The sequence below is a fragment of the Priestia iocasae genome (assembly GCF_016909075.1).
GTDB lineage: Bacteria > Bacillota > Bacilli > Bacillales > Bacillaceae_H > Priestia > Priestia iocasae.
The window spans coordinates 115,344-541,537 of record NZ_JAFBFC010000004.1; the positions used below are offsets into that span (position 1 = coordinate 115,344).

The window sequence follows — 426,194 nt, forward strand, 5'->3', positions numbered from 1 at the left end:
GAGTTTATTTCTTTGGAATTTCGGGCTGTTATTTGTCAAGTATCAAATCAGCATTTTGATAAAACATGGGTAGGTCGGATGCTTGGTTGGCGTTTCTTTTACGACATTCAGCAAGCTGGAAAAGACGTAATGGGTGAACTTGGTGAGTATCATTCATTTGTATTAGATGGTCCAAACTTTTTAAAAAGGCTTGACATTACAAAGGCAGAAACGATTCTCAATCAAGGATTGTGGTCACTTGATATTCAAAGTTGTCAATTAGTTGAAAAGACAGGTGCTGTACAGAGCAGATGATGAGTCTGCTGTCTACAGCACCTTTTTTTATTTTGTATGACCCCCAATTTTATGAACACGTGTAGGGGCAATGCTAGAAGAGAGATAGCTAGAGCCTGTTCGGATGCTACCTTTTCCGAGCTTGTCATTTAATTTATCCATAATTTGAAGTAGTTTTTGTCTTTGCGCTTTCCGACGGTCAATTCCTAACGTAAGCTGTTCAGGAGCGAGCCCTGAAACGGATACACGAACTTTACGTACAATCGCGCGAGGATGATGAAATTGATAAAAAAGAGTCATGCATTGATCATAGACATCTTTTGGATCGTTTGTACGTGCATGTGTCAACGATACTTGCCTTGAAAAGCCGTCAAGGGCTGTATGTCTTGAATAAGTGATGGATAAATGGATGGTTTTCGCTTCTATATGACGCCTTCGTAATATTTCACATACTTCATGCGTTAAGTCGTTAATTACTTGTAAAATATCTGTTGGTTCCTTGTAATCGCGTAAAAGCGTTACTCCCCGACCGACTGATTTGATTCCTTCGTTCGGTAAATCGTCGTTAAAGAACCCAAATGCTGTCGGTGGAGGGGCGTGCTTACTATAAAAAACAGGCTGCTTGTCAATGCCCCATGCTTGAAACCAAAGCTGTTCCCCAATGATGCCAAATTCGTTTTTCATGTTTTTTACTTGCGCATGTGCTAAATCTCCTATCGTCAAAATGTTCATGTTTTGTAATCGACGAGTAAGATTTGGCCCAACTCCCCACATGTCTTGAATCGGTAAATGATGAAACAACGTTTCTACTGTTTCGTACCTTGCTTCTGCAATTCCTTGTTCTTTTCCGTATACATCTAACACAAACTTGGCAAGAAACTTGTTGTCGCCAATGCCAATCGTTGCGATTAATCCTGTTTCGTCGTATATGGTTTTCTGAATGCGACGTGATGCTTCCCATGGAGTACCCCATAATTTGTCTGTTCCATCAAGAGTTAGCCAGCTTTCATCGACACTGTATGTATGAATCGCTTCTAGAGGCACAAATCGTTCAAAAATGGTGGTGATATACTTAGATGTTGTTAAATAATGAGCCATTCTTGCTTGAGCGATTATAATGGACGTGTCACAAATATTACGTACTTCAAATAGTCGTGAGCCTGTCTTAATGCCATATAACGTCTTCATGAGCGGAGAAGCAGCTAAGACGACACTTCCATTTCGATTCACATCCCCTACAACAACTAGCTTTGTCGTCAGCGGATCTAACCCTCGCCATACAGCTTCACAGCTTGCGTAAAACGACTTCATATCAATGCAAATCACATCGTGACGCGGTAGGTTGTTGTTCATAGTCATTCTCCTTCTTTATGAATTTTTAAATAGAACCTTTTCATAAACACGTACCTTTAGTATAATGAGAACAAATGTTCGTTTATGCATGTAATGTACCATCATTTTGATGGTATAAAATAGAAAAAAGGGGTTGATGCAATGAAAAATATCCAATTAACTGCAAAAGGAGAGGCAATTCCGATTCATTTATACTTACCGCAGTCGCTTCATGATGAGATTAATCAAATGGCACTTGAATTAGGGTTAACAAAGAACGCCATTGTGACGATGATATTGCTCTCGTTTCTTGAGCAATATGAAGAACATATGAACAATGTGTTTTCGGTGATGAAACAACCAAGCGGAGCGAATCATTCAAGGCTTCAAGTGCGAATTCCTTCGATGATTAAGTATGAGCTAGAAGCAGCCGCTCAAGAACAAAAGCAACCGGTCAACTGGCTTGTTAACTTAGCTCTTCAAACCTTTCTAGATAATTACATAACGAGTGGTAGAAAGTTGTTTTTTGATTTGTTAGATGAAAAATATAGGTAATAGACGATGTTTTGGAAATGAAAAAGCGGGAAAGGTGTTCACTAAGGAAGGAAATGTTAAGCATAAAGTAGAAGTGTAAGAGTGGAATAGACTTACATACTGACATCTTGTAAAGGAGATAGAGATCATGACACACATTCCAATTGCTCTTCAGCTATATACACTACGAAAAGAAACAGAACAAGATTTTATCGGTACACTTGAAAAAGTAGCAGCGCTTGGCTACGAAGGGGTAGAGTTTGCAGGCTACGGTGGATTAGAAGCGAGTGAATTAAAGCGAGTACTTGACCGATTGGAGCTAAAGGCAGTTTCAAGCCATGTTTCTATTGAGGAACTAGAAGAAAACCTTGATCAAGTCATTGAATATCAGCAAGGAATTGGCAGTACATATATTGTTTGTCCATATTTGCCACCAGAGAGACGAACAGAGGATGACTACCGTCAACTAATCAGTTTGTTGAATCATGTTGGGAAACGATGCGCGAATGAAGGGCTTACATTACTGTATCACCACCATGACTTTGAACTTGTTCGTTTTCCAGATGGGCGCACACCGCTTGAAATGATTTTAAACGAAACAAATCCCGAGTGGGTGAAAGCAGAGTTTGATGTGTATTGGCTCACCATCTCAGGTGAACGTCCAGTTGAATGGCTAACAAAATATCAAGGTCGTACGCCGGTGGTTCACCTAAAAGACATGACAGTGGATGACCGCAAAACATTTGCGAAACTCGGAACGGGTGGAGTAGATTTAGACGCCATTGTTCAACAAGGTTCATCCTCAACTATCAAGTGGTGGATTGTTGAACAAGACAAATGTGAGGGTTCAGCCCTTGAGAGTGTAGGGGAAAGTATCCGTTATTTAAAAACATTGCTTGAAAAATGAGAAGTAAGGCAAGCTTAGGAATGAGCTTGTGTTCTTGAGTGTTGTAGACTATAATCACTTGAACTGCACCCTAATTGTTAGACACTATCTAACAATTGGAGGTGCAGTTTTCTATGGTTAGGTTTATGGCAGAAGATAAAAAGTCCTTTTAGAAGAAATAAACTCTAATGATTGTGACTCTTTTTTTTCTTACTTTCTTCCAAACAATCCCTTGGGTCCATCTTCATCACTTCCCATTGTCCGCTTTTATTTCGTTTATATTGAGAAACTAATATATCTGTGTCATTGGTAAGTTGAAAAAAGATAAACTGGTAATCGTGGCCGTCTGTACCTACAATGTCAATTTGCTTGATATAGCCATCTTGCTTTGTTGGAAGCTGTTTTTTGATAAGTTTGCACCATTCTCCATATTCAATGGCGACGACGGCCTCTGCGTTATGCTGCCATAGATGATAAGCGGCACATAAAAAGTCTTCTCCGTATAAATTCAGCTCATGGATTTTATATTGATTTTTTTCTTTTTTGAGATACATATACCCATAGTAATAAGCAAAATACGTTACTTCCTTGTTTGAACCTTCGATCGTTTCGATTTCAATAAAGTAAGGGATTGTACTAGGATGGTTTGGGTCATTGGGGAGCTTGTGTACTTTTAATAAGTTTGTATGACCAACGCCTTTAAATGAATCCAAGTAGGTAGAGTAAGAGATGCGTTGCTGATAGTCGTTTGTGAAGAAATTGTAGGCAAGCGGGTAGGGGATTTTTGCATTACCAACCGATCCACACCCACCGCTTTGTGCTTCTGTTAGGTTTTCTGCTTCACGTAACACGCTAAAATAGTGAACAATTGTTTCTTCAGGTGATCGAAGAAGTGAAGTGGGTACAACAATTTCATCATATGTTTTATCATAGTACGGTTGGAAAAATTGAAAGCTAGTCAGGCGTGTGTTAAGAATGGGAAGGCGAGAAGGGCGGAAATATTGTTCATCCGGCCTATCTTTTAATCCTTCTTCACTTCGATAATCGATTGGAATCGGCTGCTTTTGAAAGGTTGCTCCCATCATAAGAGGGGGATGACGCTTTTTTCGCAATACGCTCATCAATCTCTGAATGACTTTCATTGTTTGTTCCTCCGTTCTGTCTTAAGCTATGACTAACGTATGTGAAAAAAATCAGATTCATTCATGGAAGGGTACTAATGGACGATAAAAAGACTAGAGTCAATAAGAAAGAGAGGAATGTAATGATGAGTGACATTGTAAAAATGCCTAAACCGCCTTATTACGCAGTTATTTTTTCTTCAGAGCGAACGAAAGGGGATCGCGGTTATGGAGCGATGGCTGATAAGATGGTGGAGCTAGCGTCTCAACAAGAGGGCTTTTTAGGCATTGAAAGTGCAAGAGACGAAGGGTTAGGAATTACCGTTTCGTACTGGAAGTCATTAGAAGCCATTCAGCAATGGAAAGAACACGCCGCTCATCTTGTCGCTCAAAGGAGAGGAAAAGAAGAATGGTATACACGCTTTTCATTAAGAGTGTGCAAGGTTGAGAGGCAAAGCTTTTTTGACGTGTCAGAAATGGATGAGAATCATCCGCTTAAATGAGTATTTTTATCAAACGTTTATAATCATCAAGAGTGTTAAGCGATTGCCCAAACCAAAGAAAATGTCTCTCCTATTCACAAAAAGCATGATAAATAATTGTAAGAAGAGACTGATAGATGATGTAATAATCGAATAGCTGCTCATTTTTGTAAATCATGTAAAAGAAACGGAAAGCTTGTTGTATCCTTCTACTTGTCCATTGATAATTTCTACGATTATTATCCTCCTTGTTTTTCTTTTATTATAATAAGATATTTCTATATAAATAGAGGATTTTCTTGCAGAATGACAAGTATCACCCCTTATGTGAATATCTTTTAAAGGAAGCTTGACAAAAGGTAGGGGGAGAAGGTGTGAAAGCGATTGTTCAACCTAAGTACGGCTCAACGGATGTTCTTCAGTTAAAAGAACTAGAAACGCCAACTGTAAAAGACGATGAAGTTCTCGTACGTATTCATGCAGCGTCTATGAATTATGGAAATCTCGCGCTCTTAAAAGGAAAGCCGCTTTTAGCGCGCCTATGGTCTGGACTAGTAAAGCCGAAATATCCAATCCCAGGTGGTGACATTGCAGGTCGTGTGGAAGCAGTCGGTGCACACATAACGCAATTTCAACTAGGTGACGAAGTGTTTGGTGACTTGTCAAGCGATGGATGGGGTGGATTTGCCGAGTATGTCGCTGCTCCTGAACATTCGTTAGTACGAAAGCCTGTTACCGTTTCATTTGAAGAAGCAGCAGCGGTACCGATGGCCGCTGTGACAGCTCTTCAAGCTCTTCGGGATAAAGGGGACATTCAAGCAGGGCAGGATGTGTTAATTTACGGAGCATCTGGAGGCGTTGGAACGTTTGCGGTACAGCTTGCAAAGTCGTTTGGTGCCACTGTAACGGCTGTATGCAGTACAAGACATGTAGACCTTGTTCAATCACTGGGCGCAGACGTTGTCATTGATTATAAAAAAGAAGAGTTTACGAGACAAACGGAGCAGTATGATCTCATTTTAGGAGTAAACGGTTATCAGCCACTTTCTGTTTACAAGCGAGCGTTAAAAAAGAATGGAACGTATGTCATGGTCGGAGGTGGCGGAAAGCAAATTGCAGAAGCGATGATGCTAGGGCCGTGGATGTCGTTGTTTAGTCAAAAGAAGCTAAAACATGTGCTACAAAAGCCAAATCAAAAAGACCTTCTTGTTCTAAAAGATCTTCTTCAGGCAGGTGAAATAAGATCGGTCATTGATTGTACTTTTTCGTTCAGCGAAGTTCCTAACGCATTTGCATACTTTGAACAAGGACATGCGACAGGGAAAGTAGTCATAACAATTTAAAGAGGTTGAGTCGAAAGTGGAAAAGAGTTCCATGTTTGACTCAACCTCCAACATCTCTTACCCACCAACGTTAACTATTATTAACGGACAGACGGGCAAGGGATTCTATAAACTTGTACAGGTTGTTATTCTTAGTCGTTCTCCACTACAAACGACTGATACACGTCAAAATCTTTCTTGCGACACTCAAGAGTTAAAAGCGTCCCATTTTCTTCATAGCTTGTTTCAAAAATCGTTGCTTTTTCATTTAAATAAGAGGTGATATAACCTTTGTCATATGGAATTAACATTTGGCATTTTACGTAATCATCAAAGATGTGTGAAGCAATCGCATCAATGAGTTGATCAATTCCGACTTTCTGTTTTGCAGATAAGTAAATGGCGTTCTCAACTTTTGGCTCGTGTTCGTCCACAAGGTCTACTTTATTGTATGCATACACCATTGGTACGTTTTCAATACCCATTTGTTTTAACGTGTTGTTCGTAATGTCAATTAACTGCTCATAATGAGGATTGGAATAATCAACAACATGAATGAGTACATCCGCTTCTCTGGCTTCTTCCAGCGTCGAGCGGAATGCTTTAACGAGATGATGCGGAAGCTTGTCAACAAATCCAACGGTATCCGTTAGCAAAAATGACTTTTGATCTGGCAGCGTGATGTTACGTACCGACGTTTCAAGCGTCGCAAACAGCATATCCTTTTCAAATACTTGCTTTTCTTCTTGTGGATGAAACAGATCAACTAACGCATTCATAATCGTTGATTTCCCTGCGTTCGTATAGCCAACTAATGACACAACTGGTACATCATTTTTCTTGCGCTGCTTACGCTGAACGTCACGTTTTGCCACAAACGTTTCTAATTCTCGGTTCAGTGCCGTAATGCGATCTTCTACGCGACGGCGGTTTAATTCTAGCTTCGTCTCACCAGCCCCTTTATTTTGAACACCGGAACCACCACCTTGACGACCTAATGCCTCATGTAGACCTGCTAAGCGAGGAAGCTGGTATTGAAGCTTTGCTACTTCAACCTGTAATTGCGCTTCTTTTGTTTTTGCACGCGTGGCGAAAATGTCTAAAATAAGGGTTGTACGGTCCATTACAGTTGTGTCTAATTCATCGGCTAAATTGCGAAGATGAGAAGGAGCAAGCTCATCGTTACAAATGATAAGATCTGCATCTGTTTCCGCTAAAAGAGCGCGGATTTCTTCAACTTTTCCTTTTCCAACGTACGTTGCTTTATTAATACGATCTAAGTTTTGTGTGAGTTGACCAATGACTTCAATGTCACGTGCGTCGGCTAAATTTGCAAGCTCTTCCATTGAATAGTCAAATCCAGACTGTTTATCTAATTGAACGCCAACTAAAATGGCTCTTTGTTTTTCTTCGATCATTTATGTATCCTCCCATTACGAGTTCTCTACTAGTGGTTTACCCATTTTTCAGCATTTAAAGACAGCAAAAAGAGGAAGATTGGCCTCTCCCTCTAAGTGTACATATAGGGTTTTTTATCATTGATACACTGCTTTTCATGTTTCATCATGAATTAGCAACTCTATCCATTTTTAAAAGCCACCCACATTATATCATACTGTTAGAGCAAGAGGATAGTTCAAGCGTAATGACGTTACGATGGATATCGTCGTTTGTTTTAAGTAGAAAGCTTTCATGTTAAACTATAATTATCAGTATTTACCAAAAAAAGGTTGGCTATGTAACGTAATGAAGAAGCTTCTTTACTCATACTGTCATTTTGGATAGAAAGGAATGAGGCTCATGAAAACAGGAACGAAAATTGGCTTTGTTGTTTCAATCGTCGTTTTAACTCTTTTTCCGGTTATTTTTCTGCTCGTGTCATGGCTAACAGGAGAGTGGCGCTTTTTTTGGTTAAGTTTGGCTCCAACGCTTTCAGCGGGGTTGACTGGCCTTTTGGTTACACTTCAAGTGATGAAAAAAGAAGAAAAGGCATAGATTTCCTAATCAATCACTCACAAACCCCTCACATTTCATCGACCCAATGAGCTCTCAGGTGGACAGCAAGAGCGCGTCGCCATTGCCTGTGCGTTAGTTGGGGAGTTGTCCGCTATTTTAGCGGATGAACCAACGGGAGCGCTCGATCAACAAACAGGTATAGACGTGCTGAATTTTTTTAGTGAACTTCATGAAGAGGGAAAAACGATTGTGATGATTATCCATGATTCTGCGGTAGCAGAGAGAGCGCAGCGGGTCATTCATGTACAGGATGGAAAAGTTATGACATAAAAAGGAAAAAGATACTAAGATATGAATGGAGGGAGGAATGAGTATGCCAACATGTCAACATTGTCAAACGAGATGGACGTGGAAGCAAACGTTCAAAAGGTCATTTGCGTTTTCTCACCAGATGATATGTCCATCTTGTAATCATGTGCAGTATGTCACAAAACGTTCTCGCATAAAAAGCAGTTTCCTCAGCTTCATTCCACCGCTGATTCTATTGCTTACCACGAGTTTGAGTATTCCATTACAAGTGTCGTTCAGCTTGTTGATAGGTGCAGCGCTTGGGATGTTTATCACGTATCCATTCCTGCTGAAGTTATCTAATGAAGAGGAGCCGCTTTGGTAACAATGAAACAGGAGCTTAGTGTCCACACACTGAGCTCCTGTTTTTTTAGCTTGATCTGCATATTCAATCATCATGTTCACATTTTGTGCGTTTACTAAATCCATCACTTGATATGGAGCCCTAGCGAAGAGTTCATGATAATGATGAGAAACAATGGGTGAAAAAGGAAATGGTTCTATTTTTGTATAAAAATGGATGTAGTTCTTTCAATAATAAAAAAAGTAGAACTATTCTCACGAATGAATAGTCATACTTGCGTCAAACGGTCTATTGGAAATTCCGTTCCATCTCACTATTGATATGAAAAGAAAATACAATTACTATTAAACATACTGTATATACAACAGACAGAATAAATAGAAAAGAAAAGTCAGATAACGTGATTCTCCACAAGTCGTACATAAACCGTACGACTTGTTTTTCACTAGACAAGAAGGTTTGGCCATTTTTGGTGCAACTGTCTTGCTAATATAAAGGGCAATAAAAGGGTTTAACAATTTTAGGGGGTCAATATACATGGATTTTATTCAGTTAATTAGCGAGGTGGCAGCCAAAACACAGCTGTCAAAGGCGCGATCAGAGAGTGTTCTTCACGAAATTTTCGAAGCAGTTCTGCGCCGGCTGCAAGAAGGAGAACTTATGCCGGTAACAGAGGGAGCGCTTATTGACATGAACAATCAATCAGCTTCATCCAACATACTTGCTTTTAAAAGAGGAAACCGGATTAATCAACATACATTCATCAATCAGCTTCGTTCAAAAGAACAAATTACAGAAGCAGAAGCAGAGGTTGTTCGCTACATTTTTAACCAAACGAAAACAAAACAAGTCATCATCATTAGTTTAACGGACATTGCCACATACCTAAAGAAAGACATATCTGAAATAGAGAAAATAGCCCACCGTCTAATTGATAAAAACATCCTTCACACACTAAACTACTGCGGACCGATTGAGAATGTTTGTTTAGGGGCTAGGTGGCGGAGGTATTTGTGAGGGTAAATGTCATCGTATGGTAATGAGTTTGTATTTTAAGGTAAAATAGAAAGAAAAAGTTATTTTGTTTTAGTTAGGGGTAGAAAGATGAATGTAACAGAAATTGAAAAAGAGCTCATCGTCAATTCAGAAAAAGGAAACTTATTAAATGAATTAGTTGCGTCTCTTAATGAATGTCAACGTTTTTATTTTAGCGTAGCATTTATTAACTATAGTGGACTGCAGCTTCTTTTAGATGCATTTAAAGCAGCAAAGAATAACGGTGTAAGAGGAAAAATTATTACATCTACTTATTTAAACTTCACTGAGCCGAAAGCCTTAAGGAAAATAAATGAATTCGAAGATATTGATTTGAAAATATTTGTCACGGATAAGGAAGTAGGCTTTCATACAAAAGCATATATTTTTGAAAACGATGATAGTTATAAAGTGATTATCGGATCTTCAAATATCACTCAAAGTGCTCTGAAAAGTAACATCGAGTGGAATGTAAAAGTAATTTCGAAGAATGATGCTCAATTTATCCAGGATGTGCTAAAAGAGTATGATTACCTCTGGAATAGTAGTACGGAAGCAAACGATGAGTTTATTTCCAAATATGAAGAGTTTTTAAGTAAAGTGAAAGCTTACAGCTTTGAAAGTAAGCTTATTTATGAGCATGCTGAATATATTGTACCAAATGTAATGCAAACTCGTGCTATGGAAAACTTAGAAAGATTGCGTGCTTTTGGAGAACAAAGAGCATTAGTCATTGCTGCAACAGGAACTGGTAAAACGTATATGTCAGCATTTGATGTTAGAGCCTATCGACCTAAAAAGTTGTTATTTATTGTTCATCGAGAAGAAATTTTAAAAAAAGCGAAAGAAACGTTTGAGAAGCTTATTGTCAATCAGGGTGTAACATTTGGTTTATTAACAGGAAATCATAAACAAAAAGAATCAGACTACCTGTTTGCGACTATTCAAACACTCTCAAAATATTATCAAGAATTTCGACAAGATGAATTTGAATATATGGTCATTGACGAAGCCCATCATGCAACAAGTCCAAGTTATCAAGAAGTACTTAAGTATTTTCAGCCAAAATTTACACTTGGTATGACGGCTACACCGGAGCGAAGCGATAACCATAACGTATTTGAACTATTTGATAATAACGTTGCACTAGAAGTTCGACTGCATGAGGCGTTAGAAGAAGAGCTTGTTGTACCATTTCATTATTTTGGCATTACTGATATTGAGGGCATTGATTTGAGCGATATTGACATACGAGATGCAGCAGAAATAACAAAGCGATTAAAGGTGAATGAACGTGTTGATTTCATAATTGAGAACATGAATTTCTATGGACATGATGGAGAGATGCGTAAATGCCTGGGCTTTTGTGCCACAGTCGAACATGCAAACTATATGGCGGAAGAGTTTAACAAAAGGGGCTATAAGAGTGCATGTTTAACAGGAAGTGATAAACCTGATCAGCGTTCGGCAGTTATCGCTAGACTTGAAGATGATGCAGATGAGCTAGAATTTATTTTCACAGTTGATATTTTCAATGAAGGTGTCGATATTCCTACAGTTAATACTGTTTTAATGTTAAGACCAACAGAATCACCGATTGTCTTTATTCAACAGCTCGGTCGTGGACTTCGAAAATATGCATCAAAAAGCTTTCTAACTGTACTAGATTTTATCGGTAATCATAATAAAGCATTTCTCATTGCCATTGCATTAAGTGGTAGTCGATATTACGATAAAGAAAGTCTAAAGATTGCAATCGCCACAGGATTTGCAGACATCCCAGGTTGTACACATATTCAGATGGATAAAATCTCACAAGAGAGGATCTTGGCTCAAATCGACAAGGAGAACTTTAACTCTTTAAAATACTTAAAAGAAGAATACGTTGAATTCAAAAAGTTGAATCAAGGTCGGACTCCTTATTATTTAGTAGACTACTTAAAATATGATGGCGCACCTGATCCAATTCGATTTATCGATCGAGATAAAAGTTACTTGCGATTTGTTGCGAACGTTGAAAAGAATGAATATGCACAATCACTACTAAATAATGAAGCATTTGAAGGAGCATTAAAAGAGCTATCAAGTAAGCTCCCCCTTAAAAGAGTATACGAATTTGTTATTTTAAAGTATTTAATAGATAACGATCATATTACTCTTGATGTGGCAAAAAAAGAAATTCTTAAATATGTAAAGCAAATAGATAATGATAGCGTACTTCATACATTTGAATGTCTAAATCAAGACTATTACGATAGTGGTCAAAGAAAAAGTAAACCAAAGCTATGTCAACAGATAAATGGGATATTAACGAAGACAGATTTGTTTGCTAAATTGCTTCAGAATAAAGAGTTTAAAAAGTATATAGAAGATGTTATTACTTATGGTGTAATACGCTACGAAAAAGAATTTAAATCAGAGGACTATGGTACACCTCATTTCAAATTATATGAGCAATATCAGATGACAGATGCAGCTCTCCTGTCAAACTATCGTAAAACGCATACTGCCTTTCGAGGTTCTGGATTGCTCACACATGAAAAAGACTACTTTTTGTTTATCGATTTGCATAAAGAAGAAGACATTAAAGAAAGTATTAACTATCAAGATAAGTTTATTAACGAACAATACTTCCAGTGGCAAACACCGAATAGTACCGCTCAAAGTTCTGAGCGAGGAAAAAATATCATTTTTAATGAAGAAAGAGGTATTCAGCTTCACTTATTCGTACGTAAGTACAAAAAGATTGATGGCAAGACAGAGCCTTACATTTATATTGGAAAAGGAAACACTGTAAAATTTGATGGGGAAAAACCAATCACTGTCAAATTAAAACTTGAACATGAAATTCCAGCTAATCTTTACACTGAATTTACGAAAAAAGTGTAGTTCAATAAAAAGAGCTGCTAAACAAAACTCCCTGAACTCAATGAGAGACAGGGAGTTTTTGCTTATTCATTCATCAACTGCTCCACAGCAGGCACATCGGCTGCTGCCCATTTTAACGAGTTTAAATTTTCTCTCTTCAACCATATTAGCTTTGAATGTTCACTTGCTGTAGGTGTTCCTTTTACTAATCGACACTTAATGGCAATTAAATTAATGATGAACGTATCATATTCATGTGTGTGATCGTTAAATAATTCTTGTGCTTCTACTTTACAAGCAAGCTCCTCTAAAATTTCTCGCTCTAAAGCTGAATAAATATCTTCATCTTTTTCGACCTTCCCACCAGGGAATTCCCACAAATTTGGAAGTGTCATATTAGGAGAGCGAAGCGCGCATAAAATTTCTTCTTGCTCGTTTTCTAAAATTGCTGCGACAACTTTAACGGTTTTTTTCACTGAAATCCAACTCCCATTTCACAATTGGTTGTTATGTATAATCAATGTCACTATATCATAGATGAGATGAAGTAGACCAATTAGGGAATAGATTTATAAAAATGATTCATCTACTTAGTAGTATAATAGAGAACAGAGGATGTTTAAGAAAACAATTATAAAAAGTGGTATAGTTATCATGAAAATGAAGTGTACATAAAACAGAGTAGGTGATTTACGTGGCAACGATGCTAGATACAAAGATTGAAGCGAAGGAAATTTTGTTTAAAGATTTGTTCGGATCGCGTTTTGCATTCAAAATTCCGGGCTATCAGCGTCAATATTCGTGGGAAAAAGATCAACAAGATCAATTATTTGAAGATATTAAAGAAGCAATGAACGATGAAGAGGATAGTTACTTCTTAGGAAGTGTTATCTTACAAGTCATTTCGCAAAAGAGTGACGAAAGTGGTGTTTATGATGTAGTTGATGGACAGCAACGTATCACGACACTTACGATACTTCTAGCGGTTATGCGCGATTTAGTAAGTGTACCAGGGGCAAAGAGAGTACTACAATCAAAAATGTATCAAGAAGCGAACCCATATGAAGACAAACCTGAGACAGTTCGTTTACGCGTGAGAGATCGTGATTATTCATTCTTTAAAAAGCATATTTTAGAAGAGGGCGGAACGTTGCTACAAATGGATAAAAATTTAACTGAGTCGCAACAGCGCATGAAGCAGGCAATTACAATCTTTCAATCAAAATTTTATAATAGTAGTGAACTTAATGAAGAATTACTAGACAAGATGATTCAATTCATTTTAAACCGATGCATGTTTGTTTATGTAAAAACAGGGACCTTCACATCCGCTTTTCGCCTCTTTTCCATTTTAAACGATAGAGGTATGCCTTTAAGTAACGCAGATTTATTAAAAAGTGCAAATCTAGGAGAAATTGCTGATACAGAACTCAATCATTATCAGAACTTGTGGGAAACGATGGAAGAGGAGCTTGGCCGCGAGGAATTAGAGAAGTTACTTGCATTTATTCGTCTTATTTATGTAAAAGAGAAAGCAAAAAAGACCATCCAAGAGGAGTACGAACAAAAGGTGTTCAGCCAACATCCTGGTTTAAAGGGAAAGAAGTTTATTGAGTATGTAAAAGGCTTTTCAGCCATATATACGGATAAAATCTTAAATGCGGAGTTGCGCTCATCCAATACGGAAACGAATGTGCAGTATTATGGTCTGTTAACTTTAATGAGAGATTTTATTCCCACTGCAGATTGGGTACCTGTCTTTATTCATTTCATGAAAACGTTCAATGATGAAGAAGTAGCATACTCATTCTTGCAAGTGCTTGAAAAGAAATTTGTAAGCAGTTGGATAAAAGGAATTACCCCAACCGCAAGAATTACTGAAACAGTGAAAATGATTCAAGTTATTGATCAAGCTCAGTCAGTCGGTGAAGTGTTAAATGACACTATCTTTGATACAACAAAAGATCATGAAGCTGTACAATTTAATATTAATGCCTATGATTTCTATAAAAAGAAGTTTGCGAAATACTTATTGCTTCGTTTAGACATAAGTCTAAGTGAAAATTCGAATATACGAAAAGCATATGCTGGTGTAATTAGTGTAGAGCATATCTTGCCGCAAAATCCACCAAAAGGAAGTAAGTGGGAACAAGGCTTTACCGAAGCAGAAAGAAAAAACTGGACGCATAAACTAGGTAACTTAGTTTTACTTAGCCGCAAAAAGAATTCATCTGCTAATAATCGTGAGTTCCATATCAAACTGGAGCGTTATTTTGCAAACGGAATGACTGACTTTGAACTAACGAAGGAATTAAAAACGTTTCATCAATGGACGGTTGATGAATGTGAAGGACGACATCAGTCTCTTGTTGATAAGTTATTACACCTCTATACATAAGCAAAAGCCGTACCAGTTCTGGTGCGGCTTCTTTTTATACCTATACCATTTTTAGCACACCTTACCTGATAGAATGGTATCTATAAGCTGTTTATTGGAAAAATATACATAGAATAGATTTGGTACTTTTCAACAGTTTTAGCCTTTTTTGTACTATAATGCTTAATGTAACAATTGTAATATTTGTAATGGAATTGAAAGGAGGAAGTGTGTTGAAAGAACATACATTGTTTTTGTTCTTACAAGAGGCTGATGAAGAGTTAGCATCTGTTGGAAGAAGCGTCGATGAACATATCTTTCACGATCCTCATGCGACCTTAATGAAGGGACGCTTGTTTGGTGAAATATTAGCAAAACTCGTGTTTCAACAAGAAAATATTGATGAATATTATCCGATGAAGCATGTAGAACGAATACATAAGCTCGATCGTGATGGTTTGATTGATCATAAAATAAAGGAACGGTTTAATTGGTTACGTGTAAATGGTAACAAGGCAGCACATGAGGCTGATTATGGAACAATTGAGCAATCGTTAACAGCACATCGCTTTGTTTATGACTTAGCGGTATGGTATGTGGAGTCATATGGAAGCTTGGAATTTAGAGCGCCTATGTATGAAATTCCAAAGCCAGCAAAAGGACACTCGGTTAATCAAGATGAATTAAATGAACTTTTAACAAAAACAGTGGAGAAAACATTACAGGAACTTCTAAGTGCTCAGCTAGGAGGCTTAGAAAAAACGCTTCTTGAAAAAATCGGACAAAAAGAAGTGGCAACCACAATAGAAGAGCAAGAGAATGAAGCACCTGAAATAGAAGAGGAAGTACATCATCCAATTGAAGAAAATGAGCCAAGTAGCGATTCTTTTCAACTAGTAGACTACTTACTTAGTCATAATCTTGAGGTGATCGATAAACGTGCGAATAATGGATCTCTTTGGGTTGTTGGAGGCTGGGAACTAAACAAAATTCTTTTTCCGCTAAAAGAGCGTCGTATTTATTTTCGCTTTTCAGAAAAAGGTGGCAAAGCAACAAAAAAGCGTCCGAGCTGGTTTTTAATAGGTGAATATTCTGGTCAATCTTCTACTAGTATTGAGGATCAAAATCAGCAAAGAAAAGAAGAAGAGCAACTAAAATCAGAAGTAAAGACAGAGGTTTCTGTCGAGTCAAAAATAGATAATCAAGTAAAAGAAGTAGACCTTATCATTGAGGAGCAACTAGTTATTCCTGCTAGATTAAGTGAAGTGGAAATGACCATGTTTTCAGCACCAGTGTTACATGAATATGCTCAACAATTTCAGGTTTCGACATTTAAGCAATTATCACTAACAGACTTGCGAAGTGCATATAGGCGTAATAAAGATAGTTTCTCCAAACTTTTACTTCAGCTATGGTTTCTAGGGGTATCATTCCGTGGTGGTCTTTATCAGTTTGTGAAACTTTCTCATGGTCAGTTGGAGATCCTAAGTTTGCCTAAGGAGTCTTCACAACTTTTACCCATTCAACTTCCTGATTACGTAAAAGAGTTATTGAAGGCATTTGGTATCGAAACGATGAAGCAGTTATCGTATGTACCCGCTGCTTCATTGAGATGGTTGCTAGATAAAGAGTATGATACCGTGATTCATCTCGTTCAAGAAGAAACAGATAGTGAGATAAGTGAATCAGTTCATATAGTCCGTTATAAAGGGAAAGCACTTCACATCTCAAAAGATTGGCAACAAAAAATGATTGATCTTGATACGATTCAAGGATGCAATAACCTTGTGACGGGCCTACAAGAAAGATTCGATGTGCGTACATATGGTGATATTCCAGAAAACATTGAGGTTCTTAAAGATCAAATTCCTTATGTGGGAGAAAGGATGCTCGAGAAATTTTTCAATCAATTAGAAGAAGTGTGTGACGCAAAAGTTCAAGAAGCGGATGATAACACTCAAGATATCCAAAAAGGGGAACTTCTTATATTTAATGGTGAACAGTGTGAACTGCCAAAAGCGATTAAAAGCATGACAATCGAAGTAGAAGATTACCCAAGTTGCCCGACAATTGTAGAAAAGCTACACCGTCACGGAATCATGTCTTATGGAGAACTACCAATTGATTTGAATGAATTAAAAAAAATGCCGAGCGTTGGAAATAAAGCGATTGAAAAGTTCTTTACGCATTTAAAGCAAAAAGTGATTCAGGTAGAAGAGCTTGTAAAAGAAGAAGAAGTTCTTCAGCAAATGAATGAGGAAGAACTTTTTCATTATGAATTTACACGCTTTGCAAATCAATTAGCAAACGCTGAAAAAAATCATGCATTTTACGACATGTTCCGATTAGATGACCGGTCTATTATGATTCTAAGACAGCGTTACGAAGGATGGTTACAGGGCAATCGTCCTACACTTGAGGACTTAGGTCAAGTACATGGAGTTACACGTGAACGTATCCGTCAAATTATTAAAAAAGCATCGATTAAACTTTCACAAATTGGCCGTCGGTGGTTTGAGAGATTAGAAAAAGCGTTACAGGAGCATGAAGGTGTGCTCGTCAATACATTCTTGGTAAATGTGTCGTTTACAGATTATATAATCATTGAAACTCTAGAAGAGTTAGATATTCGATTAGAAGTGAATCAAAAAATCATAACGAGTAAAACGCGTCAAGAAATTATAGACGATTTACAAACGATTTCAAAGCATATAGAAGAAAATTATGGTCGCAAGCTCATTCATCAAGATCATTTTAAGGATGTTGTCAATGAGGTGACTTCCTTTGTTCAACTGCCAAAAATATTAGTTGATCATGTGATGGAGGGTGCATTTATTCTTTCAGTAAATGAGCAACATTATTTCTTGGCATCTAGTAAAAAAATTGATATTGCTGCGATGACATTTGAACAATTTCCTGAAGGAATTGAAGTCTATAAAGAATGGCAAAAGCTAAACGAATTAGCAAATGAACTTATTCCAGGACTATTCGTTGGTGAAAGAGATTTTCCAGGCATTTGTAATCGTGATGAATTTGTCGATACGGTTTATTTGTGGGGAAGAGGGCTATATATTCACCAAAAATTTGTGAACCCTCCATTTGAACTTTTAAGGAAGATTCGCGAAAAGATGTTAAGTGATTTAGAAAAGCGTCCTGTATTGAGTATCGGTTCAAGTTATCATAGATTCCAAGAACAACTTGAAGAACAAGGTGTTCCAACGGAGTATGCACTTTATACGCTACTACGGACGTATCATGCAGATGCTTTGTCTTTACCAAAATTTCCGAAAGTGATGAAGGCTGGAGACGACCATAGTATCTTAAATGTGGATATCTTAAAAGACTTTTTGCGAAAACGTGAGCATGCAATAACAATTAAAGAGTTAAAAGAAGAATTTATTCAAAAAAGAGGATGGAAACCATTCACATTAGATGTCACATTGTTTCATTCGAAAGATGTCATTCAAACTGATCTAGGTGTTCATACATTATTAGAACGTTTTAATCATGTAACGGTTGATATATTGTCACCAATCATTCAAACAATTAAAGAGCGATTAAATGATTGGCCGTCTATTCAAATAAAAGGGATTTTCAAAGAACATGAACCTTATTGTAAAGCGAATCGAATTCCAACTCATTATGTACTATATAGTTTGTTAAAAGACCGAGTAGGCGATCAATTTCAGTTTCACCGTTTCCCACATATTGTTCGTTTAGGAGAAGAAGCAGACTCAGTAACGGTCAGATCTTTAATGGAAAACTACTTGCTAGAAATGGGCTGTGAAGTATCAAGAGAAGAAATGTTAGACTGGCTTCAAAATGAAATAGGGGCACGTGAACAAATGTTTGATAGTATGTTGCCTGCTTGTGAGAAGATTTACTACTATACAAGAGGTCAATTTGCCGAGTTTCTACATGAAGATGTACTTGGATGGAACGAAGAAAAAGCGGCGGAGCTCACGCGTTATATCAATGAAGCACTTCAATCTCAATTAGCTAAAAACGGTCAACCATTTATTGTTGTAACGGACTATCTACACGAAGAAATGTTACCATCTTTAGAAATTGATTTGCCATGGACAAGCGACTTATTAATTGATTGCTTAAAGCGAAATGATGAATTTCAACTATTTGGTTCTAAGTCGTATATCATTATGAAAAGTGAAAATGACTTAGGAATTGAGACAAATAGTGACTTCATTACGTACCTTTTAGAAAGTGAATTTGACGGTGCTTGTAAAATAAAAGAGTTTAAAAAGCGACTAGTTGAGGTTTTGTACTCAAAGGAAGGCCGCTTATTACATGAGGTTGAGACATTACTTGATGAAAACAAGGCACCATTTGTTAAAGTCGGGGATGAATACATGTTGAAATCGCTATTAGAAGGAGTGAATGCATAAATGGATCAACAAAGGCAACTCATTGAGCAATTAAATGCCTATATGGTAGATGAAGATGAAGAGACGAAAGCAATCATTCAAAAAACCGTGGAGCTTGTAAGTACAAAAAAGCTCTCGGTGGATTCATTAGCCAAGAAGTTAGAAAGAGAGATTGACAAGCTAGTATAACTGTGCGGAAAAGGAAGTGAAGAGTCATGTTTGTGCGGAAAATTACATTTGAAAATTTTCGTCAGTTTTATGGAGAACAGCAAATTGAATTTGCCCAAGGCGTTAACGACCGAATTGTGACCGTTATTTTAGGTGAAAATGGACGCGGGAAAACGGGGATTTACCGAGGCGTATTGTTCGGACTATATGGTGATCGGGCACTTGAACAAGATTCAGACGGAAAAGAAGACATTATTTTAACAAATATAAAGAAATTAGAAGAAGATGCAAAAGGAGCTCGCCAAGGAGTGACGAGCTCTGTGACGATTGAGCTCGTACATGAAGGTACCGTTTATACGATTAAGCGAACACTACTTGCTTATCAAGAAGAAAGCGGGAAAATTATTGAGCAAATAAAAGAAGTAAGCTTGACTTATAAGGAGCAAGTCATTACAGATAAAGAACAAGTTCAAGCTATGGTTAATGATATGTTAGACGAGCGTGTGAAGAATTACTTCTTTTTTGATGGTGAACGTATTGAACGTTTGACAAGAGCATCTGACCAGCAACGTAAAGAAATTGCAGTAGGTATACGTAACTTGTTAAAAATAGATGAGTTAATTAAATCAGAAAGTGTTCTTCAACAATTAAATAAAAAATTACTATCCGATTTAGAAAAAACATCGACAGGCGATTATAAAAAGAAGTTAAAAGAGCAACTAGTAAACGATGAACAAATTGAACAATTACAATATGTAATGAACGAAGCGAAAGACAAACTAGTTGCACTAGAAACAGAGCTAAAAACAATCGATGCTAAGCTTTCTACATATAAAGAAGATGAGCAATTATTACTACTGCGTAAAAGTAAGGAAGAAATGGTTGAACAAAAGCGGGTAGAATACATGAAGGTTGTAGAGCACCTACAGCAATTTAACCAAGTACTAAGTTTAATAATGGCTAAAGATGCATTATATGTAGTGAAAAGTCAGTTAGAGCATGTAATGGGTACGATGTCTGAAAAAGAAGAAATTGATTTAGCACTTATTCAAAAGCTGCTTCACGATTTAACATGTATTTGTGGTACATCGTTCAATAAAGGCTCAAAAGAATATGCGCAGCTTCAATCACTAGAAAGTCGTGTTGAAAATCGCGTTGCAAAACAAGAACATTATGTTCTTTTAACAGAAATCAATCAATTAATTGGTTACTTAGATGGAAAAGAAGCAGAGCTAGCTCATCGCCTTGAACATGTGCAGGCAAAACAACAAGAAGTAGAGGGACTGGAGCAAGAATTAGAACAGGTTAACAAACGATTAGTTGGTAGTGACAGCAATGAGATTGCACAGCTCAATCAAAAACGTACCTTCACATATGAAGAAAAAGTACACCTCGAACATGCTCTTACATTACATGAATCGGATTTAGATGAGCACAAACAAATGAAAGAGCAAATTGAACTAGCATTGAGAGATTTAAGAGTCAAAAGTGGGGTACATGAAAAACTAGCAAAAAAACAAGAAGCGGTTCAAAAATCGTTAACATGTATGAGTCACATGATTAAAGAGTTTGAAAGAAAAGTAGTAGCAGAGCTTGAACAAGCATGTACAGAAAATCTAGCTAAACTTCTTGATGAAAGCGGTAGAATGAATATCCATTCCGTTCAAGTGAAAAACGATTATTCCATTGAAGTGTTAAATAGTTATGGTCGCTCCTTCTTAGCTAACATTTCACAAGGACAACGACAAGTTCTATCGCTCAGCTTTATTACGGCACTCGCTCAAGTAGCAGGAAATTCTGCAAAGCTTGATCTTCCATTATTTATGGATACACCATTTGGTCGTCTTTCTTCACAGCATGAAGAAAACTTACTATCATTTTTACCTCAAGTCTGTTCACAGTGGGTGCTCTTAGTAACAGATCGTGAATTTGGAGAGAGAGAAAGTGAGCTGTTCTTACAAAACCGCTGTTGGGGAAAATTTTACATGCTAGAAAGTGTTGAACCAGGTGTCACACAAATTATTCAGCGTCCTCCTGGGATTGTTCGCAGTCGTGTATCGCGATCAGGAGGTGTTCAATAATGGAACAATCGAAAACGTCTTTACGTGTTAAAGTGCGAAAAGAGTATTTACCTTTTTACAAAGATGTCATTAAAAAGCACTTGTTTGCTCGTCACAGTGAATTCTTTACGTTATGTGCAAACATAGGCTATAAGTATGGAAAAGTAGATGAGGCGTATCGAGGGATTGAACTTTGTCAAGCTTATACATTTACACCTTATCAGCGAACGGTTTTACAAACATTGATTTACAAAGATAAAAAGAAAATCGTTGATGAAGTTACAATGTTTGAAGAAGCAGAGCAATATGCTGATGCAGGCTTTCGTTATTTAGTACAACATGTCATTGCAGACGTTGTTACACAAGTAAACGACGGGGAGTACACACTTTCCTTAGGTGAAGAACAAGAGCTTCAACTTTTACTAGCCGAGTTTGTTCAAAAAGAAATGGCAAGTGTGCCATTTTAAGCAACATGTAGTTATACAACAAAAAATTATAGTTACTTCAACCGCTCTCTCAAAGAGCGGTTTTTTCATTCCAACAAAAAAACCATTCCAACCACTCTACAAGAATGATAGAATAAAAGAAAAATGTAAACTTTTATTTATTTTTAGTTAACAAAAGGAGGCTATCATGACAATGGAATCGACTATCTCTAAACAATCCTTACATATGCCTAACTTTGATCCGACAGCAGCAATGTTTCTTGAAAATCCATATCTCTTTTATGAGGCGTTGCGACGAGTGAATCCTGTTCAATGGGTATCATCGATGAGCCATCAAGGGTGGTTTGTGACGGGATATGACGAAGTGATTTCGATTTTACGTGACCAGCGCTTTCAAACGCGTGTTCCGATCTCACAATCTTCGCCAAACGAAATGTTGTTAAAAATCTTTAACAACACACTTTTGTATCAAAACCCACCCCATCACACACGACTTCGTTCCCTCGTTGGTAGAGTGTTTACGTCGCGTGTGATAAATGATTTTCGTCCTTACATACAAGAAACCATCGATTATTTACTAGACTCTGTGCAAGATAGAGGAGAGATGGATATTATGTCAGATTTGGCATTTCCGCTTCCGAGTATCATCATTGCACGTATGCTTGGAGTGCCAACTGAAGACCGCGATCAATTTCGCGACTGGTCGAATACACTCATTCAAACGATTGATCTAGCACGGCCGGATGAAGCGATGGAACTTGGAAATCAAGCGGTAATGGAGCTTGTTGGGTACTTTAAGAAGCTAATTGCCAAACGTCGAGAAAAGCCAACGAACGATTTAATTAGCAAACTAGTTGTAGAGGGAGAGAGTGGAGATAAGCTAACTGATGATGAATTAGTTGCGACTTGTATTCTGATGCTCATTGCAGGTCACGAGACGACGGTGAATTTAATTAGCAACACGATGCTTTCACTTTTAAACCATCCAAATGAGCTAGAGAAATTACAACAAGATTCTACTCTCATCAAATCAACGATTGAAGAAGTACTTCGCTATGATGGTCCGACACAAATGACAGCTCGCACCGCAGCGGAAGAGGTTAAGATCGGTGGCCAGCGCATTGAAAAAGGTCAACATGTCTATCTTTTACTTGGAGCAGCTAATCGAGATCCAGTTAAATTCCCAAGCCCGAATACATTTGATATTACCCGTTCGCCAAATCAGCATATTGCATTTGGTAACGGCATTCATTTTTGTTTAGGTGCCGCACTTGCTCGGCTAGAAGCCCAAATGGCAGTGGGAGCATTAGTAAAACGATTTTCAACTATCCAATTAAAAACAGCGCAACCAGAGTGGCGACCCTTAATTGGGTTTCGAGCGTTAAAGGAGTTAAAGGTTGCATATAATTCTTATAAAGATTAAATGTACAAGAGTAGTATAGAAAGTAGACATAGATTACCATGATGAAGTTTATAACAGAATCTCTATATGTCCGAATGTATAATAAAAAGGACGGACAATTAGTAAGGTATATTACAAACAATTAGAACATTAATTACTAATAACGCTCATCTTTATAGGTAAAGAGCAAATAATTCAAAAGTTGATGAATATCTTTTGGATTATTTGCTCTTTATTTTGTTTATTAAACAATAAATTCAGAAAATAACAAAAATATATTTACAAAAAAGGAAAATATTGATAAAGTTACTGCAATCGATTACTGTAATCGATTGCAGTAACTTATAAGAGGAGGAACACAAGTTGAGGACAAGGATGACACTAATACTTTTTGTCGTAATTAGCCTATTAGTAGGGTGTACTTCAAATGAAAGCTCATCGAGTGAAAAAGATGTTACGTTAACATGGTTAGTAAGAAGTGATCCAGTTGTTATGAAATGGCATGAAAAAATGATTGAAGAGTTTGAAAAAGAAAATAAAAATATAAAGGTTAAGTTACAAGTAATTCCAACAGAAGAGTACGATCAGCGAGTTCAGACAATGATTGCAAGTGGAAATATACCAGATGTTTGGTCGTCAAACTGGGGGATAGCAGGATTTGCTACATATCATTCATTAGGGGCATTATTAGATTTATCGCCTTTTGTTAAAAGTGATCCTAATGTAACGGATGGTATTAAAAGCGAATTACTAGATTTATATACAGTAGATGGAAAATTATATGGTATTCCGATGCAAAGTATAGGAAGCTTTCTTTTCTATAATAAAGAATTGTTTGACAAAGAGGGTGTTGAATACCCACCAGTTGACTGGGACGATAAATCGTGGGATTGGGATAAATTTATTAAAGTAGCTTCTGAATTAACGGAAAATTCTGGCGATGTATCAAATCAGACATTTGGTGTTATGAATAATTTAAGTGCAAATAGGCAGACTTGGTTATTTGGAGGGGACTTCTTTAATGAGAAAGCTTATAAAACTGGAGAAGTAGGTGAGCCAGAAATCCTTACTAATCCTTTAAATCAGAAAGCCATTCAAGCGAATGTTGATTTAATTCACAAGTATAAAGTCTCACCTAATCCTTCTCAGGTTGAAGCTGTTTCAGCTTTAGGAGACCCATTTATGTCAGGAAGAGTTGCAATGACATTTACAGGAGGGTGGGGGTTATGGACATATCAACCAGCCGAATTTGAGTGGGGAGTAGCTGCTCTTCCTTACAATGAAGGTAGAAAGGTACCTCTATATGTTGATCCATGGAATATTAGCGCAAAAACAAAATATCCAGAAGAAGCTTGGAAGTTTGTGAAGTTTATTACAGATCCACAAGGAGGAGCGAAGTCCTTTATGGAGACTACTTCAGCACCACCAGCGCAAATAGAATTAGAGGATGAGTGGTATGCAATGATGTCAAAAAAATTAAACATTCCAACAGAAGATCTACAAAAACTAAATGATGGAGTGAGTAAGTATGGACGAGGTGCAGATAATCACTTAATTACTAAATTTTCTACGATTCGAACAACTATGGATCAAACAATGACCTCTGTATATAGTGGTAAAAAAACCGTTGAAGAAGGGTTAAAGGAATTTGATAAAAATCTGCGATCGTTAGATTTAAATTAATTGTAACACGGTTTTTATAGTGTGTTAACGAGTACTCAATAATACAAATTATTCATACTAGAGGAGAGAAACAACTTCTCTTCCCTAGTATGAAAAGATTTTTAAATGTGGAGGTGAAATCGTGAAGAATGAAAATCTTAGCTACGTCAAACTTGAAAATAAAAAGAATATTAAAGTGAAATATCCGAAAGGGATAGCAAGAAGAAGAGAAGAGAGAGCATTTTGGATCTTTGTGTCACCTTGGATTATTGGATTTGTATTATTTACAGGTGGTCCCATTCTTGCATCTTTATTTTTAAGCTTCACGAACTATGATGTATTGACCACCCCTACATTTGCTGGTTTAGATAACTATGTAAAACTTTTTGGAGATAATTTATTTTATCAATCACTAAAAGTGACAGTTTATTATGTAATTCTTTCAGTTCCATTTACTATTATTTTAGGATTAGGATTAGCGATACTACTAAATCAGAAAATTAGAGGGCAAGCATTCTTTCGAACAATGTTCTATGCTCCATCTGTCGTTTCAGGAGTATCTATTGCCTTTTTATGGTCTTGGTTATTAAACCCTGATTTTGGAGTTGTTAACTCTTTATTATCCTCAATTGGAATTCAAGGACCTGGTTGGTTTACAGATGCAAGTACTGTTATCCCATCTATGGTACTGATGCAACTTACATCTATCGGTAGTACAATGATTATTTTTTTAGCTAGTTTGCAAACATTACCTGATGAATTATATGAAGCAGCTTCTATAGATGGAGCCAATCATCTAACGAAGTTCTTTAAAATTACAATTCCTCTTATTTCACCAGTAATTTTATTTAATACTATCATTACGGTTATTGCGTCTTTCCAAGTGTTTACACAAGCATATGTTATCACAAAGGGTGGGCCAGACTGGATGTCATACTTCTATGTTTACTTCTTATTTGATACAGCGTTTTCACAATTTCGTATGGGATATGCTTCAGCACAAGCTTGGATATTATTTATTATTATCTTAGGACTTACATTATTATCTTTATGGATTTCAAAAAAGTATGTTCACTATGAATATGATAATAAGTAAGAAAGGAGACGAAAGATAGAGTGACTAATAAAGCAAAATATTCTTTTCAAAGGTATAGTTTCATAAGGAAAATAACAATTTATAGTTCTTTAATCTTAGGATTACTTATGTTCTTGTTTCCATTAATTTGGATGGTATCTACTTCTTTAAAAACAACTGGATCAGTGCAAAAAATTCCACAAACATGGATTCCATCACCTGTAGAATGGATAAATTACGTCAAGATCTTCACAGATTTTCCATTATTAACTTACGTATGGAATACTTCATGGTACACAGGATTATCAGTTATCATTACAGCCTTTGCTTCATCATTTATTGCTTTTGGCTTTGCTAGATTGAAAGCAAGAGGTAGTACGATTTTATTTGCAATCGTATTGAGCACAATGATGCTTCCGCCTCAAGTAACAATGATTCCGCAATATTTATTATTTAATAAATTAGGCTGGACAGACTCATATTCACCATTAATTATTCCTTCGGTAGGAGGAAGTGCCTTCTTAATATTTTTACTAAGGCAGTTCTATATGGGTATTCCTCGTAGTTTAGATGAGGCTGTGAGAATGGATGGTGGAGGGTATTTTACTATTTATTTTAAAATTATTTTACCTTTATCTGTTCCTGCGCTTGCGACTGCTGGAGTTATGGAGTTTATGTATCGATGGAATGATCTAATGGGTCCATTAATTTATATAAATTCTCCTGAAAAGTATCCGCTTTCTCTGGGGTTAGCAAACTTAACAGCTGCATACGGTGCAACACCCTGGAATTTATTAATGGCAGCTTCTGTTGTTGCAATTACACCACCACTGCTTCTTTTCTTTTTTGCTCAAAAGTATTTTATTCAAGGAATCGTAGTCAGTGGTTCAAAGGGTTAACTAATAAGGAGGGATAGTATGTGTAAAGTAAAGGTGGCTATCATTGGTTGTGGAGCTATATCTAGATTTCGTCATATACCAGAATATATTCAGAACAAGAATGTAGAGATTATTGCTTATTGTGACACAACAATTGAAAGAGCAGAAGCTTACGCTTTAGAATATGGTGGTAGATTCTACAAGGACTATAAAGAGATGATAGACTCTGAACCTTCTCTACAAGCAGTTAGTGTTTGTACACCTAATAGCACTCATGCAGAAATGACTATTTATGCTCTTAATAGAGGTATCCATGTGTTGTGTGAAAAACCAATGGCTGCGACAGTAAAAGAAGCACAACAGATGATTGAAGCTGCTAAAAGTAATAACAGAATATTAATGATTGGACATAATCAGCGTTTAATGGCACCACATGTGAAAGTTAAAGAATTACTAGTCAATGGTAATCTAGGTAAGGTGTTGACTTTTCGTACTACATTTGGTCATCCTGGTCCTGAAACATGGAGCGTGGATGGTAAAGAAAGTTGGTTTTTTCGTAAAGAAGAAGCTGTAATGGGTGCATTGGGCGATCTAGGTGTTCATAAAGTAGATCTTATCAGGTGGTTATTAGAAGAAGAAATCATTGAAGTATCTGCCATGATTGATACATTAGATAAAACATTCTCAAATGTAGAAGATCATGCTAACTGTTTATATAAAACAGAAAGTGGAGTTACTGGCACGATGGTAGCAAGCTGGATATTTAAAAAGGGTGAAGATAATTCTACGATCCTATATTGTGAGAATGGCACTATCGAAGTTGGAACACATCAGGAATATCAAGTTATTGTAAGGCTAATAAATGGAGAGATTCAAAAGTATCAGGTAGGAGCTATTGCAACCAATGATAAAGGAGGGCAAAGAGATAGTAGAGTTATTGAAGAGTTTATAAAGAGTATTCTAAACAATATGTCTCCTTTAATTACAGGAGAAGAAGGTATGAAATCATTAAATGTTATTTTACATTCAATAAAGGCGGCTAATGAGAAGAGAACTGTTTCAATCCTTTCTCCGTCAAATGTCACATCTAAATAAATGAAATGCAAAGGGTGGTAATGATGAGTTTATTAAGTATTCAACTTTATTCAGTAAAAGAAGCAGCAAATAAAGACTTTCTAGGAACTGTTCAAAGAGTAGGGGAAATGGGCTATGACGCAGTCCAATTTGCTGGGTTCTTTAATACTAACTCTAATGATTTAAGAAGAGTACTAGACAATCAGAATTTAAAGTGTGGAGGAAGTCATGTATTATTTGACACTATTGAGAGTAGTGAGCTATTAAAAAAAGAGATTGAATATAATCAAGTTATTGGCAATAATCTAATTATATGTGCGGCATTACCAGCTCAAATGCGTGATTCAGAAGAAGGTTATAAGCGGGCAGCAGAGCAACTAAATAAGGCGGGGGAGCTGTGTAAAGAACAAGGTTTACAGTTAGGATATCATAACCACTCTTTTGAGTTTGTTAAAATAAAGGATACAACGGGTTTTGAGTTGCTTTACAATGAAACTTCTTCTGAATTATTGAAGATGGAATTAGACTGCTATTGGGTCAAGAATGCTGGTTATGATCCTATTGATTTTATTAATCGATATACGGATCGTTGTATATCTTTACATATAAAAGATATAAAGAAGCTTAATGATCAACATATCAGTGTAGAAATAGGGGAAGGAGAGTTGAATTTAAGCTCTATCCTTTTAAGTGCATCGAAACAACAAGTAAAATACCTTACTGTTGAGCAAGAACATTTTATATTAGATCCAATGGTTAGCGCAGAGAAAAACATTAAAAGTTTACGACACTTAGTAAGTAACAAGTTAAATAAGTAGGTGATAGAAAATCAAAACAGAGGAGTATACACTCCTCTGTTTTGATTCTCTATCTTGCCTTTATTAAATGAGCAACAGAATGAATCTTCTTGTGGAAAATTTGATAAATAATATAAGAAGATAGGCTAAATATGATGATAAATGTAATTGGAGAATAATAAAGGATAATAATTGTTAAAAATAGAATAAATACGATAAAAATAGTACTTGGAAAAAAACTAATCATCATAAACAGGGCATTTTTAAGAGAGTTTGTTATTCTATAGTTATAAGTCACTAAAATAGGAAAAAGATAAACACTGATACTTATAAAGAAAAAGTAAAATAATAGTGATATAAATAAGAAAAATGAAGAGTAAGGAAGTATCTTTGTCATTGATAGATATATATTAAAGGAACCGATTAATAAAGCCGTATTCCATATTAGTCCTATTAAAAAATATTGTTTACAGTATTTTTTGAAACTAATAAAAAACTGCTTTAATGAAAAGTCGTTTTTGTCGTGTATTTTATTCTTTATGACGTAAAACATTGCCATCGTGGATGGAAACAAAGTAATTATTGGAAGTGAAAAAAATAACCATAAAAGATTTAAAAAAAGTAAATTTGAAAATGACTCAAGTATTTTATACAATTTTGAATTTAAAATAGTCATAATATTCCTCGTTTTTTACTTTATTCTATCATGATATGGAAATGGTAGGAAGATTTTGTCGGTGAATTATTATATAAAGGAGATTGTGTATGCCTACCCTTCAAGATGTGGCAAATTTAGCTAATGTGTCTACTGCAACAGTTTCAAGAGTTTTAACTGGACAAACTGTTCATACAGAGAATAAAGAGAAAGTAGAAAAAGCAATTAAAGAATTAAATTATAAACCTAATACGGTTGCTAGAAATCTAAGAAGAAAAAAGTCGAACTTAATTATTGCGTTAATGCCAGATGTTAAACATCAATTTTACTCTGAAATTATTCGGGGAATAGAAGAGGAAGCATTGAAAGCCGGGTATAATGTATTAATTGGAAGTAACACTTTTGAAAGTGATCAGGAATTGAGACATTTTGAGTTATTAGAGGGCAGTCAAGCAGATGGTATAATTGTTGGTACGTCTCAAGTTAAACAAGAGTTGTTAGAAGAGGTTAGTAAGAGAAAGCCAGTTGTATTAGTAAACGGACATTTAACAGGTAGTAATATTCCATCTATTTCGATTGACAATGAACGAGCTTCTTATGTTATGACAAAGCACTTACTTCAACTTCAACATAAAAGAATTGCGCATGTAATGGGCCCTAGTAATACAATGTTAGCAAGAGAGAGGTTAAAAGGTTATAAAAGAGCATTAAGAGAAGCAGGGGTAGAATTTGACAAAGAATTGGTATATGAAGGTGATTACTTTTTCCATTCTGGCTATGAAATAGGGAAGAGAATCTTAACAGTACAAGAAACCGTGGATGCTATTTACTCTACAAGTGATGAAATGGCTATTGGAATTATAAGGGCTCTAACAGAGAAGCAAATTAAGATTCCTCAGGAGATTTCCCTCGTGGGTTTTGATGATATTACAATATCTAAATATTCTTATCCATCCTTGACAACTATTCACCATCCAAGATATGAGATGGGTAAAAAATCTTTTAATTTATTACTAAAATTATTAAATAATAAAAAGATAGGAAAGAAGCACATTTTTTTAGAGGAGGACTTGGTTGTTAGAGAATCTTGTGGAGCAGCACAGTCAACCTAACTTTGCAATATATATGAATTGCTAAAAAGGGGCCTTATTTGCATTCCTTGCCCGATTAGAAGCACAACTAGCTGTCAGCTCATTAATAAAGAGATTTTTACATATTGAATTAAAGACAACCACCCCACAATGGCGACCCTTAATTGGGTTTCGGGCGTTAATAGAGTTAAAGGTTTCGTTTTAACGGTCAAAAAGGAAAAAGCGTTGAACTGAAATAGCTCCAACGCTTTTTTTAATCATCTTTCCATTCAAATACGAATTCTTGATCATTTCCAGATGCACTTACCATCGGTTTCAACGTTATTCTCCATACGTCTTCTGCATGATCATATTCAATGTGTTTCACACCGATTACATCTTGTTGATTCACTTGCTTACTTGCTAATAATTGCCTAAGAGCTTCTTCTTGAGTGAAAGTAGCCCCTTTAGGTTTTTCTACCTTTATAACCTCGACTTTTGCAGCACTTCCTTGAGCAGGAAACGATTCAGCAATTGGTCCGTCAATCCACAAGTGAACGTATTGCCCGATGTCCACTTTGTTAAAGGCATTGGATAGCCAAATGGCATTGTCATGATCTTCGCTTCCATTTACAACAAGAATGCGATGATTGTCTTTTTTCATCACATAGCCTTCAAGAGTGGCAGGACCACTACAGCCACTTAAATAGACAAATAGTAAAAGAATGAGTTTTTTCAACATGTTCGACTCCTTGAACAGCTTGTTTTGCGTAGTACATTTCTTGTTTTAGAGTGATTTCTTTTCCTTTTCCTTCAAGAGAAAAATCTCTCTTACAAACGTCCCAATGACGATGGAAGGAACAATAATCCCAATAAGCGTTAAAATTTTGACAAACATAAAGGGTGAAAAGAGAAGAACAAAGGAATTTGAAAGGACAATAAGTGCGAAGATGACGCATGATGGTAATGAGGTAGCGAGGAGTTGCTTCTCTTTTATGTTTCATAAATCCACCTCCTGTTAATGATTTCCTTCTAATCGTACTATAAATAAAAACAGATAGTAAGTTCTTATTCTCACTATCTGTTACATATTAACGATATTCAGAACCGCCACCCCAAAGCTCACGGCCTCCAGTATGTCCTGTGTTATGATGAATGTCTTCTTTCACCAATTGGAGACGACCTGGCTCTTCGTGGTGATGCCACGTATAACCTTCAGGTGTGTGACCTTGTGATAATTGTTGCAACTCATACGTCGTTAAATTCAATTCAGAAGCGAGAGAAGGGTCTTGTTGGATCATGTCATACAGTTCGTGATTGGCGTATGAAAAGTGAACCGCATCACTTCGTAAATAAAAGTCTTCTGGAATTTGAACTTCTGCAACGGGTTCAAAGACAGGAAACGTACCTATTTGAGTCTCTCCATTTGGTAGCTCAATGGTTCTTTCCACAAATGGCACACCAGTTTCAGGATGAACGTCACCTGTTAAATGGTCGTTTCTTGTGTCAATTTCTTCTGCTTCTGCAACGTCTGCTCCGTCGACAAAATCAACTACACCAACCGCAAGAGTAGATACAGCAGCTACTTTTCCGATGTTTTTCATACCTTGAAGTGTACGCTCTTTGTCACCTGTTTTTAATCCTTCATATGTCGTGCCTGCACTTTTAACTGTATATGTAACGGTTTGGCCAAGCCCTTTTAAAGTGCGTCCTGTTGAATCTTTTAAGTCGCTTAATCCTTCGTTCATGATTGTATCATCTTTTTTAATTGCTCCGTACGTTCCTTTCACTGCGCCATCGACAAATTGTCCAGCGTTATCAAGCGCAATTTTGGATGCTTGCTTAATGCCATCTCCAACTTCTTCAACCCAAGGAGAGCTTACACCTTTCCCTACAAGTTTTACACCCTCACCAATTACCGTTCCCGTGACGGTTCCAACACCTTTTCCAATTGAACGAAATAATCCCATCTTCTTTTGCTCCTTTTATTAATAGTCCATTTTACCTATATGAGGTATTGTACTATAAACTAGTATTTTTTGGAATGTGTGGCTGATAAAATAGTAGAGTAAAAGGAGGAGATAACATGAAAGATGCACGCTACCCAATTGGTTTGTTTCAACAAGAAGATGTAACCGATGAAAAGATAGAAAGATGGATGAAAGAAATCGAAGAACTGCCTAAAAACCTTCGCGAAGTAGTAGAGGGATTAAAGGATGAGCAGCTTGATACACCTTATCGAGAAGGTGGTTGGACGGTACGCCAAGTGATTCATCATGTAGCGGATAGTCATATGAATTCGTATATTCGCTTTAAATTAGCGCTCACTGAAAACAATCCAACAATTAAACCATACGAAGAAGCGGAATGGGCAAAGCTTGGTGATTCAACGTTACCAATAGAGGTTTCCTTGTCCTTGGTAGAAGGAATTCATACGAGGTGGGGAATGATTTTAAAAGGTTTAAGTGAACAAGAAAGAAATCGTTCCTTTTATCATCCGGAATCAGGAGTGATGACATTAGAGACTGCCATAAATATGTATGCATGGCATGGCAATCACCATGTGGCTCATATTCAGGCGTTGCGTGAAAAAGTAGGGTGGTAGATGCAGGAAAATATGGTATACTAATAAAGTCTGAAAATTCATGATTTAAAGGAGGCGTTCATTTATGAAAAACACTCAAGCTTTAACCAAACAAAACGACAAGGGGAACGCTCCTAACTAGAGAAAAGTTCCCCAACGAATGAGAGGGGAAAAAAGGATGAAACAATCTGTAAAACTAGTAGAAGTAAACGAAGAGAATTGGTATGACTGTTGTCAGTTAACCGTATCGAGTGAACAAGCATCTTATATTGAGTCGAACGCAATCTCTATTGCGCAATCTAAATTTGAACCGACTTTGAAACCATATGCCATTTATTTCGAAGAAAAAGTAGTTGGATTTCTCATGTATAATTCTGTACTAGAAGAGCTTGATGGCTACTGGGTTTATCGTATTATGATTGATCAAGCGTTTCAAGGAAAAGGGATTGGAAAAGTCGCTACAGCATTAATGATTGATGAAATGAAAAAGCTACCGAATGCAGAGCGAATTGTTGTTGGCTATCATCCTGACAATATGGAAGCACACTTGCTATATGCTAGTTTAGAATTTGTTGATCAAGGTCATCGATTTGGAAGAGAGATGGCAGTTGTGAAACAAATCAAGTAATCATAGTTCTATGAAGTAGCCCACGAGTTTGTTCAATCGTGGGCTTTTTATAATCAACTTTCATGATTTATCGATTTCTTCATATGATTTTCTGCTTTTTGTCAGTTGTCAAGATGTCGCTGTAGTCGCTTCATTCTCATCTCTGTTCGCAAAATAATTCGCAAACAAAGCTCCAAGTGATAGGTTAATAATCATATTCACAATAGGAGCAATGGCTGCTAATTCGCTAATAAATTCAAAAGCTAGAATGGCAGCGAGAGCAGTGTTACATAGACCTACTTGAAACAGAATGGCCCGAGCGTCGGCTTCTTGTACGTTTACTAGTTTCGAAATATAGTAGGCAAGCAGCATTGGGCAAATGACTTGAACGAATGTGACTGAAGCCAAAAGTGGCATGCTGCTTATTTCGGATGAAATAGCGTTTTTGCCACTTCCGACTAATGTATGAATAATGAGCAGTAAAGCAAATGATGAACCCAACTTGGTGACGGACCTTGAATGAGTCACAAGTGTTGGAACCATTCGTTGTACGAGTAAACCGATTCCAAGTGGAAGTAACACGATATACAAAAAAGATTGCAGTAAGCGCCACAACGAGATCCCCACTTCTTGACTAGATAGTCCCATCATCGAAAGGGGAGTGACGACTGGACTAATAAAAATATCAATAAGTGATGCTGAAATGACAAGTGGTGTTGTACCACCAGCAAGAAAGGTGTACAGAGTTGCTGCTGTTGCACTTGGCACGACACCCCCTAAGATGATGCCAGCGGCAAGATCAGGTTTGTGAGAAAAAAACACGTAAGCAAGCCCAATTGAAATAAAGACAGTTAGCGTCCATTTTAAAAGAATGGCAAGAAAAAGCGTTCGCTTTTTCATATGAATTTGTTTAATGGCACTCACATTCATCGATAATCCTGTAAAGAAGATAACCACTCCTAATAATAAACTCGGTATCCATGAAGGAACGGCTAGGTAATAAGGAAATACATAGGTCCCAACAGCCATGAACAGAATGAGGAGAGGTAATTTTCGTGAAATAAAGTCGTTTATTTTGTTCACGCCTTCACATCCTGTAAATAATTTTTAAAAATTAAAAATAGATTGACTATTTTAAAAATTATAAACTATAATGGTAAAAAATGAAACTTCGGTTTCAATATATGGAACTAAAAGGAGGGGGTTTATATAGAGCAAAACATTAAAACGGTAGAAAAAGCCTTTTTCATAATTGAACTCATCGCAGAGTCTCCACGATCCTTCACAGAACTCGTCGACCTCATGAACAGTAATAAAGCAACCATTCATCGCTTTATGACAACTTTAGAAAACCTCGGATACGTCACAAAAAACCAACAAGACAAATACCAAATCGCACCAAAGTTTCACACGCTCGTGAACAAAGGAGCGGAGCAATACAACTTACTTGAGATCGCAAAACCATACTTAACACAATTTGCTTACGAGATAAATGAAAGCGTTTTACTAGCAGGCTATATAAACAATACTGTCTACTATATGGATAAGATTGAAAGTCCATCTGCCTTACGCATCGTCGTAGAGCCTGGAAAAACAGCCCCATTATATAGTGTAGCAAGCGGTAAACTTTATTTAGCGCATGTAACCGATGAAGAAGTAGAGGAGTATGTGAATACGTATCCACTCACACAAATTACGTCGAACACAATTACGTGTAAAGAAGCTATGAAACAAGAGTTAAGAGAGATCCGGAGAAAAGGATATGCAGTGGACCACGAAGAGTGGGAAGAATATTTACGCGGTGTTGCGTTCCCAATCTATGACTATACGAATCAGCTAGTCTCTGCTTTATGTATTGCTGGGGTTTCTTATCGATTTACAAAAGAAAAAGTCACATGTATTGCCCCAAAAGCAGCGGAGATGGCAGCCGACATTTCACGACTGTTAGGATATGTAAAAAAAGAGGGGGAGTCAGTATATGAAAAAAAGTAAACGTTTATTTTTATTGATTGTAAGCGTTATCACTTCGCTTTTGATTGCTGGATGTAGTAGCAGTAGTAGTTCAGGAGAAGCAGAAGGTAAAAAGATGAACTTAAAAATGTCAATTACCGTTGGGAACACGTCCACTTGGTATGAAGCCGCTGAAAAGTTTGCAGAAGAAGTGAAAGCAGAAACGGATGGCCGTATTACAATTAGTCTTTTTCCAAATGAACAATTATCAGGTGGTGATTCTGGTAAGGGTGTTGAGTTACTTGTTAAAGGAACAACGGATTTTAGCTACCACTCCACAATCATTTATTCCATTTTGAATGAACGACTTGGCGTTGTGAGCGCACCGTTTCTTTTCAAAGACTTAAACGAAGTAGACAAAAAGATGAATGGGGAAGCAGGGGAAGAAATTAAACATGTATTACGTGAAATTGGCGTTGAGCCATTAGGATTTGGTCAAAATGGATTTCGTCAGTTAACAAACAGTAAAACGGAAGTGAAAGCACCAGAAGATTTACAAGGCTTAAAAGTCCGTATTCCTGGTATTAAAATGTACACGGACTTATGGAAGCAGTTTGGTGCAGATCCAACAACAATGACATTTTCCGAAGTATTTACATCGCTTCAACAAGGCACAATTGATGGGCAAGAAAATCCGATTGACGTTATTAACTCATCTAAATTAAACGAAGTACAAGATCATATTACAATGTGGAACTACTCGTATGATCCATTAATTTTAGGAATGAACAAAAAGAAATTTGATTCGTTAAGTGAAGAAGATCAAGCGGTTATTAAAAAAGCAGCCGAAAATGCGAATGCGTATCAAATTGAGTTAGCGCGTGAAAAAGAAGAAGAACAAATTGCGGAACTAAAAGAAGCAGGCATGCAGTTCTATTATCCAACGGAAGAAGAGTTAGCGAAGTTTAAGCAAGTATCTCAGCCAATTTATGAACAGTATAAAGACGTGTGGGGTGCAGATTTACTAGATGCCTTCCAAAACTAAAAAGAAGGTGTGAGAAATTTATGTCAAAAGTTTTGTCTTTTATTGAAAATAGCTTATTAATTTTTAGTGCGTCTGCGATGTGTATCATTGCATTTGCCAATGTCTTGTCGAGATACTTTTTAAATCACTCATTTGCTTTTACGGAAGAAATCACGATTAATTTGTTTGTTCTCTTAACGTTTGTAGGCGCAGCAGTCGGGGTGAGAAACCGTTCTCACCTTGGCTTTAGCCTTTTGTATGACAAAGCGAACCTTTCACTAAAAAAAGGGCTAACCATTTTTGTTGGAATGATTGTTATTGCAGTCTTTCTTATTTTTACGTATTACGGGGTTAAGATGGTCCAATTTCAAATGATGACAAATCAAACAACACCATCTCTAGGTTGGAAGCAATGGATTTTCTCAATGGGTTTTCCGTTAGGATGTTTGTTGTGCATCATTCGTGCCGTTGAATCAACCGTAAATGAATACAAAAATTTACAAATGGAAAGTGAATGATGGAAATGGCAGCGTTCATTTTGTTTGGCTTATTTTTTGTTCTCTTGCTTTTACGCGTACCGATTGCCGTAGCGTTAGCCGCTTCTTCCATTTTGACGATCCTTTCTTCCTACGGCTTTTCATCACTTGATCTTGTAGCAGATATTATGTACACAAGTGTGTCGAAATTTACGTTATTGTCAATTCCTTTTTTCATTATCGCTGGTGTCATTATGGAGTATGCAGGAATCTCAAAGCGACTCATTCACTTTGCAGACGTCTGTGTTGGTCACCGAAAAAGCGGGATTATTTTAGTAACCGTGTTAACCGCAATTTTCTTTGCAGCTATTTCTGGTTCAGGTCCAGCAACGGTTGCTGCAATTGGAGGGATTTTAATCCCTGCACTTGTAAAGAACGGATTTAAAAAAGAATCTGCGGCCGCTCTTTTATCGAGTTCTGGTTCAATTGGAATTATAATTCCGCCAAGCATTGCCCTTATTGTGTTCGCTGTTGTAGCAGGTGACACCATTAACGTTTCAATCGGTCGTTTATTTATTGCTGGTATTATTCCAGGTCTCCTTTTAGGAACAGCATTTATTTTAGCTGCGATGTATGTAAGAAGTAAAAATCTGAAAGAGAAAGCATCTCTTCCAAAAGATGATGTTGCTGCAATTGAAGTCTCAGCTACACGAGAAAAAGCGAGTCCGAATGAAATATTCAAAGCATTTTATGAAGCGATTTGGGGCTTACTTATTCCGTTTATCATTTTAGGAGGAATTTATGGGGGCGTTTTTACGCCAACTGAAGCAGCGGTTGTGGCGGTGTTTTACGGCTTAATCGTCGGTCTCGTTATTTACCGAGAGTTAAAGCTATCAGATATTAAAAAGATTATTATTGATTCGTCTGTTCAAACAGCGGTTGTCATGTTCATTGTTAGTTCCGCATCCATTTTCGCTTATCTTATTACAACCGAACAAATTGCGATGCAAATCTCTGATAGTTTGCTAGGGATTACATCCAATAAATACATTATTTTGTTGCTCGTTAATGTCATTCTACTAATTGCAGGGGCCTTTATGGACGCAATTTCGGCGTACTATATTTTTATTCCAATTTTACTGCCAATTATGATGGTTCTAGAAGTAGATCCAACTGTATTCGGTATTTTCATGACGGTTAACTTAGCAATCGGGTTATTTACTCCACCTGTCGGCGTTAACTTATACGTAGCGTGTGGCCTCGCCAACGTGTCCATTAATAAAATTTCAAAAGCAATTATTCCGTTTGTTGTGGCATCAATTATAGTATTGATTTTAATTACGTATATTCCAAGTATCACAACATTCTTACCGGATTTACTTGGAATAAAATAGGAGGGTTTTAGAATGAGAGTGAAAGATTATGTAGCGGTTATCACGGGTGCATCAAGAGGAATTGGCGCAGGGTGTGCAAAAGCATTAGCAAGAGAAGGAGCAAGTGTGGTGTTACTCGACCTTCTTTCCTGTGAAGAAACAGAAAGTCAAATTAAAGAAATGTGTCCAGATGCAAAGGTTCTGTCGTTTCAACTTGATATTCGCAATCAACGACGCATTAAAGAGGTTTTAGCGGAAGCGCATCGTGAACTTGGCTCCATTGATATTTTAGTAAATAACGCAGGTACGTGCTCAAGGCTTGATTTAGAAGGAATGACGGAAGAAATGTGGGACCGAGATATTGATACAAATTTAAAAGCAACATTTTTCCTGACACAAGCTGCAATTTATCCGTATATGAAACATCAGCAATATGGACGCATTATCAATATTAGCTCGATATCTGGCTTAAATGGAGGACACATTTCTAGTTTGGAAGAAGGAAGTACAAAAGGACGATCAGGCCCTGGTTACGCTGCATCAAAAGGAGGCGTGATTGCCTTTACAAAATGGGTCGCAAAAGAAGTCGGAGGACTAGGTATTACATGTAATAGTGTGGCACCTGGTGCGGTAGAAACCGCGATTACAAAAGGAGTTACTTATTCACTTAATAATCAAGTTGTTAAGAGAATGGGAACACCGGAAGATATTAGTGAAGCCGTTTTATACTTAGCGTCCAAAGAATCAGGTTATACAACAGGGCAAGTGTTAAAGGTATGTGGAGGAGCCGTCATTGCGTAACGAGAAAAAGCGGGAGGGGTTTCAATGAACCAACGAAGCTCTCAGTCAGTGTTTGATTCAAAGCGAGGAATCGTCATGGGGTTTCTTGGACCAGGAGAAGATTTGATTACTGGGTTAAAAAAAGAATTAAAAAAACACGGCATTACATCTGGAAGTATTTCATGCATCGGTTCATTGTCCAACCTTTCAATTGTGCAACTTGATTATGATGACAATCAAATGTCGTACTCCAAACCCATCCGTTGGGATTCGCCTGTAGAACTTTTATCAGGAAACGGGATTGTCGGAAAAGATGAACAAGGGGAATTAGATATCCATTTTCACGGTGTATTTGTCGATCACAAGAAAAACATATCAGGTGGTCATTTTTTACAAGGGGGCAACATTGTCGCCATTACGCTGGAATTTACCGTGCTGACATCCGACATGATTCAACCGAAAAGAGAGGTCGATGCATCATTAGGTTTTCCACTCTTTAACTTTTATGCGAATGAAAGATAGCGATAAGAGTTGTCTGACAAGTAGGCAAAAAAGGAGGTTGTAATATGCAAACCATTGCTCATTTAGCTAAAAAAGCATTTAAGCGATATCCAAAGAAAATCGCTGTAAAAGATGAAAATCGAAGTGTAACGTATGAACAGTTACGAGACCGAGTTTATCAATTACATGCTGCATTAGTCGAAGCGGGATTAAAAAAGGGAGACCGCGTGGCTGTTTTAATGTCAAACCGAATGGAACATGTGGAGTTAGATTTAGCGGCAGCCTTTGGTGGATTTATTAAAGTTCCATTAAACTATCGGCTTCATCCAAAAGAGATTGAGTACATTTTAGACCATGCAGAAGCGAAAATTATGATTGGTGAAGAAGCCCTTATTCAACAAGTAGAGACTACTTGTCAAACGGTTTTTATCGGTGCTGATTATGAAGAGTGGATGAAAAGCAAATCCCATATTGAACCCGCTCTTTCAATAGAAGAAGACGACATTTTTACAATTATGTACACCTCTGGGACAACTGGAAAGCCAAAAGGGGTGATGTTGTCCCATCGAAATGTAACCTCAAGCGCCATCTCACTAGCACTTGTATGTGAAATTACACCTGATGACGTTGTGGGACATGTCGCTCCGTTAACACATGGAAGTAACTTTTTATCTCATATTTCATGGATGTTTGGGTTAACACAAGTGGTGTTCAATAAGTTTACCCCAGTCGACTTTTTACATGATCTCGAAAAAGAAAAAGTATCCGTTATTTTTATGGTACCAACAATGGTGAATTTAATGATTCAAGACTCAAATTTTGATGTTGAAAAGCTACGCTATATTAAGTCAATTAACATGGCGGGGTCTCCAATTGCAGCTAGTAAATTAAAACAAGCAATTGAAACAGTAGGACCAAAATTTATCGAAACGTATGGACTTGTAGAAGCTCCGATGACAATTACAATGATGCCACGCTTTGAGCTGACAGACCGATTAGAATCATGCGGTACGACAGGCCCTTTTGTTGAGATGAAACTAGTTGGTGATGATGGAAACGAAGTGAAGCAAGGTGACATTGGTGAAGTGACATGCAAAGGCCCACTTGTTATGAAAGGGTATTGGCGCAATGAGGAAGCGACCGCTGATACAATTCGTGATGGTTGGCTATATACAGGTGATTTAGGGTGGGTAGATGAATATGGTTATTTACATCTAGTGGACCGAAAGAAAGACGTCATTATTAGTGGAGGAATGAACATTTATCCGCGTGAAATCGAAGAAGTTTTAAACAAACATGAAGGGATAAGAGAAACATCTGTCGTTGGGAAACCAGACGATAAATGGGGCGAAGTGGTTGTGGCCTATTGTGTATTGAATGAGGGCTATAGCATCAAGCAAGAAGAATTGATTCATCTATGCAAAAATCATCTAGCAAGCTATAAAAAGCCGAAAGAGATTCGAATGGTTCAAGAGTTACCAAAAAGCGGTTACGGCAAAATTTTAAAACGAGAGTTAAAAGAGATGGAGAAAGGAGTGACGAAATGAGTCCAGTTGCTGTTTCAGGAATCGGAATGACAGCGTTTGGAAAGCACGAAAATGCGACACTTAAAACATTATTGATGGATGCATGTGTCGAAGCGTTACGTGAAGCGAACTTTCCAAAAGTTGATGCAGTGTATATCGGGAATTTTATGTCAGGGTCACTTGTGAATCAAGAAATTTTAGGAGCGATTGTTGCTAATGACCTCGGCTTAGGGCCAGTTCCTACGTTAAAGGTAGAAGGAGCGTGTGCATCGGGTGGAATTGCGTTTCGTCAAGCGTATTTAAATGTGCAAATGGGGCTTTACGACACTGTATTAGTAGCGGGCGTTGAGAAAATGAAGCACGCTTCTACAGAAGTTGCGACAAAAGCAATTAATGCGGCGATGGATAATGATTCAAATGAGAAGCATGCAGGTTTGACGTTCCCAGGGTTCTTCGGTACCCTTGCGACTCGCTATTTTTATGAAACAGGCGCATCGAAAAAGCATTTAGCGATGGTTGCGTTAAAAAATCGTGAGTATGCGATGAACAATCCGAAAGCCCAGTTTAAAAAGGCGACGAGTTTAGAAGAGATCATGAATGCACGTATGATTACCGAGCCTCTGGGGCTATTTGATTGCTCTCCAACAACCGATGGAGCTGTCGCAGTTGTGTTATCAAAAAGTGAAAAGGGGGTTGTCATAAAAGCCTCATCTCAAGCATCAGGTACGACACAAATGCAAGAAGCAGAAGAGCTACTAAGCATTCCAGCCATTCGTGAATCGGCAAAGAAAGCATATGAGCTAGCAGGCGTAGGACCTGATGATATTGATGTTGTGGAACTACACGATTGCTTTTCAATGACCGAAATGCTAGCGATTGAAGAGTTAGGTTTCTTCGAAAAAGGAACGGGATGGGAAGCAATAGAGAAAGGGTTAACAAAACACGGGGGTAAAGTGCCAGTAAATACGAGCGGAGGGTTATTATCGAAAGGTCATCCAATCGGTGCAACGGGACTTGCACAAATCTATGAAATCGTGTCACAACTACGAGGCACTAGTAGCAATCAAGTGGACAATGCTCGCCTTGGTTTAGCACAAAACTTAGGAGGAACAGGTGCATATTCAACTGTTCACATCTTTGAAAGGGTGAATAGTTAATGGAGAAGATTTTAGTATACGAATGTGCAAATTGTGAAAAAAAGTTCGTACAACGAAAATGGATATGCTCAAGTTGTAAGAAAACAGAATTTCAAACGAAAAAAGTAGCAGGAAAAGGTGTCGTCTATTCACATACGACCATCCACATTTCATCGAATGAATTCGCACACCTCACACCTTACACGATTGCACTTATTGAATTAGAGTCAGGGCTTCGCGTTACAGGTCGATTACATGACCCTGTACAGATTCATGATGAAGTGACCTGTTTGAGTAATGAAGAGAATCAATATGTGTTTGTTAAGAAATAAAGCGAAAAAGACGCCTCTTTTCCTATTAACGGGTTCGGTTTTCGAGTACAAAAACTTAATTAGCATTCAAATTAGCAATCCAATTCGCATTGAATTGGATTGCATTTTTTTTGTTGATATATCATGGTTAACTATAAGTTTAATGGTGTTTTAGCAGACAAAATCGCACACCTTTTAGCAGGTTGACAGAAGTTATTGTCAGTGTGATAGTTTGTATGCAAATTGATATGCGAATTGGTGTGTTAAAAATGGTAAGAAGGTTACTGGAAATTTATGTTGAATGATAGGGAGACTTATTAAACTTAGGGGACAGGAAGGTTCAACAAGAAGGAAATAATTATTTCATCACGAATTAAACCTATAAACCAAAAATTTGGAGGTTATTTATGAACCCTATTTTAAATCAAATTGGTACTGTGTTTATTCCTGTAAGCAACATTGAGGAAGCTTGTGACTGGTATTGTGATATATTAGGCTTGCCCGTAGATGGTGAAATATTATTTGGTCATTTGTATGTATTACCTATGAACGGTACCGGAATAGTATTAGATAGTAAGATTTATTCAAAAGACAATATTTTCAAAACTCCACCTTTTCATTTGAACACTAACAATATAGAACAAGCTTATGAGCATATGAAGAGTAAGAATGTTGAATTAACCACAGAAATTGAGCATAACCACTGGTTTAATTTCAAGGACCTTGATGGGAATCATTTAATGGTTTGCAAATGTTAACCTCTAAAGGGTGCTAATGTACAACAACGTACTATTATAAAAGTAGCTCAGAGCTATTCTCTGAGCTTTTTTTGCGTGCTAATTTTACTGCTAAAGTGTCTGCTAATTCAATGAAGAATTGCATTGCAAAAAGAAACTGCTAATTCGAATTTTGTACTTCAAAACCGAACCCGTTATTTTCCTATAGGGCGTCTTCTTTTTCTGAAAATGCTAAGGCTGCTTTTGATGCTCGCCATTTTTGAACAATATCCTGCTCCATTTTCGTATAGGCTTCTTCATCAATTACTTTATAGATAAGGAGCGATTGTAGGGAGCTTATGAGATGATCGGCTACTTTTGCATCCATGATCATTTCTTTTGACTGTGCGATGTCTTGAATGTTCTCCACTAAGTGGATGTTAAATAAGTTAATGCGCTCTTCTAATGCACATTCTTCGGCATATTCAATGATGGCGTCACGCTTTACTTGGTACATACGTGTTCCAAATCGCTTGGCACCAAACATGCCGAGTTTTGCTTTATCTAACAGCTCTTGGTAGTGAGCTTGTGCTTCTTTTTCACTTTGAACCTTTAACATTTTCACCATGATACGTGTGGCTTCAGGGATGGTAATAAATCCTTTATTTGTTTGATACATTCTTTTCATCTAGTTCGTATGCCCCTTAATGACTTAATACGTTTAGTATACCAGATCTCGAACGAAAGAAGCGGATGAGATGCTTTAAAAATCCTTGAATATGAATGTATTTTTTTAACATATTAACCATTTTTAGATAAATAAATCGTGTATGATGGAATAGATAGGAAGTTACATAGAGAAGGAGGTACGTGATAGCCCTTTAATTCAATGAAAAGAGGAGAAACACATGCCGAAATCAATGAAAAAATGTGTTCAACCGTTTTTAGCGAGCGTTTTTGTAGTAGCACTATTGCTTGTTCAAGTCAGTCCAGCCTCAGCTGCAGGTTTTAAAGATGTACCGACGACTCATTGGGCAAATAAAGAAATTTCGTATTTAATTTCACATAGCGTGATTAAAGGTTATCAAGACAAAACATTTCGACCGAATCATCAAGTAACAAATGCTCAAGTAGCGATTATGATGGCTCGTGCGTTAAAATTAAACCTAAATGGAAGGCCTAATCCAGGATTTAAAGATATCCCTACCACTTACCATGCATATAAAGAGATTGCAGCTGTCGTGGAACAAGGAATTTTTCCAAAGGGAAGTTATTTTTATCCTGATAGCCCTATCTCAAGGGAATCAATGGCTCGGGCGCTTGCGAACGGATTTAAATTAGGTGGACAGCATCATATGAACTTTTTAGATGTACAGCCTAATTATTGGGCGTATACGTATGTTACAAAAGTAGCGGCGAATAAAATTACAACCGGCTATGTAGATAGTACGTTTAGGCCGAAAGAGCGAGTAACACGTGCACAATTTTCTGCTTTCATGGCTCGCGCGCTTAATCCACATTATCGTCAGCAAACAACAGTGACGAGAAATGTGGCATGGGGAATGAATAAGCAATGGGTTAAAAGTGTTGAAAATGGCTACAGCAAATTTATAGGAGAAACAGCTGATTTACTCATCTTTCAAACTCGAAAATTTGATATAAATGTATACATTGGGTATCTATTTGAAAATGGTGGTGTTTCAGGTATCTTAGTTGATTATGCACCTGAAGATACGCGCTATTATGGTGATGAAGAGAAGCAGCAAATCTTTGATGGACTTGTTGAATTTACTAGTCTTGAACTAGGCTTACCCATTAACTACCTAGAAGATTATGAAGAATATGCAGCTTTATGGGAGAAAGATCATTATCAAGTCGCTGCTGCTGTGAGAGATGATGACGAGTATAATACAAATGCATCAGTTCTGTACTTTAATGATGAAACCAACCTATATCAAGCTAAAAAAGTGGAGCAAACAAGCTTCAAGAATGTGCGTAACCACTACGAAGCAGCAGAAGAGCGTAACGCTGACATATCATCAACTAGAAAACAAACACAACTTCTTCGCTTGCTAGAACAATAGACTTTCAAATTGAACCGTTCCATGTTTAGTAAAGTGAACGGTTTTTTTCTTCTATAAGAAAGCAGGAGAATCACATTAGTGGCGAGAATCCTAAAGGAATTAATTTTTCTACATAGGAGTTGTTCAAATGAATCCATTACTACTAGATTTTTCGACTGAATTTGAAACAGATAAACTACTTATTCGTATGCCGAAGCCTGGAGATGAGTATGCGGTGTTTGAGGCGGTTAATGAATCACATGCAGATTTAAAAGAATGGCTAATCTTTGCGCAAAAAGAGCAAACATTGGAAGATATCACTCTTGATATCCGAAAAGCGCAGATTGCGTTTTTGAATAGAGAAGACTTGCGATTTCTCGTGTTTTTAAAAGAAACTGGTGAGCTTGTGGGATCCTCTGGCCTGCATCGCATTGACTGGTCCATTCCTCGCTTTGAGATTGGTTATTGGATTAACTCTCGTTTTAGCGGAAAAGGATATATGACGGAAGCGGCTAAAGGGATTACCGACTTTGCGATTCGTGAATTGAACGCACGCCGAATTGAGATTCGCTGTGACTCACGCAATGTAAAAAGCCAAGGGGTCGCTGAACGGTTAGGTTTTACATTAGAAGGTATTTTAAGACAGAATGGTAAGTGTGTAAAAACAGGAGAGCTCATTGATACTTGTGTGTATTCACAAATCATTAACTAAGTGTAAGGAAATCCATAAGACCAACCGGTGTAAAGTCAATCGTTAACCAAGAGGTGAATCGCTGAAAATCAACGATTCACCTTTATTTTTGGCTTACTCATGGCTTTATTCATTACTTCTAAAAAGTACGGGTTACCGTTTGGGTTTTTATGTGTGAGTAGAGCTAGCGTTGCTTTTACATCATCCATCGCACGGTGAGCATGCTCTCTTTTAATATGATGAGCGTCAAGAAGCGTGGTTAGTTTTTTATTGAAAAATCCGTAGTCTTTCCACTTTACGGCTCTCATGGAACAGTGCCATTTCTTTTCAATCAATTCAGGGTATCGAGTCATTAAAAAGCTACGATCAAATGAAGCATTATGCGCAATTATGATATCTGCTTTATTAAATAACTCCATGATTTTCTTATCATTTAATTGGTGGTTATGAACCATTTCATTTGTAATTCCCGTTAATCTTGTAATATATGAAGCAATGGGAGTAGAAGGCATATTAAATCCTGCATATTCATCGACAAGTTCAATCACTTCTCCTGATTGTGCGTCGTAAGAGCAAAGCACAATCGCTACCTCAATCATCTCGCATTCGTGCGGACTTAAGCCTGTCGTTTCAATATCGACAATCGCCGCGAGTTTTCTTTCTAGATTCATCGTTTCCCGTCCTCTCTATCTGCTACTCTCTTAACGATATCATATTCTTATAGGCTATGTCTTATTTTCTATTAAACGACATATATAAGAGGAAACGTATATAATAAGATTTAATCATATCGTTAAGAATAGAGGGGGGAGTACGATGAGAAAAGAGTTCACGTTTGAAAACCAAGATAAACTGAACATTCACGTTTACAAATGGATGCCAGAACGAGACATAAAAGGCATTGTTCAAATCGCACATGGAATGAATGAAACGGCGTTACGATATGATTATTTTGCTAGAAAGCTAGTAGAAGAAGGGTTTGTCGTATATGCAAACGATCACCGAGGGCATGGACAATCTGCTTTATCAATAGAAGAGTTAGGATACGTGAGTGATGACGATGGATTTCATGATATGGTGGAGGATATGAAGCAATTAACAGACCTTATAAAACAGGATTATCCGAGGACACCCATTCTTTTATTCGGCCATAGCATGGGTTCATTTTTAGCTCAACGCTATATTCAACTTTACAATAAAGACATTACGGCTGTTTTATTATCAGGAACAAATGGTAAACCTAAGTCCCTTTTAAATGTTGGGGTTGCACTATCAAAATCCATTATGATCCTAAAAGGAAGAAAAGCAAATGGTAAGCTACTTGATCACCTTATGTTTGGCGCATACAATAACCGATTTAAACCTATCACAACAGAATTTGACTGGCTAACAAGAGATGCGAATCAAGTGCAAGCTTATATTGATGATCCTTATTGTGGTAACGTGTTTCCCGTTTCGTTCTTTTATGATCTTTTAAGGGGTCTAAAAACCATTCATAAGCAGGAAAATATGAAACATACACCTTTACATCTTCCAATGTATTTTTTTGGAGGTAGTGATGACCCAGTAAGTGAGTATGGAAAAGGGATTGTGAATTTATATGAAACGTATCAGTCGGTAGGAGTTCAAAGTGTCACCTATAAACTTTACGAAGGTGGACGTCATGAAATGCTCAATGAACAAAATCGAGATGAAGTCATTCAAGATCTTATTAGCTGGATTCAACAGCACGTTGCCATCTAATCCAGATTCTTAAAATGTTGTAACTCAACAGCAAATTTTTATAAGCATGAATTTCCTAAACCAAAAGGAAATTCATGCTTCTATGTATAATAGTTATTATTGAAAGCGATTTCATTCGGTGATTTCGTACAAATTCTACGACAACACCATATACTCACAGATTTCTCATGGTAGGAAAGTATGCTAGATGTTTTGACAAACAAGCGGTGTTATGGAATGGTTTCTGTCATAGTTATGGAATAAGACATCGAGACATGCATAACGAATCTGAACTAGTTGAGAAGGAGTGGATTAGATGCAACGGCAAAAACTATTAGTAAATGGTGAACGATTAAAGCAGGAATTAGAACGCTTTGCTGATTTTGGGCGTACCGACAATAATGGTGTGACACGACTAGCATTGTCGCACGAAGATCGTTTAGCGCGTGACCACTTTCGAGCTTGCTGTGAAGAGTTAGGGCTGTCTGTCAAAATCGATGATATGGGTTGTATGTATGCGACATTAGAAGGAACAGAAAATGTACCACCCATTGTGATTGGCTCACACATTGATTCTGTAAAAAAGGGTGGACGATTTGACGGTATCTTAGGAGTTGTCGCAGGATTAGAAATCGTGCGTACACTTATTGAGAACAACGTAAAGCCGCGTATCCCGATTACGATTGTGAATATTACGAATGAAGAAGGAGCGCGGTTTGAGCCTTCAATGATGGCATCAGGTGTATTATCTGGTAAGTTTGCAAAAGAAGTGATGATCAAAAAAACGGATACAGAAGGCATCACATTTGAGGAAGCGTTAAAGAACATTGGCTATGATGGTGACAGTGACAATCGTTTAACAGATGCAACGGCATTTTTGGAGCTACATATTGAGCAAGGTCCTGTACTTGAGCAAGAGAAGCTTTCCGTTGGCGTAGTGGAATGTGTGTTAGGAATGGTGTGCTACGACATAGAAGTGAACGGGCTTTCTAATCATGCTGGAACTACTCCAATGCCAATGAGGAAAGATGCCCTATTTGTGGCAACAGATTTACTTGCAGAAGCACGTGAAAAATTAAGCGTGTTAGATGACAAGCTTGTATATACAATGGGACGTATGAATGTATCACCAAATATTCATACCGTCATTCCAAATAAAGTGGTGTTCTCACTTGAAGCGAGACATCAAGATGAAAAAGTGATTGAAGAAGTCGAAGATATTATTCAATCGTTAACTCGATCAGAGGCAATTACAGAAGGTTGCAGTGTCAAAGCAACAAAGCTATGGGGGCGCGATACCGTTTGGTTTGATCAAAGTGTGGTTGAACAAGTAGAAGAGGCAACAAAGTCACTTGGCTATTCGTATAAGCGCATGGTAAGTGGCGCAGGGCATGATGCGCAGTTTCTACAAAGCTATATCCCAAGTGCGATGGTGTTTGTTCCTAGTCAAAATGGACAAAGTCATTGTGAAGAGGAATATACAACGTGGGAAGAGTGTGAACGTGGCGTCAATGTTCTACTAGAAACAGTGATGGGAATGTTGGCGAAAGTATAATGAGAAAAAGAAAGTAGGAATTTACCTGCTTTCTTTTTTTCTTTTTAATACTTTAAGGTGGTTATAAGAAAGGAAAAAGGGTAACACACTAATTGAGGGATCTTTTATTTACAAGAAAGGAGAATGAGAAATGTTTCATTATACGAAAGATGTATCCATGTCCGTTGAAGAGACGATTCCAAAATTAGAAGAAGCACTAAAAAGTGAGCAATTTGGAGTGCTATGGCAATTCAATATAAAAGATAAGCTTCAAGAAAAAGGGTTTGAATTTGAGAAGGAGTTTGTGGTATTAGAAGTTTGTAACCCAGAAGAAGCAAAGCGAGTGTTAGAAGAAGAAAGTTTAGTAAGCTATTTCTTACCTTGTAAAATGGTTGTATACAAAGAAGGAGACCAAACAAAAGTTGGAATGCCAAAACCAACGGCTTTAATGAATATGCTTGAAAACGATAAGCTCGAACAGCTTGGGGCGGATATTGAAAAAAGGTTAATTCATTGTATAGATAAGCTTGCTTAAACAAAATAAGTTATTCCAAAAGTCACTACATATGAAAAAATTCTTTCACGCAAGTTGACTTACTTATCTATCCATTAATTTTAAGGCTGAGTCAGATGGGACGATTTTTACCATTTTGATTTAGCCTCTTTTCATGTGTTAGTGCCTTTGTCTTAAGAGGGTTAGATAAGTCTAAGTTATTATAAGGGAGATATTCCTATGAAAAGTTTACGTTTTTACAAGAGATAAAAAAGAAGCAGTATTCTACTACTTCTTAATCATTCCAAGCCTTTTAACAACTCACAGAGATTGTATGCTCGTAAAAAACTTGCAATCGCGCATAAATGGTACTTGTTCTTCTACTTTCCGTTTTTGAAGTTCAATGAATAACTTTTTATAGTCTGACTTTGTTACATCTCCTTGTGTGTAACACGCTTGTAAGTACCTCAGTAATTCATTTGTATGAAGTGGACGTCGCTTTTTCATTAAAATAAATTGAAAAATAAAATCTTCTATTAACATTGTAACCCCTCCATTTAATAAGTTTCCGCACAACTATTGAAAGCGTTTACAAAATCATAACATAAAAATATAAAAAATCTACATTAAACATCTAGACAATTTATTACAATATCTTTAGAAATGGAAAATCACCATTGTAGAATATGAGAGGGGCATGATATTTGCTTGGGCGGATTTTAAAATGTTGTCCTTTTTTAAAAAAGACGGGGAACATTTTTTATCCTTTAACATTTAAAAAAGGAATCGAACCATTGCTCGATTCCTTTTTTGTTTAGTTTGCGCGCATAATTTCACTTACAATTTCAAACGAACGTAATCGAGCTTTGTGATCATAAATTTGCCCATGAATCATAAGCTCATCTGCTTTTGTTTCTTGCACAAATTCTTTTAGCTTTCGTTCGACCGTTTCTTTACTTCCGATAATGGATGTACTTAATTGTTTATGCAAAATGGCTTCTTCGTAAGGTGACATGAGGCCTTCCATGCTGTCTACAGGTGGTTTTAGTAAGCCTGGCGTGTTACGAATTAAGTTTAAGAATTGCTGTTGTAAAGACGTCGCCAATCGATTTGCTTCTTCATCTGTATCCGCTGCAATGACATTCACACCAACCATTGCGTGTGGTGTTTCTAATTCATCAGATGGTTGGAAGAAACGACGATATAAATCAAGTGCTGGTATCGTATTCTCTGGAGAGAAGTGACTAGCAAATGCAAATGGTAAGCCGAGCTGAGCGGATAATCTTGCGCTAAATCCACTTGAGCCTAATAGCCAGATCGGCACTTTTAGTCCTTCACCAGGAATGGCACGAACACGGCGGTTTTCTCCCTCTGCTGGCGGTGTAAAATAAGTTCTTAGTTCTTCAAGTTGTTCTGGAAAGTCGTCTGCACCGCTTTGCAACGTACGACGTAGCGCATGAGCCGTTACTTGATCTGTACCAGGAGCACGCCCTAGTCCAAGGTCAATACGACCAGGGAATAATGTTTCCAGTGTTCCAAACTGCTCAGCAATTACAAGTGGGGCATGATTTGGAAGCATAATACCACCAGAGCCAACACGAATACGAGAAGTACCGGCTGCTACGTGTCCAATAACAACTGAGGTAGCGGAACTAGCAATGCCAGCCATATTGTGATGTTCAGCAACCCAGTAACGGTTGTATCCCCATTTTTCAACATGCTGAGCTAAATCAAGTGTATTTCGCAATGCATCTGCAGGTGTAGCTCCTTCAATAACGGGAGCTAAATCTAAAACAGAAAATAGAATCTCATTTAATTGTTTTTCATTTGTCGTCATACATTCATCTTCCTTTTATTATGATGATTCATAAACAGTATATTTTATAAGCACAGTTTTATTGTAACAAGGATCTTTCGAGTGTCAAAATAATTTGCTTTTATGAGCAATAAAAATACCAGGTCATCATCTACTAATGCCTGGTTATCGTTTCATTTCGATTCCAATAGTTCACTAACGGTCCATTTGCCCCGTATACAGGATCTGTGCTAGGGAGGATGACTTGTTGAATCTCATGTAAGACATGAGGCCATTCATCTTTTTTACCAGTTTTTAAGTTATAATTCATCCCATTCGGATATGCGCCTACTACTTTGAAATTGGGTGTAGCACTTATCATCTTATGACCAGTTCCAGCTGGTAATACAACAACGTCACCGGTCGAGAATTCGACACATTGGCCATGTTCACCCCCAAGTTGAATGGTGGCTGATCCATTCACAACGCCGAGTACTTCATGTACATTGCTGTGGAAGTGATGGTAATCAAATACTCCGTTTATCCAGCTGTTTCGCCAGTTATGGCGGTTAAATACATATTCAACTTCTTTTGGACAATGAGCAAATACTTGATGATAGACAAGAACAGGAAGCTTGCCGTTATTAGGGATTGCACCATCATCCTTAAAGTAATAAGTTGTGATTTTACATTGATTCATCAAATCTCTCCCAATTTATTAGTCCTTAACCAATAATTCCCCTTTTTTTCTTTTTGTAAACGAAGGATTTAATTGAAATTAATAGTAAACCTTTAAAAATATGAAGTTGACAAAAGTTGAGTTTTTCTGATAATTTAGAATAAAATAGAACATTCTAAGAGGGGTAACGCATAATGAAACTTAAAGAAATGATGTATGTATCACTATTTGCTGCCTTAGTCGCAGCGCTTGGATTACTACCACCTATTGCTCTTCCATTTACACCTGTACCCATTACGGCGCAAACCTTTGGCGTGATGCTTGCGGGTGCTGTATTAGGTGCACGTTTAGGCGGGATGAGTTTAGGGTTGTTTGTTTTACTTGTTGCAGTTGGTGCACCAGTACTTTCAGGTGGACGCGGTGGATTAGGTATATTAATTGGACCAAGCGGAGGTTATGTGCTGAGCTGGCCAATCGCTGCATTTGTTATTGGGTTCTTAGTTGAAAAATCGTGGCATCAATTAAAGCTTTGGAGAATGGTTGTATTCAACCTTATCGGAGGCGTTCTTGTTGTCTATGCTTGTGGAATTACCTATTTATCATTTGTAGCAGATCTAACATGGATGCAAGCAGCTGTCTCTGCTCTAACATATATTCCAGGGGATATAGCGAAAGCTGTTTTATCAGGAATCATTGCTTTACGAATTCAAAAGAGCTATCCACTTATTCAACCAAAATCGACATCAAACACATCTCATATAAAAGTAGCATAAAGAAGCAAAAGGCGTATCGAAATGGATGCGCCTTTTTGTATAAAGAAATAGGTTCAAATGAAAAATTAGAACATTTAATCATTATAAAGGGAGTCGTAGCAACATGACTATTGGACAAACTTTTTCCATGCATATAAAAAATCGCAGTAACCATCCTGCCATCATAACAGAAGAACGGAGCATCACTTACCATGAGCTATATACATCGATTCATGGTATGCAGCAGCACCTTTTAGCTACATTTGGAAAAGAAAAGCAACGCAAGATTGGGATTGCACTTGGAAACTCTGAGGCTTTTATCGAAGTGTTTTTTGCCGTTACAATGCTTGGATGGATTGCTATACCGTTTGATTCAAAGTGGAGTCAATACGAGCGAACACTTGTTGAACAAGAATGTCAGCCCGATGCCGTCATTAGTGGGAAGTGTAGCCTTTATCCATGCAAGTTTGAAACAGCACCTTATTCGCTTGAGTGGCATACCGATGATGAATTTCTTTTTTACATTGGTTATACATCGGGTTCAACAGGAAAACCAAAAGGATTTATGCGAAACCATCGCTCGTGGGTATCAAGCTTTCAATCAGTGGAAAAAGTATTTCAATTATCAAAAGACGATACATTCTATGTGCCAGGACCATTATGTCATTCGTTATCGCTTTTTGCGGCCGTTCATGCGATTCATCTAGGGGCAACCCTTTACGTAACGAAAACGTTTGAACCGGAAAGGGTTATAAGATTAGTAGAGAGTGAGCCTATCTCTGCAATGTACGTCGTTCCAACGATGATCCATTCTATCGCAACGGTATTGAGCAAAAAAGATAAACAACTTACCAATGCATTAACGATTATTTCGTCAGGTGCGAAGTGTACACCAGAGCTAAAAGACCAACTGAAAAAACAACTTCCTTATTCGAGCTTAATTGAATTTTATGGAGCGTCCGAACTAAGCTTTATTACATATCTCAGCAATGAAGATGGGCAAAAGAAGCCAAGTAGTGTAGGAAAACCGTTTCCTGGTGTCGAAATCTATCTAGTAGACGAGAATCAGCGCAACGTTTCAGTAGGAGAGATTGGAACTCTTTGTGTGAAAAGTCCGTTTGTATTTAGCGGCTACGTGAATGAGCCGATGGCAACAAAAGACGTGTTTCGAGGTGACGTTGCCACGGTTGGAGATCTCGCTTATCAAGATGAAGAAGGTTTTATTACATTAGTAGGGCGCGAAAAAAACATGATTATTAGTGGTGGACTAAACATTTACCCGGAAGAAGTAGAAGCTGTCATACAACAAGTAGATGAGGTGGATGAAGTCGTGGTCATGAGTGAATCTGACCCGTACTGGGGCGAAAAGCTAGTGGCCATTCTCAAATGGAAAGATGGAAGGAACGTCTCTATCGATGCGTTAAAGACACATTGTCGAAGTGAACTTTCTTCCTTTAAATGTCCACGATCATTTATCGAAGTTAAAGAGTTTCCATATACATCAAGCGGAAAAATCGCCAGAAAAGAGGTACAACAATTGATAAGAGGTGAAAAGTCGTGCGAGAAGCAGTGATTGTAACGGCTAAACGAACAGCCGTTGGAAAAGTAGGGGGCATGTTTAAAGATATACCACCAGAAGAACTTGCCGCTACGCTTATTCGACACATTCTTCAAGATTGTAAACTTCACCCAGCCTCCATTGATGAAGTTGTACTTGGGAATGCGGTTGGGCCAGGTGGAAATTTAGCTAGATTAGCAGCTCTTCAAGCAGGGTTATCGGTTACTGTTCCAGGTGTTACGATTGATCGTCAATGTGGATCAGGACTTGAAGCAATTAATATGTCGCTCCGTCTGATTCAATCAGGTGCAGCAGATATTGTGCTGGCAGGAGGTGTAGAAAGCAGTAGCTTAGCACCTTGGAAAATAGCGAAACCTTCTTCACTCTATCATCCCGGTGGTCCTGCTCTTTTTACACGAGCACGCTTTTCACCTGATTTCATTGGCGATCCTGATATGGGAGTTGCGGCTGAAAATGTCGCCAAACAGTTTCGTATTACAAGAGATGATCAAGATACGTATGCTCTTAATAGTCATCAAAAAGCTATACATGCTCAACAAACAGGAAGGTTCCAAGAGGAAATAGTGTCTGTAAATGGCATAGCAAAAGATGAGTGTCCAAGACAGCAAACGAGCAAGGAAAAGCTAGCAAGCTTACAGCCAGTATTTCAAGAAGGTGGAACCGTCACGGCAGGAAATGCTTGTCCAATTAATGATGGAGCAGCACTTGTTCTCATTATGTCAGTGGAAAAGTGTAAAGAGCTCGGCTTATCACCTTTGGCTAGGTTTGTGGACGCAACCAGTGCCGGTGTAGACCCGAATATACTTGGTGTTGGTCCGATTCCAGCCGTTCAAAAATTATTGAAGCGTACAAATTATTCTATTGAAGACATTGATGTTTTTGAATTTAATGAAGCCTTTGCATCACAAGTACTTGCCTCAATTCGTGCACTTCACATTCCAGAAAACAAGCTTAATCTTGGAGGAGGGGCACTTGCGCTCGGTCATCCTTATGGCGCTTCCGGGGCCATTTTAGTTACAAGGTTATGTGCAGAAATGAAACGAACAGGTGCCAAAAGAGGACTTGCAACATTAGGAATTGGTGGTGGCTTAGGGGTAGCCACTTTACTAGAAAGAGTTTAAGGGGGAAATTAGCATGACTCAGCTGTTAGAAGGAAAAAAGTCAGAGGTCGTAAATGTAACGGTCACAGAGGAAATGGTAAAAGACTATTTAAAAGCGATTGGTGCTGATTCAGAATCATTATACATACCTGTTACGATGCCGTTTATTTTTTGGCATAAACTTGATACACCTTGGCTTCATAACGTAGGGACACTCGTTCACGGCGAGCAATCGTTTGTGACTCATCAGCCACTTGCTATTGGTCAAACATATCAATGTCAAGTGAGAGTAAATAGAGCACGAACAAAAGGTTCTATGCAATTTTTAGAGCACGTGTTAGAAGTGAAAAGCGATGAGCAGCTAATATGTGAGAGCATTTCAACAATCATTGTGATGGGAGGTAAGTGAATATGACGACTTTGCAAATAAATGAAGAATTAGCATCGAGCTTTTCAATTGAAGTAACCGAGCAAATGGTGGAGCAATATGCGGAAGTTTCAGGTGACTACAACCCCATTCATCTTCAAAAAGAAGCAGCAGTAAAAGTGGGGTTTCCGGATAAAATTGCACATGGAATGCTGGGAATGGGTATTAGCACGAGGCTTTTAGCACCTTATTTAAATGAAAATCGTATGATTACTTCTTATCAAACTCGTTTTACGGCTCCTCTCATCGTAGGTGAGACGTTACATATAAGCGGAACGGTATTCGAAAAGACGAATGAACATGCTGTGATTAAATTTACAGGTGCGACCGATAAAATAGTATTTGAAGGTACGTGCATCATACGCTTTGTAGCATAAGGAGAGGGTACGATGAACAATCGTGTAGTCATTATTACAGGCTCAACGAAAGGAATCGGTAAAAGCATTGCGCAGCTGTTGGCTAGCGAAGGAGCGTTAGTTGTCATAAATGGGAGAACGGAACAATCTGTTGAGGAAGTCGTAGCTGACATAAAAGCGTGTGGAGGAAAAGCGATTGGAGTTTCTGGGGGAGTTGAACACATAGAAACAGGAGAGCGTCTTGTCTTAGAAGCGGTTCGTCATTTCGGAAGCGTAAATGTTCTCATCAATAATGCTGGTGTGGTACACGATCGGATGTCGCATAAAATGAGTGAACAAGAATGGGATGATGTGATTAACAGCCACCTAAAGGGAACGTTTGCTTCGACTCAACCATTTATTAAACAAGTGAAAAAACAACAAAGCGGTGGTCACATTCTTAATATGACGTCTACTGCTGGACTTGAAGGAACAATCGGACAACTAAACTACAGTGCTGCAAAAGCAGGCATTCTTGGCATGACGTGGACGCTTGCCAAAGAATTAGCTCGAGATAAAATTGTTGTTAATGCCATTGCACCCGCTGCCTTAACAGACATGACCCGACCATTTGTTGAAGCAGCAATGAAAAAAGCCAACGAACAAGGGATAGAACTGGAAGATTATTGGAATATTGGGAGTGCGGATGAAGTCGCATTATTTGTTCGTGACCTTTTACAAGTTCAAGATCCAACTCTTACAGGTCAAATTTTTAGTGTGAACGGAAAAAAGATTGGGCGTTGGCATCCACTACGCTATGAATCTTTTAACTTCACGGGCTTTTCCATTTAAAAAAGGAAATTCCATTATTTACAATCGATCGTCTTTGGTGGTAATATATTGTAAATAAATGCAATGAAGAGAAGAGTACGTGAAGAAGATTTTTTAAAGAGAGCTCCGGTTGCTGAAAAGGAGTAAAAATCATTCACCGAACCAAGCCTCAGAGCAGCACATGGGAACCACTATTGGGGATTGTGTGACAGGAGCTCCTGTTATCGAGCAAAGGTATAAGCCAATTAGGCCGTACCTAATAAGATTAATATGGTGACATATTAATAAACTGGGGTGGCACCGCGATTATAGAAAATCTCGCCCCCAAGGCATTCGTCTTGGGGGTGAGATTTTTTTATTTGTTCAATTGTAAAAAAGGAATGAAAAGAGGAGGTCGTTTGAACGTGAAATTGTGGAAGTATCCGCTTCTTTTATTAGGTAGTATTGGTATTTCTAATCTTGGGGAATGGATCTATTTACTTGCATTAAACTTAATGATTTTAGAGATGACGAACTCACCATTAGCGGTCGTTGCTCTCTATTTAATAAAACCTTTCGCTACATTATGTACAAACGGGTGGGCGGGTAGTATCATCGACCGTTTGAATAAGCGTTATTTAATGATGGGTCTTGATATCTTCCGAGCAATCTTACTTGCGTTACTACCCATGTTATCATCTCTTATGATGATTTACATGCTTGTCTTTTTTATCAGTATGGCTAGTGCGATGTTTCGTCCAACCTCAATGACCTATGTTACGCGACTTATTCCAGATGATCAGAAGAAACGTTTTAATTCGTTTCATAGCTTTATTAATTCAGGTGGCTTTTTAATGGGGCCTGCTATCGCAGGACTTTTGTTTCTAACCGGCCCTCCTACATTTGCTATTTACGTGAATGCTGTTGCGCTTTTTCTTTCAGGAATCATAACGCTGTTTATGCCAAATGTTGAAGAAGAGCTACGTATGAGTAATCATGTATTTTCATTCGCACTCATTAAAGAAGATTGGCAGGTCGTTCGTACGTATAGTCGTTCTTTTGTCCATGTCATGCTTGTTTACTTTTTATTTAGTTGGATTGTCATGGTGATGGCAAGTGCTGTTGATTCGTTAGAGGTCGCTTTTGCAAAAGAAGTGTTACATCTTTCAAACAGTGAGTACGGATTTCTCGTCAGCATTGCAGGGGCTGGGATGATGGTAGGCGCGCTAGTAAACACATTCATCGTACACAAACTATCTACGTCTTTCCTAATGGGAGGTGGAACGGTTTTTGTAGCAGCAGGGTATTTGCTCTTTGCGTTTTCGACTACATTTACAATGGGAATTATAGGCGTTTTTGTACTTGCCTTCGCCCTTGCATTTGCAAATACAGGGTTTCTCACATTTTATCAAAAAAACATACCGGTTTATGTGATGGGGAGAATAGGAAGTATTTATGGATTCCTTGAAGCTATATGCATCATCTTGATGACTATACTAGCTGGAGCTGCAACGCATATCATGCCGCTACAATTTATTGTGATGAGTGGATCTATGATCATGATGATCGCAGCCATTGCTCTTTGCTTTTTAATGACTGCTGGAACACCGGAAAAATCTTGTTCAAATCAGTTAAACATATAGATCATTCTTTCTCATCTTATCTTGATGTTATAAAAACCTTATCAACAAATCTCAACGTTTATGAACATCTTTTATCACTTTCTTAATACAATGCTTTTAGAGGTGATAAAAGTGCCAAGAGTAAAATATACCGATAAAGACGTTGCTTTAATGGCAAGGATGATGAGAGCAGAAGCTGAAGGTGAAGGAAAACAGGGAATGCTTATGGTTGGTAATGTGATTGTGAATCGACTAAAAGCAAACTGTTTAGATTTCAAAGGATTAAGGTCTATTCCTCAAGTGATTTATCAAGTACAAGGAGGAAATTACTCATTTGAAGCTGTACAAAAAGGGAATGTTTTTTATAACAGAGCAAGAGGAGTAGAAAAAAAGTTAGCGAAAAAAACGTTAGACTATTGGAGAGAGCATCCTTCAAAATATGCTCTTTGGTATTTTAATCCATATGCTGCATGTCCACCTACATGGTACGACCAACCATTTGCTGGACAATACAAACAGCATTGCTACTACGAACCAAAAGCGAATACTTGTGAAGGTGCCTATACGTGGTAAAGCGAAGCAGAGTCATTGGACTCTGCTTTTTGCTTATGAGATTTAGGGTGATTTTTGCTTAAGAGCCCTATTTAATTAAAATGGTAACATTTAACTAGTGATTTTAAGAAGAAGGGGATAGTTCTTTGAATTAGTAGTAGGTAAAATATAGATAAGATGTAAAATAATTATTTACAGAACGTATGTTCGTTACTATAATGAACATATAAATAGATTGCGAGAGTGGGAATAAGGATGACGTTAACCGAACTGTATATTGATTCTATTGCACCGAATGCGTCCGCTGTTAAGAACGGATGGGGGCTTGTGAAGAAGAAAAAGTTTGAAAAGCTACATCAATCAAATGATCAAACGCTTTTATTTGGAGAATGTGCAGGAAGTGGGAAGAAGCCATATGTGACATCCGTAGATTTTATAAATCCAGAGCAACCTACGTATCGTTGTACGTGTCCGAGCCGTCAATTTCCTTGTAAACATGCATTAGGTCTTTTATATGCATATGTCGATGGTCAAGTGTTTACAGAAGCACCTATCCCGGAAGACGTTATTGAAAAGCGTGAAAAAATAGCAAAGCGAGTAGAAAAGAAGCAAGCAGAAAGTGTACAACCGAAGAAAAAGAAAGTGAATAAATCTGCTCTTCGAAAAAAGCTACAAGCTCAGCTAGAAGGACTCGTGGTAGTGGAAACGCTGTTACATAATCTCGTTCGAGGTGGATTAGGGTCTGTCGATGTGAAAGCCCTTAAACAAATTGAAGCGACTGCAAAAGAAGTTGGAAATTACTACTTGAAAGAACTTCAGCATGCTTTGCGTGAGTTTGTACAATTATGGAAAGAGAAGCTGCCAGAAGAGGAATTGTATGTAAGAGCCATTCACGAGATTCAGAGACTATCATTTATTTGCAAAAAAGGAAAAAGTCACTTGCAAACTCGTTTACAAGATGAGGAGCTTGCACTTGATACGACCACTTCGATTGAAGAATGGCTTGGCCACACGTGGCAATTAGCAGAGCTTCGAGAATTAGGAATGGTGAAGCGTGATGAAGAGCTTGTTCAACTCTTTTACACGTCCTATCAAAATGATGCGAGAAAAGAATACATGGATGAAGGAATTTGGTTATCATTACAAGACCATCATCTTTATTACACTAAACAATATCGACCGTTTCGAGCTGCTAAGCAACTGAAACAAGAAGATTCTACGTTTTCGGTTATTCATACAGATGAACTGATTGTCTACCCAAGTGAAGGGAATGCTCGTGTCCGCTGGGAAACTTCACGCTTTGAAGAATTATTAGCAGAAACATTTTTGCGTATTCACCAGGCAGCGCAAACGACTATTTTAGACGTACTAAAGCAAGTGAAAAATCAACTGAAACAACCATTAGCTGATAAGCAACCTCTTGCTCTTATTGCGTATGACAAAATTGGTAAAGTAAATGAAAAATGGTTGCTCCAAGACAAGCACGGTCAGCGTTTAACTCTTGTAGATGCTGAAGGAGATACACTACCTCTTTTATCATTAGTAAGGACAGATCAATTATCTAATCACGTGTTACTTGTGAAATTTCAACATAATTTGCAAACAGGGGAGCTTGGCGCAAAACCGTTATCTCTGATCACACATGATCAAATCATTCGTTTTAAATAGAAGGAGAACTGAACATGATACCAATTTTATCTCGTTTACAAGATGAAACAAAGCGTTTGATGATTGCGGGTAGTGATTTAGCAATCCATGATCCAAAGTTACAAAAACTCATTCCGACATTAAAAGCAATGGGAGAAAAAGCACCCGTATTTGCTAAACTTGCAGCACTGACAGAGGAATTGATTCAAAGTAAAGAAGAAACGGCTAGTAAACTAGTTGAACTCTCTCATCTAGTAACCTCTATTTTATATACACAAGGTAAAACAGGAGAAGAAGGTTCACTCGTGCAAAGTGAATTGACATTTACGTACGAAACAACACTTTCCCATCGTCGCATCTATCCGCTAATAGAAGCATTAACTACATCGGGTTCGGGTCGTCTACAAGTCATTCAAGAGGCAGTCGAGTCAGGGGCATATAAAGATTTACGCCTTGTGTTACCCTTTGTTTCTGCGCTAGATGATCCTTATGCAGAAATTGGGGACTATGTGGCAACATACGTACTACCGACGTTTGATGCATCTATTCTGCCACTAATTCAAGAGAACTTTCATATAAAAGGAGCAAAAGTAGATGCACGTCGTTTAAAGGTAATGAGTCACTTTTTAGGACAAGAGGGAATGTCGCTTTATTTAGACGCCATTGAAAACGGTTCTAAACAAGTGAAAATTGAGGCTATTAAATGTTTAGCATTATTTGATGAGGCTGAAGATTTACTTTTAACGTATGCAAGAGATAAAAAGGTAGATGTGCGAACAGCTGCTTATGAAGCACTTGCTACTAGAGAGACAGAAAAAGCAGCAAGGTGTTTAGTTGATGCACTTCATGGAAAAGACCATTATCATGTGATGTATGTCGTGCAAAACAGCGACTCAAACATATTAGGTAAGCATCTATTATCGTATGTCCAACAGACATACGAAGCGTATCTTGCAACGAAAAAGATCGATGAAAAAGATCGGTTTGAAGAAAGTTTGCGTTTATTACAAGGGAAGCAACAAGAAGATATAAAGTCGCTTTTAGCGGACATTATTCATAACGTAGACGTTCAAGCATCGATTGCAAGAGAAGCATTGTACATTTTAACTGAAACATATGGAATAGATAGCTTGGCAGAATTTCCGAATGTTCATCAGCTTCGAAATCGATCGAGCTTAGTTGATTTTTCGTTTCGATATGCGCTTTTACACTCATCAAAAGAAGAAGTATTTGAACAATTTTCTCGCTATGTGAAGAGAGGTCGCAATGATTATGGAGCACGTCTCATCCTTGAAATGATGGATAGGGGAATCTTCTTTAAAGGTAGTCTACAGCCATTTGACCGTGAGTATGAAAAGCAAAGGTATTACTATTATGACGATGAGGAAAAAACAGCAAATCTTTGCTTAGAAGCGAAGTGGGATGCTAGGTGGGTCGACGTATTAATTAGTATGGAAGAAGAAAAGCTTGCATTGAGGTTACTGACAGATGGTAAAAATGAAAAGTATGTTCAGTATGCCATGAATAAACTAGCGCTTAATCCATATTTCTCTAGTTCTCGTGGTGTTAATGCAATGACAGCATTGCTACAAATGAACGTAGAAAATGTATTCGATGTACTAGTAGACACGCTCAAAAAGACTGATAAGTATAGTAATTCAATCAAATTCCATCTAACGACCGTTTTAGAAAATATGAGACTATTCACCGTTTTACCAACAGCATATGCGACAGAATTAGAGAGAATAGCAGTTGAAGAGATTGAAACGGAGAGAATCAAACATCGATTGCTAACCATTGCACATGATTTAAAGAAAAGTGAGGAGAAACAACATGTCTAACCTTTTACGTTTGTCAGCTGAACAATTGTACGCAAAAGAAATTGAAGCTTTAAAGAAAGCAGAAACGAATAAAGTGCCTCCGGGCTGGCAACTTTCTCCTCGTTCTGTTTATACATTTATTGCTGGTGGTCAATGTGGAAATATAGATATTACCCCAAAATACATTGGAAACAAACGACTTGTCGAAATGGCCATTGCGACGCTAGTCACTGATCGCGCCTTATTGTTAATTGGTGAGCCTGGTACAGCGAAATCAACACTATCAGAACTATTAACAGCAGCTATACATGGAGATTCTTCAAAAGTCATTCAAGGGACAGCTGGGACAACTGAAGAGCAAGTACGTTATTCGTGGAACTATGCCATGCTTTTAGCGAAAGGTCCATCATTTGATGCGCTTGTAAAGAGTCCTATTTACCGTGCAATGGAGCAAGGAGGTATTGCTCGCTTTGAAGAAATTTCACGTTGTTCATCAGAAGTGCAAGATGCCCTTATCTCCATTTTATCAGAAAAGAATATCTCCATTCCTGAGCTAGGTGAAGAAGTGTCAGCCGTTCGTGGCTTTTCAGTTATTGCTACTGCAAACACGCGTGACCGTGGCGTAAACGAAATGTCATCAGCGTTAAAGCGTCGTTTTAATATTCTTGTTTTACCAACGCCAGCAACCATTGAAACAGAGATGGAAATTGTGACGAAACGTGTGAATGAGTTATCAACGCAATTTGATCTCCAAGCTGAGCTTCCATCAGAAGAATTGGTTAGACGTGTTGTCACCATTTTCCGTGAGTTACGAAGTGGCATGACCCTTGATAGAAAAGAAAAGGTGAAGTCACCAAGCGGGGTAATTTCGACGGCTGAAGCTATTTCTCTTTTAACAAACAGCATGGCACTTTCTGCAAGCTTCGGAAGTGGTCAGTTAACAGAAGAAGATGTAGCAGCGGGATTGCAAGGAGCCGTTGTAAAAGATGAACAAAAAGATGCTATCGTATGGAAAGAGTATGTAGAAAACGTTATGAAGAAAAAAGGCTCTGATTGGCGTGGCTTGTATCAAGCGTGTCGTGAGTTGAATGGATGATGACGCCGCCTATTTTCGGTGTACGTCATTTATCACCTGCGTCTGCCTATCACGTAGAAAAGTGGCTAGACGATGTACAACCAACAGCTGTTTTAATTGAAGGTCCCGCTGATGCAACGTCACTGATTGCAGATATTTCGAGAAAAGAAACAAAGCCACCACTTGCCATTATGGCATACACACATGAAGTGCCTGTTCAGACGGTCGTGTATCCTCTTGCGTCTTATTCTCCTGAATATCGAGCAATCATGTGGGCGACTCGGCATGATGTTCACGTGTCGTTTATCGATCTGCCAAGTTCTATTACGCTTGCAACAGAGAATGAAACAGAGCCACAAGAGGGAGAGTCTATTTACGAAAGGATGGCTTTACTTGCAGGAGAGCTTGATTATGAATCATATTGGGAGCGCTCCTATGAACACATTCAATCATCCACATCGTTTCAACAAGCCATTCATACGTTTTCATCTCATTTGCGCGATGTGGAAGAAATGAGCGACACAGAAAACGTTGAAAATGCACATCGAGAATGGTTCATGAGACAACAAATTCGTCAAAAGATAGAAGAAGGACATGACCCAACTAAAATTGCCGTCATTACAGGTGCTTTTCACGTAAAGGGGTTAAAAGAAACTCAGCATATAGAAATACCAAGCGTTCAACCTGTTGCTACAAGTTTAACGTTAATGCCCTATTCCAATTTTAAATTATCTGCAAGGTCGGGTTATGGTGCAGGAAATGATGCACCTGCTTATTTTGAAATGATGTGGGAATGTATGAAAAGAGGGAAGTTGCGTGAGCTTCCTGCTTATTACATGACGTCGGTGGCTTCGGCTTTAAGACGGTCTGGCACGTTTCGTTCATCTGCTGAAGTGATTGAAGGAGTAAGATTAGCTCACTCACTTGCTTCCTTTCGAGAGGGCTTCCTTCCAACCCTTCGTGATTTACGAGATGCAGCAACCGTGAATCTTGGTCAAGGTGAGTTTTCTGTTATTGCAGAAGCATGTGCGAAGGTTGAGACTGGAACGAATATCGGCTTCCTCCCAGATGGAGTCAGTCAAACGCCTATTCAAGATGATTTTTATCGTCAAATAAAGCAATTAAAGCTAGAAAAATACCGAAAAGATGTTAAGCAAACGCTACAGCTTGATTTGCGAGAAAACCGGCGAGTAAAGGGAGAGGAAGCGGCCTTTTTAGATTTGCATCGTTCCTTTTTCTTTCACAAATTACACGTTTTACACATTTCGTTTGCAGTGCCAGACTTTTATGAGCAAGAGAACGCAACATGGGCTGAGCATTGGAACGTGCAGTGGACACCTGAAGTTGAAATGCATCTTGTTGAATCGACATTGCTTGGTGAAAGCATTGATTTAGCCGTTGCTTTTCGACTAAAAGAGCAGCTCGAAGATAGTAAGCGTGTATCAAAGGCTGCTGAAATCGTTTATCGTGCCTTTCAATGTGGAATGATTACGATGATGAAAGAGGCAAAAAGCGTTGTTCAACGGTTAACAGTCGATGAAGGCGATTTTGTTGAGACTGCTAACGCAGCAACGAATATTGCTCGAGTGGTTCAATATGGAGATGTTCGCAAAGTGGATACGACCTTGTTACGACCGCTTGTCGAACAACTCTTTTTACGTAGTACGCTTTTACTTATCGATGCCGCTCGTTGTAACAATGATGCGGCGCGAATCGTCATGGAAGCAATGAATGAGGTGAATGCCATTGCCCTTCAACTTTTTGAACATGTAGATGAAGAAGAGTGGTTCACCGTTTTAAGAGAAGTAGCGTATCGAGACGACTTAAATCCTTTGCTATCGGGTTATGCTTGCACTCTTTTAATTGAACGAAATCAACTAGATTCTAAAACACTCTCTGAAGAAGTAGCAAGACGGTTGTCTCCAGGCGTTTCAGTAGACTTAGGAGCTGGATGGTTTGAAGGATTATGCCTTCGAAATAAGTACGCTTTGTTATCTCGTCCGTTTTTATGGGAACAAATCAACGAATATGTTTTATCGCTTTCAGATGAGCAATTTCACCGCGCTCTTGTGTTTTTACGACGCGCGTTTACGTCATTTTCATCGACCGATCGAGCAAAAGTTGCAGAGCTGCTTGGAGATTTATGGGGAGGCGATTCGCTTATGATAAGCGAACAACTAAATGAATCGTTAACAGAGCAAGAAGAGGCAGTAATTGACGAATTAAATGACTTTGACTTTGGAGATTTTTAACGATGACAAACAATCAAATGATGCCAAGATGGCGTTTAATTTTAGGAGAAGCTTCACAAAAAACGTTTACGTCTTATGATGAAGAAATGGTTCAATTAACCGATGAACAGCGATTAATGGATGAAGCATTAGCTGCTATTTATGACGATACAGAAGGAGGTTCTACAAGCATTGGCTCATCTTTGAAGCTTGTAAAATGGCTCGGTGATGTTCGCACATTCTTTCCTCAAGATGTTGTCTCAATCATACAAAGTGATGCGATTGAGAGAAAAGGCTTAACGCAACTTTTATTTGAGCCAGAAACATTGCAGCATGTTAAACCGAGTATTGAGATGGTTGCTACGCTGTTAACGCTAAAAGGTAAAATACCTGAACGCACGAAAGACACCGCTCGAGAACTTGTAAAAGCAGTAGTTGAAGAAGTTCAAAAGCGTCTTGAGCAAGACATTCGTCAAGCTGTAAAAGGAGCGCTCAACCGTCAAAAGCATTCTCCGTTACCGAGTGGCTTGCAAAGCATTGATTGGGAGTCAACGATTCGACGCAACTTAAAGCATTACAATGAAGATTACCAAATGATTATCCCTGAGAGGTTTTATTTTTTTGAACGAGCTCGTCAATCCAATCATTGGACAGTTATTGTTGATATTGATCAAAGCGCATCGATGGGAGAGTCCATTATTTATGGCTCTATCGTCAGCTCCATCTTTGCAAGCATTTCAGCCTTAAAAACACACGTTGTGGCGTTTGATACGGAAGTTGTGGATTTAACCGAGCAATGTGAGCAAGATCCAGTTGATATGTTGTTTGGAATCCAACTAGGTGGTGGAACAGATATCAACAAATCAATCCGTTATTGTGAATCTTTTATTACAGACCCAGCAAAGACACTTTTTATCCTTATTTCAGATTTAGAAGAAGGGGGAAATCGTGCAGGGATGATTCGTCGTTTACGAGATATGCATGAAGCAGGTGTAAAGGTGATTAGCTTATTAGCATTATCAGATGAAGGAGTTCCTTATTACGACCAATCAAACGCCAACCAACTTGCCAAAATAGGTATCCCATGCTTTGGATGCACACCGTCACTTTTACCTGATTTACTAGAAGATGTTCTAAAAGGCAACGATTTAGGAGAGTGGACAAAGCAAACGTATCACAAAGAGTAGCTATTTTATCGAAAATCGGCAAGGATACCCCCACTTCAAACAGACCGTAAGATCGTTAAGTGGTGGGTAGTTGACTGTTATCTGGAACGATACACGTTATTTTGTATGAAAATATGTAAGTTCAAAGACGAACTTTTTGAGAATCCTTCATACTAGTGCTATGATGCTTTATAAACAAATGAAGGAGCTGATAAGATGGTTTCAGAAGTAAGGATTAATGATGTATTCATTCCAGTCGAAGCATATGAAGAAGAGGTAGTGATGAGTAAACAAACAAAGCGACCTTTACGACAAGTTATGCTAGAGTTTAAAGTGAAAAGTGAAGATTATCATGAAATAACAACATTATTATATAACGAAGTGGTAAACATTCACGTACCAGCGAAGAATGTTACATTTACAGGGAAGATTAATGAGTATTCAACATCTATCACGAATCTGTATAAAGCTAATCAAGTTGGTGATTTTAAAATTAGGTATGTAGAATTGGAAAAATGAAGAGGAGAGAGAGGCATGAAACTTAGTATATTAGATCAAGCTCCCATTTCAGTCGGTCAAACTCCTCAAGAAGCATTAGAAGATGCTAAGAAGCTCGCTCAAGTTGGAGAGCAGCTTGGCTATGAACGATATTGGATTGCAGAACATCACGACTTACCAGGTCTTGCTTGTTCTGCACCAGAGGTTATGCTCGGCTATCTTGGAGCAGCTACCACATCCATACGTCTTGGTTCTGGAGCCGTCTTGCTTCCTCACTATAAGCCTTATAAAGTAGCTGAAATGTACAACATGCTTGCGACGCTATTTCCAGGCAGAATTGATGTTGGAATTGGCCGTGCGCCTGGTGGATCAGCAGAAGCAACGGAAGCGTTGTCAGATCAGTTTTTACAACAAGTGTGGAAGATGCCTGAGTTGATTCGTGATCTCCTTCACTTTCTACATCAAGGTTTTACGAAGGACCATCGTTTTTCTAACGTATCTGCGGCCCCTGTTCCATCTATTGCTCCAAAAGCGTGGTTATTAGGAACAAGTCAGAAAAGTGCGGTCCTCGCTGCAAAAAATGGTCTCGCGTATGCTTTTGGTCAGTTTATGAGTGATAAAGATGGAAAAGAGATTATTCGAACATATCGAAACGAGTTTCAACCAAGTCAAAATGCACAAGAACCAAGTGTGATTTTAACAGTATCAGTCATTTGTGCGGAAACAATAAAAAAGGCACACGAAGTAGCCTCAAGCAGTTTGCTTTGGAAACTTCAGCTTGCTAAAGGGGAAGGAAAACAAGGTGTCCCCTCCATTGAGCAAGCCATCAACCATTCATATACGGAAGAAGAAAAAATGGAACTAACAAAAATGAAGAGAAACATGATCATTGGTAATCCAAATGAAGTGTATGCTAAGCTAAGGCAACTTCAAAATGACTACAACGCAGATGAGATTATGCTGGTTACCATTACACATGAAATCGAAGATAAATTAACATCGTATCGCCTTATTAAGCAAGAGGAAAGCTGCCCAACCAAGTGATGGACAGCTTTTTGGGTTAGGCCATTTTTACAACAATCTTTCCTTTTACATGACGTTCAGACAATTTTACAAGTGCTTGAGGCACTTCGTCTAATGTAATGACTTCTTCAACAAGTGGAGACAATTTTTTATCAACTAATAGACGTAGCATCTCATCTCCCATACGGGCTAAATCTTCTTGTTCATTTCTATTGTTTGAAAAGTGAGCACCACCAAGTGCAATTTCATGATAGGATAACGATTTTGTAAACGTCTTAACTTTTGTATAATCTGGTGGCCCAGCGATAAATGCAATTTGACCATTAAAAGTTAAGGCATCTAAAGAAGCTGTTGCATTATCACGGCTTACCGTATCAAGTACAGCATTTACGCCAACACCGTTTGTAAGTTTCATGACTTTTTCAACCACATCTTCTTGCTTATAATCAATCGCAAAGTCAGCACCAAGCTCTTTAACATAATCATGATTGTGTTCAGAAGCAGTGGTAATGACTGTTAAGCCTTTTTGTTTTGCTAATTGAATGGCAAATCCTCCGACACCACCTGCTCCACCATGAATTAAAATGGTCTGATTTTCTTGAATATGAAGTTTCCGAAATAGCGCTTGATACGCTGTGTAGCCAGCACAAGGCAGGGCAGCAGCCTCTTCAAATGAAATTTCATCTGGAATTCGTGAAGCAGTATGAGCAGTTGTAACGGCATATTCTGCATAGCCGCCTTTTTTCGCTAGGTTTCCATGATAAACAACACGATCGCCCTTTTTCCACTCTGTCACACCTTCACCAATTTCTTCAATGATACCCGCTACATCAAGACCTAAAATATGAGGATACGTCCAATTTGAATTGCCCCCAGTTGCGGTTTTATAATCAACAGGGTTTAAACCAACTGCATGAACTTTGACTAAAATGTCACCAGAAGATGGTAAAGGTCTTTCCACGTCTCCTACGCTCATTTCTTGCCATAAACCTTTGTCCTTTAATAATAAAGCTTTCAATCTGCATCCTCCTTTTATGTATTCTGCGTTATTGTGTGAAAATCAAAATGATTATACACACTAATTGTTGTATATACAAATAAAAGGCTATCAGCCAACTAAACAAAACGCAACTATAATGATAGGTGAAATGACTTTTACCTTTTTTATACAGATGTAATAGGGGAGAAGAAAGTTAGAGTTTTTACTCATGAGATGGACCAGTTATGTAATCAGATTTAAAAAAATTTTTCAAGTACTTGATTGTACATACAAATAAGTGTTATCATTTGTATGTACAAATGAAAAAGAAAAGAGGCTAAACAAATGAAAACGTTAGTGATTGTTGCACACTCAAATATAAATCAATCAAATGTTAATCAAGCATGGATGAATCGTCTAAAAGAAGAAGATCAAGTAACGGTACATGAATTATATAAAGAATACCCAGAAGGTCGTATTAACGTTGAAAAAGAGCAAACATTACTTCTTGAGCATGATCGTGTTGTGTTTCAATTCCCATTCTATTGGTACAGTAGCCCAGCTTTATTAAAAGAGTGGCAAGATGTTGTGTTAACGTATGGATGGGCATATGGTGCGCAAGGAACAAAATTACACGGAAAAGAATTTATGCTGGCAATTTCAACTGGTGGCCCAGCAGAAGCCTACCAAGCAGGAGGGTATAATCATTATTCCATGAGTGAGCTAACAAAGCCGTTTCAAGCGATGGCGAATTTGACTGGAATGAGATTTTTACCGACTTTTGCATTGCAAGGTGTTCGAATACTAACAGACGAACAATTACAAGCAAGTGCAGAAGCATTAGTTGATGCAGTAACAAACTAAAAAAGCAGGAGCAGATGCTCTTGCTTTTTTAGTTGTAAAATGTCATGTGCTTTTTTTCTTGTTGATAGTAACGTAGACGGTTTTCTAAGCTACCTGTGTGGAATTCAAATTTATGACCATCTGGATCTGTAAAATAAATAGATTGTTTATCGCGCTCATCCCGCTCACGACCAGGTAGTATATGGACGTGTAAGGCTTGCAATTTGTTGACCATCATATCCATATCTTTTTCATCAATTGAGAAAGCAATATGTGTGTATGATTGATGGATCTCATCTCGTGGAATATCAGGCTCTTCATTTAAAGCTAGCCATATGCCCTTGACATCAAAGTAAGCAGTTGAACGACCTTTTACTAGTAATGTTGCATCAAATACTTGCTCGTAAAATGTGATAGAACGCTCTAAGTTTGAGACCGAGAATAAAAAGTGATTAAGACCTTGAATCATTTTGCTTATCTCCAATCATTTTGTTATGTATCTATGTATTGAAAAAGAGTATATTCATAACCTATAAAAGATTTGTCTTACTGATTTTAGCAACTTGTAAAACCAATAAGAGTAACAAATGCATCTTCAGTTAAAACAAGCTTTACTCATCCATTTTCTTCTATATACTTATAGTATTATAAATAACTAGAAAAGGAGAGCACGATGGACGGAAAAATTATTATCAACGAGTACACGTCTGAGTGGAAAAAGCAATTTCAGCAGGAAGGTGAATTACTTACAAGTATTCTGAAAGAGAAAGCAATTAAAATTGAGCACATCGGCAGCACAGCAGTAGAAGGACTAGCCTCAAAGTCACTAATCGATTTGATGCTTGGGGTTCATGAACTAGGTGTAGTAGATGCGTTTATTGAACCGCTAGCCAAAATAGGATATGAACAGGTTATGCATGAGGCATTTCCAAACCGTCGTTTTTTTAGGAAAGGAAAGTGGCGAGCGGGAACACATCATTTGCATGTTTACGTATACAGCAGTGAAGAGTGGACCAATCAGCTATTGTTCCGAGATTATCTTAGAAGTAATCAATCAGTAAGAGAAGCTTATGCAAATCTCAAAATAGATCTTGCCAATCAGTATCCATATGACCGTGTTTCTTATACGAATGCTAAATCTGCGTTCATTGAAACCATCATTGTAACGGCAAAATCTCAATAATGTTGCAGCAAAAAATCCTGCTTGACGATAGGCAGGATTTTACTACTTAATAAATTTCTTTAATACCAGACAGGCGAATAGAGAAAACATTTTCATTTTCATCTTTTAGTGAAAGCGTTTGCTCATTTAGGTTTAAATGATGAACCTGACCTTTAATTGTTTGAAGTAGCCCATCTTTATAATAATTGATGGTAATGAAGCCTTTTTTGCGCAATGCTTTTAAAATCATTTTTTATTCTCCTCTCTAGAGTTTATTTATAATAAATTTGTTTGTAAGATTGATGTTATTCGTTATTATATATTCATTATATACGAAAATAGTAAGCGTTTTCATTAATTATTTGAACAAATTGTGAAAAATGTTCAAAAAGTTGTGTTCAGAATTAAAAGCTCCTCTTGTTGAGGAGCTTTAGTTCGTTTTCATTAGTTGATAAACAAAATCATCCCAGTTATGTTCCATCGTCTTCATCCACTTTATTGTATAGAACGCTTTTTCAATTTGGTTTTTTACTATTTTTTCATCATTGACTCCATCTCTATAGCGACCTAGGAAATGGACAAATACATCAAGACGTCGTAGTAAAATTAAATGAGGGATGACACTTAATTCTTTTTGTGTTAGCTCAAGTACACTAGAGTAGCCAGACAGAAACTGAGACACTTTTTCATCCATAACTGCGTTTTCATCAGAATTTGGCTTAATAAATTCAGATAAGCATACAGCTACTTCCATTACACGCAAATCATACGTCACAAACTCAAAATCAAGAACAGCGTTAACGGAATGCTGTTCATTAACCAAAATGTTTGAAGTATTTAAATCTCCATGAATAAGCTGATGCGGAAGGCTCTTTAGTATGGGAATTGTATCTTGAAACGAACAAAGTGCATCTTGAACAAGTGCAAGAGCTTCAGCTTGATCCTTAAACAAGTCAGACGGATGTTTGCAAAAGAAAAGAACATCTTCAATGGTACAGCTCGGGTGTGTATGTTCAAGGTCATAGTATGGGTGATAAATCGCTTGCTTTGTCGGTTTTAAAAATTGAAAAGCTTTCGTTAATTGAGCAGTTACTTTTCCATATGAATGTACATAATTCTGATTGGTTGAATCTGGGTTTACACCATTTGCAAAATGAAACAAAGCAGCTAGCTGTCCATTTTTTAACGTGACAATCGATTCTCCTGTAATTGTCGTAACAGGTTCGGGTGTTTTGAAAGGAAGTAATAACGTTTTCAAACCGAGTAGTACGTCATGCTCAAATTGAATCTTTGCTAGATCACGGTGAGATTCATAAATTCTCAATACATAACGTGTATTATGTATGTCTACAAAACGTGTTGTATTATTTTCCCCGCTTCCCTCGCTCCATACTTTTGGACTTTGAAAAGGGAAGAAAAAGGATAGTGCTTCCTTAATTAAACGGTCTTTGGTGTTCATTGTCTTACCTTCTCTTTCTCCACATTTTACATATTATTTTACTTTAATGGAAACCTAATTAGCAAAGAAAAAAGCAAACGAAATGTAAACAAAAAGTGAGGTGAGCGCATGAGCCAAAATCAACAACAGAATCAACAACAGAATCAACTTCCGATAACCATTCCAGCTACGTCTAGCTTAGAGGACAATAAGCAACAAATGACAACCTTTCTTGAGGGTACAGATGATTTAGGAGAACGAGAGATTATGTACTTAGGGGAAAAGGGGATATTGTTGTATTTCGTTCCACTCATGGATTCAGAAAAGCTCAATCAACACATTATCAAGCCTCTACAAATGGCAACAAAAGATAAGATAGAAGAAGTAGTAAATATTGCTTCCATTACAAAAACTCAAAATTTATACGAAGCGATTTACATGATGTGTAAAGGTGCAGCGGTTCTTATTCTAGAGGGAAGGGATACAGTTTACGCGATTGATGCAGCCTTACCTGCTTCTAGACAGGTTAGTCAAGCGTATAACGAAAAATCTGTAAGAGGACCGCAGGAAGGTTTTATCGAGAATCTAGATAAAAATGTTAATCTCATTCGTCAGCGTTTTTTAGATGGAAGTTTAGTTGTGAAGTATATTGAAATTGGCTCCATTTCAAAAACAAGAATTGCTTTATTATATGTAAAAGGATTGACGAATAAGCAATTAGTTGAGGAAGTGATGAACCGGTTACGATTAATTAATGTTGATGCTGTAGATACAGGTGGGTTAATTGAAGAGGCGTTAGAAGAATCACCATTTTCACCATTTCCACAACTGTTAAATACAGAACGACCCGACCGAGTCGTTGGTAATTTATTAGAAGGTCGAATTGCACTCATAACAACAGGCAATGCGTCTGCACTTATCGCACCTGTTAGTTTCTTTTCCTTTTATCAATCACCTGAAGACTATCATACACGGTCGATTTATGGTTCATTTTTTCGTCTGCTTCGCGTGTTTAGTTTTTTTGTGGCAATGAGCTTACCCGCCCTTTATATTGCAACCATTTCGTTTCATTACGAACTCATCCCAATTGATTTAATTTTAACGGTTAAGGGTTCACTTGAAAATGTACCATTTCCACCTCTCATTGAAGCGTTAATTATGGTGATTATCCTTGAATTATTAAAAGAGGCTTCTTTACGATTACCTTCATCTATTGCTCAAACGATTGGAGTAGTAGGAGGATTAGTGATTGGAACAGCGATTGTTGAAGCCAGTCTAGTATCTAATATGATGATTATTGTTATTGCGTTAACAGCCATTTCCTCGTTTGTAGTGCCATCAAATGAAATGAGTACAACGCTGCGTTTACTAAGCTTTCCAATGATGATTGGCGCAGCTCTATTTGGCTACTTAGGAATTGTGTTAGTGTTTGTAATGATTACAATGCACCTCATTACACTAAAGTCTATTTCTACCCCTTATTTAATACCAATTGCTCCACTGAGATTTTCAAATTTAAAAGATGTATTCATTCGCTTACATGCCATGTATTCAAATAAACGTCCATTAGGAGCAAAACCACAAAGGCTCCGTAGACAAATTGCGATAAGGACTTGGAAGCACGATGAACAAGACAACTAATATTAGTACAAATCAACTGTTTTTTTTGATTTTACAAACACAAATTGGAATTGGTATTTTAGCGCTTCCTTATAACTTGTTCAAAACTGCGAAAACAGATGGCTGGATTTCAATTATTATAGCGAGTATGATTGTTCAACTATTAATCGTTTGTTATTGGTGGCTAACGCGTCGATTTCCTAAAAAAACATTATTTGAAATAAATATTGCTATACTAGGTCGCTTTATTGGTAATGGATTAAACATTGGATACATTATTTATTACGTACTTGTATCGAGTGTAGTGACATCATTATATGTAAATGTATTGAAGCGATGGGTTTACCATGTAACACCCGTTTTTATCTTAGTCCTTTTATTAGCTGTTGTTGCACTATATTATGCGAAAGAAGGTCTACGAAACATCGGCCGTTTTTTCGTGCTCGTATCTGTATTACTTGTCATTATTGTCATTTTACTATTAAGTGCATATACAACAGCAGATATTCGCTACTTGTTTCCAATCGGTCAGCATGGAATCAAAAACATTGTTAGCGCTTCAAAGGATGGAATCATTGCCATGCTTGGTTTTGAAATCATTTTAGTTCTCGCTCCATTTGTAAAAGCAAAATCAACAACCGTACTAAAAGTGGTCTCACTAAGTAATTTTGTAGTGATGTTGCTGTATGTGTATATCATCATTACATGTTACCTGTTTTTTAGTCCAGACGAAATTCCAATTGTACCAGAGCCTGTGTTGTATGTATTAAAAGCTTCCAAGTTTTCGTTTATCGAACGTATAGATCTTGTGTTTTTAACAGTCTGGATTGTGTCTGCTATTACGTCTTTAATCATGTACGTTTTTATTTGTGGGATGGGGATGAAAGTGTTATTTAAAAAGAAAACACATCGGCCATTCATTCCTATTATCATTCTGATGGTTGTCATTTTATCAAACTACTTTGCAAGCACGGATGATTTACTTGTTTTATTATCAGAAGCTGTTACAACATTATCTTACTTCTTTATTGGTGTCTTGCCTGTTTTTTTATTATTTGTTTCATTCTTTCGAAAAGGGGTAACAAAATCATGAAGCGAACAGGGATTGGTTTATTTCTTCTTGTTTTTTTATTATCAGGATGCTGGGATCAAAAAACATTAAAGGATACGATTTTTATATCAAGTGCTGCATTTGAGAAAAAAGAGCAAGATGAAATTCAAGCGACCATATCTATTCATTCGTATACTTCAAAAGAAAATGAGCCAATCAGTAAAGTGTTTACAGTAGTTGGACTTTCTCCAAGAGAAGGGCGAATGAAACTCAATCAACAAGTTTCAGGAGCGCTAATGTCGGCAAAGAATCGTGTTCTGTTAATTCAAGACGATCTTGCAAAAGATGGGATTTTAAAGGTATCAGATGTTCTCTATCGTACGCCCGAAAGTCCATTAAGTGCAAAATACGCCATTGTTAAGGGAAGTCCGAGCGAGATTGTTTATCTTCAAAAAGTAGGAAATGAGCTAATTGGAGAGTATTTAGCTGGTATCATTCATACTGCTGAAAATTCTTCTTCTGTCCCTAATGAAACCATTCAAACAATCTGTACCGTCTTATTTGATGAAGGCAAAGGTCTTGCTTTACCTTATATTGAAATGAATAAAAAAAATCAAGCTGCTAATGTAGTGGGGACCGCTTTATTTCATGATGACAAATTTTCAGGTGTAACACTAAACGCCATGCAATCAAGAATGGCGTTGCTTCTTTCAGACCGAAAAGGAAAACATCTAATGATGAGTGATAATGTAGTCGTAAATGGTGAGAAAAATACAGCATCTTATAACGTGATAAGCTCAAAAGTACGATTGAAAATAAAAAAAGATCCTGTCGATGTTGTATCGGTTCAAATACCTTTAAAAGTAAAAGTTGAAATTACTGAATTTACTTATAACGATTTAACGAAGAAGAAGGTAAAGACAGTGGAAAAAAAACTTGAAGCGATTTTGCAAAAGAGAGCTGAAAATGTAGTGGATAAGCTTCAAGAAGCAAACTGTGACTTTTTAGAAATAGGGCGTGAATTAATGGCTTACCATCCGAAAGAATGGAAAAAGCTTGATTGGAAAAGCGATTACCCCGAGCTGTCAATCAAGCCAAAGGTTTCTGTTCAAATCATTCATAAGGGAATCATTAACTAATTTATGTAAAATGTGTAGATGATAAAGGAATAAATAGGGGATAGATTTACAGTAAGCATCCAGAAGTACTCTTTGTAGCACTTACTAGGATAAGTTGAACATATATGCAGCTCATTCAAATAAAGGATAAAACAAAAAGGAGAGGGGAATGTGCCAGAAGGTCCAGAGATTCGCCGAGCAGCCGATGAAGTTGAGGCTGCGCTTATACAGTATCCTTTAATAGAAGTGTCTTTTGCCTTTGAATCGCTAAAGGATTATGAGCCCTTTTTTCAAGGTGTACGTATTCTAAAAGTAGATACAAAAGGCAAAGCGATGCTAATTCGCTTTAACAATGGATACACGATCTATTCTCATAACCAGTTATACGGAAAGTGGTATGTACGTAAAGCCTATCATTATCCAAAAACAAATCGTCAATTGCGATTAGCTCTTCATAATGAAAAAAAATCAGCCCTTTTATATAGCGCGTCAGAAATTGAAGTGCTTCAGAATGAGGAAGTACCTTTACATCCCTTTATCAGTCGAATAGGTCCAGATTTGTTAAGTGAAGAAGTGACACTTGATGAATTACATACACGTTTTGAAGGTCGGCGGTTTTATAGAAGAAAGTGGTCGTCACTTCTTCTTGATCAAAGTTTTTTAGCTGGTATAGGGAATTATTTACGAAGTGAAATTTTGTTTGTAGCAGGTATTCATCCAGATTTACGACCTGTTGACTGTACAACTCAACAGCTTCAAAAGGTAGCAAAAGCAATTGTAAAAGTTGTACGTCAGTCATATGAAACAGGTGGCATTACAAATGATTTAAAGTTAGTAAACCAGTTGAAAGAAAAGGGGCAACGAAAATCCACTTATCGTCATTGGGTCTTTAACCGAGAGGGGCAGCCATGTCGAATAGATGGAACAGAAATTATCAAAACTGTTGCAACGTCTCGAAGGCTTTATTATTGTCCAATGTGTCAAAAAAATAAAAGAGAGGTCGAATGAAAAAGGGATACATCTTAACTCAACCTCTGATTAAGCGGATCATTTCGTTATTTTGTGTTGCTGGATGCAGCTTTTGTATAGGGAGCGGTATTTGATAAACCGTTAATAAAGCGAGTTCCGCTTTTCATATCACTGTTGCAGAAAGGACATTGTACTGATTCACCAATTGAGAAGTTTTTTCTCATCCATCCGTTACAATCATCTTTCGTACATTCCCAAGTGTCAATATGTTCTTGAGGTAAAGGTTCTACACGTTTATTATAATAAGACAATGCGTCACTTCCTTATTAGGATTATTCATTCCTTTCTATTATCTCATACTTTACGCTTTTTGCCTAAGTTTATCTTTTAAAAAGATAGTGAATGACCTAATTTTGCATTTATGACTAAATCATTGAATAATAATGATAATTATTATCAATAATAGTAATGAAAGAAACCACCATGTCCGTGGTGGTCTCTGATAGAGATTAAAGTCCGCTAGGCTCAAATGTTTTGCAATCAGTTTCTTGACTTGTTTCAGCTTTGTTTCCGCGATGGCTGACAACGAAAATTTCAGATGCTCCACATTTTTGTCCTTCTCTGTTATGAACGCAGTTTGCTACTTCACATAATACATCTTGTGCCATTGTCTATTCCTCCTTCAATTGTTGTGTTTGCTACCTATTTATAGGGTAGCTTCACTGTATTAGAATAGACAAAATTCTACTTATTCATTCATTCATATTTACAACACTCTTTACAGAAGAAGTACGGGTAGACACAATAATCGATAGTAATGCACCTAAAATGAGAATCGAACCAGCCCAACTATTGTACATAACAGAACCGTTATGAATCACAATCCCGCCAATATAAGAACCTAAAGCTATACCTAAGTGGCTGATGGATGAATTTGTGCTAATTAAAATGTCCGACGTATTTGGAGCACTCTGAATAATATAGTTATTCAAAGCAGGAGAGATCGCCCAACTTAAGGAACTCCAAACAATCATGATCAATAAAAATAAAATAAATGGAAGTTTTACTCCAAATGGAATGGACACCATCGTAATGAAGAACATAGAAATCATAACCGTAATCGCTAACTGTGGTGTCCATTTGTCAGCAGCCCACCCGCCAATTCCACCACCAATAACAGCAGCAACACCAAAAATAGCGTACACAATTGTGATGGTCGTTGAATGTAATCCTAATGTTGTTTTTAAAAAAGGAGTAAAGTACGCATACAGCGTTAAATGACCAGCTAATAAGAAAAAGGTTGTGAGATGAATAGCAATCATCTTTGAATCTTTTAATGCTTGAAATTGTTTTTTTAACGGAACGACTGGAGCAGGTGCTAATCGTTCCATCATGATGATAACCGCGATTAAAATCAAACCCGTTAAAACCGCAATCATGATGAAGACTTCTCGCCAACCAAACGTATTACCTATATAAATACCCATCGGAATACCGAGAACGAGGGAAGCACTAATTCCCATAAAGACCGTTCCAAGCGCTCGTCCTTGATACTCAGGCTTAACAAGTCGAGCAGCAAGCGTTGTTGATAACACGATTAGAAATGAGCCGCTTATTGCTCCAAAGACTCGAGAAATTAAAAGCATGGCATACGTCATACTTAATGCGGATAGAATGTTACTTAGTAAAAAGAAAGCGAGAGTCCATACATATACTTTCTTTCGCTCTACTTTCGCTGTCACATGCAATAAAATCGGAGCCGCAATGGCAAATACAATGGAATAAATGGAAATAAGATATCCTGCCTGTGAAATGGTGACGTTAAACGCATTGGCAATAACATCTAAAATTCCTCCTAAAATAAGTTCAACCGTTCCGACAACAAAGGAAGCGATCGCAAGTATGTACACTTTATTATTCATCATTTTAACCTCCTTTGTGATAGTTACAACTGAGATAGTAACCCATAACCATTTGGTTGGCAAGACAATTTTTCTTATTGATAGAAATGATAGCCTTTTCATTTGGAGGGATGTTTTTCCATGTCTCTATTTAAACACATGAACAAAGAGACTGGGACACAAGGGAGCAAAACAAAAAAGAAGATCTACATACAACATCCCTTGCCTCTTTATCCGTTGTTACTTTGGATTTTTGGGACAAGGGATGTTGTGGGCTGAGACAAACGGGGGTGTTCTTTGTCATTTTTGTCTCTGGTCCTTCATTATGGTTTTAATATCGTAGTCTTGTTAACAATCGCTTCATTTTGTCATCTTGGAGTAATTGTTCTTGATATTTTTCTGTTATGTGAGCAAGCGCTACATCATGATAAAAGAAATCTGTAAAAAATTTCACAAACGGTTGAGATTCTGTTTTAATGGCTTTCCATTTATTGTTCTCAATTCCTGCAAACAAAATAATTTGTTCATCGACACTAATAAGCTGTGAGGGCTCTAACTTTTTATGATCTTGATGAGGATGTAGAGAGTGAAGGTTTTTGAGTGACGTATGAAGCTTTCCAATTATGAGTACTTCTACATCTATCCCTTCTTTTTCTTTTTGTTCCAAGAGAGGAAGGAACCGTTCTAATTCTTCATTCCAAGCAGATAAAATAATGGACTGCTTGGCATCAAGGATAAGTGTTTCAACCTCAGAGATAATGGATTGATAGTCCTTTAATGTCCAAATATGATCATCGGTTGTCACTTTTCTAGGTGTAAATGTTTTAAGTTCTTGAATATCTTGCTTAAAAGTAGCCGTTAGCTTTTGGATAATGGTCTCAAGAGGTACAGCTAAATATAACTTCTTCTTTCCTGAAATCGTTGTTAATACCATTCCTTTATCGCTCATTTTATTTAATACTTCATAAATTTTTGCTTTTGGAACATTTGATGAATGAACAATAGAAGTTGTATCAAGCGGAGTGTTGCTTGATAGTAGTGCTTCGTACACTTGACTTTCATATTGTGAAAAACCAAATTTTTGTAGCATGTTTCCTCCTTAAAAAATCTCAGTTTCAATTCAATGTTTAAAATACTGTCCGTTGTATATATATAGTTATTATAACACGGTCAAATTAGAGTTGTTTGTAAAAGGAGACGATGAATCATTCGAATTGTGAAAACGATTGGGCGCCGCTTTTTTTTAGAGCGCTTTTTTGATCAAGCTGCTCAAATGGCTTACTACTTTTTATTATCTTTTGTGCCATTTTTAATTTTTCTATTTTCATTATTAAGCTTTTTGCCAGTGGATTCAATACAAGTGTTGACCATTATTGAGCCATTTGCGCCAAAAAGTGCTTATCGACTTATCGAAAGCTCTATTGGTTCTATTTTAAATCAAGAAGGAAAAACGGTCTTGTCATTCAGTTTACTTGCAACGTTTTGGTTAGCTTCAATGGCCATTCAGTCATTAGTTAGATCAATGAACGATGCGTATCAAATCAAAAGGAGTAAACCATTTTTCCATATTCTCCTAAATGATCTGATTTTAACATTTGGTTTAATGGTTATTGTTGCTCTCTCATTATTTGTACCAATTGGAGAGGAGATCGTTCGCCACTTTGTGATGAATGAAATTGATCTTTCTTCATCATGGTACAAAACATGGTTTATTGTAAAGTGGGGAATTGGAACGTTGTTTTTATTACTATTTTTTATGCTGTTATACATGCTTGTACCAAGTGCTATTTTAAAGTGGAGAGAAGTCATTCCAGGTGCATTATTTGCAACATTAGGATGGCAAGCCATTTCAACAGGCTTTGCTTATTATGTTCAATTTGGAAGTTACTCTCAAATCTATGGTCAGCTTGGGAGCATTATTATTTTAATGATTTGGTTTTATTTAACAGCTTCTGTTCTATTAATTGGTGGTTTGCTAAATGCAAGCGTATATGTTGAACGGCACCGCAACAGTCGTTGAAATGGGTATGAATTCACTAAAAAGTAGATCGATTATTTAGAGATAGTAGGAGGAACATTTGTTCTTTTTTTGTTATAATAGAAGGCATAACCACTTTTTAGGGGGAGTTCATATGAATCTTGAACAATTGATGAAAGAATTAGAGGCGTTAGGATCAGAACAGACACGTAAAACGTATTACCGCCATGGAGCACGAGATCCACTTTTTGGGATAAGAATCGGGGATTTGAAAAAGTTTGTAAAAGTTGTGAAAAAAGATCAAGATTTAGGGATGGCTTTGTATAACACCGATAATCATGATGCCATGTATTTAGCAGGGCTTTCAATTAATCCTAAAAATATGTCTAAAGAGCAATTGCAAGAATGGGTGGAAAAAGCGTATTGGTACATGTTGTCTGAATATACGGTTGCCTCTGTTGCTGCTGAGAGTCCGTATGCATTAGAATTGGCAAGAGAATGGATGCAATCGGATGTGGAAACAATTGCGACTGCTGGATGGAGTACATATTCAAATTATCTATCGATTGCAGATGATGAAGAGCTCAATCTTGATGAAGTTGGCTTGTTACTCCGTGAAATAGGAGAGACCATTCACCATGCACCTAATCGCGTTCGTTATACAATGAATCAATTTGTCATCTGTGTGGGGACGTATGTTAAGCCGTTAGTCGAGGAAGCGAAAGACACCGCAAAAAGAATTGGAAAAGTAAGTGTGAACATGGGCGATACAGCTTGTAAAGTACCTTTGGCTACATCGTATATTCAAAAAGTAGAAGAACGAAGCAAAGTGGGTGTTAAAAAGAAAACAACTCGTTGTTAACGCTCGTTTCATTCCTTTTGGGTGAGCAATATAGTGTTCACCACGAGAAAGACTATGCTAAACTAAGACATATTTGGAAAATGAATGAGGTGTAACAATGAAAATTGAAGTATGGTCTGACTATGCGTGTCCGTTTTGCTACATTGGAAAACGTCGATTAGAAGAAGCGCTGGCTCAGTTTCCGCATAAAGAAAAGGTAGAAGTAGAGTTTAAAGCGTTTGAATTAGATCCTTATGCAGCACGCGATACAGAATTTACAATTCATGAGCTTTTAGCAAAAAAATATGGTACATCTGTTGAGCAAGCGAAGAGCATGAGTGAAGGTGTTGGAGCTCAAGCTGCAACCGTTGGACTAGATTTTAAATTTGATACAATGATTCCAACAAATACCTTAGATGCACATCGTCTTGCAAAGTTCTCTGCAGCAAAAGGAAAAGAAAAAGAGATGACAGAGCGTTTGTTAAGTGCTTATTTCGTTGAGTCTAAGCATCTTGGTGATCATGAAACATTGACTCAATTAGCAGTGGAAGTAGGGCTTGATGAAACAGAAGTAAGAGCATTTCTAAATAGTGATACGTTTACAGAAGAGGTGCGAATTGATGAAGGTGAAGCACAGTCCATTGGGGTTCAAGGTGTTCCATTCTTTGTAGTAAATCAGAAATATGCAATCTCAGGTGCACAGCCAACAAATGTGTTTGCAGGTGCGCTTCAAAAGGTTTGGGAAGAAGAGCATGGTCGTTCTGTATTACAGCCGTTAGGCACAGAACAAGGAGCTGCATGTACGGACAGCTCTTGTGATATGCCAGATTCTAAATAAAAATGTAGCCATGAATGACATCTTTCTTTAAAGGAAGATGTCATTCATGGTTTTTTTATGCTTTTTTTTCTGAAGAAACCATTTATCTCAACTATTCTTTATGACTAATTCATTAGAATAGATACCCTTTTTATGGGAAAAAACCATGAAAAATTTCCTGTTTTTGATAAAATTTTCTTTATTTACAAAAAATTAAAATTTCATACATAAATTTACGTTATGATGAAGTCGAAAGAAGTCATAAAGACAGGTTTCTTTAAAAAGGAGGAATAAAAAATGCTAAGAAGTAAAAAGTTTTTATCAGTTTTACTTGCGTTAAGTTTACTTTTACCGTTATTGCCAAGTTCATTTGTGCAAGCGGTAACGGGAAGTGGCACTGTTTCTTCGCCATACACCGTATCTCAAGCCAATGCCAACCAAAATGGCTCAACCAAAACAGTTCAAGGGTACATTGTTGGACAACCTACGGATACTTCAACCGTTGTAACGAGTAATTATCCAAATGATTATGCACTTGCCTTAGCAGACAGCCCAACAGAAACAAATGTAGCAAACATGATTTACGTACAAATTCCGTCGTCTTATCGTAGTCAATATGGTTTGCAAACCAACCCTTCATTGAAAGGGACTCAAATTAAAGTAACGGGCCAGTTAACAGCTTATTTTTCGCATAGCGGAATAAAAAATGGTACATATTTTGAAAAAGTGTCAGGAACAACGAATCCAACTGAACCAACACCACCGCCAACTTCATATGATGAGACTTATTATAGTAGCGCAGCAGGAAAGACAGGAACAGCGTTAAAGTCTGCTCTACACAATATTATTGATGACCATACAACTTTATCTTATGACCAAGTATGGGAAGCACTTAGAAACACAGACGAAGACCCAAACAATAAAAGTAATGTTGTATTGCTATATACAGGTCGTTCACAAAGTAAATTCACGAACGGTGGAAATGTAAACGATTGGAATCGTGAACATGTATGGGCAAAATCACACGGAGATTTCGGTACAACGCGTGGAGCTGGAACGGACCTTCATCATCTTCGCCCAACAGATGTATCAGTGAACAGTTCACGCAGTAATTTAGATTTTGACAATGGAGGTACACAGCACTCTGAAGCGTTAGGGAACTATTACGATGGAGATTCATGGGAGCCTCGCGATGAAGTAAAAGGTGATGTGGCGCGTATGTTATTTTATATGGCTGTTCGATATGAGGGAGATAATGGTGAATTAAATCTGGAATTAAACAACTATGTAAATAACGGAACTGCTCCATATCATGGGAAATTATCCGTTTTACTAGAATGGCATCGTCAAGATCCAGTTGATAACTTTGAACGACGTCGTAACGATATTATCTATAGTAACTATCAATATAATCGCAATCCATTCATTGATCATCCAGAGTGGGTCGAAGCAATTTGGAATTAAAGATAAGAATGCTATCTTAAAGAGAGCGATATGCCTCTCTTTAAGATAGTTAGATAAATAGAAAAAATATCCAAATAAAACTTGTTTCCTCTTTTATCATCCGTTACTATAATAATAGACTTTTCCCCTCATTTTTTTTCTCGTCTCACTTCATCCTCACTATAAACCTACAAAGGAGTAAATTGAATGACCAATACCTCCACAAAAACAGATGTCCACATTCAAGTAACAAAAGAACAATATTACAACCTTCTTAATTTAATTCATTTAGGAAATTGGATGGTGAATGCATTGTCCGATACGATTGATGAAGAGCAAATTGCAAAATACGAAGCATTAGAACAAATGCTGTTTTCATATGCTCGTCCTTTCCTCCAAGATTCTCGTTTCTTCTCTATGAATCCCTTTATTGTTTTTAGTGCCAAGTGCGAAAAAGTCCTTCAAGAAATGATTATGGAATATGATAATGAAGTTTTTTGGGAAAGTCTTGCGCTTAGCTTAGCCAAGCGAGATGTGATGAATAGTGTTGGGCCAGTGGTAAGAATGAATGATGATCACGTTGCAAGTATCTTAAAAAAAGAATCTGTCTATCTAGATGAATTTGAAAAGCATGGTGTGAGTCGTTTAGTTATTCATCATAAGGCCTAAATAAAGAGGGGAAAAGTAATAAAAAAGGGTGATTCACTTAGAGAAGGTGTTTGCTCTCGTGAATCCCCTTTATTTTATTTATCTATATACTGTACACTTCTTTTAATTGGCTGAATGGACCCATATGTCATCATTCTCCATAACCATTCAAAGGGGCCAAATTGATACACTTGAAGCCACTTATAGCTAATGAAAAGCTGCAACCCATAAATAACAAAACAGAGCAAGGTACCCATAGTAAGGCTCATTTGACCGTACAAATTAAAACCGAGGAATAAAATGACACATATAATCGTTTGAAGTAAGTAGTTTGTTAAAGCCATTTGTCCTACATATCCAAGGGGACGCAGTCGCTTTATCCAGACCTCTTTTCGCAGTAATAAAGTTAACGTCGTAATATAAAAAAAGCATAAGCCAATCCCACTAATACTTGTAAACAATTGAATAGCAGATCCTTCGTAAACACCAAAGGTTAGTAGATTTGCTTTTGTAGATCCTAATAAAAGAGCAAATAAGATACCGATTAAAAACGAGACGAGTTGAACCTTTTTTAAGAGATTTTGATGCTCGTTTATTCGCTCGAAAATACCTATTTTTCCAGCATATAATCCAAATAAAAATAAAGCTAAAACAGGCATTAAAGTGAAAGGAAGGTTCATTAAAATAAATGGAATTTCCGTTTCTAATCGATACGAAAGCCATTCCTGGTAGCTTGCCTGTTCATAAATAGACACATATGTAGCTAATTTTTCATCATAGTTTTCTTGCATACCTGCTTCCATTTCTTGAAGCATTTCTTGAGGTACTAAAAAAGATAAACTGATTAATGCATGAAATACAAAGAGAATGCTAAAAGCCCAAATTAAAATCGTTTTTGGCTTTCGTTTATAAAAGAATAAAAGAATAAAACCAGCGATTGCATAAAGATGTAAAATATCACCCAACCATAAAAAGACAAGGTGAAGCAATCCAAAGATAAGCAACCCTAACAATCGACGACTAAACAAACGATTCATCCTGAATTTTTTTTGTTCAGCGCGACTCATGAACAGATAAAAACCTAAACCAAACAAAAAAGAGAAAATGGTAAAAAACTTCATCTGAATAAACATTTGTAAAAACATATCTACCCAATAATCCATTCCTGTATATGACATATGCATACCATTTAGCTGTACTTTAAAATCGGGTGAGTGAAATGCAGGCATATTCACAAGAAAGATACCAAAAAGTGCAAATCCTCGAATCACATCGATTGTGACAATCCTTTCTTTTATAGAAATGGGTGATGACTTCATAAAAAATCTCCTCTCTAAGTCTAGTGTACAACCATTATCCATAAACCACATAATAATCCCATAGCGCTCTCAAAAAGAAAATGCTTCATAAATGGTTATGTAGATAACTTTTCATTTGTTAAAACTAGATTTTTTAGATGAATAAATGTCATACATAACGATAATATCATAATTTCTTCCTTAAAATTCCTGTATTTATAAAATATAGATTTTTTTGATTATTTATATTAATGTATAGATAACGGTAAAGGAGGAAGATAACATGAAGACGGCTTTAGTTTTAGGAGGAACTCGTTTTTTTGGTGTGAATTTAGTTGAATCATTGCTACAAAAAGGTGTAAAGGTAACCATTGGAACACGTGGTGAGACAACAGATTCTTTTGGTGATCGAGTAGATCGTATAAAGCTTGATCGCTTTGATAAGGCCTCACTCATGGAAGAGACTGTCGGAAGAGCGTGGGATGTTGTCTTTGACCAAATTTGCTATGCTTCTCATGATGCATCTATCGCGATTGACGCTTTTAAAGATAAAGTCCAACATTATGTGTTCACTTCAACTTTGTCTGTTTATGGCTTTCTTGATCATACTTGCCAAGAAGAGGATTTCGATCCATATACGTATCCTATTTCATATGTGAAAAGTGAGAACGTATCGTATCAAGAAGGAAAGCGACAAGCAGAGGCCGTTTTCTTTCAACATGCACCATTCTCGGTAACAGCTGTACGTATTCCAATTGTATTAGGTGAGCAAGATTATACAAAAAGGCTTTTGTTTCATGTTGATAAAGTATTACATGAAGAAGGGATTGGACTACCAAATCAAGAAGCGGAAATGAACTTCATCTCTCAGCAAGAAGCAGGAGCATTTTTGGCTTGGTGTGGTGAGAATCGATTAAATGGTCCTGTAAATGCGTGCGCTAACGACTCTATATCACTTCAAGATTTAATTCGTTTAATTGAAGGCGTTGTCGATAAAAAAGCAAAAATAATGACAACCATTACAGATGAAAATGCTTCTCCATACGGAGTCGAACAATCATGGACAATGAGCAATGAACGAGCAACAGCTTGGGGTTACACGTTTACAAACCTTCAAAGTTGGCTTCCTTCATTAATTCAATATTTAGCGAAAGAAAAGGAAAATATTAAATTAACGTAACGAAACACACGGGGAATTAGTTAATCCCCATGTGTTTTTTTAGATTCAATAATATTATTATGTAAACTTATAAACAGATAAATAGGTTCTACGATATATTCAAGGTAAAATAGTGTAAGAAAATATTTAATGAAAGTAGGAATTAACATGGCAAAACATCATTTTCATTTACAAGCAAACTGGCCAGGTGGACGAAATGACGTTGGTTCAATAGAGTCTGGTCAGCTTCGGACCACGATATCTATTCCTAAAGAAATGGATGGTCCTGGTATTGGAACAAATCCCGATGAAATGTTACTAGGAGCAGCAGCGACATGTTATATTATCACGCTAGCAGCAATGTTAGAAAGAAGTAATGTGAAAACAAGCTCGTTAACAATGAATTCAGAAGCAATTGTTGATGTTAAAAATGGTGTATTTACTTATGAACAAATCATTCATCGCCCTCACATTGTTTTAAAGGATACCTCTGAGCAGCTTTATAAAAAAGTAACAAGAATTGCTGAGAAAGCAGAATCTACATGTATGATTTCAAAAGCTGTTAAAGGAAATGTGATCATTAAATTAGAACCAGTAATCGATATGAAATGAAAACATATTTAATAAGAAGAAAAGAGGGTAAACGTTTAGTGTAAAGTATTTGCAAAGGCAAATTATTATACTGGGAATAATGGAATAATATTGAAGTTCGCTCGAGATATGTACAATGTAAGAACTGCTTACAAACAGCTTGATAACAATAATTTAACACTAATTTAATAGAGTGATTCAGTTTTCTTATGAAGCGCTTCCAAAATGTAGTTTGACTATTAAAAAAATAAAAAAATTTATAGAAATATAGCGATTTCATTTTGAATGAGACGCAAAAGAGTGGTAAAATAAGAACAAGGATAATTTTACAAGGTAAAGCAAATCAGTAACTTGTAAGCATGTCTGATCATTCGGTTGTAACAAGTCTTCTTAATTCTAGAAATCTCATATGATTTCAAGTATTATGAATCGTTGGGGGTTTTTAAATGGGTAATCAAGCGGCAAGCAAAGGTGAACCGTGGCAAGGGTTTTTAGGACCTAACTATGGCTACGTATTAGAACAGTATGAGTTGTATGAACAAAAACCAGAAGAAGTTGATCCAGAATTAAAAGAATTATTTGATGTATGGGGTGCTCCACCAAGTACGGAGGAGTTGTCAGATAATCGAGTGTTATTAAAAGATGACAACCGTGGTTCAGTCGCTCCAATGAACACAGCTAAAATTGCAGCGGCGATAAAGTTTGCAGAAAATATTCGCACATATGGTCATTTATACGCATCTATTAATCCACTAGAAGAGCAAAAAAAGGATATGGTCCTTTTGCATCTAGAAGATTACAATTTGACTGAGGAAGACTTAAAAGGAATTCCGGTAAATATTTTATGTGAAGATGCACCGAGCCATGTGAAAAATGGTTTAGATGCAATTAACTATTTAACTGAGCTTTATACAAAAACGATTTCATTTGAGTTTCACCATGTACATAATTTAGAAGAAAACAAGTGGCTTACACAAATGGTGGAAAAAGGCGAAATTTCTCATCCACTATCGAGTGAAAAGCGTATAAACGTATTAAAACGTCTAACAGAAGTTGAAGATTTTGAGCAGTTTTTACATCGTACGTTTGTTGGTCAAAAACGATTCTCAATTGAAGGCGTAGATATGCTTGTTCCACTGCTAGATGAAATTATTAGCTGTTCTGTTCAGGACGGACCGAAAACAGTTAATATTGGAATGGCACATCGTGGACGTTTAAACGTATTAGCGCATGTTTTAGGTAAGCCATATGAAATGATTTTTTCAGAGTTTCAGCACTCACCAAATAAAGACCTTGTTCCATCAGAAGGTTCAACGGGGATTAACTATGGTTGGACAGGGGATGTAAAGTACCACTTGGGTGCGGACACACAAATTAAAGATGAAAGTACAGTTCGTGCACGTTTAACATTGGCAAATAATCCAAGCCATTTGGAGTTTGTGAACCCAGTTGTGGAAGGGTTTACAAGAGCGGCGCAAGATGATCGTGAAGCAATTGGTTATCCGACACAAGACGTGACAAAATCGTTTGCGATTTTAATTCACGGTGACGCAGCTTTCCCTGGTGAAGGAATTGTACAAGAAACATTAAACTTAAATCAATTAACAGGCTATCAGACGGGTGGTACCATTCATATTATCGCTAACAACATGATTGGTTTTACAACGGAAAGTGTAGACTCTCGATCGACCAAATATGCAAGCGATTTAGCAAAAGGATTTGAAATTCCTATTGTTCATGTAAATGCCGATGATCCAGATGCATGTTTGGCTGCCGCGTATTTTGCTTACGAATATCGCAAGCGTTTCAATAAGGATTTCTTAATTGACTTAATTGGTTATCGTCGATTCGGTCATAACGAAATGGATGAGCCAATGGTCACTCAACCAAAAACATACGAAATCATTGCAAAGCGCCCAACTGTTCGTGCATTGTATGCAAAAACATTGCAAGAACAACAAGTGTTATCAAATGAAGAAGTTGATAGCATTCAAGAACAAATTCAACAAAAATTAAAAACGGCTTACGACAAAGTACCACCAAAAGCAGATAAAAAGCATCATTTAATGGAGTTACCGGAAGCTGTTATTAACGGATTACCAAATTTAGATACATCTGTATCTGAAGACGTTTTATATGATCTAAATAGTGAAATCGTAACATGGCCTGAAAACTTCAACGTGTTTCCTAAGCTTGCCCGAATTTTAGAGCGTCGCGCAAAAGCTTTAGAAGACAATGGAAAAGTAGATTGGTCATTAGGTGAAGCACTTGCATTTGCAACGATTTTACGAGATGGTACGCCAATTCGTATTACAGGACAAGATTCTGAGCGTGGAACGTTTGCGCATCGTCATATTGTGTTACATGATCATGTAACAGGGGATGTGTATTCACCTTTACACACATTATCAGACGTAAGCGCTTCCTTCGATATTCATAACAGTCCATTATCTGAAGGTTCTGTCATTGGGTTTGAGTATGGCTATAACGTATTTGCACCTGAAACGCTTGTTATTTGGGAAGCACAATTTGGTGACTTTGCAAATGCAGGGCAAGTTATCTTTGACCAATTTATTTCTGCAGGTCGTGCGAAGTGGGGACAAAAGTCTGGCATGGTGCTTTTACTTCCACATGGACATGAAGGACAAGGACCAGAGCATTCAAGTGCAAGACTAGAACGCTTCTTACAATTAGGCGCTGAAAATAACTGGACTGTTGCAAACGTAACGAGTGCAGCTCAATATTTCCACTTATTAAGAAGGCAGGCGGCTATTTTAAAACGAGAAGAAGTACGTCCGCTTGTTGTGATGACACCAAAAAGTTTGTTGCGTAATCCGTTTAGCGTATCAGATATCACTGAGCTTACAGAAGGCTCTTTTAAACGTGTTATTGAACAACCTGAACTTGGTCAAAACGCAGATTCGGTTGAACGCATTGTGTTATGCACGGGTAAAGTGTCGAGTGAGTTAACTGAAAAACTTCAAAAGCAAGAGAGCAATATGGATTGGTTACATGTACTACGTGTGGAAGAAATCTATCCATTCCCACGACGTATCATTGCTGAAATCTTTGCACGATATAAAAATTTAAAAGAAATTGTGTGGATGCAAGAAGAGCCTGAAAACATGGGAGCTTGGAGCTACATTGATCCAAAACTTCGTTCAGTTGCTCCAGAAGGTGTAGCTGTGAAATATGTAGGACGTAGAAGACGTTCAAGTCCAGCTGAAGGGGACCCAACAAGTCATAAGCAAGAACAAGAACGCATTTTACTAGACGCCATTACAAATGAACATATTGCAAACGATGCAGTAACACGATAGGAAGGGGATTTAACAATGGGAGAAATCAAAGTACCGGAATTAGCAGAATCAATTACAGAAGGAACGGTTGCTCAGTGGCTGAAGCAAGTTGGAGACTACGTAGAAAAAGGTGACTACGTTGTTGAACTTGAAACAGATAAAGTAAACGTTGAAATTACTGCAGAAGAGTCTGGTGTATTAGCAGAAATGCTTGTAGGAGAAGGTGACACGGTTCAAGTAGGAGAAATCATTGCTCGTTTAAATGAGCAAGGTGCAACGGTTAATACTCCTACAGAACAACCAAAAGCGTCAGAATCTGTTAAGAAAGAAGAACCTGCAAAAGCTGAACAAGAAGCTGCACCGGCATTAGAACAAAAAACGACAGAAAATCAACAAAAGCAATGGATTATTGCTTCGCCATCTGCACGTAAAGCAGCGAGAGAGCGCGGCATCAAATTAGACGAAGTGCCAACAGCTGATCCACTAGGTCGTGTACGCAAGCAAGATATTGAAGTGTATGCTGAAAACAAAGCAACTGTTCAAAAAGAAGAAGCAAAGCCAGCACCAGCACCGCGTGCATCTAAACCGGTACAACCTGAAGTAACAAACGAAGGTGGCGAAAAGCCAGTACAACGCATTCGTATGTCACGCCGCCGCCAAACGATTGCAAATCGTCTTGTTCAAGTACAACAAACAGCGGCGATGCTAACAACATTTAATGAAGTTGACATGACTGCCGTTATGGCATTACGTAAACGCCGTAAAGATAAATTCTTTGAACAGCACGATGTTCGACTTGGCTTTATGTCATTCTTTACAAAAGCGGTTGTAGCGGCCCTTCGTAAGTACCCATTATTAAATGCTGAAATTCAAGGCGATGAAATTGTCTTAAAGAAATTCTATGATATCGGGATTGCTGTATCGGCTCCAGATGGACTTGTTGTTCCAGTGGTTCGGGACGCAGATCGTAAAACATTTGCTGAGATTGAAGGAAATATTAGTGATTTAGCGAAAAAAGCACGAGATAATAAATTAGCGTTAAGAGATTTACAAGGTGGTACATTTACCATTACAAACGGCGGTGTGTTCGGTTCATTAATGTCTACACCAATTCTAAACGGACCACAAGTTGGGATTTTAGGGATGCATAAAGTACAACTTCGTCCAGTTGCAATCGACGAGGAACGTTCAGAAAACCGTCCAATGATGTATATTGCCCTTTCTTATGATCACCGTATTATTGACGGTAAAGAAGCAGTAAGCTTCCTTGCAACAGTAAAAGAACTATTAGAAGATCCTGAAACGTTATTACTAGAAGGATAACTATTTAACATTTAAAAGCCAAACAAGTGGTCATATGACTTCTTGTTTGGCTTTTTTAGTACCATCATTTATGTTGGTTAAAAAGGCATTCATTTGGCGAAGATGAAAAGATAATTGAAAACGTTTAAACAATAGATAAAAAGGGGAGTAGTAGTAAAGGACATTGAAGAACAAACTGGAGGATTCGTTATGGACCAATACATCAATCGTGTAGTAACTGAGTATAAAACCGACCTTTATCATAGATGGAAAAAGGCAATGACCAGTGAGAAGGACACATACATAATTCTTGAAAACCAAGATTCTCTACTTACAGAAGAGTTGTTTAATACCCTTATTCTATCTATAACATCGAAAGCTACAGAGGTGTTAACCCAATTTTTAAAAGCGGTCCTTGACCGTGATTGGATGCTATATTATATGACCTTTTCTATTCAAGCATTTCGTAAAGAGCTATTAAAGATAATAGTATCAAAGGAACAGGAAGCGGAAAAAGTAGTAAGTGTGTACGATGAGGTAAGCAAATGGTCAGATTTAGTCATGAGACACCTTGTTCAAGTTGGAACGAATGCTTGGAACGAACAATTTTTAAAGCAGAAACAAGCAGTAAAAGAATTAACCGCACCAATGATTCCTGTATTTCATGAAGTGTGTGTGTTACCACTTATTGGAGATATTAGTGATGAACGAGCAGAGACTATTAAAGAAAATTTATTAGATGGAATTGTTCATTATCATTGTCAATATGTATTAGTAGATATTACAGGAGTTCCAATAGTTGATACGTATGTTTCCAATTATTTAATGCAAGCAACAGAAGCCGCAAAAATGTTAGGATCGGAATGTATTATCGTTGGAATTCGCCCAGAAATTGCTCAGACTCTTGTGAATTTAGGTGTGAACTTAAATGTCAAAACCTTCTCAAATTTATTTAAAGGAATTGAACACGTATTAAATAAATCAGAAAAATAAAAAGGTGTCTCAAAAGGAAAACACCCTTCTTTTAAGACACTCTAAGCAAAACCGTCAAAAAGCTCAGTGTACTAGAGTTAATTGGCGGTTTTTTTGTATACAACACATGAATCAATATTTGAATTATGACGAGAGGACCCATTTACAGTAGGAAAAGCTTTTTAATAAAGGCTGTTTTCTAAAAGATTGTTGCTTTTGGATAAGTAAAAAGGACGGGTATGCCTCCTTAAATTTTATGATAGATTGGGTGACATAACCGCCATAAACAAATGGCTTTTGCCATCAGGCGATATGTACATTCCTTTTGCATTTAGGTGTTCTACGGCAAACGCGGTTAATTCGTGTGCCATTTCCTCATCACATTCAAAAAATGGATTTGCAAAAATATCAAAACCTGTTACCTGTTGTAATTCTTTTAGTGAAGCGGACTGACTTCTTGCGTTATCAGTCATACTTTTGTTGCCCCAAGACCACATCCAGGTATTACTATTGCTGGACCAAGAACCTATAAAAATAACGTTAAATTCTAATTTAACTTCACCGTCTGATTTAAATTGCAAAATACTATCTTCTTGACTATACCAATATTCTTCAAAACTACCAATTCCGTAATTTTGAAAGAGTACGCCTTGTTTTGTCTCTAGTTCGTCATAACAATAATTGAGGTATTTATCAAATTGCTCATCTGTCATCGGCATTATCTCAATCTCCGTTCAAAGAAAATAAACTTACATTTATCAATTCTACATTAACTGCTTATATTCCTTGCATTTCAAATCTTCTTATAGATTTAACAGTTGTATCATTTGGTTTTTTGTAAGCTGAAATAAGCATTTGCTCAACTTGTTTTTAAAATGCAGGGTTTTAACATAATTCAAGCCACCGAAACCAATAGAGATAGTTATCCAAGTATTTTGTAGCCACACCTTGAAATCGTTCCATTCATTTCTTTAGGCGATTATGGAAATTATTAACGTGTTGAATATGAAAAATGCCTTTTTTAACTCTTTGTTTCTGCCTTTCATTGACAGGTTCGTGTTGTTGTTTCTTCATTTTTGCAAACTTTTTATAATTGGTAGCAGTATCAGTGCATAACAAAGAAGATGGATGTATATATCAACCAATAACAGCGTCTATTTCTTCAGCCTTTACCCGCCCTGTTCCTGCTTTTCGAGCAATAGAGTTACCAATGCGGTCTTGAGCGACCACAACCGCAATTTTTTGATTTGAAATATCTCTTTTGGTATCTTTTTCTCGTCGTTTCTTTGGTTTTCTATGAAGAATTTCGCGTCTTTTCATAGACTCTTGGAAAAAGGTTTCATCACTTTCAATGCTGCCTTGAAGTTGATTAAAGCCAAGACTTCCTAATGAATTTAAGATTTTATGTCTCCAATAAAAAGCAGTGGAGATTTGGATTTCAAGGCGTTCAGCGATTTTTGGTAATGTATAACCCTCGACCATCATCTCGATATAGATTACCCATTTTTCAGGATAACACGAACCAGAGAATGGTGTATTGGTCATATCATTAAAGGTTTTACCACAATCCTTACAAAGATAGCGTTGCCTAGAGCGATATTTTCCATTTCACTTTACAGACATACTACTGCAATGAATACAAGACATTCCATCAGCAAACCTGCTTTCACGAATACTCTTTAGCAACTTTGTTATTTTTTCAGGTTCATCAGAAAACAAATCTTGTTTCATTGCTTCGAATAATGCCATTTGTTCAGATTTTGAACGTTCACTGGATTCTTCATAAATGCCTAACCACATAGTTGAATGCCTCCGAATGACTATTTTTATTATGGACTATACGAAAACAGCCTTAATAAAACAACAAATACCCAGTTGACTTATAGGAATTATTGGTATATGATGTCTCTAATATTGAATCAGAAAATTCTAATAAGAAGGAGGAGAAACAAATGGAATCATATAAAGTTATCGATGGAGCGGAATCATTTTTTATAAGAGGAAATGAAGTAGGGGTATTAGTCTCGCACGGCTTTATCGGTACACCTCAAAGCATGAAATATGTTGGAGAAGAATTAGCGAAGAAAGGATATACAGTATATGGTCTTCGATTAAAGGGTCACGGAACACATTATGAAGATTTAGAGCAAGCAACCTATGAAGACTGGAAACAAGATTTTTTGAATGCTTATAACCACTTAAAAGAAAGCTGTAAGTACATCTTTATTGTAGGTCAGTCAATGGGTGGTACATTAACGTTACGCACGGCAAGTGAAGTAAAAGATATTGAAGGAATCATGTTAATTAATCCAGCCATTTCTGTTATTCCATCTATGGAGTCTTATCGACAGCGCTTTGAACCGCGTTATGTACCAGAGGGAAAGCCGGATATTAAAGAAAACAATGTACATGAAATTACGTATGAGCAAGCACCTCTAAAATCAATTCAGCAATTGCTGTCATTAATGGACGAAACGAAAATTCGTTTGTCTCGCGTATCTTGTCCTACATTACTATTAACCTCAACAATTGATAACGTTGTGCCACCTGAAAACTCGACTTATATTCTAAACCATGTTCGTGCGGGACATAAAAGACAAGTATTTCTTGAAAACTCTTATCATGTCGCATCTATGGATTATGATAAAGATAAAATCGTAACAGAATGTATCACATTCATTACTCAAGAATTAGCAAAAAGAAGCTGTTTACGTGCACAATAATTGCGTGTGAGAGTTTTCTTTTAGAAAAAAGTAAGCTAAAATGAATCATATATGAACTAAAGGAGTGTACATAGATGATTCATTTAGAATGGAATGATCGTCCGACGATCAAGCAAGTAAAATGTATCCATACAAATGCAGCAAAATACATGGTGGAAAATGTGTTAACTGCGGGAAAAGTATATGATGTAAAAAACGAAACAGAAGAATTTTATTTTGTCGTTGATAACACAGGTCAAGTAGGCGGATTTTACAAAGATTACTTTGAAAACTAAGAAAAAAGCAATCACCAATGTGTGGTTGCTTTTTTAAAACAACATAGATGCTAATTAAACTATGTTCTAAATAATCATATTAAATTTAAAGTTAGCGGTTTAGGAAAATAAAAATATAAAAACATCTATTATTTGTAATAAATTTCTATATAATGAATTTAGGCAATAATAATACACCATAGCCGTGCAACTATAGTGGTGAATAAAATGGAGGCGAAACTTAAAATGTCTAATGAGCATGAAACTTTACTAGATAAAGGGAAACAAAACGATTCAATAGTCAAAGCAGAAAGAAAAGATGGGGAACCTACGTCTGCTTTCAAAGGGGCTTCTGTGGCAGCGTTATTAGTAGGTGTTGGAGCGTATCTAATAGGTTTATATAATGCGACGATGCAATTGAATGAAAAGGGATATTACTTTGCGGTATTAATTTTTGGTCTCTATTCAGCCGTATCATTACAAAAAGCAGTAAGGGATAAAGAAGAAGGAATACCTGTTACGAATATTTATTATGGCCTTAGTTGGTTTGCGCTTCTTGTGTCTATTTTATTAATGGCTATTGGTTTATACAATGCAGGAAGTATTGTTTTAAGCGAGAAAGGGTTTTATGGTATGGCTTTTGTTCTTAGTTTATTTGCAGCTATAACAGTTCAAAAGAATATTAGAGATACTCAGAGAGCAAGAGAAAGAGATTGAGTAATTTTCGTTAAACTGAGAAGTATTAAAGGCGACATTTTAGCACCAGCCGTGACAGCGCTTGGAACAGGAAGCAGTGTAGCGAGTGTTCCTGCTAACTTAGAAGCCGCAAAGAAAACAGGTGTGCCAAAAGACATTCGAGAAACAGTTATTTCAATCGGTGCAACCATTCATATGGATGGTTCTTGCTTAGCTGCTATTCTAAAAATCTCATTTGCTTTCACTTTGTTTGGGATGGAGTTCAGTGGGATGGAGACATTTATTAAAGCCATTGTTGTTTCAATTCTATGTGGTGTAGTCATTGCAGGATTACCAAGTGGTGGGGCTGTTGGAGAACTTCTGATTTTGTTTTACCAATTGAAGCATTACCAATCATGACAGCACTAGGTATGATTGTTGATCCACCTGCTACAATGGTCAACGTAACGGGAGATAATGTATCTTCTATGATGGTTGCTCGCTCTGTAGAAGGGAAAGATTGGATTGATAAACCAGGAGAACAATTAGAAGAGACAATAGTATCCTGATTAGATGAAAAAAGAACGTATGGAAAAATTCCTTACGTTCTTTTTTGTTTGGTGAAAAAATAATTGCCAATTCAATACCTCATACATCATTGTCTTCATTGACAGGACGCTCTTTATGCCTACTTTTACAACTATACATCTGGATGATGGTGTAAGGATTCTACGTGTGAAGTTTTTTCTATTTCATGGCTATATATAATAGAGAAGACATTATTTTTAAATAATAAAATTTCTAAAGTAGCAATTCTCAAATATGAAATGAAACCTTTTATTTATAACGATGAAATTTTTTAGAATGAAATCGCTTCACTGAAAATTTATTAAAAAAGCTATTTACAAATGATTTTGTGATGTTATAATACGAATTATTATAAATAAAACCTTCATATATGTTCGGAAATACGGTCCGAATGTTTCTACTTAATCACCGTAAATGATTAAACTATGAAGGAAGCAGCGGATGATCTATGTCTATTTATAGAATAAATAAGGATCTTTTATGTGCAGCTTTCTTTCGTAGAGTAGAAACCTGTATGTAAAAGGTCTTTTTTTATGAAAAATGAAGAACAACTAGGAGGAAAATAGATGAATCTTATATGGGGAATATTTGGAATTATCGTAATTTTATTAATTGCGCTTGGTCTTTCAAAAAATCGTAAAGCCATTCGTGTACAAACAGTAGCAGGAGCATTAGGATTACAAATCTTTTTTGCAATTTTAGTCTTATATTGGGAGCCAGGGAAGAAAGGACTTGAAGCGATATCTGCAATTGTACTAGCTTTTTTAGGAGCATCTTCCGCAGGAATTGAATTTGTGTTTGGGGATATGATTCCAGAAGGGGCTTTTACCGTAGCAGTTAATCTTTTACCGATTCTTATTTATATTGCAGCTGTTACGTCACTTCTATATTACCTTGGTGTTTTACAACTAGTTGTAAAAATCATTGGTGGAGCGATGCAAAAACTATTAAAAACAAGTAAAGCTGAGTCGATGTCAGCAACGGCCAACATTTTTGTTGGACTGACAGAAGCACCGCTTGTGATTCGTCCATATTTAAATAAAATGACCACTTCTGAGTTATTTGCAGTAATGGTTGGGGGATTAGCAACTGTAGCGGGAACCGTTTTATCTGGTTACTACATGTTAGGTGCTAAAATTGAATACTTGATTGCAGCAAGCTTTATGGCTGCTCCAGCGGGTTTATTAATTGCAAAAATAATGGTACCAGAAACAGAAGAGCCAGAGACAGGGATTGGAAAAGATACAAAAACATCTGAGGTTGAAGAAGGAAAACCTAAAAACATGATTGATGCGATTGCACAAGGCGCATCAGAAGGGTTAAAACTAGCGTTAAATGTTGGGGCAATGTTAATTGCTTTTATCTCAATTATTAAATTAGCAAACTTAATGCTTGGTAAAGTTGGAACATGGATTGGGATTGAAAATTTAACATTTGAAATGATTTTAGGGTATGTATTTGCTCCGATAATGTTTGTAATTGGTGTCCCATGGTCAGAAGCGACAGCAGCAGGATCTTATTTAGGTCAGAAAATGATTTTAAATGAATTTGTTGCATTTGCTAATTTTGCACCCATTGCTCAATCGTTTACACCAAAAACAGAAGCGATTATTACGTTTACGCTAACTGGATTCGCAGGTCTTGGATCATTAGCGATTTTATTAGGTGGATTAGGTGCGCTTATTCCATCACGTCGTGGCGATATTGCTCAATTTGGTTTATTGGCGATTGTAGGGGGAACACTTGCAAATTTATTAAGCGCAGCCATCGCAGGTATGCTTATTGGTTAAATGACGAAGTCTAGAAAAGACTTCGTTTTTTTCTTTTTACTTGATTGCTGAGCATAATTCACTAATAATGTAGACATAACTTAATTTTGTAACGATTACTTTCAACTCAGAGGAGATGTATATATGAGCGATAAATGGAGAGTTCATATCATAAAAGGTGACTGTGAGCCTTGGCTATTTTTAGATGGATGGGAAAATGATATTAAAGAAACACTTGAATTTGACCAAAAAGAAGAAGCGCTACGTCAATATGCTTCACTTATTCATCATTATCATCAAAACTATGAAAATGTGCGCAGTAACGAATTAGCGCTTTTTAGCTTTTGGAATGAAGGTGAAAAGGAATATTGTGAGGCGTGTGACGATGATCTACAAGTGTTTCACGGTGTATTATTCGCAAAGAATGATGCTGTTTATGATTTAGAAGAAGATGAAGAAGGATTAAAATTTCTTCGATCTGGTACTTGAACGACATTAACTAATGTTTAAAGTAGAAACGTTCTACAAACATCTATTTCCGAAAAAAGAAGGATGACCCAAAGTCAGGTAGTTCAGATAACATGGAGAAACAATAGAATTAACTTTAGAAATCGAGTATAAAATCGCAAAGGATTTATACTCGATTTTTTATTAACATATAAAGCTTTCTGCTGGTTTTGTTGCAAGATTAACAAATTAAGTAGCATACCATTTAACAGGATGGCAATAGCTAGTGTTACTTTGTTAGTTAGGGTGCTATCAAGGTTGTTATTTAATTATTTAAAAATAAGCAAGTGAAATAGGTAATTTATGTTAATTTATTATTAGAAATAATGTGAGTTCTGTTCTGTTAAAGGACAATTCAATTGAATAAAGATTATTGATTAATAAGGTTTAGGAGGGGTTATCAAGATGAGTTTGTTTCTTGGAGGGGGAGGAGATAAAGAACAGACAGAAATCATAGATAAACAATTTATTCAATCCTCTAGGGATAGCAAAAATAGAAATGTGGACTAATTTAGAAAGCAAGTCCTTAAGTGATTTAAGCCAATTCTCTTCTATTTACATAGGGGGAGGAAATACGTTCCATTTACTAAACATTCTACGTAAAACAGGATTTGATGAGCTTTTAAAGGCGTATATCAACCAAAAAAAGTTGTTTACGGAGGAAGTGCTGGAGCCATTATTTGGGGGAGCGATATTCTAACCGCCTCATATGCGGATCCAAACAATACAAATCTGAAAACTTTTGAAGGCTTTAACTATTTAAATAACTACTCTGTATGGTGTCACTACGAAAGTAGTAATGCAAATTTAATAAGAGAATATGTAAATAAGCATGGTTATTCTGTGATTGCATTACCAGAGGAAACCGGTATTGTTTTAAGAGATGGAGTCCTAAAAGTGTTAGGTATGTCTCCTGCTTACATTTTTACAAAATATAGAAATTATGACGTTCAACCTAATGAGATAATAAAATGATTATTATCTTATTGGATTGCTTCAATGAATAAGGTCTAATAAAAAAGACAAGCCCAGAGTAGTAAACTCTGAGCTTTTTTGCTTGCTATTTAATCTGGGACATCTAACGTTATTTAGCTTGATATTTTAAATTTTCTCCACAATAACTGAATTACTTAACCGAAAGTCATTCTTCTTTCTTGAAGATGCTAATTAGTTGTGAAAACCAAGGCTTTGTACAATCTGTTTACTTTTCTCATAGTCTTCTTGACGTCTTTTTTCTACTCTTAATTGTTGCTCCAGTTTACGACTATATTCAGCATAGCCAACTCCGTGCGCCTGAAACATCGCTTTTTCCATTTCCGTTGTGTAGTTCAGATCAAGATTACTAATAAAGAATCAATCCTTTCAAGTAATTTACATATTTATCCTATCATGTCATGCATTCTGACACAAAAAGGATATAAGGGGCTATTCAGCTCTATTTTATGTTCACGTACTGTTTACCCGCTCTATCGTATAATAAACGTAGAATTTCTCTTGTTTTTGTATGATTATGCATTGTATCGCTATCTATAATTGATATTTCGACATGAAATTACGATCGATTTTGTTTTTTAACCGCCAAGCTAATGCTCCATAGTAAGAGTAGTCCCCGTAAAGTAATAAGCCTTTATGATTTCCAAGGGATAAAATAGCTAAAAAACGCTTTTGAGGTTGAAATGATTTTAACGGCTTGCTTTTTATGTAATTCATAATATTTTCAAATAAAATAGGACCTTGACGTACCGCGTACACACCATTTTTAGGAAGCTTAGGGTACGAATCCATGGTTATACAATCACCTGCACCAAATATAGAAGAATCTTCAACAGACTGTAACATGGAATTAGTTAATAAAAATCCTTCTTCATCTGTTTTTAATGTGGAATGTTCAAATAGCGGCAGTGATTTTGCTCCTGTTAACATTAAAAGGCTAGAATAAGGTACATTATGTCCAGTAGATGTTGTAACAGCAGTAGAGTCAGTTCCAATTACTACTTTATCAGTAATCACACGAATGTTTCGTTGTTCTATTAATCGTTTTACTTTTTGCTGAATAGAAGGAGAATAGGTTGGTAATAAAGAAGGGGTGATGAGGGTAACAACACCATTTTCCTTTTCTCTTTCTTTCCATGCTTGTATGGAGCAAGCAATTTCAATTCCTGCAGCGCCACCACCAATAATTACAGGATAAGGACTTTTTCTCATCTCAGTCATAAAAGAAGGGAAATGAAAGTTTGGCTTAATAGGAATTGTCAAATTTGGTATCTGCTCATGTGTAGACCCAATATCAAACGACACCGCATCATATGTATATACTGACCCGCTTAAACCAATAAGTTGTTTTTGTTTGGCATCCACCCTAATGATGGTATCTTCAATCATTGTTACGTTTGCACGATTACAAAGGTTTGGTAAAGAAATGGATACATCTTCGCTCTTATATAATCCTTCTGTATAGCCTGAAAACATCCCAGAATAGTATTGATGCGTAGTAGGAGAGATAAGTGTAACATGTAAAGAGTCAAGTTGCTCGTTAGCCAGTGATTTAATGCAATGTAAATGAGCATGACCTCCACCTACAAAAATAAGTTTCTTCATAGAAAACGTCCTTTTCATTTTTTGTTTATTGTAATTCATAAAAGAACAAACACTCAAGCTTCAGGTCTTTTGTATATGTAAAGTTTTCCAGCAGTGCTTTCCTTCTTCACTTATTTCCGTTATAATGACACCAATTACACAAAAATAGAGGGGAATACAATGAACAATAAAAATAGAGTATGGTTTGATTTATTATTTTATATTGTCATTCCATATTTAATTTGGAATCAAGGGAAAGACATTGTTGGTGACTATTATGCTATTTTACTATCAACGGCACCGGCTTTCTTTTATACGATCTTTACATTTGTGAAAGAACGACAATTTAACGTAACGGGCTTGTTTCTTGTTTTCACATTACTGTTAAGGACGATTGTAGATCTTCTGTCTGGTAACGCAGAAACCATGTTAATGAATCAAGTGTATTTTATGGTCGTGTTAGGGGTCTTTTTAATCATCACAATTTTTGTGAATAAACCATTAGCACTCTATTTCTTTGTAGATACGGCGTATTTAATGGGCTACAAACGAGAAGATTCACGCAAGCTGTTTCATGAAAAAGACATCTTTCCAATGTTTAAGTGGCTAACAATCTTATTTGCCGCTCGTTATATTGCATTAGCAATTGTGAAGTTTTGGTTACTACAAAAGTACGGAGTAGAAGGGTATGGAACGATGATTGTGTTCCGTCAAGGTATCACTTGGGCATTTTCACTTGTAATAGGAATTGGAACTTATATTGTGTTTAAAAAGATTCAAGAAAAAACGGGCTTCGGTGATGCAGCCGATGCATCTATGGACAAGAAGTAAAAGCAGCGGGAGAACCGCTGCTTTTTTTGTCACTGTATTGTCACAAGAACTAGCCCACTTTCCTTTGACAAGTAATTGTGTGCTAATAGAAAATTAAAATAGTATAGAAAAAGGAAGGGTGTCTACACTGAAACTATTACTTTGTAAAAAGCAACCATATGTTGCGCTTGAGATGATTTTAGCTTTTTTCGCTGCAGTATTTTTAATTTTATCGCTGTTTGATTTACGTCAAGTTTTCTTTTTATTTTTCACACTCGGCTTATTGTTTGGAATAAGAGGGCTTGAAATGCAGGAAAGTGATCGAAAACAAGCGGGAACAAAGTGGTTGTTAGGAGGCGTAGGGTTAATCTTTTTAAACATCATTTTGTTTGTTGTTTATTCCATCATGAGATAGAATATGGTCTTAATATCAAGATCATCTGCTTTTATAAGAGAAAACAGATGATAGTTGATGGATGCAATGTTAAAATAAAACTCTACGAAACTATCTGTAAAGGGGAAAAATTATGACAATTTTTGAGCGAAATTTAGATCAATACGCGGAGCTTGCAGTAAAAGTTGGTGTGAATATTCAACCAGGACAAGTTTTACGTATTAATGCGGCCATTTCATCTGCAGATTTTGTACGAAAAGTAGCAAAGAAAGCATATGATGCAGGTGCAAAAGACGTATATGTAGATTGGAGCGATGATGAACTAACAAGAATGAAATATGATTTAGCACCGGAAGAAGCCTTTAGTACGTTTCCTCAATGGAAGGCGCAAAGTCTTGAAGAACTTGTTGAAAATGGTGGAGCTGTCTTATCTGTGATTTCGAGCAACCCAGATTTGTTAAAGGGTGTAGATCCAACACGTATTGCAGCCATGCAAAAAGTAAGTGGACAAGCAATGAAAAACTTCCGTAAAGCGATTCAATCTGACAAAATTAGCTGGTCTATTGTTGCAGTTCCTTCAAAAGACTGGGCTGCAAAAGTATTTCCGAATTTACCTGAACATGAGCAAGAATCAAAATTATGGGATGCTATTTTTAAATCGGTTCGTGTAGATGTAGATAACCCGGTACAAGCTTGGAAAGAGCATGATGCGTCATTACATAAAAAGTCGGACTACTTAAATGCAAAAAAATATAAAAAGTTACATTATAAAGCAAGTGGAACAGATCTAACCATTGAGTTACCTGAAAAACATATTTGGGTCGCAGCAAGTAGTATCAACGAAAACGGACATGAGTTTATGGCAAACATGCCAACTGAAGAAGTGTTTACCGTTCCACATAAAACAGGTGTAAATGGATATGTATCAAGTACAAAGCCACTTAGCTATGGTGGAAACCTAATTGAAAACTTTACATTAACGTTTAAAGATGGAAAGATTGTTGATGTGAAGGCAGAAAAAGGGTATGAAACATTAAAAAACTTAGTCGAAACAGATGAAGGTTCACACTATTTAGGTGAAGTGGCACTCGTTCCACACAATTCACCCATCTCAAATTCAAATGTCATTTTCTACAACACATTATTTGATGAAAATGCATCAAATCACTTAGCTATTGGAAGTGCGTATGCATTCTGTCTAGAGGGTGGAAAAACAATGTCAAAAGAAGAGCTTGCATCAAACGGAGCGAACGATAGCATTACACACGTTGACTTCATGATTGGTGCAGCGGACATGGACATTGATGGAATTTTAGAAGATGGAACGGCTGAACCTGTATTCCGTAACGGGAATTGGGCGTTTTAATGTAAGCCTTGATGTGACGGGCTTTCTAGGACGTTAAATCTGTTATTTAGCCTTATTAGTCACACAATTGTTTCAATATCAAAAGATTGTCCAGTCACACCTTTCGTCATACATTCGCTCATAGACCCATTCTAAATGGGATGGACGTATTGACCTTACAGAAAATCCTTCGACATGAAGATCTCACTATGATATAATCCTTTGAGCAATATTGATATAGGATAATTTAAAAAGAAGCAGGATTTCTGCTTCTTTTTTAGGCTCTGTTGTTGATTGCCTTATAAAACTGACATGTCAGTTAAGTTGCAGATGGAAATCAACGATAGTTAGCTCAACGTAGAAGAATAATGGAGTGATGATATGAGTAAAGCTAAGGGTAAAGGCGGAACGGGTAGAGGAACAGGCAAGAAGGGATGGACTCGTTGGAAAGCTAGTGCCAACAAAGCAAAGAGTGCCAAACCTTATACAAGCAAAGGTGTCAAAAAACGAGATGGTGCAAAGACGACCAACAATAATAAAGGTGATACATCCCAGGTGTAGTGACTGCTGAAAAATACCATTTCGTTAATGCGGTTGCGATACTTCAATAAGGATATCGTTTAACAAACCTTTATATATCAAGAATCGACGGCGAACTCGCTAACGGAACGACTGAACCTGTATTCCGTAAAGGGAATTGGGCGTTTTAATAAGATATAAATAAGAAAAGTCAATTTTCATAGTTGAAAATTGGCTTTTTTTTACCTCCATGTTTAGACAAGATGAAAGGTGGTATACACAAACTAAGCAACAAATTCAAAACAAGGAGTGATTTTCCATGAGTAGCCAAAAAGTAGAGGAGAAAGTAAACGAACAGTTAAATGAAATGGGAGAGGAAAAGAAAGACGAGATTTTAGCAAACTTCGATCGATTTAAACATTACTTAGGTGACAAAGTGCATAAAGGAGAAAAATTAGGTTTAAATGAAGAGCAATTAGCAAAAGGTGCTGAAAAAATTGGTGATTATTTAGCCAAGCATGAAGAGCCAAGAAACCGTGAAGAAAAACTATTGCAAGAACTCTGGAAAGCCGGAAATCAAGAAGAACGTCATAAATTAGCTCATATTTTAGTTAAGCTCGTCGGATAAGAAACAGTAAGCGGAGCCAGAGGAGGTTCCGCTTTTATTTGTTTTTATCGTCTTTTTTCATCATGTTGTAATATGTAAAACCTAAACAGATTACACCTAAAAAGGTAAATACATATTGAACAATGCGCATTGTATCCATAATAGGCACCTCTTTTTTATATTTATTTTATCTTTCCATGTTGGGATTAATTTTATGTAAAAGAAAAAATCTCCACTTTATAAAGGGAGATGAGATAATGAGGTAAATATTTACAATTCGTAAGGTTCAGGTAGCTTTGTTGATAGCTGCTGATCTTCTAAGCCTAGTCTTTTATTAATTTTCTTTTTTATAAGCTCATATTGATAAATATGATTAAATTGATTTTTCTTAGGAGTTTCACAACGAACGGACACTTCTTGTCCATTTTTATCAGTAAATAAAATGGTTAGTTCACCGTAATAGCGGTGAACAGAGGAACCTAAATGACTTGTTTCTTTTGTCACAACTTTTGAAAACGTGGCTCGATGAATTCGTTCAAAAGGGATCATGGCAACACGATTAATCATGACTTTGTTTTCATATAACTCGAGTATGGAGATGGCTTGTGGATCAATTCCTTCTGCTGATTGAATATAACCATATGTTTTCGCAAGACAGCCTTCTAATTGTACAGCACTTGATTTTCGATTGTTTGACAAAAAATAAATGAATAGAATGATAGAAAATGAACAAACAAGGAAGAGAATAAAAAAATCCACTCCACTTACACCTCCTACATGAGTTTTGCATATGTCAATCTATTCGACAATGCTGAACAAAAATCCTTTTGACGTACCTTATTTTTACGACATAAGTCGCATCATGCATCATGGTCTCTTTTTATAAGCGTTATCAATTTATGAACTATAGGTCCTTTCGAGGATTTTTAGTGCTTTTTAAAACTTTTATTCATTGTTTTATTCGATTATCGTGTATAATCTCATGTGTACATCATGAGTTACATACCAAATGTAAGGAGGCATTATCATTGTCTTTGACGACAAAAAAACTGGTCTTATTGCTTTTATTAGTCGCCTGTTTACTTTTATTAGTTTTCCGCTATATGAATCAATCTTCTGTGCCGACTTCACAAGAAAATGAGCAAACATTAGAAAAGCTCCCCGAACAAGAAACAGTAGAAGAAGAAAAAGGGAAGAAAAAATATAGAATCTATTACTTAACCATCGATGAAGTGAAAGAAAATCGTTACTACGGTACAACAAAAGAAGGTACGGGTATTTCATTTATGGAAAAGAATTTAAATGAGCCACTAGAAGAATCACTTGTTGAAGGTGATCTTATAAAAGCTTATTTCGATTTAAACTACAGCGCAAATGGATTAGTGAAAGTTGAAAAAATAGATGAAATACCGGAAGAAGAAAGTTCGTAATCGCGAACTTTCTTTTTTCTTTTTAAATAAGAAAACAGACCTATTTACTAGCAATTTCCATAACTCACGAAATTTTTTAAAAATTTTCAATTACCTGTTGACAATAATGCTTTATCTCCGTTAAGATTATCTGCGGAAATGATTAAGACGAGAATACATTAACGATGAATATGAGGTTCATACTTTAATAAAGAGAAAGCTCGTTTCGAGGAGAGGCGGGTTTTTGTTTTTTTTCGTGACATTGGACGAGGGGGCATCTTTATATGAAACAACTATCAAAAAAAGACATAGTTGTGATTGGTTTCATGTTGTTTGCTTTGTTTTTTGGGGCAGGTAATTTAATCTTCCCACCTTTTTTAGGGCAAGAAGCAGGTTCTCATTTTTGGATTGCGATTACGGGGTTTGTCATAACAGGTGTGGGGCTACCAATTATCGCGATTATTGCGATTGCTTCTGTAAAAGGAGGGATTCAAGCGATTTCAAGTCGAGTTCATCCGTTATTTGGGGTTATTTTTACAATTAGTTTGTATTTAATGATTGGTCCTTTCATGGGTATACCACGAGGTGCTAATGTCGCATATGAAATGGGAGTGGTACCATTTTTATCATCTCCTACATCGAGTTCACTTACGATATTTTCAATTTTCTTTTTTATCCTTGTGTATCTATTAAGCTTAAACCCATCTAAACTAGTTGATCGAATTGGGGTTATTTTAACACCGTTTTTATTAGGAGCTATTGCTTTTATTGGAATAGGTGGGTTGATCAACCTTGAGTCATCTACGCTAAACGAAGTTTCGGACAAGTACGCTCAATCACCTTTCTTTACAGGATTTATGGAAGGTTACTTAACCATGGATACAATTGGCGCCCTTGCATTTGGAATTGTCATCATCACAGCCATTAAGTCAAAAGGAGTCAACGATCAAACATCAATTGTTCAAATAACTGCAAAAGCTGGGATTGTTGCAGGAATAGGTCTGGTAACTGTGTATGTCGTCATTGGTTTGATTGGTGTCAACATGACTTCGATTCAAACATTTGAAAATGGAGGACAAATCCTAACCAGCGCAGCTCAACAATTTTATGGAGCACCGGGTGTTGTGTTACTAGGTTTAACGGTCGGAGTGGCATGTTTCACTACATGTGTGGGTCTTGTAACTGCTTGTAGTCAATATTTCGTTACACTGTGGCCGCGTCTTTCTTATAAACAGACAGCGTTCATGTTAACAATAATAAGTGGACTGATTGCAAACATCGGATTGAATGAAATTATATCACTTTCAATTCCAATGTTGACAGTGATTTATCCATTGACAATTGTATTAATTGTCTTAACATTCTTGCATAAATGGTTTAAGGGCTCACCAATTGTTTATATCACAACATTAACAAGCACTGGAATCATTAGCATGTATGATGGATTAAAAGAAGCTGGATTAGGAAAAGCTGTACCTTTACTCCAACACTTACCTTTGTATTCAAGTGGATTGGGCTGGTGGTTACCAGCAGTTATTGGAGGTTTAATAGGATGGACCATTTCAACACTTATTGACGCAAAACGTTGAAGAGGGCATACACTAAGATAAATTGTCTGAATAGTATGATGGTGATTGTTTAGACAAGGGGATGGGTCGAAAAGGGGAATAGAGCACCTCTATTTGACCCATTCTCGCAACATCCCTTATCGAAAAATTCAGTTATATTAGCGAATAGATAGGTAAGGGATCTTGCATGTAAACATTCTTCACGTATCTTTACTGACTTATGTTTCATCTAACCAGTTTTCATCTTTAGATTTTAGTTTTATGACTAAGTCGGCAATCACTTCTTCTAAATGACGAATTTTCTTTTTTAATACTTCGTTTTCGATTTTAACTTTCTCTAATTCTAAATCGCCTTCTTTTTCTTCTTTTTTAATTTCTAATTGCGTGCTTACTGGATTTGTTTCTTTATGGCTAGGCTTCTTAGATGATGGTTTAGAAAAAATGATATTCTTTTTCTCGAGTCCTTTTTTCCAATTGTAAATAGTAGAGATATGCACATTGAGGATTTTAGCTATTTCTTTTGGTGCTAGGCCATTGCGTAACAGCTCTTCTGCTTTTAGTCGTTCTTGATCTTTCGTATTCATGTTTTCGTTCCTCCATTCAACTAAAGAAAAACAAATCATAAAATCAATCATAGCATTGCTGTTTAACGTTGTAGGTGATATAAATAATTGTATCGAAAAAGTATAACCAATAGCAATAAAAAGTCAAAAAAGAAAAAAAGAAAACGAAAAAAGAATCATTGTTAATTTTCGTTTTTAAACCAAAATAGAAAAGGCGTGAGTATAAATGAACATTCTTTGGGATTTTGACGGAACAATTTTTGATACATACCCAACAATTGTAAAAGCGGTCAAAGAGTTAATTGAAGACCCGCACATAACAGAAGAAGACATTTTAAAGCAAATGAAAATCTCATCTGAAGTCGCAATTAAGAAGTTTCACATTCCAAAAGCACTTTTTGATGAAAAGTTTCATGCACTTGAACAGCAACTGCATCCTAAAGATAAGCCACCATTCCCATATGTAGAAGACGTGTTAAAGTCAGCCACTACTAATGTGATAGTGACTCATAAAGCAAGACAATCTGCACTTGATATTTTAGAGTATTATGGGATGAGCCAATACTTTAGTGAAATTATTACAAAAGACGAAGGATACAAGCGTAAGCCAGACTGTGGAGCTTATGAATACCTACATGATAAGTATAAAATTGATTTAGTAATTGGTGATCGTGAACTAGATTTAAAGCCAGCGAGAATGCTGTACATAAAAACATGCTCCTTTCAAAATGAAGAAATTGAAGCAGATTATCATCTTACTACATATGAAGATTTTTTTCGCATTGTTAAAAACTAAAAAAGAACGCTTTGTGATTCGTTTTTAAAATCACAAAGCGTTCTTTTTAGTAGATTTTAACTATTTCTCCATGAGACTGTAAATTTCCCTTTATAAAAGAAAGGGAATCCTATATAGTTGTATAGTAAAACAATTTCATAGGGAGGTCTTTACTTTTGGAGTGTAAAAAGAAAAAAATAAGCTCCTACAGCATTCTAAATATGTTTGCTCTTTTTTGTGTCTTTTTATTTGTAACAGCTTGTAGCTCAGACGTACAAGAAGTGACGACAACAAATGAAACAGCACAGGTTTTGAATCAGGAAGAAGTTCATAAAGATAATAAAGAGTCTTCTGATATAAAACTAGCAAATGTAGATGGAATGAAAGTAAGTGTCACGAAAGTTGTAGATGGTGATACGATTGATGTGAAAATGCCAAATGGTACAGAAGAACGTGTACGTTTCATTTTAGTTGATACACCAGAAACAAAGCATCCTAAGATTGGTGTGCAGCCATTTGGACCAGAAGCATCAAATTTCACTGCTGAGAAGATAAGTGGTCAAGATGTACTATTAGAATTCGATGCACAAGAACGAGATCGTTATGGTCGTCTATTAGCGTATGTGTGGTTAGGGGAAGAGTTAGTAAACGAGCAGCTCATTAAACATGGATTAGCTAGAGTAGCTGTTTTTCCACCGAATACAAAATATGTTGATCAATTTCGTGCTACACAAGAGAAAGCAAGACAAGCAGAATTGGGAATTTGGAGTATTGAAAACTATGTGCATGAAAAAGGATTTAGTGAAGATAAGAGCGGAACATCTGTGCAAGTGAGTCCGCCTGTAGGTAGTGACAATACTGCAACGACATCACAGCGAGTGAACGATCATTCGTTGAGCTGCGAAGGGAAAATAAAAGGCAATAAAAATTCAATGATTTATCATATACCAGGCGGTCAGCATTATGACCGTACAACAAGCAACATTGAATGGTTTTGTTCAGAAGATGATGCAGTCAATGCTGGTTTTCGTAAATCAAAAAATTGACTACGTGTAAATAGCGCTAACGTTTATTGGTTAGCGCTATTTTTCATTTAAGGTAATCCATCAAATAAGCGATCAATTGAACGTAGTATAAAGCGTAAGCCATACCAAATAAGGCGAAACGGCCAGAATAGTAGTTCAGGTAAATAGCAAAGGCACTCAAATAAAAAATCCCCCAAGTGCTCACTCTTCTTTTTTCTTTTCTTTTTTAGTGATTTACGCTTAAACACCTAGACTATCCCCAATCTTTTACAGTTTTCTTTCTATAGTATAAATCTTTTCCCCCTTTTTGAGGAGCTTTTCTTTCTTGTTAGTGAAATGGTTATGATACAGTAAAAGAGATTGTGAAAGGAGAAAGAAAATGACGATTCGAAAAGCAAGAAAAGAAGAGGCTACAGTCATTGCAGCACTATTATACGATGTGTTAGGAAGCATTGCTCGTTCACATGCTGCAGAAGAGACGGAAGCGGCAACTTGTAAAGTGTTTGAACGCTATGTACGATCTGAAGAAAATCGTTATAGCTACCGAAATATTATCGTGAAAGAAATTCAAGGCACCATTGCAGGTATGATGGTTAGCTATGATGGTTGTAACCAAAGATTACTTGATATACCTATTATTGAGTTAGTACGTGCTAAAACAAGGGATTTAAATTATACCACTGATCTTGAAGCAATTAGCGGTGATTTATATATTGATTCTATTTGTGTTCATCCATCTTTTCGAGGACGAGGCATTGGTTCAGAACTTCTGCAACAAGCAGAACAAATGGCTAAGATGCAACACCTTCGCCTTAGTTTAAATGTAGAAGTAGGGAATGATCGAGCAGAAACGCTGTATCGTCGTATCGGCTTTCACCAAGAAGGATACCGAATGATTAACAACAAACCATTTAAATATATGGTGAAAAAGATTGAAGAGTTAATGGAGGAAGTAAGATGATTGAATTAAAATCGATGCGTGAAATTGAGGAAATGAAGAAACCAAATCAGCTTGTAGCTGGATTACATAAAGAATTAGCGAAAATGATTAAGCCGGGCATTACAACCATGGAAATTGAAAAATTCGCGATTCGGTATGCGAAAAAGCATGGAGCAGAGACATCGTTAATTGGCTATAAAGGATTTCAATATGCAACATGTGCTTCGGTCAATGATGTTGTTGCTCATGGATTCCCCAATGACCAGCCTTTAAAATCAGGAGACATCGTGACAATTGATACGGTTTTTGATGTAAACGGTTGGAAGGGAGATTCTGCTTGGTCTTATGCTGTTGGTGAGGTATCGGAAGAAGCACAACAATTGTTAAAGGTAACAGAAGAATGCTTGTATTTAGGGATTGAGCAAGCGGTTATTGGTAATCGAATCGGTGACATTTCACATGCGATTCAACAACACGCTGAGAAATACGGTTACGGAATTGTAACCGATTTAGCAGCACATGGAATTGGTCGTAAGATTCATGAAGAACCTTCGTTTTTACATGCAGGATTACCAGGTAAAGGCGTTCGGATAAAAGAAGGGATGACATTTACGATTGAACCAATGTTGAATAGAGGAGAGCGCCACATTTATATTGAAGATGATGGCTGGACAGCTCGTACATCTGACGGAAGCTTGTCAGCACAATATGAGCATACGATTGCGGTTACAAAAGAAGGACCGGTCATCTTAACAAAACAATAATAGTGAAAGCGAGAGTCGACTCATAAGGGGCTCTCGTTTTTTATCAAATATTTTTACAATTGCAAAGAGGTTGTCAATTTATCATGTATAATAAAGGTAACCATTTAAATGGAAGGTGATAAGATGTCGACGTTTATTCAAGGAATTGATCACGTTCAGTTAACAGGTCCAAAAGGGTGTGAGGATGAAGCACGTACATTTTATGTAGACAAACTTGGTCTCAATGAAATACCAAAGCCAGAAAGTCTTCGAAAAAATGGAGGTGTGTGGTTTCAGTGCGGGGTACAAGAAATTCATATTGGAGTAGAAGAAGGGTTTATGCCACAGAAAAAAGCGCATCCAGCATTTGTTGTACAGAATTTACATACGTTTCGTCAGCATTTAATTAATGTAGGAGTACCTACAAAAGAAGATACACCGATTGTCGGTAGAGAACGCTTTTTTGTCCAAGATCCGTTTGGTAATCGAATAGAGTTTTTAGAATATGAATAGAAAAAGGTGGATGATTATATCATCCACCTTTTTTTATTATTGAGCAGTATAACCGCCGTCAATTACAACAGCTTGGCCTGTAACACCTTTAGACATATCACTTGCTAAGAACATAGAGTAATCAGCAATTTCATCTACAGATAGTAAGCGTTTTTGAGGAACTAATGGATAAATTACTTCTTCTAATACACTTTCTAATGCAACGTTACGCGTTTTTGCTAGATCTTGTAATTGATTGCGTACAAGTGGTGTATCAACATATCCAGGACAAACCGCATTTACTGTAATACCATGTGCAGCTCCTTCAAGAGCAGATACTTTTGTTAAACCAATTACACCGTGTTTTGCACTGTTGTAAGCTGCTTTACCAGCAAATCCGATTAGACCATTAATTGACGCCATGTTGATGATACGACCGAATTGTTGCTTTTTCATGATTGGGAAAGCATGTTTCGTTGCAACGAATGGTGCAACAAGCATAATTTTTGTTAAAAGTTCAAACTTTTCAGTTGGAAACTCTTCAATTGGTGATACGAATTGCATACCAGCGTTGTTAATTAATACATCAAGGCGACCGTATTTTTCAACTGTTTCGCTAATCATGTTTTCAATATCACTTTCGCTTGTTACATCTGCTTTAATGCCATGTGCCTCATATCCTTTTGAAACAAGCGTTTCAGCAGCAGTTTTTACACCTGCTTCATTTAAGTCTGTAAGAACGACTTTGGCACCATTTTCAGCGAAACGCTCACCAATTTGATAGCCAATTCCTTGTGCAGCACCTGTAATTAAAACAACTTTGTTAGTTACCATGTTTCTTCCTCCTAAATCCAAATAGTAAATTTATATACAATAAACAACGTGTTTATGTATAAGCAACATGAGATTAATAGATTCCTAGTGTTCCAAGAGTAATCGCTACAATCGTTGCGATTGTAGGAATAATGACCGCTACAAAGAAAATATCACGATAAGAATCTTTATGTGTTAAGCCAGTAACAGCAAGAAGCGTTAATAGTGCTCCGTTATGCGGTAAGATAAGTGCTCCAGAAGCAACGGATGCGATGCGATGAAACGCCTCAGGTGCGATACCTGTAGAAATGGCTAATTCATAGTATTTGGAACCAAGAGCTTCTAATGCAATTCCCATCCCGCCAGAAGCAGATCCCGTTACACCTGCCATTAATTGAACAGCAAGCGCTTCTGAGATTAATGGGCTTCCTTTAATGTTCATTAAGAAATTTGTTAAATCTTCAAACCCTGGAACGGCTTTTACAACTGCTCCAAATCCAACTGCAGCACTCGTATTGATAATCGCTGTAACAGATCCTTGAGCACCTTGGTTAATAGAAGGTAAGAAGATTGCTAGTTTTTTTGCATTTAAAGCCATTAATAGCAATGTTCCTACAATCATAGAAGGGATGATGTTCCACTTTAATACATTTAATGTTACAACAATCACAAGTAGCGGTAAAAATGATAAAAATGGATTTGGTAGAGATGATGCATCCTCTGTTTTTACATCTTTACTTTGTTTCGGCTCAGTAAATACATCACCTTGAGCAGTTAATTGTTTTTGTCTCCATGCTAAGTAGAAATATCCTCCCACTGCCATAATGAGACCAGATACGATTCCGATAATAGGTGCCGCCATTGGATCTGTTTTAAAATATTGCATCGGAATTAAGTTTTGAATTTGCGGTGTTCCCGGAAGCGCTGTCATGGTGAAAGTAAAGGCTCCAAGCGCAATGGTACCAGGAATTAACTTACGAGAGATGTTTGCTTCTCTAAATAACGCAATAGAAATCGGATAAATGGCAAATACCACAACGAATAAGCTAACGCCTCCATATGTAAGAACAGCAGCACCGATTAATACACCTAAAATTGCACGTTGTTTTCCTACTACTTTCGTAACCCATAATGCTACTGATTTTGCTGCGCCAGTATCTTCCATCAGTTTACCAAAAATTGCGCCAAGCATAAAGACGGGAAACCATGCCTTCACAAAATCAACAAAGCCTTGCATATAGACATCTGTGTATGTAGGTAGGAGTTCCAAACCACTAATTAGTGCAACAACTCCTGCTACTAGAGGGGCTAGCCAAACAATTGACCATCCTTTGTAAGCTAGAAGCATTAATAAAATAAGTCCAATAATAATGCTAATCATGATCTATGACTCCTTTAAATTATTAAGTTACTATAAGTAACTATGTAAGTAACGGTTACTATTATATTTTTTGTTCACAAAATCGTCAAGGTATTCTTAATTGATTTATTTTAAATTAACTATTACTAATAAATAGTTAATTTAATATGAACTACTATCTTGCTGATAGAAAACTCTTGCACGAAGGTTTTCTGGGAGTAAACTTACTTAACAAAGCCTTCTTGTCATGACGTTTCTTTTTGTCAAACTTTGTTGCTCGTAAAAGTTTGTATTTACAAAATAGATGAGTCTTGTTGTATGATAAGGATGGGAAAAGAAATGCTTTTGCAGATGAGGGGGGCTTTTGTCGTGGAGACTATGAGAGTATATTCAAAAACCGAGCTCTCATTTGAAATCATTAGTCGAAAATGGATGTGTTTTATCGTTCATACATTAGCAAACGGACCAAAACGTTTTGCTGAAATAAGTGCTGCGATTCCGAATATTAGCAATCGGGTGTTAACAGAACGGATAAAAGAACTAGAAGATTTAGAGATTATTAATCGCAATGTCATTCCTCATCGACCTGTACGTATTGAATACAGCTTAACGGAAAAGGGAAAAGCGTTAAGCGATGTATTAAACGAGGTTGGTAAATGGGCAGGAAAGTGGATGTAAAAAAGGTCATCGAGCAAGTGTTGCTCGATGACCTTTTTTAGTGCTGAATTTTAAATTGTTTGTCGTTCTCTAATGCGCTTTTATGTGCAATTTCTACTGAATCAACATGACTAAAACGGTGTGGTCCTTTTCTTAAAGTAGAAACGAAAGTATCAACACGAGGTTTTGGGCCTTCTACTTCAACCTCAACAGACCCATCTTCGCAATTTCTAACCCAACCTGTAAGACCATATTCGATAGCTGTTAACTGTGTGAATTGTCTAAAACCAACACCTTGAACGTGACCTTTCATTTTCAGATGTATGCGGATATTCATTGATTTTCACCTCTATATTCACTATTCCCAAATGAAAGTAATCAAAACAAAAGAGGAAAATTAGCGCTTAACCTCGAATATATATTAACTTATGTCATTTGAATATGACTCTACATGACAGACAGAAGAAAGAAGGTTTTTTACTATGCAAGTTGCAGTAAAAGCGAGTCAATCAGAAACACGGACGATGTATAACATTTTATTTCTCATTAGCTTAGGTCACTTTTTAAATGACTCGATGCAATCGGTTATACCTGCTATTTTCCCAATCATAGGAAAATCTATGAGCTTATCGTTTACGCAAATTGGGTGGATTGCCTTTGTGTTAAACATGACCTCTTCGATCATGCAACCAGTGTTTGGGTATTATGCAGACAAACGATCTTCACCGTTTTTATTACCGCTTGCCATGTCATTTAGTATGATAGGAATGGTTGGCTTAGCATTTGCCCCAAGCTTTTATTGGGTGTTGCTTTCGGTCTTTTTTGTTGGATTAGGTTCAGCTATTTTTCATCCAGAGGGTTCAAGAGTAGCCTATATGGCAGCGGGTGAAAAGCGTGGTTTGGCACAATCTATTTATCAAGTAGGTGGAAACACTGGTCAGTCGATGGCCCCTCTATTTACCGCTTTTATCTTTGTTCCGCTTGGCCAAATAGGATCCATTTGGTTTACGGTTCTTGCAGCTGTCGCTATTGTGGTTCTACTCTATGTATCAACGTGGTATAAACAGAAATTAAGGCTAACACAGCCTGTTAGAAAACAAGGAAGGACTGTTCAAAGCAAACCATTAAAAAAACAAGTAAAGTTTGCAATGGCTCTTCTAGTATTCCTTGTCTTTGCTCGATCGTGGTATGGTTCAGGTATTTCAAATTATTATCAATTCTATTTAATTGATTATTATAATTTGACCATCAAGAGCGCACAGTTTTACCTATTTGTGTTTATGATTGCAGGGGTACTAGGCACCTTTTTTGGGGGACCTTTAGCCGATCGTTTCGGAAAGCGAAATATTATGATGTTATCTATGTTAGGTGCAGCTCCTTTAACATTGTTACTTCCTTATGTACCTCTAATTGCTGTTACACCGTTCTTTTTTCTAATTGGCTTTATTTTATCATCTAGCTTTAGTGTAACAGTTGTATATGCTCAAGAGTTATTACCAGGAAAAATAGGAATGGTTTCAGGGTTAATTGTAGGCCTTGCATTTGGAATGGGTGCTTTAGGTTCTATTGTATTAGGGAAGTTAGCGGATGTGTATAGTTTACGGTTTATCATGATTTTGTGTAGCTTTTTACCGCTCATAGGGGTATTAACATGGTTGTTACCAACTGATAAACGAATACATGAGCTTAATCAATAACAATCTATATTTTGCTTTCTAAGCGATGTCCAACGGATTTTTGTTTTTGGCATCGCTATTTTTGTATGTTTTGTGAACGTTATTCCTTTCTTTGTCCCTGTTCCATATAATGGTATTAGGGGAGGGGTCTGTATGAGCATACAATTACGCAAGCAAAAGGTAACGTTATACATTTTTTTAATGACTTTAGTCATTTTTTCAAATTACGCAGTGTACACTTTTCCAGTTTTAGAGTCTATACCAAAGAGTGCTGTCCTAGGATCTCTGTTTGATTTCTTAGTTGTGTGTCCACTTTTAACCTATTTCTTTATTCTACGAAAGAGATATTCTCTAAAATATATGGTGCCTGTAATATTTGCTGGATATGTTGTTGCAAAGCTTGTCATTCCACATCACTACTTAGCACCTTATTCCTTCATTCCGTACCTGTTTATCGCAGGGGAACTAGCATTTGTAGCGTTAGAACTCTTTATTCTTTATAAACTTATTGTGAAATTACCAACTATTATTCGCACATTTTCTAGTATGAAGAGTGAATGGCCTTACGTATCGGTGCGTCTACAAGCAGCCGTAGGGAAACATGTAGGAGTCAATCCACTCATCCATGCATTAACATCTGAAGTGACGATGTTCTACTACGCATTTTTATCATGGAGAGCTCGTCCGTCGCAATCTTGTTATCCAACCTTTACATTTCATAAAAAAACAAGTGTGATTGCGATGAATATTATGATCATTCATGCCATTTTAATCGAGACCATTGGCTTTCACTATTTGCTTAGCGAGTGGAATCACATTGTTTCTTGGGTATTGCTAATTTTAAACATTTATACAGTTTTGTTTTTTATCGGAGAAATTCAGGCAATTCGAAAATGTCCGTTTATCATAAGTGACAAAAAAATGATCATGCAAGTGGGATTAACAAAATGTTTAATCTTGCCGATTGAAAAAATTAAAAACATGGATTATTACGAAGAATCGAGTAAACTTTCGAAGCAAGAAGAAAAGATGCTTTTTGACGCAACAGTTAGCGATTTATTCAAGCAGCCTCCACAATTTGAGATTACGCTTAAAGAGCCTGTTACTGCTTATTACTTATTCGGTAAAAGGAAACAAGTGAATAAAGTGTGGGTCACTGTCGATGAGCCAGAATCATTTCTGCAAGTACTCAAACCAAAAGGATGACGGGTGTCATCCTTTTGGTTTGTAGTGAAGCTCAATAAATCCAGATTCATATGATTTTTGATGCGTTAACACTAATACAGACTGATCATTCACATTCTTAAATAACGGTATTCCGTTTCCAAGTATGAGAGGAACGATAAATAACATGTACTCATCAATTAAGTGTTCTTGTTGAAACAACTGAATGAGTGCTCCACCACCAATCAGCCAAATCTTGTTTCCATCTGCTTCTTTTAATTTCTTTATCGTAGGGCTTACTTCTTGTGGCGAAATAAATGCTATATCCTCATTAAGGGTGTCGGTACGAGGAGAGGATGTCACAACAAAACACTTTTTCCCTTTATACGGAAACTCTCCAAATGTTAGCACTTGCTCATAGGTTTTTCTTCCCATAAAGATCGTGTCGACGGTTTCATAGAACTCTTCATATCCGTATGACTCGTTTCCTCCTGCTTCATGTAACCAAGCAACATCTCCATTTTCCTTCGCAATATAGCCATCGATCGTTGCAGCTATATATAAGACAACGTTTCTCATGGTCTCACTCCTTATTTGTATGTTTTTCACCTGCTTCTATATAATAACAACTAACTACGACAATTATTGTCATATTAAAAGGAGAAAATATGACCAAATCAAATCGTTTATTAAAAATGTGGATGTATGTTAACTCAAAGCGAACGTTCACGGCAAGAGAGCTGGCAGATGAATTCGGTGTATCAGTCCGCACCGTTCAACGAGATTTAATCGATTTAAGTGAATGGGGTGTGCCATTATATGCAGAACAAGGAAGAGAAGGTGGATACCGCCTTTTAACAAACCGTATGTTGCCGCCCATTTTCTTTACAGAAGAGGAAGCAACGGCTATGTTCTTTGGTTTTCAATCACTTGAATATTATCGAACACTTCCTTTTAAAGCAGAAGTAGATGCAGCCCTTCAAAAATTTTATACGAATTTGCCGCAAGATGCACGAATCAAAATCGATAAAATGAAAGACATCCTTGTTTTTTGGACATCTTATCGAGAGATAGAAGCACCAGAATTGAACACGTTACTACATGCAGTGATTGAAGGATTAGTTATCTCTTGTCGTTATGAGTCAAAGAGCGGAATAAAGGAGATAAACGTAAAGCCTCTTGGTATTTACAGCTTGAATGGACTTTGGTACTGTCCTGCGTATTCTTATATACGAGAGCGTGTTCTTTTGTATCGGGTTGATCGAATGAGTCAAATAATTGAAATAGGAACAGATGCATTAGAACTCCCAACGTTAAAACAATGGCTAAAAGGAGAGAACGTGAAACAGCCAGTTTTATTAAAGGTTGAGTTGAACACAGTAGGAGTTCGTCACTGTCGAACAAATCCTTTGTTCGAAAAGCATGTCATGAAACAGGGCGAATCATGGTTGCTTGAGATGGAAATTGAAAAAGAAGAAGTCGCTTTTGTTGCTTCTTTTTTTTATGAATTAGGGCGTGATGCGATTGTGAAGGAGCCAATTGAAATGAGGCAATTTATTCGTCAAAAAGCAGAAGAAGTTTTATCATTGTATTCATCATAAAAAAAGAAAGGATTTCCACAATGATTACATTAAGTGTGTTAGATCAGTCGCCTGTATCAAGTGGCTATACAGCACAAGATGCATTAAAGCAAACCGTCGAACTAGCAAAATGGACGGATGAGTTAGGCTACAATCGGTTTTGGGTAGCAGAGCATCATAATACAAATGGGCTTGCAGGGTCATCACCACTTTTGATGATGACACATCTAGCGTCTCAAACAAGTCATATACGAATTGGTTCTGGGGGCGTATTGTTACCACAGTATAGTTCTTATAAAGTAGCAGAAGATGTACAACTACTTGAAAATTTGTATCCAAATCGGATTGATTTAGGGCTAGGTCGGTCCCCAGGTGGAGATGCTCTGACGAGACTTGCTTTAACAGACGGTGTGCGTAAGAGTTTAAATGAATTTCCACGACAAGTTCAATCACTAATTGGACACTTAACGGATTCACTGCCTAGAGAGCATGATTTCTACGGTGTACGGGCATTTCCGAAAAGTGAAACAAAACCTCAATTATGGCAACTTGGGATTAATAAAAGAGGAGGGAGAGCTGCAGGAGAGCTTGGAATCTCATTTACATTTGGGCACTTTATTCAACCGATTGGGGGACAAGAAGCGATCCAGAGCTACCATGATAGCTTTGTCCCTTCTTCTTATCAACAAACTCCACATACGAATGTATGTATCTTTGTTGTATGTGCAGAAACGGAAGAAGAAGCAACGATGCATGCGAAAACATTGGATTTATGGTTATTAAAGGTGGAAAGAGGAGGAGATACAACTGTTCCAAGTATCGACGAGGCTAGCCGCTATGTTTACACGGACGAAGAGCGAAAGAAAATCGAACGAAATCGAAGACGGATGCTTGTGGGGGATGTTGCGACAGTGAAGCGTGCCCTTCTTTTTCTACAAGAGAAGTATCAAAATGATGAATTTCTAATCATTACGAATATTCATGACTTTGAAGCGAAGAAAAAGTCATATGCACTATTAGCAGAAGCGTTTAAACAAGGAAAAAGCGACAACAGCTCTTTATAAGGCTGTTGTCGCTTTTAGTTAAGAAGCAATGCGTTTTAAGAAAAGATTTAAAGCCGTTACCACTGTTGTGCCAACAATAATCATAATACCAACAAATGTAAGGGCTAACTGTTCAAAGCCACCAGTAACAACAAAATTAATTCCAATTAGAATTAAACTAAGACCGAATAGTCCTAATGCAATTTTATATTCATATCGACGAGTAGGATATGCAGCTTTTAAGAAAGCGGTTACAATTGTGAGTAAAAAGATAAAAATAATTCCGACGTATACTAATCCACCAACTAAACTCATATGATGGTCCTCCTTTATGAAAGAACTGGTTTGATTAACTTTATTTAACATTAGTATAAAGTTTTTAGACAATTTTGTCTATATATTTTTCACAATTTGTTCACAAATTAGTACGAAAATGTTCATAATTTGTCAGAGAGTTGATCATTTTATAAAATTCCCTACGGTTCCCTAACATAAAAAAGTGAGTGACCGTTAAGGTCACTCACTATAGATCATTACTTATACATTTCTGCTACTTGCTTTTGAAGTTCGCTGTTATCAAGGTATTCGTCATACGTTAATTGTTTGTCAATCACACCATTTGGTGTAATTTCAATGATACGATTTGCAATCGTTTGAACGAACTGATGGTCATGAGATGTGAAAATCATTGCTCCCTTGTAGCTTGTTAAACCATTATTTAGAGCTGTAATTGATTCTAAGTCAAGATGGTTTGTTGGTTCATCAAGAAGCAATACATTCGCACCACTTAACATCATTTTTGAGAGCATACAACGTACTTTCTCTCCACCTGATAATACGCTTGCTTTTTTCAATACTTCTTCACCAGAGAATAGCATTCTTCCTAAGAAACCACGTAAGAAGCTTTCGCTTTGATCATTTGGTGAATATTGACGTAACCAATCCACAAGGTTTAAATCACGGCCCTCAAAGTATTCTGAGTTGTCTTTAGGGAAGTGAGCTTGTGAAGTTGTAACACCCCATTTGTATGAACCGCTATCTGGCTCCATTTCACCAGATAAAATTTTAAATAGTGTCGTATGAGCAATTTCATCACGACCAACAAGGGCAATCTTGTCTTCTTTGTTCATGATGAAACTTACGTTATCAAGAACTTTCACACCGTCAATCGTTTTCGTTAAGTTTTCAACGCGTAATAAATCATTTCCAATTTCACGCTCTGGAGTGAAATTCACGTATGGATAACGACGAGATGATGGACGAATATCATCTAAAGAAATTTTATCTAACAACTTTTTACGAGACGTTGCTTGTTTTGATTTTGATGCATTTGCACTAAATCGTGCGATGAAGTTTTGAAGCTCTTTAATTTTTTCTTCTTTTTTCTTATTCGCATCTTGTGCCATACGAAGAGCTAATTGGCTTGACTCATACCAGAAGTCATAGTTACCAACGTAAATTTGGATTTTTCCAAAGTCTAAGTCAGCGATATGTGTACATACCTTGTTTAAGAAGTGACGGTCATGGGATACAACAAGAACGGTATTCTCAAAGTTAATTAAGAATTCTTCTAACCATTGAATCGCTTTAATGTCTAAGTGGTTAGTAGGCTCATCTAGTAAAAGAACATCAGGCTTGCCGAATAATGCTTGAGCTAAAAGAACTTTTACTTTATCTCCACCCGTTAAATCAGCCATTTTTTTCGTGTGTAGCTCTTCAGGAATTCCTAAACCTTTTAAAAGAATGGCTGCTTCAGATTCAGCTTCCCAACCGTTTAATTCTGCGAATTCACCTTCAAGTTCTGCCGCTTTCATTCCGTCTTCATCCGTAAAATCAGCTTTCATGTAAATTGCATCTTTCTCTTGCATCACTTGATAAAGACGAGCATGTCCCATCATAACCACTTTTAATACTTCGTGCTCTTCATATTCAAAGTGGTTCTGCTTTAAAACTGCAAGACGCTCGCCAGGGCCTAAATGTACATCCCCTGTTTGTGCTTCGATTTCGCCAGATAAGATTTTTAAGAATGTTGATTTTCCAGCACCATTTGCTCCAATTAATCCATAGCAGTTTCCTGGTGTGAATTTAATATTTACATCTTCAAAAAGTTTGCGGTCACCATATCGTAAACTCACATTTGTTACTGTAATCATGTAATTATATTCCTCCAAATTTAAGATCCTAAGAAATTATATCATTATTTGCAAACAAGAGCGATATGCATCTTGTGAAGAAATAGACAAATTTGAACATAAAGTTTACCGTTTATCAGCGTGTGAAGTCAAATCTTTTCAGATTAGAGGACATAAGGCGAAGAAAATAATGGAAAAGATAGCATATTAAAGCCTTTACTTCTTTTTATATCAAATATTAAAATGAAGAAAGAACACTGACTAACGATAGTTAAAAATTCAAATGCGATGAGGAAGAAGAAATGAAAGATTATTTAAAACTTATGAGTGAAAGAATTCTTGAAAACAAATCTGAATTAGCTCATTTTGTAACAGATGAACAAAATAGACGATATCCAAATCAATTATTGCCGATTTCGAACGAGCTATTACCGTTACGCGTAGAGCTAGTAACATTATATGGAGAATCATTAGCACTGAGCGAATCTGATCGAAAGCAACGGTTAGAAGAGTGGGGAAGAGAAACAGGACGTAAGTGTGCCATGATGGGAACGACTCTAGATTCCATGTTAAATGAAGTGCCGCACTACCGTCACTTTATTGGTAATGTTATTAAAGAAGAAGCGGTTAAAGTAAATCTTTCGTTAGAAGAATTGTATGATGTCATTTCTGTATTTGATCAAACCGTTAACGAAGTCGTTTATTATTTTAGCTTACCGTTTGTGGAATTTCATAATGAACAGCTGCAAACATCGAAGGATGCGTTGCTTGAATTATCTGTTCCGGTTGTACCTTTAGCAGAAGGAGTAGCAGTATTACCTGTTATCGGGACTATCGATACGTATCGCGCAAGGCTTATTATGGAACAGGCTCTTGAGCATAGTGTCTCTCTTCAACTGAATCATTTTGTTTTAGATTTATCAGGAGTTCCTATTATCGATACATTTGTTGCGCAAAAGTTATTTCAAATCATCGATGCACTTACACTAATTGGCGTAAATGCAAAGATTAGTGGAATTACACCAGAAATTGCTCAAACAATCGTCAATCTTGGAATCGATTTTACAGGTGTTCGAACGTATTCTACTTTAAAACAAGCATTAAGTGCGATTGGATTCACACATAAATATAAGGAATGACGTATGTAGTATAGTGGATCAAAAGGTTGAAAGTAGTAAAGAAAGAATTTGAACAGGCTGTGACAATAGCGATAAAAGCATCCTAATTGTCACAGCCTGTTTTTTTACTCAAATATGTACGATAATACTTGAATTGCTTGTTCCGTTGTTTCAACTGTAACTTGTGCTTTGTTGGATAATTCTTTTAATGGATGATGAAGAGATTCTGGTCGAATTAAAATAAGTGGTTTATTTAAAGTGATAGCAGCTGAAGCATCCATTGCTGTATTCCATTGTTTATATTTCTCTCCAAATAAAGCAATGACAACATCTGCTTTTTTCATTAATACTTCAGTACGTAAATTATTAATACGAGATGCCATTTCATCTTTCAAAATAGCATTTGGTTGCTTTCCGACAATTTCTTCTCCAATATTGTCTGACCGGTCATGATTTTCCATAGGTCCTACAAACGTAAGGGGCAAACCATTTTCATGAGCCATCGCTTTTAATTCTTCACGCCAATTATCATGAATTTTCCCTGCTAAATAAACAGTTAATTCCATTACATTTCCTCCTCTAAGCAATCTTACATGTTTTATTACTTTTACCACATTAAGTGAAAAAGTAATCCTCTCCTCTTTTTTCGACAGTTCTTTCTATTTTCCTTGTTATGACTTGAAAAGCATTCATGACTATAGATAGTGGAATGAATAAGGGGCTATGTAGAAACAAGCAAGTCTCTATTCTTATGGTTATTGTTTAGTTGCTTTAATGATCATGTACAAATAAGATAGATCGGTTTAAAAAATTCTATTTGACATTTTACGACAAACCCCTTACAGTAATGAAAGACTGTTTTTGAAAAATATAATCTTCTTATCGAGAGAGGCGGAGGGACTGGCCCGATGATGTCTCGGCAACGGATTCGTATGAATGCTGTGCCAAATCCAGCAAGCGTAAGGCTTGGAAGATGGGAAGAGTGTTTCTTATACATGTATATGAGGCCTCTTCTTGTTTCTAGGAAGAGGTCTTTTTCATAGCATGATAGTTTTTAAGAGAGGTGTTATGAGTGGAAAAAATCAGAGGAAACGGATGGGCTTTGTTGCCTTTAGCTGTATTTTTAGCATTGTTCGTAGGTTCGGGAATCATTACAGGAGATTTTTATAAAATGCCTGTACTTGTTGCCGTTTTAGTAGCGGTAGCGGTTGCACTAACAATGAATCGTAAAGATTCGTTAATGACAAAGGTAGAACGCTTTGCAAAAGGAGCCGGACATCCTGACATCATTATTATGGTCATCATTTTTATTTTAGCGGGTGCTTTTTCTGAAACAGCAAAAGGAATGGGTGCTGTAGAATCAACGGTTAATTTAGCGTTATCCGTGTTACCACAAAGCTTTTTAGTTGTTGGATTGTTTATCATTGGCGCGTTTATTTCACTATCAATGGGAACATCAACAGGAACGATTGCAGCACTAGCTCCAATCGCAGTAGGAATTAGTAGTGAAACAGATATCGCCATTTCATTAGCAATGGCAGCAGTTATAGGTGGAGCAATGTTTGGTGACAACTTGTCAATTATCTCGGATACAACCATTGCCGCTGTTCGTACACAACAAACAGATATGCGTGACAAGTTTAAGGTGAATTTCTTCATTGTATTACCTGCAGCAATCATCACAGCCGTTTTATTAATTGTTTTCACGATGGGTAATCAAAGTGCAGTTTCAGCAGAAAGCTTTAATTGGGTAAAAATATTACCTTACGTTGGCGTATTAGTAGCAGCATTAGCGGGGATGAACGTACTAGCCGTTTTAGCTGGTGGTATTGTTTTTGCCGGTGGTATTGGTTTAGTAGATGGTAGCTACACATTAGCAACATTCACAAAAGCAATGACAGATGGAATTAGTGGGATGTCAGAACTTGTTATGCTGTCAATCTTAATTGGTGGAATGGTTGAGATCATTAAGCACAACGGTGGTATTCATTTTATTTTAAATGCGATGACAAAAAATATTACATCGAAAAAGGGTGCTGAGTTTGGAATTGCTGGCTTAGTGAGTGCAACAAACTTATCAACAGCTAACAATACAATTTCAATCATTACAACAGGTCCTCTTGCGAAAAATATCGCAGATGAGTACAACATTGACAAGCGTAAATCAGCAAGTTTACTTGATATTTTCTCTTGTAGTGTACAAGGATTAATCCCATATGGAGCACAGATGCTTATTGCAGCTGAATTTGCAGGGGTATCACCAATTAGCATTATTCCTTATGCATTTTATCCAATTTTAATCGCTGTATTTGGTATCATTGCCATTTTAATTAACTTCCCAAGATTTAATACACGAAAGCAGCATTCAAGAAACATGAAAGAAAGCTATAGTAAATAAGAAAAAGGTGTCCGAATGAATCGGGCACCTTTTTGTATTTGTGCTACTTTACATAAAGCGTAGCTTCAACTCATATGTTTTTACGAATAGTAAAAGAAAAGGGAGGAAGTCAATGAAAAAGAAAAAGGTGCTTTTATTTGGTGACTTTGGCATTGATGATTCAATAGCCCTTTTTTATATATGGTTTCGAAAAGAAATTGAAGTCGTTGGGATTGTAGCTGACTATGGAAACGTCTCAAGAGAAAAAGTGCTTCGCAATATTAATTACTTAAAGTATATATCTGGACAATACGATATCCCAGTTTTCGCGGGTGCAGTCATTCCCTTAACAGGCATTGAACCTGAATACTTTCCGAATGTTCATGGTCCTGAAGGGCTAGGGCCAATCATTCCAAAAATCCCATCAGATATGGAATTACCTATTCATTACACGGAAGATTTAATAACCATCATTAAGCCTAGTATCCAAGATATTACCATTGTTACACTGGGAAGGCTTTCCTCATTAGCTTCGATCTTTATTTGGCAGTTGGATGAGATGGACTTATTTAAGGAGATTATTGTAATGGGAGGTGCTTTCTTTTACCCAGGTAATGTGACACCATTGGCAGAAGCTAATTTTTATGGTGATCCTTATGCAGCAAATATTATTATTCGTTATGCAAAGAAGCTTACCATTATCCCGTTAAATGTTACACAAAGTGCTCTTGTCACACCTGAAATGGTTCAACAGATTGATGAATTTCATCAGAAAACGAAAGACCCTGTTGGGCTTATGATTAAGCCCATGTTAAATTATTACTATACTTTTTATTCTTCTAATTATCCAGGCATCCTAGGAAGTCCCATGCATGATTTACTCACGATAGACTATTTAATTCGCCCTCAAGATTTTAAAACTTCTCATTTACCAATCAATATCGTTGTATCCCGTGGAACGGCTTTTGGTCAGAGCTTTGCAGATTATCGCCCCAAACCTGCTGAAGGATATAACGTTCATAATGTAGTACTTGAATTTGACTATGACTTATTTAAGAGAACCTTTCTTGAAACTTTCCTTCAAGAAAGAGACAAATAAATAGGGGAAATGTTATAATTTTCAAAAAGGGTTGATCACGTTAGTCAGTGATTGAAGAGGTTGAAAGCTGTTTCAAACAAAGTTAATCATACTCTGTTTGAAACAGCTTTACTTGTTCATTTTTGCTGTTTTAAAGCGACATACGCACCGATTAAAATAGTACAACAAAGCCCTATCAATATACTTATTCCACTTAAAATACTCATCATATACTTCACTCCTCTTTGCTTAGTTGGTTGTTTAGTGTGAATATAATGTATGAAACGCATTTCAGAGCAAGAGAAAAATGATAAATAAAAAGTGAGGTGATTGAAATGGGCAACATTCGTGATATTGCGAAAAAGGCGGGTGTATCTGTTTCGACCGTTTCTCGAGTATTAAACCATCATCCTTATGTAAAAGAAGATAAGCGCCAAGCGGTCTTAAAGGCAATTGAAGAGATGAATTATACGAAAAATATGAATGCCGTACATTTGTCTAAAGGACAAACATTTGTCGTTGGTGTCGTGTTGCCATATATTAATCAATCTTACTTCAGTGCAGTATTAGAAGGAATTGCTGAAGAGGCATTAGCCTCTGATTATCAACTAATGATCTGTCAAACGAATTATGAAATTAAGCAAGAAATACAGGCTCTTGAAATGCTAAAAATGAAACAAGTTGATGGTCTACTCATCTGCTCACGAGCGTGTGATTGGGAAGTGATTCGAGAGTATCAAATGTACGGTCCAATCATTGTCTGTGAAGATGGAAGAGGAACGGATGTATCGTCTGTATTTATTGACCATTATGCCGCATTCGAAAAAGGGTTACATCACTTAATTGAACAAGGACATCGACGCATCGGATACTGCATAGGAAGGCGAACGGGTGTAAATAGTTATCAACGAGAACGTGCGTATCGGAATATAATGAATGAATTAGGTGAACCAATTCGAGAAGAATGGATATTTGATCAATGTTTATTGCTAGAAGATGGTGAACGCGTAGCATCACGGCTCATTAAGCTTACAAGTCGCCCAACGGCCCTGCTTGTGACAAATGATCAAGTTGCTGCTGGTCTTGTGCTTCAATGTCAGCACCTTGGTATAAGAGTTCCGGAAGATTTGGCGATTATCGGTTTTGATAATCAATCCATTTCACATGTATTGCAATTGACAACAATCGAGTTGCCGTTGAAAGAATTAGGCCGCCAATTGTTTCAGCTCTTTTTACACAAAGATAACGTCAAACACATTGAAGTTTCCACACAGCTTATAAAACGATTAACGGTTTAGATTGAGCTAACCTTTATAAATTAGCACATTTTGTTATGTAAAAAAAAACAATCGGGGGACAAGCTACGAGTAAATAACAATAGGAAAGGAATGGTCAACATGTCACAAAGAGAGTACCAAGTAGGCGATCAAGTCTTTGTTATTTACCGTAATCCACATACAGCCAATGTAGCTAATATCCAACAAGCCGAGATTGTAGAACACCCTGAACAGCCAGGAGATGTTGCGTTATTTTTACATGAGTCCTATCACTTATTATCTGAAGATGATGCCGTATATCCTACTTTTGAAGAAGCAGAACAAATGTATAATAAAATTTTTGATTACGAGCAGTACAACTAATTATAGGGAATATCTTTCAGCATATAATTTGATCTCAATTAGAAAAATAAAGGTACAAATGTGTCAATCAGCAAAGGATGTGGACGAAATGATCAAACCATTTGTACCTCAATTGGTTTATATTGAACCTAAAGCGTTAGACTATCCGCTAGGGGTAGAGCTAAAAGAAAAATTCGAAAAAATGGGATTAGAAATTCGTGAAACAACGTCTCATAACCAAGTTCGGAACATACCGGGTAAAAATGATTTGCAAAAATATCGAAATGCAAAATCAACATTGGTTATTGGCGTACGAAAAACGTTAAAGTTTGATACATCAAAGCCATCAGCAGAATACGCCATTCCATTTGCAACTGGATGTATGGGACACTGTCATTATTGTTATTTACAAACAACGATGGGAAGCAAGCCTTACATCCGCACATATGTCAATGTAGAAGAGATTCTCGATCAAGCTGAAAAATATATGCAAGAGCGCGCACCGCAAATAACGCGATTTGAAGCAGCATGTACCTCTGATATTGTTGGAATTGACCACCTTACACATACGTTAAAGCGAGCCATTGAATATTTTGGACAAAGTGATTTAGGACAACTACGCTTTGTGACAAAGTTTCATCATGTTGATCATTTACTTGATGCTAATCATAATGGACGTACTCGCTTCCGTTTTAGTATTAATGCTGATTATGTTATTAAATACTTTGAGCCAGGTACTTCACCATTAACTAATCGTATTGAAGCTGCACAAAAAGTATCAAAAGCTGGATATCCATTAGGTTTTATTATTGCACCTATTTATATTCATGATGGCTGGCAAGATGGATATCGTGAAATGTTTGAAAAGCTAAATGACTCGATTCCTGAAAGTGCGAGGGATGATATTACATTTGAGATGATTCAACATCGATTCACGAAGCCAGCAAAGCGAGTAATTGAAAAGAACTATCCAAAAACAAAGCTAGAAATGAATGAAGAAGAGCGCCGTTATAAGTGGGGGCGTTATGGCATTGGAAAATATGTATACAGTAAAGACGAAGAGCAAGAACTACGTGAAACGTTAGAGGATTACATCGATCAATACTTTCCGAATGCTAAAATTGAATACTTTACGTAAGAAATATGGCCTATGTTAAAAGATAATGGTTACTTTCTCTTGAACAGGCCTCTTTTAAGCAGGCTCATACAATTATGTATGAGCCTGCTTTTTATTCATCGAAAAGCGATGATTGTTACAAATAGATTCATTTCCTGTATAATAAAACGAGTGAATTGGAGGTATACATATATGAAATCATTAGTCTTAGCAGAAAAACCAAGTGTAGCCAGAGAGATTGCACGTGTTTTAGGTTGCACGCAAACTAAAAGGAACTACATTGAAGGACCTAACTATGTAGTAACATGGGCACTTGGACATTTAGTTGAATTACAAACACCAGAAGATTATGATAATCGCTATAAAACGTGGAGAATAGAAGATTTACCGATTATGCCGGATCAAATGAAGTTAAAAGTTATTCGTAAAACAAGTCCACAGTTCCGAACGGTCTCTGACTTAGCAAAACGTAAAGATATAAAAGAGCTGATTGTCGCAACGGATGCAGGACGAGAAGGCGAACTTGTCGCACGCTGGATTATTGAGAAGGTACGTTGGAATAAACCGTTTAAGCGTCTATGGATTTCGTCACAAACCGATAAAGCCATTAAAGATGGTTTTAAAAATCTCCAACAAGGTGAGCAATTTAACCGTTTATATGAATCAGCAGTTTGTCGTTCAGAAGCTGATTGGTTAATAGGTTTAAATGTAACGCGTGCCCTTACTACGAAGTATGAAGAGCCATTATCAGCAGGACGCGTTCAAACACCAACTCTTGCAATGATTTTAGAGCGTGAACAAGTCATCACCACGTTCAAGCCTGTAGAGTATTGGACACTTTCAGCAGAGTTTCGTTCGTTTACTGCGCAGTGGCAACGTCAAAATGAAAAACGATTGTTTAATAAAGAAGAAGCAGAGCGTATTTGTGAAAAAGCAAGTGGAAAAGAAGCAATCGTTAAGTTAATTCAACGTAAAGAACATGTTGAAGTACAGCCTCTTCCATATGATTTAAATGAATTACAAAGAGATGCTAATAAACGCTTCGGTTTTTCAGCTAAAAAAACGTTAAATGTTCTACAAAAGTTATATGAACAACATAAGCTTGTCACATATCCAAGAACAGACTCTAGGTATTTAACGACCGACATGGTAGGCACAATGAAGGAACGATTAGAAAGCATATCCGGTGTTTATAGAGACGAAGTGAAACCACTGTTAGGCAAACAACCTATTTTACCAAAGCGTGTGGTAAATAATGAAAAAGTAACTGATCACCATGCAATCATTGTCACAGACGAGCCTGTACATTTAGGGGAGCTATCAGCGGATGAACGCAAATTATATGATATCATTGCGAAGCGATTTATTTCACTTTTCTATCCTGTTCATAAGTATGAAGTGATAAAAGTAGAGCTTAGTATCAATGATGAAAGGTTTGTCACAAGCGGAAAACAAGTGATTGAAGCGGGGTTTAAAAAAATAGATGGAAAAGAGTCTGAGGAAGAACATGTGGCTCTTGAAAATATAAAAGAGGGTAGTACTCTACATGTACAAAACGTCTCTCTAAGAAATGGATTTACTGAACCGCCGCAACGTTTTTCAGAAGCAGATTTACTAGGACAAATGGAAAAGCATAGTCTTGGAACACCTGCTACAAGAGCTGATATTATTGAGAAGTTACTTCAAAATGAATCAATTGACCGTCAAAATAATCGTCTTCACCCAACAAAAAAAGGAAAGCAACTGATAGACCTTGTTTCAGATGAATTAAAATCACCAGAATTAACGGCGAAGTGGGAGAAAGAGTTAGAAGCAATTGCTAAAGGAAAAGGGAATGCCAAGCAGTTCTTAGCCAATATTCGCCAACAAACAAAGTCGCTTGTTCATGAAGTGAAAAACAGCGAAAAAACGTATCGACCACATAACTTAACGGGTTCAAAATGCCCTGAGTGTGGAGAATTGTTAAAAGAGAAGAAAACAAAACAAGGTAAGATGTTGATATGTTCGAGCCGAGAATGTAGCTACAAACGCTTTAAAGATCCGAAGCTATCAAATCGTCGATGTCCACAATGTCATAAAAAGATGGAGATTCACGAAGGGAAAGCAGGTACCTATTTTCAATGTCGTCTCTGTCAAGTTGTGGAAAAAGCGGAAGATAAGAAAAAGAAAGTATCGAAGCGAGAAGAAAAGCAGTTATTGAAAAAATACAGTGATGATAATGCGTTTGGTTCAAGTTTAGGAGATGCTTTAAAACAAGCGTTGCAAGGCAAGAAAGAATAGAAGGATTTAGCGAAATAGAAGCCTAACTAGGGGGCTTCTATTTTTATTTTTTAAGAAAACGAAGAAAAAAGTTAATCTTTCATCACTTTAATCCAGTAAAAGGAAAAGTTGTGTCGTTAAATGTGTCATTCAATAAAAAAAATAAAGATTTCCAATAAATTTTTCTATTAATCTAGTAAGAATACGGTTACAATGTATGAAGCGTCTGTTTTTTTTAGGAGGTTCACTATTGAAAAGAAAAATTGCATGGGTAACAGACAGTGTGTCATGTATTCCCCCACAGTTAGCAAAGGAAAAAGGAATGTATGTTGTTCCTTTATCTCTCATTTTTGGAGAAACCATTTACAAAGATGGTATTGATTTAACAGTTGAAGAATTTTACGCTCAATTAAAAGAAGCAGATAAACTACCAACAACAAGTCAGCCTTCTGTTGGAGAGTTTGTTGAGCTATATGAAAAGTTAAAAGAAGAATATGAAATGGGAATTGCAATACATGTGACGTCAAAAGTAAGTGGAACATACAATTCGTCAGTTATGGCTGCTGAAATGGCTGGATTTCCAATGGTGCATATTGATTCGAAGATTGGTGCAAAAGCACTAGAATATATGATGTTAGAAGGTATTCGACTAGAGCAAGAAGGTGTGTCTACAGAAGAAATCGTTACACGTCTTCAACAAATGCCGAATGAAGTAAGAGGTCTTAATTTGATTGGTAGCTTAGAGCAGATGCACAAAGGTGGTCGCGTCTCTGGTTTAGGCTTGCTATTAGGTAATTTATTTCAAATTAAACCGATTTTAGAGTTTCAAGATGGAGCTCTTGTCCCTCTTGAAAAAGTTCGTACGATGAAAAAAGCCGAAAATCGAATTTTTGAGCTGTTTAAACAGTCATATGATTCGTATTCTTTATACGGAGTTTCGATTATCCACAGTGAAATCCTTGAAAAAGCCGAGGAATGGAAGCAGCGATTATTAGAAATTGATCCGAATTTTAATGTAGAAATTGGACCTTTAAGCCCTGTAGTTGGCACCCATGTTGGTGCTGGAACAATTGGGTTAATGTGGTTTGAACGAAGAACTTAAAAAAGTCCTTGCTTAGCAAAAGCAAAAAGCAGCAGTGTCAAAAAGAGTATTCTTTAGACACTGCTGCTTTTTTAATCAACAATTAAATAAGCAATCATTGGACCGTTGTTTTCGATACGAGCATGAGTTTTGCAAATCAGTCGATAAATGCCAGCTTTATCAAATTGAACTGACAAAAGAGTTTCTTCTCCTTTTTTTACCGTCCCTTTGTAATGTGTCCCTTCTATAATAAAAGGGTGTTCTTTTCCATTTACACCATAGATGCTAAGTAGCACTTCTTTTCCCTTCGGAATCATGACGGTACCTGGATCCCAACGATATGATTCTATTTCTTTTCCGTCTTCGGTTTCTGATGAAAACTCTCCCGTAACCATATTAATTACGAACTTTTGTTGTGTTTGTTCTCCATTTGTTACTTGCACGTCTGTATTGGATACATACCAACTAACTAGTCCAACCGCTAATGCAAGTGCGAGTATTGTAAGCCACTTTCTTTTAACAATCATCAACTTCACAAAAATTCCTCCTGACTCTTCTTTTAATTTATTTATATGTTAAAAAGAAGAGAGAACTTGTCTTTTTTTACAAAAAAAATATTTGTGAAAAACTTCACAAATATAGTTGAAAACTATTTATACGGTGTGTATAATAAAAACTGTAAAGGATATGTGAAGTTTTTCACAATTATATGTGAAAAACTTCACAAACAAAATCCTAGGAGGGTGTTTACATGAAAATTGCAGTTGTAGGATGCACGCACGCTGGTACAGCGGCTGTGAAAAATATGGCAACACTTTATCCACAAGCTGAAATTACCGTTTATGAAAAAAATGACAATGTTTCATTTTTATCTTGTGGAATCGCTCTTTATGTTGGAGGAGTCGTAAAAGACGCAAATGGTTTATTTTACTCATCACCAGATGAATTGAAAAATTTGGGTGTAAACATGAAAATGAAACATGAAGTATTAAATATTGATACAGCATTAAAAACAATTAAAGTGAAAAATATTGAAACAAACGAACAATTCGAAGACTCTTTTGATAAATTAGTTATGACAACAGGATCATGGCCAATTATTCCGAATTTAGAAGGAATTGATCTTGAAAATATCGTATTATCTAAAAACTTTGTTCATGCAAATAATATTATTGAAAAAGCAAAAAAAGCGAAGAAGATTGCCGTCATTGGTGCTGGATATATCGGTGTAGAGCTAGTTGAAGCCTTTGAAGTGTATGGGAAAGAAGTAACATTCATTGATGGAGCAGATCGAATCTTAAGTAAATATTTAGATCCAGAATTTACGTCAGTTGTTGAAGAAGAACTAACCAATCGTGGCGTCATGTTAGCGATGAACCAATCTGTTACTAAATTTGAAGGTTCAAATGGAAAAGTAGAGAAGGTAATCACGACAAAAGGTGAGTATGAAGCAGATTTAGTCATTTTATGCGTAGGATTCAGACCTAATACAGACTTAGTAAAAGGACAAGTTGACATGTTAGAAAATGGCGCAATTATTGTGGATGAGTACATGCGTACAAGTAACAAAGATGTGTTTGCGGCAGGAGATAGCTGTGCCATTTACTATAACCCAACTCGTCAGCACGCGTATATCCCATTAGCAACAAATGCTGTTCGTATGGGAACGTTAGTAGCTCAAAACTTAATGAAGCCAACCATTAAGTATATGGGTACTCAAGGAACATCAGGTTTACACATTTATGACTATAATATGGCATCAACAGGTGTGACGGAAACAGCTGCTTCATTTTTCGGTATGAATGTGAAAAGTATCACAATCTCTGAGAACAATCGACCTGAGTTTATGCCGACATACGAAAAAATTACGTTGAAATTAGTGTATGAGGAAGAGTCAAGACGAATTGTAGGGGCACAAGTTATTTCGAAGGTGGACGTCACACAAGCCATTAACACATTGTCTGTTTGTATTCAAAATGATATGACTGTTGATCAGCTCGGTTTTGTTGACTTCTTCTTCCAACCGCATTTTAATAAGCCATGGAACTTTTTAAATCAAGCAGGTCTGCAAGCATTAAGCTCTTAACATAAAGTAAGTCAGGGTTACCTGGCTTACTTTTTCTATTTCCTTTAGAATTAAGTTAACTTAGTTTAAAGGATGGATATGATGAGAAGATTTGTGATAAGTGATATACATGGTAGTTATAATGAAATGATGAGGTTATTTGAATATGTAAAATTAAATCCCGGAGTAGATCAGCTAGTCGTAGTAGGTGACATGATTAATCGAGGCCCAGATAGTGGACCTGTATTAAAGGAAATCCATACGCTTGAGCAATCATGTTCCAACGTTCATGTAACCATTGGTAACCATGAAGAAATGATGCTTTGGTATGTTGGGGAAAAGTCTGATATGTGGACACATTTTGGAGGAAGACAAGCAGCTGAAAGTATTAATCTAGCTTTTCGTCATGAAGGAGCAAGTGCAATAGTAAATTGGGTTCGACAGTTACCCCTTACATATGAAGACGAGGCATTTATTTATTCACACGCTGGTTTTCAACTACCTTATCACGTAGAAAAGATAAATCGTAATTACCTATGGCAGAAAAAGAAAGAGTTTTATGCTATTGATAAAAAACAGCTTTTAAGTGAAACAGATAAAAAGTGTGTGGTTCATGGTCACACCCCTACAACACGCGTCACACATGATGGTGCAAGAATTGCTATCGATTTAGGTGCACAAGTCACAACAAAACCGAAGCTAGCACTTGTTGAATTAGAAGAAGAGCTTGTATATGTATACGATTTTTATACGAAAACAATTAAAATTGAACAGATAAAAAAGACAAGTTGACTTTTTAAACTTGTCTTTTTTCGTCAATAATAGAAGGAAAATTTACGATGACTCGTTCAGCACATTAATGTTTGACCAACAAACGTTTGTTGAGCTAACATTATGCGCGTAAGGGAGGTTATTACTAATGTTTGAGAAATTTTTAGAGCGAGGAAAGCTCATACTTGTTTTATTTTTTGTAGCTCTCATTGTAGGTGGATATTTATTTTACACTTTACCAAAGCGTGAGCTACCTGAATTCAAACCAAATATCGTATCAATATCAACGGTTTACCCTGGGGCGAATGCTGAACAAATAGAACGTGATGTAACAGACAAATTTGAGAAGGCGCTAGATGATATTAGAGGAATTGATTCTGTAAACTCAGTTTCAACGCGTGAATTTTCAAATGTAATTATTGAAATTAATGATGGTGCTGAATTTCAAGAGGTGGCGGATGAAATTCAACAAGTGATGTTAGATTCATCGAAAAATTTACCAGATGGAGCATTAGATCCAACGTTTAACGATGACTTCGGAAAATCACCGATATCCTCGTACATGTTTGTTGCTAATAATGAACAAACACTCGCAGAGTCAAAGCAAGCAATCAATGAACTAAAAGAAAAACTTCTTGAAGTAAAAGGTGTCAGCGATGTTGTAATTAAAGGATTCTCAGAAGAAGAAGCTGTATTTGTAGCTGATAGTCAGAAGCTAATAGAGAATGGCTTAAATGTGTCTTCGATTATTCAAGCAATTAACAACGAGTTTGATACAACGCCACTAGGAAACGTTCAACAAGATAATAAGGAGTACACATTATCTTTAGAAAACTTTAAATCTGTTGAACAAGTAGAAGAGATTACACTTCAATCTAAGACGAAAAATGAAGCAATGAAACTTAGTGAACTTGGTTCATTTGAATATCGCGAAAAAGAAGTAGAGGACATTGTAACGTATAAGGGACAGCCAGCTTATTCGTTAACCGTAAATGTAGAGCAAGGATTGGATATTCCAACCATCTTCACAAAAGTAGATCAGGTTGTAAAAGATAACGAGAAGGCACTACCTACCAATGTTGATCTTGTAACATATTATTCACAAAAAGCGGATGTCGATTCTATCTTTAAAGATTTGACTCGTGATGCGTTGTTAGCGGTTATTGCCGTTATAATCATTACGACGTTAGGCTTAACATTAAGTGGAGCCTTTATCGTGTCATTGGCTATTCCATTTTCAATTACGCTAGGTGCCATACCACTTCCGTTTTTAGATGTGGACCTTAACCAAATTTCGGTCATTGGCTTAATTATTGCCCTTGGAATCCTTGTTGATGATGCTATCGTTGTTAACGATAATATTTTACGAAACTATAAAGAACAAGGTAGGATTTTACCTGCAACTATAAATGGAATTAAAGAAGTGTGGGGTTCAATTATTACCTCTACTTTAGCCGTTGTATTTGCATTCTTACCACTTGTATTTTTATCAGGAGGAAACGGAGCATTCATTCGTTCACTGCCGACGGTTTTAGTGCTTACCATTATTGCGTCTATGGTTATTTCGTTAACTCTTGTTCCCATTTATCAATACGCTGTGAATAAAAACAAGGATGGGAAGAAGAACAGTGAACGTGAACCAGGCCTTATTGGTAAACCATTAAGAAGGTTATCTGATTTTTACGCAGATAAAGTGGTAGCTAATGTACTAAAAAGACCATTTGCTGTGGGAATTGGTGGGGTAGTGGTTACGACCTTACTGTTTGGCTTAGCATTTTTAACACCGTTCGAATTTTTCCCAGCAGCCAATAAGAAAGAGGTTGTTGTTAACGTAACGTTACCTGTTGAGAAGTCATTAACTGAAACTTATAAAACACTTGAAAAAATGACAGACGACATCAATAAGATAGAAGGAATTGAAGAAACCGCTATTTTTGCAGGTAAAGGATTACCAAACTTATTTAATGAAGGTGTTAACAATGCTGGAAGCAATACAGGACAAATTGTGGCCCGCGTTGATAATGACAATGTAACGGCCACAGAGTTTATTGATAAGATGACAGAACCGCTTCGTGAATCATATCCCGATGCTGAAATTTTCTTAAATACGATTGTTCAGGGACCGCCAGTAGGTGCTCCAGTGACTGTTGATATTTCGGGAGAGGACTTTACGAAATTAAATGAAATTAAAAATGAACTTCGAAGTGATATTAAAGAAATTGATAACGGACTCGTCATTGATGATGTGAAAGAGCCAGTTTCAACCGTAACATATGAGCTAAATCGTGAAGAAATGGCTAAGCAAGGACTAGATGCTAAATTTATCAGCGATCAGCTACGCATCGTTACAGACGGCGTACCATTAGGATCTTATCAACGTGGTCAAGATGACATAGACTTGAAGTTGAAATTAGATGAAGAAACACACAAAAACGGTATTAATTTAGAAGAAATTAACGTACCTGTTCAAACAGAGGGACCTGTTCCCACGCTTGCACCATTGAGTGACTTTGTAACCGAAAAGAAAGTAGAAGAGTACAAAACGATCCCTCATAAAAACAGTGAGCGTACCATTACGTTAAAAGCATATCCAGGGAAATCTGAAACGTTTAAAGAAGACGTTCAAGAGATTGTAAAAGACTTACAGAAGAAGTATGGAGAGGAAGGTTATCAGTTAACAACAGGCGGCGAAAACGATGACCAAACTCAATTCTTTGTGGAAATTACGCTTTTATTTGGTGTAGTCATGGTTCTTATTTATTTAACAATTGCCCTTCAGTTCAATTCATTCTTATTGCCATTACTAGTATTAGGAACTGTATATTTGGCGATTGCAGGTGCAGTAACAGGACTATTTGTGACACAAACACCATTTAGCTTTATGGCAACAATGGGAATTGTCTCATTAGCAGGAATCGTTGTACGTAACTCGGTTGTCTTATTTGAGTTCATCGAACAGCGTCGCAAAGCAGGCATGGACTTAATTGAATCAATTATTGAAGCAGGTCGTTCACGTATTCGACCAATCTTACTAACAGCTTTTACAGCACTTGTTTCATTACTACCGGTTGCATTTAGTAATGATCCTCTGTTTAAGCCGCTTGCGATTTCAATTGTGTCAGGTGTGTTGTTTTCAACCATCTTAACGTTAGTTATCGTCCCAGCGTTGTATCTACTAGTTGCAAAGCTACGCAAAATTAATTGAATTTAGTTTAACCAGAAAGAAGGTGTAGATCTCTACACCTTTTTTACACAAGATTTCTGTTTTAGATAGAAGGTGATGATTATGACAACAGAGCGACACTTTCCGAGTTATTTATCAAAGTGGATGGGATTCACGTTCGGTAAGTTAGGAGAATTAGCAAAAGTCATTTATTCTTCGTCTCTTCATCAAATTGGGATTACACCACATCATCTTGGTGTACTGATGGCGCTCGATAATCATGGTCCTCAAGTGCAAGCGAGACTAACAGATTTAGTTAGCATTGATAAAGCAACGATGGTCTCTCTTATTCGAGAATTAGGTGATATGAATTGTATTGAAAAAGTGCCACACCCAACGGACAAACGCGCTCATCAAGTAACAATAACTGAAAAGGGTATTGAAACGGTGAAAGAAGCGGAGCGGATTAGTATTGAAGTGACCGATCGCTTTTTTGAAGCACTTAATGATGAAGAGAAATACGCGTTTCATGATATGCTGCAAAAGCTAACAAAGACCGCAACCGAGATGTATGATGAAATAGAAGAGGCTGAGTTGAAAGGTTAATCAACTCAGTCTCTTTATTTATACCATTTTTCATTAAAAGAGAGATTCAAAGCTTTTCCAAATAAAAGTGCGAAGTCAATAAACGCTGATCCTCTAGCCGTGATTATTTTTTGATCTTGAACGACCGGCTTTGATTGGTAGTTGTGTTCATTAAATACATTTAAAAAGGCACGTTGTTCTTTCGTTAAGCCTGTTGTGTATTGGTATTCATTTAATAATCCACTTTTTGCGAGAAAATATGGAGCGCTCGAAATGGCGCCATAGGTCAGATTGTATTTGGATGTTTTTTGTAAAAAAGTATACAGAGCTTCACAATGAACTAAATGAGCAAAGTCATCTACCCCAGGCAGAACAAGGCTATCAATATTTTCTAGATTTATGTTAGCAATCGTTGTGTCTGGCACACACGTTAAACCAGCTTCTCCTCTTAGTTTAGAGTCATCTAATCCAATTGTTATGATTGTCTTTTTACTTTGTTGTAAAACAGAGAGAAGAACAGATATTTCATATTCACTAAAGCGAGGGTATAAAAAAACTCCTGTTGCATTCATTTAAATTCCTCCAAGTAAGAAATAAGTTTCGAATTTATTCAATTCCTGTTACACTAGACATGCTCTCTCTTACATTCCTCAATGACAAGGTAACATCCTCTTTCTTTTTTCTTCCCAATGAAGTAACAATTGAAATCCAGGAGGTAGTTTTATGAGTTTTGAACAAGCATTACAGCATTTAAAGTCTTATTTCGGCTATGATTCATTTCGCGGTGGACAAGAAGAGACCATTCGTCATGTATTGGAGGGCGAAAACGTGGCATGTATTATGCCAACTGGTGGAGGTAAATCGCTTTGTTATCAAATACCTGCTTTGATTCTACCAGGAACAACGCTCGTTATTTCACCTCTTATCTCATTGATGAAGGATCAAGTAGATGCATTGAATCAAGTCGGGATTTCAGCAACGTTTATCAATAGTTCTTTAACGGCTACAGAGGTCAATGAACGGTTAAATGAAGTGAAAATGGGTGAATATCAACTTCTATATGTAGCGCCAGAGAGGTTAGAGTCTCCAGCTTTTTTAGAGCAGCTCCGATTCTTACCTATTCCACTTGTGGCAATTGATGAAGCACACTGTATTTCACAGTGGGGACATGATTTTCGTCCAAGTTATTTACGCATTCATCAAATGATTGCACAGCTAGAAGACCAACCGACTGTCGTGGCGTTAACAGCAACGGCGACTCCTCAAGTTAGAGAAGACATTTGTCATTCGTTAAACATTGATGAAGAGCATACCGTTATTACTGGATTTGAACGAAAAAATTTATCGTTTTCTGTTGTGAAAGGTGAAGATCGTCTTTCTTATATTGACCGTTATGTTAAACAAAATGAACAAGAATCAGGAATTATTTATGCGGCAACTAGAAAAGAAGTGGACCATTTATATGAGCACTTACAGCAAAATGGAGTCAATGTTGGTCGCTATCATGCTGGGATGAATGATCAAAGCCGAGCCCTCGAACAAGAGCGATTTTTACAAGATGATGTTCAAGTGATGATTGCGACATCTGCTTTTGGAATGGGAATCGATAAGTCAAACATTCGATATGTCATTCATTTTCAGCTTCCTAAAAACATGGAAAGCTATTATCAAGAAGCGGGTCGTGCAGGTCGTGATGGACTTGATAGTGAGTGTATCGTTCTTTACTCTCCTCAAGACATTCGTGTGCAGCGTTATTTAATTGAACAAACCACGTTTCATCAAAATCGCCAAGTACAGGATTTGGAAAAGCTTCAGCAAATGGTGAACTATTGTCATACTGAAGGGTGTTTGCAGGCGTTTATTTTACACTACTTTGGAGAAGAAAAGCCAAATCGATGTGGACGATGTGGAAATTGTCGAGATGATCGAACAGCGGTTGATGTGACCATTGATGCCCAAAAAGTATTATCCTGTATGATTCGTATGGGTGAACGATTTGGTAAAACGATGATTGCCCAAGTGTTAACAGGTTCTAAAAATAAAAAGGTGATAGATTTTAACTTTCATTCTCTTTCCACATATGGTGTGATGAAAGAGCAATCGGTCAAAGATGTGAGTAACTTTATTGAATATTTAATTTCTGAACAGTATATCGCAGTCGGACAAGGGCAATTTCCTACGTTAACCGTAACCAATCGAGGACGAGATGTATTACTAGGAAACGAAAAAGTCATGCGTAAAGAACAAGTACAAGTAAGACAACTCGTTCGTGATGATGAACTGTTTGAGCATTTGCGTGCGATTCGAAAAGAAATTGCATCAGAAGAAGGGGTACCACCGTTTGTCGTGTTTTCAGATGAAAGCTTACGAGATATGAGTGCTCAGTTACCACAAAATAGTGACGAGTTCTTAGGTGTCAAGGGAGTTGGAGAGCGTAAGCAAGAGCAATATGGCAATCGTTTTATTGAAGCAATCCATCAATTTTGCATCGAGAACCCAGAACGAAAACGTCAAGTGGAACTAGTCGAAACGGCATCTAAAAAGAAGAAAGCAACGACTGATGAGGCCTCTCATGAAGTGTCATACAAAATGGTGATAGAAGAAGGAATGGCAATTGAAGACGTTGCTAAACAACGTGAATTAAGTACTCAAACGATTGAAAATCACCTTATGCGTTGTTATCAAGATGGAAAAGAAATGGATTGGAACAGATTTGTTCCATCTGAATACGAATCATTAATTGAAGAAACGATTAATCAAATGGAAGATGAGCGACTAAAGCCGATAAAAGAAGCTCTTCCTGATGAAATCAGCTATTTTATGATACGTAGTGTATTAGCTAAAAGAAAACAAATAACATAAAAAAGAACTTCCAAGTGAAGTTCTTTTTTTATGTTTATATATGTTTAACTCAGAAATGGCTTAATATGAGAAAGGAAGTTAGCCCAATCTTCTTGGTTTGTAAAGCTTGCTTGTGCTTGTTTGTCGTTTCCACCACCACGACCATTAAAGGAGGAAAGATGCTCTTTTAAAAGAGAGCCACAATGAATAGAAGTAGCGCCATTATGGCTAAGTAATACTTTCTGTTCAGAAGTTGATGCAAAGAGAATAACACAATTTGTTTGTGATAACACTTCTTTTGCCATTAGCTGAATATCTTTCATTGATTCTTCCTCAAAAATATGAAAGATAAAGCTGTTTTCTGATTGGTTGACTAGCTGCTTGGTTAAGCGCTTGGCGTTTTCTAGCTTGAGTTTTTCTAGTTCTTTTTGAAGCTGCTTTTGCTCTTGCTCTAGCTTTTTAACTCGATCTAAAATACCGCTACGACTCGTACTAAACATTTGGCTCAGTGTTTGTAAAATGTGTTGCGCCTCTTGGTAGTCTTCTTTTGCGCGCATTCCACATTTAAAAAAGAGTCGTGTATATCCTTTTTGCTTTTCCGTTTTACTTAGCTTCATTAATCCTAGCTCGCCTGTTCGAGAAACATGGGTTCCACGACATGCAGAATAATCAATATCTTTAATTTCCACAATTCGCAGGTTCTCATCTGTTACATCTGGGATTTTATGTAGTGGAATCGTCGATAGATCATTGCGATGAAGATAATACGTCAAAATCTCTTTATTGGCATAGATAGCTTCGTTTACCTTTTGTTCGATATGCTGAAGTTGTTGTTCATCCAATGAAGCAACGGCTAAATCAATTGTTGTATCCTCCGAACCTAAGTGAAAACTTAGGGTATGAGCATCGTATTCTTCTATACAAATTGCTGATAGCAAATGTTGACCTGTATGTTGCTGCATATGATCAAAACGTCTTTGCCAATCTAAGACACATGTAACATCACTTTTTGCGGGCTTGTTCTTTACCTTATGAAAAACATCGTTATTTTCTTCAAATACTTCTAACACTTCCATACCAGAAATTGTCCCATGATCTGAAGGTTGACCTCCACCTTCAGGATAAAAGGCAGTTTTATCTAGCTTGATTATATAGTGGTCATCTTTTTCATAGACATCGGTAATGGTTGCTGTCCATGTGTGTGTATACGGATTTGTGTAATACAATCGTTCAGTTTTCATCTATGTAAATTCCTCTCTAACGTTATATCAAAAGTGTAGTATGAGGATGTGTTGAAGTAAAGGAAAACAGTACAAACATTGCTCCATTTGAGGAATACCCAGATACAAAGTAGAATAGAAATAGGAAGGTGAAAAGGAGGCTACAATGATGAGTATATTAGACGGGTTACTAGGCAACGCCTCAGAAGTAGATTTACAGGCAGTTGAGCAAGAGTTAGAACTGATTTTTGTGCAAAATGAAAAAATGGAAAAGGCGTATAAAATCATTCGAGACTTAGTTGTGTTCACGAATAAACGTCTTATTCTCGTTGACAAGCAAGGAGTCACAGGGAAGAAAGTAGAGTACCATTCAATTCCATACAATTCTGTCACACATTTTAGTGTTGAAACAGCGGGGCGCTTCGATTTAGATGCTGAGTTGAAAATTTGGATTTCAGGAGCATCAATCCCAATTTCAAAAGAATTTAAGAAAGATAAAAATATATTCGACGTTCAACGTACACTTGCCACATACGTCCTATAAGGGAAACGCAACCAAGATGGTTGCGTTTTTTTATGTTTTGTAAAAAAAGGGGTTGTCTTTTCTACTATAAAGCATATAATTATAACTGTAGTATGAAAATTAATACAGTTAGTACACTTAGTACACACCATACGGTTTAGAATAGAGAAAGGAGGTACAACATGTTTGATTTAGATATCCGAAGTCGTAAACCAATCTATGAGCAGTTAGTTGAAAAGCTAAAAGAGCTCATTATTCATGAAATATTTCAAGCTGATCAGCAATTGCCGTCTGTTCGGTTACTTGCAAAAGATTTAACCATTAATCCAAATACCATTCAAAAAGCGTATCGAGAATTAGAAAGTCAAGGTTACATTTATTCGATTCCTGGAAAAGGAAGTTTTGTGACACCGCAATCTGCTGCATCAAATAATGAAAAGGTGAAAAAGATGAAAGAAGAATTAGTTAAATTGATTTCAGAGGCGATGTATTTAGGGTTGAAAAAAGAAGAAATCCTGTCTCTTATTACTGAAGCAGAGCAAACGGTGAAAGGGGGAGAAAAGAATGATTGATGTAAAAAATTTAAAAAAAGAATATGAAGACAACGAAGCCGTTCAGGATGTGAGTTTACATATTAGAAAAGGATCCATCTATGGTCTTCTAGGTTCAAACGGTGCGGGTAAAACAACCTTGCTTAAAATGCTAGCCGGTATTTATAAGCAAGACAGTGGAGAAATCAAAATAGATGGTCAGCCCATTTTTGAAAACACAGAGATGAAAGAGCGCCTTATTTTTCTATCAGACTCGTTATACTTTTTTCCTCAATCGACAATTAAGCAACTAGCAAGCTTTTATCGTAGCATCTATCCGAAATGGAACGAAGAACGTTTCGAACGACTAGCAGAAGCTTTCCCTATTCCTCTTACGAAAAAAGTTCACCGAATGTCAAAAGGGATGCAGCGACAAGTTGCGTTTTGGCTCGCTTTATCAGCCATGCCCGATATTCTTATTCTAGATGAGCCGCTAGATGGATTAGATGCGGTCATGAGACAAAAAATCCGCAATCTTTTAATTCAAGATGTTGCAGATCGTGAAATGACCGTTTTAATTTCTTCTCATAACCTTCGAGAAGTAGAAGATTTATGTGATTATATTGGAATTTTACATCAAGGAAAGTTAATGATTGAAAAAGAATTAGATGATTTAAAATCAGATGTTCATAAAATTCAAGTGGCTTTTAAAAAAGATGTACCACTTGCGTTTTTACAAGAATTAGAGATATTACACAAAGAACAGCGTGGAAGCGTTTTACTATTTATTGTGAGAGGGAAGGAACAAAAAATTGCATCATTTGTACAGTCGCAACAACCGGTTGTATTTGATATCTTACCGCTTACATTAGAAGAAATATTTATTTATGAGATGGGGGATGTGGGTTATGCCATCGAAAACATTCTTGTTTAATCGAGGAATTTTTGTTCAAACAATCCGGAATGTCGGCTGGGCGAGCTTACTTTATTTTGTATTATTATTCTTTTCACTGCCATTGCAACTTTTAATGAAATATACACAAGAGCGAGATCCATTTGAGCAGCTACCTCTTAACCTGTTTTCAGTCATGGGTGACTTACAAGTAATCTTTGTATTTACGGTACCCGTGTTACTTGCAATCTTTTTATTTCGTTACATGCATGTAAAACTATCAGCTGATTTTATGCATGGCTTGCCAGTAAAGCGTGAGCAGTTATTTCATCAACAAGTAGGTGTTGGAGCAGCTCTTTTAATCCTACCAATCGTTCTTATTACACTATTAAGTGCAATACTCATTCCATTTCTAAATATTCAAGATATCTTTTCAACTGAAGATGTAGTGAAATGGTTTTTTACAGTCACTCTAATGACACTTTTAGTTTATACGTCTAGTATTTTTGTTTCTGTGTTTACAGGGATGTCGATATTACACGGATTATTAACCTATATCTTATTGGCGTTTCCGGTTGGAATTACCATAATGGTTATCATGAATTTACGTTACTTTTTAAATGGACTCGCTGTGGATTATTACTTTAATGGGTCTTTTGTTGAAAATTTATTTTTACCAGCACGTTACATGGAACTGACAAATGACAGACTGTTAACCACTACAGAAATGGTGATTTATTCTTTCCTTATTCTCTTTTTCTATGTGATGGCCTTACTTATGTACCTTAAACGAAACGTAGAAGTCGCAAATAGTGCGATTGCGTTTAAGCCGCTTCAACCTATTTTTAAATATGGCGTGACGTTTTGTGTGGCCATTGTTGGAGGCTTGTATTTTCAAGAAGTACAATATTCATTTAATTGGGGAGTATTTGGATATATAGCAGGTGCACTACTAGGTTACGTGATTGCACAAATGATACTAGACAAGACGTGGAGAATCTTTAGTAAGTGGAAGGGTTATGTAGGTTTTCTTGTTGCTTTTGGATTGTTAGGATTCATTTTGCAAGCGGATGTAACAGGGTTTGAGCGCAAAGTTCCCGAAGTAGAAGATGTAGAAAAAGTATATTTTGCAGAGGATTTTTATCCATTGTTTGTTTCACCAGAAAACTTTGAAGATGACCAAGCGTATAACGAATATAAGCCTTTCTACTATAGAGAAACAGAAAATATTGAACATATTATTGCCTTTCATAAGCAAGTTGCGAAAGAACAACATGCATATGTAAGACAGGATTGGAAACATGCTCGTTCAGTTGCTATCTTATATGAATTGAAAAATGGAAAACAAATTACAAGGCAATATATTGTACCAGCCAAAGAGTATAAGTTATTTTATGAGCCGATTGTTTCGTCAGATGAACATATGGAAAATTATCATGAATTGTTGCGTGACCAAAATCTAGATGATGTAGAACAATTGATACTTCGTTCGCATGATGGACAAGAAAAACAAGTAACGATAGCTGATCCACAACAAGTTCGTGAGTTTTTAAAAGTGATAGAGAAAGACATGCGAACACAAAGCTTTGATGATTTATATAGATATCCAGGGCAGGAACCGTGGGGAGATATTGAATTGATTCGACCTGACAAAAAAGCGTTAAGTCATGTGAGTTGGAACAAATCGTACGAAGGAGTAGATCAGTGGTTAGCAAAGCAAAATTTACTTGAGAAAGCACGTTCAACGGGTAAAGATTACGACCAAGTCATTATTGTTGAAAATGACTTTAACAAGTCAATTGATGAGTTAAAACAAAAAGAAATAGAGAAAGCTCCTCATGCATTAAAAGTGACAGATGCTAGTCAAATTGATGTGATGTTAAAAGCGAGTATTTGGGATGATCGCGGTGAGTACGTTGTCGCTTTTTATCACAATAAACAAAAGTATCCAGTTATTCGCTCGTTTAGAAGTGATAAAATACCAGACTTTGTAAAGCAACACTTTAACAATAAATAAAAGGAGAACAATCATGTGTACGGAAAAGGACATTCCATCCTTTGAAGAATCTTTAAAGCAATTATTTCGTTATTTACAAGCGAAAGGAATCGCGCAGCAAGATGCAGAAGATTTAACTCAGGAAGTTGCTTTGAAATATTTAGAACAGAAAGATTCAATCCACCCTGAAAAGGTAAAAGCTTGGATGTTTCGAGTCGCCATCAATAAGCACTACGATACGATTCGTCATCAGAAAGTAAAAGAGCGGTACATTGAAAAGTGTAAGCGTCAAGAGTTTTATAATCGTGCTTGCTGTCCGATCACTTGCTTGCTTCAAAATGAAAATTGCCTAGAGTGTCACGTTATCTTAAATAAGTTAAATCCTACTTATCGTCGATTGCTTATTTTAAAGTACGTACTTGAGCTAAAATATGAAGAAATTGCTCAACGTCTAAATATGCAGGTAGGTACGCTAAAATCAACCTTATTTCGTGCAAGGAAGAGTTTCATAAGAGAATATGAGAGTATGGTTGAAATCATGTAAAAAGCTCACGCTTGCTGTGAGCTTTTTTCTTTTCTGATCAATCCTATCTCAGAAATAAAGCTAAGATAAAATGACAAAAGTCTATTAAAATCAGTTTTGCAAGCACTTAAGTATGCTTTTCACCTTATGATTTTACAAACGATGATGTATAATAAGAATATACGTTCTGATTGTAAGGTGATTAGATGAAAAAGATGTATCCAAAAAACGGCCGGGTGATTCTTCATATTGATGCAAATGCCTTCTATGCATCCGTTGAAGCAGCATATAATGCAGAGCTGAACCACAAACCTGTTGCGATCGCAGGAAACCCAAAAGAACGACGAGGGATTGTCGTTACGTGTAATTACATAGCAAGAAGTAAAGGTGTACATGCTCCAATGCCGCTTTGGGAAGCAAAACAAAAATGTCCTGACCTTGTTGTTTTAAAGCCTAACTTTTCTCTTTATCGAGAAATATCAAACAAGATGTTTGACTCTTTAAAAAGCTATTCAAATATGTTAGAGCCTGCATCTATTGATGAAGGATATCTAGATATTACGAGTTCCTTTACGCTAGGAAGTCCACTGGAGATTGCTGAACAAATTCAGCAATCTTTGCTATCGCAATTAAAAATACCCGTTTCCATCGGTATTGCTCCTAATAAATTTCTAGCTAAAACCGCAAGTGATATGAAAAAACCACTTGGCATTACTGTTCTTCGTAAAAGGGACGTTCAAGAAGTTCTTTGGCCTTTAGACGTTGGTAAGATGCACGGAATAGGACAAAAAACGGCTGAAAAGTTAAATCAAGTTGGTATCGAAACAATTGGTCAATTAGCAAAAGCGGACGAGCATCTCGTAAAAAGTGTGCTCGGATTGAAAGGGAAAGTTGTTATTGAACGAGCAAATGGTGTTGATCACCGAGTTGTTAACCCTAATGCAACTGAAGAATTTAAATCGATTGGCCATTCAACAACGTTACCTAAAAATGAAACGGAAGAGAGAGTGCTACTGCAAGCATTTGAACGACTTTCTCAATCTGTTTGTCAGCGAATGCAACAAAAAAAAGTCGTCACACAGCATATTCAAATTACCATTCGATACAGCAATTTTCAAACCGTTACAAGAAGCGAAACACTTCCACACGTCATTGAATTAAAAGAGGATCTTTTCTATCACGCTGTTCGTTTATTTCGTAAGAATTGGAATGGTGATTCTATTCGCTTGTTGGGAGTTACCGCTTCTCAAGTCGTACGTAAGAAAAAAGCAATCAAACAATTGAATCTCTTTACATATGAAGAAGAAGTCAGTGAAGAACCTCTACTAAAAGTAATCGATCAGCTTAAGCAAAAATTTGGCGATAATATTATTCAAAAAGGCATGGAGATAAAAAGCAATCAAGACAAGTAGTGAAAAATGAGACTGAGTCCAAAACAGAGTGTTCTTGCCCTTTGGTTTCAGTCCCATTTATTACTTGTTTTTTTGTGTATCTTTCATCCTATTTTTTGTAAAAAATCACTTGCTTTTGTTAGGGTATAAAAGATTTGTAGTATGATATAAGGGTCTTATTTTAAAAAGAGGTGAGATAGATGAACACATACAAATGGATTGGTAGTATGATAGCTGTTCTTTTTCTTTTAACGGGTTGTGGAAGCGATGAGACGAATGGTGTAGCTACTAAGTCTGAAGAGAAAAAAGAAGAAAAAGCAGTAACGGAAGCAATAAAAAATGAACAAGCACCACGAACAATTGAAGAGGTTAATCAGCAGCAAAGTGGTACTCTAGTAAAAGAATATGAAGAAAAAATAAAGAAACTTGATCGAAGTGACTTTGAAGATTTCAAACAAAAAGAAATTGATCCGCAATTAGAAAAAGAGTTAACGTCTTTTATGAAAGAAAACAAAGATGCATCAAGTGATGACATTTACAATTATTTAGTGCATCTTGTTGGAATAGGTACATATCAGGAAGCTAGCGAAAAGATGGAATCATTTGAGCCTTCTTTTAAAGGCCAAGACGCAGATTTACCAACTGGGCCCGATACAGTTCAAACCGAAGAGGGGAAATCAATTGAAATGAAACGTAATTCGGTCATTTTAGTTGATGCAAGCGGGAGTATGAAAGGCAAAGTTTCAGGTGAAGAGAAAATGGTTCTAGCAAAAGAAGCAGTAAAAGAATTTGCACACAACTTACCTGAAGATGAGAACGTATCATTAGTCGTGTACGGACACACAGGATCGAATGAAGAAAATGATAAAGAGTTTTCTTGTAAAGGCGTTGAAACGATTTATGAGATGAATCGATATGATTCGACTTTGTTTGGACAAGCCATGAATGGTTTTGAGGCAGTTGGCTGGACACCACTTACGGCTGCAATTGAATCTGCTAAAAACATCTTACAACCTTACGAGGGCAAAGAGTACGAGAATACGGTTTACATTGTAAGTGATGGCATTGAAACGTGTGGAGGAGATCCTGCAAAGGTTGCGGAATCATTAGTCGATTCCAATATTAAGGCAAAAGTAAACATAATCGGTTTTGATGTAGATGATGAAGGTCAAAATCAATTAAAAGCCGTTGCTGAAGCTGGTGGTGGTAAATATGCGACTGTTCGTACAAAAGAAGAATTGCGAGAGGAAATCATTGAGAAGTGGCGACCATCAATGATTGATCTAGCATGGTCTCATACAGCGGGAATTAATCCGTGGGATCATTTAGCAGAGATGAAACGATTTGATAAAGATAAAGAGACTTACCAAACACTAGCGAACCGTGAGTACAGCATGCTTTCAAGTGGTCTTCAATACTTGTCAAATCATAATTTACTTGACCGTGAAACGAGCGAAAAAGTTCTTACATTAATCAGTGATATGCAGAAGTTAAAGTTAGATTATGCATCTCATATGAGAGAAAAAAAGTTTGCAGAAATGGAAGCAGAAGTAGAACGAATTGATGCACAAATCAAAGAGTGGAAAGAGAAATGGAATAAAGAATTAAATACGGACTTTTAGGCATAAATCTAACAAAAAAAGGGAATGTAAAAGCATGAAGGAAACTTCGTGCTTTTTTGTTACGCTTATTAGTTGACGTTTCAAATTTAATTTTGTAATATTTAATTGTACACAACAAAAAAATGATGAGGTGAATCACATGTCAGTATTATTTACAGCAAAAGCAACAGCAACAGGTGGACGTGAAGGTAGAGTAAAATCAGACGATGGAGTATTAGATGCAAAGCTAGTAATGCCAGGATCAGGTTCTAAAGAACAAGGAACAAATCCTGAACAATTATTCGCTGCAGGCTACTCAGCGTGCTTTGATGGGGCACTTAATTTAGTTGCTCGTCAAGCAAGCAAAAAAATCGAATCAACTATTCATGGTGAAGTTAGCTTAATGAAAGATGCAAGTGACAACGGTTATAAAATTGGTGTCGTATTAAATGTTGAAATAAAAGGTGTATCACAAGAAGAAGCTGAGGAGCTTGTTCATAAAGCACACGGTGTTTGTCCATATTCAAAAGCAACTCGCGGAAACATTGATGTAGAGCTAAATGTAACTGCAAAATAAAAAAAGCCCTTTTGGGCTTTTTTTATTTTGCAGAATTATAAGTATGAAGCGCTGCTAGTAAATCGTTTAACGTTTGCTTTAAATGAGAAAGTTGTTGAGGTGATTGATTAGACATGCTAAACACGGCATCTGGAATATGACATGCTTTATCTTTTAATTGTTTACCTTCTTCCGTTAAACGAACAGTGACCACTCGTTCATCTTCTAACGATCGTTGACGAGTAAGTAATCCTTGCTGTTCCATTCGTTTTAGCATAGGCGTTAACGTGCCAGAATCCAAATATAGTCGCTCACCCATCTGCTTCACACTTACTTCTTCTTCTTCCCATAAGACAAGCAACGCTAAATATTGAGGGTATGTCACATTGAGTTCATCGAGAAGGGGCTTGTATACTTTCGTAATTTCTCGAGATGTAGCATAAATGGTAAAGCACAATTGATGTTCTAGTTTTAATTGTTCATAGCGATCGCTCAATTAAATTGCCTCCAATTTATATGATTTATTTCTATTATACACGTTAAATATGGAAAGAAAAATGAATGTGCAGATAGGATGGATGCAAGATTTACGAAATTAAACATATACATATAAAGAAATGGAGGGGTTTTGTGAAAGAAACTCATGAAAAAAATAAAGATTTCATTAATACGGTTAACGTTCATAATCATGTTAACTTTGCGATTAATTCAATGGGAGGCATTCAGCTCGTTATTGTTATACTAGGCCTATTTTTTATTCATAAAAAATGGCCAACCACTGTATTACATACTAAGAAAAGCGAGAAAACATGATGTTCCTCACTTTTCTTGACTTTCAAATCCTGCAATCATATGTTCAATAACTTCTTTAGCGTGTCGTTGATTCATTAGCAATCGAGTACCTTGACCAGCCCATAATGACATATATTCTGAATTATGCTGAGAAGCAGCTGCTTTTCTAATATCACTGGTAAGGGTATTTTGAGTTGGGAATGGAAGGGGTGCAACTTTTTGTGCTTCAAACTCTTTTATAAATTTATTTTTAATGCCTCTTGCAGGTCGTCCTGAAAAACTTTTTGTCACCACTGTACTTTCTTCATTACTATTTAGTAGGGCTTGTTGATAAGCAGGATGGGCTCCTGATTCAATGGTGGTTAAGAATTGTGTGCCCATTTGCACACCAGACGCTCCCAATGCTAGAGCAGCACGTAAGCCCCTACTATCCATAATACCACCAGAAGCGACAACTGGAATGTTAACAGCATCTACTACTTGAGGGACTAAAGAGAACGTGCCAATAGTAGCTCCATAGGGATGATTAGTTAAATCAAATGTGCTTCGATGTCCCCCGGCATCGCTACCTTGAGCGACAATGACATCAACACCATTTGCTTCTGCTAATAATGCTTCAGAAACAGTCGTCACCATGGCGGTTACTTTTGAATGTTGTTGCTTGACTAATGTCATCTGCTTCTTTGTTAGCAAGCCAAAAGCTGTGCTTATAATGGGTACATTTTCTTCTAATAAAATTGAGAATTGTTCGTCAGTATCATCTTTTGTTTGAACATGAAGGGAACCATCTGGTAATTTAAGTACCTGTCGTATGGAATTGAGCACAGACTGCCCATTCTCGATATTGGTTAAGTCGTCTTTCATTGATGTTGCAAAAAGATTTACGGCAAAAGGTCGTTTCGTTTGTTCTTTAATTTTACGAATTGCCATTCTCATATCGTTCGGAGACATGTAAGCTGCACCAAGTGTTCCGAGACCACCAGCTTCACATACAGACACTACTAATTCAATAGTGGTAGGACCACCTGCCATGCCCGCTTGAATAATGGGGTATTTAATTTGCAAGGTATCGCATAATGAGGTGTGTAACTGCATTATATTTCTCCTTTGTTGAATATTCAGAAAATAATATCTCTATCTTACAATAGGAATTATGTGGAATCAAGATGATTTAATTATCATCTAGGTAAAGATGAAACGTTTATCTAAAGGTGTGTTAAGTAATATAAATAATATGGAAAAAAAGAGACATACTAGAAAAAAAGGAGATGATCCAATGTACTTTGCGAAAAAAGGGATAGAAGAACCTGTTAATATAATTGAAGATACAACGGTCTACGCCTGTGAATCTGATTTGTGTAACGGATGGATGAGAGAGGATTTTGCAACAGCCGATTATTCATGTCCAATGTGCGGAAATCCTATGAAACAAGAAGTACGTGGATTACCTAAAATTAAAACGGACTACAATCCATTTTCAAAATAACCAAAAACAGCTATTTTTAGCTGTTTTTTTTATTCAGTTGAAGTGTTTACTGCTACAGGTTTATGATAGAAGTCATCATTTTATAGGGAAGCAAATAGAAGATGTAAAGGTTTTGTTAAGGTTAAGCTGTATGAAAGGAGTTGCTTTTTATTTTGTAGAATATCATAGTGAATTTATCATAAGTGGAGGAAGAGAACATGGCATTAAAAGCGACGCTTCGAAAACCATTTTTTATGAAAATGTGGGAAAGTCACCCTAAAGTATGGAAAGCGATGGTTGATGTAGGAATTTTGTTGAAATACAAAACATTAAATATCGCAAAGCTTCCGCAAGTAATTAAGTTGCCATCGACTCAATTACTTTATGTAAATCCAAATGAAAATCGAGGGCGTGTACTGCTTATTAAAAATGGAATTACACAATCGCGACTCACACGGTTTTGGATAGATACGGTTCAAACATTTAAGCCAACAATCATTGTAGATGTGGGAGTGAATTATGGAGAGTGTATTTTCTCTACGAATTATCCCACGAATACAAAAGTATTCGGTGTGGAAGCAAATGCTTATCTCATCCCTTATATTATTAAGTCAAAAGAAGTTCATCCAAACAAAGAGCAAATAACTATTGTTCAAGCGTTTGCGTCGAATGAAGAGAATGGTAATCAGCGTTTTTATGTTGATAAGCACTGGTCGGGTACATCCTCTGGTTCATATGCACCGTCTCATAATATGATTGAAGAGCATGAAGTTCAAACGATTACGATTGATTCGTTATTAGAAGGTGAATCAATAAAAGAACAACGTTTGTTGTTCAAAATCGATGTAGAAGGCTATGAATCCTTTGTATTGCAAGGTATGAGTCGAATTATAAAAGAATGTGATGAGATAATGGGGTTTATAGAATTTGATAGTGAATATATTAAAAAGTCAAACACAGATCTAGATGCTTTTCTCTCTTTTTTGAATAAGTACTTTTCCGTTTTTATGTATGATTCTAATGACGCGTTAGTTGAGATTTCATCTTTTACATATAAACAAATGATTGATCATTTAGGGTGTGATGAAGTACACACAGATCTCATTGTTGTAAAAAAATAAATGATGAAGAAGAGATATTAAAAAACCCAATGTCTATCTATCCAGTGATTTTATTGGATACAACAGACAACGGGTTTTTAAGGCTATGCAATATGAATGTTTCTTTTAGTTAACGTCATTATTTTAAAATTTTAACCTTCACTGTTTTGACACCCCATTGAATAGCTCGTTGCTTTGATGGGATGAAAACATCAATTTTGTTTCCTCTGACCGCGCTTCCTGTATCACCAGCAATCGCTTCACCGTAACCCTCTACGTATACTTTTGAACCGAGTGGGATAACTTTAGGGTCAACTGAAATGACTTTTTGATTTGGATTTGCTTTTAAATTGATACCAGTTGCTGTGATACCACTACAACCTGCACAGCTAGCGGTATAGGCAGTTGCTTTCACCGTTAACTCTTTAACAACAGATGGTGCAGGAGTCGAAGCAGCAGCTTTTACTTTTGGTTGTGCAGTAGGTTTTGCTGTTTTTGTTTCCGATTTTGACACGGCAAGCGACTGGTTTGGATAAATAAGTGTAGAAGATAAATCATTCCACTGTTTTAGTTGATTTACCGTAATATTATGTTTTTTGGAGATGCTCCATAATGTATCTCCAGCTTGTACTTTGTATGTATCCGCAAAAGCAGCTCCTGAAAAACCTAATGTCAATAATGCAGTTGTTCCTAAAGACAAAATAACCTTTTTCATGAAAGCGTCCTCTTTTCTTTAATATAGAGTGATTGTACCAACACAATGTGACAAAACCATTACAAATTGTTACGTTTTATGTTACAAATTGGTGACATTTTGTTTGGTTAAAAATTCCATAAAGACCAATAGGTGTATCTCTGAACGATATATCCCTTTTTATGATAGAATAGAAAAGTTGCTCATACGAACGGATATAGAAGGAGTTTTAACGATGGAAAAACGAACGGTTCGCACATATCTAAAAGAATGGAAACGTGCATTATCAATTGAAGTCGACTACCTAAAAACACAAGGTGGAACGGCTCACTTGTTAGTAGAGGGTGAGTTCATTACAAAAAACCAAGATGAGTTTACCTACCGGTTTAACATGACCAATGATCTATTTCTACTTGATGGGGCAGTTGTTCGTCTTGTTTATCAAGGGGAAGAAATAAAAGCAGAGGTTATAACAATAGAGGGAAAAAATCTCATTTTAAAACTCCCGCTCTTTATCGGAGAAGAAATTGAAAGAATCGAATTGTACAATGAACCGTGGGAGCTACTAGAAGCCCTGATTGATCGATTAGAAGAGTTAAAAGATTATCGAACGAAATTAGCGAGAGTCAAGCGTCTAATGAGTGCTGATGCCCCAGTTAAACACAATGAAAAGACGATAAAAAGCCCTCTTCATGAAATCCTACTTAGATCTCATCTTAATGCAACAACATTCATATGGGGACCTCCTGGAACAGGGAAAACTTATACATTATCAAGAGTAATTGCAAACCACTGTCGAACAAAGAAAAAAGTACTTGTATTGTCTCACAGCAATGCTGCAGTAGATGTGGTCATGAGTGAAGTAGCTTCTTATATGAAAGGAAAGAATTTGTGGAGACAAGGTGAAGTTATTCGATATGGAACGAGTCGATACGAAGAAGGGCAGCTTCATTCGGATTTACAATCAGCTTCTATCTTAGAGATGGATCACCCTGATATAATTGGTCAAATTGTTGCATTAGAAGCAGAACGAATAAGACTCAGTCGATATTCGGGAACTTCAAGTAAATTAGTTCATATCGATCGACAATTAAGTAAATTACGAGGGCAGAAGCTTGAGCTTGAACGTGAATTAGTTGAAAGAGCACATATTATTGGCGCAACTCTTTCTAAAGCCACAACCGATCGCACATTATATGAAAAAGAATATGATTTAATTGTTGTAGATGAAATTAGTATGGCTTACGCACCTCAAGTAGCATTTTCTGCAACTCTCGGAAAGAGAATCATTGTTTGTGGAGACTTTAAACAACTACCTCCAATTGCGTTAAGTGATCATGCCTATGTAAATCAGTGGCTAAAAGAAGATTTATTTTATCAATCAGGTATTGCTCAAGCGGTTCAACGGGGAGAAGTACCACCGAACTTATTTATATTAGAAAAACAAAGGCGCATGCATCCGGACATTTCTGCTTTTACGAATCAATATATTTATCACAATAAAGTAAGTGATCATGATAGTGTATCTGTCCGACAAGAGATAGCAAATCAGAAGCCTTTTCAATCGAAAGCTTCTATATTAATAGATACGTCATCGTTACATGCGCATGCTTTGAAAGACACTGTAACAGAGTCGCGATATAGTCTCATCTCAGGGCTGTTGTCAGTCAGTTATCTACTTCGTGCTTATAAAAGTGGTCTTTCTTCATTAGGATATGTAACACCATACAAAGCACAGGCAAGGCTTGTTCAGCAGCTAGTAGAAGATTTGAAAATGAGTGAATGTATTGCTGTATCAACGGTTCATCGATTTCAAGGATCAGAGCGCGATATGATTATATTTGATGTAGTAGATAGTGCACCTCAATCTCGACCAGGTGTGTTATTAACGGACGAGAAGGGCGATCGTTTAGTTAATGTCGCGTTAACCCGCTCTAGAGGTAAGTTGCTTACTATTGCAGATGATACGTATCTACAAAAACGCGTATCAAAAGAGCGAGCACTTTTTAAGTTATTGAAGCATGTAACTAAGCACGACCAAAAACTACAACCTTCATTATTTTTAAAAGAACTTGTTCAACATAAGCAGTTAGCATGGTTTAAAACGAGTGACACACGTCAATTATTACAAGATTTGAAGCAAGCAAAATCGAACATCTTATTTTGCGTTCCGTCTGCGAGTAAAGTTCCAAGTGATGTATGGAAACTATTAAATGAAAAAGTAGATGTGACAATTTTAACAAAAGAGCCTGAGCATGTGCCTTTATCTCATGCAACGATTGTATATTCGTCATATCCATTATCTCTTTTATTTATTGGTCATCAGGTGCTATGGTTGAACATGCCATACGCTGGTGAACATAAAGCGATATTGAGTGTAAGAGTACAGGCTACGCAGATGATAGAACTACTGAGAACATATATTGATGTAACACCTGAAGTTGCTATACATGAAGAAAAAATCCCAAAGACCACTGCATCGAAAAAAGAGTATTCTCTTTCTAAATATTTAAGCGTTTGGGAAAGATGTCCAGACTGTAACAGTACACGAGAGGCTGAGGTTACAAAGAAGGGAAAAGTTAGGTTGCTGTGTCATTACTGCGGGAACGTTGGTGGAGTGCCTCGATTTATATTTGAACGATATATCGAATATGTAGATTTAAAATGTGTTCATTGTCAAAAGGGATTTGAGGCTGTATCGGATGAAGGACGCGTATATGCTTGCTGTCCAAGCTGTCATCTAGAGATTGAACCGAAAGACGTTTTATAAAGTTATTTATTGGACATGAATGATAAAGAGTAAACAAAGTAGAGGTATGACAATGAACGTTCTCTCTTTATCATTTGAATTAATTGTTGGTTTTTTTCTTCTTTTTCTAATTATTAAGTTTGTAGGGAAAAAGCTTATTAATCAAATTACGCCTTTTACATTCATTGCAGCTATTGTATTAGGAGAGTTACTTGGTAACGCTGTGTATGACAATGAAGTAGGATTATTTTATATTTTTTATGCAATGAGCGTTTGGGGACTTTTGTTATTTTTAGTCGAATATATTGGGCAAAAATCATTGTTTTTCCGAGGAGTCGTTGAAGAAAAACCATCTGTACTTATAAAGAATGGTGTTATCAATCGACAAGAAATGAAGAGAAATAAAATGAATCTTAATCAACTTCAAAGTTTACTTCGTCAAAGTGAAACCTTTTCAATACGCGAAGTAGCCTATTGTTATTTAGAAGCGAACGGTTCGATTAGTATTTTAAAGAAGTCTAACTATCAGAAAACAACTAGAGAAGATTTAACACTGAAAATTGAATCTGTGTATGTTCCAGTTACCCTTATTCGTGATGGAGAAGTATTATGGGATGAGTTAGAAGATATTCAACTCAATGAACAATGGCTAAAGCAACAATTGTCTTTAAAAGGTGTACAGCATTATAAAGATGTCTTTCTTGCAGAATGGTTAGAAGGTGAAGGGCTTTTTGTTCAAACGTATTAAGACGAGACAATACAGTCTCGTCTTCTTTTATTCATTCGTATGCAATTAATTTGTATGCGAAAATCAAGAGAAATAAACAATTGTGTCGAAAAAACAGTGAAAAAATGCATAAGAAAAAAAGTTTAAATTATTTTTGATACCGCTTTCATATGCATAGGGTTGCATAAAAGATGGTAATTCCTTGCTTGTCCGTTACCTTGACATCAAAAACCAGCATGTTACGATTAATAACGTTGTTATAAAAACGCGAACAAAAATGCGAACGAAATTAGGAGAGATTTGATGCTAAAAAACAAAACTGTAGCTTTTTTAGGTGCAGGCTCGATGGCAGAAGCAATGATTTCAGGAATGGTTCAAGCTGAAAAGGTGCCTGCTAACCAAATTATCGTCACAAATCGAAGTAACGCGGAACGACTGAATGAATTAGAAACAAAGTATGGAATCAAAGGTATGAAAAGAGAAGATTTAGTGTTTGAAGATGTAGATGTGTTTATCTTAGCAATGAAGCCAAAAGACATTGATGTCGCACTACATTCAATTAAAACCCACTTACAACCTCATCAACTTCTTTTATCTGTTTTAGCAGGTATCTCTACTTCTTACATGGAAGATCATCTAGCGCAGGGACAACAAGTGATTCGTGTCATGCCAAACACATCAAGCATGATGGGAGAATCAGCAACTGCAATGTCTCCAGGACAGTACACAGCCATGGACAATGTGATGATTGCAAAAGATTTATTAACTTGTATCGGTGAAGTATATACCATTGATGAAGAAAAAATGGATATCTTCACAGGGATTGCGGGAAGTGGTCCAGCTTATTTCTATTATTTAATGGAGCACATTGAGCGAGCTGGCGCTGAAGAAGGCCTAGACCCTGAGATGGCTCGACAAATTGGAGCTCAAACAATTCTAGGTGCTGCCAAAATGATTATGGAACAAGACGAAACACCTGCACAACTACGTGAAAACGTCACATCACCAAATGGAACAACAGCTGCAGGATTAGATGCATTAGCGAAATTCGGTGGTGGAGAAGCCATTACACAAGCAGTAAAAGGTGCGTCAAAACGTTCAAAAGAAATTAGTTCACAATTACAAAAAGTTGTGAACGCGTAGAATTACCATCATTATTCTTCGTTTAAACCTTCATAAAACTAAAACAATCAACTTACAAATAAACACAACAAGAAACTAGGAGTGATTCGATGAACCCCGACAAAAACAAGCGGGTTGTCATTAAGATTGGAAGTAGTTCATTAACAAGTGCACATGGAGAAATTAGTCGTCGTAAACTTGAACGACTCGTAGACGAAGTTGTTCAGCTAAAAGATGAAGGTCACGAAGTGTTACTTGTATCATCAGGGGCGGTTGCAGCTGGGTATCGCAAGCTTGGTTGCTTAGAACGCCCTAGCTCATTACCAGAAAAACAAGCCGCTGCATCAATTGGTCAAGGGTTGCTAATGGAAGCATATTCTGAACTATTCCTATCACACGGTTATGTTGCATCACAAATTTTAATCACACGTGATGACTTCTCTGACCATAGTCGCTATAACAATGCACGAAATACAATAAATGTGTTATTAGAGCGAGGTATCATTCCGATTGTAAATGAGAATGATACAGTCACTATTAATCGCTTGAAATTTGGTGACAATGATACGTTATCAGCAAAAGTAGCCGGGTTAGTGGACGCTGATCAACTCATTATTTTATCAGATATTGATGGCTTATACGATGCAGATCCAAGAGAAAACCCAAATGCTGAGCTATTAAGTCATGTAAGCGAAATTACAGAACAAATTGAAGCTGCAGCTGGCGATTCAGGTAGCTCGGTTGGAACAGGTGGCATGCGTTCAAAGCTTGATGCATTCAAAATTGCAATGGCATCAGGAATTCCATCATTTCTTGGTAAAGCTGGTGTTTCTAATATCATTATGGATGCAGTGAAGCAAACGGCAAAAGGAACGTATTTTGAATCAACAGATGAAATGGAAAACCTTGATTCTAGAAAGCAATGGATTGCCTTTAACTCTGGACCAAAAGGGGAAGTAACGGTAGACGAACAAGGTAAGAAGTTAATGATGGAAAAAGAAGGAAGTTTATTACCTTTACATGTTCACCAAGTAAAAGGTCGTTTCGAAAAAGGAACCGTTGTAAGAATCATGGATTTAGACAATGAAGAAATTGGTCTTGGTGTTGTAAATTATCCATCTGATCAACTTGTGCAATTGCAAGGTAAAAAAGTTTCAGAAGATAGTAAACCAGCAGTTGATAGTGATGGCCTTGTTTGCCACATTGAAATTCCAATGCCAGTCGGACTTTAATAAATAAAAGTAAATTATGATAATCAATAAAACTAACAAACGGGAGTGATTGGGTGACTGTTGCAGTCAAAAGTCGAGTAGAAGAACAAGCAATTGAAGCGAAGAAAGCAGCTAAAACATTAGCCATATTATCAACAGAAGAAAAAAATCAAGTGTTACACGTATTAGCAGATACGTTAGAAGAAAAGTTTGAAACGATTTTATCAGCAAACCACAAAGATTTACAAGCTGGTCGTGAAAAAGGATACGAAGAAGCATTTATGGACCGTCTTGCATTAACAAAAGAACGCGTATACGATTTTGCGAAAGGACTGCGTGAAGTAGCAGAATTAGAAGACCCAACAGGTGATGTGTTATCAAATTGGACATTAGATAATGGATTAGATGTGAAACAAGTACGCGTACCATTAGGTGTAATCGGTATGATTTATGAAGCGCGTCCAAACGTAACCGTTGATGCCACAGGGCTTGCTTTAAAGTCTGGTAATGCAATTGTGCTAAAAGGTGGTTCATCTGCCATTAACTCAAATAAAGCGATTGTTGACGTGATGCATGAGGCGCTTGAAGACACCAAAATTCCGAAACAAGCTGTTCAATTTATTGCAAGTACAGATCGTGCAGCTACACAAGAGTTATTTACTATGAAAGAGCACATTGACGTGTTAATTCCACGCGGTGGAGGTTCATTAATTAACGCTGTTGTGAATAATGCAACCGTTCCAGTACTTGAGACAGGTGTAGGAAACTGCCACATTTATGTAGATGTAGATGCAGATGTTGAAAAAGCATTAAATATTCTAGTTAATGCGAAAACAGATCGACCAGCCGTATGTAACGCAGCAGAAACATTAATTGTGCATAAGAATTGGTTAGCCAAGCACAAAGATGCTTTAATCGAAACACTAAAACAGAACAACATTGCCGTTCATGGTGATGAAGAAGCCGTTCGTGTTATCCCAGGTGCTGTTCTTGCTGATGAAGATGATTGGGCGAACGAATATTTAAGTTTAGATATTGCTGTAAAAGTAGTTGATTCGGTCGAAGCTGCGATTGCCCACATTGATCAATATGGTACAAAACATTCAGAAGCAATTGTAACAGAAGATGCTCAAGCTGTTACTACGTTTATGAATTTAGTTGATGCAGCTGCCCTATATCACAATGCATCAACACGATTTACAGATGGTGGGGCGTTAGGATTTGGTGCAGAAATTGGTATTTCGACTCAAAAGCTTCACGCTCGTGGACCGATGGGATTACCTGCTTTAACAACAATTAAATATATTATGAGCGGTAATGGTCAAGTACGCTAATAGATTGTGAAAAAGACACAGGGAATAGATACATTCCCTGTGTCTTTTTCGATGACAAATAGTAAAGGGTAAATGCGGAGATACTAAGTGAAGACATTTATGATAATGCGTATGACTAGAATAAAGAAAAACGGGTACATAATAGATAAACTATTCAATGGCGAGGGATCAAATATGAAAAAAGCGATGATTATTCTTAATCCTTCATCTGGAAAAGAACAGGCAAACAAAAACACAACGAAAATTGTCAGTACACTTGAGCGTGTCGGATATGAAGTAGATGTTCGGATAACTGAACAGGAGGGAGACGCCAAACGATTTGCTGAATGTTCTTGTGATGAAAAATTTGATGCCGTCATTTCTGTTGGAGGGGACGGCACACTAAATGAAGTAGTGAATGGCTTAGCTGAAAAGCCACATCTTCCAACTTTAGGTGTGCTTCCTTTAGGGACATTAAATGATTTTGCTAGAGCTTTAAACATTCCATTAGAAAGTGACCAAGCCATTGCTGTTTTAGAAAAACAACGAATAAAAGAAGTGGATATTTGTAAAATTGGTAATCAATATTTTACAAACATTATGGCTGCTGGAGCACTACCACAAGCGACTTCAAATGTTTCAATCGAACAAAAAACACGTTTAGGTTCTCTGGCTTATGTTCTAGAAGGGCTAAAAACGTTAGTCAATAAAGAAACTTTTCATCTTCAAATGAAACATGATCATGGAGAGTGGGAGGGAGAAGCAATACTTGTGTTAGCGAGCTTAACGAATACCGCTGGAGGTTTTGAAAAGTTTGCTCCTGATGCTGAAGTGAATGATGGGCATATGCGCTCTATGATTATTAAAGATGTTTCCATTGCGAAGCTACCAGGTTTAGCCCTTTCGTTGTTAAAGGGAGAACATATTCATGACCCGTCGATTGAATATGTACATGCGAAAAGGCTCTATTTATCAGCTGATCAAGCTCTGACAACTAATATAGATGGAGAAAGAGGTCCTAGTTTACCAGTTGAGCTATCCGTACTTCCAAAACATCTAAACGTATTCGTTCCTTAATTTATACTGAAATGGACGTTTGCTACATACATTAGTATGTGGCAAACTTTTTTTGTAAAGGAGGAACGGTTATGGCCTCTTTTTTTAACAAAGCAAATGAACAACTCATGAAGCTTTTAAAAAGCGAAAACGGTGGACTCAAAAAAGCAAAAAAGACAATGAATGATAGTGGGATGAAGATTCCCATTACGAGTAATATGATGACTCGCCTTCTAAAAATGAAAACAGAAGAACATAAGCAACTAAAGGAATTAACCGTTTCATTTGAAGGAAGTTCATTATGTATAAAAGGAATGATGAATAAATTATTCATAGATATCCCATTTGAAATAAAGCTATACCCAATTAAAGCAGACAAACGAACTCTTCACTTTCATATCCACTATTTAAAACCAACTAATGCAGAATGGTTGAAAAAACGTATTTTTCACAAACCTCCATTTATGTTGTATCAACAAGACTCTTTTGAACTCGATTTAAATCAAATGAAAAAAATAAGTATCATTCCTATTGGTACAATTAAGCACTTTGAAATAAAAGACGAAAAGTTATGGGTAACAATAGGGCTGTAAAAAAGAACGCTGATAAAGGAGGCATGATTTTCCTTTTATCAGCGTTCTTTTTTGTGGCTAATGAGGTAACAGCGTTTTATAAAGTCGATCATCATAATCAGCTGGTGCTCCACGGCCATCCGTGTTATTACTAATCCAATACATTTGTCCATTGTCAATGAGGGTATCACGCATTCGACCTTCACCATCAAAAAAGATTTCAGGTTTTTTGTCGGCTAAATTGAATGCTACGATGCTAGATCCTGCTAACGTTGCGATATAAAGATAGCCATTTTCATAGCTGATACCAGAAGGAGCCCAAGTTTCATTACCTGTATGAAAGAGGGGAGTTACCATTTCGCTTGCTTGTTCATCGCCCTCAATTATTGGCCACCCATAGTTCTTTCCAGCTTGGATATGGTTGATCTCATCATGGGCTTGTTGTCCATGTTCTGTACTATAGAGTGTGCCGTTACTATCCCATGCAAGTCCTTGAGGGTTTCGATGTCCATATGAATACACATACGAGTTTTTATAAGGATTATCGACTGGGATGGTTCCATCAAGATTTATTCTTAAAATCTTCCCAGCTAAACTTTCTAGATTTTGCGCCAGAGACGGTTCTAATGCATCACCTGTTGTGACGTAAAGCTTGTTATCTGGTCCAATTTTAATTCGCCCACCATTATGAAATCTTGCTCCGGGGATGCTTCCTATCATTTCTTGCTTTTCAACCCAAACATTATTTTGTTCTTCCATAAGAATCACTCGATTTAAAATACGGCTTCCTTCCTTATAGGTGTGGTAAGCATAAGCTTGCTTTGTTTGTTTGAAATGAGGAGCTATGATGAACCCGAGAAAGCCGCCTTCGCCTTCTACATGGATGTCTTTTATAAGAGAAAGAGACTGTGCCGTCTTTTCTTTTGTTTCTTCATTTAATTTTATAATTTTACCATTTCGAGAGCTAATATAAAGAACGTTCTGGTGTTTTGCTATCGACCATGGAGCTGAAAGTTTTTCAGTTAATACGTTTGTCTCACTTTGTTTAACTACCTCAGTGCTATGAATTTCAGGTGACGACGAAGGTGAGGAATCTTCATTTTGATGAGCTGAACAGCTAATGAGTAAAAATACTGCAAGCGTTGATGGTAACATTTTACGAATCATAAAAGCCTCCTTACAAGATTTTCTTATTTCATCGTAGCATAAAGGCAATAGAAACTCTTACCATATATAGTCAATATGTTATCAAAATAACTGAAAATAAAAAAATTCTAACGTTACTTGGTGATTAAACCACCCAAAACAGTATCAACTATGTAAATGCGGTTAAAAAAGAGGAGAAATGTATTTACATAGTTGATACAAGCTTTTTACAAAAATAAATAATACATTAACACAGGCTTTATATTAAAGGATTACTATAAGACATGTGAAAGATAAGTGAATAAAACATGAGGTAATGAATTTGAGAAACCATGAAAAAACAATAGGCATATCTATAGAATCCTATCACTTTTTCATGGTTTTTTATTGTTTGAAAGGAGTGAGTGGATGTGGACCCATCGAAGGAGTTCTTAAGAAGGCTTCAACAAGATCGTCTCATTGCATCAATTAAAAGCCCGAAAGATCTAGAGAGTTTCCTAGAAACAGACATTCAATCAGCCTTTTTATTAACAGGCAACATTAGCGTGATTAAGCGCTATGTTGATTTATTAAAGCAGAATAATCGATTTGTATTTTTGCATATTGAGAAAATTGCGGGAATTAGTTATGACAAAGAAGGATTGAAGTTTCTAGCGAAGTTTGTAAAGCCAACAGGCATTGTCACAACAAAAAGCTCTCTTATTCAATTAGCAAAGCAACAAAACCTTATCACCATCCAACGGCTTTTTTTAGTAGACACTGATGCGGTAAATCACGGATTGAAAATGATTGAAACTATTCGGCCCGACGCACTAGAAGTTATGCCAGGACTCATACCAAACATGATTACAAAGATCACATACAAAACCGACGTTCCTGTTATAACGGGTGGCCTTATTAACAATGACCGTCACATACAAGAAGCGCTACAAGCAGGAGCTTTAGCTGTTTCGACGGGAAAGTCGTGGCTATGGAAGAAGAGTTTAAATCAATCATTAACGCTAGAAACAGAGGAGGAATTTAAATGAAAAGAGTAGAGCTTATCAACATCGGGAAGTCATATGACCAAAAAACCAACGTAATTGAAAATATTAATGTATCGATTGAACCAGGGGAATTTTTTGTGCTAGTAGGCCCATCAGGTTGTGGGAAAAGCACAATGCTGCGAATGATTGCAGGTCTTGAAAGTGTCACATCTGGTGATTTACTAATTGGTGATACAAAAGCAAATCATTTGCAGCCAAGTCAACGTCACTTATCAATGGTGTTTCAAAACTATGCACTTTATCCGCACTTAACAGTCGAGCAAAACATCATGTTTGGTTTGTACACAAAAAAAATTCAAAAGCCAGAACAAAAGAAGCGCTGTGTAGAAGCAGCAGAGATGCTTGGATTGCAAACACTTTTAAAACGTAAGCCTCGTGAGTTATCAGGTGGTCAGCGCCAAAGGGTCGCTTTAGCTCGAGCAATTGTGACACAGGCTCCTATTTGTTTAATGGATGAGCCACTATCAAACCTTGATGCAAAGCTACGTGCGAAAATGCGTTCAGAAATTCGTCAGATTCAGCGTAAGTTAGGCATCACCATGATTTATGTCACACATGACCAAACAGAAGCAATGACGATGGCTGATCGAATGATGATTTTAAACGGAGGTCACATTCAACAGGTAGGAAAGCCACTAGACATTTATAATAAACCGGCAAATACGTTTGTCGCTTCTTTCATTGGTGCACCGCCTATGAATTTAGCAGATGCTCGTTTGAAGGGACAACTTCTCACATTTGAAGATCAACGCACACTTTCATTAAATAGTTTTGATACAAATCTATCAAAACAGGAAGTGACCGTTGGTGTAAGACCAGAAAATATTCAACTCGCACAAGAAAACGAGACAAGTTTTATTGTGGAAGTAGAGAATGTGGAAGTGTTAGGGACAGAAACCTTAATTACGTTTGCTATTGGCAACAATCAGCAATGGTTAGCAAAGTGGAATGGACAGTGGAACATTAACGTAGGAGATCGTGTTCCAATTTACATTGATCAAAAAGATCTCTTCCTATTCGATAAACACGACGGACATTGTTTACACGCGGCATCAACTGTTTCATCTGAACATGTAATAAGTAAAGAGGTGTTAGCATGAGTCAAGTAAAGCACGCTTCAACAAATTCTGTACCAATCGTTGAAGAAAAAGAGATCAAAAAGCAAAAATGGTCGAATTTAATGGCAGGGCTTCTCTACTTATTGCCATCACTTGCACTGTTTGGATTGTTTCTTTTTTATCCAATGATTCGCACCATGTATTTAAGCTTCTTTCGAACAGATACACAAGGTGTTCCATTACGATTTGTTGGACTTGAAAACTTTTCATATTTATTAACAAGCCCTAACTTTCTACAAAGCGTTAAATCAACGATGCTGTTTGTTCTTTACACGGTACCGTTAAGTGTTATTCTTGCCTTATTTTTAGCGCTGATTGCTAATGAGAAGTTAAAAGGAATTGGGATATTTCGTACCATGTTTTCTTCGACAATGGGGATGAGTGTAGCCGCTTCTTCTGTTATTTGGATGTTTATGTATAATCCGGCAATCGGTGTGATGAATAAGCTGGTAAATTTATTTGGGCTTGCGGATGTTCAATGGTTATTAGATCCAAAATTTGCTTTACTCTCCGTTGCTTTATCGACGATTTGGATGAACATCGGATTTACATTTTTAATTTTATTAGGTGGATTGCAAAATATTGATGAACATTTATATGAGAATGCACAAATTGCTGGAGTAAGTTACTGGTATCAATTGCGAAAGATAACCGTTCCAATGCTTTCTCCTACATTATTCTTTATCGTTACCGTTTCGTTCATTAATGCATTCCAAACCTTTGGACAAATTGATATCTTAACCAAAGGTGGCCCTATTGATTCAACAAATGTCATTGTGTATTCCATTTATAAAGATGCATTTATTAACTACAATGTAGGATCAGCGAGTGCCCAAGCAGTCTTATTATTTTTCTGCATCCTAATTGTTACCGTTCTTCAATTTAAGCTTGGGGAAAGGAAGGTTCATTATCAATGAGTATGATTCGTAAAAGTATTCTCTATCTATTACTAGTTGTATCAGCGGTAATCATGATGTTTCCAATTGTTTACGCATTTATGATTAGCTTTATGTCAGGCAGTGAAGTGTTACAAGGACGATTATGGCCTGAAAACTTTACGTTTGATAACTATAAAGCTGCATTTGAGAAAGTTCCTTTGTTTCATTACTTGTTCAATAGTTTCGTTGTTTCTATTTCGGTAATGGCTGGACAACTCCTTGTATCAAGTTTAGCAGCTTTTGCATTTGTTTTTATTTCATTTAAAGGAAGAGATGCGCTATTCTTTCTCTTTATTTCAACGATGATGATTCCGTGGGAAGCAACGATGGTTCCGAACTTTCTAACGGTTCAAAAGCTTGATTGGCTTAATACGTACTTGGGGTTAACCATTCCGTTCTTTGCACTTGCATTTGGCACATTTTTATTACGTCAGCAGTTTAAGACCATACCAAAAGAGCTTTATGAAGCATCTCAAATTGCAGGGATTAGTCGTTTTCGATTCTTTTGGAATGTTGTGTTGCCTGTGTCAAAGACAAGCCTCGTGACATTAGGGGTTTACAGCTTTTTAACGACTTGGAATATGTATTTGTGGCCGCTTCTTGTGACGAATACAGAAAATGTACGTACGGTTCAAATTGGTTTAAAACAAATGCAAACCCAAGAAATTTCAACTGAATGGGGGGTGGTAATGGCAGCGGTTGTCGTAGTCATTATTCCAACTTTATTATTGTTATTCTTAGGTCAAAAACGCCTTCAAAAAGGCTTAACACAAGGTGCAATTAAATAAAAGGAGCGAGAATTCAATGAAAAAATTATTAGCGATTATGTCTGCTTGTTTACTCGTATTTTTAGGTGCATGTTCAGGTTCTAACAACACAAACACAGAAGGAGACTCTGGTTCGTCTACAGAGTCTGGTAAAACCGAAGTTGTTTTTTGGCATTCGATGAGTGGAGATTTAGAAAAGGCATTAAATGAAATGGTAGCAGATTACAATGAATCGCAAGATGAAGTGGAAGTAAAGCCTGTCTTCCAAGGCACATACGAGGAAGCATTGACAAAATTTAACACGGTTGCTGGTACAAAAGATGCTCCAACAATCATGCAAACATTTGAAGTAGGTACGAAATATATGGTTGATAGTGGCAAAGTACAGCCGGTGCAAAAATTTATTGATGAGGAAAACTATGATACATCACAATGGGAAGAAAACATCTCAAATTACTATGCAGTGGATGGCGAACAATACTCAATGCCATTTAACTCATCAACACCAGTATTAATCTATAATAAAGATGCATTTAAAGAAGCAGGTTTAGACCCTGAAAAAGCACCAAGAACGTATGATGAATTACAAGAAGCAGCGAAGAAATTAACGAAAAAAGAAGGAAAGAAAACGTCTCAATATGGTTTCTCGATTTTGAACTATGGTTGGTTCTTTGAAGAGTTAGTAGCAGCTCAAGGTGGATTGTTTGTTGATAATGAAAATGGTCGTAAAGGGAATGCTGAAAAAGCAGCATTTAACAGCAAAGAAGGCTTAAGTGTATTCAATTTAATTAATGATATGTATAAAGAAGGTACATTCTACAACACAGGACAAAACTGGGATGATATGCGTGCGGCTTTCCAATCAAATAAAGTTGCGATGTTCCTTGATTCTTCAGCAGGTGTAAAATCAGTTATTGACAATGCACCGTTTGAAGTAGGGGTTTCTTATTTACCAGTTCCTAAAGAAGCTGATCGAGAAGGAGTCATCATTGGTGGGGCATCACTATGGATGGCGAAAGGCATTGAAGAAGAAAAGCAAAAAGCAGCATGGGAGTTCATGAAATATTTATCAACTCCTGAAGTTCAAGCCGAGTGGCATGTGAAAACGGGTTACTTTGCGATTAATCCTGCAGCTTATGAGCAGGATATTGTCAAAGAACAGTGGGAAAAGTACCCTCAATTAAAAGTAACGGTTGACCAGTTAAGTGAAACAAAATCATCTCCAGCAACACAAGGTGCATTAATTTCTGTGTTCCCAGAAGCTCGTCAAAAAATTGTAACGGGTATGGAAAGCATATACCAAGGTGTTAAACCAAAAGAAGCACTTAAACGAGCGGAAGAAGAAATTAACCGAGCACTTGAAATAGCAAATCAATAAAATCAACACTATTATTGATGTCTAATGGAGCAAAAAAGCCTCTCGTTGACATGACATCAATTACAAAATCCCTTGCCTATGAAGTTCAAACATGAACGGATAAATGAGCAAGGGATTTTTGTATATAAGGCTGTGCTTTCTACATTTTCGGCAACGTTAGCTTTACTCGTTTATGAACCTTATTTAAGGGAATACTCCTAAAAAAGGGATACATTGGAGGCTTTTACGATTATGACCTTGAGTATGAATAAGAAGCAATTATGTAGGAGTGAATATGCACCATTACAAACCGTTATTGTGTGTGAACCTACATATATGGAAATTAGTGAAGTTATTAACGAAACGCAAAGGCATTATGCTGATCGAAACATTGACATTGAATTAGCTCTGAAACAACACGACATGTTTGTGAGTGCTCTTGAAAAAGAAGGCATTGAAGTGATTAAACTTCCACCTCAAAAGAAATACCCGGAGCAAGTTTTCACACGAGACATTGGCTTTACATTAGGAAGTCAAATATTTGTATCACAAATGGGACACGGCCTTCGTCAAGGTGAGGAGAACATTTTAATAGACTGGCTTAAAAAAGAAGGAAGAGCTTATCACAACCTAAAAGAACACAGCATTGAAGGCGGAGATGTATTAATAGATGGTGATACAGTTTTTGTTGGAGTAAGTGGACGCACATGTAAAGACGCGATTTTTTACTTGCAGCAGTTACTACCCATACATAAAGTGGTGCCAATACCGATTGAAGAGTCCTATTTACATTTAGATTGTGTGTTTAATATTTTATCATCAGAAGAAGCACTTGTATATTCAGAGGCTATTTCACAGAAAGAGCGTGAGATTTTAGCTTCGCACTATCAATTAATAGAAGTGGAAAAAGAAGAGCAGTTTACGCTTGGAACAAATGTATTATCAATTGGAAACAAAAAAGTGCTTAGTTTACCTGTTAACAAGAAAGTAAATAGAGAACTGCGCAACCGAGGTTATGATGTAATTGAAGTTGACTTGTCTGAAATTATAAAATCTGGTGGATCGTTCCGCTGTTGTACAATGCCTATTTATAGGGACAGTATCTAGTTTTTGATGCGTTGAAGTGGCAATTAACGGTTGTGTGTTGTAACAATCATCGTTATTATAATAGGTATAAGAGAGCTTTTACAATTTAGAAAAGATCAGATTAGTAAAAGAAGAGGAAGAATATCGATGTTAATTGAAAAACACTCACCGATTCCGGTCTATTATCAAATACAAAACTACATAAAAAAGCTTATTACTACCGAAGCGTGGAAAGATGGAGAAAAAATACCTTCAGAACGAGAGCTATCGGAGCAATTTGAAGTCAGCCGTGGAACAATTAGACAAGCTGTTCAAGGTTTAGTTGATGAAGGCTATTTAGTACGAAGAAAGGGAAATGGTACGTTTGTCCATCAATCACGCGTTGATCAACCACTCATTACGATTACAAGTTTTACAGAGTTAATGAAAGCAAAAGGGTTACAGCCTTCTAATGAGCTTTTACAATTCAAGAAGCGACAAGCAACGGATAAAGAAATTGAAAAGTTGAAGCTTACTAAAGATGACAATGTATTATGGATATCTCGATTACGTAAAGGGGATGACATTCCTGTTTTGTTAGAAGAAACGGTTCTTCCTTGGGATATCGCAAACCAAATGACGGAAGAAGATGCTCAAACGTCTATTTATCAATTTATTGAAAAGCGTGTGGAAGAAACAATTGGAAATGCAGAACAAACCATTACAGCAGTCATGCTAAAGGCTGAAGTGGCAAGTTATCTACAAGTTCAATCACCAGCTGCTGGTTTGCTTAGTGAACGTGTTACGTTTCTAAAAAATGGCCGTCCATTTGAATACGTTCAAGCATATTATGTAGGAAATCGATTTTCATTTTCTCTACAGTTAACTAGATAAAAAAAGTTTAAACAATCCCTGTGAGCGGTTCATTAAATAAATGAGAAGCTGACAGGGAATTTTTGCTATAGAAAATAACGTGCAATAAAATTGGTATAGACAACTAAACATCTTGATGATATGATTCGGATAGATACAACAAAGGAGACTATAACAATGAGTAAAGAGAGTACGCTTTTACTAAAAGATGTAAAGGTTTACACAGGTGAAGAGGTCATAGAGAATGGCTTTTTACTAATAAAAGATCAAAAAATTCATCAAGTAGGTGATATGAAGGATTTTTCTATAACTGAAAGCCGTGTAGAACTGCTTGATCAAGGAGAAGGCTGTACGATTATCCCTGGCTTTATTGATTTACACATTCATGGTGCCGCTGGTGCAGATATGATGGATGCAACAAATGAGGCACTGCAACTAATATCGACAACCTTACCGAAAGAAGGGACGACTAGTTATCTACCAACAACGATGACAACGGGTCAGCAAGAAATTGAACAAGCATTGGAGAATATGGCTGTTTATATAACTAAAAGCAATGAACCAGGAAAAGCAGAAGTACTAGGAGCACATTTAGAAGGTCCTTTTCTTTCTCCAAAACGAGCTGGGGCGCAACATCCAAATCACATTCTTGCCCCGCAGGTAGCGTTATTTAAGCGCTGGAACAAGCTAGCTAATGGATATATTAAGTTAGTTACACTAGCACCTGAGCAAAAAGGAGGGTTAGAGCTCGTTTCTTATCTTTCTGAGATAGGTGTTGTCTCCTCTATTGGACATAGTGACGCATCGTATGAAGAAGCTGTGAAAAGCTTTGAAGCTGGCATCACACATGCCACTCATTTATACAATCAAATGAGACCTATGCATCACCGCGAGCCTGGTGTTGTGGGGGCCGTTCTGCTACACGAGGAAGTAAAATGTGAAATCATTGCGGATGGAATTCATAGTCATCCTGATATGGTAAAGCTTGCGTTTCGCAATAAGGGAGCAAAAGGGCTCATATTAATTACAGATGCTATGAGAGCAAAATGCTTAGGAAAAGGCACCTATGATTTAGGGGGACAAGAGGTTATTGTTAATGAGCATAAAGCGGTATTAGCTGATGGCACGTTAGCAGGAAGTATCTTGAAATTAAAAGACGCCGCTTTAAATATGATGACCTATACTAACTGTTCTTTAGCTGACATTGTGCAGATGACTTCTATTAATCCAGCAAAACAGTTAGGAATTGAGGATCGCAAAGGAAGTCTACACCCTGGAAAAGATGCAGATTTTCTTGTTTTAAATAATCAAGGTGACATAAAGATGACTTATTGTCGTGGAGAGTTAGCATATGAGAAGGAGGAATAACGTATGAAATTAATCGCAGTAAAAGATTATAAACAGCTAAGTGAAAAAGCGGCAAAGCTTATCATTCAAAAGGTCAATGAAAAGCCTGATGCAGTACTAGGGTTAGCAACGGGTGGAACGGTTGTTGGGATCTATGAAGAGCTTATCCGTGACCATAAAGAGAATGCAACATCTTACAAGCATACTCGCTCTGTGAATTTAGATGAATACATCGGGTTAGCACCATATCATGAACAAAGCTATTTCTCTTATATGAATGAGTTGTTTTTCAAAGAAATTGATATTCAAGCTCAACATACTCATTTGCCAAACGGTCAGGCTCATAACGTAACAGAAGAATGTGAAAGGTATGAACAATTAATAAAAGCCCTTGGCGGTATTGATCTTCAGTTACTAGGAATTGGAGAGAACGGACATATAGGGTTCAATGAGCCAGGAACATCCTTTCATTCTCTTACACATGTTGTGAAGTTAGCTCAATCAACTCGAGAAGCAAATGCAAGATTTTTTTCATCAATTGATAGTGTACCAACTCACGCTATTACGATGGGAATCGCCACAATTATGAGTAGCAGAGAAATTATGTTGGTTGTTTCAGGTGAAAAGAAAGCAGAAATTTTATGCGAATTATTTACACATGGAAAGACAGAGTCTATTCCAGCAACGGTGCTAAAAGATCATCTCAATGTAACGGTTATCGCAGATGAGCAAGCGCTGTCAGTTCTAAATAAACAAGAAAATCATACTAAGCTTTTTACAACGTAATGTACAGAGAGGTGGATACAACATGTTAGGTTTTCTACAACGTATTGGCCGAGCGTTAATGTTACCGATTGCGGTTTTGCCAGCAGCGGCATTATTACTACGACTAGGACAAGAGGATTTATTTGACATCCCTTTTATGGCGCAAGCCGGTGACGCTATTTTTGCAAATTTAGCCCTTTTATTTGCAATAGGAGTAGCGGTTGGCATTGCAAAAGATGGCAATGGAGCTGCTGGATTAGCTGGGGCAATTGGTTATTTAGTGTTAACGTATGGAACTGCAGCAATTAATGAAAAGATTGATATGGCCATTTTAGCCGGTATCATTTCAGGGGTGGTCGCTGGCCTTTTATATAATCGCTTTCATGATATGAAACTTCCTGAATGGTTAGGTTTTTTTGCGGGAAGACGATTCGTACCCATTGTTACTTCGATTACAATGCTGGTTTTAGCAGGTGTATTTGGCGTCATTTGGCCACCGATTCAATCTGTTATTAATGGAGTAGGGGAATGGATTATCGGTGCTGGAGCATTAGGTGTAGGCGTATACGGAGTGTTAAATCGTCTTTTAATTCCAATTGGATTACATCATGTGCTAAACAGTCTTGTTTGGTTTGTGTTTGGTGAATTTGAAGGGAAAACAGGAGATTTAAATCGGTTCTTTGCAGGCGATCCGACAGCAGGTACTTTTATGACAGGATTTTTCCCTGTGATGATGTTTGGGTTACCAGCTGCTGCATTTGCTATGATTTTAGCAGCAAAGAAAGAACGTCGTAAAGCAGTCGCAAGTATGTTAGTTGGTTTGGCCTTAACCTCTTTCTTAACAGGAATTACAGAGCCAATTGAATTTTTGTTTATGTTCTTATCACCATTATTATATGGAATTCATGCTCTTTTAACAGGTTTGTCGTTTATGATTGTATCAACGTTAGGTATTCGTCATGGTTTTGGCTTCTCGGCTGGAGCATTAGATTACGGTCTAAACTTTGGTATTGCTGAAAAGCCTCTTTGGATCATTCCGGTTGGGTTACTTTATGCACTTCTATACTTTACTATTTTTTATGTGATTATTAAAAAGTTTGATATTAAAACACCTGGACGTGAGGATTATGTACCAGCAGGTGATATCGGTGCAGTAGATGGTAATGAAGAAGAAGCGGAAACGAGTGTCGGTCATCAATTTGTACAAGCACTTGGTGGAAAAGATAATTTAGTGCATGTAGATAATTGTATTACGCGATTACGCTTAAAAGTAAACGATGCAGAACAAGTAGACGAGAACGATTTAAAAAGATTAGGAGCAAAAGGTGTCATTAAATTAAATAAAACAGATGTTCAAGTTGTCATTGGTACACAAGTAGAAAGTATCGCAAACGAAATAAAAAAGTATAAGTAAAAAAAAAGCCCTTGCCGCTAAGATAGGCAAGGGCTTTTTTTATGCATGAGCTGAAAGGATTTGCTTGTAAATCGTTATGGTTGTAATGTTGTTTCTTCTAATTCCGCTTCAGGAACCAATACATCCTCTTTATTAGGATAGACTTTCTCGATGTGTTGTTCTCCCCAAGCACAAAGCAAATCTAAAATTTCCTTTAAAGACCAGCCATATTCCGTTAATGAATATTCTACTTTAGGAGGAACTTGATTGTAGACCGTTCGAAGAAGAACGCCATCTTCCTCTAATTCACGAAGTTGCTGCGTTAACATTTTTTGAGTAATACCGGGCATCAGTTTTTTCAATTGACTTGTTCTTTTTTTTCCTTTGATTAGGTGACAAAGAATAACAACTTTCCATTTGCCACCGATTACTTCTAATGCAGCTTCAACGGGAATGTTGTATTTTTTCATATTGTACTTACTCCTTTTCATGTTGTTTATATACTATCATAACACTAATGCCCTCATCGTGGTAATAAGGTACTTTTAAGTACCTATCATCCATAACAGCTAGTTCTATCATAATCAACATAGTTAAGTTAAATACGTTATTATCATTAAGAAAACAATGTGCTAAATAATAAATGAACTATTTTTTCAGCTTCTAAGAGAAATCCATTAAATAATAAAAAACGATCGCATAAAAGCGATCGTTTTTTAGCCTACATTTACATCTTGATTTAGAATATGGAAAGCTTCCTTCGCATTTTTATAGATACCTAACCTTTTTTCGTTTACAAGAAGTTCCCATTTATGATGCTGTGCAGAAAACCGATCGGCATGATCTTTAATATGGGGAACTTTTATTGAGATTTGTTTGCCATTCTTTTTAAAGCGATAACCAATATAGCATATCTCTGAATTACTTTCTTCTGAAAACAGTTCAATGGGAGAAATTCCATACTCTTTTTCAAATAAGTGAAGTAACCTTTTTTTATCATTATAGACAGTATCCCAACTTAAAAAAACCATCTTACCGACTCCTTTTGAATCATTTACTTACAGTATGTACAAGTTACATCTATTCATATACGGTCCTTTCACTCAAAATAGATCTAGTAAAAGAGAAGGTATGGTTTCAATTTACAGGATTTTTCGACAGAGAACGAGAAGTAAAGGAGAAAAGGAAGATAATTGGAGTTGATGAAAATGAAAGTCGTATCTTTATGTCCGAGTAATACAGAGCTGCTAGCTTATTTAGGGTGTCTCGATTATTTAGTTGGAATCGATGATTATTCAGATTGGCCTAAAGAAGTTCAACATTTACCGAGACTTGGACCTGATTTAAACATCAATATGGATGCTGTAGAAGAGCTTAAACCAGATTTAATTATTGCTTCGCTAAGTGTTCCTGGCATGGAACGTAACATTGAAGAATTAGAAAAGCGTAAGTTGCCTTATATCGTATTAAATCCAAACTCATTAGATGAAATCGCTGATAGTCTTCTTTTATTAGGTGAAGCTCTACATGTCAAAAATCGAGCAGAAAAAGTGGTTGAACGATATAACCAGACCATCCATACATATCGCCAGCTTTCTTATGCAGTTAAAACAAAGCCTACTCTTTATTGGGAGTGGTGGCCAAAGCCTGTATTTACACCAGGTGGCGCGAACTGGCTAACGGAAATTAGTGAATTAGCTGGATGTGTAAACCTTTTTCAAGATCATTCTAAAGCAAGTGTACAAAGTGACTGGGAAGAAGTCAGAAAACGTAATCCGGATCATATTTGTTTAGCGTGGGTAGGTGTTCAAACAAAAAAAGTAAATGCAAATATAGTATATAAGAGACCTCAGTGGGAATCCATGCATGCGGTTAAAACTCAATCTATTCACGTATTAGAGGAATGGCTATATTGCCGTCCATCTCCTCGGCTCCTTACAGGATTACAAAAGTTAGCTGCATTGATACATCCAAACTCTTTTCCAAACTTTGAAGGTGAAGATGTTTTATTAGAACAAATAAAACGTTTTTAGGGTGAAAAATGTATGTTTCATTAGCGTTTGCACAATTCCATTAATATGCTTTGGAAACTTAAGAAGATACTAGAATAAAAAGATATTCACCCAAAAAATGAATTTAAATATTGAAATCATTGAGAAATATAGTATAGTAGATATAATATTTCAATAAGAACAACAAATTCTATGAAAAAGAGAGTAATGTTTTAGGATACAAAAGCGAGTCAGGGATGGTGAAAGCCTGATGTAGAATAGAACATGAAGCGCACTTTTGAGAAGCTTACTTGAAAACAGTAGAGTATGCCGGGGGACGTTACCTCGTTACCAAATAAAAAGATGGTTCAACCTGAACAATTAGAGTGGTACCGCGGGAATTAAAAGCTCTCGTCTCTTAGTAAAAGAGACGAGAGCTTTTTGTTATAGAAAGGAGGAAAAAACATGAAGTATGAAAAAGAGTTTGCAAAAGCTCTTCAGTCCCATATTCCAGAAGAAGTCGAGTGGTCAACGATTTTGCAAGCAATTGAAAAACCAAAATATGCTGAGCATGGAGATTTGGCATTTCCGTGCTTTCCGTTAGCTAAAATCAAGAAAACATCTCCTTCTATTATTGCTTCTAACATGAGTAAGCAACTTCAATCTCCACTCTTTGAGAAAGTAGAAGCGGTCGGTGGTTATATTAACGTATTTTTAAATAAAAATACGTTAGCTAATGACGTCATTGGCGAAATTTTAACTAAAAAGAATGAGTATGGAAATCTTACTATTGGTGAGCAAGAGACAGTTACAATTGATTTTTCATCTCCTAACATCGCAAAGCCTTTTTCAATGGGACATTTACGATCTACTGTAATTGGAAACTCATTAGCCCACTTATACACGAAAATTGGGTATCGAACTGTACGAATTAACCATTTAGGGGATTGGGGAACACAGTTTGGGAAGCTTATTGCAGCTTATAAGCACTGGGGTGATGAAGAAAAAGTAAAAGCGAATCCTATTAAAGAATTACTCTCATTATATGTAAAGTTTCATGAAGAAGCGGAGACAAATTTGCAACTAGAACAGGAAGGGAGAGAGTGGTTTAAAAAGTTAGAAGACGGTAATAAAGAGGCACTGACACTGTGGGAATGGTTTCAAGAAGAATCGCTTAAAGAGTTTTCTCGTATTTATGAACTAATGTCTATCTCATTTGACTCCTATGCAGGTGAAGCTTTTTATAATGATAAGATGGAACATGTCGTGCAATTACTAGAAAAGAAGCAGCTCCTCATCGGATCAGATTCTGCTCAAATTGTATCCCTTGAAAATGAAGGGCTTCCGCCTTGTTTAATTAAGAAAGCAGATGGAGCGACCTTATATGCCACAAGAGATTTAGCAGCCGCTCTATATCGACACAACACATATAAATTTCAACAATCGGTATATGTTGTTGGAAATGAACAAAGTCTTCATTTTAAGCAAATTAAACTAGTGTTAGAAAAGATGGGCTACTCTTGGGCAAACGACCTTATTCATGTACCTTTTGGCATGATGTTAAAAGAAGGCAAGAAAATGTCTACAAGAAAAGGAAAAGTTGTTCTATTAGAAGAAGTATTACACAATTCTATAAATATGGCTTTACAAATGATTGAATTAAAAAATCCAAATTTGAAGAATAAACGTGATGTGGCAAAGAAAATAGGGGTAGGTGCTATTATATTTCATGATTTAAAGAATGATCGCATGAATGATATTGAATTTTCTTTAGAAGATATGATTAAATTTGAAGGAGAAACAGGACCTTATGTACAATATACGAATGCAAGAGCTTATTCAATTTTACGTAAGGCACACGCACAAGACGAAGTTAATCAATGCTCGATCATGATTACTTGTTCAACAGAGTGGAATATTGTGACTCAGTTAAGGTTATTTCCAACTATTATTAAACGAGCTGTTCACAATCATGACCCTTCACAAATTGCGAAATACGTGATTGACTTGTCACAAGCATTTAATAAATATTATGCTGAAGTAAAAATTTTAGAGGAAACCAATGGTAAGCATTCACGTCTTGCTATTGTGCAAGCAGTTCATATTGTCTTAGAAGAAGGATTACGCTTGCTTGGGATTGAAGCTCCTCGTGAAATATAGAGAAGGAGGAAAAAAATATGTATGTCCATGGCGTACTACACCAACTAAGCGTTGCGATTTCAACCGTCTTAACGATGATGGAAGAATTAAATGAAGAAGAACTAGATGTGAGACCAATTCAAGGGAAACGATCATTGCGAGAACTTTTATCTCACTTGTCTCTTTTAATAAAAGCGGACTATCTTATTTCAACAGAAGCAACTGAAGCAGAAATGAATGACTTTTATACAACGTACTCTCCTACAACATTAAAGGAAATGAGAACCACGTTAAAAGAAGGGTATAAAGAAGTGGCTATGATCTATCACCGAATGACCGATGACATGTTACAAGAGAAGAAACAGGCTTACTGGGGTGTTTCATATACGCGGTTTGATTGGTTGTTAGAAATTAGTAATCATTTCTATCATCATCGCTCACAACTTCATTTCTATCTTGTTCTTAATGGAAAAGATCCTGATTTTCCGCTTTTTGAATAGCGTCATTTATCTTTATTGTCTTATTTTTTATAGCCAGGCATTTTCTTAGTATTTATCAATATGTTTAATTAACGAACATGAAACTTTATGTCGTGATACTAAGAAAAGGAGCATGTATATGAAAGTAAAATCATTATATGTTCAGAAAACAAACGTCGTAACGTGTACCGATGACATGACGGTTGGCGAAGCACTTGAAGTCTTAACAAAAAGTGGCTATCGATGTGTACCCGTAGTGAATGGGACGAATTTTGTCGGATTGGTGTATAAAATTGATGTGAAAGAATATATATATGAGCAAAATGGTTCACTTACGGATTCTATTAAAGAAATCGTTTCGGATGAAGATGCATTTGTAACGCCTTATACATCATTTGTTAAGGCACTTTTAACCATTAAACGATTGCCGTTTTTAGCGGTTGTGGAAAAAAAGCAGTTACTGGGGATTTTAACACATTCAAAAGTGATGGAAGTCTTAGAGGACGCTTTAGGTGTAAAAACAGGAGGCATTCATTTAACCATTGCAGGTACAGACCGTCGAGGATCTCTCTACTCGTTACTAGATGAACTAAAGGCATTTAACATTGAAGGAGTACTGTCGTTAGATAACGGAACAAAGCTATTTAGACGTACGTCGATAACGTTACCACTTTCAACATCAGAAGAGGAAATTTCAACCATTATTCGTAAAGTTGAGCATAAAGGCTTTCGTGTCATTGATCGTGAAACGATTAATCATACGTAAACTTATTAGCTGTACGTTTAGTTTTTTTTATAAAAAAGAGTCGTCAGGTTATGCTGCATAACCTGACGACTAAAAAAGTTATTGCTCTGTAGGAAGTGGCTTTAAGTTAGCTTCAATACGTTCGCGTTGATTTTCTAAATATGGAGGTAAGGCTAACGTTTCACCTAAGTGCTCAAATGATTCGTCGTTTTCAAACCCAGGTCCATCTGTCGCAAGCTCAAATAAAATGCCGTTTGGATCACGGAAGTATAATGAACGAAAATAATATCGTTCAACAAATCCTGAATTCGGAAGTCCTGCTTGAGTAATCAACTCAACCCATTTGTTCAATTCGTCGGTATCTTCTACTCGGAGTGCTACATGGTGAACACTTCCACGACCTGGACGTTCACTCGGAAGATCTTTTCGACCTTCAAGGTGAATTTCTGCACCTGTACCACCTTCACCTGTTTCAAACACGCGAATTTCACTTTGACCTTGAACAAGAGCGGGGTAACTGCGCACTTCTCGATAGCCTAATAAATCAGTTAATACGTTTGCAGTTAACTCTGGTCGATAGACTGTTAATGTCACAGGACCTAACCCAAGAATACCATGTTCGGCTGGTATAGGACTTTTATTCCATGGGCTACCACCTTTTACTCCTGTATTTCCTTCATCTGAGACAAGCGATAATCGCTGACCTTCAAAGTCTCGAAAGGATAAAACCGCACGTCCTGTTGTGTGAGAAATATCATCATGATCAACACCGTATTGATCAAATCGTTGTTTCCAATAAAGAAGAGAGGCATCATTGGCCACTCGCAATGAAATGGTTGAAATACTATTAGTTCCGTGATGTGTTTGCCCAGCATTTGGGATTTCAAAGAATGTTAAATCTGTTCCTGGATTCCCTCGTTCGTCCGCATAAAATAAATGATAAACAGATGTATCATCTTGATTGACCGATTTTTTAACCAAGCGCATGCCTAACGTTTGTGTATAAAATTCATAGTTTTTTTGAGCGTTTGCTGTAATAGCGGACACATGATGTTGTCCTTTTAATGACTTTAAGCTCATAACGAACAGCCTCCTTAGTTATATCTTGATAACATTATAACTCATTATTATCCTTTATTCAAGATATATGAATTTGAGATTTTTGACTGTTTGTGTTTTTTGATGGTACGATACGTAAAACTTGGGTAAAATAAGGAATAACAGAATAAAACAATGAAATGTACATATGTAATAGGAAGTGTAATGAAATGGATATTAACCAAATTAATCAAAAATTAAAAAGTCATACACCTCGACTTTTAGGAATGGAAACATTTAAACGGTTTTCTGTACTAGTACCTTTAATTGAAAAAGAGAATGATCTCCATGTTTTATTTGAAGTAAGAGCGTTAAACATGAGAAGACAACCAGGTGAAATTTGCTTTCCAGGTGGTAAAGTCGATGCAACGGATCCAAACGAAAAATATACCGCAATTCGTGAAACGATTGAAGAGTTACGTATTAAACAAGAGCAAATTAAAGATGTTCAGCCGCTTGACTATATGATTTCACCGTTTGGAACCATTATTTATCCATATGTAGGCGTTTTACAAAACATCGCTTCTTTTTCTCCTAACCCTACAGAAGTGGAAGAAGTCTTTACGGTTCCACTTAATCATTTCAAACAAACACCACCTGAGCGATACAAAGTCCAATTTCAAGGGAAGCCAGAAGCGTCTTTTCCCTTTCATCTTATTGCGAATGGAGAAGAATACAATTGGCAAACTCGTGCGATGGATGAATACTTTTATTATTATAACGATAAAGTTATTTGGGGACTAACAGCTAAAATTCTCCATCATTTTTTACAAGTTATCGATTGATAATAAAAAAGGTTATCTAAAAAGGGAGAGATTTTCCTTTTTAGATGTGCGGTGATAAAACGAGATTGCTAACACCGCTTGCGTCTTTTCCCTACTTATCTAGTTCTCTAGTATGATAAGGTATTTGTTTTTTTATGTGAAAAGTTGTGTTTTTTTGAAAAAATGTGTTTATCTACTAAAATTCTTCTAGTTTTAATAGCTAACATCTGTAAATTCTTATATAATAGTGAAATTGTAAGGTGTTTGAAATATTTGTGATAAAAATGACATATAGAGATTTATCATACGAAGATAAGGGGGACCATATGAAAAAAATTCTAGGGTCACTTTTAATTGTTTCGGTCTCATTGAATGCATATTTGGTATACGACATGTATAAAAACTATTCACTTCCTAAACAAGTAGAAGCGACAAAGCAAATTAGTGAAGAAGTTATTGAAGAGGTAGTCGAAGTAGTTCCAAAAGCAATTGTACCAACGCCTGCGAACTATACATATCAGTTAAAAGATTCGCGTACAGGGCAAGTTATTCAACAATATGATCCAATCAACTTTAACGATGAAAAAGTGTACAAACAAGACATTACAAAACTAGCAAAACAATTAGCAACACAATATGATCAATCGATGCAAAACGTTCGATTAGATGCAAGTGGTCAATTAACTGGTGGACAAAAGCGTGTTGTTTTAAAAGAAAAAGAATTGATGGAAAACTTACAGCATTTAACGCTTGAACGTTTTGATGTGAATGTTCCTATTTATGAAACAACCCCAAACGTAACGGCTGAAGCGGTTCAAGGCGTTAATGAAGTAGTGGTTGGAACATACACGACAAAGTTTAATGGGAGTGATACGGGGCGTACACGTAATATTGAACTATCTGCTCAAGCGATCCAAAATGTCGTGTTAGGTCCTGGAGATTCTTTTTCCTATAATGATATTGTTGGAGAACGTACTCCTGAACGAGGATATCAGCCTGCACCTGAAATTGTAGAAAAGGAATTAGTGATGGGCATTGGAGGAGGCATTTGTCAAACTTCTTCAACGTTATTTAATGCCGTTGATGCAGCAGGATTAAAAACGGTTACTCGTACACATCACTCAAAGGAAGTTGGTTATGTTCCAGCAGGACGAGATGCGACTGTTTCGTGGGGTGGACCTGACTATAAATTTATGAACCCCCAAGATTATCCAGTCATTATTAAAACAGTGATGAATAAAGCGCAAGGTACACTAACTATAGAAGTCCGTACAGCACAACGTTATCTATAATCAAAAAGCCGCTCATTAAAGACTGATTTTAATGAGCGGCTTTTTGACATAATTCTTTGTAGTTACACGTTATGCATCGAAACGCTTGAGATGTTTCTAAAAATTGTTCAAACGAAACAGGTTCGTTCGTTTCTTCATTTTTTTGATAATGTTTCATATAGGCAATACTCGTTTCCATTTGTTCAACCGTATTGTCAATTTCATTTTTTGTTAACTGATATGTATGACAACCACCTGTTAACAAATACTCATTTCGAATTTCGATATCTTCAATGTTGACCTCTAACTCATTCATTAAATAAAGGGCATATAAAGAAAGTTGTCCTATATCATCGGTTGACCTTTTACCGGTTTTCCAATCGATAATAACCCATTTTTTATTGATCTCATCTTGATACATCAAGTCCATGATTACATATACTCTAACTCCCTTTACAACCATAGAACGAAATCGTTCAGATTCAAAGAGGTTTACGTCTTTTTTCTTGATGATTTCTTGAAAAGATTTGCTTAGTAAAAAGTGTTTTAAACAGACATTGAGTTTTTGATGAATATCTTCAATCTCTTTTTCCACTAATTGACCATGGTAATACATTTCAAATAGCATTTGATAATGATTAGGTTTTTCCATCCATTGTTCTTTTTGATCTCGAGATTGTTGAAATGCTTTTCTTAACTGCAAACGAATTCGATGTTCTAGTTCTGCTGCATGTGGAATAACACCCGTTTTAAAAACATCTTCAATGACATGCTCGATCTCTTCATGAACAAGTTGACCAAATAAGGTTGGAAGGTTAACTAACTTTTTTAATCGATATGCTTCTTTGGCTAATGAAGAGCTCTTATGAAGCCATCCGTTGTGAGAGAGATAGTAGTGATATCCATATCTTTTTGCACATTCCATTAACATTTTATGACGAGAGTAAGACCATGAAAAATCAGGGAACGTTTTTACTTCGAACAAGTGATTCACGTCCTTTTCATTTTTTGCATTGTTTGTATGGTCTTGATGTGCAATCCAGTCACTCATTTAGTCTCTCTATATAGATACGTGAAGCAAATCATATTTTCCTGTATTTTTTAAAAACAATCGATTTGCTCAAATCCTTATAATCTTAAAAATTTGTTGTTTAACCGATATGACTCTTCTTAGATAGCTCCCAAAAATATAAACTTTCAGTTTCTTTACATAACTCTGCTCCATTTTTTTCTAATACTTTGTCTGAAGCTTTATTATCCTTTCCTGTATCAGCAAGAACCCGCATAACGTTAGGGATGTTAATTCCTTAATGGTCTCAGTCATATATCCATTGCCTTGGTGATGAGGGATGATAAAGTAACCAATAATTACTTCACCGTTTTCATTAGGCAGACCTTTTAACATGATTCCACATACTAGGGTATTGAGTGCCATTGAAACTATGAGCCAATTAGTGTGCCAAACATAATGAGATGGATCAATTAACCACTTTTGATAACCTGTATTTCATAGCGTCTTTTATTTCTTCCCCAAAAAATACGTCTACCTTTTCCAAACTTAAAACATCTTGGAGTTTCGGGATATCATTAATGAATAATGTTAGATTTTCAGTGTCCAACGGAATTAATCTTAATCTATCCGTATATAATTCGTTCATAATCAATTCTCCTACCATTGATTTATAAATAAGTGATATAAGATAAATTTAATATCCTTTTTTAAAGTCTAAGAGATTGATTGTTAACGGTTTATGCTGAAGGTATTGTTTTAAATTTGGTAAGAAAATATCATGAATGACGCGTTCATCATAATATTGCGTATCTCCTGATGTATGTGGCGTTACAATGACGTTTTCTAACTCCCAAAGTGAACTCTCTAATGGAAGTGGTTCTTGCTCAAACACATCTAACCCAGCACCGGCAATTTCCCTTTTTTGAAGAGCTTCTGTTAATTCTTCTTCAGCTACAAGCGCTCCTCGTCCAATATTAATAAAGAATGCAGAAGACTTCATACGTTCAAATTGTACACGTGTAAAAAGGTGATACGTTTCATTTGTTAACGGTAAGGTAACCACAACATAATCACAATTAGGAAGAATATCATTTAAATGATTAAGTGTATACATGTGATCGATGTATTCTGTCTGTTCACCAGAACGTCTCACACCTAGTGTTTTCATTCCAAATGCTTTTGCAATTTTAGCGGTTTCTTTTCCGATAGCTCCCACTCCGATAATCCCAATCGTTTTACCGTGAAGTTCTAAATTTAATCCAGCGTGGTGCCACTGTTTCGTTTGCTGCTGTTTGACATATGTATGAATTTTTCTCGTTAATGAAAGCATCAAAGCAAAAATCGTTTCTGAAATAGGGAAGGCATGCACACCATTTGCGCTTGTAACGGAAACTCCTTTTTCATTGAGCTCTGATAAAGGAAGAGAGTTTACACCCGCACTCCATGTTTGCAGCCATTTTAAGTGAGGAGGTACGTTTTGAATCTCTTTTTTCCACCCTGCTATAATCTCGGCTTGTGATACGTAAGGTTTCCAAATCGAAGGGTCTTTCCCAATAATAATGTCCCAGTCCGGTATGACTTCTTGTATCACATCTAAAAATGAATGCACATCTTGTGTAATAAGTAGTGTTCTCTTTGTCATTTGTAAGCTCCTTCTCGTAATCTTTTCTTTTACTTTACCATAGAATGGATAGAGCTTCTTACTAATATGGTAAAAGAAGGGATGAACAATGCATATAAAAATTGATGTGATGACTCAACTGGTATATGACGAAATTGCTCCTCTTTTACAAGAAAGTATGAATGAAGGGTATTCATTGATTGACCGTTTAGCGAATGAATACTTTAGCGGAATCAATCGTTTTACAAATCGAGGAGAAGCATTGTTTGGTGTATATGATGAAGAGGAACGGTTAATTGCGCTTGGAGGAATTAACAGAAATCCTTATTCAAAGGAAGAGAAGGTTGGAAGGCTGCGACAATTTTATGTAATGAAAAGCTATCGTCGACAAAGAATAGGTACAGAGCTTGTTCAAACCATTATGGATTATGCTCAAAACTATTATTCTACAATTGTGTTATCAACTGATTCACGTGAAGGAGATTTGTTCTATCGATCATTAGGCTTTGAACGTACAGCTTATTATGAAAAATCGTCTCACGTGTGTTACGTTCATAAAAAACAGTAACAGACCTTCTTGTTGAAGGTTTTTTTCATTCCAAAATACTTTATCATACTAACGCAAGATAACACTATCTTATCAAGCGTTAGTATGATAAAGTAAAAGAAACAGAGAAAAATGCTTCTATTATCCCAATATATGGATGATTATTGTTTTTCTATCAAAAAACGTCTTCTTTAAATAGGGTAAAATGACGATTTTGAATAACACTTAATGCAATAGGTATCTAAATAAAAAATGACTCAAATTAAGCATTCTGAACCGTTTGGTGAGTTTGGGTGTATTTTACATATGTTTCGATTAAAAGTAGGTGAATAAATTGGATTTAACGCAGCAATCAACCTTTTTAAAAAACACATCCACATCTTTTCAACAAATCAAACAAGAATTTCAGTCTAGACAATTTATTAATGAAGAAAATGATTTAGATTTAACACATGCGACAGACGAGGAGTTTGTTGAATTATTTTTCTCATTAAAGGTATTACGCAAATCATTATCCCCCCATACGATTCGATCGTACAATCAAGATATGCGAACCATTTTAACCTTTTTTTATGAGCAAAAGATTCCGTTGAAGGAAATTGGCTTTATGGAAGTAAAGCTATTTAATAAAGTGATGACTGAAAAGTATGCCAATCGGTCCGCTGCTCGGAAGTTAGAATTTTTTAAACGATTGTTAGAGTTTGGGCATCAAACCCATTTTTATGCAACGCTGTATACCACTTGGATTGAAAAGCCAACGATTGCTAAAGGTCATTATAGTGATAAAAAAGAAGAGCAAAAAAATCGAACTGAATTTCGCGAACTCAGTGAACGAGAAGCAAAAGTCATTGTTCAAGGTCTTGAGCGGGTTGTACGATCCACTAAATATCAACGGCAGTATCAAATGCGAAATCGTCTAATCGGTCAGTTACTCTATTTAAGTGGTCTTCGTTCAAGTGAATTACTTAGCTTAAATTGGGGAAGCTTTCGAGAAGATCGACGAGGCAATGTGATTGCTGATGTAATCGGGAAGGGAAAGAAGGAACGAACCATTCCTATTTTTCAGGAAGTAAAAGAAAGTTTGATGGATTATCGTCAATCATTCGATGAGAGCACGACGTTTCATCCTTTTGATACAACGCCTTTGTTTTATCGGATAAAAGATTACTATCGAACGGGACAAAAAGAGCGTTTATCATACACCACGTTATATCGAGCGGTGAAGTCAGCGGTTTATTATGTTCAAGCCAATCCGTCTATTTCTCCGCACTGGTTCCGACATAGCTTTATTACAAACAGCTTAGCAAACGATGTGCCATTAGCCGTTGTGAAGCAAGTTGTGGGTCATTCGTCCATTGCAACAACGAATGTTTACTTAGAGAAACTGCAAGAAGAAAGTGTGTATGATGCATTTAAACAATCAGGTTATCGATAAAAGTTACCATAATTTAATTATGTAAACAAATAAATAAAAAAGGAAAACAGATGAAGAAATCTTTTATTGTTTCAGTTATGGTGTCTCAAGGCTTGTTTCTTCTTTTTTTACCTGTATTTATTCAGTTGTTCGCTTATTTACATCCAATGGTTTTACTCGTTGTGTGGGCTTGTATGACATTACTTGTTACGTATGGTGTGTATGCGATTCGAAAGGATGAAATCTTTCTATCTTATCAAATCTTTTTAGCTCTAGTAGGGATTTATACAATCGGCTTGCTCGTTTTATTATTTTTTCGACCGAGCGAGCAACAATACGGATCAATCAATCTGATCCCATTTACAACCATTTTCTTTTACTTCTCTGGAGCTGTTAGCCCGCTCGTTGCATTTTATAATCTTGCTGCTAACCTTGGTTTATTTGTTCCTTATGGATTGTGGGGAAGACGAAAGGAAAGAACCGTTTTACAAATGATTTTATTATCAACTTTAACAATTTGTTTCATTGAACTCACACAGCATCTAACACGTCGTGGCAGCCTAGACATTGATGACTTACTGTTGAATGTTGTAGGCGTATTACTTGGCTATTTTCTGTATCCGTTATTTAATAAAGTAATACATATAACCTAAACAAAAGAGGTGCTAGTCTAGCACCTCTTTTATAATTCAAGCGGCTTTTTCTTTTTCGGCATTGACAGAGATTGAGGTGATCGTGATACGTAGCTATGTAGAGTCATCCCAACCATCACAAGTGCAATACCAAACCAAGAAATCATCGATGGAAGGCTCATGGATAAAAAGAGAACTTCTCCGGCAAGTGTAAATAGTACAGCGATTGATTGAGTTGCTTCAACCGCTCCTAGCTTTGACATGTCATCTCGAACCAAATCGGTCGCTTTAAAGAATAAGACGGTTGCAAACACACCGGAGCAAAGAGCTACAAAGAATGACTGAGTTAGTTGACTCGAGCTTGGTAATCCATCTGTCGCCCAGGCATAAACGGAAAGAAGAATCCAAAATGGTAAACTAGCGAGAGTCATTCCTAATACTCGCTCATAAGCATCTAAGCGTCCATTGCAAACTTCCATCATCTTACGGTTTCCAAGTGGATAGGTAAACGAAGCAATAAGAACAGGTAAAAACCCTAACAACATGTCAAGGGTAGAAAGAGATGTTGCTCGTTCTAGTTGCATCAAGACAATCCCTAACAAAATAATGAGAGACATCATTAAGCCTTTATACGGAATTTTGCCTCTCACTTTAATTGGTCCATTGACAGTTTGAACGGTTTCATAAAAGAGAGGAACGAGTAACGAGCCTGAAATAATGGTGATTTGCCACGTACCTGCCATTAACCAGCCTGGTGAGTACGCTGCTGCAAAGCATAAAGGTGCATAAAATAAACCAAATCCAACAAAACTCCACCATAACCATTGAATGGGATGTTCTTTCATTACTGAAATCATTGTTCCCATCTTCTTTCTTACAATCACAATGATTACTAATAAAGGAACCATAAAGAAGTAACGCAAAGAGGCACTCCAAAGCCAATTGCCTCCCGATAATTCCATGGATCGATTTAAAATAAAGGTAAAAGCAAAAAAGAAGGCTGCGCATATTCCTAATAAAATAGGCCGCACAACGCTCACCCCCACTCCTATCATTGAATAAAATTCCATACTCCAACTATATCATACTAGACTTATTGAATATATCCTTGTAACCTAGTACTAGTGGAATTATTTAATTTTTTTAACAATTGGGGGAGTCAATCATGATTAAAGCGATTTTTTTCGACTTAGATGACACGCTGTTATGGGACCAAAAAAGTGTAAAAGAAGCATTTGTTGCGACGTGTAGATACGCAAGTGAAAAGTATCACATTCATGCAGAACAGCTAGAAGAAGCAGTTCGAGAAGCGGCAAGAGAGTTATATGCTTCTTATGAAACGTATGAGTTTACTCAAATGATTGGTATTAATCCATTTGAAGGGCTATGGGGTAATTTTTTAGATGACGAAGAAAATTTTCGTAAAATGAAAAACATTGTACCTACATATCGAAAAGAAGCATGGAACAAAGGGCTTCAAGCTTTAGGAATCCAGGATGAAGCATTTGCTACTGAATTAGCAGAACGTTTTCCAGAAGAGCGTCGCAACAATCCATTTGTTTATGACGAAACGTTCCACGTTCTAGACGAGTTAAAAGGAACGTATCAATTACTACTATTAACAAATGGCTCTCCAGATTTACAAAACACGAAATTATCCATTACACCAGAGATTGCACCGTACTTTGATCACATCGTCATTTCAGGTGCGTTTGGCCGTGGTAAGCCTGATCCAACGATTTTTGAGCATGCATTAGAAAAAATGAACGTCAAAAAAGAAGAAGCCTTAATGGTTGGAGATAACTTAATGACAGACATATTAGGAGCCTCACGTGTAGGGATGAAATCGGTTTGGATTAACCGTCACAATAAAGAACGAAATGAAGTTATTCCTACATACGAAATTACCCATCTAGAACAGTTATATCCGATTTTAAGAGAGTTATCATCAAATAGCTGATTTCTGTTTACAGTCATTAAAAAGGCCCCAACTAGAAGCGCTTTGCCATAAGCACTTCTAGTTGGGGTTTTAGTTATGGGTTAAGCACCTCCTTCAGATGACGAAGCGGCGCTTGCTGCTATTAATGTACCCATCATCGCTGTTTGCTGCGCCTGAAGAATCGTTTCCATAATGGTGTACATTTTCGTTTCTAATAAGCTTGTGTCATCGAGCTGTTCGCTTAATACAAAGCTAGTAGCCATCATAAAGTTTATATCCTTATACCATTTAAATGCTTTCTCTTTATTTAGGAGTGCAGTTACGTGCTGAATTTTATCGATTTCTTGATAAGAATGATCTAAAAGCGTCATTAATCCAAGGGAAGGATAGTGCATCGTTTTTATCTTAAAACCTGACTGTTTAAAGCGATCTTGAAGTTCAACTGTTCGCTCAACTAACCGATTTTGGTTGTCAATCAACGATAGAATATGACTGAGGAATTGAAGGTCGTTTCCTTTTTTAAAACCATTAGCATGCAGCTGATTGTACAATGTTTCGACATGCTGAAGCAAAGGATCAATTTCTTTATCTTGAGCCGCTAATAAGACTGCTAAAGGATAATCGCTGTGTGATGTAAGGAAGAAGTGGTTTTTTCTCATTCCCTTATAAACTTGTAATGCACGTTCAATTTGAGGTTGATAATGTTGGTTATGAGATTCGTTTGTCATTAAAATGAGAGCTGATAAGTAGGTAAAGATATTACGACTAAAGCCTTCTTGTACGAACTCTTCATATATGCGGATAAATGGTTGAAAGGCTTGTTGAGGATAATCAGTTCGGATGTCTAACATCGCAGCTATGGTAAATCGTTCTTGTGATTTCAAGGTCGAAAAGGTTCCCACCTCATTTTTAATGTAATCACTTAAGCGGCTATATCTCTCTAAATCAAAATCTCGCTTGTTAACTACATACATTGATGCAACCATCATAAACGTGCGGGAATCAGCTAGGCTCCATTTGAATTTTTTCTTTAGCATTGTATAAATCTCTTCATAGCGGGTGACCTTTTCGTTGTATGTACTCAACTTCTTCACTCCGTTTCATTTTGTTATACATATAGATACGGATGATATTGGTAAAAAGTTTCAATTTTAATGATTACTCATCAAATGAAAACAAAAAATAACCTAGGCGTTTTTCTAGGTTATTTTTTGCGATTTTGTATTTCTTCCGTTACGACAAATGCTAAATCTTCATTCCCAAATAACGATAACACACCAATAAGGGTTTGATCTGCGACATCTCCAGCTTCTTCTTTCGGAACGGTTAAGTCAACAGCATGCAACAAGGCAGGATTTTTTTCTTGATTTGGATAAGCACGTGTATAAAGCTCAATTGGGTCTAGATCATGATTAACACACCATTGCGCAAACACAAGAATCATCATTTCTTCATCGCGTTGATAGTTCGCGATAATTTGTTTTTCAACATCTTTTTGGTTCATAGTATGAAGCTCCTTTTTATGTATGTACTTGTTTATTGTAACATATTCGTTGTATGACATAAGTGAAAGAAGGGAATGAACAATACTAGTAAAAGAAAGAGAGTGGTTAGGATGAATCAAGTGAAGGATTATATGAAGCACGATTTAGACATCTTATTTGTTGGCTTTAACCCCAGTCTAGTCTCTGGAGAAACAGGTCATCATTTTGCAAATCCCCGTAATCGTTTTTGGACGATTTTACATAGAGCAGGCATTACGCCTAGAAGATATCATCCAGAAGAAGATTTTACATTACTTGATCTAGGTTATGGGCTCACAAATATCGTGACAAGGCCTACGAAAGAAGCGGCAGAAATTACAAGAGAGGAATACGAAGAAGGGAGAAAAACATTAAATGAGAAGATTACTTTTTACAAGCCTCGCATCGTCTGTTTTGTAGGAAAAGGCGTATACCTTGAATACAGCAAGCAAAAGAGAGCTCCATGGGGTGTGCAGGATACGTCTGTTGTTCCTCATGTAATGGACTTTGTTGCGCCGTCTTCAAGTGGTCTTGTGCGGATTAAAGTAGATAAGATTGTTCATCTTTATTCTCAATTACCGGACTTAGTTCAACAAATGAAGAAAAAGGAATAAACCTTTCTTAAGAGGACCTGATTAGAATAACGTCTTGCAATAAATAAAGCCAAGAGTCATATTCATACTCTCGGCTTTATTTATTGTTTATGACTTAAACAGACTCCACTTTGTATGAATGGGAACAAGTTCTTCTTCATCTTCATCGTATTCATACAAACCACGTTCTTTTAAATACTCCACAAAATACAGCTCAGCTTCTTTTCGCTCATCATAAGGCTTAATAGATAAGACAAAACCTAATTTATGCTGTTCCTCGTTCTCAACACCAGATATGTACGCTTTTACGTTATGCTGTAGAAATAGCTCTTTAGCGGGAATAATTAATTCTTTTATAAATTTAGAAATCAATTCCATTTCAAAATCGAAGGTAAATCGTTCAATTTTCTCTAAATCTGCAAAGACAACGCCGATAAAAGACGTATTATGTATTTCATATTCCTTCGTTTTTTCATCCCAATCAATATGTCCAATTTCTTTTAAATAGTTGATAAAATAGCCTAAACCTTCACGTTTACTAAAAGGCTTTGTAGAAAGAACCAACCCTAGCTTTTTATATTTAGGAAGGTAAGCGCATGATAGAAAAGCGGGAACGCCATGTTGAGCAAACACATGACTTGTACCTTGCAATAGCGCATCGAGCACATGGTGCGTTATTTTCATGCTTTTACGAGGGAAATAATATTCATTTTTTAGGATTTCACTCTTATCTGCGAACGTAGCGCCAATAAAGCCTGTGTTCGAAAGAGTAGGAGGGAGCTTCTTTTTACTTGTTCTCTTATTTGTAGCCACTAAAAAGTACTCCTTTCTGTTCGTTCTATGAAGAGTAGTCGAACGTATGTTCTGTTTATATTCATATCATACAGAAACTTGAACAAAATGTAAAGAGAAGATGAAAGAAATTTCACATAATAAATAGTGTAAATAAAATGAACCATTTAGCGGAGCGAGGGGAGGGAGCGGGACATGAAAAAGGTGATAGCACATAAAATGCTATCACCTTAATTGGTTTTATAAAATTAACGAGCTTCCGTTAAAGCTACCATTTCTTCTTCTTCGATATCTATATGACAATCCATCGTGTGAATCGTTTTATCTTCATGATTTCCGTAATAAATCGTAATATTCATGGCTATCGCTCCTTTAATGAATAAGATTCATTAGATCTAATTATGTACGTAGTTTTATTAGTATTCATTATACAACAATCCAGTATTCACCACAATAGGAAAGTGTAACGTAGATGATTTCGAGTAAAGATAAGACAAAGGGACGGAAGAATTTTTATCCATTTTAATGGTTATTGTTACAAAATATACGAGATTATAACAATTAAATATGAATAATTATCCAAAAAACATTAAAAAACGACTTCAATTTCAACTTTAAATTTGTTCAATTAGATCATAAATGAAGTGCTGATTTTTCACTTTTTGGTTATTATGTTAACTAAATGAAATAGAGAGATAGATAAAAAGTTACTTAATGAAATCTTAGCTTTTGTAAATGAATATGTATGATCTGGATAAAGCTTAAATTAACTTGGGATACCCTGAACATGATTGAATCTCATATTCCAGTCACATACATAATATAGAACGTAAATTCAGTGTACGTACATGAGTTATTTACTGATAAGAATTCTTTCTTTATTTTCTTTTCTGTCTCACTATCTAAAGTATACTTATAAAATGAGACGAAAAATCATTTTTTTATTTACGTACCTAGAATATATATTATGTTAACTTGAAAATAAAAAAGATGAGAGTAAGTTTTATGCGTCTACTCCCTTTTTATAGTTAGTTGCTCAAATTTAGAATTAAACTCTTTATCTGTTTACATGATAACTGAACACTACTTGTTCTTGAGGATTCGTTAAGAAATGTTTGTTTCCGCTCAGCAACTGCAGCTTTTGTTCTTTTTTTATCTCTGTCTTTTATTTGAGAAAGATGCAATGGCTCACGCTGGAATTCCTTAAATTTTCTTTCAAGATATAGACCTTTATCCTTGTATATCCAATTAGCAAAACATTGAATAGTTCTTTTTGCTTTTTCAGCGATTTTCTTCGTGCTTTCTCCAGACAAATAAAGGTTAACGATTTCGTTAGTTGAAAGTGTTCGCTTTACCTTGGGATGTTCTGGCATTGTATCCCGCTCCCTTCCTCAATTTCGTTAAGTATGACACGAACTAAAGTTCTAGTGAACAGGTACAATACCATCAAAAAGCAGGTAATAGCTATTCGTTTTGTTCTCCTTTTATTTATCCGTAAGTTTCATAGGTGTTCGTTGCTTCACTTCTTCACAGTGGTTAATCCAATTTATGACCAACTCAGGATTAGAAGCAAAGTGAAAATGTGTATACCCTGCCACAACATTTTGGTTTAAATAGCCTTCTTGCTTTGTACCGTGCATGCCTTTTGTTTCATACGCATAATCAAACTCGTTAGTTGGATGAAAAGTAGAGTAATGAAACTCATGACCTCTTGCTTGTTGATGGTGATCAATTAAAAAGTTATGGTTTCGTCCGTTAATTTCTCGATAGCCTAATGCCGCAAGTTTTGACTGCATTTTCACATAACCTGATATGACACCTACCATTGAATAACGTTTCTTTTCTGTTGTTTCAATAGAATCGGTTAAATACATAAACCCTCCGCACTCAGCCAATGTTGGTATCCCTCGTTGGATCGCCTGTCTAAGTGAGCTTTTTGTTACATTATTTTGTGAAAGCTCACGTGCAAATTCTTCAGGAAAGCCACCACCAAGGTATAATCCGTCCACATCCATTGGGAGAGGTTCATTTGCAAGTGGTGAGAAATAAACGATATCTGCACCGTAAGATTGTAAGAGTTCGAGATTTTCAGGATAGTAAAAATTAAATGCCGCATCTTTAGCCACCGCAAGCTTAATTATTTTTTCACTTTTATTGTTAAATAGAGACGGTGCTTCAGTCCTCTTAAGTGAAGATGCAACAGATAGCTTCAGTAACCGATCGAAATCAACTGTTTCAAGAATCAAATCTCCTAACTTACTAAAAAACGAATCGAGTTCCCCTCGTTCAATTGACGGAATTAAACCAAGGTGTCTTTCTGGTATTTCAATTTCAAGCTCTCGCTTCAAATAACCAATGACAGGAATGTAACACTCTTGTTCAATGGCTGTTTTCACGAGGTTAAAATGACCTTCACTTCCAACTTTGTTTGCAATGACACCAACAATATTTGGCTTATCATCTAATAATTGAAACCCTCTCACAATAGCAGCTGCACTTCTCGCCACACTTTCACAATTGACAACTAATAGAACGGGACTTTTCGTAATGATACTAATGTCGGCTGTGCTACCTTCATTGGTTTTTGGATCTTTTCCGTCAAAAAAGCCCATTACCCCTTCAATGATTGAAATATCTGCTCCTTTACTTCCATGCGCTAAAATATCAATAACTGTCTCTTTTGATAGCATCCAACTGTCTAAATTCCTAGAAGGACGCTTCGTAACGGCAGTATGGTATGTAGGGTCAATATAATCTGGACCACACTTAAATCCTTGAACGGTTAAGCCTTTTTTCATCAATGCAGACATTAAGCCAATTGTTAACGTCGTTTTGCCAACACCACTTCCAGTACCGGCAATAACAAGTCTTCTTTCAGTCATCTAATACGTTCTCCTCTCCACAAAGGGTTAGTAAGCGAAAAATCTTTTTTTATCCCCATCAGAGTTAATTCGCTACGAGATAAAAAAATACCCCTCTTTCAAGTAGCAAATTTTAAAATCTGTCTACTTAAAGAGAAGTATATCAACGTCTATCACTTACTAAATTAAACCATTACTTTACACATGTCATTCGTAAAGGCAACTGGATCTTCAAGTGGAAGTCCTTCAATGAGAAGGGCTTGGTTGTATAAAAGATTTGTGTAGAGATCAACTTTTTCTTTATCGTGTTCAAATGCTTGAGTAAGGGCTTTGAAGATATCATGATTTGGATTAATCTCTAGTATTTTATCCGCTTTAATGTTTTGATTATCAGGCATTGCACGTAAGATTTTTTCCATCTCAATTGTTACGTCACCGTCTGTTGATAAGCAAACAGGATGTGTTTTTAATCGCTTCGATTCTTTAACCGCTTTTACTTTACCCGCTAATCGTTCTTTCATGTAGTCGAAAAGCTCTTTATGCTTAGTAGTTTCGTTATCTGCATCTGCGTCTTCGTTGGAATCATCAAGGTTCAAATCGCCGCTTGAAACGGACTTGAATTCCTTCCCATCGTAATTCATTAGCATCTTAACGGCGAACTCGTCAATTTCATCGACAAAATATAAAATTTCATAGCCTTTATCTTGAACGAGCTCTGTTTGTGGCATGTTGGCAATACGCTCATACGATTCACCAGACGCGTAATAAATATGCGTTTGATTTTCAGGCATTCTTGAAACATACTCTTCTAACGTTACCAGCTTTTTCTCTTTTGATGAGTAAAACAACAGCAAGTCTTGAAGGTCTTCTTTGTTTGCCCCAAAGTCACTGTAAACACCATATTTTAACTGCTTACCAAATGATTCAAAGAACGCTTCATATGTCTCACGCTCATTTTTTAGCATGGTTTTTAATTGGTTTTTAATCTTATTTTTAATATTTTTAGCAATGAATGTTAGCTGACGATCGTGCTGTAACATTTCTCGTGAGATATTTAATGACAAGTCCTCTGAATCAACAAGCCCTTTTACAAACCCAAAATAATCAGGAAGCAAATCACTACACTTGTTCATAATCAACACACCGTTGGAATAAAGCTCTAATCCTTTTTCGTATTCTTTAGTGTAATAATCAAACGGCGTTTTCTCTGGAATGAACAAGATGGCTTGATAACGAATCGTACCGTCTACACTAATGTGAAGATGCTTAAGCGGGTTGTCAAATCCGTAATGTTTTTCATGGTAAAATGCTTCATAGTCTTCAGATGTTAGCTCACTTTTATTTTTACGCCAGATTGGAACCATGCTGTTGATGGTTTGTTCTTCTTGAATGTGTTCAAATTCAGATTCACTGCCTTCTTTTGGACGGCTCGTTGTGACATCCATCTTAATTGGATATCGAATGAAATCAGAATACTTTTTCACAATGGAACGAAGGGTGTGCTCATCTAAATACTCATCGTATGTCTCTTCTTCTGTATTTTCCTTAATTGTTAAGATCACTTCGGTTCCAACACGTGCTTTTTCTGCCGTTTCAATGGTGTAGCCGTCTGCTCCTGTTGATTCCCACTTATATGCAACTTCATGACCAAATGGCTTTGTTAGGACGGTTACTTTATCAGCTACCATAAATGAAGAGTAAAATCCAACACCAAATTGCCCAATAATATCATGGCCGTCTTTTAACTCATTTTCTGCTTTAAACGCGAGTGACCCGCTTTTTGCAATTGTTCCGAGGTTGTTCTCAAGCTCCTCTTTTGTCATGCCAATTCCAGTATCTACAATGTGTAACGTTCTTGTTTCTTTATTTGCAGTGATTTTAATAAAATACTGACTTTGGTCGAATTGAAGTGAATCATCCGTTAAAGCCTTATAGTAAAGCTTATCGATAGCATCACTTGAATTGGAAATTAACTCCCGAAGAAAGATTTCCTTTTGCGTGTAAATTGAATGAATCATCATGTCTAACAACCGCTTTGATTCGGCTTTAAATGGCTGCATTGTCATAGACTTTCCCCTTTCTGTTCTTTATAAATATGTACGGTTAGCACTTGGTAAGAAAGAGTGCTAATCATTTATTTACTTATCATAGTTACCTGTTTTTTGTCAATACATTTTTAACCTTTTTGTTGTTCTCTTTTAGTTAAAATTCACATGAACAACCCCTTATTCACTCATTGTATAAGGGGCGTAATAAGTATGATGAGAGTTATTTTGGAATGAGAACTAGTTTACCCTTTGTTTGACGACTTTGCATGAGCTCATGAACGTGAGCTGCTTCTTCCATGGCAAACACTTGGCCGATCGTAAGCTTTAATCTACCGTCTTCTACATACGTAAAAAGCTCTTGTAAGCTTGGTTGAAGCAATTCACGTTTTCTCATGATTTGTGGAAGGAAAAAGCCAATGACGGATTGATTTCTAGCCATTAAAGAGGAAGGATAAAAACGACTTTGTTCACCGCTAGCAACCCCATAGATGACAAGACGTCCAAACGTCGCAAGACATTTCAAGGTGTTATAAAAAACGTCTCCTCCAGCCATTTCAAGCGCTACATCTACCCCTTTGCCGTCAGTTGACTCCAATACATCGTTCTCCCAGCCATCTTTCGTATAGTTAACGACAACATCTGCTCCCATTTCACGAGCCAATGCTAGTTTTTCTTCTGTACTTGCTGTTGCGATTACCTTCCCTGCACCAAAAATTTTTGCAAGTTGAACGGCAATTGTTCCGACTCCACCTGCAGCAGCGTGTACGAGAACCGTTTCTCCTTTTTCAAGGCGCCCCATCGTTTTTAACACATGATAAGCACTCAACCCTTGTAGTGGTAATGCAACTGCAAGTTCGTAACGTAACGCGTCAGGAAGAGGAATCACCCCTCGTGCGTCCGCGAGAGCAAACTCAGCATAGCCTCCAGACTCGATTAGCGTTACGACGCGATCTCCTGGTTGAAGGTTGGTAACGCGTTCTCCTACCTCCACTACAACTCCTGCAATTTCTGCACCTGGAATAAACGGAAGCGGTGTTTTAACTACATACTGTCCTTCACGACGTGCGGTGTCAGCATAGTTAACGCCCACTGCATGAACCTCAATTAATACTTCATATCCGCTCGGTGTTGGGCGATTAAGCTCAACGACCTGTAATACTTCTGGACCACCATATTGTGAAAGTTGAATGGCTTTCATCTTCATTTCCCCCTTATTTTCCTTGAAAGATTGGTTTTCGTTTTTCTTTAAATGCGGCAATGCCTTCTTGATGATCGTTTGTTGTGATCATTAACGTTTGTGTCATTCGCTCTTGCTCTAAGATTTCATCAAGTGTAGAGGTCAAAGCATGGTTAATGATTTTCTTTTGCATACCGTAAGCTTTTACAGGGCCTTGAGCAAGCATGGTCGCATATTTCATCACTTCTTCTTCCAGTGCTTCAATCTTCACTAATTGATTAATAACCCCTAATTGATAAAGTCGCTCAGCAGGGATTGGCTCTGCTGTAAAGAAAAACTGCTTCGCTAGCTGTGGCCCAATTAAGCGTGGTAAAAAGTAAGAGCCTCCTCCGTCTGAAATGAGCCCGACTTTTGAGAAACTTAAAGCAAACTTACTGTCGTCTGCTGCGATAATTAAGTCACATGCTAGTGCAAGGTTAAAACCAGCTCCAGCCGCAAAACCATGAACGGCCGCTAAAATCGGTTTTTCAATTTGCTGCATAGTCAAAATACACTCGTTTAATTTTCCAATATGCTCGTATACCACTTCGCCATCAGCTTTCCCCATTGTTTTGACATCACCGCCAGCACTAAATGATCTTCCGGCCCCTGTTAACACAATTGCACGCACGTCGTCATTGCCTTGCGCTTCTTTTAATGCATCAGTTAGACCTAAGATCATTTCAGAGCTAAATGAATTTAAGCTATCTGGTCGATTTAATGTAATCACCATCACAGATTGGTAATAATCAATAAGTAAATGTTGTTGACTCATGTTAATCTCTCCCTTTTATTTGCTTTATAAAAGTAGCCATCCTCCATCGACAAGAACATCTGACCCTGTGTTCCCTCCTTAGTTACAAGCAAATTGTCCTGCACGGTATTGCAAATCAGCAATGCGTCGATTTCGCTCAATGCTTTGATCAAAAGAAGAGTAGCGACTGCACGCTTTCATTAATAGTTCCACTACTTGCTGTTGCTTCTTGCCGTCGGTTAATTCCGTTACTAGTTGACGACTAATTCGTTCGACTTCCCAAAGCTGTTCTTCTACATATGTTCTTGTTAAATCCATTTTCAGTGAAGACGCAGCTTCTCCATATTGTAGAATCGATTTGTATGTACGATACACCACAGATTCTACTGAGAATAAAGCAATCGCAAGGTCGGCTAACTTCATCAATGTTTCTTGCTCATGCACAAGATTACTTCCAAATGATTCATATGCAATTCCTGTACACAACAAGAAAATGTGACGTAATAAATCAACACTTTCAAGCTCTTTTGCCCATTCGTCTACGCTATATGAAGAAGGTTGCTGTAGCTGTAATAATGCTTCTTGTACTTTTGTTTCAAGCTCAACATCTCCTTTAGCAACTTTGCGGAATAAGTGCGTCGGGATAAGGAGGCGATTGATTTCATTTGTTCCTTCGAAAATACGATTAATACGAGAATCACGATACATTTGCTCAATGCCATATTCTTTAATAAAGCCTGCGCCTCCGTGAAGCTGCAAGGCTTCATCTACTACATAATCCAGTGTTTCTGAACCGAACACTTTGCATATGGCACATTCAGTTGCGTATTCACTCATTCGTTTTCCAATCACTTTGAAATCTGTTGATGTATACAAATCCCCGAGTGCTTCTTCTAATAGGTGTGCTGTACGATATTGAACGGATTCCGCTGCATAAATACGAGCAGTCATTTTTGCTACTTTTTCTTTTGAAGCAGGAAACTGGCCAATTTCGCAGTCGAATTGCTTTCTTTCTTGTACAAAGTGCACAGTCTTTTTTAACCCGTACTTGGATGCTCCCATACATGCCGATCCTAAATTAAAGCGGCCGAGGTTTAACACATTTAAAGCAATGATGTGCCCTTTGCCTATTTCTCCTAATACGTTTTCGATCGGAACCTCACAATCTTCAAAAATAACAGTTCTCGTTGAAGACCCTTTAATCCCCATTTTGTCTTCTTCAGGACCTAATGAAAGCCCTTTGAAGTTCTTTTCGACAATGAAAGCGGTAAAGTGTTGTCCATCTACTTTTGCATACACAATAAATGTTTGTGAAAATACAGCATTCGTAATATATAGCTTAGAGCCATTTAATAAGTAATGTGTCCCCGCTTTATTTAAACGAGCGGTTGTTTGAGCAGCTAAAGCATCTGATCCAGCGTTAGGTTCGGTTAGACAATAAGCTCCTATATATTCACCAGAAGCCATTTTCGGTAAATATTTTTCTTTTTGTTCATGCGTTCCGAAATACGTAATCGGCAACGTTGCAATACATGTATGATTAGAATGAGCGACACCATATCCACTAGAGGGGCCTACCATTTCTCCAACAATCCCTTTGCTAATTTTATCTAAGCCAAGGCCACCATATTGTTCGGGGATGCTGTGAGCTAATAATCCTAAATTCCCTGCTTTTTTAAGCAAAGAAGTCACAAGTGTAAAGTCTTGCTGTTCAATGTGAGCGTTGTGAGGAATAACCTCTTTTTCAATAAACTGCTTTGCGGTCGTGCCAATCATTCGATGTTCATCTGTAAAGTCTTCAGGAGTAAACACATCACTTACAGATGTTTTTGAAAATAAAAAATGTGCACCTTGATATCGTTCATTTGTTTGTTTCATTCGAAATAACCCCTTTCAGTCTCTGATTAAAAAGGCTGAGTTGAATAGTCTAAGACGATTTTCTCTCCTTGAAGGATAGGTACGACATTCATCGTCCCTTTCTTGGCTGCAAATACTAATTCTTCTAATGCATCATAGCGCTTTAACAACCGACCGACTCGCGAAGAAGATAAAACGTCGTATGCTTTGGAGCAGCCTTTGTAAAATGAAAGGGCGGCAGTTGCTGCATCTGTTAATTCATAGGTTGAGTGATGATCGTTAAGTAAGGAATGAATGAAGTCTCCTGCTCCATACAAGTCTTCTAAACTTACTTCGCCCGAATTACCTGCACAAATGATGACAATCGTATCGACTTCTTGATTTTGTTTGACAGCACTCGCAACACTCGGGTTATTTAAAAGAGATGATGCATATACTTTTTTGGCACGCGCCGCTTTTTTTAGTGCAACCGTTCCATTTGTTGTTGATAAAATAAGCGCTTTTTTCTTCACAAACGGACGAAGAATTAAAGGACTTGGATAGACAAACCCTTCAATCGGTTGTGCTCGCTCTTCACCTGCTAGAACGTAGTGCCCCTGCTTATATTCTTGACATCGTCGTTTGGCTTCTACTCGGTTCATCACAGGAACAACTTCAGTCGCTCCGTCATAGAGAGCAGACGTAATCGTTGTAGTAGCAAGAAGGACATCTAGAACAATGGCAATTTTATATCCAACAGCTAACTTGTCAGGTGAAATCTCTTCCTTTCTTAATAGCACATGTATTTTCGTCATTTACGAGACTTCCTTTGACATAACATGTACCCCATGATTAATTAAGGTCTGGACGAAACGATTAAAAGAGGAGAATCGCTTATCGTTCGTTTGCCCTTTTTTATAACGGTAATAAATTTGCTGACAAATAACGGCTAGCTTGAAATAGGCGAATGTCAAATAAAAGTCTATGTTTGTAACGTCTCTGCCACTTTTTTTGCTGTACATCTCAATGAATTGCTTTCTTGTGAAAAACCCCTCTGTAACGGTAATCGGTGGTTTGCCAAGTCCAAACTTTAATAAGTCAGGATCATCCACTTGTGTCCAATAGCTCATGGCGACCCCTAAGTCAGCAAGTGGGTCGCCAACGGTGGTCATTTCCCAATCAAACAAACCGACCATGGATCGTAAGTCTGAACTAAACATGGCATTATTAAATTTGTAATCGTAATGAATAATGGTTGAGTCTTGAGTAGCGGGGATATGTTCTGTTAGCCATTTCATTACAAGCTCGGCTTCTTTCATGTCATCGGTTTTGGCTCGCTCATATCTAGAAATCCAGTCATGGACTTGACGCTCCAAAAATCCTTGTGGCTTACTCATATCTTTTAGCTTTGTATCGTGGTAGTTAATGTTGTGTAGCTGAACGAGCTGGTCAACCATTGTTTCTGAAAGCTGCTGACAAAGCTCATTTGTAATCAGCGTATTTGTTGGAAATGAAGTATCTAAAACAACGCCGTGCTTTCTTTCCATTAGAAAAAACGGACTTCCAACAACCGATTCATCTTTTGAGAACAGAATGGGTTTTGGCGCTGGTGAAAAAAGAGGATGAATAGCTGAAATAATTTGGTATTCTCGCTCCATATCGTGAGCTTTTGGAGCAAGTGGACCGAGTGGAGGGCGCCGTAATACTGCTTCCCACTCACCTACTTTCAGTTGATACGTTAAATTGGAATGGCCAGCTGAAAACTGCAACACCTCAAGTGAACCAGCTGGTATACCAAGATGTTGAGATAAAAAAGTTTGAAGGTTTTTTACGTTAAGTTCTTCGCCTGGTCGTATAGAGATTGTATCGTTTGTGCTCAAATTGTTTTCACTCCTTCTTTTTGATAGCTGTACCACCCTTGACCTGTTTTACGTCCTAAATTGCCTTCTTTTACTTTTTCAACGATGCATGCAAATGGTTGATCTGATGGATCTCCCGTTTCTTTAAAGCGTTGTTCCATTACATAATAACCGACGTCGATACCTGACAAATCCATTAACTCAAACGGTCCAATTGGATGGTTAAGTGCTTTTCGGCAAATGATATCAATGTCTTTGAAATCAGCAATTCCTTGCTCATAAAGAGAAACAGCTTCTTTCTGCAAAGCTCCTAATATACGATTGGCGATAAAACCAGAGATTTCTTTCTTTAATAAGACAGCAGTCCGATTAATTTGCTTACAAACGTTCATTGTTACTTGAGCGGTTTCTTCAGATGTTTGTTCACTCATGACCACTTCTACGCAGTCCATGACAAGTGGTGGGAAGAAGAAATGCATGTTTACTACTTTATCAGCGCGATTTGTAACATTGGCAATTAAACTATTAACAATGGTTGAGCTATTTGTAGCTAAAATAGCATGAGAAGGAGCAAAACGGTCAATTTGCTTGAAAACCTCTTGTTTAACATCTAATCGCTCTACTACTGCTTCTATAATAAAATCAGCATTTGTAGCTGCTTTTTCAAGACTAGTAGTAAACGATAATCGATGAAAAGCCGCTTCTTTTTGATCTTCTGATAGTTTCCCTTTTTGAACCCATTTGCTCATAATAGCTTGTAAGCTTTGTTTCGCTTTTACAAGTGCCTGTTCTTCTAAGTCTTGAATGGTTGTATCAAAGCCTCCTAACGCACAAAGCATTCCAATTTGGTGTCCCATTTGTCCTGCTCCAATAACTGTCAGTCGCTTTATATCTTGGTTATTCATTTCTTTCTCCTCCTTAAACTATTTAATACTAACCAGTTGGTATGTTTTGAGAAGGGAGTATGAGAAGGTTACCTCCCTTTTTACTGTTGCTGTTCAATTCCTTTTAACATGATGTCGATAAACATTTCTGACACCTCTTCGTCTGTCATGCTTCCGTTTGGATTGAACCATTGATAGCTCCAATTTGCCATACCTAACATACCAAAAGTGACAATGCTTGGATTTAAGTCGGAACGAAACTCTCCTGTTTCAATTCCTTTTATAACAATTTGTTCAATGTTAAAACGAAAAAGATCTCGCTTCTCAATAATTTCATTCAATCGTTCTTCACTTAAGTTTTTCATCTCGCGAAAAAATACTTTGGCACTTGAACCGTCTGTTTTAATATGACGAATGAGCATATAGACCATATCAAATATTTTCTCTTTACAGCTTTTCGCATCATTTAATAGAATGTCTTCTTGTTGTTTTAGCATTTCATCAATGTAGCGAAGATGAATGTTCATCAGTAATTCTTCTTTACTAGAAAAATAGTAATAAAATGTTCCTTTTGTTACACCAAGAGCATCAACAATGTCCTGGATAGATGTTTCGCTAAATCCTCTTCGTTCAAATAACTCAATGCTTTTCTCAGTTAGTTTGTTTTTCACGTTTACTCCTCACTATCATGTCAAAAATATCTTAGAAAATTATACCATATTCATTACATCGCATGAACTCCACCGTCTACAACTAGTACATCACCGGTTACATAATTTGAGGCATTGGAAGCCAAAAATAATGCAGCTCCTTTTAAGTCATCGTCGTTTCCAAATCGTCCAAGGGGTGTAAAATTTAAAATAGATTCTTTACCATGCTCAATGATTCCTTTTGACATTTTAGTCGGGAAAAACCCAGGTGCAAGGGCATTTACGTTAATGTTATACTGCCCCCATTTTGCAGCCAAATCTTTTGTGAAAGTGATGACTGCCCCTTTACTTGTGTTGTATCCAATCGTATCCATAAATCTTGGATCAGTACCCCCTAATCCAGCGACGGATGCAATGTTAATAATTTTTCCTGTTCGCTGTGCAATCATGACTTTCCCTACTTCCTGACTCATTAAAAATGTTCCGGTTACGTTCACATCCATTACTTTTTGCCACGCTTCTAAAGGCATGTCTGTAACTGGCGCACCCCATGTTGCCCCGCTATTGTTAACTAAAATGTCAATTGTTTCAAATGTCTTTTTCGTTTCTTCCACAACGTAACGAACATCCTCTGCATTTGCGACATCACATTTTAGAGCTAATGTTCGAACGCCTAATGTCTCAAGCTCCTTGGCAACTTCTTGGCACGCTTCTACTTTTCGTGAACAAAGGACAACATTCGCACCAGCTTCTGCAAACCCTCGGGCGATTTGAGCACCTAATCCTCTGCCGCCACCGGTGACAATGGCGGTTTTGCCGGTTAAATCAAACAACTGTAAGACATTCATCCAAAAATCCCTCGCTTTCTTAATGTAATGAATAGACGTTATCTTTCTGCTTTTGCAGCTCTAATTTGGCAAGCTGGGCACGGTGAACTTCATCCGGACCATCTGCCATTCGTAATGTACGTGCATTTGCCCACTGAGCAGCGAGCGGAAAATCATCGGATACACCAGCACCACCAAAAGCTTGAATAGCCCGATCTAATACACGCAAAGCCATTGAAGGAGCTACGACTTTAATCATCGCAATTTCTGCTTTGGCTTCTTTATTTCCAACCGTGTCCATCATATAGGCTGCTTTTAAGGTTAAAAGTCTTGCTTGCTCAATTTCAATTCTTGAGTCTGCAATCCACTCTTTAATGACACCTTGACTTGCTAAAGGTTTTCCGAATGCTTTTCGACTTTGAACACGCTTACATAATTCTTCAAGTGCACGTTCAGCTGCTCCAATTAACCTCATGCAGTGGTGAATGCGACCAGGACCCAGTCTACCTTGTGCAATTGCAAACCCTTTTCCATCTCCCCAAATGATGTTGTCAGCAGGAACCCTTACATTTTCAAATGTCATTTCAGCGTGACCATGAGGAGCATGATCGTAGCCAAATACAGAAAGCATGCGTTCTATTTTGACACCAGGTGTATCTAATGGAACTAAAATCATAGATTGCTGTTCATGTCGATCGGCATCCTTGTTGGTTTTTCCCATTAGAATAGAAATTTTACAGCGAGGGTCACCTGCACCGGATGTCCACCACTTGCGTCCATTAATGACATACCCATCGCCCTCTTTTCGAATGTCTGTTTCAATATTTGTCGCATCCGATGAGGCTACATGAGGCTCAGTCATAGAAAAGCAAGAGCGAATTTCCCCGTTTAGTAGAGGAACTAACCATTGTTGCTTTTGTTTATCTGTTCCGTAACGAACTAACACTTCCATGTTACCTGTATCAGGTGCACTGCAGTTAAACACTTCAGGCGCAAGAAGTGATCGCCCCATAATTTCACAAAGAGGTGCATATTCAGTATTTGTCAAACCTGCACCATATTCACTTTCTGGTAAAAATAAATTCCACAATCCTTCTGCTTTTGCTTTTTGCTTTAACTCTTCCATGACTGGCGGAACATGACTCCATCTACTTTGTTGTTCATTCAATTGCTGTTCATAAAGCTTTTCGTTCGGATAAATCTGTTCTTCCATAAATCTATTTAGCTTTTGCTGTAATTCTTTCACTTTTGGTGAATAGGAAAAGTTCACATAATCATTCCTTTCATATACCAATTAAACTAACTAACCGGTTGGTATGTAAGTTCATATTTAGTATACAACTTCTACCAAAATATTCAACTATTATTCCGAAAATTCAACTAATTATTAAAGAAAGACCTAGAAAGATGTTTGAATCTTCTAGGTCTTTTGCGCTCTCTACTTCTTTTCAATTGCCTCACTCACATCGTATAAGCTAAGATCAATCTCCGTTTCTTCACCAAGAGTTAGTTTGGCAAGCTCAGCTCCGAGATACGGCCCACTAGTCAAGCCAGAAGCTCCCAGTCCATTTGCAACAAGAACGTTGTCATAGTGTGGTAAACGTCCAATGACGGGTAAAAAGCCAGGAGTGAATGGACGGAATCCTACTCTTGTTTCAAGTACCGTTCCATTTGCTAGATCTGGTGCTACAACCATTGCCTTGCTTAAAATTTCATTCATACCACCAGCGGTGACTCGTGTATCAAATCCTGCTTCATCTTCATGTGTCGCTCCGACAACAATTCGTCCATCTTCAAATGATAAAAGGTATTGATTGTTAGGAGGCATCACAACAGGCCAATTACTTGTATCAACACTGTCTATTTCTAAATGAAGAATCTGTGCCTTTTGAGGGGTTACTAAAAAGTGGGTGTTTAGCGGTTGTAACACTTCTTTCGCCCATGCTCCACCTGTCAGAATGATTTCATCACCTTCAATCATTCTCTCTGCTACCTTCACACCTTTTACACCACCCTCTTCATAAACGAGCTGTGCGTCTCCGTTTAAAAGAGTCGTTCCATGCTTAACAGCCCCGTTAATAAGAGCTGTGCGTAACGCTCTTCCATTTACACGCGCTCCTCCACTCACATAGACCGATCCGTATGCTTCTGATAAAGGTGGAAACAGTTTTTTTGTTTGTTCTGGTGATAAAATCGTAATTTCACCGATTTCAGGTGCCTCTTCTTTTCGTTTACGTGCTCGTTCTGCCATCTTTTCAAGTTTTTCTGGATCTGTATGCAGGCTAATGGTTCCGACACGCTTGTAACCTGTTTCCTGTTCACCATCTGCTTGTAATTGTTCAATTAAAGCAGGATAGTAACGAGCGCCACCTTTTACAAGTTGATACCACGCTTTGTTGCGCCTTTGTGAAAGCCATGGACAAACAATGCCAGCTGCAGCGTCTGTTGCTTGACCTTTATCAAACCGATCAATAAGTATCACCTCTGCTCCTGATTTGGCAAGATGATAAGCTGTGGATGCGCCTAAAATTCCAGCTCCAATGACAATGCATTTTTTCATGATTAACACCTATTCTTTCATTGTTTTGACTACCGTTATCTTTTAGCACAGTTAGTATAGCATCGTACTCAAAGAATAACAATTATACGAAAAGCCGTTTTCCCTAAACTAAGGAAAAACGGCTTTATTTTATAGTGAGATAAGTTTTGATCAATAATACGGTATTGTTCATTTCTATGATATGTGTTGTTCTCTTCTATAAAGGAATGAACTCTTTAATCCTTTTCAAATAACCACTCTTCCCATGATGAGATGAAAAGGAACTTTTTCACACTCAGCCTCATAGAAACATCTCACTTCGTGTGTTCCCATTCTTCCATCACCATCTCACCATTAATAGTTGCCCCGAGTTCATATCCTTCACTGGCTGCCATGATTAATCCGGAAAAAGTATTTTTTGCATCTCCGATAATATACAAGCCTTCAATAGTTGTTTCTCTATTTTCACTGACTTTATATCCGCCCATTTCATTTAACTCGACTCCTAATTTAAATGGGATATCGCTAGCTTGTGTTTCACCAGTATCCAATATAAATCCGTCGGTTCTTTCAAAGGACTCTCCTGATTTCACTACTATTTTTTCTAATTGTCCATTTGTAGATTGCAGTTCAACTATTGGGGATTCCACTAGTTGCACACCATGTTCCATGAGTTCCTTCTTTTCAGAACCGGTTATTTTAGCTGGTCCATTTGTAAAAACAATGAGGTCTTTGCTCCAGTTGTAAATCATCTTCACATAATGCATAAGCCATTCTTCATTTCCAAATACAGCTAACTTTTTATCTCTTCTTTCCCAACCATCACAATAGGGACAAGGAAAAACAGACGTACCATACACTTCTCTAAGTCCTTTAATAGAAGGTAGTTGGTCTTTCATACCTGTTGCAAAAATGACCTTTTTACTTCTATATACATTCCCCTCTTTAGTAGTAACTTCAAAAGCAGCGGCAAATTTGACAACATTCTCTACTCGATCTTGATCATAGCGGACATTAGGATATTTCTTTAATTGTTCTAAAGATATTTTTTTGAACTCTTCAGGTTTTATTCCGTCTCGGCTTAAAAATCCATGCGATTCACGAGTTACTCTGTTCCTAGGTTGATTTTCATCAATAATAAGTGTGTTTCTTCTAGAACGTCCTAAAACAAGCGCTGCGTTAAGTCCAGCTGCGCCTCCTCCTATTACAATACAATCAAAAAGTTTCTCGTTCACAACTCATACTTCCCTTCTTTGCAATCACTTTAGTAGTTATACCTTCAAATGAACCATGTTGATGACCTATTGGGATAATTCTCCTGACATCTAGTTGTTCAAGGATTTGAAAAACAGTTAATCCATTCAATTCTTCAGCAACCTGCATAGAAGAAGGAAATTCTTCAGGGCTTGACCCTTGTGGAACTGAATTTTCATCTTTCAAAAAACCTAAATAAATAAATACTCCATCATCCTTCAATAACTTGATGAGTTTATTAAACAGTATCTGTCTCTCATTTTTCGGTAGATGGACATATGAAAGTAAAGCAAGGTCAAACTTTTCATTACTTTCATAATTGAAGATATTACCTACCTTTGCATGAATGTTGTAATTTCTTTTTGCGGCTTCTGAATTAATGAAATTAACAGCAGATGGAGCCAAATCAATACTAATGACATCCAATCCTTTTTTAGCTAGCCAAAAACTATTTCCACCTTCTCCAGCCCCAATATCAATGGCTTTACCAGTTCTAATTTCTAAGTTATTGAATGCCTCTACAAGTGCATCATCTGGGTCAGTCCAAGGTGTTTGATTTGATTTATAATATTCCTCCAATGAATAATCATTTGCCATTTTTAATCCCTTCTTTCCATTAGCAACCCTTTTTTGAATGTGTTCCATGATAAGCTAGGGATCTCTTTCGGGGCAACTGAGCCAGTATACATCGCTTCCCAAGCTGTAAAGAGAATACCATCATACATATGAAAAACCCATAAGTCTGGAATTTCCTGAGAGATATAACCTTCTTCTCTTAGTTTTTTAATTATTTCTCTTAACTCTTTGTTTACTTCTGAAAACTTACATGTGTTTGGGTCATGATCTTCGTGTTCCTTATTTTCTTTCATAAGAAGAACGAATCCCTTGACACCTGCGCTTGTTTTGATGATGTCTTCCATTTGTTCAATAGGGTGCTCGTACTTTTCCTTTGCTTGTTTAAAAATCGATAAAGTACGTTGTATGAGTGTTTCGTGAATTTCCTTAAATAACGTTTCTCTATTTTGAAAATTCCGATGAAGTGTCATTCTACTGACTCCAGCTGCTTCAGCAATATCTTCTAATGAGGCGGAATCATATACACTCAAAACTTGTATAGCTGTTTCAATTATTTTAGATCTTGATTTACTCATTAAAATCACCCTTTATGTTACGTTGATGTAACATATAGTACAATAAAGTAACAACGAGGTCAAATTAAATGTTTAAGTTATTTAAATTGAAATAACAAAACTCACTAATTTTGATATATCAAGGTTTTCTGTGTATTTAAGGTTTTTTTAGCACTAAAATTCGCACACTTTTTAGTGGAGTGACAGAAATTATTGTTAGTTTGCTAATTGCTATGCTGACAATCGTAAGTAGGTTTCTGGATATTTATGTTAAAATGATAAAGGAGTGTATTCAACTAACGGAGCAGGAATGTTGAAGAAGGTAATTACAATTTATGTATAGAATGATACATATATCTCTACGTTTAGATTTGGAGGAGCATAAATGGAGTGGTATAAAGAAGAGTTTGTAGTTAGTGACAATAAAGAGAGATTAAACATAGAAGATGTCTCTAAGTTACTATCTACAACATATTGGGCATCTAATAGAGAAGTAGAGACTATTGAAAAAAGCATTAATAACTCCTTGTCATTCGGGGTGTATCATAACGGAATACAAGTAGGATTTGCCAGGGTAGTTACTGATAAAGCTGTGTTTTCTTGGATATTAGATGTTGTCATAAATGATAATTACAGGGGTAAAGGATTAGGTAAATGGTTAATGGAGTGTATATTTGAACATCCAGAAATTAAATTTACAGCATTTGCGTTAGCAACATCAGATGCACATGATTTTTATAAAAAATTCGATTTTAAAGATAACGCTTGTATGACCAAGCCTTTACTGTCCAAATAAGAAGAACTCTTGCACTAACGGGTGCTTATGTACCACAACGTGCTATCTATAAAGAAAGCTCAGAGCATAATGGCTCCGAGCTTTTTTGTGTGCTAATTTCACTGCTAATTCTCACTTTGCACTTCAAAACCGAACCCGTTACCATTAAGAGCCTCATCTTTTAAACAGCTTATATTCTTCTTACACGACCATTAAATTTTTGTTTGTAGTATCCTTTTGTCATGTCGGCAATCGCAACACCGGTTGAGCTTTGTGAACCAATGAATGTTCCGTTTCCAACGTAAATCCCGACATGTCCATCTATTTTATACGTATCAAAGAAAACAAGGTCTCCTGGCTTGATGTCACGTACAAGCACTTGTTTGCCAACATGTTTTAACGTCTCCGTACTAACCGATCCTAAAGGTCCTAGTTTGATGCCAACTTGTGAATATGCCCAATGTACAAATGCGGAACAATCAAACAATCCATTGGCAATATCATAGGAGTTACGTCCACCACCGAATACATACGCTGAATGTCCAATCCATTTGTTTCCGACCGTTACGACCTCACTGACATTTCCACTACCTGTCATCGGAATGTCTGCGTGATAACTTTGTGTTAGAGTTACCGTTTGCTTCGATTCTTTTTCAAGACGCTGTTTTTCTTGCTGAATTTCTTGTTGAATGACTGTGTTTCGTTGTGAAAGAGCTTCTTCTTTTTCCTCAAGTGACATTTTTAAATAGGTTTGTTCTTTTTCTTCTACTTTTACTTGAGCAATATACACATGTTGATGGTTTTTTTGTTCGTTAAACTGAACCATCATACCATCTAATTCTGTTTTCATATATTGAAGTTCTTCAAGCTTTCTCTCGACTTTAAGTTGTTTTTCTTTTAGGATTTTTTGGTCAATTTGTGTTTGATTTAATAGCTGTTGATCTGCTTTAGCAATTGTTGCAACAGCAATTGCACGATCAACAAAATTGCTAAAGCTTGAAGCACCTAACAACACGTCTATATAAGAGATATTACCACCGCTTTCATGGAATGATTTGGCGCGTTCTTCCAATAGATGATATCGCTTTTGGAACTTTTCTTGTAATACACTAAGGTCTTTTTGTACGGTCTCAATTTCGACCGTCTTTTTCATCATTTGATTTTCTGTTATACGAATCTGCTCTTCATTCGCTTCCAATGCTAATTCAAGGCGCTTAATTTGTTGAATGAACAATTGTTGCTCATCCTGAAGTCGATGGATTTCATCTACCGTTTGAGTGAGATTCAATTGAGTGTCTTTTAATTGCTGTTGAACTTGTTCTTTTTTCCTATTCATATTTGTAAGGGATTCTGCGTTTGCATCAAAATGGGAGAATAAAAAGCTTATTCCTAACAAAGCGGTTGTATGGAAAAGGATAATGCTCTTTTTCATTGATAAAATCCTCCATTACTATCTTCCCATTAAAGATAGACTACTTTAGCTTGGTTTTATGTTCTGTAAGACTTATCATTTTTTAGAGAAATAGGAAAATAGTTTCAAATATAACAATATAACACATTATATCATTGTTTTCATAGAAAAAGAGATATTTTTATGACAGCTTTGTCTCAAGCAATAAACTCGATTCTAAGTGAAAATAACTACTTTTATCTTGTTAGGTTAAAGGCCTATGACGATTTAGACAAATGTGCATATACTTTCATAGAAGTTGTTTGAAGAGAGGAGAAAAAACATGAACCAACATGTACCGGTTTTACAAGACCTACACTATCAAGGCGTAAACCAAGATCAACGCTTTATTGGAAGAATTGGAGGATTTGGTTTTGGTCGCCCATTTGGATTTGGAAGACCCTTTGGATTTGGCTTTGGCCGTCCATTTTTTGGAGGTCCATTCATTGGAGGGTTAGGGGTAGGGTTATTAACGGGTGCTTTATTGCGCCCACCATATTATGGATATGGTTATGGTTATCCGTACCCTTATTATGGATATCCTGGCTTCTACTATTAAGAAGTTTCTACCCTCGTCCTTTCATTTACAACTAAAAAGGTTAGCCCTCATAACCGGCTAACCTTTACATACCTCTTTACTCTTCTTCAGCTAAAATTTCGTCAAAGGCAGCAGAAACCTTTTCAAATTCTTCGTCACTTTCAACAGCTGAAAAATCGCCTTCACCATCTACTTTTAAGAAGAAAATATCAATGTCATCTTCTGTTTCGACTAACAATTCTTCTGAGAAAGCAACGGCTACATAGTCTGTTCCTTCAATTGTTAAAACACCTAATACTTCTACATCATGTTCTTGATCATTTTCATCTGCAATTGTAAAAATTTCGCCTACTTCAATCTTTTCCATATCCATTCTCCTTACATTGCTTAAGTTAGGATGATAAACCCTAGTGTATTCGTTATCTTCTCTACTATAGACAAAATCATACAAAGAAAGCAAATTTTCTACTTGTGCTAAATCGAGAAATGAACAATTTTTACGCATTCACCTGTTTTTTAGATAAATAATCAACAAGTCCCATTGCGCAGACAGAAAGGTCAAGTTGAATGATTTCTTGAACATCAGGTGTTAAGTTAATTTGTTTGGATTTTAAATAAGCTTGTACTTTGTTAAATAGGTCGGTTGAAATAGCTGTTGCTTTTTGTTCGAATGAAGAATCTGTATGCAACTTTATACTAAGTTTTGCTGTTTCGAGAAATAGAGGAAGCCATTTTCTAAGCTGTGTAAAAACGTGGTGAGGGTTTTCAGATTTTCCGTAATGCCCAAAATAAATTCTTTCTAATTCTAATTTCTCCATGCGCTCGGCTGAAGCTAACATAGCATCAGGATTGAATTGATTTGGTGACGTGGATGGTAAATAAAATTCTAGCTCTTGAGAAAGTAATTGTGGGTAGTATACACCAATTGTATCACCTGTAAAGATGCCATTGCTAGCCGCATCATAGATAGACAAATGATGATTAGCATGACCTGGTGTATGAAGAAATTGTAATGTCCGGTCTTTGCCGATTTGAAGTGTTTGTTCGTCCTCCATGGCTACTAATCGTTCTTCAGGGATTGGGACAATCGGGTCAAATAACTCATCAAATTGATTTCCGTACACAGCTCGTGCTCCCTCAATAAGGCGAGATGGATTAGCCAAATGACGCTTACCCTTAGGATGAACGATAACCTTGGCATTCGGACAATCCTTAAGGAAAAGTCCTGTTCCTCCAGCGTGATCTAGATGAATGTGTGTAACGATGATGTTCTTAATTTCTGACGGGTGAATGGATAAAGACTCTAATCCTTTTAATAAATACGGAATCGAAGGGCTTGCGCTTGTTTCAACAATCGTAATATCATCTTCACGAATAACATATGTACCGGTTCGTTGTTCTTTTTTTAAATCAAACACATCAATTAATGAGATACCATACCCTAAATCTTGTATATCCTTCATAAAATCCCCCTCTTAAAGTGACTTACTACTTACATTGTAACGCTTTCATTTTTACAAATCTATCCTTTTGTATGTGAAATAGATGGTCGTTTTTAAAAAAGAAAAGAGTCAGCTTGAATTCTTAATAAGAAAAGGTTCGGACATAAGTAGAGGTAGTACCAGCGAGGCTGTCACCACCCGCAATAAGGAAATGTAAAGGTAATAGTTACATTCTCTTTGGCTTTGGTGGGATGCAGTTCCTTTTTTAACATCAACTCAATTTTCCCATTCCCGTTCTTGAAAAAGAGATACAGGCATTTCTCGTACATAATAACAGGAACACCCAAATGAACAGCTTGTATATGGATTTAGCGAATAAGAAATCCAGTCCCTTTATCCAGAATGGTCTTCGGACTTTTAGAGAATCATTCACTTTTCATGACGAAACATCCATTCATTGTACGACCATAATTACTCATTGCTAGATGAAGCTCGCTCTTCTAAATCAATGAGCATTGTCTTCATTTCTAATCCACCCCGATAGCCAGTTAATGAGCCATTCTTTCCTATTACACGATGGCAAGGTACAGTAATCAATACCGGATTAGCCCCAATAGCTGCCCCTACGGCACGAACAGCTTCTGAGTTATTTATATCATTTGCAATGTCGGAATAGGATTTCGTCTGTCCATATGGAATTTCACAAAGTGCATCCCAGACTGCTCGCTGAAATTGCGTACCTACGTACTCAAATGGAACCGTAAAGGTTTTCCGCTTTCCTGCCAGATACTGAGTGATCTCAGCGATATAGGGTTCAAGCTTTTTATCATTTTCAACCAGAGGACTTCCTAGAAAGCGTTTTTTAGTCCATTCGAACAATTCCTCGAATGGTTTGTTCTGTGAACCTACAAACACAAGCCCCTTTGAAGTTGAAGCAACATATAAATTCCAACCCTTAAACTTTAGTAAAGACCAATAAAGGGTTGGTTTATTCTTTGTTTGCATTGTACTTTTCCTCCTTCTTACTCATTTGACGAAATTGAGCTGGTGTATGTCCCGTTTTCTTTTTAAATAAAGTAATAAAATAAGACGCGTTAGCCATACCCACACATATGGCGATATCTCCAATCGGTTTATTTGTCTGAATTAAATACTTTTTAGCCGCGTTTACTCTAACTTGTTGTATATACTCAACTGGTGTAATACCCTTAATCTTTTTAAATGTTCGATGCATATGATACGGACTCCCATGACAAATATTTGCTAACGATTCTAGAGTTAATATTTCTGTGAAATTCTTATCAATGTATTCAGTAATTAAATTAACCCATTCGCTATCAGGCAGATTTTCATTAGTAGGATTGCAACGTTTACAAGGGCGAAAATTTGCGCGGAGAGCTTGTTCTGTGTTTGGAAAAATGCATACATTTACTTTCTTCGGAACGCGAGATTTACAGGATGGTTTACAGAATACCCCTGTCGACTTTACAGCATAGAAAAATTGATTATTGTATGCTATATCATTATTTATAATTGCTTGCCACTTTTCATCTGTTATCATTTCTGTATCATTTGAAATTCTAATACCATGGCTCCCTTTATGTCTATCCAACATTTAACTCACCTCTCCTTTCAATATACTTCCAATAAATTCAGAATGTACAACTCTATGAGTAGAATAGCAAGATATTAAAATCTAATTCTTATTTTGAATCGTGAAAATGATCCCAAGACCATATCTCGTCATATTGATTGTCGTTCTGTATGACTCTTTTTCACAATACAATTCTATGAAGTATTCACATTCCTCTTTTGTTAAAATTGCTGAAAGCATTGAACATTCTTGTTCGTCTAATTCTTTTTGAGTTGAATGCCATTTTAAGTTTTCGACACGCGTTTTTATATCTTGACCCATTTCTACCTACTCCTACTTAACATTCTTGATAACTAACACTATAACCTTATAAATAGAAAAAGATAAGGTGTTTAGAATGTAATAGCAAGATAACAAAATTAGTAAAGGTTATTATGTGATAAAGTAAAATTTCAATCAGTGTGAGTTTTCTTATAATTACTCTGTAAATAGTATAGAAAGTCGTAATAAGATAAGGAGAATGAAGAAGTGATATGGCATGAAGTTCATGATGTTATCGTAATTACATTACCTGAAATTTTTGACATGAATGCTAACCTAGGCTATCTAACAAGGGGGAAAAATGAATGCATGTATGAAATAGAGAACGATATAATTACAAAAGTTATAGCCATTGGGGAAATTCAGTCCTTAGTACAGGTAAGCGTAATCAATAATAAACAGATGGTTGTTACATTCCTAAAGGATTCTAGACCTATTGAAAAGTGGAAACGGGAAGAGATTGTCAGATATATTCATGAGTGGTTTGATATTGATACCGATTTAACGCCATTTTATGAAATGGCAAAAGCAGATCCATTACTCAAGATGCCTGCGCAAAAATTCTATGGATTACGAGTTGTTGGGATTCCAAATTTATTTGAAGCTTTATGTTGGGGAGTTTTAGGGCAACAAATCAACTTAGCCTTCGCCTACTCCTTAAAGAAGCAATTTGTAGAAGGATTTGGTGATTCCATCGAATGGAATGGTAAAAAGTATTGGGTGTTCCCATCGTACGAACAAATTGCACAGTTAACACCTACCGACCTAGCAGATATTAAAATGACTGTGAAAAAAAGTGAATATATCATTGGAATTGCCAGATTAATGGCTAGCGGAGAATTATCGAGGGAAGAATTAATGAAATTGCACTTTAAAGATGCTGAAAAAAACTTAATTAAAATACGAGGAATCGGTCCTTGGACAGCCAATTATGTTCTAATGCGCTGCCTCAGGTTCCAGACAGCTTTTCCAATCGATGATGTGGGTCTTATCAATTCGATAAAAGTATTACGTAATATGAACAGAAAACCTACGAAAGATGAAATCTTAGAGATATCGTTTCCATGGGAAAACTGGGAATCATATGCTACCTTTTATTTATGGCGTGTCCTTTACTAAATAATTACAGTTAAAGCCAATCCCTTTTAGGAATGCAAAACATACAACATCCCTTGCCTCTTTATCCATTGATGTTACTGGATTTTTGCGGCAAGGGATGTTGCGAGCTAAGCTAAACAGGGAGTATTCTTTCCCTCTTTTCTTAAACGTTTAATAAGTATTTAATATCTTGTTCAGAAAGGCTGGTTAACATGGTTTCACCAGGTTGGATAACTTGCTCAATTAATTCTTTTTTCTTTTGCTGCAATTCATAAATACGTTCTTCAATCGTACCTTGAGCAATTAATTTAATCACCTGTACGACATTTTTTTGTCCCATTCGATGTGCGCGTCCAGCTGCCTGTTCTTCAACGGCTGGGTTCCACCACAAATCATACAAAATAACCGTATCAGCTCCGGTTAAATTTAAACCGGTACCTCCTGCTTTTAAGGAAATGAGAAAGATATCATTTTCCCCTTCATTAAAACGATTCGCCATCTCAACACGTTCTTTTGAAGGGGTTTGACCGTCTAAATAAAAGAACGATACACCTTCTCTTGTCAGATGATCTCGTATGATATGAAGCATGCTCGTAAACTGTGAAAAAATTAACAGCCGCTTTCCGTTTGCAATTGCGTTTTGAGTAATGTCAATTAATTGTTCTAACTTGCTGGATTCCCCTTCATATCCTTCAACAAAAAGCGAGGGGTGACAGCAAATTTGACGGAGACGTGTAAGGCCCGCTAAAATCTTCATACGATTACGGTTGAAATCTCCAGAAACAAGAGAGGTTTTCACTTTCTCTAAATAGGCTACATAAAGTTCTTTTTGTGTCTTTGTTAATTCTGATAAATGGTTTGTTTCAATTTTATCAGGTAGCTCTTTTAATACGTCTTTTTTAACGCGGCGTAAAATAAAAGGTTTGACCATCCGACTAATTTGCTCATTCGAATATCCTTTAAATACTTTCGCACCAGGAAACAATCCAGGCAGAACGGTTTGAAAAATGGCCCATAATTCTTCTAGAGAGTTTTCAATGGGTGTGCCACTTAACGCAAATGTTTTTTCAGACTGAATGAGACGCACAGCTTCGGATGTTTTCGTCGCATGATTTTTAATCATTTGCGCTTCATCTAAAATCATACTGTGAAACGTCAGTGATTGATAAAATTCAATATCTTGCCTTAACGTGGGATACGAAGTCACAAACACATCGGGCTTAGACTCACTTGTTAGTAAATCTTCTCGTTCTTTTGGCGTTCCAGTTATGACCTCAACACGAAGCTCTGGGGCAAACCTCTCTAATTCACTCTTCCAGTTATATAAAAGAGACGCAGGTGCTACAACAAGAAACGGATCGATATTAGCGTTTGCCTTTTTCTCTGATAAAAGATACGCAATACTTTGCAATGTCTTTCCAAGGCCCATATCATCTGCGAGTATACCTCCTAAGGAATAGTGAGCAAGTCCTTTAAACCATTGAAAGCCTGTTTGCTGATAGTCACGTAAGGAAGCTTGCAAAGTGGAAGGTAAACTAAAATCAAGTTCTTCTGGGTGCTTTAGGTGTTGCAGAAGCTGTTTGAATGCTTTGCTGAATTTCGTTTTATGACCCATGATTTCTTCAATTTGAGCACCTCGATAAAGCGGCACTTGCATAGAGTTATTCACTAAATCGGTTGGCTTTACATCCAATTCAGCTAACAGCCGTTGAATGCTTTGAAATTCTTCTCCTTCAAGAGAGACAAAAGCTCCATTTGATAAGCGGTGATAATTTTTCTTTTCAACCAAGGATTGAAGGATTTGTTGAATGCTTTCTTGGTCAATCTCATTCATATCAAAACTAATATCGAGTAGTCGCCCGTTTGATTGAACGTCAATCGATGTGACCGGTGTTGACTGCTGCTCTAAATCGTACATACGAACGGCGTCAGTTATGTATACTTCTGCAAGTTGCTGAAGCTTTGGGACAATGTGAAACAGAAATTCATAAATCGACTCTTCATCATCTTCAATATAGAGTTGATTTTGACGAATTTTAATGGGTGCACTTTCAATAAGTGCCATGACTTCTTGTTCTTTTTCCGTATCACGAATTAAAATCTTTTCGGACTTTTCTTCATCTTCCGCTCCGAACGGATAGATGACAAGGTCATCATAGTGATATTCTAGTTTTGCAAGCAATTGTCCATATTCATCATCGACAAACAGCTTTACCTTAAGCGGTGGTTGAATCATTTGATTCGATACATCTTCTGACAGCGTTACTTTTCCTACCTTCTTTAGTCCAGGTAATGCATGAGACAGGAAGCTGCTCATTTGCTGTTCAGAGATGGGTAACATTTGATCAATAGGTGCACTTTTACGCAACCCCTTTAGTAACAGCTGCTGTTCATTTGAAAGTTCATAGAATGTTCCTTCATGAAACAAAAACCCATAGCGATCAAAAAAGGAAGCATCATGAAGTTGTTGAAGATTTAGTTCAAACTCCGTCTCGCTACTTTTATCAAAACGAAATGAAAAAGGTAACTCTCCTTTTAAAAAGTGGATGTGTTCAAATGTTTGATCATGATCTATGAATGTAAATGGACGTTCATTTGCTTTTAAAAGCAAGTTTTTCGCAATCATGGATGGAATAATCAATTCTCGTTCATTCACTTTTACGTCATTCCAGCTACTTAATTGGCTATTTCGATAGAAGGTTTCGGTCTTCACAAGCTCTTGTAATAGGTCGATGACGTGTTCATCTTCTTCCGTAAAATAATGTTCAGCAGGGTCATAGGTGAATTTTTTTGTGAACTCATGAGGAATCTGCTCTCGTACTTTTCGCAAAAACTCTTTTATATTTTTCACCACATACGTTCGCTCCACACCAACTTTTATCTCCATCATGAGAAAGGTTTCATGTGAACGTGTAAACGAAGAAGATTTACAAATAAATTCAACCTTTAAAGGATCTTTATCGTGAGTATGTCGCGCGTCTATGATATGTTGCTGATACCCTGTAAATAAGTTCATAAAGTGAGTAACAGCTTGTTCTTTATGATGGTGCTGATATGTAGAGAAAGGTTGGTTTACCGTTTCGCGATCATAAATCTCTAAAAGAGCGGCTACTTCGTGTTTACACTCTTTAAACTGTTCATACGCAAGACAGGTGCAATCAGACACAAACGAGTCTCCATCTATTTCAATGGCTACTTCATGTAAGTCACTTCCTGCTACAGTCGCAAACCATGTGTGATGCTTGAAATCAAACTCAACGTCTTTTACTCGACCTTGCCTATAATAAACAAACCCTCGCTCGTAGGCGATGGGTGAAAAAAAGTCTTTTATCTCGTCTCTGCTATTGAATAAATGACGCATTTCTTCACAATCTTTCTGTTTAAAATTAAAAAGAGGTAGTATCTGTTTTACATACTACCTCTTTCGCTTGTCTCATATCAAGTTTAATTTACTTTTACAACCCATCCAAAGGAATCTATGTCTTTTCCTGTTTGAATGCCTGTTAGTGTGTCATACAACTTTTTCGATAATTCACCAGTTTGACTATTGTTAATAATAAGTTTCTCTTCTTTCATAAACAACTCTCCGATTGGTGAAATAACCGCTGCAGTTCCAGTACCAAATGCTTCTTCTAATACCCCTTCTTTGTATGCTTCATACACTTCATCAATGGAAATGCGTCGTTCAACAATTGGAATGTCCCAATGTTTAAGTAAGCTGATAATGGAATTTCGAGTAACGCCTTCTAAAATGCTTCCATTTAATGATGGGGTAATCACTTCTCCATTAATCTTAAAGAAGATATTCATACTGCCTACTTCTTCAATGTATTTACGTTCTACACCATCTAACCACAGCACTTGTGAATAGCCTTTTAGGTTGGAAACTTGCTGCGCTTTTAAGCTAGCTGCATAATTTCCACCGGTTTTTGCTGTACCTGTACCACCTAGTACTGCGCGAACAAATTCACTTTCTACGGCGATTTTTACTGGATGAATGCCCTCTTTATAGTAAGAGCCAACAGGTGACAAAATAATAATAAATTGATAGCGGCTAGAAGGAGCAACCCCTAGAAATGGCTCTGTTGAAATGACAAACGGACGAATGTATAACGATGTTCCTTCTGCCGTAGGAATCCAATCACGGTCAACAGAGATTAATTGTTTTAGCGCTTCAATCGCAAACTCTTCGTCAATTCTTGGAATACATAATCGATCGTTTGAGCGGTTTAAACGCTCCATGTTTTTATCGGGTCTAAATAAAAGAATGGCTTCGTCTTTTGTCAAATATGCTTTTAATCCTTCAAATACAGATTGTCCGTAATGAAACACCATAGCAGCTGGATCTAAAATAAGTGGCTGATAAGGAACAATACGAGGGTCATGCCAGCCTTTACCTTCTGTATAATCCATAATGAACATATGATCAGTAAATGTTTTCCCAAACTGAAGTTGTTCAGCTACCGGCTTTTCTTTTCGTGCTTCACTTAATGTAATATCAATTGTGTAATCTTTCATGGCTCTATCTCCTTGCTGTTAGCTTATAATAATCTATCCTTATTGTATAACTAGATGGAATAATGTTACAAGACATATAGAATTATTTTTTAAAATATTGAAAAATTAAAGACTTTTCAGCTACTTATTCACATACATCGAAAACGCTTCTTCTAGTATCGTTGAGAATGCTTGTAAATGGGTCAATGTCGAGATATCATGCTCAAACAACGGTAAGGTGATAACCTGTTGTTTTGTAAAAGATGTATGAATCTCCTCTAAATATGGCTGTTCACATTCACGTCTTCTTTGCATAAATGCTCCATCTGCATGAGCTGGAATTATTTTATTTACAATAACCGTTGATACATGAATTTGATGGTGAGATAACGTATGAACCGCTTTTTTTGTCTCTAAAATTGGTAATCTCTCAGCATTTAAAACAAAGGCGTACCCTGTTATGGCTGAATCCAGTAAAACGTCTCTTACAGCTGTAAACTTCTTCTTTCGTTCCTGTAACTTTTCATAAATAGGGTCTTCAATTGGTTCCCCATCATTTAAGAGTTGAGTGTAGTTGTCTTGTACTTTTTTTCGGCGTTCTAGTAGTCCATTAATCCACACATTCATCAGTTCAGGTAACGTTAGTAGACGAAGGGTATGACCTGTTGGTGCAGTATCAAATACAATTTTGTCATAACGGTGTCGTTCCGTTAAAATAAGTGAAGTAATGCGATCGAATAATGCAGCTTCATCTGCCCCTGGAGAAGCGCTTGCTAAATCGATTTGACGGTTCACTTCGTCTATCATCGTTGCTTTTACTAATCCTTTTAGGTTTTCCTTTACCGAGTTAATGTATCGCTTTGACTCATTATGTGAATCAATTTCAAGTAAGTCAAGGGTATCATGAATGCGAACAATTTCTTTTTTTGCTTGTACATGAAACACATCACCAATATTATGAGCTGGATCTGTCGACACTAGTAGCACTCGGTTTCCCTTTGTAGATAGTAGGTACGCAAGGGCAGACGCGGTAGTCGATTTGCCAACCCCACCTTTTCCACCTACAAAAATAATTCTCTTTTGTAATAAATCCATCTCATTTCCTCCTTCTAGCAACAACGAATCCCATCAAGTGGTGATTTTTCCATTCCCATGCGTACATGCCATTCATGAAAGCGCTCAATAATGAGTGGGTACAATTCGAGCGTATAGTAAAAGGCAGGATTTTGTAGACCTAGCATTTCTGAAAAACAAAGCAAAATAAATAAATCCTCTTCATCTCGAAGTTCTCTTGCTAATTCTGTTCGATGTGGCTGCTTTAAAATTTCATCGTAAATGTGAATCATTTTTTTCATTTTATCCAACAAGTCCACTCATACCGCTCCTTTCTATGAAGTGAAAAGTCTGTTAAATAAGATCCCTTGCCTGTTCATCCATTAAGTTTTAATAGGTTGATAGGCAAGGGATGGCTATGTGGAATGTTATTTACAAGTTTTACATTGTCGAATCGACTGGAGGGATTGGTTCTTTTTTAGTAAAAACAGCGAATGCCTCAAGAAGAATCCAGAAAACAAATGCTAAGATTAATCCACCTAGTACAAATAGAAGCATATTAGCATCGGTTGCTCCTATACCAGACCATTGAAAAACAACTTGCTGAACCATTGCCCAAACGGTCATAAAGAGTACAAACACCATTGGGATAAAGGTGATTAGGAAGTTTCGTCCTTGTCGTTTAAGCCAAATTGAAATAAGAAGCAAACTAATTCCTGCAAGAAGCTGATTGCTCGTTCCAAAAAGTGGCCACAATAAGTATCCGCCTGATCCAAAGCCATTTGGTCCTTTCGGAATGAGAACTAATGCCGCACTTGTAAATACAGCTACAGATGTTGCGACATGTGTTTTTGTTAACGGTTTGAGGTTATATTCGCTTCCAATTTCAGCAATGATATAACGCATAAGACGTACAGACGTATCTAAGCTTGTTGCAGCAAAGCTGACAACAATAACGGTGACAATGGTTCGCGCAATGTCAGCAGGAATGAAAATACCCGTTGCCAACTGAGCAGCTCCATTAATGAAGTTACCCATTCCTCCTGCACTCGCAGCGGCGAAGCTTCCATATGCTTCTTTAAAGTCAGCACCTGTTGCGAATACAGTTGTCACGGCAATAATGGAGATTAACGCTAGAACACCTTCTCCGATAGACCCTAAGTATCCAACAAACCGTGCATCTGTTTCTTTATCTAATTGTTTAGAAGAAGTTCCAGAAGCAACTAGACCATGAAAGCCTGAGATAGCTCCACAAGCAATCGTAATGAATAAGAGCGGAAACCATGATACATCATTTGCAGCATTATTTGTCATTGGAGCCGTAATCTCTGGTTGTAAAAATAATAAACCTGCATAGAGCATTACTAGTCCAACGACTAACTGATGAGAATTTATGTAATCACGAGGTTGCAATAACTTCCAAACGGGTAATACTGATGCAATATAACAATAAACCATTAGTACGACAATCCACACAAAGAACGACATGGATACGCCGTTTAATCCAAATATCACAGTGTTTTCCGCTCCACCAAAGTATTTGACTAAATCGATTTGAAGAGCTGGAATCTTACTGCTTAATACAGCCGTTCCATACATAATAACTAGTGCAATAATCGATGGAATGAGCATTTCTCTCTTTCCTTTGTATACGGCATATCCAATCCAGATGGCTAATGGAATCTCGATAAATATCGGTATAACAGCAGCAGGGAATTGAACAAAAAGATTTGAGATAACCCATGCAAATACAGCATTTACCATTAAAACAAGAATAAGAATAATAAAAAGAAAAAGCAGCTTAGCGCGTCTTCCAATCAATCGATTTGTGATGGTCCCAATTGATTGTCCTTTGTTGCGTACAGATAAAACAAGTGTTCCAAAATCATGAACACCTGCAGCAAAAACAGTACCTAAAATGACCCATAAAAACGCCGGTAACCATCCCCAGTACACAGCAATCGCTGGACCAATAATAGGTGAAGCACCTGCTACAGATGAAAAGTGATGTCCCCAAAGAACAACTTTTTTAGTTGGAACAAAATCAACTCCATCTTCGAATTGATGAGCAGGTGTAACAAAGTTTGGATCAAGGCGATAAATCTTTTCCGCTATAAATTTTGAATAATAGCGGTAACCAAGTGCAAATACGATCATTCCAATTATGGCTAACCATAGTGAATTCACCTATACTCCCCCTTATACTTCTATTTTGTACAAGGAAATCGTACCCAATTTGTGTAAGCGTTGTCAATATAAATTTCAGAAAATTCCAATAAGAGTAATTTTACTTGCTTCCTTTAAAAATAAATAGTCAAATGCACAAAAAAACCTATCTTCTCATTTAAGAAAACTTCGCCATGAAAAGATAGGTTTTACAGTTGCTTTTTACTGTTTAGTTGTCAAATGTTAATTGATAAAATAGCACATCTTGCCATTGTTCAAATTTGTATCCAACCTCTTTAAATTCTCCACAGAATGTAAATCCAAATTGCTCATGCATTTTAACGCTTTTGTCGTTTCCTTTTGTAATTCCAGCTATGACTACATGATAATTTAATTGTTTTGCATGTTCTAAAATGGCTGTCATCAACTGCTTACCAATACCATATCCTTGCTGCTTTTCATCTACATAGATGGATAGTTCAACTGTTCGTTTATACGCTTCTTTTTCTCTATAGGTAGACAGTGACGCATAACCAGCAACTACTTCTTCTCTTTCTGCAACAATTAAAGGAAATCGAGGTTCTTGGTGAGTGGCAAACCAGCCTTTGCGCTCTTCAACGGAAAGAGGAGTTAAATCAAATGTAGCAGTACTCTGTAAAACTGATTGATTATAAATATCAACGAGACTGGCTAAGTCGTCTTGCTTTGCTTGTCGAATGATGGCCATGCTGTTAAACTCCTTTATGTAACAATATTCTTTCATTTTACTAGGTTTACTGAAAATTGCAATAAAAAAAGCTGACTGTATTAGCTCAGCTACTAAACCATTCTTCCTTTAATGATTCTACTTTTTTGAATTCTGCATTTCAAACGAATTTATTACTTGTAAAACCTCTTCAGTAGAGACAACCGTTGCAAATTCTCCATGAAGTGAGGAAAGTGATAATTGGTGTACTTCTTCTGCTTCGTAATGCTTCGTACGATCATAGGAAACTAATTCAAAGCATGCAGTGGCATCGTGTACCACGTAAGTGCGATAGCCTAAATTCCCTGCCATTCGTGCAGTTGTTGATACACAATGATTGGTTGTTAAACCAACAAGTATGAGCGTATCATATCCGTTTGATTTTAAATAGTTATCAAGTTCTGTACCTATAAAACAACTATTTTGCTGCTTGCGAATTAAATATTCATCCTCAATCGGTCCAAAGCCATCTTTAAATTGAAAACCTAACGTACTTGGATGCAAAGGAGAGTCTGGACTTTTGGATGCATGCTGGACGTGAATAATTGGATAATCTTTATGACGCCACGTTTGTAAAAGTGTGAGCATGTTTGTTTCTGCATGCTTATTGTTACGTGAACCCCAAGCAGTGTGATTAAATCCTTTTTGAACATCAATTACTAATAAAAGTGGACGCGATTTTGTCATTTCCTATCTCCTTTTACTCTTATTTTTGAATGGAAATAACATACTTACAGCCTGATGGACCAGCTTTTGAAGAATGTTTCGTTTCTTTTGGGAGGTAAATGCGATCCCCTGCTTCACACAAAACTGTTTCGTCCTCAACTGAAAAGTACACAGATCCTTCTAAAATGTGCAGAATTTCATCAGTTGGATGAGTGTGTGTTGGATGATCTTGATGGGGCGTATCCCACTGAACTTCTACATACCCAGTTTTCATTGGAAGTAACCCATTTATTACTTCTTCAAGGTTTCCGCCTACTCCTTTTTTAATAGAGGCTTTTTTTATTTTCATATGAATTCCTCTCCTTTGATAGAAACGGGCATTTTGTCGTCACTTCATCGTTTGTATCATGAAGAAAATATTGTTTCCATTCACGGTTTTGAGCATTGCCATACCATCCAAGTTCAGGGTGTGGATGAACTTCATCATACATTTTTAAACGATTTCGAACGATTCGTTTCACAGAATTCCCTATTTTTGTATCTTCACTAATCCCTTCAAACACCCATCGTGGTTGAAACGTAATCATAAACGTGTGACTTCTACGACTTTTTCTCGATTGATGTGCGGGTGTATTACACACAACAAAAATAGGCTCTCCGCCGAAGCAGAATTCCCATAATGGATCATTTGGATGTAAAGGAATATCATCTGGCCATAGTTCTTCGTCCAGTGAATGCAGTGTCTCTAATGTATCCCAAAACATCTTTTCATACTGCTGCATGGTTTTGGTTTTCTCTGGTTTAAAAAACATTACAAAAGACGTATATCGACCCAGTGAACGAAATTCACGTAAGTATTGTCTCAGTGCTAAAGCACACTGTTTCATGTCACTTTCATCATATGGAGACGCACAGAATCCAAAACGGAGTAAGTTATGTTTAAATCCTTCAACTCCTAATACACATGGAAAAGGAGCTGACTCTGATAATAAGTCGCTCTTAAAAGACTCAAAAGCAACTTTTCCCCAATTCGGAACGGTTGTTGCTTCGATAATCTCTTGTTCGCTGTATATAAAGGATGTTTTCACACTGTAACCTCCTCTTTCTGCTTAACGATACATGTGTATTAAAAGAAAAAGCAGATTATGAACTATTTCTACTTCTAATTTCATTATAGTCATCCATACATATAACTATGGACAAGTTTTGGAGGGGATGAACATGGAGTGGGTCATTATTGCCATTCATCATCTTGTACTTGGGATAAGCCTAGCAGCACCTGTTGGCCCAATTAATATAGAGATGATAAAAAGAGGTATTTCAGGTGGATTTTGGTCATCATGGTTAGTTGGCTTGGGGGGTATGAGTGCAGATGTGTTGTTTATGGTGTTTATTTTAATTGGACTAGCTCCTTTTATACAACAAGAAGCCGTGACGTTTGTTTTGTACGGAGCTGGATGTTTAATGCTGATTTATATAGGTATACAGAGTATAAGACAAGCCGCTTCACATGCGTTTGTATTTGAAGAGAGTCACCCAACTTCCGCACAACGATCTTATGCGTCCGGTTTCCTTATCGCATTAACGAATCCTATCAATATCGTTTTTTGGTTTGGGGTATATGGATCAACGTTAAGTCATATGGTGCATGCTTATACGTTGTTGCAGGCAAGTATAGCCAGTATATGTATTATTGTTGGAATTATCTTATGGAATATGAACATTGCCTTTACCGTGCATTTTACGAGACGGTTCATACATACACAATTATTGAGGGTTATAACCGTTATAGCAGGCATTATTCTAATAGGATACGGTGCCCATTTTGGGATCAAGTTCTTTTCCATGTTAGAATAAAAGGATTTAATCAACTGGGTGAGCGCTAGATAACGAATCGGATGAAATCATTAAACATGGAGAGTAATTTAAATAAGATTATTTAGAACATATTTTAAAAAGTTTATTGATGTTTTAAATCATTTATTGCTAAATAAAAACCGCTAATTCCTTAAAGGATTAGCGGTTTTTATTTTTCTTTTATTCTAATTTCTTCTCTTTCCAGCTATCAATAATCGTTCCTGCTTCACTTTGATCAATAATAAATGAACCATTGCTATAACGATCACTGTTTCTCATTGGAGCTGGATCAACTTGCTCAATTATTTCTTTGCTTGTTTTTATATATAAAACATATTCATTGTTTATCGTGATGACTTTTACAATTTCATGAGGATTTGATTTTAACTCTCGCACCATTACTAGTCCCCGTTTAGCACGTGTCGATCGTTCAAATTCAGCAATCTTTGTTTTCTTTACAGCGCCTCTTTGTGTAACAATGAATAATGTTTCATTTACACCTTTATTCAATACTTCTCCGCTAACAACGTAATCGTTCTCTTTTAAATTAATTCCCTTTACTCCTGCAGCTCTCGTACCAACAATGTTAATTTCCTCTTCGCCAAACCATAATCCATACCCTTGTCTTGTCGCTAGAAACACATCTTGTTGTCCATCTGTTTCAACTACATCCACAAGTTCATCGTCACCTTTTAGATTGATAGCTACAAGGGCTTTTGAGTAACGCTGCGCTTTGTATTGATGAAGCTCTGTCTTTTTTGCCATTCCGTTCTTTGTAAAAAACAAGAGATATTTATCTTCTTTGAATTCTTTGATTGGTAGAACCCGAATAATTTCTTCTGTTTTTTCAATTGGAACAATGTTCATTACATGTTGACCCATGTCTTTCCAACGAATATCAGGAAGTTCATGAATTGGCATAAACAAATAGTTTCCTTTGTTTGTAAAGACTAAAATTGTATCAGTTGTGTTCATTTCTTGCTTAAATAAAATTCGATCGGTATCTTTCATGCCGAAATCTTGTCCATTTGATGCAGAGTAAGAACGTAGACTTGTGCGCTTTACGTAGCCATCTTTTGTGACAGTAACAAGAACATCTTCTGAAGGAACCATCACTTCTAAATTAATTTTAATTTCTTCAATTTCTGCTTCGATTTGAGAACGACGTTCATCACTATACGTTTTTTTCACACGACGAAGCTCTTTTTTAATTACATTTAATAACTTCTTCTCACTATGTAAAATTTCCTCAAGTTCGCCAATCTTCGTTGCTAGCTCTTCTGCTTCTTGACGAAGAGCGGTGATGTCTGTATTTGTTAAACGATAAAGTTGTAACGACACAATGGCTTCTGCTTGCGCTTCCGTGAAGTCATATTGAACAATTAAGTTATCTTTTGCATCTCGTTTATCTTTTGAAGCACGGATGGTTTGAATGACATCATCTAAAATCGATAATGCTTTCATGAGTCCTTGTACAATATGTTCTCGTTCACGAGCTTTTTGAAGTTCATATGTGGAGCGATTTGTGACCACTTCTCGCTGATGTTCAATATAGGCGTCTAAGATGTTCATTAAACTCATTAATTTAGGACGTTTTCGAGAAATGGCTACCATATTAAAGTTATATGGCACTTGTAAATCCGTATTTTTATATAGATAATTTAAAACACCTTCAGCATGTGCGTCTTTTTTCAGCTCCACAACAACACGTAAACCTGTACGATCCGTTTCATCACGGACTTCAGCAATGCCTTCTACTTTTCGATCTAATCGTAGTTCATCCATTTTTTTCACAAGATTAGATTTATTTACTTCAAATGGAATTTCTGTAATGACAATTTGTTGCTTTCCTCCGCGAATGGCTTCCACTTCTGCTTTTCCACGAATAATAATTTTACCTTTACCTGTTTCATATGCTTTTTTAATGCCTTCTATCCCTTGAATAATCCCACCTGTTGGAAAATCAGGGCCTTTTATAACCGTCATGAGCTCATCAACTGTACAGTCTGATTTATCAATACGCATGATAGCTGCATCAATAACTTCACCAAGATGATGTGGAGGAATTTCAGTTGCATATCCTGCTGAAATTCCAGTCGAACCATTCACAAGTAAATTAGGGAACATGGCAGGTAAAACAGTCGGTTCCTTGCTTGTGTCATCGAAATTGGGAACAAATTCGACAGTTTGCTTATCAATATCACGCAAAAGCTCTGACGCAATTGCAGATAACCGAGCTTCCGTATAACGCATCGCAGCTGGTGGATCTCCATCAATACTTCCGTTATTTCCATGCATTTCGACTAGAACATTACGCACTTTCCAATCTTGGCTCATACGAACCATTGCATCATAAACAGATGTATCACCATGTGGATGATAGTTACCAATTACGTTACCAACTGTTTTCGCTGATTTTCGAAATCCTTTATCAGTTGTGTTACCATCTACATGCATGGCATATAAAATACGACGCTGAACTGGCTTTAAGCCATCACGTGCATCTGGTAATGCACGTTCTTGAATGATGTACTTACTATAACGCCCGAAGCGGTCGCCTAAAACATCTTCAAGTGGTAAATCTAAAAAACGTTCTGTTTGTGACATCTATTACTCCTCCTCTGCGACCGTAACGTTTTCATTGTCTAAAATATTTGGATCTTCTTCTAATCCGAACGCTACGTTACTTTCAATCCACTTTCGACGAGGCTCTACTTTATCACCCATTAACGTCGTAACACGACGATCTGCTCTTGCTGCATCATCAATTCGCACACGAATAAGAGTACGTGTGTCAGGGTTCATGGTTGTTTCCCACAATTGATCAGCGTTCATTTCACCTAAACCTTTGTAACGCTGAATCATGTAGCCTCTTCCGACTTTCTTCATGGCATCCTGTAATTCGTCTTCATTCCATGCGTATTCCACTACTTCTTTCTTTCCGGTTCCTTTACTTACTTTATAAAGAGGTGGAAGCGCAATGAATACTTTCCCTGCTTCCACTAATGGCTTCATATAGCGATAGAAGAAGGTTAACAGTAGAACTTGGATATGAGCACCATCCGTATCAGCATCCGTCATAATAACCACTTTGTCATAGCTAATATCTTCAACTGAAAAATCAGCGCCTACACCGCCCCCGATTGCATGAATAATGGTATTGATTTCTTCATTTTTAAATATGTCTTGTAATTTTGCTTTTTCAGTGTTAATAACTTTTCCTCGTAATGGTAGCACTGCTTGAAAGCGACGGTCCCTTCCTTGCTTAGCTGAACCACCTGCAGAGTCACCCTCTACTAAATACAATTCGTTTTTCTGTGGATTTCTTGATTGAGCAGGTGTAAGCTTTCCACTTAGAATTGTTTCTTGACGCTTTCTCTTTTTACCATTACGTGCATCTTCACGTGCTTTACGAGCTGCTTCACGCGCTTGAGCTGCTTTAATCGCTTTTTTGACCAACAACGAGCTAACGTCAGGATTTTCTTCTAAAAAGTACGCCAGCTTGTCTGACACCACATGATCAACTGCTGAACGTGCTTCACTCGTACCAAGCTTTCCTTTCGTTTGACCCTCAAATTGTAAAAGCTCTTCTGGAATACGAACAGAAACAATGGCACCTAATCCTTCACGAATATCAGCGCCCTCAAGGTTCTTATCTTTTTCTTTTAGCAATCCTACTTTACGAGCATATTCATTAAAAACTCGTGTCATCGCTGTTTTAGAACCTGCTTCATGTGTCCCTCCATCTTTTGTGCGGACGTTATTTACAAAAGAGAGAATCGTTTCTGAGTACCCATCATTAAATTGAAACGCAAATTCTACTTCAATGGTGTGTTGTTCTCCTTCAAAAAACACAACCGGATGTAAAACATCTTTTTCCTCATTTAAATAAGAAACAAACGCTTCAATTCCACTGTCATAATGAAACACATCCTGTTGGTCATGACGTTGATCAATTAGAACAATTTTCAATCCCTTTAATAAGAAAGCTGATTCACGTAGACGCTCTGATAATGTATCGTAGTTGTACGTTGTTGTAGAAAAAATGGACGCATCGGGCTTAAAGTGAATCGTTGTCCCTGTTTTCTTTGTTGTTCCGATTTTCTCTAGTGATGTAACAGCCTTTCCACCATGTTCGAAGCGCTGTTGATATGTATAGCCATCTCGATTAATGGTAACAACTAGCCACTCTGATAAGGCATTTACAACTGAAGCACCTACTCCATGTAATCCACCACTTGTTTTGTAGCCACCTTGGCCAAACTTTCCTCCAGCATGAAGAACCGTTAAGATTACCTCAGGTGTGGATTTACCAAGCTTGTGCATACCAGTTGGCATTCCTCGTCCTTTATCTTGAACAGAAATAGAATTGTCTTTATGTATCGTAACTGTAATTTCATTACCGTAGCCCGCTAATGCTTCATCAACGGAGTTATCAACGATTTCGTATACTAAATGATGCAAGCCTCGACTGTCGGTACTTCCAATGTACATTCCAGGACGTTTCCGAACAGCATCAAGTCCTTCTAAAACTTGAATGGCATCTTCGTTATAAGTAAATTGTTGCTTTCTAGCCAAATCGTACATACCCCTTTCATACAAACACACATGCCTATTATTATAGCGTATCACGTTACTCAAGTATTCATAATCATACATATATTTTCCTTCTTTTTTATCGGAAAAGAAGGACGGAATGGATTTTATTCTTGATTTTAGTAGCTTGTACGCGTTGTTTATGTATTATGGTGTTCGAAAAACAAGAACACACGTTTGATTTTAGCATACCATTCTAGATTGTAAAGGTATTCTTACTCTATTTTTTTATGATAAGCTTTGATTTTGTCATTATTTAATGGTTATGTTATGTAGCGTTATTGTATCGAATTTATCACAAGAAGTCCAAACCCATAATAAAAGGAGCTAACTCAACATAGCGTTTCATGCCATCATTCATACTACCTCTTCTAGGTTTTTGGTACGTAGTATGAAGGCTCTGATACGTTATAAATTGAGTCAACTCCTCGAAACAACCTATTTCGTTAACGCATGTTCTACTTTAATACAACGATCCATTACTACCGTATAGCCTTTATCTTTTAATAAATGATATGCCTCTTCATCTGACAAGCCAAGCTGTGCCCAGTAGACATCTGCATTGATTTCGAGAAATTCCTTTGCAACGCTTAATAAGTACTCAGAGCGACGAAAAACATTGACAATGTCAACGTGTCCTTCAATTTCTGAAAGTGATTTCACTGCTTTTACTCCTAGAATGTTATCTGCGTTTGGATTGACTGGAATAATTTCATACCCTGCATCTTGCATTGCTTTTGAAACCATATAGGACGTTTTATCTGGATTGTCAGATAGCCCTACTACTGCTATGCGTTTACTTCGTTTCAAAATTTGTCCCAATTCTTCACGAGGCGGAATGTCAATTGCCATTTTTATCTCTCCTTTTCCTTTAACATGTGCTATGTTATACGTTGTTCGTTTTGCAACGATAAATTCCTGCATATATTACCCACTTTTTTAAAGTTTGTAAACAAGCTTTAGAATAAAAGGGAGAATTGTCCGATAGAATATCGTAAGAATGCATGGCTATTTAAAAGGAATTTTTGTTAGAAGAAGAGAATGTTTACGAAGAGACTAGCGTTTTTTGAAACACATGGTAAAATGAAAACGATATGTACATAAAGGAGCTTTGAAAAAATGGATTATCTTTTACCTATTCTCGCCTATCTTATTGGTTCAGTTCCATTTGCTCTGGTTGTTGGAAAAATCGGTTATGGAGTAGATATACGCGAACATGGAAGTGGAAATCTTGGTGGAACAAACACATTTCGTACACTAGGTGTAAAAGCGGGTTTAATCGTGACAATTGCCGATATTTTAAAGGGAACGCTCGCGACCTCTTTACCACTATGGATTCAATCAGATTTACATCCTCTCTTTGTTGGTTTATTCGCAGTTGTAGGCCATGTTTATCCCATTTTTGCAAAGTTTAAAGGTGGAAAAGCAGTTGCAACTTCAGGTGGTGTACTTCTTTGTGTAGAACCCTTGCTATTCGTATTAATGCTTGTCTGCTTTTTCATTTGTTTATACATAAGTAAATATGTGTCTTTATCTTCTATGATAACAGGTGTACTAGCTTTTATTTATTCGTTATTTACAGGTGACATACCACTGATGCTTGTTGTTGGATTTCTAGCACTTTTCGTTATTTTCCGCCATCGCGCAAACGTAAAGAGAATCCTTGATAAAACTGAACCAAAAATTAAGTGGTTATAACAAGAAGACGACGATCTTAAGATCGTCGTCTTCTTGTTATAACACATACTTATCGCTTGTTAATCTTCTTTTTTAGCTCTTTATGAATTGACTTTGTCTTTACTTTCTTTTGAATCGCAGCAGCTTTATCTTCTTTTTGAGCTAAATAAGCTAACTCTCGCTGTAGCTTTTGATAACTTTGAAAGCGTTTTTGACTAAGTGTCCCTTCGTCAATTGCTGCTTTTATTGCACATTTTGGCTCTGTTTTATGACTACAATTCGCAAAGAAACACATCGAAGAAAGATGATCAATATCTTCAAAGACATCTTGTAAACTTTCTCCTGCGTCCCAAAGTTGTAATTCTCGCATGCCAGGGGTGTCGATAATACATCCACCTGTAGGTAGGATCATTAATTCTCGGTAAGTGGTTGTGTGCCTACCTCTATCATCACCGTCTCTAACTTCTTGCGTGTACTGCACTTCTTTTCCCATTAAGCGATTTGTAATCGTAGACTTTCCGACTCCTGAAGAGCCGACTAGGGCGACTGTTGCGCCATTAGTAGCATATTGTTGCAGTAGTGGTATAGACTCTTCATTCACCGCACTTAGGATATGAATCTTAACACCTAATGCAACACTTTCTACTTCTTTGAGCTTGTCTTCTGGATTTAAACACAGATCAGCTTTATTTAAAATAATGACAGGTTTCGCACCACTTTCCCAAGCCATAACCATATATCGCTCAATACGTCGAACATTGAAGTCATGATTGAGTGCTACAACAATGAAAAGTACATCAATATTCGTTGCGACTAGTTGTTCTTCAGTCTTTTCTCCTGCTACTTTTCGAGAAAATTTACTTTTACGTGGCAAAACAGCCTGTATCGTCGCTTTATGCTCATCCCATCTCGGCTTCACGACAACCCAATCTCCAACGGTTGGAAACGCTTGTCGGCTTAACGACTCAAAGCGAAACTTGCCTGAAACTTCAGCTAGTAATTCTCCTTGATCTGTCAGAACTCGATACAGCCTTTTATGCTCAAGAATAACACGACCAATCGTATAACCTTGAACTCTATATTGATTAAAAGATGACTCAAATGCTTCATTCCAACCTAAATTTTTCAAATTCAATGTTTATTTCCTCCCTATGACTTTCTTCATCTCAAATTAAATAGGTCATAGAGAAATCATATTTGTCACGTTCACATGAACGTTAAAGATAATCCCTCCATGACACGTACTGCCGCTTTAAATTTCACCATATGTCATCACTCCTTTAAGTAAGGGATTTTAGCTAACCGCTATTATTTTCATTATAATCCATTTTCAGTAAATAACAAGAATATAATGGTAATACACATTGAACTTCATTTTCATCATGATTCGTAAAAAGAGTAAACTAAAAAATTCTACCTATTCATGGTGAATCTTCTAAAAAAACAAGTGAAAGCGAATACAAAATTAATTTTGTAGTTATACTGATTGTAAACATACACAGTAGGAGGACATACAATGAAATATAGATGCTCCATTTGCAAGCGTCAAAAAGAAACACATCGTAACTCAGGTGGATCTAAATATTGTGTTCATTGCTGGGAAACCATTGGTAAAGAATACAACCTAAAATAAATGAACGTTAAGATAGCGCTGAGAAGGATTATCCCTTTTCAGTGCTATCTTTTGTTTTACGCAGGTTTGTTTTTCCATATTGTTGGCGTTCAAAAAAGGTTTCTACTATAATAAATGTAAACCGGTAGATTGAAAGGAGCAAATGACTATGAAATTAACCGTAACAGAACAAGCAGCAAACTGGTATAAAGATGAAATGAATATACAAAATGATCAATATGTTCGTTTTTTCGCTCGCTATGGTGGATGCAGCAATGTGCAAAAGGGCTTCTCATTAGGGGTTGGAACCGACAATCCTATTAATATTGGAGCTAAAACGACAGTCAATGGCATTACATTTTTTATTGAAGAAGAAGATATATGGTACTTTGACGGTCATGATTTAATGGTTGATTACAATAACGAAACACAAGAACCAGATTTCAATTATGAAGCATAAAATAAAAAGCGTCCGAAAGCCAGTTAAACAGCTTTCGGACGCTTTTTACTTAGAATGTACTAATTAATTATCTTCCTTTTTTACTCGTTCATATGCTTCGTGCCAATGCGGAAACTTTTTGCGGATGGATATAGGTCGAAACGTTTCACTTTTCACACATACGTGAGAAGAAGTAGCTGTTACAGCAAGGTCATTGTCTGGTGTTAAAATTTCATACCCGTATACAACTCGAAATCCATCATATTGTTCAACCCATGTATGAACGGTTGCTGTTTGACCATACCGAAGCGGTTTTTTATAAGATACGTTTACATCAATAACAGGTGATAGAATCCCCTCTTTTTCCATATCAGCATACTGAAATCCAAGCTCTTTAATAAGTGACGTTCTGCCCACTTCCATCCAAATCAAATAATTCGCATGATACACAACGCCCATTTGATCTGTTTCAGCGTAACGCACCTCTACATTTGTGGTTGATTTAAACATGTATGTACTCCTCCTATGTAGCATAACGTATTATTATCGTATCATACTTTTTCGATTTTTTTCCATAGAAAATGGTCGATGCCAAATGAATTAGAAATTACCTACTTGACACCGACTATCACTTTATTTATGCCTATATGAAATTTTTCATAAAGCCTTTTATACTTGTTAATAGGTTGTAAAGCGTAACACCTTTTGGATCCGATACATCGCTTTTTTGATTGGAGTTGTTGTGTCGTTGTACTTTTCAAAAGGTAACGTATACGTTGCGTTTTGATTGTTCCATAGTCGCTCGAAATACCTATCCATCTCTTGCATCACGTTGCTTGAAGGTGGACCCTCTATTTTTACATTGGTTTCAAGATTTAGGTCATCTAAATTACGCTTTGTAAAATTAGCTGAACCACTTATAATCGTTGATTGATCTTCGCCTTTAATATATAGCGTTTTTGGATGATATTGTTCCTTGGTTGTATTATACCAACGAATGTCAATGGCACCCTTTGACTCTTCTACTAGTTCAGCGGCAACAGGACGATTAGGTAAGCCAATTTTCTGCTGTCCGAATGCATTCGCATTTGGATCTAAAATAAGCTTCACCTTTGCACCGTTATCAGCAGCTTGTAAAAGTGCCTCTACCACTTTACGATCCGCTAAATAAAACATACCGATCCAGACCGTATCCCCTTTTTTAGCACGCGATAAATCCTTTATAACATGTTTATAAATTTTTCCTTCTGTTAATAATTGAACATTGATGTTTCCCTTGTTTTCATAGGCTTGACGTGATGTTGGAAAAGGTTTAGTTCCTGAAAATTCTGCAACCGCTCTTTCAGATTTCATTACATCATGGATGATGTTTCCACCTATCTCAAATGCGATATTTGAATGATAGCCACTAGCATCATGAGGGTTTGCAGATGAAATGATGGCGCTTTTTTCAGTTGCTACAACTTTACGATGATTCGCTTTTACATTAAATAATTTTAAATAAGAACGGACTGTGATGGTAGGGGCTGTTTCACCAAATGGATTTGAGACCCATCCTTTTCCGTCTTGCCCAAACCATTGAATAAAAGAGCGCCATACACTTGAATAAAGTGGATTTGAATCTCTTAATTTTGTTACATCCGTCTCAATGACCTCAATATCATGTGCCTTCAATGCTTCTAGCCACTCTGATTCGTGTGATCCGTACGTTGTATTGATTTCATCTGTAATAAAGACCATTTCAACATCAGGTTGCTCTTTCTTTTTGTTAATAAGTGCTTTAGCTAATTGATCACTAATTGAGGGAAACGATTCTCCTTGGTCATAATACCCATTAAACAAAAACATATCGATGACAACAAACTCTTCTGCTTCATTTATTACTTCGTAAATCCGCTTGAAAATTTGTTTTTCTGACTCTATTTCTTCTCCTTTTTTATAGGTTAAATCATAAAGAAATTGAACGTTCTCTACTTGATGAACCTTTCCTTCGTATGAAACACCTTTGGGAAGAGGTTTGTATGTGTGATAAAAAGTTACACATGTTAAGAATAGAAGTAAAAGAATAAGTCCAATTGTTCGTTTTGTAAAGATATTCTTTAACACGCTGTTCTCCTCCTACAAGTAATATCAACACGTTATTCCCGCTTTATTAAAAATTGAAACAAAAAAAGCTAGGGAAGAAGAAATAAGTACTTTCTTGTTCTCTAGCTCTTGGATATCTAATGGTTCAGGACCACTTTTTGTATAAAATGATCCAAACTCTCAACGTTTATTTATGAACTTGTTCCGTTCCTTCATAACCTGACTCACGAGCGGAAGCTTCTTCGCGAATTTCATTTCGCATTGCTTGAATACTCACTTCACGGTTATGATTTTTTTGGGCGATACGCTCACGCTCTTCACCGTCTGCATAAGCCATTGTCTCTTCTGCCTTATCAATGTTTTCAATCGTATGTTGAACCATTGATTGTAATTTTTCAACGTTATCGCTTCGATCATCTGGATTTGGTTTGCTCCATGCCATCGTGATTTCCTCCTCGGTTTGTAAGATTTCTTACAGGAATAGTATGTGAGAAGAACACGTATCTATTAGTGGAAAATATTAATACAAGTTACCCTTAACATTATTATGTAAATTTAAAGGTAAGAAAAAGCTGTGTCGTGGTGCATAGATTGCCCCATTTGACACAGCTTTTCTTATTATTCACCTTTTGTTTGAATGACATCTGGGTGTTGACCTGATTTATCTTGCATTTGCTTTCCTTTATTACCACCAGCAGCACGTGGTTGGGTACCTAGATGGTTAGGAACAAAGTGTTTACGATTACCTTTTGGGTTACTCATGATGAATCCCTCCTCCTTCATACTCTAACCATTTTATAAAAAACCTATTCTGCAGCCTCCAACATACGAGCTTCTAACCGCTTTTCAATACGACCTTCTATTGCCTCAAGTGCATCGCGATCTTCTAACAGTTGTCGTTTATTCTCTTGAACCAGTTCTTCAAATGTACGTTTGCGTAATTTTCTCATATCGTTATTCTCCTTTTTATAAATGGTTTGTTATGTACATCATTCCCAAAACAAAGAGAAAATAACGGAAATTTTCAAAAAATTTAAGAGATTATAAAAAAGTTTGTTCCATACATACCATCCATGTATGAAACAAACTTTTACATCTTTACTCTTTCGCAAATGCTTCCATTTGCTCATAATTCATTGGACCATTAATTCTTTTTGTAATAGTGCCTGACTCATCAATAAAATAAGTCGTTGGAATGGTTAAAATTTTATATTGTTTAGATGAAACCTCTTCCTTTTCATCTAATAAAACTGGAAATGTAAAGCCGCGCTCTTGTAAAAATTGATTAACTGCATCAACTGTTTGTTCACTGGATGTTAAATTCACTGCTAAAATTTCTACATCATCGCTATACTGATTGTAAAACTTTTGCATTTCAGGCATCTCAGCTTTACAAGGTGGGCACCATGTCGCCCAAAAGTTTAAAATCACTTTTTTACCTTGATAATCTGATAAACTTACCTCTTCTCCTCCGAGAACACGCAGCTTAAAAACAGGAGCTTTTTTACCTGTTTCCAGCCCATATTCAGCAACTTCTTGAGATTCTTCTTCTTTAATATTTGCGTCTTCATATTCACTTAAGTTATCTTCTGCATTTTTAGGTAAAACACCTTGCCATAATGCATAGCCTCCCAATCCTAACAATAGTAAGACTGCAAGTATTTTTTTAACCATTTGTAACCACCCTTTCTATTTATATACGTTCGTTATGTAAATAGCCAATAATGTTGAATAGCATAAGAAGCTAATGCGGATAGACAGCCAATGGTTAATAAAAATGCCGTTTCTTTTATAGAAAGTGATTTTTTATGAACTGTCCATACTATGTAAAGAATCGCCGCCATTCCACCAATCCATATTCCAAGCATACCTCCATGAAAGAAAAGCAGACCATATGGATTATGAGTAATGATTGAAGGATCTTTTATTAGTATACTAAATTTGAATACGAAAAAGAAAAGAAGAAGTCCATTAAAGAAAAGATCAATAACCTCTTGTCCTTTTGATTCATATGTACTGGCCAATGTTTTCATTAATATAAACCCACAAAAAATTGAATAAACAATAGCAATCCATCCGTATTTAATTAAGAGTGGACCAATTTGAATGGCTTCATGAAACATCTACTTTCTCCTTTTTTTATTTATTTTTTACTATACACGAATGTCTATCTTATTAGCCTCTAATGTAAGAAACAAATGTGAAATTACTGTGAAGAAAGACGGGATTTTCAAACGAAATAAAAAACCCATTCTTCCAAAAGTGGAAGAATGGGTTTTTGTTATCTTACGCGTGTGTTTTTGACTCTAATTTATCACGAAGAACCATTTGTAGAATACCACCATGACGGTAGTAGTCAATTTCGACTTCGCTATCAAAACGAACGAGTACTTCAAACTCTGTTTTGTTACCAGTTTCATCAGTAGCAATTACTTTTACGTAATCACGAGGTTTCACAGCTTCATCAATTTGTACTTCAATTGCTTCTTTACCTGTTAAACCAAGTGTTTCTGCACTTTCACCTTCTTTGAATTGAAGAGGTAACACACCCATTAACACAAGGTTTGAACGATGAATTCGCTCAAAGCTTTCAGCGATAACAGTTTTAATACCTAATAGGTTCGTACCTTTAGCTGCCCAGTCACGAGAACTTCCCATTCCGTAATCTTTACCAGCTAAAATAGCAAGACCTGTTCCTTCTTCTTTGTACTTCATACATGCATCGTAAATGCTCATTACGCTATTTGTTGGCCAGTGAGTTGTCCAACCGCCTTCAGTTCCTGGTGCGATTTGGTTACGAATGCGAATATTTGCAAATGTACCACGCATCATCACTTCATGGTTACCACGACGAGAACCGTATGAATTGAAGTCTTTTGGCTCTACACCTTTTTCTTGAAGGTAAAGGCCTGCTGGTGCTGTTTTTGCAATTGAACCTGCTGGTGAAATATGGTCCGTTGTTACTGAATCTCCAAATTTACCTACAACACGTAAACCAGCTAACGGTTTCACTTCGCCAGCTTCTGCAGCTAACCCTTCAAAGAATGGTGGGTTTTGAATGTACGTTGATTCATGATCCCACGTATAAAGAGCTTCTTCACTTGTTTCGATTTCGTTCCAACGCTCATTGTCGTCGAACACACGATCATATTCTTTGCGGAACAAGTCTGGTGTAACAGTTGCTTTTACAACTTCTTTAATTTCGTCTTGTGACGGCCAGATGTCAGAGAAGAATACTTCGTTGCCATCTTTATCGATACCGATTGGATCTGATTGAAGATCGATATCAACAGTACCTGCTAATGAGTACGCCACAACTAGTGGTGGAGATGCTAGGTAGTTACCTTTTACTAGTGGGTGGATACGTCCTTCAAAGTTACGGTTACCAGACAATACAGACGTAACTAATAAATCGCTATCAGCAATTGCTGCTTCAATTTCGTCTTCTAATGGACCAGAGTTACCGATACATGTTGTACAGCCGTATCCAACAATGTTAAAGCCAATTTGCTCTAAATACGGTAATAATCCAGATTCTTTTAAGTAACCTGTTACAACCTTTGAGCCAGGAGCCAATGATGTTTTTACGTATGATGGAACATCTAAACCTTTTTCAACCGCTTTTTTCGCAACTAATCCTGCACCGATTAAAACATAAGGGTTTGATGTGTTTGTACAGCTCGTAATCGCTGCGATAGCAATAGCCCCTGTTTTCATTGTTGTTTCTGAGCCATCTGCAAGTTTAAATGTAACTTCTTTATTAATGTCTGTTGCATCAAGGCCAAATCCTTGGTTCCCCATAGGAGCCGCTAATGCTTTATTGAATTCACTCTTCATTTGAGAAAGAGGAATTAAATCTTGTGGACGCTTTGGACCAGAAAGATTCGCTTCAATTTCATCTAAGTTAATTTCTACTACATCTGTGAAAATAGGATCTTGTGCATCAGCTGTGTAGAATAAACCATTTGCTTTTGAGTACTCTTCTACGACTTTAATACCTTCTTCATCACGACCTGTTAGGCGCATATACTCTAACGCTTCTCCATCAACTGGGAAGAAACCACATGTTGCACCGTATTCAGGAGCCATATTTGCAATCGTTGCACGATCAGCTAAAGGTAATTGAGCAACACCAGGACCGAAGAACTCAACAAATTTACCAACCACACCTTTTTGACGCAACACTTGTGTCACTTTTAAGGCTAAGTCAGTTGCCGTTGTGCCATTAGGTAATTCACCTGTTAGTTTGACACCAATTACTTCTGGAACTGGGAAGTAAGATGGTTGACCAAGCATACCTGCTTCAGCTTCAATACCACCTACACCCCAACCTAATACACCGATACCATTAATCATTGTTGTATGTGAATCTGTACCAACAAGTGTATCTGGGAATGTTACGTATTCTCCGTTTTCTTCTTCTACTGCATGCACAACGTTCGCTAAGTACTCTAAGTTTACTTGGTGAACGATACCTGTTGCAGGAGGAACTGCACGATAGTTATTAAATGATTTTTGTGCCCAGCTTAAGAACTTGTAACGTTCAGTATTACGCTCGAACTCAAGATCCATGTTAACACGTAATGAATCCATTGTACCGGCTTTATCAACTTGAACAGAGTGGTCAATAACAAGATCTACTGGGATTTCAGGGTTAATTTTATCTGGGTCTCCACCCATGTCAGCCATCGCTTTACGAAGGGATGCTAAGTCTACAACAGCTGGAACACCAGTGAAGTCTTGAAGGATAACGCGAGATGGTTTGAAAGGTACATCAATTTCTTGAACTTCGTTTGTTCCCCATTTAGCTAGGTTCTCAACGTGCTCTTTTTTAATAACACGACCGTCTACTTGACGAAGAACAGACTCTAATAATACCTTTACTGAATATGGAAGTTTTGACACAACACCTACACCAGCTTCTTCTAGAGCTTGTAAGCGGTAATAATTATATGTTTTACCATTAACTTGGAATGACGAACGAGCGTTAAAAACGTCTTTTTTAGTCATTGTCCTACCCCCTTAAAATACTTATGTATAACAATTTGTAAAATCCCATCCTAATAATTCCCTTCGCCATCTATCTTAATATAATGTTATACATAAGTAAATAAAAAGAATGTTATTAATTGCTATAAGTTTTTCTTATTGATAATGAAGAAATCATAATGTATTTTCTAATAATTCATAATGATAGTCATTTTATTTATATTTAGAAGGTTCATTTAGATAGCGATTTCACAGGCTTTTCTCATTTAGAAAAGACATCAAGACACAAAGCAGTCTCTCTCTTACATGACTCAATCTTTAGCGAAATGGTTTCATTCATTCTCAATTACCGAATCTTCTTTCGCTACCTCTTAGATAACACAACTCGATAGTCTGTACCCTTCTTTATTATGTATGTCTCATAAAGAGATGTGTTTTGCACACATTAATAATAGGGAGGTGATGACGATGGCAAAGCGCAAATCTAATCATATTATTCCTGGTGCGAACGCAGCAGCCGGACAAGGTAAAGGCACTGGTTATAATGAGGAATTTTCAAACGAGCCCTTAACAGAACAACAGAAACAAAACAATAAAAAGCGTAAGAAAAATCAATAACAGCTAGAGCATTTTGTTATGACTGCTTTATTACGCATTAACTAAAAAACTCCCCCTGAGACCACATCAGTCATCAGGAGGAGTTTTTTAGTCTTGGTTAACTTCGTCTACAATCGCTTGTAAGTCTTGTTGGAATTGAGTTAATTTAGTGTGCTGCGTTTCAGTAGCATTTTCTAATGCATTTTGTATTTGTTGATATGTTTCATTAATTTCTTCTTTTAGCAACTTTAATTCGTGACCGTATGACGCATCGTGCTTGACGATTTGTGATTGAGCATACGCATCCATTGCTTGTTTATGTCCTTGTTCAGCTGCTTGGAATGATTGTTGTTTATCTTTATGATATGGCATAGCTAACAGCCTCCTTCATCTACATTCTTTTTGTAGTTTGTTATTTCTTATCTCTTTTTATACGAGAACTTTCAGAGAATAAAACAGCCATTATTGCTTCATTCTAATACGTAAAGGGGTGAGTAACTATGAACAAAAACGATAGCAAAGACATGCGTAAAAATGCACCTAAAGGTGATAATCCGGGTCAGCCAGCACCATTAAGCGGCTCTCATAAAGTGAAAAACAGAAATCATACACGTCAAAAGCAACATAGCGGTCACGATATGTAAAACCGCGTACAAATCAATTGATGTTAAGTGGATTAACAGACGCTCTACTTTAACATTAATCACAACATCCCTTGCCTCTTTGTTAGATTTTGAAGGCAGGGGATGTTGTTTCAACTTATTTTTTCTCTTTTTCACGACTTCTCATTACTTCTAGCTCCGGATTTTCGCTTTCACGTTTAGCGTTCGTAATTGGAAAAACTGCTGTTCCTGTTAAAATCTCAGCGGCAAGTCCTTCATCATTTACCTCTTTGTCTTTCAACCTCTTCATCCTCCTTTTTCACGTTTTCTCTTCCTGCTTAACATAAACAAAACCTCCTTATTTTACTCACAACTTGTCTGTTTCTATTCACTTCGCTGCAAGCATATGCATAGAATATAATGAATGCTTTTACAGATGGAGGAAGTGATAAAATGACAGATAAGCGTCTTCCAGCAGATCCAAACACGTTGCAAAGCTTTAAAGACTTAATGGAGCTTATTCTTTCAAATCCTTTTATGAGTTATCTTGATTATGACTCGCTGCGTATTGATTTGTTTGAAACAGAACAAGCTTATATTGTGGAGGCAGAACTAATTGGCTATAACATAAAAGATATTCAAGTCGAGGTTTTCAATCAGAATCTTCTATTAAAAGCAAAAAAACATGTTGAAAAGCAAATAAAAGATGAGCAATCACAAATTTTCCGCAGCGAACGGACGGAAGAAAAAATTGAACGATTAGTAGACTTTCCTTTTAACTTGCATCACCGCATAATAAGCGCAACATTTGAACAGAACATACTAGAAGTGACTATCCAAAAAGAAGGTACGGTTTCAGAAGCGGTTTCAATTATTCCCATTGAAGTAAAATAGCGTGTTGTAGACCATGCATAAATTCTTGCATGGCTGTTTTATTTTTGTTTTGACTTAATGAGCATGCTGTATTTTTCTTTTATTATTTAGCACATAGTTTTTCTTGATAATTTAAATTTAATTTGATTTAAATGCTATTGAATAACACGTAGCAAAATAGCCTGCTTATCCACTCAAGTGAATGGGTAAGCAGGCTATTTTATGGTCGTTTTTAAATAAAGTCATTCTTTTTTCTCATTGGATAAACGATTTATATGTTTCTTCATCTAATTTTTTAATAATAGCGGTTAATAGTTTTACGCCGTTTTCTAAATCTTGTTTACTAACCATTGATGTATGACTATGAATGTATCGTGTTGCAGCACCAATCACAATGGTTGGTACACCTTGTTTGTGAAGATGGAACTTTCCTCCGTCTGTTCCGCCTCCAAGCATGACATCAACTTGGTATGGAATGTTATTTTCTTCAGCTGTTTCAATGACGAAGTTACGAAGCTTAATATTTGGAATCATTGATGAATCTAAAAATGTAATCAATGGTCCATGTCCAAGCTTTGCTTTATTTGGGTTCGCATTTGGTGCATCTTCCGCTACTCCTACATCTAATGCAAATGCTACATCCGGATCGACCAAATATGGAGATGTTGTGGCACCTCTTAATCCAACCTCTTCTTGTACTGTCGCACCTGAGTAAACTGTATTTGGATGATCTTGTTCTTTTAGGGCTTTTAACACTTCAATCGCTAGCCAACATCCTATTCGATTATCAATTGCTTTTGCTAGCACTGTATCATTATCTGGCATCATTTCAAATGGACAAATGGGAACAATAGGATCTCCTACTTTAATTCCCCAGCTTTTCACTTGTTCCTTACTTTTTGCCCCTACATCAATAAACATTTCACGCATTGGGTACACTGTATTACGTTCCTCAGGCTGAAGAATATGAGGAGGCTTTGATCCAACAACCCCTGTAAATTGTTTTTTTTCTGTAATAATGGTTAGCCGCTGTGAAAGTAACACTTGTGACCACCACCCTCCTAGTGGTACAAATCGAAGATAACCTTCTTTTGTAATTTCACTAACCATAAACCCTACTTCATCCATATGACCTGCAAGCATCACTTTTACTTGACTCGAGCTGCCCTCTTTTTTACCAAAAATGCTACCAAGGCGGTCTGTTAAAATATCAGCACCTGTTTTTTGAAGTTCTTCTTGCATAATTTGACGAATTTTATATTCGAACCCTGGTGCTCCGTGTTCATCTGTTAAGCGCTTTAATAATTCCATTTCTTTCACCATCCTATTAGTATGTACCTTTAGTTAGGATGGAAAAGGAAAGAAAAAACTATACATGTATGAGTAAATCTTATCCACTCTCTAAAGAAGCAAACGGCTTTTCTTATTGATTATTTAGCACATAGTTTTTTTAAAATAATGCCAGATTTTTAGGATGATTTGTTCCATGTTTTCTCACACTATAAAAAAAGAAAGGACAGGTGAAATGGAATGTTACACACTATTTGGAAAGGAACTTTATCATTCGGCACGATTGTTGTACCTATTCGTCTGCATGGAGCGGTTGAAGAGAAAGGGATAAAGCTGCGTCAACTTCATAAAGAATGCTATACACCTATTAAACATGAAAAAACTTGTCCGAAATGTGAAAAAGAAGTTGGTTCTGATGAGATTATAAAAGGATACGAAACCGTAACCGGTCAATTTGTTCCTATTACGGAAGAAGAGTTAGATGGTTTGAAAAAACCATTTCGCGAAGACAAAGATATTCAATTTTCACATGTTGTAGATGTGAAAGAAATCGACCCCATTTACTTTGATAAAACGTACTTTATATCTCCTACAGAAACTAGTCAAAACGTATATGCGTTATTACAACTAGCACTTCAACAAACGAATAAAGGTGGAATGACGCAAGTCTTTCTTTATTCGAAGCAACAGCTAGCCATCGTTCGTTCTTATGAACATGTACTAGTGCTACAAACTCTTCATTATGGAGATGAAATTCGTCCACTTCATGAAATTCCTGATGTTTCTCAAGAAAGCTTTGTAAATGAAAAAGACCTTCAAATCGCCATGCATTTAATGGATCAACTTTCAATTTCATTTGAAGCTGATACCTATAAAGATCAGTTTACAAGCACATTGCAAACCTATATTGAACAAAAGATGGTTAAAGGTGATGTTGTGTCTTCCGATACCACTGAACCACATGGAGACATTCGACATTTAATGGATGTATTAAAAACTAGTTTAGAAAGTAATAAAACAACCAAAATGACGACCACTCACAAACAAACACAAGCTGAAAGCAGTTAACAGAAAAGCCCATCCCAATTTACGTACCTTTGTGAGATGGGTTCTTTTAGATTATCGTGACTGATATCATTGTTTTTCAAGCGTGTATTCATGTTCTCCACTCTGCTCTTTCTTGTTTAAAAGCTGAAAAACAAATCCTATTACAATTTGGTTAAACAATTGCCAATGCTTTGATGGGATTTGGTGAAATGCTCCTTTTACAATAGCAGCTTGATAGGGAGTGTGTTGCTTGTAAATGCTCATGTATTTATTAAGATAATCAGCTTTTGATCCATAGATGAGCAGCAGTGGTGCCCTTAACTCGTGAAGTCTGTCCACACAATTATATCGATAAGCCTCTTCATAAAGGCGATACCATGTATATGGATCATTTTTGTGCAAGTGTTCATCTAGTTCCTTTCGAACATGAGGATCTTTCATATGACTTATTGCAAGTACTTTACGAACAATGGGTAAATAACGTTTTGTTGCATAAATACCGAGTGCAAATTCTGCTTTTAGTAATTTAGTTGTCACCACTGGAAAGCCTCCTGATAAAATGAGGGCTCGAGTACGATGAGGATAATTCAGCGCAAATTCTTGAGCAATGGTTCCCCCTGCTGAATATCCACAAACGATGACGTCATTTAATCCTAACTCTGTTACAACTTTAAAGATTTGCTCAGCGAAATAAGGAATTGATACATCCATAGGTATCGAACTATCACCATGACCAGGTAAATCAATCAAAATGACTTTCATATGCGATGAAAGCTGCTTTTGATAATGAAATACTTTACGTCCCATGCCAGGTGGATGAATAAATAAAATTGGTTGCCCTTCTTCACCGTATATTTCATATGCAATATGCAATCTATATCACCTCAATGTCTTCTAGGTTCTATCTCTATCGTCTCACTGAGGGAATTGATTTATACGAAAAAAAGCTGTTTCCACAGGACTAAAAATAGTCCATTGAAAACAGCTTATTACACCCTTACCTATTGCAGTTTCAAAATGACTTTCCCATTAAGAACCATTAATTTCAAAAGCCTCTTCACCTTTTGCTACAATATCACCATATGAACGTGGAAGTTCAATGTATTGTGCAACTTGGTTGTTCTCAACAAAAACGATTAGATTGACATCATCACGACGATCAATACCTGTTGACTTAGCCCCGAGCCATGTAAAACCTAACTGGTTGTTTACTTCTTTGATGGAGGTGTATGGTGTAAAAACATAAACCTTGTCCCATTTGAAGTCAAACAATTCTTCAAAGTTCACTTTAATTTCATTGTTCACTAGTTGTTGTTCTTCAATTTTTGAGATTAGCATTTGTTGTAATTCAGCTTGATTTTGCTTACTATACGATCGGTCAATAAAAAAAATAGATAGTAGCGCTACAAGTGTAAAAATTAAAAGCTTTTTCATGCAAAAAATCCTCCTGCAATTCATTACATTCATTCTCGTTGGATTTTATGTTGTTAGTGTTATTATCTATCATTCTACTAATTTTGACAAGTTTTGATTCACTTCTACTCACTTTTCTACCTTATCGTGATTTTACATACATGTCCGCAAAAAGCATACACATGTTGTAGAATTGTAAAAAATGACGTATACTAGTGATTAACCACTGCCCTATTCCAACAACTTTTTTGCGATCGTTGCGGGACACTTAACCAGACCGGATGGATAGGGCGGTGGCCAAAGGCGCTAGGACGTTTGTTCTGGCGCTTTTTACTTGCATTGAAGTATATTTTTTAAAAACTCTTTCATTAACTCTTTTTCTTCTGGGAAAAATGGTAAGGCTCCTACCCCAATTTTATCAATACTTTCGTAAAGTGGATGTTTTTGATAATTGGCTTGTATCCCTGGAAACAAAACAATTGCAGCCTTTACTGTTCTTTTATAGTCATTTCCTTCCTTCTTCACGATAGCATCTCGATAACGATGCATCGTATTAACATCTTCTTCTGTAGCCGTAATAGTAGACGCAGACAGATTAAGACGATACTTAGCGTCAAATATATACTTTTCTTCCCCAACGTCTAGAACTATGTCCGGACGCTGACTAACAGTGGGTGTGTCCGAATAAAACCTTTGATACGATAAGGTGATTTGCTGCTTCCTTTTATGACAATAAAATGTACACGTAGTTGCAGGTAATGCAACGGATAGCCCTGACGAAGTAGTCTGAACCATTTGTTGACTTAACGGTTCGCAATATTGACTAATGATTTTTCGAATCGATAAATAGGTCCAATATTCATATAGAACAGCCACGTCTTTTAAAGATAATTTGTAAAATTCCCCTTGAAGCGCTAGTCCTCTAGATAGTAATAAAAACTGTTTATAAACATCTCGATACCTTACGTCCATTTGTATCACATGATTAAATCGTGGTTTATTTATGGAATCAATTGTTTTCCAAAATGGCATCTCTAGCTCACGCTGTAACACAAGATGAAAACGTTGAATACTAGTAATGATTGAGCGATTAATATCAGGTCGATTTAATTCCCGTAACGATAAAATATTGGTTAATAGCTCTTCTATTCGATGATTTAATGTTAGCATCATCCACTTTATGGCTTGATTTTCGTTTGTATTAAATGTCTCTTCCCTCTTTAGCGTTAATGCTTTGGTTGGGACACCGCACTCATTCATGAGATAAGGATGTGTCCGAGCAAATGAACGCGTAAGCTGATTTGTTCGTGTTACTTTGTCTCCCCTCACCATTTGAGGGTACGCTTGTACATGATGAGACGGCTTTTTCACAAGCTGTTTTATACTTTTTATAAATCCATCAAAGTGAGTTTGCAACACGTAATAAAATTCTACCCATCCTGCTTGTTTTGAAAATGAAAGCTTGGCTTCTACATATGTTTTCTTTGCTACATCATACGCTAAATCGTACACATAATGGTTCACTTCATGAACAAGCTTCACGTAGTCATTTTTGTAGGAAAGCTTCGTCGGAAATACTTCAATCGTAAATTGTAGAACTTTACGTTCTCCATCTAGAATGTCAAACGTAGAATAGCCGACTTCGTTTTGAAATGAAACACGCCCTATTAATAGATGATTGTTCTGTACAGTGATGGATTCAAATGATTCTTTTATTTGCTGATTTTGATGATGAACAGAGAGAGGCTTTCCTCTTTTAGATGTAATGGTAAATGAATAGACCGTATTTTCAAAAAAAAGCGGCTCCATTGATGACGTCGTAGACAGCGTACTTTCGTTTTGATCTCGTATTTTGATTAATTTGATAGCATAACCTGTACACGTAAATGACATATACTCTTTTTCAATTGTAGAAATGTGAGTCTGTACTTTCCCTTTTATAAGGACTTCGCAATAGTCTGTTTCAATGCTAATAAGTGGTACTTGCCCAGAACGATGTGTAACCATATCGATCAAACCTCTTAATCATATCCATTAATTTTCTACCGCTTTTAGGAAAGCGAATCTGTTCTGCTTCCAAAATAGCTGTATCAACAACTTCATCCAGTACTGTACTCGTTGAATAGTGGTACAGCTCCTTTAACCCTTCAAGTGTGTTATAATCACTCCCACCTATACGTGGTAATACTTTCTGTAAAATTTGAAAATCAAATGCTTGATCAAATGTAAACATGCCACTTTTGATGGCATACACCATATAAAAACAAACTTCATCCCGTACACGATAGCCTATTTGCAAGTCCATTTGTGCTAAAATATCGTTTATTTTAATTAATTCAATTGTTATTTCCTGTACAAGTTCACGGTATTGATGATAGACATCTTTTAAATGAAGAAATTGACTTTGAAGCTGAATGACTTGAGTTGACGGTTTTTCTCTTTCCTCCTCTAATAAAAAGTCAAACGCATCTAACTTAATTGTATTAAATTCAATTGTGTTCGTACGGTCTAACAGCTTTTGACTGAATGAATGCGTCGTCTCATCCATATTGATTGTACCAATCACAAATAAATTTGCAGGTAAATACACGTCCCGAAACGACTTATGACCTGGTAAAAGAGGGTACGTGACAATTCGACCTTCTTTCCACTTTCGACTTTCAATTACGCTTAAGATGTCACTTAAATAGTGCTCAACGCGAGCGACATTCATTTCATCTAAAATAATGATATAGGGCTTACTAGGGTTGTTTAGTGCACGTTCAATCATTTTTAAAAATAATCCTTTTCTAAATTCTCCTTTTAAATCGGTATACCCAATTAGATCTGAACTATCGCTCCAATCAGGCCGAACTGGCAATAAAGCAATTTGTCCATTGTCTTCTGATGCCCCGATGCTTTCTGCAAATAGTTGAGCAATTTTTGTCTTACCCGTACCACTGACTCCAGATAATATAACAAACGGCTTTGTTTTTAACGAAAAGTATACATTCGCTACATCGGAAAGCTCATAGTAAAACCCGGTTCCTTTTAAGTAATGATAAATGTGATGAATAAGATCTTTATCGGATGTCATTTGTTTTTCTTGTGCATGAACGTTTAAATATTGCTCATAGAACTGCATCATGATTATTAAATCCTCTTTTAATTGCCGCTCAGTAGGAAAATCTTCAACATTATAAGGAATATAAAGAGCTGCGCCTTCTTCAAATTCAGTTGCTTCAATGGATGTGCCGATAACGATGTCTTCATCTTTTAATATGCGGTGATGATCAGGTGTTAAAAAGCGAATCTCCTTTTGATGAAAGGGACTTGCCATTTCCATCATCGTTAAATAAATACGCTTTCGATCTTCACTAATGATGTATAAAACGCCCACATTTGCTTCTGCTTGTTTACTTTGAATGCGCAAGTATGGAAATCGTTCACCATGTAGTCCAGATATTCGTAGATTCTCTCGACTCATCCCTTCTATCCGATAAATAGTCATAGGTAGCCGACGAGTTAACATGTTCTCTACTTCTTGTTTCATTAATACATCTCGTTGTCTTTCATCATAATGTTCCACTAGAAAAAGTAATCTTTCTCGTAAACTCATATGTAGGACTCCTTATCCTTCTTTCCTTTCTATTCTGTATACCCAATTTTCAGTTTTTATTTACGTGTAAGAGAAAATCAACTTTCGGTTCTTCTTTTTACGTTGCATCTATCAATTAAACGAAGGGTAATGACAAAGAGAAGGCTTGTATAAAGAAGTGGATGAAGCTCTTTAACAATGAAGAGCTTCATCCACTTCTTTTAATACTTCCCCTATTTGCCTTCCTTGTATCACAATGTCCGCTTCCTCGTCAAAGTCCGTAGGCTCCATGTTAATAATAACGAGTTTTGCCCCTGTATGTTTTGCTTCAATCGGAAAGTGATTAGCAGGAGCTACTTGAAGAGAAGAGCCTAACACAATAAACAAATCCGCTTGATTACTTTCTTTCTCTGCTTCTATAATTGCTTCATACGGTAAGGTTTCACCAAATAGTACAACAGAGGGGCGTAAAAACCCTCCACATTTACATTCATACTGATTGAGCAAATACAAATTGTTTTCGTATTGTGTGTGACAGCGCTGACATCTAATATGTCTTAACGTTCCGTGTAATTCAGCCACACGTTTGCTACCGGCTTGATGATGAAAGCCATCGACATTTTGTGTAATAATGCTCTGGATGTTCCCTTCTTCTTCCCACTTTGCTAAAATGTGATGTCCTTGGTGAGGCTCGCAATTTTGCAATGCAGCAATCCTCATTTTATAAAAATCAATAAATTCTGTTCGATTATGTTGAAGGGCATATGTACTTGCAATTTGTTGAGGATTTTTGTGTTTCCAAAGTCCTTTTTGAAAAGAACGAAAGTCAGATAATCCTGATTCTGTACTCATTCCTGCGCCTGTAAGTACGACCGTATACACCGACTCTTTTAATAACTTGTGTAGCATTACACACCACTCCTCTTAACGCTTTAAAACGAACATATTTTATTAGTATAACCGACTAGCTATCCACTTATTTTACCAATCATTATAAAAGAAGCATAAGTCTCATTCAATCATTGACTCATGCCTTTCCATTTTATTTCTTTCATTCACATTATTGTTTCTCTTATTTTCACAGTGCTTCTTCAATAAATGAAGTAACTTTCTCAACATATTCTTCTCGATAATCACGGTATCCTTGAACATGACCAGAGCGTTCAGGCACCCAAAACTTAAATGTCGTTGGACTCACCTTCACCATCTTCTCACTTTCTGTATAAGGTATGGTTTTATCTCCATCTCCATGAATAAAAAAGATCGGTATGTTTTTTAAATGTTGAACCGCTTCAATCGGACTTGCATCATCTGGATTCAAGTTAGCGATGATTGGCACAACACCTAGAATAAGAGGCGTAAAAGGAAAGCTCGGTAAGTTTGTCCAAACAGGTAAATTTTCTTGTAGATAAGACGTTAAGTCACTAAAGGGGCTATCCGCAATTACTGCTTGTACATCTTCTGATTGAGAAGCGGCTAAAAGTGAAGTAGCGCCACCCATGGATATGCCATATAAAACAATGGGTTCACTTGTTTCATCGTTAACGGCTTTTATTACCCCTAATAGATCTAGCTGTTCCATTACTCCGACGGTTGTCATCGTACCTTCTGACTCACCCGAATTTCGAAAATCGAATGTAACAATACGGTATCCTTGCTGTGTTAAATCTTGACTAAGCGGTAAGAAACCTGATGCAATTTCTTGGCGGTTTCCATGATAACCATGGGCCATAATAATGGTTGCTTTTGCTTCACCTTCTGGTTCGATAATCCAGCCTTTTAATTGCGTTTCACCGTCTGCACTTAGAAATTGCTCATCTCGATAAATCATCCCATAATCAGCTGGTGTTTCTGTAATCGGTGTTCGGTCTATTTTGGTTAAACTTACTCCAACGTAAATCGATAGTGCAATACAAACGATAACTGCAATCATAATAATCGAAACGATGCCAATCCATAGCCCTTTTCTTTTTTGATGTACAGGAACATGTTGTATCTCTGTTTTCAAGGTAAATTCTCCTCTTTTTCTTGTTTTCTCGTACTCTAGAACTATTCTACTTTGCCTACATTGAAAGTCAACGAAAAAAGACTGGAAGTGAACTTCCAGTCTCTTGAGACTTATGCTTTCACATGATTTATTCAAACGCGGCTTTTGCTAAATTCATGATGGTCATGTCATCCATTGGAGGATTATGAAGTCCTGCGCGAACATCACGATAATAGCGTTGCAATGGATTGCTACGTTGTAAGCTTTTTGCACCAACAATACGCATTGCAAGATCGACGACATGCACAGCACTGTTGGTCACAACATGTTTCACACCGGCTAATTCACCGGCTAAGCTTGCTGGTTTGTCTGTCGTATCCCACTTCTTTGCAACACTGTACATAAAATGCCTTGCCTGCATAAGTGTAAGCTCTATTTCTCCAATCATTTTTTGGACATTTGGTAATTCACTAATGGTACCTTCAATACTATTTGGTGAATATTCACTTGCAAATTGCACAGCATAATCTCTTGCAGCTATAGCAATTCCGATGTAGCAAGCTGGAATATGCAACAGCCAACCACTTGCTTCCTTCTTCTTAAATTCACTTAATCGATCCGTTAAGTAGTCAAAGGGAACCTCAACATCTTGTAAAATCAAATCATGACTTCCTGTTCCGCGCATCGCAATCATATCCCATGTTTCTTCGATAGCCACCCCTGTTGTATGTTGAGGAATCATAAATTGTCCAACAGCCTCTTCTCCTTCAATCGTCGCTTTCACGAGGAAAAAGTCAAGCACTGGTGACATCGTCGTAAATGTTTTTCGACCATTGATGATCCACCCGTTTTCTGTTCGTAAAGCTGTTGTTTCTGGTTTTCCACCTCTAGTGGGGCTTCCTGTTCTTGGTTCAGTTGCAGCACTGTTAATGAGAGCGCCGTTTTGAATTTGACGGAACATAAAATCGAGCGTCTCGTCTTTCCAAGGGCGTTTTTCACGTAGGTCCATCGTAATTCCCATATGCCATCCGATACTTAAAGCTGTAGAGGCATCTCCTTGCGCTAGCTGTTCTTGACATAAAAGCAAATCATAAAGAGATAATTGTTGTCCTTCGTACTCTTTTCCTAAGGACCATGTATGATAACCAATTGCTTTTAAGTCCTTGATATTGTCAAAAGGAAACTCTCCTTTTTCGTCTAAGCTTTGTGCCCGTTTACGAAAAATTGGCAGCAAAGAAGCAAGCTGTTCGTATCGCTCTTGCTGTTCCTTCGTTTTCACAAACGAAAGTACCATCTCTGTCATCTCCTATTTATGCATTGATACACCCTGCAGTTAATAACAGGGTTTATCAATCGGATTAGTTAGTATCATCATAGCACAACCTTTTCAAACTGTGCATGTATAAGCACTCTTGTACGAACCGTTTTTACTTCTTTTGCTTTCGTTTCATCTCACTGGCGACTTGTTGAGATTGTTCGTTCCCACGTTCTAAATGGCTGACAATAGACGCATAATCATCATCATGACGATTCTGACTTAACTTATAAGCGGCTTCCATTCGTGTTACTCGTAACTCAAATCCCACTATACCTTTTAAGTCACGATTGAAAACATTCTTCGGGATATCCTCTATCTTCACTGGCTTCTTCATTTCACTTTCATATTTTCTCATCATGGCAATCACCATTTCTTTTAATGCATCGCCCTCAATCAAATCTACGTTTCCATATACATGTACCGCTTCATAATTCCATGTCGACACATTTGGCTGATCATACCATGAAGCCGAAACATAGGCATGCGGTCCTTGAAAAATAATTAGAACTTCTCCTTTTTCAAACGTTTTCCACTGTGGATTAGCTTTTGATAGATGACCTGTAATATACCAATGCCCGTCTCTTTTGCTAACTTCTACAGGAATATGTGTCGCAAGTGGAGACCCTTCCTTCACACTAACAATGGTTGCAAATGAATGTTTTTGCATGAACTGAAAAATTTCTTCATCGTTCGTTTCTTTATATTGCTTAGGTATATACATCATGACCACTCCTATATTCATTTATTTTGTTCTTTACGTTCTTTTGGCTTAGTTATAAAATAAAAGTCGTAATGAAATTAAGAAGGAGCGACGTGCATGCACGCAATTGGACAATTACCATCAAAATTAAATGGTCACTCAATTTTAGAAAACATACAAGAAACAATCATTGTTGCGGATCTACATTATCAAATTCAATGGTTGAATTCAACAGCTGTTGAAACGCTATCGCCTCTGTTTCATTTATATGGTGTCAAACATATTGATGACGTGATTGGTTTGCATATGGATATGTTTCATTCATCTCCTGCTCATCAACAGCAAATTATGAAGGGGCTAGAGTCAACACATCGTGCACGTATTACTATTAAAAACTTATATGTAGCTGAAACCGTTATTCACCCTATTTATAATGAAGAAGGTGAAAAGAAAGCTTATTTGCTCATGCTTTTAGACGTTACAAAACAAGCAAAGCGAGAACAAGAGAACGAACAAATGATTGAAGATCTCTCCTCACCGTTATTAAAAATTTGGGATGAAGTATTAGCATTGCCTATTGTCGGTAAGCTTGATCATTCGAGAAGTACAAAGCTGGCTGAAAAGGTGTTACAAGAGTGTGTAAAAGAGCGAGCACGCTATTTTTTGATTGATCTATCTTCCCTAAAAACAATGGATGATGACAGTGGCCATCATATTAATATCATTCATGAAGCACTTCGCCTCATTGGAACAACTTGTCTTATTGTCGGCATTTCCGCTCAAATGGCACAGTCGATTGTAAGCCTTGATTATCATTGGAAAACATTTGGAAACGTCCGCCAAGGAATTGCTTATATCTTAAAGCAAGAAGGTAAACGAATCACATCAATTGACAATTAATAGTTACATTTTTATTCACTCTTTCAAAGCCGGCCTTTCATTTTATGTAAAAGTCGGTTTTTTCTTGCCTACTTTCACATTCCATTTTTGTGTTTTTAACATATGATACATCATACAGGAAAGAAAAAGGAGGTCATTTATATGTTTCCATTCGGCCAATCCCCTTTTAAAAAACAATTAGAATCTTTTACTGGGGGTATGAATCCAAAAGATGTGGATAAGTATGTACAACAAGTTGTTTCGAGTGCGCTCGGTAAATCATTTCCCGATTTTATGCAAAATAACGAGTTTTTTCAGCAGTCCTTACAAAAACAGAAGCCATTTTCACCCATGGAAGAAAGCACAAGTCGTTTAGAATCTCATATTTTTGAAACACATGACGAATGTATTGTTCAAGTGAATATCCCGGATAAAAGCATGATGAGCACCCTGAAATTTTCACACACTCCGTACTCATTTGTGATTGAAAATAGAGGAAAAGAGCCTTTCAAGGAAGAAATTAAGTTTCCTTGTTCGGTTAGTCGAAAAGGGACAAAGGCAATTTATCGTAATGGTACGTTAGAAGTGAAGTTTGCAAAATATCAAAATTTACCTGTAACAGATATTCACATTCTTGATTACGATTAATAAAAGTCTTGTAGCACAATGTGACTCAAAGCAATTCTAATTTTTCCTTTACATCACTATGTCTACGTAGCTCAAGATATAAACCACTGCTTTTTTAGGACAGTTTAGTCTCCCTTGCTACTGACCTTTCCATTTAATGAAAACAGCGAAACTCGTTTAAGGGCTTCGCTGTTTACTTATTGGCTATATTTTTTATAGTTTCGATAGGATGCTATTTCATCTTCGCGTTCTTCGGGTACAAACATGACTTGAGGCTTCCCTACAATCGGATGAGGGACAAGCGCTAGCTCTACATCATATACCTCTTGCAATATCTCTTTCTCGTTAAAAATTCGTTCCATTCCTACTTCTGCAATTCGACCCTCTTTTAACAATACACATTCATCTGCAAAGAGTGAAGCGATGTTCAAATCATGCAGTATGGCAAGAATGGTAAGATTACGTTCTTTTTGAAGTCGCTTTAACAACTGCAATAATTCCATCGCATGACGCACATCTAAATGATTCGTTGGTTCGTCTAAGAACAAATACTCCGGCTCTTGAGCTAGTGCTTTTGCTAGTAATACTCGTTGCTTTTCACCCCCACTTAATTCATGAAAAGCATGATGACGAAATTGCCATACATTCGTAAGCGTCATCATCTCTTCAACTATTTCGTGGTCACGTTTTGTTTCGTGCTGAAACCATCCAGAAGACTGATGCGGATATCGACCTAGCGATACAATCTCTTTTACTGTAAAATTTAATCCCATTTGATGTTCTTGCGTCATGACTGCCACTTTTTTTGCTAGTTCAATTGAGGAATAGCTCTTTATTTGCTTACCCTCTAATAAAAGGTTCCCTTTATGTAGAGGAATCGTATTCATTAATAAACGAATAATGGTCGTTTTCCCACTTCCATTTGGACCGAGCAATGTCACAAATTGTCCTTTTTGAACCGTAAATGAAATATCTTGAACGGTTGGATGCTTTTTATCATATCCACCTGTTACCTGCTGAAGTTCAATCATGATAATCCCCTTCTTCTTGACCGTTCTTTTATCAATAAAAGTGTAAATACCGGCGACCCAATTAGCGCAGTCACAACTCCAATTGGTAGCTCACGTGGGTCAATCACCATTCGTGCAATCAAATCGGCAAAGACAAGGTAGCTTCCTCCAATCAAAATGGACAGTGGCAACACATGTTTATGATTGGCACCAACAACAAGACGTACAAGGTGAGGAATAACAAGGCCAACAAACCCAATTGCTCCTGAGACCGCAACGGCTGATCCTGTTAGCAAAGAAGCTCCAATTAAAATAAAGGTTTTCTTTCGCTTTACGTTAATTCCCATAAACTGAGCTGATTGATCGCCTAAGGCAAATCCATTCAATTCTCGGTAGTGAGATAAAATCATAAACGCTCCAACAAGAAAAAATGGAAGAAGCAGTTGTATATGCCCCCATCCCCTCATTGCTACACTTCCCATTAACCAATATAAAATTTGACTTACATCTTCACGTGGTGATAATGCAATAATTAACGAGTTTAACGCACTAATAAAAGAAGATAAAATAATACCTGATAAAATAATGGTTTCATTTGCTAATGTGCCACTTGCTAGCTTTGTAATTCCAAAAACAAGTAATAACGTTACAAAACCCGTGAAGATGCCAATGATCGGCAATGTGTACGAGCCAAACCATGTAATATTCCACTGAAAATAAAGAACCATCACAGCACCTAATGACGCTCCTGATGAAACACCGATTGTATACGGATCTGCAAGGGGATTTCGTAACAATCCTTGAAAGGCTGCTCCAGCTAATCCAAGTGCCGCTCCTACAAAGAAAGCAACAAGAACACGAGGAAAGCGAATTTGCCATATAATCATTTCCATGTTTTTTACACCATGGTATAAATCTATACCTGTTGTTTTCTCTATGATGATGCGTAAAATATCAAGAACGGTCAATGAGACCGTTCCTAAAAATAAAGCCGTTAAAATGGATAAACAAACAAGAATTACGCTAATTGTGTAAAATAAGCTTTTTTTATTCAGTAAAAACGTCTGGATAAATGAGTTTCCCAAGCGTTTCCACTCCTTCAACAAGACGTGGTCCTGGTCTTGTCACTGTATCGTTGTTCACATCAAATACTTGTTTGTTTTTCACTGCTGGTACTTCCGCCCAACCTTGTCGGCTATATACTTGTTGTTCTGGATTTTCAATATAGTAACCATATGTTGTAATAATAACATCTGGATTTAACGAAACAGCTTGTTCTTCATTCATTTTAATCCAACCTTCTTGATCACCTGCTACATTCTCAGCTTGAATGGTTTCAAGCATTTCATGCATAAATGTATTAGTACCTGTTGTAAAAATATCTGGTTGAGGAGAAACTTCCACCCATACCTTTTTCTCTTCCGTTATAGCCTTTGCTTTCTCTTTCATTTCATCCATTTCTTGCTTCATCTTCCCGACAACTTCATTTGCTTCTTCTGTTTGACCTGTCGCTTTTCCAAGTAAGGAAATGGATTCATATACATCCTCAAATGATTGACCAGACTTTATTATCATGACATTAATTCCCGCATCTTTCAATTGCTTTACACTATCAAGTGAGTTTGTATAATGATAGTCTTGTAAAAGGATTAAGTCTGGTGATAATTCTAGAATTTTTTCCAGGTTCATCTGTTGTGCGCCTACTTTTTCAAGTTTCTCCGTCGCTTCTGGGTAATTACAATAATCAGAAACCCCAACTACTTCTTTATCTAAGCCTAATGAAAAGATGATTTCAGTTGTGCTAGGAAGAAGCGAAACAATGCGTTCAGGCTTTTGTTCAATGATCACTTCTTCTCCTACGTCATCTGTTAATGTGACAGGAAAAGCACTTGTTTCTTCCACGATTGTATTACTTTCCTTTGATTGGCTGACAGGTTTTTCATTCGTACACCCAATCAATATACTCATCATGATCATCAATAATAAGCTACCGATACTGAATTGTTTTTTCATATTCATTCCCCTTTAATTGGTTTACTTGGCGTATTGGTCCATCAGACGGTATACGTCATCAATGTTTACAGACTCACGCACATGAGAGGCTAACCTCGCAAACTCTTTCTCTTTTTTTTCTTTTATATTTATCGTTTCTTCAATGGAAGAAAGCCCTTTTTGATTTCTTATCTTATTTAGGAACGTACGTCGGAATACATCGTTATGAAAAACATCATGTAAGTACGTACCTTGTATATGGTTTACTAAGCATCCTTCTCTTTCACCATTTAACATGGCAAATGATTGAACAGGTTTGATGTAACAAGTTTGTCCCATATGTATTTCATAGCCTTCTAGAGGTATGCGCTTGTGCTTATCTAAAAATGACTCTCCTGTCACACGAATGGTCTTTTTCTTTGTTGTTAACGTGGTTTCAATAGGTAAATAGGATAAGCCTTCTACCTGTTCATTTGGTGATTCTACATGATGAGGGTCAAATAATTGATTTCCTAACATTTGATAACCGCCACATATGCCAACGATGTAAGTTCCCCGTTTCTCTGCTTCTTTTATGTAAGGTTCAAACCCTTGATATCGTAGCCACTGTAAGTCTTCAATGGTATTTTTACTACCAGGTAAAATAATGACATCTGGTGTATGTAAGTCAGATGGCTTTTTTACAAATCGAACACGACAATCTGGTTCTAAACGAAGAGGATCTATATCGGTAAAATTTGACATGCGCGGATACGATAAGACTGCAATATCTATATCTTTTTTGTCATTTTCCCCTTCATACCTATGCAGCGTCAGTGAGTCTTCTCCATCAATTTCTAGGTTTTCAACGTACGGCACCACTCCAAGAACAGGGATTCCTGTGTAGCGCTCAAACCAATCGAGTCCTGGTTGTAAAAGTGTTAGATCGCCTCGGAATTTATTGATGATGACCCCTACGACACGCTTTTGATCAGCTTCTTCTAAAAGTTGTAATGTTCCTACCAAACTTGCGAACACTCCACCTCGATCGATATCTCCAACTAAAATAACTGGTGCATCAGCAATTTGAGCGACTCGCATGTTGACAATCTCACGATCATTTAAATTCACTTCTGCCGGACTACCTGCCCCTTCAATGACAACACAATCATAATGAGACGCTAAAGATTCATACGCTTCTTTTATCACCTTTAATCCTGTTTCAAAAAAATCATTTCGATATTCAAAAGCACGCAAATTTTGTATAGGTTGTCCATGAACAACAATTTGTGCTTCTTGATCACGGGTTGGTTTAATTAAAATAGGATTCATATTCGTGGTTGCGTCAATACCCGCTGCTTCGGCTTGAATTCCTTGCGCGCGCCCAATTTCTTTTCCATCAATCGTAATATAAGAGTTCAATGACATGTTTTGTGATTTAAAAGGGGCTGTTTGCAAGCCATCTTCGGAAAAAATACGACACAAAGCAGTTGTAATAATACTTTTTCCAGCATCTGAATGTGTTCCTTGAATCATAATCGAGCGTGCTTTTTTATTAATATTCAATGCCATAAATAGCGCTCACACCTTCGTCGTAATAATGTTTTTCAGCTTCAATGACTGAAACCAAATCGGCAACATCTTTTATTTCTTGTTTCGCTCCTCTTCCTGTTATAACAAGATGAACATGCTTTGGACGACTTTTAATGACTTCAATTACCTCATCAAGTGGTAAAACATCCTCAATGTTAAATCGCTCAATTGCCAATGCGTTGTTTAACTCATCTAAAATGATAAGGTCATATTTTCCACTCATAATCGTTTCTTGAGCCACTTTCCATGCATGTTCCAAAGCTACTCGATGTTCTTCAGGTGTTTTTGTCCATGTAAAACCAACTCCTAACATCTCTACTTCCGCGCCCAGCTTCATTAAGGCTGCTTGCTCACCATATCCTCGTCTTGGTGATTTAATAAATTGAAGCACCTTAACATGAAGACCTCGTCCGATGGAACGAAGCGCAACACCAAATGCAGCTGTTGTCTTGCCCTTCCCATCACCTGTATACACAAGCGTCATGCCTCTTTCTTCTCTTTCCACTTTGCTCCCTCCCCTATTTTTCTGATAATAAAAAAACCTTGGCGTTATAAGCCAAGGTTTGATCATATACTCTTATTTATACATGATAAGCTTGACTTATCTTTCCCACCGAAAAATAAGAAATGTGTTTTTAAAGCAGGTCTCCTGGCTTGTGCTTCTCTTTACTTCTGCTTCCTTCCTAGCATATGCTAGTGGTATTTAGCAGGTTCATCCACACTTACAGTAGCGGGGGCTGCATCGGACTTTCACCGATTTCCCTATTATCCTTTCTAATAAAAGGCACTTTAAAAAATATGAAATTTTCAAAATCTATTTCATTCTAGCTGAAAAGTATCCGTTCGACAAGAAATTTTTGTTAATTATAGATAATGATTGATTAATTGTTCGCGTAACTTCTCTGTTTTTCTCTGTGTAAGTAAGCTCATCACCACAAAGCTTACAAGCGATAATCCAATAGGCAGTACTACCGTATGCATTCCAAATGGATTTGGATAGTATGTATGAATAAGAATGTAAGAGGTCATGCCGACAATCATGCCTGCAATTGCTCCGTATTTATTTCCTTTTGACCAATACAAGCCTAGCACAATCGGCCAAATAAAGACGGATTCTAGTCCACCGAATGAAAACAAGTTGAACCAAATTAGTAAATCAGGTGGTTGAATTGCCACTAAAAAAACCGCAATTCCAAGGAAAGCTGTTGACAGAAAGCTCCATTTTCTTACTTGCTTTTCGTTTGCGTTTGGATTGATATAATTTAAATACACATCTTTTACAATTGCTGAGCTTACGAGTAATAAAATTGAATCAACCGTAGACATGATGGCAGCCATTGGTGCTGCTAATACAATACCAGCTAACCATGCTGGTAATACTTCCATTGCTAACAATGGCATGACTGAATCTCCAACTTCAATTCCTGGAATGACCGCTCTTGCAAATACACCTGTCAAATGCATTCCAAGCATGATAACGCCAACAACGACTGTACCAATGATCATCGCTTGATGCATCGCTCTAGAATTTTTATAAGACATTGCTCGAACTGCTACTTGTGGTAATCCTACAACCCCTACACCAACTAAAATCCAAAAAGAGGAAACATATAGTGGTGTTAAGGATTGATCAGCGCCATATGGACTGATCAGGTTTGGATTTTGTTGAACTAACTCATTCATAATGTTACCAACTCCACCACCTGCATGAATCGTAGCTACTAACAATATGACGGTTCCAAGAAACATAACAATTCCTTGAAGAGAGTCGGTTAGTACTACTGCCCGAAACCCACCAATGGATACATATAACAACACAGTAATAGCAAAAATCGTAAGTGCGCTTTCATAAGAAATACCAATGACAGATTGAATTAAACGTCCTCCTCCTACCCATTGGGCTGCAAGAGATGAGAACAAAAAAACAATAATACTAATTGCTGATAGTACAACTACAACATTGCTTTCATATCGTGTTTTAAGAAAATCCACCAGTGTAACAGCATTCATTTTACGAGAAATGATCGCAAACTTTTTCCCTAACGTTGTGAGAACAAAATAGCCAGTTACGACTTGAATGACAGCTAACAAAACCCAAGCAAGCCCTGTTTGATAAGCAATTCCTGGACCTCCTATAAAGCTGCTTGCACTTCCGTATGTGGCCACCATCGTCATTGCTAAAATGAAGCCACCTAATTGACGACCACCTAAATAATAATCACTCACAAATTGATTAGAACCACGATTGCGCTTCGACATAAAAATACCAATAAAAAAGACGAGAAGAATAAAGATAACTAGCGGAATGATTACACCCCAGTTCATGAGTTTTCACCTCCGCTTTCATCTTCGAACGGAATATCTGTAAAATAGACATTTACAATCCATACTACAAGAAGAACAATTAAAATGAAGCCTACTATGCAGCTATAAAAAAACCAAGTGGGAAACCCCATAATGTATGTATATTCTTTTACTGACTTCGATCCGAAACCATATGCAAAGCCAAACCACCAGATAAAGTGGAACAACGCCAGGCCTATGCCGATTTTAGCTTCACGATGAGCGATTTTAAAACGCTTTTTTCTTTGCTGTTTTTCCTCTAGTTTCATGCTGCCTCTCCTTTCTGTTTTTTGATTATACCGTTCATTGCGTTCTTCTTCTATCTTTCCTTGTGAAATAGAAAAAGTATGAATATTTCGTGAAATAATCACTTTTTTATTTTACAAATTTTACACCTATTAGGAAAGCTTTTCTTGTTTATTGTTTAATCATTCATACGTTTACACTCATTTTTCAGCTGCTGCCTTTTAACGTACAGGTCGTTTCATTAAAATTTGGCGACTTCTAACAAGGGTCCATGCTACAATGATAAAGGTGAATTGATGATAGATTCATAGAATTGAGGTGATTGTGATGAAAAAAATAATCCTAATTAGTCTTTTTAGCATTGTTTTTCTCTATCTCATTGGTGCGAATGTTTTAATTTATCAAGCTGCACATAAAGATGTACCGGCACACGCGGATTACGTCATGATACTTGGAGCAAAAGTAAATGGAGAAACAATGTCACTTAGCTTATCTAATCGAGCACAAGAAGCGCTCGCATATGCAAAAGAAAATCCAGATACTAAAGTCATTACAACAGGTGGACAGGGTCCGGGAGAAGACATAACAGAAGCAGAAGCTGTCGCTCGTTATTTAATTAAAAATGGAATTGATGAGAAACGAATAGTAAAAGAAGATGCATCCACTTCTACATATGAAAACTTTTTATTCACAAAAAAACTAGCTCATATAGAGAACAAAACCTTTGTAGTCGTTAGCAATGACTTTCACCTTTATCGTGCTTCTATCATTGCAAAGCGCCAAGGTTTTACCATGTTTCCTTTAGCAGCTGAAACACCTCTGGCTATTAAAGTTCAAGCATATGTTCGAGAATATGCAGCTATTATTAAAACATGGTTAATCGATAAATAAAGGGCTGAACCAACAGGAGTGTATAATATCCTGTTTGACTCAGCCCACTCAACTTTTCTTTTTCATTGTCATTCTAACCAAACTGCTAACTTGTGTATGATATTCTTTTCCCACTGTAATCATTCGGTTTAATGTTCATAAATCATTTTTCGCGTCATGCCACCATCGACAATAAGATTTGTTCCTGTCACAAAATCATTTTCAGGGTGCGTTAAATACAAACAAGCTTTTGCGATATCACTTGGTTTACCTACACGCTGTGACGGATGTTGGGTATGATCAATATCACGTAGCGCTTCATAATCACTCGTTTCAATCCAACCTGGTGAAACGGCATTGACAGTGATGTGATCTTCACCAAGAGAAATGGCCAATGCATGTGTTAATGCGACAATGCCGCCTTTAGTAGCAGCATATGCTTCTGTATGTGGCTCTGACATAGAAGCCCTTGTTGAGGCTACATTAACAATGGATCCGCCTTTTTCATTTTGCTTCATTTGTTTCGCTGCTTCTCTTGAGCACAAGAAAACACTCCGTAAGTTGATATTTATCATATCATCCCACTCCTCAATCGATAAATCATAAGGGGATTTCCACCTCGTAACACCTGCATTATTAATTAAGATATTGATTCCACCATATGTACGAACCGCTTCTTTCATTAAGTTCACCACATCTTGTTCACTTCTCACATCCGTTTTCACAAATGTCGCTTCACCACCTGCTTCACGAATGTGATTTTCATGCTCCTTTCCAGCCATTTCATCAAGGTCAGCGATTAACACCCTTGCCCCTTTTTGTGCATATTGCTTTGATACTTCTTTACCAATTCCATTTGCTGCTCCTGTTACAACCACTACTTGTCCTTTATAGATCATTTTCTTCAACTCCACTTGCGTCATTTTATACCTCTATATACCCATAAGAAAACGAGACAAACCATTCACAGACAGCTTGTCCCGTTCAACCTTCTACTTTTCCTCTTTAAACAATTGACTAACAACAAACAACTTAAAGGTTTCGAGTGTCATCGAACAACCTGATGCTTTCGGATGTCCTCCGCCACCTAGATGCCCAGCGATTTCAGCTAAGTTAATGTGATCCTTCACTGCTCGAAAACCAATTTTCTGTCGACCCATATCAACTAATACAGAGAAATCAATGTCTTCATTTTCTAGACAAAGAGCATTTCCAAGCTCTGATTGATAATTTTCCGCAAATACAATTCCTGCTACATATTCTTCACCTGCAATTGTAACGGAAGCTGTAATCATTTGCTTTTGTTTATCATGAATATATTTTTCAATCTTCTTTTCTTCGGCCTCTAGTAAAATTTGATGACGCTCATTGAATTCGAAGACCTCATCTTTTTCATAAGAAGCCTTCAATTTTTCATACACCATTTCTTTGAATTCTTCATGATTAATTAAATAATAAAGGTGATTGAGTCTTTTTGCCTTTTCATTTTTCTCTTTAAACCAATCCCACGTATCAAACAACCGTACAAGCTCAACATATTCATCTAGCGCTTTTGTTCTCGTAAGAAGCTTTTGATTCAGTAGATATTCATAAAATAAAGAAGTAGCTGCCGTTTTTGTACCTGATTTATCTTCTGGTGTCACATACACCCACTCATATTTTTCCGCAAGAGGTAATGCAGAGATATGGTGATCAATAAGCGTCACTTTCTGCCCTTTTCCTACAAGTTCATTTAATCGAGCTGCTACTTCTTCACTTACACTAATATCCGTTATGTAAATCTCTACATTACTTTCATTATGTTCATCTAAAAAGTGGGTTACCGTTTCATCAATGCGGCCAATTCCGACTGTATCATAATCAAATTCTTGCCCTTCGAATGCAAGCATCCCTAGAATAGCTGGGCTTACCCCATCTAAGTCATTGTGTGAAAATAATTTAATTTTTGCCATTAAAAAACTCCTTCATTTTTCTGCTATTAGTATGTCCAGCTCTCCATTACTTTACTGCTATGTTGTCATATTTACATACACACATACCTTGATTCATTATATCGGATTGTCACTTAAAATCCACATATATAAAAGATACGTTTACAAGAAGAAGCATGAATAGTAGAAAAATACGAGGCTCTCCGTGGAAAGCCTCGTATTTTTTATGCACTTATTGAATGATTCTCTTTTTTCTCACGCTTTTTCTCAAATGAATCTACAAATACTGCTGCTGCAGCGTCACCTACAATGTTGACGGACGTTCTGAACATGTCAAGTACACGATCAATCGCTGCAATAAGAGCAATTCCTTCAACAGGTAATTGAACAGCGGCTAAAACCATCGTTAACATAATCATACCCGCTCCTGGTACACCTGCCGTCCCAACAGATGCGACTGTAGCCGTAAACATAATCATCATGATTTCAGCCATTCCTAACTCAATACCATAAAATTGAGCAATGAATAACGCTGCAACCCCCTGGTAAATAGCACTTCCATCCATATTCATCGTGGCACCGAGTGGTAAAACAAAGCTTGCTGTTTTTTTCGATACACCTAAATTTTCTTGTGTGTTCTTTAACGAAATCGGAAGCGTGGCACCACTACTAGCCGTACTAAAGGCGACAATACCAGCAGGAGCAATCCCTTTTAGAAACGCAACGGGATTCATTTTACCAAAAACCTTTACTGTCAATAAATAAGCAACAAGTACTTGTGTGACACATCCAAGCCCTACAGCTACAATAACTTTTATTAACGGCATTAATACAGCTGCTCCATACTCGCCGATGATTGGCGCCACCATCCCGAATATACCAATTGGCGCTATAACCATAACGCCGCTTGTAATTTTAAACATCACTGTAGAAAATGATTCAAACAGACGCTTTACAGGCCTTGCTTCCTCTCCAACAAATAAAATCCCTAGACCTATCGCAATTGCTAAGAAAATAATTTGCAAAATGTTACCGTCCATTAGCGCTGCAAATGGATTTTCAGGAATAATCGTAAGAATGGTTTCAACGAATGTTGGTGCTTCAGCTTGAGCTGCTTCAGTTCCTTGTGGTTCGTTTACTTTAACACCACTTCCAGGAGATAGCACAACTCCATAAAAAATACCAATTCCGACTGCAATAAGTGTCGTTACCATATAATAAGCGATGGTTCGTCCACCCATACTGAACAATTGCTTGCTATCTTGCAAACTTGTAATTCCCACAATCAGTGTTGTTAAAATAAGTGGTGCCATTATAAACTTAATTAGTCTCAAGAACAAATCGCCAAGCGGTTGTACGATGGCCATTTTCTCTTTGAAAATTAAACCGAGTACAAGAGCTAACGTAAAGGCAATAAGTACTTGCGTGAGTAATGAAAGCTTTTTCAATATGGTTCACTCTCCTTTTTATTTAATTCCGAACATTGAGTGAAAACCTTTTCCCTCCATCACCGCTTATGTATACAAAAAGCCCATACCCACCTTTTGAGTATGAGCTAACCCCTTATAATTGTTATTGCATTGTTCGAACGATGTTTATCACTAGTAACATCTTATCATCATTTTGATGTGTGTCAAGTATTGAGCATAAGATAAAAAGCGAACATTCCACAATTTCCCCTTTGTATATTACGTATTTTTTCCTGCGATGCCATAAAAGAATAAATGTAACATCTCTTTTGCTTTTTCTTGTTTTTCAAAGAATGGAGAATGAGCTGGTAATTGATCCAATTGATTTTTAAGAGCTTGAATGAAAAAGAGGACCGATTCAACCGAGATGTTTTCAGAAATCTCTCCTTTATTCTTGCCTTCGATAATAAATGAAACAAAAAGCGGAAGAGCTTTCTTTTCATAATACTCGTTGAAGTGTGCCTGTAGCTCTGTGTCACCTTCAATTGCCTCTTGAAAAAACTCTCGTTTCATTGGGTTTTCAGCATATATTTTTTCAAAGATAATTTGTTCAATTTTTGTTTGTAGCGATTCATCACTATGCATTAAATTTGTATAGACGTTTATTTGCTTCTCTAAATACTCAATAACCACTTCTCTTATTAATTGCTCTTTACTTTGAAAATGATTATAAATGGTTACTTGAGATACTTTTGCTTCTTTTGCAATTTGAGTCATGTTTACTTGCTTTGGGCCGTATTTGTTAAATAAACAATAAGCAGCGGCACGTATATCTGCTTTCTTTTGATTTTTACGTTTTTCAAATCCATTCATTCACATCACCACTATCATTGTATCAAATTAATGAACTCTTTAAACGAAAAAAGTTCAAAATTTTATTGCTTTTTTCAAAAAATATTCATACAATAATTTTGAACTATATTTTATTAAAAAGTTCAAAATTATTTCCTCAACTCATTTAAAAGGAGAGGTTTTTATGATTGAGATTACCAATCTAACAAAAACATTTCATAACGGAAAAGGAATATTTAACGTTGATTTATCTGTTAAAACAGGTGAAGTATTTGGTTTTTTAGGTCCAAACGGCGCTGGTAAGTCGTCAACCATTCGCCACTTAATGGGTTTTATGAAGGGAGATAGTGGCAAAGCATTCATCCATAAACTAGATACGTGGAAGCAAGCATCAGTTATTCAAAAACGTGTTGGTTATTTACCTGGTGAAATCTCCTTTTTAGATAACATGACAGGATTAGACTTTTTAAAGTTAATGGGTGGTATGAGAGGATTAAAAGATACAACCTATCGTGATCAATTAATCGATCGATTTCAATTTGACGTGCATACACCTATTCGAAAAATGTCAAAAGGAATGAAACAAAAAGTTGGGATTGTGGCTGCATTTATGCATCAGCCTGATGTCATTATTCTCGATGAACCAACGTCCGGATTAGATCCACTCATGCAGCAAACATTTATTGAGTTAGTACTTGAGGAAAAGAAACGTGGCGTGACCATTTTTATGTCTTCTCATATTTTTTCAGAGATAGAAAAGGCTTGCGATCGAGTGGCTATTATTAAAGACGGACGCATCGTGGCAACAGAAACCGTGAGTGAGCTACGAGCTAAGCAAACACGAAAGTTCCTTGTTACGTTTTCATCTGAAAGTGATTTGCAAACGATACTCTCTTCTCCTCTTCAAGTGGAAGATTATGAAAAAACAAAAGCACGCATTGTGGTAAAAGGAAACTATGATGAATTTTTAAATACTCTTTCTTCTGTTCGTGTGACTCACTTAGATGTAGAACATCAAAGTCTTGAAGATGTATTTATGAACTATTATGACAGAGGAGGTACAAAATGAGCCGTTCTTTGTTTTTTACCATGCTAAAAGTTCATGGAAAGTCGATTGCAAGCTATACGATTGGTTCTACTTTTTATCTATTGTTAATTGTAATGATTTATCCTTCTGTTTCAAATGTAAAAGGCCTAAACGATATTATTGCGGCCATGCCTGAAAATTTCTTAAAAGCATTTGGGATTGAAGGCGGTCTTTCTTCTCTAAGTGATTTCCTTGCAGGAGAATATTATGGCCTTCTGTTACTCGTTATCTTAAGCATCTATTGCATGACAACCGCAACTGGATCACTTGCTAAATTAGTTGATAATGGATCGATGGCTTATTTACTGGCTACACCTAACTCACGTGTAAAAATTTCTTTTACACAGGCTGTACTTGGTATTGTTGGTTTATTCATCATAATAGGTGTCACGACACTAGCGGGCATTCTTGGTGGTGAATACTTAATTGAGACGTCTGATTTTGATAAAATGGCATTTATTCAAATGAACGTAGCTGCATTCTTTCTTTTCTTTGTTATTTCAAGTTATTCTTTTTTCTTTTCAGCTTTAATGAATGATGAAAAGAAAGCGTTAAGTCTACCTGCTGCTCTAACCATCGTATTTTATGCCTGTGACCTTATCGGCAAAATGAGTGAAAAGTTTGAGTGGATGCGAAGCCTCTCTTTATTTTCATTGTTTAATCCGATTGAAATTGGACGTGGCAATGAGGACATCTTTATGTTTTGTATCCTCTTCGGGCTAATTGGCATTGCCATTTACACATTATCCATCTTGATTTTCAGCAAACGAGATTTACCTCTTTAGTTTACACGTTACAAAAAAGAAGATGAGTTAACTCATCTTCTTTTTTGTAACGTGATTTCCTTTATAGTTCAAGTCATCTTGATATACATCATAAACAAGAAAGCTAAGCGCATAGAAAAATAAGATAAAGATGATTGAATTGGTCATAATATACAAAGCAGATAAGCTTGTCCCCACGAGAAACGTTTGAAAGCTAAGACGATCACGCTGAAAGGCGAGCTGAGACATGAAATACGCCAGTCCCATTACCGCTGCTAGTAGCCAATTATTTTGAATCAGTAGTAACGTATGAAAAAAATAAAAGAAAGCTGGAAAGTACACGACACTTTCTACAAAGCCAGATACACCACTGTAAGTGAACCACCATGATCGCTCTTTCTTTGTCGTGGGTACAGTTGCTTCGACAGACATTGGTAGCTCTTGTTCTAAAAACACTCGCTCTCCATGATCACTCATCCAACCAATCATAAAAGAAACAAAAAGAAAGCCTACAAATCCTAATAATAATAAATATTCAAAAACGGCAGGATATGCGTGTGAATCTTGAATCGTTTGAAAGTAAACTGAGTTCCATCCAAAAGTAGAGAATGAAAAGTTGAAGTAAAAGATGAGTAGGACAAAAAAGAGCAAAATCAGTGCATAAAAAAAAGATTGTTCTTTATAATAGCTGACTTTTTTCCTCTCAGAAGCAATACGCCGAACGGAAATGCTTTCAATATACGGCCGGATGATGCAAATCGTCACGATTAATACTGTAAACCAAATCATAAAAAAATAAAATCACCTTTTCATTTAGTATGTAGAGAAGCAAGCAGGCTTTAACCACCCCTTACTATCTATACTAATATTTTACTATACAAAGCGAAAATGTCTATCATACAATTGTCCACTTCTCGTCATTTTTCTAATTAACGATATCTGTCAATTAGTAAGTGCCCCACGTTTAAACCGCTTATCGTTACCATTGGAGATCCTCCACCTGGATGAGTGGTTCCACCAACAAAATAGAGATGATCTACATCTTTTGCTACGTTGCTTGGACGCAAAAAACTGTCTATCTTTCGGTTTGAACTAATGCCATAGAGAGCCCCTCTATACGAACCAAATTTTCTTTCAATTTCGCTTGGTGTAACGACTTTTTCGACTGCTAGCTTAGACGAAACGTCTATCCCAAAGCTTTTTAGTTTTGTGTAGATGACTTCCTTGTACCCTTCCTCATCGATTTGTTGACCAGGTGTGACCGCCGGTGCATTCACTAAGATAAATAAGTTATCTCCTGGCGAAATGTCACGATCCGTATAAGATGAGTTGCAAATATAAATAGTCGGATCACTTGGTAACTGTTTTTTAACAAATAGCTCATGAAACTCTTGTTCATAGTTTCCTGAAAAGTACACTTGATGATGGATCAAGTTTTCATGCCGCTCTTTCGTTCCGGCCATAATGACATAGGCAGAGATCGATGGTTCATACGATTGTATTTTCTGATTTGAAAAACGAGGGCGATCTTCTTCTTTAACTAACATTGGATAAGCCTTTAATAAGTCCCCATTGACAACGACGATATCAGCATCAACTTTCTCTTTCCCTTTCAATTCTACCCCATTTATCCGTTTATCTTTCACGATTAATGTTTCGACCTCACAATTTGTATGAAGTGATCCACCGAGCTTTTCAAACACTTGCGCAAAAGCTTTTGCGATGTTTGTATTTCCACCTTTTACATAATAAACACCATCTGTCATTTCAAGATGACCAATTAACGCAAATGTTGCCGGTGATACGTAAGGCGAAGAGCCAATATAGGTAGCATAACGATTAAACGCATGACGAATGTTTTCATTTTCAAAATAACGTCGGTGAAACTGATCCATCGTTTCAAATGGTCGAACTTGTAAAAGAGCTTTTAGCAGTGAAAGGTTTGTGTAATCAGTCCAAGAAGAAAATGTACGATAAAAGAAATGCTTTTCGGCTGTTTCATATAAAAACTTTACATCTTCTAAATAATCCGAATAACTTACTTGTGCATGTGGATCTAACTGTTGAAATTGCTTTACCATGTCATCGTGATTGGTTGTCATTGCAAAGAATGATCCATCCATAAAATGATTATTTGTATGATGTTCAAGCTTTATCAATTCTAAATAGTCTTCTAATCTTTCACCTGCTTCTTCAAATACACGCTCGAATACAGTAGGCATTGTAATGGTATTTGGACCAAAATCAAATTGGTAATCATCAAGCTGAACAGGCATCATTTTTCCACCAACATGGTCATTTTTTTCAAAAATGGTTACATGAAATCCCGCTTTTACAAGAGTAATTCCAGTGGCAAGTCCACCAAGACCCGCTCCAACAATCACAACTTTTTTCATTGATAATGCCTCCCTTTCCATTCATAACCAATTCTTTGCACACCTCTCCACATAGAATGTTGCATTAGAGCAATTAATGCTAGTGCTGCAAACGGCATAGTCAAACACAAATACCATTTTTGCTTTGTAGCGATGTCAATCATTAACCGCTGAGTTAAGACGAGGAGAAGTGGGATTACTGCAAACCATTGACTAGTCAGTAATCCATAAATGAAAAGAGGTACAGGTAATACATAATAAGCAAAGAAAAACAAAGAAAGTGCGAGTAGAGATGCTGTTGAGCGTCCTAATCCTGTATAGATGTTTTTAGCAAAGCCATTCCATACTTCTTCATCTGATTCATACATAAAGCAAGATACGTGAGATGTAATATTCGCCAGCACTACTTTTAATCCCTTACGCTTAAACTGTTGTGCGAGATGAACATCTTCAATTAAAGATGATTGTACCGCTTCATGTCCACCTACTTTGTCATAATCCTTTCGTCTAAAGAACATAAATGCTCCGTGTGCGGCTGTTGCGGATGGGTAATTCGTATAATTCGCCAATAGCACAGGTAAATAAGTAAATACAACGACATGCTGCATAGGAACAATGAGAGATTCTAGCATGTGCTTAACTGGAAAACGTGAAAAGCCTGTTAGTAATGAACCGTTACGCTTTTCTATTAACGCAAGTGATTGTTCAACCGTATCACTTTTTAATGAGACATCAGCATCCAAAAACAACAGGTAATCACCGTTTGCACGCTTCGATAATTGATGACACGCATACACTTTGCCAACCCATTTGCTAGGTAGCGTGCTTCCATCAACAATTTTAAACCGATCATCATTTGCTGTTTCCCCTTCTAGAAGCTCTCTCGTCTTATCCGTGGATCCATCATCTAAAATGATGCATTCGAAATTTGGGTACGTAAGTAATTTAACGGCTCTTACTACTCGTTTAACATTACGCTCCTCGTTTCTCATTGGAATGAGAATAGACACCAATGGATAGGATTCTCGCTTCTTTTTTTGTTGATTGTTGAGCGTTGGTAGTAATGCAATGTTTAAAACTGTCCCTGCAGACAGTATAAGAAAAATGAGGACATAGACAATCATCTTTTCACCTTCACTTTCCACCACGTGAGCCACTCACTCATTGTTTTGTGTCCCTCTAAGAGAACATCAAATGAATCAAGCTCTTCTTTTGTGACTTTTTCACGTAATGCATCTAATTGTTTTGTCACCATTGTTTCCAAGTTGCTTGTTATTTTATCACGCGATTGATCTAAAAATGTTGACTGAGGGATTGATTTCCCAATCATAATAAACAATTCAGGTCGCTGATCGTGGCGAAATGTATAGTAAAATGTAATAGGAATAATCGTTACATCTTGCGTATGATCAAGGATGTATGAAACGCCTTTTGAAAATTGAAGAGGCCTTTTCTCTAAATGCTCTTCTTTTCCTTGAGGAAAAATCCAAACACTTTTTCTATCATTTAATAACTTTGCAGCAAATTGTAACGACTGTAGGATATGCTTTGGTGATGATGGATTAATGGAAAACGCACCTATTTTCTTAAAAAAAGAAAAATCGGTCATTCCTTGTTCTGACATCATCGCATAACTATCATGCTGGAGCTTTGCTTTATTCAAATAAAAGCAAAGCAGTCCATCCCACCAGCTAGAATGATTGGCAACAAAAATAGTGGGATCCTTTTTCAATGTATTTTCTTCTTCATAGAGATACACTTTATAGAAATGCTTCTTTAGTTGATGAATAACAAAGGGATAAAATAGCCGTTCAAATCGTTCACTTTTCTTTGGGTATAGCATGTAATTTCCCTCTCCAATAAAGTAGTAGTAGAACGAATAATGAAAGGGTCGTGACAATGAAACAAAGCCATAATTGTGCGGTGAGTGCAATGAGTAGAAACATACCAACAACTAATATGTATAAAACTACCATACGGTGCTCCCACAACGGTACATCTCTTTTGTCTTGACCTTTAAGTATTAGATAAAAGAAGATTTGGATAAAAAACGAAAGCACAAACCACCCCATAAAATTTGAAAACGGAATGTTGTAATACATACTTTCTGCTTCCCATACCCAGTATTGCTTGACAACGTATGCCACTGGATCAATAGCTAAATCCATAACCACTGCAAAAAGTGAAGTAATCGTTGCATAAGCAAATAGCCTTCCCCATTTAGGGATACGAATATTATTCATGACTTGAAGAGTTAACACCCGACTAGTCACCACAACCATTAACCATGCAAATCCGATTGTTAAAGGTACTCCCATTATTTGTACACCAAAGTCTTTTTCATAGTGATAAGACCCGAATAAAAAACCATATGTAACACCAAGCCACTCAGCAAAAATGGTAGCTGCAATGACAATAAGAGATAAGAGAGAGGCAAGTCGATAATTGTATGCTTTTACAAGATAAAGAAAAGCAAGTGAGCCACTAACGTATAAGAAAACGGAATTAGCCCATTCAAGCCACGGTGGCAATAAATCAAATGTTAATAAAACAACCCCACATATGTACCATAAAATAAAAAAGCGATAAATACTGTTTGATATTGACATGTACTTCCCCCTTATATTCATCATGAGTAGGGTGTTATTATAAAATGACTTTAATAGAATCTCTACTTTGGATGTGTTCATCAAGCATGTTCACTACCCTACTATATCATTCAGTCTTTCTATTTATGCCTATACCGCCTCTTTACACTTCCTCAACATCTTTCAAACCAAAAAACATCCCTTGCCCTTTATCCATTATGTTTCAGGATTTATGAAGCAAAAGATGTTATCAGTGTTTCCCCATAATTATTCTTTTTTTGTTTTATCATGATCATTAGCCTCTCTTTTTACTAACATCCATTGTATGAGAAAGCCAAGGACAAGACCAGGAATAACAGAGAGCATTGGTAACCAGACTGGGCCAAAAAAAACAGGGCCAATTATTACTTTTGAAGAATACATTAGACCTACTGTTACAATATAAGCACAACTAACAAATGGTAAATATGAATAGCGTGGCACATTTGGCTCTGCATCTTTAAATGCATCCCAAAGAGCGAAGAAATACAGACAAGGATAAAACATCAGCCATTGATAATTTGTAATAAGTGCAGCTTGATGAGTTTCGCCTAAAAAACTAAAGCGGATTGCCTCATTAAAATTTGCTTGAACATTAATTAAGAACTCTAAGCCAATGAATACAATACCTTTTATGTATTTATGATTAAGTAGTTGTCCAAATCCCGGTAAAGCAATACTCCAAAGAACCTTCTCCGTTCGATTCAATGTCCGTTCCTATCCCTTATAAATACTTGTTTGCAATGACATTGGTGATTGGTTATTTCGATTGGCTGAGGTAGGTATTCTTCATTATGTATCTTATTGAATAGATAAATGATGGCTCTTCTTTCACTCGACTCTTTAAACGCAATAAGCATAAAATCCCTCACAAACATATGTACTTGAATGAAACAAACGATTTATTTACAATGAGGCTCATCTACAAACGTATAACAAATAATCATTTGTGGTGATGTAAGGAAACAAAATGAAGCTAACTATTAGCGTAAATGTCACATTATTTTGTTACTATTTTGATTCATAAAGGGAATTTTATGCGTGTTCGTGTGTGAAAGGATTAAAAATGAACGTAAGTCATTCATTCTTTTCATTTTCAACAGACTATTCAGTTAATCCTGCTTTTTCATCCTATAAACCATCAACTGTGCGCTTTTTCTTTTCTTTTACCTCCATCATAACACTCATTCTATATAAGCCGCATTCTCTGTATAATTTGTTCATGCATACATTTCTCTTGGTTTAAAACACCTCTGTAGTTGAAAATAAAAAAAGAGCTAGTGAAGCATTCACTAGCTTGCCTAATTGTAGGCCACATTGTTGTTGATTTAAGTAGCATATAAGTAATTCATGATACTATTTCAGTATAATAGGTCTTTAGTCGTAAGTCTATAGTTTTATTTGTTGAAAGGCTTTAATAATGATTGCTTTTCCATTCTTGTAATTTTTTATAGCCTACTTTAGATTCAAGTTGTTTTTTCGCATAGTTTATCCCTTCTTCAATTGTTTCATTGTAGCCAAACAAATAATAACGAAGTCCAGCATTAAACACGACTTGATTGTAGGCGTATTCTAATTTTTCATCTTTCTCTCCATTTAAAATAGATAGAATCATATCTGCCTGTGTTTGTACAGGTATATTCTTATTAAATTTTTCTTCTTCTACATATAAATGATACTCTTTTGGATTAACGATGAAAGATTCCATTTCTCCATTAATGATTTTATAAACGAAGCTATTACGATGAACAGGTACGTCTTCAGACCCTTCTACTCCTTGCACAATATAAACTTGATCAAATGATAAGGACTCGAAAATAGGAGCAATTTTATTAATTGCTGTTCGATGAAATGCTCCCATCATAATAGAAGTTGCACCAGATAGGTTTAATAATTTTTCAGCTGTATTAATCAGTGTTCGAACACCAATTTCATGACGAATATGCTTAACGACTGATAACGGTGGAGAAAATTGTTCGACTTGAGCAAACCCAATATTTGTATAGGTAAGGTCATGCTTTATTTGTTGTGCATTTTTATCGGTATGTATCAATAATTCGTTTAAGACGTCTGCAATTGTTACACCAAATTTTGGTGGTAATGCTTCGCTACAATGTAAAAAAGCAGGAATTCCTCGTTCCGCAAGTAAAACTGAAACTGGAATGGTAGCAAAAAATGAATTTCTTCCTGCATAAGGACTTGCAAAGTCAATGGTACGCTTCTTTACGTCTTCTTCTAAGTCAATTTTATTTGTTAATGCACTAAATACGTCAACAAAAGCCAATAATTCATCAGGCATTTCCGTTTTTAACCGTTGAGCAATAAAAAAAGCGGCTACTTGTGCATCTGTTGCTTTCCCTTCCCCAATTTCTTTCGCTGCTTGCTTTGCTTGTTCATATGTTAAATCGTTTGAACCTCTTTTTCCTCTAGCAATCTCTTTTATCCATTGCTGCATAGATGTTCACGCCCTTCAAGTCAATTATCGTTATAATAGTACGAATATTCGTTATAGTCAAATTCCACTCGAATGCATCTTATACTTGCTATATGTTTACTAACGCTACTTAATAGGTACATGCTAAAAAAATCCCCGTCACTTTAAACGTGACGGGGATTTTTCTGAAGGACGTTGTAGACAAAGCTAAAAGCTTTTCTATTATTCAATAATTTTTACATTCACTTGACGATTGCCCCATTCTATTGCTTCTTGCTTCGATGGGATAAATACATCAATCTTGTTACCCTTAATGGCACCGCCTGTATCTGCAGCTGTTGCATAGCCATATCCATCTACATATACTTTAGACCCTAGTGGGATCACATTTGGATCAACAGCAATTACCTTTTCATTTGGGTTTGCTTTTAAATCTATTCCTGTAGCTGTTGTTCCACTACAGCCTTCACAGTTAGCTGTATAAGCTGTTGCTGTTACAGTTAGTTCATTTTTCACAACCATACCTTGATCTTCGTTTTGCACTGGCTCACTTGCTTGAGCTGGCTGTTCCGCTTCAGGCGATTTTTGCTCAGCCTTTGGAGTTGATTGCTCAATTGGTTGCTGTGCTACTGGTTGAGCTGCCTCTTGTTTTGAGGTTGCACCATTTACTTGAATGTTTAACTCATCACCAGGATAAATAGCATCTGAAGCCATGTTATTCCAGCTCATAATTTCTGGAACCGTTACCCCGTGCTGAGATGCAATTGCCCATAATGTATCACCAGGTTTAACCGTATGTGTCACTTCTTTTATAGTTGAAATAGTGATCTCCTGGTTTGGAAAGATAAGATCATTTGAAAGTTGATTGTTTTCTTTCAATTGATCAATGCTCACATTGTGATTTTGAGCAATTTTCCATAACGTATCTCCTTTTTGAACTTGATACGTTTCATGTGCCGACGCCCCTATAGCAAAACTGCTAGATAGTAAAGCTGTCGTTCCTAGAGTAAATATAAATTTCTTCATAAAGAATACCTCCTTATTTACCCGATGATAGAATCATAACATGTCCAGATTTCATAGCCATTACAGGAAGATTCTAGTTCGATTACAAGTTCAAACATAGATTACCATTACTTTGTAATGTTTCTGAATTTTTTTTCGACATAAATAGGAGGCTGCTCTAGACGTTCAAAAAGAAACTATTTTGACCTATTCAATTCGTTTTAGCTTCATTTACGATTAAAGCCTTTCTTTTCTACAAACTCTTTCATATACATACGAGTTGGCACAGATAACATCTCTGCCATTTGGCCCGTCCAGGTGTCTTTTCGTTTTCCATTTGTACGTTCATTATAATAGGAAGAGATTTGCTTGTTGTATTGTAGCAATTGATTTTTGTATACGTCATGATTTGATTCGTATACTTCTTCATGATACACATGCTCCATCGGCAAACGCGGCTTTTTATCCGCTTGATCAATCGGATAGCCCACTGTTAATCCAAACAATGGAACAACTCGCTTTGGTAGGTGTAACAACTCACTTACTTCTTCAAGGTTATTACGAAGTCCACCTATATAACAAACTCCAAGTCCCATTGATTCAGCGGCAATGGCTGCATTTTGTGCAGCTAACGATGCATCAATCAGGGCAACCATAAATTTTTCTGTACTTTCTAATGACGTAGTTACGTCTTTTTGCTCCATCTCTGCTACAACATCATGACGATGTAGATCTGCACAAAAGATAAATAGATGACCATTCTGTGCAACATACGGTTGATTACCTGCCAATTCAGCTAGCTTTTCTTTTGTATTTTTCTTCTTTACTCCAATGATAGAATAAGATTGAATATAGCTTGAAGTCGAAGCTGCTTGAGCGCTTTTTACTAAGGTTTGAATTTGTTTGTCGGTTAACGGTTCATCTTTGTATTGACGAATAGAACGATGATCTAAAATTGTTTCGATTACTGAATTCATCTTCTCTCTCCTCCTCACTAGTAGTAGATTAAGTCTATCAAAGTACACGTCATTTAACCAAACAGTTGCATTTGAACATATGAATATAAAAAATCCCTGTCACACAATGAACCGATGTGCAACAAGGATTTACTTTCTTTTTTATAATGTTTTTTCATACCATTCTTTGGCTGCTTCAATTTCACTACGTGTTAATTGATGTCCAAATGATTCCCAATGTACTTTTACAGAAGCACCTGCATCTTGTAATAGAGAGGTTAATTCACTTGTTTCTTCTGGTAAGCAGATTGGGTCATTGTCTCCTGCACCTATAAATACAGGTACATTTGCAAGTGATGGTAATGAAATTCCTCGACGCGGAACCATTGGATGAAATAAAAGAGCTCCTTTTAAAGATTGTTCGTAATGAAACAGTAAGCTGCCTGCTATATTCGCTCCATTCGAATAGCCGATGGCTACCACATGTTGACGATCAAATTCATATTTTTCTGCTGCTTCATTTAAGAATTCATGAAGCTCTTTTGTACGAAATTCGAGATCTTCAATATCAAATATGCCTTCTTGCAAACGACGGAAAAAGCGTGGCATTCCGTTTTCTAATACATTTCCTCTTACAGATAACACACTTGCTTGTGAATCAATCATAGATGCTATCGGTAATAAATCTTGTTCCGTTCCACCTGTACCATGAAGCATAAGCAAAACTCGTTTTGACTCATCGGCTCCTTTTTTAAACACATGTTTCATCATTTGATGAATCCTCCTTTTGTTGCCTTTTCACCTAAAAAAGGCTTCGCTTCTTTATCTATTTATTATAAAGAAGCACGAATTTATTGTAAAGCTTTTAATTCGAGATATTTTAATTAATGGATGTTCGTATATTCTCTAAAATCGTGAAACATAATAAGGTAAAAATAAATTTATGTTCATTTTAAAATGTGTGTCCAAATGGTGTTAAGCCATGATATTTGAATCATTTGTGCCACGTAAGTTCAACTGCTCTATTTTCTACGACGATGTTTGACTCATAATAAAAGAGGTTAAAAACAGGTAGATTTCCTTCTCTACTAAACCTTATTAGGCAACATACAACCACCAACAACAATTCATTTTTTATGAAGAAAAGGCTATTGGAGTGACTTAATATGAGAAAATACATCTTACTGTTTTTAAGCATCTTACTAGTTGTTATGCTTATCGCATCGTACATATTTAATCAAATGAAACAAACCGAGAATTTATCCTATGAAGAGTTACAGTCGGTGGAAAGTACCGTTATATATGATAAAGATGGCAATGAAGTAGATAAATTGTACAAAACTCTTCCACGCGAAAATGTTACGGTTGATGAGTTACCTGAACATGTGAAGATGGCTTTTATTGCAACTGAGGATCGTCGTTTTTATCAACATTTTGGTATTGATATTCAAGGGATTTTACGTGCAGCAGCCAAAAACATCGTGACGATGAGTAAAGCAGAAGGTGCAAGCACGATTACCCAGCAGCTAGCAAGAAATCTTTATTTATCAAATGAAAAAACAATAAAGCGTAAAGTGGATGAAATGTTTATTTCGATAGGCCTCGAACAAAACTTTACAAAAGATCAAATTTTGGAGCTATATGTCAACCAAATTTACTTTGGTAGTGGTGTATATGGAATTGGTGCTGCTTCTAAGCTTTATTTTAATAAAGAAGTTCAGGATTTAACGATTAGCGAAGCTGCTCTCCTCGCAGGGCTGCCAAAAGCTCCGAGCACCTACTCGCCTAGTGGCAATCCTGAAGCTGCACAAAAACGACGTAACGTTGTGTTAAAACTTATGCATGATCAAGAAGTAATTAATGAGACTGAATACGAAAACGCCCGTAATGAAGCTGTACAACAACCATCTGTACCCGTTAAAACGCAAAGTGATTATCAGGCATTTATTGATTATGCGGTTCAAGAAGCAAGTCAATTATATGATGTATCAACAGAAGATCTCTATGAAGGTGGGTACAAGATCTATACAAGGATCAATCGTAATTTACAAGATTCAATGAATGAAGCCGTAGACCGTTATTCATTTAGAGAAGATAGTAATGAAAAGATGGTCGAAGTTGGAATGGCTGCTGTTGACCCCGCTACTGGCTATATTTCAGCCCTTTACGGCGGTCGAGACTATACAAAAAATGGTTTAAACCGTGCAAATTCTTCTTATCAGCCTGGTTCAGTCATTAAGCCTTTATCGGTCTATGGCCCTGCCTTAGAAACCGGTGATTATACCTCAACTTCCATTTTAAAGGACGAACCAATCGATATTAGTGGGTATAAGCCAAGAAATGCTGACAATCGGTATCGAGGTGAAGTCACAATGGAGGAAGCGATTGCTCGGTCCCTAAACATTCCTGCAGTCTCATTATTAAATGAAATTGGTGTAGACAGAGGATTTGATTTTATTGAAGATGCTGGTATTACCCTCTCAGAGGATGATAAAAATTTAGCTTTAGCACTTGGTGGAATTACAGGAGGCTTCTCCCCCATTGAGCTGTCACAAAGCTATACCACTTTTGCTAATAATGGCGTCATGAATAAAGCAAGAGCGATTTCAGAGCTACACATGCGTGATGGTACCGTCATAGAACTAGAAAAGGAATCTGAAGAGCTAATGAAGAGTGAACACGCAAAAGAAATCACACAAATGCTTCAAAGTGTTGTTGAAAAGAGATATGGCACGGGTAGAAATGCTCGATCTTCTATCAAAATTGCTGGTAAAACAGGAACAACGCAGCTAAGTCAAGAAAACCGTGAAGCTAATAAAGATGCATGGTTTGTTGGATATAACACTGACCTTGTTCTTTCCATTCATGTTGGATTTGACCAACCTGACAATAATCATTATTTAAAAGGTGGAGGTGGTGACACTCCAGCAGAGTTATTTAGTGATATTATGAATCAAATGAGATAATGAAGCCTCAACAAATTGTGAAAGGAAAAGTTCCTGCCAAGTATATTTCTCAGGCAGGGACTTTTCCTTTTCATTGTCGATTCATCATTATCCTCTCATGATAATCGCTGTAACAGTGGCAACAATAAAGTTTGGGATACCAAACCACAGTAACTGAATAGACCAAGGTAACTTAGGAGTTCCCCTTTGCTCCTCTTTACGAACAACCAATGGAATGTTTTTGTCCATCGGTCCAATAAAAACAAGCGCTAACAAGAACGACAAAAAACCAGTTAATCCACAGATAATGAGTAACATGCTCCAATTATTTAGAGAAATCGATAAAATCGTAGCTACTAAGACGACACTTATCCCTGTAAAAAATGAACGTTTGATACTACCGCCTCCTCACCCTTTCTTTAAATGTATGAACCATGAACGTTGTTTTATCCCTGTTATCCTACGTTGATTGAGGTTTATGTCTTAACGAAAAAAACGAAACATTTGTAGCTCGACAAATGGTGACGTAATGAAGCAAGGTTAGTAATACCACTCCTGTGTTCATACCAATCATAATTCCGCTCATTCCAATTTCTGTTTGAGACCCTAAAAAAAACATTAATGAAAAAGACACAATATGTGACCATATCGTGTGAAACAATGCATCTTTCACAAGGCCTAATCCAATTAAATAAGCTTGCAGCGGAATGGCAAAGAAATGAAAGATAAAATAGGGCCATAATGAGCGCAAATAGTAGGTAGCTTCTGTTGAGTGAAAAAACAGATTTGTAAGTGGCTCGGCAAACGCATACATCACAACGATTGATGGTACTCCGTATAATATCGTTAGATACATACTTTGTTTTAATAAATGTTGCAGCTTACCTATATCTTTCTTTGAATGAGCCTGAGAAACAGCTGGTATTAATGCGACTAATAACGAATGAGCAAAGAAGGCTGGAAAAAAACCGATGGTCATTGCTACTCCCGTCAGCATTCCAAAGTGCTGAGTCGCAACTCCTATCGTCATTCCTGAAATGACAAGTGCTTTTTTTATTAGGAAAGGCTGAAATGCATTGCAAACTGCATTAAATAATCGTAGACCAGTCGTTGGTAATGATACGCTAAGGAGTTCTTTTCTAACTTGAACAGGTGTTAATGTTGATCGGTATCCTTTTCGGATGACATTCATTTGTGTAACATATGTGAGAAAAAAATAGAGAAGAATGACAGCCTCTGTACCAATTAACGTACAAACTGCTACAAGTAATGAAGTCGTTATATGACCAAAATGAAACATTTGAAAAACCACAAATAAAATAGTTAGTTGAACGGCTTTACGAATAAAGCTTGAAATAGCAATGGTTGTCATGTTATTTTTACCCGTAAAATAGCCTCGAAGCACAGCCGAAAATGCGACGATTGGAATAAACAGTAACACAACCCATTTCAATTGAGGGTGATAGTGCTCAAAGAATGGAAAGATGGTTATTACAATAAATGTGAGAAGAAAGAAGATAATGCTAATAAAGGTTGCAAATCGAGTCGCGTGTTTAATCATATGTGGATGTTCTTTTTGATCGTGTTCTGCAATAAATTTTGAGATGGAGATTGGTAATTCTAGATTGGCGACTGTCGCAATTAGAAAGATAACAGGAAGAACAGACATGTACATCCCCATTCCTTCTTTTCCTAATTCTCTAGCTAATACCATATTTACAAGAAATTCTATTAATTCACTTACAAATGCAGCGCCGGCTAATATAAATGTTCCTTTTAAAAACGTATTCATGATTCTTATCTCCCTTACACCTTGTCCTCTATAAAAACTATATGTAAGAAATAAAAAGATAAGTCCAAACCCAATTACTTATTTCTCAATAATGATTTAGATAAAATACCATTTTACACTAAAAATAGATTTCTTCTTTATAAAAAAATGGTAAAATAGAACTACTATTTTTCATTACTTTTAGAAACATGTAGAGAGGTACATACGTGAATAACTTATTACTAGCACCTTACGAAGCAGTTTTATATGATATTCCTTCAATTGCTTTTATAACAGATAGCGCAGGCTTCATTGTTTCATTTAATGATTTTTTCTTGCAATTTCTTCGGTGCGATGAGAATGAGCTACTATATCAATCATTTGAACGTTTCGTACAAAATAAAAACAATGTCTCATTCACTCAGCTCTTTTTCAGTGAAAAACTCATTGCATCCATTGATTGTAATATTCAAGCAGCTACGAATTATATTCCGGTACAGCTAACAAGAAAACGAATTTCGATGAGCAATCAAGAAACGTTCTATTTATGCACCATCATCAACCTGACTGAAGAAAGAAACATTCATACCATTTTAAAAAGACAGCGGCATATTCATCAATTAATTGCTCAAAATACATCTTTATCAGAGATATTAAACGAGATTGCCTTAACTGTTGAATCACTACATCCTGACCTCATTTGTTCGATTTTATTGTTAGATAATAGCACTGGCAAACTTTCTTATGGAGCTGCACCAAACTTACCAGATGAATATATTAACAGTTTAAATGATATTGAGATTGGACCAAGTGTTGGCTCTTGTGGTACGGCTGCTTTTCAAAAAGAAGAAATTTTCGTTGGAAACATAAAAGAAAGCCCATTATGGGAAGGCCTCAACAACTTTGCTCTTAAACATGGATTACAATCTTGCTGGTCAACACCTATCTTTTCATCAACAAATCATGTAGTAGGCACATTTGCCATTTATTATCGTACGATTCAAGACTTCCCTAGCTATGAACAACGCAAAACGGTCGATGCTTTTTCGCATTTAGCGGGGGTTGCGATTGAAAATAAACAAACTAAAAAAGAATTAATGGAACGAGAAAAATGGTTTCACTCGTTGTTTTACAATAATATTGACCCTGTTTATTCATTAAACCTTGAAGGGGAATTTGTTGAAGTAAATGAAGCCACTGTTCAAGTAAGTGGTTATTCGCGTCATGAGTTAATTGGTCATTCTTTTATCCCTTACATACACCCTGAGGATCTTTCCATTTCTTTAGAAGCATTTGAAAGATCAAAGCAAGGAAAACCACAAACAATTGAAATCAGAATTTTTCATCAATCAAAATCTATTATCTATTTAACGGTAACAACAACCCCTGTTGTTATGGATGGAAACGTGACGAACATTTTCGTTATTGGTAAAGATATGACTGCTCAAAAAGCATACGAAACAACCATTCATGAAATGGCCTACCATGATCCGTTGACAAACTTGCCAAACCGTCGGCTCTTTGAAAAGAAAGTCAATGAAGCAATGACCACTCATCAAGAGCTTGCTGTTTTGTATATTGATTTAGATCGATTTAAATATGTGAATGATACATTTGGACATGAAGTTGGTGACGATCTTTTATTAACCATTTCTCATTTGCTACAAACAAATGTAAATAAAGATGCACTTGTCGCTAGATTGGGCGGCGATGAATTCACCATTTTATTGCCTTCCATTCATGAAAAAGAATGTGCCATTCAACTAGCTGAACATATCTTATCGTTATTACAACAATCTTTCTTTATTCGAGGTCATTACGTTCATGTTACGCCAAGCATCGGGGTTGCTTTTTATCCAAATGATGGGATTAATAGTCACTTGCTTATGAAGCATGCTGATATCGCGATGTATGAAGCAAAAAAGAAAGGAAGAAATCGCTGCTGTGTATATGAACCGCATATGAATGAATCGGCCGTTACTTCATATGAGCTAGAAGGAGCACTTCGTCGGGCGATTCAATTTAATGAGCTTTCGCTTGTTTATCAGCCGATTATTCATATGCAATCTAAAAAGCTAACTGCGGTTGAAGCACTAGTGAGATGGAATCACTCAACGCTCGGTCCTATTCCTCCTGATCAGTTTATTACAATTGCAGAGGAAAACGGCTTCATTCATCCATTAGGGTATTGGGTGCTAGAAACTGCCTTTCACCAATTTAGTGTTTGGCAACAAAGAGCACAAGCGCCACCTCGCATAGCAATTAATATTTCTGTCCGTCAATTGCAAAACAGCCATTTTGCACAAGATGTTATTCAGTTACTTCAAAAGTATAATCTATCCGCGTCTAGTGTTGAGTTAGAAGTGACAGAAAGTACGATTATGAAAAACGAAAAAATTGTAGTGGAAAACTTGAGTCAATTAAAAGAAATCGGTGTAAGTATATCTATCGATGATTTTGGGACAGGTTATTCTTCTCTTAGTTACTTAAAGCGCTTTTCCGTTAACAAGTTAAAAATTGATCGATCATTTGTAAGTGACCTGCCTCAGCATGGCTTTAGTAGTACCATTACGAGTGCGTTAATTTCTCTTGCGCAACAACTTAATATTGAAGTAGTAGCTGAAGGTGTAGAAACAGATGAGCAATTTGAGTTTTTAAAATCGCTACACTGCGAAGAAGCTCAAGGATATTTATTCAGTCACCCCTTACCAGGCGAAGAGCTGATGAAAAAAGAATTTTTCAACCCCTAATTTAATTGGGTTAGCACATTGAACTACGACATTTACATATGAATCTATTACAATAGAGAGCATTCAGAAATGATTAAAACTTGCAATCTGAGAGAAAACTAGGTAAAATTTCTCAAGATTCATCCATTTTATCACGCTATGATTTAATGGAGAGAGGAGTATGACTATGACAACTATGACAACAATCCAATTACCATCTAAAGAGGAAAGACATAAATTATTTGGCTCAGTAGAACCTGGTCGAAAGACAAAGCCTACAAAAAAAGAGGACATGCCTGATTTACAAAATACTAAGCGTGACTTTTTATTTCATATTGAAGCTGTTGGTATTTCCAATGTAAAAATGCCGGTTATCGTTGAATCAACTATTTCACCGATGACACAAACGACAATCGCTACATTCGCTCTAACATCCTCTGTATCTCGAGATGCAAAAGGAACAAATATGAGCCGATTTACAGAACTATTAGAGCAGTATCGTGTAAATGGAGGATTCGATCTTTCGTTCTCAACATTGTCACGCTTTATTGTTGAACTAGCCGATCGTCTTGGTGTGGAAGATGCTAAAGTTGATATTTCCTTCCCTTGGTTCTATGAGCAAGCAGCACCTGCATCAGGATTATCTGGTTTAAACCATGCAGAAGCGCGCATGACAATAGACTACAACAAACAAACAGGGATTAAAAAATCAGTTGGCTTAACAGCTGTTGTAAAAACGCTATGCCCTTGCTCGAAAGAAATTAGTGAGTATAGTGCACATAATCAACGTGGTAATGTCATTGTTGATACACGTTTAGCAGATGATGTAACAGATGCAGTTGATTGGAAATCCGCTCTTTTAGAAGCAATTGAATCAAATGGAAGTGCAAAAATTCATCCGATTTTAAAGCGTCCAGATGAAAAAATGGTGACAGAGCAAGCTTATGAGAATCCACGCTTTGTGGAAGATATGGTTCGATTAGTTGCAGCTGACTTGTATGAATACGAGTTTGTAGAAGCATTTACGGTTTCATGCCGAAATGAAGAGTCCATTCACCTTCACGATGCGATTGCTCGAATTACATTTGACAAAACAGCTCAATAAAAAGCGACTGAGACATAGGTGAGTAAAACGAAAACAAGAAGATTTATAGGCAACATCTCTTTCCTCTTTATCCTTTGATGTTTCTGGATTTTAGGAGCAAGGAATGTTAAGGGCTGAGCCAAACAGGTGTATTTTCCCCCTGTTGTCTCAGCCCTTTTTATTTATAAAGAAAGCTTGAAAAATGTTTAAATAATGTCAAGAAGTTTCACCTATTTTTCACAATTTACGCTTATAATTTAAGAATACATGAACTGTATTTGATAGATGAAAGGTGTTTACATAAATGGACAAACTAAAGCTTTTAATTATCGATGACGAACCTGATATGAGGCAAATGTTATCTTTATACTTACATAAAGAAGGCTACGAGTGTATGGAAGCAGAAAATGGTGTAGAAGCATTGAAGATACTTGATCACTATAGCCCTTCTCTTATTTTAGTTGATGTAATGATGCCTCTTCTAGATGGATTTACATTAGCACGTAAAATTCGTGAAACTTACACATGCCCACTTATTTTTTTAACAGCTCGTGGAGAAGAATGGGACCGCATTCATGGATTAAAATTAGGAGCAGATGATTATATAGTAAAGCCTTTTAGCTTAGGAGAATTATCAGCAAGAATTGAAGCTGTATTACGAAGAAGCAATGAAAATTACCTCTCCTCCAAGTTAACGACTACATTTGGTATATTGTCGTTTGATCAGCTCGGACGAAAAGTGTACGTCAATGAACATGAAGTATCTCTTACTCTAAAAGAATATGAGCTTCTTCTTTTTCTTTGTCGTCACCCTGGTCAAGTTTTTTCACGTGAACATCTGCTTGAAAAGATCTGGGGAATGGATTACATAGGGAGTGAACGAACCGTTGATACACATATTAAGACTCTGCGACTCAAATTAAACGAAGCGGGTACAATTGTGAAAACCGTATGGGGCGTTGGCTATAAGGCTGAGGTGTAAATGTGAAGCTTAATTGGCATTCTTACGCACTTCATACGAAAATACGTATTGTGATTAGTTGTTTCATTTTATTTTCCATTTTATTTTCCTTTCTTTTCATCCACTTTCTCTATAAAGATTTGTATGTGAAGAAAATAGAACAATCACTAATCACAGAAGGAAACATGATTGCTGCTCATTATCATAGCGGTGAAATTCCTCCTTTTCTAATTGGTAATGTAAATTGGCATAATACCATTTCAGAAGCCGAAGTCATGATTTTTAACGATCCTCGTGAGTTAAGTATGTATACGATTTTTAACAATGATGATCAGGCCGTTATTTCTGAGAAAGAACGTGAGCAATTGTTAAAAGGTCAGCATCTTGTAAAGCATGGATACGAAAAGAAATTTGAACGAAACATTATCGGTGTCATTACCCCCCTTCTGGATAATAAAGATGGTCACCTAGCAGGTATCGTTTATTTGTATTTTCCCCTCCCTTCTATTTACGAGGTGTTTAACAAAGCTACGCCTATTTTAATTGGAACAGGGATCATTGTGTTTGCATTGCTATTTCTCATTGGAGATCGACTAACTAAATCACTTATCCATCCAATTAAAAAGATGAAAATATTTTCACAGTCCGTTGCAACAGAAGATTTTTCTGCACGCGTGTATATAAAAAATGAAGATGAGTTTGGTCAACTTGCTCGTGCCTTTAATCAAATGGCTCAAGTACTCGAGCAATCTGATCAACAAAAAAAAGAATTTCTAGCAAACGTTGCTCATGAGCTTCGTACCCCACTTAGTTATGTAAAAGGCTATAGTGAAATGCTAGAGCAAAATTTATTTAATAGCGAGGAAGAACGAAAGCAATATTTATCTCTGATTCGCCGTGAGTCGGAACGAATGAACCGACTTGTAAAAGATTTATTAGATCTCGCACAGCTCGAAACGAGCAATTACCAGTTAATGAAGCAACCATTAGTTTTTGCACAATTAATCGAAGAAACAACTCATTCTTTTTCATTAAAAGCAAAAGAAAAGAACATTTCAGTTTCCTCTCATTTAGATCATGACTTAATCATTAATGGAGATCATAATCGGCTTCAACAAGTGTTCTATAACTTGTTACAAAATGCGATCCGCTACACGAATGAAGGTGGCTTTGTCCATATTGAATTAAAAAAAGACCACAACGTAATAATGGCTTCTGTTGCAGATACAGGCATTGGAATGGATGCTGAAAGTCTTGCTCGTATCGGCGAACGCTTCTATCGTGCTGATAAAGCGAGAACGCGTGAAAAAGGTGGAACAGGATTAGGTATTGCTATTGTCAAACAAATTGTTGAACGTCACAATGGCACGCTATGTATAAACAGTGAATTGGGTAAAGGAACTACAGTCTTCATTCAATTTCCTTATGAAGAAATGTAAAGCTAAAAAGACTTTGTCGCGAAGAAAGGATTGATTCGTGACAAAGTCTTTTTATTATTTTACATCAATGTTTATCGTTGTGTGTTCATGAAGTCCTTGATCGTTTTCAACATGAACTTGTACATGATAAGTCCCTGCTTCAGTGAAAATGTAAGGTGCATCATAAGTAGGCGTATCTTCTTGCTCTGTTGTATTAACCCAGTCGTGCTTAGTTGCCCCTTCTTTCCAAATTTCAAATCGGACATCTGCTTGCTTTAATGGTTGTTCGTTCACCTCGACTGTAACAGACAATGTCGTCTCTTCTTCTTTTATAGCAGAAGTTGGGTTCAGACTAATGGCAGCACCTTGATGGTGATCACTTTCTTGTGCATGTTGCTCATCTACGGGAGAATGTTCCACAGCTTTCACATTTCCTACGACTACGTTCATTTTAGGCATATTATGAGACTTTCTTGCTGTAACATGTGATTGAATCGTATACATACCTTCTTCAGAAAATGCTTTCGTAATACTATAGACGCCTTCTCCTTCATGTTTTGCATCAATCATTTCACTTTCTTCTTTCTTTTCACTTTCCCATACTTCAAACTGTACATCATCTGCATCATCTACTTTCTCATCCCCATGCGTAACCGTTGCTTTGAACGTGACTTCTTCGTCAAGATTCACTTTTTCCGGACCTGTTAGATCCACTTCAAGCATTTTAGGTTCCTCTTCGGCTACAGGATCATTCGTAGAATTCCCTTGTCCACATGCACCTAAGAAAGTGAGAGATAGTGCAAGTAAAAACACAGCTTTTTTCATATGTATCAACCTTTCATCTGTTTGAACTCTATGCATTTCAACCTTTATTCTATCACGTTGTCGTTGAAGTGCTTTTCTACTTTTAACTATAAAACATATTTGTGAAAGAAAAATGAAATTATCCTTTTTATTTCATTTTCTATTTACAAAAAAATTGAATGAAGGTATTATATTGAAAATAAGAATCATTACTATTTATTTTTGCATATAGGAAGGATTAGACCGTGATGAACGAACTATTAAGATTCGAGCATGTCTCGAAAACCATTTACAATAAAAAGGTTTTAGAAAACCTCTCTTTCTCCCTTTTCAACAATGAATCTCTTGAGATTGTTTGTAGTAACCATCTCGAAAAAGAAACACTTTTACACTTACTATTATTGCGTGATCAACCTGATAATGGAGACATTTACCTAAATAACAAGGCTTTGTTAAAAATGAAAGCGCGTGAACGTCGCTTAGCGCAGCAACAAATCCTATTAATCGATGATCATACCATCAATTCCTTGTATAACGATTTTCTCGTTGCTCCTGCTTCCTTAAAGTCTCTCCTTCTTATTTACGATGTTTCATTTAAAATAGAGATGGAAAAAACAGCGCATATGATGTTCATAAAAAAACTAAAAGAGCGATTTCAGATCTCATTGCTTTATTTATCTTATGACCAGAAGAGCCATTTAGATAGTACTCGCACACTGATTTTAAAAGAAGGAAGAGTTGTTAAAAGAAATTCATTTGTAAATAAAAAATACCTTACTAACGATAAGAAGGTATACAAAAATTGAAAAAGAAAATAACGTCTAAAACTTATTTAGCTTTAGCTTTGTCTCTCACCATTTCGACCTTCTCAACCCCTTTTTTAGGTGCTGTGAATACAGCGGTCGTTATCTAATCGAGCTTATATTGACGGAGTAGCAATCGCATCCTTAATCTTTAACACTTTATACTGACTATTTGGCTTTTTACATGTTAGTACGTTTGGCTTTACTTCACAAGCTTTTGGTGCTCGCAATTTACAAGAACAAACATTATCATGTATTCTGCCAATGATTATTGCTTCGGTCATGGCGGCCCTATTTTTGTTGCTACAACAACCCATTCAACATGTTGTTTTTATTATGATGAAAACCGAACCCTCGGTATGGGCGTTTGCTGCTGACTATTATGATATTCGAATTTGGGGTGCTCCGTTTGCTTTACTAAATTACTGTATATTGGGATGGTTAATTGGAGCTTCAAATGTAAAAAAGCTCTCTGTTTTTACAACTTTACATGAACCTATTAAACATTGCATTAGATTTTGTTTCAAATTCATTATTTAATTGCTTATCTGTTTGATGGACTAGCAAATGCTAGTAGTATTCTTGTAGGAAAGGCATTTGAAGTACGAGACACGTTATTCTACAATACAATACCGTTCTGCAACTTTCTTTTCGATGGTCGCTTATTATTTCTTGTATGGTGGCATTCTTGTTTTTTTTTACTGAGCGATAATCTTTTTGTTTACAACAATTGATAGTGTATTACTTCTAACTCATGAATATAAATGGTGGATGATTTTATTCCCATTTGTTGCATTTTGGGGCCTTATGTTAAATGGCATCTTTTCAGGTGCAACAGAAGCAAGACCAATTCGTGATTCTTTAATTCTTTCTTTGCTCGTATTCATCGCATCACTTTACGTGTTTGTATCTACTTGGGATAATCACGGACTATGGTTTTCGTTTATTTTATTTACACTTGCTCGTTCTGTCTTTTTAGCGATGTTTACACCTAAATTATCAAAAAAGGTCATTCAAAGCGACTTTTATCATTCAATCTAAAAAGCTGTGTCAAATAGGGTGAACCTACTTGGCACAGCTTTTTTTACGCAAAATGAATAGATATTTTTAAACAATGAAACATTCATTGCTCTTTTAACATGTATATGATTTATATCTTTTTGTTGTCAACATTCTATAAACAAAGAGCTTCATATATATGTTTAAAAGAGATGTAAGTGAAAAGGTTGCTTAGAGAAGTAATAAAATAAGAGGAACTAACTAAAAAGCTTGAAGATACAAGTTAGAAGCACCATAATCTAATTTTCTTAGCTAATTCAATTATTTTTGCAATTTGTCCAGCTCTACGACTAATACATTTTTAAAATTTGGATTTGTCGTAGCCAGTAACTCACACGTTCCATTACGATAAATGTGCATAATTTTATACTCCTGTTTATTATACATAACATGATCTCCTAATTTCATGGCCATCTCTCCTTATTATTTGTTTGAAAATTATAAATTTTTAATAATTTATCATTAATTTCACTACAATGCAAGTACTTTTTTAGATTCTTCTATTCTTTCGACAAAATAACAAAAGAGTCGTCCAAAAACGACTCTTTTTACATACCCATTACGATAACGTGCTAAACTGCTGATTGACGAGTACACGGTAAAAATCATGATGCTGTAACAGTTCATGATGAGTACCAACACCCGTCACTTTTCCATCTTGAATCACAACAATCTGATCCGCCTTAACAATTGTTGATAATCGATGAGCGATTACCAGTGAGGTACGATCCTTCATAATACTTTCTAACGCTTCTTGCACAAGCTTTTCAGATTCAGAGTCAAGACTTGCTGTCGCCTCATCTAAGAGAAGAAATTGAGGATTCCGTAAAAGCGCACGGGCAATCGCAATTCGTTGACGCTGACCTCCAGATAAATTGATGCCTCTTTCACCAATCATTGTGTCATATCCTTGAGTAAACGCAGAAATAAAATCATGGGCATTTGCCATTTTCGCAGCTTCAATGATTTCAACATCCGCTACCTTTCTTTCCAATCCGTACGTTAAGTTCTCTCGAATGGTTCCAGCTAAAATAGGAGAATCTTGCTGTACATAACTAAACAATTGACGCCACGAATACAGATTGATTTGTTCAGAACGTTGCCCGTTTAAACGTATTTCTCCAGATTGCGGTTCGTAAAATCGTTCAATTAAAGAAAATATCGTTGACTTTCCTGCTCCGCTTGGACCCACAAAAGCCGTTACTGTTCCTTTTCGCGCTTCAAATGTAATATCTTCTAAAACGACTTTGTCGTCATATTGAAAACGAACAGAATCAAACGACAATGTTCCAGCTTCTTGAAGAGATAAGCCGCTCTCATAATCTTCTTCTTTTTCTTCTAAAATCTCAAAAATGCGTTCAGATGCGCCTTTTGTTTGTTGAAAGCTTGTGACAAAACGCGTAAGTGAACCAACAGGAACCATAATTTGAAATAAGTATAAAACAAACGCTACAAGCTCTCCTGCGCTAATTAACCCTTGGCTAACGCGATAAGAGCCGAATCCAACGATTGTAATGAGTACGGCTGTCATCACCGCGCTAATAATTGGGGAAATAATGGCTTCAATTTTAGCACGCTTAATACCAAATGAATAAAGCGATTGAAACGTTTTAACACCTGATGAAAACTCTTTTTCTTCTGAATTGTAAGCTTTAATGAGGCGAATCTCGCTTAGCATTTGTGCTAAAAAAGCGGTTAGCTTTGACATATGATCTTGTTGTTCACGTGCAATTTTATGTACCTTTCTTGCAAGAGGCATGATCAGTAAAAACATAATGGGTATAACGGCTAATAAAATAAATGTCATTGGAACATCTAGGGTGAACAAGATGATAACGGCGACAATAATTGATAAAATATTTTTCACAAAATCAATCATCTCTGTCGATAATAGATTCATGACAATTGTTGTATCGTTTGTAATGCGACTCACCATTTCACCCGAGCGGTTACGGTCATAATACGAAACCGGTAAACGAATCAACGTATTCCAAAGTTTAGTGCGAAGTTCACGCACGACCCCTTGCCCTACTTGTGCTAATAAATAAAGCGAAACAGCACTTGTAATCATTTGTATAAGAAATAGGATGATGATGCCACCAATCAGACTAGGTGTAAGCCCTGTACGAATCGTATCCATTACTTGTTTAATAAGAAGTGGGATCGATAAAGCGGTAGCTGTATTTATTAACGATAAAATAAGTGAAATCATTAATTTGCCAATTGGTGGCCGTGTTAACATCCACAACTTGTTGAATTGAAAACTTGATTGTTCTTTCATTTTTAACCTCTTCTCTCTTTATTCACTTTTCTATTTTACTCGATTCTAGTGAAATTATTGAAATGATTCGCTTCATTTAACAGCAGGTTTTTAAACTTAAAGGAAAAATTTAGCATGATGACAAAATTTCAATATAATAGTAGAATCTTTACTGTAATGACATATTTTTTAAAAGGAGTTAAGAAATGAAAAAAAAGCGTTTATTAACAGCACTCTTACTTTCATGTACCCTTGCTCTATCTGTTACATCCGTACATGCTGCTGATAAAACGGTCGATTCTTACTTAGCATATGACATTGTAGATCATAGCGCGTACGAAGAGATGGATGATTTCTTAGCAGCAGATATTATTGATGGAATGGTTGATGAAGATGGTGCTGTAGCCGTAAAACCAAACCAATCGATTACACGCGCGCAATTCACTAAAATTTTAGTCAATGCGTTAGGTCTAACAGTTGCTCCAAACACAAAAACATTTTCAGATGTAAAAAAACTAGATTGGCATTATGAATACATAACCATTGCTAGTAGTTTAGGTATTGTGACAGGACGTCCTGATGGAAAGTTTTATCCATATGAACAAATTAAACGTGAGCATATGGCTGTCATGATTCATCGAGCGTTTAAAAAGAGCGTAACGTTCAAAAATACGAACAAACCGTTCAAAGATGTTCCTTCTTCACACTGGGCGTATCAAGAAATCCATGAGTCTTCATCAGTAGGTATCATTAACGGATACACTGCAACAAATGAATTTCGTCCACTGAAGAACGCAACAAGAGCTCAAGCTGTTTTAATGATTCACCGTGCTTTAAAACAAGAAACGAAAAACCTACCAAATGCTCAAGCAATCACTAGTCTTGTCAAGCAGCAGATTGACAAAGAAAATCAGCTTGTTAAAGTGAACGATTTTTCAGGACTTACAGCTTTATATAATCAACATACAACCGGATTTTATAAAGTTGCTGGACTTGATTCACTTGAAATGCTTCAGTTTTTTGTCAATGATTTAGGAGCTAAATTTTCAGTTGAGCCTATTGGGACCTATTCAATCTCTGTTAAGCATTTAAATGATCGATATGTTCAAGTTGAAACAAAGGATATGAAGCAAAAAGTCAACGTTGAAATCGAAACGTCTAAAGTTGAAGAAGTGTTAGATGTTTCAGGTATCTATTCATTGAAAAAAGAAGCATCTGGCGCATGGAAAATTTATAATTTTGTCCCGAATGATGAATCCTTAGCAGGTTATCCTCTATTTGGATTTTAAAATGTAGGAATCTCTTTTTCCCCCTTGTTGCAAAGCAAGGGTCTTTCTTTTTGTCTAACTACTAGTGCTCGCATTTGTTTCTCACGTCTATACAAGCATGACAAGTTACGCATATAGTAATAAAAAAGAAAGGTTTGACATTCATGCCTGTTTTTATTAAAAGTGTTTGTATTAAGAATGTAACTGGTGGCATTGTAAATTTTGGTGATATTTTTTGCATCTGTCCAAAAACAACAGAAAAAACCATTACGGGATCAGGCTCTTCTAATAGTACTCCTATAGATGCGCTCAGTGCATCTATTGAAGCAATGAATTCTGAAGAGTAATGTCATTCAACTATCATTTTATTTTAAAAAGCACTAAAAAAGCCCTTTCCTACTGATCTATTTCACTTTCTTAGGTTTAGTAGGCAATGGGCTTTTTCATTTAGATGCGAATACTCGTTAGTACACTAATATAAAGGGCGAAAATAAGTAAGAAGCTGCACAACACGCTCATCCATACATTCATTTTCTTATATACACCTATCACTAAGTAACTAGCAAACAACAAGGCTATCGCTAAAAATAGCACTCCCATTACAGTCACTTCTATTTGCAATGGCAATGAAACGGATTGACCATAAATCAAAGGGAAGATCATTGAATGGGTAGCGATATGCTCAATATTCAATGGTGGTGATTGTGTGGTCATGATTGCCGTCCACAAAAAAACGAGCAATAGTATGATACTTTCTCCACGTATCCAATGAATGGGACTAAAATGATGGTTATGTTGGACCTTTCGACTAAGAAGACCATTAATTATGGCAAACAATAAAAGTGGTGCAATCGTTAGGTGCTTTAATAATAAAGCATGACCATAGGGAGTAGACCATGAATTCACATATTGATCAAGGCCAACAATCAGCCACATAATAAGAAGACCTGTAGAAAATGATAGTACCACACAAGCAATGGCGATAGGTGTAAACCAGCTTAAAAACGCCTTCCATTGTTTATTCGGTTTTGCAAACCAGCCAACATGAAACACAATCCCAGCCCATGTTGCAACCGTCAAAAAGTGGATAAGGTGTGCACCTAGCCCAATCCATACATTTTGAGATGCTGCATGACTCGAATATGAAAGTGCAAGTAACAGCCCGATTGTAAAAGTCATTTGAATATGCTTATAGCTCTGTAAATAAAGAGACAATGCTAATAACATAGCAAGAAACGTTAAAACAAACCACGCTTGGCCCACTCTCGTTTCTGTGACGACAAGAAAGAGTGTTTTGGTTACTTGCTGCTGACCAGAAAGAGCGACAGCAACACTCCATACGTTCCCAAAAGCAAAAAGCGGAATAAATAACGCAAACACAATCAGAAGCTTTTCAGGAACACGAAGAGGTGGCTTTTTGTTCTCTGGTATGTATAGTAAAATACTCCAACCTAACAAAATCGACACACTAATAGAGGTTAGCCACTCTAAAATGGTTAACATTCCCTCTATCATTTTATCCGTTCTTTCTCTTTCGTAAGAATAGTAAGAGAGCTGTTCCAATCATAAACAATAGTACGATAAACAAGATAAAAAATAGCGGTGTAGATGTGATCGTTTCAGTCTCACCTTGCGTATTCTTATTTTCTTCTTCAGCTGGTACAACAGGTTCCTCGGCTTCCTCAGCTTCTTCAGTCGCAACTTTTTCTATATTTACTTCAAAAGAAATGCGATCTTCTATAACATGCCCGTCTTCTCCAACAATTTTCCAATCTACTTGGTATTTTCCATTTTCTAATGGGTTACTAACCTTTCCAATTAATGAATTATTTGTAACCGTTTGAGTTTGAAGCTCTATATTTTCACCGTCTCTTGTTAAGGTCATCGTACTTAATTTTTCAATTGGAGTATCAAATCTTAACACAATTTCTTCAACATTTTCATTTAGAATGGTTCCATCTTCGGGGTTGGACGATTCTAAATGCGTATGTGCATAACCTACGCTTGGTATAAAAATAAGCAGTGCACATAAAATCATCATGACTCTTTTCAATTGTATCAGCCTTTCTATTTGGATATATCTTCATTATGAACGCGTTCTTATCATATCAAACAACTATTTTTGAATCAAAACATATTCATGACTGTCACAAAAGTTTCACTTCAAAAAAAATGATTGCCTCTTTTAATAGAGACAATCCCCTTTTGAATTTAACCTTGAAAATGATAACGTTTCATTTTATGTTCTAAAAAGATTCTTTCTACTAGAGAATTCAACTGTTTCTGATACACTTCTTTATCAGCATCTGTACTAGCTTCACGCATTTTTTTCTTTAGGATTTTAATTTGTTCTCTCTGTTCAATTGTTACATGATGAGACAGTATCATGGCTTTTCATCCCTTTCATGCTCTTTATTCAATTGAACCAATTTTTAACAAATGCTTCAATGAATTTGTCAGCGAACCTAACAGCAAAAAGGTGCTTGAACAGAGAAATGGTCACTTCACATATATTTAAGAGAGAAAAAGTGCCTTTCATGTTTTTACATGGTTGATTTGGCACCGACAAGCGCAAGTCCTGGGCCATATGGTGTTGTATGAACATCAAGTATCAGCTCACCTGTAAATGGAAGAATTTCTTGTTGAATGGATACTTTGATTCCATTAATCAGTTGCACGTTATCCCCTTCTTCTTCGTCTTGAAACGCTAAACCAATGTTTGGGATTTCACAGCTAATGCCTTTAAAAAACAAGCGAATTCCTTCTATTCCTTGCTCTTGCAAGACTTCTACAACTAGTTCTTTTGCTTTTTTCGTAATAATCATCATAAATACTCCTTTATTTTTATCAGCACATTTAACATCATATACCTTTTCTATTTCACATTATAAGAGAAAAATACCCAAAGTCTATATATAATTACTTATTAATAATAATTATTAAATAGTATTGATTTTAATTTTATATTTGTTATAATTAAATAACAACAAAGATCTTAGGAGGAATAATAATGAATTTAGAACAAGTATTAAATGTACAAATTGCAAACTGGAACGTTCTCTATACAAAGCTTCATCACTTTCACTGGTATGTAAAAGGGCCACAATTCTTTACTCTTCATAATAAATTTGAAGAACTGTTTGGAGAAGCAGCTCAGTATGTAGATGAGTATGCAGAGCGGTTACTTAGTATTGGTGGTAAACCTATTTCCACATTACGTGATTACTTAGAACAATCTACAATTGCAGAAGCTGCTGAAGAGAAAACTGCTGAAGAAATAATTCAAGCAGTCATTGACGATTACACTATTTTAATTTATGAATTAAAAGAAGGAATTAAAGTAGCCGAAAACCAACATGATGCTGTAACTGCAGACATGTTTATTGAAACTATCGGTACTCTTGAAAAGAATATTTGGATGCTAAAATCCACTTTGATGATAGCTTAAAAACCTTTAAGTTTGTCTTATGTGTAAAAAAAGTCCTCTGCCAATATAATGAGCAGAGGACTTTCTTATTTATATAGAAAAAGGTTGATTTAGCGTTATCGATCTATTTTAAAAACTTTTTTACCGTTTGAGTATCGTTTGGGGTAAAAATTGTTTTTGATTCTATTTTATTTGTTACTAAGTCAGGAAGCTCATCATGTGTTTTACCTAATAATAAATTTAAGTTTGTCATCATTTGTACAAACTCATCATTATTAAGCATGTGTTTTGCATGTAAGTAACAGCTGATGGCATAAGCAAGTGCACTTGTGTCAACTATAACGGATACATCTACATCTGAATTCCCACTATTGACTACCTTAGAATCATTACGCAAGATGTTTCCCCCCCTTTGTAAGTATAAGTAGGACATACCTTTCTATCTATTTACTTAAAGTCAGCTTTATCTAGATTTTCTTTTATTTTCGTTCTTGCTTTTATTTTCGTTCTTGCTTTTATTTTCGTTCTTGCTTTTATTTTCGTTCTTGCTTTTGTTGTCGTTTTTGTTCTCGTTATCATTGTCGTTATCATTGTCGTTGTCATTGTCATTATCGTTGTCATTATCGTTGTCATTATCGTTGTCATTATCAATCTTATTTTTGCTTTCAACTTTATTTCGGTTTTTACTTACAGCTTCTGAATTTGTTGTAGCTTTTTGTCCTTTTTGTGTTTGTTCTCCTTTTTGCTCTTGATCTGTATCTAGAGTTTGTGCAGACTCTGCATTGGAATCAATATGAACGTGAACATTTGCATTCCCGATATTTTCAATATGAACAGAATTAGATCCGTCTGTTGTATCATTGATTAGTCCATGTCCGTATTTCTTTTTTTTGCAACGGTGACAATGTGGTTTATGATGTGGTTTATGATAATACAAGTGATTTCCCCCTTATAAAGTATACTATATGATATGTTTTAGGTACTTAATTGAACAGGCATCTGTCTTAGGACAAGTGCTCATTTTTTGAAATTTTCATCACTATCATGTGAAACAGAAGGGAAAATCATAAACGTTCAACTATTTACTTTTTTTGCTTCATACAAAATAGACCGTTATTCAACTCATTATTACTGAGTTAAATGACGGTCTACCATAAATGAGGGTGTCTCAAAAGAGCCCTCTCCCCTTTTGAGACACCCTCATTTCTTTACTTGTAAACTTTTTCGTTGTTGTAGCCAAATGAAAAAAGCACCAGCGTCTCTAACATTATGTTTGATAACACCTTCATATACATCCTCACTCGTATAATAACGACGATACCCATTTTGCTGTTTTAAAGATAAAATCAAGCTTCGTTTGTCATCTGTCATCATTGACTTTAAACGTTGCTGCTTTTTTAGTTGCTCTCTTACTAATTCAGTTGAAACTAACCAAATATCAAACTTCCATTCTCTTTCTAAAAGGTCTGCATACATTCCCCAATATAACCCTTTAGGTAAATGAGAGGTCGTAGCAATCCGTTCATTACGATACACCATTTTTTTCGCTTCGAAACTCATTGTTAGTTCTCTACCTAATTGAAAAAAATCCTCTTCCAACATGACATCATTTCCAATATACACATCAATATCTCGCCATGTCATCACATCTAAATCATAACTACCAATAATAAGAGGGTTACCGTATTTCTTTAAAATAGAAAGTAAATCGTAATCATCTAATAAATCCGTTGCTTCCAGCCTTAATTCACTCGATTGTAACAGCAACTCGTTCATGTTTGTTACTCCTATCCTCAATAAGTTGGTTATGTAGATTATTCGACTTCTTTCGTTTGAAATCCTTTTTTCTAGCAATCCATTTTATTGATAAATAAACGAGAAAAAGAGTAACATCCCTTCCCCATTATCCATTCATGTAACTGGATAGATGGAACAGGGGATGTAGATAACGCTGTTAAATGAGCACTTTTCACTCATTTTGATAACGTTTGATTATTGTTGTATATACACAGAAACAGATCCACCATTGACATGGAATTGTCCCCACCCATCAGCATTAATGGTGATCTTATCTGCTCTATTACCTGTCAAGTCATACCATACTTCACCTGCATTTTGCTTTCCAACATACATCCATTTTGATCCGCCTGGTCCATCTGTAATAAGAGTAGCCAAGCCAGATTTTGCTTTTGTACTATCTCCTTCTCGTGTCCAGCCAATCACATCCCAGTGATCGATGTAGTTATGTTGCGTACCATATGCATAATCTTTTCGCGCCTTTAATAGTGGCTCAAGCTTTGTTTTTAATGCTGGGATTTCATACGTACTACTTCCTTTTGTTCCGTACATGTCACCATAAAATACGCTTGGATATCCTTCTGCTCTTGTTAAAATGAATGCATAGGCAAGAGGCTTAAACCAAGGTTGAACAACCGATTCTAATGATTGACCAGGTTGAGAGTCATGATTCTCAACTAATGTTACAGCTTTTGATGGATGAGCAGAAACCACTGTACCATTTAATAAATTCCTCATATCATAATTTCCACCTGATTGAGATGCATAATGGAAATTATAATGTAAAGGTGCATCAAAAACAGAATGATTATAATTGACTTTTGCTAAATAGTTATTAATAGCATTCACATCATTTTGCCAATATTCTGCGACCGTAAACATTTCTTTTCCAGTTTGTGTACGAACGTGATTCACCCAATCTCCTAAATAGGAGTGCTTAATATGCTTAACCGCATCCAAACGAAAGCCATCTAATCCAACTTCATTGGCGTACCATACGCCCCAATTTTTCATTTCACTCGCTACATCTGGGTGATCAAAATCGACATCTGCATACATTAAGTAATCATAGTTCCCATTTTCAGTTGAAACCTCCCAATCCCACGCTTTACCTGTACCTCTAAATTTATAAATACGACTTAAGCTTCGAGATTGATCCCAATCGGTTCCATCAAAGTGATACCATTGCCATTTAAAAGAGCTGTGTGTGTTACCGCGTCCAGGAAAGTTAAAGCCTGTCCAAGCTTGAATCGTATAATCACCGGATGTTTCTTGATTTCGATTTGATGAATTCACTTCAACGGCTGTAACATTTTGCGTATAATCTGCCCCACCTTTATGGTTCATCACAACATCACCATATACTTGAATGCCGTTGCTTTTAAGAGTACTAACTGCAGATTTTAATTCTGCTTTCGTTCCATACTTGGTTCGAATGGTTCCTTTTTGATTATATTCACCAAGGTCATACAAATCGTACGCTCCATATCCTACATCATTTTGGCTCGTTCCTTTATAAGCTGGTGGCGTCCAAACCGCTGTCACACCAATACTTTTTAAATAGGAAGCATCTGTGCGCAAACGGTTCCAATGTTGTCCATCATTAGGTAAGTACCATTCAAAGTATTGCATCATCGTTCCATTCGTTGCTGCTGCCTCGGCTTTATTGTTCGGTGCAAACGTTAGCACCACAAGCAATAAAGAAAGAACTAAACTAAGTAGCTTTTTTGTTACATGCTGTTTCATCTATTCATCTCCTCCACCTTTATGTAAGCGCTTCATATAGTTAAATTATTGATAAAGGTGAAGAAATCCTTCTTGTTTTTTTAAAAATGATCTTTGTTTTACGAGTTTCTTTATTTAGCTCAAACTGACTTATTATACGACTACTTTTATCTATTAATAGAAAATAGAAAGGAGAAAAGCACTAAAAAAGCTATGTGAGACGGAGGAAAATGACGCTCCACTTCACATAGCCTACAAGATACAATCGAAGAGTGTTGTGTTAAAAGCTTTTCTTATATGAACGCGTCCTAACCGTTCATATAAAACCATGAGGATGACTGCGTTTTAACAATCATTTCTCTTTTATAAAGATAATGAAATATATTTGACTTCTAAATATTCATCCATCCCCCAATGGCCTCCCTCACGACCTAAACCACTTTCTTTAAATCCACCAAATGGGGCTTGAGCTGTAGAAGGTGCTCCATCATTCACGCCAACAATTCCGTATTCTAGTTGCTCAGAAATCGAAATGGCTTCACGGATATTTTCAGTAAACACATAGGCAGCTAATCCATACGGTGAATTGTTTGCTCTCTTAATCACTTCCTCTTCGGTTGTGAAGGTTGTAATAGGTGCAAGTGGTCCAAATGTTTCTTCGAACATACATTGCATGTCATCCGTGACATCCGAAATAACGGTTGGCTCCATAAAACTCCCATTGCCTACTTGAATTTCATGACCGCCTGTTAATAATGTGCCGCCTTTGTCAATTGCATCCTTCACATGCTCTTTTACTTTGTTTAATGCATCTTCGTCAATTAAAGGACCTACGTCTGTACCCTCTTCTAGTCCATTCCCTACTTTTAACTGTTGAACGGCTTTTGTAAACTGCTTCGTAAACGATTCTGCGATTTCTTCGTGTACGTATATACGATTTGTACAAATACACGTTTGACCCGCATTTCGAAACTTTGAAGCTATCACTCCTTGTACAGCTTTTTCGATATCTGCATGCTTTGTAACAATAAACGGTGCATGTCCACCTAGTTCTAGGGACAGTTTTTTTACGGTTTCAGCGGCACTTTTCATTAACATTTTTCCAACTTCCGTTGAGCCAGTGAATGAAATTTTTCGTACACGCTCATCTTTCATCCACGCCTCACTAATCTCGCTTGCGCTACCTGTGATGACATTAATCACCCCATTTGGTATACCTGCTTGATCAGCTAGTTCAATTAATTTTAGTGCTGTAAGCGGTGTTTGAGACGCAGGTTTGACAACAGCGGTACAACCTGCTGCTAATGCCGGTGCCACTTTTCTAGTTATCATGGCAGCAGGGAAATTCCATGGAGTAATGGCAGCGATGACTCCGACTGGTTGTTTATGTACAAAAATTCGCTTATTTGGAGCTGATGCCGGAACCGTTTCACCATAAATGCGCTTTCCTTCTTCTGCATACCAAGAAATAAAGTTATTTGCATATGTGATTTCACCTAATGCTTCTTTCTTTGGTTTTCCTTGTTCTTTTGTCATTAAAGTGGCCAGTTCATCTTTGTGCTCATCAATAAGTGCGTACCAATTCATTAATAAAGTACTTCTCTCTTCTGCCGTCTTCTTCGACCATGTTTGAAATGCATCATATGCTGCATCAACAGCTAACGCTGCTTCTTTTTTGCCTCCTTTTGGAACCGCTGTTATCACTTCGTTTGTTGCTGGATTTGTAACACTAATCGTTTCGGTTGTTTTTAACCATTCTCCATTTATATAAATCGCATCAAGTGGCATGTTCATGATCTCCTTTCTTTTTCTTTAATATATGTTTATCCGCTTTTTCATATGGCAAACTTTTTATTTATTGTAAACCCTTTCAATGAGATAATCATCTACTCACTGAATAAATTTTTATTTAATTTTTTAGCACATAGTTTTATTAAATCGTTTTTCATTACCAGGATTTTTTTTATCTCTCTTAACCAAAATAAATACGTACTTTATTATTCAGGAGGTTTTCTTATGAATATGAACAATCAAATGCATGAGAATATGCATACTGGTCAAGTTCCACAACAAATGAATCACGGTGGACACGAAATGTTTGATGTGCATGAAACGTTAGCTGGATATATTAACGTCCTGGATCAATTTATGATGTTTCGACAATTTGTACAAGATCAAGAGCTGCTCTCTATTCTTGATCATCAATATTCGTTTATTTTAGATGAATACAATATGCTAACACAGTCATTTTCATCTGGACAAAAGCCACCGCATCCAACTCAAACTTATAACATGTCTCAAAGCCATGACTTTGTCTATGGGTTAAAACCATCTCAGCCAAAAAAGCCAAACCAATCGATGAATGACATTAAAGATGCTGGAATTTCAGGACATATGCTAGGCTTGGTTAAAGCACACGCCTCTCTTTTAACCATGACGGGTTTAGAGATTACCAATCCTATCATTCGCCGTATGTTTGCCGATACTGTACCAAATTGGATGGAAATGGCTTATGATATCTCTCTTTATCAAAATAAAAGACATTATTATCAAGTACCACAGTTAGCTCAACAAGATATGCAACAAATGATGACTAGCTTTGTGCCAAGTCAAGAAACACCGCAAATGCCGCCAAATCAGACACATTAAAAAAGCCATCTCAAAGAGAATCTTAGGCGTTCTCTTTGAGATGGTTTTCTTTTAGTTCAAAACACTTATTTTATATGACAATTTTATATCAAAATCTACTCGTTTTCCTTTAAACATGTGAGGATGTATTGAATTTTCTTGCGATTATTTTAGCCTTTTCGACATTTATCTATTTAATAGTTCTAAATATTCATACTTTTTTGTTTATTTGTGTTGTATAATGTAAACAACTTATAAAGAAAGGAGTTGTTAGTAAAAGAAGTTATTTTTATTTTATGAAGGGAGGTGCAGTGCAAACTGTAGTTGGTGCAAGATGAATGTCTTTTGAAACAAATAGAAACAAACAGATTACACCTATCTAAGCTTTTCGAGCGAGTTTGCCATTATGTCCAGATTTACGATTCCCTTAAAACAACAAAAAGCTGCTTCCTCTTTCATACATAGAGAAGCAGCTTTTTTACATAGCCTTTTACTTTGATTAAGCAGCGCCACACAAGAAAGTACGGAATCACCCTGCTTTACACATGATTAAATGTAGTCTATTCCCTCCTCTGCATTCTACAATTCCCTTTATATTTAGTTGGAAAATGGTTAATAAACATGATTTGTACATGTTCCTTTTTATTTTGGACAAAACTGTACTTATACATATCGTATTAAAAATGAAGAGAGGTGAAAAAAATGGTAGCTGTAAACTTAGTTCTCGTCGCTTTTTTAATTGCATTAACCGCTTTCTTTGTCGCGACTGAGTTTGCCATTGTTAAGATTCGGACATCGCGAATCAACCAAATGATTGAAGAAGGAAATAAAAATGCAGTTGCTGTTAAACATGTTATTTCAAACTTAGATGAGTATCTCTCTGCGTGTCAACTTGGTATTACGATTACAGCTTTAGGTCTTGGTTGGTTAGGAGAGCCTACTCTCGAGCGACTACTTCACCCCCTGTTTCATCGCTTCGAGATCAATCCATCTCTTTCAAAAATTTTATCGTTTGCGATTGCATTTGCTGTCATTACGTTTTTACACGTAGTAATTGGAGAGCTCGCACCTAAAACCTTTGCGATTCAAAGAGCCGAGCGTGTATCACTTTTATTTGCACGTCCGATTATTTGGTTTTACAAAATTATGTTTCCCTTTATCTGGGCTTTAAATGGATCTGCTCGCCTGATTACTTCAATGTTTGGAATTAACGCTGCCTCTGAACATGAAGTTGCCCACAGCGAAGAAGAGTTGAGAATTTTACTATCTGAAAGTTTAAAACGTGGAGAAATTAACCAATCTGAGTACAAATATGTAAACAAAATCTTTGAGTTCGATAATCGCCTTGCAAAAGAAGTCATGGTTCCTCGAACAGAAATTGTGACTGCTTCGAAAAACGACATTGTTGAAGTCTTTTTAAAAGTAGCTGGTATTGAGAAGTATACACGTTATCCAGTCGTTGAAGATAGTGATAAAGATCGCATCATCGGCTTAATTAACATAAAAGAGATTTATAACGACATCATCTTTAATGAGAAGGATGGGACTGAAACATTAGAATCTTATATTAAGCCCATTATGAAAGTGATTGAAACAATTCCTATTCATGACCTGCTCGTTAAGATGCAAACAGAGCGTGTGCAAATGGCCATTCTTTTTGATGAATATGGAGGGACTGCTGGTCTCATTACAGTTGAAGATATTGTCGAGGAAATCGTTGGTGAAATCAGAGACGAATTTGATGTAGATGAAATACCTGACGTACAAAAGATAAAAGAAGGTCACTATATCCTTGATGGAAAAATGCTCATTACGGAAGTAAATGATCTTCTCGGTACAGACATTAATGAAGAAGAAGTCGATACAATTGCTGGATGGATTTTAACGCAAGATTTTGATGTTGGAAAAGGCGATATTGTTCGGTATGATGGGTACTATTTTAAAGTTCTCATTATTGATGATCACCACATTAAATATGTAGAAGTAAAGAAGCGTAAAAAGAAAGAGGATGAATAAGAGTTATCGACCTTACTTCTATATAGAAAGAAAACATCTTTAACTACTCCTGCCTACTGAAAGCTGATTATCAGCGAGTGAGATGCAGGAGTTTTTGTTTTTTAATTACTTTCTAGACAATTGAATCTTTCCCTTTCTGATGCTAGCTAGTGGGCACCGTTTAATGAACGTTGCATACTATGACAACGAATCATTAGAAAGGGTGTGAGAATATGAATAACCATAAAAGCTACACTGTTATTTTTGCTGTTTTTTTATGTGTCTTAACATTTATAACTGTTCTATTTTTATCTGACAGCAGTAAGAAAACACCATCCTCTCACCAAGTAAATCAATCTTCTAACGAACCCTCTATTCAAAACAACATTCAAAATAATATTCAAAACAAAGGGGAAGGAGAAATTAAGAACCAAGTCACTAACTCTCTTGAAGTGAATGATAGTAATGAGATTAAAAATTCACTGTCTAATAACATCGATGTAAGTGTGAATGTAACAATTGACAACTCGATTGAAAACAACATCCAATCAAAAAAACAACCTTCCTCCTCTCCTACTGAATCAACTAACCGTGAACCTTCTAATAAAGAACAACAACAAACTGATAAAGAGAATGACGCCAAACAGACAAACCGTAACAATGAGCAGCCTGAATTCGTATGGGGAATTGATTCTGCTAGTCTTACAACAGAAGAATTCAATGCTTGTGTTCAAGAAAACTTCGGAACCCCTTCGGTATGGGGGCGTTACTTAGGTGATAAAGAAAATGTTTCAAAAGGAATTACGAAGAAAGAAGCAGAATTGATTCAGTCAACAGGTGCAAAAGTACTGCTAATTAACAATCAGTTTGAAGATGCTCGTGGATATGAAAATGGAAAAGAGCAAGCAAAGGTAGCGACTGAATTGGCTTCAGAACTTGACGTACCAGAAGGTGTTGTAATTTTTGCTGATATTGAACCAAATTATCCTGTTGACGCTAACTTTATCATCGGTTGGTTTGAAGGCATGGCCAATTCTTCATATAAACCTGGTATTTATGGCATTTTTGATAAAGAGAGAGCACTAACTACTGCTTTTGAAGAAGCTGCAGCACAAAATCAAGAGCTACAATCAGGCACATATATTTGGACCGCTTCTCCTAACACTGGTATTTCAACAGAAAAAAATGCTCCAGCCTATAAGCCAGACGCACCTAAAGATTCTCTCATCGCTGGATGGCAATATGGAATTGATGCTGAAGCGTGTAACATTGATACAAATTTATTTTCAAGCGAACTATTAAATGTATTGTGGTAAAGCCTGATTAAAAAAGCAAGCACTTCCAAAGGTTTTCCGTATACTCAAAGACTAGCTTTCAATTGGATACAGCCGAAACTTATACGCTTTGTTTAGTCAAATCAAATCAAATCACTTCATTCCTTGCTTTTTAATGTAACGTTTCACCACTTCAATAGGTGAGCTGCCAGTCGTAAAAAAAAGCTTCTTGACCAAAATATTTTCTTGCATAATGAAAAAAGGCTGTATCACAAGGCGTAGAACCACGCTCTTTGATACGGCCTTTTCAAATGATTTAATTTGAATCTTGCTTAATAAATATGCGGTCTGCATAGAACTCTAAAATTTCACGTCTTCTAACAATGCCTATAAACACACCTTGATCATCTACAACTGGTACAAAGTTCTGATCAATAGCTCTTGATAAAATGTTATCAATTTCGTCGTGAATGGAAATGGGTTGATAATCTTGATAGCGATCAATTTCCGCAAGCGGAATTTGTTCTGTATCTTGAAACCGATAATCGCCTAAGCTTTTTAATTTCCATAGTAGGTCTCCCTCGGTTAAGATTCCAACATATTTCCCATCATCATCTACTAATGGCACTGACGAATAACGATGATATTCCATCTTCTCAAGTGCTTGTCGTAAGGTCGAATCAATATTTAGCGTGACGACCTCATGTTTTGGTATTAAGAGAAAAGCAATATTCATTCGTTTTCATTCTCCTTTTAAGCTTTCATAGTCAAATTTATGTCACCTCTTAACACGCTTACGGAGTTAGCTGTCGGATTCGGGTTGTAAGAGTAACCCAGCCTTTCTTTAAAGGTTCACCCCAAAAGTTGGTTCCCCCGCTCATCATGATTAAGCGTTCACTTGTGACAAATAGTACGAAAGTATATTACCGTTGTAACATTTTTCTGTCAAGCAAGTTCTTCCTCCTTTCGTTAAGCCACTAAGCATGTAAACAACGTTTTTTCTCATCATTTAATGCGTTTGGTTTTTAGAAACAAAATAATATATATGTAAAGCAACCCGGTTTATATTCCCCCTTTTCGCTTATAACAAAACTTTATTCGTCGCTACGATCTAGTACTTTCAAAAACACAGGATTCTTTTACTTACACATTCGTTATGCTTCGTGGCATTCCTTCTTAAAATTGAAAAACTACACAATCACCCAATTTCAGCACACCTTATGCCTTTACGCGTATGATAATAATGTAACGTAAAGTCAAACACCTATAAGAAGTACTTTTTTTGTGAAGCAGAAAATAAAAGGAGGCGTTTTAAATGAGCGCAGGTTGCGGAACTGGTGGATATAACGGAGGTTTTGCATTTTTAGTTGTTCTATTCATTCTTTTAATTATCGTAGGTTGTAGCTGCTTTGGTGGAGGCTGGTAATAAAAGAAGAATCTCCTTATTAGACACAACATATAAAAAAGCCATTCTCTATTAGTAGAATGGCTTTTTTCTTATTATTTATAAGGTATTTTACCTGTCATCTCTTGTCTCGACTAATGTACCGCAGTCGATTGACTCATAAAAAATTCCCACATTATTTTACTCGCATCTGGACCTTGGGGATCTGTATATGTTCCTGCTTCGTTGCCACCAGACCACGCATGCCCCATTCCATCAATTATATGCTTTTGAGCTACTACCCAATTGTCTTCGATTTTATACGTATAACTTGTGTAACTTCTACCAAAAGGAACCGCTTCCGTACATACATCAATTGTAACATCCCGAATCCAGTCATCCATCTCTCCATTGTCAGCTAAATCATTTGTTACAATCCATTGTGATACAACCTGATGTGCATTCTTTTGGATAACAGTTCGATCTGCCGTTCCTTGAAATACAATAATTGGCACCGCTCGTGCATGCTTCCCCATTTGTTTATAAGCTAATTTCCCTTGTTTAATAGGATTTGGCCCCCCACTTGCCATTGAAGCATATGCTCCTAATACATTAGACGCCGCTTTATATTCAAGTCCAGCCGCTACGCCAATTCCCGAAAAGACATCAGGATATGTTGCTCCTAAAATAACACTCATTGCTCCTCCAGCAGACAGTCCCGCAACATATACTTGATCATCTCGTATGTTATACATACTCTTGACTTTATTAACCATACCAACAATGATTCTCGGTTCCCCTTTTCCTCTCTTTTGATGAGAAGGTGAAAACCAATTCCAACATTTCTTTACATTTGACTTTTGTGTTTGTTGAGGATACAACACTAAAAATTCACAATCATCGGCTAATTGGTTCATATTTGTTCCCATTGCAAAATCGGTTGCATCTTGCGTACAACCGTGTAACATAACCATAAGTGGGTAAGATTTATTTTCATCAAATCGCTTAGGAAGATATAGCTTGAATGTTTTTCCTCCAAATGCAAATGACTGAAAAGTACTTTCCTCATTTAAAACAAGATCCCAATCAGTTTCATCCTCTTTGCCACAAATCAATAATAACATCGCGACGATCACGGCAAGTGCTTCAGACATGGGACACCACCTTTTTTGTGAGCGTTTACATTCATTTATATGCGTGATGAAAAAACTTCATTTATATAAAATATTTAAATAGATGAAAATTGACACTAATAAAGAATAAAAATGACTCTTCCATTAAAAAAAATAATAAAAGAACTAAATGACTCCTTGTTGATGTAAGGATGGTCCCATTTAACGTAAACCTCGTACATATTAAAAGCGTAGCTGTTAAGTACACGTGATATGAAAAATAAAGACTATTTTACATCGAGCTAAACCTTTTAACTCAAAAATCTACATATAAAATCCTTTTTTGGAAAAGTTATCTACTATACACACCAAGGAGGAAAAATCATGACTCATTCAAACATCCCTCAATCCCCAGAACCGTTTTGGCGCAGCAACATTCCTTTACCAACTTTTGATAAATTAAAAAACGATATAACTGTTGATGTAGCCATCGTTGGAGGCGGGATAACAGGCATTACAGCCGCTTATTTGCTTACCAAAGAAGGAATGAAAGTAGCCTTACTAGAAGCAAATGAATTACTAAACGGCACAACTGGTCATACAACCGCTAAGTTAACCGCTCAGCATGGCCTTATTTATGATGAACTAATCAATCATATTGGAAAAGAACAAGCAAAAAATTATTATAAAGCAAACAATGAAGCTTTACAGTTTGTAAAAGAGCTTATTCAAGAAAAGCAAATTGATTGTGACTTCTCGACAGAAGATGCTTACATTTACACCAACTCTGAAAAATATGTTCAAAAACTTTATGATGAATTTAAAGCTTATCAAAAATTAGACATTCCAAGTGAGCTCGTTCATGAGATTCCTTTTGACTTCCCTATTAAAAAAGCAATTGTTATGAAAGAGCAAGCACAGTTTCACCCTTTAAAATATTTACTTGCATTAGTAGAAGAAATGACACATTTAGATGGGAAGATTTTTGAACATACCGTTGCGACAGATGTAGAAAAGGGCGAACAACCTGTTGTCACGACAAGGGACGGTGCGAAGGTGTATTGCAAACATGTTGTGGCAGCTTCTCACTTTCCTTTTTACGACGGAAATGGCTTTTATTTTACAAGAATGTATGCTGAGAGGTCTTACGTTATTGGCATTAAGGCAACAAAAGAGTATCCAGGCGGTATGTATTTAAGTGCTGAACAGCCAACTAGATCCCTTAGATATACAGAAATAAACGGAGAAAAATTAATACTAGTCGGTGGAGACAGCCATAAAACGGGACAAGGCATCAATACGATGGAACATTATCAAGCTCTCCAACATTTTGCTGAACAAACGCTTGGTATAAAGGAATACTTGTATCGTTGGTCAGCGCAAGATCTATATACATTAGATAAAGTTCCATACATCGGGCCTATTACACCGAAAAAAGAAAACATTTATGTGGCAACAGGATATCGGAAATGGGGAATGACAAATGGAACAGCCGCTGCTTTACTACTACGGGATTTGATTTTAAATCGTGAAAACCCGTATACATCCTTGTTTTCACCTTCTCGTTTTCATGGTGATCCAAGCATTAAACAATTCCTTATCCAAAACTTTGATGTAGCTGGACATTTAATTGAAGGCAAGCTGGATGTTGGTGACAAACGACTACAAGAGTTAGAAGTCGGCGAAGGCTCTGTCGTCTTTATGAAAGGAAAGCGGGCAGGTGCTTATAAAGATTTAGATGGTAAACTTCATTGCGTGGATACAACCTGTACACATCTAGGCTGTGAAGTGGAGTGGAACGCTGGTGACACAACATGGGATTGTCCATGTCACGGTTCTAGGTTTTCTTATGATGGTCAAGTAATTGAAGGACCTGCAAATGAACCATTAAAGCAAGTAAATATTGAAGAATGATAAAACATGAGAAATAGACAAATAGGTCTCTAGAGCCTCATCCCGTTTTCTTAAGAACAGACTAGATAACGCGGTGAGGCTTTTATGAATAGACTTATTCCCCTTCTTTTTTAAAATAGCGATTATAAAATAAAATCATTCCATAACTCACTAGAAATGAAATGGTAAATGAGACAATACGTGCTACTTCTGTTAAATGTTCAAAATAAGGGGTTTCGAACATTAAAATAAAAATACAAAAGGGTAGCAAAAATAGCAACCAAATAAACTCTTTATCCATCGTTACTTTCACAAAGAAAAACAATGCACCTAAGTAAAATACAATCGTTAGCATAATAATCCCCATTCGAACTTTTTCAATTAAGCTATTATAAATCACTTTCACGTTGAATTATAGAGTCCTTTGATTTAATTTTTTATTTTCTTTCCATTAACCTACACGATTAAAGCACGTTTTTCATGTAAGTGTGCGTTAACTCTTCTCTCTTACTTCGTACGTGGTAATATCAATACTTCTACACGTCGATTTTTCGCTCGTCCTTCTCTTGTTTGATTTGATTTAATTGGTTGATATTCTCCATAACCTTTTGCGCTAAAAAAAGCAGGGTCTAATTGCTTATTCTCTAATAGAAGCTTCATAAACTCAACCGCTCGCATTACACTTAACTCCCAATTAGACTTAAATTGCTTTGTTCTAATGGGAACATTATCAGTATGACCGCTTATGATAATGTTGCGCGGAGGATGAATGACGAGCAATTTGGCTATTTCTTTAGCTAATTGCTTATTTTCTTTTCGAATTTCAGTTCGTCCTGAATCAAATAAGATTCCGTCATTAATGGTTAATAACAACCCTTCATCAGTTAGTAATGTACTAAGTTGATGAGTGAGGTTTTTTTTCACAATATAATCATTTATTTTTCGTTGTACAGCATCTAATTCTGCCCGATCCTTTTTCTTCTCTACTTCTGTTTTATCTTCTTTCTTCTCTTTATCTTCTGCCTCTTCTACATGCTCATTCTCTTCTTTTGTTTCATCTATTTTCTCTTTATCAACTTCATCTAGCATCGGTATAGTAAGAGGTTCTACAGAAAGCGGGCTTTGGAACTCAAATACGCCGTTACCTCCAACCACGATTCCATTAAATACTTGAGATAGTTGCTGAAATTTTTTCGCATCTACGGTACTTACTGAAAACAGCACAATAAATAACGCTAAGAGCAATGTTAATAGATCGGCATAAGGAATGAGCCATGATTCGTCAATATGCTCATCTTCTTTTTTTTTCGCTCTTCTTTTACTCACGATTACTCACCTCTTCTTTCTCTGAATATCTTTTTCTCTCTTGAGCTGTTAAAAAAGCAGATAGTTTCTGTTGAATAATAAGCGGTGATTCTCCTTCAACAATGGAGATAATGCCTTCAACCATCATATATTTTACTTTCGCTTCTTGTTTTGACTTTCTTTTCAACTTATTTGCAAATGGATGCCAAAGCATATAGCCTGTGAAAATACCCATTAAAGTAGCTACAAAGGCAGCGCTAATAGCGAGACCTAACCCGTTCGTATCTTCAATATTCCCTAATGCTGCAATCAAGCCAACAACAGCTCCCAGCACACCTAAGGTTGGTGCATACGTACCTGCCTGAGTAAAAATAGCTGCACCTAATTGATGCCGATCTTCCATTTCTTCTATTTCTTCAATTAAAATATCTCGAACATAATCTGTGTTCTGTCCATCAATAGCTAACAATAGTCCGCTTTTTAAAAAAGGGTCTTCAATTTCATCTAATTTATCCTCAATCGCAAGCAAGCCTTCTTTTCTTGAATGCTGAGATAATTCAACAAATGTAGTCATAATCTCTTCATACGCCACTGATTGTTTCTCTTTAAATAAAATACCTATTATTTTGGGAGCCCTTTTCACTTCACTCATTGGAAAAGCCACTAACACCGATGATGCTGTTCCTAAAAAAATGATTAAGATGGCTGCTGGATTAATCAGTACCATGAAGCTTACACCCTTTAAAAACATTCCAACACCAATCGCAATGATCCCAATAATGATTCCCAGCCATGTTGTTTTGTCCATATCTCGTCCACCTCCAGTGTGGTAACTCAACCTTATATACTATGCTGACTATCCGGACAAGGTTAAATATTAGCCTGGGAAAAAGCCAATAAAAAAAGCTCGTTGTCCGAGGACAACGAGCTTTTATACTTGTAATTGATGTAAATGATTGAAAAACTGTGGATACGATACCGCGACGGCTTCTTTCTGTTCAATCACAGTCTGGCCTTCAGCGATACAACTTGCAATAGCAACCATCATTCCGATACGATGATCACCGTGACTACTAACAGTGTTACCATGTAATGGTGTTTTTCCTTTAATAATCATTCCATCATTTGTTGCTTCAATATCTGCACCCATCTTACGCAATTCATTGACAACAGTATCGATGCGATTTGTTTCTTTCACTTTTAACTCAGCAGCATCTTTAATAACTGTTACACCTTCTGCTTGTGTGGCTGCTAATGCAATAATTGGAATTTCATCAATTAAACGAGGAATTAAATCTCCACCAATTTCAATTCCTTTTAAGGAAGACGTATTTACTTCAATATCAGCAAATGGTTCAGCTTCATCTTCATGTTTATTCGTAAACGTAAGCTCTGCGCCCATTTGATGTAACACATCTAAAATTCCTGTTCGTGTAGGATTCATCCCTACTTTTTTCAACACAATTCTACTTTGTGGTACAATCGCTCCTGCTACAAGGAAGAATGCAGCAGAGGAAATATCACCCGGCACTTCAATACGCGTACCTTGTAATGCTTGTCCTCCATCAATTGACACTTTTAAACCATCTACTTGTACATTTACACCAAACGCCTGTAGCATTCTTTCAGTGTGATCACGCGATTTAGCTGGTTCTGTAACAGTAGTTGTGCCATTTGCTTGTAATCCTGCAAGTAAAATAGCAGACTTCACTTGAGCACTTGCAACTGGTGACTGATAGTCAATGCCACTTGTTTTACCACCGCGAATCACTAATGGTGTAAAATTACCTTCATCTCGGCCGTCAATATGAACATTCATTTGTCGAAGTGGATTTGTTACGCGCTTCATTGGTCGTTTCGCAATGGATTCATCTCCGATTAAAGACGAATGAAAAGGAGTATTCGCTAAAATCCCCATTAACAAACGAATCGTTGTTCCTGAATTTCCAACATCTAAAAGATCAGTCGGTTCTTTTAGCCCTTGTAATCCTCTTCCATTTACCAATACGGTATGATCATCAATCATTTGAATATCAACACCTAGCTTTTGAAAGCAAGAAATTGTACTTAAACAATCGTCTCCTGGTAAAAAACCATGAATCATTGTTTGACCTTCTGCAATTGCCCCAAACATAACAGAGCGATGAGAAATCGACTTATCACCTGGTATGACAATCGTGCCTTGTAACCCTTTCGTTACGATATTTTCCATCATTCTCTCTCCTTACACTAACCATGAATCATTCATCATTTAAAACTGCTTTGCATATTCACGATGTTTTTGAATGTTTTCTTGAAGAAGATCAATACGATCTAATCCAAACTGTTCGATAAGTGCACTTGCAAGTTCCCAGGCAATAACAGCTTCGGCTACTACTGCTGCTGCTGGTACCGCGCAGCTATCTGAGCGTTCAATACTAGCTGCAAACGTCTCTTTTGTATCAATATCAACACTTTGAAGTGGCTTATATAATGTCGGGATTGGTTTCATAACGCCACGCACAACAATTGGCATTCCTGTTGTCATTCCACCTTCTAGACCACCTGCATTATTCGATTTGCGTGTATAGCCGTTTTCTTCATCCCACTGAATTTCATCATGCACTTCACTTCCTGGTTTACGTGCAGCTTCAAATCCAATACCGATTTCAGCACCTTTAAATGCATTGATACTCATCATGGCTGACACAAGCTTCGCATCTAGCTTTCGATCATAGTGAACATAGCTTCCAACACCTGTTGGCATTCCTTCTACAATGACTTCAACAATTCCACCAATACTATCGCCATTCTCTTTTGCATCGTCGATGGCTTTCATCATTTGTTTTCCTGCTTCTTCATCTAAACAGCGAACAGCTGATGCTTCTGTTTTCTCTTTTAACTCTTGAAGAGATGTATAGGAAGTCTTTTCAGCCTTCACGCCACCAATTTCTAACACGTGACAAGCAATATCAACTCCAAGCGATTTCAGCACTTGTTTTGCCACTGCACCGGCTGCTACACGAACCGTTGTTTCACGAGCAGAAGAACGTTCTAATACATTACGCATATCTCTGTGACCATACTTTATGGCACCATTTAAGTCCGCATGACCTGGTCTTGGCTTTGTGATTTGACGTTTGACTTCTTCTGCATTATCAACAGGCTCTGCTCCCATAATGTTTCTCCAGTGTGTAAAATCCTTATTTTCCACAACAAGAGCGATAGGCGAACCTAATGTTTGACCGTGACGGACACCTCCTACGATTTGCACACGATCTGTTTCAATTTGCATTCTTCGTCCACGCCCATGACCTTTTTGACGTCTTGCTAAATCTTCGTTAATATGCTCTGCTGTTAATTCTAATCCTGCCGGAACTCCTTCTACAATTGCTGTTAACTGTGGTCCATGTGATTCTCCTGCTGTTAAGTATCTCATTTACCTCTTCCTCTCCATTTTTTATATAGAGAAAGCCCGCCCCAAAGATAGGGACGAGCTTTCTCGCGGTACCACCCTAGTTGTAAACCTCTTTCGTCTACCACCTTGCATCGATAACGGCCGTTTACCGCCTTTTTAAGCTATCCTTAAAAAGGTACTCAAGGAATGTATTTCGCTCACATCTTTGTGCTGATTTTCACCAACCATCAGCTCTCTAAGACAGGGAGATGTTTACTACTAGAGTCCTTTCACTGCATCTCTATTGAATTATGATAATTTAACAGCTGCGCCTTTTAATGTTTCCATGAATGAATGGAATTCTGGAATGTCCATTTGTTGAGCTGAATCAGATAACGCTACGGCTGGATCTGGATGAACCTCTGCCATAACTGCATCTGCTCCAATTGCAATCGCTGCTTTCGCACAAGGTAATAGTAAATCTTTACGTCCTGTTGAATGCGTTACGTCAACCACAACTGGTAAATGTGTTTCTTTCTTTAGAATTGGAACAGCTGAAATATCTAATGTGTTACGTGTAGCACGTTCGTATGTGCGGATACCTCGTTCACAAAGAATAATGTTTCCATTTCCACGAGACATAATGTATTCAGCTGCGTTAATGAACTCTTCAATTGTTGCAGCTAAACCACGTTTTAGTAAGATTGGCTTATCAACAGAACCTGCTGCTTTTAACAATTCAAAGTTTTGCATGTTACGAGCCCCAATTTGGATAACGTCTACGTAGTCAAGAGATAATTCAATGTCTTGCGGTGTTAAAATTTCACTTACAATTGATAGCCCAAGCTCATCACCAACTTGACGTAAAATCTTTAACCCTTCAAGGCCTAACCCTTGGAAATCGTATGGAGATGTACGAGGCTTGAATGCCCCACCACGCATTAATGTAATTCCTTGCTCTTTTAATGCTAAACCAACTTGCTTTACTTGCTCGTAGCTTTCTACTGCACAAGGTCCCATTACAAATTGCAGCTCACCGTTTCCAATTTTTGTTCCGTTGATGTCAACTACTGTATCTTCTGCTTTCTTTTTACGAGATACAAGTAATGCTTTACGATGATCGTCTTCTTGAAGCTCTAAGCTTGCTTTGAAGATTTCTTTGAAAATATGTTGAACTGTTGATGGCTCGAATGGACCATTATGATTTGCTAAAATATGATCTAGTGATTGACGCTCACGAACAGGATCAAATCGTTTTACACCTTGCACTTCTTTTAACTTCCCAATTTCTTTTGCAATTTCACCACGTTTGTTTAGTAATTCTAGAATTTGTAAATTTAATGAGTCAATGTCGTTACGTAATTGTTCTAAAGTTTTGTTTTCCATGTTAATATCCTCCTTGATTTTTCATCACTTTTCAAAATCTTCTGTTTATTGTGGGTATACATTTTACTACATACAATAAAAACTTTTCTTGAATATACAAAAAGCCCCTACTGATTGTGTCAGTAGGGACGAATTGATCGCGGTACCACCCTAATTGCAAGCTTATGCTTACCTCTTCATTATCATAACGGCTCATCACCGTCTTTCATAGCTCAAACTATAAAAGAAAAGCTCCAAGAATGTAATTCACAATCCCCTTTGTGCTGATTCGCACCAACCATCAGCTCTCTGAAAAACAGGGAGGGTATTGTTACTATGCTCTTTTCATCGCTTATATTCATATACAATTATTTTGTACCACTAAAAATAAAAAAGTCCCTATTAATCCATTGGATTAATAGGGACGAATTATTCGCGGTACCACCCTAATTGTAAGCTTATGCTTACCTCTTCATTACGATAACGGTTATACACCGTCTTTTCCTACTCAGAAAAGAAGCTCAAGGACTGTAATTCATGTTCATTTTTGTTCTGACTCGCACCAACCGTCAGCTCTCTGATACAGGGAAATGTAACATTACTTGTGATCCTATCTACGCTCTATATAGCCCCTAGCTAGGGGGTACTTGATAAGATGAGTATCAAGTACACTATGTATGATGTGTGTGAACAACTCATCGTGTGATAAGTTGTAGTTGATGTTGTTTTGTATTATGAACCGTTTTTCACGTATCGTCAATACATTTTCCAAAAAAAAATTAAAAAGATTTTTTTAACGTTAAATTGAAGTTATGACAAATATTAGTGAATCAATGATGGTCACGCTTTCAAAAATCACTCATTATTCAGTCGGGAAATGAATAAAAATGGTAAGGCATTCCTCGCCTGCTTATAGGAAAAAGCCAAATACCTTCAAAAACTCCCCTTCACTATTAGTATTATTTCTAGCAAAATAGCGAGATTATTTCCAAAGAAATATTTTCAGAAATTTTAGACAATTATAAACTTATCTCGACAAAATTTTCTTTTGTTCTAGATTCTTCATTGTTCATTTCGCTAAATTTCAACTTCTATTCACCGATAAAACTCTTCATAATCAACCATCACTACTCCAAAAAAGCATGATGTCATCATTACCAAGCTCTTTGGGAAATTTGTTTAGTTAAGAGGGTAATGACAGCTTCATAAGTGAGATGGGGCTGAGCCAAACAGGGATTCTTTTCTCCTTTTGTCTCAGCTCCTTTTCTCAACTACCTTCTTTTACTCGCTTAATTTACTGCGAACAGCTTGTAATTTCCCAGCCATCGTATGTTTTTTATCACGACGATCATCGATACGAATGTTTGTGCATACTCGCTGCAATCCATTTTCAAACGGGACTTCATGAAGCTCCTGAACAATTCGTAATAAATCCGTTAATTCTCCCTCAATTAACGTACTCATTGGTGTTAATTCATATGTAATCTTGTCTTCATATTGTTTCAATACTTTATGTATATCTGCTACATAACTACTTACACTTGGTGAATCCGTACCTACTGGGATAATCGTTACATCTACAATCGCCATTTTGCGTTCCCCTTTCATAATAAAACATTTAGAAATGTAAAGCTTGACTTAAGCTACCTTCCGAAAAAGAGTATGTTACTACGACTTCGTCAAACCTTACGTCAAAGGTATAGAAAAAATAACGTTATTTCTTCCTGTTATCTTTTCTACATTGATCCATATAACAGTTTTACCATAACGTCTTTTTTCTATCAATAAATATAGAATAGCGGTTTAGTTTCATAGAAAAAGGGAATAGTCAAAGTGACTATCCCTCTTATTCTATTAGACTATTATAGATAACGCTTTGCACCTAAATAGCGCTTAGACCAGTAAGAATTGCTTAATGAATCAATTCCTACTCCTTTTGAAGATGAGCTGTGCAGGAATTGACCGTTTCCAAGATAAATACCCGCATGACTTGCGCCAGGCTTATATGTTTCGAAGAATACTAAATCTCCTACCTGAGGGTTACTTACATGTGTCCCTTGCTGATAAATAGAAGCAACTGTTCTTGAGATATTAACACCTGCGCCATTGCGGAATACATAGTTTAAGAAGCCGCTGCAATCAAACCCACCTGGTGCTGAGCCACCCCATACGTATGGCGTACCCATGAAACGCTTTCCATAAGAAATAAGCTGTGAAGCTGCACTTTCTGTTGAAACGCCACCAACTGCACTTTTTGATGTATTTGAGCTTAGTTTTCGTTGTGTTGCTGAACCAACAATGCCATCTGCTGCTAATCCGTTAGCACGTTGGAAGCTAGCGACTGCGGATCTTGTTTGTGATCCGAAGTAACCCGTTGCATTTGCTTTTAAATACCCTTTATTTATCAATATTTTTTGAACAGACGTAACAGCAGAACCGCTCATCCCTTGACGAAGTACTTTCGAGCTAACAGCTGTAGATGATGCAGAAGTTGAACTACTACCTTGTAGTGCACGGAATGTTGCCGCACCTGCGATTCCGTCTACAGACAGTCCATTAGCGCGTTGGAAAGACATGACAGCATTTTTCGTCATAGAACCGAAATATTGAGTTGTATTTCCACTGAAATGTCCTTTATTTTTTAAGAGTTGCTGTAATTTTTGAACATCTGCTCCTGTTGAACCAACACGTAATGTGCGACTAAGTGACGCACTAGATGAGCTTTTAGAAGCTTGTGAACTATTTTGTAATAAAGCACGATATGTATTAGGTCCTACGATACCATCAGCTGATAAGCCATTGGCACGTTGGAAATTCATAACGGCACTTTTTGTAATCGAACCAAAATAAGTGGTTGTTGTATGATAATTAAACTGACCTTTTTCTTTTAATACGTTTTGTAGCGCTTTTACGTCTGAGTGATTCATTCCTTGACGTAATGTGATATCTCCTAATGATGCTTCACTAATCGTAGGGACAACTGTTAAAGAACCGCATAATGCGATAGAATATATTAACTTTTTCATAAAAAAGGTTCCTCCATTGCTAGATTCTACTAAGACGATTACATTGTAACAACACATTATTACAATTTGAAAGCACTTTTATTACAATTTCATTACATGAAACGACATAAAATTCATCTTCTATCTGTTATAATATTCCTTTTATTTCTATTATATTTCCATTATCTAGTTCTATAAGAATGGTAAAGAACAATAAAAATCCTTTTTGTTCCAATTTACTAGACGAAGGTAATTTTATCACGCTTTCTGAAAAATCCTTCTTATTACTTATAAATTGATCGTATAACCATGAAATTTTTTTTACATTTTTTATTATTTAACAGGATGCACACATGTGAGGACTTTGTCGCAAACAAAAAAGCCATTTTGATTAATCTTGATCAAAATGGCTTTTTTACATTCAATTTTATAGTTAGTTAGCATGCTCTTCAGCAGCGATTGCATCTGCTTTCGTTTTATGAACGGTGCCAAACGGATGCTCAGGTGGTGCATAAATCGTATATAGCTTAAGTGGCTTATTACCTGTATTGGTTACATTATGCCATTTACCAGCAGGTACCATGATTGCATAATCATCATACACATTTTGTTGAAACGATAAATTTTCTTTCGTGTCTCCCATTTGAACAATGCCTTGCCCTTCTTCAATGCGTATAAATTGATCAACGTTTGGATGGACTTCTAACCCGATATCATCTCCAACGTTAATTTTCATAACCGTAACCTGTAAATGATCCCCTGTCCATAAAGCTGTACGAAAAGTACGATTTTGCTTTGTAGCTTGCTCAATATCGACAACAAATGGTTGTTTTCCATAATCCTTCAACACAACTTTATCTTTATTAGCTGAAAAGTAAGGTGAACGCATTAAATTTGCATACTCTACCTCATTAAGTGTTGGCCAATAAGCTCCCCTTTCATAATGATACATAGGTGCATGACCATAATATGCGTGCGCAGGATGCATTGCAGGATGCATGTAAGAAACATAGTACATTCCTTTCATTCCCTTCTCGAAATTTATAAAAACATTTTATGCATAATGAGTAGGAAATGTACCTAGAGAGAGGGAACAAGCATTTAAGGTCATTCACATAGAAAAAAGTATATTTTTGGATTCTGGAAGATTCGTTTTCTTTACTATTTTGACGATGATTTAAAAACTGATATTGTTTCGCTTAGTGAATCTGCCAAACTAGCAAGAGACTGAGATGACGACGTTACTTCTTCCATGGTTGCTAGCTGCTCTTCATTGGCAACCGTCGTTTCATGAATTGCTTGTGTATGCGTTACAGCAATTTCTTTTAATTCCTCAATCGAATGTTGAATCCCTGTTGTTTCCTGTTGCATATGCAAAATGGATTGAATAATATGCGTTGCTTGAATAGAAATGTCGTCAATGTGCGTTTGAATATGTGAAAATGATTCTTTCACATGTCCCACATCTTCCATTCCATCTCTGACTGTATCTGAACTTTCATTCATATGTGAGACAGCTTCATGTGTCTCTTTGCGAATTTCATGAATCAAAATGGCGATTTCTTCAGCAGAGCGCTTTGTGTGCTCCGCAAGTTTACGCACTTCATCAGCCACTACTGCAAATCCTTTTCCTTGTTCCCCTGCCCTAGCAGCTTCAATGGTTGCGTTTAACGCTAATAAATTTGTTTCATTGGCAATTCCGCTAATGACTTCCACAATCGAACCTACTTGATTGGAGCGATTCTCAAGCTTCTTTACCCTTTCAGCGGTTTCGACTGTTGATACGCGTATTTGTTCCATTCTTCCAACAATCATCTCAACTTTTTCACTACCATCTCGCACTGCCATCGTTGAGTCTCCCATTGAGATTGCCATGTGCTCACCGTTTTCTGTCATCACATGAATATCGTCTGATAATTGACCAATGGAAGAAGCCATTTGTTCAAATTCCTTTAGTTGATGCGAAGCCCCGTCCGCAGAGTTTTGCGCAACAGCTACCATCTCCTCCGCTGAGTGCATGCTTTGCTCAGCACTTGCACTTAACTGTTCAGAAGCTGACGCTACATGCTGTGCTGCATCTTGAACAGAATGGATAACCGTTTGTAGCTTTCCTGTCATCTTTTCTAGCGAATTCATAACCTGACCTATTTCATCTTTAGATGTTACTCTTGCTACATTATGAGTTAAGTCTCCTTCAGCTAGTCGTTCAATATGAACTTGTACAGCTTGAAGCGGCTTTGTTACTTTTCGTTTAATCATACGGAATGCAACGATAACGACAATGACATAAAGAAACGACGTTCCAATTATACCGAATAGCAACATCATTGCTTGTTCTTGTTGCTTCGCTACTTTCTTTTCTATCCTTTCCGTTACTAATTGATCAAACTGACTATTTGCTTTAACCATTGAGCCCTTTGTGCTTTCGTAAGATATACCAAAGAGCTGCTTTCGTGCAATATATGCATTTCCTTTCTCCGTTTCCTCAAATGCACGCTTATCCTGCTGAATAAGCTGATCCCCGTTACTTTTCGCTAATAAAAGTAACCTACTTTCTTCCTTTGTAATTCCCTGTTTTTCAATCTTCTTTATGATTGTTTCACGTGTTTTCTTTTTATCTACTTCTTCTTTATATTTCTCATGATAAGCAGGGTTACTTGTCACCACATAAAGGCGAGCTACGTTTGATAATTCTTCTGTTGATTGTTGCAGTTGATGTGATAACGTTTGCAACTGAATTTGTTGGTTGCGAGCATTTGTCACATCTGAAAAACTTTTATACATAAATAATAAGAGACTAAATAACACGAGCGACAAAATAAGAAATAATGTCGACAAGCGCCTTAACAATGAAGCAATAGACACACGAAGGCCCTCCTACTGAATAGAATACGTTCAAAATTTTATCACAATCGAAACTTTTGAACTAGGTTTTTTTTCACAATTATCCATTCTGTTCCTTTTACGCATAATAAAGAGTAATTTGGAAAAAAATACTATAAGCAATAAAGCTAAAGGAGGCTCTTTATGAATGACAATCACTCTAATAATCCAAATCACCATGGCACACATGTAGATGGTGCAGGTGGTTCACTCGATAAACGCTTCGGAACAGGTGAAACGGAAGAAACACTTACCACACGCCAAGGTCACCCTATCCGTGATAATCAAAACTCACGTACTATTGGAAATCGTGGCCCTGCTACGCTTGAGAATTATCAGTTAATTGAAAAGCTATCTCATTTTGACCGTGAACGCGTTCCTGAACGGGTTGTTCACGCGCGAGGAACTGGTGCACATGGATACTTTGAAACATACGGGAAGTTAGGGGATGAGCCTGTTGAAAAATATACACGAGCAAAAGTATTTTCTGGCGCAGGAAAACAAACCCCTGTTTTTGTTCGATTTTCAACGGTGACTCATGGTAAAGATTCACCTGAAACAATGCGTGACCCCCGGGGCTTTGCTGTTAAGTTTTACACAGAAGATGGAAACTGGGATCTTGTTGGAAACAATTTAAAAGTATTTTTCATTCGTGATGCGATTAAATTTCCAGACATCATCCACGCATTTAAACCTGATCCCGTGACTAATCGACAAGACAGTGAACGCATTTTTGATTTCATTTGCCAAACACCTGAAGCAATGCATATGATTACTTTTTTGTTTTCACCTTGGGGTATTCCTGCAAATTATCGTCAAATGCAAGGATCTGGAGTTAACACATATAAATGGGTAAATGAACAAGGTGAAGCCTATCTCGTTAAATACCATTGGGAGCCAAAACAAGGGATTAAAAACTTAACTCAAAAAGAAGCCGAAAACATTCAAGCAAAAAACATTAGTCATGCGACACAAGATTTATACGAAGCAATTGAGCAAGGTAATTACCCTGAATGGGAATTGTGTATGCAAATTATGACTGATGGCGAACATCCAGAGCTTGATTTTGATCCTTTAGACGATACGAAAATATGGCCTGAAGAGCAATTTCCATTTTTACCGGTTGGCAAAATGGTATTGAATAAAAACCCTGAAAATTTCTTTGCAGAAGTTGAACAAGTCTCATTTGGAACAGGTGTGTTAGTGGATGGATTAGATTTTTCTGATGATAAAATGCTTCAAGGTCGAACATTTTCTTATTCAGATACACAGCGCCATCGTGTTGGAGCAAACTATTTACAGCTTCCAATTAACGCGCCTAAAAAGCACGTTGCAACGAACCAGCGAGATGGACAAATGGCGTATCACGTTGATCTAGCACCGAATCAAAACCCTCATGTTAACTATGAACCTTCTTTATTAGGTGGATTGAAAGAGGCAAAAGACCATCCAATTCCTCACCAACCTTATGTAGAAGGAAACTTAAAACGTGAGAAAATAGATCGAACCAATGACTTCAAACAAGCAGGCGAACGCTATCGATTACTAGAAGACTGGGAACGTGAAGATTTAATTCGAAATTTAGTGGATGGACTAAAGCCTTGTCATCAAGAAATTCAAAAGCGGATGATAACATTATTTACAAAGTGTGATCCTGATTATGGGCGTCGTGTCGGAGAAGGAATTGGTTTAACAGTAGGAGCAGATGGTTCTATTGATATGGAATTTTCAAAAGAAATTTCACCTTCTTCAGGCAAACTGCCATTCAATGGAGGTTCACCTCTCGGAAGCTCTAAAGCTGCTGATGCAGTTGATGAAGCAAATCAAAAAGGACACGATGCTCATCCTTATTAAGAAATAAACGCGAAAAAGCTGACTTCCTCTTCTCTTATATAAGAGAGAAAAAGTCAGCTTTTTTCATTGAGCACCTTTTCAAACGCGGCAATGGTGCTCTAGGATTTCGACTTTTATAAAGCATTTATTCCATGTAGCTGTGGTGAAAAGTAAACACAAATTAGTCGCTAACGTTCAGAAGATAATGAGACACATTGGTTATGCTTTTCTCTTCTATACGTTATGAGACGTTTAATGAAACAACTCATAGAACAGTTGCTTATCTTCTTTCACCCAACGGCAAGTTCATATCTTATCACAGAACGTCTTTATTTTGTTAAAAATAAAGAAAATTGATGAGTAACAATTATTCCCAACACATTAGCGAATCATTAAATAATGCCTAGTACATCTAGAAAGACAATAATAATTAAAATAGGTGCTACATAACGAAGGATTAATAACCACAGTGAAAACCATCTTTTCACATTTGTAGAACCATGACTAAACTCTTCAATTAAAACGTCTTTCTTCATTTTTAACGGTACAAATAGTGCAATCAACAATGCTCCTAAAGGCATAAGGATGTTACTTACTAAAAAGTCTGCTGCATCAAAGATGGATTTTCCGAAAATCGTCACGTCTGCTAGTGTACCAAATGATAAAGCAGATGGAATTCCTACGACAAAAATAAGTAATCCAGCCATCCAAGACAGCTTAACACGCTTTGTTGAGTCACCCTTCGCCAATGAAGCAACAATAATTTCTAGCATTGAGAACGCTGATGTTAGTGTTGCGAACAAGAACAGTGCTAAAAATAAAAACTGAAACACAATACCAAGCGGTAACTGTTCAAAGATAGATGGGAGAATAATAAATAATAAACCTGGTCCAGCTGCTGGCTCTACTCCCATTGAAAACACAGCAGGAAAAATAGCAAGTCCTGCTAATAATGAAATGAAGATATTTAAACCAGCGATTGAAATGGCAGAGCGAGGTAGATTTTGTCTCTTATCTAAATAAGAGCTGTACGTTACCATAACTGATACCCCTACACTTAAAGAAAAGAAGGCCTGTCCCATCGCAAATAAAATACTTTCTGATGTTAACTTTGAAAAATCAGGATATAGGAAGAATGATATTCCTTCCATTGCTCCGTCTAATGTAAGTGAGCGAATAATAATCGTAATAAATAAAAAGAATAGTGCGGGCATTAAATATTTATTCGCTTTTTCAATTCCGTTTTGAATACCTCGTGATACAATCACAATTGTAATTAATAAAAAGAAAAATTGTGCTCCTACTGATGTAACAGAATTTGAAATTGTTGTTCCGAATAGTTGCTCATAATTTCCCGTTTTAAATAATTGACCTGATACAGTTGAAAATAAATATTGTAAAATCCAACCTCCGACTACACTATAAAACGAAAGTAAGATGAAACATGTAATAACGCCTATGTATCCTGTTACCTTCCAAAAAGAGCGAGGTGCCACTGCTTCGTATGCACGAATGGCTTCTTTTTGTGTATGTCTTCCTAACACAAACTCTGCTAATAGCAATGGCAAACCGATAAGGGCTGTAAATAAAATAAATAAAAAGAAAAATGCGCCCCCTCCACTTGTTCCTGCAACGTATGGAAGCTTCCATATAGCTCCAATACCAATGGCAGAACCTGCTGATGCTAAGATAAAACCTAGCTTTGATGTCCATTGATCTCTCTGACTCATCTCTCTCACCATTTCTCTATATAATTTCGAATTTTTATACTATATCACATCTTATTAATGGCGAAAAGCTTTTTTTGTTGCACTCTTTCAAAATCTACTATCTCTTGCAGAAAAGTAAAAATACCTCAAATGATACTAACGAGCGAGAGTGATACCATTAAAGATTTTCACAAACAAAATTGAAGCTACAGCAACTTACTTTCGTTACTTTTCTGCTTGATTTATCTCAACGACCGTATTGTTTCCGATAATCACCAGCTTGTGCAAATTCTTCTTCCGTTCCAACAAAGAAAAATTCCATCGTATAATTTTTATTTTCATTACCTTCCGATGCTCCGTGAATCATTTCCCCAGCTTTTAATTGTTTTCGATTACCCGATTCTGTTACGTAATAGTATTTATTGGTTGCCCAACCTTCGTGTGTAAGCAAGGTTTTCGTTTTCGCTTTCCCTTGATTGTTAATGGAAAATACGGTGTACTCTCCTTCCTTTTCTGTCGGCGTTCCTTCTTCTTTATCATACTCAACCATAACCCATCCTTTGTATCCTTCTGGAATCAAGTAAATACTAGGTTTTGCTGTTTCATCTGACTTACTACATGCGACTACACTCATACAAATAAGGATGAGCAGTAACCAGTTTCTCATCTTTCACCGTCTCCTTTTCGTCTACTGTTAATGGTAGTTTTTCTCCTAGATGTTATTCTATTCGTTAACTACTTCTAACCCACGTTACAACCTTTTCTTTGTTCCTAAGCACTTCATTGCGCATAGTGTTCATCTTTTCAGCAATTTTACTCATCCCCTTAACAATGCACGCAAAAGAAAAACCAGGGTGTCTTTACAACACTCCTGGTTCTATTAGTTATTTTCTTCTAGTTTTTTTAAAATTTCCTCTTGGTTTTGAATGATCTTTTGCTGCTGCTGTTTATGTCTTCTCTGGCTTTTTACAAAAGAAAAAATGAGGATAAAAACGGTCAAAAGCATCAATAATGAAAATAATTGAAACAACACATCTCCTAAATTGAACGAATTCACCTTCATTCCTCCTAATACGTTAAGCTACCGGCAACAATCAAACCAACAGCAATGGCTGAAGCGAACAACGTAAAACCTACTGCGATATTTCCTTCTTCTACTTTTTCTGACAGACTTGTTTTCGGGGTTAAAATGTATTCAATTATCCAGTAAGCCAAAACTTGAGTCACGATTCCAATTACTCCCCAAAGACAAGCATCTAGAAGATTGACGCTATTTCCCCAAACCGTATAAATCACAATTGCTAGCCCAATACCTTTCCCCCATAACTTTAAAGCAACGGCGATATTTCCTTTTTTAATTAATTCACGTTCGTTAAACTTTGTCGTTAATTCAAACACAATAATCCCTAAAAACAAAAGCAATAATCCTACTCCAACATGTGATAAAAAGCTAAAGAAGCTACTTTGATCAATAAACTCTGCCACATTTTTTCCTCCTACTCTATAATCATTACAATTTCTTTCGTCCAATTGGTAAAAAATATGAAGCGTTATCGGTGATTTGATTTCCAGCTCGCACGCCAATGGCACTTGCTTTGCCATTAAGTAAAAAGCATCCATACATAAAATGTGCGCGTTTTTCTCCTTGCTCTGTCTGAATCGTATGGGTAGGCAACGATATGAATTGCTGAAAAATGGGTAAAGACGCCTTATACGTTTTCTGTTTATCTTCCCCAATTTTCACTCCATCTCCGTTATAAATTTCAACGGTATCTCCTTCTCTTCCAAATGACGGTTTCTTCACAAATGAATGCTGTTTATGTAAGAACGGCTCTGCATCTAAATACGTTGGTAAAAAATATGTTGAAATCCACGAATGTTCTTCTTCTGTGAAATAAGGATGCTTTTCTTCAAAAAGACCCCAAATAAGGGCTTGCACCGCTTTAGATTGCAACAAGAAGGCCGACGGAGGATTTAGCATGACCAGCTTCTTCTCTTCTACCCATTTCATTAACAATTGACCTACTTTTTCATGTGTATACGGATCTTTATCATCCATTAAATGTTCAATGGGATACGTTTGTCGATAAAGAACATCCACTCGTTCACCATCTGAATCGTACAATCCTTCTTCTATTAGTAATTCATTACCTTCATAAATAGACTCTGATACGACACGCAATTTATCTAATGGAACGTATTTTGCATGTACATGAGAGAGTTTCATTAAATACATCGCTGTCCATTTATCTTCTTCATGATCACCATGTGACGAAAACACAACGTTCGGATATGTTGTACGGTTCAACGTATTATATGCTTGGAAAATTGCATGTTTCAGGGCTTCTGCTAATTGTTGCTCTTCTCCTTCATTTGGATTACCAAAACCAAAGTGATGACATACATGATGATTTACATGAAAGGTTTCTTTTATAAAGGTAGGCGTATCAGCATTTAACTCTAATAACTTTATATCTGAGTCCGTTACGACAAAATCAAGGCGCGCAATCACACTTTCCCATTGAAAAAGTTGAAAGCGAATAAACGATAAGCTTTCATTAGGAAACCCAAGTGAGCGCAATGTGTCATCGTTAAGCTGTCTGAGTAAGTGAGCGGTTTTAAAGAAAAGGTGACCGACTCGATTAGCAGCGGAACGAATACGACAAATAACATCGTCTGTTTCTTCTTTTAAATCGTATAATGCATATTCGGTTTCGTATAAATCATGCCAAAAATGTTCGATACTTTGATAAAACGATTGCCGAGACATCTACACCTAGCCTCCAAATCCACCTTTTGTTCCACTTCCAATTCCCGATTTGTATTGACTTTGATAAGATTTAAAGGAAGAATCACTTTTAAGTGCATTTTTATTTTTGAAATAACGGCCTCCGAAATAAAAAAAGCCCGCTCGAGAAGAATGACTGTCATCGCAATAGTATGTGCCTGTTTCTTCGTCAAATTTCCAGTTATCGCATTCATCATCCTCTGGTTCTAGAGGTCGCTCAGCAGAATTGGAGCCACAGCCAACCATTGAAGTAACCATCATCGCTGCCAACACGCCTGTCATCATTTTTTTTGTTTGATTCATTGTTCCCCCTCCTTACTACTCAAACTTAAATCCCGTTTCAGTTACATATAACACATAAACCATTCGATCTTCATCCATTTCTGCCGAATCTCTTTCCCATTCTTTTCGGTTTACATACGTATACACTGCACCGATAAAAGATAGAACCTCTAAATGCGTACGCATGTATTTTGTTGTAATAACGGGATGATTTTGTCGCGCATTGAACGCTCGTACTTCTACTTTAATGGAATGACGACTTTCTGGGTCTTCTTTTTCTTTTGGATGATGCTCATACTCATCCACATAGATAATATGTAGATCATCTTCAACTGCCGATGAACGTTGCTTATAAGTGACGCCTTCTTTTACATAAAACTCACATTCTCTTCTTGCTAAAATTTGCTCAAGTTCAATGTGTTCGTAATGATATAGAGGCACATATTCATCTTTTCCTTTTAATAACCGATATTCGAGAACCACTGAACTATTTCCCATCTCTTATTCTCCTTTCCAACTATCACCTTATGTATTACGTGTCGTCGTTGAAAAAGTTCCCTCGTTTATTGTAAAAGATAGGAAACAAAAAGAAAAGAGGGTGACTCAAAAGCAGATAAACGCTCTTTTTGAATCACCCTCTTTGTTTTATTTAATCGTTACAGTCACTGGTGTTATATCTAATGATACATTCACAACAGAGTAGTCATCTTTTTGACCGTCTGTATATGCCCAATAGCCGTTTGTTTTATCTGTTTTTCTAAATAACAACTCAAATCCTTTTCCATCTTTGAAGCTATAACTTTTCACGCTTTCTTCTCCTGCATTATCAACAAGATTGTATGCTAAAAACTTACTTAATACTCCATGTCCGCTTAATACACCTGAATGAGGTGGTACTTTCGAATTTCCATACTCGTATCCTTTTGTTTCTACTTTTTTATCATTGATTGCCAATTCTTTTGTTTCAAGATTTAATTGATCGCCTTGTGTAATCCATGATAAAACAATGTTTTTGTACTCGCTTTGTCCTGCATGTTCAGTTGTTTGTTGTTTTGATAAATCGACTAGCGTTACGCCTCCACGACCTACTACTTCCACTTTCTTTTGTTCATTGTATACAACCATTGCTGTATCTTCATCAATTCCATATGAAAGTTTTGCTTTGTCTCCCGTTTCTTGAGACACTGCAATTAAACGACCAAGGCGCGCTTTATTGTCAAAATGCTGATCGATGATTCCGTGCTCAAAAAACCCTAATCCTCTCTCTAAGTAGCCTGGTCCACCCTCTTGCTGAAGCATTCCGTCATACGTTGCTGTAAAACCTGATGCAAGCGTATCGTAACTTCCTCCTCCTGCAATCATCACTTCACTCATAATGGCAGCGCCCGCACTAGTACCACCAAGGACCGCTCCGTTACGGTACATAGCCCAAATGGCATCTAGTACTTTTGAGTTTGTTCCATCTTCCTTTAAAAGAGAAGCAGTAATTTTCGTTTGATCTCCACCAACAAACCAGATGCCATCTAGTTTACTGATTTTTTCGGCAAGCTCTGGATTGTGCTTATTTTCAACCCATTTTGACTCATCTTCCTCTGTTCCTTTGTAGTTCGTCACTGATAATGGTAAAATCTCAATATTTTCAGCTTTCATTCCATATTGAGTTAGATCTTTTTTAAAGGACTCTGACGACTTTAAGCTTGAACTTGCTGCTGGGATAATTCCAACTTTTGATTCTTTTCCTTTTGTTGATAGTTCAATAAATTTTTCATACACAGCGGCATTACTACTTCCTAATGCGCCTCCTGCAATGACTAAGTTGCCTTTTACAGGCTGCTCTCGATTAATGACAGGTGGGATAAAGGTTGATTGCTTGTAATCCGTAAATTGCTTTTTATTTTCTGTAAATGTAATGGTTTTTGGTTCCACGTCCATTGCCACATTCACAAAAGAATAGTCATCTTTTTGACCATCTTTGTATCCCCAATAACCATTTGTTTTGTCTGTTTTTCTAAATGTAAGCTGAAAACCTGAACCGGTACTATCGTATAAGTAGCTTTTTACTTCTTTTGTTGTTTTGTTGTCAACTAATGAATAGGAAAGGTATTCTTTTAAACGTCCATACGATGTAAAGACTCCTGTTGCTTCTAACGGTTTAAAATCATAATACTCATAGCCTTTTGTTTCATCTTTATGGCCACTAATAGTAAATTGCTTTGTTTGTACATTCAGTTCATCGCCTTCAACAAGATGACTAATGTAAACATCCTTTAAATTGGCTTTTCCTGCTTTCCCTTGTTTCACTTGTGTCATATCCACAATTGATACACCGCTTCTTCCAACAACTTTTACTTTTTTCTCCTTATTATTCACAACAAGTGCTGTATCTTCATCTACACCGTACGCGAAGTTTTGTTGATCGCTTTTTGGTTGTTTTAAAGCCGTCATCACTAAACGGCCTAGGCGCGCTCTTTCATCAAAATGCTGATCGACTATTCCATATTGAAAGAATCCTAGACCCTTTTCAATATATACAGGTGCATACTCGTCACTAGATCCTTGGATATCTTTATAGACAAACTCATTATGAAAACCACCAAGACTATCTCCTCCAGTAATCATTACGTCACTCATAACGGCTGCCCCAGCACTGGTTCCACCTATGACTGCACCTTTTCGGTAAATGTCCCAAATGGCTTGTAACGCTAAAGTTTGTCTACCATTTCTCTTTAACAGAGTATTTGTAATTCGTAATTGATCGCCACCGACAAACCAAATCGCACTAAGTCCTTTTATCTGCTTCGCAAGTTTAGGGCTGTAAGCATTTAAGCGCCATTTGGATTCATCCTCTTCCGTTCCTTTATAATCACGGTTTGCAAGCGGTAGAATTTGAATTTGCTCTTCGCTTAATCCGTATGACAACAAATCCTTTTTAAATGCTTCCGAAGATTTTAACGAGCTACTTGCTGCAGGAATAATTCCTACTTTCGCTTTCTTGTTTCCACCTGCTAGTTTAATAAACTCTTCATAAACTCCTTTGTTACTACTTCCTAATGCACCTCCAGCTATAACTAGATTTCCTTTAATGTCTTCTTCTTTCTTTTTGGCTTGTCCAATTGATGGAAACCATAGGGTGCTTACTAATACAATGACTGTCAACATGATGCCCCATTTTTTCATACTTCCTCTCCTCTTTCACAATTATTTTTTCGTCATTCTCTTGTATAAACACGGTCCCCTTTTTTATCATAGTGAAAATACATAATAGAGAATCTAGTAAACTATTCTGCAAGTTTCGTGCCAAACAAAAAAGATTGAATCATCAGAACAATCAATCAAAAACCTATCCTTATAAGGTGTTTTTGGTTGATATAAAACACATTATTTGACCCTATACAGCCATTTTAAAAAGAGCTATAACGCGCAACATCCCCTGCCAATCGCTCCATTTCATTGGAATTCATCGGCAAGGGATGCTGTTGGATAAATAAATTCAATTGTTCATTACTTATTCATTGAGCGCTTCATATCCACCTGTAAATGGATCAAAGATATATTGAATGGTTGTTTCTTCATCTCGTATCACTTTGTATAAATAGTAGTAATGATTCTCTTCATCTTTATGTACATTTTTATGCTCTTCAAACTCGGTTAAGAGTAACTTTTCTCGCTTAGCAATTATGGCCTTTGCTTCCGAGTATGAATAGAGTGGCAAATTTCCCGTATATACAACAGGAACAAAAATGATAATAAAAATAGCAGCCGTAATGGAAACTTGTTTCACAACTCGCATCATGCGCTTTGTTCGCTTTGACAAAAAGATTGATAATAAAATGACGACAATGAGTGGAAACATATAAAACTGAATGGCAGGGATATTAACAAAAATCGGCCTATTTACAAATAGATACACAATTTCAATGACTGCTACAAATACAATTAAAAAATAAATCACTTGCTTATTTACACCTCTACCTGTCTCTTCATTCGTTTGATGACTCTATTGTAGCATATTTTTATGATTAAATAGAAAAAGAGCACAACAAAACAATACCTCTTGTTTATCAGCTACGAAAACCTGATAAACAAGAGGCTATTTTAAACGTTTTACTCCAATTGTTTCCATTCATCTTGCTCTTTCTCTTTCATAATTGACCATAGCTCTCGAGGAATATGTCGATGATGCGGAGTAGAATCCATGCTTGTCTTAATGGAATATTCTTCGCTATGTCTTACTTTCGTCATCCACTTTGGTTCAAGAACTAGTTCCGTCCCCATTGTTACAAGGGAAAGCCCTGTTCTTAGTGCATCCACCACATTATCCGGTGTTCGCAGATTACCTCCACTTATGATTGGAATTCGATTATTAATGTGCTTGACAATAGCTGGTACAAGCTGAGCTTCTCCCTCTTTATGTCGATAGGCTTGTTGCCAAAGGTCATCCATGTGAAGCCTCACATAGTCTACTCCCTCTTGGATAAGCAAATCAATGAATTCCAACGTATGTTCAATTGTATTTCCTTGGTACCCTTTTTCCTCAGGTGCTAATGAATAACCAATTAGAAATGGCTTATGTGTAGTTGCTTTTACGGTGTAAGTAACAGCCCGAATGACATCGAGCGGAAAAGTCATGCGATTTTCTACCGTGCCACCCCAGCGATCACGACGACTGTTTGCTTGTTTAGAGGTGAATTGTTGCAACAAATGACCATTGGCTCCATCAAGTTCAACTCCATCAAATCTTGCTTCAATGGCTCTTCTTGTGGCATTAGCAAACGCCTGACAAACAACTTTTATATCTGTTTCGTCCATTTGTTGAGGTCTCTTCCCTCGTCTTACAGATGAAATAGCACTAGGAGCCAACGCCTTTGCTCCTTCTTTCATCATTTCTACGCAATGTCTGCCTCCATGTGAAAGTTGTAAAATAGAGCGCGCTCCTTTTTTTTCAATCACATTCGATAACTCATTTAATCCGCGGAGCAGTTTATCTTCATGTATACCCATTTGTTTTTTGGCTACTTTGCCACTTTCCATCACGTAAGCAGGACCGACAATGATCGCAGATAGGCCGTCTGCTCGTTCACGATAAAAATCGATCTCAACGTCAGACACTTCGCCATTTTCGTGAGAAGCATATGTTAGCATGGGTGCCATCATAACGCGACTTTTTAATTCAATACCGTTAAGAAACTTAAAGTGTTTAAATAGACGTTCATATTTACTATTCATCTAGACGCTCACTCCTTTTTCTATAGATTGACCATTCTAAAAAGGATTTACGCTCAAACAGATGAATTATCGAATGGAAAGAACAGCGAATGTATCTTTAGTGAATGTAATGTTTAATTCTTTACCTGACTGTTTTTGATAATCTAATGCTTTTCCAAATGGTACTTTTAAGACAACTGGTTCGCCGCATTTATTTAACACTTCAATGCTTGTGCTGTCCACTGCACCTATCGTAGTAAATGTTTCGGTTTTCGCTTGAACCGGAATGATTAGCTTTTGACCTATAAGAATAAAATCTTTATCTGTATTGTTTGCATGCTTAATTGCGCTCACACTCGTCCCAAAACGCTTCGCTACACTCCATAACGTATCGCCACCAACGACTGTATACTCTGGCAGATTGATTACCTTTTTCTCTTGATCGATTAAATGAGCAGCAGGCACAGCTAGATCCATCCCCGTGCGAATAAAGTCAGACGTTAATCCATTCGCATTTTTTAATTGCTCAACCGTTACGTTATACTTTTTTGCTAATGAATAAAGTGTATCGCCATTTTTAATTGTGTATGTATCACTACAAGCAGCTACTTTCACCGAGTTAACATTCATGAATGCAGCTCCCATCACTGCTACACAAGCCATTGTTGTTACTTTTCCTGCTTTCTTCTTACGCTTTATCGCTCTTTTTTTTGCTATAGCTTCTTTTCTAGTCATTGTAATTTCTGTCATGATTCTGTTTCCCCTTTTTGGTCTAAAGTACGTCAATTTCTCATTCACCTAATAAAATTGTAAAAAAATAATCAATAAATCCATTAATAGGTTTTATAAGAATGTATTTCCATAACTGATAGCGAGAATCATTATAGCAAATCCATTTTTGACAGAATATACGAGAAAGGATTTATTTAGGGAAACTTTTTCTTTATTATTCCAATATAACAAAATATTTCTTGTACATACAAAATCATGACTTTCATCATATTAATTGTGATAAATTGGTTATGTTTTTCGTTCAACTAATCATCTTTCTGAAAAATCTCTCTGAATCATACATGCAAGGTCCTAGTTAATAAAAATGACCAAATGTTTAATTTGTGGGATAATACGGAAAAAAATAAGCTTTTAAACCTATTTTTAATCTGAAACTATTACACCATAAAATAAAGATATATCTTATCTACAACTTTTCATAAAAGAAAGAACTAGGGAGATATATGGAGTATCATTTCATACCTTTTTGCTCAACAAAGACAAAAAAAGAGCAATCCTTGGTGCAGAATTGCCCTTTTTTATCTTATTTTAATCAATATAACCATTCACAAAACAATCAATGGTTTCACGTTCATCTTCATTTAGCTCTTTATTTAGTCTTATCGAAAGTGCTTCAGTTATGTTCTGTTTATTTCCTTGATGCGTTTCTGTTAACTCACAAAGAATGGCAAGAAGTTGGATATATTCATTATATTGAACAGGTGATAAAGGAAGCTCATGTGAAAGAACATAGTGATTTGCTTTGTATTTGCCTAACGCTTGTAGTAAAGCACGCGTATGTTTCACTGTATATTGAGGAGTCTTACTATACAAATTTGGATACAAACAATCCCCAAGAAAAAGAACGTTCTCTTCCTCTACATAGACAATGGTTGAATCTGATGCATGATCTCCGCCTACATGTTCAATTGTGCAATGAATATTGCCTAAATCTATCCTTACTAACTTATTTATTGTCATGTTAGGTAGCTGAATCTCTATACGACGGTTATCACCAAATTCAGCTTTGATCATATCGGCACAAAACTGAATTTCTATCCCTTCTTTCACTCGTTCCTCTAATGCTTCGTCTGTCCATTCATAATTGATCATCTTTTCAATAGCTTGTTTCGTTTGCTCTGATGACAACGTAAAAAGGTTCATTTCTTTCGTCCCAAAAATGTGATCCCAATGCCAATGTGTGAGTACAACACTCGTTATAGCATACAGATCTTGTTTCTTCAATTCACTCAAAAATAACTTCGCATGTGCAGAAGAGTTACCGGCATCAACGAGTAACGTTTGATTCTTCCCTTGAATTGCACCGAGAACCGGTCTATCCGTTGCTGAATCTGATGGTAAATAAAATACTGACTGAGTTAGCTGTTGTAATGCTGCCTTCATTGTATATGCTGATTCTCCTTATTTCTTATTTCTCTTCTCTTTTATTCGACACCACTCAATAACTTCCTTGTTCACACTTCGTTATATTTTCCTGCTGGTAATTTGAACTTATCGATGAAACCTCTCAACTCTATCGATTCTCTGTTAAATGATTGTGAGTTAGTAGTGAACGAACAAACCCTTCACGGCACTCTTCTTCCTTCTAGACGAAATAAAAAGAGGCTAAGACAAACACCCCTGTTTGGCTCAGCCTCTAAATAGAAGGTTTTATTTTATTGCTTCAATTTCACGCACTAAAGTAGAAATGGCGTCTGTTTTTGTTGCTTCTCTCATCGTTTGCTTCATCGTTAACGCACCTTTTTGAAGCTGCTGGATATGCTCCATTAGCGTTTCTTTCGTTAATTGTTCTTCTTCGAGTACTAGACTGAAGCCTTTTTTCTTAAATGACGCTGCGTTTAAAATTTGATCTCCGCGGCTTTGTGCTTTTGATAATGGAATAATTAACATTGGCTTATGAAGTGCTAAAAATTCAAAAATGGCATTTGAACCACCGCGTGTAATGACGTAATCCGTTGCTGCTAATACGTCTGACAGCTCGTCATGTACATACTCTAGCTGTTTATACCCTCGAACATCTTTTAGTGATTCATCAACGTTTCCTTTTCCACATAAATGAACGATTTGAAACTTTTTCGTTAGCTCAGGTAAAGCCTCACGAACAGCTTCATTTATTCGACGTGCACCTAAGCTTCCTCCCATAATTGTGAGAACTGGTAGAGTGTCATAAAAATGAAGCCAATTTAAACCAACCTGTGCACGACCTTGTAATAATTCTTTTCGAATAGGTGAGCCAACAACGGTCACTTTATCAGCTGGGAAGTATTTAGCTGCTTCATCGAATGAAGTGAAGATTTTCGTTGCAAAGCGTTGAGCAATTTTATTTGCTAAGCCTGGTGTTAAGTCACTTTCATGAATAAAAACTGGAATATTAAGCGATTTTGCTGCCATAATGACTGGCACGGTTACAAATCCACCTTTTGAAAAAACAAGAGCAGGCTTTAATTTCTTAAGAATACGACGAGCATCTCCTACTCCTTTCATAACGCGGAATACATCTTTTACATTTTCCATATCAATGTATCTTCTTAGCTTTCCACTTGAAATGGAATGATAAGGTACATTAATTTTTTCAATCAATTCTTTTTCAATGCCTTTATGAGACCCAATATATTGAATGTCCCATTTTGCTTGATCCAGTTCGTTCATGATGGCAATGTTCGGTGTCACATGACCAGCCGTTCCTCCACCCGTAAATACAATCATTTTTTTTGTCATTTTTTTGCCTCTCTTTTATGTTAATCATTCACTATTTTCATTCTTATGTATAAGACTGGTAAATATGTGGCATATACAACCACACATTATATCACGTTTGAAGTGTGAAACAAACTAACTTATCGCTCATTTTCATCATAAAAAGCCGCTCTTCTTGTAAGAAAAACGACTTCCTCTAAGATTATGACTTTATTGAAATACGATCTCCACACTGAAGAAGAGGCACATCCACATACACGCTCTCTGGATATTTAATTCCTTGTCCTGTGTTTAAGCACACTACATGCTCGTCTTCTTGAATCCAACCGTCTTCACGTAGCTTTCGAGCAGCCGTGAATGTAGCAGCACCTTCTGGACAAATAAACACCCCTTCATTCTGAGCAACGCATGCTTGCTCTCTCGCAATCTCTTGATCTGACACAGCAATTGCACAACCATTTGTTTTATAAATGGCTTCTAGTACTAAAAAATCACCGATGGCTTTTGGTACATTAATACCGAATGCTATTGTCTCTGAGCCTTCCCAGAACATGGATTCTTTTTTTCCTTCCTCCCAAGCTTTTACGATTGGCGCACAACCTTCTGCTTGCACAGCGACTAGGCGCGGAAACTTCCCTTCCTCAATCCAACCTAATTGCTGAAGCTCTACAATTGCTTTGTAAATACCAATAATACCAACACCTCCACCGGTTGGATATAAAATTACGTCTGGTACCTTCCAATTAAATTGTTCGAGGATTTCATAGCCCATCGTTTTTTTACCTTCAATTCGGTAAGGCTCTTTTAATGTAGAAGAATCATAAAACCCTTCTTCTTGCACAAGTTCTCCTACGATTTTACCTGCATCGCTAATCAGTCCATCCACTAAAAATAAATTTGCCCCTGCGATTGCGCACTCTTTACGTGTAATAGACGGTGCATCCTTTGGCATGACAATGTAGGATTCAATGCCTGCTCTTGATGCATATAAAGACCAAGCAGCTCCTGCATTTCCGTTCGTTGGCATGGCTAATTTGGTTACACCTAACTCTTTTGCTTTTGATATGCCAACAGCAGCTCCTCTTGCTTTGAATGAACCAGTTGGAACAAGCCCTTCATCTTTCATATATAATGAGGGAATACCTAACGTTTTACCAATCTTATTCATAGGAATGAGAGGCGTCATCCCTTCCCCTAATGTAACGACATGTTCTTCGCTTATAATCGGCAACATCTCGTGATAGCGCCATAGGTTGGCTGGCCTTGTTTGTAAATCTTCCTTCTTCCACGTCTGCTTGGCAGCTTCAATATCATAATTGACTAGTAACGGTGACCCGCATTGACATAAATGATTGATTTCGTTCGCTTTATACGTTGCATCACACTTTGGACAGTGTAATCGTTCAATGTAGCTATACGTCATTTTATCCCCTCCGTTTTATGTACGAAAACCCTGTTTATGAACCTATAACTAGCCCTTATCTGACTTGTTAACTATCAATCTTGCTAACATTAACACCGTACATGCATCCATCTATTGGCAAGGCAGCGTTTGGATTCCTACTGTAATGAACCATTCATTTATCGACTTTTTATACCCTCTATATCATAGTGGTATAATATGAATTGATAATTACACACATAGAGTACACTTACCTGTCAGAATTGTCAATCTTCTTAAGGTGAACAAGTTACTAAATCTTTTACCGTTGTTCGCTACCTATTCCTTTATTAACATAAATATAGAAAATGAGGAAATGGAAGCTAAATAAAATAAGTTCATTCATCATCAGCATATGGTAAACTATTGTTAGAAAAAGATGGGAGTGAATTTAATGATTGAAATTAGTACACATAGTGGTGTCGTATGTGCAAAAGGAACCGTTTCACTGCAAGATGCACACATGAACATCTATGTTTTCTTAACAGATAACATGTTAGTTGATACGGGACCTGAAAGCTTACTACAAGAATTTATACCGCTTTATCGATTGGAATCATTCGACTTTGTCGCATTAACTCATCTACATGAAGACCATACAGGCTGTGCCCCTTGGATTGAACAAAACAAACACATTCCAATTTACATTCACGAAATGTCAATTGATGATAGTACAAAGGAAGGGAGCTATCCTCGTTATCGTCAACACTTTTGGGGAGCACGACATCCTTTTCACCCCAAACCTCTTCAATCTACTTTCACCTCAGAGAACTACAAATGGACGTCTATTTATACACCAGGTCATGCTGATGATCATATGGTTTTTCTTAATAACGATACAGGCATGTTGTTTTCAGGAGACTTATTTGTTACTCCAAAAACAAAAATTATTATGCGTGATGAATCCATCTCAACTATTATTGAATCCATTCGTACCGTGTTACAACACGATTTCCAAGAAATGTTCTGCTCACACGCTGGATATGTGAAGGATGGAAAAGTGATGTTGCAGAGAAAATTGAGCTACTTAGAAGAGTTAGAGGGGAAAATTTTGCACCTTCACAATCAAGGTCAAACCATTCAGGAAATTAAGAAAGCTCTTTTTCCTGTCCCCTATCCGCTTATTACACTGTCGGAACATGAGTGGGATTCAGAGCATATTGTAACATCTGTTGTGAATGCGCAGTCTAGTTCAATAAAAAAATGACGAGCTCTATTGCTCGTCATTTTTTGTCTTTTCTAAAATCCCCACCAATATTCATGCATTCCTTGCGCATATTGAGTGGCTAAATTTTGGCGGAAAGTAGTAGTCGCTAAGTTTGCTGCATCCGTAGCATTACTAATAAAGCCTGTTTCCCCTAGAGTTGCTGGCATATTTGTATATTTTAAAACATAAAACCCTGCTTCTTTTACCCCTCGAAGCGTAGAGTAAGAGCTTTTTAGTTTATTGTACGTGCTCGTTGCCAAACGGGAACCGTTCGTACTGCCATAATAATGATACGTTTCTAAGCCGTTTGGAGTCGATGTACTGTAGCTATTAATATGCATGGATACAAAAAAGTTTGCGCCTACGCTATTGGCATATGCGGTGCGACTTTCTAATGAAACCGTTGTATCCGTACTTCTTGTCATATACACAGTTGCTGGGTAATTTGCAATCAAATAATCTCTAGAGCGTTTTGCAATGTCTAATACAATATCTTTCTCTTTGATTCCATTTCCAACAGCACCTGGGTCAGTTCCCCCATGGCCAGGATCAAGAACGATGATTGGGTTCGCAGCAACTCTAAACGTATTTTTATCTTGTGCATTTTCCTTATCTAACTGCTCTTTTAGTATTGGATTATAGTTTGTTGGTGGAGGTGCAACGTTCCACATCGGCTCATCCGCGATGACTGGACCGCTTTCTTTCTTTTCTGCCATTGTAGTCGTGGCTCCACAAAGCAAACTGACACAAAACATACTCGCAACAAACATCTTTGACTTTTTCATCTCTCCATCGGCTCCTTTTTCCATTCTTTCTATAAGAAACAAAAATTGTTCCACATAGCTCATTAAAGATTTATGATAAAGCGGACATTAACGGAGATGTCAGAAAAAAATGCATAAAGAGGAGGCCTCGTCAAATTGTCCGTATGCAATTGATAATTGTTTGTTTGTTTTTGTGTTTCTAGCCAATTTCCGTAGAACTGTTTTTGTTTTTCATGTAAAAGAGTGGCATGAATTTTGCCTTTCACTTCATTAAACGATTGCTGATAGGGTGGTTGAACGTGTTGGATTCGAAACCAGTACATGTTCCCTTCTCTCTCAATAGGCCCCATGAGTTGCTGAGTTGAGGTTTGAAACATTTGCTTAGCTACAGATTCTGGCACTTCTGAAGCTAGTTCTTGAATAGATAGTAGCTCTTTCCACTCTTCATGCGTTTGCTCTGCATTCCAGTCATGATTATAAATCGTTTCATCATTCAATCGCTCTTCAACTTCTTTTTTGTCGAAACCGACACTCGTTCGTATGTATTGCAATGTTCTTAGCTCAGGAACGTAAAAAGCTTGTTTATGTTTATCATAAAATTGCCTTGCTTCTTCCTTTGTCACAAAAATATGACTAGTGACCACATTCTTCACCTTCATGCCAATCATGGCTCGCTGAATGTTCTCTATGCTTTCTTTTTCTGTGAGATTCATTTCTTTCAGCTTTTCATCACGTTCCTTTTTGGTTTTCCCTAGTTGAAGAATGTGCTGTTGTACATCTTTGTCTTGTATATGAATCCCCATTTCCTTTCCTTGCTCAATAACTAAATTTTCAAGACTTCTCTGTTGAATAGCAGCCTGCTTCTCTTGTAAGGATGCATCATTTGAAAGATACAAATGCTTTACTTTGTTCCACTTACTCATACGCTCCACGTTATTTCCAACTGTAAATAAGACTGGATCATATGTTTGATTGATTACTACCATTATCCCAAGAGTTAAAAAAAGACTGAACAAACAACGCATGACGATTTTTTTACGCGGTTTCAATCGCTCCTTCTCCCTTCTTATATACATCTACTTTAGATAGGAAAAGTGGTCTCTACATTTAAGTTTATCATCACTTCTATTACCTCAGTATTGAGAAATATAGTGAATATTCTTGGCGTTACAGCTTGTCTCTTCTACTCATTTTAGAAACAGCCATTTCTTTCGTTTTTGTAAAATCTACATCTATCTCTTTATAGACATAGGTAGATATGGTATGAATAAGGGATAACATCTTTTTAAGGGAGAGGTACAATGAGTGATGTGTATGCAAGTTTTTCGCAGTTAGAAATAAATGAACCATATGGAACGAGCTACATCATTGAACATCGTTACCAACCAGAGGCTGACATTGTTTTTTTGGCAAATCATGGCGGGAGTATTGAACCGGGGACATCAGAGCTAGTTCGAGAAATGAGAGACGTTGGCTCTATCTATCTATTTGAAGGAATAAAGCCTCCTGGCCAGAATTCTTCGTTACATATCACATCCGCGAACTTTGATGAACCGACTTGCATACAGTTGGTTGAGAATCATTCACATAGTATTGCCTTTCATGGATGCAGCGGAGACGAAGCGTATACGCTCATCGGTGGATTGGATGTAGAATTGGCAAATGAGATTTATCAACGCCTAACAAACGCTGGTTTTCAATGTAAGCTACTTCAAAAGGGAGAACGTTTATCTGGTACGCATAATCAAAACATTTGCAACCGTACCTCTCGTCAAAAAGGGGTTCAATTAGAGATTAGTACAGCGATGCGAAAGGCCATGTTTCGTTCTTTTACATTCAAAGAAAGAGAAGGAACAAAAAATAGCGTCTTCTACCATTATACTCATGCGATTAAAGTCGCTGTATTGCACCATTTAAGCAAACATATGAGGTGATAAAGATGAAAAAAATAGAAGTGAAAGGTGATCTGGTTGATCACGAAACACGTTGCTCACATTACCACACCGAGCGCGATATTATTGCCATTAAATTTTATTGTTGTCAAACATACTATCCTTGCTATCAATGTCACGAACATGATGCCACTCATGAGATTAAAGTGTGGCCTAAAGAAGCCTTTCATGAAAAAGCAATTCTTTGTGGAGTTTGTCAAAATGAATTAACCATTTATGAATATATGAACAGCAACTCCACATGCCCTCACTGTTCTTCTTCTTTTAACCCAGGATGTAGCCGCCATTACCCTTTATATTTCGAAGCTTCTTGCACAAAAAAATGACGTGATGATTCACGTCATTTTTTTAAGGGGCGAATATGTCCTGCTTTTACTTCTGCTTTTATGTAACTCACTCGTTCTACTGAACACCCCGCAAGTCGACGTAGTGTTAGCAACTGACCTACATGCATCATCGCATCTGATAAAGGGCCTTGGAGCATTTTCTCTATGGACAAAGTGGTTGGCTGTTTCTCTTCTTGCAGATCTTTATCTATTTGTTCGAGCGTATGATAAAACCGTTCCACTTCTTCATCCCAGCTTTTTATTTCTTCAAATGTAGCTTGTTTATCACCAAATGATTGAAGGATATACGTGAGTACGTTTGTCATATGATTTAAAATCTCAACAGGTGAGCGTATTTCTTTTCCTGCTTCAAACGTAGCAAATGACGACGGAGCATTTTGAAATGCAACGCTGCCTCTGAATGCTAATGTAGCGACAAAATGACGTAGAATCTCATTGCCCATAAAACCTCATCCCCTCTCCTTTTTCTGCTATTATACTGGATTCATCTATTCCTTAACACAAAGGGGGTGTCTAAAAAGGAATAAAAACCCTTTTTAGACACCCGTTTTTTTTAAAAAATATTTATTAACCTTTCAGGAAAGCTCCTTTTTTACTGTAAAAACTCATCGATTGCTTGACGATTTTTCTCCATGTCCAAGTCAAGAACTAGTCCCACACCTGAATAACGTTGATCCGTGTAACCACCTTGAACAGGGATACTTAACGATTCCGAATCGTTCATGCTTCCTGTAATCACATCTTTACTAATTGTAAATAGTGCTGCTTTACTTAAATTCGTATCAACGGTTGACGTAACGATTGCTGATAAGCGAGGAATTTTAGCTACACTTGATACACTTCTCATTTCATCTTTTAAGATGTTTAACACTTGTTGTTGTCTTCGTACGCGCCCAAAGTCACCTTCAGCATCTTGTCTAAAGCGAACATAACCTAATAACTCTTTTCCATTTAGCGTTTGCAAGCCTGGTTCAAGTTCTACACCAATTCCTTTTGACATTGCTTTTTCAACATCAATCTCAACACCTTTTGGAAACAGTTCGTCAACACCATATTCAAATCCTTTAAAATCAACAACAGCGTAGTATTCTAAGCCAATCCCAAAGTTTTCTTTAATGGTTTGACGAAGTAATTCAGGTCCTCCTAAATAGTACGCAGTATTAATTTTATTTTTCCCGTGACCTGGGATGTCCACATATGAATCACGCATAATAGACATTAGTTTAGGCGTATTTGAATCACTGTTATACTGTGCCACAATGATTGTATCTGCACGCGACTTTTCTTCTCCCCTTGAATCAACACCTACTAACAAAACATTAATTTTCCCCTTTACTTCTTCACCTGAAAAATCAAAGTCTTGTTTACCTGTATCGTCACTATATTGATTTAGTGCTAGGATATACTGCACTGCATTGTACCCAATAAATAAAAGTCCAATTACTAATAGTAATAGAAGAAACCGACGCTTCTTCCCTCTTTTTCGTTTACGTTCTGCTCGCAATCTTGATCGTTCATTCATTGTTATCACCACATGTCCTTGTTAGTTACTTATTAGTGTACCCCTTAAATCTATTAGACGAATCATTCTTTTAAAAGTTACAAAGAAATTTATTCCATGTTATCTAAGTTTCAGTTATTTTGAAAGCATAATTTTTTACATCCATATTTCCTATCGGTATACTAAAGATGAATCTTAGTAGAGGAGTGAATGTTTATGACACAATCAACGTTACAAAAGCAATTCGCAGAGTATATTGAGAGCTTTAAGAAACGCGTTCCACAAGAAAAGCAAGATTTAATGAAAAAAGCAATCGATGAATTAGAACAATCAAATGAATCAAAAGGTTTGCGTGTAGGCGACAAAGCCCCTACGTTTGCATTACCTAATGCACTAAATGATGAAGTAAAGCTTCATGATTTATTAGCAAAAGGACCTGTCATTGTTACATTTTATCGCGGTGGTTGGTGCCCATATTGCAACATGGAACTCCGTGCATACCAAGGAATTCTTGATGAGATTCATGAAGCAGGTGGAGAGCTTGTTGCGATTAGCCCTCAAACCCCTGATCAATCATTAAATACAAAAGAAAAAAGCGAACTAAACTTCCATGTGTTAAGTGATGTAGGGAATAAGGTTGCACAAGAATTTGACCTTGTCTATCGCTTACCAGATTATCTTATTGACTTATATAAAGAATTTGGCTTACGTGTGGATGAGCATAATGCCGATGATTCTTGGACTTTACCCGTTTCAGCTACGTATATCATTGCTCAAGACGGTACAATCGCTTATGAATATGCAAAAGCGGATTATAAAGACCGTGTTGAACCAAGCGATGTATTAAATGAACTAAAAAAGGTAACAGCAAAATAAGAAGTCAAAGAGGGTTATTCAAAACGAGTAATAGTACCTCATTTGACTTCATACTCAACATCCCTTCCCCTTCAAATTCCAGTTGTATCAATGGATAGACGGGCAAGGGATGTTGCATGTAAACCGGCTTTCTCAGCTTAACTATCTTACACAGGTTTCTCTTTAATAAGCAGATGACACAAAGGTCTTTGAAATATGAGTTACAACCGGATCAAATTTTTCTTTTAAATTAGCTGGATACTTAATAATGAACGAATTTGATACGCTTTGGCCGAAGAAAGATTTCTTATAGACTATAAACCCATTTTCTATATAGGAAAGAACATACCAATTATTTGATTGCTTTTTATAAGTCACATTCACAGGGATACTAGTAAGCTCTTCTTCATAGCACTCTTCAATTGTATCTCCATTTACACAAGTTTGATGACTTCCATATACAGTTATTTCAAGCTCTTCATTAAAAAATATTGCGCCATCTCCATTTGTAGGTGGTGGTGCCATCATTAGATGACTTGGATATTGAATCGAAAAGCCAAATCTTGAATTTGTATAAGTTTGATACGTAATGTTTCTTGAGTTCGAATCTGATTTAATTGATGGGCCTTTCTTTGGTGCTGCTACTTCTTTTGTCTCATCTACTACTTTAGCTTGTTTCTTCTGTATACCAATCTTTACTTGCTCTGTTAGAACCCTTAATTCAGATTCATAATCGGATAAAGAGTCATTGGCTTCAAGCTCTCTTTGTAACGTTTCTAATTTGTTTTTTGCATCATTGTACGTCTCATTATCAATCATGTTTTTCACTTCTGTCATTTTTTCTTCAAACAAAGACGTTACGTCGTTTTCAGAGTGAATGTGATCGATTAACTTTTCCGCCTCCATTTGAACGGTTTGTAGTCCACTTTTGCTGCTTACCACTTTTTGAAGAGACTGAAGGGCCGCATCAAAGTCTTTTTTCTCATACGCTTGTAAAGCCCTTTCCATATAATAAGCTTGATTTAAATATAAAGAGGCTTGTTCGTCCCCCTTCTTCTCAAATAACGCCAATTCAAAGTAAGTGGATGCCATATAATAATCTTTTTCTCCTATGCTTTTCATACCGTTACTCATAGCTTTTTCATATTCATTATTCGAACATGCCACAAGAGTGAGTAAACCTAAAAAGACAAACGCACGTACTTGAAGTTTCATAACTTCACCCTTCCTCTATGATGTTAGTAAAGTTAAATTATACCAAAACATCCGGTGTACGGTGATAAAAACCAAAAAGAATTGTCATCATTTATTGCTTAGTTCATCATTTTCCCTTCTAAAACAAACATGATTTGTATAAAAGGAAACGTTTCACAATAAAGTAAGTTACTATATAAAGAAATGAGTGAACAAAATGATTATTAACAATGAAGAATTTTATAAAAGAGGAATTACATATACGATAAGATCAGCTGTTCATGCTGATGCGAAACAATTAGCTCAATTGCGACTACAAATTGACGGAGAAACTGAAAACTTAGACCGAGAACCTGGCGAAGCTTTGATGAACGAACATGATTTTGAGCAACTTATTAAAAATGATTCTGAAAGTGACAACAATTTATTTTTAGTGGCAGTCATTCAGGGTCAAATGGTAGGCTTTTCAAGATGTCAAGGAAATAAGTTGAAACGATTGTCTCATAAAGTAGAATTCGGGGTTGGTGTGTTAAAAGATTATTGGGGATATGGCATTGGAAAAAAGCTTTTAAGCAAATCAATCATTTGGGCTGATTCAAATAACTTAAAAAAGATGACACTACATGTGCTCGAAACGAATAAAAAAGCCGTAACGTTATATAAAAGTCTAGGCTTTGAAATAGAAGGTGTGTTAAAAAAAGATAAACGTCTGTCTGATGGCAATTACTATCATACAATTGTAATGGGTCGAATTTATGAATAAAATGATTCGTTGATTCACAAACTCCCTCAACTAGCCCATCATTTATAGTAGTGGCTCATTGTGTACATAGTTGAGTAAATGCTGATGGTTAGAAATAATGCGTCGAGTCACACGCTTTCTCTACTAAATGAAAATGAGGAATTATATAGAAACAATTCTACTTTCCCTCTCATCTGCATATATATGTTACATACTTTTACTAGAGGGTGAAAAAATGTTGAAAGATTATCGAAAACAAATAGAAGCATTACGAGACAAAAACAATTGTGTCAATCATCATGTAGAGGAAGCCGTTCATCGATTTAATCAGCAAGCAGACAGCCTTCGTGATGCGATGATTCGTTTAAACCAAACATCTAAATCAAGCTACACAACCACAATCTCATTAATTGACACTCCTGAGATGATACTTCGCTGTACGACAAAAGAGCAAATGAATGAAAAAGAGGTATTAACGATAGCTCAGAAAGTGATTGAAGAGAAGTTACGATATTTAAAAAGTCAGAACTAAAGTGTTAGAGGCGATCTCAATTCATTCATGTTGAGATCGCCTCTATCTTTTTATCTGCATAGACTTTTTAATAATCAAAATCCAAAAAGTAGACTTTTTATGTATAGTCATGGACAATTCGCACACGATAAAAATGCGCCAAAAATTTATACATAAGCGCAATAACATAAAGGAGTTGACGATAATGAAAATAAAGCGTTATTTAATGACGATCACTGCTATTGTCATGATGGTTTGTTCAAGTCAGCTTGCATTTGCAGCTGAAACACCAAGCCCGAATCCAGATGCATCTGCAAAAGAAGCGAAAGTACGCATTGTACATGCTTCGCCTGACGCACCAGCTGTAGATGTGTTTGTAGATGGAACTGCCGCAGTAGAAGGAGCAAAGTTTAAGGATGCAACCGAGTATTTAACTGTACCTGCTGGGGAGCGAAAAGTAGAGATTTTTGCAGCTGGTACAAAAGGTCAAAAAGACCCTGTCATTACGGCTAGCTTAGTTGTAGAAGGCGATAAAAGCTATACTGTCGCTGCAATTAACACGCTAGACAAACTTGAGTTAAAAGTATTAACAAATGAAACAACGGCACCAAATGGAAAAGCAAAAGTACGTGTGGGACACTTCTCACCTGATGCACCTGCCGTAAATGTTGGCCCTAAAGGTGGTAAACCGCTTTTCTCAAATTTAAAATTTAAAGATGTCTCTGCGTATGCTGAGCTTCCAGCTGGTTCTTATGATTTAGCCGTTACAACGGTTGATGGCAATAAAGAAGTTCTTGCATTGCCTGGTACGAAGGTTGAAGCAGGTAAAACATACACAGTTTTAGCAATAAATAAAGCACAAAATTTAGAGCCACTCGTTTTAGTTGATAGCGAATAACCTTAAAGAAAACGGCCAATGTCTAAGTAGATTATGATCTAGCTTTTGACGATTGAGCCGTTTTTATTTTATCGCCCTAGCACTGGTACGCTGGCTTTTTCTAATATACTTTGAATGAATTCTCCTTTAGCGTGAGCATAATCATTTCCATCTGCCCATTGATATGTTGATAACTTACGTTTGAGAGACTCATACTGTTCACGTAAATGACCATTTTCTTTTAAACAGTCGCGAAACAGCAAATGATCTTTCCAAAAAGCACTATCAATTGTTGTAACATGAATATGAGTAGAGCGTTTTTCATGTGTAAGAAATTCATCATTTACGTCACTGGTAATCACTGTTGGATAATGTTCTTTAATGACGCCATCTTTTAAGCCCACAAAAAAGCGGCGATATGGCATGATTTCATTGTATTTCTGTAAGTACGTGTATCCTCTATTTGCTAAAATAAGTGCCACCGCATCTAAATCTTCTTTATGCTTTAACCCAATCATCACATCAACAATTGGTTTTGCAGAAAGTCCCGAGACAGCAGTACTTCCGATATGTTCAATTTTTGGTGCGTAGTCTTTTAACAAACGCTGTAAGTTAACTTTTTCAAATTGATACAAAAGCGGCCACTTTGTCTCATAGTTCACAAGCTCTACCATCACGATTCTTCACCTCTAATTTTCTCTTTTTCTTACTTTATCACTTCAAGAGTCTAAAATAAAGAATTTTCTAAATATTTAATTAACATTTAACAAAATGTTCACAATTTAGGAAGTAATGGCTTGAAGTTCATAAATTATATTCGAAAAAGTGGTGCTTATGTACATAAAAATAAAGCTCACTCAAACACGATTAATGACAAAATAAAGAACCATAACATCCCTATTCCTCACCCATCTCTTTATTTAGTCTAGCAAGGGATGCTGCGTGTTCCTTCACAATAAGTCTTTGGCTTAGAAGCGTTTCATTCGTTCATTATTTTAGTTTCTGATCATCTAGCATAAACCGATAGAAAGGAAGTTCTTCCCCTACTTCTGCTGGCATGAAGCCGAATGTAACATAGCTATCAATTGATTCTGGTTCTAGCGATAGAGATAGCAAATTCGTTTGTGGTTGTGCAGTCGGAAAAACAAAGGTTCCTTTTGGAAGCGTAACGCTTTTATTTTCAAGTGTTGTTTCAACATTCACTAAATCAATGCCTTCCACTTTTTCTCCTTGCTCTTTTTTGATTACTTGATACGTTTGTACAGGAATCTTTGTCTCATGAGATAAGGCAAATCCTTTTATTCCTTGATTTTTAAGTTTTTCTGCTACATTTGCGTACTCTGGTTTTACAATGTAAGCTGTCGGGCGTTCACGCGTTAATATAGGAACTGCATCTGAGGAGCTAAAATACTTTACTGGTAGATTGGTCACTTCACCTTTTTCAATATTAACAAAAGGTAAAGACATGTTTTGTTTTTCTGTTGGTTTACTGTTGATGATAACTTGATCATCATCACCCACTCGTAACCCTTTCTTTACAAGTTCGATACGCTCTTTTCTAACAAGCTTTTTCAATTCTTTAGCATGCTTTGCGGCTGTTTTAATAATGTGTTCATGCGTAGACACTTGAGCAGCAACACGACGAGGGAAGTCTTCTCGTCCAATTCCAATTCCACGACTTTCTACTAAAAATGAAATAGATGGGTGTAATCCAAATGCATTTCGACCGATGCGAGAATCTGTTCCTCCTTCTGCAAGTTCGATTTGTTCAGGTGTACTCGTTCCACTTGTATAGTAGTTATCACTAGAAAACCCTTGATTTCTTAGCTTTTGATGTGTTGGATTTACAAAAACTTCATCAGAGTAGGTGCGTAATTTTTCAGGAATATTTAAGTTCTTACCAGATAATAAAAGAATGTCATGATACTTCAAAATACCTATTTCATTAAATGCTTTTTCAGTTGGCGTGTATTCATGAGCATCAATCACCACTTCTGGTGAATAACGATTAAATTCTTGGTGAATGGCTTGGACTTCTTTGTTTTCTAGCTTTATGTGATCTCGATTTCCATCATCTTTACTCGCAAGGGTACGAGTGAAATCATAGGATCCATCTGGATTTATACGAGGAACTACGATGACGTTTACGTCTTTTAACACCTCTTTGCCTAACTTACCCGTTAAGCGCTCTGCAATAACAAGAGCTGCTTCTCCACTTGCTGGTTCATTTCCATGAATTTGCGCTTGTAGCCAAACGGTTGGCTTCTTTGAGAACGACATTGGTGAAAAATCTTTTTCTGTTGTGAAATAAAGAGCTGGAATATCTAGTCCTCGCTGAGATTGACCAATGCTTTTTACTAGTAGATGATTGCTCTTTTTTTCAAGCTTAGATATGTATGTTAGTAACTCTTCTTGCGTTGTGAATGCCTCTCCTTCTTTCGTAAAAGCAGGAGTTTGCTCCGGCACTTGAACATGAGGATAGAGTTTTGCTACTTGTGGAGGCTGTGTGTAGGTTTTTCCGTAATATGGTGTTTGGGCTTGTACAGATGATGCTAGTAAAAAACTAGACGTTAAAAGTGATAGTACCGTTACGTTGCTCATTTTTTTCTTCATCTTTATTCCTCCCCTGAAAATGATTAACAAAATAATTATACATAACATTTTATTTATTCTGATTTTTTAATCGAAATGAAATCTATTTGTTAAATAATGTAATAAAAATAACATTTATTAGAATTTTGCTAGCAAAAAAGAATGATTGATTATACGTGCCATTCTACTTAATCAAGAGATTTCATCGTATAAAATTGGTAATAATATCATGATTGTTAATTTATTCTTTCTCGCTTATAATTTTCTAGAATCATAGAACTATTTAAGTGGAAACGAGGAATAAACATGAAAAAGATTGGTGCAATTTTACTTATTTTTTCACTATTAACTGGATTATTTCCAGTAGCATCACTAGCTGCACAAGACCCAATGTTTGAACAGGATTTGGACGTCTATTTAACAGAAGTGAGTGCTGATAGAGGTTTTACCGTAACAAAAGAACATATTGAATCCGCTCTTTCGTTTTACGAGGATTCTTTGGACTCTTTTCAATCAGTCGAAGAGTTAAAAGACTTTTTAGGTGAAGTTATTTTAGCTGACCTCAGTAATTTATCTTACATCTATGAACAATATGAATTAGATAAAGAGTCACTTACTGCTTTATTAGCTGAGAATGGTGAAAGCCTAGAAGATTACATTTATGTTGATGATTTAGATTTAACAGTATGGTTTTACACAGAAGGTGACATGACAGAGATAGATGAAGACATGTTGCTAGAGCTATCAGAAATGTTCCAAGATGAGTTTGGGTTAACAGAAGAAGAACTTCAGCGTTTAGAAGCTCACTTCATGTCAATTGAAGAAGAGTTAATGAAGCCTGAAACTCTTCAGCGTTTAGAAGAACTTGCAAATCGTATGATGAGCTTTGAAGAGTTCGATGTTGCGACAGAGCTAACATCTGAACAGATTGCCGAGCTTATGTCTGTTTTTAACGAGATGCTTTCCATCTTCCATTTAAAAGTAGAGTTTACTTTAGTACAAGGTCAAACAGAGACATCTATCTCTTTTACAGACTTAGTCTCATTAGAAGAATTGCAAAATGCTAGTTTAAAAATCTCTTTCTATAACCTACAAGGTGAGTTTTTAGCAGACATGCTTTTAACTGGCGAGATGTTTGATTCTGAAATCATTACAGACACAGGAAAACAAATTGAGGAATCAGCAAACGTCGTTGAACAAAGTGTCACACCAACGACAAAGGCTCCTAAAACAGAAAAGCAAAAAATGGTAGCAGAAAAGAAATCTGAGCATCAAACCGTTAAAGGCGCAAAGCTTCCCGATACAGCTTCTAACTACTTGATGAATACCCTATTTGGACTTCTGTTTGTATTTGTTGGATTTATTGTATATCGAAAGGTGCGTCAAATTTAATATGGCGCTTTTAAAAGGAATCAATCGTAAAAAGCGATTGATTCTTCTTGCATTCGCAGTCGGTACGATGGTTCTTGGACTTTGGTTTTCAACAACAAATGTTTACAAGTTTGCGAAAGGCTATTTTATTTTTAAACTGAACGAACCAACGCAAGAGGTAGTAAAAAAGGAGCCTGCTGTTCAACCGGACAAAGCGGCAGAGGAAAAAGAAGAATTATACCCTATTCGGCCAGAGATTGGCGAAGAAATGGGCGAACTATACATTCCAAAGCTTGAAGCCACGCTCCCTATTTTTCATGGTACAAATGAAGAAGAGCTTGAAAAAGGTGTAGGACATTTCGCTGGTAGTGTTCTACCTGGAGAAAATGACAATTCTGTTTTATCAGGACATCGTGATACTGTTTTTCGAAAGCTCGGTGACGTTGGTGTGGGTGATGAATTAATTGTTCGTACATCTGCCGGTGAATTTCAATATAAAGTTCATAAAGTAAGAATTGTAGATTCAGATGATCGAACAGTTATTGTGCCAAAACCACGTGCAACCCTAACAGTCAGTACATGCTATCCTTTTACATTTATTGGATCAGCTCCAGAACGATACATTTTGGTTGCTCATCTCGTTTCTAAAAAAACAGCGTAGACACAAGAACAGTGTCTACGCTGTTTTTTTAACTACTAATTCGAAATAAATTGTATATAAATGACATTAACTACCTAATTGATCAGGAGGTTGCTATGAAAAATCCAGATTTCATTGGAAATATTGTTGACACCTATCGTTTCATCAGTAACGAAGAACTGCACATCGCTATTGATAGCCTTCAAGATTTGATTAAACACTTACTGCAAGGGAAAACGGTTTTCTTTTTTATAGAAGAAGGCTATGGCATGATGAAATATGAAAGTGGAACACCTTATTGTACAATGATTGATATTTTATCTGGGCGTGTAGAGATGTATGAACATAAAAAGATTGAAGGTATTTATGGTTTGTATGATTTGCTTCAAGGATCACTTTTTTTAATTGATGGCTGGGACTCGAGCTCAGTTCTTCACTAATTGAAAAGCGCCAAGTAAAAACTTAGCGCTTTTCTTTATGTGGATGAAAAATCAAAGTAATTTCGTTTTAATAACCTTGGCTTTGCCATCAATTCATCAAACATGAGTTGCTTTTCAAGTTCTTTCGTTTGAATGAGAAACAGTTGATCTTCGATTTCTTTCACCACTTCATCTTTTTGGTAAATCATGTGACACTCTAGACAATGAAAAGAAGGAGTTTCATCAATTTGAATGGTCTTTGTCCCGTCTGGCAACTCCCAGTAAACAGTGGCTTTTATTTCGCGGACCTCTTTTGCTTCACACCATTCACAATTCACGTGCCGCTTCCCTCCTTGCCCGCTACTTCTGCATATTTTTCTAGCTGTGACTGAAATTTCTTTTCTTTTAATTCATCGCGCTTTTCTCGTTTGTCTTTTAACGAATGATGATCTGGATTACCTTGATAATGTTTGCGTTTATCTAATCTCTTCACACCTTCTGGAACAAGGTTAAATGCTGTGTCATCCATAAGAGAAAGTACACCCACGCTCTCATGCTGTTCGTATACTTCAGGATATAGCTCTTTATAGTAATCATCTGCTGTATGAGGCGTATACTTTTCTGGCTCAGGATATGACGTAATGACACCTTCAAAGTTACGAAGCACAACTTTGTTCGCGCTTTGAGAGATAATATAGTTAGGTTGAAGAGAAATTTTCCCTCCTCCCCCTGGGGCATCTACGACAAACGTTGGAACCGCATAACCAGATGTATGACCCCGCAATCCTTCCATAATTTCAAGGCCTTTACTAATAGGTGCACGGAAATGTCCAATTCCTTCGGATAAATCACACTGATAAATATAGTACGGACGAACACGAATTTTCACTAAATCATGCATCAGCTTTTTCATAATCGGAACACTGTCGTTAATTCCTGCTAAAATAACTGCTTGATTTCCAACCGGTACCCCTGCATTCGCAAGCATTTCACACGCTCGTTTTGATTCTTCTGTAATTTCAATTGATGTATTGAAGTGCGTGTTCAGCCAAACAGGATGATATTTCTTTAAAATGTTACATAAGTTCTCGGTAATACGTTGAGGAAACACAACCGGTGCTCTCGTACCAATTCGAATGATCTCAACATGAGGAATGTCACGTAAATTTTTCAAAATGTATTCTAAAATGTTGTCGTTAATTAACAAGCCATCTCCACCTGAAATGAGCACATCACGTACTTGTGGTGTTTGACTGATATAATGGATGGCTGCGTCTAGCTGTTTTTTCGGCACTCCCATACCAATTTGACCTGAAAAGCGCCTTCTTGTACAGTAACGACAATACATGGAGCATTGATTTGTTACTAGGAATAGGACGCGGTCTGGATATCGGTGAGTAAGCCCTGGTACTGGCGAATCTTCATCTTCATGAAGAGGATCTTCTAAATCATACTTTGTTTTGTGGATTTCATTTGTAATGGGAACAGACTGCATACGAATTGGGCATTTTGAATTGTTTTCATTCATGAGCCACGCATAATAAGGGGTAATATTTAGTGGGATGGTTTTGGTTGAAAGCAATACGCCTTCTTCTTCTTCAGGTGTTAAATGAATGACCTCTTTTAAATCTTGAACCGTTTTAATTGTATTGGTTAATTGCCAAATCCAATCATTCCATTGCTCTTCCGTTACATCTTTCCAAAGTGAAATTTCACTCCAATGTCGAGCTGGCTTATATAATGTTTGTCTCATCTAATCCCTCCTGTATTCATTCCTGTTCTACAAAAGAGATAAGATGCAAGAAATGTGCCAATAATTTAAATGAAGGCAAGATACGATTTTACTTTTAAAAAAGGCTAACTAGCAGGGTAATGCAATCTTTTTTTGCGCAAAATAAAAATCACTGCCAATTATTTTTGCATATGAAGGTAAAATAGGAGGAAATGAGAGTGGCTCACTTTGTTATGTGGTTCTTATTGATTGGCCCTTGGTTCTTATTATTCTTTTTCGATACGGAGAGAATGAAGCGTTTTGTACCTGTCGGCATCTTTGCTGCGCTTCTATTAACCATTGTTTTTCAAATTGCACAACGGTATGAATGGTGGATTATACACGATAACTTGTTCTTTCTTACGAATATGACTCCATTTATTTATGGTGTTTTTTAGTGGGTACGATTATTATTTTCTATCTTAGCTATCCAAGCTTTCTTATTTACATGTTACTTAATATTATGATAGAGGCCTAATCCCTCTTTTATTTCATCCTAATCATTCCAACCTACTTCTGTCCATTTTAAACTAAGCTTGATGGTGCTTCTGCTGATGGTGAAGTAATCTTGTTATCCGTTTATACACACTGTTGACAGAGCGTTGAAGTTCTTTTGCAATACATGTCTTTTTCCAGCCTTTAGAATGTAAAAGCATCAATTCCTTATCCTCTTTTATAGACCAATGCTTATAAATTCGCTTATGACATTGCCTGTTCTTGTTTTTTTCTGTATGAAACCAAGCAGGCTCTGGCAAAATAGCTCCACTCTCGATTTGCGCAAAATTAATCTTTTCCTTATGATGTGCTGCCCATGTCCAAAAGTCTTCAGGAGAAACGAAATAAAATCGTTTTGTTTTTCTTGTAATCTTTGATATATAAGGAAGATTATGATGCTCTGCCCAGCTTTTCACAGTATTTCGATCCACGTTCAAATAGCGAGCGAGCTCTCCAAACGTGAGTAACCCTAATATTTCACGGGTATTTCCAATTCCCAAGTCTGTTAGCTTTTGAATCACTGCATTATAGGAACGATCTAAGTTGCGTGCGATTGTTTCTACTTGTACCTCACCAACATTCGCTTTCAAGTATTCTGTTTCTTCCATTGTCCACTCTCTTTTCACTTTCTACACTCCTATCTAAACAAATCGTCTTTATACAAAGAAAGAGACTGACTTATAAATTATTAAAATGAGAAAAGAATGGTTTCATGCAACATCCCTTGCTTGTCTCCTTTCATGTAACTGGATTGACAAGGCAAGGGATGCTACAGCTGTGTCAAAAAAGGGGTTTTTAACTCCTTTTTCATACAGCCTTTTTTGTAGAACAATATAGAATAGGGGAAATCATTACTTCTGATAGCATTTTAACAAACTACATATTATTTGTCTACTATAAGTGACAAAACCTCATAAAAAGAAGGTTGAGACACAGCTGAACATTCACTGATTTTTCATACATCACAAAAATAAAACCGTATGAAATCAACGTTTATTCGTTTGATTTCATACGGCTTACTCATTTTTATTGTTTTTTGTTCCAGCCTCTTCTATAGAATCAGATAAATCAAGTAAGAAAGCTAACGTAACATCTAATGCTATTGAAAGAGTATAAATGTTTTCCAGTGATATATTTCGACTTCCTCTTTCAACATCCGAAATATAAGAGCGTGTCAGACCTGATTTCTGCGCAAGTTGATCTTGTGAAAGCTTTTTATCCTTCCGCAATTGTTTAAGACGATTTCCAAATCGTAATTTAATGTCAGAGTGATTCATTTTGTAAGAAACACCTACCAGGTGATATTTTTGTATGATTAACTATTATTTTTTTACATTTTTATAGTTCATTTTAACCATAAAATGATAAAAAATACTAGTCTTTCTTTTTTCGTTGTATAAACAAAAAGTGAAACCGCTACCTTCAGTCCTAAATCGGGCTGAAGGTAGCGGTTTCACTTTTTACTTAATATAAACTGCAGACGGTCTGTAAATTACATTGTTCTCGCATTGTTCTAACAGATGCGCTGTCCAGCCTACTACTCGACTTGCTGTAAAGGTTGGTGTGAAAAGCGAAGGATCCATATTAACAGCTTTCATAATGGCTGCTGCGTAAAATTCAACATTGGTGTAAAGTGAGCGTCCTGGTTTTAGCTCTTGTAGTACCTTGATGCCAGCCTTTTCAACGTCCATAGCGAGGTCTAGCCACTCATCTTTACCAGCCATATGCATAAGCTTTTTCTTCAGCGCTACTGCGCGAGGATCCATCGTTTTGTAGACGCGATGACCAAACCCCATTATTTTCTCCCCGTTTTCCACTTTTGCACGAATCACTTCTTCTGCATGACCAGAAGCTACCACTTCTTCAAGTAAATCAATGACACCACTTGGTGCTCCACCGTGTAATGGACCTTTCATCGTACCAATAGCTGATGTGATTGCTGAAACCATATCTGACTCTGTTGATAGCGTGACTCTTCCTGAAAAAGTAGAGGCATTTAACCCGTGTTCTAACGTTAAAATCATATACGTTTCTAACGCTTTTACATGTGTCGCGGATGGGACATTCCCTGATAACGCATACAAATAATAGTTCATATAATCCATCGATTGAGCAATTTCCTCGTTAAATAAAATACCTTTCGTTTGTTGAAGTCGATAGCCAATGATTGATGGTACAATCGCTGTTAAAAGAATCGCTTGATCGACCGTTGGCTTCCACCCAAACTCAGGTGTTCCTAAAGCTGAGACAGCTGTGCGCATAACGCTCATCATTTCCATATCAGCAGGTAATAGCTTAATGAGCTGCTTAATATGGTCTGGTAAGACACGTTTTGTTTTTAATTCTTCTTTTAACCATGTTAGCTCTGCCTCATTTGGAAAGTCTCCAAACCAAAGTAAATACGCGACCTCTTCAAATGTGTAATTCTCAGTTAAGTATTCTATATCGTATCCCCTATAAATGAGCGTGCCCTTCTCCCCATCAATGTCACTAATTCTCGTTTCCGTACAAGCAATTCCTTTTAATCCCGGATAAATCATTTTTACACCACTCCCCTTGTTTGTTATTATATAAAAGATGATTAATTCAGAACATTAATTATTTTTGAAGATGTTGATTAAATATTTTAATAATTAGGAGATCTTTATATGGAATTATCTTGGTTACGTACGTTTGTAACGGTTGTTGAGCAAGAAAACTTTCGCAAAGCTGCGGATGTTCTTTATATCTCTCAACCGTCTGTTAGCGTACATATTAAGCAGTTAGAAAAAGAAGTCGGCGTTACATTGTTAGAAAGATCAAATAAAAAAGTCATGTTAACAGAAGAAGGACGAAAATATATCAAAACCGCTCGTAATATTCTTACGATGTACCAAGAAGGTTTAGAAGAACTTCATTCGTTTACACAAGGTTATCGTTCAAAACTTTCGATTGCCATTTCACCACTGATTGCCGATACGATTTTACCGTATGTGTTAAAGCAGTATCTAAAGGAACATATAGATATTGAAGTGTCTGTTGTCATTTTAGAATCAAAAGATATTGAACAAGCGGTATTAGAAGGGGAAGTCGATGTCGGACTGTCTCGGGTGCCTAGCTTTCATCCTTCACTTATGTGCGACACCATTTACGAAGATGATGTTATTTTAGTTGCTCCACATGATGGACATGATGATGAGTCTGCCCTTCCTTTAGATGCAGAAGACTTATTTGATAAATATCGATTACTAACTCATAATCATCCCCTTTATTGGGACTCACTCATTAAGCAATTAAAAATTAAATTTCCGAAGCTACAAACAATGAAAGTCTCGCAAACACATATTACAAAGCGATTTATTGAAGAAGGATTAGGTATTTCCTTTATTCCACGTTCAGCTGTTCGAAGAGAGCTATACGAGGGTCGATTATTAGAAGTGTATACACCCTCAATTGATTTACCAAAAACGAGCACGTATGCCATCATCAAACATAATCACACGCTAGAAACAGACTTTCTAGCATTTCTAGCAAAACATCGATACAATTAGTAGATTTGCTTATACACTCCCTCTCGCCTTTCATATACTAGAGCGAGGAGGAAACATATGAAAAAAATTATTTTATTTGCTGATACAGGCATTGATGATGCTATCACTATTATTTATGCGTTACAAAATCCAAAAATTGATTTAATTGGTGTGGTGAGCGGATATGGTAATGTGGATCGATACAAAACATTCCGAAACGCTTCTTACTTGTTACAACTTGGAGGTCGAAGTGACATACCCGTTATCGCTGGCGCCATGAGACCTCTTAATGGTGATGAACCTGAATTCTTTCCTACTATTCACGGCTCTGAAGGGCTAGGCCCAATCCGTCCACCTCTTTCAGAGAGTCGGTTTCGATTTCGGACAAACTTTAGCAAGCTATTTCAATTAATTAAAGAAAATCATGATGATGTAACCATTGTAAATGTTGGGCGCTGTACTTCTCTAGCAATTGCTTGGATTCTCGCACCTGATGTAATGGCTCTTGTGAAGGACTATTATGTAATGGGCGGTGCATTTCAAGTACCTGGTAATGCGACACCGATGGCTGAAGCAAATTTTTACGGAGATGCTGTGGCGGCTAATTTTGTTATGCAACATGCACCTAACCTAACTGTTATCCCATTAAATGTAACCCGAGAAGCACTGATAACTCCTGCTTTAGTAGAGATCATTAATGCTTCGCAAACAAGTCAACTAGGTAAACTAATAAAACCAATGCTTGATTACTACTATGAAGCCTATCAAAGCTTAGAGCCTGGTATTAAAGGTAGCCCTGCTCATGATTTACTTGCTCTTATGGCAGCCGTTGATGATTCAAACATGCTTCGCTATATTCGCCGAACAGGAAGTGTGGAATTTGAAAGTAGACATGCAGATGGGCTAAGCATTGCTGATTTACGGCCTGCATCTGTAAACTGCTTTGGAAGCAATTGTCCAAGAATTGCCGTTGAACTCAATTATAAGAAGTTTGTATCTAACTTATTAACAACTTTGACTTAACCTCCCCTCTTTTTCACCTATCCTTCCTTTTGTTCATACCAAGATCCGGTTCCATCGATTCATCACCTTTTAGGAGAGATGACTTATTTTTCTATTTTTGTAAATAAATCATCTTCTTTTCTTTCCTTTACTGCTATACTACAAATCGATCTACTATCATAAGCACCATAAGGAGTGATAACGTATTTACAAGTAACGTACCATGTTATTCTCATACCTTTACTTATTACTTAAACAGACGCAGCTTATTCGAACTACTAGATAACCTTTAGGGAGAGAGACGATGAGATACGTAAAAAGAATGGGTGATTATGTAGAAGAGCAGCTTATTTCATTAGAGCATGAATGTGTGTATAAACGAGTTGTAAAGGAAAACCTTCAACGAAGTATAAAAGCCTATCCTACTCTTCTATTTCGTGACTTAATTTCGTACGATAAAGCAGAAGCCTTTATTATGAAAGTAGAACATGTGCCATTTGAAGTGTATATTGTAGGAGATTATTCTAAACCTATTCAATTTTGGATTTATCAGCATACAAATGATTATGCGAATGTGTGTGTTCAAAGCATGGATGACGCTTATGACTGGATAAGAAAGCAAGTACTCAAAGAAAAAGCAACAAACCACCCTTAACATGAAAAAAGCTCTGCTTGTTTATCCGCTGATTTTCGGATAAATAATCGCAGAGCTTTTTTCGTAAAAACGTTGCTTATTTAAGCTTGTCCTTATCATGAACATCTGGTTCTTCAGCCGCTTCTGTTCCATATGCAAGCTTTCCATTGAACAACGCTTTTTGTTTTTCTCGCTTTTTACGAATTTCTGGTGCATGTGTTAACACATAGCGATGAACAAACACTTCTGCTCCTGTAATCAGAGTAGCCGAGATAATACTTCCCCACGCAATTTGTAAATAACTATGCAACAAAACCGTTCCAAAGATCCATACACTTGTATAAGCAATAATAAAGTCAACAATCGTTGTTGCTACATTTCCGAAATACGGAAGCATGATTCGTTCTCCTAACAAATACGTAAAGGCGGTCACCACTAGACTAAACGATAAAATATCAGCAATCGTTGCGTCGAAAAACAAGTCTAATCCAATTGTAAATGCAAGAGCACAGACAATAAATTTAATCATCAATACTTTTAAGTCTTTCATTTGAATACCTCTCTTTTTCTACATAGTATCGACGAATGAGAGAGCATTCATACACAGAGACTCTATTTGGTTGAAACACCTGCACTTGAAAAGGTAGCCATTTGCTTTACCATATTAGTTGCAAACTGAAGGAGTGGAAAAGCAATCGCTGCACCTGTTCCTTCTCCAAGGCGAAGACTTAAATTTAAAAGTGGTTCTTTCTTTAAATAAGCAATGGCTTTTTGATGACCAGGCTCAACAGATTGATGTGCAACAATCATATAATGTTTCACATCAGGGCAGATCAATGTAGCGAGACAAGCGGAAACGGTACAGATGAATCCATCTACTAAAATAGGCACTCGATGCTCAGCTGCCGCTAACATCGCACCTGTCATCGCTGCAATTTCTAAACCGCCTACTTTGGCTAGTAAATCTAATGCATCTTCTGGATTAGGCTTTCGATTATGTAATGATTGATGGATTATATCTACTTTATGCTGTCTTTGTTCTTCTGTAATACCCGTTCCATATCCTACAATGGATTCAATTGAATGGGTAGTAAGAGCTGCTAATAGTGCACTGCTTGATGTGGTATTTCCAATGCCCATTTCGCCAACGATGAGACACTTTATCCCCTCGTTTATATAATGAACAGCTTCTTCATAACCAGCATCAATCGCCATTTCAACTTCTGATAGCGTCATAGCATCTTCTTTCAAAAAATTTCGCGTTCCCTTTCGTATATGACGATTCACTACTTTTTCGTCATGAATGTCTGTAGCCACCCCTATATTCACGACTTTTAATTTTGCGCCAATTTGTTGGCTAAATACGTTAATGGCTGCTCCGCCATTTAGAAAATTTCGTACCATTTGAGCCGTTACTTCTTGTGGATAGGCAGATACCCCTTCTTCCGTTATTCCATGATCGGCTGCAAATACAATAACACCTGCAGGAAGAACTGTTGGAAATGTCTCTCCCGTCATTTTTGCAAGATCAATGGCTAGCGATTCTAACGTTCCTAAGCTGCCTTGTGGCTTTGTTAATTGATCAATATAACGTGCTGTTTGTTCCCCTATTTCTTCTCTTAATGGTGGTATTGAAACTTTTGTTTGCATCCTATCTCTCCCCTTTTTCAAATGACTCTGATAGTTATTATATAAGATAGGAAGTGAATAGCGGTATAAAAAAATGAGGAGCTGAGCCAAACGAAGGAGACACAACCTCATTTGACACTGCACCTTACTAACTTCGTCTCTCTCTCATTTCTTTTATAAAGGAAAGATGTATACCAAGACCTAAATAAAAGAACAAGCCTGCCCCAACTGAACTAATAACGATAAACCATGATAAATGATAAGAAGCAAAGTGATGAGAAAAGTATGCTCGTACAACTTCGGACATCATAAAGACAACAAGACCCATCCCTGCTGATAAACTACCGATCCAGAAAAGTGGCCGATACAACTGCGTAAACGAGTAGGAAATGGTCTTTTTTATAAAGTAAACGTTAAACAAAATGGAGACCATATATCCAGCGTATGTAGCCAATATGGGCCCTACTTCCTTTACAGCTGGTACGAGTAAAAGATTTAGTAAGAACTTGACACCAACCCCGACGAACATACCAAAAATCAGTTGTTTTTGCTGATTTAAGCCTTGTAAAATAGCAGCAGTAACGGTAAACAATCCAAACGTAAGAGCGTGACCTGCTGAGAACTTTAGTAATTCTCCTCCTAAAAATGGATTGTTATCAATGCCAAATAGCATTAAATAAATTGGATGACTTAATAAGGTCAGTCCAACAACGGCTGGTATAAGAAAAAAACATAAAATTTGCATCGTTTTTGTCAAAATGTCATAAACAGCTTTTAATTCATTCGCTACATACTTCGCTGTAATCGTTGGAATTAATGACATTCCAAAAGCGGTGGCAAGTGAGACAGGTATCATGATTAAAATTTGAGTAAAGCCAATGATTGAGTTTATTTCTTCTGCATCTTCAAGTGCATAGCCAATGGCTTGAAATAACCGATTGATTGTAAATGTGTCGATGTTTTGATAAATCGGGAGTGTCAATCCTACTACAACAAATGGAATGGCATACCCAATCAGCTCTTTATAAATTGAAAGAAGCGACAGCTTTTGAACATGACGATTTGCATAAATTTGATGGTGAATGAATCGCTTTCGACGTTGATAGATAATAAGCAATGTACAAAAGCCAGCAACTCCACCAACAAAAGCACCTAGCGTTCCGATGCCCACTGCGTCTGTATTTGTTCCGTTCCAAACTTTTATAACTGTATAAGCTCCTCCAACAATGAACACAACTCGAACAAACTGTTCAAGAACCGTGCTCAACGCTGAAGGACCCATCGATTGATTGCCTTGAAAATACCCTCTTAATAAGCTCATAGGAGGAACAACAAGTAAAGCCATACTTACAAGTCGAATAACGTAAATGACATCTTCAAGTGCATTTCCAGAGCCATCGTCACGTTGAACAACTGTTTGAGCCAATGTGGGGGCTAAGACATAGAGGGTGATGCAAGAAATCGCTCCTGTTGTAATCATTAAAATCATACCGCTTCTTAACAGGTCGTAGCCTGCACGGTAATTGCCCATTCCATTGTATTTAGAGACAAACTTTGAAACCGCCAATGGTAGTCCAAGTGTTGAGACACTCAGCATCAATGTGTATGGACTATATGCATATTTATATAGTGCATAACCAGACGTACCAACTAACATCGTAAACGGCATGATATACACAAAGCCTAAAATTTTCGAAATGAGTGATGCGGCTGTTAAAAGAAAGGTTCCCCTAATGAATTGATTTTTCATCATATTTTGCTCCCATGACTTCTTTTCTCTTTATAGCGATGATGTGTTCGCTATAGTTCTGCTTCTGTAAAAAAAGGATGTGCTGCATCTTTTGAGGATAAAAATGGAACAGAAACAGGCCAATCGATTGCTAGATGAGGATCATTCCACCGAATTCCACGATCGTGCTCAGGTGAATAAAATTCATCCACTTTATACTGTACTTCTGTATCTTTCATTAGTGTACAAAAGCCATGTGCAAACCCCTTAGGGATAAATAATTGCTTTTTATTTTCTGCACTTAACATGAAGCCTTCCCATTTACCAAATGTAGGTGAATCTTGCCGTAAATCGACTACGACATCATAGATTGCACCTTTTGTGACGCGAATGAGCTTTGCTTGAGCTTTTGGAGGTAGTTGATAATGAAGGCCTCTCAATGTTCCAATTTGTTTTGAAAGAGAATGGTTATCTTGTACAAAATCCTCTGTAATACCGTGCAAGTGAAAAAGTCGCTTATTATAAGCCTCCATAAAAAAGCCACGTTCATCTTTAAATAATTTCGGCTCAATTAACAAAATCCCTTCAAGTCTAGATGAGTGAATAGACAAAACAATTCCCTCTCCTTCCGATCACCGTCATCAATTATGTCATGTTGTTCGTAACGTAAAAAAGAATGCTTCTCATATATATGTTTAGATTGAGATGAAGATGAGTAAGGTTTCACATTCCCATAAGAAAAGGACTGAGACAAAAGGGATAAAGAACACCCCTGTTTAGCTCAGTCCATAACATGTCTTTCCTTAAAAACTCAGTCGCACCAATGGATAGACAGTCAATGAGTGTTGCCTCTCTATCTTTTGCTTTCTTATGTCTAGCCTTTTTCAATTACGTATTTGTTACTTTTGAAGTGTCAGAAGATGAACATCTTTTTGGTCCGTACATCCCGTTAATGAATAATCGACTTTGTTTAACGTTTCATCCACACGAATGGATTCACACGAAGTTTTACTCACGGTTCGTTCTTTTGCGTTCCCTTCTGTTTTTTCTACGTTTAACGTAATCATTTCATCTTTGTAGTCTAAGTGATGAAGAAGCGGCTCACCATTCTCTGTATAGGTGACTAAACGAACGTTACTTTCTTTGTTCGCTGTAACATGTTCCACAAATTGCTCAAATGATTGTTTATTTGTCACGTTATCTTCTTCGATTACAACATCTGTTTCTTTTAGCTCAAATTCATTACAACCCGATAACACACCAAAGATGGCGATGATGGATAAATAGCATAATTTCTTTTTCATACATGTGCTCCTTATCATTTCTATTTCCATTCCAATTTCTTATCCTATTTAATTCAAATGATTAAATGAAAGCAATCGAATAATAGATTCACAAATAGAACCCCTCATCGATTGATGAGAGGCTCATAGAAGGAGACAACGAAATAACAGGAAGTTGGTCATCGACCGTCCATTGCCTTAGTTGGTTAGTAGTTACGAGTAACATTGTAACAGGTGATGAGTAATTGGTTGTCCTCTTATCTATTACAATCTCTAAGATTTTAAAAGGTCTCCTTCTACCTTGAAGGGAGTCTCACCACTTCAAGGCTTAAAAATATTTATCTGCATCGAAAGCAAGTTCAATTGAATAGTTCTTTGCATTGATTGCATTTGATAATCGATTTGCTTGTCGTTCAGCTTCAATCGCTTTTAATCGATAGTCTTCAGGCTCAAAACGTGCTAGCTTAATAATAGAGGTGGATTCTGGCCCATACGAATATGGAAACTCTTCTTTAGCAGCCATACCAAGCTCCTTGTATTTTCTTGCTTTTGCTCGTAATTGTGTAGCTAATTCAATCGCTTCAACAATGGTAAGAGAATTTTCTTGAAAGACAACTTCATGCTCTACATTTGCTTGATACATTAGTTTATCGAGGAGACGAAAATCTTTTCGTACCTCTTCAATCTCTTGCTCTACATGAGTGAGTGTACGAGATTGAATAGGAAGAGCCGATCCTTTTTCTAGCTCAACAAAAGCGACTCGATCCATTTCTTCTTCAAGTTCATGAATTCGCTTTGATAATATACTTTTTAATTTCACTGCCTCTGCTAATGATAAATTTGCCATAATCTTCTCTCTCCCCCTTCACGAATTAATATCGTTTATACATGCCAAGTGACTTCGGATATGTATAATGAAACCCAAACTGTTTATATAATTGGTCGGCTGGTACGTCTGCCATTAAGCTAACATAAGCACTTTTAGGCGCATGTGCATCTAAATACGCTGTAATCTGCGACATAATCACTTTACCCAAACCTCGACCTTGATAAGATGGATCAACAGCTATATCGACAACATGAAAAAAACAAGCACCGTCTCCGATTACTCGCCCCATTCCAATAAGCTTAGACGAATCTCTTAATGTAACCGCAAAAAGAGAGTTTTTCAGCCCTACTCTAGCTGTTTCTACTTCTTTTGGGCTCATTCCTGCTTTCCTTCTTAGCTCTACATATTCTGCTGGAGTTGGGATAGCTGTTTCAATGTCATACGATCTTTCCATAATGACCACACCTTTTACTTTATTAGTTAATTCTCCCATTCTATCATATAGTTGAAAAAGAAGAATAGCAACTCCAAAAGGAAAGAATAGATGGTGAAACATTTGTTTTTAGAAAAAACCTTATGTTACACTAACCATTCAAGATGCCTTTTGAAAGGAGAACATCCGTGTCTATTCTTGCTTCTCAACCTTATATTATCGTCACAAGGTCCATTCAAGTCACACAGCAACGCTATATTGAGACTGAACAGCACTTACATTTATATAAAGATAAAGTTGTCGCTCACGAGAAATCGTTTTATATCCAACATGTGTTTGATATGTCGTATAAGCCTCTTTCGAATGATTCTGGATTCCTCTATTTACATACCAATCAAGGTGTTTTTCCTTATCAAGTAAAAAGCAGTCCACACTCTTTTATTGAAACATTCAGAAAGTTAAATGTTTAGCACAACTCATTCTGGGTATCTACTCTCTATACATTATTCTTTTTAACAAAGGGAGGAGAAATGAGATGAGTTATGAAAAAGAAACAACAAAAGGGTTAAACAAGGAAAAAAGCAGCGGATTAACCTCGACACAGGAAGTGCTATATCAAAATGAGTTTAAAAAAGCAGATAAAGCAGCAAATAGAAAGTAACAAAAACCGATCTGTCAGTTTGACAGATCGGTTTTTGTTTGAGGCAACGTCGTGTTAGAGTGTAGGCTTATAAATGGTGTTAAAACGTCTTTGCCATTGTGGTCAATAAAATGATTATCAACTGGAAAGATGGGCTTCTTTTAACGTCACAGTCACTGTTGTTCCTTTTTCAACTTCACTTTCAAATACAATTGACCCTTGATGACGCTCTATAATTTTGTAACAAACAGCTAAACCTAATCCTGTGCCCGCTTCTTTTGTTGAATAAAACGGTGTCCCAATTTGCTTAATTCGTTCCTTACTCATGCCTACTCCATCATCTTTACATGTAACAATCACGTTACCATCTTTTTTTGTGATACTTAGTTGAATTTTTCCGTGCTGTGACATCGCTTCTACACTATTTTTAATAATGTTAATAAACACCTGTTTTAACTGATTTGCATCACACAACACGTACATTTTTTCATCACTATGTTCAAGCTCAATTGAAATATCATGCAAATTTGCTTCAGCTATCATTAAAACAACTACTTGCTTCAAAAGCTCATTTATTTCTTCCTTTTGAAACGATACATGTTGCTTTTTCCCTAAAATAAGCATTTCACTAGAAATTAAGTTAATTCGATTAATTTCAGACATCATAATGTCTAAATGATCATGGTTCACTTCTTTTGTGACTTGTATGAGTTGTACAAAGCCTTTTAACGATGTTAGAGGATTTCGAATTTCATGTGCGACAGCCGCTGCCATTTGACCAATGACTGACATCTTCTCTGACTCAATCATCCGTTCTTCATCTCGCCTGAAATTTGTAATGTCTCGACCAATCATAAAGACTCCACTTATCTCGTTATGTACAATAATCGGCAAAAGAGAAGAGCGTAAAATACGTCTTTCTTCTTCTCTATTTAAGACTTGAAACTCAAATTTAGACGGTTTTCCTTTCAGCGCTTCACTAAAATAGAATTTTACACGCTCAACATCCTCCGGTACGACCCACTTTGACATTCCACCCTGACCAATTTCAGCACATGAATAGCCCATAATTTGTTCACCTTCTGGGTTAACAGCTCGAATGGCTCCTTCTTTGCTAATTTCAAAAACTGCATCTGGGTTATGCTTGAATAATGATTGGTAATGTTCATTACTTGCTTGAAGCTCATATTCTTTGTTTACTAACTTATTTTGTGTCTGAAACAAATCTCGTGCTCGATTGTAAACAAGTCCGTATAAGACAATACCTGTTATTAAGACAAAAAACCACCCTTTATATTGTTGAAAAAAAATATATGCCTCAAAATCTCCTTCAGCTAGTTTATGTGAAAGTTGATCCGAAAAAATAATCCATATTGCTCCAATAATAATATAAGAAATTGAGATTTTAGCCGCAATTTTACGCGCTTGTTCCACCAATTTTTAACCACCTATTTACAAAATAGTCCGTTATCTTTTTTATCATAAACCTTTTTGATTAAAAAAACACCATTTGTATACAAAAGAGGTCGACTTTTCCGCCAACCTCTTTTCGCTACTGTACCTTTTTCGGTTCTGGATAGTTAACACCAAATGTATCAACTGTCACTTTGCTTATCTTTTGATCTTCTAACGGCTTGTCTTGTGGGTCTCTTTCTACTTCAACGATGGCTGTTGCGGTTTCAAGTCCTTCAATCACTTTACCAAATGCTGCATATTCTCCATCTAAAGACGGTGCATTTTCAACCATAATAAAAAATTGAGAACCTGCTGAATTAGGGTCACCTGATCTTGCCATTGAAAGGACGCCTGTTTCATGTTTTAACTCATTTTCAAAACCATTAGAGCTAAACTCACCTTCAATTGCATAACCAGGACCACCTGTACCCATACCTTCTGGATCTCCACCTTGAATCATGAAACCTGGAATAACGCGGTGAAACGTAAGTCCATCATAAAATCCATCTTCAACTAATGAAATAAAGTTCGCAACAGTGTTCGGTGCGATATCTGGATAAAGCTCTAACTTCATGCTATCTCCATTTTCCATTGTCATCGTCACAACTGGATTTTTATCATCTTTTCCTTTTGGACTTGTTGTGGCTTCTTCCTTTCCTTCTTTTTCACTTGATCCGCACGCTACTAGAAAGATACTGCATGCAAGTATAAGAAAAAGAACTGAAAAAAAACGACTACTTTTCAACTTGTTCACGCTTACCAAGCTCCTTTATGTATCATTTTTACCATTCACATTATATAACAAAATCAGGTATTTGACTCTCTCGAAATTTTTTCAATCGATATTGAAGACTTTGACGACTCATGCCAAGCTGCTCTGCTGCCTTCGAGATATTGCCATTCTCACCATTTAGGACATCTTTAATGTAGTCCTTTTCCACACGCTCAAGCCTTTCTTTTAATGTTTCTTTGTTTCCTATCACTTCATGTACTTTAGGTGTATTCATATGGATGTTAGACGAGCGAAGGCGCAACGGTAGATGCTCGAGTGTAATGACGCTCTCTTGGTAAGCACGATTCATCGCACCTTCTATTGCATGCTCTAGCTCTCGTACGTTTCCAAGCCATGAATGTTGTTGAAGTGCTGACTGAACACTTGAATCAACACCGTTTATACTCATTCCAAACAATTGATTGTATTTACGAATAAAATGGTTCGTTAAAAGTGAAATGTCTTCTTTACGTTCTCTCAAAGGTGGAATGTGAAGAGGAACAACACTCAAACGATAGTATAAATCTCTTCGTAAACGCCCTTGTTCTAAAGCATGAAGAGGATCTTCGTTTATCGTCGCAATCACACGTACATCAATTTCTTTCTCTTCCATTCCCCCAACTCGACGAATTTTTCGTTCTTGCAATACACGAAGAAGCTTTGCTTGCAACGTAAAGTTTAGTGAATTAATTTCGTCTAAAAGAAGGGTTCCGCCATTAGCCAATTCAAATAACCCAGGCTTATCAAGCGCACCCGTAAACGCCCCTTTTTCTGTGCCAAATAATAAGCTTTCTAACAATGTTTCTGGAATTGCGGCACAGTTTTGGCTAATAAACGGCATTCTAGATCGATCACTTCCATAATGAATACTTTGAGCAACAATTTCTTTTCCCGTTCCTGTTTCTCCGATAATGAAAACAGAAGAAGAAGTGCGTGTTGCCTGCTTTGCTTCTTCAATCATCGTTTGTACAGCGTGACTATTTCCGATGAATTCGTTAAATGTATACACATCTTTTTTCGCTCTTACTAAATTTTGTTTAATGACCGTTTCTAGCTGTGTGACATCTTTTGATAATTCAACTGCACCGATAATGTCATTGTTTTTTCTTATCGGAAACGTGTTATTAATCGTTGTGATTTCTTTGCCTTTGTTGTTGTAGTACGTTTGTTTTCGGTTACGGGTTACTTTTCCTTCATTTAATGCAGATAGAAGTGTACTATCATCATTTTTTTCAAATCCAAACACGTCACGAAAATCTTTATTTAATACTTCTTCTAGCGCCATGGATTCTGTTTTCATTGCTTTACGATTATAAATGACCGTGATTCCGTCACTATCAATAATGTGTACGCCAACATCTAACTCTTCGAGGACCGCTTTGTACATAAGCCATGTCGTTTCATTGCACTTCATTAATTCTCCCCCCTGTCCGTGTCTTACCTTTCTTTATAGTATTAGCCATTGGATTGAGTCATCCTTCTTTTTTATGGCAGTTGTTTCTCTATGTGAAAAAGCCTGCTAGAAATCTCCAATGATCATTGGATGTTCCTAACAGGCTATTAAAAGTGAGTAGTACTTTCAATAATGGTGAATCATGACGTTGATTTATTAAAATGTCGCTGCTACCTCGATAGCTTTTTCTATCCCTTCTTGAATAATACGTTCTGCTTGTTCTGGCAGCTGGTTATGACCCTCGATGATGACTTTTGATAGCTCATGAACACCAAAAAAGTTCATCACTGCTTGCACATAATTTACAGCCATTTCAGTTTGTGCAGCAGGCCCTTCTGAATAGATACCGCCTCGTGCATTCAGTAGAGCTACTTTTTTATTTGATACAAGCCCAACTGGTCCTTCTGGTGTATATTTAAACGTTTTACCTGCACGATTTAAGTAATCAAAGTATGTGTGCAACACCGCTGGTACGGTGAAGTTCCATAATGGAAATGCAATAACAATTTTATCTGCATTTAAAAATTGTTGTAAGTACTGACTAGCTACTTGCTCGGCTTGTTTTTCTGTTTCTGTCATGTCAAGACCACGATCTTTTTTAAATACACCATTGATCATGTTTACATCTAAATAAGGCAATGATTCCTTGTATAAATCTAGTTCAATAATTGTATCATTAGGATGCGTTTCTGTGTAACTCGCTAAAAATGCCTCATATAATTTTACACTCACAGCTTGTTCAGCTGGACGATTGTTTGCTTTTACAAATAACACTGTTGCCATCTAGCTCTCTCCTTTTTCCTGTTGAATTGTTCGACTCTCTCATTGTAACGAGATTGCTCGAGGATTCATTCATCGAAAAGAGGGAAGTTTTTATCATAAAAAGGCTGTAACAAAAAAGACCACTTTCTACAACTTTCCACTGAATCGTTGTACTACTAAAAAAGGATTGACCATGAAGGTCAATCCTTTAAATTATGCACCTTTTTTATTCACAACTGCTTTTGGTTTTTGCTTCGAGCTAATCATTGCTTCTTTTCTCAATTCTTTAATAAGTGATGCGCACATCATAATAATGACAAACATAAACGGAAATGCAGCTAATATGGATGCTCGTTCAAGTGCACCAAGCCCTCCGCTATATAAAAGTACGGCAGCCGTAGAAGATAAAATGATTCCCCACGTTACTTTAATCGCTGTACTTGGATTTAAGCTACCACCTGACGTCTGCATTCCTAATACATACATAGCAGAGTCAGCAGAAGTGATAAAGAACACGCTAATTAATAGAATAGCAACAATCGATAATACAAATCCCATAGAGCCAAAGCCTTCAAATGTCGCAAACAAACCTACTTCAGGACCAATCAATTGAATTTGTTGATAAATATTTGCTTCTTTAAATATTTCCATATGCAGCCCTGTTCCGCCAAAGACAGAAAACCAAAGTACACAGTATAAAGCTGGGATAAATAAAACTCCTAGTAAAAATTCACGAATCGTACGTCCTTTTGAAACGCGCGCAATGAATGTCCCTACAAACGGAGACCATGCAATCCACCATGCCCAATAAAGAATGGTCCAATCCTTTACCCATGTTGCGCCATCTTGATTAATTGGATTTAAGCGCAAGCTCATGCTTGGTAAATTCTGAATATACGTACCTAATGTAGTTGTGAAAAAGCTCATAATAAAATTAGTAGGTCCAAAGATTAATAGAAATGCACAAAGCGTCGTTGCAATAACGATATTGACATTACTTAAAATTTTCACACCTCGATCTAATCCAGTAAGAGCTGAAATCATAAATAACACGGTCACAACGGCAATGATGATTAAAATGGTCGTAATGTTGTTGTTGATGCTAGGAAACAAGTAGTGAAGACCTCCACCAATTTGTTTAGCACCAAATCCTAACGTTGCGGCTACGCCAAAGACAGTCGCAAACGTGGCAAGTACATCAATAACTTTCCCCATAAATGAGTCAGGAGCTTGTTTAAATAGAGGGGTAACAGTAGCACTAATTGTTCCAGGAGCATTTTTGCGGAAAGTAAAGTATGCGATTACTAATGCAACAACAGCGTAGAGTGCCCAAGCATGAAGTCCCCAATGAAAGAATGAATATCTCATGGCTAAGTTTGCACTTTCTGTTGTTGCACCTTCTCCTATTGGTGGGTTGTAATAGTGAGAAAGCGGTTCGGATACACCCCAAAATACAAGTCCAATCCCCATACCAGCACTAAACAGCATGCCAAACCACGATAGATTACTATATTCAGGTCGATCGTCATCTTTACCTAGACGAATTTTTCCATACTTTGAAAATACTAAAAAGAGAGCAAATACTAATAGGCCAGTTGCTACTAATAAATAAAGCCAGCCAAAGTTCGCGAGTAAGCCCGTTTGAATAGAAGTCGTAACAGCATCTAAGCTAAAGCTACCTAATGATGAAGCAGGAATAAATCCCCATACGATAAAGATTGAGCATACAAGTAATGCCCATATAAAAACAGGTTGTTGTTTTTTATTGTCTTGCAAAATACATCCACTCCTTAACAATTCATTTTTTTTCAATGTTTCTCTGTCATTGTGTTATGACTTCTCGATTACACTGACTGAGCATTCAATCACTTAAAAAATCACACAACATTCCTTGCGCGTCTTTCGATTTGTTTCACTAGATTTAGAAGGCAAGGAATATTGCTGTATGTATCAAGTAGGTGTTTCTTATTCTTTTTGATACACCCCTGTTAGGTTGTCAATGCTTGAAACACTTGATTTCCACGTACTGTATTAGAAATGAACTTGTACGGTTTCATCGGACGTTCAAAACATAATGACATAAACATTAAATGGTCCACGCATTTTTCAGCAGCTTTTCGATTAATGTTCGTATGTGATTTTTCAAATATATATTTATCACCGCTCAACTTTTTAATTGGGCGTGTCACAACCACATTTTCAACGATTTCTTTAATGGTCACTCCTGAATTTTTAGAAATGTAAGAAAACACCTCATGTAATGTTGCATCTTGCTTCACAATTTCTGCAAACATGAACGCAGTGTGCTCAACAAACTGTGTTTCTTCAAACTGATTAAAAAACTCGAAATCCATGTCGCTCCCTCATTTTCTCAAAGTGATGATATATAATATAGTAACCTATTATAGTAACTATATCAAGTGACGATACTTAAACTTCGCCATATTTCTATTTTTTTATAATCTTACCCTTTTGATGGTTTATTCAAAAACGAAAAAAGCAGGAATATTTCCTAACCACCCTGTTTATATTTTTAACATAGAACTTTACAAAAAAAGGGAGAGCCAATTACCCCTACAATTGGTTCTCTCTTTTTCTTATTGCTGAGAATAGCAACTTGATTTAGGAGTCTCTGTATCGTTAAGTTGATTCGCTAATTCCTGCAATTCATGTACCTCTTTTAGTATGGCTATTTAAAGAGAAAGAATAAGTTTTAGTCTAAACCTTTCTCCTTCACGATATATATGTACAAGTAGTAATCATGTCGCTACATAGGATGATGCTTATGTTTTCAAAGGGATTGGCTATTTTCTGCGGAAGTTTTTTAATTGCAATTGGACTAAACGCTTTTTTAGCACCTCATCATTTAATTGATGGCGGATTAATGGGACTTGCACTTATTATCTTTTATGCGTTCAACACTCCTGTTGGTGTGTCTACATTGCTGCTTAATGTGCCGGTTTATTTGTTTGCGTTTATGAAAGACAAAACGTTTTTTTACAATGGCATTTGTGGCTTGTTATGTTCTTCTCTTTTTGCCGACTATTTGTTCTTTTTACATGATGATCTTTCTCTTTCTATATTTGAGAGCAGTATTCTTGGAGGATTCTGTGTAGGAGTAGGTATTGGTTTAATGCTTCGATATGACACGAGCTCTGATGGCGTGGACCTCATTGCTCAATTTATTTCAAAGTCTTGGGCGGTGAATGTCGGATTTACTATTTTATTAATTGATCTTTTCATTATGGTCGCAGGGATGCAAGTGATTGGCTGGAGAGCTTTTTGTTACTCTGTGCTTGTAATTACTGTTGGAGGAATGATGATTACCCTCCTTACCGCAACGAAACGCCCACCTGTTTAGTGGCGTTTTTCTATGTCCAAAGACCTCTTTTTTATTTCGCGATTCGAAATGTTTGAAGCGTATCTTCCTCCTTGTTATAATGAACCACATCATCTTGAAGATGAGACTCTTTACATAAGGAGAGAAAGAAAATGAGTAATATTACAAAATTATTAGAACCGACAACCATTGAAGCTTTTTCTTTAAAAACTCGTACGGCAATGGCTCCGATGACGCGCTGTTTTGCCGATGATGAAACAGGTGTTGTAAATGAAGCCATTGTAGAATACTACCGTAAACGAGCAGAAGATGGAATTGGTCTTATCATTACAGAAGGGACCGTCATTAGTGACCGTGCAAAAGGAAATCCTGGCGTACCAGGAATCTATTCTCCTGAACAAGTAGCCGCATGGAGAAAAGTAACCGAAGCGGTTCATCAAGAAGGCGGAACAATCATCGCTCAAATTTGGCATGTAGGACGTCTTAGTCACTCTGAATTAATTAAAGGACAGCAACCACAAGCACCATCTGCTATCGCTGCAAATGGGCAAGTACCACGTTTTCGCAAACCTTACGAAACACCTGAGGAAATGTCTAAAGAAGACATTAAGCTGGTTGTTGCTCAATATGCCAAGGCAGCACGAAACGCCATCGATGCAGGATTTGATGGTGTTGAAGTTCACGGTGCACATGGCTATTTAATTGATCAATTTAATTCTGCTGTTTCAAATAAGCGTACAGACGAATACGGTGGAGACCTTGCACAACGCTTAACATTTATGAAAGAAGTACTACGTGCTGTCATTAACGAAATTGGGGCAGACCGCGTCGTTATTCGCTTTTCTCCACATAAAATGGATGACCTTTCTTATCGTTGGGATGATGCAGAGCAAGCTCTACAAACATACATCGATGCCTTTAAAGAGGTAGGCGTAAAAATGATTCACCCATCGATGTTAAACTTCTACGAAGAAGCAAAAGATGGAAAAAACATTTACGAAATTGTTCGTGAAAAATGGGAAGGGCCGATTATTGGTGTGGGTGATTTAACACCCGAATCAGCTGAACGAGCTCTACAAGCTGGTTGGGTTGACGTTGCTGCAATCGGACGCCCACTTATCGCAAATCCAGACTACATTCAGCGAATAAAAGAAGAGAAAAAGCTAGTAGAATATGAAGCAAGCGAACACTTGCCTTTACTCGTATAAAACAGCTGCTTGTTTAAGCAAAATGCCTTCCCTATTGATCCATCGATTTGACTGGATTTAGTAGGGAAGGCATTTTTGCGACTTGAAGCAAATGGGTCCGTTTTGGCTCCGTTTGGTTCAAGTTCTCTATTTTCAAATTATAGGGGTAAAATGAAAAGGTTACCTTTATTCTACCATACCATTTGTGGTTATTTTTTCCTCTTTACTTAAACACATCTTATGACCTATTTTTTAATAAATTGGTTGTTTAATTAAAGAGATAGACGGTTACTGACTTACTTCTTTATTCAATGTTCGCTCTTTTTTCACTTGCTTTGTGAAAAATAGTTCGTACACGACCGGTATAATAATGAGTGTTAGTAACGTTGATGACGTAAGTCCTCCTATAACCGTAATTGCTAACCCTTTAGAGATAAGCGTTCCACTAGATGTTGTGAGTGCAAGTGGTATAAGCGCTGCAATCGTTGCAAAAGCGGTCATTAAAATCGGACGTAGCCTTGTTTGTCCAGCTTCGATTAGAGAGTCGCGAATAGTCATTCCTTTTTGTTCGCGGTTTTGGGTGATGCGATCGACTAAAACAATGGCATTCGTTGTGACAATTCCAATGAGCATTAAAAACCCAATCATCACACTTACCGACAATGGTTCACGAGCAATGACTAACCCTACTAACGATCCAATTGGTACGAAGATTAAGGATGACAAAATAATGAACGGAATTCGTGCTTTTCCAAACGTGATCAGCATTGTTAAATACACAAGGCCAATCGCTGTCACCATCGCTAAACCAAGTGCTTGGAAAATTTCAACCGTTTCATCACTTCCCCCTCCACCTTCAAACTCAATAGTAGCAGGAAGCGCTAAATCCTTTTTCACTCCGTTTACAACATCTTGAGTGACTTTTTGAATGTTTTCATCTTTAATTTCAGCTTCAATTCGTGCGAATACTTTTCCATCAAGCTTTTGAATAGATGTGTACGTATCGATTTCATTTACAGATGCCAATTCACTTAGTTGAACAGGCCCTTTAGCTGTAAAAATCATCAATTGTTCAATTTCTTCTGAAGATGTTAATGATTGATCATATGAAAGTTGAACCGCTCGATCTTCATTATCAAGCTCAAGTGTTCCAATGGAGACTGGCTTTGTTTGATCAGCGACTGTTCCTAATAACTGAAAGCCGGACACTCCATATTCACTTGCTTGTTCAGAGTCAATTTCGACAACAAGCTGCTTTTGCTTGTCTGAAAAATTGTTCGTCACGTACTTTAAGTTGTCAAACGACATCATGTACTCTTCAACTTGCTTAGCAGCTGTTTGAAGATCATCTAAGTTTGTTGAATATAAGTCCACAACCACATTGTTATTCGTTGGTGGACCTCCACTAGACAATTCTTGTACACTAATCTTCGTACCAGGAGCTACACCTTCTGTTACTTTTTCCATCTTCCTTTCAATTTCATTGATAAATGTGAGTACATCAACATCCTCTTGTAAACTTAAAAAATAGCCTGCTTGATTTGAACGCTTAATGCCTGTTGCGAAGTCACGTGAGCCTACAGCAGTTGTAATGCTATCAATCTCCTTTTGCTCGTTAAACATCTGCTCAATTTCAAGCGACACTTCATTTGTTTTATCTAGTGATGTAGACGATGGTAGCTGAATAGTGGCTTGAAGCATTTTCTCTTCTTCGTTCGGAATAAATGTAAACCCTAGGGTTGGTACAAGTGCGAAAGAACCAACTAATAAAACGATGGAAGAAAGGATAATGACAAGCTTATGATTTAACGACCAAGAAATCGTTTTTCCATACACTCGTTGCATCTTGCCTTCTTTTTCTTCAGACGGCACTTTCTTGAATGAAAACTTTGCTAAAATTGGTACGATCGTCACGGCAACAATCAACGACGCAAACAATGAGAATATTACCGTCAACGCAAATGGTAAAAAGAACTCACCTGTTATACCCCCAACAAATCCAATCGGTAAAAAGACGACTATGGTTGTTAACGTAGATGATGTAATAGCTTTTAAAATTTCCTTTGTGGATGACTCAATTAATTCATTGGTGATACCACTTTTAGACTTACGTACTCGTCGAAAGACGTTCTCAATGACAACAATACTGTCATCAACTACACGACCTACAGCGACAGCCATTCCTCCAAGTGTCATAATGTTAAGTGAAATATCAAGCTGATGTAAAAAGATCGCTGATACTAACAGTGAGAGTGGAATGGAAATAATCGCAATAACAGTTGCTCGGAAGTTTCGTAAAAATACCAGCACTGCAATTGATGCAAATAGTGCCCCTAGAATTCCTTCTTTGACAAGCGTTTCAACAGACTTCTCAATACCTTCTGCTGAATCAAAGCCAATGGCATAATCTACTTGGTCATCATAACGATCTAATATTTCGAGTGTCTTCTTAGCCACTTCAACTGTATTAGCATCCTGTTTCTTTGTAACGGCCATAGAGAGTGCTTCCTGTAAGTTGTAGCGTGTATACTCTGGCTGTTCGGTAATCGTTTCAATGTTTGCAATTTCACTTAATGCAACAGCAGGAGCTTGCTGATTAAATGTTGACGTAAACTGTAATTTTTTCAACTCTTCGATTGTGCTCAGCTTCTCTTCCACACGAATTGGAATTTGAAGATCTGTCTCATTTACGGTACCTGCTGGAAACGATAGTGACTTTTGATTAATTTGCTCTTTGATTTGCTCAAGTGTGATACCCGCTTGTGTAGCCTTTTGTTTATCGACTGTAATTTGAACAATCTCTTCTTTTAATCCACCAACTGATACAGAGTTAATGCCTTGAATTTTATTGATTTCAGGAATAATTTTTTCATTCAGTAGATTTTCAATATCTGCATCCCCTTTTGCAAATAGCGAAATATTAAAAATAGGAAATGATCCGAATGAAAAGCGGTTAATATCTAACTGTGCGCTTTCTGGTAAATTCAACTCTTTTACGGATGTATTAATTTGTTGCTCTACTTTATCTAGATCTGTATTGAAAGGGAATTCAAGACTAATGATTCCTACGCTTTCATAGGAAACACTTTGAATTTTTTTAATCCCTTCAATTCCTTTTAATTGTTCTTCTAGTTTTGATGTGACTTGTTCATCAACATCATTTGGAGATGCCCCTGGATAAATGACCTCGACTGCTACTTGCGGGAATTCAATGTTTGGTAACAAATCAATTTTTAACTTTGAAAACGAATAAAGGCCTGCTAACACTAATAAAAAGGACAAAATGAAAATGGCTACTGCATTTCGCAAACTAAACTTTGTTAAAAAATTCACGTTTTGCTCCTCCGTTCTTTTTACTATCTTTTTCTTTTACACTTTTCCACATATGAGTACCAACGGGTCATTTTTTAGTCAAATAAAAAATCCTCTTAATTGTCACCCCCCTTTCTTAACAATTAATCGTATGTAAGCACACAACTATGTATTCGTTTTTGTCGCCTGTCGATAATCATAAACACCTCCAGGTAGTGAAATGAAAGAAAATCCATCATTTCCATATAAATCCCATCCTTCATACATCGTGCTATCATGAAACACATCAAGGACATAGTCTTCTTCAAACTCAATTCGCATCAAGCCTATTTCCTTGCACCAGCTAATTTGCTGAATGGTATGACCAAGGAGACAGCTTTTCACTCGCTGTCGATGAAAGCTTGCTTCAGACGCGTTCCAATCTGCTTGCCCAACAATGATTTTATCTTTCTTTCGTAACCGCCACGGACATTCAATGACAATGCCTCCCTCTGTAAAGGTCATCATAAGTGGATGTTCGTCAATTGATACATGTAACACAACTTGATTGATGAAAGATGTAAAATTAATTGTATCTATCTCATTCATCTCTACACTCCTCTAACGTTTAGTACTGATTGGTCATTCACTTTTACTTCAAATATAAACAGGTTTTTAGCTACACCCGTTTAAAAATAAATCAACGGTAAAGTTTACATACTGTTCAATCTCTGATTCATGAAGCATATTTTGCATGATATCCCCCCTGTACCCATTTAACACGCCTGTAAACGCTTTGGCATGTAACACCGCATCACTAAGTCCTTCCTCTTCCATTAACTCAGCAATCAGCGTATGGTAATTGGCGAAAAATCGATGCAAACTTTCCATCATCTCCGGCATTTGATGAGGGGTTTGCCAAAATGAATCTGGATAATGTCTCGTCTCATAAAAGAAAGAAAGATGATGCCTAGCAACCGAACATAATTTGGTCTGAAACGTCTCACAGCGATCAGCTTCTTGTCTAGCTTGTTCTAAGAAAGTTTGAAATGAACGATTGTTCACAGCGAAGTAAAGCTTCTCTTTTGAAGGAAAGTATAAATAAATCGTTCCTTTTGAGATTTCTGCTTTCTTTGCAATTTCAATCATCTTCGCTTCATAAAAACCTTTTGTCCCAAACACTTCAAAAGCCGCATCAAGAATTTTTTGCTCTTGCTCTCTTCGACGTTCCATAACTCCATTCCTTTCTTTTGACTTGTAAAGATCATTCTTTTCAACTTACTTATATGATAGCTTATAAGACTTGTCAAGATTTTATGTGCAAATGGACAACGAGGTTATCTTAAAAGGAGTGGCTTCCCCCTTTTAAAATAACCTCATTATGATTTCATCCGTTGTACAACTTGATGTGTATCAATGATGCGCTCATACAACCCTTGACCACGTTCTGAACAGATAGCAATAAAAACCGCATCAATAATGGCAAGCTGCGCAATACGAGCTGTCATTGTCCCAATTCGTAAGTTTTGTTCCTCTTCTGACATTGTGAGAACAATGTCAGCTAGCCGACGCGCTGGTGAGGGCGCGAGCTGTGTTAATAAAATGGTGCGTACATCTCGTTCTCTTGCAACGGTGAGTACATCTAAAATCTCTTTTGTTTTACCTGACGTTGAAATAACAAATACAGCATCTTTTTTCGTAGCGTTTGCAACCATCATCATTTGCATATGATTATCTTCTGACTGAAAAGCAGGTACATTAATACGCAAGAGCTTTTGCTTAAAATCAAGTGCAACAACAGCAGAGCCACCAACACCATATATGTAAATTCGCTCAGCTTTACTTAGCGCCTCTACTGCTTCTGTAAAAGCTGGAACCGATAAAATCTTTTCCGTGTTTTGTAAGGCTTGCACCGTGTTAAACATTACTTTTTGAATGACGGTACTCGGATCATCTTGAAATTGCAGCGGTGAGTCGATTATATCTGCTGTTTGTACAGATAATTCTTTTGCTAGTTCAATCTTTAATCGTTTAAAGCTTTGAATGCCTAGCCGTTTACAAAAGCGGATAATGGACGCTTCACTGCCTCCACAAGCATGGGCTAGTTCCTTTGTAGTCATATGTGTCACACGTTCAGCATGTTCCACAACAAAAGTTGCAACTACCTTCTCGGCTTCTGTAAACCGAGTTAATTGACGTTCAATTTGCTTTAAGACGGAAAATGTTGACATAAATAACTCCTTTCACACGTTGAATGAAAATGATTGTCCTGGGTGAATCATCTTTAGAAGAGGCAGGTCTTCTGCACTTACATATCCAATCACATTCACCTTGGCGTCTGGTGGCAAATCCCTCAATACGACTTGCAGCTCTCCAACGTAACGACCATAATGATTATTATCGATTGTGATGGCTCCTTTTGGACGAGGCAGTATCGGCCGCGGTTTAATATCGATGCGTCCTTTTTGTGCATAAAAACGTGATGTCTCAGATCGAATGACATCTCGGGCTGGATCCATTCGGTTACGATGGTTCATCTTTAAAAGCTTGCTCTCCTCTTTTGTTAAGTCGATGTGATTGCAGCGGACAAAGATCACGTCATCTTGATAGTATGTAAATTGCTTCAATGTGTCCTCTTTTATCCCGGGATCACCAATACATACTTTATCAACGTGAAGCTCATTTGTCATCTCTAAGTAAGCGGAAAATACCGACTGATGACGATGACGCTCGATTGTTGGTAGCCCTTTATGAAGCGGACCTCTCAATTTCTCGTCTCCTGGAACGAAAGCCACAACGGTTAGCCCTTGACTTTGCAGCCATTTATTACGTTTTTCAAACCATTGATCATCTAATCCTGTTTCAGGTCGTGGATAAAAGTTGTGCCACGCCTCAACTCGATGAATATGTAACCCTGCATTCGTTAGTTCGGTTAAAAAGCGTTCGTCAATCGTGCTTGCATTTAATGCTACTTTCATTTGTTTTGATAGATTAGCAATTTGGGTAGGTGTAAATCCATAATCAACGCGTAGGCCTGTTACTCCCCATGCCCTTAATTCACTTGCTTGCTCCATTTGCAAACCAAGATGGTGCCATGAAGATGGTGATAAATCAGCGATAATGTCCATCCCTATACGTGTGGCTACTTCTCCCAGCTTCTTCAGTTCAGACACATACAGAGCTGGGTCATCTTCAGGAATATGAAGAGATGTAAAGATGGTTCGACATCCAGCGCTAAACATCTTTTTGATGTATGCCTCTAGTTCATCATGAGATTGTTGTCCTAAATAAAGAGAGATTCCTAACATAATCATCATCCTTTCTTTAAAAAAAGAGCTTTGACAAAGGAAGCAACCTCTAGCTCGTTTGTCAAAGCTCCTAACGCTCTCCTTTCCAACGTTCATTGAAATGAAAGAAGATGTTATTTTATTATTGAAAGATTCACTAACTTGTTCCATTATGCTGCTAAGTTATCTGCCATTTCTTCTTTAAAACCAAATGCATACGTGAAAATAAATCCAAATAAGTAGGAAATAAGTAATCCACCTACGTAAAAAAAGAAACGATTGTCAGCAATTAATGGTGTTAAGGATAAACCAGAGACACCAATTCCTGTCGAAGCCGTTTTCACAAGTGCTTGATACGCACCACCGACCGCTGCTCCCATACAAGCCGTAATGAATGGACGTCCAAGTGGTAAGGTTACGCCGTATAGAAGTGGTTCACCTATTCCTAAAAATCCTACGGGTAATGCTCCTTTAATTGTATTTCGTAGCTTCTGATTACGTGTTTTCACATAAACCGCCATCGCCGCTCCAACTTGACCTGCTCCAGCCATTGCTAAAATGGTTAAAATGGGTGTTACCCCAATGCTATTAATAAACTCTAAGTGAATCGGTGTCAAACCGTGATGAAGTCCGACCATAACAAGCGGTAAGAAAAATCCTGCTAATATTGCTCCTGCAACAACTCCACCTACATCTAAGATTGCTTTAATGCTTGATGTAATTCCTTCTGCTAGCACTCCACCAACTGGCTGTACGATAATAAGGGTTGCAAACCCTACGACTAACACTGTAATGAGTGGTGTGACAATAATATCAACTGCACTCGGTACACCTTTACGAACCGTGCGCTCTACCACTGCCATTAACCACGCAGCAAACATGACGGCAAACAAGCCACCTCGCCCTGGTACAAGCGCTTCTCCAAAAAGAGTAATATCTGCTAAGCCTGGATTGATAATTAAAATACCTGCAATCGCACCTAATGCTGGCGTGCCGTTAAACTCTTTTGCTGTATTCCATCCAACTAAAATTCCTAAGTAAGCGAATACGCCTCCACCAATGAGTAAAAGCATGCTCAGCCAAGTCGCCGTCGGATCTGCTCCTGCATTTTTCGCAAAGTTCGCAATTCCATTAATGATCCCCGATGCCACAAGTGCTGGAATCAGCGGGATAAAAATATTACCAATTTTACGCAACAAATTTTTAAATGGTGTATTATTTTTCTTTTTAATGGCCGCCTTTGTATCGTCGGCTACCGATGATAAATCACCAGATACTTCGCCAATTTTAAGACCTGTCATTTTACTCATTTCTTCCGTGACACGATTGACGGTACCCGGTCCAACAACGATTTGTAACGTTTCGTCTTCAATTACGCCCATCACACCATCTACTTGACGCAATGCACTGATGTTCACAAGGTCCTCATTCTTTAATGCCAAGCGAACACGCGTCATACAATGATTCAATTGTTCAATATTCTGTTTTCCACCAACGTTGTCAATGATGGACTGAGCTAACTTTGTCTCTTTTTTCATACCCCTCATCCCCCCATACGTTATCGTTGAATTGCTTTTCGAACGAAGCCTTCTGACTTGTCTAGTCGAACTAACGCTTCCTCATAGCTCATATTCGTTAAGGCCATGACAATTGCGGCTTTTACATTTCCATGTGCTTTTTCAAAATAGAAGGCTGCTTCGTCAACATCTACCCCTGTTGCTTGACTAATGATTCCTTTTGCACGATGATGAAGTTTTTCATTTGTTGTTTGAACATCCACCATTAAGTTTTGATACACTTTACCAAGCCCAATCATCGTCGTTGTTGAAATCATATTTAAAATTAGTTTTTGCGCAGTTCCTGCTTTAAGACGTGTTGAACCTGTTAGTACCTCATGACCCGTTACAACTTCAATGGCATGCGCGGCGTATTGACTAATAGCAGCGCTCTCATTGCAGGAAATGCTTCCCGTCATGGCGCCAATTTCATTCGCATATTGTAAAGCACCAATCACGTAAGGCGTACGCCCACTTGCAGCAATGCCAATCACTACATCATTTTTTGATAGTTGAAGCTTTTCTAAATCTTGCTTTCCTGCCTCTTTTGAATCTTCTGCTCCCTCAACAGCTTCGGTGAATGCTTTTTGACCACCAGCGATGACTCCAATTACAAGATGAGGAGACACGCCAAACGTCGGTGGACATTCTGCAGCATCAAGTACACCTAGCCTTCCACTTGTACCTGCTCCAACGTAAATGAGGCGGCCACCCTTTTTCATTGATGTAATAGTAGCTGTAACTAGCTGTTCAATCGTTGGAATGACTTTACTAATTGATTCTGGTACGCTTCGATCTTCCGCATTCATCGTTTGAAGAATGTCACATACGCTCATTTCGTCTAGATTCATTGTCTTTTGATTACGTTGCTCGGTTGCTAATTTCTCTAGATTCATGATTTCCCCTACTTTTTTAAAAAATATAAGATTAATAGCTTTAACTTCAATATAAGAAAGCCCTTACTTTTTGAAGTTACATACATTATACGCTTTGAAGAAATAAAATATCAATATTTTTATTTATTGTTTGAAATTACATTTCAAAATGGTTATTTTTTTTCCTTACAACGATTCCTAAATAAGAACAAACTGTGAAATATCGATTTAATACGTATATTCAACGTGATTTTATTGTATGGTAGAATAACGTTGATTTTTATCTTTCAAAAACTGTGTAACTTTGAAACTATTCATTCTGGTAACAGGAGGAACATCTATGACATTTAATTCAACTATTGGAAGACTACGTTTAGTCGGATTGCTAGAAGGGATTTCTTATTTAGTGTTGTTGCTTTTTGCTATGCCTCTTAAGTATTTTATGGACATCCCTGAAGCTGTTTCCATTGTTGGGGCCGCTCATGGTGCTTTATTCGTTGCGTATGTGTTAGCGATTGCACATGTTCAGGTTGCACATCGCTGGTCGCTAGGACATTCCATAAAGGCATTCATAGCTGCCTTTATTCCATTTGCTACCTTTATTTTGGACAAAGAGTGGAAAAAAGAACAAAAATAAGGAAGAAGGTTTTGGCCTTCTTCCTTATTTTTGTTCTGCATATTCACTGATGGTTTTCCACCATTTATACGAATTTGGCTTTAACAAGCGACCGATTTCCTCTGAATCAATGTGTTGCTCATCAATAATACGATTCATCGTTTCAAACAATCCAACTGTTACTGCCTCTTTTACATGAGCTTCTCCTTCAACGTATAATCGCTCAATGAGCTCAAATACATCACGCTCTTTTTCAAGTTGCTGATTATATTGTAACGAAATGAGATGAGAAGCAAATCGTGATAGCTCTTGAACTAACTCTTCTTTATTCTTGATTTCCATTTCGTTTGGGCTATAAGATGAACATGATTCCTTTAGCAATACGATTACGTCTTCTTTTGTAATCATGTTAGTTGCTCCTTTCTGTGTCACTCATGCTTGTTCAATTATTATATCTATATCATACCACTACTTTCAAACAATCAAATCTTACAACTTCGTTAAAAGTGTTACAGTTCTCACTTTTACATGTTTTTACATGAGTAAACAAATAATAAACGTATTAGATGCGAAAGGATGAACGCTTTGAAAATCCTATTGCTTTGCTTATTGCTAGTAACCGCTTCTTCCTTTACAGAAGCTGCGGAGAAGATGAATATTTGTGAAACAGGCAAGATGCAATCACCAATAAACATCGACACCTCTACCGTGAAACGATTGTCACACGCAGAAAAGATCATAAGTTTTTACAAACCTGTTTTCTTTAAGTTTACAATTGAAGATGGTTCGTTTAAAGCTAAGCCTCTTATCGATGGAAATGTTCTTATACGAAATGGAAAACCCTATCCATTACAAGAATTTCATTTTCATCATAAAAGTGAACATACGATTAATGGCCAGCCGTTCCCAATGGAACTACATATTGTGCACAAAAGTAAAGACGGAAAACAGATGGTTGTAGGCGTATTAATTGAAGAAGGAACAGAAAACAAAGAGTTCAAGGAACTACTTTCTAGCTTAAAGACGATTCAGAAAGGTCAGTCTAAATCACTACAAGCTCCTATCAATTTAAACGAATTGTTTTCTAGTGAAACAGACGTATATCGTTACGTCGGAAGCTTTACAACTCCACCTTGTACAGAGCCTGTTTTATGGCTTATAAAGAAAGAGCCGATTACGTTATCATGGGAACAAATTCAAGCTTTTCAACATCTCGTAGGTACAAACAACCGTAGTATTCAACCTTTAAACGAACGTGAAATTTCACTAACAAAGATTCAGCAAAGCAGTAGCAAATAATCAATTGTAAATTTCAATGCCTTCCCCTATACTAAAATGGATAACTTATCCAATAAGGGGCGATATCGATTGTTTTCACTTGAACATGTTTCTATAACAAAACATTTTATGATTCCATTCGGATGGGGATATTGCGTGAAGAATGGGAACAAACGAGTCATGTCATGTTAAAACACCAATCTTTATAAAGATTGGTGTTTTGTTTACTACACGCCCGCTGTTAGCGTGCCCACAATTGCGATAATTGGAAAAGCTGACATGAGTGCCATTTCAATTAGCATAAATTTTGTAAGAAAGCTGTTGAATCGGTTATCTGTTTGACGACTTAACACTGCTTGATTGGTCTGAAACACCATAAATACGGTTCCAATCCATACAATAACGGCTACCGCTAATGGAGCTGGGCTGACATTTTCAGACGTTTCTAGCGTCATAAATCCAAGTACAACGAGAATAAGTGGAACAATTTCTAATACAGCATGCTTAATAAAGAAAGGGGTTTGCTCTTTAATCAGTTTTTGATAAACCACTTCCTCTTCTCCACCTTCTGCAACTATTTCTTCGACACGTTGCATCGTACTACGGTAAATAAACAACATGCCCACCGTTGCGATAACAGCTGCTAGGACGAAATACCATACGACCATGTTGACACCTCTTTTTCTACTATTTTGCTAAGTTAGCATCCTGTACCATCTTACATGATACGAAAAAGAACCTCAACTATCGTACAGGCAGTCCTTACTGCTTTTATGCTAGTTTAGAGTTGCATTGCTTTTAGATCAGTATGTACCCTTACCTAAAAACAATGCACATTCTCCTTTAACCTTCTTTTCCTTCTAGTGCTCCGTTGGTAATTCTGCTTCATATTGCAACATCGTACTCACATGCTCTTTTTCTTTTGAATCAATCAAATAATACCATGTCCCATCCATCATTTGCGTCTCTCCCTTTACGACGATTGGCTCAATGGATGGTACACCTTTTTTGAATGCTTGATACATTGTAAGCATATCGGTTAACCCAATATTTGTATCCACTTTCTCTTTTGCCACATTCATTAGCTGTGGAAGGTGCGTCACTAAGTCTGCGCTCCAAGCTTTTTCCATCATCGCTTTGATCACTTTTCGCTGACGCTTATTTCGCCCTAAGTCTCCTTCAGGATCTTCCTTTCTCATCCGAACATATGACAAAGCTTGCTCGCCATTTAGCGTCATTTTCCCTTCTTTAAATTCGTGATGATTAAAAGTAAAGGCAAACTCATTGTCTACTTCAATTCCCCCTAGTACATCAATCACTTGTTGAAAACCATTCATATCTACTTTCATGTAGTAGTGAATTGGTATGTTTAAAAACTTTTCAACGGTTTGAATCGTCATGTCAATACCACCATATGCATATGCATGATTAATTTTTTCATATGTTCCTTTGCCTATCATTTCAACGCGTGTATCGCGAGGAATCTGTAGTAGTCGTGCTTCATTGGTTGCTGAATTTACACTCGCTACCATGAGAACATCCGACCGCCCTGTATCACGTGCACGCTCATCAACGCCCATGACTAACATGGTAAAAGGAGACGGTGTTTCTGTGTATGGTTTCTTTTTTTCGACTTTTGGATGAATTTCTGTTGACGCTTCCTTTTCATTTACTAAAAATAAGACGGTTAGAGCAGTGAATACGAGCACGCAGATTGATAGCCATGAATGATAACGTTTCATGAGCTCACTCCTTTTTCTATCGTAACGTTCATTGTCATTGCTTACTCTCATCTATTGGTTTAAAATGCTCTTTTCATACATGGGACTTCAACAATAAAAACAGGAGCACAACGTAACGTTGCGCTCCTGTTTCAAGTAATAGTGATTCAGTATAGTGGTTTCCTTCACACGATTTTCAGTAAATTAGGATGCTTTCGATGAGTTAGTAACAAATAATCACTCGATTTTTGTCTCTATTTGTGCTAAAAAATCATGGAGTGAAGAGACAAGTGCGGCGTTTTTATTAAGAAAGAAATTAGTTTATTTTCTTCAAAAAAACATAACTAGGACGTGTGTAATTCATTTTTTCTTCGTAAAAGCGATGTGCATCTGTACGGTAATTAGCAGAGGATAAGGCAACATGCTCACACTCGTTTTTCTGGCCCCATTCTTCTATATATGAAAGCAGCTGCTCTCCGTAACCTTTTGAACGATGCTCATTAGATGTGACAAGATCATAGACATATACATGACGACCATAGTATAAGTTTGTAATGATAATCACACCTGCTAAAGCAACCATTTCATCTTCTTCACAAAGAGCAAATAGTTGATATCCTCCTTCCTTCATCTCTTTAACCGTTTTCAAAAATGACTCCTCTGTTAAATGAGGACGAAGTTGATGCATCAGTGGGAAAGCTTCACTCAATTCACTTATAGACAATAATTGTTTTATGTTAACTAATTCTCGGTTCACTTTTTGTTTCCCCTTTCAATTTATACCATTCATCTTCTAATATACTCATTTCGATTAAGCTCCAATACGTTTCGTCCATCTTGCGAACGTCACGAAATAGCCCTTCTCGCACAAACCCTACTTTTTCATAAGCACGAACAGCTTGTTCATTAAAATCAAATACACCTAATGAAATGCGATGTAATCCTAGTTCTTCGAATCCAAATTTCACAATTTCTTTCATCATTGCCTGGCCATATCCTTGTCCTCTTGCATGCTTATCTCCTACTAATACACGCCCAACCCGACCAGAGCCATTATCGTATTGTATTTGCATGATCGAAATGTGTCCAACGGTTTGACCGGTTTGTTGATCAATCACTGCAAAAATAAATCGATCAGAGCCTGTTTCATTTGCTCCCTTTATATACTCTTTTAGCTGCTTTTTTGTTAGCGGATATGTAAAGCTCGTTCCTCCCCATTGCATGGCAAATTCTTTTGAAGGAATCCAGTCGATTAGTTGCTGAAAATCTTTCTTTGTAAAGTCACGCAAAATAACCATCGTAACTCCCCCTCTTCCTACAATCGTTATTACCATTATAAGTATCAAAATTTTTAGAATATATGCTATTTTATCAAATTTTTCATTTGTTTGGCAATATGACACAAGAAAAGCCCACTCGCATATTACGATGCAAGTGGGCTTTGTTTACAAGTTTAATTCTTTCTTCAATTTGGTTATATCATGGGAAAACTCGAAGAAAAAAGCACGGTTTTCATTATCAAAAATCATTAAAATAGGCTTTTGTTCTTCGCTAATTACGATAATAACCTCACTGGTTAGCACATCAATACCTGTTGCTTTAACAGGAACGGCTGGATCAAGCGGAACTTTTACAAGGTAGCCCGTTTTAGGAATTGGACTCACTTTTTTAAAGATACCCGTCATTGATTTTACACTTTTTTGTGCTTCATCTTGAAGAACGGGTGTCATCGTGACCGATTTTTCAACTTTCCCCTTATCAATGTTAAACACTTCTACTTTTGGTGTTTGCGCCTCTGCAGCAGAGCTTATGAATAACATCAATAGAAGTGCGATACTTATTTTTTTTATCATATACAACACCTCATTTCTCAGTATAAACGAGTGTTGCAAGCTTTATCCTTTTTTCACATTAACACATTCTGCTAATGTTATGTCAATACGGCCAATTTATTGTTAAGACATGCTTTTTTGTACCTGTGTTGTACACTTGACTTTTCAACCCATCTAAAAAGCAAGGTACTAAACCTAAACCATCAACGTTGGTTTCCTTTCTAATATAAAAATGTAGTTGCTAACATCATAAGAAGCCCAAATATGGCAGCAACTCGTTTAACATTTTGATTAGTGGAAGACCTCAGAAATAAACTAATAATAAAACCTATCGGTAAAATGAAACTGTTAAAGCTGAATGTAAAGCTGCCCAATAAATAATATACAATTAGCTTCGGTACTAAATATAATTCTTCTTCCTCTCGATTGTTATAAAGCAATAGAAAGCCAATAATCACGACTAAGAAGACAATCATAGTTGCACCTCTCTTTGACCTTTGATTTTGTTCCTTCTTTTTTCATTTCTATTCAATAACTTGCAAAAAACACCCTTTTATCACTCAATTTGTGTCATGTTTTTGCGCTTGTCTCGATAAGATAGTGTAAAAGGACATGTACAATGGAGGTGAGAGGATGTCATGGTTTGAGGCCTTTATTTTAGGAATTATTCAAGGATTAACGGAATTTTTACCGATTAGTAGTACGGGGCATTTATATTTAGGAAGACATTTATTTGGACTTGATGAAGCAGGTTTATATTTAGACACTATGCTTCATATCGGAACGTTGATTGCCGTATTTGTTTTTTACAAGCATGAATTTCTTCACATTCTTCGTAAGCCTTTTAGTAAATTAACGTTTCTCTTAATTGTTGGAACATTACCTGCCGTTGTCATTGGGTTAGCCTTTAAAGATTACTTTGAAGGAATTTCGAAAACGGGCGTAACGATTGGATGGGAATTTTTAGCGACTGGATTGTTTTTATGGTTCGCTGATTCCATTAAGAACGGATATAAAAAGATGGATCAAATTTCATACAGCGATGCGCTTTTTATCGGTACCTTTCAAGCAGCAGCGATTTTCCCTGCCGTTTCTCGTTCGGGATTAACAATGGCTGCTGCATTAATGCGAAAGTTAGACCGTGAAACTGCTGCTTATTTTTCGTTTTTGCTTTCTACACCTGCGATATGTGGAGCAGTCGTGTTACAGCTTGGTGATGTTGTGACGGGTAAAGCTGAACAAATTTCCTTCATCTCTCTTTTCATTGCAACATTATCAGCCGCTATTTTCGGCTACTTGGCGGTAAAATGGATGATTAATTATTTAAAGAAACGCTCATTAAAAGTATTTGCCGTGTACGTATGGATTCTAGGCATCATCGTACTCGCTTGTCAATATACGGGGGTGTTTTAAATGGATAGAAAAAAAGCAATGTTTTTAGGTATGTTGCTTTGTGTAGTCATAGTGGCTGTTGGCTTTCTTGAAACCTCTTCTTGGAAGGCGTTAGATCAACCAAAACCGTTAATGGCAGAGGAAGCAACGATTCCTGTCTCAAGCGAACAGGAGACCGAGGACGAGACAGTTGAACTTGAACAAGTTCTCGTTAATAAAGAAGAGGTAGACGGCTATATCGTTGAAACGTACCAAGAGCATGAAGTCGTGCGAAATAAAGCTGGCGAAATGATTGATTTAATTCCAACGGAGCATTACGATTATATACGATATAAAATCGATGAGTAAGCTACATTATGAAATGGAAGTGAAGTTCCCAAAACAGAAAAACCAAGCAACCTTCGTACACTACAACGAAGATGTTTGGTTTTTGTGCTTTCGTACCGTTTGAAAGATGTCTTTATACATTTGAAGCATTTCGTTTTCATTTTCTGCTTTAAAGCCCCACGTCTTAAACTTTGATGCAGATTGTTTCACACGTCCATATGCATATGTTACGTCACTTTTGTATGGTTGATTGCTGTAGACAAGTGATTGATCAGAGTTTGTGTAATAAGGTTGATTCACCCCTATGAAAAAGACAGGTATTTCAACTTTGGCAAAGAATTGAGCATACTTTGGCTTCGCAGCTTCATTTATCTGCTCAGGTGTAATTAAAATGGCATCCATTGACAAGTGATTCAACTGTATTAATTCATCTAATGATAGGTGCTTTATTGTGACTTCGTCTACTGCTACATGAGAATCTGATCCTACCATTCCAATGGTAATGGGAATGGAAACAGCACTTGCTTGAAGAGCAGGCGAACGATCATTCATAAGAGTTAGATACCCTGAACTAGCGATAAAAACAAACACAATTATAAGCGCAACAACAAGTTTTCGATACATACAATTCTTCCTTTATCTACATAATATTGGATATAGTATACCTCCAATATTGAAAAAAATAAACGTTAAAAATTTCCTTTTCCCTCCTTCTCTTCGTTTACAAGTGTTCCATCAATGTTGGCTTCACTAAGGAAACCTTGTGCATCAACATAATAAATCTCTGCTTGCTTATCAAACTGCTCTATTGTCTTAATAGATTTAGCTCCATAAAAACTAATCGTATACTGCGTTTTATCATCATCCTCAAAAACAAACGTCGTGTCTTCTATGTTGCGAGCTTGATTCAACTTCACAATCTTCATCATTTGTTGTTTACGCTCTTTGTCGTTTTTCCACTTTTCATTTAAGGTAATGACAACACTTAAAGAAGATTTTACTTCCTTATAGGAAGGAATAGGGTAAGAAATGTTCAAATCCTCGTCAATTCCATGTACAGGTAACACAGAGATCGTTGCTCCTTTCCCTAACTTCTCTTTCATAAGCGGTGTCAGTTCTTTTTCCGCTTCCTTCATCCACCATTCTTCAACAAAGCTACTCGCTACATATCCGTTCTGCATTTTTTCTGCGTAAAACACGATGCTTGGATGTTTCTTTGGATAAAATTGACCACCATATGATCCAAATTTCCAATTATAGAGTGGTTCAACTAAAACAAAATCCATGTGATGGCGAGCTTCTAAATACGCTTTTACCTCTGCTGCTTCTTCTTTTAATTTCCATTGATGGCGAAACCCTAACACACTTGCTGACGCTACTAAAATTAGCAGCACGAACATGATGACGTGCTGCTTTTTTACCGTTCTAACTCCCCTCATGCAACTACTCCCCCTTTGTTAATTCCCGAAAGCGCTCTGTGGTATCACCTTTATAAAATGAGCTAAACCAGCGGTAATCCTCCTCATCTACTATGCGATAATGCTGACTGATGTAATTTTGCTGCAAACGAAATCGACCTGATTTCTCAACTTCACGCCACCATACATGTCCTCCCATTGTTTTGGCTTTACGGCGATCTAGACCATCGTGAGCAATCGTTTCAATAATTTCAAGCGGATCACTCCCTAGTACAGAGTGAAGCACTTCGCTGTCACGAAATAATGCACATACAGCGACGGCACTAGTCCAACTAGCTTGCGTTCGCCCCTTTTCAATCTGAACGAGCGTTTTCTTTGAAAGACCAATTACTTCTGCCATTTTATCTTGTGAGTACCCTTTTTCTGTTCGAACGAGCTTCATTTTTTCAGAAACAATTTCAATTACTCTTTCTTTTTTCATAAAATGCTCCTTTTGTAACTTTTTATATTATTGGTGTAATTTTACACTTTTTTATCAATTTTCTCACTATGATTTTTTACATTTTTAACGTGTCAGACGAAATTTTTATTTTCCACCTTCACAAAAATAGAAAATGGTGGTAAATTGAGGGGAATTTAATAAAGGAGTTGACGAAGATGGAGCAGTTTTGGCTATTTGTTACCATGGCTATTTTACTGATTTTACTTCCCGGCCCTGATACAGCCATTGCCACCAAAAATACACTTCATGTCGGAAAAAAAGGCGGAATGCAGACAGTGCTTGGAACTTGTTGTGCACTGTGCATTCATACGTTAGCAGCCATTATTGGATTATCCGCTCTTCTTGTGCAATCCGCTTTCTTCTTTTCTCTTTTTAAATATGTTGGGGCTCTTTATTTGATTTATTTAGGTATAAAAGCATTCATATCGCTTCGGAATAACGCAATCATTGAAGTGGATAAAACCGATAAGGCAAAGGCATCTAAACAAACATCATTCTTTCAACAAGGATTTTTAACCAACTTATTAAATCCAAAAGTAGCGGTGTTCTTTTTGACGTTTTTACCGCAATTTATTCAAAAAGGAACCGATCCGTTTCTTCCCTTTTTAATAATGGGAATGACTTATGTACTGTTAACAGCTCTTTGGTTCGTTCTTTACGTCTCCTTTATTCATTACTTACGCCATTTTATGACGAAGCCTTCTACACAAACAGTTATGCAAAGTATAACAGGAGTTGTCTTGATTGGATTTGGGATTAAGCTTGCTTTTGAAAAAGGACAGAACTAACTATCAATTTCCAAAAAAACAAAGAGCTTTGTCAACTAAGGTAGAATGACTACTGTTGACAAAGCTCTTTTCTTATCGTACAGCTTTTGAAATCGATAAAAATTCACCTGTAAGAAGAAAGAAGCAAAGAATAAGATCTAATTACACTAAGTGTTGACACATGTTGTTCCTTATCTTGTATTAATCATCGGTAACTCTGTATGAGTGATACTAATAATCAAGCTAAAAAGGTGATTGATGATGAACTAAATGACAGGCATTTAGGTTGTATAAATACACTGATGGCTTAGAAACATTTTAAAGCCTGTACATATAATAAATTATCCACATATGAAAAGGAGAGTTGATTTAATGTTAGTTCCTTGCTCATTTTATGATGATTCCTTCGTTGGTGGAAGCTACTGTAGGCTTGTTACTTTCTTACCAACACAACCTGAAACGTTAACACCTCAGCCTGTATACTATGTAAGGCCAGCAACCCCATGTCACTGTTGCTGTAATCAGCAAACGAATACTAGAAGGTAACTTACTCATTCCCTTCATACTTCCCATTTTTCACAGAAAAAAAGGTAACCTTCATCCGAGGTCACCTTTTTATTTTTGATAAAATCTATATTGATTTCTTCCTTGATTTTTCACGTGATATAAAGCTTGGTCTGCTTGTCGCAAAACAGACGAGATGTCTTGTTCTTTGCCTTTATACATCGCAATACCGATACTTACGGCAAGTCGAATGACACAAGATTGAGCATAGGGTTCTTTAATAGAAGACAAAATGCGTTCAGCCATTTGACTAATGTCCTCTTTTTTGGTCAGTCCAGGAAGCCAAACAATAAATTCATCTCCGCCTAGTCGTATAGCAAGATCGGTTGGACGAATTTGGTTACGTATTCGATTTGCTACTTCCTTCAACACTAAATCTCCCACTTCATGTCCTTGCATATCGTTGATTTGTTTGAAGTGATCTAGATCTAAAAACATAATGGTTCCTTCATCATGTTCCTTTACGTGCTGCTCGAACTGCGAGTATAAAAAATAACGATTATACAAGCCTGTCAATGTATCAAGGACTGCAAGCTCATTTAGCTCTAACACATACATAAAAAACCGAGCAAGGCGTTTAAACGTTTCCACGTCATTTTCTGTAAACACAGAAGGCTTTGAATCAATTGCACATAGCGTTCCAAACACTTCCCCGTTTCTCATAAAAATGGGCACCCCCATGTATGAGCTGACATTTGCTTGTTCGATTGCGGATACGTCACAAGGAAGCACATGTTTTTTTATATCATTGATAATCATTGGTTCTCTATCATTGAAAACAAATTGACAAAGAGAATTGCTTACATCTACAGTCATACCCTCTTGTATCTTGCAACCCGTCTCATTATCTCTTAATTTTAATACAGAAAACGTTTCTGGTGTAATTCGCCCTAAAAAAATCATTTTTCCGACCATGTATGTATTGACGAGTTCTAGCAAATCAGCTGCTGCTTCTTCAAAGCTTTTGTATCCTGTGCCACTGTCTTTAAGCTTCATTTGTACCACAATACCTTTCTTATAGATTCCCAGACATTTCAGTACCTGCTTTTATATTAGCACATTTTTTTATTTTTCACCTATGATACCTTTTACAAATGATAAAAAGAGGCTGGGACATAAATGAGTAAAGCGAAGAAAAGAAGATTGATATACAAAATCCCTTGCCCCTCTATCCATTGAAGTTACTGGATTTTTGGGGCAAGGGATTTTGCGGGCTAAGTCAAACAGGGGTGTTCTTTGCCCCTTTTATTTTAATGATTAAAGTGATCGGCTAAGATCCATAGTGAACCGACAACAATACATAACGCAATAAAGAAACTGTATAGCATGTTTGCGATTTGAATCTTTCCATTTTCACCTTCTGCCATATGCATGAACATTACTAACTGCATGACTGCTTGTAAAATAGCAAGAACCATAATTAGAGTCATTGTGATAGCTTTCGATAAAGGCGCTACCACAACTAATCCTAACGCTGCAAATGTTAATGCTAATGAAAGGATGAGTCCAAACACATGGCTAAGCGGAAAGCTAGCTTTTTGTTTGTTTTCCATATTACAACAATCCTTTCAAGTAAACTAGTGTAAAGATGAAAATCCACACAACATCTAAGAAGTGCCAGTATAAACCAATGATAAACACTTTACGAGCCGTTACTGGTGTTAATCCACGTTTCACTAATTGAATGATCACAAGAATCGCCCAAGCAATCCCCATCGTTACGTGAAGACCGTGTGTTCCAAGCAATGTGAAAAATGCAGAACCAAAACCACTTGTTTGAATTGTTAACCCTTCATGTACATAATGAATAAATTCGGCAATCTCAACATATAAGAAGCCTGCACCTAGTAATAGCGTAATGACAAACCAAGTGATAAGACCTTTTAAATCGTTGTTACGCATTTTAAAGATCGCAATCCCCATGGTAAAACTACTTACTAAAAGTAAAATTGTTTCAATCATGAAATCTTTTACGATGAACAAGTCAGCTTGGGTAGGACCCATCGCTGTTCTTGTTTCATACGTTAAATACGTGACAAATAGCGTCGCAAATAGCGCGATCTCCGCTCCTAGAAATAGCCAGAAGCCTAAGATGTTCATACGACTTTGTTCTTGTTGGTATTCAAGAGGTAATGAAGTATCTAATTTTCCAGCCATTATTTGTCACCTCCTGTAATACCTTCGATTTGTTTCACTTCATCTACACTTACATAGAATCCATCGTCATAATCAAATGAACGTACCGCTAAGCAGATTAAAATACCTACTAGCGCTGCAATTGCAAGACCGAACCAGCTCCATACTAATGCAAAGCCACCGATGAACCAGAATACAGATGAAATAAACGGTACACCTGAGTTACTTGGCATATGAATTGGTTTTAAATCTTCTACTTTCAATTTGTCTTGACCTGTTTTCTTCATGTGCCAGAAGAAGTCTAGACGATCAACTGTTGGTACTTTTGCAAAGTTATAAAATTGAACCGGTGATTGTGTCCAGAACTCAAGTGTACGAGCATCCCACGGATCACCTGTTGTATCGCGCTCACCGTATTTAATGCTCCATACGATGTTCCATACGATAATTAAGAAACCAATACCCATTAAGAAGGCACCTACTGTTGCTGTCACGTTTAGACCAGTCCAACCAAGGTCACCTGAGTATGTTTGCATACGACGTGTCATTCCGTCTAATCCTAGGAAGTACATTGGGAAGAAACATACGTTAAATCCAACAACGAAAATCCAGAATGAAAGTTTTCCTAATTTCTCGTTTAACATATGACCAAACATTTTTGGATACCAATAATATAAACCTGCGAAACAAGCAAATACGGTACCAGAAATTAATACATAGTGGAAGTGAGCAATTAAGAAATAACTGTTGTGATATTGATAGTCAGCTGATCCCATTGCAAGCATAACACCCGTTACCCCACCGGCAACAAAGTTTGGAATGAATGCTAATGACCACAGCATAGACGTTGTAAATTTAATTCTTCCTTTGTAAAGCGTAAATAGCCAGTTAAAGATTTTAACCCCTGTTGGTACGGCAATTAACATCGTTGAAATCGAGAAGAACGAGTTAACTGCTGGTGCGTTACCCATTGTAAAGAAGTGATGCACCCATACGATGTAACTTAAGAATGCAATCCCAACCATTGAGTAAACCATCGCTTTGTAACCAAATAGGTTTTTACGTGCATGAGTACTAATGATTTCAGAGAAAATACCGAATGCTGGTAAAATAACGATATATACTTCAGGGTGACCCCAAATCCAGAATAAGTTACTCCAGAACATTGGTAATCCATCATTTGCTACTGTAAAGAATGCTCCGCCAAAAATACGGTCAATTGTCATCAGTGCTAATGCAACTGTTAATACAGGGAAAGCAAAGATAATAATAATTGACGTAATTAAGACTGACCATGTGAACATAGGCATCATCATTAACTGCATGCCTGGTGCACGCATGCGTAAAATTGTTACTAAGAAGTTAATCCCTGTTAATAACGTACCGATACCTGAAATTTGTAATGCAATTGCGTAGTAGTTATTGTTTACGCCATCTGTGTACTCAGTACCAGCGTAAGGGAAATAACTCGTCCACCCTGCATCAGGTGAACCACCAATTACGAATGCAATGTTAAACAGCATTGCCCCCATTAAGAACGTCCAGAAACTAACTGCGTTTAAGAACGGATACGCAACGTCACGTGCACCAATCTGAAGAGGTACAATGACGTTCATCAAACCAATTAAGAATGGCATTGCCATGAAAAGAATCATGATAACACCGTGTGCCGAGAATACCTCGTTATAGTGATGAGCGTTTAAAATATTGAGTTCTGGTAACGCTAATTGTAAACGAATCATTAGCGCATCGACCCCACCGCGGAAAAGCATTAATAATGCAGCAAGGATGTACATAATACCTAATTTTTTATGGTCAACCGTTGTAAGCCATTCTGTCCATAACCATTTCCATTTTTTAAAATAGGTTAAAACGAAAACGATACCGATGATCGACATAACAATCGCAACGTCTGCAGCATAAATGGCTGGTTCACCAGTGACGAAAAATTCATCCCATTTCATCTATTTATCCTCCAATCATTTGCGCTTTAGTGATTGTCGTGGCTGTCATGGTCTTCGTGATTTTCATGGTCTTCATGGTTGTCTTCTTTTTCTTTCTTATCTCCATGACTACCATGACTTCCGTGTCCACCGTGACCATTTCCTTGTCCACGCTCGTCTACTTGACCTGGAATGTATGCATCTTCTGCATGGTTTACCCAGTCTAAGTGTGTGTTGTTAAATGTCATACGACCTACAACACCTGGTTCTAATAATTGATCATATTGTTTTTCTGTTAATTTTTCTGCTGTACCTTTTACATCAGATACCCACTCTTCATAATCTTCATCAGTCATTGCCTGTACTTCAAACTCCATGTCTGTGAAGTGTTCTCCTGAGTAGTTCGCACTACGTCCCATGTAAGAACCTGGGTTATCAGCTTGTAAATACAAATCCATTGCCATGTTGTTCATGTTATATTTCATTCCACCAAGCTCTGGTACCCAAAATGCATTCATTGGACCAGCTGATGTTAATTCAAAACGAATTGGTGTATCCTCTGGAATGTTTACATAGTTTACAGTTTCAATGTTTTCTTCTGGATAACTAAAAATCCACTTCCAGTTCGCTGATGTAACATGAATAGTGATCGGTTCTTTTTGCTCTTGTCCCTCCGCAGCTACTGGAGGTTTTTCTAAATCATAGATGGATTTAACTGTTGGAATCGCTAATAAAATTAAAATGATAACCGGGAATGCTGTCCAAATGATCTCCATTAAAAGGTTACCCTCTTGTTCTGGCGGCTCATAGTCCATGTTTTCCGGTTTCTCACGATATTTAATAAGTACAAATGCAAAAATAGCAAAGACAACCACAATAACAATTCCCATTAACCAAAATGACCATATAATCAAATCAGCTTGTATTTTTGCAACTGGTCCTTGCGGATTCAAAACAGCTAAATCTGAACATCCACTTAAGATAAGTAATGACAGTGAAGATAAAAGTGCTGTTAATCTCCAAAAACCTTTTGTTGGTTTCACTAAAAACTCTCCTTTCTAAAACACATCATTCTACTCAACTGTTAAATGTAAAAAACCCGCGTTCTTGTCTTTCGAAAGAATGCAAAGTTTACGATTCATGAACCTTCCTAATCTACAGCAAGCAAAAATTATACTATACTAACTAAATTGTATTATAAACTACAATTTTTTTCGTCATTTTCTATCAAATTACTTTGATAAAAATATACTAATATAGTAATAATTTAACTGGAGACGAAGGTTACCCTGCCACTGGCATATTCTAGCACACTTTTTTTTAGTTATAAATGTAAATAACAGGATTTATAGCTTAAATACCCCCAAAATCGGTTTGTTATTCCAAGAAAACGTTATCAGAAAGTGCTACCATTGGCTTTATATCAACGAAATATAACATTATTGAACGTTTTGTGACAAAAAACAGACAGAATTTTGAACGGATTAGATGACACAAAAAAGACACTTTTCTCACTGTTAAATCCGCTGTTTTCCTCACTTTTTCTCCTGTAAATACGTATGGGTAGAATAGCATTTGTATGTACTAAAATCGACATGTCCTTTGTCAAATTTGTGAACGAAATAAAGGAATTGAAGTTATGCAACAGAAAGAACCCTCGTCAATCCATTCAGTAAGTTTTATGGAATGGTGAGTGACGAGGGTTCTTGTACCTATGTGAACGAGTACGCTGTTTACTATGTGAGAATGTGTTTTCTTACTGCTGCTTTATCCATGTTTGCAAAGTAACATCGTCTCCTTCAGCGTTTAAAAGCGTGATATCAGCTGGAAATGGTTGTTTGACATCTTCAGAAATCTCTTCATATAAAATAAAGTAATCATTCTTTGGAACTTGTAAATCAAATGAATAGTTATCTTTAGATAAGCGAGCTTTTAATCGATGTATTTCATTACTTGGGTTTCGCCCCACAAAAATCCCATATAAGCCGTTACTCGTTTCGATACCATCGTAATCAACTAAATTGTTTACACGACTGCTTACAACAATTTTAAACTTTTGATTCCATCCTTTTTTTAAAATGGCGTAGCCTCCAAGCTCATTCGGAAATGCATAGAGAGCAATATATGTATTTGAAGCACCGATTTGTTGGATGTCTTGAATCTTTAACTGAATTTGCTCTTGTTTGTTATCACGATTCTCCCACTTCATAAGCCCTTGTTCGATTTCCTTTGCTTTGTTGGGCACTTGATACTGTATGTATTGATAAGCTATCACTCCAGCTCCAATTATAAGCAATAGCAACGTTATCTTTCTTACTTTTCGAATACATGCTCACCTTCCTCAATCCTCAACTCCCCTTTTGTTTTTCCACATCTATTTGTTTGTAAACATCCTTGTTTTTCCTATACACAGATAATTCATGCTTTATTTGAAAGCCTACTTTTTCATATAATGAGATAGCTCTTTTGTGAGAGAGATTTACACATAGAGACAATTCATTGATGGTATCAAAGGAAAAAAGCCAGGTAATCGCATGAGTAAGCAGCTTTTGTGCGTATCCTTTTCCTTCGTACTGTTTTTGTACCCCAATATACTCGATGCTCCCTTCACCATAATTAGGATCAGCTTCTACATACACATATCCCACCAAAGCCTGATCACACACCATTATGAATAGCACATGATTTTCATTTAATTGCTTTAGAATTGCTTCTCCACTATAGTACGTCACTGGAAATAGTGTGTTGTGAAGAGTGATAAAGTCTTGTGCATACGATGAACAAAATAAAGAAACGTCTTTATAAGATTCGAGTTTTGCTTTTCTTTTTTGTACGTCTAAAACCGCTTGTTCACTTTGCTGAGAAGCTCCTATCTCATTTAAAAATGTGTGTACGGTGTCATTTTCTTTGTTTACAAAAAAAGTATAGGTATGTATTCTCGGCTCCATCTCTTTCGTAAAGTGTAACCATAAAGGGGTTAGCCACTTCTTATCCATTACCCAAGGCCCCCACATTTCGGCTTCTTTTGTCTCTTCATTCATGTCAGCACCTAGTACCCCCACTATGTTTCCTTCGTGTTTAACGACCAACAATGGACTAGTGACATGTAAAAAAAGTTCTTCAAGCGCTTCATAAATTTCCAATGAATTGGTTCCACAATAGCCAATATGATGTTCGTTCTTGCCATTCATTTTACTTAAAAACAAACTAACCTCTTCTAGCTCATTCTTTTGCACATCACGAATCATGGTACGTCCCCCTTTTGTTTGTATATGTACATATTCAACAACAACAAAAAATCTCATTTATAAATGAGATTTTTTGTTTGTTGATTGAACTTCGCTCTACTTTTTATCCATTATTCTTTTCCATGACATTTCCATAAAAAAAAGCGACAACTATTGTTATCGCTTTTACCTGCTTTTTATGAGAAGGCTTATGGCCTCTTCTACAATTTTAGATGTTTCTTCTCCTGCATCTTGGCGCTCAATGATACATTGTTCGAGATTTGTCGCAACGATTTGAGCAATTGTACGATCAACAGCACTTCGAACAGCAGATAATTGAGTTACAACATCTTTGCAGTGTTTATCTTCTTCCATCATTCGTAACACACCGCGTACTTGACCTTCAATACGTTTTAAGCGATTTTTCGTTTGATCTGTATATTCCATTTCTTTCACCCTTTCACTTACAATTCTTGCGCACACCAGTAACCTTTCACTTGATAACCATATTTCTTTAATTGACGAATGCTTAAATTACGTGTGAGCGCATCTGGCACAATGACAACCACTTCTTTTGACGGAATCGAGTGATGATGCCTAGCTAGGTACGGAAGTGGAATATGAACAGCTTGTTGACAAGGCTCTTTTTTCATTTCATGAAAGTGACGTACGTCCACAAATGCAACTGAATTAGACGAACAGTCTAGTGACTGCATTTTTTTTATTCCTTGAACAGGTATATAACGCTTATATAAAATTAACAATATAACACTTGTAATGGTTATTAATACAATACTCATTGTATCCTCCTAGACTTCATTTTATACCCCTACCTGTATATTAGCTAATACAGTGAGAAATTGTCAACAAAAGGATACCCTGACTGCTTTATTTCTTTATTTAATGAAGTAAAACGAATTACATTTCACGAACCCAGAAATTAATTTTATTTGTTAACTCTTCTGCAACCTCTTCATTTACTCGTTCTAACAAAGAAGCGCGTAAACGAGCTTTACATGTATTCATCTCTTCCTCATAAGCAATAATGGTTGACCACTCAATACTAGGAATGGCAATCAATGTATACTCTTCCTTTTTATTTTCATGAACAAATACTTGCTCAATGAGCATATCTTCATGGCGAACATTGGCTTTACGAATCTTCATATGTAACTCAAACTCCTTACTATAAAATCTTTATACGTCCCATCATAATACGTTTTTAACCATTTGACTACAAATTGAATCACTTTCATCTGAAAAAGCTTGTAATGTTTTCGTTTGTTGAATTGTATGATGAACGTATCATCATTTTTCACAATGTAGCGTACTAAATCATTTCACATGTTTCATTTGCTACAAGAATTTTAATAATTTGTGAATTTTTCAAACTAATATTGTTTATAGCCTCATTCTTTATTATGATATTAGTAAGCTTAATTATCTATCGATGATGGAGGATGAGTACATACAATGAATCAACCACGTGTTGAAAAAAGTAAAAAACGAAAACAGTTTGTAGAGAAGCTAAAGCTTAAAGGTATTAAAATCGAATTAACCAAGCCTCGATCGCATTTTTCATCTCTTTCACTCTCAAAATAACATCTCGCGTATAACTTCAGTCTTTCTCATATATGTATCATAACGGAAGCGGATGATGTTGATCATCCGCTTCTTGCTTACTTTCATTGCTCTAATTTCTGACACAAGTTTGTTAAATCCACATCTTATCAAGGTTGTATTTAATCATCAGGTGAAATTACGTTGTAAAAAAGTACAAACCTAATAATAGAATAAGAAAAATAAGGGCCATTGAAATAACGACAACTGAAGTAGAAGCCGAACGAAATGAGCCGCTATTGATGTCTTTCCGTTTTTTCATGTAATTAAAGGTAGCAAAGAAAATCATTAACACCCCAATAGAAATAGAAGCAATCATCATTATAACCGTTACATTTTCACGAATAATGCTTCCTACTCCAAAAAAGTTCACATATAAGCTAACAGCTAAAAATGCCATTCCGACAACAGAGATAGACGTTCGAATCCACGCTAAATATGTTCGTTCGTTAGCTAAATGTTGTTGAATATACTTCGATTCATCCACGTTTTCCTGTTTCATCCCTCTCTCTCCTATCTTTATTCCTTGTTTAGCAATGACTCACGTACAAACATTTCTAGTGTCACCATTCCTATTGTATTTATGATTCCATTACCAATTATCCTTCTATCATCTATACATAAATACATAAAACACCTTGAAACAATCTAATCGTTTCAAGGTGTTTTTTCATGTAGGTGATACATGGATTTCATATCATAAATAAGGTTCTCCACATTTTGTCCCAGTTCTGTTAATGATGTTGCAATTTCGTTAACAGAATAAGCTGACTCTGTCTGATAATTCATTGATTCAGCAATCGACTCTGATAAACCAAGCGCTTCTTCTGCCACATCACTTACGGTGTGAAGGGACTTTGTTACTTCAATAGACCCTTCTCTTAAAAACGTTGATTGAGTCATCACGTCATGAATTTGTGACTCTAACGCTTGAATAGAGGCGGATATATTCGTGAATAGCGACTCAGTAGAGTGAACAAATTGAAACGCTTGTGTCACTTCCTCTTTTCCTTTGCTTGATACAATGACCGCTTTTTCAGCTTCTTCTTGAATACTAGTTATTTTATGATGAATTTGCTCTGCTGCTTCATTACTTATAGAAGCTAATTTTCTTACTTCTTCCGCTACAATCGCAAACCCTTTTCCATGCTCACCTGCTCTCGCTGCTTCAATCGATGCATTTAAGGCAAGCAAATTGGTTTGCTTTGAGATGTCTGTAATGATAGACACTGAGCTTGAGATATCACTCGAAAGATCACCTAACTCTTGGATGATTCCTGCCATTTCGTTTACAACCACCTGCAGACTATCAATTCGTTCTACAATTGTCTTTACGGTTTCCTGACCTTCTGTCGCTCTTCTCGTCGTTAATTGCGATTCTTGATTCACAGTGGATGTATATTGTGCAATTTGATCAATACCTTGAACCATCTCTTTTAGTAGCTGTTCACTATTTTTCACTTGCGCAAGTTGCTTCTCTGTATCTTCTTTCATTGAATCTACAGAAGCAGATATTTCATCTATAGCGACAGTAGATTCCATAGAGCCTTTCGTTAGCATCGTAACAGTATCATTAATTTGACTTGTTGCTTCCGTTAAACGATTCATAACTTCTATTGATGTTTGAAAATGTTCTTCATTTTGAAGCTTAAGCATCTTTTCATACGTTAACTTTGTATGTAAGAACCAAATGGTTGCACCACTTGTGAAGATTAAAAACAATGCGTGAACAAGTAAAAGTGAAAAATGATAGTCTGTTGTGCCACAAAGTAGTTGAGGAAAGAGAAAGTATCCTGCTATGTGCTGAATGGCAAAGATAATGGTACTAACAAGTAATAAAGCAATGGATTCAAAGAAAGCAATAAATGCAATAACCATAAAAATCGAAAAGTGATATTCAACTAACCCGTTTCCACCAGCTACAATTGAAATACTACTAAACGTCATCGTGAGGGTCACAAATAACGGAACTGCCTTTTCTTTTTTTAATCGATTCAGCACAACCGAGATAATCAGCAGGATAATAGGCAACAGAAAAAATACATCTTGAAGCAGACTCATGCCAGCTCCTATATCTCCTATCCCCTTCATAAGGTGATAAGATTCTAAAAAGTGAAACTGTCGATGTAATACGTGAGTGAGAATAGATAAGAAAACCGTAAAGCTTGCTAATACGATCATACGTGTGTGTTTTTGAATCATTTCTTTTCTCCTTTCTCGCCTTTTACATAGGATGAGTGGGTTTCATTCCATAAAAAAAGACCATACAAGAAAGTATGATCGGTTGCACTACTAGCTCCAAACAACCCAAGTGCCCACATACAGGTTGCTTTTCAACGCTTCTTCATTTTATAGGAATATTGAGTTAAGACGATGTTCCTATAATAATAAATCAGCAATCATCTGACAAGTAGTTTATATGTCATTTATTAAATAAATCGACATTTTTTTCCTAAAAAGGAGTTTAACCTTTATATGTACACCTGTTCTCAATGAACATTTTTTTGAAAGATATCAAACCAAATTTTGACGGAGGTTACCATAATCACAACGGCTAAAATCACTTGTAGTGACTTTGTTTTCGTCTTTTGACCTATATAGGCACCAAGTGGAGCTGCCAATATACTTGCAAGGACGATCATCAATGCTGGTAAAAAGAGAATTTGCCCTGTTGTTAACTTTCCAATGGTTGTCCCAATTGACGAAATACCTGTAATGGCAAGAGAGCTTGCGATGGTTACCCGAATTGGTAGGTGTAGAATAGAAATCATGATGGGAACGAGTAAAAAAGCCCCTCCTGCTCCAACAATACCACCACCTATTCCAACTAGAAGAGAAAGAGAAATCGCAAGTGGCTTAGAAAACGTCACTTGATCATTTTCCACTTCTGCTGTTTTAGGAAGCAGTAAAAGAAAAGCTGCGATTGTTGCCATGATAGCATAGATAAAGTTAATCACTCGTTCTTCAACATGAAAGGAAGCGGTACTGCCAATTAAACTTCCAATAAGGACACTTAGCCCCATACATAAAATAAGAGGTAGATGTAAGTAACCATTCTTCCGATAAGAAAATGCACCAATCACCGATGCTGATAAGGCTTGTACAGCACCAATACCAGCTACATCATGTGCTTGAAACACCCCTACTCCCAATATAGGAGGAACGAAGAGTAACAAAGGATACAAAATGACCGATCCACCAATACCAAGCATTCCAGCTAAAAAAGAACCAATAAAACCAATCCCAAACACCGTAATCATTAACTCAAATTCCATGTTATCACCTGCTGCCTCATACACTCTTTTTTGTATTGTGCAATGAAAAATCCCCTTCTATGTATACTCTATCCTTACAATTTCATTACAGTTTAAGTGTAACAGACTTAAATGAAGAAAATCGTAAAAAGAGAATAAATAAGAATGTTCTTATTATTTGTTTTTTTATGGTAAGATAAAAAGAAATGTCAATAGGTGGGGAATGTCGATGTTTGAACTAAAGATAAATGATGAGTTAAAACTAAGGCTGGTTGAGCATGAGGATGCTATTTCGTTAACTGAATTAATTAACGAATCAAGGGATTATTTACGTTCATGGCTCCCATGGGTAGATGGTATCCAACATGCTTCAGATTACGATGACATCATTCCTCAATGGTACAATCAATATCTTGATAACCAAGGGTTTCAAGCCGTGATTGTCTACCAAAATCAAATTGTTGGAATGGTAGGATTTCATGGAATTAACTGGGCAAATCAAAGCACGAGCATTGGATATTGGATTGGAGAGCGCTTTCAAAATAAGGGCATTATGACTAAATCAGTTGTTACCTGCCTATCTTATGCATTTGCTATACTTGGTTTGCATCGAGTGGAAATTCGCTGTGGCGTCAACAATGTAAAAAGCCGTGCGATCCCTGAACGACTTGGCTTCACACATGAAGGCACCGCACGTGATGGAGAGTATCTATATAATCATTATCATGATTTAGCGATTTACAGTCTCCTCTCACATGAATGGGATCAACTTCAAGAAAATAAAGCATCTTCTTCACAATAACGGATGGAATTACCATCCTTTTTTATTTTCCTTCCTCCTCATCTTCCCAATCTTCTTCATCTAACGGTATAACACCGGCTTCAGGGTCTATGATTGGTGTATAAGCTTTTAAAAACTGATGAAGATGAGCCGCTAACTCGGTTAATTGTTGAACCTGTAATGCTTCTTCTTGCTCTGATAAACGCTCGGATTGAAAAATAAGCTCGTAATTTGGAAGTTCAATCGTGATCATATATAAACCACCTTCTAATACGTAATAGCAAAGTTTTGGGCCACGGCGGCTATATGATACATATAAATCCATATGATAATCATGCTTTCCTTGCGAGATTTTCACATCTATTTCTTGGTTTTCAAGCCAACATGTAATATCTTGCATAAGTGACCAACCAAAATGCTCAATTTTCAACTCTTCCTCTTCTCCATCTAAGCTTCCGTGATAAATCGCATCTTTTAATGTGAGCCATTCAGACCAAAAGACCGCTTTTTGAAAGAGAGATGGAGCTGTTGTTGACTGAATGGTTGGACCATAATGATGAAAGGAAACCTTTTCATAAAACCCATCTTCTTCAAATTCCCAATAATAGGTTAACGTTGCATCTGGTGTTACAACAAAAGAAGCAAGTGGAACAATCGCGTAGGCTCTTTGATCCCCTGTTTGTACTTCATGAGCAAGCGGGGGCATATTTTTTTGCTGACGAAAAGCTAAAAATTCGCTCCACGTAAATCGATGAAAAATTGTCATCATTACTCTCCTCCTTTTCACCTATCACTACGATATTAAGATAGGACACCGTTTAGAAGCTAAGACACGCTAATCGTTGTGTTTTAACTCTTTTTACCTCCTTCCACGATCACTTTATCATCATGTACATCCTTTCAAGCGATTTAGAGATAACACACAAAATAAAAAAGCGAGAACACTCTCGCTTTTTTAAGGAATCAAGGTTAACGTTGTGCCATGTGGATCATCAATCTTTGTTTCATGATACATTCCTTCTACCCAAGCCTCTGTTTGGTTACTATACCACTTACTCTTTACATGACCAGATTGACCCGGACCGACAAGATGATAGCCTTTACTTGTATCATTCATATCGATAACAAATCGCCATGATCCACCGTGATTGACCATTCCTGTTTCATCATTCCATCCGACAGCTTGAACTGTTACACGACTGCCAGCAACCGGTAAAGGAGCTTGGCGATTGAAAATTGATTTTAGTGCAGGGACACTTGAAAGTGGATGAACAAATGAAATTTGATGATAGTCTCCCCATTTCCACGCTTCCACCTTCTCTCCAAACTCATTCGTAAGGTCCTCAACAGTATGGGTAAGAGATGATGTTAAGATTTTTTGTAAGCCGCCTTTTTCATCAATCCAAGTGATGGACTCGCCTTTGTAACTTTTACGAAGCAACTCATCAATGATTTGCCCTCTTCCTTTAAATAAAGCTAAAAGCTCTGGTGAAAGTTCTGCTGCAAACAACGTGTCATCAATTTCCTTCATCCAACGGTGAAAAATTAACGGTGCTGCTTGATTTATACGATCTTGATAATTCCAGCTCTTTAACTGTTGTAAAGCCGCTTTTTCCTGTGAATCAAGCTCTGTATGACGCAATGCATCAAGAAAGAGTGGAACAAATTCTTCTGCTTGTAAGTTGTATGGATCCATTTGCAAGGCTTTCATGTCTTCTACTGTCAGCTTGTCTTTCTCATTTAACACTTGCTGAATTCGCATTTGACGATATGGCTGTGCCCATACGTGACTAATATGATAAGGGTATTGATGATCAATGACTTTATTATTGGCCGTTGAGATGAAGCCTTCTTTTGGATTAATGGTGTGAGGAAGTTCATTAAACGGAATAAATCCTTCCCACTCATACTCGTTCGTCCAACCTGGTACAGGAAGCAATCCATCCCCTTTTTTACGAATTGGGATTCGTCCGTTTGCTTTATAAGCAATCGTTCCATCTTTATGAGCAAACACAAAGTTCTGTGCAGGTGTATGGAACTGCTCAAGTGCTTGTTCAAATTCAGCCCAGCTTTTCGCTTTGTTCATATTTACTATTGCTTCTAATTCATTTGATGGATCAAGTGCTGTCCATCTTAAGGAGAATACCGTATTGTCTTTGTTCTCATATGCAAATTCTGAAAGGACAGGACCATGACGCGTAATGGTTACTTCATATGGAATGGTTTCACCCTCTTTGACGACAATAGGCTCTGAAATCACATCTGCTTTTTCCCACTTGTTGTTATATAAAAACTCATCTTTTTTGTCTGGATGTCGCTTTTCGATGTATAAATCTTGTACATCTGGACCTGTATTCGTGACGCCCCAAGCAATTGTATCGTTATGACCTAGAATAATTCCGGGGATACCAGCGAGTATGACACCGCTTACATTTAAGTTCAGCGTTTGTAAATGCGTTTGATACCAAATAGATGGGGTCGCTAATGATAAATGGGGATCATCTGCTAGAATAGGCTTTCCTGATTCACTTTTCTCACCACTTATGACCCAGTTATTGCTTCCATTAAATTCTGGTGGGATAACGGCTGTAGCGAAGCTTTTCTCGACATCCACGGACTCTTCCTTGACGATTGTTGGTGCTTCTTTTGGGTACGTTGGAAACAGTTCATACGCTTTCTCTTTTGGGAATTGCTTTAGAAGTTCATAGCGAAATGCTTGACCTTGCCAATGCCCCCCTAAATCAAAAGCCATATATTTGCCGATAGTAAGTGAGTCAACAGGCGTCCACTTCTCTGGCTGATAGCCTAAAAGTGTAAACTCCACTGGCAACGGATGATGTGTAAGGTACGCATTGACACCTTCTGCATACCATGCAAGAATTTGCTTTGCTTCTTCTGAATAGATGTCATAAGAAGCAATTGCGGCTCGTCTTAATCCAAGTGTACGAAAGTACTTATCGCGATTGACTGCTGCTTCTCCAACAACTTCACTTAATCGTCCTGACGCTTGTCTTCTGCTTAAATCCATTTGAAACATGCGGTCTTGGGCGGTTACAAATCCTTGTGCGATATACAGATCTCGTTCGGTTTCTGCTTGAATATGTGGAACTCCTTGTTCGTCCCTTACAACCGTTACAGGGTGTTCAAGACCTTTGATTTGAAGTGTACCTGACGTTTGTGGAGCTGAACGAGTAATGTACCATTCAATCGTAAATATTGTCCCTAAACCTACCAGTGTCAAAATAGAAAAGGTCCATAAGCTAATTATGAACATCTTTCGTTTACGCTGCTGTTTTTTATGAAGTAAAACTTCCATCTTCATCCCCCCTAAAGCTAACAGTTCGCTTGAAGAGACAAAGTTCCTTCTATCTCCAAAACTTTTTACGCTCGTTTACCGAAAGACAGGGATCTCTACCGTTGTCATAGTAATGCTTATTTTGTTTTACAAAAACTAGATTATGACTGAACATTTATTGTCGGATTAAGTGTTTATGATAAGTCTACTTACAAGAGGCTGTCTGAAGAAATCTCTTTCTCTCTTCAGACAGCCTCTCATTAATTTGTATCTCCAATATATGTAGGAACGTGTTCACCAAATCGATAGCTTAAAATAAGCTTTTTCAATGCCGCAGGATAGACTCTCTTTTCAAGCAGTGAATGAACAGAGATCCATTCAGCTCCAAGTTGACCGGAGTCAGGCAACACACCATTTTGAATGTGTGCAGCAGGATTTTTTAGTGTGCAATGATAAATAAATTCTACTTGGTGAATATGATGGTCGGTTTCTGAGAATTCATGGTTTTTTCCAATGTACTCGCGGACAAATGCAAGGGAACCTATTGTTACTTCTGCACCAATTTCTTCAACGCACTCTCGCTGAAGCGCATCAATGATAGGTTCCTGATAGTCTTGCCCTCCACCTGGAAGAGCATAATAGCCCCCTTCTTCATCTTCGTACTTTAACAATAGTACTCGTTCGTCTTCCATGATTAATGCTTTTGCTGAGTTGCGAATCGTCAACTCTCACACCCCCAAAGTGTTGTATATAAAGTTTCACATCCCATCACTAGTTTACTATATTTTCTATTTTGTTTGTGTAAAAACTCAGAAAATATTAAAGCGCTTTCAATTAACATGTTAATTTTCTAAGATAATAGAAATTTATGAAAATTCAATCCAAATGTCAGGTTGTCTATCAGACCCCTTACAAACTGTTGAGAAATGTAGTAAAATAGGAATTGTAGTTTTTTTACATTGTCTATTAATGATTAATTTTAGCATAAAAATACATAAAGGAGTATGATTATGAATTCAACAAAACAATGGTTGCACATCACAATTGGTTGCTTGCTTGTATCCATTGGTGTCTATTTACTAAACACTTCTAATTTAGTTATTGGCGGGACAGCAGGCATGAGCATTATCATGCAACACATCACAAATATCTCATTTGGTGTTCTTTTCTTCATTATTAATCTACCATTCTATTTCATGGCCGTTACACAAATTGGCTTACAATTTACTATACGTAGCTTTATTAGTGTTAGTATATTATCTGTTTTATCAGATTTTCTAGCAGCATTTGTTACGATTGAACTTCCACACCCACTTGTTGGCGCTATTGCTGGAGGTCTTTTCGTTGGATTTGGTCTCATCTTTCTCTTCCGTAACGGCTCTTCATTAGGCGGCATTAACATGCTTTGTGTCTTCCTTGATAAACGTTTTGGAATCAATCCTGGTAAAACGATGTTAGCAACTGACGTCATTATTGTTGGTTCTGCTACAGCTGTATTTGGTATCGCACAAGTGTTATATTCACTTGTTGGGATTTTTGTGATGAGCGCCGTGCTTGGACGTTATCACAAAAAATCACCAATCGAACAAAACAATCAACATCTTGAAGAAGAAGCAACGTACGGACGTGAAAGTCAAGCTTAACAAAAAACGCATAACAGCTTTCCAAAAGTTGTTCAGATTACTTTGAAAAGCATTAGAAATCGAGTATAAAGCCACAAAGGTTTTATACTCTTTTTTTTGAAACGTAAAGGCAGTTATTGTTTTCATTCCCGAATTAACAGAATGGCACTAGCTAACACTACTTTGTTATTTCGAATGCGATTAAGGTAATTTGAGCGGTAAAAATTAATAAAAACAATAGGAAATTTATGTTAAAATAGTGAAGAGAAATGGTTAATCATTTAATTATCTTGAACTACCCACCACTTATTGACCTTACGGTCTAATTGAAGTGGGGGATTCCTAAGAACACAAACCTATCGGTTTGTTATTGATTAGGCTATCCCCGCAGTTCCTGCGGTTAATCGCAATG

Annotated in this window: 428 protein-coding genes, 5 pseudogenes, 5 riboswitches and 5 other annotated features (1 of these 443 only partly in view); of the genes and pseudogenes, 205 read left to right on the forward strand and 228 right to left on the reverse strand. The window is 36.9% G+C overall.

Translation table 11 applies throughout. From position 1 onward, the window contains the following. Positions 1-294 carry the final stretch of a Dph6-related ATP pyrophosphatase gene (locus JOC83_RS11750; RefSeq protein ID WP_205187488.1) on the forward strand. The gene continues 438 nt to the left of window position 1, outside the view, so the window shows 294 of its 732 coding nt (coding positions 439-732); its start codon lies off the left edge, out of view; its stop codon occupies positions 292-294. Between the two features lie 27 nt (positions 295-321). Here JOC83_RS11750 and JOC83_RS11755 read toward each other — a convergent pair whose 3' ends face one another. Beyond that, a complete protein-coding gene (locus JOC83_RS11755) occupies positions 322-1,626 on the reverse strand; it encodes a Y-family DNA polymerase (RefSeq protein ID WP_205187497.1) in 1,305 nt (434 codons plus the stop codon). 141 nt (positions 1,627-1,767) lie between these two features. Between JOC83_RS11755 and JOC83_RS11760 the strand changes: the two genes are divergently transcribed. Both JOC83_RS11760 and JOC83_RS11765 read left to right on the forward strand, forming a co-directional pair. Then, positions 1,768-2,160, forward strand: a complete 393-nt coding sequence (locus JOC83_RS11760) for a hypothetical protein (RefSeq protein WP_205187499.1) — start codon at positions 1,768-1,770, stop codon at positions 2,158-2,160. A gap of 127 nt (positions 2,161-2,287) precedes the next feature. After that, complete coding sequence (locus JOC83_RS11765) at positions 2,288-3,046, forward strand: sugar phosphate isomerase/epimerase family protein (protein ID WP_205187501.1); 759 nt, start codon at positions 2,288-2,290, stop codon at positions 3,044-3,046. A gap of 164 nt (positions 3,047-3,210) precedes the next feature. Here the strand turns inward: JOC83_RS11765 and JOC83_RS11770 are convergent, their stop codons facing one another. Beyond that, positions 3,211-4,167, reverse strand: coding sequence for a hypothetical protein (locus JOC83_RS11770; RefSeq protein WP_205187503.1), 957 nt, complete (start codon positions 4,165-4,167; stop codon positions 3,211-3,213). 125 nt (positions 4,168-4,292) lie between these two features. Here JOC83_RS11770 and JOC83_RS11775 point away from each other — a divergent pair, with 125 nt between their 5' ends. Together JOC83_RS11775 and JOC83_RS11780 are read left to right on the forward strand one after the other, a co-directional pair. Continuing rightward, positions 4,293-4,649 (forward strand): antibiotic biosynthesis monooxygenase family protein, encoded by a 357-nt coding sequence (locus tag JOC83_RS11775; RefSeq protein WP_205187505.1) that lies wholly within the window; start codon positions 4,293-4,295, stop codon positions 4,647-4,649. Between the two features lie 353 nt (positions 4,650-5,002). Continuing rightward, positions 5,003-5,971: an NAD(P)-dependent alcohol dehydrogenase gene (locus JOC83_RS11780; protein ID WP_205187506.1), complete on the forward strand. Its 969-nt coding sequence runs from the start codon at positions 5,003-5,005 to the stop codon at positions 5,969-5,971. A gap of 131 nt (positions 5,972-6,102) precedes the next feature. Here JOC83_RS11780 and hflX read toward each other — a convergent pair whose 3' ends face one another. After that, the gene (gene hflX, locus JOC83_RS11785) at positions 6,103-7,368 is read right to left on the reverse strand and encodes a GTPase HflX (protein ID WP_205187507.1); all 1,266 of its coding nucleotides are present in this window, start codon (positions 7,366-7,368) and stop codon (positions 6,103-6,105) included. 382 nt (positions 7,369-7,750) lie between these two features. On the opposite strand from hflX, the gene JOC83_RS11790 reads away from it, so the two are divergent. From JOC83_RS11790 to JOC83_RS11810, 5 genes are all read left to right on the forward strand, one after another. Then, positions 7,751-7,945 carry a hypothetical protein gene (locus JOC83_RS11790; RefSeq protein WP_205187508.1) on the forward strand — a complete coding sequence of 65 codons (195 nt, stop codon included), beginning with the start codon at positions 7,751-7,753 and terminating at the stop codon, positions 7,943-7,945. A 12-nt stretch (positions 7,946-7,957) separates the two neighbouring features. Next, positions 7,958-8,236 (forward strand): ATP-binding cassette domain-containing protein, encoded by a 279-nt coding sequence (locus JOC83_RS11795; RefSeq protein WP_205187965.1) that lies wholly within the window; start codon positions 7,958-7,960, stop codon positions 8,234-8,236. A 43-nt stretch (positions 8,237-8,279) separates the two neighbouring features. Beyond that, positions 8,280-8,579: a TIGR04104 family putative zinc finger protein gene (locus tag JOC83_RS11800; RefSeq protein WP_205187509.1), complete on the forward strand. Its 300-nt coding sequence runs from the start codon at positions 8,280-8,282 to the stop codon at positions 8,577-8,579. Positions 8,580-9,095: 516 nt separating this feature from the next. Continuing rightward, entirely contained in the window at positions 9,096-9,575 is a 480-nt protein-coding gene (locus JOC83_RS11805; protein WP_205187510.1) for an HU family DNA-binding protein, read from the forward strand. Positions 9,576-9,662: 87 nt separating this feature from the next. After that, complete coding sequence (locus JOC83_RS11810) at positions 9,663-12,482, forward strand: DEAD/DEAH box helicase (protein WP_205187511.1); 2,820 nt, start codon at positions 9,663-9,665, stop codon at positions 12,480-12,482. Positions 12,483-12,544: 62 nt separating this feature from the next. On the opposite strand, the gene JOC83_RS11815 is transcribed toward JOC83_RS11810, so the two are convergent. Then, positions 12,545-12,937 (reverse strand): NUDIX domain-containing protein, encoded by a 393-nt coding sequence (locus JOC83_RS11815; RefSeq protein ID WP_205187512.1) that lies wholly within the window; start codon positions 12,935-12,937, stop codon positions 12,545-12,547. Positions 12,938-13,164: 227 nt separating this feature from the next. Here JOC83_RS11815 and JOC83_RS11820 point away from each other — a divergent pair, with 227 nt between their 5' ends. From JOC83_RS11820 to JOC83_RS11870, 11 genes are all read left to right on the forward strand, one after another. Then, the gene (locus tag JOC83_RS11820) at positions 13,165-14,859 is read left to right on the forward strand and encodes a DUF262 domain-containing protein (RefSeq protein WP_239583521.1); all 1,695 of its coding nucleotides are present in this window, start codon (positions 13,165-13,167) and stop codon (positions 14,857-14,859) included. Between the two features lie 212 nt (positions 14,860-15,071). Next, on the forward strand, positions 15,072-19,241 hold the full coding sequence (locus tag JOC83_RS20025) for a sigma factor-like helix-turn-helix DNA-binding protein (protein ID WP_239583497.1): 4,170 nt from the start codon (positions 15,072-15,074) through the stop codon (positions 19,239-19,241). Beyond that, positions 19,242-19,409: a hypothetical protein gene (locus tag JOC83_RS11830; RefSeq protein WP_205187514.1), complete on the forward strand. Its 168-nt coding sequence runs from the start codon at positions 19,242-19,244 to the stop codon at positions 19,407-19,409. Between the two features lie 26 nt (positions 19,410-19,435). Then, positions 19,436-21,469, forward strand: coding sequence for an AAA family ATPase (locus JOC83_RS11835; RefSeq protein ID WP_205187515.1), 2,034 nt, complete (start codon positions 19,436-19,438; stop codon positions 21,467-21,469). Next, positions 21,469-21,915 carry a hypothetical protein gene (locus JOC83_RS11840; protein WP_205187516.1) on the forward strand — a complete coding sequence of 149 codons (447 nt, stop codon included), beginning with the start codon at positions 21,469-21,471 and terminating at the stop codon, positions 21,913-21,915. The genes JOC83_RS11835 and JOC83_RS11840 overlap by 1 nt, the downstream gene beginning before the upstream one ends. Positions 21,916-22,081: 166 nt before the next feature. Continuing rightward, positions 22,082-23,317 (forward strand): cytochrome P450, encoded by a 1,236-nt coding sequence (locus tag JOC83_RS11845; RefSeq protein WP_239583498.1) that lies wholly within the window; start codon positions 22,082-22,084, stop codon positions 23,315-23,317. Between the two features lie 342 nt (positions 23,318-23,659). Next, positions 23,660-24,979, forward strand: coding sequence for an ABC transporter substrate-binding protein (locus JOC83_RS11850; RefSeq protein WP_205187517.1), 1,320 nt, complete (start codon positions 23,660-23,662; stop codon positions 24,977-24,979). 121 nt (positions 24,980-25,100) lie between these two features. Further along, positions 25,101-26,054, forward strand: coding sequence for a carbohydrate ABC transporter permease (locus tag JOC83_RS11855; RefSeq protein WP_338038907.1), 954 nt, complete (start codon positions 25,101-25,103; stop codon positions 26,052-26,054). A gap of 107 nt (positions 26,055-26,161) precedes the next feature. Next, complete coding sequence (locus JOC83_RS11860; protein ID WP_205187518.1) at positions 26,162-26,932, forward strand: carbohydrate ABC transporter permease; 771 nt, start codon at positions 26,162-26,164, stop codon at positions 26,930-26,932. A gap of 18 nt (positions 26,933-26,950) precedes the next feature. Continuing rightward, entirely contained in the window at positions 26,951-28,006 is a 1,056-nt protein-coding gene (locus JOC83_RS11865; protein WP_205187519.1) for a Gfo/Idh/MocA family protein, read from the forward strand. Between the two features lie 23 nt (positions 28,007-28,029). Further along, a complete protein-coding gene (locus JOC83_RS11870) occupies positions 28,030-28,803 on the forward strand; it encodes a sugar phosphate isomerase/epimerase family protein (protein ID WP_205187520.1) in 774 nt (257 codons plus the stop codon). Positions 28,804-28,852: 49 nt separating this feature from the next. Here the strand turns inward: JOC83_RS11870 and JOC83_RS20335 are convergent, their stop codons facing one another. After that, positions 28,853-29,458: a DUF624 domain-containing protein gene (locus JOC83_RS20335; protein WP_205187521.1), complete on the reverse strand. Its 606-nt coding sequence runs from the start codon at positions 29,456-29,458 to the stop codon at positions 28,853-28,855. Between the two features lie 89 nt (positions 29,459-29,547). Between JOC83_RS20335 and JOC83_RS11880 the strand changes: the two genes are divergently transcribed. Further along, positions 29,548-30,549, forward strand: coding sequence for a LacI family DNA-binding transcriptional regulator (locus tag JOC83_RS11880; RefSeq protein WP_205187522.1), 1,002 nt, complete (start codon positions 29,548-29,550; stop codon positions 30,547-30,549). 232 nt (positions 30,550-30,781) lie between these two features. Here JOC83_RS11880 and JOC83_RS11885 read toward each other — a convergent pair whose 3' ends face one another. The 3 genes from JOC83_RS11885 to JOC83_RS11895 form a co-directional block, all read right to left on the reverse strand. Beyond that, on the reverse strand, positions 30,782-31,246 hold the full coding sequence (locus JOC83_RS11885) for a YobA family protein (protein ID WP_205187523.1): 465 nt from the start codon (positions 31,244-31,246) through the stop codon (positions 30,782-30,784). After that, on the reverse strand, positions 31,200-31,511 hold the full coding sequence (locus JOC83_RS11890; RefSeq protein ID WP_205187524.1) for a hypothetical protein: 312 nt from the start codon (positions 31,509-31,511) through the stop codon (positions 31,200-31,202). Before JOC83_RS11890 ends, JOC83_RS11885 begins: the two co-directional genes overlap by 47 nt. 87 nt (positions 31,512-31,598) lie before the next feature. Beyond that, positions 31,599-32,477 carry an HNH endonuclease gene (locus JOC83_RS11895; RefSeq protein WP_205187525.1) on the reverse strand — a complete coding sequence of 293 codons (879 nt, stop codon included), beginning with the start codon at positions 32,475-32,477 and terminating at the stop codon, positions 31,599-31,601. Between the two features lie 116 nt (positions 32,478-32,593). On the opposite strand from JOC83_RS11895, the gene JOC83_RS11900 reads away from it, so the two are divergent. Together JOC83_RS11900 and JOC83_RS11905 are read left to right on the forward strand one after the other, a co-directional pair. Next, positions 32,594-33,112 (forward strand): YfiT family bacillithiol transferase, encoded by a 519-nt coding sequence (locus JOC83_RS11900; protein WP_205187526.1) that lies wholly within the window; start codon positions 32,594-32,596, stop codon positions 33,110-33,112. A gap of 157 nt (positions 33,113-33,269) precedes the next feature. Beyond that, positions 33,270-33,719, forward strand: coding sequence for a GNAT family N-acetyltransferase (locus tag JOC83_RS11905; protein ID WP_205187527.1), 450 nt, complete (start codon positions 33,270-33,272; stop codon positions 33,717-33,719). 108 nt (positions 33,720-33,827) lie between these two features. Here JOC83_RS11905 and JOC83_RS11910 read toward each other — a convergent pair whose 3' ends face one another. Continuing rightward, on the reverse strand, positions 33,828-34,781 hold the full coding sequence (locus JOC83_RS11910; RefSeq protein WP_205187528.1) for a bile acid:sodium symporter: 954 nt from the start codon (positions 34,779-34,781) through the stop codon (positions 33,828-33,830). 138 nt (positions 34,782-34,919) lie between these two features. Here JOC83_RS11910 and JOC83_RS20270 point away from each other — a divergent pair, with 138 nt between their 5' ends. The 10 genes from JOC83_RS20270 (at position 34,920) to JOC83_RS11960 (ending at position 43,533) form a co-directional block, all read left to right on the forward strand. Further along, positions 34,920-35,690 carry an IclR family transcriptional regulator gene (locus JOC83_RS20270; protein WP_338038922.1) on the forward strand — a complete coding sequence of 257 codons (771 nt, stop codon included), beginning with the start codon at positions 34,920-34,922 and terminating at the stop codon, positions 35,688-35,690. Next, positions 35,677-36,693, forward strand: coding sequence for a DctP family TRAP transporter solute-binding subunit (locus JOC83_RS11920; protein WP_205187530.1), 1,017 nt, complete (start codon positions 35,677-35,679; stop codon positions 36,691-36,693). Before JOC83_RS20270 ends, JOC83_RS11920 begins: the two co-directional genes overlap by 14 nt. 20 nt (positions 36,694-36,713) lie before the next feature. Next, complete coding sequence (locus JOC83_RS11925) at positions 36,714-37,190, forward strand: TRAP transporter small permease (protein WP_205187531.1); 477 nt, start codon at positions 36,714-36,716, stop codon at positions 37,188-37,190. A 5-nt stretch (positions 37,191-37,195) separates the two neighbouring features. Further along, complete coding sequence (locus JOC83_RS11930; protein WP_205187532.1) at positions 37,196-38,542, forward strand: TRAP transporter large permease; 1,347 nt, start codon at positions 37,196-37,198, stop codon at positions 38,540-38,542. 12 nt (positions 38,543-38,554) lie between these two features. Continuing rightward, the gene (locus tag JOC83_RS11935; protein WP_205187533.1) at positions 38,555-39,322 is read left to right on the forward strand and encodes an SDR family NAD(P)-dependent oxidoreductase; all 768 of its coding nucleotides are present in this window, start codon (positions 38,555-38,557) and stop codon (positions 39,320-39,322) included. Between the two features lie 24 nt (positions 39,323-39,346). Continuing rightward, positions 39,347-39,823, forward strand: a complete 477-nt coding sequence (locus JOC83_RS11940) for a PPC domain-containing DNA-binding protein (protein WP_205187534.1) — start codon at positions 39,347-39,349, stop codon at positions 39,821-39,823. A 44-nt stretch (positions 39,824-39,867) separates the two neighbouring features. Next, entirely contained in the window at positions 39,868-41,349 is a 1,482-nt protein-coding gene (locus JOC83_RS11945) for a class I adenylate-forming enzyme family protein (protein ID WP_205187535.1), read from the forward strand. Beyond that, positions 41,346-42,485 carry a thiolase domain-containing protein gene (locus JOC83_RS11950; RefSeq protein WP_205187536.1) on the forward strand — a complete coding sequence of 380 codons (1,140 nt, stop codon included), beginning with the start codon at positions 41,346-41,348 and terminating at the stop codon, positions 42,483-42,485. The genes JOC83_RS11945 and JOC83_RS11950 overlap by 4 nt, the downstream gene beginning before the upstream one ends. Beyond that, positions 42,485-42,796, forward strand: coding sequence for a Zn-ribbon domain-containing OB-fold protein (locus JOC83_RS11955; RefSeq protein ID WP_205187537.1), 312 nt, complete (start codon positions 42,485-42,487; stop codon positions 42,794-42,796). Before JOC83_RS11950 ends, JOC83_RS11955 begins: the two co-directional genes overlap by 1 nt. Positions 42,797-43,182: 386 nt before the next feature. Next, the gene (locus JOC83_RS11960) at positions 43,183-43,533 is read left to right on the forward strand and encodes a VOC family protein (protein WP_205187538.1); all 351 of its coding nucleotides are present in this window, start codon (positions 43,183-43,185) and stop codon (positions 43,531-43,533) included. A 181-nt stretch (positions 43,534-43,714) separates the two neighbouring features. Here the strand turns inward: JOC83_RS11960 and JOC83_RS11965 are convergent, their stop codons facing one another. Further along, positions 43,715-44,179: a hypothetical protein gene (locus tag JOC83_RS11965; protein WP_205187539.1), complete on the reverse strand. Its 465-nt coding sequence runs from the start codon at positions 44,177-44,179 to the stop codon at positions 43,715-43,717. 220 nt (positions 44,180-44,399) lie between these two features. On the opposite strand from JOC83_RS11965, the gene JOC83_RS11970 reads away from it, so the two are divergent. Both JOC83_RS11970 and JOC83_RS11975 read left to right on the forward strand, forming a co-directional pair. Continuing rightward, entirely contained in the window at positions 44,400-45,575 is a 1,176-nt protein-coding gene (locus tag JOC83_RS11970) for an S-layer homology domain-containing protein (protein WP_205187540.1), read from the forward strand. Between the two features lie 127 nt (positions 45,576-45,702). Beyond that, positions 45,703-46,266, forward strand: coding sequence for a GNAT family N-acetyltransferase (locus JOC83_RS11975; RefSeq protein ID WP_205187541.1), 564 nt, complete (start codon positions 45,703-45,705; stop codon positions 46,264-46,266). 68 nt (positions 46,267-46,334) lie between these two features. Here JOC83_RS11975 and JOC83_RS11980 read toward each other — a convergent pair whose 3' ends face one another. Continuing rightward, the gene (locus tag JOC83_RS11980; RefSeq protein ID WP_205187542.1) at positions 46,335-46,916 is read right to left on the reverse strand and encodes an exonuclease domain-containing protein; all 582 of its coding nucleotides are present in this window, start codon (positions 46,914-46,916) and stop codon (positions 46,335-46,337) included. A 145-nt stretch (positions 46,917-47,061) separates the two neighbouring features. On the opposite strand from JOC83_RS11980, the gene JOC83_RS11985 reads away from it, so the two are divergent. The 3 genes from JOC83_RS11985 (at position 47,062) to JOC83_RS11995 (ending at position 50,036) form a co-directional block, all read left to right on the forward strand. Then, positions 47,062-47,988 (forward strand): alpha/beta hydrolase, encoded by a 927-nt coding sequence (locus JOC83_RS11985; protein ID WP_205187543.1) that lies wholly within the window; start codon positions 47,062-47,064, stop codon positions 47,986-47,988. Positions 47,989-48,283: 295 nt separating this feature from the next. Continuing rightward, entirely contained in the window at positions 48,284-49,522 is a 1,239-nt protein-coding gene (locus tag JOC83_RS11990) for a Zn-dependent hydrolase (RefSeq protein ID WP_205187544.1), read from the forward strand. Between the two features lie 130 nt (positions 49,523-49,652). Beyond that, positions 49,653-50,036 carry a DUF302 domain-containing protein gene (locus JOC83_RS11995; RefSeq protein ID WP_205187545.1) on the forward strand — a complete coding sequence of 128 codons (384 nt, stop codon included), beginning with the start codon at positions 49,653-49,655 and terminating at the stop codon, positions 50,034-50,036. A 279-nt stretch (positions 50,037-50,315) separates the two neighbouring features. On the opposite strand, the gene yppF is transcribed toward JOC83_RS11995, so the two are convergent. The 3 genes from yppF to JOC83_RS12010 form a co-directional block, all read right to left on the reverse strand. Next, positions 50,316-50,537 (reverse strand): YppF family protein, encoded by a 222-nt coding sequence (gene yppF / locus JOC83_RS12000; protein WP_205187546.1) that lies wholly within the window; start codon positions 50,535-50,537, stop codon positions 50,316-50,318. Between the two features lie 271 nt (positions 50,538-50,808). Continuing rightward, positions 50,809-51,831 (reverse strand): LLM class flavin-dependent oxidoreductase, encoded by a 1,023-nt coding sequence (locus tag JOC83_RS12005; RefSeq protein WP_205187547.1) that lies wholly within the window; start codon positions 51,829-51,831, stop codon positions 50,809-50,811. A 133-nt stretch (positions 51,832-51,964) separates the two neighbouring features. Further along, the gene (locus JOC83_RS12010) at positions 51,965-52,489 is read right to left on the reverse strand and encodes a cupin domain-containing protein (RefSeq protein ID WP_205187548.1); all 525 of its coding nucleotides are present in this window, start codon (positions 52,487-52,489) and stop codon (positions 51,965-51,967) included. A 173-nt stretch (positions 52,490-52,662) separates the two neighbouring features. Between JOC83_RS12010 and JOC83_RS12015 the strand changes: the two genes are divergently transcribed. The 15 genes from JOC83_RS12015 (at position 52,663) to JOC83_RS12085 (ending at position 69,126) form a co-directional block, all read left to right on the forward strand. Then, on the forward strand, positions 52,663-53,241 hold the full coding sequence (locus JOC83_RS12015) for a biotin transporter BioY (RefSeq protein ID WP_205187549.1): 579 nt from the start codon (positions 52,663-52,665) through the stop codon (positions 53,239-53,241). Positions 53,242-53,344: 103 nt separating this feature from the next. Next, complete coding sequence (locus JOC83_RS12020; protein ID WP_205187550.1) at positions 53,345-54,793, forward strand: AMP-binding protein; 1,449 nt, start codon at positions 53,345-53,347, stop codon at positions 54,791-54,793. Then, positions 54,778-55,920, forward strand: a complete 1,143-nt coding sequence (locus JOC83_RS12025) for an acetyl-CoA C-acyltransferase (protein WP_205187551.1) — start codon at positions 54,778-54,780, stop codon at positions 55,918-55,920. Before JOC83_RS12020 ends, JOC83_RS12025 begins: the two co-directional genes overlap by 16 nt. A 13-nt stretch (positions 55,921-55,933) precedes the next feature. Further along, positions 55,934-56,308, forward strand: a complete 375-nt coding sequence (locus tag JOC83_RS12030; protein ID WP_205187552.1) for an FAS1-like dehydratase domain-containing protein — start codon at positions 55,934-55,936, stop codon at positions 56,306-56,308. Between the two features lie 2 nt (positions 56,309-56,310). Beyond that, positions 56,311-56,703 (forward strand): MaoC/PaaZ C-terminal domain-containing protein, encoded by a 393-nt coding sequence (locus tag JOC83_RS12035; RefSeq protein WP_205187553.1) that lies wholly within the window; start codon positions 56,311-56,313, stop codon positions 56,701-56,703. Positions 56,704-56,715: 12 nt separating this feature from the next. Further along, on the forward strand, positions 56,716-57,513 hold the full coding sequence (locus JOC83_RS12040) for an SDR family NAD(P)-dependent oxidoreductase (protein ID WP_205187554.1): 798 nt from the start codon (positions 56,716-56,718) through the stop codon (positions 57,511-57,513). 54 nt (positions 57,514-57,567) lie between these two features. Continuing rightward, positions 57,568-57,821, forward strand: a binding site (T-box leader). Between the two features lie 75 nt (positions 57,822-57,896). Further along, the gene (locus tag JOC83_RS12045; RefSeq protein ID WP_205187555.1) at positions 57,897-59,114 is read left to right on the forward strand and encodes an MFS transporter; all 1,218 of its coding nucleotides are present in this window, start codon (positions 57,897-57,899) and stop codon (positions 59,112-59,114) included. Between the two features lie 111 nt (positions 59,115-59,225). Then, positions 59,226-59,666 carry a cell wall hydrolase gene (locus JOC83_RS12050; protein WP_338038908.1) on the forward strand — a complete coding sequence of 147 codons (441 nt, stop codon included), beginning with the start codon at positions 59,226-59,228 and terminating at the stop codon, positions 59,664-59,666. A 234-nt stretch (positions 59,667-59,900) separates the two neighbouring features. After that, a complete protein-coding gene (locus JOC83_RS12055; protein ID WP_205187556.1) occupies positions 59,901-61,313 on the forward strand; it encodes an SWIM zinc finger family protein in 1,413 nt (470 codons plus the stop codon). Between the two features lie 14 nt (positions 61,314-61,327). After that, on the forward strand, positions 61,328-63,133 hold the full coding sequence (locus JOC83_RS12060) for a HEAT repeat domain-containing protein (protein WP_205187557.1): 1,806 nt from the start codon (positions 61,328-61,330) through the stop codon (positions 63,131-63,133). Further along, a complete protein-coding gene (locus JOC83_RS12065) occupies positions 63,126-64,208 on the forward strand; it encodes an ATP-binding protein (protein ID WP_205187558.1) in 1,083 nt (360 codons plus the stop codon). The genes JOC83_RS12060 and JOC83_RS12065 overlap by 8 nt, the downstream gene beginning before the upstream one ends. Then, positions 64,205-66,439, forward strand: coding sequence for a DUF5682 family protein (locus tag JOC83_RS12070; protein WP_205187559.1), 2,235 nt, complete (start codon positions 64,205-64,207; stop codon positions 66,437-66,439). The genes JOC83_RS12065 and JOC83_RS12070 overlap by 4 nt, the downstream gene beginning before the upstream one ends. 2 nt (positions 66,440-66,441) lie before the next feature. Further along, positions 66,442-67,605 (forward strand): VWA domain-containing protein, encoded by a 1,164-nt coding sequence (locus JOC83_RS12075; RefSeq protein ID WP_205187560.1) that lies wholly within the window; start codon positions 66,442-66,444, stop codon positions 67,603-67,605. Between the two features lie 195 nt (positions 67,606-67,800). Next, a complete protein-coding gene (locus tag JOC83_RS12080) occupies positions 67,801-68,103 on the forward strand; it encodes a DUF3219 family protein (protein ID WP_205187561.1) in 303 nt (100 codons plus the stop codon). A gap of 15 nt (positions 68,104-68,118) precedes the next feature. Next, the gene (locus tag JOC83_RS12085; RefSeq protein ID WP_205187562.1) at positions 68,119-69,126 is read left to right on the forward strand and encodes an LLM class flavin-dependent oxidoreductase; all 1,008 of its coding nucleotides are present in this window, start codon (positions 68,119-68,121) and stop codon (positions 69,124-69,126) included. Between the two features lie 16 nt (positions 69,127-69,142). Here the strand turns inward: JOC83_RS12085 and JOC83_RS12090 are convergent, their stop codons facing one another. Beyond that, on the reverse strand, positions 69,143-70,123 hold the full coding sequence (locus JOC83_RS12090; RefSeq protein ID WP_205187563.1) for a zinc-binding dehydrogenase: 981 nt from the start codon (positions 70,121-70,123) through the stop codon (positions 69,143-69,145). A gap of 306 nt (positions 70,124-70,429) precedes the next feature. Here JOC83_RS12090 and JOC83_RS12095 point away from each other — a divergent pair, with 306 nt between their 5' ends. Then, positions 70,430-70,948, forward strand: coding sequence for an NAD(P)H-dependent oxidoreductase (locus JOC83_RS12095; RefSeq protein WP_205187564.1), 519 nt, complete (start codon positions 70,430-70,432; stop codon positions 70,946-70,948). 28 nt (positions 70,949-70,976) lie between these two features. Here JOC83_RS12095 and fosB read toward each other — a convergent pair whose 3' ends face one another. Continuing rightward, positions 70,977-71,396, reverse strand: a complete 420-nt coding sequence (gene fosB, locus JOC83_RS12100; RefSeq protein ID WP_205187565.1) for a metallothiol transferase FosB — start codon at positions 71,394-71,396, stop codon at positions 70,977-70,979. Positions 71,397-71,600: 204 nt separating this feature from the next. On the opposite strand from fosB, the gene JOC83_RS12105 reads away from it, so the two are divergent. Continuing rightward, complete coding sequence (locus JOC83_RS12105) at positions 71,601-72,110, forward strand: GrpB family protein (RefSeq protein WP_205187566.1); 510 nt, start codon at positions 71,601-71,603, stop codon at positions 72,108-72,110. Between the two features lie 46 nt (positions 72,111-72,156). Here the strand turns inward: JOC83_RS12105 and JOC83_RS12110 are convergent, their stop codons facing one another. After that, entirely contained in the window at positions 72,157-72,339 is a 183-nt protein-coding gene (locus JOC83_RS12110) for a YolD-like family protein (protein WP_205187567.1), read from the reverse strand. Positions 72,340-72,519: 180 nt separating this feature from the next. Beyond that, a complete protein-coding gene (locus JOC83_RS12115) occupies positions 72,520-73,548 on the reverse strand; it encodes a phosphotransferase (protein WP_205187568.1) in 1,029 nt (342 codons plus the stop codon). A gap of 108 nt (positions 73,549-73,656) precedes the next feature. Here JOC83_RS12115 and JOC83_RS12120 point away from each other — a divergent pair, with 108 nt between their 5' ends. From JOC83_RS12120 to nei, 4 genes are all read left to right on the forward strand, one after another. After that, entirely contained in the window at positions 73,657-75,168 is a 1,512-nt protein-coding gene (locus tag JOC83_RS12120; protein ID WP_205187569.1) for a spore germination protein, read from the forward strand. Continuing rightward, positions 75,152-76,240, forward strand: coding sequence for a GerAB/ArcD/ProY family transporter (locus tag JOC83_RS12125; protein ID WP_205187570.1), 1,089 nt, complete (start codon positions 75,152-75,154; stop codon positions 76,238-76,240). The genes JOC83_RS12120 and JOC83_RS12125 overlap by 17 nt, the downstream gene beginning before the upstream one ends. After that, a complete protein-coding gene (locus JOC83_RS12130; RefSeq protein ID WP_205187571.1) occupies positions 76,237-77,337 on the forward strand; it encodes a Ger(x)C family spore germination protein in 1,101 nt (366 codons plus the stop codon). The genes JOC83_RS12125 and JOC83_RS12130 overlap by 4 nt, the downstream gene beginning before the upstream one ends. A gap of 150 nt (positions 77,338-77,487) precedes the next feature. Next, positions 77,488-78,324: an endonuclease VIII gene (nei, locus tag JOC83_RS12135; protein WP_205187572.1), complete on the forward strand. Its 837-nt coding sequence runs from the start codon at positions 77,488-77,490 to the stop codon at positions 78,322-78,324. Positions 78,325-78,371: 47 nt separating this feature from the next. On the opposite strand, the gene JOC83_RS12140 is transcribed toward nei, so the two are convergent. The 4 genes from JOC83_RS12140 to JOC83_RS12155 all read right to left on the reverse strand — a co-directional run bounded on the left by JOC83_RS12140 (position 78,372) and on the right by JOC83_RS12155 (position 81,276). Next, positions 78,372-78,596 carry a cold-shock protein gene (locus JOC83_RS12140; RefSeq protein ID WP_205187573.1) on the reverse strand — a complete coding sequence of 75 codons (225 nt, stop codon included), beginning with the start codon at positions 78,594-78,596 and terminating at the stop codon, positions 78,372-78,374. A gap of 198 nt (positions 78,597-78,794) precedes the next feature. Next, positions 78,795-78,953, reverse strand: coding sequence for a DUF1540 domain-containing protein (locus tag JOC83_RS12145; RefSeq protein WP_205187574.1), 159 nt, complete (start codon positions 78,951-78,953; stop codon positions 78,795-78,797). 84 nt (positions 78,954-79,037) lie between these two features. Next, positions 79,038-80,207 carry an MFS transporter gene (locus JOC83_RS12150; RefSeq protein WP_205187575.1) on the reverse strand — a complete coding sequence of 390 codons (1,170 nt, stop codon included), beginning with the start codon at positions 80,205-80,207 and terminating at the stop codon, positions 79,038-79,040. 310 nt (positions 80,208-80,517) lie between these two features. After that, positions 80,518-81,276 carry a TrmB family transcriptional regulator gene (locus JOC83_RS12155; protein ID WP_205187576.1) on the reverse strand — a complete coding sequence of 253 codons (759 nt, stop codon included), beginning with the start codon at positions 81,274-81,276 and terminating at the stop codon, positions 80,518-80,520. Positions 81,277-81,402: 126 nt separating this feature from the next. Here JOC83_RS12155 and JOC83_RS12160 point away from each other — a divergent pair, with 126 nt between their 5' ends. The 5 genes from JOC83_RS12160 (at position 81,403) to JOC83_RS12180 (ending at position 85,934) form a co-directional block, all read left to right on the forward strand. After that, positions 81,403-82,206, forward strand: a complete 804-nt coding sequence (locus JOC83_RS12160) for a YihY/virulence factor BrkB family protein (RefSeq protein WP_338038909.1) — start codon at positions 81,403-81,405, stop codon at positions 82,204-82,206. 112 nt (positions 82,207-82,318) lie between these two features. Continuing rightward, complete coding sequence (locus tag JOC83_RS12165; RefSeq protein WP_205187577.1) at positions 82,319-83,026, forward strand: DNA alkylation repair protein; 708 nt, start codon at positions 82,319-82,321, stop codon at positions 83,024-83,026. Between the two features lie 97 nt (positions 83,027-83,123). Further along, on the forward strand, positions 83,124-83,843 hold the full coding sequence (locus JOC83_RS12170; protein ID WP_205187578.1) for a DsbA family oxidoreductase: 720 nt from the start codon (positions 83,124-83,126) through the stop codon (positions 83,841-83,843). Positions 83,844-84,119: 276 nt separating this feature from the next. After that, positions 84,120-85,286, forward strand: coding sequence for an endonuclease (locus JOC83_RS12175; protein ID WP_205187579.1), 1,167 nt, complete (start codon positions 84,120-84,122; stop codon positions 85,284-85,286). Between the two features lie 186 nt (positions 85,287-85,472). After that, positions 85,473-85,934 (forward strand): hypothetical protein, encoded by a 462-nt coding sequence (locus tag JOC83_RS12180; protein ID WP_205187580.1) that lies wholly within the window; start codon positions 85,473-85,475, stop codon positions 85,932-85,934. A gap of 74 nt (positions 85,935-86,008) precedes the next feature. On the opposite strand, the gene JOC83_RS12185 is transcribed toward JOC83_RS12180, so the two are convergent. Next, complete coding sequence (locus JOC83_RS12185; protein WP_205187581.1) at positions 86,009-87,232, reverse strand: DUF418 domain-containing protein; 1,224 nt, start codon at positions 87,230-87,232, stop codon at positions 86,009-86,011. 262 nt (positions 87,233-87,494) lie between these two features. Here JOC83_RS12185 and JOC83_RS12190 point away from each other — a divergent pair, with 262 nt between their 5' ends. The 5 genes from JOC83_RS12190 (at position 87,495) to JOC83_RS12210 (ending at position 94,555) form a co-directional block, all read left to right on the forward strand. Then, positions 87,495-88,391 carry an NAD-dependent epimerase/dehydratase family protein gene (locus tag JOC83_RS12190; protein ID WP_205187582.1) on the forward strand — a complete coding sequence of 299 codons (897 nt, stop codon included), beginning with the start codon at positions 87,495-87,497 and terminating at the stop codon, positions 88,389-88,391. 147 nt (positions 88,392-88,538) lie between these two features. Beyond that, positions 88,539-88,982, forward strand: coding sequence for an OsmC family protein (locus JOC83_RS12195; RefSeq protein ID WP_205187583.1), 444 nt, complete (start codon positions 88,539-88,541; stop codon positions 88,980-88,982). Positions 88,983-89,407: 425 nt separating this feature from the next. Continuing rightward, a complete protein-coding gene (sucA, locus tag JOC83_RS12200) occupies positions 89,408-92,281 on the forward strand; it encodes a 2-oxoglutarate dehydrogenase E1 component (protein WP_205187584.1) in 2,874 nt (957 codons plus the stop codon). 15 nt (positions 92,282-92,296) lie between these two features. Then, positions 92,297-93,583: a 2-oxoglutarate dehydrogenase complex dihydrolipoyllysine-residue succinyltransferase gene (gene odhB, locus JOC83_RS12205; RefSeq protein WP_205187585.1), complete on the forward strand. Its 1,287-nt coding sequence runs from the start codon at positions 92,297-92,299 to the stop codon at positions 93,581-93,583. 189 nt (positions 93,584-93,772) lie between these two features. Next, entirely contained in the window at positions 93,773-94,555 is a 783-nt protein-coding gene (locus tag JOC83_RS12210; protein WP_205187586.1) for an STAS domain-containing protein, read from the forward strand. Positions 94,556-94,788: 233 nt separating this feature from the next. Here JOC83_RS12210 and JOC83_RS12215 read toward each other — a convergent pair whose 3' ends face one another. After that, positions 94,789-95,253: a DUF6882 domain-containing protein gene (locus JOC83_RS12215; protein ID WP_205187587.1), complete on the reverse strand. Its 465-nt coding sequence runs from the start codon at positions 95,251-95,253 to the stop codon at positions 94,789-94,791. 58 nt (positions 95,254-95,311) lie between these two features. Then, positions 95,312-96,334, reverse strand: a pseudogene (locus JOC83_RS12220) (IS1595 family transposase). A gap of 152 nt (positions 96,335-96,486) precedes the next feature. Here JOC83_RS12220 and JOC83_RS12225 point away from each other — a divergent pair. The 7 genes and pseudogenes from JOC83_RS12225 (at position 96,487) to JOC83_RS12255 (ending at position 102,025) form a co-directional block, all read left to right on the forward strand. Continuing rightward, complete coding sequence (locus JOC83_RS12225; protein WP_205187588.1) at positions 96,487-97,257, forward strand: alpha/beta hydrolase; 771 nt, start codon at positions 96,487-96,489, stop codon at positions 97,255-97,257. Between the two features lie 74 nt (positions 97,258-97,331). Then, complete coding sequence (locus tag JOC83_RS12230) at positions 97,332-97,532, forward strand: DUF6501 family protein (protein ID WP_205187589.1); 201 nt, start codon at positions 97,332-97,334, stop codon at positions 97,530-97,532. Between the two features lie 225 nt (positions 97,533-97,757). Then, a complete protein-coding gene (yiaA, locus tag JOC83_RS12235; RefSeq protein WP_205187590.1) occupies positions 97,758-98,228 on the forward strand; it encodes an inner membrane protein YiaA in 471 nt (156 codons plus the stop codon). Positions 98,229-98,261: 33 nt separating this feature from the next. Further along, positions 98,262-98,755: pseudogene (locus JOC83_RS12240) on the forward strand (dicarboxylate/amino acid:cation symporter); the annotation flags it as partial. Between the two features lie 363 nt (positions 98,756-99,118). Then, positions 99,119-99,220, forward strand: a riboswitch (purine riboswitch). 120 nt (positions 99,221-99,340) lie between these two features. Continuing rightward, the gene (locus tag JOC83_RS12245) at positions 99,341-100,564 is read left to right on the forward strand and encodes a NupC/NupG family nucleoside CNT transporter (RefSeq protein WP_205187591.1); all 1,224 of its coding nucleotides are present in this window, start codon (positions 99,341-99,343) and stop codon (positions 100,562-100,564) included. Positions 100,565-100,687: 123 nt separating this feature from the next. Next, the gene (locus JOC83_RS12250; RefSeq protein WP_205187592.1) at positions 100,688-101,032 is read left to right on the forward strand and encodes a DUF1033 family protein; all 345 of its coding nucleotides are present in this window, start codon (positions 100,688-100,690) and stop codon (positions 101,030-101,032) included. A gap of 517 nt (positions 101,033-101,549) precedes the next feature. Next, positions 101,550-102,025, forward strand: a pseudogene (locus JOC83_RS12255) (Type 1 glutamine amidotransferase-like domain-containing protein). Positions 102,026-102,217: 192 nt separating this feature from the next. On the opposite strand, the gene JOC83_RS20370 reads toward JOC83_RS12255, so the two are convergent. Together JOC83_RS20370 and JOC83_RS12260 are read right to left on the reverse strand one after the other, a co-directional pair. Next, positions 102,218-102,364, reverse strand: coding sequence for a YuzK family famiily protein (locus tag JOC83_RS20370; protein WP_472924485.1), 147 nt, complete (start codon positions 102,362-102,364; stop codon positions 102,218-102,220). A gap of 213 nt (positions 102,365-102,577) precedes the next feature. After that, positions 102,578-103,648, reverse strand: a complete 1,071-nt coding sequence (locus JOC83_RS12260; RefSeq protein ID WP_205187593.1) for an FAD-dependent oxidoreductase — start codon at positions 103,646-103,648, stop codon at positions 102,578-102,580. A 159-nt stretch (positions 103,649-103,807) separates the two neighbouring features. Between JOC83_RS12260 and JOC83_RS12265 the strand changes: the two genes are divergently transcribed. From JOC83_RS12265 to JOC83_RS12290, 6 genes are all read left to right on the forward strand, one after another. Beyond that, complete coding sequence (locus tag JOC83_RS12265; RefSeq protein WP_205187594.1) at positions 103,808-104,458, forward strand: VC0807 family protein; 651 nt, start codon at positions 103,808-103,810, stop codon at positions 104,456-104,458. 118 nt (positions 104,459-104,576) lie between these two features. Next, entirely contained in the window at positions 104,577-104,852 is a 276-nt protein-coding gene (locus JOC83_RS12270) for a hypothetical protein (RefSeq protein WP_338038910.1), read from the forward strand. A 112-nt stretch (positions 104,853-104,964) separates the two neighbouring features. Further along, a complete protein-coding gene (locus tag JOC83_RS12275; protein ID WP_205187595.1) occupies positions 104,965-106,197 on the forward strand; it encodes an aminopeptidase in 1,233 nt (410 codons plus the stop codon). Positions 106,198-106,283: 86 nt separating this feature from the next. Next, positions 106,284-106,394, forward strand: coding sequence for a tyrosine-type recombinase/integrase (locus JOC83_RS12280; RefSeq protein ID WP_378912821.1), 111 nt, complete (start codon positions 106,284-106,286; stop codon positions 106,392-106,394). A 163-nt stretch (positions 106,395-106,557) separates the two neighbouring features. Then, positions 106,558-106,737: a DUF3934 family protein gene (locus tag JOC83_RS12285; RefSeq protein WP_205187596.1), complete on the forward strand. Its 180-nt coding sequence runs from the start codon at positions 106,558-106,560 to the stop codon at positions 106,735-106,737. A gap of 277 nt (positions 106,738-107,014) precedes the next feature. Then, positions 107,015-107,323, forward strand: coding sequence for a DUF3243 domain-containing protein (locus JOC83_RS12290; protein ID WP_205187597.1), 309 nt, complete (start codon positions 107,015-107,017; stop codon positions 107,321-107,323). 249 nt (positions 107,324-107,572) lie between these two features. Here JOC83_RS12290 and JOC83_RS12295 read toward each other — a convergent pair whose 3' ends face one another. Further along, complete coding sequence (locus JOC83_RS12295; RefSeq protein ID WP_205187598.1) at positions 107,573-108,061, reverse strand: hypothetical protein; 489 nt, start codon at positions 108,059-108,061, stop codon at positions 107,573-107,575. Between the two features lie 269 nt (positions 108,062-108,330). On the opposite strand from JOC83_RS12295, the gene JOC83_RS12300 reads away from it, so the two are divergent. After that, positions 108,331-108,732, forward strand: a complete 402-nt coding sequence (locus JOC83_RS12300; protein ID WP_205187599.1) for a hypothetical protein — start codon at positions 108,331-108,333, stop codon at positions 108,730-108,732. Between the two features lie 263 nt (positions 108,733-108,995). Then, positions 108,996-110,300, forward strand: coding sequence for a branched-chain amino acid transport system II carrier protein (gene brnQ / locus JOC83_RS12305; protein WP_205187600.1), 1,305 nt, complete (start codon positions 108,996-108,998; stop codon positions 110,298-110,300). A gap of 197 nt (positions 110,301-110,497) precedes the next feature. Here brnQ and JOC83_RS12310 read toward each other — a convergent pair whose 3' ends face one another. Next, the gene (locus JOC83_RS12310) at positions 110,498-110,863 is read right to left on the reverse strand and encodes a helix-turn-helix domain-containing protein (protein ID WP_205187601.1); all 366 of its coding nucleotides are present in this window, start codon (positions 110,861-110,863) and stop codon (positions 110,498-110,500) included. A gap of 205 nt (positions 110,864-111,068) precedes the next feature. Between JOC83_RS12310 and JOC83_RS12315 the strand changes: the two genes are divergently transcribed. Beyond that, a complete protein-coding gene (locus JOC83_RS12315; RefSeq protein ID WP_205187602.1) occupies positions 111,069-111,638 on the forward strand; it encodes an HAD-IA family hydrolase in 570 nt (189 codons plus the stop codon). Positions 111,639-111,793: 155 nt separating this feature from the next. After that, complete coding sequence (locus JOC83_RS12320) at positions 111,794-112,663, forward strand: thermonuclease family protein (protein ID WP_239583499.1); 870 nt, start codon at positions 111,794-111,796, stop codon at positions 112,661-112,663. A 47-nt stretch (positions 112,664-112,710) separates the two neighbouring features. Here JOC83_RS12320 and JOC83_RS12325 read toward each other — a convergent pair whose 3' ends face one another. Next, a complete protein-coding gene (locus JOC83_RS12325) occupies positions 112,711-112,890 on the reverse strand; it encodes a hypothetical protein (RefSeq protein WP_205187603.1) in 180 nt (59 codons plus the stop codon). A gap of 131 nt (positions 112,891-113,021) precedes the next feature. Between JOC83_RS12325 and JOC83_RS12330 the strand changes: the two genes are divergently transcribed. The 3 genes from JOC83_RS12330 to JOC83_RS12340 all read left to right on the forward strand — a co-directional run bounded on the left by JOC83_RS12330 (position 113,022) and on the right by JOC83_RS12340 (position 114,838). After that, complete coding sequence (locus tag JOC83_RS12330; protein ID WP_205187604.1) at positions 113,022-113,603, forward strand: GNAT family N-acetyltransferase; 582 nt, start codon at positions 113,022-113,024, stop codon at positions 113,601-113,603. Further along, on the forward strand, positions 113,600-114,346 hold the full coding sequence (map, locus tag JOC83_RS12335; RefSeq protein ID WP_205187605.1) for a type I methionyl aminopeptidase: 747 nt from the start codon (positions 113,600-113,602) through the stop codon (positions 114,344-114,346). The genes JOC83_RS12330 and map overlap by 4 nt, the downstream gene beginning before the upstream one ends. A 123-nt stretch (positions 114,347-114,469) precedes the next feature. Then, positions 114,470-114,838 (forward strand): VOC family protein, encoded by a 369-nt coding sequence (locus JOC83_RS12340; RefSeq protein ID WP_205187606.1) that lies wholly within the window; start codon positions 114,470-114,472, stop codon positions 114,836-114,838. 36 nt (positions 114,839-114,874) lie between these two features. On the opposite strand, the gene JOC83_RS12345 is transcribed toward JOC83_RS12340, so the two are convergent. Next, complete coding sequence (locus JOC83_RS12345) at positions 114,875-115,651, reverse strand: 3-hydroxybutyrate dehydrogenase (RefSeq protein WP_205187607.1); 777 nt, start codon at positions 115,649-115,651, stop codon at positions 114,875-114,877. Positions 115,652-115,724: 73 nt separating this feature from the next. Continuing rightward, on the reverse strand, positions 115,725-117,011 hold the full coding sequence (locus JOC83_RS12350) for a GntP family permease (protein ID WP_205187608.1): 1,287 nt from the start codon (positions 117,009-117,011) through the stop codon (positions 115,725-115,727). 357 nt (positions 117,012-117,368) lie between these two features. On the opposite strand from JOC83_RS12350, the gene JOC83_RS12355 reads away from it, so the two are divergent. Further along, positions 117,369-117,668: a winged helix-turn-helix transcriptional regulator gene (locus tag JOC83_RS12355; RefSeq protein WP_205187974.1), complete on the forward strand. Its 300-nt coding sequence runs from the start codon at positions 117,369-117,371 to the stop codon at positions 117,666-117,668. Between the two features lie 37 nt (positions 117,669-117,705). Here JOC83_RS12355 and JOC83_RS12360 read toward each other — a convergent pair whose 3' ends face one another. Beyond that, on the reverse strand, positions 117,706-117,984 hold the full coding sequence (locus JOC83_RS12360; protein WP_205187609.1) for an acylphosphatase: 279 nt from the start codon (positions 117,982-117,984) through the stop codon (positions 117,706-117,708). 145 nt (positions 117,985-118,129) lie between these two features. On the opposite strand from JOC83_RS12360, the gene JOC83_RS12365 reads away from it, so the two are divergent. After that, positions 118,130-119,344 carry an MFS transporter gene (locus JOC83_RS12365; protein ID WP_205187610.1) on the forward strand — a complete coding sequence of 405 codons (1,215 nt, stop codon included), beginning with the start codon at positions 118,130-118,132 and terminating at the stop codon, positions 119,342-119,344. Between the two features lie 132 nt (positions 119,345-119,476). Next, a complete protein-coding gene (locus JOC83_RS12370) occupies positions 119,477-120,529 on the forward strand; it encodes a hypothetical protein (protein ID WP_205187611.1) in 1,053 nt (350 codons plus the stop codon). A gap of 6 nt (positions 120,530-120,535) precedes the next feature. Here JOC83_RS12370 and JOC83_RS12375 read toward each other — a convergent pair whose 3' ends face one another. Next, entirely contained in the window at positions 120,536-121,066 is a 531-nt protein-coding gene (locus JOC83_RS12375; protein ID WP_205187612.1) for a dihydrofolate reductase family protein, read from the reverse strand. Positions 121,067-121,155: 89 nt separating this feature from the next. Here JOC83_RS12375 and JOC83_RS12380 point away from each other — a divergent pair, with 89 nt between their 5' ends. Beyond that, a complete protein-coding gene (locus tag JOC83_RS12380; protein WP_205187613.1) occupies positions 121,156-122,088 on the forward strand; it encodes a helix-turn-helix transcriptional regulator in 933 nt (310 codons plus the stop codon). A gap of 20 nt (positions 122,089-122,108) precedes the next feature. Beyond that, entirely contained in the window at positions 122,109-123,131 is a 1,023-nt protein-coding gene (locus tag JOC83_RS12385; RefSeq protein ID WP_205187614.1) for an LLM class flavin-dependent oxidoreductase, read from the forward strand. 18 nt (positions 123,132-123,149) lie between these two features. On the opposite strand, the gene JOC83_RS12390 is transcribed toward JOC83_RS12385, so the two are convergent. Together JOC83_RS12390 and JOC83_RS12395 are read right to left on the reverse strand one after the other, a co-directional pair. Continuing rightward, positions 123,150-123,425 carry a YesK family protein gene (locus tag JOC83_RS12390; protein ID WP_205187615.1) on the reverse strand — a complete coding sequence of 92 codons (276 nt, stop codon included), beginning with the start codon at positions 123,423-123,425 and terminating at the stop codon, positions 123,150-123,152. Positions 123,426-123,643: 218 nt separating this feature from the next. Next, complete coding sequence (locus JOC83_RS12395; protein ID WP_205187616.1) at positions 123,644-125,263, reverse strand: ABC-F family ATP-binding cassette domain-containing protein; 1,620 nt, start codon at positions 125,261-125,263, stop codon at positions 123,644-123,646. Between the two features lie 281 nt (positions 125,264-125,544). On the opposite strand from JOC83_RS12395, the gene JOC83_RS12400 reads away from it, so the two are divergent. Further along, the gene (locus JOC83_RS12400) at positions 125,545-126,381 is read left to right on the forward strand and encodes an STAS domain-containing protein (protein WP_205187617.1); all 837 of its coding nucleotides are present in this window, start codon (positions 125,545-125,547) and stop codon (positions 126,379-126,381) included. A 104-nt stretch (positions 126,382-126,485) separates the two neighbouring features. On the opposite strand, the gene JOC83_RS12405 is transcribed toward JOC83_RS12400, so the two are convergent. Continuing rightward, a complete protein-coding gene (locus JOC83_RS12405; protein ID WP_205187618.1) occupies positions 126,486-126,926 on the reverse strand; it encodes a YtoQ family protein in 441 nt (146 codons plus the stop codon). 310 nt (positions 126,927-127,236) lie between these two features. Next, a riboswitch (SAM riboswitch) is annotated at positions 127,237-127,340 on the forward strand. A 92-nt stretch (positions 127,341-127,432) separates the two neighbouring features. Between JOC83_RS12405 and JOC83_RS12410 the strand changes: the two genes are divergently transcribed. From JOC83_RS12410 to JOC83_RS12440, 7 genes are all read left to right on the forward strand, one after another. Beyond that, entirely contained in the window at positions 127,433-128,758 is a 1,326-nt protein-coding gene (locus tag JOC83_RS12410; RefSeq protein WP_205187619.1) for a Na+/H+ antiporter NhaC family protein, read from the forward strand. A 112-nt stretch (positions 128,759-128,870) separates the two neighbouring features. Continuing rightward, positions 128,871-129,836: a nucleoside hydrolase gene (locus JOC83_RS12415; RefSeq protein ID WP_205187620.1), complete on the forward strand. Its 966-nt coding sequence runs from the start codon at positions 128,871-128,873 to the stop codon at positions 129,834-129,836. A gap of 314 nt (positions 129,837-130,150) precedes the next feature. Further along, positions 130,151-131,113, forward strand: coding sequence for a LacI family DNA-binding transcriptional regulator (locus tag JOC83_RS12420; protein ID WP_205187621.1), 963 nt, complete (start codon positions 130,151-130,153; stop codon positions 131,111-131,113). 99 nt (positions 131,114-131,212) lie between these two features. After that, positions 131,213-131,455 carry a transcriptional regulator SplA domain-containing protein gene (locus tag JOC83_RS12425; protein WP_205187622.1) on the forward strand — a complete coding sequence of 81 codons (243 nt, stop codon included), beginning with the start codon at positions 131,213-131,215 and terminating at the stop codon, positions 131,453-131,455. A gap of 88 nt (positions 131,456-131,543) precedes the next feature. Further along, a complete protein-coding gene (splB, locus tag JOC83_RS12430; RefSeq protein WP_205187623.1) occupies positions 131,544-132,572 on the forward strand; it encodes a spore photoproduct lyase in 1,029 nt (342 codons plus the stop codon). Between the two features lie 171 nt (positions 132,573-132,743). Next, the gene (locus tag JOC83_RS12435; protein WP_205187624.1) at positions 132,744-134,831 is read left to right on the forward strand and encodes a DNA topoisomerase III; all 2,088 of its coding nucleotides are present in this window, start codon (positions 132,744-132,746) and stop codon (positions 134,829-134,831) included. Between the two features lie 229 nt (positions 134,832-135,060). Beyond that, positions 135,061-135,912 carry a DegV family protein gene (locus tag JOC83_RS12440; protein ID WP_205187625.1) on the forward strand — a complete coding sequence of 284 codons (852 nt, stop codon included), beginning with the start codon at positions 135,061-135,063 and terminating at the stop codon, positions 135,910-135,912. Between the two features lie 71 nt (positions 135,913-135,983). On the opposite strand, the gene JOC83_RS12445 is transcribed toward JOC83_RS12440, so the two are convergent. Further along, complete coding sequence (locus JOC83_RS12445; protein ID WP_205187975.1) at positions 135,984-136,418, reverse strand: cupredoxin domain-containing protein; 435 nt, start codon at positions 136,416-136,418, stop codon at positions 135,984-135,986. A gap of 224 nt (positions 136,419-136,642) precedes the next feature. On the opposite strand from JOC83_RS12445, the gene JOC83_RS12450 reads away from it, so the two are divergent. The 4 genes from JOC83_RS12450 (at position 136,643) to JOC83_RS12465 (ending at position 142,496) form a co-directional block, all read left to right on the forward strand. Then, complete coding sequence (locus JOC83_RS12450; RefSeq protein WP_205187626.1) at positions 136,643-137,977, forward strand: FAD-dependent oxidoreductase; 1,335 nt, start codon at positions 136,643-136,645, stop codon at positions 137,975-137,977. Positions 137,978-138,058: 81 nt separating this feature from the next. Further along, positions 138,059-138,748: a metallophosphoesterase gene (locus tag JOC83_RS12455; RefSeq protein ID WP_205187627.1), complete on the forward strand. Its 690-nt coding sequence runs from the start codon at positions 138,059-138,061 to the stop codon at positions 138,746-138,748. A gap of 127 nt (positions 138,749-138,875) precedes the next feature. Beyond that, positions 138,876-141,932: an efflux RND transporter permease subunit gene (locus JOC83_RS12460; protein ID WP_205187628.1), complete on the forward strand. Its 3,057-nt coding sequence runs from the start codon at positions 138,876-138,878 to the stop codon at positions 141,930-141,932. An 81-nt stretch (positions 141,933-142,013) separates the two neighbouring features. Continuing rightward, positions 142,014-142,496 carry a MarR family winged helix-turn-helix transcriptional regulator gene (locus JOC83_RS12465; RefSeq protein ID WP_205187629.1) on the forward strand — a complete coding sequence of 161 codons (483 nt, stop codon included), beginning with the start codon at positions 142,014-142,016 and terminating at the stop codon, positions 142,494-142,496. Between the two features lie 14 nt (positions 142,497-142,510). Here JOC83_RS12465 and JOC83_RS12470 read toward each other — a convergent pair whose 3' ends face one another. Continuing rightward, complete coding sequence (locus JOC83_RS12470; RefSeq protein ID WP_205187630.1) at positions 142,511-143,047, reverse strand: DJ-1/PfpI family protein; 537 nt, start codon at positions 143,045-143,047, stop codon at positions 142,511-142,513. Between the two features lie 151 nt (positions 143,048-143,198). On the opposite strand from JOC83_RS12470, the gene recQ reads away from it, so the two are divergent. Further along, entirely contained in the window at positions 143,199-145,337 is a 2,139-nt protein-coding gene (gene recQ / locus JOC83_RS12475; RefSeq protein WP_205187631.1) for a DNA helicase RecQ, read from the forward strand. 44 nt (positions 145,338-145,381) lie between these two features. Here recQ and JOC83_RS12480 read toward each other — a convergent pair whose 3' ends face one another. Further along, on the reverse strand, positions 145,382-146,557 hold the full coding sequence (locus tag JOC83_RS12480) for an alanyl-tRNA editing protein (protein ID WP_205187632.1): 1,176 nt from the start codon (positions 146,555-146,557) through the stop codon (positions 145,382-145,384). Between the two features lie 148 nt (positions 146,558-146,705). Between JOC83_RS12480 and JOC83_RS12485 the strand changes: the two genes are divergently transcribed. The 8 genes from JOC83_RS12485 to JOC83_RS12520 all read left to right on the forward strand — a co-directional run bounded on the left by JOC83_RS12485 (position 146,706) and on the right by JOC83_RS12520 (position 154,569). Next, entirely contained in the window at positions 146,706-147,080 is a 375-nt protein-coding gene (locus tag JOC83_RS12485; RefSeq protein ID WP_205187633.1) for a PH domain-containing protein, read from the forward strand. A gap of 161 nt (positions 147,081-147,241) precedes the next feature. Next, positions 147,242-147,631 (forward strand): GntR family transcriptional regulator, encoded by a 390-nt coding sequence (locus JOC83_RS12490; RefSeq protein WP_205187634.1) that lies wholly within the window; start codon positions 147,242-147,244, stop codon positions 147,629-147,631. Next, positions 147,624-148,523, forward strand: a complete 900-nt coding sequence (locus JOC83_RS12495) for an ABC transporter ATP-binding protein (RefSeq protein WP_205187635.1) — start codon at positions 147,624-147,626, stop codon at positions 148,521-148,523. The genes JOC83_RS12490 and JOC83_RS12495 overlap by 8 nt, the downstream gene beginning before the upstream one ends. Further along, on the forward strand, positions 148,498-150,498 hold the full coding sequence (locus tag JOC83_RS12500) for an ABC-2 family transporter permease (protein WP_205187636.1): 2,001 nt from the start codon (positions 148,498-148,500) through the stop codon (positions 150,496-150,498). The genes JOC83_RS12495 and JOC83_RS12500 overlap by 26 nt, the downstream gene beginning before the upstream one ends. Before the next feature lie 13 nt (positions 150,499-150,511). Next, the gene (locus tag JOC83_RS12505) at positions 150,512-151,021 is read left to right on the forward strand and encodes an RNA polymerase sigma factor (protein WP_205187637.1); all 510 of its coding nucleotides are present in this window, start codon (positions 150,512-150,514) and stop codon (positions 151,019-151,021) included. Positions 151,022-151,206: 185 nt separating this feature from the next. Continuing rightward, positions 151,207-152,412: a DNA polymerase IV gene (locus tag JOC83_RS12510; RefSeq protein WP_205187638.1), complete on the forward strand. Its 1,206-nt coding sequence runs from the start codon at positions 151,207-151,209 to the stop codon at positions 152,410-152,412. A gap of 179 nt (positions 152,413-152,591) precedes the next feature. Beyond that, entirely contained in the window at positions 152,592-154,013 is a 1,422-nt protein-coding gene (locus JOC83_RS12515; protein WP_205187639.1) for a vWA domain-containing protein, read from the forward strand. A 139-nt stretch (positions 154,014-154,152) separates the two neighbouring features. After that, a complete protein-coding gene (locus JOC83_RS12520; RefSeq protein WP_205187640.1) occupies positions 154,153-154,569 on the forward strand; it encodes an organic hydroperoxide resistance protein in 417 nt (138 codons plus the stop codon). 22 nt (positions 154,570-154,591) lie between these two features. Here JOC83_RS12520 and JOC83_RS12525 read toward each other — a convergent pair whose 3' ends face one another. Continuing rightward, positions 154,592-155,044 carry a MarR family winged helix-turn-helix transcriptional regulator gene (locus JOC83_RS12525; protein WP_205187641.1) on the reverse strand — a complete coding sequence of 151 codons (453 nt, stop codon included), beginning with the start codon at positions 155,042-155,044 and terminating at the stop codon, positions 154,592-154,594. 134 nt (positions 155,045-155,178) lie between these two features. On the opposite strand from JOC83_RS12525, the gene JOC83_RS12530 reads away from it, so the two are divergent. After that, the gene (locus tag JOC83_RS12530) at positions 155,179-155,361 is read left to right on the forward strand and encodes a hypothetical protein (protein WP_205187642.1); all 183 of its coding nucleotides are present in this window, start codon (positions 155,179-155,181) and stop codon (positions 155,359-155,361) included. A gap of 6 nt (positions 155,362-155,367) precedes the next feature. On the opposite strand, the gene JOC83_RS12535 is transcribed toward JOC83_RS12530, so the two are convergent. Further along, positions 155,368-156,435 (reverse strand): NAD(P)H-dependent flavin oxidoreductase, encoded by a 1,068-nt coding sequence (locus JOC83_RS12535; RefSeq protein ID WP_205187643.1) that lies wholly within the window; start codon positions 156,433-156,435, stop codon positions 155,368-155,370. Between the two features lie 181 nt (positions 156,436-156,616). On the opposite strand from JOC83_RS12535, the gene JOC83_RS12540 reads away from it, so the two are divergent. Continuing rightward, positions 156,617-156,826: a cold-inducible protein YdjO-related protein gene (locus JOC83_RS12540; protein ID WP_205187644.1), complete on the forward strand. Its 210-nt coding sequence runs from the start codon at positions 156,617-156,619 to the stop codon at positions 156,824-156,826. Positions 156,827-157,023: 197 nt separating this feature from the next. Further along, complete coding sequence (locus tag JOC83_RS12545) at positions 157,024-157,926, forward strand: FkbM family methyltransferase (protein WP_205187645.1); 903 nt, start codon at positions 157,024-157,026, stop codon at positions 157,924-157,926. 118 nt (positions 157,927-158,044) lie between these two features. Here the strand turns inward: JOC83_RS12545 and JOC83_RS12550 are convergent, their stop codons facing one another. Then, positions 158,045-158,620, reverse strand: coding sequence for a 3D domain-containing protein (locus JOC83_RS12550; protein ID WP_205187646.1), 576 nt, complete (start codon positions 158,618-158,620; stop codon positions 158,045-158,047). A gap of 214 nt (positions 158,621-158,834) precedes the next feature. Here JOC83_RS12550 and JOC83_RS12555 point away from each other — a divergent pair, with 214 nt between their 5' ends. The 7 genes from JOC83_RS12555 to JOC83_RS12585 all read left to right on the forward strand — a co-directional run bounded on the left by JOC83_RS12555 (position 158,835) and on the right by JOC83_RS12585 (position 167,370). Continuing rightward, positions 158,835-161,369 (forward strand): AAA domain-containing protein, encoded by a 2,535-nt coding sequence (locus tag JOC83_RS12555; RefSeq protein ID WP_205187647.1) that lies wholly within the window; start codon positions 158,835-158,837, stop codon positions 161,367-161,369. A gap of 52 nt (positions 161,370-161,421) precedes the next feature. Further along, the gene (locus tag JOC83_RS12560) at positions 161,422-162,096 is read left to right on the forward strand and encodes a DUF421 domain-containing protein (RefSeq protein ID WP_205187648.1); all 675 of its coding nucleotides are present in this window, start codon (positions 161,422-161,424) and stop codon (positions 162,094-162,096) included. A gap of 282 nt (positions 162,097-162,378) precedes the next feature. Beyond that, on the forward strand, positions 162,379-163,218 hold the full coding sequence (proC, locus tag JOC83_RS12565; protein WP_205187649.1) for a pyrroline-5-carboxylate reductase: 840 nt from the start codon (positions 162,379-162,381) through the stop codon (positions 163,216-163,218). Between the two features lie 89 nt (positions 163,219-163,307). Continuing rightward, positions 163,308-164,429 (forward strand): glutamate 5-kinase, encoded by a 1,122-nt coding sequence (proB, locus tag JOC83_RS12570; protein WP_205187650.1) that lies wholly within the window; start codon positions 163,308-163,310, stop codon positions 164,427-164,429. Between the two features lie 53 nt (positions 164,430-164,482). Beyond that, positions 164,483-165,742, forward strand: a complete 1,260-nt coding sequence (locus JOC83_RS12575) for a glutamate-5-semialdehyde dehydrogenase (RefSeq protein WP_205187651.1) — start codon at positions 164,483-164,485, stop codon at positions 165,740-165,742. 174 nt (positions 165,743-165,916) lie between these two features. After that, entirely contained in the window at positions 165,917-166,798 is an 882-nt protein-coding gene (locus tag JOC83_RS12580) for a diacylglycerol/lipid kinase family protein (RefSeq protein WP_205187652.1), read from the forward strand. 71 nt (positions 166,799-166,869) lie between these two features. Further along, positions 166,870-167,370 (forward strand): hypothetical protein, encoded by a 501-nt coding sequence (locus tag JOC83_RS12585; protein ID WP_205187653.1) that lies wholly within the window; start codon positions 166,870-166,872, stop codon positions 167,368-167,370. Positions 167,371-167,427: 57 nt separating this feature from the next. Here JOC83_RS12585 and JOC83_RS12590 read toward each other — a convergent pair whose 3' ends face one another. After that, positions 167,428-168,516, reverse strand: a complete 1,089-nt coding sequence (locus JOC83_RS12590) for a PQQ-dependent sugar dehydrogenase (RefSeq protein WP_205187654.1) — start codon at positions 168,514-168,516, stop codon at positions 167,428-167,430. 389 nt (positions 168,517-168,905) lie between these two features. Here JOC83_RS12590 and JOC83_RS12595 point away from each other — a divergent pair, with 389 nt between their 5' ends. The 10 genes from JOC83_RS12595 (at position 168,906) to nagE (ending at position 179,185) form a co-directional block, all read left to right on the forward strand. Then, positions 168,906-169,523: a glycerol-3-phosphate responsive antiterminator gene (locus JOC83_RS12595; RefSeq protein WP_205187655.1), complete on the forward strand. Its 618-nt coding sequence runs from the start codon at positions 168,906-168,908 to the stop codon at positions 169,521-169,523. After that, positions 169,520-170,641, forward strand: coding sequence for an ABC transporter ATP-binding protein (locus JOC83_RS12600; RefSeq protein ID WP_205187656.1), 1,122 nt, complete (start codon positions 169,520-169,522; stop codon positions 170,639-170,641). Before JOC83_RS12595 ends, JOC83_RS12600 begins: the two co-directional genes overlap by 4 nt. An 80-nt stretch (positions 170,642-170,721) precedes the next feature. Continuing rightward, the gene (locus JOC83_RS12605) at positions 170,722-171,576 is read left to right on the forward strand and encodes a carbohydrate ABC transporter permease (RefSeq protein ID WP_378912921.1); all 855 of its coding nucleotides are present in this window, start codon (positions 170,722-170,724) and stop codon (positions 171,574-171,576) included. Then, on the forward strand, positions 171,573-172,385 hold the full coding sequence (locus tag JOC83_RS12610; protein WP_205187658.1) for a carbohydrate ABC transporter permease: 813 nt from the start codon (positions 171,573-171,575) through the stop codon (positions 172,383-172,385). The genes JOC83_RS12605 and JOC83_RS12610 overlap by 4 nt, the downstream gene beginning before the upstream one ends. 16 nt (positions 172,386-172,401) lie before the next feature. Next, on the forward strand, positions 172,402-173,742 hold the full coding sequence (locus JOC83_RS12615; RefSeq protein WP_205187659.1) for an ABC transporter substrate-binding protein: 1,341 nt from the start codon (positions 172,402-172,404) through the stop codon (positions 173,740-173,742). Positions 173,743-173,973: 231 nt separating this feature from the next. Next, the gene (locus JOC83_RS12620; RefSeq protein WP_205187660.1) at positions 173,974-174,828 is read left to right on the forward strand and encodes a dimethylarginine dimethylaminohydrolase family protein; all 855 of its coding nucleotides are present in this window, start codon (positions 173,974-173,976) and stop codon (positions 174,826-174,828) included. Between the two features lie 126 nt (positions 174,829-174,954). Beyond that, positions 174,955-175,680 (forward strand): GntR family transcriptional regulator, encoded by a 726-nt coding sequence (locus JOC83_RS12625; RefSeq protein ID WP_205187661.1) that lies wholly within the window; start codon positions 174,955-174,957, stop codon positions 175,678-175,680. Positions 175,681-175,836: 156 nt separating this feature from the next. Then, a complete protein-coding gene (nagA, locus tag JOC83_RS12630; RefSeq protein ID WP_205187662.1) occupies positions 175,837-177,027 on the forward strand; it encodes an N-acetylglucosamine-6-phosphate deacetylase in 1,191 nt (396 codons plus the stop codon). Between the two features lie 3 nt (positions 177,028-177,030). After that, positions 177,031-177,792, forward strand: coding sequence for a glucosamine-6-phosphate deaminase (gene nagB, locus JOC83_RS12635; protein ID WP_205187663.1), 762 nt, complete (start codon positions 177,031-177,033; stop codon positions 177,790-177,792). Positions 177,793-177,814: 22 nt separating this feature from the next. Then, on the forward strand, positions 177,815-179,185 hold the full coding sequence (gene nagE, locus JOC83_RS12640; protein ID WP_205187664.1) for an N-acetylglucosamine-specific PTS transporter subunit IIBC: 1,371 nt from the start codon (positions 177,815-177,817) through the stop codon (positions 179,183-179,185). Positions 179,186-179,259: 74 nt separating this feature from the next. On the opposite strand, the gene JOC83_RS12645 is transcribed toward nagE, so the two are convergent. Both JOC83_RS12645 and JOC83_RS12650 read right to left on the reverse strand, forming a co-directional pair. Beyond that, positions 179,260-179,634: a winged helix-turn-helix transcriptional regulator gene (locus JOC83_RS12645; protein ID WP_205187665.1), complete on the reverse strand. Its 375-nt coding sequence runs from the start codon at positions 179,632-179,634 to the stop codon at positions 179,260-179,262. A gap of 246 nt (positions 179,635-179,880) precedes the next feature. Further along, positions 179,881-180,195: a DUF5634 family protein gene (locus JOC83_RS12650; protein ID WP_205187666.1), complete on the reverse strand. Its 315-nt coding sequence runs from the start codon at positions 180,193-180,195 to the stop codon at positions 179,881-179,883. A 177-nt stretch (positions 180,196-180,372) separates the two neighbouring features. Here JOC83_RS12650 and JOC83_RS12655 point away from each other — a divergent pair, with 177 nt between their 5' ends. The 4 genes from JOC83_RS12655 (at position 180,373) to JOC83_RS12670 (ending at position 184,539) form a co-directional block, all read left to right on the forward strand. Further along, positions 180,373-181,197, forward strand: coding sequence for a cobalamin-binding protein (locus JOC83_RS12655; protein WP_205187667.1), 825 nt, complete (start codon positions 180,373-180,375; stop codon positions 181,195-181,197). 162 nt (positions 181,198-181,359) lie between these two features. Then, positions 181,360-181,577 (forward strand) — a binding site (T-box leader). A 43-nt stretch (positions 181,578-181,620) separates the two neighbouring features. Next, complete coding sequence (gene argS / locus JOC83_RS12660; protein ID WP_205187668.1) at positions 181,621-183,315, forward strand: arginine--tRNA ligase; 1,695 nt, start codon at positions 181,621-181,623, stop codon at positions 183,313-183,315. A gap of 17 nt (positions 183,316-183,332) precedes the next feature. Then, complete coding sequence (locus JOC83_RS12665) at positions 183,333-183,794, forward strand: DinB family protein (protein WP_205187669.1); 462 nt, start codon at positions 183,333-183,335, stop codon at positions 183,792-183,794. A 118-nt stretch (positions 183,795-183,912) separates the two neighbouring features. Further along, entirely contained in the window at positions 183,913-184,539 is a 627-nt protein-coding gene (locus tag JOC83_RS12670; RefSeq protein ID WP_205187670.1) for a CBS domain-containing protein, read from the forward strand. Between the two features lie 78 nt (positions 184,540-184,617). Here the strand turns inward: JOC83_RS12670 and JOC83_RS12675 are convergent, their stop codons facing one another. Continuing rightward, positions 184,618-185,598, reverse strand: a complete 981-nt coding sequence (locus JOC83_RS12675) for a ring-cleaving dioxygenase (RefSeq protein ID WP_205187671.1) — start codon at positions 185,596-185,598, stop codon at positions 184,618-184,620. Positions 185,599-185,786: 188 nt separating this feature from the next. On the opposite strand from JOC83_RS12675, the gene JOC83_RS12680 reads away from it, so the two are divergent. Both JOC83_RS12680 and JOC83_RS12685 read left to right on the forward strand, forming a co-directional pair. Continuing rightward, a complete protein-coding gene (locus JOC83_RS12680) occupies positions 185,787-186,401 on the forward strand; it encodes an NUDIX hydrolase (RefSeq protein ID WP_205187672.1) in 615 nt (204 codons plus the stop codon). A gap of 305 nt (positions 186,402-186,706) precedes the next feature. Next, positions 186,707-187,672 (forward strand): VanW family protein, encoded by a 966-nt coding sequence (locus JOC83_RS12685; protein ID WP_205187673.1) that lies wholly within the window; start codon positions 186,707-186,709, stop codon positions 187,670-187,672. Between the two features lie 28 nt (positions 187,673-187,700). Here the strand turns inward: JOC83_RS12685 and JOC83_RS12690 are convergent, their stop codons facing one another. The 3 genes from JOC83_RS12690 to JOC83_RS12700 form a co-directional block, all read right to left on the reverse strand. Continuing rightward, positions 187,701-188,702, reverse strand: a complete 1,002-nt coding sequence (locus tag JOC83_RS12690) for a PD-(D/E)XK nuclease family protein (protein ID WP_205187674.1) — start codon at positions 188,700-188,702, stop codon at positions 187,701-187,703. 427 nt (positions 188,703-189,129) lie between these two features. Then, entirely contained in the window at positions 189,130-189,309 is a 180-nt protein-coding gene (locus tag JOC83_RS20035; RefSeq protein WP_239583500.1) for a hypothetical protein, read from the reverse strand. A 48-nt stretch (positions 189,310-189,357) separates the two neighbouring features. Continuing rightward, on the reverse strand, positions 189,358-190,305 hold the full coding sequence (locus tag JOC83_RS12700) for a D-2-hydroxyacid dehydrogenase (RefSeq protein ID WP_205187675.1): 948 nt from the start codon (positions 190,303-190,305) through the stop codon (positions 189,358-189,360). Between the two features lie 88 nt (positions 190,306-190,393). On the opposite strand from JOC83_RS12700, the gene JOC83_RS12705 reads away from it, so the two are divergent. The 3 genes from JOC83_RS12705 to JOC83_RS12715 all read left to right on the forward strand — a co-directional run bounded on the left by JOC83_RS12705 (position 190,394) and on the right by JOC83_RS12715 (position 192,898). Continuing rightward, positions 190,394-190,852 (forward strand): GNAT family N-acetyltransferase, encoded by a 459-nt coding sequence (locus JOC83_RS12705; RefSeq protein WP_205187676.1) that lies wholly within the window; start codon positions 190,394-190,396, stop codon positions 190,850-190,852. Positions 190,853-191,165: 313 nt separating this feature from the next. Further along, entirely contained in the window at positions 191,166-192,266 is a 1,101-nt protein-coding gene (locus JOC83_RS12710; protein WP_205187677.1) for a tyrosine-type recombinase/integrase, read from the forward strand. Between the two features lie 50 nt (positions 192,267-192,316). After that, positions 192,317-192,898, forward strand: coding sequence for a VanZ family protein (locus JOC83_RS12715; protein ID WP_205187678.1), 582 nt, complete (start codon positions 192,317-192,319; stop codon positions 192,896-192,898). A 29-nt stretch (positions 192,899-192,927) separates the two neighbouring features. On the opposite strand, the gene JOC83_RS12720 is transcribed toward JOC83_RS12715, so the two are convergent. Next, positions 192,928-193,908, reverse strand: coding sequence for a multidrug resistance efflux transporter family protein (locus tag JOC83_RS12720; RefSeq protein ID WP_205187976.1), 981 nt, complete (start codon positions 193,906-193,908; stop codon positions 192,928-192,930). Between the two features lie 134 nt (positions 193,909-194,042). Here JOC83_RS12720 and JOC83_RS12725 point away from each other — a divergent pair, with 134 nt between their 5' ends. Beyond that, positions 194,043-194,837: an HAD family hydrolase gene (locus tag JOC83_RS12725; RefSeq protein WP_205187679.1), complete on the forward strand. Its 795-nt coding sequence runs from the start codon at positions 194,043-194,045 to the stop codon at positions 194,835-194,837. An 80-nt stretch (positions 194,838-194,917) separates the two neighbouring features. On the opposite strand, the gene JOC83_RS12730 is transcribed toward JOC83_RS12725, so the two are convergent. After that, a complete protein-coding gene (locus tag JOC83_RS12730; RefSeq protein WP_239583501.1) occupies positions 194,918-195,901 on the reverse strand; it encodes a DUF4003 family protein in 984 nt (327 codons plus the stop codon). A 119-nt stretch (positions 195,902-196,020) separates the two neighbouring features. Further along, entirely contained in the window at positions 196,021-196,320 is a 300-nt protein-coding gene (locus JOC83_RS12735) for a hypothetical protein (RefSeq protein WP_205187680.1), read from the reverse strand. 111 nt (positions 196,321-196,431) lie between these two features. Between JOC83_RS12735 and mug the strand changes: the two genes are divergently transcribed. Then, complete coding sequence (gene mug, locus JOC83_RS12740; protein WP_205187681.1) at positions 196,432-196,953, forward strand: G/U mismatch-specific DNA glycosylase; 522 nt, start codon at positions 196,432-196,434, stop codon at positions 196,951-196,953. A gap of 87 nt (positions 196,954-197,040) precedes the next feature. Here mug and JOC83_RS12745 read toward each other — a convergent pair whose 3' ends face one another. The 17 genes from JOC83_RS12745 to JOC83_RS12825 form a co-directional block, all read right to left on the reverse strand. Further along, positions 197,041-197,745, reverse strand: a complete 705-nt coding sequence (locus JOC83_RS12745; RefSeq protein ID WP_205187682.1) for a hypothetical protein — start codon at positions 197,743-197,745, stop codon at positions 197,041-197,043. Between the two features lie 1,007 nt (positions 197,746-198,752). Further along, positions 198,753-199,097, reverse strand: coding sequence for a hypothetical protein (locus JOC83_RS20340; protein WP_205187683.1), 345 nt, complete (start codon positions 199,095-199,097; stop codon positions 198,753-198,755). 111 nt (positions 199,098-199,208) lie between these two features. Next, positions 199,209-200,606, reverse strand: a complete 1,398-nt coding sequence (locus JOC83_RS12755) for a cobyrinic acid a,c-diamide synthase CobB (RefSeq protein WP_205187684.1) — start codon at positions 200,604-200,606, stop codon at positions 199,209-199,211. Between the two features lie 164 nt (positions 200,607-200,770). Beyond that, positions 200,771-202,651, reverse strand: coding sequence for a molecular chaperone HtpG (gene htpG, locus JOC83_RS12760; protein ID WP_205187685.1), 1,881 nt, complete (start codon positions 202,649-202,651; stop codon positions 200,771-200,773). A gap of 202 nt (positions 202,652-202,853) precedes the next feature. Then, on the reverse strand, positions 202,854-203,831 hold the full coding sequence (locus tag JOC83_RS12765; protein WP_205187686.1) for a quinone oxidoreductase family protein: 978 nt from the start codon (positions 203,829-203,831) through the stop codon (positions 202,854-202,856). Positions 203,832-203,844: 13 nt separating this feature from the next. Continuing rightward, positions 203,845-204,624, reverse strand: a complete 780-nt coding sequence (locus JOC83_RS12770; RefSeq protein WP_205187687.1) for an enoyl-CoA hydratase/isomerase family protein — start codon at positions 204,622-204,624, stop codon at positions 203,845-203,847. 78 nt (positions 204,625-204,702) lie between these two features. After that, the gene (locus JOC83_RS12775) at positions 204,703-206,481 is read right to left on the reverse strand and encodes an acyl-CoA dehydrogenase family protein (protein WP_205187688.1); all 1,779 of its coding nucleotides are present in this window, start codon (positions 206,479-206,481) and stop codon (positions 204,703-204,705) included. A gap of 26 nt (positions 206,482-206,507) precedes the next feature. Further along, positions 206,508-207,254, reverse strand: coding sequence for a 2-phosphosulfolactate phosphatase (locus tag JOC83_RS12780; RefSeq protein ID WP_205187689.1), 747 nt, complete (start codon positions 207,252-207,254; stop codon positions 206,508-206,510). Further along, complete coding sequence (locus tag JOC83_RS12785) at positions 207,255-208,319, reverse strand: phosphotransferase family protein (protein ID WP_205187690.1); 1,065 nt, start codon at positions 208,317-208,319, stop codon at positions 207,255-207,257. Next, on the reverse strand, positions 208,316-209,203 hold the full coding sequence (locus tag JOC83_RS12790; protein WP_205187691.1) for a 3-hydroxyacyl-CoA dehydrogenase family protein: 888 nt from the start codon (positions 209,201-209,203) through the stop codon (positions 208,316-208,318). Before JOC83_RS12790 ends, JOC83_RS12785 begins: the two co-directional genes overlap by 4 nt. A gap of 80 nt (positions 209,204-209,283) precedes the next feature. Further along, positions 209,284-209,853 carry a TetR-type transcription factor C-terminal domain-containing protein gene (locus tag JOC83_RS12795; RefSeq protein ID WP_205187692.1) on the reverse strand — a complete coding sequence of 190 codons (570 nt, stop codon included), beginning with the start codon at positions 209,851-209,853 and terminating at the stop codon, positions 209,284-209,286. Between the two features lie 53 nt (positions 209,854-209,906). Further along, a complete protein-coding gene (locus JOC83_RS12800) occupies positions 209,907-210,680 on the reverse strand; it encodes an SDR family oxidoreductase (RefSeq protein WP_205187693.1) in 774 nt (257 codons plus the stop codon). Between the two features lie 19 nt (positions 210,681-210,699). Next, a complete protein-coding gene (locus JOC83_RS12805; protein WP_205187694.1) occupies positions 210,700-211,929 on the reverse strand; it encodes an acyl-CoA dehydrogenase in 1,230 nt (409 codons plus the stop codon). Between the two features lie 168 nt (positions 211,930-212,097). Continuing rightward, entirely contained in the window at positions 212,098-213,219 is a 1,122-nt protein-coding gene (locus tag JOC83_RS12810) for an NAD(P)/FAD-dependent oxidoreductase (RefSeq protein WP_205187695.1), read from the reverse strand. Positions 213,220-213,512: 293 nt separating this feature from the next. Continuing rightward, entirely contained in the window at positions 213,513-214,433 is a 921-nt protein-coding gene (locus JOC83_RS12815; RefSeq protein ID WP_205187696.1) for an FAD-dependent oxidoreductase, read from the reverse strand. Further along, complete coding sequence (locus tag JOC83_RS12820) at positions 214,414-215,097, reverse strand: class I SAM-dependent methyltransferase (protein ID WP_205187697.1); 684 nt, start codon at positions 215,095-215,097, stop codon at positions 214,414-214,416. Before JOC83_RS12820 ends, JOC83_RS12815 begins: the two co-directional genes overlap by 20 nt. Next, positions 215,052-215,603 (reverse strand): TetR/AcrR family transcriptional regulator, encoded by a 552-nt coding sequence (locus JOC83_RS12825; RefSeq protein WP_205187698.1) that lies wholly within the window; start codon positions 215,601-215,603, stop codon positions 215,052-215,054. Before JOC83_RS12825 ends, JOC83_RS12820 begins: the two co-directional genes overlap by 46 nt. Positions 215,604-215,967: 364 nt before the next feature. On the opposite strand from JOC83_RS12825, the gene JOC83_RS12830 reads away from it, so the two are divergent. After that, positions 215,968-216,378, forward strand: a complete 411-nt coding sequence (locus JOC83_RS12830) for a GNAT family N-acetyltransferase (RefSeq protein ID WP_205187699.1) — start codon at positions 215,968-215,970, stop codon at positions 216,376-216,378. A gap of 169 nt (positions 216,379-216,547) precedes the next feature. Here JOC83_RS12830 and JOC83_RS12835 read toward each other — a convergent pair whose 3' ends face one another. After that, complete coding sequence (locus JOC83_RS12835; protein ID WP_205187700.1) at positions 216,548-217,789, reverse strand: coiled-coil domain-containing protein; 1,242 nt, start codon at positions 217,787-217,789, stop codon at positions 216,548-216,550. Between the two features lie 301 nt (positions 217,790-218,090). Here JOC83_RS12835 and JOC83_RS12840 point away from each other — a divergent pair, with 301 nt between their 5' ends. Continuing rightward, positions 218,091-218,366 carry a hypothetical protein gene (locus JOC83_RS12840; RefSeq protein WP_239583502.1) on the forward strand — a complete coding sequence of 92 codons (276 nt, stop codon included), beginning with the start codon at positions 218,091-218,093 and terminating at the stop codon, positions 218,364-218,366. 76 nt (positions 218,367-218,442) lie between these two features. On the opposite strand, the gene JOC83_RS12845 is transcribed toward JOC83_RS12840, so the two are convergent. From JOC83_RS12845 to JOC83_RS12865, 6 genes and pseudogenes are all read right to left on the reverse strand, one after another. Next, positions 218,443-218,718, reverse strand: a complete 276-nt coding sequence (locus JOC83_RS12845) for a DUF1292 domain-containing protein (RefSeq protein ID WP_205187701.1) — start codon at positions 218,716-218,718, stop codon at positions 218,443-218,445. A 124-nt stretch (positions 218,719-218,842) separates the two neighbouring features. Beyond that, positions 218,843-219,808, reverse strand: coding sequence for an MBL fold metallo-hydrolase (locus JOC83_RS12850; protein WP_205187702.1), 966 nt, complete (start codon positions 219,806-219,808; stop codon positions 218,843-218,845). A 182-nt stretch (positions 219,809-219,990) separates the two neighbouring features. Next, positions 219,991-220,191: pseudogene (locus JOC83_RS20345) on the reverse strand (radical SAM protein); the annotation flags it as partial. 67 nt (positions 220,192-220,258) lie between these two features. Then, positions 220,259-220,792 (reverse strand): methylated-DNA--[protein]-cysteine S-methyltransferase, encoded by a 534-nt coding sequence (gene adaB, locus JOC83_RS12855; protein ID WP_205187703.1) that lies wholly within the window; start codon positions 220,790-220,792, stop codon positions 220,259-220,261. Beyond that, positions 220,776-221,402 (reverse strand): bifunctional transcriptional activator/DNA repair enzyme AdaA, encoded by a 627-nt coding sequence (locus JOC83_RS12860; RefSeq protein ID WP_205187704.1) that lies wholly within the window; start codon positions 221,400-221,402, stop codon positions 220,776-220,778. The genes adaB and JOC83_RS12860 overlap by 17 nt, the downstream gene beginning before the upstream one ends. 81 nt (positions 221,403-221,483) lie before the next feature. Further along, the gene (locus JOC83_RS12865; RefSeq protein ID WP_205187705.1) at positions 221,484-221,702 is read right to left on the reverse strand and encodes a hypothetical protein; all 219 of its coding nucleotides are present in this window, start codon (positions 221,700-221,702) and stop codon (positions 221,484-221,486) included. 207 nt (positions 221,703-221,909) lie between these two features. On the opposite strand from JOC83_RS12865, the gene JOC83_RS12870 reads away from it, so the two are divergent. Continuing rightward, positions 221,910-222,821: a DNA-3-methyladenine glycosylase family protein gene (locus JOC83_RS12870; RefSeq protein WP_205187706.1), complete on the forward strand. Its 912-nt coding sequence runs from the start codon at positions 221,910-221,912 to the stop codon at positions 222,819-222,821. Between the two features lie 142 nt (positions 222,822-222,963). On the opposite strand, the gene JOC83_RS12875 is transcribed toward JOC83_RS12870, so the two are convergent. The 9 genes from JOC83_RS12875 to JOC83_RS12915 all read right to left on the reverse strand — a co-directional run bounded on the left by JOC83_RS12875 (position 222,964) and on the right by JOC83_RS12915 (position 233,015). Next, positions 222,964-226,161, reverse strand: a complete 3,198-nt coding sequence (locus tag JOC83_RS12875; RefSeq protein WP_205187707.1) for a DEAD/DEAH box helicase — start codon at positions 226,159-226,161, stop codon at positions 222,964-222,966. An 83-nt stretch (positions 226,162-226,244) separates the two neighbouring features. Then, positions 226,245-227,318 carry a branched-chain amino acid aminotransferase gene (locus JOC83_RS12880; protein ID WP_205187708.1) on the reverse strand — a complete coding sequence of 358 codons (1,074 nt, stop codon included), beginning with the start codon at positions 227,316-227,318 and terminating at the stop codon, positions 226,245-226,247. 120 nt (positions 227,319-227,438) lie between these two features. Then, positions 227,439-228,392: an ArsA family ATPase gene (locus JOC83_RS12885; protein WP_205187709.1), complete on the reverse strand. Its 954-nt coding sequence runs from the start codon at positions 228,390-228,392 to the stop codon at positions 227,439-227,441. A gap of 14 nt (positions 228,393-228,406) precedes the next feature. Then, positions 228,407-228,652, reverse strand: coding sequence for a cory-CC-star protein (locus JOC83_RS12890; RefSeq protein WP_205187979.1), 246 nt, complete (start codon positions 228,650-228,652; stop codon positions 228,407-228,409). A 139-nt stretch (positions 228,653-228,791) separates the two neighbouring features. Then, entirely contained in the window at positions 228,792-230,537 is a 1,746-nt protein-coding gene (locus JOC83_RS12895) for a carbon starvation CstA family protein (protein ID WP_205187710.1), read from the reverse strand. A 208-nt stretch (positions 230,538-230,745) separates the two neighbouring features. Beyond that, positions 230,746-231,243: a GNAT family N-acetyltransferase gene (locus tag JOC83_RS12900; RefSeq protein WP_205187711.1), complete on the reverse strand. Its 498-nt coding sequence runs from the start codon at positions 231,241-231,243 to the stop codon at positions 230,746-230,748. Between the two features lie 117 nt (positions 231,244-231,360). Further along, positions 231,361-231,948, reverse strand: a complete 588-nt coding sequence (locus tag JOC83_RS12905) for a cysteine hydrolase family protein (protein ID WP_205187712.1) — start codon at positions 231,946-231,948, stop codon at positions 231,361-231,363. 19 nt (positions 231,949-231,967) lie between these two features. Next, positions 231,968-232,276, reverse strand: coding sequence for a cupin domain-containing protein (locus tag JOC83_RS12910; RefSeq protein ID WP_205187713.1), 309 nt, complete (start codon positions 232,274-232,276; stop codon positions 231,968-231,970). Continuing rightward, positions 232,251-233,015 (reverse strand): YqcI/YcgG family protein, encoded by a 765-nt coding sequence (locus tag JOC83_RS12915; RefSeq protein WP_205187714.1) that lies wholly within the window; start codon positions 233,013-233,015, stop codon positions 232,251-232,253. The genes JOC83_RS12910 and JOC83_RS12915 overlap by 26 nt, the downstream gene beginning before the upstream one ends. 133 nt (positions 233,016-233,148) lie before the next feature. On the opposite strand from JOC83_RS12915, the gene JOC83_RS12920 reads away from it, so the two are divergent. Next, on the forward strand, positions 233,149-233,784 hold the full coding sequence (locus JOC83_RS12920; protein ID WP_205187715.1) for a LysE family transporter: 636 nt from the start codon (positions 233,149-233,151) through the stop codon (positions 233,782-233,784). Positions 233,785-233,964: 180 nt separating this feature from the next. Here the strand turns inward: JOC83_RS12920 and parC are convergent, their stop codons facing one another. The 3 genes from parC to JOC83_RS12935 form a co-directional block, all read right to left on the reverse strand. Further along, the gene (gene parC / locus JOC83_RS12925) at positions 233,965-236,391 is read right to left on the reverse strand and encodes a DNA topoisomerase IV subunit A (protein ID WP_205187716.1); all 2,427 of its coding nucleotides are present in this window, start codon (positions 236,389-236,391) and stop codon (positions 233,965-233,967) included. Positions 236,392-236,394: 3 nt separating this feature from the next. After that, positions 236,395-238,362: a DNA topoisomerase IV subunit B gene (parE, locus tag JOC83_RS12930; protein ID WP_205187717.1), complete on the reverse strand. Its 1,968-nt coding sequence runs from the start codon at positions 238,360-238,362 to the stop codon at positions 236,395-236,397. A gap of 456 nt (positions 238,363-238,818) precedes the next feature. Next, the gene (locus JOC83_RS12935) at positions 238,819-239,232 is read right to left on the reverse strand and encodes a CoA-binding protein (RefSeq protein WP_205187980.1); all 414 of its coding nucleotides are present in this window, start codon (positions 239,230-239,232) and stop codon (positions 238,819-238,821) included. A 267-nt stretch (positions 239,233-239,499) separates the two neighbouring features. On the opposite strand from JOC83_RS12935, the gene plsY reads away from it, so the two are divergent. Continuing rightward, a complete protein-coding gene (plsY, locus tag JOC83_RS12940; protein WP_205187718.1) occupies positions 239,500-240,078 on the forward strand; it encodes a glycerol-3-phosphate 1-O-acyltransferase PlsY in 579 nt (192 codons plus the stop codon). A gap of 49 nt (positions 240,079-240,127) precedes the next feature. On the opposite strand, the gene rsgA is transcribed toward plsY, so the two are convergent. Further along, positions 240,128-241,192, reverse strand: a complete 1,065-nt coding sequence (rsgA, locus tag JOC83_RS12945) for a ribosome small subunit-dependent GTPase A (protein ID WP_205187719.1) — start codon at positions 241,190-241,192, stop codon at positions 240,128-240,130. A gap of 646 nt (positions 241,193-241,838) precedes the next feature. Between rsgA and JOC83_RS12950 the strand changes: the two genes are divergently transcribed. After that, positions 241,839-242,129, forward strand: coding sequence for a HesB/YadR/YfhF family protein (locus JOC83_RS12950; protein ID WP_205187720.1), 291 nt, complete (start codon positions 241,839-241,841; stop codon positions 242,127-242,129). A 63-nt stretch (positions 242,130-242,192) separates the two neighbouring features. Here the strand turns inward: JOC83_RS12950 and JOC83_RS12955 are convergent, their stop codons facing one another. The 8 genes from JOC83_RS12955 to acnA form a co-directional block, all read right to left on the reverse strand. After that, entirely contained in the window at positions 242,193-242,618 is a 426-nt protein-coding gene (locus JOC83_RS12955; RefSeq protein WP_205187721.1) for a YbgC/FadM family acyl-CoA thioesterase, read from the reverse strand. A gap of 168 nt (positions 242,619-242,786) precedes the next feature. Then, positions 242,787-244,214: a phospholipase D family protein gene (locus tag JOC83_RS12960; RefSeq protein ID WP_205187723.1), complete on the reverse strand. Its 1,428-nt coding sequence runs from the start codon at positions 244,212-244,214 to the stop codon at positions 242,787-242,789. 166 nt (positions 244,215-244,380) lie between these two features. Further along, positions 244,381-244,635 (reverse strand): small acid-soluble spore protein Tlp, encoded by a 255-nt coding sequence (gene tlp, locus JOC83_RS12965; RefSeq protein WP_205187725.1) that lies wholly within the window; start codon positions 244,633-244,635, stop codon positions 244,381-244,383. A 176-nt stretch (positions 244,636-244,811) separates the two neighbouring features. After that, entirely contained in the window at positions 244,812-244,955 is a 144-nt protein-coding gene (locus tag JOC83_RS12970; protein ID WP_205187727.1) for an acid-soluble spore protein N, read from the reverse strand. A 44-nt stretch (positions 244,956-244,999) separates the two neighbouring features. Further along, positions 245,000-245,143, reverse strand: coding sequence for an FbpB family small basic protein (locus tag JOC83_RS12975; protein ID WP_110113314.1), 144 nt, complete (start codon positions 245,141-245,143; stop codon positions 245,000-245,002). A 148-nt stretch (positions 245,144-245,291) separates the two neighbouring features. Further along, on the reverse strand, positions 245,292-245,867 hold the full coding sequence (locus JOC83_RS12980; protein WP_205187728.1) for a TlpA family protein disulfide reductase: 576 nt from the start codon (positions 245,865-245,867) through the stop codon (positions 245,292-245,294). A 32-nt stretch (positions 245,868-245,899) separates the two neighbouring features. Next, positions 245,900-246,316, reverse strand: coding sequence for a hypothetical protein (locus JOC83_RS12985; RefSeq protein WP_205187729.1), 417 nt, complete (start codon positions 246,314-246,316; stop codon positions 245,900-245,902). A gap of 163 nt (positions 246,317-246,479) precedes the next feature. Then, positions 246,480-249,203: an aconitate hydratase AcnA gene (gene acnA, locus JOC83_RS12990; RefSeq protein WP_205187731.1), complete on the reverse strand. Its 2,724-nt coding sequence runs from the start codon at positions 249,201-249,203 to the stop codon at positions 246,480-246,482. A gap of 447 nt (positions 249,204-249,650) precedes the next feature. Between acnA and sspO the strand changes: the two genes are divergently transcribed. After that, positions 249,651-249,800, forward strand: coding sequence for a small acid-soluble spore protein O (gene sspO / locus JOC83_RS12995; RefSeq protein ID WP_205187733.1), 150 nt, complete (start codon positions 249,651-249,653; stop codon positions 249,798-249,800). 87 nt (positions 249,801-249,887) lie between these two features. On the opposite strand, the gene JOC83_RS13000 is transcribed toward sspO, so the two are convergent. Then, the gene (locus tag JOC83_RS13000) at positions 249,888-250,151 is read right to left on the reverse strand and encodes a hypothetical protein (protein ID WP_205187734.1); all 264 of its coding nucleotides are present in this window, start codon (positions 250,149-250,151) and stop codon (positions 249,888-249,890) included. A gap of 128 nt (positions 250,152-250,279) precedes the next feature. On the opposite strand from JOC83_RS13000, the gene JOC83_RS13005 reads away from it, so the two are divergent. After that, positions 250,280-250,423, forward strand: coding sequence for a small acid-soluble spore protein P (locus tag JOC83_RS13005; RefSeq protein WP_205187735.1), 144 nt, complete (start codon positions 250,280-250,282; stop codon positions 250,421-250,423). A gap of 115 nt (positions 250,424-250,538) precedes the next feature. Here JOC83_RS13005 and JOC83_RS13010 read toward each other — a convergent pair whose 3' ends face one another. Further along, complete coding sequence (locus JOC83_RS13010) at positions 250,539-250,682, reverse strand: hypothetical protein (protein WP_205187736.1); 144 nt, start codon at positions 250,680-250,682, stop codon at positions 250,539-250,541. A gap of 152 nt (positions 250,683-250,834) precedes the next feature. On the opposite strand from JOC83_RS13010, the gene JOC83_RS13015 reads away from it, so the two are divergent. Next, positions 250,835-251,275, forward strand: a complete 441-nt coding sequence (locus tag JOC83_RS13015) for an Hsp20/alpha crystallin family protein (RefSeq protein WP_205187737.1) — start codon at positions 250,835-250,837, stop codon at positions 251,273-251,275. Between the two features lie 234 nt (positions 251,276-251,509). On the opposite strand, the gene JOC83_RS13020 is transcribed toward JOC83_RS13015, so the two are convergent. Beyond that, positions 251,510-252,565, reverse strand: a complete 1,056-nt coding sequence (locus tag JOC83_RS13020) for a M42 family metallopeptidase (RefSeq protein ID WP_205187738.1) — start codon at positions 252,563-252,565, stop codon at positions 251,510-251,512. A 219-nt stretch (positions 252,566-252,784) separates the two neighbouring features. Between JOC83_RS13020 and ku the strand changes: the two genes are divergently transcribed. After that, the gene (gene ku / locus JOC83_RS13025; RefSeq protein ID WP_205187739.1) at positions 252,785-253,612 is read left to right on the forward strand and encodes a non-homologous end joining protein Ku; all 828 of its coding nucleotides are present in this window, start codon (positions 252,785-252,787) and stop codon (positions 253,610-253,612) included. A gap of 66 nt (positions 253,613-253,678) precedes the next feature. Here ku and JOC83_RS13030 read toward each other — a convergent pair whose 3' ends face one another. The 8 genes from JOC83_RS13030 to JOC83_RS13065 form a co-directional block, all read right to left on the reverse strand. After that, positions 253,679-254,464, reverse strand: coding sequence for an alpha/beta fold hydrolase (locus JOC83_RS13030; protein ID WP_205187740.1), 786 nt, complete (start codon positions 254,462-254,464; stop codon positions 253,679-253,681). 156 nt (positions 254,465-254,620) lie between these two features. Then, the gene (locus JOC83_RS13035) at positions 254,621-255,025 is read right to left on the reverse strand and encodes a hypothetical protein (RefSeq protein ID WP_205187742.1); all 405 of its coding nucleotides are present in this window, start codon (positions 255,023-255,025) and stop codon (positions 254,621-254,623) included. Positions 255,026-255,334: 309 nt separating this feature from the next. Beyond that, positions 255,335-257,011: a DUF2357 domain-containing protein gene (locus JOC83_RS13040; RefSeq protein ID WP_205187744.1), complete on the reverse strand. Its 1,677-nt coding sequence runs from the start codon at positions 257,009-257,011 to the stop codon at positions 255,335-255,337. Further along, on the reverse strand, positions 256,974-258,602 hold the full coding sequence (locus JOC83_RS13045; protein ID WP_205187746.1) for an McrB family protein: 1,629 nt from the start codon (positions 258,600-258,602) through the stop codon (positions 256,974-256,976). Before JOC83_RS13045 ends, JOC83_RS13040 begins: the two co-directional genes overlap by 38 nt. Positions 258,603-258,773: 171 nt before the next feature. Further along, entirely contained in the window at positions 258,774-259,490 is a 717-nt protein-coding gene (locus JOC83_RS13050; RefSeq protein WP_205187748.1) for an NAD-dependent deacylase, read from the reverse strand. A gap of 169 nt (positions 259,491-259,659) precedes the next feature. Then, a complete protein-coding gene (locus tag JOC83_RS13055) occupies positions 259,660-260,589 on the reverse strand; it encodes an alpha/beta hydrolase (protein WP_239583504.1) in 930 nt (309 codons plus the stop codon). A 127-nt stretch (positions 260,590-260,716) separates the two neighbouring features. Then, on the reverse strand, positions 260,717-261,862 hold the full coding sequence (locus JOC83_RS13060) for an acyl-CoA dehydrogenase family protein (protein WP_205187749.1): 1,146 nt from the start codon (positions 261,860-261,862) through the stop codon (positions 260,717-260,719). Positions 261,863-261,995: 133 nt separating this feature from the next. Further along, on the reverse strand, positions 261,996-262,607 hold the full coding sequence (locus JOC83_RS13065) for an FMN-binding negative transcriptional regulator (protein WP_205187751.1): 612 nt from the start codon (positions 262,605-262,607) through the stop codon (positions 261,996-261,998). Between the two features lie 96 nt (positions 262,608-262,703). On the opposite strand from JOC83_RS13065, the gene JOC83_RS13070 reads away from it, so the two are divergent. Beyond that, positions 262,704-263,486, forward strand: coding sequence for an STAS domain-containing protein (locus JOC83_RS13070; RefSeq protein WP_205187753.1), 783 nt, complete (start codon positions 262,704-262,706; stop codon positions 263,484-263,486). Positions 263,487-263,627: 141 nt separating this feature from the next. Continuing rightward, positions 263,628-264,113 carry a spore gernimation protein GerT gene (locus JOC83_RS13075; protein WP_205187754.1) on the forward strand — a complete coding sequence of 162 codons (486 nt, stop codon included), beginning with the start codon at positions 263,628-263,630 and terminating at the stop codon, positions 264,111-264,113. Positions 264,114-264,289: 176 nt separating this feature from the next. Here the strand turns inward: JOC83_RS13075 and JOC83_RS13080 are convergent, their stop codons facing one another. The 7 genes from JOC83_RS13080 to JOC83_RS13110 form a co-directional block, all read right to left on the reverse strand. Further along, entirely contained in the window at positions 264,290-265,123 is an 834-nt protein-coding gene (locus JOC83_RS13080) for an ABC transporter ATP-binding protein (protein WP_205187756.1), read from the reverse strand. Beyond that, the gene (locus JOC83_RS13085; protein WP_205187757.1) at positions 265,120-266,187 is read right to left on the reverse strand and encodes a FecCD family ABC transporter permease; all 1,068 of its coding nucleotides are present in this window, start codon (positions 266,185-266,187) and stop codon (positions 265,120-265,122) included. Before JOC83_RS13085 ends, JOC83_RS13080 begins: the two co-directional genes overlap by 4 nt. Continuing rightward, entirely contained in the window at positions 266,150-267,115 is a 966-nt protein-coding gene (locus JOC83_RS13090) for an ABC transporter substrate-binding protein (protein WP_205187759.1), read from the reverse strand. The genes JOC83_RS13085 and JOC83_RS13090 overlap by 38 nt, the downstream gene beginning before the upstream one ends. 21 nt (positions 267,116-267,136) lie before the next feature. Beyond that, the gene (locus JOC83_RS13095) at positions 267,137-268,645 is read right to left on the reverse strand and encodes a cobyric acid synthase (RefSeq protein ID WP_239583505.1); all 1,509 of its coding nucleotides are present in this window, start codon (positions 268,643-268,645) and stop codon (positions 267,137-267,139) included. Beyond that, on the reverse strand, positions 268,629-269,150 hold the full coding sequence (cobO, locus tag JOC83_RS13100; RefSeq protein ID WP_239583533.1) for a cob(I)yrinic acid a,c-diamide adenosyltransferase: 522 nt from the start codon (positions 269,148-269,150) through the stop codon (positions 268,629-268,631). Before cobO ends, JOC83_RS13095 begins: the two co-directional genes overlap by 17 nt. A 138-nt stretch (positions 269,151-269,288) precedes the next feature. Beyond that, a riboswitch (cobalamin riboswitch) is annotated at positions 269,289-269,473 on the reverse strand. A gap of 57 nt (positions 269,474-269,530) precedes the next feature. After that, entirely contained in the window at positions 269,531-270,991 is a 1,461-nt protein-coding gene (panF, locus tag JOC83_RS13105; RefSeq protein ID WP_205187763.1) for a sodium/pantothenate symporter, read from the reverse strand. Beyond that, the gene (locus JOC83_RS13110; RefSeq protein ID WP_205187764.1) at positions 270,988-271,278 is read right to left on the reverse strand and encodes a YhdT family protein; all 291 of its coding nucleotides are present in this window, start codon (positions 271,276-271,278) and stop codon (positions 270,988-270,990) included. The genes panF and JOC83_RS13110 overlap by 4 nt, the downstream gene beginning before the upstream one ends. 304 nt (positions 271,279-271,582) lie before the next feature. On the opposite strand from JOC83_RS13110, the gene JOC83_RS13115 reads away from it, so the two are divergent. Beyond that, on the forward strand, positions 271,583-272,146 hold the full coding sequence (locus JOC83_RS13115) for a YdcF family protein (RefSeq protein WP_205187765.1): 564 nt from the start codon (positions 271,583-271,585) through the stop codon (positions 272,144-272,146). A gap of 128 nt (positions 272,147-272,274) precedes the next feature. Here the strand turns inward: JOC83_RS13115 and JOC83_RS13120 are convergent, their stop codons facing one another. From JOC83_RS13120 to JOC83_RS13135, 4 genes are all read right to left on the reverse strand, one after another. Beyond that, positions 272,275-273,024, reverse strand: coding sequence for a glucose 1-dehydrogenase (locus JOC83_RS13120; protein WP_205187766.1), 750 nt, complete (start codon positions 273,022-273,024; stop codon positions 272,275-272,277). Positions 273,025-273,117: 93 nt separating this feature from the next. Next, positions 273,118-274,077 (reverse strand): DHH family phosphoesterase, encoded by a 960-nt coding sequence (locus JOC83_RS13125; RefSeq protein WP_205187768.1) that lies wholly within the window; start codon positions 274,075-274,077, stop codon positions 273,118-273,120. A 203-nt stretch (positions 274,078-274,280) separates the two neighbouring features. After that, complete coding sequence (locus JOC83_RS13130; RefSeq protein WP_205187769.1) at positions 274,281-275,504, reverse strand: dicarboxylate/amino acid:cation symporter; 1,224 nt, start codon at positions 275,502-275,504, stop codon at positions 274,281-274,283. A 240-nt stretch (positions 275,505-275,744) separates the two neighbouring features. Beyond that, on the reverse strand, positions 275,745-276,338 hold the full coding sequence (locus JOC83_RS13135; RefSeq protein ID WP_205187770.1) for a TetR/AcrR family transcriptional regulator: 594 nt from the start codon (positions 276,336-276,338) through the stop codon (positions 275,745-275,747). Positions 276,339-276,501: 163 nt separating this feature from the next. On the opposite strand from JOC83_RS13135, the gene JOC83_RS13140 reads away from it, so the two are divergent. Together JOC83_RS13140 and JOC83_RS13145 are read left to right on the forward strand one after the other, a co-directional pair. Next, the gene (locus JOC83_RS13140) at positions 276,502-277,386 is read left to right on the forward strand and encodes an ABC transporter ATP-binding protein (protein ID WP_205187772.1); all 885 of its coding nucleotides are present in this window, start codon (positions 276,502-276,504) and stop codon (positions 277,384-277,386) included. Then, positions 277,383-278,189 carry an ABC transporter permease subunit gene (locus JOC83_RS13145; RefSeq protein ID WP_205187773.1) on the forward strand — a complete coding sequence of 269 codons (807 nt, stop codon included), beginning with the start codon at positions 277,383-277,385 and terminating at the stop codon, positions 278,187-278,189. The genes JOC83_RS13140 and JOC83_RS13145 overlap by 4 nt, the downstream gene beginning before the upstream one ends. Positions 278,190-278,216: 27 nt before the next feature. Here JOC83_RS13145 and JOC83_RS13150 read toward each other — a convergent pair whose 3' ends face one another. From JOC83_RS13150 to JOC83_RS13195, 10 genes are all read right to left on the reverse strand, one after another. Further along, a complete protein-coding gene (locus JOC83_RS13150) occupies positions 278,217-278,957 on the reverse strand; it encodes a hypothetical protein (protein WP_205187775.1) in 741 nt (246 codons plus the stop codon). 140 nt (positions 278,958-279,097) lie between these two features. Then, positions 279,098-280,564 (reverse strand): phytoene desaturase family protein, encoded by a 1,467-nt coding sequence (locus JOC83_RS13155; protein WP_205187777.1) that lies wholly within the window; start codon positions 280,562-280,564, stop codon positions 279,098-279,100. Continuing rightward, a complete protein-coding gene (locus tag JOC83_RS13160; RefSeq protein ID WP_338038912.1) occupies positions 280,561-281,688 on the reverse strand; it encodes a glycosyltransferase family 2 protein in 1,128 nt (375 codons plus the stop codon). The genes JOC83_RS13155 and JOC83_RS13160 overlap by 4 nt, the downstream gene beginning before the upstream one ends. Further along, entirely contained in the window at positions 281,664-282,386 is a 723-nt protein-coding gene (locus JOC83_RS13165) for a lysophospholipid acyltransferase family protein (protein WP_205187778.1), read from the reverse strand. The genes JOC83_RS13160 and JOC83_RS13165 overlap by 25 nt, the downstream gene beginning before the upstream one ends. After that, a complete protein-coding gene (locus JOC83_RS13170) occupies positions 282,364-283,152 on the reverse strand; it encodes a carotenoid biosynthesis protein (protein WP_205187780.1) in 789 nt (262 codons plus the stop codon). The genes JOC83_RS13165 and JOC83_RS13170 overlap by 23 nt, the downstream gene beginning before the upstream one ends. A gap of 246 nt (positions 283,153-283,398) precedes the next feature. Then, positions 283,399-283,878, reverse strand: coding sequence for a hypothetical protein (locus tag JOC83_RS13175; RefSeq protein ID WP_205187782.1), 480 nt, complete (start codon positions 283,876-283,878; stop codon positions 283,399-283,401). A gap of 706 nt (positions 283,879-284,584) precedes the next feature. Continuing rightward, the gene (locus JOC83_RS13180) at positions 284,585-285,625 is read right to left on the reverse strand and encodes an anthranilate phosphoribosyltransferase (RefSeq protein ID WP_205187784.1); all 1,041 of its coding nucleotides are present in this window, start codon (positions 285,623-285,625) and stop codon (positions 284,585-284,587) included. Between the two features lie 201 nt (positions 285,626-285,826). Then, positions 285,827-286,630, reverse strand: coding sequence for a 3D domain-containing protein (locus JOC83_RS13185; protein ID WP_205187785.1), 804 nt, complete (start codon positions 286,628-286,630; stop codon positions 285,827-285,829). A 206-nt stretch (positions 286,631-286,836) separates the two neighbouring features. After that, positions 286,837-287,586 carry an oxygen-insensitive NADPH nitroreductase gene (nfsA, locus tag JOC83_RS13190; protein ID WP_205187787.1) on the reverse strand — a complete coding sequence of 250 codons (750 nt, stop codon included), beginning with the start codon at positions 287,584-287,586 and terminating at the stop codon, positions 286,837-286,839. 141 nt (positions 287,587-287,727) lie between these two features. After that, positions 287,728-288,333 (reverse strand): alpha/beta hydrolase, encoded by a 606-nt coding sequence (locus tag JOC83_RS13195; protein ID WP_205187984.1) that lies wholly within the window; start codon positions 288,331-288,333, stop codon positions 287,728-287,730. 398 nt (positions 288,334-288,731) lie between these two features. Between JOC83_RS13195 and JOC83_RS13200 the strand changes: the two genes are divergently transcribed. After that, positions 288,732-290,531 carry a transglycosylase domain-containing protein gene (locus tag JOC83_RS13200; protein WP_205187788.1) on the forward strand — a complete coding sequence of 600 codons (1,800 nt, stop codon included), beginning with the start codon at positions 288,732-288,734 and terminating at the stop codon, positions 290,529-290,531. 87 nt (positions 290,532-290,618) lie between these two features. Here the strand turns inward: JOC83_RS13200 and JOC83_RS13205 are convergent, their stop codons facing one another. After that, a complete protein-coding gene (locus JOC83_RS13205) occupies positions 290,619-290,828 on the reverse strand; it encodes a hypothetical protein (protein ID WP_205187789.1) in 210 nt (69 codons plus the stop codon). Between the two features lie 142 nt (positions 290,829-290,970). Continuing rightward, positions 290,971-292,302: a polysaccharide biosynthesis protein gene (locus JOC83_RS13210; RefSeq protein ID WP_205187791.1), complete on the reverse strand. Its 1,332-nt coding sequence runs from the start codon at positions 292,300-292,302 to the stop codon at positions 290,971-290,973. 206 nt (positions 292,303-292,508) lie between these two features. On the opposite strand from JOC83_RS13210, the gene JOC83_RS13215 reads away from it, so the two are divergent. The 4 genes from JOC83_RS13215 to JOC83_RS20040 all read left to right on the forward strand — a co-directional run bounded on the left by JOC83_RS13215 (position 292,509) and on the right by JOC83_RS20040 (position 298,494). Then, a complete protein-coding gene (locus tag JOC83_RS13215; RefSeq protein ID WP_205187793.1) occupies positions 292,509-295,031 on the forward strand; it encodes an EAL domain-containing protein in 2,523 nt (840 codons plus the stop codon). Between the two features lie 166 nt (positions 295,032-295,197). Continuing rightward, positions 295,198-296,115 carry a GTP cyclohydrolase FolE2 gene (folE2, locus tag JOC83_RS13220; protein WP_239583506.1) on the forward strand — a complete coding sequence of 306 codons (918 nt, stop codon included), beginning with the start codon at positions 295,198-295,200 and terminating at the stop codon, positions 296,113-296,115. A gap of 283 nt (positions 296,116-296,398) precedes the next feature. Next, positions 296,399-297,076 carry a response regulator transcription factor gene (locus JOC83_RS13225; RefSeq protein ID WP_205187795.1) on the forward strand — a complete coding sequence of 226 codons (678 nt, stop codon included), beginning with the start codon at positions 296,399-296,401 and terminating at the stop codon, positions 297,074-297,076. 2 nt (positions 297,077-297,078) lie between these two features. Next, positions 297,079-298,494 carry an ATP-binding protein gene (locus JOC83_RS20040; RefSeq protein WP_205187797.1) on the forward strand — a complete coding sequence of 472 codons (1,416 nt, stop codon included), beginning with the start codon at positions 297,079-297,081 and terminating at the stop codon, positions 298,492-298,494. Between the two features lie 54 nt (positions 298,495-298,548). On the opposite strand, the gene JOC83_RS13235 is transcribed toward JOC83_RS20040, so the two are convergent. Further along, positions 298,549-299,298, reverse strand: a complete 750-nt coding sequence (locus JOC83_RS13235) for a FixH family protein (RefSeq protein WP_205187799.1) — start codon at positions 299,296-299,298, stop codon at positions 298,549-298,551. 227 nt (positions 299,299-299,525) lie between these two features. Between JOC83_RS13235 and JOC83_RS13240 the strand changes: the two genes are divergently transcribed. The 3 genes from JOC83_RS13240 (at position 299,526) to JOC83_RS20045 (ending at position 301,121) form a co-directional block, all read left to right on the forward strand. Continuing rightward, positions 299,526-300,083, forward strand: coding sequence for a hypothetical protein (locus tag JOC83_RS13240; RefSeq protein WP_205187800.1), 558 nt, complete (start codon positions 299,526-299,528; stop codon positions 300,081-300,083). 255 nt (positions 300,084-300,338) lie between these two features. Then, positions 300,339-300,620, forward strand: coding sequence for an MATE family efflux transporter (locus JOC83_RS20280; RefSeq protein WP_338038923.1), 282 nt, complete (start codon positions 300,339-300,341; stop codon positions 300,618-300,620). 177 nt (positions 300,621-300,797) lie between these two features. Further along, complete coding sequence (locus JOC83_RS20045) at positions 300,798-301,121, forward strand: MATE family efflux transporter (protein ID WP_239583507.1); 324 nt, start codon at positions 300,798-300,800, stop codon at positions 301,119-301,121. Between the two features lie 279 nt (positions 301,122-301,400). Here the strand turns inward: JOC83_RS20045 and JOC83_RS13250 are convergent, their stop codons facing one another. Both JOC83_RS13250 and JOC83_RS13255 read right to left on the reverse strand, forming a co-directional pair. Continuing rightward, complete coding sequence (locus JOC83_RS13250) at positions 301,401-301,547, reverse strand: hypothetical protein (RefSeq protein ID WP_205187802.1); 147 nt, start codon at positions 301,545-301,547, stop codon at positions 301,401-301,403. Positions 301,548-301,698: 151 nt separating this feature from the next. Beyond that, positions 301,699-303,420: an ABC transporter ATP-binding protein gene (locus JOC83_RS13255; protein WP_205187803.1), complete on the reverse strand. Its 1,722-nt coding sequence runs from the start codon at positions 303,418-303,420 to the stop codon at positions 301,699-301,701. A gap of 185 nt (positions 303,421-303,605) precedes the next feature. Here JOC83_RS13255 and JOC83_RS13260 point away from each other — a divergent pair, with 185 nt between their 5' ends. Together JOC83_RS13260 and JOC83_RS13265 are read left to right on the forward strand one after the other, a co-directional pair. Then, positions 303,606-304,688 (forward strand): S-layer homology domain-containing protein, encoded by a 1,083-nt coding sequence (locus JOC83_RS13260; RefSeq protein ID WP_205187805.1) that lies wholly within the window; start codon positions 303,606-303,608, stop codon positions 304,686-304,688. Between the two features lie 143 nt (positions 304,689-304,831). Further along, positions 304,832-305,014, forward strand: a complete 183-nt coding sequence (locus JOC83_RS13265) for a spore germination protein (RefSeq protein ID WP_205187807.1) — start codon at positions 304,832-304,834, stop codon at positions 305,012-305,014. A gap of 100 nt (positions 305,015-305,114) precedes the next feature. Here JOC83_RS13265 and JOC83_RS13270 read toward each other — a convergent pair whose 3' ends face one another. From JOC83_RS13270 to JOC83_RS13285, 4 genes are all read right to left on the reverse strand, one after another. After that, positions 305,115-306,170 (reverse strand): copper resistance D family protein, encoded by a 1,056-nt coding sequence (locus JOC83_RS13270; protein WP_205187808.1) that lies wholly within the window; start codon positions 306,168-306,170, stop codon positions 305,115-305,117. 13 nt (positions 306,171-306,183) lie between these two features. Then, the gene (locus tag JOC83_RS13275; protein ID WP_205187810.1) at positions 306,184-306,720 is read right to left on the reverse strand and encodes a copper resistance CopC family protein; all 537 of its coding nucleotides are present in this window, start codon (positions 306,718-306,720) and stop codon (positions 306,184-306,186) included. A 158-nt stretch (positions 306,721-306,878) separates the two neighbouring features. Continuing rightward, complete coding sequence (locus JOC83_RS13280; RefSeq protein WP_205187812.1) at positions 306,879-307,055, reverse strand: hypothetical protein; 177 nt, start codon at positions 307,053-307,055, stop codon at positions 306,879-306,881. 155 nt (positions 307,056-307,210) lie between these two features. Further along, positions 307,211-307,492, reverse strand: coding sequence for a Fe-S cluster assembly protein HesB (locus JOC83_RS13285; protein WP_205187813.1), 282 nt, complete (start codon positions 307,490-307,492; stop codon positions 307,211-307,213). Between the two features lie 185 nt (positions 307,493-307,677). Here JOC83_RS13285 and JOC83_RS13290 point away from each other — a divergent pair, with 185 nt between their 5' ends. Continuing rightward, the gene (locus JOC83_RS13290; protein ID WP_205187815.1) at positions 307,678-308,115 is read left to right on the forward strand and encodes a Dps family protein; all 438 of its coding nucleotides are present in this window, start codon (positions 307,678-307,680) and stop codon (positions 308,113-308,115) included. 103 nt (positions 308,116-308,218) lie between these two features. Here JOC83_RS13290 and JOC83_RS13295 read toward each other — a convergent pair whose 3' ends face one another. The 5 genes from JOC83_RS13295 to JOC83_RS13315 all read right to left on the reverse strand — a co-directional run bounded on the left by JOC83_RS13295 (position 308,219) and on the right by JOC83_RS13315 (position 313,404). Beyond that, positions 308,219-308,491: a hypothetical protein gene (locus JOC83_RS13295; protein ID WP_205187817.1), complete on the reverse strand. Its 273-nt coding sequence runs from the start codon at positions 308,489-308,491 to the stop codon at positions 308,219-308,221. Between the two features lie 66 nt (positions 308,492-308,557). Beyond that, the gene (locus JOC83_RS13300) at positions 308,558-309,031 is read right to left on the reverse strand and encodes a hypothetical protein (protein WP_205187819.1); all 474 of its coding nucleotides are present in this window, start codon (positions 309,029-309,031) and stop codon (positions 308,558-308,560) included. Between the two features lie 263 nt (positions 309,032-309,294). Continuing rightward, complete coding sequence (locus tag JOC83_RS13305; RefSeq protein ID WP_205187820.1) at positions 309,295-309,870, reverse strand: hypothetical protein; 576 nt, start codon at positions 309,868-309,870, stop codon at positions 309,295-309,297. A 216-nt stretch (positions 309,871-310,086) separates the two neighbouring features. Then, the gene (gene amyS / locus JOC83_RS13310; protein ID WP_205187822.1) at positions 310,087-311,637 is read right to left on the reverse strand and encodes an alpha-amylase; all 1,551 of its coding nucleotides are present in this window, start codon (positions 311,635-311,637) and stop codon (positions 310,087-310,089) included. A gap of 342 nt (positions 311,638-311,979) precedes the next feature. Further along, positions 311,980-313,404, reverse strand: coding sequence for an NAD-dependent succinate-semialdehyde dehydrogenase (locus JOC83_RS13315; RefSeq protein ID WP_205187823.1), 1,425 nt, complete (start codon positions 313,402-313,404; stop codon positions 311,980-311,982). Positions 313,405-313,638: 234 nt separating this feature from the next. Here JOC83_RS13315 and JOC83_RS13320 point away from each other — a divergent pair, with 234 nt between their 5' ends. The 3 genes from JOC83_RS13320 to JOC83_RS13330 all read left to right on the forward strand — a co-directional run bounded on the left by JOC83_RS13320 (position 313,639) and on the right by JOC83_RS13330 (position 317,555). Then, on the forward strand, positions 313,639-314,265 hold the full coding sequence (locus JOC83_RS13320; RefSeq protein WP_378912924.1) for a spore coat protein: 627 nt from the start codon (positions 313,639-313,641) through the stop codon (positions 314,263-314,265). A gap of 681 nt (positions 314,266-314,946) precedes the next feature. Further along, positions 314,947-316,260, forward strand: coding sequence for a hemolysin family protein (locus JOC83_RS13325; RefSeq protein ID WP_205187826.1), 1,314 nt, complete (start codon positions 314,947-314,949; stop codon positions 316,258-316,260). 212 nt (positions 316,261-316,472) lie between these two features. Continuing rightward, on the forward strand, positions 316,473-317,555 hold the full coding sequence (locus JOC83_RS13330; protein ID WP_205187828.1) for a glycoside hydrolase domain-containing protein: 1,083 nt from the start codon (positions 316,473-316,475) through the stop codon (positions 317,553-317,555). 274 nt (positions 317,556-317,829) lie between these two features. Here the strand turns inward: JOC83_RS13330 and JOC83_RS13335 are convergent, their stop codons facing one another. Then, positions 317,830-318,249, reverse strand: a complete 420-nt coding sequence (locus JOC83_RS13335) for a CBS domain-containing protein (protein WP_205187829.1) — start codon at positions 318,247-318,249, stop codon at positions 317,830-317,832. A 39-nt stretch (positions 318,250-318,288) separates the two neighbouring features. Beyond that, positions 318,289-318,416: riboswitch (cyclic di-AMP (ydaO/yuaA leader) on the reverse strand. 412 nt (positions 318,417-318,828) lie between these two features. On the opposite strand from JOC83_RS13335, the gene JOC83_RS13340 reads away from it, so the two are divergent. Continuing rightward, on the forward strand, positions 318,829-318,939 hold the full coding sequence (locus JOC83_RS13340; protein WP_205187840.1) for a YjcZ family sporulation protein: 111 nt from the start codon (positions 318,829-318,831) through the stop codon (positions 318,937-318,939). A 113-nt stretch (positions 318,940-319,052) separates the two neighbouring features. Here the strand turns inward: JOC83_RS13340 and JOC83_RS13345 are convergent, their stop codons facing one another. After that, positions 319,053-320,051 carry an extracellular catalytic domain type 1 short-chain-length polyhydroxyalkanoate depolymerase gene (locus JOC83_RS13345; protein WP_239583509.1) on the reverse strand — a complete coding sequence of 333 codons (999 nt, stop codon included), beginning with the start codon at positions 320,049-320,051 and terminating at the stop codon, positions 319,053-319,055. 342 nt (positions 320,052-320,393) lie between these two features. Between JOC83_RS13345 and JOC83_RS13350 the strand changes: the two genes are divergently transcribed. Continuing rightward, positions 320,394-321,923: an FAD-dependent oxidoreductase gene (locus tag JOC83_RS13350; RefSeq protein ID WP_205187842.1), complete on the forward strand. Its 1,530-nt coding sequence runs from the start codon at positions 320,394-320,396 to the stop codon at positions 321,921-321,923. A gap of 94 nt (positions 321,924-322,017) precedes the next feature. On the opposite strand, the gene JOC83_RS13355 is transcribed toward JOC83_RS13350, so the two are convergent. The 10 genes from JOC83_RS13355 to JOC83_RS20285 form a co-directional block, all read right to left on the reverse strand. Further along, positions 322,018-322,308 (reverse strand): hypothetical protein, encoded by a 291-nt coding sequence (locus JOC83_RS13355; RefSeq protein ID WP_338038913.1) that lies wholly within the window; start codon positions 322,306-322,308, stop codon positions 322,018-322,020. Positions 322,309-322,409: 101 nt separating this feature from the next. Continuing rightward, on the reverse strand, positions 322,410-323,228 hold the full coding sequence (gene motB / locus JOC83_RS13360; protein ID WP_205187843.1) for a flagellar motor protein MotB: 819 nt from the start codon (positions 323,226-323,228) through the stop codon (positions 322,410-322,412). Further along, entirely contained in the window at positions 323,221-324,015 is a 795-nt protein-coding gene (gene motA, locus JOC83_RS13365) for a flagellar motor stator protein MotA (protein ID WP_205187845.1), read from the reverse strand. The genes motB and motA overlap by 8 nt, the downstream gene beginning before the upstream one ends. 123 nt (positions 324,016-324,138) lie before the next feature. Then, positions 324,139-325,419 carry a 3-phosphoshikimate 1-carboxyvinyltransferase gene (gene aroA, locus JOC83_RS13370; RefSeq protein WP_239583510.1) on the reverse strand — a complete coding sequence of 427 codons (1,281 nt, stop codon included), beginning with the start codon at positions 325,417-325,419 and terminating at the stop codon, positions 324,139-324,141. A 39-nt stretch (positions 325,420-325,458) separates the two neighbouring features. Beyond that, positions 325,459-326,625 (reverse strand): chorismate synthase, encoded by a 1,167-nt coding sequence (gene aroC / locus JOC83_RS13375; RefSeq protein ID WP_205187854.1) that lies wholly within the window; start codon positions 326,623-326,625, stop codon positions 325,459-325,461. Positions 326,626-326,671: 46 nt separating this feature from the next. After that, positions 326,672-326,886 (reverse strand) — a binding site (T-box leader). A 6-nt stretch (positions 326,887-326,892) separates the two neighbouring features. Continuing rightward, positions 326,893-327,969 (reverse strand): bifunctional 3-deoxy-7-phosphoheptulonate synthase/chorismate mutase, encoded by a 1,077-nt coding sequence (locus JOC83_RS13380; RefSeq protein WP_205187855.1) that lies wholly within the window; start codon positions 327,967-327,969, stop codon positions 326,893-326,895. A gap of 121 nt (positions 327,970-328,090) precedes the next feature. Continuing rightward, positions 328,091-328,306 (reverse strand) — a binding site (T-box leader). Between the two features lie 59 nt (positions 328,307-328,365). Next, positions 328,366-328,574 (reverse strand) — a binding site (T-box leader). Positions 328,575-329,229: 655 nt separating this feature from the next. After that, on the reverse strand, positions 329,230-329,538 hold the full coding sequence (locus tag JOC83_RS13385; protein WP_205187856.1) for an MTH1187 family thiamine-binding protein: 309 nt from the start codon (positions 329,536-329,538) through the stop codon (positions 329,230-329,232). Positions 329,539-329,810: 272 nt separating this feature from the next. Further along, positions 329,811-330,974 (reverse strand): C40 family peptidase, encoded by a 1,164-nt coding sequence (locus JOC83_RS13390; RefSeq protein ID WP_205187857.1) that lies wholly within the window; start codon positions 330,972-330,974, stop codon positions 329,811-329,813. Positions 330,975-331,386: 412 nt separating this feature from the next. Further along, positions 331,387-331,971, reverse strand: coding sequence for a cupin domain-containing protein (locus tag JOC83_RS13395; protein WP_205187858.1), 585 nt, complete (start codon positions 331,969-331,971; stop codon positions 331,387-331,389). A 143-nt stretch (positions 331,972-332,114) separates the two neighbouring features. Continuing rightward, the gene (locus JOC83_RS20285; protein WP_205187859.1) at positions 332,115-333,818 is read right to left on the reverse strand and encodes a methyl-accepting chemotaxis protein; all 1,704 of its coding nucleotides are present in this window, start codon (positions 333,816-333,818) and stop codon (positions 332,115-332,117) included. A gap of 162 nt (positions 333,819-333,980) precedes the next feature. Between JOC83_RS20285 and JOC83_RS13405 the strand changes: the two genes are divergently transcribed. After that, entirely contained in the window at positions 333,981-335,690 is a 1,710-nt protein-coding gene (locus tag JOC83_RS13405) for a catalase (RefSeq protein ID WP_205187860.1), read from the forward strand. 371 nt (positions 335,691-336,061) lie between these two features. On the opposite strand, the gene JOC83_RS13410 is transcribed toward JOC83_RS13405, so the two are convergent. From JOC83_RS13410 to JOC83_RS13475, 14 genes are all read right to left on the reverse strand, one after another. Next, complete coding sequence (locus JOC83_RS13410; RefSeq protein WP_205187861.1) at positions 336,062-337,399, reverse strand: sodium-dependent transporter; 1,338 nt, start codon at positions 337,397-337,399, stop codon at positions 336,062-336,064. Between the two features lie 226 nt (positions 337,400-337,625). Further along, complete coding sequence (locus JOC83_RS13415; RefSeq protein WP_205187862.1) at positions 337,626-338,045, reverse strand: DUF6843 domain-containing protein; 420 nt, start codon at positions 338,043-338,045, stop codon at positions 337,626-337,628. Between the two features lie 213 nt (positions 338,046-338,258). Next, positions 338,259-338,435: a hypothetical protein gene (locus JOC83_RS13420; RefSeq protein ID WP_205187863.1), complete on the reverse strand. Its 177-nt coding sequence runs from the start codon at positions 338,433-338,435 to the stop codon at positions 338,259-338,261. 11 nt (positions 338,436-338,446) lie between these two features. Then, a complete protein-coding gene (locus JOC83_RS13425) occupies positions 338,447-338,863 on the reverse strand; it encodes a DUF350 domain-containing protein (RefSeq protein ID WP_338038914.1) in 417 nt (138 codons plus the stop codon). A 25-nt stretch (positions 338,864-338,888) separates the two neighbouring features. Beyond that, entirely contained in the window at positions 338,889-340,148 is a 1,260-nt protein-coding gene (locus JOC83_RS13430; RefSeq protein WP_205187865.1) for a glutathionylspermidine synthase family protein, read from the reverse strand. Positions 340,149-340,154: 6 nt separating this feature from the next. Continuing rightward, entirely contained in the window at positions 340,155-340,469 is a 315-nt protein-coding gene (locus tag JOC83_RS13435; protein WP_205187866.1) for a hypothetical protein, read from the reverse strand. Positions 340,470-340,484: 15 nt separating this feature from the next. Continuing rightward, positions 340,485-340,946 carry a hypothetical protein gene (locus JOC83_RS13440; protein WP_205187867.1) on the reverse strand — a complete coding sequence of 154 codons (462 nt, stop codon included), beginning with the start codon at positions 340,944-340,946 and terminating at the stop codon, positions 340,485-340,487. 147 nt (positions 340,947-341,093) lie between these two features. Next, positions 341,094-343,625 carry a cyanophycinase gene (locus JOC83_RS13445; RefSeq protein WP_205187868.1) on the reverse strand — a complete coding sequence of 844 codons (2,532 nt, stop codon included), beginning with the start codon at positions 343,623-343,625 and terminating at the stop codon, positions 341,094-341,096. Positions 343,626-343,953: 328 nt separating this feature from the next. Beyond that, positions 343,954-344,400: a hypothetical protein gene (locus tag JOC83_RS13450; protein ID WP_205187869.1), complete on the reverse strand. Its 447-nt coding sequence runs from the start codon at positions 344,398-344,400 to the stop codon at positions 343,954-343,956. A gap of 152 nt (positions 344,401-344,552) precedes the next feature. Further along, positions 344,553-345,674, reverse strand: coding sequence for an oxidoreductase (locus JOC83_RS13455; protein WP_205187870.1), 1,122 nt, complete (start codon positions 345,672-345,674; stop codon positions 344,553-344,555). 66 nt (positions 345,675-345,740) lie between these two features. Next, complete coding sequence (locus tag JOC83_RS13460; protein ID WP_205187871.1) at positions 345,741-346,403, reverse strand: LysM peptidoglycan-binding domain-containing protein; 663 nt, start codon at positions 346,401-346,403, stop codon at positions 345,741-345,743. A gap of 570 nt (positions 346,404-346,973) precedes the next feature. Beyond that, positions 346,974-347,828, reverse strand: a complete 855-nt coding sequence (locus JOC83_RS13465; RefSeq protein ID WP_205187872.1) for an MBL fold metallo-hydrolase — start codon at positions 347,826-347,828, stop codon at positions 346,974-346,976. A 267-nt stretch (positions 347,829-348,095) separates the two neighbouring features. Next, the gene (locus JOC83_RS13470) at positions 348,096-349,163 is read right to left on the reverse strand and encodes an undecaprenyldiphospho-muramoylpentapeptide beta-N-acetylglucosaminyltransferase (RefSeq protein WP_205187873.1); all 1,068 of its coding nucleotides are present in this window, start codon (positions 349,161-349,163) and stop codon (positions 348,096-348,098) included. 181 nt (positions 349,164-349,344) lie between these two features. After that, complete coding sequence (locus JOC83_RS13475) at positions 349,345-350,565, reverse strand: threonine synthase (protein ID WP_205187874.1); 1,221 nt, start codon at positions 350,563-350,565, stop codon at positions 349,345-349,347. 412 nt (positions 350,566-350,977) lie between these two features. Between JOC83_RS13475 and JOC83_RS13480 the strand changes: the two genes are divergently transcribed. Then, entirely contained in the window at positions 350,978-351,790 is an 813-nt protein-coding gene (locus tag JOC83_RS13480) for an MBL fold metallo-hydrolase (protein ID WP_205187875.1), read from the forward strand. A 32-nt stretch (positions 351,791-351,822) separates the two neighbouring features. On the opposite strand, the gene JOC83_RS13485 is transcribed toward JOC83_RS13480, so the two are convergent. Further along, positions 351,823-352,575 (reverse strand): N-acetylmuramoyl-L-alanine amidase family protein, encoded by a 753-nt coding sequence (locus tag JOC83_RS13485; RefSeq protein ID WP_205187876.1) that lies wholly within the window; start codon positions 352,573-352,575, stop codon positions 351,823-351,825. 62 nt (positions 352,576-352,637) lie between these two features. Further along, complete coding sequence (locus tag JOC83_RS13490; protein ID WP_205187877.1) at positions 352,638-353,603, reverse strand: peptidylprolyl isomerase; 966 nt, start codon at positions 353,601-353,603, stop codon at positions 352,638-352,640. A gap of 252 nt (positions 353,604-353,855) precedes the next feature. Between JOC83_RS13490 and JOC83_RS13495 the strand changes: the two genes are divergently transcribed. Together JOC83_RS13495 and JOC83_RS13500 are read left to right on the forward strand one after the other, a co-directional pair. Continuing rightward, on the forward strand, positions 353,856-354,488 hold the full coding sequence (locus tag JOC83_RS13495) for a poly-gamma-glutamate hydrolase family protein (protein ID WP_205187878.1): 633 nt from the start codon (positions 353,856-353,858) through the stop codon (positions 354,486-354,488). 5 nt (positions 354,489-354,493) lie between these two features. Further along, positions 354,494-354,832, forward strand: coding sequence for a CHY zinc finger protein (locus JOC83_RS13500; RefSeq protein WP_205187879.1), 339 nt, complete (start codon positions 354,494-354,496; stop codon positions 354,830-354,832). Positions 354,833-354,846: 14 nt separating this feature from the next. Here JOC83_RS13500 and JOC83_RS13505 read toward each other — a convergent pair whose 3' ends face one another. Further along, on the reverse strand, positions 354,847-355,296 hold the full coding sequence (locus JOC83_RS13505; protein ID WP_205187880.1) for a hypothetical protein: 450 nt from the start codon (positions 355,294-355,296) through the stop codon (positions 354,847-354,849). A gap of 149 nt (positions 355,297-355,445) precedes the next feature. Next, positions 355,446-356,375: an LCP family protein gene (locus JOC83_RS13510; RefSeq protein WP_205187881.1), complete on the reverse strand. Its 930-nt coding sequence runs from the start codon at positions 356,373-356,375 to the stop codon at positions 355,446-355,448. 195 nt (positions 356,376-356,570) lie between these two features. On the opposite strand from JOC83_RS13510, the gene JOC83_RS13515 reads away from it, so the two are divergent. Next, positions 356,571-357,230: a peroxiredoxin-like family protein gene (locus tag JOC83_RS13515; protein WP_205187882.1), complete on the forward strand. Its 660-nt coding sequence runs from the start codon at positions 356,571-356,573 to the stop codon at positions 357,228-357,230. Positions 357,231-357,392: 162 nt separating this feature from the next. Here the strand turns inward: JOC83_RS13515 and JOC83_RS13520 are convergent, their stop codons facing one another. After that, a complete protein-coding gene (locus JOC83_RS13520; RefSeq protein ID WP_205187883.1) occupies positions 357,393-358,424 on the reverse strand; it encodes a hypothetical protein in 1,032 nt (343 codons plus the stop codon). A gap of 196 nt (positions 358,425-358,620) precedes the next feature. Between JOC83_RS13520 and JOC83_RS13525 the strand changes: the two genes are divergently transcribed. The 3 genes from JOC83_RS13525 (at position 358,621) to JOC83_RS13535 (ending at position 360,554) form a co-directional block, all read left to right on the forward strand. Further along, a complete protein-coding gene (locus JOC83_RS13525) occupies positions 358,621-359,166 on the forward strand; it encodes a GNAT family N-acetyltransferase (protein ID WP_205187884.1) in 546 nt (181 codons plus the stop codon). Positions 359,167-359,383: 217 nt separating this feature from the next. After that, complete coding sequence (locus JOC83_RS13530; RefSeq protein ID WP_205187885.1) at positions 359,384-359,677, forward strand: hypothetical protein; 294 nt, start codon at positions 359,384-359,386, stop codon at positions 359,675-359,677. A 184-nt stretch (positions 359,678-359,861) separates the two neighbouring features. Next, a complete protein-coding gene (locus tag JOC83_RS13535; protein WP_239583511.1) occupies positions 359,862-360,554 on the forward strand; it encodes a DUF4397 domain-containing protein in 693 nt (230 codons plus the stop codon). Positions 360,555-360,622: 68 nt separating this feature from the next. On the opposite strand, the gene JOC83_RS13540 is transcribed toward JOC83_RS13535, so the two are convergent. Both JOC83_RS13540 and JOC83_RS13545 read right to left on the reverse strand, forming a co-directional pair. Continuing rightward, positions 360,623-361,207 (reverse strand): GrpB family protein, encoded by a 585-nt coding sequence (locus JOC83_RS13540; protein WP_239583539.1) that lies wholly within the window; start codon positions 361,205-361,207, stop codon positions 360,623-360,625. Positions 361,208-361,523: 316 nt separating this feature from the next. Then, on the reverse strand, positions 361,524-363,146 hold the full coding sequence (locus JOC83_RS13545; protein WP_205187887.1) for a M14 family metallopeptidase: 1,623 nt from the start codon (positions 363,144-363,146) through the stop codon (positions 361,524-361,526). 285 nt (positions 363,147-363,431) lie between these two features. Here JOC83_RS13545 and JOC83_RS13550 point away from each other — a divergent pair, with 285 nt between their 5' ends. The 3 genes from JOC83_RS13550 to JOC83_RS13560 all read left to right on the forward strand — a co-directional run bounded on the left by JOC83_RS13550 (position 363,432) and on the right by JOC83_RS13560 (position 365,576). Beyond that, a complete protein-coding gene (locus JOC83_RS13550; protein WP_205187888.1) occupies positions 363,432-364,517 on the forward strand; it encodes a processed acidic surface protein in 1,086 nt (361 codons plus the stop codon). Position 364,518: 1 nt separating this feature from the next. Further along, a complete protein-coding gene (locus tag JOC83_RS13555; RefSeq protein ID WP_205187889.1) occupies positions 364,519-365,157 on the forward strand; it encodes a class D sortase in 639 nt (212 codons plus the stop codon). Between the two features lie 95 nt (positions 365,158-365,252). After that, the gene (locus JOC83_RS13560; RefSeq protein WP_205187890.1) at positions 365,253-365,576 is read left to right on the forward strand and encodes a hypothetical protein; all 324 of its coding nucleotides are present in this window, start codon (positions 365,253-365,255) and stop codon (positions 365,574-365,576) included. Positions 365,577-365,611: 35 nt separating this feature from the next. Here the strand turns inward: JOC83_RS13560 and JOC83_RS13565 are convergent, their stop codons facing one another. Together JOC83_RS13565 and kamA are read right to left on the reverse strand one after the other, a co-directional pair. After that, positions 365,612-365,893: a YokU family protein gene (locus JOC83_RS13565; protein WP_205187891.1), complete on the reverse strand. Its 282-nt coding sequence runs from the start codon at positions 365,891-365,893 to the stop codon at positions 365,612-365,614. Then, positions 365,890-367,308, reverse strand: coding sequence for a lysine 2,3-aminomutase (gene kamA, locus JOC83_RS13570; RefSeq protein WP_205187892.1), 1,419 nt, complete (start codon positions 367,306-367,308; stop codon positions 365,890-365,892). Before kamA ends, JOC83_RS13565 begins: the two co-directional genes overlap by 4 nt. A 197-nt stretch (positions 367,309-367,505) precedes the next feature. Here kamA and JOC83_RS13575 point away from each other — a divergent pair, with 197 nt between their 5' ends. Further along, on the forward strand, positions 367,506-367,724 hold the full coding sequence (locus JOC83_RS13575) for a hypothetical protein (protein ID WP_205187893.1): 219 nt from the start codon (positions 367,506-367,508) through the stop codon (positions 367,722-367,724). Between the two features lie 132 nt (positions 367,725-367,856). Here JOC83_RS13575 and JOC83_RS13580 read toward each other — a convergent pair whose 3' ends face one another. The 3 genes from JOC83_RS13580 to JOC83_RS13590 form a co-directional block, all read right to left on the reverse strand. Continuing rightward, complete coding sequence (locus tag JOC83_RS13580) at positions 367,857-368,447, reverse strand: helix-turn-helix domain-containing protein (RefSeq protein ID WP_205187894.1); 591 nt, start codon at positions 368,445-368,447, stop codon at positions 367,857-367,859. Positions 368,448-368,837: 390 nt separating this feature from the next. Further along, on the reverse strand, positions 368,838-369,098 hold the full coding sequence (locus tag JOC83_RS13585; protein WP_205187895.1) for a helix-turn-helix domain-containing protein: 261 nt from the start codon (positions 369,096-369,098) through the stop codon (positions 368,838-368,840). Between the two features lie 183 nt (positions 369,099-369,281). Beyond that, entirely contained in the window at positions 369,282-370,361 is a 1,080-nt protein-coding gene (locus tag JOC83_RS13590) for a citrate synthase/methylcitrate synthase (protein ID WP_205187896.1), read from the reverse strand. A 108-nt stretch (positions 370,362-370,469) separates the two neighbouring features. On the opposite strand from JOC83_RS13590, the gene JOC83_RS13595 reads away from it, so the two are divergent. The 3 genes from JOC83_RS13595 (at position 370,470) to JOC83_RS13605 (ending at position 372,987) form a co-directional block, all read left to right on the forward strand. Beyond that, positions 370,470-371,351: a LysR family transcriptional regulator gene (locus tag JOC83_RS13595; RefSeq protein ID WP_205187897.1), complete on the forward strand. Its 882-nt coding sequence runs from the start codon at positions 370,470-370,472 to the stop codon at positions 371,349-371,351. A gap of 57 nt (positions 371,352-371,408) precedes the next feature. Next, entirely contained in the window at positions 371,409-372,353 is a 945-nt protein-coding gene (locus tag JOC83_RS13600) for a nucleoside hydrolase (protein ID WP_205187898.1), read from the forward strand. 283 nt (positions 372,354-372,636) lie between these two features. After that, the gene (locus JOC83_RS13605; RefSeq protein ID WP_205187899.1) at positions 372,637-372,987 is read left to right on the forward strand and encodes a hypothetical protein; all 351 of its coding nucleotides are present in this window, start codon (positions 372,637-372,639) and stop codon (positions 372,985-372,987) included. 76 nt (positions 372,988-373,063) lie between these two features. Here JOC83_RS13605 and JOC83_RS13610 read toward each other — a convergent pair whose 3' ends face one another. From JOC83_RS13610 to JOC83_RS13640, 7 genes are all read right to left on the reverse strand, one after another. Beyond that, positions 373,064-373,516, reverse strand: coding sequence for a YndM family protein (locus JOC83_RS13610; protein WP_205187900.1), 453 nt, complete (start codon positions 373,514-373,516; stop codon positions 373,064-373,066). 62 nt (positions 373,517-373,578) lie between these two features. Then, positions 373,579-374,616 carry a nicotinate-nucleotide--dimethylbenzimidazole phosphoribosyltransferase gene (cobT, locus tag JOC83_RS13615; protein WP_205187901.1) on the reverse strand — a complete coding sequence of 346 codons (1,038 nt, stop codon included), beginning with the start codon at positions 374,614-374,616 and terminating at the stop codon, positions 373,579-373,581. A gap of 127 nt (positions 374,617-374,743) precedes the next feature. After that, positions 374,744-376,345, reverse strand: a complete 1,602-nt coding sequence (locus JOC83_RS13620) for a putative polysaccharide biosynthesis protein (protein WP_205187902.1) — start codon at positions 376,343-376,345, stop codon at positions 374,744-374,746. A 50-nt stretch (positions 376,346-376,395) separates the two neighbouring features. Then, positions 376,396-376,935, reverse strand: coding sequence for a dTDP-4-dehydrorhamnose 3,5-epimerase (gene rfbC / locus JOC83_RS13625; RefSeq protein WP_205187903.1), 540 nt, complete (start codon positions 376,933-376,935; stop codon positions 376,396-376,398). A 288-nt stretch (positions 376,936-377,223) separates the two neighbouring features. Continuing rightward, positions 377,224-377,628 (reverse strand): DUF4362 domain-containing protein, encoded by a 405-nt coding sequence (locus JOC83_RS13630; protein WP_205187904.1) that lies wholly within the window; start codon positions 377,626-377,628, stop codon positions 377,224-377,226. Between the two features lie 307 nt (positions 377,629-377,935). After that, positions 377,936-378,454 carry a hypothetical protein gene (locus JOC83_RS13635; RefSeq protein WP_205187905.1) on the reverse strand — a complete coding sequence of 173 codons (519 nt, stop codon included), beginning with the start codon at positions 378,452-378,454 and terminating at the stop codon, positions 377,936-377,938. A 25-nt stretch (positions 378,455-378,479) separates the two neighbouring features. Then, positions 378,480-378,890, reverse strand: a complete 411-nt coding sequence (locus JOC83_RS13640; protein ID WP_205187906.1) for a GNAT family N-acetyltransferase — start codon at positions 378,888-378,890, stop codon at positions 378,480-378,482. Between the two features lie 167 nt (positions 378,891-379,057). On the opposite strand from JOC83_RS13640, the gene JOC83_RS13645 reads away from it, so the two are divergent. Beyond that, entirely contained in the window at positions 379,058-379,339 is a 282-nt protein-coding gene (locus JOC83_RS13645; RefSeq protein ID WP_205187907.1) for a hypothetical protein, read from the forward strand. Positions 379,340-379,404: 65 nt separating this feature from the next. Then, complete coding sequence (locus tag JOC83_RS13650; RefSeq protein WP_205187908.1) at positions 379,405-379,530, forward strand: YfhE family protein; 126 nt, start codon at positions 379,405-379,407, stop codon at positions 379,528-379,530. Between the two features lie 117 nt (positions 379,531-379,647). On the opposite strand, the gene JOC83_RS13655 is transcribed toward JOC83_RS13650, so the two are convergent. The 6 genes from JOC83_RS13655 to JOC83_RS13680 all read right to left on the reverse strand — a co-directional run bounded on the left by JOC83_RS13655 (position 379,648) and on the right by JOC83_RS13680 (position 386,305). After that, positions 379,648-380,943, reverse strand: coding sequence for an ATP-binding protein (locus tag JOC83_RS13655; protein ID WP_338038924.1), 1,296 nt, complete (start codon positions 380,941-380,943; stop codon positions 379,648-379,650). A 118-nt stretch (positions 380,944-381,061) separates the two neighbouring features. Further along, on the reverse strand, positions 381,062-381,718 hold the full coding sequence (locus JOC83_RS13660; protein WP_205187910.1) for a peptidylprolyl isomerase: 657 nt from the start codon (positions 381,716-381,718) through the stop codon (positions 381,062-381,064). Between the two features lie 40 nt (positions 381,719-381,758). After that, a complete protein-coding gene (locus JOC83_RS13665; protein ID WP_205187911.1) occupies positions 381,759-383,150 on the reverse strand; it encodes a sigma-54 interaction domain-containing protein in 1,392 nt (463 codons plus the stop codon). Between the two features lie 195 nt (positions 383,151-383,345). Then, positions 383,346-383,972, reverse strand: coding sequence for an FMN-dependent NADH-azoreductase (locus JOC83_RS13670; protein WP_205187912.1), 627 nt, complete (start codon positions 383,970-383,972; stop codon positions 383,346-383,348). Positions 383,973-384,164: 192 nt separating this feature from the next. Further along, positions 384,165-385,727, reverse strand: coding sequence for a glycine betaine uptake BCCT transporter (locus JOC83_RS13675; RefSeq protein ID WP_205187913.1), 1,563 nt, complete (start codon positions 385,725-385,727; stop codon positions 384,165-384,167). 212 nt (positions 385,728-385,939) lie between these two features. Further along, a complete protein-coding gene (locus JOC83_RS13680; RefSeq protein ID WP_205187914.1) occupies positions 385,940-386,305 on the reverse strand; it encodes a hypothetical protein in 366 nt (121 codons plus the stop codon). A gap of 431 nt (positions 386,306-386,736) precedes the next feature. On the opposite strand from JOC83_RS13680, the gene JOC83_RS13685 reads away from it, so the two are divergent. Continuing rightward, a complete protein-coding gene (locus JOC83_RS13685) occupies positions 386,737-387,312 on the forward strand; it encodes a YitT family protein (RefSeq protein ID WP_205187915.1) in 576 nt (191 codons plus the stop codon). 143 nt (positions 387,313-387,455) lie between these two features. Continuing rightward, positions 387,456-388,499, forward strand: a pseudogene (locus tag JOC83_RS13690) (alkene reductase); the annotation flags it as partial. Positions 388,500-388,766: 267 nt separating this feature from the next. Here JOC83_RS13690 and JOC83_RS13695 read toward each other — a convergent pair. The 7 genes from JOC83_RS13695 to murQ form a co-directional block, all read right to left on the reverse strand. Continuing rightward, positions 388,767-391,811: an efflux RND transporter permease subunit gene (locus JOC83_RS13695; protein WP_205187917.1), complete on the reverse strand. Its 3,045-nt coding sequence runs from the start codon at positions 391,809-391,811 to the stop codon at positions 388,767-388,769. A gap of 144 nt (positions 391,812-391,955) precedes the next feature. Further along, positions 391,956-392,378, reverse strand: coding sequence for a DUF6188 family protein (locus tag JOC83_RS13700; protein ID WP_205187918.1), 423 nt, complete (start codon positions 392,376-392,378; stop codon positions 391,956-391,958). A gap of 66 nt (positions 392,379-392,444) precedes the next feature. Continuing rightward, a complete protein-coding gene (locus JOC83_RS13705; protein ID WP_205187919.1) occupies positions 392,445-393,002 on the reverse strand; it encodes a TetR/AcrR family transcriptional regulator in 558 nt (185 codons plus the stop codon). 146 nt (positions 393,003-393,148) lie between these two features. Beyond that, complete coding sequence (locus JOC83_RS13710; protein WP_205187920.1) at positions 393,149-394,000, reverse strand: MurR/RpiR family transcriptional regulator; 852 nt, start codon at positions 393,998-394,000, stop codon at positions 393,149-393,151. Positions 394,001-394,012: 12 nt separating this feature from the next. After that, on the reverse strand, positions 394,013-395,077 hold the full coding sequence (locus tag JOC83_RS13715) for a DUF871 domain-containing protein (RefSeq protein WP_205187921.1): 1,065 nt from the start codon (positions 395,075-395,077) through the stop codon (positions 394,013-394,015). 149 nt (positions 395,078-395,226) lie between these two features. Further along, entirely contained in the window at positions 395,227-396,594 is a 1,368-nt protein-coding gene (locus tag JOC83_RS13720; protein ID WP_205187922.1) for a PTS transporter subunit EIIC, read from the reverse strand. 20 nt (positions 396,595-396,614) lie between these two features. Then, entirely contained in the window at positions 396,615-397,508 is an 894-nt protein-coding gene (murQ, locus tag JOC83_RS13725; RefSeq protein WP_205187923.1) for an N-acetylmuramic acid 6-phosphate etherase, read from the reverse strand. Positions 397,509-397,827: 319 nt separating this feature from the next. Here murQ and JOC83_RS13730 point away from each other — a divergent pair, with 319 nt between their 5' ends. After that, entirely contained in the window at positions 397,828-398,124 is a 297-nt protein-coding gene (locus tag JOC83_RS13730) for a DUF3817 domain-containing protein (protein WP_205187924.1), read from the forward strand. 24 nt (positions 398,125-398,148) lie between these two features. Here the strand turns inward: JOC83_RS13730 and JOC83_RS13735 are convergent, their stop codons facing one another. Next, positions 398,149-398,511: a DUF7674 family protein gene (locus JOC83_RS13735; RefSeq protein WP_205187925.1), complete on the reverse strand. Its 363-nt coding sequence runs from the start codon at positions 398,509-398,511 to the stop codon at positions 398,149-398,151. A 177-nt stretch (positions 398,512-398,688) separates the two neighbouring features. Here JOC83_RS13735 and JOC83_RS13740 point away from each other — a divergent pair, with 177 nt between their 5' ends. Then, entirely contained in the window at positions 398,689-399,402 is a 714-nt protein-coding gene (locus JOC83_RS13740; RefSeq protein WP_205187926.1) for a carbonic anhydrase, read from the forward strand. A 206-nt stretch (positions 399,403-399,608) separates the two neighbouring features. On the opposite strand, the gene JOC83_RS13745 is transcribed toward JOC83_RS13740, so the two are convergent. The 6 genes from JOC83_RS13745 to JOC83_RS13770 form a co-directional block, all read right to left on the reverse strand. Beyond that, positions 399,609-400,049 (reverse strand): hypothetical protein, encoded by a 441-nt coding sequence (locus JOC83_RS13745; protein ID WP_205187927.1) that lies wholly within the window; start codon positions 400,047-400,049, stop codon positions 399,609-399,611. Between the two features lie 192 nt (positions 400,050-400,241). Next, complete coding sequence (locus JOC83_RS13750; RefSeq protein WP_205187928.1) at positions 400,242-401,123, reverse strand: LCP family protein; 882 nt, start codon at positions 401,121-401,123, stop codon at positions 400,242-400,244. Between the two features lie 295 nt (positions 401,124-401,418). Next, positions 401,419-401,859 carry a GNAT family N-acetyltransferase gene (locus JOC83_RS13755; protein ID WP_338038920.1) on the reverse strand — a complete coding sequence of 147 codons (441 nt, stop codon included), beginning with the start codon at positions 401,857-401,859 and terminating at the stop codon, positions 401,419-401,421. After that, positions 401,840-402,400: a GNAT family N-acetyltransferase gene (locus JOC83_RS13760; protein WP_205187929.1), complete on the reverse strand. Its 561-nt coding sequence runs from the start codon at positions 402,398-402,400 to the stop codon at positions 401,840-401,842. The genes JOC83_RS13755 and JOC83_RS13760 overlap by 20 nt, the downstream gene beginning before the upstream one ends. Positions 402,401-402,547: 147 nt before the next feature. Next, on the reverse strand, positions 402,548-402,955 hold the full coding sequence (locus JOC83_RS13765) for a hypothetical protein (RefSeq protein WP_205187930.1): 408 nt from the start codon (positions 402,953-402,955) through the stop codon (positions 402,548-402,550). Positions 402,956-403,155: 200 nt separating this feature from the next. Beyond that, positions 403,156-403,410, reverse strand: coding sequence for a hypothetical protein (locus JOC83_RS13770; RefSeq protein ID WP_205187931.1), 255 nt, complete (start codon positions 403,408-403,410; stop codon positions 403,156-403,158). Positions 403,411-403,567: 157 nt separating this feature from the next. Between JOC83_RS13770 and JOC83_RS13775 the strand changes: the two genes are divergently transcribed. Next, positions 403,568-404,347: an undecaprenyl-diphosphate phosphatase gene (locus JOC83_RS13775; RefSeq protein ID WP_205187932.1), complete on the forward strand. Its 780-nt coding sequence runs from the start codon at positions 403,568-403,570 to the stop codon at positions 404,345-404,347. After that, on the forward strand, positions 404,348-404,674 hold the full coding sequence (locus tag JOC83_RS13780) for a hypothetical protein (protein ID WP_205187933.1): 327 nt from the start codon (positions 404,348-404,350) through the stop codon (positions 404,672-404,674). A 60-nt stretch (positions 404,675-404,734) separates the two neighbouring features. Here JOC83_RS13780 and JOC83_RS13785 read toward each other — a convergent pair whose 3' ends face one another. From JOC83_RS13785 to JOC83_RS13795, 3 genes are all read right to left on the reverse strand, one after another. Beyond that, positions 404,735-405,277, reverse strand: a complete 543-nt coding sequence (locus JOC83_RS13785) for a hypothetical protein (protein ID WP_205187934.1) — start codon at positions 405,275-405,277, stop codon at positions 404,735-404,737. 65 nt (positions 405,278-405,342) lie between these two features. Then, entirely contained in the window at positions 405,343-406,092 is a 750-nt protein-coding gene (locus JOC83_RS13790; RefSeq protein ID WP_205187935.1) for a hypothetical protein, read from the reverse strand. A gap of 4 nt (positions 406,093-406,096) precedes the next feature. Beyond that, entirely contained in the window at positions 406,097-406,552 is a 456-nt protein-coding gene (locus tag JOC83_RS13795) for a helix-turn-helix transcriptional regulator (RefSeq protein ID WP_205187936.1), read from the reverse strand. A gap of 176 nt (positions 406,553-406,728) precedes the next feature. On the opposite strand from JOC83_RS13795, the gene JOC83_RS13800 reads away from it, so the two are divergent. Then, entirely contained in the window at positions 406,729-407,361 is a 633-nt protein-coding gene (locus JOC83_RS13800; protein WP_205187937.1) for a LysE family translocator, read from the forward strand. A 594-nt stretch (positions 407,362-407,955) separates the two neighbouring features. On the opposite strand, the gene JOC83_RS13805 is transcribed toward JOC83_RS13800, so the two are convergent. From JOC83_RS13805 to JOC83_RS13850, 10 genes are all read right to left on the reverse strand, one after another. Continuing rightward, positions 407,956-408,900, reverse strand: coding sequence for a sensor domain-containing protein (locus JOC83_RS13805; protein WP_205187938.1), 945 nt, complete (start codon positions 408,898-408,900; stop codon positions 407,956-407,958). 254 nt (positions 408,901-409,154) lie between these two features. After that, complete coding sequence (gene qoxD, locus JOC83_RS13810) at positions 409,155-409,457, reverse strand: cytochrome aa3 quinol oxidase subunit IV (protein WP_205187939.1); 303 nt, start codon at positions 409,455-409,457, stop codon at positions 409,155-409,157. A gap of 1 nt (position 409,458) precedes the next feature. Next, complete coding sequence (gene qoxC, locus JOC83_RS13815; protein WP_205187940.1) at positions 409,459-410,061, reverse strand: cytochrome aa3 quinol oxidase subunit III; 603 nt, start codon at positions 410,059-410,061, stop codon at positions 409,459-409,461. Further along, complete coding sequence (qoxB, locus tag JOC83_RS13820) at positions 410,061-412,004, reverse strand: cytochrome aa3 quinol oxidase subunit I (RefSeq protein WP_205187941.1); 1,944 nt, start codon at positions 412,002-412,004, stop codon at positions 410,061-410,063. Before qoxB ends, qoxC begins: the two co-directional genes overlap by 1 nt. Before the next feature lie 26 nt (positions 412,005-412,030). Next, the gene (gene qoxA, locus JOC83_RS13825; protein WP_205187942.1) at positions 412,031-413,026 is read right to left on the reverse strand and encodes a cytochrome aa3 quinol oxidase subunit II; all 996 of its coding nucleotides are present in this window, start codon (positions 413,024-413,026) and stop codon (positions 412,031-412,033) included. Between the two features lie 713 nt (positions 413,027-413,739). After that, positions 413,740-414,258: a hypothetical protein gene (locus JOC83_RS13830; protein ID WP_205187943.1), complete on the reverse strand. Its 519-nt coding sequence runs from the start codon at positions 414,256-414,258 to the stop codon at positions 413,740-413,742. Positions 414,259-414,331: 73 nt separating this feature from the next. Next, on the reverse strand, positions 414,332-415,231 hold the full coding sequence (locus tag JOC83_RS13835) for a GNAT family N-acetyltransferase (RefSeq protein WP_205187944.1): 900 nt from the start codon (positions 415,229-415,231) through the stop codon (positions 414,332-414,334). Between the two features lie 165 nt (positions 415,232-415,396). Continuing rightward, positions 415,397-415,657, reverse strand: a complete 261-nt coding sequence (locus JOC83_RS13840; protein ID WP_205187945.1) for a metal-sensitive transcriptional regulator — start codon at positions 415,655-415,657, stop codon at positions 415,397-415,399. A 17-nt stretch (positions 415,658-415,674) separates the two neighbouring features. Further along, positions 415,675-416,010, reverse strand: a complete 336-nt coding sequence (locus JOC83_RS13845; RefSeq protein ID WP_205187946.1) for a rhodanese-like domain-containing protein — start codon at positions 416,008-416,010, stop codon at positions 415,675-415,677. Positions 416,011-416,128: 118 nt separating this feature from the next. Beyond that, on the reverse strand, positions 416,129-416,377 hold the full coding sequence (locus tag JOC83_RS13850; protein ID WP_205187947.1) for a YueH family protein: 249 nt from the start codon (positions 416,375-416,377) through the stop codon (positions 416,129-416,131). A gap of 306 nt (positions 416,378-416,683) precedes the next feature. On the opposite strand from JOC83_RS13850, the gene JOC83_RS20205 reads away from it, so the two are divergent. After that, positions 416,684-416,812: a hypothetical protein gene (locus tag JOC83_RS20205; protein ID WP_275580435.1), complete on the forward strand. Its 129-nt coding sequence runs from the start codon at positions 416,684-416,686 to the stop codon at positions 416,810-416,812. 157 nt (positions 416,813-416,969) lie between these two features. Here the strand turns inward: JOC83_RS20205 and JOC83_RS13855 are convergent, their stop codons facing one another. The 3 genes from JOC83_RS13855 to JOC83_RS13865 all read right to left on the reverse strand — a co-directional run bounded on the left by JOC83_RS13855 (position 416,970) and on the right by JOC83_RS13865 (position 420,105). Continuing rightward, on the reverse strand, positions 416,970-417,332 hold the full coding sequence (locus tag JOC83_RS13855) for a YidH family protein (RefSeq protein WP_205187948.1): 363 nt from the start codon (positions 417,330-417,332) through the stop codon (positions 416,970-416,972). A gap of 155 nt (positions 417,333-417,487) precedes the next feature. Then, the gene (locus JOC83_RS13860; RefSeq protein WP_205187949.1) at positions 417,488-419,032 is read right to left on the reverse strand and encodes a methyl-accepting chemotaxis protein; all 1,545 of its coding nucleotides are present in this window, start codon (positions 419,030-419,032) and stop codon (positions 417,488-417,490) included. A 67-nt stretch (positions 419,033-419,099) separates the two neighbouring features. After that, positions 419,100-419,183, reverse strand: a riboswitch (cyclic di-GMP riboswitch). Between the two features lie 136 nt (positions 419,184-419,319). Then, positions 419,320-420,105, reverse strand: a complete 786-nt coding sequence (locus JOC83_RS13865) for a sulfite exporter TauE/SafE family protein (protein WP_205187950.1) — start codon at positions 420,103-420,105, stop codon at positions 419,320-419,322. Between the two features lie 208 nt (positions 420,106-420,313). On the opposite strand from JOC83_RS13865, the gene JOC83_RS13870 reads away from it, so the two are divergent. Further along, the gene (locus tag JOC83_RS13870; RefSeq protein WP_205187951.1) at positions 420,314-420,886 is read left to right on the forward strand and encodes a GNAT family N-acetyltransferase; all 573 of its coding nucleotides are present in this window, start codon (positions 420,314-420,316) and stop codon (positions 420,884-420,886) included. 22 nt (positions 420,887-420,908) lie between these two features. On the opposite strand, the gene JOC83_RS13875 is transcribed toward JOC83_RS13870, so the two are convergent. The 3 genes from JOC83_RS13875 to JOC83_RS13885 form a co-directional block, all read right to left on the reverse strand. Then, the gene (locus tag JOC83_RS13875; protein ID WP_205187952.1) at positions 420,909-421,634 is read right to left on the reverse strand and encodes a hypothetical protein; all 726 of its coding nucleotides are present in this window, start codon (positions 421,632-421,634) and stop codon (positions 420,909-420,911) included. Between the two features lie 186 nt (positions 421,635-421,820). Beyond that, complete coding sequence (locus JOC83_RS13880; RefSeq protein ID WP_205187953.1) at positions 421,821-424,181, reverse strand: penicillin acylase family protein; 2,361 nt, start codon at positions 424,179-424,181, stop codon at positions 421,821-421,823. Positions 424,182-424,420: 239 nt separating this feature from the next. Then, on the reverse strand, positions 424,421-424,885 hold the full coding sequence (locus JOC83_RS13885) for an NUDIX domain-containing protein (protein ID WP_239583512.1): 465 nt from the start codon (positions 424,883-424,885) through the stop codon (positions 424,421-424,423). A gap of 285 nt (positions 424,886-425,170) precedes the next feature. Here JOC83_RS13885 and JOC83_RS13890 point away from each other — a divergent pair, with 285 nt between their 5' ends. Beyond that, the gene (locus JOC83_RS13890) at positions 425,171-425,803 is read left to right on the forward strand and encodes a YitT family protein (protein ID WP_205187954.1); all 633 of its coding nucleotides are present in this window, start codon (positions 425,171-425,173) and stop codon (positions 425,801-425,803) included. Positions 425,804-426,194 lie beyond the last annotated feature (391 nt).

Excerpts from the sequence above, each read along its gene's own strand:
- JOC83_RS13170 (WP_205187780.1), bottom strand. The coding sequence starts at position 283,152 with ATGTCAATATCAAACAGTATTTATCGCTTTTTTATTTTATGGTACATA.
- JOC83_RS12650 (WP_205187666.1), bottom strand. The coding sequence starts at position 180,195 with ATGGTTTTTTTAAGTTGGGATACTGTCTATAATGATAAAAAAAGGTTA.
- JOC83_RS11985 (WP_205187543.1), top strand. The coding sequence starts at position 47,062 with ATGAGAAAAGAGTTCACGTTTGAAAACCAAGATAAACTGAACATTCAC.
- JOC83_RS13555 (WP_205187889.1), top strand. The coding sequence starts at position 364,519 with ATGGCGCTTTTAAAAGGAATCAATCGTAAAAAGCGATTGATTCTTCTT.
- map (WP_205187605.1), top strand. The coding sequence starts at position 113,600 with ATGATTGAATTAAAATCGATGCGTGAAATTGAGGAAATGAAGAAACCA.
- JOC83_RS12920 (WP_205187715.1), top strand. The coding sequence starts at position 233,149 with ATGGAGTGGGTCATTATTGCCATTCATCATCTTGTACTTGGGATAAGC.
- JOC83_RS13635 (WP_205187905.1), bottom strand. The coding sequence starts at position 378,454 with ATGGCAAATTTATCATTAGCAGAGGCAGTGAAATTAAAAAGTATATTA.
- JOC83_RS13800 (WP_205187937.1), top strand. The coding sequence starts at position 406,729 with ATGGAGCAGTTTTGGCTATTTGTTACCATGGCTATTTTACTGATTTTA.
- JOC83_RS12105 (WP_205187566.1), top strand. The coding sequence starts at position 71,601 with ATGGACGGAAAAATTATTATCAACGAGTACACGTCTGAGTGGAAAAAG.
- JOC83_RS12510 (WP_205187638.1), top strand. The coding sequence starts at position 151,207 with ATGAAAAAGATGTATCCAAAAAACGGCCGGGTGATTCTTCATATTGAT.
- JOC83_RS12435 (WP_205187624.1), top strand. The coding sequence starts at position 132,744 with ATGAAATCATTAGTCTTAGCAGAAAAACCAAGTGTAGCCAGAGAGATT.
- qoxD (WP_205187939.1), bottom strand. The coding sequence starts at position 409,457 with ATGGAAAACAAACAAAAAGCTAGCTTTCCGCTTAGCCATGTGTTTGGA.
- JOC83_RS11835 (WP_205187515.1), top strand. The coding sequence starts at position 19,436 with ATGTTTGTGCGGAAAATTACATTTGAAAATTTTCGTCAGTTTTATGGA.
- yppF (WP_205187546.1), bottom strand. The coding sequence starts at position 50,537 with ATGTTAATAGAAGATTTTATTTTTCAATTTATTTTAATGAAAAAGCGA.
- JOC83_RS13240 (WP_205187800.1), top strand. The coding sequence starts at position 299,526 with ATGAACGAACTATTAAGATTCGAGCATGTCTCGAAAACCATTTACAAT.
- nagA (WP_205187662.1), top strand. The coding sequence starts at position 175,837 with ATGAGTAAAGAGAGTACGCTTTTACTAAAAGATGTAAAGGTTTACACA.
- JOC83_RS13680 (WP_205187914.1), bottom strand. The coding sequence starts at position 386,305 with ATGGATTTCGAGTTTTTTAATCAGTTTGAAGAAACACAGTTTGTTGAG.
- JOC83_RS13255 (WP_205187803.1), bottom strand. The coding sequence starts at position 303,420 with ATGAAAGAACAATCAAGTTTTCAATTCAACAAGTTGTGGATGTTAACA.
- JOC83_RS11760 (WP_205187499.1), top strand. The coding sequence starts at position 1,768 with ATGAAAAATATCCAATTAACTGCAAAAGGAGAGGCAATTCCGATTCAT.
- JOC83_RS13525 (WP_205187884.1), top strand. The coding sequence starts at position 358,621 with ATGATTATTAACAATGAAGAATTTTATAAAAGAGGAATTACATATACG.
- JOC83_RS12380 (WP_205187613.1), top strand. The coding sequence starts at position 121,156 with ATGACCAAATCAAATCGTTTATTAAAAATGTGGATGTATGTTAACTCA.
- JOC83_RS11950 (WP_205187536.1), top strand. The coding sequence starts at position 41,346 with ATGAGTCCAGTTGCTGTTTCAGGAATCGGAATGACAGCGTTTGGAAAG.
- parC (WP_205187716.1), bottom strand. The coding sequence starts at position 236,391 with ATGTCACAAACAGAACGTTTTTTAGATTTACCACTTGAAGATGTTTTA.
- JOC83_RS13180 (WP_205187784.1), bottom strand. The coding sequence starts at position 285,625 with ATGCAGCAATGGATAAAAGAGATTGCTAGAGGAAAAAGAGGTTCAAAC.
- sspO (WP_205187733.1), top strand. The coding sequence starts at position 249,651 with ATGGCAAAGCGCAAATCTAATCATATTATTCCTGGTGCGAACGCAGCA.
- JOC83_RS12520 (WP_205187640.1), top strand. The coding sequence starts at position 154,153 with ATGTCAGTATTATTTACAGCAAAAGCAACAGCAACAGGTGGACGTGAA.
- JOC83_RS13270 (WP_205187808.1), bottom strand. The coding sequence starts at position 306,170 with ATGTTAACCATTTTAGAGTGGCTAACCTCTATTAGTGTGTCGATTTTG.
- JOC83_RS11930 (WP_205187532.1), top strand. The coding sequence starts at position 37,196 with ATGGCAGCGTTCATTTTGTTTGGCTTATTTTTTGTTCTCTTGCTTTTA.
- odhB (WP_205187585.1), top strand. The coding sequence starts at position 92,297 with ATGGGAGAAATCAAAGTACCGGAATTAGCAGAATCAATTACAGAAGGA.
- JOC83_RS13535 (WP_239583511.1), top strand. The coding sequence starts at position 359,862 with ATGAAAATAAAGCGTTATTTAATGACGATCACTGCTATTGTCATGATG.
- JOC83_RS12180 (WP_205187580.1), top strand. The coding sequence starts at position 85,473 with ATGACCAATACCTCCACAAAAACAGATGTCCACATTCAAGTAACAAAA.
- JOC83_RS11810 (WP_205187511.1), top strand. The coding sequence starts at position 9,663 with ATGAATGTAACAGAAATTGAAAAAGAGCTCATCGTCAATTCAGAAAAA.
- JOC83_RS13060 (WP_205187749.1), bottom strand. The coding sequence starts at position 261,862 with ATGGTACTTTCGTTTGTGAAAACGAAGGAACAGCAAGAGCGATACGAA.
- aroA (WP_239583510.1), bottom strand. The coding sequence starts at position 325,419 with ATGGAAAATATCGTAACGAAAGGGTTACAAGGCACGATTGTCATACCA.
- JOC83_RS12015 (WP_205187549.1), top strand. The coding sequence starts at position 52,663 with ATGAAACTTAAAGAAATGATGTATGTATCACTATTTGCTGCCTTAGTC.
- JOC83_RS13775 (WP_205187932.1), top strand. The coding sequence starts at position 403,568 with ATGTCATGGTTTGAGGCCTTTATTTTAGGAATTATTCAAGGATTAACG.
- JOC83_RS11890 (WP_205187524.1), bottom strand. The coding sequence starts at position 31,511 with ATGAAACATAAAAGAGAAGCAACTCCTCGCTACCTCATTACCATCATG.
- JOC83_RS13080 (WP_205187756.1), bottom strand. The coding sequence starts at position 265,123 with ATGATTGAACTTCAGCAGGTAACAGGTGGATATGATAAAAAGCATCCA.
- JOC83_RS11960 (WP_205187538.1), top strand. The coding sequence starts at position 43,183 with ATGAACCCTATTTTAAATCAAATTGGTACTGTGTTTATTCCTGTAAGC.
- JOC83_RS12480 (WP_205187632.1), bottom strand. The coding sequence starts at position 146,557 with ATGAAAACTGAACGATTGTATTACACAAATCCGTATACACACACATGG.
- JOC83_RS12065 (WP_205187558.1), top strand. The coding sequence starts at position 63,126 with ATGTCTAACCTTTTACGTTTGTCAGCTGAACAATTGTACGCAAAAGAA.
- JOC83_RS12030 (WP_205187552.1), top strand. The coding sequence starts at position 55,934 with ATGACTCAGCTGTTAGAAGGAAAAAAGTCAGAGGTCGTAAATGTAACG.
- JOC83_RS12215 (WP_205187587.1), bottom strand. The coding sequence starts at position 95,253 with ATGCCGATGACAGATGAGCAATTTGATAAATACCTCAATTATTGTTAT.
- JOC83_RS12340 (WP_205187606.1), top strand. The coding sequence starts at position 114,470 with ATGTCGACGTTTATTCAAGGAATTGATCACGTTCAGTTAACAGGTCCA.
- JOC83_RS13395 (WP_205187858.1), bottom strand. The coding sequence starts at position 331,971 with ATGTACTATGTTTCTTACATGCATCCTGCAATGCATCCTGCGCACGCA.
- acnA (WP_205187731.1), bottom strand. The coding sequence starts at position 249,203 with ATGACTAAAAAAGACGTTTTTAACGCTCGTTCGTCATTCCAAGTTAAT.
- JOC83_RS13005 (WP_205187735.1), top strand. The coding sequence starts at position 250,280 with ATGAACAAAAACGATAGCAAAGACATGCGTAAAAATGCACCTAAAGGT.
- JOC83_RS12350 (WP_205187608.1), bottom strand. The coding sequence starts at position 117,011 with ATGATTAGCATTATTATTGGACTTATTTTATTAATGCTTCTAGCTTAC.
- JOC83_RS12360 (WP_205187609.1), bottom strand. The coding sequence starts at position 117,984 with ATGAATATCCGCATACATCTGAAAATGAAAGGTCACGTTCAAGGTGTT.
- JOC83_RS13165 (WP_205187778.1), bottom strand. The coding sequence starts at position 282,386 with ATGCTATACCCAAAGAAAAGTGAACGATTTGAACGGCTATTTTATCCC.
- JOC83_RS13070 (WP_205187753.1), top strand. The coding sequence starts at position 262,704 with ATGCACGCAATTGGACAATTACCATCAAAATTAAATGGTCACTCAATT.
- JOC83_RS12985 (WP_205187729.1), bottom strand. The coding sequence starts at position 246,316 with ATGTTTCATGAAGCCATTCAAATTGGTCCACTCTTAATTAAATACGGA.
- JOC83_RS12455 (WP_205187627.1), top strand. The coding sequence starts at position 138,059 with ATGAGAAGATTTGTGATAAGTGATATACATGGTAGTTATAATGAAATG.
- sucA (WP_205187584.1), top strand. The coding sequence starts at position 89,408 with ATGGGTAATCAAGCGGCAAGCAAAGGTGAACCGTGGCAAGGGTTTTTA.
- JOC83_RS12725 (WP_205187679.1), top strand. The coding sequence starts at position 194,043 with ATGATTAAAGCGATTTTTTTCGACTTAGATGACACGCTGTTATGGGAC.
- JOC83_RS12980 (WP_205187728.1), bottom strand. The coding sequence starts at position 245,867 with ATGGTTAAAAAAATACTTGCAGTCTTACTATTGTTAGGATTGGGAGGC.
- JOC83_RS12585 (WP_205187653.1), top strand. The coding sequence starts at position 166,870 with ATGGCCTCTTTTTTTAACAAAGCAAATGAACAACTCATGAAGCTTTTA.
- JOC83_RS12005 (WP_205187547.1), bottom strand. The coding sequence starts at position 51,831 with ATGACGACAAATGAAAAACAATTAAATGAGATTCTATTTTCTGTTTTA.
- JOC83_RS13150 (WP_205187775.1), bottom strand. The coding sequence starts at position 278,957 with ATGATTTGGTTTACAGTATTAATCGTGACGATTTGCATCATCCGGCCG.
- JOC83_RS13350 (WP_205187842.1), top strand. The coding sequence starts at position 320,394 with ATGACTCATTCAAACATCCCTCAATCCCCAGAACCGTTTTGGCGCAGC.
- tlp (WP_205187725.1), bottom strand. The coding sequence starts at position 244,635 with ATGGCATGGAGCAAACCAAATCCAGATGATCGAAGCGATAACGTTGAA.
- JOC83_RS13705 (WP_205187919.1), bottom strand. The coding sequence starts at position 393,002 with ATGGAACGTCGAAGAGAGCAAGAGCAAAAAATTCTTGATGCGGCTTTT.
- JOC83_RS13840 (WP_205187945.1), bottom strand. The coding sequence starts at position 415,657 with ATGGAATATACAGATCAAACGAAAAATCGCTTAAAACGTATTGAAGGT.
- JOC83_RS12540 (WP_205187644.1), top strand. The coding sequence starts at position 156,617 with ATGTACTTTGCGAAAAAAGGGATAGAAGAACCTGTTAATATAATTGAA.
- aroC (WP_205187854.1), bottom strand. The coding sequence starts at position 326,625 with ATGAGATACTTAACAGCAGGAGAATCACATGGACCACAGTTAACAGCA.
- JOC83_RS12550 (WP_205187646.1), bottom strand. The coding sequence starts at position 158,620 with ATGAAAAAGGTTATTTTGTCTTTAGGAACAACTGCATTATTGACATTA.
- JOC83_RS13455 (WP_205187870.1), bottom strand. The coding sequence starts at position 345,674 with ATGAATAGTAAATATGAACGTCTATTTAAACACTTTAAGTTTCTTAAC.
- JOC83_RS13770 (WP_205187931.1), bottom strand. The coding sequence starts at position 403,410 with ATGATTGTCTTCTTAGTCGTGATTATTGGCTTTCTATTGCTTTATAAC.
- JOC83_RS12715 (WP_205187678.1), top strand. The coding sequence starts at position 192,317 with ATGAAGAAATCTTTTATTGTTTCAGTTATGGTGTCTCAAGGCTTGTTT.
- JOC83_RS12680 (WP_205187672.1), top strand. The coding sequence starts at position 185,787 with ATGGATATTAACCAAATTAATCAAAAATTAAAAAGTCATACACCTCGA.
- JOC83_RS12425 (WP_205187622.1), top strand. The coding sequence starts at position 131,213 with ATGTCACAAAGAGAGTACCAAGTAGGCGATCAAGTCTTTGTTATTTAC.
- JOC83_RS12700 (WP_205187675.1), bottom strand. The coding sequence starts at position 190,305 with ATGACAAAGAGAACACTACTTATTACACAAGATGTGCATTCATTTTTA.
- JOC83_RS11940 (WP_205187534.1), top strand. The coding sequence starts at position 39,347 with ATGAACCAACGAAGCTCTCAGTCAGTGTTTGATTCAAAGCGAGGAATC.
- proB (WP_205187650.1), top strand. The coding sequence starts at position 163,308 with ATGAACCCCGACAAAAACAAGCGGGTTGTCATTAAGATTGGAAGTAGT.
- nagE (WP_205187664.1), top strand. The coding sequence starts at position 177,815 with ATGTTAGGTTTTCTACAACGTATTGGCCGAGCGTTAATGTTACCGATT.
- JOC83_RS13285 (WP_205187813.1), bottom strand. The coding sequence starts at position 307,492 with ATGATTATTACGAAAAAAGCAAAAGAACTAGTTGTAGAAGTCTTGCAA.
- JOC83_RS12345 (WP_205187607.1), bottom strand. The coding sequence starts at position 115,651 with ATGGTAACTAACAAAGTTGTTTTAATTACAGGTGCTGCACAAGGAATT.
- JOC83_RS13045 (WP_205187746.1), bottom strand. The coding sequence starts at position 258,602 with ATGAGTTTACGAGAAAGATTACTTTTTCTAGTGGAACATTATGATGAA.
- JOC83_RS13225 (WP_205187795.1), top strand. The coding sequence starts at position 296,399 with ATGGACAAACTAAAGCTTTTAATTATCGATGACGAACCTGATATGAGG.
- JOC83_RS12620 (WP_205187660.1), top strand. The coding sequence starts at position 173,974 with ATGACCTTGAGTATGAATAAGAAGCAATTATGTAGGAGTGAATATGCA.
- JOC83_RS12950 (WP_205187720.1), top strand. The coding sequence starts at position 241,839 with ATGAAATTAACCGTAACAGAACAAGCAGCAAACTGGTATAAAGATGAA.
- JOC83_RS12390 (WP_205187615.1), bottom strand. The coding sequence starts at position 123,425 with ATGAGTTTAGTTGGTGGATTAGTATACGTCGGAATTATTTTTATCTTT.
- JOC83_RS12670 (WP_205187670.1), top strand. The coding sequence starts at position 183,913 with ATGAAAGTAAAATCATTATATGTTCAGAAAACAAACGTCGTAACGTGT.
- JOC83_RS13415 (WP_205187862.1), bottom strand. The coding sequence starts at position 338,045 with ATGAGAAACTGGTTACTGCTCATCCTTATTTGTATGAGTGTAGTCGCA.
- JOC83_RS12110 (WP_205187567.1), bottom strand. The coding sequence starts at position 72,339 with ATGATTTTAAAAGCATTGCGCAAAAAAGGCTTCATTACCATCAATTAT.
- JOC83_RS12770 (WP_205187687.1), bottom strand. The coding sequence starts at position 204,624 with ATGAGTCAACAACATTTACTTATTGATTATTACCAATCTGTGATGGTG.
- JOC83_RS12450 (WP_205187626.1), top strand. The coding sequence starts at position 136,643 with ATGAAAATTGCAGTTGTAGGATGCACGCACGCTGGTACAGCGGCTGTG.
- JOC83_RS12035 (WP_205187553.1), top strand. The coding sequence starts at position 56,311 with ATGACGACTTTGCAAATAAATGAAGAATTAGCATCGAGCTTTTCAATT.
- JOC83_RS12010 (WP_205187548.1), bottom strand. The coding sequence starts at position 52,489 with ATGAATCAATGTAAAATCACAACTTATTACTTTAAGGATGATGGTGCA.
- JOC83_RS13845 (WP_205187946.1), bottom strand. The coding sequence starts at position 416,010 with ATGAGTATTGTATTAATAACCATTACAAGTGTTATATTGTTAATTTTA.
- JOC83_RS12690 (WP_205187674.1), bottom strand. The coding sequence starts at position 188,702 with ATGAGTGACTGGATTGCACATCAAGACCATACAAACAATGCAAAAAAT.
- JOC83_RS11790 (WP_205187508.1), top strand. The coding sequence starts at position 7,751 with ATGAAAACAGGAACGAAAATTGGCTTTGTTGTTTCAATCGTCGTTTTA.
- JOC83_RS12675 (WP_205187671.1), bottom strand. The coding sequence starts at position 185,598 with ATGAGCTTAAAGTCATTAAAAGGACAACATCATGTGTCCGCTATTACA.
- JOC83_RS13750 (WP_205187928.1), bottom strand. The coding sequence starts at position 401,123 with ATGAAACGTTATCATTCATGGCTATCAATCTGCGTGCTCGTATTCACT.
- JOC83_RS13485 (WP_205187876.1), bottom strand. The coding sequence starts at position 352,575 with ATGAAAAAGTCAAAGATGTTTGTTGCGAGTATGTTTTGTGTCAGTTTG.
- JOC83_RS13390 (WP_205187857.1), bottom strand. The coding sequence starts at position 330,974 with ATGAAAAAGTTAATATATTCTATCGCATTATGCGGTTCTTTAACAGTT.
- JOC83_RS13195 (WP_205187984.1), bottom strand. The coding sequence starts at position 288,333 with ATGAAACATGTGTTTAAAAAAGGAGCCGATGAGTCAAAACGAGTTTTG.
- JOC83_RS13560 (WP_205187890.1), top strand. The coding sequence starts at position 365,253 with ATGAAAAATCCAGATTTCATTGGAAATATTGTTGACACCTATCGTTTC.
- JOC83_RS11975 (WP_205187541.1), top strand. The coding sequence starts at position 45,703 with ATGAATCCATTACTACTAGATTTTTCGACTGAATTTGAAACAGATAAA.
- JOC83_RS13260 (WP_205187805.1), top strand. The coding sequence starts at position 303,606 with ATGAAAAAAAAGCGTTTATTAACAGCACTCTTACTTTCATGTACCCTT.
- JOC83_RS13380 (WP_205187855.1), bottom strand. The coding sequence starts at position 327,969 with ATGGAAAACAAAACTTTAGAACAATTACGTAACGACATTGACTCATTA.
- JOC83_RS12085 (WP_205187562.1), top strand. The coding sequence starts at position 68,119 with ATGAAACTTAGTATATTAGATCAAGCTCCCATTTCAGTCGGTCAAACT.
- JOC83_RS13790 (WP_205187935.1), bottom strand. The coding sequence starts at position 406,092 with ATGAGGGGAGTTAGAACGGTAAAAAAGCAGCACGTCATCATGTTCGTG.
- JOC83_RS12285 (WP_205187596.1), top strand. The coding sequence starts at position 106,558 with ATGAGTAAAGCTAAGGGTAAAGGCGGAACGGGTAGAGGAACAGGCAAG.
- JOC83_RS12265 (WP_205187594.1), top strand. The coding sequence starts at position 103,808 with ATGAACAATAAAAATAGAGTATGGTTTGATTTATTATTTTATATTGTC.
- ku (WP_205187739.1), top strand. The coding sequence starts at position 252,785 with ATGTTACACACTATTTGGAAAGGAACTTTATCATTCGGCACGATTGTT.
- yiaA (WP_205187590.1), top strand. The coding sequence starts at position 97,758 with ATGTCTAATGAGCATGAAACTTTACTAGATAAAGGGAAACAAAACGAT.
- JOC83_RS12505 (WP_205187637.1), top strand. The coding sequence starts at position 150,512 with ATGTGTACGGAAAAGGACATTCCATCCTTTGAAGAATCTTTAAAGCAA.
- JOC83_RS13095 (WP_239583505.1), bottom strand. The coding sequence starts at position 268,645 with ATGGCATTGAATATTAATAAAAAAGCACGCTCGATTATGATTCAAGGA.
- JOC83_RS13470 (WP_205187873.1), bottom strand. The coding sequence starts at position 349,163 with ATGACAAAAAAAATGATTGTATTTACGGGTGGAGGAACGGCTGGTCAT.
- JOC83_RS12405 (WP_205187618.1), bottom strand. The coding sequence starts at position 126,926 with ATGGAATTAACTGTTTATTTAGCAGGGAAAATTCATGATAATTGGCGT.
- JOC83_RS12810 (WP_205187695.1), bottom strand. The coding sequence starts at position 213,219 with ATGAAAAAATGCATTGTCATTGGAGCTGGAATTTTAGGCGCATCCACA.
- JOC83_RS12485 (WP_205187633.1), top strand. The coding sequence starts at position 146,706 with ATGAGTATATTAGACGGGTTACTAGGCAACGCCTCAGAAGTAGATTTA.
- JOC83_RS11955 (WP_205187537.1), top strand. The coding sequence starts at position 42,485 with ATGGAGAAGATTTTAGTATACGAATGTGCAAATTGTGAAAAAAAGTTC.
- proC (WP_205187649.1), top strand. The coding sequence starts at position 162,379 with ATGCTAAAAAACAAAACTGTAGCTTTTTTAGGTGCAGGCTCGATGGCA.
- JOC83_RS12465 (WP_205187629.1), top strand. The coding sequence starts at position 142,014 with ATGACAACAGAGCGACACTTTCCGAGTTATTTATCAAAGTGGATGGGA.
- JOC83_RS12865 (WP_205187705.1), bottom strand. The coding sequence starts at position 221,702 with ATGGGTCAAGATATAAAAACGCGTGTCGAAAACTTAAAATGGCATTCA.
- JOC83_RS13650 (WP_205187908.1), top strand. The coding sequence starts at position 379,405 with ATGAGTTATGAAAAAGAAACAACAAAAGGGTTAAACAAGGAAAAAAGC.
- htpG (WP_205187685.1), bottom strand. The coding sequence starts at position 202,651 with ATGACAATGCAGCCATTTAAAGCCGAATCAAAGCGGTTGTTAGACATG.
- JOC83_RS13320 (WP_378912924.1), top strand. The coding sequence starts at position 313,639 with ATGAACAATCAAATGCATGAGAATATGCATACTGGTCAAGTTCCACAA.
- JOC83_RS12910 (WP_205187713.1), bottom strand. The coding sequence starts at position 232,276 with ATGAAAATAAAAAAAGCCTCTATTAAAAAAGGAGTAGGCGGAAACCTT.
- JOC83_RS12230 (WP_205187589.1), top strand. The coding sequence starts at position 97,332 with ATGATTCATTTAGAATGGAATGATCGTCCGACGATCAAGCAAGTAAAA.
- JOC83_RS12290 (WP_205187597.1), top strand. The coding sequence starts at position 107,015 with ATGAGTAGCCAAAAAGTAGAGGAGAAAGTAAACGAACAGTTAAATGAA.
- JOC83_RS12830 (WP_205187699.1), top strand. The coding sequence starts at position 215,968 with ATGGAGTGGTATAAAGAAGAGTTTGTAGTTAGTGACAATAAAGAGAGA.
- JOC83_RS12385 (WP_205187614.1), top strand. The coding sequence starts at position 122,109 with ATGATTACATTAAGTGTGTTAGATCAGTCGCCTGTATCAAGTGGCTAT.
- recQ (WP_205187631.1), top strand. The coding sequence starts at position 143,199 with ATGAGTTTTGAACAAGCATTACAGCATTTAAAGTCTTATTTCGGCTAT.
- JOC83_RS13250 (WP_205187802.1), bottom strand. The coding sequence starts at position 301,547 with ATGAAATTAGGAGATCATGTTATGTATAATAAACAGGAGTATAAAATT.
- JOC83_RS12790 (WP_205187691.1), bottom strand. The coding sequence starts at position 209,203 with ATGAATAACCAAGATATAAAGCGACTGACAGTTATTGGAGCAGGACAA.
- JOC83_RS13600 (WP_205187898.1), top strand. The coding sequence starts at position 371,409 with ATGAAAAAAATTATTTTATTTGCTGATACAGGCATTGATGATGCTATC.
- JOC83_RS13280 (WP_205187812.1), bottom strand. The coding sequence starts at position 307,055 with ATGATACTGTCTCATCATGTAACAATTGAACAGAGAGAACAAATTAAA.
- JOC83_RS12900 (WP_205187711.1), bottom strand. The coding sequence starts at position 231,243 with ATGGCCATCATTCGACAAGCAAAGCAAGACGACTTAGCCAGTCTCGTT.
- JOC83_RS13345 (WP_239583509.1), bottom strand. The coding sequence starts at position 320,051 with ATGTCTGAAGCACTTGCCGTGATCGTCGCGATGTTATTATTGATTTGT.
- JOC83_RS13000 (WP_205187734.1), bottom strand. The coding sequence starts at position 250,151 with ATGCCATATCATAAAGATAAACAACAATCATTCCAAGCAGCTGAACAA.
- JOC83_RS13710 (WP_205187920.1), bottom strand. The coding sequence starts at position 394,000 with ATGTCAACATTTTCCGTCTTAAAGCAAATTGAACGTCAATTAACTCGG.
- JOC83_RS11805 (WP_205187510.1), top strand. The coding sequence starts at position 9,096 with ATGGATTTTATTCAGTTAATTAGCGAGGTGGCAGCCAAAACACAGCTG.
- hflX (WP_205187507.1), bottom strand. The coding sequence starts at position 7,368 with ATGATCGAAGAAAAACAAAGAGCCATTTTAGTTGGCGTTCAATTAGAT.
- JOC83_RS13510 (WP_205187881.1), bottom strand. The coding sequence starts at position 356,375 with ATGAATGAACGATCAAGATTGCGAGCAGAACGTAAACGAAAAAGAGGG.
- JOC83_RS11980 (WP_205187542.1), bottom strand. The coding sequence starts at position 46,916 with ATGAATCTAGAAAGAAAACTCGCGGCGATTGTCGATATTGAAACGACA.
- JOC83_RS20205 (WP_275580435.1), top strand. The coding sequence starts at position 416,684 with ATGAATCAACCACGTGTTGAAAAAAGTAAAAAACGAAAACAGTTTGTA.
- motA (WP_205187845.1), bottom strand. The coding sequence starts at position 324,015 with ATGGACAAAACAACATGGCTGGGAATCATTATTGGGATCATTGCGATT.
- JOC83_RS13050 (WP_205187748.1), bottom strand. The coding sequence starts at position 259,490 with ATGCTACACAAGTTATTAAAAGAGTCGGTGTATACGGTCGTACTTACA.
- JOC83_RS13020 (WP_205187738.1), bottom strand. The coding sequence starts at position 252,565 with ATGGAATTATTAAAGCGCTTAACAGATGAACACGGAGCACCAGGGTTC.
- argS (WP_205187668.1), top strand. The coding sequence starts at position 181,621 with ATGAAGTATGAAAAAGAGTTTGCAAAAGCTCTTCAGTCCCATATTCCA.
- JOC83_RS13460 (WP_205187871.1), bottom strand. The coding sequence starts at position 346,403 with ATGACAGAAATTACAATGACTAGAAAAGAAGCTATAGCAAAAAAAAGA.
- JOC83_RS13870 (WP_205187951.1), top strand. The coding sequence starts at position 420,314 with ATGTTTGAACTAAAGATAAATGATGAGTTAAAACTAAGGCTGGTTGAG.
- JOC83_RS12495 (WP_205187635.1), top strand. The coding sequence starts at position 147,624 with ATGATTGATGTAAAAAATTTAAAAAAAGAATATGAAGACAACGAAGCC.
- JOC83_RS13835 (WP_205187944.1), bottom strand. The coding sequence starts at position 415,231 with ATGATTCGTGATGTGCAAAAGAATGAGCTAGAAGAGGTTAGTTTGTTT.
- JOC83_RS12820 (WP_205187697.1), bottom strand. The coding sequence starts at position 215,097 with ATGGAACACATTCAAAAAAGGGTTGCTAATGGAAAGAAGGGATTAAAA.
- JOC83_RS13340 (WP_205187840.1), top strand. The coding sequence starts at position 318,829 with ATGAGCGCAGGTTGCGGAACTGGTGGATATAACGGAGGTTTTGCATTT.
- JOC83_RS12210 (WP_205187586.1), top strand. The coding sequence starts at position 93,773 with ATGGACCAATACATCAATCGTGTAGTAACTGAGTATAAAACCGACCTT.
- JOC83_RS11935 (WP_205187533.1), top strand. The coding sequence starts at position 38,555 with ATGAGAGTGAAAGATTATGTAGCGGTTATCACGGGTGCATCAAGAGGA.
- JOC83_RS12500 (WP_205187636.1), top strand. The coding sequence starts at position 148,498 with ATGCCATCGAAAACATTCTTGTTTAATCGAGGAATTTTTGTTCAAACA.
- JOC83_RS12605 (WP_378912921.1), top strand. The coding sequence starts at position 170,722 with ATGGCAGGGCTTCTCTACTTATTGCCATCACTTGCACTGTTTGGATTG.
- JOC83_RS13880 (WP_205187953.1), bottom strand. The coding sequence starts at position 424,181 with ATGGAAGTTTTACTTCATAAAAAACAGCAGCGTAAACGAAAGATGTTC.
- JOC83_RS13265 (WP_205187807.1), top strand. The coding sequence starts at position 304,832 with ATGCCTGTTTTTATTAAAAGTGTTTGTATTAAGAATGTAACTGGTGGC.
- JOC83_RS13440 (WP_205187867.1), bottom strand. The coding sequence starts at position 340,946 with ATGGGAAATAGTTCAGTGGTTCTCGAATATCGGTTATTAAAAGGAAAA.
- JOC83_RS12600 (WP_205187656.1), top strand. The coding sequence starts at position 169,520 with ATGAAAAGAGTAGAGCTTATCAACATCGGGAAGTCATATGACCAAAAA.
- JOC83_RS13135 (WP_205187770.1), bottom strand. The coding sequence starts at position 276,338 with ATGAATGGATTTGAAAAACGTAAAAATCAAAAGAAAGCAGATATACGT.
- JOC83_RS12070 (WP_205187559.1), top strand. The coding sequence starts at position 64,205 with ATGATGACGCCGCCTATTTTCGGTGTACGTCATTTATCACCTGCGTCT.
- JOC83_RS12685 (WP_205187673.1), top strand. The coding sequence starts at position 186,707 with ATGAAAAAAATTCTAGGGTCACTTTTAATTGTTTCGGTCTCATTGAAT.
- JOC83_RS11865 (WP_205187519.1), top strand. The coding sequence starts at position 26,951 with ATGTGTAAAGTAAAGGTGGCTATCATTGGTTGTGGAGCTATATCTAGA.
- JOC83_RS13620 (WP_205187902.1), bottom strand. The coding sequence starts at position 376,345 with ATGAAAAATCAATTCATTAGGGGAACCTTTCTTTTAACAGCCGCATCA.
- JOC83_RS13590 (WP_205187896.1), bottom strand. The coding sequence starts at position 370,361 with ATGATTTATCCGGGATTAAAAGGAATTGCTTGTACGGAAACGAGAATT.
- JOC83_RS12590 (WP_205187654.1), bottom strand. The coding sequence starts at position 168,516 with ATGATTCGTAAAATGTTACCATCAACGCTTGCAGTATTTTTACTCATT.
- JOC83_RS13515 (WP_205187882.1), top strand. The coding sequence starts at position 356,571 with ATGACACAATCAACGTTACAAAAGCAATTCGCAGAGTATATTGAGAGC.
- JOC83_RS13780 (WP_205187933.1), top strand. The coding sequence starts at position 404,348 with ATGGATAGAAAAAAAGCAATGTTTTTAGGTATGTTGCTTTGTGTAGTC.
- JOC83_RS11755 (WP_205187497.1), bottom strand. The coding sequence starts at position 1,626 with ATGAACAACAACCTACCGCGTCACGATGTGATTTGCATTGATATGAAG.
- JOC83_RS13290 (WP_205187815.1), top strand. The coding sequence starts at position 307,678 with ATGAATTTAGAACAAGTATTAAATGTACAAATTGCAAACTGGAACGTT.
- JOC83_RS13730 (WP_205187924.1), top strand. The coding sequence starts at position 397,828 with ATGACATTTAATTCAACTATTGGAAGACTACGTTTAGTCGGATTGCTA.
- JOC83_RS12445 (WP_205187975.1), bottom strand. The coding sequence starts at position 136,418 with ATGATTGTTAAAAGAAAGTGGCTTACAATACTCGCACTTGCATTAGCG.
- JOC83_RS12845 (WP_205187701.1), bottom strand. The coding sequence starts at position 218,718 with ATGGATATGGAAAAGATTGAAGTAGGCGAAATTTTTACAATTGCAGAT.
- JOC83_RS12245 (WP_205187591.1), top strand. The coding sequence starts at position 99,341 with ATGAATCTTATATGGGGAATATTTGGAATTATCGTAATTTTATTAATT.
- JOC83_RS12460 (WP_205187628.1), top strand. The coding sequence starts at position 138,876 with ATGTTTGAGAAATTTTTAGAGCGAGGAAAGCTCATACTTGTTTTATTT.
- JOC83_RS12395 (WP_205187616.1), bottom strand. The coding sequence starts at position 125,263 with ATGATTACAGTAACAAATGTGAGTTTACGATATGGTGACCGCAAACTT.
- JOC83_RS12075 (WP_205187560.1), top strand. The coding sequence starts at position 66,442 with ATGACAAACAATCAAATGATGCCAAGATGGCGTTTAATTTTAGGAGAA.
- JOC83_RS13850 (WP_205187947.1), bottom strand. The coding sequence starts at position 416,377 with ATGAAGATTCGTAAAGCCAATGTTCGCCATGAAGATATGCTCATTGAG.
- JOC83_RS13670 (WP_205187912.1), bottom strand. The coding sequence starts at position 383,972 with ATGGCAACAGTGTTATTTGTAAAAGCAAACAATCGTCCAGCTGAACAA.
- JOC83_RS12545 (WP_205187645.1), top strand. The coding sequence starts at position 157,024 with ATGGCATTAAAAGCGACGCTTCGAAAACCATTTTTTATGAAAATGTGG.
- JOC83_RS12535 (WP_205187643.1), bottom strand. The coding sequence starts at position 156,435 with ATGCAGTTACACACCTCATTATGCGATACCTTGCAAATTAAATACCCC.
- JOC83_RS12260 (WP_205187593.1), bottom strand. The coding sequence starts at position 103,648 with ATGAAGAAACTTATTTTTGTAGGTGGAGGTCATGCTCATTTACATTGC.
- JOC83_RS11770 (WP_205187503.1), bottom strand. The coding sequence starts at position 4,167 with ATGAAAGTCATTCAGAGATTGATGAGCGTATTGCGAAAAAAGCGTCAT.
- JOC83_RS11990 (WP_205187544.1), top strand. The coding sequence starts at position 48,284 with ATGCAACGGCAAAAACTATTAGTAAATGGTGAACGATTAAAGCAGGAA.
- JOC83_RS13550 (WP_205187888.1), top strand. The coding sequence starts at position 363,432 with ATGAAAAAGATTGGTGCAATTTTACTTATTTTTTCACTATTAACTGGA.
- JOC83_RS13110 (WP_205187764.1), bottom strand. The coding sequence starts at position 271,278 with ATGAAACTAGAGGAAAAACAGCAAAGAAAAAAGCGTTTTAAAATCGCT.
- JOC83_RS12890 (WP_205187979.1), bottom strand. The coding sequence starts at position 228,652 with ATGAAAAAAATGATTCACATTTACGATGAAATTTTAAAGCAGCCACAT.
- JOC83_RS13865 (WP_205187950.1), bottom strand. The coding sequence starts at position 420,105 with ATGGAATTTGAGTTAATGATTACGGTGTTTGGGATTGGTTTTATTGGT.
- JOC83_RS13205 (WP_205187789.1), bottom strand. The coding sequence starts at position 290,828 with ATGTTACTCATTATCTGTGGATTAACTGGTTTTTTGTCGTTCTTGTTA.
- JOC83_RS13200 (WP_205187788.1), top strand. The coding sequence starts at position 288,732 with ATGAGAAAATACATCTTACTGTTTTTAAGCATCTTACTAGTTGTTATG.
- JOC83_RS12755 (WP_205187684.1), bottom strand. The coding sequence starts at position 200,606 with ATGACTGAAAGAAGACTTGTTATTGCCGGTACTGGAAGTGGTGTTGGC.
- JOC83_RS13115 (WP_205187765.1), top strand. The coding sequence starts at position 271,583 with ATGAAAAAAATAATCCTAATTAGTCTTTTTAGCATTGTTTTTCTCTAT.
- JOC83_RS12370 (WP_205187611.1), top strand. The coding sequence starts at position 119,477 with ATGAGCATACAATTACGCAAGCAAAAGGTAACGTTATACATTTTTTTA.
- qoxC (WP_205187940.1), bottom strand. The coding sequence starts at position 410,061 with ATGGCTGGAAAATTAGATACTTCATTACCTCTTGAATACCAACAAGAA.
- JOC83_RS12310 (WP_205187601.1), bottom strand. The coding sequence starts at position 110,863 with ATGAATACGAAAGATCAAGAACGACTAAAAGCAGAAGAGCTGTTACGC.
- mug (WP_205187681.1), top strand. The coding sequence starts at position 196,432 with ATGAATCAAGTGAAGGATTATATGAAGCACGATTTAGACATCTTATTT.
- JOC83_RS11775 (WP_205187505.1), top strand. The coding sequence starts at position 4,293 with ATGAGTGACATTGTAAAAATGCCTAAACCGCCTTATTACGCAGTTATT.
- JOC83_RS12155 (WP_205187576.1), bottom strand. The coding sequence starts at position 81,276 with ATGCTACAAAAATTTGGTTTTTCACAATATGAAAGTCAAGTGTACGAA.
- JOC83_RS12225 (WP_205187588.1), top strand. The coding sequence starts at position 96,487 with ATGGAATCATATAAAGTTATCGATGGAGCGGAATCATTTTTTATAAGA.
- JOC83_RS11870 (WP_205187520.1), top strand. The coding sequence starts at position 28,030 with ATGAGTTTATTAAGTATTCAACTTTATTCAGTAAAAGAAGCAGCAAAT.
- JOC83_RS12765 (WP_205187686.1), bottom strand. The coding sequence starts at position 203,831 with ATGAAAGCCATTCAACTTTCACAATATGGTGGTCCAGAAGTATTACAG.
- JOC83_RS12115 (WP_205187568.1), bottom strand. The coding sequence starts at position 73,548 with ATGAACACCAAAGACCGTTTAATTAAGGAAGCACTATCCTTTTTCTTC.
- JOC83_RS13735 (WP_205187925.1), bottom strand. The coding sequence starts at position 398,511 with ATGATTACAAAAGAAGACGTAATCGTATTGCTAAAGGAATCATGTTCA.
- qoxB (WP_205187941.1), bottom strand. The coding sequence starts at position 412,004 with ATGAAATGGGATGAATTTTTCGTCACTGGTGAACCAGCCATTTATGCT.
- JOC83_RS12185 (WP_205187581.1), bottom strand. The coding sequence starts at position 87,232 with ATGAAGTCATCACCCATTTCTATAAAAGAAAGGATTGTCACAATCGAT.
- JOC83_RS12195 (WP_205187583.1), top strand. The coding sequence starts at position 88,539 with ATGGCAAAACATCATTTTCATTTACAAGCAAACTGGCCAGGTGGACGA.
- JOC83_RS12515 (WP_205187639.1), top strand. The coding sequence starts at position 152,592 with ATGAACACATACAAATGGATTGGTAGTATGATAGCTGTTCTTTTTCTT.
- JOC83_RS12735 (WP_205187680.1), bottom strand. The coding sequence starts at position 196,320 with ATGAACCAAAAAGATGTTGAAAAACAAATTATCGCGAACTATCAACGC.
- plsY (WP_205187718.1), top strand. The coding sequence starts at position 239,500 with ATGGATTATCTTTTACCTATTCTCGCCTATCTTATTGGTTCAGTTCCA.
- JOC83_RS12555 (WP_205187647.1), top strand. The coding sequence starts at position 158,835 with ATGGAAAAACGAACGGTTCGCACATATCTAAAAGAATGGAAACGTGCA.
- JOC83_RS12060 (WP_205187557.1), top strand. The coding sequence starts at position 61,328 with ATGATACCAATTTTATCTCGTTTACAAGATGAAACAAAGCGTTTGATG.
- JOC83_RS13480 (WP_205187875.1), top strand. The coding sequence starts at position 350,978 with ATGATTGAAATTAGTACACATAGTGGTGTCGTATGTGCAAAAGGAACC.
- JOC83_RS12975 (WP_110113314.1), bottom strand. The coding sequence starts at position 245,143 with ATGAGAAAATTACGCAAACGTACATTTGAAGAACTGGTTCAAGAGAAT.
- JOC83_RS13585 (WP_205187895.1), bottom strand. The coding sequence starts at position 369,098 with ATGAATCACTCTGACATTAAATTACGATTTGGAAATCGTCTTAAACAA.
- JOC83_RS13545 (WP_205187887.1), bottom strand. The coding sequence starts at position 363,146 with ATGAAGAAAAAAATGAGCAACGTAACGGTACTATCACTTTTAACGTCT.
- JOC83_RS13595 (WP_205187897.1), top strand. The coding sequence starts at position 370,470 with ATGGAATTATCTTGGTTACGTACGTTTGTAACGGTTGTTGAGCAAGAA.
- JOC83_RS12840 (WP_239583502.1), top strand. The coding sequence starts at position 218,091 with ATGAACCAACATGTACCGGTTTTACAAGACCTACACTATCAAGGCGTA.
- JOC83_RS12175 (WP_205187579.1), top strand. The coding sequence starts at position 84,120 with ATGCTAAGAAGTAAAAAGTTTTTATCAGTTTTACTTGCGTTAAGTTTA.
- JOC83_RS12610 (WP_205187658.1), top strand. The coding sequence starts at position 171,573 with ATGAGTATGATTCGTAAAAGTATTCTCTATCTATTACTAGTTGTATCA.
- JOC83_RS11800 (WP_205187509.1), top strand. The coding sequence starts at position 8,280 with ATGCCAACATGTCAACATTGTCAAACGAGATGGACGTGGAAGCAAACG.
- JOC83_RS11970 (WP_205187540.1), top strand. The coding sequence starts at position 44,400 with ATGCCGAAATCAATGAAAAAATGTGTTCAACCGTTTTTAGCGAGCGTT.
- JOC83_RS12780 (WP_205187689.1), bottom strand. The coding sequence starts at position 207,254 with ATGACGAAAATACATGTGCTATTAAGAAAGGAAGAGATTTCACCTGAC.
- JOC83_RS13235 (WP_205187799.1), bottom strand. The coding sequence starts at position 299,298 with ATGAAAAAAGCTGTGTTTTTACTTGCACTATCTCTCACTTTCTTAGGT.
- JOC83_RS20340 (WP_205187683.1), bottom strand. The coding sequence starts at position 199,097 with ATGCCAGAACATCCCAAGGTAAAGCGAACACTTTCAACTAACGAAATC.
- JOC83_RS11905 (WP_205187527.1), top strand. The coding sequence starts at position 33,270 with ATGAAACAATCTGTAAAACTAGTAGAAGTAAACGAAGAGAATTGGTAT.
- nfsA (WP_205187787.1), bottom strand. The coding sequence starts at position 287,586 with ATGAATTCAGTAATCGAAACAATTTTAGATCATCGTTCTATTCGTCAA.
- JOC83_RS12170 (WP_205187578.1), top strand. The coding sequence starts at position 83,124 with ATGAAAATTGAAGTATGGTCTGACTATGCGTGTCCGTTTTGCTACATT.
- fosB (WP_205187565.1), bottom strand. The coding sequence starts at position 71,396 with ATGATTCAAGGTCTTAATCACTTTTTATTCTCGGTCTCAAACTTAGAG.
- JOC83_RS13785 (WP_205187934.1), bottom strand. The coding sequence starts at position 405,277 with ATGTATCGAAAACTTGTTGTTGCGCTTATAATTGTGTTTGTTTTTATC.
- JOC83_RS13035 (WP_205187742.1), bottom strand. The coding sequence starts at position 255,025 with ATGAAAAAGCTTTTAATTTTTACACTTGTAGCGCTACTATCTATTTTT.
- cobO (WP_239583533.1), bottom strand. The coding sequence starts at position 269,150 with ATGACGCTTGTGTATACAGGTGATGGGAAGGGCAAGACAACAGCTGCA.
- JOC83_RS13475 (WP_205187874.1), bottom strand. The coding sequence starts at position 350,565 with ATGACGTATAGCTACATTGAACGATTACACTGTCCAAAGTGTGATGCA.
- JOC83_RS13385 (WP_205187856.1), bottom strand. The coding sequence starts at position 329,538 with ATGGCGATTGTAGATGTAACGATTATCCCAGTAGGTACGGATTCACCA.
- JOC83_RS13155 (WP_205187777.1), bottom strand. The coding sequence starts at position 280,564 with ATGAAAAAAGTTGTGATTGTTGGAGCGGGTCTTGGTGGACTTGCCACT.
- JOC83_RS11765 (WP_205187501.1), top strand. The coding sequence starts at position 2,288 with ATGACACACATTCCAATTGCTCTTCAGCTATATACACTACGAAAAGAA.
- JOC83_RS12415 (WP_205187620.1), top strand. The coding sequence starts at position 128,871 with ATGAAAAAGAAAAAGGTGCTTTTATTTGGTGACTTTGGCATTGATGAT.
- JOC83_RS12165 (WP_205187577.1), top strand. The coding sequence starts at position 82,319 with ATGAATCTTGAACAATTGATGAAAGAATTAGAGGCGTTAGGATCAGAA.
- JOC83_RS12150 (WP_205187575.1), bottom strand. The coding sequence starts at position 80,207 with ATGAATAATAAAGTGTACATACTTGCGATCGCTTCCTTTGTTGTCGGA.
- JOC83_RS20335 (WP_205187521.1), bottom strand. The coding sequence starts at position 29,458 with ATGACTATTTTAAATTCAAAATTGTATAAAATACTTGAGTCATTTTCA.
- JOC83_RS12355 (WP_205187974.1), top strand. The coding sequence starts at position 117,369 with ATGAGAGTATATTCAAAAACCGAGCTCTCATTTGAAATCATTAGTCGA.
- JOC83_RS13610 (WP_205187900.1), bottom strand. The coding sequence starts at position 373,516 with ATGAAAGACTTAAAAGTATTGATGATTAAATTTATTGTCTGTGCTCTT.
- JOC83_RS12705 (WP_205187676.1), top strand. The coding sequence starts at position 190,394 with ATGCATATAAAAATTGATGTGATGACTCAACTGGTATATGACGAAATT.
- JOC83_RS12835 (WP_205187700.1), bottom strand. The coding sequence starts at position 217,789 with ATGAAAAAGAGCATTATCCTTTTCCATACAACCGCTTTGTTAGGAATA.
- JOC83_RS13495 (WP_205187878.1), top strand. The coding sequence starts at position 353,856 with ATGAGTGATGTGTATGCAAGTTTTTCGCAGTTAGAAATAAATGAACCA.
- JOC83_RS12470 (WP_205187630.1), bottom strand. The coding sequence starts at position 143,047 with ATGAATGCAACAGGAGTTTTTTTATACCCTCGCTTTAGTGAATATGAA.
- JOC83_RS13445 (WP_205187868.1), bottom strand. The coding sequence starts at position 343,625 with ATGAAAAAATGGGGCATCATGTTGACAGTCATTGTATTAGTAAGCACC.
- JOC83_RS11820 (WP_239583521.1), top strand. The coding sequence starts at position 13,165 with ATGCTAGATACAAAGATTGAAGCGAAGGAAATTTTGTTTAAAGATTTG.
- JOC83_RS13125 (WP_205187768.1), bottom strand. The coding sequence starts at position 274,077 with ATGGCAAAAATTAAATTATTTTCACACAATGACTTAGATGGGGTAAGC.
- nagB (WP_205187663.1), top strand. The coding sequence starts at position 177,031 with ATGAAATTAATCGCAGTAAAAGATTATAAACAGCTAAGTGAAAAAGCG.
- JOC83_RS13745 (WP_205187927.1), bottom strand. The coding sequence starts at position 400,049 with ATGGTCGTATGGTATTTCGTCCTAGCAGCTGTTATCGCAACGGTGGGC.
- JOC83_RS11845 (WP_239583498.1), top strand. The coding sequence starts at position 22,082 with ATGACAATGGAATCGACTATCTCTAAACAATCCTTACATATGCCTAAC.
- JOC83_RS13330 (WP_205187828.1), top strand. The coding sequence starts at position 316,473 with ATGAATAACCATAAAAGCTACACTGTTATTTTTGCTGTTTTTTTATGT.
- JOC83_RS13805 (WP_205187938.1), bottom strand. The coding sequence starts at position 408,900 with ATGAAGCTTAAAGACAGTGGCACAGGATACAAAAGCTTTGAAGAAGCA.
- brnQ (WP_205187600.1), top strand. The coding sequence starts at position 108,996 with ATGAAACAACTATCAAAAAAAGACATAGTTGTGATTGGTTTCATGTTG.
- JOC83_RS12130 (WP_205187571.1), top strand. The coding sequence starts at position 76,237 with ATGAAGCGAACAGGGATTGGTTTATTTCTTCTTGTTTTTTTATTATCA.
- JOC83_RS12860 (WP_205187704.1), bottom strand. The coding sequence starts at position 221,402 with ATGTTGGATAGACATAAAGGGAGCCATGGTATTAGAATTTCAAATGAT.
- JOC83_RS13410 (WP_205187861.1), bottom strand. The coding sequence starts at position 337,399 with ATGAGTCAGAGAGATCAATGGACATCAAAGCTAGGTTTTATCTTAGCA.
- JOC83_RS12095 (WP_205187564.1), top strand. The coding sequence starts at position 70,430 with ATGAAAACGTTAGTGATTGTTGCACACTCAAATATAAATCAATCAAAT.
- JOC83_RS11880 (WP_205187522.1), top strand. The coding sequence starts at position 29,548 with ATGCCTACCCTTCAAGATGTGGCAAATTTAGCTAATGTGTCTACTGCA.
- JOC83_RS12625 (WP_205187661.1), top strand. The coding sequence starts at position 174,955 with ATGTTAATTGAAAAACACTCACCGATTCCGGTCTATTATCAAATACAA.
- JOC83_RS13855 (WP_205187948.1), bottom strand. The coding sequence starts at position 417,332 with ATGAAACAGGAAAACGTGGATGAATCGAAGTATATTCAACAACATTTA.
- JOC83_RS12315 (WP_205187602.1), top strand. The coding sequence starts at position 111,069 with ATGAACATTCTTTGGGATTTTGACGGAACAATTTTTGATACATACCCA.
- JOC83_RS13700 (WP_205187918.1), bottom strand. The coding sequence starts at position 392,378 with ATGAATGAGATAGATACAATTAATTTTACATCTTTCATCAATCAAGTT.
- JOC83_RS11900 (WP_205187526.1), top strand. The coding sequence starts at position 32,594 with ATGAAAGATGCACGCTACCCAATTGGTTTGTTTCAACAAGAAGATGTA.
- JOC83_RS13405 (WP_205187860.1), top strand. The coding sequence starts at position 333,981 with ATGAATGACAATCACTCTAATAATCCAAATCACCATGGCACACATGTA.
- JOC83_RS13040 (WP_205187744.1), bottom strand. The coding sequence starts at position 257,011 with ATGGTTACACATCGTTCTGGGCAAGTACCACTTATTAGCATTGAAACA.
- JOC83_RS13685 (WP_205187915.1), top strand. The coding sequence starts at position 386,737 with ATGTTTTCAAAGGGATTGGCTATTTTCTGCGGAAGTTTTTTAATTGCA.
- JOC83_RS13185 (WP_205187785.1), bottom strand. The coding sequence starts at position 286,630 with ATGAAGAAATTTATATTTACTCTAGGAACGACAGCTTTACTATCTAGC.
- JOC83_RS12775 (WP_205187688.1), bottom strand. The coding sequence starts at position 206,481 with ATGAAACAAACAAATGAACGATATCAAGGTGCACATTTTTTATTTTCA.
- cobT (WP_205187901.1), bottom strand. The coding sequence starts at position 374,616 with ATGCAAACAAAAGTTTCAATACCACCATTAAGAGAAGAAATAGGGGAA.
- JOC83_RS13075 (WP_205187754.1), top strand. The coding sequence starts at position 263,628 with ATGTTTCCATTCGGCCAATCCCCTTTTAAAAAACAATTAGAATCTTTT.
- JOC83_RS12275 (WP_205187595.1), top strand. The coding sequence starts at position 104,965 with ATGACAATTTTTGAGCGAAATTTAGATCAATACGCGGAGCTTGCAGTA.
- JOC83_RS12850 (WP_205187702.1), bottom strand. The coding sequence starts at position 219,808 with ATGAAGGATATACAAGATTTAGGGTATGGTATCTCATTAATTGATGTG.
- JOC83_RS13665 (WP_205187911.1), bottom strand. The coding sequence starts at position 383,150 with ATGAAGTGCAATGAAACGACATGGCTTATGTACAAAGCGGTCCTCGAA.
- JOC83_RS12825 (WP_205187698.1), bottom strand. The coding sequence starts at position 215,603 with ATGAGTAAATCAAGATCTAAAATAATTGAAACAGCTATACAAGTTTTG.
- JOC83_RS13860 (WP_205187949.1), bottom strand. The coding sequence starts at position 419,032 with ATGATTCAAAAACACACACGTATGATCGTATTAGCAAGCTTTACGGTT.
- JOC83_RS13430 (WP_205187865.1), bottom strand. The coding sequence starts at position 340,148 with ATGTCTCGGCAATCGTTTTATCAAAGTATCGAACATTTTTGGCATGAT.
- JOC83_RS12885 (WP_205187709.1), bottom strand. The coding sequence starts at position 228,392 with ATGGATTTATTACAAAAGAGAATTATTTTTGTAGGTGGAAAAGGTGGG.
- amyS (WP_205187822.1), bottom strand. The coding sequence starts at position 311,637 with ATGAAACAGCATGTAACAAAAAAGCTACTTAGTTTAGTTCTTTCTTTA.
- JOC83_RS12080 (WP_205187561.1), top strand. The coding sequence starts at position 67,801 with ATGGTTTCAGAAGTAAGGATTAATGATGTATTCATTCCAGTCGAAGCA.
- JOC83_RS12880 (WP_205187708.1), bottom strand. The coding sequence starts at position 227,318 with ATGAAAGATTACACAATTGATATTACATTAAGTGAAGCACGAAAAGAA.
- JOC83_RS11945 (WP_205187535.1), top strand. The coding sequence starts at position 39,868 with ATGCAAACCATTGCTCATTTAGCTAAAAAAGCATTTAAGCGATATCCA.
- JOC83_RS13065 (WP_205187751.1), bottom strand. The coding sequence starts at position 262,607 with ATGTATATACCTAAGCAATATAAAGAAACGAACGATGAAGAAATTTTT.
- JOC83_RS12375 (WP_205187612.1), bottom strand. The coding sequence starts at position 121,066 with ATGAGAAACGTTGTCTTATATATAGCTGCAACGATCGATGGCTATATT.
- JOC83_RS11840 (WP_205187516.1), top strand. The coding sequence starts at position 21,469 with ATGGAACAATCGAAAACGTCTTTACGTGTTAAAGTGCGAAAAGAGTAT.
- JOC83_RS13540 (WP_239583539.1), bottom strand. The coding sequence starts at position 361,207 with ATGGTAGAGCTTGTGAACTATGAGACAAAGTGGCCGCTTTTGTATCAA.
- JOC83_RS13875 (WP_205187952.1), bottom strand. The coding sequence starts at position 421,634 with ATGATGACAATTTTTCATCGATTTACGTGGAGCGAATTTTTAGCTTTT.
- murQ (WP_205187923.1), bottom strand. The coding sequence starts at position 397,508 with ATGAATCTAGAGAAATTAGCAACCGAGCAACGTAATCAAAAGACAATG.
- JOC83_RS13520 (WP_205187883.1), bottom strand. The coding sequence starts at position 358,424 with ATGAAACTTCAAGTACGTGCGTTTGTCTTTTTAGGTTTACTCACTCTT.
- splB (WP_205187623.1), top strand. The coding sequence starts at position 131,544 with ATGATCAAACCATTTGTACCTCAATTGGTTTATATTGAACCTAAAGCG.
- JOC83_RS12665 (WP_205187669.1), top strand. The coding sequence starts at position 183,333 with ATGTATGTCCATGGCGTACTACACCAACTAAGCGTTGCGATTTCAACC.
- JOC83_RS12250 (WP_205187592.1), top strand. The coding sequence starts at position 100,688 with ATGAGCGATAAATGGAGAGTTCATATCATAAAAGGTGACTGTGAGCCT.
- JOC83_RS12970 (WP_205187727.1), bottom strand. The coding sequence starts at position 244,955 with ATGAGTAACCCAAAAGGTAATCGTAAACACTTTGTTCCTAACCATCTA.
- JOC83_RS13760 (WP_205187929.1), bottom strand. The coding sequence starts at position 402,400 with ATGGTTATTTTGCGTGACTTTACAAAGAAAGATTTTCAGCAACTAATC.
- JOC83_RS12800 (WP_205187693.1), bottom strand. The coding sequence starts at position 210,680 with ATGAATGTCTTACAGTTGTTTGATTTAACCGGCAAAACCGCCATTGTC.
- JOC83_RS13325 (WP_205187826.1), top strand. The coding sequence starts at position 314,947 with ATGGTAGCTGTAAACTTAGTTCTCGTCGCTTTTTTAATTGCATTAACC.
- JOC83_RS11920 (WP_205187530.1), top strand. The coding sequence starts at position 35,677 with ATGAAAAAAAGTAAACGTTTATTTTTATTGATTGTAAGCGTTATCACT.
- JOC83_RS12420 (WP_205187621.1), top strand. The coding sequence starts at position 130,151 with ATGGGCAACATTCGTGATATTGCGAAAAAGGCGGGTGTATCTGTTTCG.
- JOC83_RS12955 (WP_205187721.1), bottom strand. The coding sequence starts at position 242,618 with ATGTTTAAATCAACCACAAATGTAGAGGTGCGTTACGCTGAAACAGAT.
- JOC83_RS12055 (WP_205187556.1), top strand. The coding sequence starts at position 59,901 with ATGACGTTAACCGAACTGTATATTGATTCTATTGCACCGAATGCGTCC.
- JOC83_RS12615 (WP_205187659.1), top strand. The coding sequence starts at position 172,402 with ATGAAAAAATTATTAGCGATTATGTCTGCTTGTTTACTCGTATTTTTA.
- JOC83_RS11830 (WP_205187514.1), top strand. The coding sequence starts at position 19,242 with ATGGATCAACAAAGGCAACTCATTGAGCAATTAAATGCCTATATGGTA.
- JOC83_RS13435 (WP_205187866.1), bottom strand. The coding sequence starts at position 340,469 with ATGAATCAAACAAAAAAAATGATGACAGGCGTGTTGGCAGCGATGATG.
- JOC83_RS13335 (WP_205187829.1), bottom strand. The coding sequence starts at position 318,249 with ATGAATATTGCTTTTCTCTTAATACCAAAACATGAGGTCGTCACGCTA.
- JOC83_RS12645 (WP_205187665.1), bottom strand. The coding sequence starts at position 179,634 with ATGAAAAAATACAACATTCCCGTTGAAGCTGCATTAGAAGTAATCGGT.
- JOC83_RS13210 (WP_205187791.1), bottom strand. The coding sequence starts at position 292,302 with ATGAATACGTTTTTAAAAGGAACATTTATATTAGCCGGCGCTGCATTT.
- JOC83_RS12125 (WP_205187570.1), top strand. The coding sequence starts at position 75,152 with ATGAACAAGACAACTAATATTAGTACAAATCAACTGTTTTTTTTGATT.
- JOC83_RS13120 (WP_205187766.1), bottom strand. The coding sequence starts at position 273,024 with ATGATCTATAAAGGACAAGTAGTGGTTGTAACAGGAGCAGCAAATGGA.
- JOC83_RS11965 (WP_205187539.1), bottom strand. The coding sequence starts at position 44,179 with ATGAAAAGAATGTATCAAACAAATAAAGGATTTATTACCATCCCTGAA.
- JOC83_RS12905 (WP_205187712.1), bottom strand. The coding sequence starts at position 231,948 with ATGACAAAATCGCGTCCACTTTTATTAGTAATTGATGTTCAAAAAGGA.
- JOC83_RS13630 (WP_205187904.1), bottom strand. The coding sequence starts at position 377,628 with ATGAAAAAGAAATTATGCTATTTATCCATCATCGCCATCTTTGGTGTG.
- JOC83_RS13720 (WP_205187922.1), bottom strand. The coding sequence starts at position 396,594 with ATGAAAAAAGAGACAAAGTTAGCTCAGTCCATCATTGACAACGTTGGT.
- adaB (WP_205187703.1), bottom strand. The coding sequence starts at position 220,792 with ATGCAAACAAAGAATAAACCAACCCTTTATTGGTCTTTACTAAAGTTT.
- JOC83_RS13090 (WP_205187759.1), bottom strand. The coding sequence starts at position 267,115 with ATGAAAAAACAATTCAGTATCGGTAGCTTATTATTGATGATCATGATG.
- JOC83_RS12560 (WP_205187648.1), top strand. The coding sequence starts at position 161,422 with ATGAACGTTCTCTCTTTATCATTTGAATTAATTGTTGGTTTTTTTCTT.
- JOC83_RS13305 (WP_205187820.1), bottom strand. The coding sequence starts at position 309,870 with ATGAACGAGTTGCTGTTACAATCGAGTGAATTAAGGCTGGAAGCAACG.
- JOC83_RS20035 (WP_239583500.1), bottom strand. The coding sequence starts at position 189,309 with ATGAACGAATTATATACGGATAGATTAAGATTAATTCCGTTGGACACT.
- JOC83_RS13795 (WP_205187936.1), bottom strand. The coding sequence starts at position 406,552 with ATGAAAAAAGAAAGAGTAATTGAAATTGTTTCTGAAAAAATGAAGCTC.
- JOC83_RS12400 (WP_205187617.1), top strand. The coding sequence starts at position 125,545 with ATGAAAGATTATTTAAAACTTATGAGTGAAAGAATTCTTGAAAACAAA.
- JOC83_RS12490 (WP_205187634.1), top strand. The coding sequence starts at position 147,242 with ATGTTTGATTTAGATATCCGAAGTCGTAAACCAATCTATGAGCAGTTA.
- JOC83_RS11860 (WP_205187518.1), top strand. The coding sequence starts at position 26,162 with ATGTTCTTGTTTCCATTAATTTGGATGGTATCTACTTCTTTAAAAACA.
- kamA (WP_205187892.1), bottom strand. The coding sequence starts at position 367,308 with ATGAGACAAACATTATATAAGCCAGCTCGACATTGGAGTGAAATTTCA.
- JOC83_RS11895 (WP_205187525.1), bottom strand. The coding sequence starts at position 32,477 with ATGGGATTATTTCGTTCAATTGGAAAAGGTGTTGGAACCGTCACGGGA.
- JOC83_RS12190 (WP_205187582.1), top strand. The coding sequence starts at position 87,495 with ATGAAGACGGCTTTAGTTTTAGGAGGAACTCGTTTTTTTGGTGTGAAT.
- JOC83_RS13465 (WP_205187872.1), bottom strand. The coding sequence starts at position 347,828 with ATGAAGGCAGCATTACAACAGCTAACTCAGTCAGTATTTTATTTACCA.
- JOC83_RS13640 (WP_205187906.1), bottom strand. The coding sequence starts at position 378,890 with ATGGAAAGATCGTATGACATTGAAACAGCTATCCCAACTCCAGCAGAA.
- JOC83_RS12330 (WP_205187604.1), top strand. The coding sequence starts at position 113,022 with ATGACGATTCGAAAAGCAAGAAAAGAAGAGGCTACAGTCATTGCAGCA.
- JOC83_RS12655 (WP_205187667.1), top strand. The coding sequence starts at position 180,373 with ATGAAAGTCGTATCTTTATGTCCGAGTAATACAGAGCTGCTAGCTTAT.
- JOC83_RS12120 (WP_205187569.1), top strand. The coding sequence starts at position 73,657 with ATGAGCCAAAATCAACAACAGAATCAACAACAGAATCAACTTCCGATA.
- JOC83_RS13505 (WP_205187880.1), bottom strand. The coding sequence starts at position 355,296 with ATGGGCAATGAGATTCTACGTCATTTTGTCGCTACATTAGCATTCAGA.
- JOC83_RS12040 (WP_205187554.1), top strand. The coding sequence starts at position 56,716 with ATGAACAATCGTGTAGTCATTATTACAGGCTCAACGAAAGGAATCGGT.
- panF (WP_205187763.1), bottom strand. The coding sequence starts at position 270,991 with ATGAACTGGGGTGTAATCATTCCGCTAGTTATCTTTATTCTTCTCGTC.
- JOC83_RS20370 (WP_472924485.1), bottom strand. The coding sequence starts at position 102,364 with ATGGAAAAAGCGATGTTTCAGGCGCACGGAGTTGGCTATGCTGAATAT.
- JOC83_RS13605 (WP_205187899.1), top strand. The coding sequence starts at position 372,637 with ATGAGATACGTAAAAAGAATGGGTGATTATGTAGAAGAGCAGCTTATT.
- JOC83_RS12935 (WP_205187980.1), bottom strand. The coding sequence starts at position 239,232 with ATGGCAATTGACATTCCGCCTCGTGAAGAATTGGGACAAATTTTGAAA.
- JOC83_RS12365 (WP_205187610.1), top strand. The coding sequence starts at position 118,130 with ATGCAAGTTGCAGTAAAAGCGAGTCAATCAGAAACACGGACGATGTAT.
- JOC83_RS13715 (WP_205187921.1), bottom strand. The coding sequence starts at position 395,077 with ATGTTAGGAATCTCTCTTTATTTAGGACAACAATCTCATGATGAACTA.
- JOC83_RS11995 (WP_205187545.1), top strand. The coding sequence starts at position 49,653 with ATGTTTCATTATACGAAAGATGTATCCATGTCCGTTGAAGAGACGATT.
- JOC83_RS12145 (WP_205187574.1), bottom strand. The coding sequence starts at position 78,953 with ATGGCACAAGATGTATTATGTGAAGTAGCAAACTGCGTTCATAACAGA.
- folE2 (WP_239583506.1), top strand. The coding sequence starts at position 295,198 with ATGACAACTATGACAACAATCCAATTACCATCTAAAGAGGAAAGACAT.
- JOC83_RS12875 (WP_205187707.1), bottom strand. The coding sequence starts at position 226,161 with ATGCGTCATTTATTCAATAGCAGAGACGAGATAAAAGACTTTTTTTCA.
- JOC83_RS13315 (WP_205187823.1), bottom strand. The coding sequence starts at position 313,404 with ATGCCACTTGATGCGATTTATATAAATGGAGAATGGTTAAAAACAACC.
- JOC83_RS13765 (WP_205187930.1), bottom strand. The coding sequence starts at position 402,955 with ATGATAAAAAAAATAAGTATCGCACTTCTATTGATGTTATTCATAAGC.
- JOC83_RS12580 (WP_205187652.1), top strand. The coding sequence starts at position 165,917 with ATGAAAAAAGCGATGATTATTCTTAATCCTTCATCTGGAAAAGAACAG.
- JOC83_RS11925 (WP_205187531.1), top strand. The coding sequence starts at position 36,714 with ATGTCAAAAGTTTTGTCTTTTATTGAAAATAGCTTATTAATTTTTAGT.
- JOC83_RS12020 (WP_205187550.1), top strand. The coding sequence starts at position 53,345 with ATGACTATTGGACAAACTTTTTCCATGCATATAAAAAATCGCAGTAAC.
- JOC83_RS13500 (WP_205187879.1), top strand. The coding sequence starts at position 354,494 with ATGAAAAAAATAGAAGTGAAAGGTGATCTGGTTGATCACGAAACACGT.
- JOC83_RS13890 (WP_205187954.1), top strand. The coding sequence starts at position 425,171 with ATGAATTCAACAAAACAATGGTTGCACATCACAATTGGTTGCTTGCTT.
- JOC83_RS13015 (WP_205187737.1), top strand. The coding sequence starts at position 250,835 with ATGACAGATAAGCGTCTTCCAGCAGATCCAAACACGTTGCAAAGCTTT.
- JOC83_RS13140 (WP_205187772.1), top strand. The coding sequence starts at position 276,502 with ATGATTGAGATTACCAATCTAACAAAAACATTTCATAACGGAAAAGGA.
- JOC83_RS13145 (WP_205187773.1), top strand. The coding sequence starts at position 277,383 with ATGAGCCGTTCTTTGTTTTTTACCATGCTAAAAGTTCATGGAAAGTCG.